We start from the raw sequence: 461373 nt of genomic DNA, 5'->3' as shown, positions 1-461373 counted from the left end.
ATTTCAAAATGTAATTTTACCTAACTGATAACTGATAACTGATAACTGATAACTGATAACTGATAACTGATAAAACTACCATTCAATTACATCTCCTAGATTATTTAAAAAAGGTAAATCATCTTGGTAAGGAGTTAGTTTTCCTTGATTTGCCCAACTATTTACACGCTGCAATTCTTCAAAGTTTGGAGAGTGAACCGTTACAGGAATTTTACGAAGACGAGAATCATTTTTTTGAAAAGGAGCTTCTTCTTTCGAAGTATAAAATAAATACCATAAATCAGAAGAGCCACTTTGTCCGATGTGTTCTATTTTATCAAAAATGTTTGATTGTTTGTGCCACTCTTTTAGTTTTAGGTTAATTTGTTCGAAAAAATGAATGGTATTTTGTAAGCGAATACGAGAACCCAAACGAGATTTGCCTTTAGAATTCAAGTGTTTTATTTGTGCTTTTCCTTGTTTTTTTCTGACCATATACGCTGTAATTGCTTTATGATAAACCAGTTCTCCTTCCTCAAAATAACCTAAAGAAGCATAACCAGCTTGAATCAAAATAAGTAAATACGGTTTTGGTAAAAATGAAATTTTATCAGAATAATCTGAAAGACAAAGTGTTCTTTGTTCATCTTCTTTTTTTGGAAGTGTCGGAAACGTAATCGGAACACGAAAGTCAAATAGTTTTTCTCCTTCTGAATTTGTAGCATACAAAATTCCTTTTTTAGAATTAGAATCGAATAAAACCTCATCTTCTTTTGGAGCTAAAGAGGCTAATCGTTCTATCAAATCTATTGAATCAGAATAATTCATTTTTATAAATTATCTTTTATTTGTTGAAGCTGCTTCTCCTCCAAACCTGTTATTTTTACAATCAATTCAAGAGGCAATTCTTCTAAAATTAATTTTCTGGCAATTTGTTTTTTTTCCATTTCTACTCCCATCTCTACTCCCATTTCTAAACCTCTCTTTTCCCCTTTTTCTTCTGCATAATCCAAGCTATTTTTTATATCTCTATATACTTTCAAGCTGTTTTCATAACTACTACGCTCTTTTTTGTTGAATTTTGCTAATTCAGCAGTTTGAAAAACTTTATCAAAAATTCGTTCTTGAAGAGCTGCAGGACGATTAGGAAAACTTTGAAGGTTTTTCATTACATAAAACCATTTATCTTCTAAAGTTTCTAACTCGCTTTCTGTTTTATCAAAAAGGGGAATTTGAATATATACATACGTTAGTTTGTCATAAAAAATCTTGTTTGTATTGATACTCATTAGCATAGCTGTTTCTTTTACTATACTTTCCTCATCTTCTTCATTCCACACAAAATCTAAAATAGACACCGTATAAATAGCCTTTAATTGAAAATTCCAATCTCCTCTTTTAGCTTGTTCTTGAATAGGAAAGGTAGAATAAAAAATAGTACGGTCTTTGAAAAATTTTTGTTTTGCTTTTTGTAATTCGACTATAAATTTTTCTCCCTTTTCATTCTCACAGTATAGGTCATAAACAACTTTTCTGTCTATTGCCGAACGACCTAAATTTTCTGATTTTAGATAAGTAAGCGTTTTTATTTGTGCTTTTTGAGGTAATACCTCATTCAAAAAGCTAATCAATAAATCACTATTAACTTCAGAGCCAAATAGTTTTTTGAATCCAAAATCAGTAAAAGGATTTAGGTATTTTTCTTGTGTCGACATAATTATTTTATAAAATTATTCTTCCTTTTTAAAATCATCTTTCAAAATTTTATCTGCAAATGTAGTTGTATTGTCTTCTTCTTTATTTTCATTATTCTCTAAAACTTCTGAATTTGATGTATTTTCTGTGCCTTCTAGGTTGTTTGAGTTTTCAAATTCGGTTGTGGTATCATCTTTTATTCCATCTTCTAATGATTTTTCTACCTCTACTTCTACTTCTTCTTTTGGAAAAAAACGTCTTTGCCAAATCAAAATAATACAAACTCCAATAAAAATAGCTGCATCAGCAATATTAAAAATTGGAAAAAAGGAATAATGAGAACCTCCAAAATAAGGAATAGATTCTGGAAAATAGCCCGAAGCAATATCAAAATAAAACATGTCAATTACTTGCCCATGAAACCAAGGATAAAAACTAGGTTCGTTTCCATACATTGGCACAGCGTTTCCTTCTATAAAAACACCATAAAAAGTAGAATCTACAATATTTCCGAATGCACCACCCAAAATCAAAGCCATACTAAAAACAAAACCTTTGGGAGCATCACGAAGTGCTGCACGAGCCATCACATACGCAATTCCGATTCCTGCAAAAATTCTGAAAACAGTCAAGATAAGTTTTCCATAATCAGAACCCAATGTAATACCAAATGCCATCCCTGGATTGAGTGTATAATGAAGTTTGAACCAATCGCCAAAAATCAAAATATCTTCTCCCAAAGAAAGTGTAGAATGAATATATAATTTGAGAGCTTGGTCAATAAGAATTACGCCTAGCGCAATAAGAAAATAAGGTAAGTATTTCATTGTTTTTTAGAAAGTCAAAAAGTAATTTGGTATTTAGTCAGATTCTAATTTATAGTTTAGTTTAATCATAAATTAGAAATGAAAAAATAGAGTTACAAATTTATTAAAAAAGCAGCGTTTAATTGGTAAGACTTAACAAGTTTTAGCGACTAGAGTTATTAAATCTTACAAAAACTTCAAAAAAGAGCGATTGAAACAATCAAAATACAGATAAAACACATACAAAGACCCTACAAAAAAGCATTTTATGAATCTTTGCAGTAAATAGAGTTACCTAAGAATTTTAATTTTAGTAATTTTGCAGCCTTATTAGTTTAAACAAGTTCTTAATACATTTTTTAGTGTGAAGGACAATCAAACAATTTATTCAAAATTAACTTTAATCATGAAATTCAAAAATATAAACCTTTCTTTTTCAGTAGGTTTTTCATCAAAGCTATTTTGTTCAGGAGTATTTTTAGGACTTCTTTTTTTGAGTAGTTGTTCTGATTCTTCCAAAATCAAGGGGGAATGGGTGCGTTCGGATTATAAAAGTACACTCAAAATAACAGACGAAAAAGTAATTTTTGATAATGTTATGGAAAGAGAGTATAAAGTAGATAACAATACATTGAAAGTTGTTACCTATGGTGTTTCTGATGATTATCAATTTGATTTTAAAGGAGATACACTTTTACTGACAAAAGCTGGTAGAGTTCAAAAATTTATTTCAAAAGACAAAGTAGGTTCGGATGAAGAACAAGTAAAAATTCTTTTGCAGCCACAAGTAGAAAAAATGTTTGAGAAAAAAATAGCTACTTTAGAGCTTGAAAAAGAACATTGGGGAGATTTGAAGAAGAAAATTACATTACAGAAATTGCCGTCTATCCCAGATGATGAATGGACTTATTTAGCTGAAGTTACCTTTGAAAACAAATCTATTCCTGCTGCAACTATTTTTGTGAGAGTAGGAAGAGATAAGGCTGGAGTACTACAACCTGCTTGGGGAGAAACATTAGAATCTAGTACACGACGTTACTTAATTAATGGAATGGGAATTCCTGCTGAAAAAGTAGAATTAAAATCTACTGGTGGAAATGCGTATGAAGCAACTGTTACAACAGATAATGGAAGTACACTGCCTGTTCTTTTAGATCCAAAGTTTGGTGTTTTTCCAAAACAAGATGATACTTCTGTTTCTACTTATTTTCAATATTCTCTACAAAAAATGTATGGAAAAGAACTTATAAAAAAGGTGGATTTGAAAAAAGAAGGAGAAAATTATAAAGGTATAGTTACGCTATCAAATGGAACTCAGACTCCAATTACTTACTCTAAAATCAAAGGAGTAGATTTTACAGAATTAGACCAGAAAACTAAAGAGTTATTGGGGCAGGCAATGATAGAAAATGAACTCAATGTACAATTAGAATTGCAGGAAACAGAAATAGTGTCTGATTTATTAAAAATAACTTTTCAAACAAATTCTGAAGAAAAATTAGTAGCCTATATGGATATAATACGTGGTTGGTATCCTGAAAACACAGCTATTTCACTTTCTACGGCTACTCGTTATCGTATTCAGAAAAAATTAGGAGAAGCAAACAAAGTGGGTTCTGTAATCTTGGCTCAACGTTCGCCTACAAAATATGAAGGGACAGTAGATTATGCGTCTGGAGATGTTCAACGTATTATTGTAGAGCATTCAGGAACAGGATTTAGTTGGCGTGTAGCCACAGAGCAAGACAAGTAATTAATAGTGGTTAGTGATTAGTTGTAAGTTATTAGTGACTTTCTGCATTTTTTAGCTAAAATAAAACCCTAAAAATGAGATTTGATAATCTCATTTTTAGGGTTTTTGCTTTATATAATTGTATTTGGCTTCGCCGACTTTCAGTTATCTTCATTTTATCATAAAACCGATAGCTCGGCGAAGCCAAATCATACAAATCATTTACCAATAAGTTATAGTATTTTTAATTCGCCAAACTCACAGCTTTTCCAAAAAGAGTAGCCGAAGTACAATCATTAACATGTACATTTACGTATTGCCCTTTTTCATAATTTTCTCTAGGAAAAACGATTACTTTATTATCTGTCGTTCTACCTTGCAAATCTTTATCAGAGCGTTTTGATTCTCCTTCTACCAAAACTTTATGCGTCTTGCCTATCAATCTTTGATTACGAGCCAATGAATGTTTTGATTGAAGTTCAATGATTTCACTTAGACGTTTTTTCTTTACATCCATCGGAATATCATCTAAATATTTCTTTGCTGCAAGCGTTCCAGGACGTTCCGAATAGAAAAACATATACGAATAATCGTAATTTACGTAGTCCATTAAGGTCAATGTTTCTTGATGTTCTTCTTCTGTTTCAGTACAAAAACCCGAAATCATATCCGAACTGATAGCACAATCTTCTCCCAAAATTCTACGAATTGCATCTACTCTATCAATATACCATTCACGAGTATAAGTACGATTCATGAGTTTCAAAACTCTACTATTTCCACTCTGAACAGGCAAGTGAATATACTTACAAATATTTTCATACTTCGCCATTACGTGCAACACATCGTCTGTCATGTCTTTTGGGTGCGAAGTCGTAAAACGTACTCTTAGATTTGGGTCTATTTGAGCGACCATTTCCAAAAGTGTTGCAAAGTTTTCATTTCTTATTTTTTGTCCTGTTTCTGCTTCAAAGTTGGCTGCTTTTATTGTTCTCGGTACATTTGTCCATTTGTACGAATCTACATTTTGTCCAAGCAAAGTAACTTCTTTATAACCTTGTGCTACCAAATCCTTAATTTCTTGTACAATAGAATCAGCAGGACGGCTGCGTTCTCTTCCACGAGTAAACGGAACAACACAAAAACTACATACATTGTCGCAACCACGCATAATCGAAACAAAGGCAGAAATACCATTTGAGTTTAGACGAATAGGTGAAATATCAGCATATGTTTCTTCTCTTGAAAGCAAAACATTGACAGCTTTTTGTCCGTCATCTACTGCGCCTACAAGTTTTGGCAAATCACGGTACGCATCGGGTCCTGCTACTAAATCAACAATTTTCTCTTCTTCCAAAAACTTATGTTTCAAACGCTCTGCCATACAACCCAAAACACCAACCATCATTTCAGGCTTGCGTTTTTTGAGTCCATTGATATGAACCAAACGTTTACGAACAGTTTGTTCGGCTTTCTCACGAATAGAACAGGTATTTAGGAAAATCAAATCAGCATCTTCGGCTGTGTCAGTCGTTCCGAAGCCGTGTTCTTGCATTACAGAAGCCACAATTTCACTATCAGCAAAATTCATCTGACAACCATAACTTTCGATGTAGAGTTTTCGCTCTCCTTCTTTGGCGTTGTTAGCCGTTTTTTTGACGGTTTCGCAAGGTTCGTGTATAGCTTCGCTTGCATTATCAACGATGTCTATATCAGCAATTAATTTATTCATTTTGAATGTTTTTTATGTATTAATCCAAATTCGTTTATTTAAAAAATGGATGTCGCTTTTATCAACTTACAAAGTTAATGAATTAGTTCTTATTTGTTGGAATAAATTTTTGATGGAATTACTCATTTTTCATTTGAATACTCTTTAATAAAAACTTATCTTGCTATTAGATTGATAAAATAATAAACAAAAAAGTAAGAAGTGGAAAATCCAACTCCCAATAATAACGAACAAAAGAGCATTTCAAACTCTGAAAATGCTATGAATAACTCTCAAATGGGAAATGTTGGGGGAAATGTGCAATTTGGAAATAATACAACAAACAATAATTATACTAATCCACTAGAAAATTTAACCAAAAAACAGAAAAAAGAATTAGAAAAAAAGAAAGACGAAAGGCTAGAAATGCTTAATACTTTAGAAGAAAGATATAAGGAACGTTTGAGTAAAAAAATGGAAGGAGAAAATCTAAAAATAGAATTTGAGCCAAAATATACAAAAGTTGGAACTACACAAGATTATAGAAATATAGTTCTCAATCATTATCACGAAGGGAAAACCGTAAATACAAGCACACTTTACAACGATTTTTTAAAGAAAAAACAGCTTCTAATTATTGGAGAAGCAGGTTCAGGAAAAACCGTTCTTTTACTTACCATAGCTCAAAAATTGATAGCAGAAGCAAAAAAGAGAATAGAAAAAAATGATATAAGTTATCCCTACCCTATTTTACTGAATCTCGCTACGTGGAGAACAGAAGACAAATATACATTTAAAGAATGGCTAGAAAAAAACTTAGTTTATGCAGCAGGTAGAAGTGGGGTTTCAAAGAAATATGCGAAAGAACTTGTAGAAGAAAACAATATGATTTTGTTTTTAGACGGATTAGATGAAATTCCTGAAAGTGATAGGAAAGATTGTGTAATTGCAATGAAACATTATTTTGAAGAAAAAAGTAGAAATTCAAAGTTTCCAATAGGGATTATTTGTTGTAGAAAAAATGAATATCTAAAACTCAAACAAGATTTACCTACACGAGCTATAACCGAAATTGTACCTCTTACTTTAGAGAAAGTCAAAGAGCAGTTAAAACTGAAAAATATTATAGATGCAGAAATATTATTAAATATAATTGAAGAAAACAAAAAAGCTATAGAGAAAGCAAACTATCTAACTACAGTTTTTGAAATAAATATAGCCCTAATTTTAGCACAAAGTTATTTGCTAAGTGATTTTAGATTGGAAAAATTAGAAACTCAAAATTTAATAGATGCTTATATTAATCAAGAAGTGCAAAAGGTAGAAGGCTATGAAGGAAAACCTAAAAAAGTAAAACACTATCTTTTGTTTTTATCTGAAAATCTTAAAGGTGAAAATTTCGAACTATCAAATATAGCTGATAGATGGTCAAACCCAAACTTAAAGGAAAGAGATGTAACATTTTTTAGCTTCTTTTTTAGTATATCTTTCGCTTTAATTGGCATTACCTCTACAATAATTTATCTTATAACAGAGGCAATAATACAATATAGTATCTATATTAATTATAAGAACTCTATTATCGGAATTAACGGCATGTTGATCCTGTCTGTACTCAAAATGTACATACTATCTGTTATTTTTAAAAATATAATAGAATATAGAAGTAAAAAATACAATAGCTTATCTATAAGAATAAATTTAAGTAAAACAAAGTTAAGAATAGTGTACAAAGTTTGTTTTTTATTTATTTCAGTTATCACGTTATTATTTTTTATAGATCATAGTATTACAAGACGTACTTATTTAGAGTTATTATTTTTTACGATATCTTCTTCGTTATTAAGCAGTATTTCATTTGTAAATATTAGAACCCCATACATTAAAAAAGCATACACTAGACTAATAAATTCTTTTATATATGATTTTGTAAAATTTTTTCCATACCTATTAGTTAACATAATTTTGCTATATGTAACTAATGATCAATATGAAACTAACCACTTAGTATTTACATATTTATACAGTTTTATCATGATAATATTTATTATGAATAATATATCTTCTTATATTGTTGAATATATATTACTCATAAAAAGTAAAAAGATTCCAATAGGTATAATAGATTTTATTGATAAAGTAAGCCAAACAGGCTTAATGGAAAAAGACGGAGGACAATGGCGTTTTCGTCATCAGCTTATCCAAGATAGACTAGCAGGAAAAGAAATAAAGAAAAATTAATTTTATCTCAAAACTCAAAAATTATGACACCAGAAGAAACAAATCTTATCAAAGAAGCCGTAGAGTATGTAAAAGAAGCAGGGAAATTTGCTAAGGAAACAGGTATTGTTCCAGTCGTAAAAGCAGGTTCAAAAGAAATTTTCTCTTATTTGGGTGGACTTCTGACACGAAAAAGTCAGAAAGATGCCGTAAAAGCTATTGAAGAAAATCCAACAGATGAAAAAGCAGCTACAAAATTAGAAATGACCTTAGAAAGTGCCGTAGCCGATGAAGAACTAGAAATTACAGCTTTAAAAGCAGAAATAGAAAAATTTAAAGCTCTTTTAGCAGAACATCAGCCTACTGCTAATTCGAATGTTCAGACAAGAATCAGTAATAGCAAAAACGTAATAAACAACTCTAATTTTGGGAATATTGGAGGGAGTTTTAGAGTAGGAGATAATATTACTAAAGGAAAATAGATTTTGATAGTTTTGAAATCCTCAACGACGGCTTTATGCCTCGTTGACGGTTGGTTCTAAGAGTAAGATTCTTAACCGTCGTTGAGGCTCAAATGCAGCCGTCGACGAGGATAGTGTCTAATTTTTATTTTTGAAAATGATAAAATTTTAAGTCTTGGGGAAATAAGGAAATAATAACCTACTTCGTTTCCTTTCTTTTTTCCAATTCCCAACGGTCAAGAGGAGTTTTTTCTTCAATGGCTTCTTTTATAGCCCATACAATACGGTCAAGGTCTTGAATTTCTTTATTGCAAAGTTGTAAGTAAAACTCTATTTCAGTAGTATCTTTTGAAAGTTCAAGGATCTGCATAATTCCTAAAAGACGAGCCACAGGCGCACGTAATTTGTGAGCATTAATGAAGGCATACTCTTCTAACATTTTATTTTTTTCTACTAATTCTTGACTGCGTTCAGTTACCATGCTTTCCAGATTATCATTCATAGTAACCAGTTCTTCATGTGAAGATTTTAGTTCTTCGGCTTGAGTTGTTAGTTCAGCAGACTGTTCGGAAAGAGTACGATTTTGTTTTATTACTTCTTCTTGTGTTGCAGAAAGTTTTAGATTTATTTTATGTAGTTTTATACTACTTTTTTTGTTTATCCAGTATGCTCTTACTATAATAACAAAAATAACTAAAAAGGTGGTTAGTCCTAATAAAAAATATTTTCTATTTTGTTGTTCTTTTTCTAATGCAGCAGTATATTTTATTTTTTCCAACTCATTTTCTTTTTCTTGTAAAAGTAAGCGTTGATTTACTTCTAATTCATAAATATTCTGTTGTAATTTTTTATTATAGGTGGCTTTATAGAGTGAAATGTATTTTTGTGAATGATAATTTGCTTTTTTGTAATCTCTTAGAAAAAAATAGGTGTAAGAAAACAACTCATGCATTGCCAGACGATTAGTAAAGTCATCCTCTTTTTCAGCAGATATTCCTTTCTCAACTTCTTTAACATAATGGTGTGCTGCTAAAGTATCTTTTAGTTGTAAGTGAATTTTGGCTTTCAATATTACTAAAGTATGGTAGGATTGAGGTTTGGCTTTTATATACAAAGAATCCAATATTTTAATTTTTTCTAATGCTTTTTGAGGTTCTTTGGCATCCAAAAAAAGATTTACATATTCCAAATGGTATTCAATGGCTGTGTTTAATGATGTTTTGAGAGCTAAAGGCGTATTTTTATCCAAAATAGAAAGTGCTTTTTTGTAATCTCCTTTTTTATAATAACAGTGGGCAATATTGAGTGGAATAACCGAAATTGTTTCTTTATCGTCTCTATATTTATTTGCTTCATAAAAAAAAGGCAATGCTTTTTCATACATACTCATCTGTAAATACGTATGACCAATGTTGTTAGCAAGGCTAGAAAGAGCTTTTTTATCCTGTGTTTTGTAGGCTATTTGCCTAGCTTCTAAAAGCAACTGTGTAGCATCAAGGTATTTTCCTTTGTCCATAAAAAGAAAAGATATAGCTTCTAAACTTTTAATCTCTCCATGTTTATAATTTACCTTTTTACTTTCTTGTAGTCCCAATTCAAAATACAATAAAGCTGAATCTTTATCATAAAGCCTATTTTTATAGATAAACCCTTTTAGACGAAGCATATCTATTTTTACGTCATGATTTTCTGTTTTTTCTGATAAATCCAATGCCTTTTCTATGTAAAAAAAAGCACTATCTGTATTTCCTTTTCGATAAGAAATAACGGATTTCATATTATATCCTTTCAATAAAAAAGAATCGTTTTTTTGTTTCAGACTCTCTAAAATCAATTTTTGTATATATAAATCTTGTTGTTCTATATCTTTACTTCCATATAATTGTGCTGAGTCATAATAAACTGATAAATCTTGTCCATAAGTAGAAGATGTGCTAAAAAAACAGACATAGAAAAACAGGAATATTACTTTGCTATCAAAGAATATTCTACTGAGACACCATTTTTTTATGAAAAGAGTAATAGGGTTCAATCTTTTAAAATGTAGTTAGTAAGCCTATCAATTTACAAAAAAAGTAATAAATACTAAAACTATTTAAATTATTCGACAGAGAAATAATTTATCAAGATAGAAAATTGACTTTGTTAGGTGTTTTATTTTTCATGGAGAAGAGTTTTTTCGTAATTTTGTACTATGTCTATCCCCTCCCACATCATCGACCAAATAAGAGAAAATTCCCATATTGAAGAAGTAGTGGGCGATTTTGTTACGCTCAAAAAACAAGGTTCTAGTTTTAAGGCGTGTTGTCCTTTTCATCAAGAAAAAACGCCTTCTTTTGTCGTTACGCCAAGCAAAGGCATTTTCAAATGTTTTGGGTGTGGAAAAGGAGGCGACAGTATTACCTTTGTGATGGAACACGAGAATATGAGTTATCCTGAAGCCTTACGTTTTTTGGCAGGAAAATACCATATTGAAATTCCAGAAGAAAGAGAAGCCAGCGACGAAGCCAAAGAAGAACAAAGACACCGAGAAAGTCTTTTGATTGTGCTTTCGTTTGCTCAAAAATTCTATACCGAAAACCTCAAAAATACAGACGAAGGAAAATCAATCGGAGGAAGTTATTTTAAAGAGCGTGGGTTTATCCAAAAAACACAAGAAAAATTTGAGTTAGGATATGCTTTTGACGAGTGGGATTCTATCTTGAAAGCTGCTACCGAAAAAGGACATAGCAACCAATTTTTAGAAGATACAGGACTGATAATAAAGAAAGAAGACAGACATTACGACCGTTTTCGTGGACGTGTTATGTTTCCGATTCATAACGTTTCGGGCAGAACGATTGGTTTTGGAGCAAGAGCTTTAAAAAAAGACCAACAACCCAAATACCTCAACAGTCCAGAAACAGAAGTTTATCAAAAAAGTCATATTCTTTACGGAATTTTTCAAGCAAAAAATGCGATTCGTAAAGAAGAAAATTGTTATTTGGTAGAAGGTTATACGGATGTAATTGGATTGCATCAAGCAGGAATTGAAAATGTAGTGGCAAGTTCGGGTACTTCGCTCACAGACGGACAAATAAATCTCCTAAAACGCTACACAGACCGAATAACACTTCTTTTTGATGGTGATAAAGCTGGTCTGAAAGCTGCCATTCGTGGAATTGATATTATTTTAGAGCAAGGCTTAGATGTTCAAGCTGTTGTTTTGCCAGAAGGACACGACCCTGATACATTTGTAACCGAACAAGGAGGAGAAAAAGCTAAAAATTATTTGGAATCCAAAGCACAGAATTTTCTGCGTTTCAAGTATCAAGTTTTAGTTCCTGATAAAGATGACCCAATGGCGAGGGCAAGTGCATTAAAAGAGCTTTGTCAGACGATTGCTGTTGTGCCAGATGTTTTTAAGCGTTCACTTTTGACAAAAGAATTGGCACATTGGATGGAAATAAGTGAGCAAGATGTCATTTTAGAAACAAATAAATTTATTCAGCGAAGAGCAGAACAAAAATTAAAAGAACAGGAAAGAGATAAAAACAGACAACAGAGAGAAAGACAACAAAATAGAAGTAATCAAAATTCTGGTCAGAATTCTGCTCAGAATAATACACAAGGCAATTCTTCTGCTGATGAGTTTGGCTATTTTCCACCTTCAGAATATGGAGGAGAATATGAACAAGGAGGACAAAATGAACCAAATTATTACGAAGAGTTTGGAGGACAAGCCATTGATTTATCTGAATTAGAAGCTGCCTTAAATCCTCAATCAAATTCTAAAAAAGAAACACGAGAAATTACTTATTTTCGTCAGTATGAAGATGAAATTACACGTCTTTTGATTCGTTATGGACATCAAACCATTGCTGGAGGAGAATATATTTGTGATTATATTTTGGAAGAAATAAGTGAAATTCCGTCACTTAATCCGTCTTATGCACAGCTTCGAATTATTTATGAAAATGCACGTATTCAGAATATTAAAGTTTCTCATAAAGAATTATTGACTGATTTTATTGAAGATGATGAAAAATTAATACAAATTGTTACAGGATTTTTGACCAATACTTCACAGATTAGTCCAAATTGGGAAAAACGTATGCAGCTTGTCATTCCTAATGAAGAGCAACAATTAGCCAGTATTATTCCTCAGACTATTTTGCATTTGAAACGAGTATATTTAAAAGGAATTTTGAGTGAAAACCTACGCAAAATCAAGAAAGCAAACAATCAAAGCCAAGAGGAAATAGAAAAGTTATTGCTTATCTATCAAGAACTTAAAACCCAAGAAATACAAATTTCGAATGAATTGGGGATTGTTATTCATAAATAAGACACTTTTGAAAAAATCTATTATTATACTTATTTAATAAGAATAATCGAATAAAAAATTTTGCATTTTGCTAAAAGTAGTGTAGATTGTGAGAGCAAACAAATTAATTTTTGTTTTTGAGTTAAAAAATAACACAATAAAATACAATTATAGAAAAGACTAGAAAAAATAATTATGAATTGGTTAGTACGGTATTTGATAGTTTTCAAATTACTGATTAACAAATTAATTATTATATTTAAACTTCTAATTTTCATTTACCATCTTATCATTCAAATATATTTACTATGGGTTCTAAAAAAATACTTATTGCAGAAGATAGTTCTGTAATTCAAAACATTACTCGCAAAGTGTTGCAGTTTCAAAACTATGAAATCGAAACGGCAAAAGACGGTTTGCAGGTATTGGAAGCAATGGCAATGGAAGATTTTGATGCCATATTAATGGACATCAATATGCCAAAAATGGATGGGATGGAATGCGCTAAGAAAATTCGTGCTATGAGCGACCCTAAAAAGTCTAAAATTCCAATTATTGCAATTACTGGAAATGCTCGTAATTATACCTCATCAGATTTTGCTGCCGTAGGAATCAATGACTATATGCAAAAACCTGTAAACTTTGATGATTTAGTAGAAAAACTTTCTTCGTATTTAGAAAAGAAATAAAGCAAGTTAAAAGATATTCTCTTCCCAAAACTGATTTTATTTCGGTAAAACTAAAACCTTCATTACTCTATTTTTGATAGAGTAATGAAGGTTTTTTTGAATTCTATTTGTAGGGCTTTTAATAAAGAAAGTAATAGTTTTTCTAGTAAAACCTACAAGGTTTTAAGAAACCTTATAGGTTTGAATTATTAATTATTTATACAAAATCTCAAAAGCCTCTTCAACTACTTTATCTAATCCAGATAAATCTTTTCCTCCTGCCGTAGCAAAGAAAGGCTGTCCACCTCCTCCACCTTTGATATTTTTGGCTAAATCTTTCACAATCTTTCCAGCATTCAAGCCTTTTTCTTCTACTAATTCTGGCGAAATAGTAACAGCTATTTGTGGTTTACCTTCAATATCAGCAGCCAAAACAGCAAAGAGATTTTCTACTTCGTTTTTGAGTTCGAAACTAAGATTTTTGAGTGCATCTGCCGACGGAATAGAAATTTTTTGAATCAAAATATTTATTCCGTTTTCATTTTTTACTTCTGTCAAAAGGTTCTTTTTGATATTCTTTGCTTCTTTCTCTTGGAACTCTTGAATCTGTTTTGAAAGAATAGCATTTTGTTCTACCAAAGAATTTACATCGTCTTTAAGGTTTTTATTTCCTTTTACAATCGAACGAATTTCTTTGACAAGTTTGTTTTGTTCTTGAATCCAATTATAGGCTTTTTCTCCTGTCAGAGCTTCCAAACGACGAACACCAGATGCTACCGAAGATTCAGAAATAACCTTGAAGAAACCAATTTTCCCTGTTGCTGAAACGTGTGTTCCTCCACAAAGCTCAACCGAATATTTTTTATCAAACATAACTACACGAACCGAATCGCCATATTTTTCGCCAAAAAGAGCCATTGCACCCATTTCTTTGGCTTCTTCTATTGGCGTATTTCGCATTTCTTGAAGTTCAATATTTTCTCTAATTTTTTGATTGACAATAGTTTCAATTTTTTCAATTTCTTCGTCAGTCATTTTAGAAAAATGAGAAAAATCAAAACGTAAAATATCTTCTGAAACTAATGAACCTCGTTGCTGCACGTGAGTTCCCAAAACATCTCTCAAAGCTGCATGTAAAAGGTGTGTTGCAGAGTGGTTATTTTCTGTCGAACGTCTTAAAGTTTCACTTACAATCGCTTTATAATTTGCTGTGAAATTAGAAGGTAATTTTTTTGTGATATGAACAATCATATCGTTTTCTTTCTGCGTATCGATGATACTAATTTTTTCTCCATTATTTTCATTATCTGAATCAATGGCTTGAATATAACCTCTATCTCCAACCTGTCCACCACTTTCTGCATAAAAAGGCGTTTGGTCAAGCACAATTTGATAGAGTGTTTTGCCTTTTTGAGTAATTTCTCTCCATTTTACAATCTTTGCCTTTGCTTGAAGTGTATCGTAACCCAAGAAATCAACATTTACACTTTTGTCTTCTTGGATTTCGTGCCAATCCGATTTTTCAGAAGAAGCATCTTTTTGTGAACGTTTTCTTTGCTCATTTAAAGCCTTTTCAAAACCAACTGTGTCGATTTTCATTCCTGCTTCTCTTGCCATCAAATCTGTTAAATCATCAGGAAAACCGAATGTATCATATAATTCAAATACTTCTTTTCCATTAATTGTATCTCCTTTTGTTCGATTTTTTACTTCTTCAAAACGCTTAATTCCATTTTCTAAAGTACGCAAAAACGAATTTTCTTCTTCTTTTACAACTCTTGCAACAAAATCTTTTTGAGCGTCTAATTCTGGGAACGTATCATCAAACTGTTCTGCCAAAATATGCACTAATTCAAACAAAAATGGTTCTTTCAAATCCAAATAGGTATAGCCATAACGAACAGCACGACGCAAAATACGACGAACTACATAACCTTGTTTGTTATTTGATGGAAGTTGTCCGTCTGCAATCACAAAAGCAATCGCACGAATATGGTCAGAAATAACACGAATAGCAATATCTGTTTTCTCATCTACACCATACGAAACGCCACTAAGGGCTTCAACGGTTTTGATAAGGGGAGTAAAAACATCTGTGTCATAATTGGATTGTTTGCCTTCGATAGCACGAACCAAACGCTCAAAACCCATTCCTGTATCTACGTGTTGCGAAGGAAGTTTTACAAGAGATTTGTCGGCTTTGCGCTCAAATTCCATAAAAACATTATTCCAAATTTCGATGACCTGTGGGTGATCTCCATTTACTAATGTTTTTCCATCTACATCAAAACGCTCTGCATCAGTACGTAAATCAATATGAATTTCTGAGCTAGGACCACAAGGACCTACATCGCCCATTTCCCAAAAATTATCTTTTTTATTTCCGTAAATAATATGTTCTTCTCCTCCCAAAATTTCTTTCCAAATAGCAAAAGATTCTTTATCAGAAGGCGTTTTGTCTTCTTTATCTCCCTCAAAAACAGTTACATACAAACGCTCTTTAGGTAATTTATAGATTTCTGTCAATAATTCCCAAGCCCACGGTAGAGCTTCTTTTTTGAAATAATCGCCAAACGACCAGTTTCCTAGCATTTCAAAAAATGTATGGTGGTAGGTATCAATTCCGACATCATCCAAATCATTGTGTTTTCCAGAAACACGAAGACATTTTTGCGTGTCTGCAATTCGTTTGGAAGGAGGATTTCCATTTCCTAAAAAATAATCTTTAAACTGTGCCATTCCAGAATTGATAAACATCAGCGTAGTATCGCCTTTTGGAATAAGTGGCGCAGAATCAACAATTAAATGCTGTTTTTCTTGAAAAAAATTGAGAAAGGTTTGGCGTACTTCTTTAGCTGTCATGTTTATATTTTTGGTTCGATTGTAGCTAACAGCTTCCAAGCTGTTAGGTTTGTAACTACGTATGGACAGCTTGGAAGCTGTCTGCTACATTTTAAGCAAAGATAAGAAAAGATAAAAAATAATTAGAATAAAAATCTATTCAATTTGATTTTTTAGTTTTCGAACAATTTCCAAACTTTTAGTAAACGTCTCTTTGTCTTCTTGGTCGGAAGTGTCTTTTATTATTTTTACAAAAATACTTTCAGCTTTATTAAATAATTCTAGTGCTTTATTATTTTGCTCCATTACTTTATGGCATTTTCCTAGTTTTACAATTCCGATAGCTAACAGATTTTGAAAATAATCTATTTGTTCACCTTCAATTTCCTTTGCCTCATCAATAAGAAATTTGTAGGTTTCTATTTGGTCTTGGTAATAATCTAATGCTATTTTAGGTTTTCCTTTTTTATAATAAAAATCGCCTATTTTTTGATTTGTTTCTCCTAAAGAAATTCCATAATCTAACTCTTGTTCTTTTGTCAGTTCTTCTGAAAAATTAAGCTGTAAGTCTTCCAAATACTCTAAATTCTCTCTATATTTTTCTATTGCTATTACTGGATAACCCCTCAAATCATTTATTTCTGCTAACTTATTGGTTGCTTCATTTAATAAATGCAAAAAATCTACATCTTCCATAAGACCTTCTGTATTCTTAATATACTCTGATTGTTTCTCATACCATTCTATCGATTTTTTATATTCTTCTCTTTCAAAATCCAACTCTCCCAAACAGCCATACGTAGCTGTCAAATCAAATGTAAAATCATCATTATTAGGAAAAAGAGAAGCTAACTTTTCTGCTATACCAATCTTTAGATTATAGAAACTAAAAGCTGTTTTGATATGCCCTGATTTATAAAGAATATCACCCCACTTTTCATAGATAGTTCCTAACTCTTCTTCATATTCTATATTATTAGGAAATTTTTCTGTAAGTTTCTTTTGAAGAAAAGCTGATTTTTCGATAAAGAAAAAAGCATCTTTTTGATTAGGAATATCAAAAGCATATAAAGCAATTTCTTTACAAATCTTGGCAATAGCATCTTGAATAATTCCCTCTTCGACATTCAAAAATGGAATTTGATTTTCATTAAGGTCTAAAAAATGCTTTGTATAATTTGCATACTCTTCATAATTTTTGTCTAGCAATGTATCTGATTGCATTTTGTATTCCCAACTTTGTAAAAATGGATGAGTTAGTTTCCAAATTTGTTCTTTTTGAGTTTCTAAAAGTTGTGTTCGGTTTGTTTGTGATAGAAAATAATAAACTGTTTCATTTTTGGCTATTTTCTCAATCCAATCTTGACTAACCAATTCTTGTATAGATTCTTCAATATACTTTTTGCCTTTTTCTAATCGTACTTTTTCAATATGACTATCTACATACTCTTCACTTGGATTTCCAATAGACATCAACATTGATTTTATATAATCTTCTCCACTATTTTCTCCTAAAATCGGACTAAGCAAGTCTATATTTTGTTCGCCTTCATCAAAAGAAAAATGTAATTCTAAAAAAGAACTATGGATTTCTTTATTCGGCAAGACTGACAAAACAGAAAGCAAACTTTTAGCTTGTTGAGACAAACTGTCGAAAGGTTTTTTGGTAGAGTTCATACGTGTAAGGTTAGAATATTCTTAGAATTTGAACTTAGAAAAGAAGTTTTTTGGAGCAGGAATAATAAAATTTTGAATCAGATACTCTCTTTGTGAATCATTAGAAACGACCATTGAACCCAAAAAATCAACGAGTTTGTTGGCATCTATTTTTATCATTGCCAAAGGAATATTAGTTTCTTCAAAACCCATTGCTTTATTTAATTTGCCTAAGTTTTTCTGAATAGAATTCTGCTTTTTAGGTTTTGAAGAAGTAGTATTCAGACAGATAAATTTTTGATTATTTACAGAAGACCAATGAATATTTTTTATAGTTTCCCATTCTATAATATCCTCATAATTACGTTTTTTCCAAACTGCTTTCTTATACCAAATTCCTTTCTGATTGATAATAATTTGAGGTGTTTTATCAAACATTATAGCCAAGCCCACGAAAGTACACAAGCCAAAAAAAAGGAGTGCAAACCAAGCCATAAAAGAACCTTCTTTCATAACCATAAAAACTCCACCTATTACAAATATTAAGCTACCTAAAGAAAGATAAAAAGCTGATAAAAGCGATTTGTATAATTTAATTTCCTTCATAAATAAATTTTTTGAGTAAAAACAATTTGAATCAAGATTGCGTATTTAAAAATATGAAAAAATCTACTAAAATCCACTTTCTAATTGTTTCATTTATAAATTTGCTTGTTGCTGCAAAATTACTTTTTGTTACTTTTGAGTCAAACAGTTGTAAATCTGTAATTCTTATAATTATTCCTTTTCCTATTTTGATGACTTTGAATGGAATTATAGGTTTTGTTCTTTTTTTGATAAAAAAATCAGATTATAGAATTTATATGATAAATATTTTGGGTTTGGTTTGGTTGTTTTTCTTGGGAATGATTTTAGCCATAGAAGGATAATATTTCACATAAACTCTGGAATTACTTTTCCATTTTCTTCTATTTGAGAAAGAATCCAAATAACTCCTGTCAGTAAAATATCAGATGAAGTTTGATTGGATAATTTGAGGTTGTTTTTATAATCTTGTTTCAAAATAGGATAAGAAACTGTGAACCTGTCCTTATCTTTTAAAGCAATAAACACAGAATCAACAGCATTCTTGAATTGTACTTCAAAAATGCTTGGCTCTGTGTCTAATTCAATAATAGTTGCTTTTTGAAAACGCCTTTTGATTTCGAAATATAAATCCATAGCTACATTTTTTTATTTCAAAAATCAATTTTATACTTTTTCTATCTACTTTGAATTAAATTTTAAAGGGCTGTTACTACACAATTAGAAACAAACAGCTCATTTTCTGTAGGCTGTAAAATGACTTGTACGTGATATTTTTCTGCATAAATATAGTTTATGATGTAAAATTCCCCTTCAAACTCTCTTATTTGGTTTTGTATTAGCCTACTATGAAGTTGCTTTTTGCCTTGTTTTATTTGATGACTATATGGTTCAAATGATTTTATAAATTGTTCTTTAGTAGCTGTTTTTTTCGATTTGGGAGAAAACTTGCTCCACATATTGTCATAATTGTCTTCTTCTATCGAATCAATAAAATAACTTGCTTTTAATGTTGCATCTCTCAAGCTCTTTCCATTTTCTTTATATTGCTGTGCTTTTTCCTCAAAAAAGGCTGTAAAGTAATCGCTTACTTCTTTTGTATAAGACATTGTAGAACCACTAAGTTTAAGACTCAATTTTACAGCTTTTTCTGTGGTTTCTGTTTCATATTGAATCCCATTCAGAACTGTGGAATCTGTTAAGTTCAATTTTTCTTTCATCATAGTGGCGTGGTCATAAGCCAAAACATCACTAACAAATTGTTGATTTTCTTCTAGAGTAGGAAAAGGGTCTATTTCTCCAAGCAATATTGTAGTTTCAAAATTACAAGAGGAAATGCTAACTATAAGAAGGATGAATAATGTGATTTGCTTTTTCATTTTTTTATGTATAAAGTTAGGGATTTTATATAGATCTAAGCCAAAAACTAGCTAATAACATTTTATCTGAATTTTCAAAAACAAGTTCTAGTTTGTAATCATTTTTGTATGAATATGTCAGACTTATCAAATCGTTATCAATACCTTCTACTTTGTCAAGTATTATTCGTTCTGTCAATTTTTTATCTTCATATTTTGATATAACTTCTTCTATTTTTTTCCATGTTTCAATAAACTCTGGCTTTGTCATTCTCCATTTCAAATGCTGTGATGTTCTTATTTCCCAAACTTCTTCAAGGTTTTCATATTTTATAAGCATCATAATTTTTTCTGCCTCAATTTCGGCTTCAACAAAAAGTGCAGTATTTAATTGATCTTGTTTTGCCTTATTATTTAACAAATCAACTACATATTTTTTAAATGGCTCTTTATATTTTATAGCCTCATTAATAAACGTAAATTCTATATTAACACCTTTTCCATCATTGACAATTTCATATCTGATTTTGTCTAAAATAGTTGAATCCTTAATATCCAACTCTTTTGCCAAAGTTATTATTTCCTTCTCAGTAAAGGCTTCTCTTACAAAACGTTCATTTTCTTCTAATGTAGGATATATGTTAATTCCTTTGATAGCAGACTGCTCATAACGGTAATTATTACAAGAAGAAATGCCAACTATAAATACTAAAAAAAGCAAGAGTTTATATATGAATTTCATGTTTTTGAAATGGTTTTGTTGAATCAAAAATTAAAAAGCATTCTGAACTTCTTGATAAGAAATAAGCAAAATAGCAAAAATAGCTAACGTTAAACCTAATTTATTGATAAGTGATAATTTTTCTTTAAAGAAAAAATACGAAGCAATAGCAGCGATAAGTATTACAGAAATATTAAAGACAGGAAAAACAAGTGCGCCATCTCCTTTAAAACCACTCAATACTTTTAATAATAAAAAGATAGAAAAAAAGTTAGGGATTCCTAGACAGATTCCTCCAATAATACTTCGTTTTGTCATGGTTACTTTCTTTTTCAAAAACAGAATTGTAAAGACAATAATTCCTGTAATTCCTGCAATTCCGAAAAGCAATATACTAAAAATGCCTTGTTGATTTGGTAAAACTATTTGTACATCTTCTCTAACCGTATAATTAAAAGTGGTGTCTATTGTTCCACTTACCAAGAAAACCAAAATAGGAAGTATGATAGCTAAATACTTTTTCTTGTCGTCTTTATATTCTGTTGGGTCAGTAATTTTTGAAGGTTTGTAAGACACTAAACCGACAGCCATAATTGCCAAGAAAAGACCTAAATAATTGAGGAAATCATAATCTTTACCTCCACTTTTCCAAATCCAAAGATTTACCAAGACAGGAATCACAAATGAAATACGAGCCGAAAGTGAAGCCACAGCAACACCTGAAAGTTGTGTAGTCAGTCCCATCAAATAAAAGGAAGCAATAAAGAATGAACCCATTCCCATTGCAATATATAAAGCCGTCGAAAAGCTAGGGCTTTGTAGCGTTTCGAAAACTGGAGGACTTTCTATCCAACCCATCGAAATAAACAAACTACCCGTCAAGACACAAACGACATAATTAATGACAATCGCAGGAAAAGTAGGTACATTGTAGCTTGAAAAAGCACGAAAGTTGATAAAAATAGCTACGTTTGCAAGCACCCAAAGGATAAATAAAATAGACATAGAATCAGTAATCAGTTATTTTGAATACAAAACCCTAAGAGTCTCAAAGACCCTTAGGGTTTAAAATGCAAAGGTAAGAAAATGTAGCATACTCTTTAGAGTGTGAATCCTGTATTTTAGGTTTTAGTCTGAAAAAAGAATTAAATCAAACCCAAACTGTCAAAGCTTTTGAAATAATTTTGTATTCTATACTTGTACCCAATCCTTTTGACTCTCCGTCTATATGTGCTGGAATGGCAGTATTAAAAGATATTTTGACTTTGTCTGTTTTGTGAGTTTCCATATATTGACTTTGTGGAAGTGTTTTATTGAATAACTGCCAAGCTAGTTTTGGGATTTGTATTTTAGGGAATGGTTTAAAAATACAAATATCTAACTTTCCGTCTTGTATGTCAGCGTGTGGAGCAACATAAGCACTATTGCCATATTGGCTGGCATTAGCAAAAGCTATGACAAAGGCTTCTCTTTCAATTTTTTGTTTTTCAAATTCAAGTGTATAAGTGAGAGGTTTATAAGAAAATAATTCTTTTATAGTAAAATAGGCATATCCACGTAATCCACGAAAAGTACGTGCAGCAAAGGAAGCACTTACATGAGCATCAAATCCTATTCCTGATGTACAAAAAAAATGGTTTCCATTTGCAGTTGCTGCATCAATCAGCATTTTTTTAGGTTCTAATAATCTCTTTATAGCCTCTTCTGTACGAAGTGGAATTCCCAAATGCCTAGCCAAGCCATTTCCAGAACCTTGTGGAATAATAGCTAAAGCAGTTTTTGTTTTGATAAGAGCTTGAGCAATTTCATTAATTGTTCCATCACCTCCAACTGCTACAACAGCATCATATTTGTGTTCGATAGCTTGTTTGGCAAGTTCTGTTGCATGTCCTGCAAAAGAAGTATAAGCAATGTCATAGTGTAATCCTGAAAGTTTTAAGGTTTCATGGATAAGTGTAACAATATGCTCTTTTTGTTCTGTCCCAGATACAGGATTTATAATAAAGACGATTTTAGTTGCTGTTTCGTCTAATGATTTTAATGTATTCTGAATTATTGGTTGTTGTTCTGATTGCATGATGTGTGGTATTACTTGTGAGTACACGAACAATAGCTATATTTTTACCTACAAGAAATATTGCTTTGCCAAACTAATTACTATTGCTTGTGCTTTACAAGATATTATCAATCCGTATTTATAATTTCTCTAAATATACAATAACAGTTTTTCTAATATCAGATTGAGGATTATCTAAATCATCAGAAGAGATTACATTTTTGATTTCTTCATTTGTATCCTTGTTCATAAATGCCATATTATTTTCCTTTCCTGACAGGTTATAATCGTTTGTAACAAGTGTGTATTGTTTATCTTTTTCTATTTTCTGTCCATTCAATAACCAACCTTTTTTAGTATCAAATTTTAATTTCTCTTGATACTGCAAATATCCTCCAGTTCCTTTATTTTTTATTCCTGCATCTAAAAATTGTATTAAAACATCCCCAGAAGTAGTAAACTGATATATTTTTCCACCAAAAGGAAGCATTCTCAAAATATCATACTCTGTAACGGTTCCTATAAGTTGGTCATCTAATCTAACCGAACCACTTCCTAAAATTGCTAATTCTGCATCAGGAAAAGCGTATGCCATGGCATCAACAATTAATGTTCCTGCATTTGTTTGTGTAGTTCTTATGAGAGCTTCTCTTGCTTCTAATGGTTCTTTGAGTTTATAAATTTCTCTTTCTACATCAAAGCCTTGTGCATCAAAAACTGAATCAGCAATAGTGTCCCATTTTTCAATAGCAGTTTTGGCTGTAGGTTCATAACCAATAGAGTTATCTATTGTCTTTAGTTCAGATTCAATGTGTAGTTTGTTTGTTTTTTTATTGTAGGTAAGTCTATGGATATAGGCAGTTCTTGCATTTGCATCAGCTTTTGCCATAATTGTTTGTCCATAAGTAAATTTCATGTTTTCGTGGTCGTGTCCTCCCATCAAAAGTTTAAGTTCAGGAACAATACCAGCCAATTTCTTATCTTCATTTTCTAAAAGATGTGTAAGAGCAACTGTAAAATCGGTTTCAGATTCTATTTGAGTATAAATATTTTTTGCTGTTTCATATTCATCTGTATATCGAACAAAATCAGGTTGATTGTATTTTGTTGTAATTCCTAATATTCCAACTTTGATACTTTTTCCTGCTTCATTTTTAGGTTCTATTGTAATATAAGTAGGTAGTTTATTTCCATCTCTTGTAAAAGGTTGAATTTTTTCATTTTTATAATAAAATGTGTTTGAAGCAATCCATTCAAACTCAGATTCATTTATTCTCTCCAAAACTTCTTCTTCTTTCAAATCAAACTCATGATTTCCAAATGTTACAAAATCTACTTTTGCTGCATTCATAACATCAACCATTTGCTCTCCAGAAATACGCTTTTCGTTTAGCTTCAAAGTTCCTAAAACAGATGGATTAAGAAAATCACCTGAAAGCACCAAATATGTATTTGGGTTTTCTTTTAAAAGTTCTTTTTTAAGCTGCGCTACTCGTGCTAAATTGCCATACTTTCCACCACTTACACCACTAATTTCATAAACATCATTGATATGAAGAAAAGTGAGTTTGACTATATCTTCCGAATCTGAAGAATTAGACTGAGAAGAACGACAGCCTGTAAAAGCAAGCAGAAGAATAAGAAGCCAAAAAGCAGAAAAGCTAAAAAGGAAAAAACGTTTCATTATACTAATTTGTGTTTGATTGCTAAAAAAAGAGAAAGCGAACAAATTTTTGTTCGCTTCCTATATGTAGATTGATACTATAAATTTATAAAAAAAATAGCTATGATTTGATTCTATGTAATAAATCAACTTATTTTAAAACCAATAACTAGCACATCATCTATTTGGTTGTATTCTCCTCCAAGCCATGACTGAAACTCTAACTTCAAGATTCGTTCTTGCTCTTCAAAAGGTTGTTGATGAATTTCTACTAAAAATTCTCTAAATCGTTTTTTCATATATTTTCTACCTTTATCTCCTCCAAACTGATCTTGAAAACCATCTGAAAACATATAAAAAGTAGTCGGTGCAGTTATATCAACAGTTTGTTTGTGAAAAAAACGTTCTACATCAAGTCGTTCTCCACCTATAGGCATTTTGTCGCCTTTAAGTTGAGCTACATTTCCATTCTGAATATAAACTACTTCACTTTTTGCACCTGCAAAATGAACTTGTTTATTTTCTTGGTCAACTACACAAAGTGTCATGTCCATACCATCTCGGTTGTCTGTTGCTCGTTGATTAAGGGCATTTACTACTCCCATGTGAAGACTGTGAAGAATTCTGTCAGGTTCGTGTATATTTCTAGCATTTACAGTTTCATTCAAGACATCATTTCCGATAAGCGACATAAATGCCCCTGGAACGCCATGTCCTGTACAATCACAGGCAGCAATAATACATTTTTGTTCAGATACTTGACTAAACCAATAAAAATCTCCACTTACAATATCTCTAGGCTGAAAAAAGATAAATGACTCGTGCAAGGCTTGTTTAACTTTATTCAAATCAGGTAACATTGCCGTTTGGATTCTTTTGGCATAATTGATACTAGAAGTAATATCATGATTTTTCTTCTCAATGACTTCTTTCTGATTTTCTACTTCTACTAAAGAAGCACCTAAAGCAAGGTTTTTTTCTTCTATACTCATCTTAACCAGTGTAAGCTGCTCATTGGTAGTTTGAAGTTCTTCTGAATTTTGTCTTAATTCTTCTTCTGATGCTTGAAGTTCTTCGTGTTTTTGAGATATTTCTTGTTTCTGTTTTTCTAAGGCTTTATTTTGAGCCTCAATTTTTTTATTTTTCTTTTTGTTTTGAATGAATGCAAAAAGAGCAAAACCAAATAAAATAGTCGCAGCCACAGCAATCAAATAAGCAATATATTTAGATGACTTTTGTTTTGAGGCTTCTAAACGTTCTTTTTCAGTTTCTAACTCTTGAAGTTTGTTTTTATTTTCTAAAAGTTCTTTTTCTTTTTTCTGTTGTTCTGCTTCAAGTGCTTGTTCTCTCAGTTTTGCATTATTTTTTTGTCTTTCTATTTCTAATATCTGAATATCTTCTTTTCTTTTAGCTGCTTCTAGTTCATTTTTAGCAAGTAAAAGAGCTTGTTGTGTTTGTTCTCTTTGCAAGATTGCATTTTTGGTTTGGCTTTGTTGAAGCTCATTTTCGCTTTTCAGAAGTTCGTTTTCCTTTGCTTGTTTTTCAGCTTCACTACGCAATTTTTCCAATCTTAGACGTTCTTGTTCTCTGTCATTTTCATATTGAACAAGCTGGGTTTCTTGTCTTTCTGCATCTGTTCGTTGTTTTTGTAGTTCTTCTTTTTGTTTGGCAGCTTCTTTTTCTAGCTTGGTTTTGAGGTCTGTATATTTTTTAAATGCTTCTTGAGATTGTCTAAAATCGCCTTCATATTCCCAAACTTTAGATAAAAGTAAATATGAATCTGCTAAAGCTTTTTGTTGATTATTTTTTTCAGCAATAGTAATTGCCTTTCCAACATAGACTCTAGCTTCTTGGGCATGTGCTGCTAAATATTCATTTGCTCCTAGGTAATTATAAGAGTCAGCTATTGCAGCAGGATTATTTTTTGATTGATTGATTTCTAAAGCCTCTTGATATTGAGCTTGAGCAGCAGGGTATTTTTTGAGAGCTGTATAAGTTACTCCTAAATTATTAAGGACAATCTCATCTTTTTTATTAATTTTATTTAGGGCTTCCAAGGCTTTCTCAAAATAAGAAATTGCTTCTTGTTCTTTTTCTAATTGTCTGTATAAATAACCAATGCTATTTGCTGCGAAAGCAATTTGTTCGTAATTATTTCCTTTTTCTACTTCTAAATTATATTTTTCGATAGAATATTTTAATGAATTTTCAGGGTTTTTAATTCTACTTACAATCGCAAGTTTGCCCAATGAAAAAGAAATAAGTCCTTTATCTCCTGTTTTTTTATCTTCTTCTAATAATTTTACATAATTTTCTTCCGACTTTTCATAATCACCATTCAAAAATTGATTGTGTGCTATTTTTCGATTCAATTCTATTACTTCTTTCTTTTTTTGATTGGCTTTATAAATCTGTTTTGCTTTTTCAAAATTTTCTATTGCCTTATCATAAGATAGCCAGTTTTGATACAAAAGACCTATTTCTGTAAAAACTTCAGCTTTACCTAATGCAGCCTTTTCTTTGTCTTTTTCAACTCTATCAAACTGTGTAGTTGCCTGAACTGCATAATTAAGAGCTGTAGAATAATCTTCTTGATAACGATAAGCACGAGCAATAACAGTCATTAACTCTCCACGACCAAGTGCATCCTCAGTATTTTCTAGTGCTGTTTGTGCGTGACGAATAGCTTGATTATAATTTCCCTTCTCTAAATGATAAAAAGGAGAATTTTCATCTACTTGTGCAAAAACCGAAAAAGAAACAAAACAATAAATAAATATATTTACAAAAACCAAAAATAGGCAACGACTTATAAGGGAATAAGTGGTTGTATTTTTTTTTGTAATAAAAGATGCTATTCTCATTGGATTATATAAGAATGAAATAGAAATTTTGAATAACTCTTATGAAAAAGAATATTCAAATCAGTTTTAATTCTGATTAATTTTTATAGGGGAACAAATCAATGTATCAATTTGAGGATTTTTTTGTTAAAATGCAAGCATTAAGTAGTCTTCTTTGTTAAAAAATAATTCTAAGATGATTACTTGATTTTCTGTAATGAAACTTTTTCATTATTAGATTTGGCTCAGTAAATTAGTAAAACAAAGATATTTATTGTTCTTTTTAGTGGTCATTTTGATAAAAATCAACAGTAAATCAACACTTATTTTGATATAATTTAGTAAAGTAAAGAATGTTTAGGAATAGAAATTAAATAAAGCACGCATTTAAAAATAATAAGTTGTTGGTATTCAATGTATTACATTCGTAATCATTCCTTAATAATTTTTTTCTTTTGCATAAGCATCATTTTGTATTTCAATCGTACTTCTGAGTTTTTTATTGTAAAGAAAAAAGTGACTGACATTAAAACTCAAAATTCACTATCTTTGAATTTACATAAAGAAGTTGTTTAAGAATGAGTTTTGTACGTATTTTTGTTGGTGTCGCTATGCTAAAACACCAACAAAGGCAGTGTTATTTTTCCATAGAATTGGGTTTGCAAACCCAATTCTATGGAAAAATGAATATTCTTAAACAACTTCAAAGAAAGAATTTGATAGAAGAAGAAAATATAAAAAATAGAATGGATAATACTACTTATTTTGCACAGTTTACAGATAATACTTACTACAATGCGTATTTTTTGGAATACGAAATGAAGAATTATTTTGATAAAGACCATACAGAAGACTGCAAAAAAGCATTTGAGAATATAAAAAATCTTTATAATAAATTAGACATTCAAGAGCTTTCAGAAGCACAATTAGAAGATAAGTTTATCACAAATGTTTTGATAGAAATTGGATATGGTTATACCTATCAAGTTGTAAAAAAAGTATTTGGCAAAATTCATAAACCTGATTTTGCCTTGTTTGAAAGTGAAGAAATAGAAAGAATAAGTGGAGGAAAAGACAAATCTAGTACAGAAAATATTTTGGCTTTGTGTGAATCAAAAGCCTATAAGGTTGTTTTGGATAACAGAACAACAACAACAGATAATCCACACTTTCAGCTTTTACGTTACCAATCTGATTTGAAAATCAATTATGGTTTTCTTACCAACGGACAAAAATGGCGTTTTTATGATATTACAAATCCAAAACAAGACAAAATTTATTTCGAAATAGATTTGGAATGGATTATACAAAATGATGATTATAGAGCTTTTCAGTATTTTTATTATAATTTTTATAAAGAACAATTACTCAAACTCTACAACAAAGAAAGAGGAATTGCTATAAAAGAAAAAACATTTGCAGAGCTGAATCAAGAATATATTTTAGAAGTAGAAAAAGACCTTAAAGAACTTATCTATGGAAAAGATTCTATTATTGAAATGATTGGACAACGATTTTTTACTCGTTATGGAGATACCTATTCTATCAAAGAAATTTATGCAAATTCACTTGTTTTTGGTTTCCGAATGCTTTTTATAGCCTATTTTGAAAGTAAATTTGCTTCACTCTTATTTGATTCAACTAACAATTATAAAGATTATTCTTTGCGTTCTATTTTATTTCTTTTACAAAGTGAAGAATATAAAGAAAGACAGAAAAAATATCAAGGTTGGAATGGGTTAAAATTACTTTTTGATTATCTCAATTATGGAAATATTGACCTAGAAATGCCACTTCTCAATGGTGGGCTTTTTGCAGAAGATAAAGCTCCATTATTAAAACTTCCTCTCGTTTTAACTAATCAAGATTTAGAACAAATTTTGAGTTTAGTACTCTATCACAAAGACGAGGGTTCGTTTAAAACATTTAGAGATTACAAAACACTTTCTGTTACTCATTTAGGAAACATTTATGAAGGACTTTTAGAGTCTGAATTTAGACAGGCATTTGAAGGAACGTATTATCTTACTTTTTTGGAGGGCAAAACAGAAAAAGAAGGCTATTTTGATAATTACGATTATCAAAATTATAAGAAAGATAAAAAAGTTGTCATTTTAGAAGAGCGTTTCTATAAAAATGATGAGCTTTATCTTTCTAATCAGTCTGGAAACCGAAAAACAACAGCTTCTTATTACACGCCACAAGATATTACGCATTTTATGGCTGAAGAATCTATCCAAAAACTGCTGAAAGAAAATGAAATAAAAGAGAAAAGTATTTTAGATTTGCGTGTAATGGATAATGCTTGTGGAAGTGGGCATTTTCTGATTGCAACATTAGATGTCTTGACTAGTGAAGCTCTAAAACGAATTGACAACCAAAGTGATGAAAAACTAAAACAAACCCTAGAAACTGAAAAGGAAATTATCTTGCAAAATCTACAAGAAATTTTACAAGATAAAAAACACGAAATAGATGAACTGACATTACTCAAAAGAATTCTTCTCAAAAAAAATATTTTTGGAGTAGATTTGAATGAGTTTGCTATCGAACTCACTCGCCTTTCTCTTTGGCTAGATAGCTTTATTTTTGGAACTCCTCTTAGTTTTATTGAACATCATATCAAACAAGGAAATGCTCTTATTGGGGCAAGAAAAGAAGAGTTATATCAAAATTTGGGTAGTGAAAAGGACTTGTTTAGTAGTAGAATAAAAGATAAAATTACAGAACTTATAGCCAAACTAAACAATCTTTCGAATCTAAAAGACACTACAGCAGAAGAAATAAAAGAATCTAAAAAGATTTATAACGAATTACAGCCATCATTAGAACAGCTTAATTTGGCACTTCATTTTTATACCTACAAACGTTTTATTCCAATTATTTTTGAAGATAAGGAGCTGCGTAAAAAGGAAGAAATAATAATGGAACAAGCCATAGAACAGTTTGAAAAAGATATTTTTAATAGGGGAAATGAAGCACTCATAAAAAGAATTGAAGAAACAGCTAAACTATTTAATTTTTTTAATTATGATATTAGCTTTGCTGAAGTATTTCAAAATGGACATAGTGGTTTTGATTTGATTATAGGAAATCCACCTTGGGACGTAATGGAATTTAATGATTCTGATTTTTTCTCTATGTGGAGAAGTTCATACAGAACAATGAAAAATCAAGAGAAAAAAGAAACTCGTCAGAATGTTTTGGGGTATAAAGGAATCCAAAATGAATACGATACTAAAAAATCGTTTCGAACAAATGGTAACGAATACTGTAAAAATTATTATCCTTATAATGGAGGAGGAAAAGGTAATTTATTCCGTTTTTTCATAGAGCAAAACTTAGGACTTTTGACCAAAGATGGAACGCTTACTTATATTACTCCGTCGGCTTGGATTTATGAAGACTCTTCAATTAATTTAAGAAAACATATTTTTGAAAACTATCAACTAGAATTTTTCTATCAATTTGAAAATAAAAAAGCTATTTTTCCTGACGTTCATCGCAGTTATAAATTTGCTGTTTTTCAGATTACTCAATTACAAAATAGAAAAAGGTATAAAACTTTGCCTGTTCGTTTTATGCAAACCGATACAGAAATTCTCTACAAAACAGAAACGTATGATGGCAAAAAAGGAATTTTATACTATCCGTATGAAGATATTTATACACTTTCCCCAATTCATAATGCACTCTTTGAAATCAAAGACCAAAAAGATTTAGAGATACTTCGAAGTGCTTACAAACGTTTTGAGATAATAAACCCAGATTATATTGATTTTAGAAATGAACTTAATATGACAAGTGATCGGGATTTATTTCAAGAAATACAAAGCGATATGATTTTGTATGAAGGAAAAATGATTCATCAATATACCAACAACTTAGCAACGCCGAATTATTGGATAAAGAAAGAAGAATTTGAAGCAAAATTAATAAAGACAGAAACGAGCAGGTTAGTAAGTGATATTTATGAATATATCCCAGTAGAAAAAAGACTTTCTACAAAGAAAAATAGTGTTTTGAGTTTCTTAGAATTAAATGAAGAAGAAGATTTAGAACAATTTGTAGTTTTGAATAGTGAATATTACCGTTTAGTCTTTAGAGATATTGCAAGAAATACAGATTATCGAAGCATTATTTGTGGAATAATTCCCCCTCAAAATACGTATGGCAATACGCTACAAGGTTCTATTCCAAAAAGATATATTCTAAAAAATGGAAAGATAGAAATAGAAGAGTTTTCTTTTGAAAAACTATTTTTTGTTCAAGCTATTCTGAATAGTTTGGTTGTAGATTATATTATTCGTTTTTTGATTGATATTCATGTGAATAAAACGTATTTGATGCGTCTTCCCATTCCTCAGCCAACTGACAAAGAACTTTCAGAAAACAAAACCTATCAAACACTTATCAAAAATGCACTTTTATTGAACCTCTCTAATGCTACAAACTTAGAAGAATTAAAAGGCAAAGTAAATTTTGAAGTCAAAAAATCAGATATTCCTACTACTCAAAAACAAAAAGACAAGCTACAAGCCGAAAATGATTTACTAATTGCAGACCTCTATGGACTTACAAAAGAACAACTCAAACATCTCACTTCGCCAGCTTATTTCAAGATTTTGAATGATAAAAATAAGGCGTATTTGTCTTTGTTGGAATAAAACAAAAATAATTGTCAATTTTTTAGTAAAAATAGTAGTTTTCTAATAAATTATCGTACCTTTGTTTCGAAGGCACAACTTAGAGCCTTCAATTTATTCTCAGTTAATTAGTTATATGAATCTTTACGTATCAAACTTGCCTTATTCTATCTCAGAAGAAGAATTAGAGGCTGTATTTTCAGAACTTGGTGTTGTTACATCAACAAAAATTATCACAGATCGTGAAACACGTCGCTCAAGAGGTTTTGGTTTCGTTGAAATGGAATCAGACGAAGATGGCGAAGCAGCTATCGAAGAATTGAACGGTGTTGAGCTTAAAGATCGTGAAATCCAAGTAAAAAAAGCCATTCCTAGAGAAGACAGAAGTGGTGGAAACTTTGGTGGTGGTCGTCGTGACTACTAATCAAAATTATTGAATTAGTTATCAATAGTTGTAGTTTCAAACTCGTTCTGTTTTTAATTGAATCAATATATGTTTAGCTCAATGTATATTCTGTAAAGTATAATACAAAGAGTAACAAAAAAAAGCAACTTTCAATAGAGAGTTGCTTTTTTTTGTCGTTGTTTTTATTTATGTTACCAATCTATTTCTTCTTTTCCGTATTCTTTTAGGTAATTATTAGCTTGACTAAAATGCTTATTTCCAAAAAAACCAGTATGCACAGAATAAGGGGAAGGGTGAGCTGATTCTAAAACTAAGTGCTTGTCTCTATCTATAATTTCGCCTCGTTTTTGAGCATCTTTTCCCCAAAGTAAAAAGACTAGATTTTCTTTTTTATCAGAAACGAGTTTCAAAACTGCCGAAGTAAACTCTTCCCAGCCTTTTTTGCGATGTGACGCAGGTTTCGAAGCCTGTACTGTCAAGACTGCATTGAGCATCAAAACACCTTGAGATGCCCAACGCTCAAGATTACCACTTTTAGGGATTTCTTTTCCCAAATCATCATTTATTTCTTGAAAAATATTCTTTAGTGAAGGAGGAATACGAACTCCATCACTTACCGAAAAACTGAGTCCATTTGCTTGTCCTGCGCCATGATAAGGATCTTGTCCCAAAATGACAACTTTTGTATCTTCGAAACTACATTTTTCAAAAGCATTAAAAATAAGTTTTCCAGGAGGATAGATTTTTTCTTGTTGTACAGCCTCTCTCAAAAAAAGAGATAGCTTTTCGAAATAAGGTTTTGAAAACTCATCTTCCAAATGTGATTTCCAAGATTCTGCGATTTTTACGTCCATACAAAATAAAAGTTTAGGTTTTGATGCTTGATACAAAAATTTATGAATTGAAATTTGTAATCATTAAAAATATTTATCATTTTAGTAGTAAATCATTTCCTTTACTAAATGTTTTATAAAATGTTGGGAGAACTTTTTAGTGCTATTACAGACGGTATTTTGGTGCGTGTGCGTACCGAATTTCATAAAAAACACTCCCAAAATGGGAATTTTGTTTTTACTTATTATATCATAATCACAAATACAGGCAATCAAACTGTACAGCTTATGCGTCGTCATTGGTATATTTATGATTCGAAAGGCATACATCAAGAGGTAGAGGGGGAAGGAGTAATTGGACAGCAACCTATTTTAAAATCTGGACAATCACACAAATATGTTTCGGGCTGCCATCTCAAGAGTGATATGGGGAAAATGTCGGGCACATATCTAATGAGAAGAATGAGTGATGACACTCTTTTTGAAGTCAAAATTCCTGATTTTTCATTGATTGACCCTGTTAGGTTTAATTAAAATATTAAATTTGACAAACAACCTATTTTTTATATAAATGGAAATTTATCTTATCCGTCATACCACACCAAAAATAGAAAAAGGAGTTTGTTATGGTTTTTCAGATTTAGAAGTTACAGATGGTTATGAGTATGAATTGGATATTTTATCGAAAAAATTAATCAAAACACTCAAAAAACAACACTACAAAAATACTGAACAAAAAAAACAGAATACCCTTTTAATTTATACAAGTCCATTACAACGCTGTTCAATTCTAGCCAAAAATTTAAAAATCAATCTACAAGATTATTTTCATTCAAAAATAAAAACTCATGAAAACCTAAAAGAAATGAATTTTGGCGACTGGGAATTGAAAAAATGGAGTGAGATAAATGAAACAGAACTAAAAAAATGGACAGATAGTTTTGTAGCCGAATTTACACCCAATGGAGAAAGTTTTGAGGTTTTGAATCAACGAGTAATTGATTTTTGGAAAAAAAATATACAGTCAGAAAAAGGAAAAATAGCTCTTATCGTCTGCCACGCTGGAGTTATTCGGGCTATTTTATGTCATGTTTTACAAATTCCTCTAAAGAATGCTTTTTCTGTTTCGATAGATTATGGAAGTATTAGCAAACTAAAGGTTTTTGAAACTCATGTACAAGTAGAATTTTTGAATGGTTAACAGAGTTATTTAGCTTCCCTTTCTTCCCACTCAGTTTTTATTTTGTACATTTTGAGAAAATATGGAATCAATAAAATAAGCTCAAGACGTATATTAAGTTTCATTCCTCCTTCACGAAAAAACAAATCACTCATCATTACAAAAGCACAAACTCCTATACCTATTATTGCATCTATGAGAGCCAAATCAACAGCCCATTTTTTTTCTGTCCATAATCCAAAAGCAATAACTCCCTTATAAAAAATGAGTAATATTATAAAACCTCCTAATAGTGAAATTGGAGAAACGGTTTCTAAACTATAGATAGAAAGTGAAAAACTATATCCAAACAAGCCTGCAACGATAGATAGAGGAGCAAAAAAACCTATAATCATAAATATCCATATAAATACTTTTATCCAAATAGGAAGCAATTTTCGTCTTCTTGCTTTTATCTCTTTATCTTTTCCTTCTTGGAAGGATGGAAAATCATCATCTAATATATTTTTGTTCATACTTATTATTTGTCTTTTTTGATTTTTTAGCGATATAATTGATTTTAAATGTATTAAGGTAAGAAAAAAAACCTATAAGAATTTTAAATCCTTATAGGTTTAAATGATATTTTTGAGATTTCATTAATTAAGCATCTTCTTTTTTACCTTCCAATACTTCTCGTACTGTATAAGTAGCAATCATAAATTCTTCTCCTTTGTGTTGTCTTATTTTACCTATAATTTTTTCTTGCAGACTAGCATTGTTTTTTAGCTCATCATACAAATTATCTTCATTTGAGATGAGAGAGCCTGACAAAGCAATTTTTACTTCAGGATGAATGGCTTCACAGACATAATGAAAACTACTATATCCTGATTTGTAGTTTACATCGCAGGGTTTCATAGGTTTTCTTGTAATTGGACAAATGTTACCTCTCAAAAACTCATCAAGTCTTTCAGCAAATAGTTTTGAATTGTAGTATCCCATAGTTTTGACTTCTATTTTTTATTTTGTTTAGTGTTTTATTTTTATTTAAAATATTGTATTTATAGAAACTAACCTACAAAACAAAAATTAAAAAAATAGTTTCAATTTAATTAGTTGAAATTCTCCTAACAGACACTAAGGACAAACTGTAAAAAGAATTTTAAATTGCTTTTCTCTGATTATTAATACTAATAAAGATAGCATTTTTCTATTATAAAAACAAAAATAAACAAAACCAAAGTGTTGTAGCTGTAAAGCTAAATTAGTTTTTTGTTTACTTTTACTAAAAAATAGACTAAACAAGTTGAAATTTTGTGTAGTCATATTACGCTCAATCCAAAGTAGTTTTTGAAAACCAAAAGCGTATGAATATAGCAATCAATAGACTATCCACATCAAAAATAATCTTAAATATTCGATTTTATTCTACTTATTTTTAATAATATGTGCAACCCTTATTCAAAATTACTGTCTTTAATCTAAATCATTACAGATTAAATTATTTAACAGAACTTATTATTATGAAATCACCTCTCACTACTGTTGTTTTTTTCTTCCTTTTTATGTTTCCTGTATTGAGTTTTGCTCAAGATGAAGGAGTAAAGATAGAAGTAGAAATCGAAGAATCAGACAAAAAAAGCACTCGTACAGATACTAAAACAAATAAAAAGACAAATCGTAAACGAGTAATTATCATCGAACAAGATGAATTAGACGACCTCAAAGAAGAAATTAAAATTGATTTAAAAGAATTAAAAATTGAACTCAAAAATGCTTTCAAAGAAATAGAAGACATTGATTGGGAAGAAGTAGATCATGAAATCGAAATCGCTATGGAAGAAGCAAGACAAGGACTAGAAGAAGCTAATGAAGAACTGGCACATATCAGAATCGAAATCGATGAAGATTTTGAAGAAGAATTACATGAAGAATTAGAAGAGCTTAGAGAAGAGTTAGACGAAATACACGTCAATAATGGTTCGCCACGCATCAGAATTCTAACTCAAAATAGCCGTCCTTACAAAGGAAATAGAAAAGTAGAGCGTAATTTTTCTGAATTAAATACAGAAGCAAATCCAACTTTATCTGATAAAATGAAGAAACAAACAACTACTTTGTTTGATGAGTCTGTTCAGAATTCTGTCAAAATAACTCCACAAATAAAAGAAGGAAAATTTATTCTAAATTTTTCGTTATCAGAAAATAAAGCTGACAAAAAAACGACTTATATTGAAGTATATGATTCAGAAGACAATGCAATTTATTTTGAATCATTGGTAGATTTTTCTGGTAATTATCAAGGAGAAATTGATTTGGCTGTCAATGGTGCAGATACTTACACACTTGTAGTTCGTCAAGGAACAAATTATTTGAGTAGAAAAATTAATTTGAAATAAATCAATTAGAAAGCATTTTTTAAAAATAGAAACGAGTTTGAACAGTACTGTTTGAACTCGTTTTATTTTTCCCTAATTTTCCTTAAAAATGAAAAATGATATGCAACACTTGTAACTAATTTGGAATCTAAAAGACAAATCAATCAAAAAAATAATTTTAAATAGAATTCTGAATTTCATTCTTAACAAACTAACTCAATGCGTTATTTTCCAACTTTACTACTATTTTATTTTTGTTTTCTTTTATCATTTAATTCAAATGCAGCTCGTCTTTTTGGAAAAGCAACAGCATCAGACGGAGAAGCTATGCCATTTCTGACAGTCTATGAAGAGGGAACAACTTACGGCACAACAACAAATCAAGAAGGTAGTTATTTTTTAGAATTAGAAGAAGGAACACATCAAATTGTTTTTCGTTATGTGGGTTTCCAATCTCAAACGCATACTGTTGTTATCAAAAATGGAAAAAATGTCGAATTAAATGTAGTCATGGAATCTTCTACAATCGGCTTAAAAGAGGTCGTTATTACTCCAAATGGAGAAGACCCAGCTTATGCTGTCATTCGTCAAGCTCAGAAAAAAAGGGAATTTTACAGAACCCAAAATAAAGCCTTTTCTTGTGATGTATATATCAAAAATGTACAGAAATTAGATGAATTTAAAGTACCTAAGATTTTGGAAGATGATGATATGGAAGAGTTTCGTAAAGAGTGGGAAAAAAATAAGATTGTTTACTTTTCCGAATCAGTTTCAAAATATTATTTTCTAGCTCCAAACAAGCGCAAAGAAGTGGTTATTTCTTCAAAAGTAAGTGGCGATAGTGGTGGTTTTTCTTGGAATAGTGCACTTTATTTGAGTTTTGATATTTATGAAAATACGATTGATGCACCTATTGGAGACCGTCCTTTTGTTTCTCCAATTGCAGCAGGCGCAATGCTTTATTATGAATACCAACACGAGGGAGAGTTTATGGATAAGGGTGTAAATGTTCATAAAATACGTGTTTTCCCTCGTTCGAAAGGACAGCCTTTGTTTGGTGGACTTATCTATATTCAAGATAGTACATGGCGAGTTCATAGCACAGATTTAGAAGTGTCGAAGGATGTTGGGTTAGAGTTTATTGATAAATTGAGTATCAAACAAACATTTGTTCCTGTATCAAAAAACACTGGAAATTTATCAGATGATATTTGGCTTTGTAGTACACAGGCTTTTTCTTTTAATTATTCGATTGCTATGATGGGAGCAAAAGTAGTTGGACACGGAAATTACACAGGCAATTTTTCAAATTATGACGTAACACCAAATTTTACAAAAGCACAATTAGCAGCCGATACAAAAGGACAGAAACTGCCTAACCTTGCGTTGTCTAAGAAAAAAAATGAAAAGAATAAAGGAAAATTGATAGATGAAAAAGACATACCAAAAAAAGAAAATATCAAAACCGAGAATAAAACTGAAATTATAACTCAAAATATAAGTAAAGATTCAGTTTCCAGTCTAAAAAATAGTACTAAAGATGACTTGGAAGCAATGATTTTGGAACGTAATTTTTTTAATAAAGAAATTTCTATTATCTCAGATAGTTCGAATCTAAAAAGTGCAGAATATTGGAAAAAAATGCGTCCTGTTCCCCTTACAAGTGAAGAAAGTGGACATTATGTAAGAAGTGATAGTGTAGAAAAAGCACAAAAAGACCCTGTTTATCTGGACTCAATGGATAGAAAGAGCAACAAATTTAAAGCTCTTGATTTACTGACAGGTTATACTTATAGAAACAGAAAAAGAGAACTTACCTTTAATTTTGTTCCTCTTATGGAGAATATTCAAGTCAATACTGTTGAAGGATATGTTTTGAATGCAGGTGTGAATTTGAGGAAATTTAGAGAGCGAAATTTTAGTACTACTCAAGCAGGTTTGGACGGACGCTATGGATTTAAGAGTGAAAAAATTTACATGAAAGGAAGTTTTCTTCATCGTTTTAATCAAACAAATTATGCTTACATCCGTGCAGAAGGAGGAAGTTTTGTTGAGCAGTTTGATGCTGATGCCGTTTCGCCTTTTGTAAATGGAATTTATACACTTTTTAGAGAAGAGAATTATCAGAAATTATATGAAAAACGTTTTGTTAAAATTACGACAGGTACACGTATTTTTGATGGTGCATTTTTTAATATTCAAGGAAACTTTGAGCAGCGTATTCCTCTTCAAAATGCAAACCCAACTATCAAACCTCTTATCAATAGAGATGAAATAGAATTTACATCAAATACACCTATTGATTTTGATGGAAATGACTTCTTTTTTGAGAAGCACAATGCTTTCATTTTGAAGGCGCAACTTCGTTATCGTATTGGAGAAAAGTATATTTTGCGTCCAAAACAACGAATTACAGTGAGTAGTAAATATCCAACTTTTACACTGAGCTATTCACAAGGAATTCCGAATATATTTAATAGCAAGACAGATTTTGCTCAGCTTACACTTAATGTAAAAGATGATATTAGTTTAGGAGTCGTAGGTTCATTGGATTATGAGGCTCAAGCAGGAACATTTTTATGGAATAATTACACTTCCTTTGCTGATAATTTTCATTTTCAAACTTCACCTTTACTACTTGCTCAATCTCGTTTGCGTCAGTTTCTTTTACTACCTTATTACCAATATAGCACAACAGATAACTTTGCCGAGTTTCACGCAGAACATCATTTCAATGGTTATTTGATGAATAGAATTCCTCTTATCAAAAAACTAAAATGGCAATTTGTAGCAGGTGTTCATTATCTTTATACACCAACGACACCTAATTACACAGAAGTAAGTATCGGGTTTGAGCGTATTTTCAAAGTCTTGCGAGTAGATGCTGTGTGGGCTGTCAATCCAAGTTTGAAAAATGAAATAAAGACAGGATTAGGGACAAACTTTGGTCTTCGTCTGAGATTTGGTTTTTAGCAAAAAGTTGTTGATACAACGGCTATAACCTGCTGTTATTGGTGTCTCACGACATAGTGCAAAAATTGTCAGAGAACCATATTTTCTTATATAAAAAGAAAAGTGTTATTGTTGATGTTTTAGCGATAGTGACACCAACACCTACAACTTGAAAAAGAGGTTTATAAACGTGAACTTGGTATTATATTCTTGCTTTTATGTCCCTGTCAGACACTTCAGAGTGTCAGACAGCTATGTTGGACTAAATTGTCAGACACCTTGAAGGTGTACTGACAAGATTCGCAAAGTAGCTAATAAAGAAGCATAGACTGATAAATACATAAATTCTAATACCGAGTTCACGTTTTATAAATACAAAAAGAGACCAAAGAGTTTTTATAAGAAAATCCTTTTATTTTATCTTCTTTGCAACAAAGACTCAATTTGTTTTTTGCTACTTGAAAAACTGAGTGTTTCTTTTACAGTACGGAAATTATCTTTGTCTATTGTTCTACCAAAAGCAAATTTTGCAAACTCTACTTTGTATTTATCCATTGTCATGAGTTCCATAATATTTGCTACTTGATAAGCTGTTAAACACTCATTATTAATAAGCTGTTTGGCTAATTTCAATTTATTTTTGTCAATAAATTCATCTTCAATAACTGCTTTTATATTCTCAAACCTATCTGGATTGAGTGAAGAAGTACAGTTGAGTTCGTGTTTTAAGTTTTTAGTAGAAATTTTTGCTTCTAGCTCTTCTTTTGTATCCAAATCATCAAGTGTTTGAGACGAAGAGCTAGAGTTTCCAAATTCTACATCAAATTCATCTTCAAATGCACCTCCTTTTTTGTTGTGAGATTCTTTAGTTGCTACCACTTCGCCATTCTTTGTTTCTTCATAACTATAATCAGAAGTCATTTCAAAACGTCCACTTGTTTCTCCATGAATTTTACCACTTCCCTCACAAGCAAAAAGACCAAAGACTACAAAAAGAGATAAAAAAAGATAATGAAGAGAAGAGTAATTCATAGCTAATAAAATTAAAAGGAGTTAATTTGAAAAATAAAAGTTTAATATTTATAGCTTAGTACGTACATTTTTGAGAAATGGTTTAAAGAAATAAGGGAAAATTATATTCTTTCTGTGAGTTAAATTATTGGGTTATCTGACAATTTTTGTAAAATTTTGATTTTTACTCCGTTAGGAGTTTTATATTGGTAGAAAAATAGAAACGTTAAAACTCATCTACTCCGTAGGAGTTGTATAGCATTTTTTACTACCTATTCTAAATGCTACCAATGTGTAGTTCCTAACGGAACAGAATACAGTTTCTAGCTTCTTAACTTTGCTACCAATATCAAGTTCCTACGGAACAGAAAGGCAAATAAGTGTATTAATGAGCTGTAATTTAACTACCCATGTTACACGCTCCACAAAAATTGTCAGATAACCAATTATTGTTGGTAGAGGTGTCAAAAATGGTAAGAATGGCTATTATTGATATTTCCACCACCAACAAAAACACATATTATCTTTTTATATCACTACCAATAATTTTACCTAGTTACTAGGTTAATCACATCTAAAAATGAAGGTTTTTAGTTGTCAGTAGGGCAACGCACGAAAATAAAATGTGTGATTTTACACTCTTTTTGACCTATTTTTTTAGTTTTAAAATTCAAGCGAGGACGCTTGAATTAGACAAAAACTGGTTTAAGCGTCCTCGCTTGAACTAATTCTTAAAATAAAATTTCGTGTGTTTGCCCTAGTTGTCAGAGTTATTTAGGGCTACCAAAAACTACTTAAAAAGTTAAATAATTCATCTAAAATAGAATCTCCTCTCCATTCGCTAATTAGCCCAACCAAAATCAAACTGACTAATAGTCCAGCAAAAACTTTTAATAAATCAGAACTAATCATTCTCAAAATTCCGATTGTATCTGAGTAGCGTGGATAAAGTGGGTGGTTCAGAATATCTTGCTCTTCATTTAAAATCTCATCTAAATTTCCTTTCTTTTTAGCTTTTTTAGTTTCACTTTTCAGACGAGCTTCAAAAGCAGCTTGCATATTTACACGCAGGTTTATCATCAGTTCTCGTCCTGCCAAAAGACCTACAAAAACCCACGTTGTACTCATCGGAATATCACTCATTTCTTTAAAAACAAATAAAACAATTCCATAAATAAGGTCAATAATAGTAGCCGAACGAATATCCGTCGTGTTGGTTTTGGTAGTAACAATTTTCTGAATATTTCCACCACGACTATAAAAAATATAACCCAACAGACCCACTAACATAAGAGCTGACAAGAAAAATGCAGTAGAAGAAAGCTCATTGCCACGAGGCAAATAAACATAAATATTAGCCAAATCTTGAATCAACCATTGCGACCACAAAAAACCTGTCGAAAGCCATTGCAAGACTGTCCAAATTCTTTTTTCGTTCTTTTTTATTTCTTTTCTTATAAAATTCTCTTCAAAAAATCTACTGATTAGTAAATAAACAACAATAGCAGCACCAAAAGCAACTAAATATCCCAAGGCTGATTTGGTAACCATACTTTGAATATTTTTGGTAGCAAAAACACTCAAAACCAAAAAGGTCGTGCTGACAGGAATCCCAAAACGAGTAATAATCATCAACACTAAAGGAGGCAAAACGTGCCACCATTGCAATACTTCGGGGAAAGGGATTTTATTAAGTCTTCCATACGCTACGCCTTGCCCTGAATACCAACCATAAAAAAGCACACTTATCATAATAATTCCTGTATAAGCCCAAAGCAAGTACCAAGGAGTTTTTCCATTAGAGCTTATAAATGTTCCTAATGTTTGGATTACATCATTGCCTACCACCGAATAGGCTGCAAAACTAAAACCCAAAATCATAAATACGATGTGTAAATCCATTTTTTATGTAGTTATTTTTAAAACTATTAATTAATATATTTTCTTAAAATTTATTTTTTTTTATTCTGAACAAAAGAGGAATCTTGTTGTGTGTCAGTTGTACTTATTTTTTGCAAATCTAAATCATTATGCTGAAAAGAACTATAAATCATTCCAAAAGGAAGAACAAAAAACACAACTAACAAATAAGCTAAGGCACTACTTCGATTATTCATAGCAGCCATTCCCAAACGCTGTGCAAGAGAAATAGGAATTTGTCTCATAAAAGGAATAATCAAGAAAATTATAGCACCAACAAGATTGAATAAAATATGCACAAGTGCAATCGTAATAGCTGCTTCTGACTTAAATAAAGCTGCCAAAAGTGTAGTGAGTGTAGTGCCAATATTTGCACCGACAATAAAAGGAAAGGCTTTTTGAATATTTACTTTGCGAGTAGCAACCAAAGGAACAACTAAAGAAGTCGTAACCGAACTAGACTGAATGGCTGCCGTTGTGATAAATCCCCAGCTAAAAGATTTCCAAATACTTCCAAAGAAAAGCTCATGCATCTGTTGTCTTTGCTTTCCTATCATTTGTTCTTTTAAAAGGTTGATAAACAAGCGAATAGCCAAAAACAAACAAAGAATAGCAAAAATTAGAATCAAAATAGGATAGTCTTCTAATTGTGTTACTATAAAATTAGAAGGAATAGAAATAATAGGAGGAATAAAACTTCCAGAGGTATTTGACAGAGGAAGCAAACCTGTTACAAACTTGGCTAATCCAGATAAAAAATGCGTGTAATATTCTAGTGGAAACAGAATAAGGGCTGTCAAGACATTAAAAAAATCGTGCAAACTAGCTGCTGAAAAGGCTTTTCGGAGTTCCTTCTTTTTCGAAATATGACCCAAAGCAACAATAGCACTTGTAATAGTTGTTCCTACATTTGCACCCATGATGATGGGTGTTGCTGTTTCGATAGTGAGTGCGCCTGCTGCCACGGCTGCTACTACCATCGCTGTAACTGTAGAACTACTTTGCAAAATGGCAGTAATCAAAAGACCTACAAAAATTCCAACAAAAGGATGTGCTGATACCGACAAAATTGTATTTGCTACCCCTTTTCCAAACAAACGGAAAGCACTCATCAACATATCTATCGAAACCAAAAATAAACAAACAATCAATACTGCATATAAGATACGAAGTAGTAACTTTTGCAGATTTGTTTTATTTTCGTTTCTTGGATCAAGATTGTTTTGTAGAGGTAGGTTCAAGATGAATTAAGTATTTTTCGTTTTGCTGTATTTACTTTTTATAAAATATCCCGAATGAGTATTTTATATTTAACTGCAAAGTTAGTGTTTCATTGAACCACTCTTGATACTTATTAAATGAACGATTTGTTAAGTTTAGTTTATCTTTGTGTTATTTTATTATTTTTCAGTAGCAATTAGCATATAAAATGAAAATATATTTAATTCCAATTTGGTTAGAAGAAGGAAATAAAGAAAGTCTTTCAGAAGAAATTCCAATGATTATTCGGCAAACAAAGTATTTTTTGGTAGAAAATTTACGAACAGCAAGGCGTTTTATTTCTGCTCTAAAATTAGGAGTTGTGATAGATGATTTGGTTCTTTTTCAGTTGGATAAAAAAACAACAAAAGCAGAACTAGAAAACTACTTCAAAAAAATTCCTGCAAGAGATGGAAATAATGAACCAACAAAAATTGGAATTATGTCAGAAGCAGGTTGCCCTGGAATTGCAGACCCAGGGGCGTTGGCTATTGAATATGCTCATAAAAATAATATTGAGGTTGTTCCTTTGGTGGGAGCATCTTCTATTTTGCTTGCGTTGATGGCTTCGGGTTTTAATGGGCAAAATTTTGCTTTTCATGGCTATCTTTCTATTGATGCAAATCAACGAAAAAATGAGATTAAGAATTTGGAATCTGAAAGCAAGAAATTGAAACGTACACAGATTTTTATGGAAACCCCTTACCGTAATAATCCTTTATTAAAAGATATTTTGAAAGTTTTGCATCCAAAAACTCAGCTTTGTATTGCTTCAAATATTACGTCTAAAAATCAATTTATTAAGACAAAAATGGTAGGAGAGTGGAAAAAAGAAATTCCTGATTTACACAAAATACCAACTATTTTTGTTTTGTACACTCAATAACTACTTGGTAGGATTGGTAAATGATTTATATGATTTTTATAGTACTGGACATGGGTGCTAAATCATCGGTGGGGACACCGACAATGGCGAGGGGTTTATTTAAAAAGCTTTTTTTTGCCGTTGTTGGTGTCCCCACCAACGACAATATTATGGATGAATATATTTATTTTTATATGAAGTTATAATAATCAAAAAATGAAACAAAATTTACTTTTATTTATTTTGTCTTTGTTCTTTTTCTTGTGTATAAATTCTGCAACTGCACAAATTCTGTCGGCAGGTTTTCTTTCACAAGGGAATTATTCAAGAATACGAAACCTTGAAAATGTACGGCGTTTGGCGTATGGTGCAGGTGGTTTTTTGGAAATAAAATTGAAAGATAACTGGCGCATTGCTCCACAGATTTTTTATAATCAAATTGGAGGAAATATAGGCGAAGAACGCCCAAATGTAATACCTTTGCGATTGCATTATATAGAAAATCAGTATTCACTTTCTTATATTTTTGAAGGAAATTATTGGCATTATCAAGTTTCGGCAGCACTTTCAGCTTCTTATCTTTGGCAGGCAAAGTATGATACTAATCCTAGTTTTAATTTGCGCTGGGCAACTCACGATTTTGATGTCGGCTGGCTCGCAGGTTTTGGTTTTAGATATGAAACAGGAGGCTGGCGATGGTTTTCGGCAGGATTTCGTCATTACTGGGGAAGAAACAGTGTTTTTTTAGATAGATTTGGTTTTGCTGTCCGTAATTCAGTTTTTTCGCTTCGGTTGGCTTATACTTTTCCTTTGAAAATGAGATGAAGAATGGCATAAGGTCGCTCGTGGGACACCATGTCTGTCAAGCTAACAATGAAAACAGGGTAAAACCCTATCGATTACCCACATGTTTTTTAAACGTAAAAAAATAGCAAAATGTAGTGTATTTGGTAGGTTAAAGACTTGCCTTTGACTGTATTTGCATTTCTATCAAACTAAAAATACCTACTTAACAAGTCAAAGGCAAGTTTTTGACCTACAAATTTCACAAGCAATATTTAAACAAAAAAATTATGTCAAATTATTTCGAATCAAAAACGTTTGAAAACAAAGATTTCACACAAAATGAATTGCCAAAAGGCGAATATGAAGAGTGTGATTTTCGAAATTGTATTTTTACGGATAGCAATTTATCAGGAATTACTTTTATAGGGTGTAGCTTCCAAAGCTGTGATTTGAGTAATGCAAAAATAGGAAATACCTCATTTCAAGAAACAAATTTCTTTGATTGCAAACTTCTAGGACTTCAATTTTCAGATTGTAACACTTTTTTGCTTTCTCTACATTTTGAAGATTGTGTACTTGATTTTTCTTCTTTCTATCAGCTAAATCTCAAACTTTCTAAATTCAAAAACTCTATGCTCAAAGAAGTAGATTTTACAGAAAGTAATCTCAACAATGTATCTTTTCAAGACTGTGAACTTGCAGGCGCAGTATTCGAAAATACAACTTTAGAAGGTGCAGACTTCCGAAGCGCAACTAATTATTCTATCAATCCTGCAAAAAATAGAATTAAAAAAGCAAAATTTTCAAGTCATGGAATAAGAGGACTTTTAGATAGCTATGATATTTTGATTGAGTAAGCTGATGGGAGGCATAACAAGTTGTAGCAGGAGAATGAAAAATGTACAGCAGGATGCCGAATACATATTCCTCATTTGCTAGGAAGCAAGTGAGAGCTTTTTGTATCTTGTGAGGGACAGCTAGTGAAGTAACAGACGTAACAGAAACAATTAATCCAAACGATGAATAAAAAGAAATTTTGTTTTTTAGTGCTATTTCAATTTTTCATATTCAGTAATGTTTTAGCAAAAGATTACTATTTTACCGATATGTTTGGAAATGAAATAGACTATATTTATGCCAATGTAAATAATTACCTATCCATAAAAACAAGAGATAACAGCCCTGTTTTTTATTTAGGATGCTCTGCAATATGTTTTTACAATCAAGGCGAAATAAAAGTCAATCCTAAATCTGTTAGTAAAATATCTTTTTATGTAATTTTAGAACGTGACATTTATCAAGATAATATAAAAACAGATACACTTACTATAGAAGTAAAGTATCCATTTCACAATTTTGAAATTAATGTTTTATTTGAAGATACTATTCCAAAATTGAAGTACAACACTAGTGTAAAATTTAATTTACATTTCGATGAGAGATATAAATATCTTACAAAATTTGAGGAAAATATTTTCTTTGTTTCATATATACACTATACACTAGACAAACGTAAAGTTTGTGTTGTGATAAATAGAAAAAGTTACTACGAGTCAGACTAAACGCACTATAAAATTAATAAAAAAGAGTTAATTTTCGTTCTCACTTTTAATTTTTTCTCTTTTATGGTCAGTTTAAGCTCTTATTTATCAGAAGTTCCTGATTTTCGTAGGCAAAATAAAAATTACTTGCACAATTTGCAGGATATTTTGCTTTTAAGTGTATGTGCTATTTTTCATGGTGCAGATGGTTATGAAGAAATAGCCGATTTTGGTATTGAGAAAAAGGAATTTTTACAAAATTTTCTACGTTTGCCTAACGGAATTCCTTCCCATGATACTATACGTAGAGTTTTTTTACACTTAGATAGTGCTTTTTTTAATAGTTGTTTTATGGATTGGATTTCAGCTTGCATTAAAGATTTAGGTTTACCTTATCAGCAAATTAGTGTGGATGGAAAAGCTCTTCGGGGTAGTAAAACGGGGATTTATTTAGTTAGTGCTGTTGCTAGTGAACTAGGTTTGAGTTTAGGACAGGTTCAAGTAGAAGAAAAAAGTAATGAAATTACGGCTATTCCAGCTCTTTTAGGAATGCTTTATTTGAAAGGATATGTTGTTTCTTTAGATGCTATGGGAACACAACAAGCGATTGCTCAACAGATTATAGAGAAAGAAGGAGATTATTTTTTAGCCCTAAAAGGAAACCAAAAACATCTTTTAGAGCAAACAGAGCTTACTTTTAAAGTAGAAAAGGCTGATGATATATTTGAGACACAAGATTGGTCAGCAAGTGCTAATCAAGTAGTAGAATATAAAGTAGAGGTAAGTTCAAACTGTAAATGGATAGAAAATCTAGCTAATTGGTTAGGTTTAGTAACTTTAATAAAATTAACTACAAATAGCTCATTACGAGGAGAACATATACGCTATTATATCTCAAGTATTAAAAATTTGAGTGCAAAACAAGCCTATAAATTAGCTAGAGGGCATTGGGCAATAGAAAATAAATTACATTGGCAACTAGACGTTATTTTAAAAGAAGACGAAAAAAGAAACCGAAAAGACAATTCAGTTCATAATTTAGCACTAGTCAGAAAAATAATACTAAATGCTGCTAAAATGTATGAAACTAAACTTAGCACTAAAAAAATGATGAATAAAATTAATTGGAATACAAGCTATGCTGAACAACTTTTTACCAAAATGTTCATTTAATAGTGCGTTTAGTCTGACTACGAGTATGAATTATTGTTTTCTGATGAAGTTTTTCGATATAAAAATGAAAATATTTATCTCAATATAATACCTTTTGCAAGAGAAAAAAATACTCTAGAACCAATTTTACATAGGGAAGTTCAACAGGTAATAGAAGTAGAGAAGAGAGAGTAGCCTTGTTGATTGTAACCCCTCCAAGTTGATTTAATTCTGTGATTCCAACGTGGTAAAATTTAGTAAAAATATAATTTTTAGGGTTTGGTATTGTCTTTTTTTATGTTTTGAAATCATGTTGTAGGAAGTTTATTAACTACGATTTATTCAGTACAGCAACTTTTAAGTCAGCATAGCTAAATCTTCAGGTTTGCGAGTGAATAAAAGGAATTTTAGATAGCTATGATATTTTAATTGAGTAACTGTTTTTTTGTTGTGTAACTAAAATAGATTTTGATTAGATATTTGCTAGTTAAAGTTAAACATACTATATTTGTTGTTTAACTAAAGGGTACTATTTTTTAAACTTCTATTTTTTTTGATGTCTATTTTACAAACTGTCCGAACAGCTACTCGTTCGAAGCATGATTTAATGGAAAACTTGATTGGTTCAGACCGTTTGAGTATTTTTTCTATTGAAGATTATAACTTACTATTAAGTACAAATTATCTGTTTCATTCGCATTTAGAAGCCAAAGTAAGAATATTTTTATCAACACTAGACCAAAAAAAGCAACAAGAACCACAGGAAAAACAACTCATCAAACTCAATTTTAAAGAGCGTGTAAAGGCAATTTCTTTAGAACAAGAATTAAAACATATTTTGCCCCTTTCAACATTTGAAAAATTAAAATCTCTTCCTAATACCATTTATTTTTTAGATTATTACTCACTTTTGGGGCATGTATATGTTGCAGAGGGTTCAATGTTGGGAGGCAAAATGATGCACAAAGTTTTATCTCAAAATACTCATATAAATAAAGTTACAAGATTTGAATTCTTCAAAAATTATCAACATAAAACGTTAGAGCTTTGGAAGGATTTTAAAGAGTTAGTAGTAGAAGGTTGTACTTCTGAACAACAAAAGGAACATTTTTTAGATGGTGCAGAAAAATCATATATGTATTTTGAAAAGGCATTTTATCAAGCCAAAAACATTTTACAACAAGAATGATTAATAAATTGTATTTCTAAATCTAATTTTAATGTTTATAACTTACTTTTTTCTGTATGTCGAATCTCTCTGAAAATGAATTAAAAACAGCCATTGAAAACTGTGCGAAAGAACCTATTGCTCGTTTGGGTTTCATCCAACCTCATGGTTTTTTGATTCTTTTTTCAGAACAAATGAAAGTTTTGGGCGTAAGTCAGAATCTAACAGAACAAATAAAATATAATTTTGATGAAATTATAAATACATCTATTTCTAAGTTATTGGGAAATAGACAAACCAAATTTTTGAAAAATAAAATAAAAAATGTTGATTTAGAAGATGAAGCTTCCTATTATAAAGCGATTAGTCCATTACATTTTTTCTTGAAAGTAAATAATGAAAAAATGTCTTTTGATGGAGTCATTCATAAAAATAGACATGATTTTGTATTAGAATTAGAACCTATAAATGTTGAAATAAATGAAATACCGAAAGATAATTTTTATCAAATCAACAAAAAATCAATCATTCGTTTTCAATATTCGCATAAACTCACTGAATTATATAAAATTATTGTAGAAGAAATCCAAACGATTACAGGCTTTGATAGAGTCATGCTTTATAAGTTTAATAAGGAATATGATGGACAAATTATAGCTGAAGTAAAAAAGGAAAGTATGGATGCTTTTTATGATTTATGGTTTCCTTCAACAGATATTCCTAAGCAAGCTAGAGATTTGTATCTCAAAAATCTACTTCGTTTGATTGTTGATGTAAATTATACACCATCTCCTATTTTATTAGAAAACTCTATCAATCATGAGGCTTTAGATTTGACTTATTCTACGCTTAGAAGTGTTTCGCCTGTTCATATCGAATATCTCAAAAATATGGGTGTGGGTGCATCTATGTCTATTTCGATTGTTATTGATGGAAAATTGTGGGGACTTATTTCTTGTCATCATAATTCTGCGAAAAAGGTAGATTATTCTACTCGTATGACAGCCGAATTTTTTGCTCAACTGGTATCTTTACAGATAGAAAGACTTGAAAAAAATGAAATTCAATATGATAAATTAGAAAAACAAACGCTTTCAGAAGGAATTATCGAATCATTGAATGAAGAAAAGAATGTATATACAGGACTTATCAAAAAGGGAAATTCATTTTTAAAATTAACGAATGCTGATGGTTTTGCTGTTTTGACTGGAGATACCCAAGAGAAAAATATTTTGAAACTAGGAATTACACCAGAGAGCAAACAAATTTTAGAAATCAAAGACTGGTTGGAGCTAAATTATCCAAAAGATATTTTTTATTCTAACTGTATTAAAGAAGACATACCAACCATAAAAATACCTGCAACTTTATGTTCTGGAATTTTGAGTGTATCTATTTCAAGCGAAGATAATAGCCGTGTAATTTGGTTTAGAAAAGAGTTGCAACAGAATATTAGTTGGGGTGGAAAACCTCAGAAAGTGGTACTAAAGGAAGAAGATAAATTTGTATTAAAACCTAGAAATTCGTTTGCCAAATGGAATCAAAGTGTAGAATTTCAGTCAGAAAAATGGACAGCATCAGAAAGAGAAATAGCTAAAGCCATTCAATCCAAAATTTTCTATATTATTACTCAAAATATGAATGAATATAGAGAAGAATTAAGACGAAAAGAACTAGAACAGCAAGTACAAATTCGTACAGAAGAGCTTACCACTACCAACGAAAAACTAAATACAGAAATACAAACAAGAGAAAAAATAGCCTATCAACTAAAGGAAGGAATGAGACTTTTGGAGCTTACCAATAAAGAATTAGAACATTTTGCGTATGTCGCTTCTCACGATTTGCAAGAGCCTTTGAGAGCTATTTCTAGTTTTAGTCAGCTTTTAGAAAAGCGTTATAAAGGACAATTAGATGAAAAAGCAGATATGTATATTGGTTTTATTATTGAAGGTTCGAATAGAATGAAAAATCTGATTATGGATTTGTTGCAATATTCAAGATTACACCGAAACGAAACACCTCATAAAAAAGTAAACTTGAGTCAAATCTATCAGAATGCTATCAAAAACTTAACTCTTCAAATAGAAGAAACCAATGCAAAAATAGAATTACAAAATGAATTGCCGACTTCTCATTTAATGGGAAATGAAACAAAATTAACTCAACTTTTTCAAAATATTATAGGAAATGCAATAAAATATCGTTCGGAAAAAACGCCTCTTGTAGATGTTTCTTGCCTAGAAAAGAAAAATCATTTTGAGTTTACAATATCAGATAATGGAATCGGAATTGACCCACGATTTGCTGATAGAATCTTTATTTTGTTTCAACGTTTGCACACAAAAGAAGAGTATGCAGGAACTGGAATTGGTCTTGCTTTATGTCAAAAAATAGTAGAACAACATGGAGGCGAAATTTGGCTAGACACTCAAAAAAGTAAGTTTGGAGAAGGAACAATGCTACATTTTACACTCAAAAAATAAAAATCAAACTAAGAAAATACTATTTTCATAAATGGTATTTATGCAATATAAAACAAAACAAAACAAAGATAGTTGTTTCTTGTTTATCTATTCATCAAACAACTTACTTACAAATTATAACAAAAAACAAAAACTATGAAACCCATCAAAATTCTTTTAGTAGAAGATAATTTGGCTGATACGGTTCTTATTCAAGAAAGTTTATTGGAAAGCAAACTCAATCTTGATATTGATACTGTCATTGATGGCGAAAAAGCAATGAATTATCTTTATGAAAATCTAAATAATGACAAAGAAAGGTTACCTGATTTAATTATTTTGGATTTGAATATGCCTCGTAAAGATGGAAGAGAAGTATTAAAGGAAATTAAAGAACATGAAGAGTTACGTCTTATTCCTGTCGTGATTATGACTACTTCTGAAAATGAAGAAGATGTAAAGTTTGCTTATAAGAATCACGCAAATAGCTATATTAGTAAGCCTGTTGATATGGAACAGTTTACCAAAATTGTATCTTCTATAAATAATTTTTGGCTTACCATAGTAAAATTGCCAAATTCCTAAATCATAAAAATTGACTTATAAATTGGAGCAATAAACATTTATCCCAATGAATCCAACTTTGAATAAAATACATATTTTATTGATAGAAGATAATAAGGCTGATCAGTTTCTTATGCAAGAAATTTTAGAAAAGACTACATTTCCTGTCAAAAATTTAACCACAGCAGATACTCTTGCTAGTGGATTAGAAGAACTCAAAACAAAAAAAATAGATTTAGTATTTTTAGATTTATCGTTGCCTGATAGTCATGGATTGGAAACGTGCAAGACAATTACAGAAGATTATTATGGAGTACCAATTATTGTTCTGACAGGACTTAATGATGTTCACGTTGGTTTGGAAGCTATTTCTTTAGGAGCTGCCGACTATATCGTAAAAGGAACATTGGATGAATTTGGAATGGAAAGAGCTATTTTGTATGCTTTGCAACGCAACGAAACGCAAAAGCAGATGACCAAAACGATGGATATGCTTAGAGGCTACAATCAAAAGCTGGAACAATTTGCTCACATTATTTCTCATGACCTTATGTCGCCTATTGTCTCTATAAAAGCTTCTATTCAACTTTATGAATTAGAAAAAAAACATAATGATTTGACACAAACACCTGAAGAAGTGATGCAAGAAGTCAATGAAGGAGTGGACAAATTACACACAAAATTAAAATCCCTTGTAAAAACACTTGTAGAACAACAAACCTCAGGTTCTAAATTTGATACTATTGAATTATCTAGTTTTACCAGAAAGGTAATTCAAGATATGAGAAATATTTATAATGAACCTAATATTGATATCGAAGTAGATTTGACAGACGAACAAACCATTTCTTTTGTTCCTGATTTGATGTATAGTATTATGCAAAATTTACTTTCAAATGCTATAAAATATCGCTCTCCCAAACGCAAACCCAAAATAAAAATTTGGGCAGAACCACAAGAAGAATATTACTGTTTGAATATAGAAGATAATGGAATTGGAATTGACTTAGAAACCCATAAAAGTCGTCTTTTTGGTATGTTTCAGCGTTTGCATGAGGATAATATGGATGTAGAAGGAAGAGGAATTGGACTCCATTTAGTCCGAAATATTGTATATAGTAATGGAGGAAAAATAGATGTAGAAAGTAAAGTAGATGAAGGAACTACTTTTTCAATATGCCTACCTAGAGAACCAAAGTTTTAAAAACAAAAAACTCCTTTTTTACACTAAAGTAGAAAAGGAGTTTTTGGAGGTATTACATAAAGTATGATATTTCTTCATACTCTTTCTGTGGGTTAAATTATTGTCGGTGGAGACACCGACAATGGCAAAAAATAGCCGTTGTTGGTGTCCCCACCAACGACAAAATTTACAACCCCACCATATTTTATTTTACCAAATGAGGTTCTACCATTGAGCGAAGAGCTGCCAAAGGCATCATTCCCGACTGGCGAGAAACGGCTTCTCCATTCTTAAAAACAATAAAAGTAGGAATTCCACGTACATTGAAAGTAGAAGCAACGGCAGGATTTGTATCTACATTAATCTTGATTACTTTTACTTTTTCTCCCATTTCAGAAGAAAAATCAGTAATTACAGGAGTCATGGCTTGACAAGGACCACACCAATCGGCATAAAAATCTACTAAAACAGGTGTGTCAGATTGAATAATATCTTGAAATGATGGTTTAACGTCCATAATAGTTAGTTATTTTGAGGTTTTGAATTTAATTTTTTAAAGTTGAAAAAATGAGCTGAAAATTTGATTTAAAATTAAGTTATACAAACATATCAACATTTATTCATATATACGTTTTTCTCTTAGAAAGGTTTTGACTTTCTAAACTATTCTTCTATTCAAATGATTAAAAGTCTATCAAAAAACTAGAATAAACAGAATGTAGTACGTTTTTTACTATCCGTTAAATCTTATTAAAACCATTCATAAATTTCCTCTGTTCTCTTTTTTGAGCAAAATATGAGTTATCTTAGTAAGGTTATTGTCTTTATTAATAAATTAATTTTTTACAGCAGGTTGTTTTTCAACAAGTTTAGTTAATTTTGAATTTATTTATGAAAATGAATATAAAAATGAAATTAGATAGTTTTAGCTGCATTATAGCGTACTATTTGTAGCAGCAAAGTAATTTAAAGAATAAATCATTACAAAAAATTTTATAGCATAGTTTTATGTCAGAAAGTAATTCAGGATCTTCTAGTGATTCTTCTAATGAGCGTCTTATTTACACACGTTCTACTCCGAAAGAAAATCAAGCAAGAACAAAGTCAAATCCGAATCCCTCTGTTTTGGCTTCTCAAATCAAATTACCAATTTTTACAGCTATTGCTTTGGGAGTAGGGCTGATTTTTGGCGCACGTTTTTTTGGAGGACAAGATAATTCTTTTTCATCTGCTCTCACAGGTTTGCAAACAGAAGAAAGTGCTTCTGACCAAGCCAAAAAAATGCGTCAAGTACTTTCCTATATTGAAGATTATTATGTAGATACAGTTAATTTGACTGATATTACCGACCATGCTATCAGCGAAATGTTATCCAAACTTGATCCTCATACAAGTTATATTCCTGCAAAAGATGTAGAAATAATGAACTCTCAACTGGAAGGAGATTTTGAAGGAATAGGTGTTGAATTTGTTCTTTTTGAGGATACCATTCAAGTCATTATGCCAGTTCCGAATAGTCCATCTTCAAGGGCAGGAATAGAAGCAGGTGATAGAATCATAAAAGTAGATGAAACGCCAGTAGCAAATGTAAAAATTGATAATCGAAAAGTTTTTGATTTGTTGCGTGGAAAGAAAAATTCGAAAGTAAATCTGACCGTTTTTCGTCCCTATCAAAATAAAGAATTGACCTTGACAGTTGAGCGTGGTACAATTCCGACAAGTACAGTAGAAGTAGGTTATATGCTTACTTCAAAGACAGGCTATATCAAAGTTTCTCGTTTTGGAATGAATACTTTTAAAGAATTCGAAACGCAATTAAACAAGCTTTTGCGTGAAGGAATGAAAGATTTAGTTTTGGATTTGCGTGGAAATCCAGGGGGGTATATGGATCAAGCAGTCAAAATGGTAGATGAGCTTTTGGCAGGAAAAGAAATGATTGTTTATACAGATGGTAAAAAAGGACGTTTTGATAGTGAAGAAAAAGCGCACCGAAAAGGAGATTTTGAAGAAGGAGCAGTAATTGTTTTGTTAGATGAAGGAAGTGCTTCGGCTTCTGAAATTGTGGCTGGTGCATTGCAAGATAATGATAGAGCTTTGATTGTGGGAAGGCGTTCGTTTGGAAAAGGATTGGTTCAGAAACCAATTACACTTCGTGATGGTTCGGAGATGCGTCTTACGATTTCAAGATATTATACACCGAGTGGCAGAAGTATTCAAAAACCATACAGCGACACAACAGATTATAGTTTGGAAATAATGGAGCGTTACACAAATGGTGAATTATATCACGCTGACAGTTCGAAAATGAATACAGAAAAGAAATACAAAACGATTCATGGAAGAACAGTTTATGGAAGTGGTGGAATAATGCCTGATATTTTTGTTCCCAGAGACACATCTTATTTTACACCTTTTGTAGATTCGCTTTACTCCAAAAATGTCGTTAGAAATTGGACAAGCACTTATTATAATATCAACAAAGAAAAATTTAAAGTGATGAAACTAGAAAGTTTTATTGCCAATTTTACGATTGATAAAAACTTAGAAAATGACTTTTTAAAATTTGCTGCAACAAAAGGAGTAGTTTTCAATAATGCAGAATATCAAATTTCAAGAGCTTTTATTTTAAATCAATTAAAGGCAAGTTTAGGAAAACTAGGTTGGCAAAATGAAGGCTATTATCCTATAACCAATCAAGAAGATAAAGAAATAAAAGTCGCCTTAGAGAGTCTTGGAAAGGCAGAAGAATTGAAAAAATATTATTTGATAAAAGAATAATTTTGAGTTCATTAGAGTAGCCGATAGCTTCCAAGCTGTCGGCTTTTTTTATGTTCTTTAGTTATGAAAAAATTATTCCAATGTTTTGAGAAGTTCCCATTTATCATATTCTTCTTCCATTTCTTCATAGATTTCTTTTCCATAAAATTCTACTTTATTGTCTTTTTTGATAGCATAAAAATTTTCTCCTGCACCTGCCCACCAACATTTACATGCCCAAACTGCATCAGTTGGTACTTTCATAGATTCATACTCTTCTTTTTCGGCTATATTACAGTTTGTGGCTCTAGTAAGCTCTGTATCTTTTCCATTTATCGTTACTTTAATTGTGCTTTCAGTTCCATTAATATCATCTTCTACATTCGAAATTGCAAAGGTAACTTCCATTTCTTGTTTTTCTTCTGCAATTCTGATTTCTTGATTTTGAGTGGTATCTGCTTCTGATGTTTCTTTATTAGAATTTACATTTGATTGGCAAGAAAAAAGACTCAAAGAACAAAAAATAAAACAGGAAAATAGAGATGTAAAATACAACTGTTTTGATAATACTAAATAATTGATTTTCATAAGAATTAAATTTAAGTAAAAAGATTGAGATAAAGTAAGATAGATATGATGCTTTTCAAAAATACATTTTTTTGACTGAAACTTGAAATTGAAATTTATTTGGACAAAATATTTATTCAAACAATCTACATTAAAGAGCTGTTTAATTTTTGCTATTTTGTTCATAATTAGTGCAAAATAAACTATTTTTTCAACTTATATTTTTGCTTTTTTATCTATGGATATTACTAAAGAACTTCACGAAAAACTTCTTCTTTATTGGGAAATACTCATCGAAAGTATTCCCAAAATTGCCCTTTCACTTATCGTAACAACTGTTTGTATCCTTTTAGCTATCGGAATAACAAAAGTGTTTCGAAGAAAAATGATGCAAAAAGCAGAGAACAAATTGGTAGTTGATTATGTAGTTCGACTTGTCAAGTTTTTGCTTATTCTAGCAGGAGTTATTCTAGGATTGCATACGATGGGACTTACAGGAATAGCAGGAGGACTTTTGGCTGGTGCAGGTGCAGGAGCCGTAATTTTAGGTTTTGCTTTTAAAGAAATTGGAGAAAATTTTTTGGCAGGAGTTATTTTAGTTTTTGACCGTCCTTTCAATTTGGGAGATACAGTTACTGTTGAGGGAAATATGGGGAAAATAGTTTCTCTTAATTTCAGAACGACACAAATGAAAACTTTTGATGGGCGTGATGTCTATATTCCTAATATTTTGGTCATCACAAATGAAGTATATAATCACACACAAGACGGCTTTTTGCGCTTAGATTTTTTGATAGGAATTGATTATGATGACGATATAAAAGAGGCTATAAAAGGAATCACAGAAATTGTAAATGCAAATCCAGAAGTGTTACAGAATGAAAAAACACTTGTTTTGATAGATGAATTTGCAGCCAGTACCGTAAATTTGAAAGTGATGTTTTGGGTAAATACTTTAGATTATAAAGTTTCGGCACTAGAAACCAAAACAGAAATTATGCGAACGGTCAAAAATTTTCTTCTTGAAAACAAATTTGGTCTTCCAGCTAATATTCAAGAAATCAAGATGTATAAACCCGAGCCTATTCCTGTCATCATTAAAAAAGAAAGTGATACAATTTCTTTCAAAAAAGACAACTAATTTGCTTATAATCGCATAATTACTACAAATAATTAGTAAAAACCATCAAAATCTGTTTTCTTTGAAGTATGATAATTAATTCCAAAGATTCTTCCTATAATTCTGAACAGGATTTGCGTTTGGCAGCCATCGATATTGGTTCTAATGCCTTGCGTTTGCATATTAGTAGAGTTCGTTTTTCTGATAAAGACGGATTTCCTAGTTTTAAAAGAATAGAACAAGTTCGTTTTCCTCTGCGTTTGGGAACAGATGTTTTTAGTCTTTCTCACGAAATTAGCCCTAAAAATGAAGAGAAATTTTTAGAGGTAATGCACGTTTTTAAAAGTGTAATGGACGTTTTTGAAGTCAATGATTATATGGCATGTGCAACTTCTGCAATGAGAGAAGCCAAAAATGGACAGCAAATTGTTGAGCGTGTCAAAAAAGAAGTCGGAATTCCAATCAATATTATTAGTGGAGATATGGAAGCCGAACTGATTAATAAATCAATTTTAAGCTACGTTTCGACAGATAATTTTGTACATATCGATGTTGGTGGAGGAAGTACAGAAGTAAATATCTATCATAATCTTGAAAAAATAGATGCTCATTCATTTGATATGGGTTCGGTACGTTCTATCACAACAGATAAAAAAACAGCTACCAAAGAATACATCGAAAAAGAAGATAAAACACTTAAAGATTGGATTCAGAAAGCAATAAAACCTCTTTCCACAACTGTAAATGCAGTCGGAACAGGAGGAAATATCAATAAACTCTATGACCTTTCTAAAAATTCAAAAAGTGGTAAATTATTGACTATAAAAGAAATAGAGCGACTTTATAAAGAACTCAAGAAAAGAAATTACCAAGAACGAATTAGAGATTTTGGTTTGAATGACGATAGAGCCGATGTAATTGTTCCTGCAACCGAAATTTATTTAAAAGTAATGAAGGCAGCCAATATCAAAGAAATTATAATTCCTAAAGTGGGTTTGAGAGAGGGAATTATTCAATATTTATTTGAGAAAAATAATGTGATGCAAGAGTAAAAACTAACTTTTTATCTTAAAAAATAAATTTTAAAGCTAATCTAATTCTATTGTAGGTTAGCTTTTTTTATTCACAAAAAATAATAAATCATCTAACAAAGTCTTGAAAGGGAGTGTTTTAACAAAAAAATACGTATAAGTTTGAAAAATAAAAATAATACAATGAAAAATAAATCAAGACTTCCTTTCTTTCTTTTACTTTTGATGAGCCTGTCAGCTATTTTTGTAAGTGCGTGTGCGCCAAAACAAAATGCTCAAGCAAAAGATTTGAAAGAAGTAAAAGAATCAAATAAAGAACAAACTAAAACAGAAAAAAATATGACAAATATAAATTCCAATTTAGATACAGCTACTTTTGGTGCAGGTTGTTTTTGGTGTATCGAAGCCGTTTTTCAGCGTTTAGAAGGCGTTGATACAGTTATTTCGGGTTATACAGGTGGACAAACAAAAGACCCTAGTTATAAAGAAATCTGTACAGGAACAACAGGACACGCAGAAGTAGCACAAATCACTTACAATCCAGAAGTCATTTCTTTTGATGAATTATTAGAGGTTTTTTGGGCTACACACGACCCAACAACATTAAACAGACAAGGAAATGATGTAGGAACACAATACCGTTCGGCTGTTTTTTATCATAATGACGAGCAAAAAGAAAAAGCAGAGTTTTATCTAAAAAGACTAACTGAAGAAAAGGTTTTTGATAAACCAATCGTTACCGAAATTTCGCCTTTAGGAGTATTTTATGTAGCTGAAAATTATCATCAAAATTATTACAATAATAATAAAACTCAAGGTTATTGTTCTTTTATAATTAGTCCAAAGGTAGATAAACTCAAAAAAGTATTTCCAAACAAATTGAAAAAAGAATATGCAAAATAAGGATAAATACTAAACGGATAAGTAACTGAGCAAAATAAAACATATCTAAAAAAGAATTAGAAAATGGAAATTTAAACTGTCAAGACACCTTTGAGGTGTCAGACAGGTTTTGTTAACCTATAAATAATTTTGCCTAGTTACTTAACTTTCAAAAATTCATCAGGGCAAACGCACGAAAATAAAATGTGTAATTTTATACTCTTTTGACCTATTTTTTAGTTTTAAAATTCAAGCGAGGACGCTTGAATTAGACAAAAACTGGTTTAAGCGTCCTCGCTTGAACCAATTCTTAAAAAATAAAATTTCGTGCGTTTGCCCTAAAAATTCATTGTTTAATTTGATTAAGCAATGAGTTTTTTGTATAAATCATTATAAAAACTGGATATTTCCAACTCAAAAAACATAAGTAACTCTCATTTGATTTGGTGCAAGTGCAATCGAAACAGGAATATCATACAAAACTTTTGACTGATGTTTGTTGAGTGTGTATGCTGTCAAGTCAAAAAGAAACAAAAATCCACCTTGTAAAATCAAAGATTTGCCATATCCTAAAAGTTGATTTGTATTTTTTGTGTTTGTAGAAGTTTTTGCTCGTTCTCGTAGATATAAACCTGTTGCCATATAACCAATATCAATTCCAGTATTGAGTAAAAAAAGAGATTCTGTCGAATGATAGGCTTTCAGAGTTTGAGCATAATTCAAATCAGTGTCTTTCTTAGCAAATAATAAACTACTTCCTGCTAAAGCAAAATTGACAGTATTCCAATAGATATTAAACTGATGGAAGTATTTGTTTTCTCCATTTTCTACTCCTGCTGCCAGTGTTGCGCCACTATATGCAAAATTAGTAACCGACCAACCTCCCAAAACATACATAGAATTTTTTTGAAGAGAAAGACGTTTTTTATTAATTTGAGGTAAATCAATGTCGCTAATTTGAGCAAAAGCAGAAAATGAAATAAAAAAACAACTAAATATCAAGACAAAAAAGATAGAAATACAAAGATAACTTCTCATACTAAAAAGGTAGATTAAGATTAAAAAATGGAATAGCTTTTTGAAACTATTATTCTGTCTAACTTGATAGATATAATTTTAGTTTGAAAAGTAAACTGATTTTATAAATCAAATTACAAACTAAATAATAACTTCTTGATTTATTAGGTAAGTTTTATAAAAACTATTTTCCAAATTTTTAAGAAAAAAAACAATTCAAAAAATCGTATCTTTACAAACCCTTTTATTAATCAAAAACGTATTCAAAAGGTTATTAATCAGTGCATTATAATATCAAATTACTACCAGCCATCTCAAAATTATATAAAAAAATAATTCCTATGAATTTTCATATCTCAAAATATATTTCTAAATACATTTTCTTTCCTTTATTTTTATTCTTTTTATTGATTGCCTCAATAGGTTTTTCCCAAAATTCTGTTCTTGCAGATGGACAAATTCTAAAACTAAAAATAGAACAAAATGGAGTTCATAAAATTACTTTTCAAGACCTTCAAACAGCAGGACTAAATCCTTCTGCCATCAATCCAACCAATATTCAAATTTTTGGAAATGGAGGAGGAATGCTTCCACAAGCAAATGCAGCAATAAGAATTTTAGACTTAGAAGAAAATGCTATTATTGTAGAACTTGGAAGTGATAATGTTTTTAATACTGGAGATTATATCTTATTTTATGCACAAGGAGCTGATATTCATCAATATGATGCACAAGCAAATGATTTATTAAAATTTACTTTTGAGAAAAATCTGTATGATGAATTTAATTATTATTATTTAAAAATTGGAAGTGAAACAGGAAAACGAATCCAAGCAGCCGAAAACCTAACAGGAGGAACAAAAATCACGACTTATAATGAAATAGCACATCACGAATTAGAAGAAACAAATATTATAGGAAGTTTAAGAAACTCTGGAGGTGGAGGTTCGGGTAGAATGTGGTTTGGAGAAGGTTTTGATTTTGTAACTGAAGAAACTATCAATTTTGAATCTGAAGGTTTGGTTACTTCTCGTCCTGTATTTTTGCGTGCCTCAGCAATGGCATATTCGGCTCGTGTGAGTGAATATACATTTACAGTTGCAGGTCAAGATTTTGGAATACTTCCGATTGCAGCTTCTCAAATTTCTACCTACACCAAAAAAGGAGATATACAAACGGCTACTTTTTCATCGAATCTTAGCTCTTCGCCAGCTTCCTTGCCTGTAAAAGTTACTTACAACAAAACAGATAATACAGCTTTTGGTTATGTGGATTATCTAACATTAGAATTTACTCGTACTTTATCTTTTTACAAACAAAATACACATTTCCGTTCGGTTTCTTCTGCTCAAAATGAAATTAGTAGTTTCGAATTTGCTCAAAAACCTGCTTCTATGCGTGTTTGGAACATAACTAATTTGAGTTCTATTCAAGAAATTTCTTTAAGTTCTTCCAATCAAAATGCTTTTGTAGTTCGTACAAACAGAGAATTAAATGAATTAGTGGCTTTTGATGTAAATACAGAATTACCAAAACCAGTAGAAATTACACCCATTGCAAATCAGAATTTACATAGTTTTTCTACCCCTGATTTTGTAATTGTTACACACGAAGATTTTTTAGAAGCTGCTCAAAAACTAGCTGCTTTTCATAGTGATAATGATGATATGGAAGTTTTGGTAGTAACGGTTAGTCAGATTTGGAATGAATTTTCTTCTGGAAAACAAGATGTTTCGGCTATTCGTGATTTCGTTCGTTTTTTATATAAAAAGCAAAATAATAAGTTACGTTACTTACTTCTTTTTGGAGATACAAGTTATGATTATAAGGATAGAATTCTATCAAATAATAATTTTGTTCCTATCTATCAATCAAGAGAATCTTTAGAACCTGTCGAAACGTTTTCTTCAGAAGACTTTTTTGGTCTTTTAGAAGAAAATGAAGGAGAATGGGAAGAAAGTTTTCAAACTGAGCAAGAAGATTTGGATATTGGAATTGGTCGTATTCCTGTCAGAAGTACAAATCAAGCTAATTTAGTTGTCGATAAAATTATTGGATATTCTCTTCCCCAAACGCTAGGAAATTGGAGAAACAAAGTTGTCTTTGTAGCTGATGATGGAGATAATAATATTCACATGAGAGATTCTGAACAGCTTATTGATATTATTGAAAGTTATAATGGCTACCAAGCAGAAAAATTATATGTTGATGCGTTTCCTCAAATTTCTACATCAAATGGAAAATATTCACCTAAAGTACGTGAAAAATTAAATCAAAATGTAAACGAGGGTTCGCTGATTGTCAATTATATGGGACATGGTTCAGAATCTAGTTTGGCGACTGAATCTGTGGTTGATTTGGCTTCAATTTCGAATTGGAAAAACCTTAATAATTTGCCTATGTTTGTTACAGCGACCTGTGAGTTTGGACGTTATGACAATCCAGATGTTTTTTCAGTAGGAGAAAGGCTTATGACAAATGAAGATGGTGGAGGAATTGCGCTTGTAACCACTACACGCCCAGTAACGGCTTCAACTAATTTTATCTTAGCAAAAGCATTTTATAATAATGTTTTCAAGCGTTTGCCGAATGGAGAAATGCCACGTCTGGGAGATATTATTAGAGCCACTAAAAATGAAAGTTTATCAAAACTAAATAGAAATTTCACACTTTTGGGTGACCCTGCTTTACGTCTAAATTATCCACAAGAAGAAGCCATTATTACAGAAGTAAAAACAAATGGAAGAATTGTAGAATCTATAAAAGCATTAGATAAAGTTACTTTGAATGGACAAATTGTAAATAACGGAACGTTAAGTGCTGATTTTACTGGCGATTTGGATATTATTATTTATGACAAACCTGCCGAATTACGCACCTTTGGAGACGAATCTCAACCGATGGTTTATACTGCTTGGCAAAACGTTTTGTATAAAGGAAAAGCAAAAATCAATCAAGGTAAATTTGAAGTTACTTTTGTTGTTTCGAAAGATATAAATTATAATTTGGAAGCAGGAAGAGTTACGATGTATGCAAAACATGAAACACAAAACCGAGATGCAAATGGTTTTTATGGGATTCAGATTGGAGCAAGTAACAACAATGCACCAACCGACAATACGCCACCAACAGCACAAATTTGGATAGAAGATAAGACGTTTGTTTCGGGGGTAAAAGTTCCTTCAAATACAACACTTTTAGCAGAAATAAGTGATGAAAATGGAATTAATCTAACTGGTTATGGAGTGGGAAGGGAAATAACAGCCGTTTTGGATGGAGAAGCAACCCAGACTTTTATCTTAAATGATTATTTTGAGTACGAAGAAGGAAGTTATAAAAAGGGAACAATCGCTTTTCCGTTGCAAGATTTAACAGTAGGAAAACACACTCTTACATTCACTGTTTGGGATAATTATTCAAATCCGACGACGATTGAGGTTGATTTTTATGTAGAAAACAAACCGATTGAAATTACAGAAATTACTCCTTTTCCAAATCCTTTTTGGAGTAATGTAGAGTTTAATGTTACACATACACGCACAGGAGATGATATTGAGGTAATTTTGGTGGTTTATGATGTTTTGGGAAGAGCAGTCAGAACGGTTCGTCAGAATTATTTGAATAATAACGGAAATTTCTCAAACCTTTCGTGGAATGGTAGAGGAAATGAAGGTGAAATGGTGAAAAATGGAATGTATATCTGTAAAATTTATGTACACTCACTTCAAGATAATGCTGTCGGAACAAGTACAGTTAAGATTATTTTGAATAGGTAATTTTTTGTTTTTTCTAAACTATTGTCAGAGTTATTTTGGATTACCAAAAAACTACTGACAAAGTTTTTTTTATTATCATAAATTTCATTCAATGAAAAAAGTATTTTTTCTAGTCTTATTTTTTTTCTGTTCTTTTAATTTTGTAAAAGCAGATACATTAGATTATTGGCATGTTTACTATTACTCTATTGCAAGTGAAATTGAAGTGGCAGCATTTACTATTTCAGATGAGGAAAGAGAAATTAATTTAAAGATAATTGATTTCAATAATCTAAATATTGTATTTGATTATCTAGAGCGTGTTTAAATTTTATTTTGCCAAAATTTGCAATTTCACTAATATCACTTTACAAAGTTAAATAAAATGAGAATTTGTAGAAGAAGTAGTACTTTTGTTAAATGAAAGAACAAAAAACAACAACTTCTAGGCAACAACGTCGCTTCCTACAGCGCAGTTTTAAACCCTTGACAAATTCTCAATGGGAAATTATAAAAAATCTTTTAGATAAACCAAGAAAACGTAAGCATTCTTTGCGAAATGTTCTTGATGGAATCTTAAAAATAACTCGTACAGGAACTCAATGGCGTAATTTAGACTCTTGTTTTCCACCTTGGGAACTAGTCTATTATTACTTTCGTAAATGGCAAAAAAAGGGAGTTCTAACATTTATTTTAAATCATCTTGTTGGTTTAGAACGAGTTAGGCAAGAGCGTAATGTTTCTCCTACCACTTGTGCAGTAGACAGTCAAAGTGTTAAAATAGCTGCTTTTATAAATGAAGAAGTAGGCATAGACGGTTTTAAAAAAATTAATGGGCGTAAGCGTCATATTGCAGTAGATAGCTTAGGATTACCTCTTGCTATTCACGTATCAGCAGCAAATACTTATGATGGAAATGAAGGTATTGAACTATTTTCTCAATTAGAAGAAGTAGCTTCAGAGCTAGAAATTATTTTCGCAGATAGTGCTTACAAAGGATATTTCAAAGAATGTGCAGCATGGTACAAATGGAAGGTTGAAATTACACAACGTCCACCTAATGAGAAAGGATTTGTTCCTCAAAAGGGAAGGTGGCAAGTGGAAAGGTCGTTTGGATGGTTCAATTTTTTCCGTAGATTAGCCAAAGATTACGAAAAAACAATACAATCTTCTGTAGCTTTTATACAAAGTGTATTTATTACTATAATTTTAGCTAGATTAGATAGAGAAAATTTTTAAACACGCTCTAACTGTAGAATATTATAATGATACTCCTTGTGTGGAATGTGAAAATTATATTTTTGTTGAAAACTTGAGAGAACAAGTAATAACAAAAGGAGAAGCGATAGGAACATCAACGCCAATTAAAATTCCTATGAAAAATATAATAGAGTACTATCGCTCAACAAAGAATAAATATTATGACTTTTTCCATGTTGAAAAAAGTGAATATGCAAAGCCTAAAAAAATATTATTATTTAGGTTAAAGTTGGAGTAGAAAAAAACTTCAAATAAATATCATTCGTAATTGAACCTTAAATAGAATTAACTTTCTAATTTCTTCAAAATATTAACCATCAAAATTTCTACCTCTGAAATAGAAAGACTTACTAATTTTCCTATCTTTTCATTGTCCCAACCCAAAATATGGTGCAATAAATAAGGTAATTTGTCTTCAAAAGAAAGTGCATTTATTTTTTGCCAAATCTGACTAGCATATACACTCTCTGCCATCTCTGAATTTAATTCTTCCATTAAATATTCTTTCTGAATCCCTTCCTTTTGGATTTTGTTATTAAGTAAATAAAATATTTCTTCTTGCCATTTTTTAGACGTATTTTTATAGGCTTCTGCTATTAAACCCGAAAATTTATCTGGTTTAACACGTAATAGGAACAACGTTTGAACAATACTTTTTAATTCTTCGTTTTGAGTACTGAAAGGCGAATGTGTCATTTCTGATTCTTTATTAGTAATGCTATTTTTAGGTCAAAATTACTCAAAAAATCGACTACTACAACCACCAAATTTTATCTATTATTTATTTTATCTAACCAATTATGAAAATCAATTTTATTTATTCAAAAAAACTACTCTTTTTTTTAGTTGTTAGTTTCTGTTTTATTAATTTCTCTGTTTCTGCTCAAAAGAAAAGTCAAGAAAAAAATACCGATTATATAGACAATTTAATCGAAGTTTTTCAAGAAGATTGCTTCAAAGATAGCTTTCATGGATTTGTTTTGTATGATTTGGATAGCTCAAAATATCTTTTTGAATATAATGCAGACAAATATTTTACACCTGCTTCGAATGTGAAAATAGCTTCTCTTTTTGCTGCCACTAAGATTTTGAGTGAGCGTTTGCCTTCTCTTAGTTATTTTGAAAAGGGAGATTCTCTTATTTTTTGGGGAACTGGCGACCCTACTTTTTTGCATCCTGTTTTTAATAATTCGGCTGTGATTGATTTTCTTTTATTGAAATCTAAAACCAAAAAACTCTACTTTTCTACGACCAATTATGAAGATGAACCCTTTGGAGATGGCTGGGCGTGGGAAGATTACCGTACTACTTATGGAGTAGAAAAATCTGTTTTTCCAATGTATGGAAATGCTGTTTATTTTGAAGCTGACCCTTCTTGTGAAATTGAGGTGTATCCCTCTTTTTTTAAAGATTTATTAATAGAAAATAGTGAAATAGCCACACAAAACTTTAGAATCGAAAGAGATTTGGGTATAAATTCTTTTAAATATAATATTGGAGATTTGTATTACAAAAACGGAAAATCATATCCTTTTCACGCTACTTCCGAACTCATAACGGCACTTCTGAATGATAAATTAGGAATAGAAGTTGCTCATCTGGATTATCCAATGCCTGAAAATACATCAATGCTTTATACTGCAAAAAGTGATGAAATGTACAAACGAATGATGCAGCAAAGTGATAATTTTTTAGCAGAACAAACACTTTTGATGTGTTCGGCAGAACTTTTTGGAACGCTTTCGACACGAAGAGTGATTGACTATTTGGATGCAAATTATTTCAATAAATTTTATAATCGTCCTCGTTGGGTAGATGGTTCTGGACTTTCTCGTTATAATCTTTTTACGCCTCGCAATTTTGTAGAAATGCTCAAATCAATTCGTAAGGATATGGGAGAAGAAAAGTTATTCGAAACCCTTGCCATAGGAGGAGAGGCAGGAACATTACGACGTAGATACGAATTTTCAAGAAATTCCACTCCTTTTTTATATGGAAAAACAGGAACGATTAGTAATAATCATTGTTTGAGTGGATTTTTGGTTACTAAAAGTGGTAGAAAGTTCTGTTTTTCGTTTCAAAATAATCATCACAGAGAATCTTCAAAAACAATAGGAAATAAAATGGAGGAAATTTTGACGACGATTTATAAGAAATATTGATTTTTAGGAAGTATTTACGAATAATTATTTTGGTTCTTCCGACAATTTAGCGATAATTTCTTAATTTAGCCTTTCTATGGATACTAACACAATAGCAATTTTATTAGGTTTTTCAGATTTTTCAGTAACGAAAATAGAATCTTCTCCACTTCGCTTAACTATTTATGGAGAAAGTAATTTAGCCGATTCTATTTGTCCTAATTGCTTGAAAAAGTGCAATAAAGTGACTTCTACTTCAGAACGTATTGTTCGTGACCGAAATATTTTAGACAAAGAGGTTTATTTACACTTAACTTCTCGTCAATTTCATTGTCAAGATTGTACTCGTTACTTTCAAGAAGTTTTTAGTTTTGTTTCTAAGCAAAAAAATCAAACTCATCGTTTGGAAAAATATCTTTATTTATGTTTGAAAGATAGCAGTTTCAAAGAAGTAGCTATCCGAGAAAACATACTTTGGGATGTTTTAGATGGTATTTTTAAAACCTATAGTAAACGTGAGATAAAAAAACACCTAGATTATTTTCCTCGACGTTTAGGTATTGATGAATTTGCTTACAAAAAAGGAAAAAAGGAATATGCTGTTGTTTTAGTAGATTTAGATACAGGTCAAGTTTGGGATATTTTAGAATACCGTAATAAAGAGTATTTAAAAGCCTATTTTTTATCCAAAGGCGAAGTTTTTTGTACTAGTATAGAAGTATTTTCTTGTGATATGTGGGAGGGATTTTCAAATACAGCAAAAGAAGTATTTCCTAACGCTGATGTAGTAATAGATCGCTTTCATTTTTTTCAGCATTGTAATAAAGTGCTAGATAGCATTCGTAAAGAATTACGACGAAAAGATGATAAAAACGTTCATTTCAAGCAAATAAAATGGCTTTTATACAAGGCATGGAAAGACCTTACTTATAAAGAAAGACGAGTTTTACTTAAAGCGTTTAGGTTTAGCTCAACGCTTAGACAGGTGTATTTTATGAAAGTGGAATTACAAAATATATTTAATACTGATTTGAGTAAACAAGAAGCTAAAAAACTACTAGACCAATGGATAGAAGAAGCTCAAAAAATAAATCATAAGGCTCTAAATAGATTTATAAATACGTTTAATTCTTGGAAAAATGATATTATTAATTTCTTCAAAGATAGATATTCTAACGGAATAGTAGAGGGAATTAATAATAAAATTAAGACCCTCAAAAGGAGTGGGTATGGGTTTAGAAACTTTCAAAATTTTAGATTGAGAATGATAGTCAAATTCATATAATCGCTAAAAAGTCGGAAGAGCCATTATTTTTAACCAACTTCTATAAGGAATTTTAAACGATAAAAAATAGAAGCTACAATTCGGAATTGTGGTGAAAAAGTCGTTTTTTTGTAACCCTTTTCAAATTCAGTTTTTGTTATTCCTTCTATATGTCTTCTACTTCTATCCAAAAAATTCCTTTTTATCAAGTTGATGCCTTTGCTCCAAAATCGTTTAGTGGAAATCCTGCTGCTGTTTTTTTGTGTGATGAAACCTTGACAGATGAGCAATATCTAAATATTGCTAGAGAAATGTATTTGCCCGAAACTACTTTTTTGCGTCCTTTATTTGATAAAAAAGAAGACCAAAAAAAACTAAACTGGCAAACAGCAACGCTTTTTGAAGTCCGTTGGTTTATGGTAGAAGAAGAAACGAATCTTTGTGGACACGCTACACTCGCTGCTGCACACGTAGTTTTTGAAGAAATAAAAAGCATTCATTCAGAAATAACTTTTCGTACACGAAGTGGCGATTTGCTTATCAAAAAAGAAAATTTTGAACAAGAAGCGAATTATATCAAAATGCAGTTTCCTGTGGCAAAAGTGTTTGAAGAAAAAACGCCTGAATCTAATTTATTAAAATCATTAGGAATTGAGAATCAAAAAATTAATTCTTCGGTGTATATTCCTGAAAAACAAACTTGGATTTTAGAATTTGAAAACAGAGAAGAATTAGAAAGTCTAAAACCAAATTTTGAAGAGTTAGTAAAAAATAGCTATCAAAATTCTATCAAAAAAGTAGGAATTACGATAAAAGGAGATTCAAAATATGATTTTATTTCTCGTTGTTTTTGTCCTTGGATTGGAATAAATGAAGATGCACTTTCGGCAGTTTCACATGGGCTTTTTGCAAAATATTGGCAACCCAAACTAAACAAAAATTCTTTTTTTGCTTATCAAGCCTCAAAACGTGGTGGAGAAATTCATTTGGAGTTATTAAAAAATAATCAAGTCTTGCTAATTGGAAAAGGAATTACTACTTTAGAAGGACAAGGAAGGATATAATGAGGAGGGAGAGAAGAGGGGAATGAAAGTTTCACTTTAAAAAATAAATTACAAACTCAAAGTTTTCATATAATTAGTTATTGCATTCGAAATTAACTGATTACTGGTAACTGATTACTGATAACTGTTTCATGCACATCGAACCTACCATACATCATTTAGACCATCCTGTTGAGGGAGGTTGGATAGAAGTCGTTTGTGGCTCTATGTTTTCTGGCAAAACGGAAGAGCTTATTCGTCGTCTTACTCGTGCCAAAATTGCACGCCAATCGGTTCAGATTTTCAAGCCTGCTATCGATACTCGTTATGACGATCAAAAAGTAGTTTCGCACAATCAAAATGAAATCGATTCAATAGCTGTTCAAAAATCAACTGATATTTTAGAGATTTTAAAAGAAAAAGATTGTCAAGTTATCGGAATTGATGAAGCACAGTTTTTTGATAAAGAACTCGTAAATGTATGTCAGATTTTGGCTAATCAAGGAAAACGAATTGTAGTAGCTGGCTTAGATATGGATTTTGAAGGCAAACCATTTGGAATAATGCCTAATCTTTTGGCTATTTCGGAATATGTAACCAAAGTACACGCTATCTGTATGTGTTGTGGAAAAGTGGCTGCTTATTCGTTTCGTCTTACACCTTCCAAACAGAAAATATTATTAGGAGAAAAAACAGAATACGAAGCTCGTTGTAGAAAATGTTTTGTAAAAGGAAACCTAAATCAAGAAACAGATTGTAAAGAAGTTTTGAAAGATGAAGCTAAAGTTTAGCCCAAAAAAACGATAAAACATAAAACCTATTTATCTCTCTTAGCCAATTCGTCAATCGCTTGTAATTCCATCAAAATAACTTCTTTTTTGAGTGCGCTAAGAAAAGCAAAAGCAGCTTCTGGAAATGTTTTTTGAAAGTGGGCTTCTACCAAATCTGTATCTTTATTGTGTAATAACTCTACATCATTTTGAGAAACAAAAGGCGAAGTAAAATCCCATTTGTTATCAATTTTATTCATTTCAGTTACATATTCTTTTAGGTTTTTTTCTAGTTGATAACCTCTTCCTTTTTTGTTTTTTCCTATAAAAAATAAAATGGTAGCCTCTTTATAATTTTTATTCGCAGGAATATTATCCAAAAGATGACTAAGGTCAGAATAGGTTTTGTCTATCTGTTGTAAAATGGTTTCAGTACGCTGACGAAGTAAATTTCCTTTTCGCTTCAAGGTAGAATCTTCTTCCAAGGCACGGTAATGTATATCATACAAGGCTTCTAAACTATCAGCAGCTTCTCTATTTTGTTTTTCTAGTTTTTCAAAATGTAGAGCAGGCGAAAAATCAGTCATTTCTATTTCTTTATTTGTAGTTTCTTGATTTTCAGAAGTGCAGGCACAAAAAAACAAACTCACTATTCCAAAAGAGAGAAAAATAAAAAAACTAGAAATAGATAAAATTTTCATAGAAAATGAGTTTGTTTTTTGTAAAGAATTAAGAATAATAATTGTTTGTTTACAGTTTTACCATTCATAATTTACAACTATAGATTTATTCATTGCTTATCAAACGACTTTCTGGGTGTGGAAGTTGCCAACGTTTTTTGAGCTCTTCAGGAAGAGCTGCAATTTTTCGATTTTTATAATCAAAAAGAACCATTCCTGTTTTTACTTTCAAAATTTCTCTTCTTGAATCTTGGTCAATAAACTTGTAATATAAATCAAAACCCGAAGAAGAAAGTCCACCAACAGTTACATAAACCTCAAAAATATTTCCATAAAACCCTTCGCCTTTAAACTGCATTGCTACATCTGCCATAATCACGCCCAATCCCATAATATCAAGTTCACTTTTGAAGCCTTCACTCATAAAAAACTGTACTCTTGCTTCATGAACCAAACTCAGCATAGCATCATTTCCAACATGTCCACCATAGTTGAGGTCTGTAATTCGGACTGGGATTTCTGTTTTGAATAAAAACTGGTCTGGTAAATCTACTTTTACTCTGTTCATAAATTTTTAAATCTTTTTTAGGTTAAAAAATGGATTATAAAACTGATTTTAAGTCTAAACAAATTTAAACAAAAAAGTTCTATATTTTAAATAAGCACTATTCCATCAAAGACTTTATTAAGAGAATCCTATATTATTTTATTATCCAGTCTATTTTTATCAAAAAAACGTTTTAGGTAGAGATTCAAAAAGAGTGATTTTTAATATTGGTCTTTTGTTATATCAAAAAAAATCCATTTATAAAGTAATTTATAAATGGATTTTTAAGTTGTTTAAAATCTTATTTAAGAAACAAGTTCTTTTTCAAAAACACCAAAAAAATGTCTGCTTGGGTGTTCTTCGTCTTGATTCATATGAAACTCATAAAACATAGTGGATAATTCTTCTTCAGAAATTACACCATCTTTATTGATGTCCATTAGTTCGAAAACTCTATCAGCTTCTTCTACTGGATTACGGAAACTACGATAAAATTTTTCATAATCTTCTTTTGTCATGTGGTCTTTTCCTTGGGAAATAATTGGAAATACTCCTTGAAAGAAAGGAAGAATATATTTCTCATAAGCTGCCTTATCAGCAATAGTAACTATATAAGCATCTTGCAATTCCTCATGACTGACCATTTTGTCGTTATTTTTGTCTGCTGCTTCTACCAAATCTTTCCACATTTGATGATACACAGTAGTAAAGCCCTCTGTTGTTTCTTTATCCCAGTTATATTCTTTAGCAAATGTATTACAAATAGCATCTATATCGACATATTCAATAAGACCATTTTCATTTACATCATAGAATTTGAAAATCTTTGTTACTTTTTGTTGTTGAAATTTACTTAACATAATAAAAATTAAATTTTAGGTTATAGATAATTATTAATTAAGTAGCGTATTTTTTTTGATTGGTAAATCTAATTGTAGAATATATAGCTTAATAATACCCTTAAAATATTTTTTATCAATCAATTAACAATATAGTGCTTTTTATTCCCAGATTCAAATTTTACAAGATAAATCCTAATGCAGCAATAAAAATGACATCCCAAATCTATAAAGTAAGCGACAAAATGGCAGTTAATGGCAAATCAAAACGACACAAAAAGACAAAATTTACATCCAAAAAATCATTTTTGGTATTGGCATATTCTATGTAAAGACTACAACGAAAGTATCGCAAACACATTTGAAAATAAATAAAACGATACAAAAATTTATGTATTCATTCACTATTAAATAAACTAGACAACTATGGCTGATGTAAATATTCGTCCGTTAGCAGACCGTGTTTTGGTCGCTCCTGATGCAGCAGAAGAAAAAACTGCAAGTGGAATTATCATTCCTGATTCTGCAAAAGAAAAACCACAACGTGGAAAAGTAATCGCAATCGGAAATGGCAAAAAAGACGAACCAATTACTGTAAAAGTAGGCGACAATGTCCTTTATGGTAAGTATTCAGGTACAGAAATCAATGTAGAAGGAAATGATTACCTTATCATGCGTGAATCTGACATTTATGCAGTTGTTTAATTAATTTGTCGTTGGTGGGGACACCAACAACGGCATTTTTTTATGGATTTATTTTTTAGATAAGTAGTAATTTGATTTATTAAATTCTATCTATTTAACTTCATAAAAACATTTTTCTACAAATTTTTTAATAGAATTAGAACACAAAAAACATTCAAAATAGTATGGCTAAGATAATATCGTTCGATACAGTTGCTCGTGAAAAATTAAAAAAAGGCGTTGATGCTTTGGCAAACGCAGTAAAAACAACTTTAGGTCCTAAAGGTCGTAATGTAGTAATTGACAAAAAATTTGGCGCACCTTCAGTTACTAAAGATGGTGTAACAGTTGCCAAAGAAATTGACTTGAAAGACCCAATCGAAAACATGGGCGCACAGCTTGTAAAAGAAGTAGCTTCAAAAACGGCTGATATGGCTGGTGATGGTACTACAACTGCAACAGTTTTGGCTCAAGCTATCTTTAATGCAGGGATTAAAAATGTTGCTGCTGGTGCAAATCCAATGGATTTGAAACGTGGTATGGACAAGGCTGTAATTAGAGTAGTAGAGAATTTGAAATCTCAATCTAATCCAATCAAATCATCTTCAGAAGTAGCACAAGTAGGTGCAATTTCTGCCAACAATGACATGGAAATTGGTAAAATGATTGCCGATGCGATGGACAAAGTAGGAAAAGATGGTGTAATCACAGTAGAAGAAGCTCGTGGTACCGAAACAGAAGTAAAAACGGTTGAAGGTATGCAGTTTGACCGTGGTTATTTGTCGCCATATTTTGTTACGAATACAGAAACAATGGAAGTAGAATTAGAAGATGCTTATATCTTAATCTACGACAAAAAAATCTCTTCTATGAAAGAACTTCTTCCTATTTTGGAACAAGTTGCTCAAAGTGGTAAACCATTGGTTATCATTTCAGAAGATGTAGATGGCGAAGCATTGGCTACTTTGGTAGTAAACAAAATTCGTGGTGCGCTCCGTATTGCTGCTGTTAAAGCTCCAGGATTTGGCGACCGTCGTAAGGCAATGTTGGAAGACATCGCTACTCTTACAGGTGGTACTCTTATCAGCGAAGAGCGTGGTTACAAACTAGAAAGTGCAGAAGTTTCTTACTTAGGACGTGCTGAAAAAATCACTATCGACAAAGACAACACTACAATTATCAATGGTGCTGGCGAAAGTGATAATATCAAACGTCGTATCAACGAAATTAAATCTCAAATTGAGAAAACAACTTCTGATTATGACCGTGAGAAATTGCAAGAACGTTTGGCTAAATTAGCTGGTGGTGTTGCAATCCTTTATATCGGTGCAGCTACAGAAGTAGAAATGAAAGAGAAGAAAGACAGAGTAGATGATGCATTACACGCAACTCGTGCAGCCGTACAAGAAGGTGTAGTACCTGGGGGTGGTGTAGCATTTATCCGTGCGCTTGATTCTTTGAATGACTTTGTTGTTGGTAAAAATGGCATTGAAAACCAAGACCAAGAAACAGGTGTAAATATCATCCGTCAGGCTTTAGAAGCTCCTCTTCGTACTATCGTTTCGAATGCAGGTCTTGAAGGCTCTGTAATTATTCAGAAAGTAAGAGAAGGAAAAGCTGATTTTGGCTACAATGCTCGTGAAGACAAATATGAAAACTTAGTAGCTGCTGGTGTTCTTGACCCAACTAAAGTTTCTCGTTTGGCTCTTGAAAATGCTGCTTCTATTGCATCTCTTTTACTTACTACTGAGTGTGTAATTGCAGATGATCCAGAAGAAAAAGAAGCTATGCCTTCTGCTCCAGGAATGGGTGGAATGGGTGGAATGATGTAAGAATCATTTCCCTAAAAACTTGCAGCCTATTTTTAGCACTCTTTTTTGAGGTGTAGGCTACAAAATTAAAAAGTCATTTCTTTTATCTTATGGATAGAGGAAATGACTTTTTTTGTGCAAAAGTTAAAATAGTGGATATTCTACTATTATATTGCGAGTTGTAGTATTTACCTACTTTATTGTAATTAATTTTGATTTTTCCATAAAAAAACACTTTTACAGGTTTTGCAAAAGTGTTTTAGGTAGCTTTTTAATCAAAATTAAATTAATGTTTTACTACAAATTTTTTAGTAATGAGGCTTTTATTGTTTACTGAAATTGTGTAAAAATAAATACCTGCCTTCATATTATCCACAGGAATTTGAATACGATTATCATAATTATTTAATCTATGTTCTCCTACTAAACTTCCCAAAAGGTTATAAACTGATATTTTTCCTTCTGACATCCTATCAGTCATTCTATAATCAAACTGAATATAATGTGCTGCTGGATTAGGATAGGCTTCTGAAATTTCAATTTTATCAGCTTCATTTGTGGTAGAAGTAATAGTTTGAAGATTTTGAGAATATGAAAATGATACAGTCATAAAGAATACAAATGCTACCAAAATCGACTTAAAAAGGGATTTAATAGGTAAATTAGACTGTTGAGGTGGTTTTTTGGAAAAGGATAAAAACTGATTTGATTTCATAAAAATAATTAGTTAGAGTTTTGTCATTCGGAATATTAGGGTAATTAAAAGGGAAAAATACAGAGTTTTTTGAATAAGTGTTTATTCTGATTGATTAGTATTTTATTATTAGAACTGAAATTATATAATTTAGGTTACATAATTTTCATCAAGAATGGTGTTTTTTAAACTTTTTGATAATTTTTTTTATAAAAAAATGATAAATCAACATCTAATCAACACTTTTGCTTTTCTTCTGATAATTATACTGTCTAGCTAATTTACGAAATAATTTCTTTCTTTCTTACTAGCTAATACAAAAGTCCTAATTATTATTGTAAGAAAAAAGGATTTATTTCTTAAAACTGCACAATTTTATGTAAAAAACACTTTATATTTTAACTCTTTTTTTATTTTTTGTAAATTCTCTCGCCTGCCTTTACCTCAATATTTAGGTAACTTTCTTTTGGTGGAATCGGACAATCATATTTTTTATCGTAGATACAATATGGGTTATAGGCACGATTAAAGTCTAAAATAGCTCTAAGTCCATTTATTTCAGGTTCGATATAGCGTCCCACTTCATACGTGGTTTTGCCATTTGTCAAATCAGTAAACAAAACAGAAAATCCATCTCCATCTTCAATCGCTTTATAAATATTCAAAGAAAAGGGTTTGCCTTTTAGTTTAAAATCAGCCTTTGCATAGGTTTTGAATCTTCGGTCTTTGCCTTGTGACGTTTTGAGTGTTATTTCTTTTACATCTTGTGTTAAGGTCAGCATAGCAACAACATAATAAGAAGAGTCTATCGGATAATAATCTAGTCCTTCAAAAGTCTTTCTATCATCATAAGGAATAGGAGAACCATTGCCTTCCCTAAATTGCTTGTCTTTTTTATTTCTTTCTGTCTGAACTTCTACTTCATATTTTGGAGCGCAAGAGGCTAAAATAAATAGAGTAAAAATAAATAATGTAATTGATTTTTTCATTTTTTTTGATTTAATTCTAAAAATAGATAAGTTATTTAAGAATATATTTTGTTCATTAGTTTTTCTATTTTTAAATAACTCATCAATAAACTTATAAAATGTGTACTAAGTTTTATATTAATTCTATACATTTTTTTCTATCTATTTTATCTGTTTTTGTCAATACAAATTCTGAAAGATAAAAAATTTGTTTAGGTGAATGATAAGCAGGAAGATTTTTTTTGAGATGTTCTAAAATGTCTTTTTCAAATTTTCTAGCAAATGGCAGACCTTCAAGAATCAAAATTACTTTTTCCCCCAGTATATCATCAGGCATAGAAGAAATAAAGAAACGTTTTTGCAAATCTAGTTCATAAAAAGCTCTTTCAATAAAATTCTCTATTTTTTCTGGAAAAACTTTTACTCCTCCTGTATTAATGGCAAAATCAGCACGACCAAGCCACTCAAATTCAGTATCATTTTTTATTTCTACCAAATCATTTGTTATAATTTCTTTTCCTAGTGTATGGGGTGCAGAAATAATAAGACAACCACGTTTGTCCGTTTTTATTTTTACGTTTGGAAGTATTTTATAAGTGTTTGAAATTTCTTTTTTTTCTTTAATTTTTCCATTGAGTCTTTTCAAAGCAATATGTGTCACTGTTTCACTCATTCCATACGTCGAATAAATAGGCACTCTATGTAGAGCTTTTATAGAACGGATTTTTTTGAGTAGAGAATACGAAACAGGCGCACCACCAATAATAATGGCTTTCATTTGACATAAAATTGCAATTTTTTCAGGGCTTTCCTCTAAAATAGTTTGGAGTTGCATCGGAACAAAAGCAGCAAAATCAAACCACATTTTCTCATCAAAATCTTCTAATGGATTGCGTTTTGGAGGAACAATAATCATTTCTGCATGTAGTTCCATTCCACGAACAAGCATCATTTTTCCTGCAATATATTCAGTATTCAGACAAATCAAAAAACGTTCATTTTGCTTTAAATTCAATGCTTCTGCCGTTGCCAAAACGCTATTCTGCATTTGTGTTCTAGTAAGTGTAATTGGTTTTGGAATACCCGTCGAACCCGAAGTATGAACCACAAAATTATTCTTATTACTTTGCCATTCAATACAAAAATTAATAACAAGTTGATTATAAGAACTACAAAGGACTGTTTGAGGAAGTTCTGAAATAGCAATTTTTTTACCTATTTCTCCTTTACAAACTTCAAGAGGAAAGTATAAAGTAGATTCTGAATGAGTAGCTGTAATAACTGAGGATAATGATTCGGGCATAATGAGTAAGTGGGAATAGTGATTGAATTATTTTGAAATCTGCAATAAGTTTAAAAAATGAACTCAACTATATAACTTAAAGTAGTACCAGTTTGTTGAGATAAGCGAAAATAAAGAATATTTTTAATAAAAATACTTTTAATCTTGCTCTGTTAGAATAACTACTAAATCCGTATTCTAAATAATTTTAAGTAAAAGTAAGTAATTGAAATCTGTTTTAAATCAAAGAGTTATAAATTTTAGAAAAACTAATCTGCTTATTTTTGTAATTTTCTAATAAAATACATAACTTTGTAGAGTCGTGTTTTTATTTGTTTAAAATCACTATTTAAGTGGTTATTTTCCCTTTGTAATAAATAAAAAACGCAATTTTATCTCATTTTTATCTTGCTATTATAATTTTTCAATAAAATAGTACGATCTACTTTACACAGATTTTGTTTTTCTTTTAAATTAATTCAAGCTGTTTTATTTATCAATAAAATAGTATAACAAATATTATTATGTTTCTTCCCTTTGAAAAAATGCCTTCTTACTCTCGTCTTTGGATTTATCAATCTGATAGAGAACTTACAGATAGTGAAGTTTTGGCAATAACCAATGTTTTAACAAAATTTATTGAGAACTGGCAAGCACACGGAAATTCTTTAGTTTCTTCTTTCGAAATTCGTCATCATCGTTTCTTAATTTTGGCAATTAATGAAGAACTTACAAAAGCTACTGGTTGTTCTATTGATAAATCAGTTGAGCTGATGAAAGCTATTGAAGAAGAATTTAAAATTTCTCTTTTTGACAGAACTAAAGTAGCTTATTTAGATAAAGAAGAAAAAATAAATATTACCTCTCTTTCTAAACTCAAAGAGCTAGTACACGAACAAAAAATCACCTCTGATACAATCATCTTTGATAATTTAGTTCAGATAAAAGAACAATTAGATTCTCAATGGCAAAATAAAGCCTCAAATACTTGGCTCAAGCGTTATTTTCAAAATGTTCTTTCATAAAAAATCATATAAGTTTAGCTGTAATTTTTCCATTCTTAAACAACTTCAATATCAAACACAAAAAAACCTTATTTCAATAAAGAAATAAGGTTTTTTGTATATACTAAAAAGAGTATTCTAATTTTATTCTACTGAATAAGATTATTTACCTTCGTCGCTTTTCATATCGTCTTTCAACTGAGAAAGTGCAGAATTTTCTCCTAATGAGCTAGTCGTTTCCAAATCTTTAGATTTTTTCATGTCTTTAGATTTTGAAGTTGTTTCTTGATTAGCTTCTCCTTTAGGAGTTTTAGCTTTCTTTGCAGGAGCAGCCGTTTCTTCTTTTCCACTACGGTAAGTAGCTACGTGAGAAAGAATAATGCGTTGCTCATCTTTAGAAAACTCTACTACTTTGAAGTCTATGTTGTTTCCAACTTCAGCCGTTTTGCCTGTTTCTTCAAGAGTAAGGTGTTTTGTAGAAGCAAAGCCTTGTACACCGTAAGGAAGTTCGATGTTTGCACCTTTGTCATTTTTATTCACTAAAGTACCTTTGTGTACACTGTTTGGTGTAAAGATAGTTTCGAAAGTATCCCAAGGATTTTCTTCCATGTGTTTATGACTAAGAGCCAAACGACGTTGTTCTGTATCAAGTTCTAATACTTGTACTTCTAATTTTTCGTTTACTTTGATAAATTCAGATGGGTGTTTGAATTTACGAGTCCAAGAAAGGTCAGAAATATGAACAAGTCCGTCAATACCTTCTTCTAACTCTAAGAATAAACCATAGTTAGTAAGGTTACGAACTGTACCTGTATGACGTTGTCCAGAAGCATATTTTGTTTTAACTTCTTCTTTCGTCCAAGGATCTTCAGTAAGTTGTTTGATACCTAATGACATTTTACGCTCTTCACGGTCAATAGTCAAGATAACTGCATCTACTGTATCATTGATACTCAAGAATTCTTGTGGATTACGCAAGTGTTGCGACCAAGACATTTCCGAAACGTGAATCAAACCTTCAACACCTGGTTTGATTTCTAAGAATGCACCATAATCAGCTACATTCACAATACGTCCGTTTACTTTTGTACCTACTTCTAAGCCAGCTTCAAGCGAATCCCAAGGATGCTCTTGAAGTTGTTTCATACCTAATGAAATACGTTTTTTATCATCATCAAAATCAAGAACAACAACATTAAGTTTTTGGTCAAGTTCTAATACTTCGTTTGGATGAGAGATACGTCCCCAAGAAATATCAGTAATGTGAAGTAATCCATCTACACCACCCAAATCAACGAATGCACCGAAATTAGTGATGTTTTTAACTACACCTTCCAATACTTGTCCTCTTTCAAGGTTGTCAAGGATTTGTAAACGTTGTTTTTCAAGGTCTTTCTCAATAAGAATTTTATGAGAAACTACTACGTTGTCATTTGCATAATTGATTTTGACAACTTTCAATTCCATTTTTTTATCAACATAAATATCAAAATCACGAATTGGCTTAACGTCAATTTGTGAACCTGGTAAAAATGCCTCAATACCGAAAATATCTGCAATCAAACCACCTTTTGTACGGCGTTTGATGATTCCTTCGATAACTTCATCGCCTTGATGCGACTGCTCAATTTTTTTCCACGCCTGAAGAGCCATTGCCTTACGACGAGAAAGCAAAATTTGTCCGTTTGCGTCTTCTTGTTTTTCTACATAAACTGTTACTTGGTCACCAGCTTTAAGTTCTGGTAAATCTCTAAATTCTGAAAGAGATACAAGTCCGTCTGATTTGTGTCCGATATTTACGATGGCTTCACGGTCTGTAACGCCTACGATTGTACCTGTAACAAGTTCGTTTTCCGAAAATTCAGTAAGTGTTTCTTCGTAAAGGTCTGCGAGTTCTTGTTGGCGTGCATCTTTGTAGCCAGCACCAAAGCCTGTTTTGTTAGACTCTAATTCTTCCCAATTGATTTCGCCTGCTGAAATGTTTGAATTACTCATATAATAAAATAAAGACAACAATTATTTTCAGGTTTGTTGGAGAACCTGCCTTTGTAGCATGTTTTTATTACTAAAAATTATGCTTAAAGGTATTGAATTAACTGTGATAAAATAATTTAATTAAAATTCATTTTTACTAAAGCAAGTAAAAAAAGTAAGTCATTGATTTACAGAAATTTACCTATCTATTTGAAAATGAGTTACAAAGATAAGAACTTTTGATAGGAAAAGGAAATTTTGAGTGTTTTTTGTTGGTGTGATTATACTAAGACATCAAAAAGGTATTGTTGTTTTTCCTTAGTGTTAGGATTGAAACAACCTAATAGCTAGAAAAAGTAAGTGTTTATTAAATACCTTCTATTACAAAATCAATAAAAAAGACCTTCTTCACTCAGATGTAAGTGAAAGAAGGTCTTTAGTTTTTTACAGAAAATCTAAAAAAACACCTTAGTTTTTCTTACCTTTTCCTGTTTTAGGAAGTTCTTGAGAGTATGTTTTTATAAACTGTTCCATTTCAGGCTTCAAACGCTTATAAAAATTTGTATTTTCTTTTTCTCCCATTTCCATTGCTTTTTTTACCATAGCTATAGCTGCACCAGTACTGCTAGAAACTCCACCTGTGTTATTACGAGCCACCAAAATACGAGCTTTAATCCAATTATTATAAAAATGGTCTTTCATAACAATAGATTTATCAATCCATTCTTGAGCTTGTTCTTTACTTTGGTTATTTTCTAGATAATATTCAGCCGATTGTGCATACGTGTACCACAAATTATCAGCTTGTTTCAATGTAGTTTCAATCGTAGAAACTACTTGTGCTACTGGGTTGGCATCTACCATAAATGAAACTTGTATATCAGCCCAAAATAAAGAAATTTCTGCTGTATGATTTTCAAGAGCCGTAATCATAAATGTCATGCGTTGAAAAGTCATTGGAGCTTTAGAAGGTTTGGCAGTCAAACGAAGAGCATCTTCTTTTTCGTCATATTCGCCTGCTCCCCATTGTTCTGTATTTTTGTTCAAGATAATTGTCCATTCATTTTCATTTGGAATGGTAAAAACTGAATAACTTCCAGCTTCTACTTTTTTTCCTTCGATAGTAACATCCTCAGAAAAAGTAATTGCAGTTGCTTTATTTGCACCTGTACGCCACATTTCGCCATAAGGAACAAGACCACCAAAAATCTCACGCCCACGCATAGCAGGAGATGAATAATCAATAGTAATATCTGTCAAACCAACTGTTTGTTTGACCATTGCTGCAGGACTAGGTTGTGGCATTTGAAGTTGTGCAAAAGCCGAAAAAGACATAAAAACGAGAGTAAAAAGTAAACTAAAAGTTGAAATTTTTAACATGAAAATTGTAGTAACGATGAATAAAATAAAAAAAAATAGGAAAAATTCAGAATAAGCGAAAAAATTTTGACTTACTCCAAAATCTTTAACATCAATAGAAAGACAATTTATGTGCCTTATTACTGGAAAATACAAATATACTTTACACTACTCTTTTTATTCTAATTTGTTAGAAAATAAAATCTTAATAAGAATTGGAATAGAAATAATTAAAGAAATAATTGTTTTATTGAGTTTTTTATTTGGAAAAGTGAAATAAAATGTAAAAATTACGTATTAGTTTATCTAAAAACTATCATTTAAACGTTATTAGCTTTAAAACACGACACACCCATTATTTTATATAGATTCATTTATGAATTCATCAAACTTCAATAAATTTATAGAAGATTTTTCTTCCATTACTTCTTCTGATACTACTTCTTTTGAGAGAATTTTGAGGAAACACCCCTATTTTCAAACGGCTGCACTTTTTTTAGCTAAATCAAATTCTGTTCAACATAATACACAAATGGCTGCATTGCGTTCGGCTGATCGTAGAGTATTACGTAGTTGGTTGGATGATGAGTATAGAAAAGAATTGGAGAGAGAAAAACAAGAATTAGAGGCTAAAGAAGCAGCATTAGAGATAGAAAATGATGAAAATAAAGAAAATTTAGATATTAATACAGAATCTATAAATGCCTTTGACAAACTTGTTGGTACGACGACAATAATAGAAGAAAAAGAAGAAGACAAAATTGAAGAAATAAACCAAGAAGAAAAAAGTACAGAAAATACAGTATCACAAAATGAGTTAGAAGAGACCAAACACACATCCTCAAATAGTTTCTTTGATGAAATAGGAGATGATGATTCTAAAATTAAAACTGAAACTACTGAAAATAAAATAGACTCTTCTAGTTTTTTTGATGACTTAGAAGATAATCAAGAAGTAGAAAAAACAGCGATTACGACAAGTGACTCTGAAACTAATTTTTTTGATGAAGTAGAAAGTGATGACAATGAATCAGAAGACTCTATTTTTAAAGAACAATCTGATATAAACGAGCCTTTAGTAACAGAAAATACAACTGAAATTCCTCCTTCAACGACGGATGCTAATTTTTTTGATGAGGTAGAAAGTGATGAAAATGAATCAGAAGCCCCTATTTTTAAAGAACAATCTGATATAAACGAGCCTTTAGTAACAGAAAATACAACTGAAATTCCTCCTTCAACGACGGATGCTAATTTTTTTGATGAAGTAGAAAGTGATGACAATGAATCAGAAACTCCTATTTTTAAAGAACAATCTGATATAAACGAGCCTTTAGTAACAGAAAATACAACTGAAATTCCTCCTTCAACAACGGATGCTAATTTCTTTGATGAGGTAGAAAGTGATGATGATATTTTTGGAGAAGCTCAAAAAGATTTAGATGCATACAATTTTCCAGATTTTGAAGAGGAAAAAGAAGAAAAAGATAAAAAAACGAACGAAGGAGAAGGAAGTTTTTTTGATGATATTTAAAATAAAGAAAAATCCTTGTTGAATGAATAAATATCAACAAGGATTTTTAAAGTTAGAAGAAGTTCAAGAATTTAAACCAGTTGCTTCCAGCCGTTTTTATCTATATTTTCTACATCAGCAATTACTTTTTCTTTTAGAGCTTCTTTGAAGTTATCTAATCGAAGAGCTAACTTTTCATCGGAAGTACCCAAAATTTGAGCTGCCAAAATACCTGCATTTTTTGCGCCATCTAATGCCACAGTTGCCACAGGTACACCAGAAGGCATTTGCAAAATAGACAAAACCGAATCCCAGCCATCAATAGAATTAGAAGACTTGACAGGAACACCAATAACAGGCAAAGAAGTAAGTGAAGCCACCATTCCAGGTAAATGTGCTGCACCTCCTGCACCTGCAATGATTACTTTTATACCATTTTTTCTTGCATTTTTGGCAAAATCAAACAAACGTTCGGGAGTACGGTGTGCCGAAACGATTGTCAGTGAATACTCTACTTTAAGTTCGTCTAAAACTTCTGCTGCTGCACCCATTACTCGTAAATCGGAACGACTGCCCATTATTATCGAAACCATAATTTCTTTTTTTGTAATTCTGTTCTTCAAATGATTTAAAAATTCAATGCAATATTACAGAAAATGAGAGTAGAAAGTAAAGTTTTTGGTCATTTTTATTCGTTCAAAAGACTTTCTGTAAGATATTCAATACTTTTCATCATTGACTCATCAAAAATAATATCTGGATTTTTATTTTTTGCTAAATCTATTAAAGAATAACCTAATCTTACTAATTTGCCCATATTTGTTTCTTCGTATGGAGAACTAACTTGTCCTACTCTGTATCTTACTGAAAAATAATAACTCACTCCGTCTAACACAGCATTAGGAGATTGAGAATACTTTGCTTGAAAAATAACACCTTCAAATATTTTTTCTATTAGTTTTACATCACTAGATTGTATAACCTTTTTGTATTTATGAATTTTAGTAGATTTGTCGTCTTCAAGATGAAAAATATTTTTATCACTTTCATGATAAACTAAATAATATTGCTTTTCTTTTCTATTCTATCAAATTCTATTTGCAACATACTTTCTGTTCCCCAAGATGGAAATATTTGAAATCTAAGTAGTGGAGAATCTGATAATCCTTCAAATAAAATCTCTTTCAGTTTTAAATAATATTTTTCTTGCCACTCAAGCATATAAAAAATACTTTCTACTGGTTCTAAATGGTCGTTTCCTAATGCTTTTTTGATTCCTTGCTCTTTCACAATGTCATAGGATGGGTCTTTGACTTTTTGTGTTGATGAAAATAGGTTTTTGAAAAAATTCATTGCTTTTTATAGTAATCGGAGAATATTTTTGTGTGAAAAATAATTAAAGATTATCGTACAACAAAAAAACCTTACTGTCTGAACAATAAGGATTTAATAATTTTACTTTTGAAGGAATTTACAAGACTTCTTTCAATACTTCTACTAATTCTTGATTTGTGATGGCTGTCTTTACTATTTCTCCTTTTGGATTGAGAAGGACATGATAAGGAAGTTCAGAAACTTTGTATTTGTTACAAGCTGCACTTTTCCAACCTTTCAAATCTGATATTTCTAACCATGAAGAATGATTTTGAGCAATAGCTTTTTTCCAACGCTCTTTCGAATTGTCTAAAGAAACAGATACAATTTCTAAATTTTTTGAATTATACTCCGAATAAACTTCATTTAATACATTTCGATTTTTCATACTTTCGCTGTTCCACGAAGCCCAAAAATCTAAAAGTATCCATTTTCCTTTTAATTTTTCGTTTTGATTCAAGTTTTCTAATTCGATCGTTTCACCTAGAGGTGTTTCTAAATGTATAGTTTTTTCAGTTGAAGAGTTTGTTTTTAGCTTAGAAGGCGAAAATATATTACCACATAATCCTACAAGGAATAAGCTCATGGCAATAATAGGTAAGGCAAATAAAGAGAATTTCATACTATTATTTTGAATAAAATTGATTTTGGATAGTTTTTTTATTGAGTGTGATTTTGATATAAAAAGCTGATAGATAGGTTTATTTTTTTATTTTATCTTCCTTTTATTTCTTGGTTCATTTTTTAAGGGAAATTCATATCAACTGAATAAACAAATATCAATCACACTTATTATAAGGCAAAATTAGTGCTTAGTTTGTTTTAAAAAAATGTAACTTAATGGTAGAAGTTACGTTAGAATTGTTTTTGTTAGAATAATGACTCTTTTGGAACAAAAAAAGGTTTTTTTATGCTAAAATGCTCAGATATAAATAAAAAGAGCCAACTTATCTAAAAATTGACTCTTTTTATTATAGATATAAAGTTAAAGTCTAGTTTCTTGGTTTAACTCTACGAATAGAACGAAAACGTTGTTCATAATATCCTGTTCCATCTTTCGATAAAGTGCTATAAGCTACTGAATATCTTTTTCCAGAAGTAGCATGAATAAATTTTATAGGTTCATTTGTATTATTTTCTACTACAATTCCAACGTGTCCTGTACGGTCAATGCTTGGGTCTGTTCCTGTAAAACAAATAATATCTCCTTTTTTGGCATTTTCTAAAGCAATGGTTTTGCCTACATTGTCATACATACTTGAAGAAGCAGGAAGAGCGATATCATGATTTTTGAAAACATAATAAACAAATCCTGAACAGTCAAAACCTTGTGGCGACTTGCCAGCATACACATAAGGAACACCTTCTAAGGCAGTAGCAGTTTCTAAAATAGAAGTTATAAACTCACTGTTTTCTTCTGAATTAATAATCTCATTATCTCTTTTATTTTCATTTCTATTTTTTATTTCTGTAATTTTTCCTTCTCCAATAGCTGAAGCATCATAGGCTGAAAAAACTTTTCCTTCATTCTTGTTTTCATTTTGAGAAAAAGCAGTGCAGCCGAAAATAAAAACTAATAACAGCACTGATAAAACATAATTGCGAATGGTAATCATAATAACTTCTTTTTAGTGAGTATTCAAAACAAAAATAGCCCAAGTTAATGGATATTAATAAAATTGCAATCTTTGTTTTGTATAAATAGTACTATAAATAATTCAATTATCTTACCAAAGTCTTGTTTGATTAGAATGGTTATAAATAAAATATGATTTTGCAGTCTTTTTATTGAATAATTTTATTGATTCTTTTTAAGAAAATAAACACAAAAAAAAGGGAAAAGATGATTCTTTTCCCTAGAATTATTTTTCCAATTAAGACTTTTACTCAAAGTGGAATAATAATGATACTTTATGAGTAGTCATTCTTTCAATATTTCTAAAATAAACACTTTGATTGCGAAGATTCATATTTGCAATACCGTGTGAAAAACGAACCTCAGGTGCAAATTTGAAAAAGCCAAAATAATGATCCCAACCTAAACCATACGTAATTTCCAAATTATAGTCTTCCATTCCAAAGGCTTCTTTGTTATCACGTTGTTTTCTTCCTCCTACTTTTATACTTGGAACAATTCCACCAACCATATAAAGACGATTATTATTTCGGCGCAAAGATTTATATTTAAATAAAATAGGAAAATCAAAAAAGACACTCTCAACAGGAACTTGTGTATCAATATATTTGCCTGTGGAGCGTTCTAGTAGTTTGTGAGTAACGCTATATTCGTATAAACCTACTGTTGGTGTAAAACGAAAATTCCATTGTTCTGACATAGGCAAATCGATAATCATTCCGACAGCAAAATTACTAAATGTGCGTTGAGGTAATAATGCAATCGTAGTATCTTCGTTTTTGGCAAAATAATCTGAATAATTTATTCTAAATTTTGCATAGTGCATTCCTAAAATAAATCCATAATGCAATGGTTTTGAGTCATAATTAGGAATATTGAGACTTTTATCTTTCAACTTTTTATCTTGATTGACTGGCTTTTTTTTATTTGTATTTTGAGCCGAAACAAAAGACAGACTCACAAAGAAAAACAAGATAAAAAGAGTAGCGAATAACGTGGTTTTTTGTCTAATTTTCATAGTATTTTTTGTTGGTGTTCCCACCGACGATTTTTAACAAACTATTTTTTTCCGTAATAAATCGAACTTATTCCAAAAGTAAGTGCTTCATCTCGTGTAAAAACAAAACCTACCTTCTCCATAATTTGAAGAAAATCCTTACCATACGGAAATGCAGCCACAGATTCAGGCAAATAAGTATATGCTGAGGTATCCTTAGAAATCGTTTTTCCTATTCTTGGAAGTACCTGTGCTGAATAAAATGAGTAGAATTGTTTTATAGGAAATGCTTCTGGTTGTGAGAATTCTAATACAACAAGTGAACCACCTTTTTTCAAAACTCGGTAAATATCTGCTAATCCTTTTTCTAGGTTTTCGAAGTTCCTTACTCCAAAAGAAACGGTAACAGCATCAAAAGTATTGTCATCAAAAGGTAAGTTTTCGGAATCTCCAACTTTCAATTCAATTCTATCTTGAAGACCTAATTTTTCTATTTTTTCTTTTCCATAAGAGAGCATTCCTGTCGAAATATCAACACCAACAATTTTTTTTGGTTTGAGTTTTTTGTAGGCTTCAATAGCAAAATCTCCTGTTCCTGTTGCTACATCTAACAGAGTTTGAGGACGTTCGGATTTTAGATATGAAATGGCTTTTTTTCTCCAAATAATATCTATTCCACCACTCAATATTCGGTTGAGTAAATCGTAGTTATTCGATATGTTATCGAACATTTGTGCTACTTGGTCTTTTTTAGAAGCTGTTTGGTCTTTATAAGGAATAACTGTCATAATCTTTGTGCTATATTTGTTAAAAGAGTTTGCAAAATTAAGTAAAAAATAGAATTTAAGCCTAATTTGTTTCAAACTTGTGCCTAAAATACTAGACAAAAAATAGAAATAAATCAAACCACAACTTATTAGAGTTTTTGATGAATAATTTACTACATTAGTAATTCATTATTTTTTTATAAAAAAATAGGAAAGAACGAATCTTCAATTCATTATAATAAAACAATCCATTAATTAATAAACGTGTTATTTACAACTAAAAAAAAATTAGCTTATTATTCTAGTCGTGATGAATTTATTCATTTTCGTACTGCTATTTTTAGTTTTGTTCTATTACCTATTTTACAATCTGTAAAAGGTTTTTGTTTGTCTTTTTTGTTGTCTTTTATTCTTATTTTTTACTTCAATAATTCTTCTTTTGGTCAGTCATTTCTATCTTCTTCTAAAAAAATAACACAATACAGCCAAAATACATGGCAAAAGAAAGATGGGCTGCCACAAAATAGTATTACCTCAATTACACAATCAGATGATGGTTATTTGTGGATAGGAACACATAACGGATTAGTAAAATTTGATGGTAGAGAGTTTAGAGTTTTTTCTGCTCCGACTGATTTGAAAAATAATATAAATAGTGGAATTCCTGATAATTTTGTTTCAGTAGTTGAGAGTACCGAAAATGATGGTTTATGGATTGGAACAAATGGAGAAGGACTGTCTAATTATAATTTTAAGACTTTTAAGACTTTCAATACACAAAAAGATTTAATCAATAATATGATTCTATGTTTGGAAGACTGGGAAGAGAGTATTTGGATAGGAACACCAAAAGGGCTTAGTCGTTATCGTAGAAATGTCTTTAGAAATTATACTAAAAAAGATGGATTATTAAATGTAAAAATAAATACACTTTTAAAAGATACCAAAAATGGACAAAATACGCTTTGGATTGGAACAGATGAAGGATTAGCTAAATTTGATTTGGATTCTGGAAAGATTACTCCTATTTCTCTTCCATTACCTAACTTACAAATTCTAGCTTTGGAAAGTGATGCCAAAAACAACCTTTATATAGGAACTACAAGTGGACTTTTATATTGGGATAAAGAAAAGAATGAATTAAAGAACTTTAATGACAATATTGCTCTAAACATTGATACAAACAAACTTATCAGAAATGCAACTATTAATACATTGCTTGTCGATAAATTAGGTTCTCTTTGGATAGGAACAAATAGCCAAGGACTTGTACGATATATTCCTAATTTAGAAAAGTTTGAAACCTTGACCACCAAAGAAGGACTAGCAAGCAACAGCATAACAGCACTTTTTGAAGACAAAGAAGGAAGTCTGTGGGTCGGAATGAATAGAGGAGGACTTTTGCGATTGAATGACAGTAAGTTTACACCTTATTCTACGTTAGAAGGACTTTCTGATAATCTTACAAATTGTATTTTTACATATTCTTCAACTAACTCTTATGAAAAGAACAAAAATCAATCACAACATCAAGTTTGGATAGGCACACAAAGCGACGGTATTTCTATACTAAATCAAGATAATACTTTTTCTCATCTGACAATCAAAAATGGCTTACCTCATAATCATGTCAGAAGTATTACAGCGACAAAAAATGATTCTAACCAACCTATTTTTTGGATAGGAACGTATGGAGGAGGAATCGCAAAATATAATTCTGAAAGTAAACAAATAACTACTTTTGATGCAAAAAATGGATTAGTCGGAAATTTTGTAAGAGCTATTAGAGTAAGTCAGAAAAAACCTAAAACACTTTTAATTGCAACAACAGAAGGATTAAGTATTTTGGATGGCTCTAAAACAGGGGTTGCTAAATTTACAAATTATACTACTTCACAAGGTTTGGCTTCTGATAACTTAACATGTGTTTTGGAAACTCACGACGGACAGATTTTGATAGGAACAGAAGACAACGGAATTTTATTGATAGACAAACCGTATTCAGATAGCAAAGAAAATACATCTTCATTTTTTTCTTTTACTACCCAAGATGGATTAGCTGATAATTTGGTTTTGAGTTTGTATCAAGACCCTTTGGATAATATGATTTATATAGGAACAAAAAATGGAATTTCTACCTATAAAAATGGAAAAATAACTACTCCAAAATCAACAAGTCATTGGTCTAGTGATGCTATTCATTCTATTTTGAAAGTAAGTTCGACATGGTGGTTTACGAGTAATGATGGCGTTTGGACAGTTTCGAATGATAGTTTTAGAAATTGGATTGCTCAAAAAACGGATAGTTTGACTATTACTTCTTATGATGAAAATGATGGGCTTCGAAGTAGTGATTGTGCTTCTTTATCTTACCCTGCCATTACAAAAGATGTAAATGGGCATATTTGGATTCCGACAGCACAGGGGTTTTCATCTTTTAATTATACTATTCTGCATAGTCTTTTACCAAAACCAAATGTAATTGTAGAAAGTGTTTTTGATGATAATGGAAATAATTGGCGATTCAAAGAAACGGATAAAAACGGCAGAGTAGTTTTTCCTTCAGAGTTTAATAATTTAGAAATTCATTTTGATGCACTTACATTTGTTTCTCCTCAAAAAGTAATATACAAATATAGATTAGATGGCTATGATAAAGAATGGCGATTTACAGACAAAAGAACTGTTTTTTATGGCGATTTGCCTCCTAAGAAATATATTTTTCAAGTAAAAGCTGCTAATAGTGATGGTATTTGGAATGAAGAAGGAACAAGTTTTTTATTTAGGATACAACCAAAACTTACACAAATAATTTGGTTTTGGATTGCTTTGGTTGCACTTGTTTTGATTGTGGCTTATTTTATTTATAAATGGCGAGCAGGAATTATCGAAAATCAACGCAGAAAACTAGAAGAGCTTGTAGAAAGTCGTACTGAAGCCTTACTCATTCAAACAACAGAAACTCAAAATCAAGCTTCAGAATTGGCAGTTATTGATAGAATTGTAGCCAGTGTAAATCAGCAAGTTACCTTTGATAATGTATTGGATACGCTTTTACAACAAGCACTAACACTCGTAAAAAACACAGATAAAGGTTATTTTTTGTATTATCAAGAAGATTATTTCCATGTAGCAGTTCCACAAGGTTATACACATCGTTTGCCCGAAAAACTTTCATTTGATAAAGTGATTAGTTATTTCAAATGGGGCGTTCCGTTGGCTCGCTATTTTTATAAGGTTTATCCAACAGATAGAGAGTATTTGCTTGCACCTTATACACCTCGTTTTTCGCTTGTGATTCCAATTTTGATAGGTAATTTTCCAGAAGCAATATTAGTTTTTGATTTTGAAAAAGAGCGTTCATTTTCGCTTACAGAATCTCGTCAGTTGCAACGTTTTACCGAACATGCTGTTTCTTCTTTCTTAAAAGCGAGAGCATACAGAGAAGTTCAGTTACAAAAAGAAGCCTTACAAGATACTGTCGGACACCTTTCGGATAGTATTCAGTATGCCTTTCGTATTCAGCAAGCTATTCTCAAAAATCCAATAACTATAAAATCTCACTTTGAAGATGCGTTTGTTTTTTATCGTCCTCGTGATGTGGTGAGTGGCGATTTTTATTGGTTTTATCAAAATAAAGAAACAGGAATACTTACTTTTGCTGTCATTGATTGTACAGGACATGGCGTTCCAGGGGCATTTATGACAGTTATGACGAATTCAATTTTGAATCAAATTATTAGAGAAAGTCATGTGGAAGACCCTGCTGAAATCTTGACACTTTTAGATAAAAAATTAGAAGAAACCTTCTCTAATGATTCGAAGCGAAAAGATGGAATGGATATAGGAATTTTTAGTGTAGATAAATCCAAGAAAATTCTTAATTATGCTGCTGCAAAACTAGATTTGTGTTTTATTAGAGATAATGAAATTCATCAAATAAAGGCTACTCGTTATCCAATTGGAAACATGGGAATAAAAAGAGTAAAAGAAAAAGACTTCACTACACATTCTATTGAATATCAGAAAGGGGATATTTTTTATCTTTATACAGATGGTTTCCCAGACCAGTTTGGAGGAGAAGAAAATCGCAAGTTTATGAGTCGTCGTTTTAGAGAGTTTTTGTTAGAGTATCATTATTTATTAGGCACAGAACAAGAAGAAAAGCTACAAACAGCTTTAGAAATGTGGAGAGGAAATCTAAAACAAACTGATGATATTTTGGTGGTGGGTGTGAAAGTAGAATGATTCAACAATAAACATAAAGCAAAAAAAGTCTATAAAAATTTATTTTTATAGACTTTTTTTATGAATTGAACTATAATAAAGAATTAGTTAGCAGCTTCTGTGCTATCTTTTTCAGCTTTATATTTTGCATTCAAAAGCTCTAAAACTGGTTTTGTAATGTCTAAATTTTTGTCCGTATAAAGAATCATAGACATTCCCTTTTGAACTCCTAAAACTACTTTATAACCTTTTTCTGTTTTATATTCTTCCAAAACAGATTCAATATTAGAGAAAGCAGTATTCATGTCTTTTACTTCTTGGAGTCTAAATGCTTCTGCCATAGAAGATTTTTGTCTATCCAACATTTGCATTTTTGTTTGAAGGTCTTGTTCCTCTTTTTTTGCTCCATTTTCAGACAAAAGTCCTTGTTGAAGTCGTTTTTGATAGCTTTCAATCTCACTTTTTAACTGAATTTCACTTTGTTCGATTTGTCTTCTTGCATCTACTTGTTTTTTTTCTGTTTGGTTTCCAATATCTACTAAATAATCATAGTAAACATTTAAAGAATCAATATTGACATAAGCAATATCGCCTTCATTTGAAGAGCTTGATGAACTAGAAGAAGTTGTTGTTGAAGCACTTGCACTTTTAGAATCTTTTGGTTGGCAACCTGTAAGAGAAACAAAAGAAACCAACAAGGCAAGAACAAAATAAAATGAATTAGGAAACGTACTTTTAATTGTATTTTTAATCATGAGATTGAAATTGAAAAAATTGAAATTTATTTTTTAATAAAGGCACAAAGATAAGATAATTTTGCTTATTAAATCTTTTAAGAACAATTATGACTTACTAAAGCAACAAAATTAAGTAAAAATTAAAAATTATAGATTTAACCAGTTGATTGTTAGCTGATTAAATTAAAAGAGTAATGTGTTTAATTTCTACTCCTTATATTAATTTTTGAGAATATATGCCTTTATTTTATTTTGATATTTAGAGTTATGCAGTAGGTTTTCTAACAACCATTTTGGTACGGAAAGAACCTGTAATATCTAATACTGCATTTTGGTCTTTGGCATTTAGCTCTTGTGCTTTTCCTTTGAAAGTACCTTCATAAACATCTCCATCAATTTTATTGATAGTCATTTCAAAGATTTCGGCATCTTTCCATTGGTTTTTAAACTTGCCTTGATTATTGGTTAGAATAAAATTAATGATAATATCTTTTCTAGGTTTTGCGCCAAGATCTTCTATTAATGTGAAAGGAGGTGTTTGATTAAAGTCAAAGTTATGTGCTTGTAGATAAAAGTTTTGTTTGCAATGGGCATCTGCACAACGTTCTATTCTAAATAAATCTTGTTTCATTAGATTATAACTATCTCTACCATCAAGAGGTAAATAATTGAAATTATACTCTTTCCCTTCAATAGTAGCTTTAATATAAAAATTAGTATCTATTGCAGCAGACGCAGGACGAGTATCTGGTTCTTCTATTTCTTCTACTTGTGTAGAATCTGATGTAGTTTCAGAAGTACTTGTATTGTTGCATCCCCAAAGACCATAAGAACTGATAGCAGCAAAAATAAATAATATGTAGATAGATTTAATCTTTTTCATAGAGTGTGATAAGTTTAAGAGATTTTTGAATCAAATATTTTAATCGAAAATAAAAAACAATAGTAAAAATAACTGCACTATTATTTAGGAGTGCAAAATTCTAAAAAAAAAGGGTCTTATCAAATTCATTTCAAAATATATTATGCTCTGTATGAGTGAGTTTTTAGATAAATTACAAAACTAAGGTATAAATTTCTGTTTTTATAACTCTTTTTAATCAATCCTAAGTGGTATCGTTTCTCATTTAGCGTAACAACAAGCACATCATTTTCTACGTACAATTAGATATATTTTCTAATAATTTCTTAGTTTTCCTATATGCACATTCACAAAATCCACAAACAAAAACACTATAATTTTCTCAATCAAAACCGTAAAGACCCAATTACAGGGGATTTGATTGTGGAAGGAGATGAAATCGTTTTTTGTAAAGAATGCAAATCTGCCTTTTTGAAAGATACGTGGGAGTATTTGGGAAAGACACATTGTAATTCTTCTGAAACGCTCATTGATTTTCCTGTACAAAGAGTTTTAGAGCTTCGTATTTTAAAGGATGCAAATTCATTACTTTTTCCCATACGAGGCTCAGAAAATGAAGATTTTGAAAGTTTTGGTAATAAACTAGATGATTATTTTTGGAAAAAAATAAAAATTCATTTGCGTATAGATACTAAAACACAGCAAAACCTTCAGAAACATAGTAGTTTATCTATGCCTGTTATAAATAAACAGTCTATTCAAGTTCTAATGGGATTAATTTTTATGGCTCTTCCGACTTTTTAGCGATTATATGAATTTGACTATCATTCTCAATCTAAAATTTTGAAAGTTTCTAAACCCATACCCACTCCTTTTGAGGGTCTTAATTTTATTATTAATTCCCTCTACTATTCCGTTAGAATATCTATCTTTGAAGAAATTAATAATATCATTTTTCCAAGAATTAAACGTATTTATAAATCTATTTAGAGCCTTATGATTTATTTTTTGAGCTTCTTCTATCCATTGGTCTAGTAGTTTTTTAGCTTCTTGTTTACTCAAATCAGTATTAAATATATTTTGTAATTCCACTTTCATAAAATACACCTGTCTAAGCGTTGAGCTAAACCTAAACGCTTTAAGTAAAACTCGTCTTTCTTTATAAGTAAGGTCTTTCCATGCCTTGTATAAAAGCCATTTTATTTGCTTGAAATGAACGTTTTTATCATCTTTTCGTCGTAATTCTTTACGAATGCTATCTAGCACTTTATTACAATGCTGAAAAAAATGAAAGCGATCTATTACTACATCAGCGTTAGGAAATACTTCTTTTGCTGTATTTGAAAATCCCTCCCACATATCACAAGAAAATACTTCTATACTAGTACAAAAAACTTCGCCTTTGGATAAAAAATAGGCTTTTAAATACTCTTTATTACGGTATTCTAAAATATCCCAAACTTGACCTGTATCTAAATCTACTAAAACAACAGCATATTCCTTTTTTCCTTTTTTGTAAGCAAATTCATCAATACCTAAACGTCGAGGAAAATAATCTAGGTGTTTTTTTATCTCACGTTTACTATAGGTTTTAAAAATACCATCTAAAACATCCCAAAGTATGTTTTCTCGGATAGCTACTTCTTTGAAACTGCTATCTTTCAAACATAAATAAAGATATTTTTCCAAACGATGAGTTTGATTTTTTTGCTTAGAAACAAAACTAAAAACTTCTTGAAAGTAACGAGTACAATCTTGACAATGAAATTGACGAGAAGTTAAGTGTAAATAAACCTCTTTGTCTAAAATATTTCGGTCACGAACAATACGTTCTGAAGTAGAAGTCACTTTATTGCACTTTTTCAAGCAATTAGGACAAATAGAATCGGCTAAATTACTTTCTCCATAAATAGTTAAGCGAAGTGGAGAAGATTCTATTTTCGTTACTGAAAAATCTGAAAAACCTAATAAAATTGCTATTGTGTTAGTATCCATAGAAAGGCTAAATTAAGAAATTATCGCTAAATTGTCGGAAGAACCATTTTTATTATCTGTGTAATTATAGGAATTGTAATAGAGTTTTCTACAACAGGATATATATTTTTAATAGCAATAGCTTTAGGAAGTATTTTTTTAGTCTTAAACTCCATAGAAGATTATGACACAAAAGATTCGCCTGATTATGAGTTATTTTCTATTATGAATAAAAGAAATGCGCTACTTCATTTTAAGGAAGATGCAATTTTGGTTTATTTTGATGCTTCAAAAAGTGCATATAGTATAGATTATACAGATATTACACAAATAGTTCTTTCAGGTCAAAATATCACTATTTGTCCTAAAAACGGACATCAAAATACATTTCGTTTAGGTGAAATTTCAGTTGAGCAAATTCAAAGTATGGTTCAGTTGATTTACAAATTATCATCTTCTACCTTGCTTATTTTCAAAAAACAACCTGTTATTATCAAAAGACTTTTGAAAAGTTTAGAAACTCAATATTCAAGTATTTGGATAGAATAAAATGATTCTGTATAATGTCAAAATTATACAGAATCATCAAAACCTAGTTTTTAACTATTTTCTTCAAAACGATTTGTTCTTCTTGTTTCGAAAGAATTTGGTCTATAAAACTTTTCAAGGCTTCATATTCGGTAGGCAAAAATAAGTCAGAATTGATTTGAGTTTTACAACGAATTTGTAACATATTTCCATTTTTATTGATGCTATACGAGTAACTTGCTTTACCATCTATCAAAGCCAAAGCAATAGATTCAGGCATTTCATCAATTTCATAGCCCTCTGGAATAGTAAGCATCATCATATAGACTTCTGATTGTTTGATTCCAAAATCAACAGGATAAACTCGTTTAGAACTTTTGAAAGGGTTTTCTTCAAACATAGCAGCCAAAATAGGTGTAAAATAAATCAAATCTGCCGTTGATTCTGCTGAATTAATTTTGACATCCATTGTTAGTCCAAGAGGATTTTGTAGTTCATTTAATCCTTTAAATTCATAAGATTTGACTTCCATTTCGCTTGTTTTGATTTCTTCTTCTATATATTTTTCTTCGCTAGTTGCTTTTGCTATTTGATTCATAACACGAGATTTTTGATTGCCATACGAAGTAATTTTGAGTTGTCCTTCTAATATTCCTTCTTCATTGATTGCAAGTACAGCCGTTGTATTTTTCTTAAACTCTACTCCTTCTGAAAGTACAAGCCATTCTTGTTTGTTGGGGTTTACAACCCATCCTTGTCCATTATAACATTGAAAAGGAAGAAGACCAGTAGGCAAATGATTTTGAGTAGCATCTAAAAAATAGTTTTTACCCTCCAAACTAACTTTTGCAACTACGTAATCAAACTTAAAAAGATGGGGCGTTTCGTGAGAAAATACTTTTCCGTTCCCTCTCGTACTGAGCAGCATTGGTTCTACATTTAGATTAGCTTCTTTGAGCATCAACAGCATAAGTAAGTTTATATCTGCCGAACTTCCTTCTTTTTCATCAATCGTTTTCTTGATTCCTTTTGTATAAATACGCTCTTTTCCATTGTACGAAAAGTTTTGAGCTACGTATTGATGAATTACCTGCATTTTAGTTTTATCATCCATATCAGGAGTAATAATGGCTTCCAAAATATTTTTTACTTGTCTGCCTTTTTTGAGTTCTGCTCCAAAATTTTCATCTTCTAATAATCTCTCTGCCATTTGTTGGAGACTAGTCGATATTTTTAGAGCCTGTGTCATAAAATCTAGACGCAAAGAGTTATATTCAATAGTCATCGATTGTAAATAGTCTTTTGCTGTACTCATATATTTTTCCATCTTAAAAGCAGGCAAATCTTTCTGAGCTAAATGGATTTCTTTTGCTGCAAGTCCCTCTCCATCATTATAAATAGTAACATCATTTCTTTCACTCACTACATAATCAAAATAACCTCTTCCTACTGGTGAGAAAGTATAAACATTAGGAATCGTAACTATATATTCACTCCACTTTGTAGGGATTGAGTTTTGAAAAGTCCAGTCTTCCATCTCTACACCTACTTTTTCAATGATATAACTGTATTCTATTACACAGCCTTCTTTTATATTCGGTATGGCAAATGATATTTCTTTATAGTCGTTTGTATTTCTATCTGTAACCACTTTATCATAAATATCTTTTTTGTCTAATTCATACTCTTCGACTTTTCCATTTTCTAAAATGTATGTACTTGCTTTTATTTTATTGATAGATTGCCCTGTTTTTCCTTCAAGAGTATGTCTTTCAGCCAAATAACCTATCGTAATATTTCCTAATTCGAAGGCTGTTTTATTAAAAATTTTGATACGACGGTGTACTTCTTTTGTAGTAACAGGTCTATAAACTGTTCCTTCATTTGTTTTTATTTTAGAGAAATTAGTACGGATTTCACAGGTTTCGAAGAGAACAATAGCTTCGGCATCTGGATAAAGTTCATAGCTTTTCATTTCGACTTCTTCTTGTGTTACTTTTCCAAACTTAGAAGTCATTTCTTTCGAAAACTGTCCGTAAGAGAACGAAATACATGAAAGATAAAATAAAATTAAGAACAATGGTTTTTTATAATTTGACATAACTTTGGTTTAATGAAATGGATTTTTTATAAATACAATTAAAGGTGAGTCTTTAACTTAGAGATACATTTTAAAATTTAATGTTTACGTTCTGTTTACCAAAACTAATTTTGCTTTATCTGCTTTCTGTACTTTTTCCAAAAATTCCACAAACTCAGCATAACTTTCCTTTGCAAACTCTCCTTTTTTCATTTGCATTTTACGAATATAAGTAAGTCCTTTTTCGCTCATAATGTATTTTGTAGAATATGAACCAAACTGACTTTCAATGTTTTCCTCTTCTGGAACTGCTTCTGGTGCAAACCCCTCTGGCAAAACAAATTCAATCGTATCTGTATCTATCCAATCCAAAGAAAGAATAAGAGGTTGCGTTCTTTCTCCATAAATTTCAGGAACAGTTTCTTCTTGGGTAAACAAATTAGGTTGAATAAAAAGACGTTTGCCTGTTCTTTTAGCGCAATTTTTAATTTCTAATGTCATTTTTTCTTCTACAAAAGGAATGCGCTGTTTATGACGAATCATCTCACTTTCTTTTATTTCTACATTATTCAAAGGAATTGATTTATATAAAAACTTGATTTGTTCGTCTTTTCCCTCTTCTACCAAAAATTTTCTACTTCGTTCTTGTAATGCACCATATTCGGTTCTAACTTCTGCATTTGCGCTTCCATTTTCGGCCAAAATGATATTTGCTTTTCTTGCAATTCGGTTGTCTTCTGCTGTATAAATTGTTGTGTGGACAACTTTTCCTCCCTCTGGGGTAATTAAAAGAGCATCTCTATCTTCTGTAAAGCCTCCTTGATAGGCAAAGGCTTCTGTTTGGCTGGTACATTCTAACCAAAGTGTGTCTTGTTTATTTTGAGTTTGTGTTGTTTTTTCTTTTAAAGGAACACACAAAATAGCGTGATTGAATTGATTTGAAGGAAAATCTTTCATCATTTTCGGAGCATAACTTCCTGCTCGTATGAAGGCATAATGTGAATCTATTCCGACTGATTTGAGCATCGCATGCGTAAAATTAGATAATGCTTTACAATCTCCATATTTTTTTTCTGCTACCTCTTCAGCAGGAAAAGGCTGCCAACCTCCAATACCTAACTGAATACTGACATAGCGAGTGTTATCTTGTAAATATTTATAAATTCTACGGATTTTTTCATAATCATTTGGTGCATCAGCAACTAATTCATTGAGTTGATTGGCTAATTCTTCAGGAATAGTCTGACGGTCTTTATTGAGTAAAACTCCCCATTTTCCAAAATCTTCCCACGTATTTAGACTTCCTGTATAACCATCAATTTCGAACTGTGTTGGAGCAACATATACATTTGGTGATTGCAATTCCCAATCTGGGCTAAAAGGCTCTTTTCTTTTTGCAGTAATGTTTTTGAGGTTCCAATTTTTAGTCTGAACTTTCTCTATATTATCTGCTTGATTTGGGATATTTATCTGTTTGATACGTAAAGGAACACTTGAAGTCAATGAAAAACTAGCATTTTGAACCGCAACATCATTACTAATTTGAGGATGCCAATCAGGAACAAAAAAAGTAGCAGTATAGCTTTTCTCAATAGTGAATTCTACTGTATAAGGATAAGTGGTAGGGTGGAATTCGGCAAATTTAGCACGATTATCATGAGCAATAGACATTCCGTCGTCAGGCGACCAATCTGTAATATCACTCTTTTTGAGTCTTTCTATTTGATTTCCCATTGCATCATACAAAGCACCTTCTATCTTAGTGATTTTGCTAAAATCATCATAATAAGCAATCAAACGAGAAAAGTATTTGTTTGCTTTTACATCTAAAATAGTATATGCCCATGTTTGGGAATAATTGACTTTTGTAAGGGAAACAACCTCTATTTTTGTATCACTTTTACGAACGACTACATGAGCATTATCACCTTTCAATGAGTCTGGAATAGATGAAACAGAATAGTTTTGAGCAATTAGAAAGTTAAACGAAAAAACTAAAAGTAAGATAGACAAAAATGTCTTTTTGAATATTATTTTCATTTTATTAATTTTAATAGTAAGAAAAAGCACACTTTTTCCTACATATATGATAAGTTATATTTTGGCACAGAATGGAAAGTCTGTGGTAGGTAAATAAAAGTTTAGTTCTCAATTCGCTTCAAAACAACTTGTTCTTCTTGTTTTGACATAATTTGATTGATAAAACCCCTTAAAACAAGATATTCTTTAGGCGAAAATATTTTTTCATTAAACTGTGTTCTGCAACGAATCTGAATTTTATTTCCTTTTTGACTAATCGTATAACTATAAGCAGCTTTTCCTCCTAATAAATCATATATTTCAGATTTAGGCATTTCATCTACTTCATAATTTTGAGGAATATCCAAAATTAGCATATAAGTATGTGTTTGTGCAGTTCCAAAATCTACTGGATAGGTTCTTTCAGGGTTTTTAAATGGATTTTCTTCAAAAAGACTAGACAAAACAGGTGTAAAGTAAATCAAATCTGCTGTTGATTCTGCTGACTGACTTTTTATTTGCATTGTAAGTCCTAAAGGTTCTTGCAAATCATCAAGTCCTTCAAACTCAAAAGATTCTACTTTCAGTTCTGCATTTTCTATGCGTTCTTTGATATATTCCTCTTGATTTTTGGCTTCTAATTGGTCAGCAATTCTTCTTTTTATATGGTCATATGCTGTAATTTTCATTGTTCCTGTTAGGTTTCCCTTTTCATCAAGTTTCAAAAGAGCTTTGGTACTTTGTTTTTGTGTTACACCATCTGAAATATCAAACCACTTTACAACACCTTTATTAACAACCCAAGCCTGCCCATTATAACAATGAAAAGGAAGAAGTCCAGTAGGTAAATGATTTTGAGTAGCATCTAAAAAATAATGCTTTTGGTCTAACAAAACATAAGCAACCATGTAATTGAATTTCCAAATAGATGGAGATAAAAAAGGGTTTATTTTTCTATTTTCTCTTGTACTAAGTAGCATAGGTTCGGCAAACAAACCTGCTTCTTGCAACATCACTAACATTACAAAATTCAAATCAGCAGCATTTCCTGATTTTTCATCGATCGTTTTTTTGATTCCTTTTGTAAAAACGCCAACCTCTTTGTTGTGTTCAAAGTTTTTTACTACAAATTTATGTATAGCTGCCATTTTCTCTATTTGACTCATCTCAGAATGAATTAATGTGTCTAAGATGGGTTGAATATGCCTAGTTTTATTTAATTGCTCACCAAAGTTACCCATCATAAATAGACGTTCTGCTTTTTGTGTCATTTTGGGATTAAAGACTTGAGGAAGGGGCATAAAATCAAATTGCAATGAGTTATATTCTGCTGCAAACCATTGTATATGGTCAGCAGAAGAGGTCATATATAGTTCTCTCTTGAAGGCAGGAAGGTTTTTTACAGCTAGATGTATATTACGTGTTAAGAAACCTTCTCCTCCATCAAACACTTCTCCTGTTGTTTCTTTATTGATTTCATATTCAAAACCACCTTTGTGAATAGGGCTAATACCAAATACTTTTGGAATCATAGTATAATATTCACTCCAAAGAACAGGTATTTCGTGTTGAAAGCTCCAACCGTTTGTAGCTAATTGTCTTTCTACAGTATAGCTATATTCTATGACACAACCCTCTTTCATGCTCGGCAAAGCAAAACTAATTTCTTTGTAATCACTATTACTTTTATCTATTACATTTTTTTCAAAAATGTCATCTTTTGATAGTTCGTATTTCTTTATTTTTCCTTCTTCTTCTACATAAGTTGTAGCTTTTATATCTGTAACATTGTCTCCTTCACTATCAGCAGAATAATGTCTTTCCTCTGTATAGTTTATATTTACATTTCCTTGGTCTAAAGCTATTTTATTGAAAATTTTGATACGTTTGTGAATATCTATGTAGGTAATGTATTTATAAAAATCACCTCTATTTGTCGGAACTTTTTCGATTTTAGTAACTGATTTACACGTTTCGAACAAAATAATAGCATCAGCTTCTGGAAAAGCATCATGTTTTTTCATTTGCACTTCCTCCAAACTTACCTTTCCAAATTTAGAAGTATGTTCTTTAGAAAACTGTCCGTAGGACAAAGAGATAGGAAAGAAAAATAGATTTAATAATAACAATAAAATAAAAAGCCTTTTCATTTATGTAGTGATTTTTGCAAGTAAAAATTAATTATATCACAAAAGTACTATATGTAATCAAAATACTAAAATTTGAAGTTAAAATAATTAAATAATATGTATGATATAAAAATTTTTATATAAAATTAAATTTTGAAAAAATATTTTTTTTAGTTTTATATATTTTAAACGAAATTTTTTTATCTTCTTTGTTCTGGAAAAGTGTCTTTTTATGAAATAATATTTTGTGATGGTGTATTGAAAAAAATGCTAACTTTTTAATAAAAAAAACAAGTTGTTGTTTGTTATAGTGTTGATTTTAAGACTGTTGTAGTCGTAACTTTTATTAATAGCTGTTTCTTTCCATGTAGGTTTGTAGAATCAAAACGGCACTTATTTTATCTACATTTGATTTATTACGACGATTTTTCTTACTCATTCCTCCACTAATCATGGCATCTAAGGCAAGTGAAGAGGTAAAGCGTTCATCTTCTAATGCAATCGGAATATCTGGAAAAAGTGTTTCTAGTTTTTTCTGAAATTTTACAACGGCTGCTGCATTGCTAGAAGGAGAATTATCTAATTTTTTTGGCATTCCTAATACAAAAACTTCTACTGGTTCGGTTTCTATATAATTTTTGAGATATTCTAATACTTCATTTTCTGCAACAGTTTCTAAAGCTGTTGCAATTATTTTTTCAGAATCTGTAACGGCTAGTCCAACTCTTTTTTGTCCGTAATCGATGGCTAATAATCTTCCCATAGTATTTTATTTTTATTGATAAGTTTATCTTTTCGTTGAATTTTAGACGAATAATTACTCAAAAGTACGCTAAAACAAATTCATTCCTGTTTTTTTTACAAAAAACTCTAATTTTATTCTTAAATTTCATTTTGGTAAACGTAAATTTATAATCAAACCCCTTTAAAAAATGATACACTCATTATTTTCAAAACTACTTATCGCTGGAATTCTTTTTTCTTTTTATTCATGTGGGACTCCTACAAATACAGAAACCACAACAGAAGAAACTAAAGAAGAAAATACTGAAATTCAACAGGCTGTCAATGCAGAAGCCAACAAAGAACAAGAAAATTTAGACTATGCTGAAAAGCAAGAAGCTACCAATCAAGCCATTGCTTTTTATGAAGCCTTAAAAAATGGGTTGTACGACAAGACTACTGAAATGGTAGATAAAGAAAATTATGAAAAATTTTCAGAAACAGAATGGATTGCGCTTCTCAAAAAAGAAACTGAAACAAAAGGAGAAACCGAAAAATATGCCATGCAGACATCTACCCTAGAAACGTTAGAAGATGGCAGCAAAATTGTAAAAATGACTTTTGATGTAACTCGCAATGGCAAAAAATACAAAGAAGAAATGGACTTGATAAAAATGAATGGAAAAACATCTTACCTTTTAAAAGAAATTGAGTTTGAAGCAGAAACTGCTAACACAGAAGAAGATGATGATTAATAGTTTGTTGTTCAAATTTAGTTGAGATTTCTTTTTTTGAATCCTCATTGATACCTGTATTTGAGGCTCAATGAGGATTTGTTTTAATTCCCAAAAAATTCAAAAATACCTTAAAATGAATAGTTCTTTAAAAGAAAAGATACAAAAAATCAAAATCATCCTTACTGATGTAGATGGAGTTTTGACAGATAGCAAAATCATTTATGATGATAATTTTTTAGAATACAAAAATTTCAATGTCAAAGATGGTTTTATTATCAAACCACTTCAAAAGCTAGGTTTCAAAATTGGTGTAATCACTGGAAGAGAATCAGATGTAGTAAAAAAACGCTGTCAAGAACTCGGTTTTGATTTTCATTATCATGGAAAAGGAGGAATAAATGCTAAATTAGATACTTTTCAAACCATTCTCACAGAAAATTTAGTAGATGCCGAAAATATTGCTTATATCGGTGATGACTGGATAGATTTACCTATTTTGATGCGTTGTGGACTGAGTGCAGCCCCAAAAGATGCTATGAAAGAAGTATTAAAAAGAGTTGATTTTGTAACCGAAAGAAAAGGAGGCGAAGGAGCATTGAGAGAGTTTGCTCAATTTATTTTGGAAGGACAAGAAAAGTTAGAGGATTTAATTCAGGTGTATTTGTAAGGACATAATTTATTGTTTAAAAATCCTTAAAGTATTGATTTACTGTTTAGTAGGGTGTAATTCTATGCCCAACCTTGCAACTAAGTAGCTAAATAAACTGTCCGTATAAAAGAACACAGAAGAATACAGGAAACATAAAAATTACTTTTCTATGATAAAATACATTTACTTACTACTTTTTATTTTATTTTCCATAACTCCACTTTTTGCACAAGTGGGTACACCTCCCATGACAGGATTTGCACCCAATGAATACAATGGAGCACCAGATATTCGTGCTATTATGCAAAGCAAAAGAGGTTTTTTGTATGCTAGTTCGACAGGAGGAAATCTCTTAGAATATGATGGTATTTCTTGGAAAAGAATTGCTGTGCCTTGTACTCACATTAATACGCTCGTTGAAGATAAGAATGGAAATATATTTTTTGGAGGTATGTTTTTTCCTTGTGCAGCCTATTTGCGTCCTAATAGTACAACTGGACAATGGGAAACTGTTCCAATTAATTTAGATTTGCCTGATTCTATTATTGCAGGGAATAATTTTGGTATGAGAGTTCGTCAAATAAATGGCGAAATATATTGTATTTTGCGTGGTGGTGCTATAGGAAAAGATGTGTCATCAGTTCATAAGTTTAAAAATGGAAAATTTATTCCTCTTCCTTTGACCTCTATATCTTCTACTACATTTATTACAGAGAAAGGTCTTTTTAATGTAAAAGCAAAAAATAAAATAGATGTATATGATTTGAATGGAATCAAAAAAGATAGTTTTCAAATAGATGTGGAGGCAGAACCATTAGCTTTCTATCAATTTAATGATTATTCAGAGGATGAGATTTTATTCTTAACTGTTTTTGATAATCTTTGGAAATATAATTTCAAGACAAAAGAAACATCATCATTTTTTTCTTCTGAGGTTACACAAACACTTAAAGCTGCCCAACCTCTCAATTTTAATATCCTTACAAATGGAAATATAGCCATAGGAACAGTACAAAAAGGAGTTTTTATTGTTGATAAAAATGGAAATATCATAAAAAATATTTCTACTGCTGAAGGGTTGAGGGATAATATCGTAATGGCAACTACTCAAGACAAACAAAACCAACTTTGGACAGCTTTATATAATGGAATAAATAGAATAGATATTAATGCTCCTCTAAGTGTATGGACAAAAGAAAATGGAATTTTGGGAAGCACAACACAGAATATAGTCAAATATCAAGATACTTATTTTGCTGCTACTATTAGTAATGTTGTTTTTTTTGATAAAAATGAAAATACATGGAAGTCTGTAAAAGGGACTAATATAGAAAATTATATTGCTGGAATACTTACTTTATCAGACCAAAAGGAGCATTTGTTTATTGGAAATGTAAATGGACTGCAAGAAGTTATAAAAGATGGTAAAGAAGGCTGGATAGTAAAAGACATCATAAAATCAAATCAGCAACTTCGAATTAGAGGAGTAGCAAATCATTTTTCTTCTCCAAATAAAATATATGCTTGGGGACTAGCTAATTTAGGATATTTCAATTACGATGAACCTTCTAACCAATTACAAGTAATTGAGGCATTAGAAGGAATTAGAGTAGCTTTTGGTCTAACACAACATATAGAAAATTCGATTTGGACAATCGCAGTAGAAAAACAACAACCTGTAAGGCTAGAATTGCCTAGTGAAAAAATGACTGTAATGCCTTATGATACAGCATTTGTAACTCTTTTTAATGGAAAATTAATTCTAGCAAAAAGCAATTTAGATTCTATTTTTAGTTTGGATAAAAACAATCAAAAAGTATATGATAAAAACATCAGTAATCTTTTAAAGTCTTACAGAAATCGTCAAATAGGATTTCAAGAAGATAGTTTGGGTTCTTTATGGATATTCAACCTTCAAGATTTTTTTATCAACGTACTGCGTAAAACAGAAAATGGCTATCAAAGAGATAATTTATTAGAACAGTCTTTAGGAAAATATGTAATAAGAGGGATTTATTCAGACCCTGATGACAAACAAATTGTGTGGGTAAGTACGACTGAAGGTGTTCTGCGAGTAAATATGTCAAAATCAGAGGTTCAAACAGATAATCAAGCTAATTTTTCGACTCATATTCGTCAAATAAAGATTGGACAGGATTCTCTTATTTTTGATGGGAATTTCTTTGAAATCAAAAAGTTAGAGAATGATTCTACTCAATATACTATTTTGGCAAATCAGCCCAAAAATCAAGTGATAGAATTAGACTTTATAAATAATTCTATTGCCTTTCAAGTAGCAGCACCATTTTTTATAGAGGAAAAACAAATTCAGTTTGCTTATTTTTTAGAAGGGCTGGATACAAAATGGTCAGACTGGACAAAATTAAGTGTAAAAGAATACAATAATCTAAGAGAAGGAAGCTATACACTTCATGTAAAAGCTAAAAATTATTTAGATCAAGAAAGTACAGAAACAACATATCAGTTTAAAGTTTTTCCTCCTTGGCATCGTACCACAACAGCCTATGTTTTGTATGTGATTTTTGGAGTAGGAATCATTTTTGGGTCAAGTAGAATTTATACCCATCGTTTGCGCCAACAAAATGAACAATTAGAAAATTTAGTTTCAGAACGTACAGACGAACTTTATCAAAAAAATGCAGAGCTCTCTACTCAAAATGAAGAAATTGTGCAGCAGCGAGATCAATTAGATGTCAAAAACCAACATATTGCAGAACAAAATAAAAATATCGTTTCTAGTATAAATTACGCAAAAAGAATCCAAACAGCACTTTTACCAATGGAAAAGCGTATTAAACAAGAAATTCCAGAGCATTTTATTTTCTATAAACCTCGTGATATTGTGAGTGGCGATTTTTATTGGATAGAAAAAGTGGAAGATAAAATAATTATTGCTGTGGCAGACTGTACAGGTCATGGCGTTCCAGGGGCATTTATGTCTATGCTTGGAAGTAGTGGACTTACTGATGCTGTTTTTCAGCAAAATCTAACTGCGCCTGATTTGATTCTGACTCATTTACACAACTATATTTTTGCAGCTTTAAAGCAAAGTCAATCTGATAATAGAGATGGAATGGATATTTGTATTGCTGTTTGGGATAAAACAAAAAATCAAATTCAGTATGCAGGGGCAATGAACCCAATTTATTATGTTCAAAATGAAGAGCTTTTTATAATAAAAGCAGACAAAATTCCTGTTGGAGGAACAATGGCAAAAGAAAGAATCTATACACCTCACACTATAAATCTTCATGTTCCGACAACTATTTATTTGGCTTCAGATGGTTATCAAGACCAGTTTGGTGGAGAAAATAACAGAAAGTTTATGACAAAACAGTTTAGAGAACTTTTATTAGAAATTTCGCATCTGCCTATTAAAGAACAAGAAAACAGGATTGCTAATGTCTTCGAACGTTGGAAAGGAACAACACATCAAATTGATGATGTTTTGGTAATGGGAATGAAAGTGGGGTAAATTTTAATTCATTTGAAGCAACTTAAAACTAAATTTATGTATCTGTGTTTAAAGAGGTAAGAGAATGAAAAATAGAGATAAAACAAAAATCCTTTTTTGGGAAAAACAAAAAAAGAATCAAAAGGTACTAGGTTTACTCTTATTAAATTCTTAAACTCCCTAAAAATCAAGTTGTTTACTTCGATTTTTTTATAGAAAAATTGTATCTTCGTAATAAATACAATTTAACCAAAAAGTTAAACAACTTATTGATTAGTCATTCATTCATCCATAGAAAAAAACAAAAAAAGGATAAGAGAAAAATAAGAATACATTTTTACATTTTAGAAATGATTTTGATATGTTTATTGCTATCTATTTTTTGTACTAAAACACAGACAGAATTTTATGCAAAAACAAGAACAAACCAATATTAGAGAGAAAAAAACAACTCTTGAAAAAATGGAACAACAACACCCTTACGTCATGATGATGTACTTGGGTATCATGGGAATATTTATGGCGTTTACGCTTTTGATGTTATTGTTTTTTAATGAATCTTTGATAAAAGCTATAAGTCATCCTATTCAGTTTCCTTACGCTTTTTTTGTTAGTACGATAGCCATTGTAAGTAGTAGTTTCTTCTTAGAAAAAGCACGTCAGCAGTTTTATAAAGACAATTTTAGAAAATTAAGAAATAATCTTTTAGCTGTTTTTGGTTTGGGAGTTATTTTTCTCTCTTTGCAAATAATTGGAGGTTATGAGTTACACCAAAACAAAATTTATTTAGAAGGCAAAACTGCAGGAGCATATCTTTATATAATTTCGGGTTTTCACATGATTCATCTTATGGGAGGTCTTATCTATGCAGCCATTTTGCTCAATCAATATATCAAAAAAACTGATGATGCCGTTCAAATTTTAATTACAGTTACAAATCCGTATGAAAAAATTAAATTACAACTTCTTACTATTTATTGGCATTTTATGGATGCTCTGTGGGTTGCCATTTTTGTAGGATTTTTGATTGCTTTACTGTAAATGAATTAGATAATAGATGAACTGAAAAAGCAGAAAATAGATATTTTTTCTGCTCACAACTTTAAGATAAGAATAGGATAACTAAACAGAATTTAACCTTATGAAGGTGCTGTTTAGTTATCCTATTTTTTGCTTTATCAATACTCATGTTCTATAAAAATAGACTTTCCACAAAAATTATTAGACCAGTAAATAGAATTGTAAAATCACTAAAAACGTAAATCAATATTTTTAAAAATCATAATTAAAGTCATTTTTTTAATCAAATAATCATATTTTTTTGAATAAAAGAGTGCTTTTTTTCTGTTGTCTATATTTTGTCCATACTCATTTTTAGGAAAAATACATACAAAACTCTTGTTTTACAGTATAAGATTTAAGAACGCAATATTATCAAAGCGTTTACATTAAATTTTCAGTAAGCCACTTTTTATCATCAAAAGGAAGTACTTATGAAAACTATTTACCACTTTAAATTACAAATATTATGTTACAACAATTCAGTAAAATTTTCCTTGTCTTATTTATTTTTGCAGGTGTTTTCTTTTCTTGTACAAAAGATGATGAGCCTACACCAACAACAGACCCAAATCCAACAGATACCACTACTGTTGGGGATACTACTACTACTGGGGACACCACAACAAATGATACCACAGATACTCCTGACCCAGAGCCAGAACCAGAACCTACTGCAATTACTATTATAGGTTCAGATTTCGCAAGATACGAAGGAGTAGGCTCAGAATTTACAGCCAAAGGAATTCTTTTATCACAAGTAGAAGTACCGACAGAGGGAGAGAATCAGCTTTGGGATATTAGTTCTTATAATGCTTCTAATATCGCTTACTTTCAACATGATAGACTTCCTGTTCCTGATAACACTTCATTTCCTTCTGCTACTTACATAACTATAATTCCATCAGAGTTTAATGAAGCACTTACTATAAAAAGTTTCTATGAAGTATCTGATGAAGGTTTTCTTAGATTAGGAGGAGTAGTAAATCCAGATACATTGAATTTAGGAGGGGGAACTACTCTTACAGCATCAGGAGAAGAGATTGTTTATGAAGATAAAATTTATGATTTTCCTATGAATTATGGAGATATGGTTGATAATAATTGGGTGTTAGAAGAAAACTATTCTCTTACTGCTCCTGCTTTTGGATTATCTAATGCACCTGTAAGTAGAAAGCTTACTAAAGAGGGTAAAATAGAAATCGTTGGTTGGGGGAAAATCGTACTTCCTCAAGGGGCTATTACAGATTCGGTTGAAGTACTTTTAGTAAAAGATACTAGAAAAACTGTTCTCAATTACTTTTTAGATGGAAGTACAGCTCCAGCAGCTCTTACAGGGGCTTTAGGCTTAACAGAAGGTGAAACAGAAAACTCAATTTCATACGTTTTTATATCTAAAGAATTTGGTAGAGTACTACAACTTGATTTTGATATGAGAAGTAATGGAACTCCTATTACTCCAGCAAGAACAGCTTACTATATGACTAGCAAAACAGAATAAACACATTAAAGACTAAAATGAAGTTATATACACTTTTCATATTAGAGTAAAAATAATATGAAACCGTCTATAATTTAAAGTAGCGTATCAAAAAACCACTTTTCATTGAAAGGTGGTTTTTTTGTTTTTGATAATCAATAGAAAATTAGCGACCTTTGTATTTATTTTAAATTTAATCTTGTTGTTAGTTATGCTAATGCCATCAAAACTAATGGTGTTTTAGGGAAACAAAAGCAACAAAAACCGTTTCCACTATTTCAGCATGAATATCAATACTGCCAAATTTTTAGAAAGTAATCCGTCTGTAAAGACTTGTCCTTCACCTCACATGCCCGAATATGCCTTTATTGGACGTTCGAATGTGGGAAAATCTTCGCTCATTAACGCAATGACAAACCGAAGTAGTCTTGCCAAAACTTCTTCTACACCTGGTAAAACACAACTTATCAATCATTTTTTGATTAACGAAAACTGGTATTTAGTTGATTTGCCTGGATATGGATGGGCAAAAGTAAGTAAATCACAACGAAGAGATTTTGAAGGATTGATTACAGAATATCTTTCTGAACGCAAAAATTTAGTAGTTACTTTTGTTTTGGTGGATATTCGCCACGAACCACAAGCTATTGATTTAGAATTCTTTGAATGGTTAGGCGAAAATCAAATTCCGTTTGCTATTGTTTTTACAAAAGCTGATAAACTCAACAACAGTAAATTGGTAGCTTCTTTAGAACGTTATGAAACAGTTTTGAAATCTCGTTGGGAAGCTCTCCCTCCTAATTTTATTACTTCTTCTGTCAAAAATGAAGGAACAGAAGATATTTTGGTGTATATAGAAAAGTATAATAAAGCACTTGAGGAAAAATTTTCTCAGATTCAGCCTATTAAAGTAATAAAAGAAACTCCAGAATTACCCCAAAAACAAGTAAAGAAAGCAGCTAAACCTAGAACATATAAAAAAGAAGATGATGAAAGTAAACTAAATGACTTTGAGAAAAAATCGTTTGATAAAAATGCTCCCAAACCTTCAAAATATGCTTCTCCTAGAAAAACAAATTCTAAATATACTGTTCCTTTTTCAGATTCTAATCAAAATGATAAACCTACTAAAAATACAGGAAAAAGACCTGCCCAAAATGTAAAACGAAATTCGAAGGCAGCAGAAAAGAAAGAATTTGGAAAGGAGGAGTTTGCAAAAGATGGCTCTAAGAAATTTAGTAAGAAATCAACACCTTTTAAAGGAAAATCTAAGCGACCTAAAAAGTAAGACAAATCTTAAACTAAGATTCTATTTTATTTTTACTATTTTTGCGCTCTTGCATTTATTGTAATTTAAAATGTAGCATAGGCTTTAGCCTTCGAATAAAATTTTAGTTCCTAAAAATCGTTTATCTAAATGAACTGATTTTTACACAAAAATTGAAATATAATTCTCTTATACAACTAATCAACAAAACTCTACATAAGTATATATGAAACTTAAAGAAGTAGCCGTTATTTCGGGCAAACCAGGACTTTATCAAATTCTTAAACCTACTCGCAATGGAGTAATTATTGAAGCTATTGGAGGAGGTCGCTCCAAAATTATGGCAGATGCAAGCCATCGTATTTCTATTCTAAAAGAAATTTCTATTTATACAACTACAGAAGAAGGGTCTGTTCCTTTGCAAGATGTATTTCATAAAATGTATGACAAATATGCACTCCAATTAGACATCAAAACATCTGATAATACTGCATTGAAAGGTCTTTTAAATGATATTTTACCAGAATGGGATAAAGACCGAGTTTATACTTCGGACATCAAAAAGTTAGTTATGTGGTATGGTATTTTGGCTGAACATGCTCCTGAACTCATTGATCCTGCTCAAAAAGAAGAAGATGAGGACGAAGAAGTTGTGGTAGCACAAAGAGAAGAAAGTCAAGCTAAATTAGAAGAAAATTCTGAAGAGCCAGTTACCATTTCTAAAATGGAAACAGAGCCAAAATCAAAAGCCAAAACTAAAAAAGCAGCAGCTAAAGTAGATGCAATGGTAGAAGCTGAAACGTCTGCAACAGAAGAAAAACCAAAAAAAGCAACTACTAAAAAAACGGCTGCTAAGAAAACAACAACAAAAGCAACAGCTAAAAAGACTGAAAAACCATCAGCAAAACAAAAGCCAACTACCAAAGCCGTAAAAGGTAAAAGAGGAGATAAATAATTTTAGTTGTCTTTTCTACGAAAACCTAAATAGAAAGTTCTATTTAGGTTTTTTTGATTATAAGATTAAGTTGTGACGCAAAAAAAAAAACTAAAAAATGATACATGTAAAACAATATAATTCAAATAAAACAGTAAAAAATATTTTTTTGATTAATGTATTATTTCTTTGCTTTTTATTTTTACCCTCTTGTATGATGACTAAATACAAATTTCAAGAAAAAAGTAATTCTATCATCTCCAAAAATAGAAATTCAATTAGCTCAATAAGAATATATGAAATAGAAATTCCTCTGAAGCGTGAAGATATGAGAAAAAACTTAGTAGCTCATTATGAAGCAAAAGTAAATACATACTCTAAAAAGTTTTCATTAAAAGACTTTAGCTCTCACTATTTTAGATGTAAAGAAGGTTGCTCGTTTTTTATGGAAAAAGGAAAAGCATATATGATAAGAGTTTTTCCAAAGTTTGATGGAAGTACTGCTCCAATCTTTATCAAAGTAGAAAAAGATGGACAACTAAAAAGTATAAAAATTGAAGACATTTTTCAAATATAAGTATTTTTATTTACACAAGTTTTGTATAATTCAAAAATAAATATTAACTTTGCAGTTCGTTAAAAAGCGGGTAGATAACAAAATTTAGACTTTTTAGAACAAAATAAAAACTAAAATAAGCTCTGAATTTAGAAAAAATAATCACTTTTTGATAGTTAATCTATTAAATAGCGTTGTTCTGCCTCTACAAATAGAATAAAAGGAAGTGTTCTATTTAATTCTGAACATTCATTTCTCTATTCTATTTATTATCTAAATTCTAACTTATCAAATCTAAAATCTAAATTTAATTTTATGGCTAAACAAGACAGCATCGAACAAGACGGAACTGTATCAGAAGCATTATCAAATGCTATGTTTCGTGTGTCTCTTCAAAATGGACACGAAGTAACTGCTCATATTTCTGGAAAAATGCGTATGAATTATATCAAAATTCTTCCAGGAGATAAAGTGAAGTTAGAAATGTCGCCGTATGATTTGACCAAAGCCCGTATCGTATATCGCTACAAATAAAAATGTAGGTCATCTTTATTCTTTCTTTTTGATTGTTGCTGATTAGAAAAGAAAAGTAAAGTTGATGTTCTTTTTTCTTTATATATAAATAAACTTTTCACATTAATTTTCGAATTATGAAAGTTAGAGCTTCCGTAAAAAAGCGTAGCGTAGATTGCAAAATCGTACGTCGCAATGGAAAAGTTTACGTTATCAACAAGAAAAACCCTCGCTTTAAGCAGCGTCAAGGTTAATTTTGGTTTTTTTGATGTAATTTAATTATAAATTGATTAGTTACAATCAAAAAATGCGTAACCTTTTTATATTAGGAAATAAAAATTAAGTAAAAAACGGTTTCATTCGTAATTCATAATTTTTAATTCGTAATTGTTTTTAATAAATCATCACTTAGAATTAATCAGCTAATATGGCAAGGATTCAAGGTGTCGATATTCCAGATAATAAGCGTGGAGTCATTAGTTTGACATACATCTTTGGCATTGGAGATACTCGTGCAGGTCAGATTTTAGACGCAGCAGGTGTAGATCAAAACAAAAAAGCGAAAGATTGGTCTGATGACGAAGCAAAAGCTATTCGTGAATATATCGGCGAAAACTTCAAAGTAGAAGGTGAACTAAAATCCGAAGTACAACTAAACATCAAACGTTTGATGGATATCGGTTGTTATCGTGGTTTACGCCATCGTAAAGGACTTCCTGTAAGAGGACAACGTACACAAACAAATGCACGTACTCGCAAAGGAAAACCAAAAACGGTTGCAAACAAAAAGAAATAATAATTTTTACTTTTATCTTTATTATAATAATAAGGGTAAGAAAAAGTCTAGTAGAGAAGTATTACATGTATCTAATGACTTATTATTGATGAATTTCATTCGTAATTTGTAATTGATTCTTCGTAATTGATTCTTTGCAGCTTAAACGTTTAAAAAACTTATGGCACAAAAGCGTAAAGACAAAGCCAAAAAACGAGTAGTGAAAGTTGCTGCTGTGGGTCAAGCTCACATCAAAGCATCTTTTAACAACGTTATTATTTCTATGACTAACGAAGCAGGTCAAGTTATCACTTGGGCAACGGCAGGCAAAATGGGTTTCAGAGGTTCTAAAAAGAACACTCCGTATGCAGCTCAAACAGCAGCTCGTGATTGCGCTCAACGTGCTTACGACTTAGGTCTTCGTAAAGTAGAAGTATTTGTCAAAGGACCAGGTTCTGGTCGTGAGGCAGCTATTCGTACAATCCACAGTGTAGGTATTGATATTACATCTATCAAAGATGTTACTCCTCTTCCTCACAATGGTTGTCGTCCTCCAAAACGTCGTAGAGTATAATTTTATATTCTAAATTGTCAGACACTTCAAAGTGTTCAGACAATTAAAGTTTAGGACAGGCTAAGAAAATTTGGATAGAATATTCTATCTCGCTTCTCCCAATTCTAGCGTAAAAAGAGTTGATAGTGAGTTGAAACGTTAGGTGTTATTCTCCCTTGTTGCGTGCTTTAGATAAAATTTAGATATAGTTATTATAGATATTTTAAATCGACTGGCTCGGCAACTCTTATTTTTTTGAAAACGGATTAGTTATAACCTTTCTAATCGTCTGTTTTCTAAGAGATTAATTATAAACTGACAGTATTTGCAGTTTGTAATTTTATATCAAAACAAAGAATAAATAACGTAGAGAAGGACTAGAATACCCCGTTTAGCTCACGACTGTAAGAATCCGATAAGGAAATAAAAGTTTTACGCAGGTATTTATAATATCTATTATTAATGAATTACAAAGTAATCAGTTTCACTAAGTGATAATTCGTAATTTTTAATTCGTAATTCGTAATTGTTATTTATCAATTATTTTTACTTTTAGAATTTATTTTTAATTTTCGTATAGTAAACACGAAAAATACAAAACAGTATGGCACGTTATACAGGACCTACGGCAAAAATTGCTAGACGTTTCGGAGAGGCAATCTTCGGACCAAGCAAAGCCCTAAAGAAAAAAGCTTATCCGCCGGGTCAGCATGGAAAAGGTCGTCGTCGTAAAGTATCCGATTATGCAGTCCAGTTGATGGAAAAGCAGAAAGTAAAACATACTTACGGTGTACTTGAGCGTCAGTTTTCGAACGTATTTAAACATGCAGTTCGAGCGCAAGGCTCAACAGGCGAAAACCTAATGAAATTCTTAGAAACACGTTTGGACAATGTAGTTTATCGTTTGGGTATTGCACCTACTCGTAGAGCTGCTCGTCAGCTTGTTTCTCACAAACATATTACCGTAAACGGAGAAATTGTAAATATTGCTTCTTATTCATTACGTCCTGGCGATTTAGTTGGGGTACGTGAAAAATCGAAGTCTTTGCAAATTATTACTGATGCTTTGAGTGGAAGAGCAAATGCTCGTTACTCTTGGTTAGAATGGGATAATACAGAGATGCAAGGCAGATTTATGATGCTTCCAGAGCGTGAGGAAATTCCAGAGAATGTTCAAGAACGTTTAATCGTTGAATTATACTCTAAATAATCCTAGCTTATAAAACCTAATTATTCAGGTATAATTTAGACAGTATAGAAACTGTTCATTACTTGATAGGTTATCAATTCTTTAAAAAACACTTCAAAATATACAGTAAGTTCTATGGCAGTATTAGCGTTTCAAATGCCCGACAAAGTGGTAATGGAGAAAGCCGATGATTTTCACGGTATTTTCGAATTCAAACCATTAGAACCCGGTTATGGTGTAACTGTTGGTAACGCACTTCGTCGTGTATTACTTTCTTCATTGGAAGGGTATGCAATTATCGGTATCAAAATGGGTTCAGTTTTACATGAGTTTTCTACCGTCGAAGGCGTTGTAGAAGATGTAAGTGAAATTATTTTGAATTTAAAGATGTTGCGTCTTAAAAAATTAGTAGAAGATGAGTCTAGTCAGAAGATTACAATTCAACTTTCTGGAAAATCTGAACTAACTGGAAAAGACATTACAGATGCTACTAATGAATTTGAGGTGTTGAATCCTGAATTGGTAATCTGTCACATGGACGAATCAGTAGAACTCGAACTTGAGCTTTTCTTAGACAAAGGACGTGGATACGTTCCTGCCGAAGAAAATCGTCAGGCAGAAAATTCTTCTAGCTACATTCCAATAGATGCTATTTATACGCCAATTAAAAACGTAACGTATAGCATCGAAAACACTCGTGTTGAGCAAAAAACGGATTATGAAAAATTAGTTATGGATATCCAAACTGATGGTTCTATTCATCCAGAAGATGCTCTTAAAGGTGCAGCTCATTTACTTATGCGTCATTTGGCTCTAATTTCTGACCAAAACATTACGCTTGATTATTTGGAAACACAACAAGAGGAGGAAGTAGATGAAGAATTTGTAAGAATGCGTAAGCAACTCAAAACAGCTCTTTCAGAAATGGATTTGTCTGTTCGTGCTTACAACTGCTTGAAAGCAGCAAACATTCGTACACTTGGCGACCTTGTAAGTTTGGAAATTTCTGATATGATGAAATTCCGTAACTTTGGTAAGAAATCACTTACTGAATTGGAACAACTTGTATCTGATTTAGGACTTACTTTTGGATTAGACATTGCTAAATACAAATTAGACGAAGATTAATTGTAAAAATCAATTACGAATTAAAAATTACGAATTACGAATATAACGTATTAATACTACTTTAGATTCAAATTTAATTAATTTTCATTCCTAATTATTTATACATGTTCTTTTAAATGTATTTGAAATTGTCTGATTTAATGTTCTACTACTGGCATTTAATACAGAACTCCAGGCAAGGTTTGTTTTCTATAAAATGAACTTGTCCAAACTTATACGAAAATGAGACACGGAAAAAAATTCAATCATTTAGGGCGTACATCATCTCACCGTAAGGCGATGCTCTCTAACATGGCGGCTTCTCTCATATTATTCAAACGAATTCAAACAACTACTGCGAAAGCGAAAGCATTACGTAAATATGTAGAGCCTTTGATTACTCGTGCGAAGGGTGGAACTCAAAACGACCAACGTGTTGTTTTCTCTTACCTTCAAAATAAAGAAGCTACCAAAGAGCTTTTCAATGAAGTAGCTCGTAAAGTGGGTGAGCGTCCTGGTGGATACACACGCATTATCAAACTTAGTTTGCCTCGTTTGGGCGATAATTCTGATGTTTGCTTTATCGAACTTGTAGATTATAACGAGCTTATGCTACAAGAATCAAGCACTTCAGGACGTACTCGTCGTGGTCGTCGTAAGAAGAAAAAATCTTCTGATGATACACAAACAGCTTCTTCTGAAGCAACGCAAACAGAAGAAAAGAAAGCAGATGACACTTCTTCTGACGAGGAAGAATAATCAACACTTGATTTTCTCAAAATAAAAAACCAACTTTCTAACCTTATAGGTTTTGAAAGTTGGTTTTTTTGTGGGATATATTCTAAAATTTGAGCTTCAATTTATTCTTTCAAATAAAATATCTTTTACAGTTCCTTCTGCTGCTACTTTAAAAGTCTGTATTTTTCCTTGTTTATTTCTTTGAAAAGAAAGTCGCATTCGTTGATTTGTTCCAAACTCATCTTTTCTTCTTGAAGAGAGTTCTATATGTTCATTATTTGGAAAAGAAAGTATTAATTCCTCGTTGTTTTTTAAAATGTGATAGGTAACATCTAACTCTTCAGAGTAAAATTTACCGAGATAATCATCTTTATTTATCTTTTCCTCAGCAAATAAATTTACCTTTTCAAAATAAAATATTCCTCCTCCAAAATTTACACTTAAATCCATATCAGCATTGCTATTTTTTTCAGAAGTGTTATAAAAACTATACACTACATTTCTAGCATGAATACGATAAAATGTGTTTTCTGAATCTGTTAGTAATGAAATAGCATTCTTTCCCATATTTGTTTTTACCTTTAATGTATCATTTTCTAAGAAAAAATCCATTAATAAATCACTATTTAATTCTTGATACGAACCCAAAAATAATTTTAATTCTTCTTTAGAGTGTTGATAAACATTTTTTTCTTTATTCTTTTTGCTTTCCTTTTGTCCAGTCATGACCTCTAAAATATCAAATGCAATACCTTGAGCATTAATATGTTCAGAATTGGTATAAACCATAATTGAAATTTTTCTTTTAGGAATACACACAAAATATGAACGCATTCCTATATCTCTACCTCCGTGTGCTACCAAAGTATCTCCTTCAAACTCCCATACAAAAATGCCACGAGCTTGTGTTATCAAAGAACCATCATTGAGAGCATCTTTTGTAGTTAGAAATTTTGAAATATAAGAAAATTTATGTGTTTCATCTAAAAATATTTTAGACCATTTTGACATATCCGAAATAGTAGTTTCTATACCTCCTGCTCCTACACACAAGGTAAGTGATTTTGGGTGTTTATATATTTTTCCATCAAAATAATATCCACAGGCTTTATTTGGAATTATTGTTTCTAAATCATTTTGATAAAATGTGTCATTCATTCCTAAAGGTTCAAAAATTTCTTTTTTTGCAAATTCTGAAATTGTTTGTTTAGAAACTCGCTCTATAATCAGAGCCAAAAAGACATAATTAGTATTTGAATACAACATTTTTTGTCCTGCTCTGTTATTTATTCCACGCTGACGAAACATCAATTTTTCAATCATTTCATTAGTATAACCTCTATGTTCATAATCAAAACCTTGCAAACTCAAAAGAATATTGTGATTACGAATTCCACTTGTATGATTGAGTAAATGTTTTATTCTGATTGTATCTCCATAAAAAAGAAGTTCTGGAATATATTTTCGGACATCATCTTCTACACTCAAAAGTTGTTGTTTTTCTAAAATAGCAATACAAGCAGCCGTAAATTGCTTAGTAACTGAAGCTAAACCAAAAACGGTACTATCATTAAATGGAACTTGATATTCTAAGTTGGCAAAACCTGTGTAGTTGTGGTGTATCAACTTACCATTTTGGGTAATTCCGACTGTAATACCTAAATCTTGGTTTTGAGTGTTTTTTTGAAGAATAGAATCAACTTTAATTTCCCAGTCTGCTGGTTTAGTTACTAATTGAGCTTTTTGGGCAAAAATTGTAAATGTATTTGAAAATAATAATATCACTAGAAATAATGAGCTAATAGGGGATAAAAAATAATTTTTCATTAAAAGTAATTTTAAAAAGAAAGTATATAAAAATAATATCCTTGCCAACCAAATAAGAAAATTAGTATTCTGTTTAGTTTGGATAATTTTTCTTATAAAATGATAAGAGTTATAAATAAACAGCTTTCTGTTGCATTAATTAATGTGAGTTTTGGAAAGCTGTTTTAGGATTCTATAAAGTTATATTAAGCTATTTGAATTGACTTTTGATAAAGCTGATAAAAGAAAATAGGTAGAAAAACGCATGCAAAAATGCCACAACCAATAGTAAATATAATACTTGCATAAGGAAAATGTAATCCCTTAAAAATCATTCCTGTACTTATCAATGCACCTGCTAGAATGCCAATACTTAGACGAGTTTTATCCATTTTATCAAGGCTATTTTTATTTTTGAAAGCTAATGCTACCAAACTAGGTAAAGCAAAAAAGAGTAAAATAACATTGCCTAACTGTAATAGAACATTAGCATAAGGCCAGTGTAAATGCTTGAAAAGCAAATAAAAAGAAAGTGAAAAAGCTACTAAAAAGCTAGAGGAATACAAGATACGTTTCATAGTAATTTGGGTTTTGAAATGAGTAATAAAAAATAATTCTTCTTCTATTTCACTAACTCCATTAGGAGCAATAGAAACTGAAGCCTCTTTAATGCTTTCCTCAAAAGAAAAGCCTTCACTCATTTTACTTTCTACAAAGCAACAAAAGTGGTCTAACAAACTGTCTTGTAAATCAGTATCTTGAAGAGGATTTTTAAAAATACGTTCACAAATCAGTTCTACTTGATTTTCATTAAGTGTTACCATAAATTGGTTCGGTAGTAATAAGATGATGGATTGTACTCAAAAAGTCTAAAAGTTCATTGATTGCCTTTGCTGTTGCTGTTTCTCCTGCTGGAGTAAGATGATAATATTTGCGTACTCGCTTTCCTATCATTACTTTTTCACATTCAATCAAGCCATCAGCTTCTAATTTGTGAAGAGCAGGATATAATGAGCCTTCTTTTATTAATACTTTGCCATCTGTTGTTTCTTTGACACATTGCGCCAACTCATAACCGTACATTTTGCCCTTTTCGGAAAGCAAACGAAGGATAATAGTTGTTAGTGTTCCTTTGAGTAATTCTTTGCTTGGATTTGTTTTCATTTTTGCATAGATATTTAATACATCGTAAATCTATGTATTTATACTCAAAACGCAAAAAAAAGTTGCGTTTTGGCGCAACTTTTTTAATTATTTTTCAAATAAAGGCTTTTAAAGCAATTTAAGGGTGCTTTTTATTTCTTTTTGTTTGGAGAAGCTAATTGCATTTCTTCACAGTCATTAGAAATTTTATATACACTCATTTTTTCTTTTAAAGTAAAACCCATCTTTAGTCCTTCAAAAATGATATATATTTTTTCATTATTAGATTCTGTTTCTAATTGAGCTACTTGTTTTTGTCCTTTTGCATCATTATAAGTCAAAACATATTTATTATTCTCTTTTTTTACAGAAATAAGTTGATACATCATAATATCATATAATCCAGCCATCACAAACATGGGTTCGCCATTACTAACATCAAAATAAAATGTACTTATAGGTTCTCCACATTGTGTATAAATGATTTCTATGTTGTCTTCTGTTGCTAATCCAATATAAGTTTTGTCTTGAAACGTAGCTAAATATTTATTTTTATCAGCATTTTGAGCATACGTAGAAAAAGAAAATGATAGAAATAAAACTAAGAAAACACTAAAAATAAACCCTAAAGATAAGATTCGTAAATTTTTGTTTTGTTTTTTTGTATTTATTTCTAAATTGTGTGTGGCTACTTTTGTGAAAGTTATGTCAGAATTATTTGTGAGATGGTTCATTAAGGTATAGGATTTGAGATAGATTTAAAAGAGAATTATAAATTGATGAAAAACAATTTATATTAATACATTTTCAATAAAGTGTGAGTAAGTAGCGTTATTTGGATAATATCTTTTTTCTCTTCTAGTTCTACAACACAATTTATTAAAATTAAATTAGCAAATATTGATTTATTATATTTCAAGCAAATTTTGAGCAAATTTTGATAGATAGGGCAATAAAACGCAATAAATTTCTTATTTTTACAAATTATTTTATAAAAATATAATTATTAGATTTTTTATAAAAGCGTAACATAAAAAATCAAATTCTAATCAAAAACGACTCTATTCTAATAGAAATTTAGATAAATCAATATCAAAACGAAATAAAACAATCCGTATTCCATATTATGTTTGCAACTATGACTTCAAACCATTTATTTACACATGCTAAAAAACTAGGAGCATTTCTAATGCTTTTGGTATCTCTTCTTTTATTTTCTATGAGTCAAACACAAGCTCAAGTAAGTATGAGTATTGCAGGACGTTATCAAAAATTTATTGGAGGAGAAGAACGTTTTCCTTTTGGTAAAGTAGAAGATTTTCCTCCTTTTGCAGGATTAGAAGCCCGTTTGAATATTGGACTAAACTACAAAACTGCTCTTTCTTTAGAAGGCTCATACATGATGGGTACAAAACGTGGAGAATTTGCTTATGCTAATATGATTACAACTAAAAATATAGCTGTTGAATTGAGTGCAAATCTGCGTTACTATTTATTTGGAGCTTATAATGATAGAGGTGGTTTTTATACCTATGGAGGAATGAGTGGAGGAATGTATAATATTGACTGGACTCTTAAAGATTATGAAAGGTTAGAGGGGAGAGAAGCCTTTCCAGAACCACAATACTTTCAAGATGTGCAGTTTTGGCTTTTGAGTGTAAATGCTGGACTTGGTGCAGAAGTTTATACAGGTTCTTTTTATATTTTTGCTGAGGGAGGAGGTTCTTACCGTTTCAAAGATTATGTTTCTAATGTAACTGTTAATACACCTCAATTACATCATTATTGGAAAGCTAATGTGGGAGTACGTATTCCTTTTGGTGGTGGTCCTCAATAAAATAACAGATTTACTACTCTAACAATACTAACTAATTTTTATAACTATTCAGATAAAAATAAAACAGTATTCAAATTTTTTAATAGCCTATTCTATGAAATACTCAAATTCAATGAAATCAAATAAGTTTGTATCCAAATTTGCCTATATTTTTTTAGCTCTTTTTGCCTTCTTAACTTTTGCTTGTGAATCTAATAACGATGATAACCCACTTGTAAGTTCTACTATCAAAGGATATGTTTCTGATACTAACTACTGGTTTACTAATACTCCAAGTGTATTAAGTTCAGGTAAAGACTCTTTAGGTAGAGATACAATTTTAAATGTTACAGGAGCTTCTTTGATCGATGGGAGTACTATTTCGATGTTTGTTCCTTTTCCTGCTGTTGGCTCGTTTACAGTGGCTCAACCAGATAGTATAAATACTTCTGTAACGACAATTAAATATAACGGAGAAGCTGTTCCTAGTGGTACAATCAACATCACTCGTTTTGATACTGTACGTTATATTTTAGAAGCAGAGTTTAATTTTAGTTTTGAAGGTGTTGTAGAAGGAGATAGTGGTACTATTGACACGACTTCTATTGAATTTACTAAAGGTGAGATTAGAGCAGCTTACTTGAGAAGAAGATAATTTGCAAAGACATTATAATTAGAAAGCCTTTTCTTTCAGAACACAACTGAAAAGAAAAGGCTTTTTGGGGTTTAATTTAAACAGTTATTTTTTCATTAAATACATTTTTAGCTTGGTGAAGTGCGTCACTAAATTTTATCATATCTAACCCTGTTTTTATATCATTCATATTTGCAAAAGCTAAAATAGATTCAGTAGGAATATTTCCTGTTAGTTCATCTTTTGCCATCGGACAACCTCCAAAGCCTAACATCGCACCATCAAAACGCCTACAACCTGCTTGATAAGCTGCTTCAATTTTTTCACTAGCTGTTCGAAGAGGAGAGTGAAAATGCACCCCAATTTCTATATGTGCAAACTCTTTTGTGAGTGATTCAAATAAAGGAATAATATTTTCTTGTGTTGAAGAACCAATGGTATCAGAAAGTTGAACAATTTTAATTTCCATCTCATCTAATTTTCTCATAAAATCACTTACAATTTTTGGATTATAGACTTCTTTATAAGGATTACCAAAGGCCATTGATAGATAAACCACTAAGGTTTTATTGCGTTGCAAACACATGTTTTGTGCTTCACTAACCAAATTTAAGGCTTCTTGCACTGTTTTTTTTGTATTTCTTATTTGGAATGTTTCTGAAATAGAAAGTGGAAAGCCTAAATAATCTATCTTTTCAAATTCGATAGCACGTTTTAATCCCCCATAACCAGCAATGACAGCGAGTAATTTTGTAGCAGTATTGGACAAATCCAGATGTTCTAAAACCTCAGATGTATCCTTCATTTGAGGAATTGCTTTTTCGGAAACAAAACTTCCAAAGTCAAGGGTATCAAAACCCACTTGTAAAAGTGAATTGAGATAATTTATTTTTATGTCTGTATCTATAAAATGAGATAATCCTTGCATAGCATCACGAGGACATTCAATAATTTTAAGCATGTGTAAAGTGTATTTATTGGTGGTATTTGTGTAATTCTTTTTCTACTCAAAAATACAAAAAAAACAGATAATATTATAATTTTGATAATTGAGTTAGAGTAAATGCTTCAAATTCACTGTCAGTTTTTTTCTTTTTTACATAAAGTCTTATTCAAGAGAATAGAATTGCTAAGGAATAGAAATTTATTAAATATAAATGGTTTATAATCAGTGTTTTGTAGTCGTAATTTTTAATTAGCTTCGCTGCTTTAGCAGGTTGTAATTGTTTCTAATGTAGAAGAATTGAAAAATGGAAGAGTTTTATGTGGAAAAGTGAGCTTTGATGATAAGAATTCAAATCATGACACAAAAATAGGTTGTTATATTTTCACTGCTGTTAAGTTACTCAACTACTAAAATTGTTACTAATAATTATAATTGATATAATTCAAATAGTTAGTAGGATTTATTCTATATATCTTGTTGTTTTATCGATAAAAAGTTGAATAGTGGTATCATTTTTACATTATTTATAATAGTATTTATTCTAAATAAGTGGGATAAAGTGCTTAACTTTGTGGTGTTTATACTCATGCGCTTTTGGTTTTCGAAAAATTGATAGAAGAAAATTTCGAAATCTAATTACGGAGGAGTATATAATAAAGCAAATATTTCAAAATTTAATCATTAAAAGCAAAAAACATTCAGATTTGAACGACCTTCGCAGATATATTATTCAAGTAGCTATTTTAGTAGTTTTGTTAATCTATGGTTTCCAACTTCTTTGGTTGCAAGTCATTTCCGATGATTTTCAACAACAAGCTCAAAATACTTCTACCAGAACTAATATTTTATACCCTCCTCGTGGTCTTGTTTATGATAGAAATGGAAAATTATTGGTCGAAAATAATCCTGTTTTTGATATAGAGATTATAGCAAAAGAATTTAAGTTAGAACCCGAAGATACTACCCATCTTTGCCAGCTTTTACGTATTTCTTTAGATGAATTTAGAGAAAAATTACAGAAGGCTAGACATGGTTTACAGCTATACAAACCTTATTTGTTTATCAAACAAATGTCGGTAGAAAATTATGCTAAAATTCAAGATGAACTCTCTGACTATAAAGGTGTTTATCCAAATGTGAGAACGATTCGTAAGTATCCATACTCTTCTTTTGCTGGAGGACTGGGGTATGTTCGTGAGATTGACCAACGTATGCTTTCCAAAGATACAGCAGACTATTACAGACGTGGTGATATGCTTGGTATCAGTGGAATTGAAAGGAGTTATGAAGAAGAATTGAGAGGAAAACGAGGTGTTCAGCAGGTTATGTATGACCGTTTGGGAATTGCTAGAGGTTCTTTTAAAGACGGAGAATACGACAAACTTCCAGAAGCAGGTTTGACATTACAGACTACCATAGATGCTGAGCTACAAAAATATGGTGAATATCTAATGCAAAATAAAATTGGTAGTATCGTTGCTATTGACCCCAAAACAGGTGAAGTATTGTCAATGGTTTCAGCTCCAACTTTTGACCCAAATCTTCTGACAGGAGAAGGAACAGAAGTAGCCAAAAATTATTTAATGCTCTCTCATGACCCAACCAAACCCCTATATAATCGTGCTTTGCAGGCTGCCTATCCTCCTGGTTCTACATTTAAGATTGTACAGGCTCTTATTGGCTTGCAAGATGGTGTTTTAGATACAGTTCATACATCCTTTAGCTGTTCTAAAGAACTTGTAAATTGTCATAATCATCCTTCGCCATTGAATTTACATGGTTCTATTCAGCATTCTTGTAACCCATTTTATTACAAATCTTTTATCAGAATTATTCGTCAAAATCGTTCTGAAAATGATAAAGAAGATACTCGTATTGGGTTAGATCGTTGGCACGACCATGCCTTATCTTTTGGTTTTGGTAGAAAATTAGGAATAGATTTACCTTACGAAAGTAGAGGGCTTATTCCTTCTACTGCTTATTATGATAGAATAGCTGAAAGACGTGGATATGGTTGGAAGCTAGGAAATATTTATTCACTAAGTATCGGACAAGGAGAAATGAGCGCAGTTCCATTACAACTTGCAAATTTTGCTGCAATTTTGGCAAATAGAGGACATTATTACATTCCTCATGTTGTTAGGGCAATAAATGATACTACTTTGGTAGATATAAAATACAGAACAAAACAAAAAACTACTGTTGATGAAAAATATTTTCCTTATGTAGTTGATGCAATGGCTGATGTTGTTCGTGCAGGAACAGCTCGTAGAGCTAGAATAGATGATATTATTGTTTGTGGAAAAACAGGAACAGTACAGAATCCTCATGGAGAAGACCATTCTGTTTTTATAGCTTTTGCTCCAAAGGATAATCCTAAGATTGCGATTGCTGTGGTAGTAGAGAATGCTGGTTTTGGAGGAACATGGGCTGCGCCAATAGCTAGTTTGATGATAGAAAAATATCTTAATGATACTATCTCTGATAAAAATGTAAAATATAAAGAAAAGAGAGTTGTAGAACTTAATTTAATAGAACAAGAAAGAATACGATTAGAGAAAGAAGAAGAACGAAAAAAGCAAAAACTTCAAAAAAAGAAAGAAGAAGAACAAGCTAATCTTATTACCCAAAAGAATACTTCGTCTAATAAAAGTACAGAAATGACTAATAATATAGTATTAGCAGAGGCAAAAAAAGAAGATGAAGAATAGTATAAGTATTTAAAAGAATGTCTTAGAATCAAGATAATAATCCTATTACGCTAGAAATGAATCCACGTTATTTATTACTTTATTTACCTGTATTTCTGACTTACCTTTTTCAGACTACAAATCCCTCATTAGCTTATTGGATAGCATGGGGAGGTTCTTTTTGGATTTATCTAATTACTTTTACAGGTCTTGTAAGACCATTGCCTACTGACCGTCCTATTTTGAACCAAGTATTTAGACCTTTTTTTTTGGTGCATCTTATTTTTTCAGGGTATATGACTATCACATCTATTTTTTTTTATTTAGATGCTATGGGTTATTTTTATTTAGATAAGATTAAAAGTGAAGAATCTTTTGTCTATATTTCAAGTATTGCTTATTGTCAATTTTTATATTGCTTGGGACATGCTGCTTATATTCATGGTTTACTTTTATTTTTGGATTATAAACCTCCAAAATATGTCATTCAAGTTTCTTCTCAAACCTCTATTTCTAAAATATTTTTTTTTACGACCTTATTTTTCTTTTTAGGAAGTGTTGTTTTTAGATTTATACCAGGAGGAGCGCAGTTTTTGATTCAATTTCAACTTTCTACTGCAGTTTTTGCAGTTTTTGCATTTGGTTATTCCTTATTAGAAAAAAAGAAAAATTATATATTTATAACAGGATTATTGTTTTGTTATGGAGAGTTTCAAGCCCTTACATCAGGGTGGAAAGAATTTACAGTACTTCCTATATTACTTTTGGGTGCTATTTTGTGGACAAAATATAAAAAAACTATTTTGTTTACAGCCCCTTTCATGATTTTTTTATTCTTATTTGTAATTCCTTATTATACAGGAATTGTTAGAGGATTAAGCTGGGGTAAAAATGTAGAAGGAACACAAGCTGCTGCTATTGCATTAGATAAAGTTAGAAATGAAAATATAGATGGCTTACTAGAAGAAAATTGGAGTTTTTTGATTTATCGACTTTCTGAAATAAAAATGTTTATGGTATATGTAGATAAAGTGCCAACACAAATACCTTATATGACAGATGAAATTCTTACTCAATCGTTAGAATCTATTCTCCCTCGTATATTATATCCTAATAAACCAGTTCCTGATGAAGTTATTATGGAAAGAGTCTATAAAATAGGTGCAGTAGGAAAAGGTTCAAATGTATCTGCAAAACCAGCCTTTATTGCTGATTCGTATATAATGGGAGGGGAAATAGGAATTTTTTGTTCTTTATTTTTATTGGGTGTTTTAGTTACTTTGTTATCTAAAAAAGCAGAAAGTCTATTTGGTGGTTATGCTATTGGTTCGGGTTGTATGTTTTTAGGTTTATTTTATATTTTGATAAGAGGGAATGCGTTTGAGTTTATGATTAATTCAGTGTTTTGGAGCATCGTTACTATGTATTTACTTTTTTATATAGCTAAAAGATTCAATGTACTTGTCAAAAACCCATATTATGAGTCTAATATTTAGATTGATAGTTTTATTTCATTATTTAACTCCTTAAAAAACAATTTATTGAATATTTTACATATTACACCTTCTTACAAACCTGCTTATGTTTATGGTGGACCAACTGTATCAGTAAGTCGTTTGTGTGAAAGTCAAGCAAAGTTTTTGAGTAAGAAAAAAAAAGATAAAGAAATCAATAAAGTTACCGTTTATACTACTACTGCAAATGGAAATCAAGAATTAGATGTTGATTCCAATACAGCTATTTTAGTAGAAGGTGTAGAAGTCTGGTATTTTAAAAGACAAACTAAAGATCACACTCATTTTTCTATTGCCCTTCTCAAAAAAGTTTTTCAAACAGCCAAAACCTATGATGTCATTCATATTCATTCTTGGTGGAATACAGTTGTTATTTTTTCTGTTTTGATATGTGTTTTTAGAGGCGTAAAAGTAATTGTTTCTCCTCGTGGAATGATTGGACAATATACACTACATACTCAAAAAAAATCGTTGAAAAGTATTTTTCATAAATTTATAGGAAAAAAGTTATTACAAAAGTCATATTTACACTTAACAGCCCCTATAGAAATACAAGATGTTGGTTTTATGAAAAAGAACCGTTTTTTTGTACTTCCCAATTTATCATCTTTCTCTGTTCGACAACAAAATACAGAAGTAAAACATATAAAAAAAGAATATACAAATAGTTTTAACCTTACTTTTTTATCTAGGATTCATCCTGTAAAAGGACTAGAAATATTGATTGAAGTTATATCACAATTTGAAAGTAATAATGATTCAAAAATAAATTTACAACTTGATTTAATTGGGAAAAGTGAAAGTGAAGAGTATGAGAAATCTCTAAAAAGGCTCATTTCTCAAAAAAAACTAGAAGATAAGATAAACTGGATAGGTTGGTTAGAAGGAAATCAGAAATTCGAAAACTTAGAAAAATCAGATCTATTTATACTTCCGTCTTTTAGTGAAAATTTTGCGAATGTAGTTATAGAATGTCTGAGTACAGGAACGCCTGTTTTAGTTACAGATAAAGTTGGTTTAGCTGATTATGTAAAAGAAAAAGACTTGGGGTGGGTGTGTGAAGCAAATAATGTAGAATCTTTATTCCAAACTTTACAGACAGCTATTAATGATAAAGTAAAAAGAGATGAGATACGACAAACTGCCCCTCAAATTATTCAAAATGATTTTTCTTCTCAAAAATTAGCTCAAAAATATATAGAAATATATCAGAGAATAAAAGATACAAATCAAACTATCTAGTCTGTGGAACAATTAGAACTTGCCAGACTACTGGATATTTTTATAAATAAATAGGTAGTCCCAAAGGGCAAACCATCTACAAGACTAAAATAGAAGAAATTAACTACAAACGGTCTGCTCTACGAGACTGACCTATATGCAATCATTAAAATGTCTAGTAGTATAAGAACTTGCTTAACTTTCATTCCTTTTGGGCTAAAAAAAAACAAGACTTGAAAGTAAATCATACCTTCAAATCTTGTTTATATTCATTCATTACTACTATCTTGCTGTAGGAGAAGGACTCGAACCTTCACGAAGTAGTTAGTCAGATAATTGTTAGAAACACTCATTTGATTTATCCCAAACCTTCACCCTTGAGACCGAAGGGCGTGGCTGCCAAAATTTCACCATCCTACATTTTCAATTATCAGTAAAACAGTTATCAGTTAAATTTCTAAATACAATTACTTTTAATTGATTATGAAACTTGTAACATTTTTCCCTTTCTGATAATACAAAGTAAAGGAAAATATTCTTTTGTTGCAAATTTGTTAATTAAATAGGGTAAAATTTGTGTAATTTTTAATTATTTGTTTGAATAGTTGAGTATTTCATAATTAGAATGCTGTATTTTAGGCTTTTTTTATGAAATTTTTAACAAAATTCAGTAAAGTAGAGATTTTGTATCTAAGAAGTCCATTTTTTGCTCATTTTTATTTATTTTAAGTCATCTTAGCCAGAATCAAAATCAAAATTGGTTCAATTCTTAGAATATAATCAGAGATAAGACAATCAAATAATTTATAAAAGACATTGACGTTATTTATATCTAAAACAATAACCCCAATTTATCATATATGAAAAATTCATATTCAGTACTGTCAGACTTTAGAAAATATATCATTCCGTGTATATTTTTTGTGCTTTCATTTTTTATAATTTCCTCCATTAATTTTGTATCTGCACAAGGAACAAACAATCGAAGAGCGCAAACAGCCTATCAAAATGGACAAGATTATATTGCTTCAAGGGATTTCGAACGTGGAATAAAACTGCTTGAAAAAGCCATTGAATTAGATAATGATTATTTTGAGGCACATTATGCACTCGGAAGTCATTATCATTTGCTTGGGAATAGAGATAAATCAAAACTCCATTTTAAAGAAGCTGCTCGTATTATGCCAAATGACCCACGCAGAGTTTCTTTATATATGATAGTGGCAGGGGATTATTTGGAAGAAGGAAACTATGAAGAGGCAAATAAATTATATCAAAAATCATATCAATATGCGCAATCTCAATCTCAAAAAAATGTATCCATAAAAGGATTAGCTATTTGTAAATTTGGAGTGGAAGGAATGAAAAATCCGTTGGATATAAAACCAGAACGCCTTCCTGATGTAATCAACGCTAGAAAATTACAATATTTTGCTGTTTTGAGTGCTGATGAAGAAGAAATGTATTTTACGGCAAGAGATGGCGACGACCCACGAGCAGATGAAGATATTTTGAGAAGTGTGAAAAAAGATAGCCTTTGGCAAACTCCTGAAAAAGTAGAAGAATTAAATACTCGTTCGAATGAAGGAACGTGTACAATTTCGGCAGATGGACGTACAATTATTTTCACAGTTTGTGAGAATAGTGGAAGGCAAGTATATGGAAGTTGTGATTTGTTTATTAGTGAAAAAAAGGGCGATAAATGGTCTGAGCCTCAAAATATGGGAAATCTTATCAATACAAAAGCATGGGAAACACAGGCTTCACTTTCGGCAGATGGCAGAACGCTGTATTTTGTTTCTACTCGTGATGGAGGGTATGGAAGGTCGGATATTTGGAAATCTACTCGTAATGATAGAGGTGTTTGGAGTGCGCCACAAAATTTAGGCGAAAAAATAAATACGGCAGGCGAAGAAAATAGTCCGTTTATTCATGTCAATGGAAAAACGTTGTTTTTTGCTTCTGATATTCATTTGGGTTTTGGTGGATTTGATTTATTCAAAACAGAAATAGATGAAACTGACCCAAAAGGTTGGAAAAAACCTGAAAATTTGGGTTATCCAATCAACACACACACCGACCAACACAGTCTTTTTGTTACAACAGACGGAAAAACAGCCTATTATTCAGATTTGAAAATAGGACAAAGAGATATTATCAAAAGTGATATTTATAAATTTGAAATGCCTGAAGAAATCGAAATAACTGTCAGTAGATACATAAAAGGAACTGTTTATGATGCCAAAACAAAAGAAAAGCTAGGCGCAAGTGTAGATTTATATAATCTGACAAATAAAACTATTCAGTCTTCTGTAAAATCTGACCCAAGAAATGGAAAGTATCTTTTTGTGTTGAATGAAGGCTCAAATTATGCACTTAATGTAAACAAAGAAGGCTATTTATTTCAAAGTCTTGCTTTTGATTATTCAGAAGGAACAGGCGAAAATGTAACAGTAGATATTTATTTAGAAAAAGCTGAGAAAGGCTCAAAGGTAGTCTTGAATAATATTTTCTTTGATACAGATAAATGGGAGTTAAAGGAAGAATCAAAAACAGAATTAGATTTAGTAACAAAATATTTACAAACAAATCCGAAAATCAAAGTGCAAATCTCTGGACATACAGACAATGTAGGAGATAAAACCTATAATCAAAAACTTTCTGAAAAACGGGCTACTTCTGTGGTAGATTATTTAATAAATGCAGGGATTCCTAAGGAACAATTAGTCGTCAAAGGCTTTGGAGAAGCACAGCCACAAGTAGAGAATAATTCAGTAGAGAATAAAGCTAAAAATAGAAGAATAGAGTTTGAGATTTTGTAGGAAACGAAGCTGTTTTTAAAAAAAGAAGATGGTTATCATTGGATGTAAAAACCTTCAATGATAACCATCAGCTTTAATCTGTCATTTATCCACCTGCAATTTGAAAAAATAGTACTTAAATTAAGAGTCAAGTTAGGTTACTTGCTTCTCAGATAAAGTGTAAGACAATATTAAGCATTAAAACGCTCTTCAATTTTTTCCCAGTTGATTATTTTATAGAAATTATCTATATATTCTCCACGTTTGTTTTGATAATTGAGATAATAAGCATGTTCCCAAACATCAAGACCCAAAATAGGCGTTCCTGTTTGTTCTGCAAGGTTTTTCATTAATGGATTATCTTGATTTGGTGTGGAGGTAATAAATAGTTTACCATCATTTGCTTTACAAAGCCACGCCCAACCCGAACCAAAAACTCCTTTTGCTTCTTCTGTAAATTCTTTTTGGAAAGCCTCATACGAACCAAAATCTTTTTCTAAAGCTGCCTTTATATTTCCTGTTGCCACTTGATTTTTAGGAGATAAAGATTCCCAAAAAAGACTGTGATTGTAGTGTCCACCTCCATTATTACGAACTCCTGTATCACTTTCAGTTACATTTTCTAAGATTTCTAATAGATTTTGATTGGCAAAATTAGTTCCTTCAATCGCTTTATTGAGTTTATTGACATAACCTTGGTGGTGTTTTCCATGATGAATTTCCATAGTTTGTTTGTCAATATTTGGTGCAAGGGCAGCAAAATCATAAGCCAAAGCAGGTAATTTGAAAGGCGATTTGAGTGTAAAAAGTCCATTTTCGGTTGTTACTGCTGTTGAGTCTGTATCAGTTTCTGTTGTTGATTTAGTTGAAGAATCACATGCCGAAAGAGGGTTGAGAATAATTCCGATAGTAGCAAGCCCTGCTGTTTTGAGAAAAGTACGTTTGTCCATTGACATAAAAATTATTTTTTAGAGTTAGAGTGTAGTTGTAATTTATGCTATACTAATTGATTTATGGCTAAAAAAGTTTTGAAAAATTCATCTTCATTTTACTTTAGCAAGGTATCAATTTTTTCTTGATTATTTTTTCCAAAATGAGTATTTACAAATTCATTAAGCTCTTTAAATTCATTTTTTGAATAAGAATGTAGAATTTTTCCTTTTTCTAAAAAGCTAACTTCATCGGCATGTCTTACGATGGTTTCCAAAATATGAGAAGATAGTAAAATTGTTTTTCCAGTTTTTTTGAGCTTTTGAATAATCAAATGAACAATTTCAGAAGTCTGTAAGTCCAAACCATTAAAAGGTTCATCTAAAATAATGATTTCTTTATCCAACAATAAAATACTCAAAAGACTTAATTTTCGCTTCATTCCAGTTGAATAATTTTGAGCAAAATCTTGTAAAGGAAGTTCAAAAAGCTCATTCCAATCGTTTATTCTTTGATGGATTACTTGTTGATTTTCATTTGTAAACTCTACACTTAAAAGTAAATGCTCTAACCCTGTTGTGTAAGGATAAAAATAATTCTCGGTTTGTAGAAAAGCAATATTTTTGCTTTTTTTTATTTTTATCTCTCCCTTTTTAGGCTTCAAAAAACCAAAAATTAGATTAAAAAGTGTAGTTTTTCCTGCTCCATTATCTCCCAAAATTCCGTGTATTGTTCCTTTTTTTGTTGCAAGTGAAAAATCATTTAAGATATTTTTGGAAGATTTTGAATAGCTAAATTCAATATTTTTTAGTTCAAGACTATACTGACTTTGTGATTGGCTTTTTTCCATGTTTGATAACAAATAAAGAGTGAAACAGGTAGAAAAATTGAGATGAGAATGAAAATAGTTGTCGGAATAGAATTGAGAACTTTGCCATTTTTACTATCCAAACTTGAATATTTATAGAAAATCAATTGAAATAAAATCAAATTATAAATAAGAAAACAAAATCCTAAAATCCCTAAAAAAATAAAAGTAGGAAAGTTAGCAGCCGAATATCTATCAAATACAAATAAATTCAAAAGGCTTATCAAATAATGAGGAAACAAAATTAGGTTACTAAAAATGACGGCTGAAAGAAGGCGTTTTTGCCAAAACTGCTTTTTTGTTGGATAATTTTGTATGAGTTCTTTGGGTTCTAAATAATTATAAATTTCAACCAAAAACAGGGAATAAAAAAGTAGAATATAAGGAAAAGCAGCCCAAAACCAAGAAGCTACAAAACCAAGAATATAAAGAGGGATAAAAAGGATTCCATTTTTGCGTAGAGCCATACGCCATTCCCAAACAGAAAGAGGAATAAAAGCTGTTGTTTTTTGAATAAATTGATTGAAAAATGATTTTTTAATTGATTTTTGAGGAGAATAAAAAGAGAGTAAAAGCACTAAACCAAAAGCAACACAAATAGAAATGAGATGATAAAAGGTAAGTTTGAGAATAAAAAGTAATGGCAAATGATACAACAAAAATAGCACACTATATTCTGCAATACGAACCTTGAAAGCTCTATTTTGATTATGACTTTTGGAAAGATAAGCTAAAAAATGATGATCTTTTCGGTTTTGATGAAGTGAAAAAATAAGAGCTAAAAAGACAAGTTCTATTTGATATTCTTTCAAAAAGATAATTTTTCCATACACATAACCAATTCCAATAAAAACCAAAAACAATAAAATCAGCATTCTGAAAATACCAAATTCTTTTAAAATTCTGACAAACTGTTTGAATCTTAATTTGAGAAGGAAAAAAAACATATAAAAATTGTAGGGTAAAATAGTCTTAAAAAAGTATGCTATTTTATTGGTACATCAAATAATGATTTAATTACAGACTTTTCAAAATTTCTTTGAGACGATTATTTACTTCTTCAGAATGTGTCAAAATCATAAAATGTCCTCCATTTTTTATTAAAAATTGATTAGTTATCTTGTCCTTAGAGTAGGGAAGTATCAAATCATTTGTACCATGAATTCTGAAAATAGAATTAGTCAGAGTTTTATGATTATTATTTTCCCAAGTCAGAATCATTTTTATGAATGACTTTGCCTGCTTTGGGTTTGTGTTTTTGATGATGTGGTAAAGTTGTTTTTCTTCTTTCTTGTGTTTTTTTTGAACTGTTCCGAAGGCAAAACTGAGTACTTTATTAGGTTTATTGAGAAGAAAAGCAGGAATAAAAAAATAGAGTTTTAACTTCCCGAATAATCGGTATAAAAATGGAAGTTCAGAAGGGTTGTTAGCACTAGAAATCAAAATTACTTTCTCTGTTTGAATATGTTTTGAAAGTGTAGAAATGAGCATTCCACCAAAAGAAATGCCTATCAAAATGATTTTTTTTGTTTTGTCTATCTGTTCAGCAAGTTGTAAAGCATAGTCTTCTAAATCATCCGTTTTTGGTGTTTCCCATTCTATAAATTTATGTTTTCTTGTTTTGAGAAAAAAAAGGTCATTGAATACAGATTTGTCTGCTCCAAGTCCAGAAAAAAGATAAATTATCGTTTCTTCATTATTCATTAAGATTACTTATTTTTTCAAGCCTAATCGTTGCAAAATTCTAGTTGTAAAATAACTTCCTTGCCTATATAAAAGAGTTCTTCTAAATAACTTCGTTTTTTCAGAAAAAAACATATTTATATTAACAGAATAAAAAGCCATTATTCCTTTCTTCGCAATAAAAAAATCTTTTTTTGCATAAAACTGGTCTCCTGCTTGTCCATTAGTTGTATCTAATACTTTGAAAAAATCACGTTTATACATAAACTTTTCTACATCAGGTTTTAAAGGCTGTCCTTTGTAGAGTTCTATTTCCTCTACTTCCATCCAAATACAATCTATATTTTTGATAAATTCGTATGCACCCTCAAAAACCATTAATTCAGCACCCTGCACATCAATATGAATAAAATCTATTTTAGGAATTTGTTTTTCTTTACAAAAATCAGATAAAATTTGGGTTTGTACCTCAATTTTATTTTCAAATTTTAGCCATTGGTGAGTACTTGTATGGAGTTCTGGTGAGAGAAGTGAGCTTGATTTGTTTCCATAATCAGTTGTGTCTTCATTGTCTATATTTTCAGGTGTTCCAGACGAAACATGAAAAGTAGCAGTTCCATTTTCATTGCTTAATGCAATTTGAAAAGGAGTAATATTTGAATAGGAAGCTGTATTCTTCTTTATTAATTCAAAATTTGAAGGAACAGGTTCGAAAGTATATAACTTTGCATTCGGAAAATGTTCGGAGTAAAAAATAGAACTTTCTCCTTCACAAGCACCAATATCAAAAATAATTAAATTTTCATTTTTGCTATATATCTTATACAACAAAGCGATTGGGTGATACATATCTTCGACTAACGCTGTACTCATTTCTTAAAATTATTTAATTGAAAAGAAAATACTTTACCATTGACAGGTTTTATGATACTGTAAAGATACTAAAAGGATTTAGAATACAAGTTGAATTTTCAATTCGATAAACAGAGATAAAAATAGACAAAACCAATACTTATTCGTTACTTTGTAAATTAAAAGAAAAAAAGACGATTTAAAACAAATATGAGTTCAGATAATAATTCGGACAACTATCAAATTTATACCTTTCCAAACGGCATTCGTTTAATCCATTGTAGAGTAAATCATACCAAAATAGCACATTGTGGCTTTAGTTTGGAGGTCGGAAGTAGAGATGAAAAAGCACATCAAGAAGGAATAGCACACTTTTGGGAACATATGGCTTTCAAAGGAACTCAAAAACGTAAAGCCTTTCATATCATCAACCGTTTGGATGCTGTGGGTGGCGAACTAAATGCCTTTACGACAAAAGAAAAGATTGTTTTTTATGCTTCTGTTTTGGATGAGCATTCTGAAAAAGCGATTGATATTTTGTCTGATATTGCTTTTCGTTCTATTTTTCCTGATAAGGAAATTGAGAAAGAACGAGGTGTTATTTTGGAAGAAATGGCAATGTATAAAGACAATCCGATCGATTTATTAGATGATGAATTTGATGAAGTAGTTTTTGGAAATCACGCTTTAGGAAAACAGATTTTAGGCACAACAGAAAGTGTAAAACGTTTTAAAAAAACAGATTTTGAAGAATTTGTGGCTCAAAACTTAGATACAAGTCGTCTTATTTTTTCGTCTGTGAGTCGTCTGCCATTTGAGAAAGTCAAAAAAATGGTAGAAAAATATATTGCTGATATTCCTGTCTATTCTTCTAAACTATATCGAAATTCTGCTCCATTTATAAAGGCACAGCATATCATAAAATCAAAATCTATTTCACAGGCACATTGCATGATTGGGGGAGCAGCTTATAATTTGCACAACAAAAAACGTATTCCTTTTGCACTCTTGAATAATTATTTGGGAGGTCCTGCGCTTAATTCTCGTCTAAACCTTTCGCTTAGAGAAAAATATGGTTTGGTGTATTCTGTCGATTCGGGCTTTTCTGCGTATAGTGATTCTGGAATGTTTGCTATTTCGTTTGCAACAGAAAAAAAGAATTTAGATAAAAGTTTGAATTTGGTTTTGAAACAGCTCAATTTACTCAAGGAAAAAACACTTGGAAGTGGACTGTTTCACACAGCAAAGCAACAATTCAAAGGACAGTTGGCAATGTCTAGTGAGAGTAATTCGGGGCTTATGATAGGAATGGGAAAATCTTTTTTAGATTTTGGAAGGATGATTTCTTTGCAAGAATTTTTTGACCAAATAGATGCCTTGACAGTTTTGGATTTACAAGATATTGCTCAAGAAATATTTAGGGAAGAAAACCTTCATCGTTTGATTTATATGCCTGATGGTACACAAGATGAGGAAGAACAATAAAATCAAATCTTTACAGCTACAATAGTAATATCATCACGCTGCTCTACTCCCCAACTGTGTGTTTGAAGTTCGTCATTAAGCTCTTGTTTCTGAACAGGAAGGGAAAGTGTAGCATTTTTTTCTAGGAGTTCTAAAAGGCGTGTCGTTCCGAACTTCTTGTTGTCAGAGTTTTGTTGGTCGCTAAAGCCGTCTGTCATGAGATAAAGGCAATCTCCTTTCATTAAGTACAAATCTTGTGTAGTGAAAGGTTTGTCTTTTCTATCTCTTCCTCCAATAGATTTTACATCTCCTTTTAGGCTTTGTAAAAATGAATTTTGGAAATAATAAAGGGGTCTTTTTGCTCCTGTAAACTGTACATGTGCTGTTTCGTCAGAGTTGAAATTAATAGTACAAATACAGACATCCATTCCATCATCGTTTGACATGTTATTTTGTTGTAATGATTTTTTTACGCCATCATGCAAACGTGTGAGGATTTGGGCAGTATCAAATATTTTTTCTTGATTGACTATTTCATTCAAAAGTGTATTTCCAATCATAGACATAAATGCCCCTGGAACACCATGACCTGTACAATCGACAGTTGCTAAGATAGTTTTCTGACCATCTAATGTATAATGATTTGCCATCCAATAAAAATCTCCCGAAACCATATCTTTAGGAGAGTAAAGAACAAAGTGGTCTGCAAAAGCCTTTTCAAATTCTATTTCTTGTGGAAGAATGGCTTCTTGAATAGTTTGAGCATAACGAATTGAATCTGTAATTTTTTGATTTTTGGTAGTAACTTCCTTATTCAGATTCTGAATTTCATCAATTTTATTTTCTAGTTCGTCTTTTGTTTGGTTGAGGTCGTGATTTGATTTTTCTAAATCTTCATTTTGTTTATTTATCTTACGAGAAACAAAATAAGCACCTCCAGCCACAACCAAAAATAGCAGTGCCACAATTCCAGCAATAATCATTTGCAGCCGAGCAAGAGCTTTTTCGGCTTCTACTTCTTCTATTTTTTCTGTAAAAGCCGTTGTCATAGAGTCTTTTTCGTATAAAAGACCTCTGATTTTGTCCATTAATTTACGAGTTTCTGCTTGTGCTTCTTCAAAAGCAGTTTCATTTTTGATAAGTTGATTGGCTAATGCCTCCAATTCTTTTCTTAATCTACTTTTTTCTTGTGGTGTAATATTGCTACTATTTAGTTCTTCTGCTATACGTTCCATTTCTGCACGTATTTTATAACCTTGTTCGGCAAGCAAACTTTTTTGCATTTCAAGGTCATTGACTACCTTTTCCAAATTAATACGCTCTTGTATTTTGGCTGTATCTTCTTCAATTTTTTCTACTTTAGGCTCTTCCTTTTTTGCTGACTTCGTTTCTTTTAAAATAGGATTTGATAAATCTCCTGACAAGACTATTTTTACTTCATTTAGCTTTGAATCATAAGAAAAAAACTTTCCATCTATGTTTTTTCCATTGACTATAAACTCTGAAGAAGAGGTTACTGTTTTCTCATTCGGAATTTCCATATAAAAGTTTCCAACAGCATCAGCTTTAGTTGCTTTTTCATAATTCACACCTTTCCAAATTACCTCTGCACCAGATAGAGGAGCATTTTTTTGAGCAAAAATTTGACCTTTTAAAATTTTATCTAATTGTCTTAGTTTAATAGAAAGACCATTTCTTCCCATATCATAATCTACTAATGAATATCCATCCTTTTCTACATTTACTTTTTTGGGAATACCTTTTGAGGAAGGGTATTCTATTGTAAAACCTCCATTACTATTACTTATTCCTTTTCCAATATTGGGCATAATTACAGTAACACCTTCAACAGGATTGCCTTTTGTATCAGTAGTTGTTCCCATAATAATTTTTGTTTGTGCTATTGCTTGATTAGAAAAGCAAAACAAAAACATCACTATGAAAAAACAGTTTGTGATAAATTGAGTAAGAAAAGAAATATTTATTTGAGTATTTATTGATTTGGATAGCATACGTAAGTAGAATAGAGAAATTCTTAGTTTCTATTTTGTTTGTTTGAATCTATGAATCTAAATCATGATTTTTTTCATTCCTTATAATATACAATCTTTATTGATAAAGATGACAATCATTTATTCAAACAGTTTCCAAATATATAAAATCTGTATCTATCTACCTACAAAAAAAGGAAGAACTCTAATTTTAAATCAAAAAAACAGTATTTTTAGACTTTATTTTTTAAAATAAACATCTCTTGCCTTTTTGAGTGCATTGCTAAAGGCTTTTTTTGAAGAGAACATTTTTTTGAATGCACTTTGATAGGTTTTAGGGTTTTGATTTATCTGATTTTCATTATCTTGATTTAATGTAGTATCTGAATTTATAGTTGTTGTATTTTCACTACTATCATTTGTTTTGTTTTTGGCTTGATTTTCCTCTTTCTGACTAATCTCTGAATCTGCTTTTTTTTCAAGCATTTCATCTTCTTGACTTTGCTCTTCTCTGAGTTTATCAGCTTTCTCAAAATGTTGATTTGCCTTTAGTTGATAACCTACTTTCTCTTCCAAAAGCCCCAAATTATTATGAGCAATCGCATCTTCTGGGTCTAATTCTACTGCTTTTCTATAATCTTGCATTGCCAAAACCGTCATTCCTGCTGCTGCACGAATATACGCACGACTAGAATAACGATACGGATTATCAGGCTCTAATTCTAAAGCAATATTCATATTTACTAATGCTTCTGATAGCTTTCCGACTGTAAAATAAAGCACTCCACGCTCACTATACGCATTCGGATTTTCGGCTTTTTGAATAGATAAATTATAATCTTCTAATGCCTTTTTGAATTCTTGTAATTTGAAATACGCATATCCACGACGAAACAAAACCTCGCCTTCCGAAATAAATTTTAATTCCTCTTTTATAGAATTTTTAGCAAATTCATTTAGTATTTTAGTAGAAATCTGAACGGCTTCTTCGAAATTTCCCTCTTGAATAGCTATATTTATGGTTTGAATATTCATTTTAAATAGATGATTATTTTTTAGTGATAGATAATTGAAATCACAAAGTTATTTTAAAAATTATTTAATTTCTATGAAGAAAGTATTATTTATACTGCTAATTTTTTGTTTTTATTCGTGTAATTTATCAGAAACAAACAAAAAAGTAACTATTGATAAAGATAAAGGAATTATCAAAACAGAGAGTAGTAAAAAACTAATCAATGACCCTCGCTCGCCTAACCCAAGTAGTGAATTAGCCATTTTGATGCGTGATATGTGGGAATATGCAGATACATTAAAAACTGCAATTACCAACCAAAATACAACTTATTTACCTGAATATCGTCCTCGTTTTACGGATGTTCTGAGAGCTACTCCCACTGATGAACATACAAAAAGCCCTGCTTTTGATGCAATGGCAAAGATAATGCTTCAAAAATTAGAAAATGTATATCAAAATGCTGCTGAAAATAAAGAACAGAGTGTACAAGTAGAAGGTTTTAATCTCTTTGTAAAAAGTTGTTTGCAATGCCATGAACAACAATGCCCTGGACCTGTTTCAAAAATTTCTAAATTGATAATAAAAGAGTAAAAACTCTATTTGAGTCAAAAAATAAGTATAATAAATGTAGCGTCTAAGATTCTAATAGACAGTTGATTAAGGAGAGGTTTTGAAAATAATTTAGTTTTTTTTTGAAATTTCTCTATCCTTTTTAACTTTCTTCCGTATAAGAATGTATAAAGAATCTTTAAATAGTTCTATGTTTTTTATTATTCATCTATAAACTTTATTTTAACTTTAATAAAATACAAAATAATTTTGTCTTTTATTATTTATGATTATCTCTCAAAAAACTATGTGGAAAAGAATTAGTAAAATTTGGCAAGCTCACGAAGAACATGCTCGTATAGAACAAGAAAAAGCAGAAAGAGGTGATGCGAGTCAGATTTTTAAGTTGGCGATTATGCAAATTGAGCAAGCTATCCAAAAAAATAGTGTGATTTGGGAAAATGTCAGAAAAAATAAAGAAGAATTATATCAAAAAATAGAACAGATAAAATATGCTATTCAGCAAGAAGAAACATCTTTGCAATATGCGTTGAGAAGCAAAAATAAGTCACTAGCTAGTTCACATATTCTTCAAAAAGAAAATTTAGAAAAACAAAAAAGAGAATTCGAAACACTTTACAATAATGTGTTACAAACTTGGCAGCAAATGCAACTTCAAAAACAAAAACTGACTTTGCAACTTCAAGAACTCAAAACAAAAGAAATTTTACTGACAAATAAACTTCAAAACGCAAAAAACCAACGTGAATTACAACAAGTCCTTGATAGTTTAGAAATTTCTGATGAAATAGATTTGTTTGAAGATAAAGTAAATCAAGCTCAAATTGAAGTTGATTTGGTAGATGGTGTTTTGGATATTGAAAATCAAATTGATGGTTTGGAAGCTAATTCTCTGCAAGAAATAGACGAAAAAATAAACAAAAAATTTGAAAATTATCAGCAACAAGAGCAAGATAAAATCCAAGAAAAACAGCGAAAAAGAGTAGAACAGCTTTTTGGTAGAAATGAAAACAAAACACAACAACAGAAAGCAGATGAAAAAAAACAGCTAGAAGAAAAACGAAAAAATCTTGGTTCTTCCGACAATTTAGCGATAATTTCTTAATTTAGCCTTTCTATGGATACTAACACAATAGCAATTTTATTAGGTTTTTCAGATTTTTCAGTAACGAAAATAGAATCTTCTCCACTTCGCTTAACTATTTATGGAGAAAGTAATTTAGCCGATTCTATTTGTCCTAATTGCTTGAAAAAGTGCAATAAAGTGACTTCTACTTCAGAACGTATTGTTCGTGACCGAAATATTTTAGACAAAGAGGTTTATTTACACTTAACTTCTCGTCAATTTCATTGTCAAGATTGTACTCGTTACTTTCAAGAAGTTTTTAGTTTTGTTTCTAAGCAAAAAAATCAAACTCATCGTTTGGAAAAATATCTTTATTTATGTTTGAAAGATAGCAGTTTCAAAGAAGTAGCTATCCGAGAAAACATACTTTGGGATGTTTTAGATGGTATTTTTAAAACCTATAGTAAACGTGAGATAAAAAAACACCTAGATTATTTTCCTCGACGTTTAGGTATTGATGAATTTGCTTACAAAAAAGGAAAAAAGGAATATGCTGTTGTTTTAGTAGATTTAGATACAGGTCAAGTTTGGGATATTTTAGAATACCGTAATAAAGAGTATTTAAAAGCCTATTTTTTATCCAAAGGCGAAGTTTTTTGTACTAGTATAGAAGTATTTTCTTGTGATATGTGGGAGGGATTTTCAAATACAGCAAAAGAAGTATTTCCTAACGCTGATGTAGTAATAGATCGCTTTCATTTTTTTCAGCATTGTAATAAAGTGCTAGATAGCATTCGTAAAGAATTACGACGAAAAGATGATAAAAACGTTCATTTCAAGCAAATAAAATGGCTTTTATACAAGGCATGGAAAGACCTTACTTATAAAGAAAGACGAGTTTTACTTAAAGCGTTTAGGTTTAGCTCAACGCTTAGACAGGTGTATTTTATGAAAGTGGAATTACAAAATATATTTAATACTGATTTGAGTAAACAAGAAGCTAAAAAACTACTAGACCAATGGATAGAAGAAGCTCAAAAAATAAATCATAAGGCTCTAAATAGATTTATAAATACGTTTAATTCTTGGAAAAATGATATTATTAATTTCTTCAAAGATAGATATTCTAACGGAATAGTAGAGGGAATTAATAATAAAATTAAGACCCTCAAAAGGAGTGGGTATGGGTTTAGAAACTTTCAAAATTTTAGATTGAGAATGATAGTCAAATTCATATAATCGCTAAAAAGTCGGAAGAGCCAAAATCTTTTAGAACAGTTTAAGACAAATCATACAAAAAATGTAAATACAAACGACAACAAAAAATTAGAAGACGAAATTAAAGCGCATTTTGAGAAGGAAAGTAAAATAGAAAATAAAGATGTTTTAAATGACTTTTTTTCTCAAAGTGAAAAGGTAGAAGACACCACTCAAAAAAGTGTTGAGAAATCTGTAATAGATGATTTTTTTGGAAATGAGAACAAATCAAAAGAGAAAAAAGAACAGCCTAAAGAAATAGAGAAAAAATTGGACGAGCAACTCAGCAAAGAAGAACAAATGAAAAAGTTTTTTGGTAAATAATTACCTTTTCAGTTGTATAAAATTGGAATAAGTAAGAATTATTTACTAATATTTAACAACGTACAACCTAAGTTGTATTTATTCAATTTCACACTTAAAATAATTCAAAAAAATGGCAATTTCGCTAAAAAAAGGAGGACGTTTCAACCTCTCTAAAAACGAACCTAGTTTAGAAAAAGTAATGGTTGGGCTTGGCTGGGAAATGAAGTCAGGTGCAAAATTAGACCTTGATGTGTCTGTTTTTATGGTAGGACCTTCAGGAAAAGTTCCTGCTGATGAGTATTTTGTTTTTTATAATAATCTCAAATCTCCAGATGGTTCTATTCAACATACAGGCGATAATCGAACAGGTGATGGTGATGGCGATGATGAGATGGTTTTGGCAAACCTTCCTTTGGTTTCTTCGGATGTAAACGAACTTATTTTTGTTGCTTCTATTCACGAGGCTGCTACTCGTCGTCATAACTTTGGGTTATTGAAAGATGCGTATATCCGAGTAGTAGATGTGAGTTCGGATAGAGAAATTTTGCGCTATGATTTGGATGAAGAATTTGCTTCCAACACAGATGTAGAGTTTGGAAGATTAGTTAGAGAAAATGGAGAATGGTCATTTGTAGCCTCTGGGTTAGGTGAAAATGGTGGTTTACAGGCTTTCTTAGATAAATACGCTTAAATAAATTTAGAAGTCAGAGTTTAGAAGTTAGAGTTTAAAATCAATTTCAATTCTACAGTTAATCTTATTGCATTCTAAATTCTGACTTTATTCAACTTCTAAATTCATACTTCTAACTTCTAACTTTATTTCAATATGAGCATTTCATTAAATAAAAAAACAGGTATTAATCTCAAAAAAGGAAGTTCTATTTCCTTAGAAAAAGCAGGTAAGACTTATGACCGAATTTGTATCGGTGTAAATTGGGGAATGATAAAAACAAAGCAGCTTTTTGGTCTAGTTTCTAGTAATGAAAGTGTAGATTTGGATGGAAGTGTTGCTGTTTTTGACAAAGACGGAAATCGAATTGATTTAGTCTATTATTCTTCACTCATTTCACAAGACAAGGCAATCGTTCATAGTGGCGATGATAGAGAAGGCGATAGCAAAACAGATGATTTTGACAATGAAATCATTGAAATTGAACTTAACAAAATTAATGTAGAAGCAACCCAACTTATCTTCTTTTTAAACTCTTACAAAGGACAAGATTTTGCAGAAATTCCGTATTCTAAAATTCGAATTTTTGAAGGAAACAGAAGAGAAGTAAGAGAGGTTTTGGCTACTTTCAATCTTTCATCTGAACCAAAGTTTGCAGGACAAACCTCTATGGTTATGGGAAAAATGATACGACATGCTTCTGGAAAATGGGAGTTTAAAGCCATTGGAGAAGCTATTGCTGCACCTCACATGACCCAAACTTTAGATATTATTGCTAATGAGTATTTGTAAAACCAATTTAGAATTTAGAAGGTAGATTTTAGAAGTAAATACACTTTTATTTTAATTTTTAAATTTATTTCATTTCTAAATTCTGCAATCTAACTTTATATCATTTCATTTCAGACTTCTAATTTCTGAAATCTAACTTCTAACTTTATATACATGTCAATCAAACTCACAAAAGGAAGTACACTTAATTTAACAAAAAAAGAGCCTAGCTTAGAAAAAATAATGATAGGATTAGGCTGGGATATGAAAACATCAAACAAACTAGATTTGGATGTATCTATGTTTATGATTGGAAAAAATGGAAAACTTATTTCGGATGAATATTTAGTTTTTTATAATAATTTGAAATCCCCTGATGGCTCTGCACAGCATTTGGGCGATAATCGTACAGGTGATGGTGATGGCGATGATGAAATGGTTTTGGTCAATCTTGCTGCTATAAACCCTGAAGTAACAGAACTTATTTTGGCTGTTACTATTCATGAAGCAGAAGCTCGTCGCCATAATTTTGGACTTTTGAAAGATGCTTATATTCGTATTGTAGATGTCAAAACAGATAGACAAATCTTGATTTATGACCTTGATGAAGAGTTTCCAACTGACACAGATGTAGAATTTGGAAGACTTGTAAAACAAAATAATGAATGGTCTTTTGTAGCTTCAGGAGTAGGAGGCAAAGAAGGTTTGCAAGGTTATGTAGATAGATATGCTTAGTGTAAAGAAAAAGCTTAGTATTATTTTGATGAGGGAAGACTATAACATTTAGGATACTAAACTCATCAGTAAAGAAATAAAAAAAAGTCTTTGCTAGATTATTTCTAGTAAAGACTTTTCTATTTTTATAATTTTTAATCAAAACTAAATTATCTATTCTGCTGCTAGTTTTTGAGTAAATTTTGCAAGTAACTGTTCTGAAAGTGAACGATTCATTAAATGTGCATAAATCTGTGGTGTAATATCACGAAGACGTTTAGAAGAACCGTCTTTAAACTCAATGTCAAGGGTTTTTTCTGCTAAGTTATAAACAGCAGAGCGAATTGTTTGATAAGAAAATGGGAAGTGGCGCATGATTGTGTGATTTTGGAGTAAAGGATAAAGAAATTATTTTTGATGGCTAAGTTAAACTGCTGGAAAGTAATAGTCTATTAATATAACCAATTTTTATGATAAATCATTCCATTTTTCTGTGTTTTTTTACAAAAAAATAGTTAAAGGTCTATTTGCATATTTTAGTAATAAAAGACCAACTCAAAATCAAAAAAATCTTAACTTATATTATTTCCTCTATTTAGTTATTTCTATATTTTGAATAATTAGTCAAAATTTGCGAACTTGATAGTTTATATTCAAAATTAATTATAATCTCTACTATGTTAAAGAAAAATTACTTTTTATCCCTTTGTTTGGGGGTTTTTGTTTTCTCTAGTGTTTGTTTTTCTTCGGAAGTTATAGCACAAAATGATACAAAATCAAAAATTAGTGTTACTGACATTTATTCGAATGGAACACTTTATGCAAAAAATCTACAAGGCGTAGATTGGACTTCTAATGGGCAGTTTTATACTCGTATGGACGGAAATGCTATTGTTCGTTACGATATCAAAACAAATAAAGCAGTCGAAACTATTTTTGATGGAGATGCTTCTGATCCAAAAATCAATATTGCAGAATATTCTTTTTCAGATAAAGAAGACAAAATTCTTGTGCAAACCAATCGTCAAGCTATTTATCGTCGTTCGTACATTGCAGAGTACTATGTAGTTGATACAAAGGATAAATCGGTTAAAAAACTTTCAGAAAAAGGACGTTCTGCATACTCTACGTTCTCTCCAGATGGCTCAAAAGTAGCTTTTTTTAGAGATAATAATCTTTTTTATGTTACACTTTCAGATATGTCAGAAGTTCAGATTACAGATAATGGACTTTTTAATAAAATCATAAATGGTGCTGGAGATTGGGTCTATGAAGAAGAGTTCCAACTTACAAAGGCATTTGATTGGTCACCTAATGGAAAAAACTTGGCTTTCATTCAGTTTGATGAGAGTAAAGTATTGGAATATAATATGCAATATTGGGCTGATAAATCTCAATTATATCCTATTGATTATAAATTCAAATATCCAAAAGCAGGTGCAGATAATTCTACCCTAAAAGTTTTTGTTTATAATTTGGAATCTAAAGACAAAAAAGAAATTGATTTAGGAGAAGAAAAAGATATTTATGTTCCTCGTTTGCAATGGACAAACAATCCTGAAATTTTGGCAATTCGTAGAATGAATCGCCTTCAAAACAAAATTGATCTTATCCATGCTGACATCAAAAAAAATGAAACAAAAGTAGTTTATTCTGATGAAGACAAAGATGGTTATGTTGATTTTGAATATACTGAGGACTTAATTTATTTACAAGATGGAAAGCATTTTATTGTTTCTAGTGAGCGTACAGGCTACAAACATTTGTATCTTTTTACTATGGACGGAAAACAAGTTCGTCAAATTACAAATGGAGATTGGGAAGTAATTGAGCTTTTGGGAGTAGAAGAAAAAGACTTGAAAGTTCCTATGTTGTATTATATTTCTACAAAAGATTCTCCTTTAGAGCGTCATTTGTATATGGTGGATTTGCAAGGCAAAAAAACTCGTAAACTTACTGACAGACATGGAACAAACTCTGTTGATATGAGCAAAGATTTTGCTTTTTATATTCTTACACATGAGAGTACAGAAATGCCTGTTAATTATTGTTTGTACCAAACAAAAGGGAATCTGCTTTTGAGTAAAATTCAAGATAACGACGGTCTTATCAAAACATTCAAACAAAATGATTTACCTCAAAAAGAGCTTTCTTCTTTCAAAAATAGAAATGGAGAAACGCTAAATTATCAAATTTTCAAGCCAGTAGATTTTGATGAAAACAAAAAATATCCTGTTTTGATGCACGTTTATGGAGGACCTTCTTCACAACTTGTAACTGATTCTTGGGCAGGTGGAACAAATGACCTTTGGCACGGAATGCTTACTCAAAAAGGATATATCGTAGTAACAGTAGATAATCGTGGAACGCAAGGACGTGGTGAAGCATTCAAAAAGGCAACTTACAAAAACCTTGGAAAATTAGAAGTAGAAGACCAAATCGACGGTGCAAAATATCTAGCTAGTTTGTCTTTTGTGGATAAAGAAAGAATTGGTATTTGGGGCTGGAGTTATGGTGGTTATATGTCGTCGCTTTTGATGATGTTGGGAGCAGATTATTTCAAAGCTGGAATTGCTGTTGCGCCTGTTACTTCGTGGAGATATTATGATACGATTTATACAGAACGCTTTTTACAACGTCCACAAGATAATCCTAGTGGTTATGATGATTTTTCTCCAATTACACACGCTTCAAAACTAAAAGGAGAGTTTCTTTTGGTTCACGGAACTGGTGATGATAATGTACACGTTCAGAATTCTATTGCGCTACAAAATGCACTTGTCAATGCAAACCGTCCTTTTGAGATGTTTTATTATCCAGATAGAAATCACGGAATTTATGGTGGAATGACTAGAATCCATTTGTATAATATGATGACAAAATTTGTAGAAGATAATTTGTAGAATGTATCATAGACTTTCTATGTCTGTATAAAAAACTATAATTTCTTTATCAGACTGGGAAGTCTGACCTACTTTGAAATCCTATCGTTTAGATGAAAATTCTAAATGATAGGGTTTTTTCTGTTTATTATGCCATAATTTTGAGTACTTTTAATTTTTCTATCCATAATTTAACCATAAAAAACAACTACAATGAAATCTTTATTTTCCGTCTTGATTTTACTGTTTTCTATAAGCTGCAAACCTGTTTCAACATCTGTTCAGACACAACAAGAAGCAATTATTATAACCTCTGATATTTCAAATTTTTGGAAGGCTTATGATAAAATCAGTCAAACAAAAGATACCATTCTACAAGAAAAATATCTCAAAGAATTATTTTTTGATAAAGATTCGAAGGGATTAGATGGAATAATAAGAGCTAGAAGTTATACACCACAGGAATATCTAACATCAATAAATAATTATCCTTTATTTTGGCAATCTGTTCGAAAAAATGCACTTCAAGCTGACAAATTAAGTAAAGAGTTAGAAGATGGAATCCAAAAATTAAAAGTTGTTTATCCCAATCTAAAACCAACCAAAATATATTTTACGATTGGTGCTTTACGAACTAACGGAACGGCTATCGATAGCATGCTTCTTATTGGAACAGAGTTAGCAACAGCAGACAAAAACACAATTTCATCAGAATTTCCAAAGCGATTATCACATTTAAAAAACTATTTTCAAACAAACCCGATCGAAAATATCGTTGCTTTGAACATTCATGAATATGTGCATACACAACAAAATGCCATTGGTGGCTATGATTTGCTTTCTCAAACTTTGTTTGAAGGCGTTGCTGAATTTGTTCCTACGATTGCACTAAAAAAAGAATCCAAAACGCCAGCTATTGCGTATGGAAAAGCAAATGATAAACAAGTAAGAGAAGTTTTTGAGAAGGAAATGTTTTCGCCTTGGACTTATAATTGGGTTTGGAATGATGAGAATAATGAGTTCAAAATGCGTGATTTGGGATATTATGTAGGTTATGCAATGGCAGAAAAATATTATAATCAAGCTGCAAATAAAGAAGAAGCTATAAGAGAATTGATAGAATTAGATTATACAAATCAAGAAAAAGTAGAAAATTTTATTGATAAAATAGGCTATTTCGAAAAACCACTCTCAGAACTCAAACTAGAATACAAAAATAATCGTCCAAAAGTAATTTCTGTAAATAATTTTGAAATACAAAGTGATGAGGTAAAAGGAAATTTTACAAAAGTTATAATAAATTTTTCTCAAAAAATGGATATTCGTTTTCGTTCTTTTGGTTTAGGAGAATTGGGAAGAGAGCATTTTCCAGAGTTTGAAAAAGTAGAGTTTTCAGAAGATGGAAAACAGCTTATTTTTGATGTAAAGAATTTAGAATCAAATAAAAAGTATCAAGTTATTTTGGAAGAAGGATTTAGGTCTGAAAAATATAGTTTACCTCTAAATGAATATTTGATAGAATTTGTATTAAATTAATTTTAGATAAAAAAAATATGTATCTTTATGTAAATCAGCTTTTTAAACTTTATTTTTAAACCTAAATTTATTTATTATGGGATGGCTTACATGGATTGTATTTGGACTTATTGCAGGTGTTATTGCTAAATTTATTATGCCGGGTAAAGACCCTGGTGGTTTTATTGTAACTATTCTTATTGGTATCGTTGGTGCTGTTGTGGGTGGTTATTTGGGAACTATGTTTTTGGGAGTTAGTGTAACTGGATTTAACCTTCCTAGTATGGGAATTGCTATTGGAGGTTCATTGTTACTTCTCTTTGTATATCGTTTGGTTACTAAAAAGTAAAAAACTGAAAATTAGAAAGCCTTTTAAATCAGTTGTGAATTGATTTAAAAGGCTATTTTTTGATTTATGAATTACTATAAAAACTAAAACTCACTAATATATACCATTTCTCCATTGACATAAGTTTGCAAAACATGTGTATTTCGTAAAAGTCGGTTATCTGTCTTCATAATATCAGTATCGATAAGAATAAAATCAGCAAATTTTCCAGCTTCTATGCTTCCTTTTTCATTCTCTTCAAAAGCTGCGTAAGCTGCCCAAATTGTCATGGCTCTCAAGGCAACTTCACGAGTAACAGCATTTTCCATTTGAAAACCTTCTTGTGGATTTCCCAAACCATCTTGTCTTGCTACGGCTGCATGAAAAGTAGCAAATGGATTGATAGCTTCTATCGGAAAATCCGTTCCAAAAGCTATCCTATTATTCTGTTCGTAGAGTTCTCTGTAGGTATAAGCATGACGAATACGAACTTTCCCCAAACGATTTTCTACCCATGGCATATCCGAAATAGCGTGTGTAGGCTGTACAGAAGGAATAATTTTGAATTTTTTGAATTTTTCTAAATCGTTTGGATGAATTACTTGAGCGTGTTCGATGCGCCAACGCAAATCCTTATTTTTGTTTTCTTCTGCAGACAAAAACTCACCATACAAATCTAAAAAAATACGATTTGCCGAATCTCCAATACAATGTGTATTGACTTGAAAACCTTTGTCAGCAAATTTTTTGATAAGCTCTCTGTATTCATCTGTACTTCTCCACATTGCACCGTAAGCAGATGCACTATCCGAATACGATTCCAACATGGCAGCACCATACGAACCCAACGTACCGTCAGCAAAAAGTTTTAAAGCTCCTGCATGCAAACGGTCAGTTTTGAGAGTTCCTTTTTCTAAAAAATAGTCTTGATTTTCTTCTGTTGGGTCAATCATCGCATAGACACGTAATTTCAGCGACTCTTCTCGGTGCATACTATCCAAAAGCTCAAACATTCTTTTATCCATTAGCGCATCTCCTACTGAAGTTACACCGTTTTTAAAACAGGCTTTTTCTGCTCCTTGAAAAGCTCTTTTCATCTCTTCATCTGTCAGAGGAGGCATTTTATCGGTAGCTAGATTGATAGCTGTTTCGTATAAAAGTCCATTTAATCCCTTTAATCCTTTTTCTTTATTGATTTTTCCTTTTTCGCCTTCATCTTCATAAACTCCTAAAGTTCCTCCTTTTGGCATTCTTGAATATTGATTTATACGAGCTTCAAATAAGGCTTTTTGATTGACTAAAGCCACATGTTCGTCTATTCGCTTCAAAAAAACAGGAACATCAGGAAAAGCTTCATCTAATAATTCTTTGGTCGGTAAAATAGAAGGATTCCAATTATTTTGATTCCATCCGTAGCCTTTTATCCATTTTTTATCTGGATTTGCTTCTCTATATTGTTGCAAAATAGTAATCACTTCATCAAATGATTTGGCTTTGCTTACATCAGCTTCTTCTAGTTTCTGTCCAAGCCAATACAAATGAGCATGTGCATCAATAATACCTGGAAGAATATAATTTTTCTGAGCATCAACAATTCTTGCACTTGTATATTTTGCTAAAATAGTTCTACTTTTTCCGACCTCAATAAACTTTCCATCACGAATGGCAAAGGCTTCTTGCTGTGAAAAATCAGAATCAACAGTATAAACTTTTGCATTATGGACAATCAAATCAACGGCTTCTTTGGAAGAACAAGAGGACAACATACTAGACATAACTAATAAAAGGACTAAAACGAAAAAATTAGAAAAAGTATAAAAAAAACGCAAACAAAATAAAGGTAGTTTCATAAATTTACTTTTCTTTGAAAACAGAATTGAGAAACAAAATGGAAACTAAATAGACTTCTACTCATTAGATAATCATCAAAATTAGTTAATTTTAATCGTTTCTCTTTATTTTTTTACTAATAATAAAATGGGAATCTTTCAAAAGGTGTATTTTTCTACAGGAATAATTTAGATTTATGATTTTATTTGAATTTACTTTTTATCTTATATCTCTAACTTCATACTTTATTTCTACCTTTGTGATATGGAAGACATAAAAAATGACATAGAAGAAAGAGATGAAAATCAAACTTCGCTTTACCTCGTTCCGACACCAATCGGAAATTTAGGAGATATTACATTGAGAGCTTTAGAAACACTCAAAAAAGTAGATTTAATCTTAGCAGAAGATACACGCAAAACAGGTGTTTTGTTAAAACATTATGAAATAAAACAACCCTTGCAAAGTTATCACGCTCATAATGAACATCATACCGTTCAAAAATGGATAGAACAAATGCAGCAAGGAAGTGTTTTTGCACTCGTTTCAGATGCTGGAACACCTGCCATTTCTGACCCTGGATTTTTGCTTGTTCGTGAAGCCTTAAAAGCAAATTTGAATATAGAATGCTTGACTGGTGCGACAGCTTTTGTTCCTGCGCTTGTAAAATCGGGATTGCCAAGTGAGCGTTTTTGCTTTGAGGGATTTTTGCCACACAAAAAAGGTAGAAAAACACATTTAGATGCCCTAGCAGAAGAAAAACGAACTTTTATTTTATACGAATCTCCTCACAGGCTTATCAAAACACTTACACAGCTTGCCGAAGTTTGTGGAAATGATAGAAACGCCTCTGTTTCTCGTGAACTTACAAAAGTTTATGAAGAAACCAAAAATGGAACTTTAGAAGAAATAATAAATTATTTTTCTACGGAAGGAAAAGTAAAAGGAGAATTTGTAATTGTGGTAGAAGGAAAAACAAAATCAGTTACCAGTAAATAGTAATCAGTTACCAGTAAATTTCATTTCATAATTTTCTTAAAAATGCAAGACTTACTTTTCGATTATCTTTCCAAATATATTGTTCTTTCAGAAGAAGAAAAAAAGGCAATTACTGACTTAGATATGTTTAGGAATTATGAAAAAGGAACTATTTTATTAAAAACTGGACAATCTTCAGAGAAAGGATATTTTGTTATAAAAGGTTGCCTAAGAACGTATTATATAATTGAGGGAGAAGAAAAAACTACTAATTTTTATACAGAATTAGAATCTCTTGCGCCTGTTTGTAGTATCACTAAAAAACCTTCTGAGTATTCTGTTTCTTGTATAGAAAATTCTATTATTATGGTTTCAGACCCAAGTATGGAAGAGGTTATTTTTGAGAAGTTTCCACGTTTCGAAACGCTTTGTAGAGTACTATCAGAAGAATTATTAGTAAATCATCAAACTACTTTTGATAAATTTAAAATCTCTTCGCCAGAACAGCGTTATCTCAACTTGATGAAAAATAGACCCGATTTGTTACAACGAGTACCACAATATCAACTCGCAAGTTATTTAGGAATTAAGCCCCAGTCTTTGAGCCGTATGCGTGCTAGATTGGCAGAAAAAGCAAAATAAAGACGCTTTCTTTCTGAATTTGCGTCTTTTATTAACTTTAGTGAACGAGATAAAACATAGCACCAACTTATTTTTGTGTATTCATTTTATAGAACTCTAAACAAAAATAACGTTATGAAACTCAAACTACTTTTATTAATAGCTTTTCTTGTTGCTCTATTTTTTACTTTTTCTATCCAAACAGCAAATGCTCAAACTGATTCTACCTATAAAAAACACTTTATAGGAAGCACTTTTTTTATGTTGGGTAATTTTGCGCCTAGCAATCCACCTGATTTTGTCCAGCTTAATTTAGGCTATAGAATTACAAAAAAAGATGTTGTTTCTTTAGAATTAAAGACATGGAAATATGCATGGGCGTTAGGTATTCCTTATGGAAAATCCTTCGAAGCACCAGAAGAAAAATTCCCTGGTTATATTAGAGAATATGGTGTTGCACTTGTTTATCAACGTTTTTGGTGGAAAGGTTTATATAATGCTGTTCATGCTATGAATACGTTGCAGCACTTTGTAGATAAAGACGGTAAAAAAATAAAAAATGGGTATCAATTATTTATGACCTATCGTTTGGGTTATCAATTCAAACTCTTCAAAAATAGGTTTTTTATTGAGCCTTCTATCGCAATTACACATCGCCCAATACATAGCGAAATGCCTGAATCGTTTAAAGTTTTAGATGACAAATGGTCAAAATTCTTTTTTGGCGAACCAGGGTTACATTTTGGGTTTAATTTTTAGTTAGAAATAGAAAAACCTGTAAAATAAAAAAATGTTTGCTTATATTTTTAAAGGAACATAGTCAAACATTTGTGTTTTGTAATTATGAAAGAATAATAAAGTATCTTTGATTAATTCTAACCAAATTCTATATGATAAATCTAATCTAATAAATTCATGCAAAAACACATTCTATCATTAATTATCATTCTATTTTCTCAATTCATCATTTTTCAATCTTCTGCCCAAGACAAAAAAATATTTCCGTTTGGTGTAATTGAAGAAATTGATTCAAAAGAATTAGCCGAAAAGAGAACACTCAATATTTATCTTCCACAAGGTTATCATCCAGATTCTGCAACGATTTATCCAGTTATTTATGTTTTGGATGGTTCTCAATATGAAGATTTTCCACATATTGCAGGATTAGCGCAGTTTATGAATATGTATGAAATTTTGCCCAAATCTATTGTAGTCGGAATTTCGAATTTAGGAAAATCAAGATATAGAGATTTTACGTATCCAAGTGATGACAAACAGGATTTGAAGGCAATTCCGAATAATGGAGGTTCTGAAAAATTTATGGCGTATTTAGAAAACGAAGTAATTCCACTGATAGAAAAAAACTATAAAACAGATTCTCATAAAACTATTATTGGACAATCTTTGGGAGGACTTTTGGCAACAGAAATCTTATTCAAAAAGCCGTATTTATTTGATGATTATGTAATTGTAAGTCCGTCGCTTTGGTGGGACAATCAAAAAATGGTCAGAAAAGCGAATGATTTTTTAGAAAATTTATCAAAAAACATAGCTGAAACTAAAAAAGATAATACAGATTATAAAAAACGAATTTTTGTTTCTTTAGGCGAAGAACATCCAACAATGCACAAAGTAGCTGATAAATTAGTTGATTCAATCAAGAAGTTAGAAGAAACTAAAAACGGAACAATTACCCTTTTTTATGAACCGATTTTAGACCAAAACCACGCTACTATTTTACATTTAGCTGTTTATAAAGCCTTTGAAAAATTTTATAAAAAAGAAGAAGAAAAGAAAAAATAAATGGCATAAAAAAAGGAATTTCAAAACTCGTTTGAAATTCCTTTTTTTATAATTTAATGACACTACTTTTGATGTTTGAATCTTCTAAATTGCTGCATCCAATTTTTTCCAAGTAAAGTAAGAAACAGAAAACAAAATCAATGCGATTACTGCGCCACCAAACTTTCCATCGTCTGCCATAAGATGAGCAGCAAGTGCGAGTATAAAATCAAAGAAAAAACCTGCATAAGCCCACTCTTTCAATGTTTTAGATTTATTTGTCCAAATAGCAATCAAGCCAAGTATTTTGGCAATCGCTAACGGATAAATAATATGAGTTGGATAACCCAAGCTCAAAAAATCTTGACTAACCTGTGCATTATTGAAAATATACATTCCTGCTGAAATTAGCATTAAAGCACTTAAAAGTCCTGTACTTACCCAATAAGCAATTTTAATTTTTTTCATAGTTGTATATGATTTGATAATTAGTTTTGAGTTGATTCGTCTTGTTGTTGTTTATTTTTAAAGTATGCAACAAAACTCAAAATTATAGCTGCACTTGAAATGAGTGTCATTATAGTTCCTGGTACAAAATTGACAAAACCACCCAAATCTAAGAATATAAAATATCCCAAATCAGCCAAACCACCTGTAAGAGCAGCCAAAAAGATAGCATTTGTATTTCCTTTCCAAATAAAAAATGCAGAGATAAATGTTGTCAGACCAATCCAAAATAAATTAAATCCATGTTGTCCGATGACAGCACCAGCAGCTTTTGGATAATCCATTTGTAGAGTTGTTGCATCGACGGCATCAGCAATTCCAGCAATAGAAGAAGATATATCTCCAGAAATTATAAAAGTCATAGTCAGTACACCTGCAAGAATATGCACAAGTCCCCATAAAATCCATAAAACAGCAGAGATTTTTAATAAAAAAGATAGATTTTTCATAGTATAAAAAAGTTTAATAGTTGGTATCAATGAATACACAAATATCACAAAAGCGATACAGCCTTGCATTAATGTAGATTAAGAAAATAGATTGGGTGTTATATTTACAAACCTCTCGCTTTATCGCCTTTTACTTTACTGAGAGCTTCAGGCGTGATTCCTAAATAAGAAGCAATCATTTTTTGTGGAACTCGCTGAATAATCTGTGGATAGGTTTCTACAAAATGCTCATAACGCACTATGGCAGAACTACTCATGAGCATCAAAATACGTTTTTGTAAAACAGCCATGCACTTCATCAAAGTTATTACATCAATATTATCTTCTTCAAACTTCTTTTCTCTAACTGTAATAATGGTGTCTTCTAACGCATCAATATACAAATCACAAGGTATTTCGCTTGAAGTATTATCTGTAATTATCCAATTTTCCGGTGCAAACATAAAAATATGTTCTTTTCCTTTTTTATCAATGGTATAGCTGCGTAGTAAGCCACTTTTTACGATAAAAACTTTCGTGTTTAGTTCTCCACTTCGTTGAAGAATTTCTCCTTTTTTTACCTCAATATTTTTCATTTTTTGTTATTAAAGAATAGTTTAATGACAAATTACTTTTCTAAATTTAATAAAAAAAGGAACTCCAAACTAGATTTGAAATTCCTTCTTTATAATTATTTTCTGAATGAATTTACATTATAATATCTTCTAATTTTCCTCTAGTAGGCATCAATTCTCTTAAAGAATCTACTACTCCCGAACGATTATATTTGCTACAATCAGTATCTATAGAAAGCTCTGATTTTTTGACTAAAGGTTCTCTTGGCATTACATAATCTGTAATTGTAGAGTCCATATACAATGAATCCATAAACATTCCATAAGCAGGCATTGCCATTCTTGAGCCTTGCCCATAAGCAAAATTATTGAAGTGAATACTTCTATCATCTCCACCTACCCACGTTCCGACAACTAAGTTTTTGGTCATTCCCATAAACCAACCATCCGAATAATTTTGTGTAGTTCCTGTTTTTCCTGCTATCTGTACACCAGCTTTTCTAAATTTATATTTCCAAAGTCCTAATGCAGTTCCTCCACGCTCTTCACCTGCTCCCATAAGCATGTAAAGCATTGTATTAGCATTCTCTTTTGAAAGTGCAGGACGAGTTTTTGGAGAAAAATCACGAATTACACGACCGTTTTTGTCTTCTATACGAGTGATAAAGATAGGTTCTGTCCAGTTTCCATCATTATTAAAAGTTCCATACGCTCCGACCATTTCATAAACAGAAACATCACTTACACCTAATGCCAAAGCAGGAACAGCATCTAAAGGAGCTTCTATTCCCATTCTACGAGCATATTCGATGACTTTATTTGCACCATTTTTAGAATCTAACTCTCCAATTAAATAGGCTGCAATCGTATTTACTGAACGTGCAAGACCTTGACGAAGTGTCATGGTTTGTCCTGTATAACCACCACTATTTTTTGCTGTCCATGTTCCCCCAGATTCTAAATTAAATGTTTTTGGAACATCTGTAACTTGAAAACAAGGATGAAATTTTTTCTCTGAAATAGCCGTAGCATAAACAATAGGCTTAAAAGTCGAACCTGGTTGTCTTCTTCCTTGTTGTACATGGTCAAATTGGAAATGCTTGTGATTAATACCACCAACCCATGCTTTTATTTGTCCTGTGTGTGGATCCATTGCCATCATGCCGATATGCATGAAGTGTTTGTAGTATTTTATCGAATCTAATGGAGTCATGACAGAATCTTTTTCATATCCTTTGCTATTCCAATCAAAGACTTTCATTTTGATAGGCTCATTCATTTGTTTTGCCATATCTTGAGCTATTAAAGTAGAATCTCCGTCATACTTTATACGTGTTAGTCGATAACGTTCAGTTTGTCTTGTTACTTTTTCTAAGAAGCCTTCAATTTCTTTTCCGTACTCATCTCTCCAAGGATTTTTGTCTTTCCATTGTTTGAAAAAATTACCTTGTAATTCTTTCATGTGTTCTTTTACAGCATTCTCTGCATGCTGTTGCATTCTTGAATCAATAGTCGTATAAATTCGAAGACCATCAGCAAACAAATCATATCCATTATCTTTACACCATCTCATTACTTCATTTCTTACAATGGTTCTAAAATAAGGTGCTGCTCCGTTGTGGTGAGCATCTACTTCACTAAAATTTTCATTAGTTACCAATGGTTTTTCCTTCAAAACAGTTCGTTCTTCAAGGGTAATATAGTTGTACTTTTCCATCTGTTTGAAAACTACATTTCTACGAAATTTAGATTTATCAGGGTTTCCAATCGCATTATAATAAGTTGGTGCTTTCAACATTCCAACAAGTGTAGCAGCCTCTGGAATTGTCAAATCAATAGGTTCTTTGTCAAAATAAGTCTTGGCTGCTACTTTTATTCCAAAAGCATTTCTACCAAAATCTACTGTATTAAGATACCAATAAAGAATTTCATCTTTTGTATAAGAGCGTTCTAATTTTATAGAAAGCATCCATTCTTTGAATTTGATGATTCCCATACGTAAAATTCGATTATTATCAGGTGTTGTCCATTCTCCATTATACTGCTCTGTACGAGTATTGAATAGGTTTTTTGCAAGCTGCTGAGAAATTGTACTTCCTCCTCCGTCAAGTTCAAAAGTAATAATTCCTTTAAAAACACGCATCAAACTAATCAAATCTATTCCAGAATGTTCTCTAAAGCGAATGTCTTCTGTTGCTACTAGAGCATTGGTAACATTAGGAGATATTTCGGAAAGAGGAACAGGTGTTCTGTTTTCTCTATAGTATTTACCCATTAATGTTCCGTCTGCTGAATAAATTTCAGAAGCAACATTACTATTTGGGTTTTCAAGTTCTTTTAGATCTGGCATTCCACCAAAATAACCACCAAAATCTTCTTGAATTGCCATTACCCATAGGGCAATAAAAAATAGTCCTAATCCAAAGACTGCCCAAGTGATTTTTATGGCTTTTATAAATAAGGATTTTTTTAGCATAACTTTCTTTTCTTCAATCATCAACGAGGTATAAAATAATCATTGAGGACTTTATTTTTAATTTTAATAGGTAAAATTGCAAAAAAATAAGGACTTTTTCAATTTTTTTTATCAAAAAAAACTAAGGTTCTTCAAGAATCTTAGGGTTTAAAAACTAGCGAAGCATATCACGAATAATCTTCAAATGATGTTCAGTATGAATTCCTATAAACCGAATGGCTTCTTTTTTATTCATATTTCCAAAATAAGGATGTGGAAAATAACTGTTTTTATCCAAACCTTCTATTTTATCAACTTGCATTTTTGTTTTTTCTAAAAACTCTCTAATTGTTTCTTCTGTAATTGCTTCTTCATTTCGTACAGATTTTGGAGCTTTTGCTTTTCCTCTAGGAATGCGCTTTGTCGTCATTACTATAAACTTCATAAAACTAAACGTACTTTTAAACTCACTTGGATTAGAGTCTTCTAGCTGTTTTGAGACACCACGAATGACACGCAAAGAATGGTCAATCTGCCAACCTATATTCGAATGCGTAATTTTTGAGTTTGTTTTTTCTAGTTGAGGAATATAAGATTCAAGCTCAGAGAGTTGTTTTTCGAAAAGCATAGAGAAACAAATTTAGATTTTAGAAATTAGAAGTCAGAATTTAAAACCATTAGATACAATTTGCAAATTTAGATTTTAGAAGTTAGAATTAATTTCTAAAATCTACATTCTAAATTAGTTTACGTTTTTCTTTTCTTTTTCTTTGCAGCAGGAAATAAAATATTATTCAAAATTAATCTATATCCAGGGGATTGTGGGTGCAAATTTAGGTCTGTTGGAGCTTCTCCTACATAATGTTGATAATCTTCTGGGTCATGTCCACCATAGAAAGTCCATGTTCCTTTTCCCATTGTTCCATGAATATAACGAACTTCATTTACAGTCTTAAATTCGCCCATCACAACAACATCAGACTTTACAAGGTCTTTTCTGAATGCTGTTGTTTGTCCCATAAATCCTTTTACTTTAGTAACGTGGTTTTGAGTGAGCATGGTAGGAATAGGATCCCATTTGGCAGAAAACTGAAAAAGCTCAAAATAATCATTCTTTTCTGTAATTCCTGTTCGCTGACGATAGCTATTATCTATATTCGAATATTCGTACTCAAAAGGATTCAAAACAAGTTTGAAATCTTTGAAAGCAAATGTATTTTCAAATTTTAATTTCTTGTTGGCTGCTGGGTCTGCTGGGTCTCCATCATAAACTCTATCACAAATATCAATTCCTTCGGCTGCAAGTGCAATGTCGTAGGTATCTGTTGCCGAACACATCGCAAACATAAATCCACCTCCTAAACAATAGCCTTGAATTTTCTTTACAACAGCTAATTTTAGCTCTGAAACTTTATTAAAACCATATTTTTTGGCTACCTCTTCATATTCTCTTTGTTGGTCTTGATACCATTTTTGTCCCGAATAACTTGCATAAAACTTTCCATATTGACCTGTAAAATCTTCGTGGTGTAGGTGTAACCAATCATATTCAGGTAGTTTGTCTTGCATGATTTCATCATCAAAAATAATATCATACGGAATTTCGGCATAGGTCAAAACAAGTGTTACAGCATCATCCCAAGGTTGTTTTGATTTGGGAGAATAAACAGCAATTTTGGGAGCAACTTCCAGCTTTACAATATCTTGATTGACATCTGCTTTTGCAATCTGACTACGAATTTGGGTTGCTTGTGCTTCTGAAACGATTTCAAAACTCACACCTCTAAGACGCATTTCTTCCTCAAAAACTCGTGAGTAATCAAACATAAAACTACCACCACGATAATTTAAAAGCCATTCGACAGTCATATCTTGCTTCAAGACTGCAAATGCAATTCCATAGGCTTTTAAATGATTTTTTTGTGTTTCGTCCATCGCAATCATTATTTGATTAGCTTTGGCAAAATTAGAAACACCTATAAAAAATAAAAACAATAAAGATAGAATAAGATTTTTTTTCATAATTGGGATTTTATATTTGGTTTAACCTCGTTAATTGCAAAAGTCTCAACAACGGTTGTATTTTATTATGTAATTGGTGCAAAAATTATACAATTTACTCATTTTTTAGCTCTCAACAAGGTTTCATCGTCATTGAAGTTTAGAAACCTCTTTCATTTTGTCCAAAAATACATTTAATCAAAATAAATATACTTATTTTTTTATATCTTAACGTTTTAAATTAAACTTATTTTTTTGGTGGTTGTATCGGAATCTCAACGGTACTTGTATGAAAAATAAAAAACTTATTTGTACTGAAAACGTTTGTTTAAAAAAGTGATTAAAACACCAAATTTATTTCTTAGTTATTTTCAAAACACATTTCAATCTAGTAATATGGCAATCAGTAGAGTAAAACTTGTATCATTGGTTTCAATAGGCATAGTATTAATTTTATTTTTTGGAATAGGTAGCTTTCTTTATTTCGGTTCGTTTAGTACGGGTGATAGAGCAGGAGTAGTCATCAAAATAAGTCAAAGGGGATATGTTTTTAAAACATGGGAAGGTGAAATGAATCTCAACGACCAAGGAAATACAATAGAAAAATTTGAGTTTTCAGTAGAAGATGACCAAACCCAAGTAATAGAAGCCCTCAAAGACGCAGCTCTTTCAGGAGAACGAATCCGAATTTCTTATGTAGAAAGATACCGTACTTTCTCATGGCGTGGCGATACAAAGTATTTTATTACAGAAGTAATACGTCAAAAAAACAATGATTTGAGAAATGATAAAGAAGATAGCCGAGACAATTCTTCAAATCAACAAAATGAAATTAAAGATGAAAACAAACAAGATATTCAGAAAGAAGAACCAATAAGCACAGATACAACTATTCGTGATATGTAAATAAGTATTGAATCTCAGTTTAAACTTATTAATATTATTTTTGAGTAGGTGTTAGTGTTGTAGTAAAGTCTTTTCTGAAGTGTCTGTAAATAACGTGAATCTAAATTTTATTGAAAAACAAAAATAGATTCCATAAAAAAAGTCCATTTTCAACTTAATTAAGTCAAAAATGGATTTTCTTCTGTATAAAATATAGTAAGTTTATATACTTATATACCTGGACGAATAGAAAATACTTCTTTTTTATTTTCTTTATAACGCTCTTGACACTGCAAGACAATTTCGACAGCATGTTTTTCGTCTTGCCAATCTTCTACCGATACTTTTTTCTTTTCTAAGTCTTTATAAACTTCAAAAAAGTGTCCAATTTCTTTCAATAAGTGAGGATTTACATCATCAAATTTGTGAATGCTATTCCAAATAGGATCAGAAACAGGAACACAAAGTACTTTTGCATCAGGACCTTTTTCATCTGTCATATTAAAAATACCAACAGCACGCACTTCAATCAAACATCCAGGAAAAGTTGGCTCAGAAACTAATACCAAAACATCTAATGCATCACCATCTAAAGCAAGTGTTTCGGGAACAAACCCATAATCACTTGGATAGTGCATAGACGAGAAAATCATACGGTCGTAACGAATCATACGTTTTTCAGCATCATATTCATATTTATTTCTACTTCCTTTTGGTATCTCAACGATAACATCGAAGGTAAAGTCATTTTTTTCAGCCATTATTTTTTTTATTTATAAAATAGTAATTACTAATTAATTTTATTTTGTGTGATGTGATAAGTTATTTTCATAAAAGGGACTGCAAAGGTAGTTTTTTTGCTTTAATTAATCAACTTCTTTTGAAGTCATAAATTATCCTTTTTGTCATCGATATTACCTACCTATCATTACAAAAGCTCCCCAATAAATAGGTTCTACATATTTTGGATTCTGACGAAGCTCTCTTTTTGCTTCCCTAATAGCTATTCTTTTATCGCCTGTTTCATTCCATTTTTCATAGAAAATACGCATTAGTTCTTGTGTAGCATCATCATCTACCTTAAACAAAGACATCAAAAGAGCATCAGCTCCAGCCAGTAAAAAAGCACTCTGCAAACCATACACTCCTTCTCCTACTTTGGTTTCTCCACGCCCAGTTTCACAAGCACTCATTACTACAAGAGGAGAATTAAAATTGAGAGTCGCTACTTCTGAAGCTGTCAAGATACCTTCATCTCTGTTGTATTCGTGTACGTTTCTATTCTGAACCATATTTCCACCTGCTGTAAAAAGCAAACCTGAACGCATAAAAGGGTCATTATATGTTCCTAAAACTGCTGAACGCTCACGTTCTTCTTCTGAAATATCTTCTTTAAAGACACCATGTGTCGCAATATGATAAACAGTATTATTTATACTATTCATATTTTTGATTTGGTCTTCTTTTGCATCTTGATTTAGATACATTGTTACATTTTTATTTCCTCCTTTTAATTGAGTAGAAATAATTTCTACTTCACGTTCTGCTCCCAAAAGTGTCGGAAAACTTTGTGTACCTTCATAATCTACATAAAAAAGAGGATTACCAAAAAGCACAAAATGACTAGGAAATATGTTCGCTATCTCTTTTTCTGCTATTTGACGAGTACTTGTAAGTTGTGCAATAAAATAATTATCTATTACAAAGTCATTTTGTCCCATTCTAAATGTTTCTACATTAAGTTGATTATAAACACCATCACAAGAAAGATAAACTTTGCCTGCATCTCGGTCTATTTTATCTCCAATAGGTTTCCAATAGGTTTCATAAGACTCATAATCTTCCAAAGAAAATTCTACATTATTTCGATAATATTGCAAATCGCCATCTTCCATTTTGTTTCCATCTCCCATTTGAGCCAGTTCAATTTTTCCAGAAGAAGGCAATACCAAAGCAATATATTTTATACTATCCGTAAAATCTTTATCAAATTCACGATAACGAATAATTTCAACAGCATATTCTTTTTTCTTTAAATTTTTCTGTATGTCTTTCCAACTAAGAGCTTTACTTTTATTAGCTGCTGCAAAATCAGAAGATTGACGAGAAAGGATTTTTGATAAGTCTTCGATTTCTTTTTGCAAAGTGCGTACATCTATATTTTCTTGTTTGAGTTGTTCGGGACTTAATGCTAAAGCCGAATTGAGCCTAATTTTCTTTAATTGCCATTTTTCGAAATTAATACGCAATGTATCGTCAGGACTTCTCTTATAAATCTCGTTGCGTAATTTCTGTGATTGACCTAATAAAATCCCTTTTGTTAGCAAAATATTGTCATACAAATCCTGTAATAATTTCTTCTTTTTAGGTTGTAGTTGAATGACAAGGTGATTAAAGAATTCAAAATCTGGACGAATTTGCGCCCAGTTTTTTGCTTTTTCTCTTTCACTAAGCACTGCAAAAGTAGTATTGATATATTCTTTGTGTTTGTCTAATACCTCACTCAAATATTTTTCTGCTTTTTTATAGTTATTTTTCACGTAGTACATACGAGCAATACGCCCCAAAACTTCTACATATTTTGGATGAACATCACTAAAAACTTTGGAATATTTCTTTTGAGCATCTTCATAAAATTCTTTTGCTTTATCAGGATTGTCTTGTTGAATTTGTAAATCACCTAATAAAACATTTATTTCAGCCAAACTTACCAGTGATGCTGAAGGAATTTTTTCTAAGATATTTAAAGCCTTTCCTAATTTATCAGAAGCACTTTGTATGTCTTTATGAGCAAAATAAAGTTCTGCTGATGTTTTCAAAAAACCAGCATAAACAGGTGTGTTTTCGCCTAAGTTATCAAGAATCATTTGATTAGCTTCATCCAATTCTTTAGCCACTTTTTCCCAATCAGCCGTTGAGTAAAAATTAATTCTAGCAAGTTGAATAAGTGTACTTGCTCTATCTAAGTGATTTTTTCCCAATACTTCGGTTTTGATTTTGAGTACTTTTTGAGCAAATTCTTGTGCTTTTTCATAATCTCCAATAGCCAAATTATAATCTGCCAAAATACCCAAACTCTCAACAGTACGAATAGAGTTTTGACCAAATATATTCTCAGAAATAGCTAATGCTTTATTTGCAAACTTTTCTGCCTCTACATATTTTCCATTCGCAAATTCCAAATGTGCGCTTTGATTATAGGTGTTAATCAGAAAACGGCTTTCTGTTCCATATCTTTTTTCTTTTTCTGTTACAGTTTCCTTTAAAAGCTGTTCTGCTGCACTAAAATCGGCTGTTTCTATATATAAGAATGCTAATTCTTCTGCCGTGGCAGAATTTGCAATAGATTGACTAGAACGATTGAATCTTCTTTTGGCTTGATTTAATAAATCTTCTGCACGGTCGTAAAGTCCCATTATCATGTAATAATGTGCTGCCGTTTCTAATGCTCTTGCATGTTCGAAGGCTAAAGAAGGGTTATATTGCTTTTCATAGATTTGCAACATTTCTCGTACTTGTCCATCAACTTCTTTATAATTACTCTGTTGCATATTCAAACGGGCTGCAATTTCAAGTTGAGCAGCATAACGTGGATGTGCATCACCATATCTTTTTTGAATTAAATCTAAAGCTTCTTTTGATTTTTCATTGGCTTCCTTAAATTGGTCATTAGCCATATAATAATCAATCCAGTTATTTAATGAATTGATATAAATAAGACTTTGAGGCTCAACAAAATTTGTCAAGGGTGTCATGTGGAGATTGTAGAGTTCTCCTGCTTCATTGAATTTTTCAGTATAATTAAAATAAAATTTGGCTAATTGTAAATTTGCTAAATGGTAGCCAAGTGTCTTTGTTCCATGAATGCGTGCGTGAGAAGCTACCCATTCTTCCATAAGTTTGCCAGCTTCCTCATAATCATCAGCAGCCAAACGTACATAATAAATATCTTCTAGGATAGATAAACGTCTTTGGTGGTCTTGGGGAACAAGTTTTGTGTTTTCATACATATCTAACAACGTTTTGATAGATTGAGCATAACGCTGATTTTCATAATTCCAAATCGCATCTGCTTGAAGTGCCGTAGAATACTGTAAATGTCCTGTACCATAATATTTTGCTGCATTACGTTCTAATTCCCAACGCTGACGAACATTTTCTGTACTGTATTTTATATTTTGCAAAAATTTTGGTTTTAAAGAAAATCCTTTCTTTTCATCATCTACTTGTACCACAAATCCACTATTTACATAATAATCAATCAGTAAAGTATGTAATTTGATATAATCTTTATGTACTGTTCCGACAGTTCTTTCAGCACGATAAAGTGTTTTTTCTAGTAGTTTTCTAATTTTTTCTCGCTCATCTCCATTATCAATCATAAGTTGAATCCTAACATATTGATTGCGAATATAGGCAAGCTGACGAGTTGATAATTCTGTTTTGATAAAATTATCTGCTTGGTCTATATATTCGGCAGCTTTTACATATCTTCCTGCCAATCGTGCAGCATCTGCTTGTAGAGATAGTATTTGAGCATACTCTGCTTTTCTTCTTACCTCTTCTCTATCTGATAAATTACGAGTTTCTGTTTGCTTCGAAACATCACTATAAAACTGTGTTTGTTTTTCGATGAGTGATTTCTGAACACTTAATAAATCTTGAATTTGATAATCCAATATATTCAAGAAATTACCTCTTTGAAAATCAATACATATTTGAGTATAATATAAATCTGAAAAGATATAGTTTTCGGTTGGCTTTTCGCCTAGTATTTTTTTAGCTTCTGTCAAATAAGTTTCGGCTTGCTGTGTAAATGAATATTCAGCATAGTATTTTGCAGCATGTAACAATGCTAATCCATATCCTTTGCTATCTTCGCCCTGTTGTTTACGATGTTCTAAAAACTTTTTTACCATCGCATGAAAATTTACAATTTCACCTGTCGCTTCATAATATTTGATTAAATATTTTTCTATTTGGATGGCTACATTGGTATTTCCTCTTTTTTGTGCTTTTTTGTAGAGCTGTTCGGTTTCGGATAAAGCCTTTTTGTAATCGCCATCTTCAAAATAGCGTTCAGAGATTTCTAGTTTTTTTTGTAGTTGCTTTTGCTCTCCACTTAATTGTGCAAAACTAGAAGTAGATAAAAAAGCAAAGACTAGAAAGAGTGTAAATAGCAGTATATTATTTTTCAACATAAAAATTATTTTCTTGATAAATGTCGTTAGAATATAATTATCTTTAATTTAATGAATATCTTTTTTCTAAATATAGAAGTAGTAAGTTTACATATTTAATCTGATAATTAGATTATTTACAGATAAAATAAATTCGACAAAAGAAAAAATGATGAATTAACTTTTATTCTGAATTAAGAATCGAAATTACAAAAAAATAGTCATTAAAATCGTATCTTATACAACTCTATTTAAGCAAAACTATCAAAATCATAAAAACTAAAGAGATTTTATTTGAAAAAATGATGTTGTAGTATGTATTTTATCTTCTTTAATATCCAACCTCTAATAATTCATTCTCTATGTTTTTTTTCTTATCCAAAACACTTTTTTATTTCTTAATGCCTATTACTTGGATTGCTATTTTTTTATTAATCGCTGTTTTTATAAAAAAATGGCGTTCAAAATCACTAAAAATAGGTGTCATTATGTTTTTACTTTTTACAAATCCATTTTTGGCAAATGAAATATATTTGCTTTGGGAGATTCCTCCAACTCCAATAAAAGAAGTCAAAAACTATGACCTAGGAATCGTCTTGACAGGAATGAGTAATGCAGGAAAAGAACCAAAAGATAGAATTTATGCTAGTGCAGGAATAGATAGACTTATACAAGCTGTTCGATTGTATAATGAAGGAAAAATAAAAAAAATATTGATTGTTGGAATGTCAGAAGAGATAAATATTATGACAGGAGAAGAAAAACTACCTAAGCGAACCTACACATATAGAGATATGCTCAAAGATATGTGCATCAAAGAAGAAGATATTTTGATAGAATCCAAATCAAAAAATACATACCAAAATGCTCAATTTTCATCTCAATTTTTAAAAGATAATAGACAAAAAATCAATTCAATTTCAACTAATCAACATCAAGTTTTAGTTATTACTTCGGCTTTTCATTTGAGACGTTCGCTAGGTTGCTTTAAGAACGCAGGATTAGAAGTTGATGGATTTTCTACGGATTTTATTTCTACCGAACGAAAAAATACACTTACTATTTCTAGTTTGATTCCTACAGAAGATGCTATGGCAAAATGGGGCAGAATTATACACGAAATAATAGGCTATTTAGTTTATGATATAACAGGAAAGTTATAAATCTCATTCAGAGAGACACAAAAAAAGCATTTTCTAAAAAATTAGAAAATGCTTTTGCATACGATTTTTGCTATTGTGTTGAGTAAAACATCAATATCTAAAAAGAATTATCTTTTTAAGTTGATATTTGTACAGTTTTCTGAATAAACATCGCCTTTCAAAATTGACATAATTGCTAAAACTTCATCATTAGGATGTGATTTGGCTACCAATTCTCCTTGTGTTCCATCAGCATTTTGTTTGAAAATATCACCTGTTTGTGTCCATTTATAGATATTATCACCTACTCTAACTGTACGCTCTCCTCCTTGTCCACCTTGATTTTCATAGAGAAATTCAAAATTATTTACTAGAGTAGAATAATTTTTTCCACTTGGAACTATCGTTTTTACTAAATAATTTCCAGAGTTGATACCTGTACTAGATTTATAAAGTTCACACGAACAAACGCCTTTTATACGCTCATCTTCTGTTCCAATCACTGAGTAATGAGCAATTTTCCAATCGCTAGTTTGTTTTTCATTTCTAAAAACCATCGACACTGTTTCAGTTCCTTTAGACCAAATGTCTTTGTCTTTTGTAATTTCATATTCTACTACATAGACAATGATTCCAATATCTCCTTTTACTTCATTTTTCAATACTTCTTTTACAGAATAATTGATTTTTAAGCCTTCTGTACGTGTGATTTTTGTCAAATAACTCAAAAAGCCTTCATAATCGCTATTCAAAACTGAGCCTCTACCAGAAATATTGAATGTAACGAGTGTAGAAGTAACATCTTTTGCCATGTGTTTCATGACGGCTTTTACATCATTTGTATTACCTAGCTTGGAATAAGCCTCTGCAAATTCCATTAAGTTTTTCTTGATAATGACCTCAGCAGCTTTGTCTCTAGCTTTTTGTTTTTCATCCTCACTGATTTTAGTTGTATTTTTTTGAGCATACAACGTAGAGTAAAACAGAGAAGAAGAAAATGCTAACAATAATAAAAAACAAACCTTAGAAAGTGTGCTTCGAAAAATTCTCATTAAATGAGAAGAAGAAAATGAATATATCATAAAAGTATAAGTTTGAGAATGGGTTTTAGTAAAAACAACATTGATATTAGTTTCAATGTTTGATTATGAGGATAAAATTAAAAAAATAGTTTGCAAAAAAAGTGATTATGCAAAAATAGCTTTTTAGAGTTAAATAACTGTTTTTTTACTCTTTTTTGAATTAATTAATCTGAAAAATAATGATTTTACAAGAATTAATCCAAGCAAATGTAAAAATTGTTAAACTCAATTTGTGGTGTCAGACTTTTGAATAAGCTCTTGTACTTTTTTAGTTTACCCAAACTAGCATCTCCAAAAATAGTAAGAAGAGTTTGAATAAACCACATAAATCCCCAACGTTTTGGACTAAAGACACGATACTTACGCTTTTCAACTCCCTTTAAAAGTGCTTTTACGACTATTTTGGGAGGTACAGGATTCAGAAAATACGACTGAATACCAACCTAAGAACAAGAGTTAATTGGTTTTTATAAGTTTGAATTGTAGTTCAGAGCTATTTTTTTAAAATTATATTTCTATATTTGGATAGAACTGTTAAAGATAATGAAACTATTTTTGAAATAAATTACTCCAAATCAGCTTCATTCATAGAAACAAACTCTATTTTTGTCTAAAAAATGAACTTCAAACAAAATTGTAGTTCAATAAGGTTGTATTATTGCAAAGAAAGATGTAAAATTGTAAAGGTGTTTGTAAAATTGTATATTTAGGATTGTATTTACAGATTCTACTTTTTTAAGAATTTGTGTATAGAAAAAGATAAAGTTTATAGTCGTATATAAATGAGTAGAACACAAAAAAGCCAAATTAAAACTTAATCAACTAAAAAAAGACGCATGTCTGAGCAACTATCTCGCATTCAGGTACTTATCGTAGATGATGTCCCGAGTAATTTATTTACTCTTCGTGCATTATTGGAAGAACATTTTGAAGAAATCGAAATTGTAGAGGCAAATTCGGGTATTGAAGCCTTAGAGGTGTTGATGCGTGAATCGATTGACCTTATTATTTTGGATATTCAAATGCCTGAAATGGACGGTTTTCAAACTGCAAAACTTATTCGTAGCAGAAAGAAAACAAGAAATATTCCTATTGTATTCTTGACAGCAGCTTACAAATCAGAAGAATTTAAAGAAAAAGGATTTTCACTAGGTGCAACTGATTATCTGACCAAACCGATTGATGATTATCAGCTTACAAGTCGTATTAATGCCTATTTAAGTATTATCAAGCTAGAAAAAAATCATAAATCAGAGTTAGAACGAAGAGTAGAAGAACGAACTTCGGAACTCAAAAAAGCTCTTTCTCAAATAAAAGAAACTAACCTTAAGCTAGAAACAACACTTAGTAAGCTCAAAAACGCACAAAAACAAGTTATTGCACAAGAAAAATTAGCCTCTTTGGGCGAACTAACAGCAGGAATAGCTCATGAAATAAAAAATCCTCTGAATTTTATTATTAATTTTTCAGAGCTTTCGAAAGAAATGATTGTCGAACTCAATGACACTTTTGCTAATGTAGGAAAAGATATTGTGGAGGGAAGTTTGAAAGATATTACGCCTGATGATGTAGAAGATATTAAAGATATTTTGCAGAATCTGAATGAAAATTCCGAGAAAATCCATGAACATGGAAAACGTGCTGACAGCATAATTAATAATATGTTGATGCACTCACAAGACAGAAAAGGAGTTTATCAAGACACACACATTAATACGATGTTGCAAGAATATATTAGTTTGGCTTATCATAGCACAATTAATAATTATAAAGGTTTTGCTGCCAAAATAGAAACCAATCTTGATGCAGATGTAACTAACGTAAAAATTATTCCGCAAGATTTGGGACGTGTATTTTTAAATGTTGTAAGTAATTCATTGTATGCACTCTACAACAAAAAACGAAAATTAGGCGAAGATTTTGAACCTATGCTAACCGTTCGCACCATCAATCACGAAGACAACATAGAGATTATTTTTAGGGATAACGGAACAGGAATTCCACAAGAAATGATGGATAAAATTTTTAATCCATTTTTCACTACCAAACCAGCAGGCGAAGGAACAGGTTTAGGACTTTCAATCTGTTATGATATTGTCAGAAATATTCACAAAGGAGAAATTCAAGTAGATTCGAAAGAAGGAGAATATACAGATTTTAGTATTTTCTTACCCAAACATGTTGATTCTGAAGAAGAAAACGGAGAAAATGAAAACGTAAGTTATCAAAATCAAAATAAATAATTTGTGATTAGTGGATTACAAATGAAAAGGCCTTTACTTTTTGCTAAGTAAAGGCTTTTTTGGGGAAGTTTAGTTTGACAGTTGATGAACAACTGCTAGGAAAGAATATGTCAAAAACAGGAGTTGTTTATTTAAGTAATGAAATAAAATTGCAAATAACTTTGTCGTCTTTCAGCTTGTATGAATGAACTAATTTGACCTTTCTTATGGTTTATAGTTCTAAGAAAATAAAATAGTCAAGATAAAACAACAAAAGACAATGATTACTGGAAAAACACTTATTGATTTAGGATTTAAGCCAAACAAATGGTTTAAAGAAGCTATCGAATACGCTAATAAAAACAATCTTGAAGGCGATAGATTACTGAATTATTTAGAATCAATACGACCAACTATTATCGAACCTTTTTCTGTTGCGCTTGATTATCATAAAAATATTCGTGCTGAATCTGAAAAAGAAATTTCGAATGTAGAGCAAATCCATAAAACAATGGAGGAACTCATGAAAACTCCTACTTTGGTAAAAGGTGCAGTCATGCCAGATGCTTGTCCGACTGGTGGAACAGGTCAGATTCCTGTGGGTGGAATTGCTGTTGCCAAAAATGCCATTCATCCAGCTATGCATAGTGCAGATATTTGTTGCTCGGTTATGATGACCAATTTAGGACAAATTGACCCTAAAAAAGTATTGGATAAAGCACATGCACTTACTCATTTTGGAGGAGGAGGGCGAAAAGATTTATTTGATTTGCCTAGAGATTTGGAGGACAAAATAAAAGGAAATTATTATCTAAATTCTGAAAGAAGTTTGAGTTTTGCTCGTACACATTTAGGAACTCAAGGCGATGGAAATCATTTTTTGTATGTGGGGCGTTCTGAAAAAACAGGTGAAACAATGCTTGTAACACACCATGGAAGTCGTGGTTTTGGAGCAAACTTGTATAGTACAGGAATGAAACTAGCAGAGGTTTTTAGAAAAGAAATTTCTCCAAAAACACTAGCCAAAAATGCGTGGATTCCTTACGATACCGAAGAAGGAAAACAGTATTGGGAAGCTCTTCAAATCATTAGAGAATGGACAAAATTGAATCACAAAATTATTCATGATACTACACAAAGAAGACTAAAAGTAGAAACATTAGACCAGTTTTGGAACGAACATAATTTTGTTTTTAAAGAAGATGATTTGTTTTATCACGCCAAAGGAGCAACACCTTTAGATGATAAATTTGTTCCAGATTCTAAAGATGGTTTGCGTTTGATTCCGTTGAATATGAGTGAGCCAATTTTGATTGTAAAAGGTCAGACTACAGATTCTAATCTTGGTTTTGCGCCACATGGTGCAGGTAGAGATGTCAGTCGTACTCAGCACAAAAAGAGCAAAGGTAACAAGACAAAAGAACAAGTTTTTGCAGAAGAAACAACAGGTTTAGACGTTCGTTTTTTCTCTGGTCATATTGATATTTCTGAATTGCCATCAGCTTACAAAAATGCTCAAAATGTACAAGACCAAATGAAAGAATTTGGACTTGGCGAAGTAGAAGACAAAATTTTGCCGTATGGTTGTATTATGGCTGGCGATTGGCAAATTGATGCACCTTGGAAAGTAAAAGCTAGAAAAAAACGTGAAGCAAAGGAAAGAAAAGTCAAAAATAAAATTTCTAGAGAGAAATATAGAAATAGATAATCTTTGATTATTCTTTTTGAAGTTGTTTATTATTATTGAAATCAAAATTCTTTTACTATAAAAAATGAATAAACTCAAAATTCTCTTACTTTTTATCATTCTTTTTGTAAGCTGTAAAGCTAAAATAGAAAATACCAAAATCCAATTATTAAGCAAAAAAGTTCCGAATAATACACCTTTTGAGTTTAGACAAGATGTAATTCCTCAAAATATGCTTATTCATAAAGGAATATTTAGCCCTGATTTAGAAGAATATTATTACACTATTTCTGATACAAATTTTGAACAATTTGAAGTCTATGTAATTGAAAAAAGTAATAATGTTTGGTCTGAACCTAAAGAAGTATTTTTCAATAGTAAATACAATGAACACGGAATGAGTTTTTCACCAGATGGAAAGACAATTTATTTTAGTTCGACAAGACCAGTTTATGGGGATGGAATAAGTTCAACTTGGCATATTTGGAAATCAAATAAAACTGATGGAAAATGGAGCAAACCTATTTTTGTAGATATTCCAAATTTGAGAAATAAATTAGTTTCTCATCCTACCATTACTAATTCTGGAACACTCTATTTTCATTCTAGTAATTTAGATTATAGTGAAATGGATATTTACAAATCAAAAAATGTGAATGGCAAGTTTCAAGATGCAGAAAAAATATTGATTACAGTAGATTCACCAAGGGGAAAATGTACACCTTATATTTCTCCTAACGAAGATTATATTATTTTTGCTGCTATTGGAAATCAACTTGATTTGATAATAAGTTTTAATGATGGAAATGGAGGGTGGAAAAACACAAGAAAACTAAGTGATAAAATAAATAATTTTGGGCAAGGAAATCCATACGTAACACCTGATAACAAATTTCTTTTTTATACAACAGGAGAGTATCAAAAACAAAATTGGAAAGTAAAATGGGTTAATATAGAGTCTGAAATGAAACACAACTAACTTTTGAGTTGTTTAGTGAACAATTTTTAGCACAAACCTAATAAATGCTGCTTAAATGACATTTACTTGTAATAACCTTTGAATTATTGTCACATAATTCAAAGGTTATTTTTTTGCTATACACTTTTAAACCTTTTTTTGAGCTATTTGCTAATTTTATTGTAAAAACTTTATTCTTATTCCTTTTAGTATTGAATTTAGTTTACTAATTTTGGATACATAAAGACTGCTAAATTAGTATAAAATACATTTTCGCAGCCTAATTTTATTTTCTTCTTATTCTTCTCCCTTTTTCTATGAGCAACCGTCTAAAAACTGGTTTAATTTTACTTACTATTGCTTTTTTATTAGGTTGTATTTTGGTGCAAATGTTTACACAAACCCTAAAAAGTGAAATCACAACTCTGCCAGAAGGTTATCATAATGTGCTGATTCGTGTTCCCTCAACCTTTGAATTTTGTGGAGAACAAGTTCCTTTATATGATGAAGAAGTAAAAGAAAGTTTTGATAAAGAATTATATATCAATGTTTTTCGTCATTCTTCTACCAGTTTGATAATCAAACGCTCTGAAAAGTTTTTTCCAATAATTGAGCAAATTTTGAGAGAAGAAGAAGTTCCTGAAGATATGAAGTACATTGCTGTTATTGAAAGTGGACTTGAAAATGTACGTTCTTTTGCTGGAGCAGATGGTTATTGGCAATTTATGGAAGAAACAGCAAAAGAATTTGATTTAGAAATTTCTAAAGAAGTAGATGAGCGTTTTCACATCGAAAAATCTACTCGTGCAGCCTGTAAATATCTAAAACGCTCTTTCAAAAAATTTGGAAATTGGACACTCGTAGCAGCTTCTTATAATCGTGGAATGGGAGGAATGAATGCAGCATTACGCAATCAAAATGCTATTTCTTACTATGATGTAGCTTTAAACAACGAAACAGCTCGTTATATTTATCGTGCTTTAGCATTTAAAGAAATTATGCAAAACCCTGAAAAATATGGATTTGTTATTCCTAAAGAATTGCGTTACCCTCCAATAAAATATAGAAAAATTGTACTTGATACTACCGTAAATGATATTGCTGCACGTGCTGCCCAGTATGGAATGAGTTATAAAACACTAAAGTATCACAATCCTTGGCTTTTGATGAACAAACTTACCTTTGATAAGAAAGACCTAGCACAAAGAAAAACTTATACACTCTTTGTTCCTCAAAACCCACCAATGCCACATTCGAATGTTTTGGCACAAGAATCCTTAGATATGCAAAAAATGTTAGATTCTATTCTTCGTGAAGAAGATACAGTAATTGATATTCAAGATGTAAAATAATGCTAGAAATATAAAAGCCAAATAAAGTAAAATTTATTTGGCTTTTATTATAATTATATTCTTTTGAAGAAAGTTTATTCTTCTGAATGTTTTACCGAAACTAGATTAATATTTAAGTCAATAGCCTCAATATAATCTTCTCCATTCTCTAACATATCATAGTCATCCTCTCTATAATGCCAGTTTATGGTTACATTTCCACCCTTTTCTTTTTCATATATCTCCAATGTTTCTAAAAGGTCTTGAAAACGTCTTGAAGTAGCTGTATTGAAATAGGAAAGCTGAAAATTAAGTATAATTGTTCTGTTGGGAGTATTTAAGTAACGCTCTAACCAATCAAAAACAGGCGCAAATATTTCCTCTGCGTGTTCAGGGTACGACTGTCCTTCTATACTCAAAATTCCTGTTTCCCCATTAAAATCAATAGTAGGGGTAAATTTTTGTCCTTTGAAAAAAAAATTCTCCATAATTTTCGCTATAATTTTGATAGCTAATGCTTTTCTTAGATAGTTATTTCAAAAAAGTTAATATAAATGAGTTATACTAACAATTTGTTTTAAATTTTATAATTTGGCATTTTTCTTTTTTTTGTTATTCATAGGCTGCCAGTCTTTATCTACAGTTACAGTAATAGAAAAAAAACTTAGTTTTTCTGAAATTGTATCAAAACGTATCTCTAAAGGATTTCCAGAACGCCTAACCATGTCTATCAATCCAACATGTGCGCCTGTACTAGTTTTGCCTTTTGCATTTTTTCTTTCCTGTCTATAGTATTCTGTTAGATGTTCTTTATCTAAGCCATTGATATAACTACAACGTTCCTCTAATGCTTCTCGTTGGTGTTTTTTTACCATATTTCCTGCACTAAGTGTATAAGAGTTGGGTAAATCACGAATAGCTACTATTCCCACTCCAATATGAGAATCAGTAGTATAGAAATGTCTTTTATCTGCTGAATGATGATAAATATTTTGTGCAAGTTCTATAAAAATAGCAAATATTTTACTTTTTATAGTTTCTCTATCTGAAATTTTTTCTTTCAAGTTTTCTGCTATTTCTGATAAAACAGATTGCGACAAAGCACCTTGAAAAATAGCAGTAATACCATTTTTATTAAACTCGTTGTAATATTTAGTAATCTGAAAATCGTCGTGCATATTCTGCCGAAATATAGGAGAATTAATTAAATAATAGTTTCAACGAATAAAAAGAGTATTCGCTTTGCTTATTTTTTGATAAAAATACCTTCTTTTTGTAAGTATCATAAGGTTAAAAATAAAATCACTGTGTAGAAATAGTCAGTACTATGTATGACCAAACTTGAATTGATATTTTATAAGCTATGCACAATTTAATATATATAACTCAAAAAACAAATACTCTTTCTATTTTTTTTAAAAAATATTCAATAGAATTTAAGAAGAAAAAATCGAATTTATTTTTTTATTTAAAGATAAGTTTTTATTCAAAGGTTCACTTTCTCATTTGTTATTTGTAATTTTGCACCCTCAAAAAAAGACACAAACGAAGAAATATTATTTTACATTAGAATAAAAATTAGAAAATAAATATAAGAATGGACGAATTAATCAAGTTTGGATTGCTCTGTTTTACGACTTACTTTACAATCATCAATCCTTTGGGAGTAATGCCTGTCTTTATGACCATGACAGCAGACCTTAGTGATGCAGACCGTACTGCAACAGCACGAAAAGCTCTTATAACAGCTTTTTTTACAATGATTGCTTTTGCTTTTTCAGGACAATTACTCTTTGAGTTTTTTGGTATTTCTGCTGATGCTTTTCGTGTAGTTGGAGGGATTATATTCTTTATGATGGGATATGATATGCTTCAAGCACGCCTTATTCGTACTAAAATAGCTGAAGAAACTGTCAAAAGTTATGTTACAGATATTTCTATTACGCCATTAGCTATTCCAATGATTTGTGGACCAGGTGCAATTACTAACTCTATTGTTATGATGCAAGATGCCGAAACATTTGATAAAAAAGCTGTTTTGATAGGTGTAATGCTTTTCATTTGTTTGATTACATTTGTTACTCTTTGGGCTTCTTCAAAAATATCAAAGGCATTAGGAGAAACAGGAAACAAAATTTTGATGCGACTAATGGGACTTATCGTAATGGTAGTAGCCGTTGAGTTTTTGAGAAGTGGACTAAAACCAATTATAGTAGATATTGTTAAAGCAGCGGCAGTACAGTAACCAGTTAAGTAACAGAGCAAAATAAAACATATCTAAAAAAGAATTAGAAAATGGAAATTTAAACTGTCAAGACACCTTTGAGGTGTCAGACAGATTTCATTAACCTATAAATAATTTTGCCCAGTTACTTAGTAGTAATCAGTTACCAGTAAAATGAAGTTTAAAGTCAGAAGTAAATACTATTTTTTGAAAACTAGTTTCTTTATATATTACTTCTCATTTTAAGGAAAAACTGTTTATTAATTGTACTACTTCTTACTTTATACCTCATACTTCTTACTTTATTTTTATGAAATTTACTGATTTTTCTGATACTATTATTGCTCTTTCTACGCCTGCTGGACGTGGGGCGATTGCGCTTGTTCGTCTTTCTGGAAAAGATGCTATTTTGCATACACAAACCTTCTTTAAAGGAAAGAATTTGTTAGAACAAAAAACTCATACTGTTCATTTTGGAACAATCAGAAGTCTTGAAAATGAAATTTTGGATGAAGTAGTTGTTACAATTTTCAAAACGCCCAATTCATTTACAAAAGAAAATGTAGTAGAAATATCGTGTCATGGCTCGCCTTTTATTGTAAAACGAATTATTCAGAATTTTTTGGATAACTCGCCTGTTCGTTATGCAAAAGCTGGAGAGTTTACACAAAGAGCTTTTCTAAATGGTCGTTTTGATTTGGCACAAGCTGAAGCCGTTGCTGATTTGATTGCAGCAGATTCGGCAGCATCGCATAAAGTGGCTATTTCTCAACTTCGTGGTGGTTTTTCTTCTCAAATAAAAGAACTTCGTCAGCAACTTCTTGATTTTGTTTCTTTGATAGAATTAGAGTTGGATTTTGGAGAAGAAGATGTAGAGTTTGCTGAGCGTGAAAAACTAACTCAATTAGTAAAAACAATTCAAACCGTAATTGAGCAATTATTAACTTCTTTTGAGCTTGGAAATGCTATCAAAAATGGTGTTCCGACAGTCATTGCAGGAAAGCCAAATGCAGGAAAATCTACTCTTTTGAATGCACTTTTGAATGAAGAAAAAGCCATCGTTTCAGAAATTGCAGGAACGACACGAGATTTTATAGAAGATGAAATAAGTATTGAAGGAATTGCTTTTCGTTTTATAGATACGGCAGGTTTGCGTTGGACAGAAGACAAAGTAGAATCTATTGGAGTAGAGCGAGCTAGAAAAAAAATGGCAGAGGCATCGCTTATTTTATATGTGATTGATTTAGCAGAATTATTCAATGAAACTATAACAAAGGAAGCATTTTTTGAAGAAATAAAGGAAATTGAAGAACTGAATATCAATACGCTTTTTATTTTGAATAAGGCTGATTTTTGGGTAAAAATAGAGAATGAGATAGAAAATGAAACAGAAAAAGAATCTAAATTTGACTGGCTCAAAACGTGGGCAAAAGAATCAAATACCATTTTTACACAAGCCAATAACACAACCGACAAAGAAGATATTGAAAAGTTAAAAACAAAAATCTTAGAAGTCATTCAAGCTGATAATTTTAATGCTGGCGATACGCTCGTAACAAATACACGTCATTATGAAAGTCTAAGAAATGCAAATTTAGCTTTAGATGATGTTCTGAATGCGCTAGAAATGAGTTTTACAGGCGATTTGCTTTCTTTAGATTTGAGAACAGCTTTAGAACATCTAGGTTCGATTACTGGCGAAGTGTCAAATGACGAGATTTTGGGAAATATATTTGGAAAGTTTTGTATAGGAAAGTAAGACCTCCTACGAAGAGTGAAAAGAATAATAAAATAGTTTATTCTTGGTTTAATTACTTTGACAGTAAACAAAACTTGATTTATCAACCTAATCACAAGTTATCGACTATTAAAGAAAGAGAAAGCATAACGGTTTATGATGACAACTGGTTTGTTAGAAGTGTTGAACTATTTGAATAATAACTATTTTCCCTGTTCCTCGTAATACTCCAAAAAATAAATGTTGCGCTTTAAAATACAATTTTAGTCTAAATTACATTCATAACAATCCTGTTGTTGAAAGCATTGTAGAAAATGCAGACAAGTATTTGTATAGTAGTGTTAGAAACTACCAAGGTAAAAAAGGGTTGATAGTTCGATGATTTGAAAATAATAGCTATCTTTTATAGACAAAAAATGTTATTTTTGCACTATGAAGACAACTGAAACAAAACAACCAGCCGAATTAAAAGAATTATTAAATCAAACCTCTATTTTTGAGTGGATAAAAAATAGTGCTGATGCGCTAAATTTAGAAACTTTTGTAATAGGTGGATTTGTACGAGATTTTTTATTAAAGCGAAAAAAAGAAACTAAAGATATTGATATTGTCTGTATTGGAAGTGGAATTACACTTGCCAAACATGTAGCTAAATCGTATGGACAAGCAAATAATATTTTTGTGAAAGTCTCTATTTTTAAGCGTTTTGGAACGGCTATGATTACGCTAGAAGACGAACAAACCAAACAAAAAATAGAAGTTGAGTTTGTAGGTGCAAGAAAAGAATCTTACGATTTTGATTCAAGAAAACCAACCGTAGAAGAAGGAACATTAGAAGACGACCAAAAACGCAGAGATTTTACTATAAATGCGCTTGCTGTTAGCTTAAATGCAGAAACGTATGGGAAATTTTTAGATCCTTTTGATGGAATGAAAGATTTGCGTAAAAAAATAATTCGTACTCCTTTAGCTCCTGAAAAGACATTTTCTGATGACCCTTTGCGTATGCTTCGTGCTGTGCGTTTTGCTTCTCAACTCGGCTTTGATATTGAAGTAAATACCTTTGAAGCTCTTTCTACTCAAAAAGAAAGAATAAAGATTATTTCACAAGAAAGAATTACTACCGAACTTAATAAAATTATACTTTCGAATCCTCCTTCGTATGGTTTTAAGTTGCTGTATCAATGTGGACTTTTAGAGCTGATTTTCTCTGAAATGACAGATTTGCATGGCGTAGAATATATTGATGGAAAAGGACACAAAGATAATTTTTATCATACTTTGCAGGTTTTGGACAATGTAGCGAAGGTTTCGGATGACTTGTGGTTGCGTTGGGCTGCCATTTTGCATGATATTGCAAAACCAGCTACAAAACGTTTTCATCCAAAAGCAGGTTGGACTTTTCACGGACATGAAGACAAAGGCGCACGAATGACTCCAGCTATTTTTAAAAAACTACGCCTTCCTTTAGATGCAAAAATGCGTTTTGTACAGAAATTGGTAAAGCTACATTTGCGTCCGATTGCACTTGTCAAAAAAACAATTACTGATTCGGCTATTCGTCGTTTGCTTTTTGAGGCAGGCGAAGATACAGATGCGCTCATGATGCTTTGTCGTGCCGATATTACCTCAAAAGACCATAGCAGAGTACAGCGTTACTTGCAAAATTTTGATAGAGTAGAAAAACGAATGGCAGAGGTAGAAGAAAAAGACCAGTTGCGTACTTTTCAGCCTGTCATTGATGGCGAAATAATTATGAAAACCTTTGGTTTGAAACCTTCAGCAGAAGTAGGAAAAATAAAAATTGCTATTCGTGAAGCTATTTTGGAAGGCGAAATTAGAAACGAATACGAAGAAGCCTTTGATTTTATGCTTAAAGAAGGAAAGAAGTTGGGTTTGATGAAAATATAAAAAATAGTGTTTCTTTTTAAGAAAAACTTTGTCAGTAGTTTTGTTGGTAATCCGAAATGACTTTGAAAATAGTTGCAAACTAACTATTGACAGTCTTATGAAAGAACTGTCAAAGTTTATAAACCTCTTCAACAAAACCCCAAATTCTACCGTAGTGAGTTAGAAATCTAAAATTAGTTCTTAGCTGAAAACCACCTAACTCACTTCAAAATGTCTTTTTCTTCAACAAAATCTAGCAGTTTCTTTTTATTGTTGTCTTTATTTTTTTTATCAAACTCCTTTCTAATTGCTCAAAATAGCGTAATAGAAGGTGTTTTAAAAGACGAGGAAACCAAAGAAATTTTACCTTTTTGTAATGTCTATCTCAAAACGACACAACTAGGAACTGTCAGTAATTCAGAAGGAAAGTTTAGACTTCTCGTCCCTCAAAAACAGAAAAATGACACGCTTTTTATTTCTTATATCGGTTATAAAACCAAAAAAATAGCCGTTTCTGATTTAATTTTTCAAAAGAAAACTGTCATTTTCTTAGAAACTGACCAAACTAAGCTCAATGAAATCGTTGTTCAAGATTATACAGCCGATTTTATTATCCAAAAAGCAATAGAAAATATTCCTAAAAATTATTATAACGAATCTCATAAAACGAAAGGCTTTTATAGAGTTGTTTCCCAAAAGGATGCTCAACAAGGAAAAAACTATGTGCATTTGTCTGAGGCTGTCTTTGACCTTCATCTTTCCAAAACAGAAAATCCGAATCAGCAATTTAAGCTAGAAAAAATGAGAGCCATAAAAGATGAAAAGGCTTCAAAAGGAATTGATTTAGGTATGAAACCGAAAGGAATATTTGAGATGGATGTTGTAAACTATGAAAAAGGGATTGATTTGCTCACTAAAAAAGGTCTGAAACTACATACTTTTGAATTGGAAGATTATAAAATGGTAGATGGAAAAGTGGATTTCAAAATTACTTTTGAGCAAAAAGAGGAGAAAAAATCGGGTTATAAAGGCTATATTTTGATTGATAAAGAAACCTTTGCTTTTCTTTATTTTGATTTTAAATTGAGTGAAAAAGGAATCAAATATCATAAATATGGCGATTTGGCAACACGAGCATTGATGAATTTGCTTGATATTCATATTGAAGTGCTAAGTAATCGTTATCAAATTCAATATAAAAAAGTAGGCAATATTTATTATTTGAATACTATTTCAGATAATGTAGTCCTTAATTTTAGTTCTACTCGTCAGAATTTCAATTTTGATTTGGATACACAAGTTGATTATCTCACTACGGAAATTGACACGACCAATAAAACGCCTTTTGAAGAAGACGAAATTTTAGGAAAAGGAAAACTCATCGAACATCAAAATTCTATTTATGATAAAGATTTTTGGAAAAATTATACGATTGTTTTGCCTTCAAATGATTTTGTAGAAATTGCGAAAGTTTTGGAAGCCAACAACAAGGCAAACGACCTAAAAACTCAGATAGAGGAAAAATTATATAAATTTTCAAAAGATAAAACGATTCGAATGGATTCCCTACTTACTTTTTATAACAATGAAGGTTTGTTTAATGGAAATGCACTTATCGTTTATGATGGGAAAACAATTTTACAAAAAAGCTATAATAATGAACTTACTCAAAACTCTCAAAATTCGCAATTTCGGATTGGGTCTTTGAGCAAAACCTTTACAGCAATGCTTATTTTGCAATTAGAAAATGAAGGAAAGATTAGTTTTGAGGATTCAGTTGGAAAGTTTTTACCAAGTTATAGACACAAGAAAGTTAAAATTTCAGAGCTTTTGAGCCATCAAAGTGGAATTCCAGATTATCTGAAAAAGAATGAATATGTTACTCAAATAATGACAAAAGCATTTTCATCCGAAGAATTAGTCAAGCGTTTTTGTAGTGATAGTTTGGAGTTTGAGCCGAGTAAAAAGTTTGCTTATTCAAATTCGAATTATGTTATTTTAGCAAGAATCATTGAAAAAATAACAAATCAAGATTTCGGAACAGTCTTAAACGAACGAATTTTTGAACCTTTAGAAATGAATAATACTTTTTTTGGAGAAAGCAAAACCGAAAATTCTAATCTAACAAAAGCCTTTTTGTATGGAAAAGTAGAGCCGTTTTATTTTATTCAAAACAGTATTGGAGCAGGTGGAATTACTTCCACAACAGAAGATTTATTGAAATGGAGTAAAGCATTAGATGGTAAAAATGAAAACTTTATGGTTCTTCCGACAATTTAGCGATAATTTCTTAATTTAGCCTTTCTATGGATACTAACACAATAGCAATTTTATTAGGTTTTTCAGATTTTTCAGTAACGAAAATAGAATCTTCTCCACTTCGCTTAACTATTTATGGAGAAAGTAATTTAGCCGATTCTATTTGTCCTAATTGCTTGAAAAAGTGCAATAAAGTGACTTCTACTTCAGAACGTATTGTTCGTGACCGAAATATTTTAGACAAAGAGGTTTATTTACACTTAACTTCTCGTCAATTTCATTGTCAAGATTGTACTCGTTACTTTCAAGAAGTTTTTAGTTTTGTTTCTAAGCAAAAAAATCAAACTCATCGTTTGGAAAAATATCTTTATTTATGTTTGAAAGATAGCAGTTTCAAAGAAGTAGCTATCCGAGAAAACATACTTTGGGATGTTTTAGATGGTATTTTTAAAACCTATAGTAAACGTGAGATAAAAAAACACCTAGATTATTTTCCTCGACGTTTAGGTATTGATGAATTTGCTTACAAAAAAGGAAAAAAGGAATATGCTGTTGTTTTAGTAGATTTAGATACAGGTCAAGTTTGGGATATTTTAGAATACCGTAATAAAGAGTATTTAAAAGCCTATTTTTTATCCAAAGGCGAAGTTTTTTGTACTAGTATAGAAGTATTTTCTTGTGATATGTGGGAGGGATTTTCAAATACAGCAAAAGAAGTATTTCCTAACGCTGATGTAGTAATAGATCGCTTTCATTTTTTTCAGCATTGTAATAAAGTGCTAGATAGCATTCGTAAAGAATTACGACGAAAAGATGATAAAAACGTTCATTTCAAGCAAATAAAATGGCTTTTATACAAGGCATGGAAAGACCTTACTTATAAAGAAAGACGAGTTTTACTTAAAGCGTTTAGGTTTAGCTCAACGCTTAGACAGGTGTATTTTATGAAAGTGGAATTACAAAATATATTTAATACTGATTTGAGTAAACAAGAAGCTAAAAAACTACTAGACCAATGGATAGAAGAAGCTCAAAAAATAAATCATAAGGCTCTAAATAGATTTATAAATACGTTTAATTCTTGGAAAAATGATATTATTAATTTCTTCAAAGATAGATATTCTAACGGAATAGTAAGTAGTTAGACATAATTATCGTAACAATTTTCCTTTATATATAGTAAAATCAATTTTATACTTTTTACTATTGTATTTTTTTAGAATATTTTTTACAGCTTGATGTAAGTCTTCTTTACTCGTGAAATCTTGAGGTCTTAACCACTCTATTTTGATTTTTCTCCATAGTGTTTCTATGGGATTCAAATGTGGACTGTAAGAAGGTAAGTAGAAAATAAGTACTCCTTTCTCTTCCCATTCCTCTATTTTCTCTTCTATTTCTTTAGAAATATGCCAAGGTCCATTATCTAACACTAGAACAGTCGTTTTTTCAATTGTTTCTACAAACTGATCTATACAATCAATGATAACTTTAGAATTAATGTTTTGGGTGCTTACAAAACTGCTTAGTTCTCCACGCAAGTTAAGCAATCCAAATACATTTAAATTACCTCCCTTACTACTTTTAATGCCTACTTGTTCTCCTATTCTACACCAACCATAAGGAACATTGGGTTCTAAATTGAAGGAAGACTCATCACAAAAACGCAAATCTATACAGCCTGCTAAAAATAAAAGAATGAGAAATTCTAAACTACGTTTTTTTTCTTCATATACAACAGGGTCAGGTTTCTTAACAGTTACTTTTCTGAAGCGTTTCCAACACCATTTTTTTTTTAAGCAACCTTTTTAAAGTCTTGACTGACATAGATTTACCCAATTCCTCTTCCAATTGAGAAACAACTACTTTCAAACTTTGAGGACTGGCTTCAACTAGAGATTCTACTTTATTCATTTCTTCTTCATTATCTATACGAAGAATAGGGCGACGACCTTGTCCTTTACTCGTCTCTAATCCTGCTATGCCCTCTTTTTCATACCGATTAAACCAACGAATAACTAATTGGCGAGTAACTTGATAAAAATCCATTATCTCACTAACCTTTTTTCCTTGATGGCTTAAAAGAATGTAATGACAACGAGTACGGAAAGTTGATGATTTACCTTCTTTCCAACCTTGCTCTAAGGAAGATACTTCCTCTATACTCAAACTAATAAAACGTTTTTTTCCTCTCATAAAACAAAGATAAAAAAAATATTTAATAATTTTGTCTAACTACTTAGAGGGAATTAATAATAAAATTAAGACCCTCAAAAGGAGTGGGTATGGGTTTAGAAACTTTCAAAATTTTAGATTGAGAATGATAGTCAAATTCATATAATCGCTAAAAAGTCGGAAGAGCCAACTTTATTTCTTTCTCTGAAATTGAAAAATTATTTGTTCCACAAGCTGAATACATAGACTGGGAAGCCTATTATGGATATGGTTTTATGATTGATAAATATTATTTTTTGACTTCGAAAGACCGAAAAGTTATCTATCACCCTGGAACTGATTTTGGATTTTATACTATGTTTTTGAAACAACCTGAATCTGATATTACAATTATTTTACTCAATAATACGGGCGAGTTTCCTCGTTTTGATATTAGTGAAGTTATCTTGAATCAATTTGATTAAAACAATTTGTTTAAAAAAAGCCTTTATGAAATGTAAAAACAATTTTTTAATCTTACCTATTTGCTTATGCTCTTACAGACAGTTACAAATCAAATCAATTTAATAGAAAAGGCATACAATGCCCTAATGGAAAAACTTATTACTTGGTTTAAGTTATTAGTAGCAACACTTCCAAATTTTGTTCTCGCTATTGTAGTTTTACTTGTATTTTATTTTTTAGCTAAAGCAGCAAAGTCATTACTCAATAAAGCACTTTTAAAATGGGTAGATAATAAAAATTTATTAGATTTAACATCTCAAATTCTCTTCACAGCAATTATTTTAGTAGGATTGTTTTTCGCTTTAGGGGTTCTAAATCTTGATAAAACAGTTACTTCATTGCTTGCTGGTGCTGGTGTGATTGGTCTTGCACTTAGTTTTGCATTTCAAGATTTGGCTACCAATTTTGTTTCAGGTGTTTTTATTACTATTCAAAAACCTCTTCGTGTGGGAGATTTGGTCGAAACAAATGATTATACAGGAATTGTTAGAAAAATTGGTTTGCGAGCGATTGACATTGAAGATTTTAATGGACGTTATATTATTATTCCATCAAAAGAAGTTTTTCAAAATCCATTAGTGAATTATAATGAAACAAAATATAGAAGAATCAATCTTTCTGTTGGCGTTTCGTATGGGGATAATATGAAAGAAGTTAGAAAATTATTATATGATACTGTAAAATCTGTAAAAGAAGTAAGCACAAATCATGCAGATGTCAGAATTGATTTTGATGGTTTTGGAGATAGTTCTATCAATTTTGTCGCTCGTTTTTTTATAGATAAAAGTGATGAAAAATCATATAAAATCGCCGAAGTAGAAGTAGCAACAGCAGTAAAAGAAGCCTTTGATGCAAATGATATTATGATTCCATTCCCTATTCGTACATTAGATTTTGGAATACGTGGAGGCGAAAAACTCAATGAACAATTAAGCCTAAATGGACAAAACGGACAAAATAAGTAAGTAGTCAGACAAAAAAATGACTCATTTAACCCTCCTTGACGATTGCATTTGAATCTTAACGAGGGTTATTGTCATATAAATCTCTTGTTGAAATAAATATGTCAATTATATAGTTAGAGAAATAGGTCATTTTTATGAAAACAAAAAGTCATTTTGTAAAACATTTTCGTAAATTTGAATCTAACAAATAAAATCAAATAACTACTTGTTTACCTTAACTTTCTAGGGTAAACGCACAAAATTTTATTTTTTTTAAAACTGGTTCAAGCGAGGACGCTTAAACCAGTTTTTATCTAATTCAAGCGTCCTCGCTTGAATTATAAAACTAAAAAAATAGCTCAAAAAGAGTATAAAACTATATATTTTATTTTCGTGCGTTTGCCCTATTAACTTTTCAGCTTAGAGAGATTATGAAAAAATCAACACAATGTGTTCATAGTGGGACTTATTTTGACGAAAAAAGTGGTGGTGTAAATACACCTATTTTTACTTCAACAGCTTATACTTATAGTGAGGAAGGCGCAATTCCTTATCCTCGTTATTTCAACACCATTAATCAAGAAGTAGTTGCTCAAAAAATTGCAGCACTAGAACGTGGAGAAGCTGCTCTTATTTTTTCTTCTGGAATGGCTGCTACTATGTCGGCACTTTTGGGTATTTTACAAGCTGGCGACCATTTGATTTTGCAAAATGATATTTATGGAGGAACACATTATGCTGTTCGTGAGCAACTTTCAAAACTTGGTATTGAATCTACTTTTGTAGAAGGACGAAAATTAGAAGATTTTAAAAAGGCTATACAACCTAATTCAAAGGCAATTTTTATCGAAACGCCTTCCAATCCCTTGCTGTCATTGGTTGATATTGCCGAAATGGTAAATTTCGCTAGAGAAAATAATCTTGTTTCTTTTATTGATAACACATTCGGAACACCTATTTTTCAAAATCCATTGAGATTAGGAATTGATATTGTCATTCATAGTGCAACGAAATACTTGGCAGGACATAGTGACCTTTCTTGTGGTGCAGTCGTAACTTCTCAAAATTTGATTGAAAAAATTCATCATGTGGCTTTTAATTTTGGTGGAAATTTAGATGCAATGGCAACCTCACTTTTAGAAAGAAGTATCAAAACACTTGCAATTCGTGTTAAAACACAAGCTCAAAATGCTCAAAAAATAGCTGAAGCATTACAAAAATTACCACAAGTAAAAAATGTTTTTTATCCAGGTCTTCCTACTCATCCAGACCACCAGCTTGCCAAAAAGCAAATGAAAGGAGGTTTTGGTGCAATGCTTTCTTTTGAATTAGATACAGATAAGGAAGGAAGAGCAAAATTTGTGCGTCATTTGGAATTGATTTGTAAAGCTGTGAGTTTGGGAGGCGTAGAGAGTACTCTTACCGAACCTGTTTTGACTTCACATGCAAAAGTGCCTGTCCAGATGCGTGAAAAAATGGGGATTACTGAAAACCTGTATCGTCTTTCTGTTGGTATTGAAGATGCCGATGATTTGATTGAAGACCTTACAAATGCTATTCAGACTTTAGAGGTTTCTAAAAAAAGTAGTTTGGCTGTATAAATTATTATTAAAGGTTTGTATTTTATTATTTGTTGTTGTCCGAAATGCAGAAAATTATTAGAAGAAACAAAAGTTTTAAATTTTTCTAAGAACTATTTTGTTGTTGTAAAGCATATTAAAACCTAACTTTGTATGTATCTCGCTCATTCCTTTAGAATGAGAAGTAGCTATGAAAAAAAACAATAAAAAATGAATAAATTAATAGTACTCTTATTTCTATCTACTTTTCTATTTTCGTGTGCTGAAAAAACTCCTTTTGATAAGGGCGAACCAGCACCAAAATTTGAAACACAAGACGTAGAAGGAAATTCTCAAACAATAGAAAAACATACTAAAAATAGTAAAGTTGTAATGCTTTATTTTTGGGCAGATTGGTGTCCGACTTGTAAACAAGAGTTTCCAGAAACGCAGAGTTATTACGAAAAGCTACAAAAAGAAGGGTTAGAGATTTTGGCAATCAATGTAAAACAACCCAAAGAAGCCTCTGAAAAATTCAAAGAACAGTTTGGAGCTACTTTTCCAATGCTTATTGATGTAGATGGAAAGATTTCAGATTTATACAAGGTAGAAGAATTACCAACTAATTTTTTTATAGATAAAGAAGGAAAAATTATTCGTAAAATTGTCGGTTGGGTAAGTGAACAACAAGCAGAAGTAATTTTGAAACAGCAGAAATAAAAATTAATTACGGATTAAAAATTACGGATTACGAGTGTGATATGCAATTCAGAAAGCAAAAGTATTTATATCACTAAAATTGATACCTTAGTAAAAACTTGAAAATCCATCTCTACAAATCCAAATTCTAGCTTGTAACTATTTATTTCATTAATCGTAATTTTTAATCCGTAATCCGTAATCCGTAATCCGTAATCCGTAATCCGTAATCGAATAGATGAATATCCTAAATTACGCTGTTTTATCTTTACTCCGAAGTTGGAAAAAGCAGGTTGCTTTGATTGTAATTTATGCACTTGTGATTGGTTTTTATGCCTCGGTAGTTTTTTTTACGAGTAGTTTGAAAACCGAAACTTCACAAACTTTAGAAGATTTGCCTCCTTTGTGGGTACAACAGTTACAGGGTGGAAGGCTTGTTCCGATGTCTGTTTCTTTACAAGATTCCATTTCAAAAATTAGAGGAATAAAAAAAGTTTTTCCTCGTTATTGGGGATATTTTTTTGATGATGCAACAGGAGCAGTTCTGACAGTTATGGGAAGTGATTTTCCGAATGAAGAAATAGGCTTTTTAGAATTTAAAGAAGATTATAGTCAAAAAAATAAAGACGATAATAATCAAAATGGTGTTTTGGTAGGAACAGGAATTTTAGAAACACGTAATTTACAACTAGGTGATTTTCTTTCTTTGAATGATGCAAATGGGAAAAAGGTAAGTTATGAAATTGTGGGAAGTTTTGGTGCAAAATCAGACTTACTAACCAAGGATTTGATTATTTTGCCAGTAAAAGAAGCTCAAAAGATTATAGGTTTACGTTCAGATTCTACAAATTCTTTATGTACAGATATTGCCGTCGAAATTTATAATCCAGAAGAAATAGAAAATATTGGAAAAAAAATAGATGTTCGTTTTCCTTCTTTGCGTGTCGTTACTTTGGCTCAACTTTCTTCTACCTATCAAACACTTTTTAGTTGGCGAGGAGGGATTTTTATTTATGGTTCGCTGCTTTCTGTTTTGGCTTTTTTGCTTTTGATGTGGGAACGTGCATCAGGACTTAGTAGTAATGAGAAAAAAGAATTAGGAATCTTAAAAGCTATCGGTTGGCAAATAAATGATGTTTTGTTTTTAAAACTTACCGAAGGCGCAATTTTGTCGATTACGGCTACTTTGTTAGGAATTATTTTGGCTTATATTCACGTTTTTGTTTTTAACTCTCCTATTTTAAAGCCTTTTTTGGTGGGTTGGTCGGTGCTTTATCCTGCTTACGATTTGCAACCGTTTGTTAGTTTGGGAGATATTTTGAGTGTTTTTTCGCTTTCTGTTGTGCCTTATTTGGCTGCCACTCTTTTTCCTGCTTGGCGTGGAGCGACTACGGAAGCTGCCGATGCGATGAGATAATTTTGACAAAGAAAAAAGCAAATTCTAAAACTAGAATTTGCTTTTTGATACTACTTTTGACTACCCAAAGTAAATTTTTAACTACTACTAAAACTAGATTTTTACATTAAATTTTCCTTCTGTAATTGTTCTTGTTTCAGAACCTCCTCCTCCAGCATTGCTTCCAGTAAATTCGAATGTTCCTTTTATTCTTTCATCAGTTACTTCTGTGATATTTACTTGTCCACTTCCTAAAATAAAGTTTGCTGTAAATATTTGGTCTGTGCTAGTTCCTTCTGACCAAATTGCTGTGCTACCTGGAGTAGAAAAATTGTATGTTCCTGTTCCTTGATAATCTGCAATGGCAATATTTATTTGACGAACTGAAGAAGAAGAATTGGCTGTTCCTGCAAAAGCAAAAACACCACCCGAAACAGTTGCTTGAACAGCTAAAGTAGCTTCAAATGCTTGTCCATCTACTTTTGCAGACATACTTCCACCTGCCAATTCTGTTCCTTCATCTGGGTTTTCGTCTTCATCATCTTTTTTACAGCCCACAAAAGCGACTGAACAAACTAAAAGTAGAATGAATAATTTACTAAAATTAAATGTTGAGTAGAATATCGAAAATGCTTTTTTTGTAAGTTTCATAAATTTGGTGTTTTAATGGTTTTTAAAAAAGTAGCTTTATTTTTTATAACTAAATAAAGTCTATACAACAAATTTACAAATCTCATTAAGCAAAGTCTATACGTAGTTTTGGGTATTTTTTGATTAAATCATCGCTAAAAAATCACTTTCACTAATTACAGTTACACCTGCTTTTTCTGCTTTTTCTATTTTCGAACTTCCTGCTTTATCTCCTGCCAACAAATAATCTAATTTCTTAGAAACCGAACTAGAAATTTTTCCTCCCAAATCTTTGATTTTTTCTTTTAGTTCTTCTCTCTCAAAGTTTTGGAAAGTACCAGAAACTACAAATGTTTTTCCACTCAAAATTCCGTCTGTAACAACAGCTTTTTTCTCTGCTTGTTCGAATTGCAAACCTGCTGCTTTTAATTTTTCAATGATTTCTATATTTTTAGGTTCATCAAAGTAGGCTTTTATGCTTTCTGCTATTCTTTGTCCGATTCCAAAAACATTTGCAATTTGTTCTTCGTTAGCATTTTTTAGATTGTCAATAGAAGCAAATTCATCAGCCAAAATTTCGGCAATGCTTGCACCTACATGACGGATTCCCAACCCAAAAAGAACATATTTAAACGGTTGTTTTTTAGATTCTTCTACACCTACAAAAATATTATCAACAGATTTTTCTTTGAAATTAGGTAAAGCCAAAATTTTCTCTCTATCTAATTGATATAAATCTGCAATGTCTTTTATTAGCTTTTCTTTCAAAAACAATTCAACTGTTTTACTTCCAATTCCATCAATATTCATTGCTTTTCGATGAATAAAATGCTGAATTTTGGCTAAAATCTGTGGTGGACAGCCGTTTTCATTCGGACAGTAATAAGCAGCTTCGCCTTCTTCTCTCACTAATTTGGTTTCACATTCTGGGCAGTTTTCTGTAAAAATAATCGGTTTTGCGTTTTTTTCTCTTAATTCTGTAACTACTCTAGTTACTTTTGGGATAATTTCTCCACTTTTTTCTACAAAAACGGTGTCGCCTTCGTGTAAATCTAATCGTTTTATTTCTCCTTCGTTATGCAAGGTAGCACGTTTTACAGTCGTTCCCGAAAGCTGAACAGCCGTAAGATTTGCAACTGGTGTAACTGCACCTGTTCTTCCGACTTGAAAAACGACACTTTTTAGTTTTGATTGTGCTTCTTCGGCTTTGTATTTATAGGCGATTGCCCAGCGTGGACTTTTTGAAGTAAAACCAAGTTCTTCTCTTTGGTCTAAATCATTGATTTTGATGACAACTCCGTCGGTTTCATACGGCAATTCAAGCCTTTTACTTTCCCAAATTTTAATAAATTCTAATACTTCTTGAATGCCATTTGCTTTTTTATAAAAATCAGAAACAGCAAAATTCCATTTTTCTAAATGCTCTAAAATGCTGGTATGCGAATCAAAAGGCGTTCCATAGGCATCATACACAAAACAAGAAAGTTTGCGTTTTGCCATTTCTTGTGAAGATTTCATTTTGATTGCTCCAGAAGCTGCATTTCTAGGATTTTTTAATAATAAATCAGGAATTTTTTCTTCTTCTATGCCTTTTTCTTTTGCTCTTTCTACAATTTCTTGATTGAGGATTTCGAATTGTGTTTTGCTCAAATATACTTCTCCACGTAATTCAAAATCTTGTGGAATTTCATTTTTATTATTTTCTTTAATCTTTAATGGAATATCACGAATCGTTCTGACATTCGAAGTTACATCATCGCCTTGTGTTCCGTCGCCACGAGTAACGCCCTGCGTAAAAATTCCATTTTCATAACGCAGCGAAATAGCCACGCCATCAAATTTGAGTTCACAAACATAAACAGGATTATCAACCGTTTTTCGGATTCGCACATCAAATTCTAAAAGTTCTTCCTCATTATACGTATTTGAAAGCGAAAGCATCGGATAACGATGGACAACTGTTTCAAAATTGTTTGTAATATCTCCACCCACACGCAAAGTAGGCGAATTTGGAAGTTTGAATTGTGGGTTTTCTTCTTCTAATTTCTTTAACTCTTCTAATAACTTATCAAACTCAAAATCAGAAATTTCTGAAATATCGTTTTGATAATATTGAGTATTGTAGTGATTGAGCTTTTCAGAAAGTGTTTTTATTTTTTCTTTTATGACTGACGGATTCATATATTTTGACTAGATAGATAATTTAAAGTGAAATTTTGAAATTAGTAGGGCAAAGGCTCTCTTCTGCTTTTTAATGCAGTAATTTTATCAGTTCGAAAAATATAGAATACAGTCAAAGGCAAGCCTTTTACCTACAAATAACCCACAAATGTACAATTTTTTTACTGTTTCAAAAGCCAATTTTGAGCCTTTTCTACATCTGGAAAAAAAGAAATATGAAGGTTTTTATAAATCTTCTTTACACCACTAGTAATTAAATTAGTGGTCATTCTCTGAAATAAATTGCTAGATTCTATAAGTGCTAAATAACACTCTCGCCCCTTGAACTCTTTTCCATAACGAGGAACATAACTTGTAACAAACCAAGCTCTTGATTGAGGAGGGTCATATTCTAATTTTAAATAATCAAAAATGGCATGTGTGTAATCTCCGTTTTTGAATAAATCTAAGTACGCTTCAAAACCTTCTCTGTGTTCTTCAACTGTCAGTCGTCCGATTAGATAGAGTTTAAGAACTTTTTGAGTTTTTAAATCTTGGTTAGTTACGTTTTGTTCAGATATTGTAACTTCTTCTATTAAAAATGTTTTGCGTTCGTTTTGGTAGAGCATAAATTTTAGTTTGGAAAGTAGAAAAGAAATATCTGATTTGAAACTTCCTTTTTAAAAAAAGGTTTTATAGATTAATTTTCCTCTCTCAAAAACCAGTCTAATTCATTTATATTTTGATATTCTTTTGGCAATGAATCTAAAATTTCTCCTTGACTATTTTGGAGTAAATTAATTTGTTTTTTTGTTCGAATGAATTTTTTGAAATTACTTTCTTTTGTTCTGTAAATATATTCTACGGTATCTAGTTTTGTTCTATTCCATTTGTATTTATACAAACCTACTTCTGGAAAATAGCCATATCCTAAACCACGAACTACTTTTTCTTTTGGGCTAAAAGTAGGGTTTATAAAATTATATTTTATGAAATTTTTGTCTTTGTAAAGAAATACCATTTTGCATTGTCTTGGACAACAACCAGAAGATGGAGAGTAAGTAATTATGAAATCTATTTGATTATCTCCATTAATATCTTGAAAAAAACCTTGCTCTCCATGATTGGTGTATTCTTCAAACAATAACCAAAAAGAATCATTTTTGAATAAATAAATTCTATAATATTTATCAAAAGAGAATTTATAATAATCACAAGTGAGAATTAAAAACTTTTCATTTTTTTCAAAGAAAGAACCATAATCCACATTCATTTCTAAATTATTTCTTTCCGAATTTTTATCTTTTTCTTCAAAGTAATAAGTAAAGTGAGGTTTGCTCATCTCTTTTTTAGCAAATTCTAACGCCTTTACGAATGCTCTTTCTACTTCTTTTGGTAGAAATGGGTCTTTGTGGGAAACTTTGAAAGATGTAATTAGAAAGAAAGTAATTAAAGTTGATAAAAGATAAATAACATTTTTTATAGATTATGTAAATCAAATACTACGTTTTATAATTATAGGAGGGTAAATAAGCGTTTCTACAGTACTGGACATGTGTTAATTTAGGTTGTATTTTGAGTTTTAGATTTTTGCACTAATTGGGTTATTATTTTTAATATTTTGTCTATAGAAGTAGCATAAAATACTACTTTTCCATATCCGATTCTAAAAACAGACTCGTAAAAGGATTCATTGTCTTTTTTTACTCTTTGTTTTGTTTTTACTCCTTCTAAGATACAGAGTAAAAAAGATGCAATTACTAATGCCATTAGAACACGAATTTTTCTTGGGTTTACCATTCCTAACTCCTCTAAATGAAATCCATTTGTTTTCAAATGTCTAAATAAACACTCTATTTTCCATCTGAGATAATAGATAGCACTAATTTTCTCCTTTGTTAAACGATATTTGTTGGTTAATAAAATGACAAACTTTTCACTTTCTTTTGCTGCTTGAGCATTATAAGAAATCACTATTTTTAGTTTTTTTGCAAAGTCAGTTTCAAATTCTTGGCTTACTAGTTTGCCTGATTTAGCTTTTTTAAGTAAGCTGTGGTATTTTTTAACTTCTAATTGATAATCTCCCTTACAAAGACGAATAATGTAAGTATATCCTTGTTCTTCTAAATACCTAAACCAAACTCTACCTTTATACTCTCTATCAGCTAAAATTGTAAATCTTTTTAAAAAAGGATATAACAATAAAGCCGATGCTAATAAACTTTTACGATGAGCAACAGTAGAACTACCTTTTCGTTCTAAATTGATCCAAAAAATAGGAATAGCCATTTTTCTATAAATAACACTTAAGACCAAAACATGATAGGTATATTCCCCTAATTGCCAAACACTACCATCCATAGCTAGATAGAAAATTTCTTTTTTTATGTCTTTTCTATTCAAAAAAGAGCCTATACTAAAAACTAGAATCAGCTTCCATAGTGTTTTTTGAACATAGACATCCAAAAAATAACGAGTAAGCCGTTTATAATGAGAATCAATTTGAACAGTAGGAGAATTTAAAAAAATACCTACTTGATTTTTTAATTTGTTTAGATTAACAGTTTCTTTTATCAGAATACAGCTAATAAGCAACAAAGTAGCGTGAACATAATGGATAGGAATATCTGAAAATTCCTTTGTATATTTGTTCAGCAGGACGGAATAGAGTTTTTTGGTTTTCACACTTCTAAATTAACTCTTTCTGTCCTTTTTTTGTCAAAAATTTAACTCATGTCCAGTACTATAAAGCGTTTCTCCTATTATTACATTTGCTTTTTGTGCTTTTTCTGCCTGCTCCATAAAGTAACCCATCGGATTTTGATAGGCTCTATCTGGAGTTTTTGCAAAATCTAAAACTTTCTCTAATTTTGTGTCCCAAATAATATTAGGAGTATAAAACCCAAATAGAGAAAATTTGAATTCTTCTGCCTTAACCATTACAGGAGGAAAAATAATTTTGTTCTCGTAATCAGAACGAATAACATATTTTTTTACATACATTAAAATTTCAGTATTTAATACACTACTAAGTATTTTTTCTACGTCTAAGATTTTCAGACCTACTTGGTATTTTATTTCTTTGGTTATTTCTATTTTTTCCATCTTAAATCAGAATAAATAATTAACAAAATAATTTTCCCAATTCCCTAAAACTTTACTCTCATTTGTATTCGAATATCATTTCTCAAATCTCCCTCAATTCGTTCTAATCCTGAACCAATTCTTTCTTGGTCTCTGTATTTTGTATAAGCCCATTTTGCCCAAATATCAATTTTTTTACCTGCTTTGAGTTGAATCATATAAAAATTACGAAAACCACGCCCATAATACGCAGGAATAAAGAAATAATACAAGACATCTTTTTCATAAACATACTGCCTATTTTCATAATCATCAGTATCAAAAAGCGCAAAACGAGTAGAAAAACGAACCTTTCCAAAATCTAAATTGACATCTTGAACAATTACATAACCTTGTGTGGGTGCTGCTTGGTGTTCATACGAACTAAGCTGAATTCTAGCACGAAGAGAAACAATTTCTTCAGCTTTATAATTACAATTTAGTTGATAATTTCTTCGTGTATAAGGTGTAATTTTATTGAAATTTGAGTTATTATCATCTTCATTTCTATAATTTTTTTCTCTCACTTCTTGTCTAAACTGTCCGTAAAGTTGGATAGCACGAGAAGGACGATAGGTCAGACGAGCCAAATATTCATAACCTTCAGAGGGTGCATCTACCAAAAAACGCATCCAAGGAAAACGAAAACGGTCGTAATAAGCTGCAAGTTGCCATTTTTTGGAAGGCGCATATTTCATTCCCCAATAAAAACCTTGCTCATTGATAGGACGAGAACCCTCTCCAAAAGCTGCTCCATAAAAAGTATGAAAATCTCTATCATATTTACGAAAAAGCATCGACATTTCTAAAGGACGAGCCAGCGACAAAATTACACCCGAAATAATTCCTATTCCACCACTTTTTGAGCGTGCAGCTTCTCCAAAAAAACTCATATTTCGCCAAGCGTAAGAATAATTCAGACCGATATTATAATTGTCTTTTCCATTAAATTCAAAGCGATTATAAAGTCTGTCATTTCTTTGTAAGGATTTATTATAGGAAGTATAAGCTAATGTTGCTCCGAGTTCTAAATTATTTTGTTTATCTCTATACGTGATATTTCCACCCATATCTTGACGTGTAAAATTATCTTTTTTGGCTATTTCGTTGGGTGTCCTATGGAAACCTGTCGCAATAAGTGAGCTTATAAAATCGCCTTCTTCTCCTTGATTGAGCGAATCTGCAATAACTTGATTTGAAGCTCCTCCGTCTTCTCCTACTCTTGAATAATACCCTGTAAAATCAAACTGTCCAGTAGAATAAGTTGCTGCTGCGCCACGTTGAAAGGCTGTTTCCAAAACGGATGTATAAGGTCTGATGCCCTGTGTACTTCTCCGAACTGTATTGATAGTTTCAGAGCCTTTTCCTGCTGCAAAACCTGCCCCCATAATCAATCCTTGACCAAATTGAAGTTGATAATCACCTACTGCAAGCGTTTTGAATTTTCCTTGATTATAAAGAACTGCGTGAGCCGAAAGAAAATCAAAACCGTATCTATTTGTTTTTTTGTCCCAGATAAACTGTTCGCCTGCATCTTTTTCAAGTGTAAAACCAATACTAAAGTCGTTGAGATGAGAAATACGCATACGTGTATAAATCCTGTCTGGCGAACCCAAATAACGACTTGCGCCTGTGGTATCACTTGTGTAACCTCGCTGCTCTTCCAAAACTCTGCTATAACGAATCAAAAGGGTTTTGTTTTTTTCTGCCAAAATTCGTTGAAAAAGACTGCGTGTATCTTGCTGAATGGTACTTTCTGTAACGGTAATAAATGGCAAAACTCGTTCTATTGTATTTGCGTCCCAAGATGGAATAGATTGTATTTCATAAATACTAAGCAATTTTCCATACTTTTCTCTATGATTTAAAAAGTCTTCAATTTGACGTTCAGAAAGCAAAAAAGTACTTATCAAATCATTTCGTGTGGCTCTATTTAAGTCTAAAGGCTGAATAAAAAATTGAAATAAAGATTCGTACAAATCACTATAATCAACATCGTCTTCAGGAACAGGAAAAAGTTCTTGTACTAAAATATCAAAATCAGCTTTTTCAGAAGTATATCTTTTCGGAATTTCAAAATTTAGAGGCTGATTGATGGGAGGTGCATAACTGATAGTTGTATCTTGTGTAATTGAGTCATTTTGAGCAAAAACAGTATTTCCAAAGACATTAAAAAACAAAACCAACAAAATAATTACAAAAAGAGCTACTCGTATCCAAATTCCTAAAGAAACTTTGGTAGATTGTTCTTCTTTGTATTTTGAAATAAACTCTTCATTATAACCATGAAATTTGCTAAAATGGTCGTCTTGAAATCTTACCTTATGTCCTTTTTTGCGTTGCTCGGCTTGTCTTTTGCCTGAAATAGAATGGGGGGCAGAGGTTAAGTCTTTGCGTGGGCTTCCTGCGTGTTCGCTCATTTGGCTTCAAAAATTGATTTAGTAAAGTAACTGACATTTTCTACGTGTCGTTAATATGACCTATGACACTAATATAGAATAAATTAAGCTATTTTTTGATAAAATGAAACAAGAATAATTGATTTACTCTTTTTTATAAAACAAAACCCACAACTTTAGTCATGGGTTTGGAGTTTTATTGTTTATCAAAACAGGGGTAGAAAACTATCTAATTGATAAAAATTATTTTTTAAAACTGAACAGGAATAACAACACGCTGCTCAACAGCTCTTCCGTGATACAAAGCAGGTTGCCAACCTTCATGGTATTCTTCTATTAAGCGAATTGCTTCATTATCCAAAGTAGGACTAACACTTGAAAGTACTGAAATATCAGCCAAAGAACCATCTTCTTGCACAAAAAATTGAACATAAATAGTTCCTGTTTCACCTGTGGAATTTATTTTATTTTGCTCAAAGTAACGATATAGATTTTCTGTTCCACCATAAGGAGTTGCAGAGCGTTCTATATATGTTGTTTCTTGTCTTCTGTTTTTATTACAACCTCTTCTTTTGATTATAATTCGTGTTTCTTGTTGGTAATGTGGTTGTTCCCAATCACAAGTTGTTGTTAATTGAGAATTAATTCCCCAAATTGTAAGACCTATTCCCATAATAATACTTCCAATTAGTAGAGGGGTATGATAACGATTCAGAAAAGCATAATAATCTTGTAGCCAAAAAGGAGGGTGGTCTTCTAGTTTTTGTGTTAGACTTTTACTGTTTTTGAAGACCATGTAAGTAATAGAAGCCAGCGTAGTGCCAAGCCAAAAAAGTCCGAATATTGTAAATATGATGAACATTGCCATAATTGTAGAGTGTTTTTAGGTGGTAAAAATTAGCAGGTATTTTAAAGTAGATGCCGATTTCTGTTATTTTCCACAGATTTCTTTTAATTTATTCAATAATTTACAAAATATTGAGGAGTCTTCAAATAATTTGTTCTCTAAAAAATCGTAAAAAAGATAATTTAGCAAATCAAAAAAAAATTACTCAAAACTACTTTCCATCAAATTCGTTAGTAGTTTCTATTCATTTACTAAATCTACTTTCCATTAAAACGATATTTTATTAATTTAAGTCAAGCTATGAAAAAAAAATCTTACTCTTTAGTAGTGCTTTCTGTTTTTCTGTTTTTTGCTCTTAGTATTTCTTCGTGTATTCCTCCTGACGTAAAAGGGACAGCAGACACACAATTTTTTGATTTAAAAGGCTTTTTGGATAATCAAATTACTCAACTAGAAAAAAAGGAGATTACAATTACTAAAAAAACGATTTTGCAAGGACAAAAATCCGAACAAATACTCAAAAAAATAGACTGGAAAGACGAACTAGCCTTTTTTTATTCTGCTGATATCAATACACCACAACTTCGTGATAGATATAAAACTGAAAAAATACCTCAAAAATGGACGTTCAAAACAGAGGAGGAAAATTTGATAGTCAAACAAATGCAAATCACCTTTGATAAAGAAAATGATTATTCTTTTAAGAATGTAAAAGAAATTGTCATTATTCAAAAAGATAAAAATAGACTTTATGAAAATAATAGAACATTGATTATCAAAGTGAAAGATGGTTTTTTAGAAAGTTATTCTATCAAAGGTTCGGAAGATGTTATTCTGAATGAAAAACAGGAGTTTTTGGTGGAGGGAATTGTGAAGTAATGAATAATACACACATTTTGACTATAAACTCTCAAAAAAAATCGCTAAATCTGTAAATTTTATAGATAAAAGTTATTTTTTTTGCTTATTTGTTTTTACCTTTTCATATAAATCCGTAAATTTTGAGTTAAATAGAATTTTTAATCTCCTTTATTAAACGATTATTGAAACTATTTTATCAAAAACGTATCAAAAAATATTCATTTTTTCAACTTGTTTTTTTTAAGCAATTTTTAAATAAAATTATAGGTAGCATGCTCGAAAAATATATCAAACAATTATTAAACGAAAACGATGAAGTCGTTGTTCCAAAACTCGGTACTTTCGTAGCAGGTTATGCAGGCTCTGAAATTTCTGGTATTAAGGTAGCTCCACCTAGCAAAAAAATTCATTTCTATGAAAAACTTAAAAGTGATAAAAATGAGCTTTTACGCAAACGTGTAACCGAAGCCGAAGGAATCAGTATTTTTGATTTTCAGTCAGAGTTAGAAAAAATGACTACCAAAATAGACGACGAACTTCGTAATTCGGGTAGCTCTCATATTAGTCATTTGGGAATTATCAAGAAAAAACCTGATGGTTCGTTAGAGTTTGAGCAAGATGATGATAATCTTTTGGATGACTCTTTTGGCTTACCTTCACTTGAGAGAAAACCTCTGAATAAAAGAGATAATCAACAAGATGATAAAGAAGATGTAGTTGTTGCAGCTAGTAATGAGGATGAACCTGTTTTTGATAGAGACGAACAAAAAGAAAAATCTGAAAATGAAGATACAAAAGATGACGCTATCTATGCTACTTTAGGAGATAGGCTTATCAAAGACCCAGTAGAAGAAGAAGAACGTTTGAAAAAGGAAAAAGAAGACTTCATAAAATCTACTTCACATGTAGAAAATCCTCCTGTGAAGAAAGAAAATGCTCCTCCAGTTATCAATGTAGAACAGGAGGATGAGGAAGAAGAGGAGGAAGAAGAAAAATCCTCTCTTGTTGTGTGGTTAATTGCTATTCCTATCTTGTTTGCTTTTGTTTTCTTGCTTTATATTTATACTGACTCTGGTGCAATGGCAAGTGTAAAAGCTCTTTTAGGACAAAAACCAGCTACTACTATTGTTACGAATGAAACTAATACTGACCCAGTAACAGAAGTTGATAATTCAACAGATGCAACAACTGATAATACCACAACAAGTGATAATGCAAGTAATACAGGGGATAATACAGCCGATAATTCGACTGATAACTCAACTGATAATACTACCACAACAGATAATTCGGTAAATAATGGTACAGATCCATCTACTGAATATACAGGAAATTCAGAAACTCAACCAGAAGATATAATTAATGACCCTAAAAATCGTTTTTATATTGTAATTGGTAGTTTTGCTGAAATAGAAAATGCTCGCAGACTTCGTACTGATTTGCAAGGAAGTGGTGTTTCTGATGCCAAAATTGTAATGTATCCAAAACGTGGAATGTACCGAGTAACCGTAGGTGACCAAGCATCGCAGCGAGAAGCCTATAATCAAAAAAATACATTAGGAACAACTTACCCTGATATGTGGGTTCTTAATTATTAATAAAAAAACAGGGTGAAAGCCCTGTTCAATTTATTTTAGTTGTTTTATTTTTATTCAAAATTGTGCAAAAAAGAGTTTTAAAAGCTATCTTCCTATCTATTAATTAATTTCAACTGTGAATATTCCCTTTATTCTACTTCAAGCTACTACTGAAACTTCCCCTGACAGCGTAAATTACTTAAATGTATTTATGAAAGGAGGCATTGTTAGTTATACCCTTATTGGTCTTTCTATACTATTATTTTACTTTTTTTTTGAAAGAGTTTGGACATTTTTTAAACTTACAAGAGAAAATCCCAAAGATTTATTAGACCGTATCAAACAATTACTCATGAGCAGAGGAATGGATAGCGCACAAGAAGCCCTACGCAAATCTTCTTCTTCTTATTCTATTATTTTGAGAGAAAGTTTGGAAATAATGACGTATGTAAAGTCAGACCAACTCAAAGAACGTATCGACGAAGTCGCTCAAAGAGAACTTACCAAATTAGAAAGAAAAGTAGGTTATATTTCTTTGGTGGCAGGTGCTGCGCCAATGGTTGGTTTTTTGGGAACTGTTGTCGGAATGATACAAGCCTTTTCAGAACTTGCCAATCAAGACGGAGCAACGAGTGCAAAAGTTTTGGCAGAAGGAATTTATCAAGCTATGGGAACTACAATGGGTGGACTTGTGGTAGGACTTTTTGCCTACATTATGTATAATTATTTGATAGCCAAAATTCATAAAGTAACAGGTAGAATGAATACACTTATTCATGATTTTATATTGATGTTGCAACAGAGAAGCTAAATGTTAATACACCCTAAAAATGCCTTTTTTGGTGTTTTTGCAAAGTGACACTAACAACCCATGCAAGAGAAATAAAGTTGAAAAACAAAAAATCCTTCCACAAAAAATAAGATAAATAAAAAGAGTTATGCCAAAATCTCAACTCAAATTTGACCCTACTTTTAATATGTCTTCTATGACAGACATTGTATTTCTATTGCTCATTTTTTTTATGCTGACTTCTAATTTTGTAACGCCCTCAGCTGTAGAAGTAAATGTGCCGACAAGTAATTCGGGGGGGGCAGTAATGCCAAAACTAACAATTACAATTTCAGAACAAGGAAAATTTTATGTCAATAAACAAGAGGTTGCTATAGAACAAATGAAAGACGAGTTAAAATCTATTCTCACAAATTCGGGTGAGAAAGAAGTCGTTTTGCATGCTGAAAACACAACTCCTATTCAAAAAATTATTCAAGTTATGGATATTGGACATGAACTAGGAATAAAAGTGCAATTAGCTGTTGAAAAAGAATAAAAATAACATAAAAAATTAGATTTTAGAAGTTAAAATACAATTAGAAAGATTGAAGAGTATATTATCATTTTCTCTATCCCAAAATAGAAGCTCATAATTTGTAATAAAAAATGGCAATTCCACCTAATTATATTAATGAAAGCAAACACCTCATGCGTGTCCGACCAGAGCAATTAGATGTGTTGTGGAAAGATGGATGGCGACACTTTGGAACACATTTTTATAGATATAGCTGGGCATTGTATGACGATGTGCTTTGTATGGTTGTGCCTTTGCGTGTAGATTTGGAAGGATATAAACATAGCAAACGTTTTAAGAAAATTCTATCAAAAAATAAACACTTCAGAACTGTAATAGAACCTATTGCACTTACAACAGAACACCATGTTCTTTTTGATAAACACAAACAGAAATTTTCGCATACGATTCCACAGGATATTTATGTTTTTCTTTCTCGTCAGCCAGACAAAATTCCAAATCCTACTTATCAAATAAATATTTATGATACAGAAAGAGAGGGTAAAACAAGTCCAGTGGATAAGGGAAGAGGAAAATTAATTGCTTGTAGTTTTTTTGATATTGGAAATGAATCGATTTCATCAGTTTATGGAATGTATGATTCAGATTACTCCAGCAATAGTTTGGGAATTTATTCCATGTTAATGGAAATAGAATATGCTAAAGAACAGCAAAAAAACTATTATTATCATGGGTATAGTTATGATTTGCCTTCCATGTACGATTACAAAAAAACGTTTCCTAATATTCAAGCCTACGATTGGGAACGCTGGCAACACCCAAAAAATATATTTGCAAATCCACTTCCAAAGCGTTTTTATCATTTGGTCAAACTTTCTGATTGGGATTTAGACCATTATCAAGATACTCAGATTCGTCCTCCAGGGGAGTTTATTCATTGTTCTTATTCTGAACAAGTAGCACGTTCTGCCAACAAATATTTTGCAGAAGAAGAGTCTGTTTTGGTTCTGCATATTGCACCCGAACGAGTTCATTCACTAATAAAAGATGAATATGCGCCTGACGGATTACTTTTTCCTCATATTTACGGTTATATTCCAAGAATGGCAATTTTTAGAATGACAGAAATTAGCAAGAATAAAAATGGTGTTTTTGAGTTTGATGAAACGATTGATGATGAATTTTATGAGTAGCCTTTGGTATATTTTTACTATCAAAAAATGAAACCTATTTTCTATCAAAGAGAATAGGTTTTTTTATTTTCTACCTTCAAAAGAAACTATTTTTATTTTTTGAGTGTAGTATTTCTGTAAATGCAAAAGGGCAGTAGCTCAGTTGGTAGAGCAACGTATTATTTTTATGATTATCGTTGTATTTATATTCATTCGGTCAAATAAAATTTACTTCTAAGCCTGTAACGCCGTGTGTCGTAGGTTCGAATCCTACCTGCCCTGCTAGTTTTGTGATAAAAAGTTATTACAAACAAAAATAAAAAATACTAGGTCAATTTAGTCATACTTCTCTATTGGTTGAGGTTTCCCACATGTGGGGGACTTGGGTTCGAGTCCTGTTTGACTAAAAATTACCTGTATTTTTTTTAATATTCAAAATATAAAGGTCAAATACGGCTTACTTCTAAATTCTTTGGTTGAAATCAGTTGTATGATTACCTTTTTATAAAAAATATCCAAGTGGTAGCTCAGTCAGGTAGAGCATTAGGTTTTAATCTATAGATTACCTTATGGTCAATATAAATTTACTTCAAATTGGGTTCTAAAGGTCGCAGGTTCGAATCCTGCCCACTTGGCAAAATTTTAGAATGAGAAAAATATAAAGGTTAATCAAAATTTACTTCCCATAAAAACAATGGAGCTATAAACGCAAATTAGTTTTGAGATTATCTTATGCTAGTATTTTTCTAAAAATCAAGAGCAGGTCAATTAAGACTTACTTCTTTTCGCTTTAAAAGTCGGGTTGCAAAAGCAATTCACAGTTTTAAGATTATCTTTTTTGATTTTTACAGTCTTTCAAAAATAAATTTCAGGTCAAATAGGACTTACTTCTTTTGCCTAATAAGCAAATCACCATATGATTATCAGTTCTATGATTACCTATTTTTAAACTAAAATAATTACAACTTATGGAAACTATTTTCCCAACAACTACAAAATTTTCAAATCTTTCTTCTGTTGCTGTTCGTAACGAAGCCATTTATGTAATGACTGAAATTGCAGAAATTAATAAGCAGATTGATACAAAAATAGGAGAAAACAAAAAACTAAGACAAACTACCTCTGTTTTGGTGGCTAATTTGGCGAAATTAGGTTATGGAGTAGATGAAAAACTCTTGACGGCTCTCAACAACTTGCCTACCAACTATCAGCTTATGATTGCTGATAAGTTTAAGACAATTATGGGAGTAAATAAAAATTGGACTCCACTCGTAAAAGGTTGGGATGTTCCGACAGGAGAAGATATTACAGACCATTTGATGACTTGGTTTGTGAATGTATTTATTCCAAAGGGAAATAAAAAAAGAGGAACTGAACTTGCTTGTGGACATACTATTCCAGCAAATACATTTCCTTTGGAGCGTTATAATGGTTGTCCTTTTTGTGGAACTCCTTTTGAATTTGGAGAATTAGAAAAAGAGAACTTCGGACAAGGAAGCAAACTCAAAATACTTTCACTTTGGACAGACAAAGAAGCAAAACAATATTTTGAAGATTTATTGGCTTCCAAAACGGCTCTTGATGCAACTCAAATTGATAGCTTGAAAAAAATGATTCAAGCCTATAAGGAGGAAGAATTGCCAGCCGTAGAAATAAAAATGAAGGAAACCTTAATGGTAGTGATTTCTAATTTGGTAGAGTTAGAAAAAGCTGATAAAGCTCAAATTTATTTCAAATCGCCTGTCGATGTGATGCGTTATTTGTGGTACAAACACACTGGTTTTTTACAGATTGTCGAACCAAAAACAATCATTCAAAGAAAATCTAAAAATAACAAACACATTGCAAGTGTAATTTTAAAAGAGTTAGACCAAAGTGCAGCAGCTAAACTCGCAGCAAAAACCGAATTAAAACTAAAATATTCAAGAAAAGAATGTTTTATGGTAGCTTCTTGGCTCAATAATCTTGAAATGAATGCTGCTACAATGTGTGAAGCAATGCACCCAAAACGTGAAATGTGGATTCGTTTTATTCGTGCTTTGCGTTTGGCAGAATATAGCAAAAAAGCAGGTTTTGAGAAATTAAAAACTGTTTTGGATAAATTCTATAATGAAGATTATCAAGTGTGGCAATCAAAAGTAGATGCTTACAGATTGAGAACTGATGTAGAAAAAACGATGCAACTTTTGAAGCAACGCCCAGGGCTTTTTGCTAGATCTTTGTTTGCTAATATGCTTTGGTTTGGAAAAGAGGATGTTTTGGCAGCTTTTTCAGAAGTAATTGATAAAGTTCCTGCTCGTCTTGTTTTTACGCTCAATATGTATGCAGAAACGTATTTCACAAAAGGTGGAACTCGTGCTGTTAAGCCTTTGGGTGGAACAAACAAAAATGTACCTAAAAATCAACTTCTTGCTCTTTATGATGATGAAGGATTAACTGAAATGAAAAAAGGAATTGAAGAAATGTGTATTTTGGCAATGAAAAAACGTTTTGAAGCTCAAAAAATGAAAGAAGGAAATGAGAACAAGACTATTTTTATTGACCCAATGCTTTTCAAAATGCCTGTTTCGATTGGAGATAGAAGTGAAACGGTTCAAGATATGCCTTCTGCGCTTATGGGAACTCGTTTTGAGATTGAAGGTGATACTATTCGTTTGTTTATGCAATGGGGCGAAGGCTTAGCTGCTCAACACCTAGATATGGATTTGAGTTGTCATGTTGCTTACAAAGAGAATGTAAATAATTCTCAAAAGCATTATTCAGATTATGGCAATGCTTATGATATTTGTTCGTACAGCAATTTAGTGATTGATGGTTGTAAGCATAGTGGCGATATTCAAAGAATTCCTAATAAAGTAGGAACAGCAGAATACATTGATATCGATGTAAATAAACTGCGCCAAAAGGGAGCAAAATATGTTACATTTACTTCAAATGCCTATTCTGGTGGTTCGATTACACCTAATTTGGTTGTCGGTTGGATGAATAGCAAATTTCCAATGAAAGTTTCTGAAAAAACAGGTGTTGCTTATGACCCTTCTTGCGTTCAACATCAAGTCAGAATCCAAAAAACAGTAACAAAAGGTTTAGTTTTTGGAGTTTTGGATATTGATGCAAATGAAATTGTTTGGTTAGAACTTTCATTCCAAGGACAAGTAGTAGGTCAGCTCAATACAAAGGGTGTAGAAGCTCTTTTAGAAAAGCTAGATGCAAAACTTAGCATCGGAAATCTATTACTTTTGAAAGCCGAAGCACAAGATTTAGAAATTCTTGAAACGAATGATGAAGAAAATCCTGCTGATGAAGTTTATTCAAGAGAATGGGCAATGAATACAGCAGCCGTTACCCAATTATTGGTGGATTAATTTTATAGATGAAAAAAGCCAACAGTTTAAAATTAAATTGTTGGCTTTTTTATGCTCATCATTTTTTTTAAAATTCTAAATTTAATCTTTCAAATAATTTTTTAAAACGTTCTTCCCATGTATGGTCTTTCATGGCTCTTTCGTGTGCTGCTATTCTCATAGAATTTCGAAGCGTTTCATTTTTGAGCAAAAAATTAGATTTTTCTATAAGTTCTTCTGGATTATTATAAAAACAAACTTCTTTATCAGCTTCAAATAAGTCTCTACTTTCAGGAGTTTCTAAGGTCAGATAACAAGCTCCTGACATTGTAACCTCAAAATCTCTCATCTTAGGATGATTGACAATGTTTCCTTTTTTATCTTTTATAAAATTATCATTAACTCCTAGAGTAATAGCACTTTCTGCATAGAGTTTATTTACATCTTCCCATTCTAAGATTTTATTGACTGCTAAGTCATTTAAAAACTCTTCTTTTTGTTCTTGATTTTCTTGAAAATTATTGTCATAAATGGGTTTGATATTAGTGTTTTCTCCTAATACTCGTTTTCTGAATGCACTCTTTTTGAAATCTAGCCAAACTTTAAACCTCTCTAAAGGAGGCATAGGAGCATACTTTGATAAATCTATTTCTGGAGGGTTTTCAGTATCCAAATGAGAGGCAAGTCCTTTTTTCCATCCACTTCCATAAAGTTCTAAAGGTAATTTTTCTTTTGCCAAATGATACAATAAATTTACTCTGTACTCTCTTTTATAGCCGACAAAAGCAATATTTTCTCTTCGTTTGGAAACTGAAACAGGAAAATTAAGTACAGGATTGGCAGCCATTGGTAAATAAATATAATTACTTTTTGAATCTTTAAAAGAATCTAAAACACTATATTCGGGTACCCAGTTTAATGTGGCTTGTGGTGCATATTCTTTAGCAACATTAGGATAATAAAAATTATCACAGAAAAAATACACACAAGGAATTCCTAATTTTTCTATTTTTTTGAGTAGGGAGGCTTCAAACTGAAATGGAAATAAATATAATAAACAAACATCCAAGCCATTTTTTTTATGTTTAGTTGTTATGTCTTCTAAAATATCTTCAGAAAGTTTTTTTCTTCCAGCATTTCCCCAATTATAAAAAGGAACATTCCACGACTCGCCTATACCAATTGTTGCAGGTGGAGTAAAAACGGAGTGACCTCTTTTTTTTAGAGTCCAAGAGAATTGCCTATGCCATAATGAATCTTCATTTTCTACAATCAGACAAACATATATATTTAAAGACTTCATTGACTACTAATTATTAATTTATATTACTTTTTTTTGAAAAGAATATCAGCTTGAATTAATTTGCTAAGAACTGTGGTATCTTTATTTAGAGAATAAAATGTATATCCAATTTTTTCCATATAATTAAAAACATCTGTATATACAGGTTGTCCTTCATAAAGCTCTTCAAAACTAACTTCCATCAGAATCCATTTTGCATTTTGTATAAATGGTAGTCCACCTTCCAAAATATCTAATTCTAAGCCTTGTACATCTATTTTTATTAAATCTGGAGAGGGAAGTTTGTTTTCTTCTATAAAAGAAGAAAGTGTTTTGATATGTAATTCTATTCTTTCAGTTTCTCCCAAAAAACTCCATGTTTGCAATCCTTTTTCAGAAATAGGTAAAAAACTAGAAGCATCTGTATTTCTTTGAAGATACATCATCTGTGTTTTTTCTTCTTTTCCTAATGCTTGATTAAAAACAGTAATTTCATCTTTTACATGACTTATTTTTTGTTTTAACTCTGTGACGTGTTTTTCAAGAGCTTCAAAGGCATATATTTTTGATTGGGGAAAAATTGCTTTTGCAAGTAAAGACCATGTACCAATGCAAGCTCCAATATCATAAATTGTTTTTATACTTTCTTTATCTTCTAGGTTTTCTAAAAGCTCCATAGAGTCAAAATAGGCAAGGTGTAGATTTTTAGCAGGCGTTTTTTGCAGTTTTTTGTATTTGTGTCTGTCATAAAATAATTTATGAAGTCTTTCAAAAAGCAAGTGAGGTGTCCAAAGTAATTCCTTTCTCATAATTTGTGTTTTTTAAGTGGCAAATGTACTTATTCTACCTCGTTTTTCCTAAAATCTGATTTTGTCTTTAAAATTATATCAGCTAATTGAGGAGCAAAAAGTAATAATTGATTTTTAAATAAAACAAAATACTTTCCTCTAGCTGTATAAATTTCTAATTTTTGAGGTTCTTCATTTCTAATATCATTCAATGAAAAAATTGCTATTGGAGAAATAGATTTTAAAGAATCTTGAAGTTGGTCGTTTTTGACATATTGCTCACCCATTACTTGACTAAAGTAAGGCAAATACTCATAAATTCTGTTTGTATCTGCTTCTGCTAATTCTTTCATTTTGAAGGTTTTGCCAGTAAACTCTATTGTAAAACTCTCTTCTTTATTTTGTGGATAAGAAACTGAAATCGAACGAAATGTATTTGGAGTTGTAGCTAAAAGTGTTCGGTCTTGCCATTCATACGGACGAATATCAAAAATATCTCTAATCTGTAAATAATATCCTGGAATATAAATTGAATAAGGAGAAGTGGATTCTTGTTGCATGGCATAAGTTTCACCTTCGTGTGTACAAACCTTATAATTTCGAATTTGATTGTCTCCTCTAAAAACTTGCACATCAATTCCATTTAAAAGAAAACTATTGATTACCTCATCTTTTATACTTTCTGAAACAGGTTTTTTTATTTCTATTCGCTGCATAATTGCCCAAAGAGAAGCAATCATTTCTTCATCTACTACAAAATCATTATTCATTAGCCATTCACTAGAATTGGTTTTGCTCTGTGAAAGTGTTTGTTCTCCCAAAACAAGTTTTGTAATTCCTGTTGTATCTTCTAAAGCATATTTTGTTTCATTGATTAAAGATTTATCTGAAATCGAATTTTGAGAAGGAATAGCAAAAAATATGGCTAATAATAATACAACTGCCAAAAGTGTAAGTAATTTTAATTTTAAAGAAAAACCTGTATTTGGTGTTTTGGTGGTTGATTGTGTCATAAATTTCGTTTTTACTATCCTTAAATTTGAGAGAATACTAAAGTATTCGATACGTTTTTATCACTCTAAAGAGTAAGCTACAACAAATATACTAATAAGCTACCTTTTGTCTTTCAAGTATTTTAATTTTACCAAATTTGTGATTAAAGCCTAATTTTTACACTCTGCTTTTTGAAGTGTTGTATTTAGTCCTAAAGATTCATCTGCTCCATTTACTACTACTTTATTATTCTCCAAAATAAGAAGTATAGATGTTGTGTCTTTATTTCCTTCTTGTGTAAATGTATAGGTAGCATTTATTTTATTTCCCTTTAGTATTCCCTCAAAATTTCCTGTTCTTTGGTCTTTTTCAGCAGGTAACCAGTTGTAAGAACCAACCACTTTTTGACCTTGAATAGTCAAAATTAATTCTTCAATATCTTTCATTCCAGAACCATCTGTATAAGCCATTTCATTTCTAAAACATTCTGTTTTATTCGAAATAGTAGTTTCTTCAATAGTTAGGTTTTCCGTTGTTTGTGATTCTTGGTTTTCTGTATCAGTAGTCATAGTTGAGTTAGTACAACTACTTAGGAAAGCAACAAAAAAAGCAATGAATTTTATTTTATGAAGCATTTTTTATAACGTAATTGGTAATTATTTTTTTCTATTTAATAGGAACTTATTCAAAATTAAGCATTCTTTTTAACAAAATAACTAATTTAGTTTCTGTTTTTTTAGATAAAATAACCGTATTTTTGAAATTCAACATTTACATAAGAACCACTCTATTTTGAAAGACACTTTGAAAAATCAATCTCCATTTATAAAATCAATCGTTTTTTTATTTTCTGTTTTACTTTTCTGCTTTATTTCTTTCTCCTCTTTTGCTCAAAATAAATCAGAAACTGTAATTGAAGGACAAGTTTTGGATTCACTCAAAAATCCTGTTAAAAATGCCTCTGTCGGTATTTTGGAAGAAGGAAAAGCTGTCCAAACAGATTCTTTAGGTAATTTTAGATTAGAATCTTCGCCTTCTTTCTCAAAAGAATTCTTGAATAAAGAAGTTACCCTAGCAGCTCAACATCCAGAATTCAGAACATTCCGTCAAAAAATAGTTTTGAAATCGTATCAAAAATATAGTATTCGTCTTTCAGAATTTGAAGAATTAAAAGCTGTTGAGATTACAGCAAAACTGAATAATGATGATAGAGAAACCAGTAAAATAATTCTTGACCCAGAAGGATTGGAAAATACACCCACAGGAACAGGCGAATTTTCACAGATTTTGGTTACGCTAGGTTTGGGAATTGTCAGTAATAGTGAACTTTCATCGGCCTATTCGGTACGTGGTGGAAACTATGAAGAAAATTTGATTTATGTAAATGGAATAGAAATTTATCGTCCTTTTTTGGTTCGTTCGGGACAACAAGAAGGGCTTAGTTTTGTCAATCTTGATTTAGTAAAAAAGGTAGAGTTTTCGGCTGGAGGATGGCAGGCAAAATGGGGCGACAAACTCTCTTCAGTTTTGAATGTGGATTACAAAACGCCAACAAGTTTTGCAGGTTCGGCTTCTGTGGGTCTTTTGGGAGGAAATGCACATATAGAAGGTGCAAACAAATCAAAACGCTTTTCTTATCTAGCAGGAATCCGTCATAAAGATTTGAGTTATTTATTAGGTACATTAGAAACAAAAGGAGAATATCAACCTCGTTTTAGTGATTTTCAGTCGCTTTTAGGGTATAAATTAGGAAAATTAGATAAAGATGGGAATTTCGAAAACAGAGATAGAAATACCACATTAAGTCTTCTGACAGCTTATTCTCAAAATCGTTATCGTGTTTTTCCATCTGGAAGAGAAACTACTTTTGGTACTTTTGATGAGCAAGTTCGTTTTTTTGTGGATTACACAGGAGAAGAGTTGATGAATTATACAACTTACCAAACAGCACTTAGATTAACACAAAAATTCTCTCAAAAATTCTCTATGGATTTTACACTTTCGGGAGTAGATACCAGAGAACGAGAATTTGTAGATACGGAAGGTGCATATCGTTTGTGTGATGTAAATAATGATATTACTTCGGATAATTTTAATAAATGTACGTTGGTTCGTGGGGCAGCTTCGGAATATTTTTATGCTCGTAATTCATTGGATGCTCAAATTTATTCTTTCAAGAATCGTTCTTCATGGCAATTAGGAAACCGAACAATGGTAGAGTTTGGGGGAGAAATAAAAAGCGAAAATATAAATGACGAACTCTATGAATATAAAGTCTTGGATTCGGCAGGTTTTGCAGACATAAATTATTTTGTAGATACAAACACAACGTTAAACTCAATCAGAACACAAGGCTATGCTCAAATTTCTCATTTTTTTGGAACAGATACAGCCGAATGGCATAATGTAACGATTGGTGTGCGTGTTCATAATTGGTCGTTGAATGGACAAACTTTTATCAGTCCACGTCTTCAATATAAATATCAACCCAACTGGAAAGCAGATATTCAGTTTGGACTTGCAGCAGGAATTTATCAACAATCGCCTTTTTATCGTGAGCTTCGAAACTTTGCAGGAGAGGTCAATCAATCACTTTTAGCACAGCGTTCGGTTCATATTATTGGAAGTATGGACTGGGATTTTAAGTTTTCAAAACGCCCTTTTAAATTGATTGTAGAGAGTTATTACAAACAAATTTCGAATCTAATTCCGTATGATGTCGATAATATGCGACTACGTTATTATGCCACCAATGGCGCAAAAGGCTATGCTTGGGGAATTGATTCTAGGATTAGTGGCGAATTTATCAGAGGAACAGAATCTTGGTTTAGTTTGTCTTATTTACAGACAAAAGAAGATGTAGAATTTGATGAGCGTTCTTTTGTTCGTCGTCCGTCTGACCAACGAGTAACAGCAACAATATTTTTTGAAGACCATTTTCCAAATAATCCTACTTTTAGAGTGAATCTGCGTTTACTTTTTGGTTCTGGAGTTCCTTTTGGTGCGCCAAACAATCAAAATTTCCGTTCGTTTTTCTCCAACCCTGCGTATCGTCGTGTAGATATTGGTTTTTCAAAGTCGCTGATTTTTGATGAAGAAAAGCGTATAAAATCAATTTGGATAGGTTTAGAAGTTCTGAATATTTTGGGGGTAGAAAATATTATTTCTCATCAATGGATAAGTGATTATGTAAATGATGTTCAACTTGCCGTTCCGAATGGTCTTTCACAGCGTTTTTTGAATATTCGTGGAGTGGTGAAATTTTAGTCTTTTTTGTGAAAGTATCGCTCGTGAGGACACGAGCAACGGTAATTTATTTTTAAGTAATAAATTTTATAAAATGGAAAATCAAAACAAAAAATTCAACCTAAAATATTTTATTCTTTTTGCAGTAATTGATTTTATTACTTTAGGTTTTGGAGGATATTTTTTCTCTATTGGTTTAGGCTCATGTCTTAGAGATAATAGAGGAGTGGGAGAGATGGGAATAGGAGGAGTTTTAATTGTTTTGTTTTTCCTAATTCGCCTTTGGAGAAAAGAATATAGAGAAAGAAATTCAGATAGATAAACCATATAAAAAAAACACATTCCAATATTATATTTGAAATGTGTTTTGAGATTACAAAAAAAACTAAATATTTTAATTGTTTGTACTTCCTAACCAAGCAGAAAGCATCCAAACAGTTTTTTCCTGTACTTTGATAAAACCAGCTAACATATCAGTTGTTCCTTCATCTTTTGCATTATCAGCAACAGGAAGAGTTTCACGTTCTTTCTGAATGAGGATAGAGTAATCTTGAATGATGGATTCTACTGATTTTTTTTCATCACTAATATTTTTGTGAACCTTCACAGTTGAGTTTTTGAGATAATCTTCGTAAGTGTGTAAAGGTGTGTGTCCTAAAGTAAGGATTCGTTCAGCAATTTCATCAATATTTAATTGTGCTTCGTTATATAATTCTTCAAATTTTATATGAAGAGAAAAGAAATGATGACCCAATAGATTCCAATGAAACCCTCTTAGATTTTGATAAAATACTTGGTAATTTGATAGTATTTCGTTTAAATGTGTGACGGTTTTTTCTGATTTTTCTTTATCTAAAGCAATACGATTGAGTTCTATCATAGCAGTTTCCATAAAAATAATATTCTGTTAAAAGTGAGTTATAAATTAAAAAATGAGAAACTTTAAGTTTAAAATTCTACTTTGATGTAGCCTTCTACTACTTGCGTTTCTATATAATACTAACACTCAAAAGCCTGTTTTGTTAGATAAAATTGAAAATAAGCTATACTCAAGAAATATCATAACTTACAACATTAATATTCTACTTCATCAAATAAAGGAAGGTTTTTGTCTTTTTCAGAAAGAATAATTTTATCTAAATCCATTTGCCATTCTATTTCTAATTTGGGGTCATTAAAATACATTCCTGTATCGGCTTTTGGCTCATAAAAGGCATCACATTTATAAAAAAACTCAGCATAATCACTCAAAACTAAAAAACCATGAGCAAATCCTTTTGGAACAAAAAGTTGTTTTTTATTTTCTTCTGAAAGATTGATACTCAAACTTTTTCCATAAGTAGCTGATTCTTTTCGTAAATCAACAATTACATCTTGTACTTCTCCTACAATTACTCGCACAAGTTTGGACTGACCGTAAGGAGCTTTTTGAAAATGCAATCCTCTCATTACTCCTTTAGTCGAACCAGATTGATTATCTTGTACAAAAGTAGGTCTCAAACCTGTATGTTTTTCAAAATTATTGAGATTAAAACTCTCAAAAAAATAACCTCTATGGTCTTCAAAAAGGTGTGGTTCAAAAACCCAAACACCTTCAAAATCTGTTTTGTTATACATATAAATTAATTATGATTTAAACGAAGTACTACAAAATAACGTATTAATTTTGTGACTTACACAATTTTATCACTAAACTTTACTAATCTATAAAAAATGACAACTCAAAAAACAGTTTTACATCAAATTTCTTCTCGTGCGTGGGAACATCCAGCCGACCGTGCAGCTCTGAACTCCCTCAAAAAAGTACCTGGATTAGACAAACTTTTGAGCATGCTCTTTGGTGCAACTTCTGAGCGTTCGCTTCGCCTTATGTATTTGGCTTCTTCTGTTAGAGTGTCAGATAAGCAGTTTGTGAGAGTCAAATTGCTTTTTGATGAAGTGTGTAAAACTTTTGATGTAGAAAAAAGACCTGAAGTGTATGTTTCTCAAAGTACAATCTTAAATGCGTTTGCTGTCGGAATGGATAATCCTTTTATTGTCTTGAATTCAGGGTTGGTAGAACGCTTAGATGATGAGGAATTGACAGAGGTTTTGGGACACGAACTTGGGCATATTATGAGTGGGCATATGTTGTACAGAACTCTTTTTGTGATTCTTCAAAAAATATCTAAGTCTTTAGTTCAACTTCCTGTTCCAAATTGGATTTTTTCAGGTGTATATTATGCACTTCAAGAATGGAGTAGAAAAAGTGAATTGAGTGCAGACCGAGCTGGGCTTTTAGCTACTCAAAACCCTGATGTTTCACTGCGTGTAGCTATGAAATTGGCAGGAGGGAATTTTGAACAAATGGATGTAGCAGCTTTTTTGGAGCAAGCAGAAGAATACAATAAAAATGATAATGCAGGAGATACTGTTTTTAAGTTTTTGAATATTATTGGAGAATCTCATCCTTTTGCCTCTACTCGTGCTTTAGAAATTGTAAATTGGGTGCGTTCGGGAAATTATGATGCGACTTTACAAGGAACGTATCCAAGAAGAACAGATGCTGAAAAAAATGCGTCAGTTTGGGAAGATATAAAGGAAGCCTCAGAAGGATATTCAAATGATTTTAAGGAAGCAACAGAATCTACAAGAAACGCTGCAAATTCGTCCCAGTTTAATGACCAATTCAAACAAACAGCTCAAAATGTATCTGATAAAATGGATGAAACAAGCCGAAAAGCAAAAGAATTTTTTGATGATTTTTTTAAGAATAAAAATTCTTGATAGAAAACAAAAAATCCATCAGAAAAATAAATTTCTGATGGATTTTTGTATGAAAAATTTCTTTTACTTGTAGAGCAAATGAAATGATTATGCTTCTTCTTCTTCGCTTTCTTCTTCGCCAGCACCTACTCCACCACCTGTACGAAGTGTACGAGGGATAGTAACAGTTGCAATAGAAACTAAAGGATTGTTCATGATTTCATACGGACGTTCTCCAATTTCAGAAAGTTTGATAGATTTTCCTAAGTCTAATTTTTCAACATTTACTTCGATATTATCAGGAAGATTAGCTGGTAATGCTTTTACTTTAAGTTTACGCATTTTCAAAACCATACGACCACCTTTTTGCTCGCCAACAGAACGACCAATAAGTTTTACAGGAACGTCAATTTTTACAGGTTTGTCTTCTTTCATAGCAAGAAAATCAACGTGCATCATAACATCACTTACTGGGTGAGTTTGATAATCTTGAACGATAGCATTAAAAATATCACCTTCGATATTCAATACTACTGTATGTACTTTTGATGTATAAATCAAATCACGGAATAAGATATTTGGCACATAAAAGTGTTTGTTATCTTCTCCTGTTCCGTACAATACACAAGGAACATAGCCTTCTAAACGCAATAAATGAGCAGCTTTTGCTCCCATTTGATTTTCTTTTCGGTAATAACCGATGATTTCTAAAGATTTCATTTTTTGTATAAATTAAATTGCCTAAAGACGATTGCCGACCGTCTAATAAAAATAAAGATGCAAAATTGCGCTTTTTTTATTAGATAAACAACTTTAAGAAGGGATAATTTTGGAATGAAGAAAGAATAAATAAATAATATTGCCTTTGGGAATGGTCTGTTGTAACAAAATGCTATCAATTAAGTGCTAAGTGTTGCTAAGGCATCTAATTAAAGTTGTGTTCATTCTTACTGGATTACTCTACTTTTTTTAACCACCGAATTTACAGAGGATAAAGAGAATGAAAATACAACTACTTCTAATTTAAAATTGGTTTTTTAGATAAAATTTATCACTTATTTAAGTCAAATAAATAGATTGTAGTTATCTGTATGTTTAGATTCTGTCTTTTTTATAAAAGTCAGTTATAAAGAAATATAGGATAAATTAGTTTTTTTATTGAATTTTGAAGGAGTTATTTGGAAATTTTGTTAGATTTAAACAATTAGACCAAATTTTGAATTTGAAATTTTCTATTTTAAAAAGTAAGAGGAATATGCTTTTACTTTAATACCAGCACTATGAAACTAACTACTACTGAATTACTTGCTAAAATAGCTAATCAAGAGAAAGAAGTAAAGAATTATAAAGAAGTTTTACATCAAATCAAAATGGCTGCTCAAATGGGAATTTGGGAGGTAGATTTGGAAACACAAGTACTCACATGGAGTGATGTTACAAAACAGATACATGAAGTAGAAATGGATTATTGTCCTACATTAGAAGAAGGCATTAATTTTTACTTAGAGGGAAAAAATCGTCAGACAATTACAAAAATCATTACAGAGGCAATAGAAAAAGGAATAAATTATGATACTGAATTACAAATTCAGACAGTCAAAGGAAATATAAAGTGGGTTAGAGTGATAGTGATTAGTGAATTTGAAAATCAAAAATGCAAAAAGTTATATGGACTTTTTCAAGATATTAACCAAACTGTAAAATATAGACAAGAACTAGAACAGCAAAAAGAACTTTTCAGACAAACCTTTGAGTTTGCACCTAATGGAATGGCTCTTGTAGCGTTGAACGGAAACTGGATACAAGTGAATCAACAGGTTTGTAGTATGCTTGGTTATACAAAAGAAGAATTATCAAAACTTACCTTTCAAGACATTACGCACCCAGAAGATTTGGATTTGGACTTGCAACTATTGGAGGAATTAATAGCAGGAGAAAGAGAAAACTATCAAATGGAAAAACGTTATTTTCACAAATTAGGTAATTTAGTATGGGCTTTATTAGGCGTTTCGATGATGAAAGATAGTGAAGGAAATCCAGCACATTTTGTATCTCAATTAACTGACATTACAGAAAAGAAACTTTTGTTAGAAACTACACTTGAGCAAAATGAACGACTACTTAATTTTGCACATATTGTATCCCATAATCTTCGTTCACATACCAGTAATTTTTCAATGCTTCTTTCCATGATGAAAATGGAAAATCCAAAATTACTAGAAAACGAATTTTTTCCTTTTTTGCTACAATCCTCAAATAGTTTGCAAGAAACATTGTCTTATTTGACTGATATTGTAGTGATGCAAAATGAGGTTAAAGATAATACAGAGGCGTTAAATCTTTATAAATATGTAGAAAAGGCTCATTTAGCAATACAGAGTTTAGTTTCTTCTAGCAATGCTGAGATTCATAATGAAGTAGATAAAACTCTATTTGTAGATGCAATTCCTGCTTATTTAGAGAGTATTATTCTGAATTTTCTTACTAATTCTATAAAATATCGTTCTGATAAAAGAAAACCAATTATTTTTATTACTTCTCAAACAAATCCGTCTTATGTGGTCTTTTCTATAAAGGATAATGGATTAGACTTAAAAAAACATGGAAAAAAACTTTTTGGGATGTACAAAACTTTTCATGATAAAGAAGATGCTCGTGGAATAGGATTATTCATTACTAAAAATCAAATTGAAGCTCTTGGTGGAAAAATAGAAGTAGAAAGCCAAGTAAATCAAGGAACAACTTTTAAAATTTATTTAAAACATGGCACAATTTAAACACGTCTGCATCATAGACGACGACCCTATCTATACTTTTACTACTCGTAAAATAATGGAGCTTGGAAATTTTTCTAATTATATCGAAGTTTTCAAGAATGGAAAAGAAGCTATAAATGCTTTAAAACCGAGAGTAAAAATGAATGAAAATATTCCTGAAGTAATATTTTTGGATTTGAATATGCCAATTATGGATGGATGGCAGTTTTTAGACGAGTTTACAATGCCAGATACCAAAGAAATAACAATTTACATTGTGTCTTCTTCCATTGATCCTGCTGATATTGAAAGAGCCAAAAAGTATTCATTAGTAAGTAATTATGTGATAAAGCCAATTACATCTGACGATTTAAAAAAACTTTTTGATGATATGAAGGATAATAATAGTTATGAATAGAGTGAAGCATTTATAATAAATTCTTCCAAGTTCCTTTCATAAAATTATACTTGAGTGTACTCGGCAAAGCCTTCCAAAAAAAACGGTTTATTTCCACAGCAAAAGAAGGTTGCATATAACAATTAATGGTGCAGCCTTCGCACTCTGGTAGTTTTCCTTCTTCTGAAATGAGTTTTTTTATTTTGTCAGAATGGTATAATTCATACAAATTATCATTGATTTCAAATTCTTCTTTTCCCAAATGATAACAAGGCAAAACGAGTTTGTTTTCAGGCGAAATAACAAGGGTCGAACTAGCAGCCTTACAAATCGGTTTTTCAATTTTATTTCCTCCTTCCAAACGCAAATCTATAAAAGCCTCATTGAGATAGACTAATTTTTTCTTAGAAAATGCTAACAAATCCTGTAAATATTTTTTATTCAAATTTCCTAATGTATCCACCGAATTATATTCAAAAACAGGATTAAGAATTAAAACTAATTTATTTTTCAAAGTGATAGTTTCATAGATTTTTTCTATTTCCTCAAAATTTCCTTCAAAGACAGTACACAAAATGTCTGGTCGTTCTCCCAAACTTTTAGCTATTTCTATCGATTCCATTATTTTATCAAAACACTTTACACCACGCATTTTATCGTGAGTTTCGGCATCGGCTGCATCTAAAGAAAAATGCAACATGTCTATTTTTCCTTTGAGTTTTTCGGCTAATTTTGGATAACGGATTCCGTTTGTGGTAACAGTTGTGATAAACTTTTTTTTCTTAGCAATCTCCAAAAAAGCGTCTAATTGAGGATGTAAAAGAGGTTCTCCACCTGTAAAATCAATTACTTTTACGCCTAATTTTTTAAGGTCTGAAAGATTTTTTTCTACATTTTCTACCTTTACAAAAGGCGAAGGTTTTTCCCAAATATCACAAAAACTACACGTTGCATTGCAGCGATAGGTTAGGTAATAATTGCATAAAATGGGGTGGGGGATAAGGCGCATAAAATCAGTAAGTAGTTTTGTATAAGTGCCAGTAAAATAGCAGGTTATATGCAATTATATTTTGTTGGGTGCTGTTTTATATTTTTTGATTGAATATTTTTCTGATAGCTTCTTTTATATCTTTAGCGAAAAATTCTTTTTTATCTATAATATTATAATCAATCCAAATTTCATCTTCTTTATTTACAAGTAAATCAATATAGGTTTTTTCATATGTTCCAAGATAAAGATACTTATCATACGGAAATATTTCTTCTGCCCAAAGAATTTCAGTTTCTATCCCAGCACGATATGATTGGAGTCTAAACTGTTTGCCTTTAAAAAGCTAGGATTTTGTTTTGCATACAAAAAAAGGTTTTCATTTGGAAGTTTGATTTTGTGAAAACTCAATAATGTATCTACTTTCCAATTAATAAATTCTTCCTTATTAGTAATGTTGGCAAAGATAAAATCCTTGATATTTAATTCAGAATTACGATTATTATAATTGAACACTAGTAGAAATTGATAGTGTTCTTCACCAATTACTTCCTCAAGCTCAACGCATTTATAAATCCAATCTTCAAATTGTGAAAGACTAATATCACCATCTAGAAATTTGTAGAATTTTTCAATCAACATTAAATGTATTTTTCTTTGTATTATGTTTTGTGTAAAAAATGGTTTTAGCTTTCTTTGATTTTTTTATTCAACTTGTTGCCTATAGAATATTTCAAATATGTTAAGATTCCGAATGTTATAAAAAAGATTAAACTAATTTTTCCATAATCTTTTAAGTCACGATTTGAGATACTTTTCCAACTAGGGTTTAAGTATCTGTGAATTAAAAATAGGATAACAATTATTGTTAGAAATCCCCAAAAACCAGCAAAAACATACCTCAAAACATTGATTAACTTTTTTAAAAAAATTAAAACTTTTTCATTCATAAATTTACGTTTAAAAGACTCAACTCAGCATTACTTTTTAAATTCCTTCATATTTATCAGTTACAAATCGAAGTTTGTCAATTATCTTATACATAGAAAATCCAAAATCATGGTGAGGTAGGTTCACGACCACGTTAGTATTATCTTTTTTTATGATTTTAAAATCACCTGAATAGAGCCATCTTTTGTATTCCCCATGATTTTTTAACTCAAGTGCTTTTCTTCTCCGTCTTCCCTGTTCTTGATTAAGAAATTTGAATTTCTCAATTTCAAGTCCATCAACTCTGTTAATTGTATTATCTTGATTTATAAACAAACATTTAGTTGTGAGAAGAATCCAATTTGAATTACCTAAATCCATTAGTAAAACTTCAACATCATTATCATCAAGTACAAACTCACTTGACTGAAAACTGGAGTCTGGTAAGTCAAAAAAGTGAAACCCAAGTTTCTTCTTATAAACTTCAAGTGACTTAATAAGCTGAGCTTTTATTTTCTCTTTTTCTTTTTTCAATTTGTTTCCAATTAAACCTAATGTGTACGACTTAGCGAATATGAGATTTATTATCTTGTCCTTGCTAAACTTATAAAACTTTGTTTTTTATTTAAAAGGATGTGTTAAAATGTTAAGTCAATGTTATATTCATACGCTTTTGGTTTTCGGAAAAGTAAACCTGTCGGGTATTGAGGGTTAAAGCTGTTCATAAGTGTCAGTACAGTTCATAAAACGAACTATCTGACACCTTAAAGGATACCAATAGGAGAAAGTTAAAGGTAATTACGGAAGAGTATAGCTGTTGTTGTTCTTTTTATTGTATCAACATTGTTATCAATATTGCACAAACAAAATAGATAGTATAACTTGCAATGATAATACCTATGACTTTTAGGTACTTTGAAGTTGAAGAATTGTCTTGGCGAAAAATGTTAAAATTAATAGCTGTTGCGAACATACCAACTAACCCTCCAATTGCTCCACCTACAAATACTAGTAAAATAGGTAGTCCTCCTAAAATGTATTGAAACCATTTTAGTTGGGGTGTTACTTGATGTTTGATACCATCAATTTCTAGTGTAGGAGCAAAATCAGGAAAGCTCGTTTTGTGATATGCTTTAACTGTTTTTCCTGTATCTGTAGAAATAAGGAATGGTTTTCCTTTTTCATTAGACCGTTCAACTTGAATACCATTTTTTTTTAGGTTAGGTTTTCCTGTCCAAATAGATGTTTCTATCTCAAATAATGTATTTGGAAAATCTGGAAGTTGAAATTGATGTTTCATATATGTTTTTAAGTATTTCTATGCTAAAATATCTGCTGATGATATGCCTTAACGAATATGGGATAAATCTCTAAAAGTCTGTGTTAACATGCTAAATCCATTTTCGCTAAACCAATGTTATGTGGTATTTTTTTACTAGATAGTTTTAGTTTTCCACTATTATTAGTTGAATGTATTCCAAATTTCTTTTGTAGGTTTTTTTCCTGTAATCATCTCTAGTAAAGAAAACAAATAATCATTTTGATTTTCCCCACTATCATCAGCCATCTTTTTAAAAGCTATTGTTGAAATTGGAAATATTGATGTTAAATCTATTTTCCACTTTCCTTGCTCTTTGTAAAAGTGAAAATAGAAAGGAGCTTTCTGACCATTTGCTACAAATTCTCCTTTTGCAAAGTTATCTTCTACTATAACCTCACCGATAGAATTATTTGCAACGCTATTTTTACCAACCATACCACTTTTTATTGCATAAATGAAAAGTGATTTTCCGTCAAAACTTAAAATATCTTCTTTTGAAACTCTATGTCTAATTGAAAACACCATTAACTTGTCAAGAATAGATAAGGATTCTATTTTTGTAGAATCAGCAGTCTTAACAAGTTCTAATATATCACTGTAATACTGAATTGTTCTACTGTCGACATATTTAATAGCGTCTTTTCCTTTGTCATTAAGAATTGAAGTCTTGTAGTTGTCAAACGATTTTTTTACTTTTTTTTCTTCACTCTTCTGCCCATATGTTAGTTGTACTGTTATTAGTAAAAGTAGTATGGTTAAGATTTTAGTTTTTGTTGTCATTATTATTAGTTTTTAAAATGCCACATAACGGTGTGGCTTGGCGAATATGGGGCTTCTAAGCTCATCCCTCGCTAAAGCTCTAAAAGTTTATTTTATGTTCAAAAGTCTGTGTCAAAACGTTACGCCCATTTTTGCTAAGCCAATGTTGCACCTAGTTTTTTGTTGTTTTAATACCATCCCATCAATGTCATTAGTCCAATTAGGATATGTCCAATAGCCATTATTATTTGTAATGTTAAAATTGTCAAGAGAGAAGCTCTTAAATATCTCTTTTTGTATGAAAGTCCCTTAAATGGGAATAAAGCAACGATGACTCCAAGCATAAATCCAATAATATTAAATCCAATCAAGTTTGCAATTAAAGCAGACATAAAATTATCAGTCATACTTCTTTGTCCTTTGATTAATAATCCAAATAAAATTGTGTTGAGTACAATTAGTATCAAAATACGTACTACATATTTTTTCTTATCAGATTTCAGTTTTTCGTCAATACTTTCTGTTAAATCTGCGTCTAAAATTTCTCGGTTTTGCATTTTGTCTTCTTTCAAATTAGGTACAACATGTGAATATACGACATTTGTTTATTTCTCATTTATATAAATGACAATTTAACTACTTTAGCTACAATTTCAAAAAGCATACACATTCATTATTTATCATTTACAATACTCCCATTTTTCACTTCAAAAAAAGCAATTGGTCTGCCAAAAGAATCTAATAACTTTCTTGTTCGTTCGGGTCTTGCATCGGTAACGAATACTTGTCCGAAGTCAGATTTTGAGAGGAGTTTTAATAGGTTTTCAATTCTGCTTTCATCTAATTTATCAAAAATATCATCAAGAAGTAAAATTGGTTTTATCTGTGTTTGATTATAGATAATAGAAAATGTAGCTAGTTTTAAGGCAATTACAAAAGACTTTTGCTGTCCTTGTGAACCGTAATGTTTTAATGTCTTTTTTCTTAGTAAAAATTTATAATCGTCTCTGTGTGTTCCTTTTTCGGTGCGTTGTAAAATCAAATCTTTCAATAAATTTCCTTTAAAAATGCTGTCAAAACTAAGCGTTTCTTTTTTAGGACGTTTAGATTTTTTAGATTCTGTTTCGTCTGTTTCTTGATTTTTGTTTTCTATTTCTTCCTCTTGTTCTTTTATTGTTTCTTCTTCTTTCTCATTGCCTTCTAAGTGCGAACGGTAATTTATTTTCATTTCTTCATCTGCCAAAGCTGTATAAATTTCTGAAAAGATAGGCATAAACTCATTTATAAACTCACTTCTAAAACGATGGATTTCTTTAAAAACAGGCAAAAGTTGTTCATCGTAAATTTCCAAAACATCTTTCTTTAAAAACTTCTCTTGCTGGTCTGCATCTTTCAAAAGTTGATTTCTTTGTCTTAAAATCTGTTTTTGCTTGATGAGAAGTTGAATATAATTTTTATGAATTTGAGAAATAATAGTATCAAAAAAATTACGTCTAAGTTCGCTGCTTTCTCGTATCAAATCAGTATCGTTGGGAGCTAACAAAACACAAGGGAAATTCCCCACATGTTCACTAATTTTTGGATAAGGCTTATTATTTAATTTTACAACCTTGGCTTTTCCTTTTTCTACAATACACTGAACTGTATTTTTTCTACCTTCTTTTTCAAATGTCCCTTTCAAGGAAAAAAAAGTTTTTCCATGTTGCAAATGCTGTGTATCAGTATAACTAAACGCACCACGACCAATGCAGAGATAATAAATTCCGTCTAAAAGATTTGTTTTTCCACTTCCATTCTTGCCTACCAAACAATTTATATTTTCTTCAAAAGATGAGTTTGTATCTTCGTGATTTCTGAAATGAGTAAGGCTAAGTTGTTTTATCCACATTTTTAAATAGTGATAAATGTTTAATTATTAGTGATTAATGAAATGTTTATTTAATTTTATTGATTCTATTTGTAATATCTTTTACTTTCCGATTCTTTTTTAGATATGTTTTGTTTTAGTTACTTGTATAAAAATAGGTCTAAAAAAAACTTATTTGTTTTCTAATAGACTTACCGTTTTTGCATCACCATAATTCCAAGAAACCCAAGAGTATTTTTTTTGTTCTTCTAAATAGGTTTCAATTCTATAATCTAAATAGTTTTCACTAAAAAATCTTTTTATATCATTTTCAAAATACTGTTGATTTTCTTTCAGTAAAAATAAAGTTTGGTCTGAACGACTTACCATAAATCCTATATCTATTTTAGCTTTACTTTCTGCTGATTTACATTTTTCAATATTATGTTTGACAATCAACATATCCCAATTTATACAAGCCATAGAGATGAGCATAGCATAAGTAGCCCAACTATTTACTCTCCATAAATAAAAACTTGATTTTTGGTTTTTAATTTTTACAAATAAGGAATACAAACCATAGGTTGTTAAAGTCAAAAAGAGCAAAACTCCAATTCTTTTGTAAGCCAATCCATGTTCTTCAATGTAATAGTAAGTTCTGATGGCTACCGAAATTACCAAAATTGTATTTTGAAAAACCCAGATATACGCTAGTTTTTTGAGCAAGTCGTTTTTGTGGTAGAAATTTAAGTTTTTACGAAAAAAATACATCAAAATTCCCATAGAAAGTAAAATGCTCAGTATCAACATATACGTTCCCTCGTGAACTAATTCTGCCAAATTGCCAACTTCACTAACGTCAAAACTCAGCCATAAAAATTGAATATCAATGCCATTTACAACTAATAGCAGAGCATTAACCATCGCAATCAATACTATTCCCATTTGATATTCTTGTTTCAAATCCACTGTTTTGAAAGAAGTATCTACTTTTTTTCTTTTCCTTTCTAATGTGTCTGTTTTTTCATTTTTCCAAGCAGAAGCCACAGCAGTAGTTTCACGTTTTACAAGACTTACCAAAATTATAACAGCACCTAGAACTAAAAACAAAACTTTTAGTATCGAAAAACCAACAAATAAATTACTCAAAATGTCAAATAGTTGATTTCCCAAGTTGTTTGTCAAGTCATTGAAAACTGGATTAGCGATTTTGAAAATTATAAAAAATATAATAAAGACAATTATAGGAATAAGTAAAAGACGAAGTTTGCGAATAGAGGATGTCGAAATGTTATTGGGGAGACGAACAAAATTAATTTGCTCTAAAAAAGAATGATGTATAGAAATGAGAGCTAATGAGCTGCTCCAAAAGGCAGAAGTCAGTAAACGAATATTTTCTTGTTGAAAAAAGCCTAATAACAACCAAAAAGAGGTAATATGAGCAATTTTACTGATTATAGAATTATGAATAAGTACAGTAATTCCTGTAATAAAGGTGCAAAAAATAGCTATTCTAACATTTTTAGATTTGAAACTTTTTTTATGAAAGAAAATGAAAGAACTTATCAGTAAATTTGAAAATATAAATAAGTTTAAGCCCAACATTTCATTCCAAAAAAGAGCATTAAAAATCACTAGAAGAAGAAGCATGATAGCACTTTTTAAAGTTTCTATTTTCATAATAATGAGAGTTTTTAATAGCTATATTTTTTTTAGAAAAAAGAATAAAGAGCAAAATTACATAAAATTTGTACGTTTTTATAGATCTTTAAAAAAAGATTTGCTTTATCTTTTGCGTCTGTTTTGTCGTTGGATAACGAACTCTAAATATGCACAAATAATTTACAAATCTCTCCTAATTTTATTTTTTTAAGAGGCTTTTGGAAAGACGAGAGTTATTTTTTAACATGTTATTTTTTTATAAAATAAGAATTATAAAATTACTTTTTATATCTTTGAAACTGCTTTTAGTTAATTTCAATCAACAAAAATTATAAAAAAAAATGCAAAATGATGACTTTTTAGATAAGGATTCTTTCTATTCAGAAGGAGGTTTTCAAATTACAAACCGAGCAAAAGGCTTTTTAGCCACAACAGCATTTTGGGGTAAAGTAGTAGCTATTGTAGGCTTTATATCCTCTGTTCTTATGCTTTTGGCAGGTATTGTATTAGCTTTTTCAGGCTCTTTACTTTCTCAGTTTGGAGCTGGGTTTGATGCTTTGGGAGCTGCAGGAGGAATACTAATTGCTTTTGTTTATGTTATTGGAGCATTGTTTTATTTTGTACCTTCTCTTTATTTATTTCATTTCTCTAATAAAACACAAGCAGCTATTCGTTCTTCGGATAGTTTGGTTTTGGAAAAAGCCTTCGAAAATCTAAAATCTCTTTACAAATTTATGGGGATTACAGTTTTTGTAATTATTGGTTTTTATATTCTTTTCTTCATAATTGGTTTATTTGGTAGTGCAATGATGTAAAAAAAGTTTTTAGGAGAATAAAAAGCGAAAAGTATTTTTAATAAATACCTTTCGCTTTTTTGTATAAATTTGATAGAACAATTAGGGGTTTTAAAAACTATTTCTTTTTAGGCATCCAATTTTCAGGTTTATCTCTCCATTTGACCAAGATTTCGTGGTCAGCTTCTTCCAAATAATTTTGAGAAATTGCTTGTTCGACTAACGTAGAATAATCACTAAGTGTCTTTAAATTGATAGCAGCTTGTGAAAAATTGCGAGTTGCACGGTCAAAACCATACGTAAAAATAGCTGCCATTCCGATTACTTTTGCTCGTGCAGATTGCAAAACATGAACAGCTGCAAGAGAGCTTTGTCCTGTCGAAATCAAATCTTCAATCAAAACAACTTTATCATCAGCATTCAATTTTCCTTCAATCTGACTTTGAGTTCCATGTTCTTTAGGTTTTGCTCGTACATAAAGCATCGGTAAACCTAATTCATGTGCTACAAGTGCAGCTTGTGGGATTCCTGCTGTTGCTACACCTGCAATAGCTGTAACCTCTGGAAACTCTGTTTTTATCATCTCTACTAATGATTTTGTAATAAAAGTTCTTACTTTCGGATAAGAAAGTGTTAGACGATTATCACAATAAATAGGAGAGTTCCAACCAGAAGCCCATTGAAAAGGCTCATGAGGACGTAATTTGACAGCTTCAATTTCTAAAAGCATCGAAGCAATTTGGTGAGCAACAGAAGAAAAGTTTTCTGTTTGTAGTTCTGATTGTGGAGTAGTTTCTTTCATTCTACAAAGGTAAATATTCAATTACGAATTAAAAATTATGAATTACAAATTGAATTAAATTTCTGTATAATTATGATTTTTGTAGTGTTATATAGAAGTTGTTTAAGAATGTTATTTTTCCATAGAATTGGGTTTGCAAACCCAATTCTATGGAAAAATAACACTGCCTTTGTTGGCGTTTTAGTGCAGCAACACCAACAAAAATACGATATTTCCATTAAGAAATAGAAATTAAATAAAGCACTCATTTATAAGTAGTAAATTGTTGTTATTCAGTGTGTTACATTCGTAGTCTTTCAGTTCGTAATTGCTCCTAAAGTCCTTTCTATCTGTTTTATATTTACAGAATATGAGATTTTATTATTTTCTTTTCTCAACAAAAAAAGTCGTCTGTCATTAAAAAGAACATTATTAAGAATAGAATTTTTGAGTAAAATTCTCTGTATATTGTATTTTACTTCTAACTTCATAAATCTGACTTCTAATTTTATATAAAAATGTACGATAAAGAGTATAACAAACTTCCTTCAAGAAGAACACCTGACCCAAAACCGATTGGCGAAGCATTGAAAGCATTTTTAGATGCTCAAAAATGGAGTGTAAAGTATGAAAGCAATAGGTTGAAAGTAGATTGGGCAAAAATTGTAGGCGATTTTGTAGCACAGCAAACTGAAAAAGTAGAAATCCGAAATAAAAAAATATTTATTCGTGTTTCTCAACCTACTTTAAGATATGAACTATTGATGCAAAAAACGTCTATTATTTATCGTGTCAATTCTCACTTTGGAAAAAGGATGATAGAAGATGTTGTTTTATTATAATCTAGCTTACGATCTAGCGTGAGAAAAATGAACCTTATACTTTATTCGAAGCAGAAAACACACAAAATTTCAAGAAAAATAAATCTTTTTGTAAAAAATAAAGTTTATAAAACCTTTATCTCAATTTTTTGTTATATTTTTGCAGTATCAAAATTATTTAGACTAATTACAAACAAGATAACTGAAAGACCCTAAGAGTTTTCAGAAACCCTTAAACTTAAGGTCTAAAAATTTAAAAATTAGCATTATTTGTCTTTGTTGGTGTTTTAGCGTAGCGACACTAACAAATATATAATTATCAAACTGCTACTTACTCAAAAAAATTATGGCAGAAGCAAAACAAACCGAGCAAGAACTTTTAGAAGACATCACAAATTCGGAATATAAATACGGATTTGTTTCAAATATAGAATCAGATAAAGCTGTTAAAGGACTAACAGAAGATACTGTTCGTTTCATTTCGGCAAAGAAAAATGAACCCGAATGGTTATTAGAATGGCGTTTGGAGGCTTTCAAAAAATGGCAAGCTATGCCAACTCCAAAATGGGCAAACTTAAATATTCCTGAAATAGATTTTCAAGAAATTATTTATTATGCTGCTCCTAAAAAGAAGCCACAAGTAAACAGTCTTGATGAAGTTGATCCAGAGCTTTTAGCTACTTTTGACAAATTAGGAATTTCTTTGACAGAACAAAAACGCCTTTCAGGAGTGGCTGTCGATGTAGTTATGGATAGTGTTTCAGTAGCAACTACTTTCAAAAGTAAATTAGCTGAATTAGGAATTATTTTCTGTTCATTTAGTGAAGCTGTTCAAGAACACCCAGAACTTATCAAAAAATATTTAGGTTCGGTTGTTCCTGTGAGTGATAATTATTTTTCTGCTCTCAATTCGGCTGTTTTTAGTGATGGTTCATTTTGTTATATTCCTAAAGGAGTTCGTTCGCCAATGGAATTATCAACGTATTTTAGAATCAATGAAGCCAATACAGGACAGTTTGAAAGAACGTTGATTGTAGCAGAAGAAGGTTCTTATGTCAGCTATTTGGAAGGTTGTACTGCTCCTCAACGAGATGAAAACCAACTTCACGCTGCCGTAGTAGAGATTTTTGCACACAAAAAATCAGAAGTAAAATATTCAACAGTACAGAACTGGTATCCAGGAGATAAAAATGGAAAAGGTGGAATCTATAATTTTGTAACAAAAAGAGGTATTTGTTATGGAGATGATTCTAAAATTTCTTGGACACAGGTAGAAACTGGCTCTGCAATAACTTGGAAATATCCGTCTTGTATCTTAAAAGGCGATAATTCAATGGGAGAATTTTATTCTGTTGCTGTTACTAAAAACTATCAACAAGCAGATACAGGTACAAAAATGATTCATATTGGCAAAAATACAAGAAGTCGTATTGTTTCAAAAGGTATTTCGGCTGGTCATAGTCAAAACTCATATCGTGGTTCGGTGGATATTATGAAACGAGCGACAAATTCACGTAACTTCTCTCAATGTGATTCTCTTTTGATTGGTGATTTGTGTGGAGCGCACACTTTTCCGTATATAAATGCAGAAAATAGTAGCGCACAAATTGAACACGAAGCTACTACTTCAAAAATTGGAGAAGATCAAATTTTCTATTGTAATCAACGAGGAATTGATTCTGAAAAAGCTGTTGCACTAATCGTAAATGGTTATTGTAAAGAAGTTTTGAATAAATTACCAATGGAATTTGCCGTAGAAGCTCAAAAATTATTAGCTCTTTCTTTAGAAGGAAGTGTTGGGTAAAATTTTTCAAGAATTTATTTACAGAAAATCCTATCAGAAACAGAATTTTGTTTTTGGTAGGATTTTTTGATAGAAGAAACAATCATAAAATTCTTTTTTTATGTAACTTGTTAAATCAATTATTCTCAATAAAAAAAACAATCAAATAATGAATAATGAAGAAGTAGAAAATCTAAAACAGGTAAGAGATATTTTAGTAGAAAAATTAAATTTCTTTAGAAAAGAATTAGCTATTACTGCTGATGTTTCTACAAAATTTGAATTACAAAAACGTATTGATGAAGCTGAAAAAGATGTTAATGCAATCAATTTGCAAGAGAATACAGAGGCTACTTTAGTACAAGCGAAGAAAAGATTAGAAGAGTTACAAGAAGAGGTCAGAAAGTTAAAAATTAATTTAGAAAATAATCTAGGAATAGTAAGTAAATATACTGATTATGATGATTTTATTATAGATGTAAAACATTTTACACATAACCAAAAAGCTACTACTTCTCTTCCTCTTGCTGGAAAAACAGTTGAAACATTAGATAAAAACTCCTTAGATAAACTTTTTTCATTAGAATTAGTAAAACGACATTTTCTCTTACATAACCTTCAAACAAATGATCTAAATCATAGACTAAAAGTATTAAATTTGATTACAAATGGGCTTGTTTTAAAAGGTACTTTCCTGTGCCTGTCAAATATTGAACAAATTAGAAGTGTTAGCCAGAATGCCTATATTTCTAAATTTTTTGTTTTTGAAGATAATGAAGGTTTACGCACTTTTATTAACGAGTTTGTACAAGGAAATTTGATTGAACAGTTTGAGCAAATGATTCGTCATATCAAAAATAACTTATATATAATAAGAGATATAGAAACAAGAACAGGAGATTATCAGATACCAGAAAAAGTTTTTACAGAACTTGTAGCAAATGCTTTCATTCATCGTAGTTATGAAGAAAATGTTTTAAACCCTACCAAAGTAGAAATCTATCCAAATAGAATGGAAATTACTAATGCAGGGAATTTCCCAGATTCTATACAAATAGAAGATTTGCAAAATTCTCAATATACTGATACTTCTTTTATCATTAATCCTGAAGTTGTACAGGTTTTCTTTTTACACGAATTTGTAGAAACGGCTGGTAAAGGAATAAAAAGAAGTCAAGCTATTTTAGAAAATAAAAAAATGAAAAAAGCTATCTTTGAACAAAAAATAGGATATGTAAAAACGACCATCTATAAAAACAAGCCAAAAGATAGTAATGAATATCAGCTTTCAGAAATTTATGCTTTAATAGATGAAAATAGATTTATAGATGTTTTTGAGTGGTTAGATAATCAAAATATAAATTCTTCTTCAATCCAACAACTAAAGTCAGAGTTTATTAATGGAATTACAGATACTAATTTCTCTAACAGACTAAAACTATTGGTTAAAGAAATAATCAAATCTAAAAATTAAATATACCTCAAATCAAGAGAAAAATTCTCTGGATATTTCCCAATTTTATCTTTATAAAAATTCATTATTTCTCTCAAATCAGCTTCCATGTCATCAGTAGGTGTCATAATTTTTGTTACTCCTGCTTCTCTTTTTTTATAGTCTAAATAGCCGAGTGCAATCGGAACGTTTGCTAACTTGGCTGCATGATAAAAGCCCATTTTCCATTCCGTTACTTTTTTGCGTGTAGCTTCAGGTGTAAATGCAACAGCTAATTTTTCATTTTCTGTAAAAAGGTTTGCCATGGCTTGTACCATCGAAGGACGCTCTTCTCCTGCAATTTTTGGTTTTCGGTCTATTCCAATTGCTCCCATTTTCAATAACATTTTTCCAAAAGGAGGTTTTATCCATTCTTTTTTGATAGTAAAACGCCATTTTATTTTAGCAATATCAAACCAAGCAATCGTATAAACTGCATCCCAGTTGGAGGTATGTGGAGCAGCTACAATTACGCATCGCTCTAATTCTTTTAATGTAACATCATCATCCCAAACAATTTTCCAACCACGAAAACGAAATAAAAAACGAAAAAGAGCAAGTACCATTATTTTAATTATTAGTTATTAGTGAATGATAAAAATCATATTTATATTCATTTGCAAGTTACAAATTATAGAAACTCAATTTTTACAAAAATAGTTAATATCATTATTTTATTCTTGTCTTTATTGATGTTTTAGGGTAGCGCTACCAACATAGCGAAACCAACAAAACTACTCATTTTTTATCTAATCTTGAGAGTGGCTAATGCAATAATGACAAGCAAAATACCTACAATCCAAAAGCGAGTAACAATCTTGACTTCGTGATAGCCTTTCTTTTGATAATGATGATGAAGAGGAGACATCAAAAAAATACGTCTTCCTTCTCCAAATTTCTTTTTGGTATATTTGAAATAAGCTACTTGCATCATTACAGACAAATTTTCCACTAAAAATACTCCACAAATAATAGGAATCATGAGTTCTTTTCGAAGCGTAATCGCCAAAACAGCTACAATTCCACCGAGTGATAAACTACCTGTATCTCCCATAAAAACTTGTGCAGGAAAAGAATTATACCACAAAAAACCAATACACGCACCCATAAAAGCAGCACAAAAAATTACAACTTCTCCTGTATTGGGCAAATACATAATATTGAGATAATCAGCAAAAATTAAATTTCCAGAAACATAAGCAAAAACACTCAATGCTGTTGCAATAATTGCTGTTGTCCCTGCTGCTAGTCCGTCTAATCCATCAGTTAGATTTGCACCATTCGAAACGGCTGTAATAATAAAAGTAACAACAAGAATATAAAAAATAACTACTCCATATTCTCCCAAAAAGTCAGGAACAAGATTTCGATAATCCAATTCATTATTCTTACTAAATGGGATAGTGGTTTTTAAAGACTTTATATCGGTAAAGCTAGAATTTATATACGTGCTGTAATCATCGGCAGCATTTATCCCTGTATTAAATTCTCGCATCAAAACGTCTGGATGATAATACATTGCTACACCAATCAAAATACCAATACCAACTTGTCCTAATATTTTAAACTTGCCTGATAGTCCACCTTTATCTTTACGAATAACTTTGATATAATCATCTAAAAAACCAATAAGTCCTAACCAAACCGTAGAAATAATCAGAAGTAGAATATAAATATTATGAAGTTGAGCCAAAAGAAGTGTCGGAATAAGTGTGGCAGCCAAAATAATAATTCCTCCCATAGTAGGAGTTCCTGCTTTTAGGTTTTCTCCTTTGAGTCCTAAATCTCTTACCGTTTCTCCAATTTGCTGTTTTTGTAGAAAACGAATGATTTTTTTACCAAAAACAATACTAATCAAGAGTGATAAAACAGCAGCCAACATAGCCCTAAAACTAATGTATTGAAAAAGACCTGCTCCAGAGAGTTCGAACTGTTCACGTAAAAAGCGAAATAAATAATATAACATGAGAAAAAACAGAGAATGAGATGTGAAGGGAATTAAAAAATGGTGTTGCAATTTTTTCTTTACTCTGAAAAAAAGACAAGAGTGTTGGTTTTTATATAATCCAAAGACAAATTTACAAAAAAAAGCATTCTACCTCTATAAAGTAAAATGCTTATTATTACAATTAATTAGAATATATTGATACTGATTTTTTATTGAGTCAAAACTAGCTAAACAAACGCTTTGGTTTGGTAAACGAAAAATAATAAGCGAAAAAGAATCCAAGGGCATAAAATGCAATATCCACATATTCGAAACGGTCTTTTAAGAAGCCCCACAAGTGAGAAATATCAAACGTAGTAAAGGTTTCTACATAAGAAAGTTGAAAACTTTGTACAATCGGTTCGACAGCAGCCAAAACATTTCCAACAAAAAAACCTAATATAGTAATCAAAATAGCCATTATTCCAAAAACAGGACGGTGTCCCCTTCCTCCAATTCTCATTCCTAGAGCTGCTAAAAGCCCAACCAAAATAGCCATAAAAGCATAATGATGTTGTTCTATATATTCATCTATTAGCATTGTTGTTTTGCCCCAAGTGTAGGCTGCTCCTAATGCTCCGATTAAAGAGAGTATAATTCCTAAAAATAAATTGGATTTGGATTTCATGTCTGATAGGGAAGATTTTTTTGATAAAGTAAATGACTCATCAAGATAATCAGATTCTGTATCAAAATCTTCTGAGGCATTTGATTGTGTGTTATTCTGATTCAACTCAGTCGTTGAGCTAATCCACTCGTAATTTACTTCTAATTCTTCTAAAGGCAAAATAGCCGATTTATCAAATGAAATTGGACTCTCGCTTGGCAAGTCTGAAAAAGAAGACGATTGCAAAGATGAATGTTCTTCATGCAATGCATCATCCTTTGTAGTAGTAGAATTTACCTCATCTTGAGTTATTTCTAGCTTTTTATTAGTTGGAGTAGTATAATTCATACGAGTAAAGTCTTAAAATCAAATTAGAGTAGAATAAGAATAGTTGTAATTGACCTATCATAGCTTTGGGTAAGAAAGATAAGTTACTCTCAAACTTTCAAGAACTATACCTTTTTGATTAGAATGCTTACACTGATTCAATCAGATAAAATAACTAAATAATGAATCAGTTGAGGCTAGTAAAGGTAAATAATTTGAAGGCAAAAATAATATTTCTATGCAAAAAAGTATTTATATGAGCCAAAAAAGCTGATTGTTAGTTTGGTTGTCAATTCTATAAATATAAAAATAAGCAGACCACATTTGCAAAAAATCATACATAACATGTAAAAGGCAATCGACGAACGAATTATTCTACTCGGCAAGAAGCGTATTATTTTAGATTAAAAAAAAGAATGAAAATGCCCTTTTATACTCCCAAAAAGCAATTCTAGTATATCATAAAATGAATCAAAGTAAAAATAAGATATAACAAAACCACTTTTATCATTTATTCATAAGTATATTTTTGCTACTTTGTCGAAACAATACGTATTTTTAACATAAAAAGCACACTTTTTGAATTAAGAGCAAGTACTTAATTTAATAATGAAAAGCTAAACAGGCTCATAATTCATTCTACACTAATCACTAAAAACTAATCACTCTTTTAAAGTTATGACAAAAATTATGATAAAAAATTATTTTTATACAAAAGCAGCCTTTACTCTTGGTTTATTTTGTTTGTTTGTATCTACTTTTTCTACCACAGCCTCAGCACAACAAGTAAGCATTCCTGAAGATGTTTGTATGAATGGTTTCGAACAACAACTTTATGCTCTCATTGATACATATAGAGGTGAAAATGAAGCGCATACTATATCACTATCTAAAAAACTAACTTTTGTAGCCAAGTTACATGCTAGAGATTTGTACCACAACAGAATTGATAAAGATTCGTGTAGCATGCAAAGTTGGTCGGATAAAGGATTTTGGAATGCCTGTTGTTTTAGTGAAAGAGATAACTCAAAACAAGCCTGTATGTGGGACAAACCTAAAGAAATCACAGGATATGGAGGAAAAGCGTATGAAGTTATTTATAATGGAGGAAGTGAGCCAAAACGAATAATGGAGCTTTGGAAAGGAAGTTCTTTTTATTCAGACATCCTCAAAAATTCGGGGCGTTATGCTGATAAAGATTGGGCTGCCGTTGGAATTGGACAATACAAAAATGTAACAGTAGTTTGGTTTGGAGAAGTAGAAGATGAAGAAAACGAAGTTCAGAATTGTAGTGGTTCAGAGCCTGAATATGATTTGAAAACTGGAACTACAAAAGGCTCAACAGAAGTTGCTGATAATACAAATGATAATGGCGTAAATACACTTACAGGAGATGATAATAATAATGCTGATGCAGACGGAGGAAATTCTACTTCGAATACAGGTTTAGAAAGTGGAAAATTCTATTTGATTTATGGAAGTTATTCTACACAAGAATATGCTGATGCTGCTGTCAGACAACTTAGTGGACAGTTTCCACAAGCAAGAGTTATCACAACAAATGATAGCGACCGTTACAGAATTGCACTCTACGAATACACTACAAAAGAAGAAGCCAGAGATGCTCAAAACAAACTAGATTATACCTATGTAGGTGCTTGGGTGCTTGCAGCAGAATAACTTTTAGATTTAATTATAACTTACCAAAACCTATTTGATTTTTATTAAATCAGATAGGTTTTTTTATTATTTGAAATAATAGAAACAAGAGGGATAGAAAAAGCGTAGATATAAAAATGAAAAACTCCCTAACACTTACCAAAAAACAAGCAAGCTTCTTAGAAGAAAACCGTCAAGACCCAATTACAGGCGATAAATTTAAGATAGGTAATGAAATTGTTTTTTGTGCTGAATGTAAATCTGCTTTTTTGAAGGAAAGTTGGGAATATATGGGAAATAGGCATTGTAATCAGAGAGAAACTTTTACTCAAATCCCTCAAACTAGAAAAATAGAAGTAAGAAGAACAGTTGTAACAAAGTATAGTATTCCGTTTGCTCCAAATCTGTTTATTTCTTGGATGATAGATACAGGTATTTTTTTGTTGATGGTTTTCATTACTTGGCATTTAATGGCTGATTATTTAGATATGTACTTGAATTACTTCAAAATTTTTGTAATCACACTGTTTTTGCTAAAAGACAATAACCTTATTTTCACAAGTATAGGTAAAAAAGTTAGAGGGGTAGCCATTGTTTATACCAAGAATCATAAAATACTAAATCCTATTTTCTATCCTCTAAGACATCTTTTTTCTGCTATTTCGCTGACTTTAGTGCTTTATTTCGAAATAATTACTTTTGTTCCTTCTATTCTAACACTTATTTTTATTCTTTTGGCTGGTGTAGATTTATTTCAAAGTTTATTTTTTTATAAAAGAATGTTAGATTATCTTTTCGGAACTGCACTTAGACAAGATAATACTGTTACAGAATTTAATTTGCCTGATTATGAGTATGTAAATCAAGATTCTTTTGGAGAAGGTTATGATGACCCTACTATTTTAGATAATTTTTAAAAAAAGAACATGAAAAATACTTTAACTCTTACCAAAAAACAAGCAAGTTTCTTAGAAGAAAACCGTCAAGACCCAATTACAGGCGATAAATTTAAGATAAATGATAAAATTGTTTTTTGTGCTGAATGCAAATCTGCTTTTTTGAAGGAAAGTTGGGAGTATATGGGAAATAGGCATTGTAATCAAAACAAAATGCTCCGAAAAATTCCTAAAAACAGAAAGTTAGCATTAAAAAAGGTAGTCAAAGTTGATTATCAAATTCCTTCAAGAAGAGATGTAGTTGTTTCTTGGGTAGTAGATACAGTTATTTGGCTTATGATAATTGTTGGATTATCGTATTTTTCAACTTTTTACTCAAAAGAAATCTATATCATTATGGTAATTGGAACACTTTTAGTCAAGGATAATAACCTCATCACAACGAGCGTCGGAAAAAAATTGAGAAGCCTATCAATGATTCATATCAAAACGAATAAAAAAGCAAGTCCTTTTTTGTATCCTTTGCGTCATGTTTTTTCTGCTATTTTGCTGCTTTTGTTTTACTATAATGATGTAAATACTTTTAAAGGCTTGATTGCAATTTTTGGTAGTACATGTTTGTTAGATTTGCTTATAAATTTTGAGAAAAGCAGAAGAATAATAGATTATGTTTTGGGAACTGCAATGACAAAAGATGAGAACATAGAAGACATCGATATTTCATTTCCAGATGAAGGTTTCTTTTCATTAAGCGATTATCAAGACCCAACTTCTTTAGATGGTTTTTGATATTTTACTCTAGCCTATTTTTGTTTTCCAGCCTCTTTTCTCAATTCTTCTCACATTCGTTTTATCTTTCAAAGTAAGTAAATAATCTGCAAGCAAAAGGAGTTCATTATCATTTTCTTCTCCTTTGTTATCTTGTGGGCAATATTCTTTAGGATAAATTACGTTTCCATAATTTTCTTTTGATTTATGTGGCGTATCATCTACAATCAAAATACGTTCTAGTTTATAGCCCTTTTTCTTTAGTTTTTTTAGTGGTTTTATGAAATGATAGTGCGAATTGTCCGAAGTAGAATAATCTTGATAATCATCAAAAATAGCATTGAAATTTCTCTTATAACTACACCGACTTCTTGCCCAAACAAACTCTAGTTCTATATCTTTTGGGATTATTTTTTTTGCTATTTCTTCTACATACTCATCATCAGCAGAAGACCAAATTGCAATCAAAAAATGCTCTTTAATTTTCTCAAAAAACTCTTTCAAATAAGGTCTTTGATAAATAAAATAATTGAAAACGGTAAAATCAAACGGCTTTTCTAATTTTTGTGTAGAACCAAAAATCAATGTTTCGTCTATATCAAGAATGAGAAGTGTTTTAGTCAAGTTTTTGTAAATCATTTTTCAGAACTGTTTTAGTAAAATTAGAAACAGAACAATGATTTCAGATTTAAAAGTTCTGTTTGACTTTTAATTTTTCAGAATTCTTTTGGAGCTTTCGTACATAAATATTTTCTCAAAATAATATTTTGTTGTCGGTTCACTCTACGAGGCTGACCTTATTTTATACTTAGGACACTGCCAAAGAGTAACAAAATAAAAACACCAAAGCTAATCCAATTTTATGTTTCTACATGTCTATTCTACGTATTTCTTTTGTTTCAGAATTGATAATAGTATAAAATCCTTCGCCTTTGTGTTTATAAACTGAATCGCCTACATGTACAGTTTGTACTAAGGAATTAGAAATTTTGAATGTATTCCCATTTTCTAGTTCAATTATTTTGTAAGTTACTTTTCGTCCTTCTTTGGCTTCCCTAATTAGTTTTACCTTTCCATTTCCTTCTTGGTTTAGAATGGTGTCTTGGTGACTATTGTCTAATTTTGAAACCATAATGCCAAAAATAAGCATAAAAAGAACGATAACACCGATTATTACTTTATGTTGAGTTTTCATAATTGATTTTTTTATAGGAATAAGATTTGAAAAAAAAAATTCTGAACTAAAAATAAATAAAATTCTGTTAGATTGAATAATTACTAATTTACCCAAACAAATAAATAAACGAAGACATGGAAACGACAACACATGATTTTAGTATTCAACCTCTAACCCATAAACATCCTTTTCGGCAATGGTTAGAATGGCAAATTCCCAATACGCATTGGACAATAAAAGGCTATTCAAGAAGTGGCGACAAAACTTTTTTTCATATTCCTCAACTTGATATTTGTTTGGATGCAGCCTTAGCAGAAGGAAACCAATCCAAACACGTTTTTGTTACACATACACACAACGACCATATTGCAGATATTGAATATTTGTCTAGTAAAGAAGATGTAGAAATTTATCTACCCAAATCTTCACTTTCTTATTTGGAAACATATATTTTGGCAAGGCGAGAATTGAATCATTCTGCACCCTACAATCCAGAATTAAGAGGAAATTGTACCCTAAAAGGAATAGAAAAAAATGATACTATTTTCTTTGGTAAACATGACAATTATAAAGTCGAAGTCGTTCAATGTTTTCATTCTATTGATTGTGTTGGTTATGCTTTTTCTGAAAAAAATCGTCGTTTGAAAGCTGAATATGAAAAACTCAAAGAGCAGTATTTGGCAAAAAATGAAATGAAAGAGTTTGGAAAACTCTTGGCTGAAAAGAAAAAAACAGAAGAAGTAGAAGAATGGATTTACGAACCCAAATTTGTTTTCTTGGGAGATACAACTGAAAAAGTAGTTGAAGAAAATGAGTTTTTGCTAGATTATCCTGTCATTTTTATAGAATGCACTTTTCTAACAGACGAGCATTTCGATTATGCAGCAGAAAGAGGACATAGCCATTGGCAAAATCTAAAACCAATTATTAAAGCAAATCCAAATACAACTTTTGTTTTGATTCATTTTAGTTTGCGTTATTCTGATGCTGAAATTATTGAATTTTTTGAGCAAGAATTAGAACAAAATGAAATTACAAATGTCAAAATTTGGGTTTCCGATAGTTCTTTACTTCCTGCACAACACCAAAAAAGCTAAGAAATAATAAAAATAGAAAGCATAAGAAAAGCCTAAAATTCTAAATTTAAACTAGAATTTTAGGCTTTTCTTGCAAAAACTAAATTACTTTTTTAGGGTCTTCTATCTAGTAAATCTTTAATACCTACTAATAGTTCGTTTATATCTACTCCTATTCCATCCAAAACAACTACGATATAATAAAAAACATCCATTACTAAAGGCATAAGCAAAGATTTTGAACGAATTTCATCCTCTGCAAAAAGTCCAATATCAATACAAAGTGTCATGACAAGACCCACTACAAAACAATATTTAATAAGACTAAAAATAGCTCCAATAAAAGAATCTGCTGAACCAAAGAGTGTAAACCTCAAAAACTTTCTACCTATATTTCCCAAAAATTCCATCAATAGAGAAAGCAAAATTGTAATAATAAGGAAAGTCAGAAAAGGTGTAGTTCGTTTGGAAAACTCTCCTACCATTTGGCTGTCATTAAGAGATGAAAATCCATAAAAAGTACCTGTCATTACCCAATAAACAATAAAAACAAGTAAGAATAGAGATAATAATTCTACAATGATTCCTTTTAAATAGCCTTGATATGCACTAAAACCGAGTAGCAAAAGTAAAATTACATCTCCTATTTTGAAGGAATAATCCCAAAATGATTTGTCTGCTGCACCGATTTCTAAGAGAAGATTTAACATAGGTAATTGATTATGCTATAATTTATTCTGATAATTATTTTTATAAAAAATATTATAATTTTTGTTTTTGCGTAAAAAAAATAGCTACACTAAAAACAGTTACTAATTAGTTTGAAGATAATTTGATACGTATTCGTAAATCTATTGAAAGATAAGCAATTTTACAATAAAAAACCTATCAAATTTCTTTATTAAGACATATTTAAAGTTATTTTATCTATTTTTCTCGTTTTTATTTCTATCAAAAATCAGTTTTATAAGATTTTTTTATTTAGAAAAGTCCAAGATTGACGTATTTTTGTGAGATTAGAATTTGTACTATAAAAAGTTTTTTGTATCTTTATTAAAGCCGTTATATTTGAAGGGTTATCGTAACTTTTATACTTGTATTACGAATTAATTCTTCATTATCTCACATTCTCTCCTCTTTAAAAATGAAACAATTATGGCAACAACTTTGGAAAAAACAGAGCTTCTACAAAGAATAAAACAAGATTTGGAGCAAACCAATGTCGATATCAGCAACCTAAAAAGTAGTATCCAAAATGGAACACTAAAAGATAAAGATTTTGAAGATATTATGCCTCCTACTGATGATGTAAATGTCAGAGTAGCACAGATGTACCGTGTTTTGTCTTTTTATGGAAATAATGGAAATGAAAAACCAATTTGGAACGAATTAAGAAATTGTTTTACTCCTTCTGCCATCATGACAAATAATACATTTGGTGAACCAATTCGTTTGTCTGTCGATAGGTTTATTAGTTTGTTTCGTTCACAGATTCAACAAAATGACTTTCCTCCTTTTTATGTACGAGAACTCAATTATAAAGTAGAACAATTTGGAAATATTGCACAGCGTTTTGGAGGCTTTGAGATTTGTTATTATGATGCAGCTATTGAAAATAAAAAGGGAATGGCAAGTATAGAATTGCTATTTATAAAAGGAGATTGGAAAATTTACAGTACTGGACATGTGTTAATTTAGGTTGTATTTTGAGTTTTAGATTTTTGCACTAATTGGGTTATTATTTTTAATATTTTGTCTATAGAAGTAGCATAAAATACTACTTTTCCATATCCGATTCTAAAAACAGACTCGTAAAAGGATTCATTGTCTTTTTTTACTCTTTGTTTTGTTTTTACTCCTTCTAAGATACAGAGTAAAAAAGATGCAATTACTAATGCCATTAGAACACGAATTTTTCTTGGGTTTACCATTCCTAACTCCTCTAAATGAAATCCATTTGTTTTCAAATGTCTAAATAAACACTCTATTTTCCATCTGAGATAATAGATAGCACTAATTTTCTCCTTTGTTAAACGATATTTGTTGGTTAATAAAATGACAAACTTTTCACTTTCTTTTGCTGCTTGAGCATTATAAGAAATCACTATTTTTAGTTTTTTTGCAAAGTCAGTTTCAAATTCTTGGCTTACTAGTTTGCCTGATTTAGCTTTTTTAAGTAAGCTGTGGTATTTTTTAACTTCTAATTGATAATCTCCCTTACAAAGACGAATAATGTAAGTATATCCTTGTTCTTCTAAATACCTAAACCAAACTCTACCTTTATACTCTCTATCAGCTAAAATTGTAAATCTTTTTAAAAAAGGATATAACAATAAAGCCGATGCTAATAAACTTTTACGATGAGCAACAGTAGAACTACCTTTTCGTTCTAAATTGATCCAAAAAATAGGAATAGCCATTTTTCTATAAATAACACTTAAGACCAAAACATGATAGGTATATTCCCCTAATTGCCAAACACTACCATCCATAGCTAGATAGAAAATTTCTTTTTTTATGTCTTTTCTATTCAAAAAAGAGCCTATACTAAAAACTAGAATCAGCTTCCATAGTGTTTTTTGAACATAGACATCCAAAAAATAACGAGTAAGCCGTTTATAATGAGAATCAATTTGAACAGTAGGAGAATTTAAAAAAATACCTACTTGATTTTTTAATTTGTTTAGATTAACAGTTTCTTTTATCAGAATACAGCTAATAAGCAACAAAGTAGCGTGAACATAATGGATAGGAATATCTGAAAATTCCTTTGTATATTTGTTCAGCAGGACGGAATAGAGTTTTTTGGTTTTCACACTTCTAAATTAACTCTTTCTGTCCTTTTTTTGTCAAAAATTTAACTCATGTCCAGTACTATATGGAAAATTAGCTCTATGATTTGGCAAGAAGAAACTGATGACTTCAAACTACCAATGCGTTTTGTATTATAGAAATAAAACCTTTTTGAAGAGAACTAAAAAACGTCATAAAATATTAATTTATGACGTTTTTTTACTACTAGAACTTTTGCAAAATTAATCTTTAAAAGTAATTTTGATAAACTGATATGTCTTTTTTCGCTTGGCAAACAAAATCATTTCATTTTTAGAAACCTGTACTGATACTTTTGGTCGTACAATTTCCTCTTTTTTAGGTGTATTTAATAAACTGGTTCGGTCTTGTTTTCCATTACTATCTACTGTATTGAGAGCCACAGCAATATTTTTATAGCTAAATCTATATACTTTACCTTCTTTGATAGTTTTATCATAAATATTTCTAGCATTATCATTAAAGACAAATTGAAGTTTATCGCCAACAACTGCTAAGGTATAAGAAGAATAATAGCCTCCATCATCTACTGTTGTTTGTCTTTTTGGGATTTTGTGCGCCCACTCTATTTGTCCAGCAGGAGAAATGCTGATGACGATAATATCGTGATAATTGTAATAATAAGTGGTTCTTGAGCTTACTTGACCATTTGCACCAGTAGTTCGGATAGTAGATTCACGAATATAAAATTGCTCACCCACAAGCACAGCCCCTCCATTATCTTTGATAATAATATTATCCAAATCATATTCATAGAGTTCGACATCCTTTCCTTTATCTGCTTTTTTCTTGGTTTTTTTCTTTTGCTTTTCAGTCATATCTTCAGTAATAAAATCAAGACCAAATTCCTTAAAACTCTTTGTTTTGATTTGCTTGCTCTCATCATCTATCGTCAGAAAATAACTTCCCTCAATACTAAATGTTCCTACATTAGAATAAAAACCAGCGCAAATCAAGTCAGAGTTATCAGCAATGGCAAGTTGCATGTCCGTCAAAAACTTATCTTTCACAATTACATCATATTCTTTTAGCGTTTTGCCTTCTTCTATATAACTCAAAACTTTGTATGAATAATTTGGCTTTCCTGCTCGTTTTGTTTTGGCTTTTTCTTTATACAAAATACTCAAAAGATGAACATTTCCTTTTTTATCAATTTTGTAATCAGTTACTCCAAATAATTTGTCTTCGTAAGGTAGTGTTACATTTTTTGTCCAAAGTAGATTCATGTCTTTATCAAAAACATGAAAACCAAATTTTTCGTTTTCCTTTTTTTCATAAGGAAGTTGATAATATACCAAAACTTTAGAGGTATCTCTAGCGACTGAAAATCCAAAAGAACCACTATTAAACTTACTTTTTCCTTCAAAAGATATTTGAGCAATTTGCTTTTTTTCTCCTTTAAATTTCAAACTTTGATTATCTATCTGCTGAACAAAAAGGGTTTTTTCTTTTGATTTTTTATCCAAAAATTGAGAGAAAAAATAAAGTTTCCCATTAAACTGACTAATCTTAACAAGCGTATAATCGTCTTCTAATTCAAGTTTTTCTGACTTGATTTGATTTAATTTATTGTCGTAACGCTCAATATAATTTTCTACTTTAAACAAACCTTTTGTTTCATATTTGAGTAGATAAAATCCAGTATCATCATAACCTACAATCGAACCAATTTGCCCTCTACGAGAAATAGGATATTCTTTTCCCATTTTTATATCTGCATATGGATTATTATTGATTTGTCCAAAAGTAGAATGCGAAACTGAAAAGTAGGATAGAAAAACAATGAAAAATAAAATGAATGAGAATGATTTCATTTGAAGTAGATTAAATTAGATACTAATATTTAAAAATAAATGCAAAAATAAAGAATTTTGATTTATAAAAACAAAAAAATACCTCAAAAATAAATTTATAAGGCATTTTACTATTTAAAAGTACTAATTTTAATATTGCATCAATTTTTTCAATTTCTCTACAAAACTCAGTTGTTGGGCTTAGCCCCTCCAAGTTCGATTTGATTCTGTGATTCCAATGTGGTAAAATTTGAGCAAAAAATAGACTTTTTCTAATTTAAAATAGTCTTTTTTTATGTTGACAAAATCACGTTGTAGGAAGTTTGTAACTAAGACCTATCAGTTATATAAATCTTCAGATTTATGTGATAAAGTAATTACAAAACTACCTACTTGACCTGCAAATCTAAGATTTGCCATACTGATAGGTCGTAGTCATCGCTTCGCTAAAGACAACGCCCAACACTTGTTGTTATTTCTAGTCTTCGGAAGACTCAGCCGAATGGGGGTTTTGAAATTTTGCACAAAAAAAACACAAAAACCACAGCTACAAGCCGAATACATATAAATCACTCTTTAAAAACGAGCAATAGCCATATTTTTTATTTATTTTTCGGCTGCCGAGGCAGAACTGGGTTGATACAGGTCATGTTCATAAAAAATATATATTCTTGTAAATATGTTTAATCAAGCAAATTATAGTATTTTTTTGACTTTGACAGTCCTTTCAGAAGGCTGTCAATAGTTGAAAAAATAAAGAGTTGTGGGTTAAACTATTGTCAGAGTTATTTTGGATTACCAAAAACTACTGACAAAGTTTTTATGAACATGCTCTGTGGGTTGATATACATAAGTATTTTGTATATATTTACCTAGTAACTTTTATAAGACCCAAAATACTATGAAATTTCTAATTTTCACCTTCTTAACACCATTATTCATACTTTTAAACTTTGGTAAATACTCAGACAATAGGAGTCTAACTATTATAAGTGGAGAATACAGTAGCACAGATTGTAAACATATTGCTTTCCGTATCTCAAATGAAAAAATTGAAATTGATACTTGCTATAATTTTGAAAGTAATATTTTTAATACCACTAAAATAGTTGAGTTGAATAATGAGCCAATAATCAAAAAAAATTATAATACTTCAACAGAAAAATTGAAGAGTTATGAAGCAGAAATTGACTCTACCATTTATGCTACTCCTTGTGATTATCTATTATTTCCAATTTCGATAATCATAACTGAAAAAGAAAAAGAAACGACAGTAGAATGGAAAAGAACTGGTAATTGCTATCACAAAGAAATTAGAGAAAAAATAGAAGAATTAGAAAAGATTTTTGATAAGTATAAATAATATTCCACGACTGCCCTTGTTCATCCCCTTGCTGTCCCTAAATGATATCTATTTTATCTACTACAAACCTAAAGACCGTGTATTTGAATTTCATAAACAATACTGAAACCACAAAAACAAAATATCTAAAAATCCTAAAAAACAACTTTTAGGATTTTTAGATATTCTATAAAATGCTCGTTTTAATACTGTAATAATTTTTTCAGTTTCTCTACAAAACGTTCGTAAGGCAAGAAATTTTTCTCCAAATCAGCACTAAACGGAACGGCTGTATCCAAACTTCCCTCACGCATAATTGGCGCATCAAGATTTGTGAAATGGTGTTCTGCAATCCAAGCCGAAATTTCTCCACCAATTCCACCAGTTAGGCAGTCTTCATGTAGAATGATTACTTTTCCTGTCTTCTTAACCGTTTCCGAAACTGCTTCTTTATCCCAAGGAAGTAAAGTTCTTAAATCCAAAATTTCTAAAGAATAAGAATCTCCTAGTTCTTCGGCTGCCTTTCTTGCCCAATGAACTCCCATTCCGTAGGTAATAATACTGACATCTTCGCCTTCTGAAACTAGAGCAGCTTTTCCGATTGGAAGAGTATAATAGTCATCATAAATATCTTCTGAAATGGCACGATAAAGTGCTTTGTGTTCGAAGAAAATAACTGGATTTGGGTCTTCAATAGAAGCATTCAAAAGACCTTTTGCATCATAGGGAGAAGATGGATAAACGACCTTTAACCCTGGTGTATGAGCAAACCATGCTTCATTTGATTGTGAATGAAAAGGTCCTGCTGCAACTCCTGCACCTGTTGGCATACGAACTACAACATCAGCATTTTGTCCCCAACGGTAATGCGATTTGGCTAAATTATTAATAATTTGATTGAATCCACACGTAACAAAATCAGCAAACTGCATTTCCATAACAGCTTTCCAGCCACGAATAGAAAGACCTAAACTAGCCCCTACAATAGCTGATTCACACAAAGGCGTATTTCTGACACGTTCTTTGCCAAACTGCTCAACAAAACCATCTGTAATTTTGAAAACACCACCATAATCAGCTACATCTTGTCCCATAATAGTCATTTTTGGGTAGCGTTCCATACTTTGGCGAAGTGAATCTGAAATAGCATCAATTAAACGTTTTTGAGTTTGGCTACTGCTAATTGGTGCGATGAGTTCTTGTTCGTGAGGTGCATACATATCGGCGACTTCTTCTTCCGTATTTGGAACAATTTTAGGTAATTCTAAGGCTGTATCTAAGGCACTTTTTATGTTTTCAAAGAATTCTTCTCTAATTTCTTTGGTTTTATCTTCTGTCAGAATATTATTTTCTACTAAGAATTTTTCGTAATTAGTAACTGGGTCTTTTTTCTCCCATACTTCAAAAAGCTCTTTTGGTACGTATTTAGTTCCTGATGCTTCTTCGTGTCCACGCATACGGAAAGTTATCATTTCTAATAAAACAGGCTGTGGATTTTCTCTCATTTCTTCAGCCAATTTTTTGACTGTCGAATAGACTTCTAAAATATTATTTCCATCTACTTGAACGGCTTTCATTCCGTACCCGATTCCTTTATCGATAAATTGTTTACAACGAAACTGTTCATGGCTTGGCGTAGAAAGTCCATAACCATTATTCTCAACTACAAAAATTGTAGGCAAATCCCAAACAGCAGCTACATTTAAGGCTTCATGGAAATCTCCTTGTGAAGTACCACCATCACCTGTAAAAGTAACCGTAACACGTTTTTTATTTTCCAAAACATCAGCTAAAGCAATTCCATTGGCTACTGTAAGTTGAGGACCTAAATGCGAAATCATTCCGACAATATGATGTTCGTTTGTACCAAAATGGAAAGACCTATCTCTACCTTTGGTAAAACCTTCTTTTTTGCCTTGAAACTGTGCAAAAAGTTTTTCTAGTTCTATTTTACGAGATGTAAAAAGACCTAAATTTCTGTGAAGTGGTAATAAATATTCATCTGTTTGAATAGCTTCTGCAATTCCGACAGAAATGGCTTCTTGTCCATAGCCTGAAAACCATTTTGAAATTTTACCTTGGCGAAGCGCAATCAGCATTCTATCCTCAATCAAACGAGGCATTACAAGAGCCTTGTATAAATGAATAAGTTGCTCATCAGAAATATCTGTTCTATCAAAAATCATTTCTTCCTCTGAATAGGTTTTTCTGACTTCTGTTTTTGCATCTTGAGAAATTATAGGTTTTTTATCTTCAATTTCTTGTTCAGCAATCGCTTCTACTTCGATTTGTTCTTTGGTATCATTTACTTCATCTGTGAGTAATTCTACTTCTTTTTCTTCTTCGTTTGTTGTGTGTTGTGGTTGCATTTCTGCCTCTTTATGTGTGTCTTTTAAATAAGTATTTTCCAACAAATCAGCTTCCATTTCTAATTCTTGTTGAATGGAATTGATTTTGTCTTCTAAAGAAGGCAAAGATATATCATTTAATTCTGTTTCATCTGTTTTTTCTTCTAAATCAATTTTTGGTTTTTTAGCAAATCCATTCAAATGCGTTTTGGGTTTTGGCAAATCTTCTGAAAACTCTATATTTTTGAAAAAATCTATTTCTTCTTCCATCTGTTCATCATCCAATTCGATTTCTAACTCTATCTCTTCTTTTATTTGCTCAATTTTTTCTTCTTTTGGTTTAGGTTGTTGGTGCAGGCTTTCTAACTCTTCTCTGAGAGCATTCATTTCGTCTTCTGAAAAAGCATCATTTCTATCTAATGGACTAGCAAAAATAGTTGGGTCTTTTTCTATTGTTGTTGTTTCTTCCTTTTTATCTGTATCATTTTTTTCATCGAAAAGCATATCTAGAGGACTAGATGACTTTTTTTGAATAGGAGTTTCTGTTTTACTTTCTTCTTCTTTTTTGTCGTTCTCTTCAAAAACCATATCCAAAGGACTAACTGCTTTTTTAGCAACAGAACTTTGAGGTTCTTCTTCTTTTTTTGCACTATTTTCTTTCGCTTTTTCTTCTTGTTCTTTCTTTGCTTTTGCTTCTTGTTCAGCTTTTAATGCTAGTTCTAGTGGATTCATAATCTATAAAATTGAATTGTGAGTTGCTTAGTTTGTTGTTTTTGGGATAGAGATATAATTAATTAACGTACTACAAATTTCTGTAAAATTATAATCTATTATTCTAAAATACGGATTTTTTTTGAAAAAAGTCTTTTGAAGGAAAGAGATTTTCGATAAATGTATCGTATTGACTTGTTGGTAGAATATATAAAACGGCAAAATTTTTAAATTTAATCAAGTTTATAGCCTTTTATTTTTATTCAAAAGGAATTAAATCTACTTCAATATTAACACCTTTGAATTTTTTTTGTCCAAGTAGATTATACGAATATTCTGGAACAGCTTTATAAATAATTTCACTTTTTGCTACCACAGTCAGAAAATGGTCGTAGGCTTGAATATCAAAAGAATCTCCCAAAATATTATTAAATACATTCGAACTACTCAAAACGCCAGCTTCAATATGATTTTCTTGTGAATAATCGTACAAATCCATCGAAGTCAAGATAGATTCTTTTTCGTTGGCGTAATACTTTGCGTGTAATTTGGGTTCAATCCGAAGTTCGATATTGGTAAACTGCTTAAAAAACTCTACGTCTTTTACAGCAATATTTTTGATAGGATTTGCCCCACTTTTGGCAAAGAGAACAATTATTTCAAGGTTTGGATTGATGAGCTTTACTTGCAAAAGTTTTTTATAGTAAGAATGCAAACGAATATAGGGCGAAATAAGAATTAATCTTTTTTCAGCTTTTTCGATAATATCTCCTACTTTGTGATTGAGGCTATTGCCTGTTAAGAATTTTGGCATATATCAAAATTACACATTTTTATTTTTTTATAAACTATGAATCGTTTTTTTAGTTGATTAAGTATAGAAATTTAAGCTAAAATTAGATTTTAAATTTCTTTATTTTTTTATCTCCTTTTTTCTTCGTGTACGTATGGTTGATTTTTTACTTTCATTATTGAATTGGTTTCTGATTGTTCCTGCACTTTTTTGTATAATAGGAACGGTTTGTAGTTTTATCAAAAATGAAACTTGGTGGGTGCGTGGTTTTGATTTCCCTCGTGTGCAGATGCTTTTTCTTATTTTCTTTTCAACTATTTTGCTTTATTTTTTTGAAGAGAGTAGTGTTATTTGCTATGCGTTGTGGGCAAGTCTTTTGATTGCATTTAGCTTTCATAGTTGGGTTATTTTCCCTTATTCTCCACTAGCTTCCAAAAATGTAAAAAATGTAGAGAACATAACAGAAGACACACTCAAAGTTAGTGTTTTGGTCTCCAATGTTTTGATGTACAATAGAGAAAGTCAAAGATTAAAACTCCTCATAAAAAGAGAAAATCCAGATATTGTCTTTATGGTCGAAACTGACCATTGGTGGGCAGATCAAATGAATTACCTGAAAGAAGAATATCCTTATCAACTTTTAAAACCTATCGATAATACGTATGGACTTTTGTTTTTTTCGAAAAAAGAGCCAACTAAATTAGAACTCAATTATTATATTCAAGATGATGTTCCTTCTATTATTGCTACTTTCAAATTAGACAAAAATGGCAAAGAAACATTTGATTTTTATGGTATCCATCCACGTCCTCCTGCGCCAGAAGAAGCCAAAACATCTATTCCTAGAGATGCAGAACTTGTTATGGTAGGAAAGGAAATTGAGAAAAAAGATAATCCTACCATTGTAGCAGGAGATTTTAATGATGTAGCTTGGTCACATACTTCACGCCTTTTTAGAAGATTAGGTAATTTGCTTGACCCACGAATTGGAAGAGGAATGTATAGCACTTTTCATGCAGATTATGCTCTTTTGCGTTGGCCTCTTGACCATGTTTTTCATTCTGACGAGTTTCAAGTTATTGAAATAAAAAAACTGGAACATATTGGTTCAGACCATTTTCCTATTTTTATAAATCTAGCTTACACTCCAAAAGAAAAACATACTCAAGAAGAACCAGAAGTAGAAAAAGATGATGAAGAGGAAGCAAAGAAAAAGCTTGAAAAAGCATAAATTAAACCACTTAAAAGCAAGAAAATGTCTTATCTTTACAAGATAAAGTGCATTTGAACGGAGATTTTACTGAAGACTTGGGCTGAATTTTATGTAGCAGATGAAAAACGTGATTATTTTAGATTTGGATGGTGTTTTGATTACAACTCCTACTTGGAAAACTGATGAAATGGATTTTGATGGTTATTCTGCATTCAATAAAAAATGTGTGGAAAATTTTAATAAACTAACTGAAAACTTAGGGTGTGAATTATGGCTTTCTTCAACAAGAAGAATGAATAAAACTTTACAAGAATTTAGAGAAATATTTGTCAATCGAAATATCATAACAGAGATAAAAGGATTTTTACCAAAAGGAGATTATCAAATTTCAAGGCTGACAGAAATAGAAGCATTTATATCACATGAACCAATAAATAATTTTCTGATTTTAGATGATGATTCTAGTTTGCATAATCTCAAACAAGAAGATAAGAAATTTTGGATTCAAACAAGTCTAACCATAGGTTTCAATTCAGAAAAATTAAAGGAAGCACAAGAAATTATTGATACTTTTTGGTAAATGTGGAATAAAGAAATTATGGATTTCTGATTCTCAATTTTTTGCCATTTCAAAAAACGTTTTTAAGACTAAAAAAGCTGCATTTTACAAAAAGTAAAATACAGTTTTATGCCTTCAAAAACGGTTTAGTTAATCACTAATAACTAAACATTAATCATTATTCTAAACTCTAGGCTTCCAAGCAATTTCATCAGCTTTTACTTCGTGTGAAGTCATTCTAGACAAAACAAAAATATAATCAGAAAGACGGTTGAGGTAACGAATAATTATTTCATCAATGCCTTCTTTTTCTTGTGTATGTAATTCTGTACAACGACGTTCTGCTCTTCTACAAACTGTTCTTGCTAAATGACAAAAAGAAACAGCTTGATGTCCACCTGGTAAAATAAAATGTGTCATGGGTGGTAATTCTTCATTCATGACATCAATCGCTACTTCCAAATCTGTAATATCTGTTTCATCAATTTGAGGAATAGCAATATGAGATACTTTCTTTGGATCAGAAGCCAGCAAAGAACCAATCGTAAACAAACGGTCTTGAATTTCTATCAAAATATCTTTTCGATGTGCGAGTTCTTTTTGGTCACGTAACATTCCGATATACGAATTGAGTTCATCTACTGTTCCATAAGATTCAATTCTAAGATTTGCCTTTGATACTCGTCGTCCACTGATGAGTGAAGTTGTTCCTTTATCGCCTGTTTTAGTGTATATTTTCATTGTGTTTTTTATTGGAGTATATTTTTTGTTTTTAGATTTCAATCGATACCAAATATACACAGACTATTTTTAGTAAAAAACCGAATCTATTTAGCTTACAGGGTTTTCTCAACTAAAATTAAAAAATCAAAAACCTTTTCTATAAATTATTTACGCTATTAAATTGTTGATTTTTAGGTGTTTATTGACTTTTTATGACTAAGGGTCATTTTTTAACGATTAGTTCATAACTTTATTTAAAAAAAAGTGTTATCATTGTATTCATTTCGTAAAAAGAGGTTTTCTTGCTTATATCAAAGAAAATGAACTTACGATTTTAATTAAAAATGAATCATTTTTTATCAAGTATTTTTTAAACTATTTTTATTATGACAAACAAATTATTTCAATCCCTATTTGTAGCTTTTGCCTTACTTTTTGTTTCAGCATCTACTTCTTTTGCTCAAAGCACACCTGAAGAGTCAGTAAGTTATGGCGCATTTACTTTATATGGAAACTTTCCTTTAGATGAGGATTTTAAAAACCAAGCAAAATTTGGTGGTGGATTAGGTTTTGAAGGAGCATATTATTTTAATCCTTTAATTGGTCTTGCTTACTCAGTAGATGCTCAAGTCAATCCTTATAACACAGAAGCAAATACAACACTTTTTACAGGTGTAGAAGATGCTCAACCTTGGGTATATGGCAATTTGATGGGTGGTATAGAACTTTCATTTCCTATAACTCCAGTAGTTGCTCCCGAATTTCGTGCTTTAGGGGGACTTATGATAGCCCGTTCTCCTGAACTGACAGGAACAGTTGCAGGTTTTCCAGTAGGAACTGTAGAGTCTGTTACAGCTCTAGCTTTTGCTTATTCAGTAAGTGGAGGCTTAAAGATTACAAATTATGATAGTGGAAGTGCTTTTCGTGTAGGTGTTCGTTATCTAGCTGCAACACCTAATTTTGATTATGGAAATAATGTAGAACAAAAACTCACTATGTCAAGTGCACAACTTTATGTTTCTTTTGCTTTTCTTTCAAGGAAATAAGGAGGTGAAAATATTTTAACCCAAAAAGCCTATTCAAACTTGCTTTGAATAGGCTTTTTGGATTTTAAAAAATGAAGTGTTTATTCCTAGAAACATAGTCTTACTAGAAAACAGAAATAGAGTTTTATGAGACTTACTAAGATAACCCTTATTGATGACTTGTTTTTTGATATTTTACGTGTAGTTTTTTATAAACTTACCTAAAATTAAAATTTTATATGTTTTTTTTAGTCTATTAGTTGCTTGTTAGTTAAAGAGTTAGTATTTTTGCACTCCCAAATAGAGGAAGACTATGTTTTTTAGTCAGCGTTTTTTAAATTTTATTTTGATAAAATGCTGATAATCAAAGACTATATTTTCTACAACTATTCAAATTTAGAGGTATAAAAGTAACTTTTTGGGAAATTGATTTTTATTTGTAAAATAAAAACTTAGTTTATGCTTTTATGACTTCGCCTAATAATTAAATTCCAGTATAATGCCGATAGGTTTAATTGGTAAAAAAATCGGAATGACTAGTTTGTTTGATGCCGATGGACGCAGTGTCGCATGCACAGTAATACAAGCTGGTCCTTGTGTAGTTACACAAGTCAAGACTGAAGATACAGACGGTTATCGTGCCGTACAAATGGGTTTTGGTGAGCGTAAAGAAAAAAACACTCCTAGACCACTTCAAGGACACTTCAAAAAATCAGGAACTACTCCTAAACGCAAACTTGTAGAGTTTCGTAACATGGGTGTAGAGGCTGAAAAAACGTATGAAGTAGGTCAAGAATTAAACATTACAGACCTTTTCGAAGAAGGTCAATTTGTAGATGTTGTTGGAACTTCTAAAGGTAAAGGTTTTCAAGGTGTTGTTAAGCGTTATAACTTCGGTGGTGTAGGTCAAGCTACTCACGGTCAGCATAACCGTTTACGTGCTCCTGGTTCAATTGGTGCTTCTTCTTATCCTTCTCGTGTATTCAAAGGTATGCGTATGGCTGGGCGTATGGGTGGTAATCGTGTGAAAGTGAAAAACTTGCGTGTAGAAAAAATTATGCCTGAGGCAAATCTTATTGTCGTTTCAGGTGCAATTCCAGGTGCAAACAATTCTACTATTCTCATTCAACGTTAATTTTTAGATATTGAATTGCTTAATTCAATGCTAACTTTGACTTGTAATTTATCTGAACATTAGTTCGGAATTTACTTTTAGATTACTTTCATTCCAATCTTGCCGTTGTCGGTGTTTTAGCTTTAGCGACCACCAACAATAACAAAAAACGAAATATCATTATGGAATTACCTATCTTAAATAAAGAAGGAAAAGAAATCGGCAAAAACGCTACATTATCAGATGCAGTATTTGCCATCGAACCAAATGACCATGCTATTTACCTAGACGTTAAGCAATACTTAGCTAATCAACGTCAGGGAACGCACTCTTCTAAACATAGAGGTATAGTGTCAGGTTCTACTCGTAAAATAAAACGCCAAAAGGGAACTGGAGGCGCACGTGCAGGTAGTATCAAATCTCCTGTATTTGTAGGTGGTGGTCGTATCTTTGGACCAGAGCCTCGTGATTATAGCTTCAAACTGAACCGTAAAGTAAAACAATTAGCTCGTAAATCTGCCCTTTCTCACAAAGCAAAAGCAGAAGCGATTACAGTGATGGAAAATCTAGTAATGGATACTCCAAAAACAAAAGAGTTTGTTTCTTTACTTAATAATTTGAATCTTTCAGGTAAAAAAGTGCTTGTTGTAACTGGAGAACAAAACGATACAGTTTACCGTTCTGCTCGCAACTTGCCTAAAACTAAAGTTTTGCCAGCAAATCAATTACATACTTATCATATCATGAATAGTGATGTGATCGTACTTGCAGAAGGTGCATTAGAAGTAATTCAAGCTGAAGCTAACTAGACAATTACGAATTACGAATTAAAAATTACGAATATAATACACTTGCAAAAAGTAAATTAAGATTGTAATTATTTAGTTCTAATTTTATTACAATTTTTTAAAAAGTTAAATTAGAAAAGAAATATGAAAACTATTTTAAAGAAGCCTGTAATTACCGAGAAAGCAACAGCAATGAACGAAAATGGTGTATATGTTTTCATCGTAGACAAAAAAGCTACAAAGGCAGAAATCAAAACTGCTGTTGAGAAAATGTATGCAGACCAAGATGCTAAAGTTGTTAAGGTACGTACAGCAATTATTTTCGGTAAGCCGAAATTTCGCTACTTAAAAACGGCAATTACTAAAGGTCATACTTCGACTTATAAAAAAGCATTTGTGCAACTTGCAGAAGGAAGCACAATTGATATATTTGACACTGAGGAAAATTAGTAGTGATTAATTTTTAGTGATAAATGATTAGTTAAATACAAATGAATAATAGGTAGTTAATTAATCACTAAACATTAATAATTAAATTCTAATAAAAAATCCTTTTTTATTTTCTGTAAGAGAACACTACTTAGTTTCATTAAAATTAATTTAGTTAAAATAGTGTCAAGGCTAGTTCTCTTTTTTTTCCATTTTAGTTGTACTGTTTCTTATAGAAGAAACCACGAAAAAGTAGCAGTAATAGCGCAGAAAAACGGTTATTCATTTATCATGAATTTTGTATTCAAGGTAAAAGTTATTAAAAACAGAATGTGAAGCATTCAACTGATAACTGCATTACTGATAACTGATAACTGAAGTTATTGTGCTGCAAAGCCTTTTTCGTCTAATCAAATTCAACATGGCTGTTAAAAAGTTAAAACCAATGACTCCAGGTCAGCGTTTTCGTATTGCTCCTACATTTGAGGAAATCACGACAAACACACCTGAGAAGTCTTTACTAGCACCTTGGAAAAGGTCTGGTGGTCGTAACGGATCAGGGAAAATGACAATTCGTCAGCGTGGTGGTGGACACAAAAAACGCTACCGTATCATAGACTTCAAACGTTTAAAGCACGGTGTGCCAGCGACAGTGAAGACTATCGAATATGACCCAATCCGTACGGCTCGTATTGCTCTGCTTTTTTATGCAGACGGTGCAAAAGCGTATATGATTGCTCCTCAAGGTATCAAAGTAGGACAAACTGTTATGTCAGGAGAAGGTGCTTCTCCAGATGTAGGAAACTGTCTTCCTCTTGGTGTTATGCCTTTAGGTACAATCGTACATTGTATTGAAATGAAACCTGGTCAAGGTGCAAGTCTTGCACGTAGTGCTGGAGCGTATGCTCAATTAGTAGCTCGTGATGGCAAATATGCTATTCTTAGACTCCCTTCTGGTGAAACTCGCATGATTCTAGGTACTTGTTATGCTACTGTTGGTACAGTATCTAATGGAGACCACATGAACGTAATTATGGGTAAAGCTGGTCGTAAGCGTTGGCACGGTCGTCGCCCTCGTACTCGTGGTGTTGCAATGAACCCTGTCGATCACCCAATGGGTGGTGGTGAAGGTAAATCATCTGGTGGTCACCCTCGCTCACGCAATGGCTTATATGCTAAAGGACAAAAGACTCGCAAGGTCAATAAATACTCCAATAGCTTTATTATTACTCGTCGTAAAACTCGTAACTCTTAATTATGGCTCGTTCACTCAGAAAAGGTCCCTATATAGACTATCGCTTAGAGAAAAAAGTAGCTGCTTTAGAGCAGACAGGCAAGAAGACCGTTATCAAAACTTGGTCTCGCCGTTCTATGATTTCTCCAGACTTTATCGGACATACTTTCGCTGTTCATAACGGCAACAAATTTATTCCTGTTTATGTAACTGACAACATGGTTGGTCATAAATTAGGAGAATTTTCACCTACTCGTAACTTTCGTGGACATATTGCCAAGAAAGATAAGCGTGGTAAGAAATAAGGTAGTCGTTTTTTTTAATTCTGTTTCACCTTTCTAAACAACAAATAAATGGAAGCTGTTGCTAAATTACAGAACGTACCTACATCTCCACGCAAGATGCGCTTAGTCGCTGATATGATTCGTGGAAAGAAAGTAAGTTCTGCAATAAATATGTTAAAATTTGAGCCCAAAGTTGGAGCTCGTTATATGGAAAAATTACTTCTCTCGGCAGTAGCCAACTGGGAAGTCAAACACGAAGATTTCGCTAACGAAATTGGTAGCTTAGTTGTAAAAACTGTTTTTGTTGATGGTGGTAAAATGCTTAAACGCATCCAGCCAGCTCCTCAAGGACGTGCGCACCGTGTACGTAAGCGTTCTAACCACATTACACTTGTTGTGGGATTACCATCAGAAGGTGCTTCACTTGCAGATATGACTGAATCGATTGCGAATCAGGCAGCAGAGCAAGCAGCAGAGGCTTTGGAATCAAACGACAAATCAAACCAAGAATAACAAAAAACTAACACTATGGGACAAAAAGTAAATCCTGTTGGCTTTCGCTTGGGTATTGTTAAAGGCTGGGACTCAAACTGGTACGGTGGCAAAACCTTCGCAGACAAGCTCGTAGAAGACGAAAAAATTCGTAAATATATCCGTGCTAGAATTCAACGTGGTGGTATTTCTAAAATTATCATCGAACGTACACTCAAGCGCATTACCGTTACTGTTCATACTTCTCGCCCTGGCGTAGTAATCGGACGTGAAGGTAAAGAGGTTGATAATCTCAAAAATGAGCTTCAAAAATTGACTTCGAAAGAAGTACAAATCAATATCTTCGAAATCAAACGCCCAGAGATGGATGCTCGTTTGGTAGGTGAAAATATTGCTCAACAATTAGAAGCTCGTATGTCACACCGTCGTGCGATGAAACAAGCGATTCAAGCTGCTATGCGTGCTGGAGCAGAAGGAATTAAAGTCAAATTGGCTGGTCGTTTGGGTGGTGCTGAGATGGCTCGTGTAGAACTTTATAAAGAAGGAAGCACGCCTCTTCACACACTTCGTGCAGATATTGATTATGCTATCAGTGAAGGCAATACTATCTATGGAAAAATAGGTATTAAAGTATGGATCTATAAAGGTCAGCTTTACGGAAAGCAAGATTTATCTCCTGCTGCTCTTGCTGAAAAACAAGAACGCAGTGGTGGACGTGGTGGAAATGACCGTGGTGGTAATCGCCGTGGTGGAAACCGTAATGACAGAAATGACCGTGGTGGAAACCGTCGTGGTGGAAACCGTAATGACAGAAATGAAGGTGGTGGAGACTCAAAAGGAGGAAATCGTGGTGGTAATAACCGTGGTGGAAACTCTGGAGGTGGAAACAACCGTGGTGGTGGTGGAGGAAAAAGATAAATTTAGATTTATCCTTTTCTTAAACTAAACTAACATAGTTTCTGATATATTAAAATGAGATATATTTCTTTAATTAGAAATGTATCTCATTTTTTGTTGAATTAGAAAGCTACTCTCACAAAATAAAACGATAGAAGGAAGAATAATAATTTTTATAGAACTGATAAACTCAATGTACAAAGTTAGATGTGCCTATATAAAACCTGTTTCAAAATAATAATTTGCTCAATTTTCGTTATATTTAGAAAGTCATTAAAGATAATTCCTTTCTAAACTTATGAAAAACTACTACATTCTATTCTTATTTTATATTTCCTTTTCTTCAACTATTTTTGCTCAAAATTCTAGTATAAGTTATAATGATAATTCAGATTCTTTAGATATAAAAAAATGGAATTTATTATTAGAAGAAGCTGCTTATCAACAAGCTCGTTACGATTACAAAAATGCGATTCAGTTTTATAAAAACCTTCAAGAAAAAACGCAAGAAAAAGACAGTATTTATTTTTTTGAAGTAACGAATCAGTTTGCTAGTCTGTATAAACAACAGGGAAATTATGCAAAAGCCGAAATTTTACTTTCTCAATGTATTAATTTCAACAAAAAAAAATTTGGTTCAAACAGTCTTCAATATGCTCAAACTTGTAATGATTTAGCTGTTATTTATCGATTACAAGGCAATTATAAAAAATCAGAAACTCTTCATCTAAAAGCAAGAGAAATTCAGAAAAAAGAACTAACAAAACTTAGCATTCCTTATGCTACTTCATGTCTGAATCTTGCAGAACTTTACCGAATAGGTAATTTATACGACAAATCAGAACTTTATTTGATAGAAGCAAGTAATATTTTTGGACATCTTTTGGGAAGAAATCACCCAAGTTATGCAAAGTCTTTGGTCAGTTTGGCAGATTATCATATTTATAAAAACCGTTTTGCTATGGCAGAAACAGCCTTGATTACGGCTCGTCAGATTTATGCTGAAAGTTATAGCAAACAAAATTTAGAATATGCAAATACGTGTACAAATTTAGCGACACTTTATACCTCTCAAAATAATTATCAAAAAGCTCTTTCTCTTTACAAGGAAGTCGAACATATCTATAATAATTTACTCAGCAAAAGACATCCAGATTATATTTTCTTCTTAAATTCATTCGCTATTTTTTATCAAAAATATGGTTTTTATGGAAAAGCACAGCCACTTTTTGTTGAAGTAATAAAAACAAAACTAGAAGAGTTAGAAGCAAATTTTTATAGTTTGAGTGAAAAAGAAAAACTAAATTATATCGAAAGTAATGAGTTCTATTTTGATAATTTCACTACTTTTTTTGTACAAATGTTAGTTGAAAAACCTGATTATAATGGCTTTGAAGAGCTTTTGAAATCAACTATCAATATTCAAATTGCTCGTAAAGGAATCTTATTAAATGAGAATAAAAAAATTCAACAGACTATTCTTTCTAGCAAAAATCAAAATCTTATTGAGAAATATGAAGAATGGAAACAAGTCAAACATCAAATTGCATTAGGACATAATCTTACCCTTTCAAAGAGAAATGAATTAAAATTAGACTTAGAAGAATTAGAAAATATTGCTAATGATTTAGAGAAACAAATCTCTGCAATTTCGAATAAAACATCCTCTCAAAGTATATATGTAGAAAAATATACCATTCAAAATCTACAAAATAGTTTGAATCCAGATGAAGCTGCCATCGAAATACTGAAAAGCTCATTTTGGGACAAAAAATCTCGTCAAGAAAAAACATTATACATCGCTCTTATCATCAAAAAAACGGAAATAAATCCTGTTTTGATAACTGATATTGATGAAGAAAAAGAATTAGTTTATTATAGAAATACAGTTCAATTTGAGTTAGAGAATACAGATAGTTATGATAAGTTTTGGTTTCAGATTGATAGAAAATTAGGTAATACAAAGAAAATTTATTTTTCACCCAACGGAATTTATAATTTTGTTAATCTCTACACACTTTATAATCCCAAAACTAAAAGTTATTTGATAGATGAATTGACAGTCCATTCAGTAACTTCCCTAAGAGAAGTTATAGAAACGAACGAAGATAAAAAAGGTAATCCAAACTTTGAAAAAATGGCTGTTTTGATGGGAAGACCAAATTATTCATCTCAAAAATCATCTCAAAATGATGATGAGGAAACTAATCCATCTAACTCGGATGATAGAGGTTCAATTTTGTCTAATTCACTGCAATTATCAACAGGTATTTTTACAGATTTGAAACAAACTGAGCAAGAGGTAAAGACAATAGATTCGCTTTTGAAAAAAAATAGTTGGAAGACAGAAGTATTTTTGAAATCAGAAGCCTCCGAAGAAACTCTCAAACAAGTTTTTAATCCGACTATTTTGCATATCGCAACACATGGGTATTTTAAAGAAACAGAAAATCAAACTCCTATAAATAGTATGTTGGAAGCAGGGATTGTACTTGCAAAACCTCAAGATAATAATCAAGCAGAAGATGGAATTTTTACAGCGTATGAAGCCTCATTATTGGATTTACAAAAAACAGAATTAGTTGTTATTTCAGCTTGTGAAACTGGACTCGGAAAAGTTGCTTCCCAAGAAGGTATTTATGGATTACAAAGAGGTTTTAGAGCAGCAGGGGCAAAAAATATTTTGTTATCATTGTGGAAAGTTGATGATAAAGCCACTCAAGAACTTATGATTATCTTTTACAAAGAATGGTTTGGAGGAAAAACAAAACAAGAAGCTCTACATGCAGCACAACTTTCTATGAAACAAAAATATCAACATCCGTATTATTGGGGTGCTTTTGTTTTGGTAGGAAAGTGATTTTATTAAAAACTATATCAGAAGGGAGAGTTTAACCAACAAATCAAATTACCTTAGTCTTCTTTTAAATCATCTAAATTTAATCCGATTTGAGGAAAAACTATCTTTTGTATATAATCCATAATTGATTTTTGAGCTTCTTTGACTTTATCTTTTCGCTTTATAAGTTCTTTGCGAACTTTATTAGCTATTTTTTGAGCATCTTTATTTTCATCTTCCAAATCCTCAATAGGTATATCTTTATGAGCAAATTCTTTTAAAAACCACGTATTATCATATAAAATTATACAACAAGCAGCAATCAAAATATCAATTTTCCGTTTTGGATAAATAGAATCATCGATAGCATCTAAAAATAAATCTAAATAATCAATTTCAGCCATGATAATATCTTCATCTTGTTCCATAAAATAATAATCTGGGTTTGCTCCCCAAATATCTAATAATTCTTTATCTATTTTTGGAGGAGAATAACCAACAGAAGAGCATTTTGTAGAATTACATTTGGTACAAGCTGAATTCCAAATTTTATTTGAATCATATAAACTAAAAGCAGCTTCAATTTTGCTAAACTCAAATGCATCTTGATTTTTACAGTCTTTGCAAGTTCGTTTTACGTAGTATTTCATAATCAGTATAACAAAATTGATGGATAATAAATTCCTTACTTATTCTATGAAAAATATAATTTATGCGTTTTTAGCCATTTTAATGCTGTTTTCTTTTAATTCTTGCCAAAATAATAAAAAAATAGAAACTAAAAATGCAGATTCTCTTTCTACTCAAAGAGAGAAATCAAAATTAGTTGTTGAATATAGAATTATTGAAGGATTAAATAAAGAAGATCGTTGTTTAGAACTTGCTTTACGAGATAGTTTGAATAGAAAACGAATTTATTTTGTAGAAGTAGATTCGAATAAATTTTTACCTAGAAAAGTTACAGAAAATTATTTTTATTGGTATGATAATACTAATTCAGCAAGTTTAACAGGAGAAGATGAAAATTACAAAATTTATGTAGATAAATATTATTATACAACTTCAACTCTAATTTTTGAAGATAAAAAAACAGGACATTATTATTTTACATTTACGACTACCATCAAGGGAATTTATATGATAAATAATGCATATTGGATAGTTCAAAATGGGTGTCACATGGGCTGTTATACAGAAATTAGTAGAATAAAAGACCCTAAAAAATTATTTTGGATAGATAAGACAGATATAAAGCGTATTTACAAATACATAGATTCTAGTTCCTATGAAGATAGACAAGAAATGTATCAAGAAATGGAATATATGTATTCTTATGATAGCTTAGGACAAGATTTTTTAGGATTTATTCCTTATCAAAATTCTATGATTTTATTTTTAAATGGTAGGGAAAATAGAAATAATAGATTTTCAGTAATTCAAATTAATGAAGATAAAAGTATAGATACACTTGAAAATAGTTTTGAGGGAACAATGTTTGGAATGCCTTATGATGGTTGTACAATTCTACCAAAAAATCAAAATTTCATTTCATTTTGTAGTGTAGTTTTGGAGATAGAAAACGATACACTTTTTGTTTATTCTTTGGAATAGAATCTAGCAGTTTGATTTTATTCTGAAAAGTGAGTTACAACAAAAACCTACTAAACTTCCAAAAAAGGAAACTTAGTAGGTTTTACGTAATTCTTAAATCAACTGTTATTTATTCAGCCAATTCAGCATCAACAGCATTAATAAAATGTGTTGTAAAATCTTCTAAAGACATTGTACCCAAATCGCCTTCACCTTTCTTACGAACTGAAACAGTATTTGATTCAACTTCTTTTTCGCCAACTAAAAGCATATAAGGAGTTTTTCCGACTTCTGCATCACGAATTTTGCGACCAATTTTCTCATTGCGCTCATCTACACTACCACGAATATCATTTTGACGTAATTTTTGTACAATTTCTTTTGCATAATCATTAAAACGCTCTGAAATTGGCAATACAACAAGCTGGTCAGGAGAAAGCCAAAGAGGGAAATTTCCTGCCGTACTTTCAATCAAAATAGCTACAAAACGTTCAATCGAACCAAAAGGCGCACGATGAATCATAACTGGACGATGCGCTTTATTATCCGAACCTGTATATTCCAATTCAAAACGCTCTGGTAATGTATAATCTACCTGAACAGTTCCTAATTGCCATTTTCTACCGATTGCATCACGCACCATAAAATCTAGCTTAGGACCATAAAATGCAGCTTCTCCATATTCAACGACAGTTTTTAAGCCTTTTTCTTCAGCAGCTTCTTTGATTTGACGCTCTGCTAAATCCCAGTTTTCATCTGTACCTACATATTTAGCTTTATTTTCTGGGTCACGGAGCGAAACTTGCGCCGAAAACTCTTTAAAACCAAATACTTTGAAAACATAAAGTACTAAATCAATAACACTTTTAAATTCGTCTTTTACCTGTTCTGGCGTACAGAAAATATGTGCATCATCTTGCGTAAAACCACGTACACGAGTAAGTCCGTGCAATTCTCCACTTTGTTCATAACGATATACCGTTCCAAATTCTGCCAAACGTAACGGCAAATCACGATAAGAATGTGGTTTTGTTTTATAAATTTCGCAATGATGAGGACAGTTCATTGGTTTCAAGAAAAACTCTTCATCTTCTGATGGCGTTTTGATAGGCTGAAAGGCATCTGCACCATATTTTTCGTAGTGTCCAGAAGTAATATAGAGGTTTTTGTGTCCAATATGAGGAGTAACAACAGGGTCATAACCACGTTTTACTTGCTCTTTTCTCAAAAACTGCTCTAAACGTTCTCTAAGCATTGTACCTTTAGGCAACCACAAAGGAAGTCCCAGACCAACACGCTCTGAAAAAGTAAACAATTCTAGTTCTTTTCCTAATTTACGGTGGTCTCTTTTCTTAGCTTCTTCTACTTGCTCTAAATATTCTTTTAATTCTTTCTCTTTTGGAAATGTAATTCCGTAGATACGTGTGAGCTGCTGACGGTTTTCGTCGCCACGCCAGTACGCACCTGCTACATTAAGTAATTTTACTGCTTTTACTGCTCCTGTATGTGGAATATGAGGTCCACGACACAAATCTGTGAAATTTCCTTGTGTATAGAAAGTGATTTTGCCATCTTCTAAGGCTTCAATCATTTCTAGTTTATAAGGGTCTGCTTTTTCTGTGAAATAAGAAATTGCATCAGCTTTCGAAATTTCTTTTCTTACAAATTCGTTTTTTTGTTTGGCAAGTTCTTTCATCTTTGCTTCGATTTTTGGCAAATCGTCAGAAGAAAAAGTTTTTTCGCCAAAATCTACGTCGTAATAAAAACCGTTTTCGATGGGAGGTCCGATAGCAAATTTTACATTTTCATAAAGAGCTTCTAAGGCTTCGGCTAAAAGGTGGGCAGAAGAATGCCAAAAAGCCATTTTTCCGTTGTCATCATTCCACGTAAGAAGTTTTAAAGCCGTTTTTTCTGGTAAAGAACGTGTAGAATCCCACACTTCTCCATTTACTTCGGCTGCAAGTACATTTCTTGCTAGTCCTTCACTAATACTTTTTGCTACCTCAAAGGCATTTGTGCCTTGTGGATAATTTCGGATACTTCCGTCTGGAAGAGTTACATTGATTTCGCTCATAAAGTTTGTTTAGTCATTGCCTACAAACGCAACAACCTATTTTTTTGTGGGGTTAGAAATAAATCAAAGCTACAATTCCTTGATTTTTTATTTTTAAACCGTCGTTGAGACTCAAATGCAGCCATCAACGAGGACTTAGTTACAAATATCTATAAAATAAATGTAGAATGATAGGAAAAACGCTCAATGAACTCAAAAGAATTTAGAAATTCAGTCATTTTCATCTTTGGCAGTTATGATTATAACTTGAACTCTTGTTTATAGCTTGTTTTTAAGAAATATTCTTATTTCAGAGTTTTAAGTTTAGGACAAAAATAGAAAACAATTAGCACAGAAACATAATTTCTCACTAATCATAATCACTAATTTATTTTTTTCAAAAAGTCTGTTACTTTCTTGTTTCTTTTGGATTGTAAAGGTAGAAAGGCACTTAAAATAGATTTCTTTTAGGGATTTTGAGAAATTTCTTAACTTTTTTAGAAAAAAACTCATTTCAGATTAGGAACTTTATAATAGTCTTTTTACTTTTGATTTACTGTTTTTTACTTCAAAACTAAAAAAAAATATGTTAGGTTTAATACTTATAGGAGGATTACTTGCCATTTCAATTGGTTTAATCTTTCTTTTCAAAGGCGTTTTAGATAATAACGGCAAAAAAATATTAGCAGGCGAAATAAAGCAGCCTGAAGTAGGTATCCTTCGTAAATTTTACGATGTAGATGCAAATTATTATTCAGGACTTTTCTTTAGTATTGGTCTTGTAATAAGTGTAGGAATGATGCTTGTGGCTTTCACTTGGGAATTTGAAGACACAGAAGATTTGGCTGAGTATGTTGCCCCTGTTGCAGAAACAGAAGAAATCATTGATGTTCCTCTTACAAATATTCCACCACCACCACCACCAAAAGTACAGGTAGTAACTCCAGAGGAGATTATAGAGGTAGAAAATGATATTGAATTAGATGAAAATATCGAAATCAAAATCGAAGATGTAGAAATTGAAATTGATAATATCGTAACTGATGTAACAGCCATTGAAGCTCCTCGTCAAGAAGAAGAAGTAGAACAGGTTTTTACTATTGTAGAGCAAAGTGCAGTATATCCAGGTGGAATGGATGCTTTCTATAAATATGTAGCAAAAGAATTAGATTACCCAAGACAAGCCAAAAAAATGGGTATTCAAGGTAGAGTATTTGTTCAGTTTGTTGTAGATAAATCAGGTAAACTTACAGACGTAAAAACTGTAAAAGGTATCGGTGGAGGCTGTGATGAAGAAGCCGAACGTGTACTTAGAGAATCTGTTAGATGGGCTCCAGCTAAACAGCGTGGTAAGACTGTAAAAGTTCGTATGAATATTCCTATCGTTTTCAAATTGGATAATTAAAAATTAGTTTTATCTTAGAAAGTGAAAACATAGCTTTAGAAAATACTTTTAAAACCTATTCATTTATTTGGATAGGTTTTTTTGTTTATTGTTATAAAATTGTTACTTTTTTTGTGTTTATGGATTGTATAGTTATAAAAAAATAACTTGAAAATATATTGCAATGACTACTAAATCTATCAACGTTCTAAAATTTGCTTTAGCTATTCTTCTTTTATCAAACTCTGTTTTTATTTTTTATGTTTTCAAGCAAGAACAAAATCAAAACAAACAAAATTCTGAATTAAAGAATCTAAATACGAAATTAGATTTATTAGTTAAAAATAATTCTGAAAGTCAAAGTAAAAAAATACCTTGCTTACAAGTTGTTATAGCAGATGAAAAAACACAAGAACTAAAACCTGTAAAGATTGAATACGTAAAGGAGGTTTTGATAGATAGTGTTGAAGATATTGAATACATTGAAGCTCCTAGAGAAGAAGATGAAATTATTTCTTGTATGGCTTTTTCTTGGAGAGAAGTTGCACCAGAAAAAGGAATCCAATCATTTTATGATTACATCAATAAAAATATAAATTATCCCATAAATGCAAAAAGAGAAGGGATTGAAGGAAAAGTAATCGTAAGTTTTGTAGTAAATAAAAAAGGAGAAATTACAGAGGTAGAAGCAAAAAATGACATTGGTGGAGGTTGTAAAGAGGAAACCGAACGAGTAATCAAAAACTCTCCCAAATGGAATCCTGCTCGGCAGCGTGGGAAAACTGTAAAAGTACGTATGTCTATTCCAATAGTGTTTAAACTAACGTGAACCTTTAGGTTTGTAGTAGATAAAATAGAGAAGTAAAATAATTGAAATTGAATGTTACTTTTTGGAATAAAATGAATTGTATAAAGTAAGTAATTATAACTACTAAAATTATTTTTAATTTAAAATATATACAATTATGCAACTACTTATTTTTCTTAGTGCTATTTTATGTTTTTCTGTTTTAGCTGGTGTATCGCTTTTGCGTTTGTGGCTAAATTACCAAGAAAGAAATATCCTAAATTATGATTCAGCTTATAAAGATGACAAAAATAGTATAGACCAAATTCCAAAACGTTTTTCAGCTATTTCTATTCATAATTATTCCAAAATGCTTTTTGGTTTTGGACTCATGGTTAGTTCTGCTTTGATTTTGCTTGCTTTTACTTGGCAAACTGAGGAAGAACAAAGTTTGATGGAAAATACGACTGCATTTGTTGAAGAAGAAGTAATTGATTTGCCTCCTCTTACAGATATTGTACCTCCACCTCCTCCAAAAGTTCAGATAGTCGATCCAAGTAATCATATAGAAGTCGATGATATTGATTTTAATAATGAGTTTATTGAAATTAATATGGAAGAATTAGAAGTCGAAATTGAGAATATTGTAAGTGATGTAAAAGGAATTGATGAAAAGAATTTTCAGAAGGAAGAAGAAGAAGAGTTATTTATTTTTGTAGAAGAACCTGCTGTTTTTGAGGGAGGAATGGATAACTTTTATAAATATGTATCCAAAAATCTAAAATATCCAAAAGAAGCAAAAAAACAGGGCATAGAAGGAAGAATATTTCTTCAATTTGTAGTTGATAAAGATGGAAGTCTTACTGATATAAAAGTAGCTAAGGGAGTTGGATTTGGATTAGATGAAGAGGCAAAACGTGTTTTGAGAGCATGTCCGAAATGGAAACCTGCTCGTCAGCGTGGAAAAATTGTAAAAGTACGTATGTCTATTCCAATTGTGTTTAAATTGGATTAAAAAACTGTTTGGGCAAGGTATTTCTTGTCCTTACTTTTTGTTCTGTATTTACTTACTTCTGATTTCTGACTTTACTTAGGTTCTCTATAAATCATAATTGGCATTCCATTATCAAGAGCCATTTTTCGGATGCTTTCTTTACTTCCAAAAAGTTTTTTAAAGAATGTTTTTTCAGTTTTTAACATCACAAGTATATCAGGTGTGTGATTAGAAAGATAATTTTCTAGTCCACTGGTTACACTTTTTGAATCACGAAGTACTTTAAAACTAAGTTTGCTAAACAAAACAACATCAAACTCAGCTTGAAGTTCTTGCATTTTTTCGTTTTCTTCTCTCAATTTTTTTCCATCAGTACAAACGTGCAAACAATCTAGTTTTGCATCAAAATTACTGGTAAGCTCTATTAAATCACGAATTCTTGTTGCATCATTTCCATCAAAATTAGCAGCATAAACTACATATTCTAGTGGTTTGTAAGTAGCATCTTCTGGAATGGTTAGTATAGGACAATTTGCCTCTCTGACCACTTTATTATTCAAAAACAAATCTTTTATTTCGTTACTATCTTTGTGTGACAAGACTATCATAGCAATAGAATTGTCTTGCATAATTTTTCCTGTTGCATCGTCGGGGTGTCCTTCCATAACTAAAGGTTCAATCATAACAGGCTGTCCAGTTCCATTATAGGTGTAATTTTCATATTGAGCCAATAAAACACGCATTTCCATGTATGCTTTTTCGTGTTTTTCTTTAATTTCTCTTTTGTGTAATACTGCATTTGCCCCTAAGGGAATAGTAGAAGTAATAAAATGACACAGAATAACTATCTTATGAGAGGCTTGAGCAATCCCTATGGCATGTGCTAAGGAAATTTCGGTTGCAGGAGTAAAATTGATGGGAACGAGAATATGCTCCATATTTTCTTTAGAAATTAGAGTAGTAGCGTGTGTGTGTTGTTCAATAGATGACTTTGAAAATGATTCTGAAATAGAAATCATACTTTTTTCAAATTAATAACTTCTTTACTTTTCTCAAAATTAGATGACAAGTTTCGTATTATTTTTTGAACAAAAAACACAAAGTAAATTGACCAAAAATGAAGTAAAAGAAAAGGATAAAAAAGTTTAGTAAAAGAATAAAATTAGTGGATTGTATTGTAATATCTTATACAATAGAATTTAGTAGGATTAATATTTCAAGTCAAAATACACTTTTTTTGTAAATTAATCAATGTAAAATCTAAAAACTATCTAATTTTGGTCAAAAAGGAGGTAAATAAATGAGTTCATTTTTTATAATAGTAGATAGAAATCGGTATTCAAGGTTGTATCAATTATTTTTCTAAATTATCAATAGTTGATTTTAACATAACAGGTACAATAATTTTATGAAAAATTTTGACAGGAAGAAAATAGAGTTTCCCAAACCAGTTGTTAAATTCAACTGTGGTAGAAATAAATACCTCTGTTTTGTTTATGTCTAAGTTACTTGGGGTAAAAAAAAGAGAAACTCTAAAATTCAAATGTCTGTCATCTTCTCCCATAACAACTTCGTTTTCTGTTTTATGAAATATTTTGAAGAGTCCTAGTTGTTCTCCTACTTCACACCTAAAATTATTTAATTGTTGTTCTCTTTTTGTCATCTTGCCTGATGTTTTAAGTCCAAATAATGACACTATTTTATTTCTTAGACTAAATAATTTTCCTACCCAGTTTGGAGAATAAACAAAAAAAGCCTTTCCAAGTTGTGTGCTTGTTAGAGTATTGTTTTTGTCATTCAAGATTCCTACAAAACTATCTATATAATCATATTTTGCTTTATCCAAATTTAAAATGGATTGCTGTGGAAGCTCTGTTTTGGCTATCATTTTGGTTATAATTTGATTGTAATTTCTTCAAAAATGGAGTATTGATTACCATTATTTTGTGTGATAATATTTCTCTAATAGTTCTTTGGCTACTTCTACGGCATTTCTATTTCCATTTGCGACTTGCTTTTCTAAGTTAGATAATTGATTTTTGATAAAATTAGTTTTGTAAAAATCTCTTTTCAGATGCTCTTCAATAGTTTGATGTAACCATTCCTTATTTTGCCTACTACGATTTATTGTGAAAAATTCATTTAAAGAAGTTTGACTTACAAAGTCTTCGATAGTTGCCCAAATAGTTGATATTCCATTGTTTTTCAAAGCCGAACAAATTTCTACAGGAACTGTCCAGTTAGAATCATTAGGTGGAAAAAGGTGTAAAGCATGTTTGTATTGGGACTTGGCTCTTGTGGCTGCATTTTTATTCTCTCCATCAGCTTTTGTAATGACGAGCATGTCAGCCATTTCCATAATTCCACGTTTGATTCCCTGTAATTCGTCGCCAGCACCTGCAAGCATTAATAAAAGAAAAAAATCTACCATTCCTTTTACAATCGTTTCAGACTGTCCAACACCAACAGTTTCTATCAAGATTACATCAAAACCTGCTGCTTCACACAAAAGCATTGTTTCTCTTGTTTTCTGACTTACTCCACCCAAAGAACTGCGAGCTGGCGAAGGACGAATATATGCATTTTTGTGATTTGAGAGTTTTTCCATTCTTGTTTTATCTCCCAAAATACTTCCTCCCGAACGCTGGCTACTTGGGTCAATGGCAAGAACAGCTACTTTTTTGTTTTGATTTTCTAATTCTGCCAAAAACAAACCAAATGTTTCGATAAATGTACTCTTTCCAACCCCTGGAACACCAGTAATTCCTACACGAATCGAATTTCCTGTATAAGGCATTAGTTTGTCAATAATTTGTGTGGCAAGCTCATTATCGCTTTCCAACTGACTTTCTATAAGTGTAATGGCTCTACTTAAAATAAAAGGATTGTGAGCCAAAATTCCGTCGATATACTCTTGAGGTTCTAAACGTGAACGTCTGTTTTTTGCCATAAAAACTAATAAAAATTAAAGTTCGAATAAAAAATGTGAAAATAAACTATGTCGATAAAGTGTCGATTGTCTTTTTGCTTTTACTGTTTTTTGGTCGTTTTATTCAACCAATTTGTAGAAAAGCTAAACAAAAATGATGAAAATACAAGCCTTAATTTCGGATTATTGACAAAAAAACGTTATTTTTAGTCAATAATAAGAGTTTATTAATGACTTGTATGATAAAACCTTTCACAACGTACAAACGTATCGAAAAATAATTCGTATCTTTGTATGTATAGAAATAGGTTTTCCCTGCTTGTTTTAATTTTAACTTCAATTCAAGACGACTATTTATTCTATTGTTTACAACTTACCTAATTACTAATAATGCGTTTTTTACGAAAGATATTTAATCTTGCTACAATTACAGGAACAATTACAATTTTTGCGTTTATGTTTTTGTTGCAGACGGTTGCTGTAAATTTTGATTTTCTCAATATTTTCGAACAAACTATTAATAACTTCAAAATTTCTGATGTTTATTTTTCTCAAATTAGAGATAATGAAAAAATAGAAGTAGATACAAATATAGTCATTGTAAATATTGGATATTTGTATCGTGATGGGTTGGGAGCGCAATTAGAAATTATTTCAAGATACAAACCTAAAGTGATTGGGTTAGATGCACTTTTGGAAGGTCCAAGAGCTTATGAACAAGATTCTACATTAGAAACTTTTTTACAGATTGCAAGTGATAGGTGTCCGATTGTTTTTGCTTCAAAACTAGAAAAACCAAATGAAAAAACGAAAAGTTTTGATAGTTTAGGAATGCCTTTCGAACCTTTCCAAAAATATGTAGAACTTGGTTATGTAAATGTAGTAACTGATGAAGATACAAAATTTGAAACGGCTCGTATTGTCTCTCCAAAAGAAAAGGTAAAAGCTTCAGTAGAATATAGTTTTGCGACAAAGTTGATACAACTTTCGTATCCTAAGAAAGCAGAAAGACTTTTAGCTAGAGATAATGAAGTAGAAACAATTTACTATCGTGGAGATTGGGATAAATTTATGGTCATTGATCCTGTAGATGTTTTACAAGAAAATTTTGACCCTTCTTTTTTTAAAGACAAAATAGTTATTATGGGCTATATGGGTTCTACCTTTATAGAAGAAGATGGTGTAGATGACAGATATTATACGCCAATGAATACACGACCTGTCGGAAGGGCAGCAACAGATATGTACGGAATTATGATTCATGCCAATATGCTTTCGATGATATTACATGAAAACTATATCGATGTTATTCCTTCTTATTTAGCTATTATTATTTCTGTGCTGATGGCTTTTGCAAATGCTGTATTATTTACGTATATCTATTTTCATAGAAAACTAGGAACTTGGTACGATGTTATCACAAAAGGAGTTCAGCTTGTAGAAGTAGTTATATTTGTATTTATTTTTATTTGGACACTTGCCACTTATAACTTAATGTTAGAAGTAACTGTCGGTGTTTTGGCTGTAGTATTGTCTGGAGATGTGCTAGAAGTATTTTTGGCTATCTTGACTAATTTGTACCCTAAATCAAGTCGTGCCTATGAATAAAAACTGAAAAAATAAAAACTGGAAAGGAAAGTTAAGTTCAGAAAAATAGAACTGAAAAATACGACAATCTGTATCTAGTAATAAAATTATAGAAATCGAATAAAAATTTCAGATTTTTATATCTTTTTACCAAGTTTTCACGTAAAACTAATATATGATTATTTTTTGTTCGATTATTGCAGAACAATAAACTAAAGTTATCTCAGAACTATCTACAAAAGAAGGGGAAAAGTAAATACTATTCTTTGTTTTTGAAAAACAAGTTTGAATAAACGAAGTCTTTCATATAGGTAGTCAAATATAATAAAATTATCAAAACTCAAAAAAAATAGTTATCAAATACTTATCTCAATTAAATTTTAAAACTATGAAAACAAAATCACTATTCTTAGTCGCTCTTATGTTGCTAATCGGTGGAACTACAATGGCACAAGATTATGCCTTTCGTGTTCTGACTGCAAAAGGAAACAATACAGCTTCTAAAAACGCAATCCGTGTAGGTTCTAAACTCAATAATTCTGACGTTATCGTTATGGAAGAAGGAGGATATTTAGGTCTTTTACACACGAATGGACAAACTGTTGAGCTTCGTACTAAAGGAACTTACAAAGTAAACGAATTGGCAAGTAACTTAAAGGCAAGCAATGGCTCTAGTCTTACTGCTCGTTATGCAAACTACGTAGTTTCTGAACTTACATCTTCTGCTGAAGAAGCGAGTGGCGATAATCGTTATAAGCACATGAAAAAGACTGGTGCTGTAAAGCGTAATATGTTGAAAAAGGTTACTATTCTTCAAGAAAGTAAAGTAAATATGCTAGGCGATAAAATGGAAATCGAATGGTTTGTTTATGAAGATTTGGCAAAAGTTAGCCCTAAAGATGTGAGAGAGTACCGTGTTATATTGACAGATCTTCGCAATAACGAACTTTACTCTGAGACTACAACAGAAACATCTTATGTAATAGATTTTTCTCGTCCAGAGCTTAAAGACCAAACTACTGTTCTTTATAGAGTTGAAGTGGCAGATGAAGACAAAAAGGATAAAAACATCAATTCTGATAACCAAGTTATTAAAAAAGAAAGTGATGCTAAGAAAGAAATCCGTGAGCAATTAGACCAAATTGGTGATGATACTGCTCTTGGACATCTTATCAAAGCACAATATTTGGAAGATGAAGGATATTATGCAGAAGCTGCAATGGCGTATAAAGCTGCAATGGCTCTTGCTCCTGAAGTAGAAACATACAAAATATTGTATGATAGTTTTACTGAGCGTTCTGAAATGAGTGAGAAAGCAATTCTTGCAAAGAAAGAAGATAAGAATACAGCTACAAATGACTAATATTTATAATCAATATTAAATTTATTTCATATAAAAAAAGGTCTTTACTTGATTGTAAAGACCTTTTTTGTTTTGCTTATCAAGTAAAACAGATTATTTTATTTCCCACTTTTCCCAAGCCTTCAAGAGTTTGATTTGTTTTTCATTTTTATCTTGGGTCTCTTCAAAACCAAAATCTTGTTCTTGTTCTACAAATACAGGTTTAGATTTTAATGTTTGTTCTTTTATTTTGGTTTTTTTTCTTTTCTTAAACTCTCTAGCCACTACTATTTCCATCTCTTCATTTTCTTTATAACTGGCTTCTGTAATCAAATCCAAGAAATTCGCAGCATCTACTTTTTGGTTATTTATTTTCAAGATAACATCACCTTCTTCAAACATCTTCCCAAATTCATTTGCGCCTTCCATACTAAAAACACTTACTTCTTTTGTTTGTGGATCAACTGCCAAACCAATATTTCCAAAGTTAAATACTTCTTCTGTTCCTTCGCCTGTTGTGTTTATGCCAATAGTTTTTAGATAATCTGTATAAGGTAACTCTTTATTTCCTTCTACATAATCAGCAAAGAAAGTACGAATTTCTGGGTACGTCATTTCAGTAATTACATCAAAAAGTTTGTCGTCTTTAAAAGGTTGTTCTGTTCCATATTTTTTTGATAAATCTTGCATTAAGTTCATCAAACCATATTTTCCTTCAGATAATTCTCTCAAACGAATATCCAACATCCAACCAATTAAAGCTCCTTTTTCATAAACATTTCCATATTCGTCAGCATATTCATCCAAACAACCCAAGCTCATTTCTGTAAAAGGAACATCAGAATAATTATTGGCTTCACTTACTTTTTCACGCATTTTATCCAAAAATTCTTCTAAAGAAATCAAATCTTGTTGTAACAAAACATGATTTGCAAAATATTCAGTAACTCCTTCATAGAGCCAAAGGTGTTTTGACATTTTAGGATTGATAAAATCAAAATAATGAATTTGTTCAGAGTGAATAGAAAGAGGTGTCAAGATATGAAAAAACTCATGAGCTGCAATTTCTACAACTGTATTTGCAAGACGAGAAGCTCCCAAATTAGGCAAGAAATAAAGCGAAGAATACGAATGCTCTAAAGCTCCATACGAACCCGAATTGCTAAAACCATCAAAAATATAAATCAAAAACGCATATTTTTTGATAGGTAATGTTCCTCCTAAATAATTTTTTTGAGCTTCTAAAGATTTCTGAACTTCTTTTGCTACTTCTTTCGCCTTTACTGTTCCTTTTTCGTGAAAAACTGAAACCAAAATTTCTGCGCCTCCTACATCAAAAGTAACTGTATCAGGAACAGAATATAACATCGGAGAATCTGCCAAAAGGTGATAATCTGAAACTAAGTAAAGGTCTTCTTTCTCTCCAGAATTGATAGGAATTAAAGGAGTAGCGCCATAAAACTTTTTAGGTTTGATAATATTTATCAAAAAAGAGTTGCGTTTTAATCCTTCCAAATAACCAAAAAAGCCATGTGTATTGATTACAAAAATCTCATCTTCAATATCTGTTCCTCCTGGTTCGAAGACTTTGTTTTTTTCTTGTGAATCAAAAGTATCATCTACTAAATATGTGATTTTATCTAAATTTTTAGTAGGAAAACGCCATTCGTTTTCATTAGGATGAGAAAAACCAATTTCTTTGCCTTTTTTATCAAATACTTTAAAATTACTCAAAAACCGTCCAAAATCATAAATACGATACGTACCAGGAACAATTTTAGGCATAAAAAAAGAAATAGAATCTTCTTTTGGTGGATCAGTTGGCTCAACAGAAGGACGGAATTTGTCTAAGTTTGTAATTAAAACTTCAACAGGAACTTTGTCATTTTTTACTTTTGTGAGGTCAAGCTGATACGAATATACTATTTCTGAAGGGTCGTAGATTTGAACCACTCCCATTGTTTCTTGTTGAGCAAATATAGATTGGGCTGACAAGCTAAATACAAAGAGTAAAAAGACAAATTTAGAATGAAGTGAAAAAATATTCATAAGATAAAATTAAATTGTATAAATAGAAATAATTGATTTTGTAACTAAAATAGCAATTTGATTGACAAGAAAGGTTTTTTTTAGATTCAGTTTTGATTATTTATGATTTTTGGAATGAAACTCCGAATAAAACAAAACTTCGAAAATATAACCTGTCATTCCTCCAAGTGTATAACTGATTATATCAAACCATTGAAAATTATTTCCCAAAATCAATCTACTTACTTCATAACTCCGAATAAAACTAATCCAGTTAGCTGGTTTTGGTTGATAAAGTTGAAGAAATTCAATTCCATAGCAAAATGAGTAGAAAAATTTTGTAAGTCTGAGCTTTTGTAAATATAAATCCAAAAATCAAGAAAAATAAAACGGCATATAGATAATCTCCAAAATGCTCAGTAATGAAACTAGAAATAAATTCAGTTCTTGAAACCAAACCAATTATAATAGTAAGAACAACTAATAGGAAATAAATTTTTCGCTTTCTTGGCATTTTGGAATAGGTTGAAATGTATAAATCAAAATTACTTCAAAAATTTCTAAATTATTTCAATAAATTTGAAGTTTAAAGCAAAATAAATGTATTAATTCAAATAAAAACATATCAAAAAATGAGTATCAAAATAAAGCCAGTAGAACTAATCAATGAAGGACAAAAAAATACAATGGTTGGTTTTTTAGGAATTGAAATTACAGAAGTTACAGAAAACTCAATTAGTGGAAAAATGCCTGTTGATGAGCGTCATATACAAATTATGGGTGTTTTACATGGAGGAGGTTCTGTTGTTCTTGCCGAAACGTTGGGAAGTATTGCTGCAAATATGAGCGTCGATACAGAAAAATATGCCTGTATGGGATTGGAAATAAATGCAAATCATATCCGACCTGTTCCAAAGGGAAAATGGGTGTACGGAACAGCAACAGCACTTCATGTAGGTAGAAAAACACATGTTTGGGAAATAAAAATGACTAACGAAGAAGGAAAGCTAACATGTATCAGTAGAATAACGATGGCAGTAGTGGAGCGTTTTCATTAATTACTGAAAGTTGCTTGTAGAGAAATAAGCAACAGTAAAATTAATTGGATTTAGAAAATTCTGATGAATGATAACAAAAAATAAGGTTACTTATTTAATTTCAAAAATTTAAGAATATATACGCCATTGCTCGTGTCTTGATGAGCAATACATTAAACAAAATAGCTATTTTATGGCTATCTTTGTAGTATAATTGAACTAATAATCGAATCAGAATACATAATTCATTCCCACCTTTTTTTCTTCTATTATGAGCGAATCTCTAAAACATGAATGTGGAGTAGCATTCTTACGCCTTCGAAAACCACTTGGATATTATATTGAAAAATATGGAACACCTGCTTATCCTGTCAATAAAATGTTTTTATTGATGGAAAAACAGCACAACCGAGGTCAAGATGGTGCAGGATTGGCAAGTATCAAAATTGATATGAAAAAAGGACATCAATACATTGACCGTATTCGTTCGATTGAAGAACAGCCTATCAATCATATTTTTAATAAAATAGGTAAAAAATTTACTAAAGCCCAAAAAGAAGGTAAAAAATATTATAAAGGAAAATGGGTAAAAGAGAATGTTCCTTTTGCTGGAGAGCTATTTTTAGGACATTTGCGTTATGCAACCTATGGAGCAAATGATGTACGTTTTTGTCATCCTCTTTTGAGAAGTAGCAACTGGAGAAGTAGAAATTTACTTTTAGCTGGTAATTTTAATATGACAAATGCCGAGGAGTTATTTAGTCATTTGGCAGAATTAGGGCAGTTTCCACAAGAACAAGGCGATACAATAACAGCTTTAGAAAAAATAGGGCATTTTTTGGATAGAGAAAATCAACATTATTATGCCCAATATCAACAAGAAGAAAGGGCAAAACTAGCTTTTGATGTGAATGTAAATGGAAAAAATATCCATGAAAACTATGAAACCACAGAAAAAACACAAACGCTTACCAATGAAGAGATAATTGGTAAAGTAGAACAAAATATTGATTGGAAAAAAATATTAGAGCGTTCGTGCAACGATTTTGATGGTGGATATGTCATGGTAGGGATGGCTGGTCATGGAGATGCGTTTGTGGCTCGTGACCCTGCAAGTATTCGTCCTGCTTATTATTATATCAATGATGAGGTAATTGTGGCAGCTTCTGAAAAACCTGCTATCAAAACAGCTTTTAATTGTGATTATTCTGAAATACAGGAACTTGAAGGAGGTCATGCGCTTATTGTAAACAAAAAAGCAGACTACGAAATAGTCAAGTTTCAAGAACCACTACCGAAAAAGTCGTGTAGTTTCGAACGTATTTATTTTTCAAGAGGAACAGACCCAGAGATTTATAACGAACGAAAAATGTTAGGTCGTCAGTTGCATCATCAAGTTTTGGATGCCATAGAACACGATTTGGAAAATACTATTTTTTCTTATATTCCTAATACTGCCGAAACTGCATTTTTAGGTTTGGTAAAAGGAGTAGAACATCATTTGATAGCGCAGCGAGAAAAAACATTAAACCATGACGAAGAGTTATCAAAGGAAGAGGAGGTAAAGATTATGTCTTTCCGTCCTAGAGTTGAAAAATTGGTAATTAAAGATTCTAAAATGCGAACTTTCATTACTGGTGATGCTCAACGAGATGATATGGTGGCGCATGTTTATGACACAACGTATGAGATTGTCAGAAAAGGAATTGATACGCTTGTTGTCATTGATGATTCGATTGTGAGAGGAACAACCTTAGAAAAAAGTATCCTTACGATGCTTGATAAACTAGAGCCAAAGAAAATCGTTATTGTTTCTTCTGCTCCTCAAATTCGTTTTCCTGATTGTTATGGAATTGATATGTCTAGGCAACATGAATTTGTTGTTTTTCGTGCTTTGCTTGCGCTTTTGGAAGAGCGTCATCTGAAATACATGCTTGATGATGTGTATGATAAATGTTTGGAATCAAAAAAACTGCCGTTAGAAAAAGTAGTTAATCATGTCAAAGAATTATATGATATGTTTGAGTATGAAGAAGTTTCTGACAAAGTAGCCGAAATTATTTCAACAAATATCAAAGCAGAAGTAAAAGTAGTCTATCAAACAGTAGAAAATTTGCATAAAGCCTGTCCAAATCATTTGGGAGATTGGTATTTTACAGGAAATTATCCTACACGAGGGGGAAATAGAGTAGCTAATCAAGCCTTTATTAACTTTATGGAAGGTAAAAAAACGAGAGCCTATTAAAACTAATAAACCTATACGATTTTCAAAATCTTATAGGTTTGCATTACTAAAATAAAAACGTATAAAAACAATGAAAAAAATAATCTTAGTTATTGTATTATCATTTTTCTGTTCTATTTCTTTTGCACAGGTAGAAGGTGTAGAAGTAGAAAAGCCACAAGAAGATGAAAAAGAAGAAAAGAAAGAAGAAAAAGAAAGTGAAGACGATGATGATGAAAAGATTCCTCTTATTGATCGTTTTTATTTTGGTGGAAACTTAGGAGGAACTTTCGGACGTTTTACTTACATAGATATTTCTCCAATAATAGGATATAGACTTACACCCAAATTTTCAGTAGGTGTTGGAGGTACATATCAGTATCAAAGACAAAATGATAATGGTGGAAATTTGTTATGGAAACAGAATATTTATGGAGGACGTTTGTTTTCTCGTTACATAATTGCAGAAGATTTTTTGAATGTAGGCAATTTATTTGCTCACGCAGAATATGAATCTTTATTTGCTAAATTTTCTTATACAAATATTAGTGGTGTAGCCGAAAATACACAAGCATTTCCTGCGTTTTTTGTTGGTGGGGGATTAGTCTTTCCGATAGGCAATCGTGCTGGTTTTACTATTTCAGCTTTGTATAATCCTTTCTATGACCAGTATAACTCAATTTATGGAAGTCCTTTACAAGTGCGTGTAGGTGGATTTTTTTAAAAAATGAATATTCATAATTACATGAAAAAGCATAAAATTGGTGTTTCTGTCTTATTATTATTTCTTCTTATGTCTTTCCAAACTGACAAACCAGCCTATCAAATTTTTGATGCAGCAGGAAAAAAATCGTCTTATCAATCTATTTTAGAAAAAGCACAAGAAGCCGATATTATTCTTTTTGGAGAAAGTCATAATAATCCGATTATTCATTGGTTACAGATTGAATTGACAAAGGATTTGTATAAAATTCTATCTAAAAATTCAAATATAATAAAAGAGGGAAAGATTTTTAGAACAAAAAATAATCTCATTTTAGGCGCAGAAATATTTGAAGCCGATAATCAAACTATTTTAGATGAATATCTGAATGACATTATTACAGAAAAAAACTTTGAAGCCGAAGCAAGATTATGGAATAATTATAAGACAGATTATAAGCCGTTGGTAGAATTTGCAAAGGAAAATAATCTTGATTTTGTAGCTACAAATATCCCTCGTCGTTATGCTTCTTTGGTTTCTAAAAAAGGGTTGTCTAGTTTGGATGAGCTTTCAGAAGATGCAAAACGTTTTATGATGCCTTTGCCTATTGAAGTAGATTTGAAGATGCCAGCTTACGCAAATATGCTCAAAATGATGGGGGTTCATTCGACTTCTGATACTGAAACAGTAAGTGAAGGTGCTGCAAATTTTGCCTACGCACAAGCCGTAAAAGATGCAACAATGGCATATAGAATTAACGAATATTACAAACAAGAGAGAGTAACACAAAATAAAAAGGCAGAAAAGAAAAATTCTATTTTCCTACACTTCAATGGTTCTTACCATTCAGATAATTACGAAAGTATTGTTTATTATCTTAGAAAATATAATCCAAGTTTGAAAATAATGACCATTACGGCAGCCGACCAAAAAGACTTAGATGTTTTAGAAAAAACGAATGTTGCTGATTTTGCGATTGTTACGCCTCTTTCTATGACTAAGACGTATTAATTTTAATTTTTTATGGATATAAGACAAGAATTTGAAGATTATTCATTCGAAGTAATGGATAAGTTATTTGATATAGAAAAAGGAAACTTAGAAAATCTATCTCAAAATGAACAAGAAATTGTACGAATTTGGAGACTAGAATCTGATATGTACAATGGAGGTTTTATACAGTTTTTTTGTAATTGGGGGTATGAAAATTTCTTAGAAACACAAAAAGTACTTAAAAAAATAAATGCTAGTAAGAATTTAGAAATTATTACTGAGTGCGAACTAATTATCTCAAAATGTCAAGATGATGAAAGAATAGAAAAATTTTGGGATATTCCAATTATTTTACGAGAGTATATTACAAAAGAAGAAGAGAAAAGACTTGATGAATTGGATGAGCTTTACTGGACAGACCCAAATGATATTCAAAAATTGGCGTATGATTTTTACTTAAAAGAAAATTAGGACACATAAACTTCTTCTCATGTATATTGATAGTTTTCTTCTAAAAAATGAGTTTGATTTTCAGTAAGAATTAAGGCATTTTTCATTTTTTTATAGCATTCTTATTTTTTTGCATCAACTTTATTCCTAATAAATTATCAAAAAAACTAAACTGATTTGTAAGTAGTGCAAGTGCTTGAACGATATGTAAAATCAATAGTATAATTACAATAAAAAGAGAGAAAACCGAGTTGTTTTCTGTCCAAAGTAGTAATGTAATTAGTATCGCCATTGGTATCCAATAGATTAAATTTCGTATGACAAGAGTTAAAAAATATACTTTTTTAGCAGTTTGATTATTTATAAAATAAAGTCCCAGTATTTTTTTTCCGACACTGCTATCTCCTAATATACAATCTCTAAAAATGATGTATAAAAATGCTGTACCTATCGAAAAATTTGAAATAGTTTGTTTCTCGGCTCTAAAGTAGGATAAAACAAAATACATTCCTGCTCCAAAACACAATGCGACCAATAAATCTAATAAAAAAGCAAGCGAACGGTCATCACTATTTGGGTTTATGTAAGCAGAAGTAATGACTTTCTTAATTTGTAAAGCAGTTGCTAGTCTTGGAAAATCGTATAATGTATTCTTTTGATTACAATGCTCTGAACCCATATACTCCCAACTTTCCTTCAAAAAAGCAGATTTACAAGAAGCACAAAAAACAATTTCATCTCCTAAAGAAAAACTATCTTGAGTAATTGGGTCTTGACGATTTTCTTGTAAAAAGTGATTTTGATTTTCAGTAAGAATTAAGGCGTGTTTCATTTTTATATAATTGATTCTATTATCACAAACTATGAGTTAAACTCTAAAAGTAGCTAATTAGGTTACATTTTATCTTATTATTTTTTTCTCAAACTGACTTTTATAAAATGTTTTTTAGATAAATAAATCTAACAAAATTAGCAAAAAAGATTGTTTTTCTACTTTAATTTGCTATTTTTGTAAAGCACTATCTTTTACAAACTATTGGAAAAATCTGCCGAAAATAATACGCAAAATAGCATACAAAATAATGCAATAGATTCTAATCAAGAATCTCAAAATGCTGCGCCTAATTCTGAAAACTCTAAAATAAATAGTAGAAAAACAGTTGAGAAAACAGTTTTTGATACAAAAATAGAATTTCTGAAAGGTGTTGGTGGCTTGCGTGCAGAAGTTTTACAAAAAGAACTCAATATCAGAACTTTTGGTGATTTGCTGATGCACTTGCCTTTTCGTTATGAAGACCGTACACAATTTCAAAAAATAGGTTTAATTTCAGAAGAAGATACAGCCGTTCAACTCAAAGGAAGATTACGAAATATCAATCTTTGGGGAGAAGGAAAAAAGAAACGTTTGGAAGCAATTTTAGAAGATGCTACTGGAGAAGTAAAACTGGTTTGGTTTCGGGGTGCAAACTGGGTTGCTAAAAAACTTAAAGATGGACAAGAATATATCGTTTATGGTCGTCCGAATATGTATGGCAGGAATTTTAGCATTGCTCATCCAGAAGTAGAATTATATATTCCTTCTGAAAAAGAAAAACTCTATTTGCAGCCTGTCTATCATACAAGCGAAAAAATGAAGGCAAAGGGAATGGACAGCCGAGGAATTTCAAATTTGATGCAAACGCTTATTCGTCAAGTACATAAAGAAATTGAGGAAACTTTGCCAGCTTCTATTATTGAAAAACAAGATTTATTGGATAGAAGAAGAGCTATTGTTCATATTCATTTTCCAAAAAATACAGAGTGGTTAGAAACAGCAAGAAATCGACTAAAATTTGAAGAATTATTTTTTATTCAGCTTCAACTCTTGCAATTAAAACTCGTCAGAACAGACAAAAATCAAGGTTTAATTTTTGAAAAAACACCTACTTTAGCCAAATTTTATAAAGAACATTTGCCTTTTGAGCTTACAGGCGCACAAAAACGAGTTATCAAAGAAATTCATCAAGACGTACAATCGGGTAGCCAGATGAACAGACTTTTGCAAGGAGATGTAGGAAGTGGAAAAACGATTGTTTCCTTTTTGATTATGCTCATGGGAATTGATTATGAGGCTCAAAGCTGCTTGATGGCACCTACCGAGATTTTGGCGCAACAACATTATGAAGGTCTGAAAGGATTTTGTGATGCATTGGGACTTCGAATTGATATTCTTACAGGCTCAACAAAGACAAAAGCAAGGCGTGAAATGTTGGAAGATTTGAAAGAAGGAAAAATTCATATTATTGTCGGAACACATGCGCTTTTAGAAGATAGAGTTCAGTTTCAGAAATTAGGAATTTGTGTAATTGATGAGCAGCACCGTTTTGGAGTAGCACAAAGAGCTAAATTATGGCAAAAAAATGAAGGTTTCTTTCCTCATGTTTTGGTCATGACAGCAACGCCAATTCCTAGAACGTTGGCGATGACTTTGTACGGAGATTTGGATGTTTCGATAATTGATGAACTTCCAGCAGGTCGCAAACCTATTAAAACAGTTCATAAATTTGATGCTCATCGTCTGCGTGTTTTTGGTTTTATGCAAAGTCAGATTGATTTGGGAAGACAAATTTATTTGGTTTATCCATTGATTGAAGAATCAGAAACATTAGATTATAAGAATTTGGAAGATGGATATGAGAGTATTTGCAGAGCTTTTCCAAAAGTTCCTGTCAGTATTTTGCATGGAAAAATGAAACCTAAAGACAAAGATTTTGAGATGCAACGCTTCGCAAAAGGAGAAACCAAAATTTTGGTTGCCACAACGGTAATTGAAGTAGGTGTAAATGTTCCGAATGCTTCTGTTATGATTATCGAAAATTCTGAACGTTTTGGACTTTCACAGCTTCATCAGCTTCGTGGGCGTGTTGGGCGTGGAAGTGAACAGTCATATTGTGTCTTGATGAGTGGTTATAAACTCAGTAAAGAAGGCAAAAAACGTCTTGAAGTAATGGTCAGGACAGTAAATGGTTTTGAAATTGCTGATGAAGATTTGAAATTACGTGGTGCTGGCGATATTGCAGGAACACAACAAAGTGGTGCAGTAGATTTACGAATTGCTGATTTAGCAAGAGATGGCGAAATTCTGAAAGTAGCAAGAGAGGTAGCCCAAGAAATACTAAAAGAAGACCCAAAATTAGAAAAAGAAGAAAATCAGCCTTTAGTAACTATGTTAGAAAATATTCAAAAAGAGCAGACTATTAATTGGAGCAGAATCTCTTAGATTATAAAAATAAATTAATTATACCAAAAAAATACAGTCTTTGTTGCTGTTTTAGTGTAGCGACACCAACAAATAAAAATAAGTTTGCAAAAGAAATTAGCTACGCTGTTTCTTTGGGGTATAGCATTTTTTCAACTTTGACAGTCCTTTCACAAGGCTGTCAATAGTTTGAAAAATACGCACTAAACTATTGTCAGAGTTATTTTGGATTACCAAAAAACTACTGACAAAGTTTTTATGAACATGCCCTAATTCTTCAAACAACTTTTATATATAATTTAAAATTTGTAATTATATTTGGATATTTATTTTCCTAGTCCATTTATTTTTCAATCTCATTATTTTTATGCCTAATTTTTTTACTAATAAATGGATTCCTATTGTTGAATATACAAATAAGGAAAGTTATCTCAATGAAGTACAAAAACAAGTAGATTCTATTTCAGATGGATTTGTAGGACTATTTTTTTTGATAGGAATTTGCCTTGCTCCTATATATAGTACTTGGCTTTTTACTTGGATTACAGCAGGTTGTACGTGTATGCTGTATTTGATAATTCGTTTGGTTTTGCAAGAAGGCAGACTTTCTAGAGCATTGATTTCTGTGGTTTATACTATTTTTATGCTGCAATTTATAGGTCAGCTTCACGGAATGGCAGAAATGCACTTTTTTTATTTTACCAATGCTGCTCTTCTTATTATTTATCAAGATTGGCGTATGCAGGTAGTTTATTCTTTCTTAGCTATCGGACATCATAGTATTTTGGCTATTTTACAATGGCATTATGGAACTGATTTGGGACAGTATTTTATTGGATATGGAGAAATTACATTTTTTAGGTTGTTTTTTCATTTTGGAATAGCTCTTTTGATGTCGTTTATTTGTGGTTTTTGGGCATTTCTGATTCAAAAAATGTATATTACGATTACCTCAAAATACCAAGAAAGTCAAAAAAATATCTCAAATGAAGGCTTGAAAGAATAAATAATGAAGTGAAAAATTGTAAATATTAAAATAAAACTCTACCTTTGCAGTCTTGTTTTTATAGAACTCTTATCAAAACAAGAACTCTAATTTATTTTATTTTAGGGTATTATTTTAATTTTCAGACCTCTCTAAACTTTGTATAAGTTATGGCAACTCGCATAAGACTTGCAAGAAGAGGGCGCAAAAAAGCTGCACGTTTCGAAATCGTTGTAGCTGACTCCCGAGCGCCACGTGATGGTAAATTCATCGAAAAAATTGGGACTTACAATCCGCAGACTGTACCTGCTACTATCGTTATTGATGACGAGAAAGCTATTAAATGGCTTATGGTAGGAGCGCAGCCTTCTGAAACTGTAAGAAGAATGTTACATTATAAAGGTTTAATGTTCCGTAAACACCTTCAATTAGGTGTAAACAAAGGAGCTATTACTCAAGAATCTGCTGACGAAAAAATGGCAGCTTGGAGAGAAGCTAAAGACCAAAAAATTGAAAGCCGTATTTCTAAACTTTCGGGTGATAAACAACAAGCTGCTAAAGACCGTATGGCTGCTGAAGCTAAGGTAAAAGAAGCTCGTGCTGAAGCTATCCGTAAGAAACAAGAAGAAGCTGCTAAAGCTAATGAGCCTGCTGCCGAAGCAAGCGAAGAAGCTCCAGAAGCATCTACGGAAGAAACAACAGAAAATGCAGGAGAATAATTTATAAGGAATAATTATGAATTAAAAATTACAAGTTAGTAATCTATTTGATTTATAATTACTGATATAGATAACTGGTTTTAATTAAACGTATATCTATTTATAAAAAAACTTCTAACTCTTTTTTATTTTTGTTCTATTTTTATAGGATAAAAATAAAAAAGAGTTTTTTTTTAGAAAAAAACCAATAAAAATTAAAGGAATCAAAATAAAATTATCTACTGTCAAAATATTTCTTTAACTTTTCAGAAACAAACCTAAGCGAATGAATATTCGTTTATCATAAAATAACACACTATTCAGACTACCAAATTTTATCATTTTTAGTTATAAAATAATGGACACAAACACATCTACCTCAAACGAAGAAAATACAATCCAGTCGCCAAAAAAATTTAGACGAAGAAATAAAGTACGTTCTGACAAACAAAAAATGTCTTGGATAAGTAAAGTGAAAAAATTGAAAATTATTCGAAAAGATCCATTTGGAAATTTTCTTTTTTTGAAAAGGATGCTTGTAGGCGTTCTTGGTGCAGCGACGTATCCACGTTTTAATATTTTGAATAACACAAAAGTAGAAGGTGCAGAACATTTAATGAATCTTCCCAACAAAGGCGTTATGTTTATCTCCAATCATCAAACTTATTTTGCTGATGTAATGGTAATGTATCACGTTTTTTGTAGTGTAAAATGGAAATTTAAAAATATTAATTTTCCTGTATATTTATTAAATCCACGTACAAAAATGTTTTATGTAGCAGCCGAAGAAACGATGAAAGATGGTGGTTGGTTGCCAAAACTATTAGCTTATACAGGTGCTGTTACTATAAAACGAAGTTGGAGAGCAAAAGGAGAAGAAGTACAACGAGGAGCAGATACATCAGCTCCTAACAAAATAAAACAAGCATTGGCAGAAGGTTGGGTAGTAACTTTTCCTCAAGGAACAACAAAAGCATTTGCTCCAGTAAGAAAAGGTTCTGCACATTTGATTCACGAATTAAAACCGATTGTAGTTCCTGTTTATATCAATGGTTTTAGAAGGGCATTTGATAAAAAAGGATTCTTTTTGAAAAAAAGAGGTACACAATTACAAGTAACATTCAAAAAACCAGTTCAGTTTACAGACGAACATACGATTGCAGATATTCAGCATTTTATTGAAAAACATGTCAAATTGCCTGAGGAAATGAAAACAATAAAATAATCATATCGTCTAACAACACTAGGCTAGGAAGTTGTTTTAAGAATATACACTTTAAACAACTTCTAGGTTTGGATTCTTCTATCGATAAACTACTTTGTTGAAATACTATTTTCAATAAAATCAATTATTTTTTCTTTATAATTTGCTTGCGAAAGGTCATACCAAGTATATTCTGTATCTCTTCTAAACCAAGTTAATTGTCGTTTGGCAAATCGTCTTGTGTTTTGTTGAATGTTTGAAATGGCTGTTGGTAAATCAATTTCTTGAGTAGCATCTAAATAATCAAAAATTTCTTGATAACCGACTGTTTTTAATGGGGAAAGATGAGCATAATTTTGTAAGCCTTTTACTTCTTCGACTAAACCATTTTTTATCATTATCAAAACTCGTTTGTTTATTCGTTCGTATAATTCTTCTCTAGGTCGGTCTAACATAATTTTGATAGTTTCGAAGCCTAATTTTTGTTTTCTTTCTTGTTTATTTTTTTCTTGATTTTGCCTAGTTTTTTTTCTGAATTCTGAATAAGTTTTGTTTGTACTTCGAATGATTTCTAAAGCCCTAACGACTCGTTGAGGATTATTCAAATCTGCCTCTTGGGCATATTCTGAATCTTTTTCTTTTAATTCTGAGACTAATTTTTCTAATCCATTTTCTTCTAACTCTTTATTTAATTGCTCTCTGAATTTTGTGTCAATAGTTGGTATTTCATCAAATCCATCACAGATTGCTTGAATAAAAAGTCCAGAACCTCCTGTCAGAATTAATATATCATTTTTATTATTTCTCTTTTTGAATAAATTATCAATAACAGATAAAGCCTCCTTTTCAAATTGTCCTGCTGATAGAGGGTTTTGAATTGAATGAGAATCGATAAAATGATGCTTTATTACTTTTGGGGTGTCATTTTTAGACAAAAAAGTCATTTCTTTTTGTGTGGGTTTTGCTGTTCCAATGCTCATTTCTTTATAAAATTGTCTTGAATCGGCTGAAATGACTTCTGTATTAAAGTAAGCTGCTAATTCTGTACATAAAGCTGTTTTTCCTACGGCTGTTGCACCTGCTATTACTACTAATGTTTTCAAGTTAGTTTATATTTCGTAGTCAAATTTTGTATTCTAAAATAGTCTCCCAATCTAAAAAAGGCATAACAAATTATTGCTTTTATGAATTATAAAAACAGGCTATTTTGGGTGTTTTAGTGTATCAAGACCAAAAACACAGTTTATCCAAATAATTTGTGTTTAGTTATTTCTATTCTCTTTGGTAGCCTCCAAATCAGAAGAAATAAATAGTTTTTCTAACTCTTCTTTTGTTTGAGGCTTAAAGCTAGGCAAAATTACCATAAAAGTAGAGCCTTTTCCAAGCTGACTAGCAAATTTGAGTTCACCTCCTAGTTTTTCGACAGCTTGACGTACAATATAAAGTCCTAAACCATTTCCATCTGACCTTTCATTTCCACGATAAAACATATCAAAAATTCGTTCTTGATACTGTTTGTCTATTCCTAATCCGTTATCAGTAATGGATAAAACAAACTTTTTATCGTCTCTTGTGGCAGTTTCTACTAGAATAACAGACATTTTTTTTGTTCGGTCTGCAAACTTGATTGCATTAGAAAGTAAATTTCTCAAAATAACATTTAACCTTAAATTATCTGTATAAATGATTCCTTTTTGGCTTGATTTGATTTTGAATTTTATCTCACTTGCATACGGTAAAAAATCTAAGTCAGCAATGTTTTTATGAATTAGATATTCTATTCTCAAAGGTTCGTATTTAGTTTCCAAATTACTTGTTTGAGAATAATTGATAATTGACTGTACAAACTCATCTAATTTATGAATTCTTCCTCTAATCATTTTGATATGAGAAAGTGCATGTTCTTTATCAATTTCGGCAATATTTAATAAACCGAGTATAGAAGTTAGGGGTGAGCGCAAATCGTGTGATGCCTTATAGACAAATTGGTCTAGTTCATAATTACTTATCTTCAATTCTTCTAAAGTTTGTCTGAGCATTTCTTCAGCTTCTACTTGGTCAGAAATATTCTCAATAAACATAACTATAAATGCAGGTTTTTTGTCATCATCTTTTACTACGGAAAGAGAAAGATTGAGCCAAATTGTATCTCCATTTTTATGAATATAACGTGTTCGCATTGAATAACCATCACTTTTTTCATTCAGAACACGACGAAGCTGCCTAATATCTCTAGGCAAATCTTTTGGATGCGTAATTTCTCTGAGTTTTCTTATACTAAGTTCGTTTTGAGAATAACCTGTCATTTTACAAAAATGAATATTAAAGGCAGCCCACGACAAATCTATTCCAATATGAGCAATTCCAATTCCTGCTTGTTCGAAGGTAGAACGAAATTTGAGTTCACTTTCTTTGAGTAATTGTTCAGTAATTTTTCGTTCGCTAATATCTCTTACAATAGCCACAAAACGATTTTCACCATCATCCAAATCAACATATTGCAATAAAAGTGCAACAGGAAATTTGCCACCACTTTTATGTGAAAAAGTTGTATCCAAATTTATTTGATGATTTGTATTATTTATAACATAAGAAATGAGTTGCTCAAAGTCTTTTGGAGTACTGTTGCTCATAAGGTCAATGAGTTTCATTGTGCGAAGTTCTCCAAAAGAATAACCAACAGCTTCAGTAGCTCCTTTATTGGCATAAATAAATAAATGAGTAGTTGCATCAAACATAAAAACGCTATCCTTTGTAACATCTAAAGTGCGTTTGAATTGAGCTAAGGAACGCATAATTTGTGCTTTTTCTTCCTCAAATACTCTGCGTTCACTAATATCTCTAATCACATACAGATAACCAATTATATTTTTACTAGAATCATAAACAGGGGTAGAAATAGTTTCTGAATAAATTAAATTTCCATTTTTGGCTTTTAAAGCAATTTCAAAAACAGATGTTTTTTCCATAATATCAAAATGATCAGAAATCAGAAAAAAACTTTCCTCTTCAAATAAACTTGAAAAAATTCTACCTTTGTATTCATCATCATCATAACCTAAGATATTTTTTATGGCAGGATTGACCCATTCTATTTCCAAATTTGGAGTCGTAAATATTACACCATCAGGAAGTGCATCTAAAATAAATTGCAACATCCTTTTTGTACTATCCAACTCTTTGTTAGCCAAAACACGTTGTGTAACTTCTGTATCTACACCTTCTATACGGATTGGTTGTTTATCTTTTCCTAGTGTTACTTTTACATCTGTCTGAATCCAATGTATATCTCCTTTGCTATCAATGATACGATATTCATAAGAAATACTCTGTCCTTCTCGTGCTTTGTTGCGAGCCTCTTTTACGGCTTTTATATCTTCTTTATGTACTCTTTTTAGCCAAGCATTTGCATCTTTTTTTAGTTCTTCTTGAGAAATATCATAGACTTTTTCAACGGCAGCCGAAATAGTAAGTAAATTATCTTTTTTGACATCATACGACCAAAATACATTGTCTAATGACTGAAAAATACCTTCAAGTAGTTCTTTTGTATTTCTTAAATCTTTTTCAATCGCTTTTTCTTCAGTAATATCTTTAGAAGAAAGAATAAAAAACTGTCCTCCATGACGATTGTAAAAATCATTGATATATAATTCAATATCGATGAGTGAGTTGTCTTTTCGTTTTAATTTCCAATATTTTTTTGCTGTTGTATTTCCTTTTCGTGCTTGTTTGATGGTCTGAATAGCATTTTCTAATTCAAAATCAGGAACAATGATAGAATATACCTGCTCAATTAATTCAGTAGGTTCATAGCCTGTCATGAGTGCATATTGTTTGTTTACATTAACAAAATATCCCCATTCATTGATAACAGCTAATCCAATTTTGGCAGATTGAAAAATAGATTCTCCAAAATTTTGACTATCTCTTAATTTATTTTGTGCTTCTTTTGACTTTGTTAGATTTCTGACTAGAGCAATATAAACGATTTTTTCCTTTTCAAAATTAGTTTCATTTAAGGAAACACTTAAAGGAAATGTTGTTTGATTTTTGTGTTTAGCGATGAGTTCTACATTATGAATTACTTTTGTATTGTCTGAAGACTCTGCCATTAACTCTGTAAAAGTTGCTGGTATAGGCTGTTCAGATAGTAGTATTTCGACTGATTTGCCGAGTAATTCTTTTTCTTTATACCCAAAAATAGTTTCAGCAGCAGGGTTTACCAAAGATATTATCCCTTTATCATTGACTATCAGAATACCATCTGGTATAGTGGCTAGGATAATATTTAGCTGTTTGGTTTGTATTGCACTATTTTCTAGGAAGGATTCTATCAAGCTAGAAGAAGGAATATTTGTATGTGCAATAGATACATATACAATTTGTTCTTCATTTGATACTAGACTAATTTTATATCCGTTTTCGTTTTTATCCTCATTCTGTTGGTTATGTTCAAAAATATATGACTCAACTATTTTTTTATTGGTATAATGACGTGCTTTTTCGAATTGATAGCCTAATTTTGCATTCTGCTTTTTAATATTTTTTCCTACTTCTACGATAAAATTTTTTCCGACTAATTCTTTTTCTTTTTGTTTAGTGATTTTCTCCATTGCAGAATTGACATGCAAGATGTTATTTTGTGCATCTACTACGCAGAATGCTTCTGCTGATAATTCGAAAAATGGGGTTGTATAAGGCATTAACTACCAACTTTACAGCGATTAAATAATTTATTCAAATTTTTCTTTAATTTATGAAAAAAAAAACACTTATATTATTTCAATTAAAAATAATGTTGTGTTTTTAGTTCATTATAGTCTAAAATCTAGTTTTTAGTCTGTTACAGGAATTCTAACACCTATTACCAGTACATCATCTATTTGTGGATATTCTTTTCTCCAATCTTCAAATTTATCTTTTAAGATTTCATTTTGTTGTTTCATAGGCAGTTTATGAATTTCTAATAAAAGGTTTTTGAATTTTCCTTTCATAAATTTTCTGTTTTTTTCTCCCCCAAATTGGTCTTGATAACCATCCGAAAAAGTATATACAACAGTTGGAGAATCAATTTTGATAGTATGGTTTGTGTATTTTATGGCTTGTTTGCCTATCCAGTTTCCACCAATAGGAATTTTGTTTGCTTTTAGTTCGTGTAATTCTTCATTTTGGATATAAATTAATGAGTTTTTTGCTCCAGCAAATTCTATTGTATTTGCCTTTTTGTCCCATGTCCAAATATTCATGTCCATTCCATCACGATTGTCGGTTTCTCGTTGTTTTAAGATATTACTTACCTCATCATTGAGTACATCCAGAATTAAGTTGGGTTGTGTAATAGAATAATCTATAATTACCTTATTGAGCATATCATTTCCAATTAAAGACATAAAAGCCCCTGGAACACCATGTCCAGTACAATCGACAGTAGCTACAACTACTTTTTCACTTTGCTCTTCGATCCAATAAAAATCTCCCGAAACTATATCTCTAGGTAAAAATAAAATAAAAAATTCGGATAGAAGCTCTTCAATACGCTCTGGTGTAGGAAGCATTGCTATTTGAATACGCTTGGCATAATTAATACTAGAAATAATATTATTGTTTTGTTTTTCAATGATTTTATTTCTTTCATCAACTACTTGTTGTTGAGTAATTAATTCTTCATTTGTAGAACGAAGTTCGGTAGTACGTAATTTGACAATTTGTTCTAGCTCCTCAGCTTTCATTTTTATTCTTTTGGTTCTTACTACGACTACTCCCCATATACCTCCACCTATCAAAAGAATAACCAATCCTATAAACCAAGTAGTTTCGTAAATATGAGGTTGTACTACTACTATGATACTTGCTCCTTCATTATTCCAAACACCGTCATTATTGGCAGCAATAACATGAAATGTATATGTTCCGTTGGGAAGATTTGTATAAACAGCTTCTCTTTTATTATCTTTTGTAATAACCCATTCTTTATCAAAGCCTTCAAGTTGATATTTGAACTTTACTTTTTCAGGTGCACGAAAACTAAGAGCCGTAAAATCAATAGTTACACGTTGTTGTTCGGGTTGCACAATTATTTTTAGAGGCTCTAAAAAGGTTTGATTATCTAAAAGAACTTTTTGTACATATACAGGAGGGCGACGAGAATTGATGGGTAAAAAATTAGGGTCAATACGCAAAGCTCCATTATTGGTCGGAATCCAAATTATGCCTTGAGAAGACATGAGTGATTGAGTAGCTCCTTTACATTGCTCAGTACGCATCCCATCGTTTTTGTCATATTGTGTCCAGTTTGGTTCTATTTTATCTCCATTTGCTAAAGAATTGAGGTCATTTTTTTTGATACGCAAAACCCCTCTATTTGAAGAACACCAAAAATAGCCATTATTGTCTTCTACAATATCAAAAATAGTTTCATTTGGAAGACCATTTGAAGCATCAAAGATAAATGCTTTTTTGTCTTTCCAGCGTACCAAACCTGCATTAGTTGCCAACCAAATTGTATTTTGTTTGTCGCAATGAATATTAAAAATCAGATTAGTAGGCAAACCATTTTCAATAGTAAATAAATCAAATTTATTTCCATTTTCGACAGCTAACCCTCCATTATTTGTTCCTACTAGAAGGTTTCCATTATTATCTTCTGTTATTGACATCACAAAGTCAGGTGTAAACCCTCTCTCTAAACCAATTTTTTCAAAAATATATTTATCTGTTTTTTGGTCTTTTTTATATTCTACTAAACCTTCTCCTCTAGTTCCTATCCAAAAACGTCCTTTTGAATCTTGGTAGGTAAGACGCAATACATTAGTTGGTAAACCATCAGCCTTGGTAAATAATTTTTCGTTTCCATTAAGGTCTTTTTTTAATAAACCGTCGTAAGTAATTATCCAAACTATTCCTGCACTATCTTGACGAATATTGAAAATTTCTTGCCCATTGAGGTTTGTTTTTAATGGATAATCAAATACTTTATTTTTTTGGGAATTGATACGATGAATTGTACCATTACTTGTTCCAACCAAAACATCTGTATTATTATAAATACCCACTGAATTTACAGAAGGATAAGCAAGACCTTCACGGACTGTATAGTTGATAAATTTTCCATCACGCAGACGACAAAGTCCATGTCTAGCTGTCGGAATCCATAAATCTTCTTCTTGGTCTAACCAAATTGAACGCACATCATCAAATGCCTCTCCTGTTTCTGTTGTAAGAAGTTCTAACTTTTCTGTCAAAACATTATGGCGATAAATATTATTACGAGTAACAATCCAAAAGTTACCTGCTGGGTCAAATCTCATATCATGAATACGCTCTTCTGCAAGTTGTGGAAATTGTCTGATAAATTTATCATTGTTATATTTCAAAACTCCATTGTATGTACCTGCCCAAATTACTTTTTTATTATCTAAATACAATTTTAATGTACGAGGGTTTTCTACTTCAGAAGCTACTTTTAAAAGACTATTATTTTGTAATATCAAAATTCCTTGGTTTCTTGTAGCTAACCAAAACTTTCCTCTAGGATATTCTAAAATATCATAAATAGATTCTGATGATAATTCTTTTGAAGAGATAGATGTGAATTTTTGTGTTTTGATATCATAAACAAACAAACCTCCTGCACGAGTACCCACATACACAGAATCACTATTATCTAATACATGAATAGCTTCAATATATTCTTTTTCTAAGCCATGTGATTTGAATGCTCCATTTTTATAACTTACGAGTCCACTTCCTTGTGTACCTATCCAAAGAGTGCTATCTTTTGCTTCTTTAAGGCGTGTAATATTATTTGTTTGAAATTGTTCTACGGTATTTTTGGTATAGAGATCAAAACTATTACCATCAAAACGCAAAAGTCCGTCATAACTTCCAATCCATAAATAGCCGTCATTGGTTTGAATAAGTTGTAGAAGTGTTCCTGAAGGCAGTCCTTTTTCGCTATCCCAAACATCTATCAAAAACTGAGAAAGTTGTTTGTTAGGGTCAAAGGGAATATGTTTATTTTGCTTTTGTGCATGTACAAGAAATGAAATACAGAAAAAAGTGAGCAGAAATACTCCTATTTTGAAAAAATATAGAAAGGACTGTTTAGGAAAAGCAATAAAACAATTTATGAAAAAGTGTTTATCTTGTAAGTGTTTCAAGGGGAAATAAGCTAAATAAAGTACAATTTGGTTGAGTTTATGCAAATACAAGTGCTACAAAAATAACATTTTTTTTGACTTATTAGACATTTAGTGAAAATTAATTCGAAATAAATTCAATTTATTTCAAAATCATATTTTGAATAAGTTTGGATAAAATCTTAATTTGTTTCATTCTATTTATTTCTTGACAAAATTAGAAAGTAGTATGATAATTGGTATTTTTACTGCTATTATTAATTTCGTTATTATCTAATCAAAATTATATGAAAAGCCAGTATTATTTAGGGAGTTTGAGTATGTGTCTAGTAATCTTTTGTTTTTTTGCATGTACTCAAATGGGTGTTGCTCAATCTAAAAAGCAAGAGTTTTATAAAGATGGCTCATTAAAAGCAGAAGGAAAAGAAGTAAAAGGAAATAAAGAAGGGTATTGGTTTTTGTATTATCCAGACGGAACAACAATGGCTTTTGAAAATTATCAATATGATAAACTCAATGGACATTCGAAATATTATTCGCCAGATGGAAAATTAGAGCGTAAAGAAATGTGGATAAATGGAATGTTGCAAGATTCGGCATTTTTTTATTATCCAAACGGACAAATAAAACGTACTGGAATTTATCGTGATGGAGCGTATGAAGGGCTTTGGCTTTCCTTTTATGAAGATGGAACACTTGCAAGAAGAGTTTTTTATACAAAAGGACAACTAGATGGATTGGTAGAAGAATATTTTACTGATGGAAGTATGATACAATCAGGAACATACAAAGACGGACAAAAACAAGGTTCTTGGACATACTATGATGAAAATGGAGTAGTCATGAGTAGAGGAGTTTATAAAGAAGGTAAAAAGAATGGATATTGGATTCACTACGACGAAAAAGGCAAACCGAAATATGAAGGAAAATACGAAAACGGAAAAGTAACTGGTGAATGGTTTTATTATAAAAAAGGTAAACGAAAAACTGCCAAAAAGAAAAAATTGCCTATTGAAGAATTGGAATATGAGGAGGGAGAGAATGAATAATTGTAAATTATAAATGGTTAATTGTAAATGAATGAGTAGCTCATTTACAATTAACCATTTATCACTAATAATTTGATTTTAGTCTATCCACTTAAATTTGTATCCTGCTGTTTTATCTATTTTCATTCTTTCAGCTACTCTCAAAAGTCTAGCAGGGAGTTTCATAATATAATCTCTTGCTTTTTCGCCTGTTTCGTTGAGGTCTTTTAGGTCAGCAATTTTCCATTTTTTGATAAGTACTTCCATAATATCCACATAATCTTCTGCTGTATAAACTCCCAAACGTTGGGCGCAATCCGAAAAGTGCTTAAAGGTTTCGCCTACTTTTCCACCAATTTCTCTCAAATAATGAGCTGGCATGACTATTTTTTTACGCATCATGTCCTCAAAAGCAAAAAGCATTTCATTTGGATCAACTTCCAAAATCTTTTCTACAAATGACATATAGGCATAAGCATGACGGTATTCATCAGCAGCTACCATACTACACATTTTTTCCAAATCCGAATTATCGTGTGTTCCTGCAAGTTGTGCTACTCGTTTGTGCGAAATATTAGTGGCTAATTCTTGAAAAGAAGTATAAACAAAATTACGATAAGGGTCTGTTGCTGTTCCAATATCAAAACCGTCGGCAATTAAATGTTGAGTAGAAATTTCTACTTGTTTCATGTTTACTCTTCCTGATAAATAAAGGTATTTATTGAGTAAGTCGCCATGACGATTCTCTTCTGCTGTCCAGCCTCTTACCCATTTTGACCAAGGATTTTCTTTATCGCCTTGATGTACACCCTCTACATCCATAAGCCATGATTCATACGTTGGGAGGGCTTCTTCAGTTATCATATCACCTATCAAGACAATCCAAAAATCATAAGAAAGTTCTCTAGCACGCTCTTGAAGGTCTTTTACTTTATCAAAAAAGTCTAATTTAGAAGCATCAGGTAATAAATCTGAAGGTTGCCAATTGGTATCAATAGGACGTAAAAATTTGCTTGTCATTTGATCTACATAACCTTCTAAATGCTGCATGACTTCTAAACGAGAAGGGGAAAGGGTTAGGATATTACTCATAGACTATTTTTTTGTATCAATTTTTTATAAAACCTATGTTTATCTAAGATTAACATAGAATGGAATTGATAAATTATTTATTTGATTGTATGTATTTGTGTGTTGTTTATTTTAGGGTTGCAAGATACAAATTTAATAATAGCAAAACACTATCAAAAGTCGCTTTAATTAGTGATTTTTGATAGCTTTTATTATAAAAACTGACTTTTAGATTATGAAAAAAGATACCTAATTTTAGTCTCAATAGGTAGATAACTGGTGTTTTATTTCAAAAAGCTATCAAAATACAGATATTTATTTCTATTTTGAGAATCAAGTTATTTTATCCTATTTCTATTTTGGTTATGCCATTTTCATTTATAATTATTTTTTTATTATCATGTTTTGTAACAAGTTACTGTACCCTACTTTTTTTGTAGAGTATGATTAGCAAGTGATTTATATGATTCTTATGATGAAATACAGGATAATACAACTGAAAATTACTTTATAAAATGCTACTTTTTATTAAAATGATTAAATTATAAAGGTTTTGTTTCTTAAAAAATGAATTTTCATTCTCTGTGTTCCTCTGTGAACTCCGTGTTTTAAAAAAAGTAGGGTACAGTAGTAACAAGTGCAAATCCATTATAAAAAGGTTCGATTTCTAAGTAGCGTTCTGAATAAATTTCATTTCCATTTTTATTAATATGAAACCAACCTTTTGCATCTTTTGCTGTTGCAAAGTTTTTATGGAAAGTTGTCATAAATCACAGCAAAATAACGCTGCTATTTTTCTATTTATCTGGTATTCTTTTAAAACGCTTTCCCATTTGCTTTGCACATCTTTAGAGATTAATATACTTTCTTCATTTGCAATTTTATCTCCTTTTTCTTTATTGAAGGACAGAAAATTAAAACTTCCTTGAATAAAATAATGATTATCTTTTACAACTAGCTTTCTATGAGTGCCTGTCATTTTGGGATTTCGTTTTTTTTCAAAATGAGTAGGTAAGTGTACTAAATAAAAATTGGTTTCATACTTTTTTTCTAAATCCCTTAATTTTTCAATTACTCTGATGTCGTGGTTGTCATTGTTTTCAATTCCGTAAAAAATAATGATTTTTACATTTCTTTTTAGTGCTTTTTCAATGCTATTAACATAGTTTGAAGTTGCTTGTTTAATCCAAGGACTTTCTATCAATAGTTTTGATGTAGCAGTTTTTATTGCTTCTTCAAACTTCTCTTGTGTTTCCCAAACTGAAAGAGTTTGAGTTTCTGTTATTTTTTTTTCTGTCTGAATTGGTTTAAACTCTTTTAAAACTTCTATATTTTCCTCTTCTTGTAATTGAATAATACTTGTTCTTTCAGAATCGGATAGTTTTTTAATTAACTCTGAATATCTACTACTAAGAATTTTTGTTAGTCGTTTTTCTTTTGAAAAGTCCTTATCTATATTTCTAATTTCGATATAAGGCTCTAGTTCATTTTCCTTTTCTTTTGTTGGTGTGTATTCTATAAAATAAAATTCTTTAAATTCTTTATCTTCACTATCAAATTGAATATCTGACTTATCATAATCGACTAAATAGGCTTTTCCTTGATTTTCACTCTTGTAAATATCAGCAAGTTGTTCATTTCTATTATCCAATAATCTAATATCTCTATTAGAATAATTAATTTCCGAAGCCAGTTTTTTTATGTTGCTTTCTACTTTATATTCATACGTTTTGAAATTCTTTACTAATACCTCATCTGTTATACCATCAATTAAGAACTCAAACTCTTCTTCTTCAAGAATTTTTAAAATACTGTTGTCCTTAATAAATTCTTCGCCTTGTTCTGTAATTAGCCAAGTACCTGATGCAAAATCAAGAAATCCTCTTTCACGTAGAAAATAGAGTTCTCTTAAAATAAAGTCATCTTTACTTAGACCTAAAAAGCTGATTATTTGTTCTTCTTTATTATAACCTGCTTTTATTGTCCTTAAAAAAACCGAGTACACTTGTTGAATTGACTCTTCAGGCGATTTATTTACTATAACTTTTATTCTTACACGTCTGTATGGATAAGCAAAAGGTATAATTTCATTAATTCTGAAATTACTTGGACATTGCTTATTTAGTTTAGTATGAATTTGTTGTATTTCCATTAAAATAGTTGTTCTATGTTTTTGACTATCCAATCTTTTTTCAATTCTTTTAAATAATGTTGTAAAGCTGGTTTTTGATTTTTGTTTTCTCGTCCTTTTGGTGATTTAGCATTCAGAATACTATCCAAATTTCCAATAATTATAAGTAGCTTTTTTTGTCTTGATAAAGCAACATTTATACGATTTGCATTTGCTAGAAAACCTAAGGAATGTTGATTGCTCCTTACTAAATCAAAAATAATAATATCTTTTTCCAAACCTTGAAACCTATCTACAACAGATATTACTACATTATTTTCCTTAATATTTCTTAGTTTTTTGTAGTCAATCTCCTTTCTAAAAACTTTTTTTATTTCTTTTACTTGAGCAGAATAACCTGTTATTACGCCAATAGAATAGTCTTTTACTTTATCAAAAGAATCCAAACGCTTTAGGAGTTTTGGAATTAGCTCGGCACTTTGCTTGTTTTTTGATGAACCATTTCCGTCAGTTTCACTTCTGTAAGAATTACCTATGTCAAAGAAAATGATAGAGCTATCTACTTTCAAATCAAGATTATGTTCTTTTTCTTGTGGTCTGTCAAATGGCTTTATTGCTTGATCTCCAAAAGGTTCATAAAAGCATTTTGAAGTCAGTAAAACTTGTTCTTTCGAACTTCTTCTACATACTTCTAACTGACTTTTATAATCGTCATCAATTCTTTTTATTACTTGCTCAAATAAACTAGGTCTATTAAAATAATCGTCCCAACTATCAAATTCATCTACTTCATTTTTAAACTCTTGTCTTAACCACTTTTCAACTTCTCTATTTGAAGTTAGCATAGGTCGTAATTGCCTATGATCGCCAACAAGAACTAATTTATCAGCCAAAACTATTGGAATTAATGCTTCTGCTGTGTTTGCTTTTCCACTTTCGTCCATTATTACATAATCAAACTCAAAACCAAATTTAGCATATTTTTTTGATGCGATATGATTTGTCGTTGCGCCAATTACTCTAATACTATCTATTAGTTTTTGATTAATATTACTATTTTCACCTAATGAACTTATGGTAGCCAACCAATCATTATATATTTCTTGCTTTAAAAAATATTCTTCAAAATTTACTTTTACAAAACTATTGATTGATGTTATAAATTCTGTTTGAGAATCTAAAGATTTTTCTAAGTCTTTTAAGTTTTGGAAAAAACTCAACACTTTTTCAATATTTCGCTTTTTTATTACCCATTTTTTATCAGATGATAAAGTTTCAAAAATTTGCTGTATAATCGGATTTTCGTCTTCTATTTCTTTCTTAAAGTTTTGTTCGTATAATCTCCAATTCTTTTTGACTTTTTTCTTAACTTCTTGTTCCCAGCCTTCAATTTTTTTTTCTAAAGTATGTTTTTGTAAACTTTTTTTTGGTTGTTTTATACCACTCAATCGAACAATCGGAATATCTTTTTTTAAAAGATTATCCAATACGTTATCAACAGCATCATTTGTTTGTGAAGTGATTAATATTTTAGCATCAGGATTAGTATTCAGAATCTGAAAAACAATTTCGGTGATTACAGTAGTTTTACCTGTCCCTGGTGGACCTTGAATAATTGTCAGAGGTTCTCTATTAATAGCATTGAATATAGCTCTCTGTTGATTATCACTATACTCAAGTTCTTTTCCTTTTTCATCAGTTTGATAAATCTTTTTTAGCTCTTTAAACTCAAGATACTTACCTTTCAAACTTGTAGGATTGAAAATATAATGTATTAAATCTCTATTCTGAACATCATTACATTCTACTTTTCGTATTGCCTTTTGTTGCCTTTTCTTTTCCTGTTCTTGTTTACTGATATTTTCAAAAATATATCCATTTCTAGGAATTTTATTAAAATCTAAATGATCACAATCTTTAAATTTTAGAGTTCTTGTTTTTGGATCAAAGTCATAAGCTACTCCTGAAAATTTCAAAGGATCTTTCATTTGTTTTTTATCAGCAGTTTGACTTACAATAAATTCAAATTCTTCTACATTGGGTGGTTCTGCTTTGTCAATATGCGAGCGAATAAAGCCATCACTACTGTATTTACTGTTTTCTTGAATTTTGAATGAAATTTCATAATCTCCTTTTTTCTCAAAGTGGTCAAAACGTAATCTTAGTGAATTTTTTTCTAAAACTTGTAGTTCTTTTTCTATTAATTTTTTGAAAAATTTTAGTTCTCTGTTTGTTTCTTTTTTACCTTTTTTGTAACTAATTTCCTGTTGTTTTTCTTTCTGAATTTTCTTAAAAAAAGGAGTTAGGTTAAAATGTTTTTGATACGCATCTTCTGATGTAAATGCGATTGGTAAATTTAATTCTATTCCAAATTTGCATATTGTATCATATCTACTTTCCTCTTCAACTTTGTGAGAGTCATTCCGAATCAACAATTTATTTTCAGAAATAATCCACAGACAATGAATTATAAAACTATTTGTTACGATATCCAATAGAACATTATTTCCTTCATTTGGACGAATATCAAACTTTGGTTTAAAATCTGAACTATTTAAGTCATCAATTATTTCTGATTTTAATGTTTTCCTTGAAAATACATAGACAGTATTCTCTTCATTAAAAGAAATTTCACTTGTAATTTTTGCTAGTTTTTCCAAAAGAGAAATATAGCTTACCCTTTTTTCTGGTAATTGCTCACAACATATATCTATTAGATTTTTAATTTCTTCAAATTCATTAATTTCACTTTCCAAAAAACACCATTCAATAACTTTTCCAATAGAATAAATATCAGATTGGTAAGGAAAACCCTGTGGAATATTTCTGTTCCATTTTTCGGGTGCAGCAAACTCTTTTGCAAAAATTTCTAATTCTTGTGATTGACTTAGCGATACTGAAATATCAGCAATACCAAAATCAATCAAATAAAAATCAAAATTTTCATCAACTAATATATTTGCTGGAGTAATATCTCCGTGAGCAAGCCTATCTTTTGTTTGTAATTGTTGTAGACATTTTACTATTTGTTCTATTCCTTTTAGAAAATGAGTTAGATCAGGTGTAAAATTTAAAACAACCTCCTCTAAAGAATATGTTTCTTTGTTTTCAAATATAATGCAGTATGCACTTTGTGTTTCTTCCCATTTGTAATCAATGATTTTTGGTAGAGAAGAATGAACTGCTTTTTTAAGACGACGCAATTTATCAAAGAGGATTTTGCTTTGTTGAGAATCTTTTTTAATTCCCCTTATCCATTTTGCAAAATAAACACATCCATCTTCATCTATTATTTTAGCAGTTGATGAATAACCTCTATGTTGAACTTCTTCCTTAGGTTTAAGTTGATACTTCTCTAAAATCATTTCTAAATTTTGTTATTGTAAAATAAGATTATAATTTAAATAAAACAATTCAAAAAGCAAATTTTTCAATCTATAAAGTAATTTCATAATACATGAATACAAAATACTAAGATAAGAAGAGAGGGTTAAAATTTAAGTAGTTGATGATTTTAGAGGTTTTCTGTAAATTTTCATAAAATAAATTGTTTGAAATAAAAATATTAGCCACCTTTTCACATCATCTGCATCTCAACAAGTTTTGAATATGCGCCTTGTTCTTCAATAAGAGTGTGATGTGTTCCTGTTTCAATTATTTTTCCATCATTAACCACTATAATTTTATCAGCATGCTGGATGGTACTCAAACGGTGTGCAATTACTAATGTTGTTCTTCCTTCCATTAATTTATAGAGAGCTTCTTGTACTAATTGTTCGGATTCAGAGTCTAAGGCAGAAGTTGCTTCATCTAAAATCAAAATGGCAGGGTTTTTCAAAACAGCTCTTGCAATACTGATGCGTTGGCGTTGTCCTCCTGAAAGTTTGCTTCCTCGGTCGCCTATATTTGTTTGATAACCTTCTTCTGTCTTGATAATAAATTCGTGAGCATTGGCAATTTGGGCAGCTTTTTCTACGTCTTTTTGTGTAGCTGTGTCTATTCCAAAGGCAATATTATTAAAAATTGTATCATTAAATAAAATTGCTTCTTGTGTAACAATTCCCATTTGAGAACGCAAAGAATGAAGTTTGTATTCTTTCAAAGAATGATTATCTAACAAAATATCTCCTTGCTGTGGGTCATAAAAACGAGCCACCAAATCAGCAAGTGTAGATTTTCCTCCTCCAGACATCCCTACCAAAGCTACGATTTCGCCTTTTTTTATGGTCAGATTGATTCCATCCAATACTTTTTTCTCTATAACTCCCTCTTCTTCTTTACTAATTTTATACGAAAAATGAAGGTCTTTGATTTCGATTTTATCTGAAAATTGTTTTAATTCTTTTGCATTGGGAAGGTCGCTGATAGAGGTTTGAATATCTAATACTTCAAAAACTCGTTTTCCAGAAATAATTCCACGTTGCATGTTTGTAACAAGTGTAGAACCCTCTTTTATAGGAGGAATAATTTGAGAAAAAACAGCAATATAAGCAATAAAAATTTCGGCAGTTAATTGCCCTGTCAAGACCATATTTCCACCATACAATAAAATGACAGCAATAGTAATGATTCCTAAAAACTCAGATAAAGGAGCAGCTATATCTCTTTTATTATCATAAGATGTTTTGGAAATGCGATAACGTTCATTGAGTTTTTTGAATCTTGAAAGAATAAAATTTTGAGCATTAAAGGCACTTACAATCTTAACACCTGATAAAAGCTCGTCTAACATTGACAAAATATTTCCTAATGTTGTTTGTGAAATGTCGCTACTTTTGCGAAGTTTGCGAGAAATAAGGGCAATAATTCCACCTGAAATAGGTAAGAAAATAAAAGAAAACAACGTCAGTTTCCAAGACCAATATACCAATAAACCAAAATATACCAAGAAGGTAAGAGGCGCACGAATCAAACCTTTAAATTCATTATAGACAGAAGACTCTACTTCTCTAGCATCATTTGAAAAACGAGACATTAAATCTCCTTTTCGTTCTTGTGAAAAATAGCCCACATTGAGAGAAAGAACATTTTGAAAAAGTGCATTTTGAAGGCGTGCCGTTGCTCTGAATCTAACTTTATTGATAATATATAAAGCCAAATAACGAAAAATATTAGATAGAAAAACAGTTACTACCAATACTTTACAGACAAAATAAAGAGCTTCCATTTTTCCTTCTTCTACAATAATTTTAGAGAAATTATAATTAAAAAGGTCAGTAAAATAACCAAATGACCACGAAAAAGTAGGAGCAGCTACAGCTATTTGTGTAGGAGTTTCGTCTAAAAATAAAATTTTGAGAAGAGGAGCTAGTAAAGTGAAGTTTATTGCCCCAAAAATAATTGCTAAAACAGAGGTCAAGATATAAAAAGGCACAAAAGACCGAAAAGGTCGCATAAAGCCCATTAATCGCCAAATTACTTTCATATCAAATTAATTACGAATTAAAAATTACGAATTACGATATATTTAATTACCTAGATATTAGTTTATTTGGGTGTATCTCAAAATGTCGTACTGTATTATATCTTTGCTGTCGCTAGGCTAAAATACCAACAACAGTATTTTTTGTGTTTTTAAAAAGCGACAAGATGAGATGAACCTAGTTTATTCCGTAATTTTTAATTCGTAATTCGTAATTGAATATTAGTTAAGTTTTATTCCAATCATCATTATATCATCAGTTTGTTTGTTATTTGCTTGCCAAGTTTCTAACTGATTTTCGATGTGTATTTTTTGCTTTTCTAAAGGCATTTTATGAATTTGAGTAAGCATTTGGTATAAATTTTTACTCATAAATTTTTTATCATTTTTTCCTCCAAATTGGTCTTGAAAGCCATCAGAAGTAATATAAAGTGTATCTCCAACTTGATAATGAATGGTAATATCTTCATACTTTCTTTTTATTCTTACTTCATGTCCTCCGATAGGCAACGAACTAGCCTTGAAACGATTAAACTCTCCATCTTTATCTACATAGAGTAAAGGCTGTTTTGCTCCTGAATAAGTTAGTGTTTTTTCGGTCGGATTAATACGACAAATTGCAATGTCCATTCCATCCTGTACATTACTTGTTTGTTTGTGTAAATGATGAATCAAACGACGATGTAATTCAATAAGAATTTCGGCAGGAGAGCGTACACCACTACGAGAATTAAAAATATCATTGAGTAAAGAATTACAAAGAATTGTCATAAAAGCTCCTGGAATGCCGTGTCCTGTACAATCAGCTAAAGCGACATAAAATTCTCCTTGTCGTTGTTCGAACCAATAACAATCTCCACTCACAATATCTCTAGGACGGTCTATAATAAAATTATCCTTTAATTCTTCAAAAATAGTGGTTGTGTTTACTTGCATAGCATCTTGAATCCTGCGAGCATAATTAATACTTTTGGTAATTGTATTATTTGTATCATCTATTATAGTTGCTTGTTTGGATATTTGCTCATAAACAGAACGAATTTCATCATTTTGTTTGCGTAATCTAGTAATTGTTTTTTTCTTGATTTGCGTTCTATAAATAAATATCCCGACTATCAGAAATGCTATTAATGCAACTGCTGAAATGAGATAGAGAGTTAGATTTTTGTTTTTACTTTCTTCTTTCAATAATTGATTTTCTCTATCTTTTCTTTCAGATTCATAATAGGTTTGCATATTCGAAACTTGATGCCTACGACTAATATTCGAAAGACTATCATTCATAGCCACAGCAAGCGATTGATTTTCGAAGGCTTTTTTATAATTTCCAACTTTAAAATAAATATCTCGGAGTACCTCATAACCATTTCTGACAAGAGCTGCATAACGAAATTTTTGAGCTAACTCTACACCGTCTTCTGTTATGTTGATGGCTTTGGATAAATCTCCTTTTTCAGAATAAATTTCGCCTAGTTTTATCATATTGACGATATTACCATAATTATCATTTATTCTTTCTGTAATTTCTTTACTTTTGGTAATATAAGAAGTCGCTTTTCCTAATTCTCCTTTTTTGAGATGTGCATCTGCTAGATTAGAAAAAATCTTGTACATCAAATCGTCATTTTCTAATTTTTCAGCAATTACTAACCCTTGTTCTAATGATTCAATAGCCTCATTCAGACGTTTGAGGTAAATTAGGCTAAGACCTTTTAGGTTTAATGAGCTTGCCAACCCATACTCAGAACCAGATGTTCTCCACAATTTTTCTTCTTTTACAGCATATTGGTAGGATTGTTCGAAATCTCTCATCAAAAGATACGTAACTGCTACTTTGTGCAACGCATCAGTTTGTAAAGAATCATTTCCTATTTCTTCGGCTGCATTAAGACCTCTGAGGAGCAAAGTAAGTGCAAAGTCAGACTCTCCTTTATTCCTGTGCAATGCGCCTGCTTGTATGGAGGCTTGGGCAATTAGGTTTTTATCTCGTAACTCTGTGGCTTGTTTTACTGCTTTGGTGGCATATTCTAAGGCTTTTTCAGAATCTCGTAGTTGTGTTCTGTAAAATTCTGAAACTTCTATTAATAACTCTATTTTTTTCTTAGGTTTTGCCTTTTCTAATTTAGTTATTAATGTTTCTACTTCTTCTTCCTTCTGTTGTTTTTTGCTGTTTTCTTGTTGAGGTATTTCTTTTTTTTTCTTCAAACTATCTTTTAAGGTACTATATAATTCTGATTGAGCATAACTAAAAGACACAGAAAAAAAGCAGCACTTAAAAGCTAAAAAGAAAATAAAAAACGATAAAATAGAGAAATGATGTACTTGTGTATTTTTTCTCAACATAAAAAATAAAAATAACTTTTTTCTGATTAATACCTCTTAAAAATAAATAACGATTTAGAAACAAAACATATTTTAATCAAAGAATTAATATAAGTAGTAGCATAAAAAACGAAGGTACAAAAATTTATCCTCTATTTCTTTTACGTTCTTCTTTGCGTCTTTGTTTGTGCTGATTTTTTTCTTGATTGGTAATTTCAAAATCAATTCTACTTTTTACTGTATCTATGGCTAAAAATAAAGCATTTCTGAATGAACTTTCATCAGCTATATTTTTCCCAGCAATACTATATGCTGTTCCATGGTCTGGTGATGTTCTAACAACTGGTAAACCAGCCGTAAAGTTTATACCTTCATTAAAAGCAAGTGTTTTGAATGGAATAAGTCCTTGGTCGTGGTACATTGCCAAAATTCCATCAAATTTTTCGTATTCTTTTGCGCCAAAGAATCCATCAGAAGGAAAAGCACCATAAACTAAATGTTCTTTTTGACGAAATTTTTCTATTACAGGTAAAATAATTTCTTTTTCTTCATTTCCCAAAAGTCCATTTTCTCCTGCATGTGGATTAAGTCCCAAGAGAGCTACTTTTGGCTTTGCAATTCCGAAATCTTGTTTCAGAGAATGCAGCATTAAATCTAATTTCCGTGTGATTTTTTCGGCAGTAACGGCAGTAGGAATGTCTTTTAATGGAATATGACCAGTAACTACACCCACACGCAAGTTTTCATGTACCAAAAACATCAAACTATCTTTTACTTTATCGGTACTAAATTTCTCAGTCAAATATTCCGTATGTCCTGGGAAATTGAAAGTTTCAGATTGAATATTATCTTTATTAATTGGTGCAGTAACAAGGGCATCTATCCAACCTTCTTGCATTGCTTTTGTTGCTCCTTCCAAAGCCTCTAATGCACATGTCCCTGCTTCTGCTGTAATTTTTCCAGCTTCTACATCTATTTTTGCAGAACTACAATTTACAATATTTACTTTTTGAGTATGAATAGAATTTGCTAGATTTTCATCATCTATAAAATGCTGTTGGAATGTAAAATCTATATTTAATAATCTTTTGTAATGAGAAAAAACTCGTGCAGCACCAAAAATAACAGGAATACAAAGTTCTAAAACTCGGTTATCTGTTAGTGTTTTTAGGATTACTTCTATGCCAATTCCATTAAAATCACCCATAGAAATTCCTATTCTTGGACGGAAACGTTTTGGACGTTCGGTTTTTTGAGAATGTATATCTGATGTATCTGATTCGAAGGGATAATAAGATTGTGAGTTTTCGTTTTCCAAGGTAACTATTGAACTAATTGATGAATGTTTTTTTTGATAGAATTACAAAATTACAAATTTATTTCTGAACAAAAATCTATAAAGAAGCAGCATTTTCTTCTATGAGTTTTACTTTTTCTTTTGCGTGTTTGGAAACTTTTGTTTTGTGTTTGTAAAAACGAGCATAAACTTTTGTAAATTCTGCACCAAAAAATAAAATCAAACAGGCATAAGATACCCAAAGTAAAATCAAGACAACCGAACCTGCCACGCCATACGTAGAAGCAGGCTCTGCAATTCCAAAATAAAGGCTCAAACCCTCTTTACCTAAAGTAAATAAAATAGCTGTAACAATTCCACCAATACTGACTGTTTTCCAACCAATTTCCCTATCAGGAAGAGTTTTGAACATAAAAGCAAATAAAACTCCTATAATAATAAGTGAAACAATAATTTCAATAGCACTCATTCCATAAATCATAAAGTCAGGTAGGAAAGTCATCATCCAGTCTGAAAGTGTAGAAATAAGTGTAGAAATAATTAGCGAAGTCAAAAGTAAAAAGGCAATTACCATAATAAGACCAAATGAAGTCGCACGGTCTGTAACAAGTTTTACAATTCCATTTTTTGATGTATCTGGTTCTACTTCCCAAATGTTATTAAATGATTTTTGAAGCTGAACAAAAACACCTGTTGCACCAAAAATAAGCGAACCAACACCAACTATTAAAGCGAAAGTAGAATCTTCTGTACTAAGTGCATTTTTTATCATTTCTTGTACAGCTTTGGCTGCATCCTGTCCTATCATTCCAGAAATTTGTCCTGTAATTTCTCCTCTGACAGCTTCTTCTCCAAAAAGTAAACCTGCAGATTTGATAACCATAATTAAAAGACCTGGAAGAGAAAAAATAGTATAATAGGCAATGACAGCACTTTCACGAAAAGGGTCAAGCGCATTCCATTCTTTAAAAGTTTCTTTGAGTAGTGTTCCTAAGTCTTTGAATCTAAATTTACGAGCCATAAAAATAAGTAGAGATGAAAAAATAAAGTTGAAAAAATTATAAAGTAGTTTTCCATACTACGAGACTGACCTATAAAAACACAAGGATAATATTTTTGTCTAGTAGTATGGTAGTTTTTCTTTCATTGAGGTTGTTTAAGAATGAGTTTTGTACGTATTTTTTGTTGGTGTCGCTACGCTAAAACACCAACAAAGGCAGTGTTATTTTTCCATAAATTGGGTTTGCAAACCCAATTTTATGGAAAAATGAACATTCTTAAACAGCTTCATTATTAGTTTAAAACATAACCTAGAAAAAATAAATTTGTTATTGATTTTATGAGTTTCAAATTTTACTCTCCCAATTCTTTTGCTCGTTTTTGTGCTGCTTCTAGTCCGTTCCCTATTTTATCAGATAGTTTTTCTTCAGAAAATACGTTTAATGCTGCTTCAGTTGTTCCTCCTTTTGAAGAAACTCGTTTTATCCATTCTCCACAAGAATAATTGCTTCTATTTTCCAAATGAACTGCTCCCATAAAGGTTTGGGTAACTAATAATTCGGCTTCTGAATGCGAAAAACCCATTTTTTGAGCTTCTTTTATCATTGCTTCCATAAAATAATAAATGTATGCAGGACCACTTCCAGAAATAGCCGTTACAGCATCTATTTTTTCTTCTTCGGAAAAATAAAGTGATTTTCCTGTTGTGTTTAGAAGGTTTTGAACAAAAAATAATTCCTCTCTACTTACTGATTCGTCAGCCGTAAAACCAGTCATTCCCATTCCAATTTGAGAAGGAAGATTTGGCATTGCACGAACGATTTTTGAAGTTCCTAAACTATTTTTTAAAGTTTCAATTTTTACTCCTGCCATAATAGAAAGAACGGTTTGAGAAGGCAAAATATAATCTTTAAGCGTTTCGAATAACGCTTTTGTGTCTTGTGGTTTGACTGCCAAGATGATTAATTGAACTTTCGAAACTCGTTTATCAGGTTTAGAAATGACGAATGAATACCCTTTTTCTCTCAAAAAATCAGCTTTTTCAGTTGTTTTTTCTAAGATAAGTAAATCATCTTTTGTAATGGAATGAGAAAGCAAAAAGCTCTCTGCATACGTTGTTCCCATATTCCCAGCACCCACAATTAGAATTTTCATTGTTGAATTATTTTGAATTATTCGAATGATAAAAAGTATTTTAAAAAAAAATAAAAGAAATTTTGAAGTTTTTTTTAGTCCTCAAATAGATTACGTTCTGCCCTCCTAAATTTGTAGTATAAACAAAGAGAAAAAACGATTTTTAAAATAAAACAGAATCAAAAACCTGTTCAATTAATAAAAATCAACTCACAATTTATTTTTCATCAAATTTACCTATTTATTTATTCCCAATTATTATGGACAAGAATCAAATTAAAAACGACTTCGCTTCACTTCTCAAAAACTACTATCATCAACGTCATGAAGTGATTACCAAAGAGGAATCAGTAGCCAAAGTAAAAGAAATTACACTTTTACAAACTGCTCGTACTTACACACCTGATAATATTATCAAAGGACTCGGAACGCTTCAACTTACTTTTGCTGATACGCTTACACAGTGGTCTAAAAAACTACAAGATGAATCTGAAAAACGTTCACAGATTGAAGAAGCTATCGGAATTGAAAAGAAAAGGCTTAAAAACTTACATCAAGTAAAGTTAGCTGCTGATGCTTTGTATTTATTGAAACAAGAACACGAATCAAAGTTGGCAGAGCTTACTGAAGCACATCAAAAAAGAATGGAGTTGATGGCAAATTCTCGTAAAGAAGACGAAACTTTTTGGAAAAAAGAAACAGAACTTTTTGAGAAAGAAGTAAAAGAATCGGAAGAACGCACAAATAAAACTCGTTTGCAAGAAGAAGAGCGATTTGAATATGATTTGGAACGAAATACACAACTTTCTACTGATGCTTTCGAAGCGCAGAAGAAACAAACGAATCGTAAATTAGCACAGCAAAAAGCTGAGAAAGAAAAAGCGTGGACTGCTCGTGAAGAAGTTTTGGCAGAAAAAGATGAGAAGCACCAAAAAAATCTTGTGTTGATTGCCGAATTTGATGAAAAACTCAAAGAGGAAGTCAAAAAATCAAGAGAAAAGGCTGCTAATGAAGCTACAAAAGAAGGAAAAGCAGTTGCCGAATTAATGGAAAGAGAAGAAGCTGCCAACGAACAAATCTTTGCCGAACAAATAGAAGATTTGAAATTGAATGTAGAAAGTGGAAAGATTGAAGTTGATAATTTGACAATTCAACTCAAACATGCTTTAGAGCAAGTGCAATCACTTTCTTTGAGAGCATTTGATAATCCAACTTCTAAATAAATTTATTGTTGTTGTCGTCGGTGGGGACACCGACAACGGCAAAATATTTTACATTTAGTATAAAAAAAAGCTCTACCTCGCCATTGTCGGTGTCCCCACCGACGATTTCTACTTTTAAATCATTTCAAAACCTTCAAAAAAAAATATTATTATGGCAGTTTCAATGAAAAATACGAAAAAGGAAATTCTTGATGTTTATCAAGACCTTGTAAGAGAAAATAAATCACTTCAAGCAGAAGTAACTAAGTTAAAAGCAGAAAACAAAACACTGCAAAACAATTTGGAGAAAAATATTGCTCCTCAAAAATCTACATCAAAAGTTCAAGCATTTACAAAGGCAGAGCCGAAACCAGTTTCAAATAATGGTTTAAATGGTGGTGGTTATGAGTCTGTGGAGAGTGTAGTTACGGCTTTTGAACATATCAAAGGAAATGTAGGTGTTGCAATTAGTGGACTTTCGGATAATCTGACAAAAGAGGCTGCAAATTTAGCTGTTTTGCAAGATGAGAGTAACCAAATCGAAACGCAACTTTTAGAACTTCATCAGATTGAGGAAGCAGAAGAAAATACGCTTTCAAAACTTGTTCAAGAATACATCGAAAAATCGGAATCTTTCGAAAAAATTATCACTCAAACAGGAAAAGAGCAGTTAGAAGCCGAAGAAGAAGCTAAAAAAGCCTACGAAGAAGCCGAAGATTTGCACAACTCAACACTTAGTGAGCGCAAAAAAGAATGGCAAATGAAACTAGATAGAGAAGATGAGAACTATCAGTACGAGAAGAATCTCACTCGTCAGCAAATAAAGGATGAAGCTATGCAACTTGCTAAATCTCGTGCTGAAGAATTGGAAAATCTTAAAGAAGAACAAGAAAAAGAGTGGACATTGCGTGAAAAACTGTTAGCTGAAAAAGAAGAAAGTTACGAAAAAGCAACTGAAAAAGCTGAAGAACTACCTAAAAAATTGGATAGCGAAACCAAACGTGCTTATGAAAGTACAAAAGCTGCTATTCAGAGAGATAATAAAGCAACGTCTGATTTGTTGGCTAAAGAAAATGAAGGCAAAAAGCGTATTGCAGAACGTCAAATCAATGCTCTTTCTGGCAAAATTACACAGCAAAATGAGCAAATCAAGTCATTAAACCTTCAACTGACAGGTGCATTAAAAGAAGCAAAAGAATTGGCTATTAAGGCAATAGATGGAGCTTCGGGTGCAAAATCATTGGCTGCCCTTCGTGAAGTTGCTTTTGAGCAATCTAAACAAAATGGTAAAAAGTAAGAAGTAAGTTTCTTTTCTAGGAAGTAGAAAAACCTATCTAATTATTCACTTAAAAGAAAAATCGGATAGGTTTTTTGAATTTGTAATTATCTAGTAAAACTATTATCATTTATTTTGTTTATATTAGAAGAGAATACCTTTATTATTTATCATTTCTAAAATTTTTATATGAATTTTTTAGCACATTTTTTCTTATCCAATAAAATAGAAAATATAGTCATAGGTAATTTTTTGGGTGATTTTGTGCGAGGAAATAAATATAAAGACTATCCAGAGGAAATAGCAAAAGGAATTATGTTGCATCGTCATATTGATACATTTACAGACCAACATCCTGTTATTTTGCAGACTAACAAACGTTTGCACGCTGATTTTGGAAAATATGCCCCTGTAATTACAGATATTTATTATGACCATTTTTTAGGAATACATTTTGATAAATATAAATTTGAAAATCAAAGTGATGGTGATGATTTAGCTAATTTTTCGTTATTTATTTATCAGATTTTAGAGAAAAATTATGAAGTTTTGCCATCTTTAGCACAACAGGTTTTTTTAAGAATGCAAAAGCAAGACTGGCTTACTCATTATGCGACATTTTATGGAATGGAACAATCTCTTAATGGACTTTCGCATAGGGCAAAGTATGCTACTAATTTACACGAATCATATCATTTTTTAAAACAAAATTATTCAATGATTGAAAAAGATTTTTTATTGTTTTTTCCAGATATTATACAATTTGTTCATGAAAAATTAAATGAATAAATTTGTAACCAAACTAATTTTATTTTTTTACTTTTAGAATTTTTATCAAGTAGCTTATTTTTGTTATACTGAAGTTTATGCACTTTTAGTTATTTTATTTTCTATATGAATCGTTTTAATCCATATTATTATTTTTATTCTAGTAAAATGAAAAAATACTTTTCTTTTTTGAAAGATGGATTAATTTATTGTATGACTTTCCTCAAAAAGATAAATTATATTTATTCAAAATCAGTTTTATTTTTTCTTCTTTTTCTGTCTATTTCTTATACAGCACATTCCTATAATCAAAATGTTAAAGAGTTAGATAGTCTTATTCGTGCCTTAGAATTACGTCAAAAAGAAGATACTGTCAAACTTTCTCTTTATAATTCAATAGTCATAAGAGCAATAAAAAATGACAATGAAATGGCATATAAGTATGCTGAAAAGGGGTATCAATTAGGGCAAAAATTATATCCTATTCGTTTAGTGGCGATTTCTTCTTATCAATATGCTAAAGTGTTACAAACCAAAGGCGAACATTTAAAAGCAGCACAAGTCATAGAACATCAAATTTCAGAATTTTCAACTCATAAAGAAACCTCTCCTCCTTTTTTATATCATCAATTAGGAAAAGTATATGATGAAACAGGAAATAAAGTAGAGGCTTTGAATAGTTATTTGAGAGCATTCGAATTGTGGAGGAGTTATAAAAATCCACTACTAACAAAAGAAGATTTTTATGAAAGTATTGCTAATTTGTATCTTGAAAGTCAGCAGTATAAAGAAGCACAATATTATTATGAAGAATTATTAAAATGGGCAAGTAAAGAAAAGAAGAACCAAAATGAAGATATAAATGAAAATAAAAAAACACAGGCAACAGCCTCGCATGGTCTTGTACGAGTTTTTATAGCGAAAAAAGAATATGATACTGCTTTATTTTATCTTCAAAAATCAGAAGAATTTTGTACAGGAAAATCAAAACGAAAATGTTTGTTAGCTACCTATGATTTATTTTCAGAGTTATATTTTACAAAATTTGATTATAATTTAGCCAAAAAATATGCCTTTGATGCACTACAAATTGCCGAACAGTTGGGAGAGCAACAACAAGCTATTTTACTTTCTATTCGTTTGGGAGATATTTATAGTGCAGAAGGTTCTTATGATAAAGCCGAATTATTTTTGAAACGAGCTGAAAAAACAGCCTTATCTTTAGAAAATAATTTATTGTACAAACAAGTTTATTTCTCATTTGCTAATCTATATGAAAAAAGTCGGAAAGATAAAATGGCTTTGAATTATTATAGAAAATACTTGACTTATAAAGATTCAGTAAATAATGAAGTTTCTATTCGTAAAATTAATAGTCTTCAAATGCAGTTTGAGCAAGAGCGTCACCGACAAGAAATTGATGTCTTGGAACTTAATCAACGTGAAAAACAACTCCAACAACAAGCTGAAGTAGATAGAGCGCAAGCCTTTAATATTATTGGATTGATAGCTGTTATTGCTTTGGGAGTCGTTGCTTTTCTGATTTATAACCGTTATCGTTTTGGAGAACGCACTCAAAAAATGCTTAAACGTCAAAGCTATTCTATAAACAAACAAAATCAAAAATTACAAAATATAAATGAGCAACTTTTGGAATCTAAGAAAGAACTCAATGCAATTAATAAAACAAAAGACCGTTTTTTTTCTATTGTAGCTCACGACTTAAAAGGACCTCTCAATTCTCTCAAAGGATATTCTCATCTTATTTCTACTTTTGGAGACAAACTTCCTAAAGAAGAGATAATTAGTATGGCAGCCGATCAAGAGCGAACACTAGATAATCTATATAAATTTTTGGAAGATTTGCTTTCGTGGTCAAGAATCCAAATGAAAGCTGTTGCGTTAGAACCTCAAAATGTAGAATTAAAATTAGTCATTGATAAAATGTGTGAAATACTGATGCCTCAAATAGAGGAAAAAGAAATTGATGCACAGTGTATTGAGGTTGAAGGAAAACAGGTTTTTGCTGATGAAAATGCAGTATTTACGATTATGAGAAATTTGGTTTCGAATTCTGTAAAGTTTACACCTAGAGAAGGGATAATACGAGTAACAGCAGAAATACAAAAAAATGAAGAAGGAAATGAAACAGGTTTTACCAAAATTTCAATAACAGATACAGGTGTAGGAATGCCAAAAGAAGTATCTCAAAAACTGTTTAAACTAGACAATAAATATTCTACAAAAGGAACAGAAGGCGAAAAAGGAACAGGTTTAGGATTAATAATTTGTAAAGAATTTGTAGAGCAAAACGGAGGAGAAATAGGTGTAGAAAGCACAGAAGGAGAAGGAACAACATTTTGGTTTACGCTTCCTTCAAAAAATGATAATTATGAGGCTGACTCAAATAAAGATAAAGAAGTTTCTGCTATCGAAACGGTAAACTAAAAAAAAACTACAAAAAATAAATTTTGTAGTTTTTTTTATTGTAATAACTGGTTCAAGCGTCGACGATTGAACCAGTTATTACTAAAGAAGAAAAATTAATTAAGACGTATATCTTTCAATACAAATAATTGATAATCAGTTTATTGTATTCGTAATCCGTAATTGATTTTAAGCATGCTTTTTTACATCCTCTGCTGTAATTGCTTTTCCACTCATAATAATAAGTCTTTCGACTACATTTCGGAGTTCACGAATATTTCCTGTCCAATCGTGTTTTTGGAGTTCTTTTAAAGCTGCTGCATCAATTTTCTTTTTAGACTCGCCATATTCAGTAGCAATTTGATCCAAAAAGTGTTCTACAAGAAGTGGAATATCATCTCTACGGTCATTGAGAGCAGGAACTTTTATTAAAATAACACCCAAACGATGGTACAAATCTTCTCTAAAGTTTCCTTTTTTGATTTCTTCTTTTAGGTTTTTATTCGTTGCAGCGACTACACGCACATCAACTTTTATTTCTTTGTCGCCACCCACACGAGTAATTTTGTGTTCTTGCAAAGCACGCAAAACTTTTGCTTGTGCAGAAAGACTCATATCTCCAATTTCATCAAGAAACAGAGTTCCTTTATCGGCCAATTCAAATTTTCCGATACGCTGTTTGATAGCTGAAGTAAAAGAGCCTTTTTCGTGTCCAAAAAGTTCACTTTCTATAAGTTCGGAAGGAATGGCAGCGCAGTTTACCTCTACTAAAAGATGTGCCGAACGCTCACTTTTTTCGTGTAACCATTTGGCTACCAGCTCTTTACCTGAGCCATTAGGACCTGTAATCATCACACGAGCATCAGTAGGCGCAACTTTTTCGATAGTTTCTTTTACATCCTGAATTGCTTGTGATTCTCCAATAATGTCAATCGTTTTGGGTACTTTTTTCTTGAGTGTTTTGGTTTCGGTAACGAGCTGCGTTTTTTCCATCGCATTACGAATTGTAACCAAAAGACGGTTCAAATCGGGTGGTTTTTCGATAAAATCAAATGCTCCTTTTTTGGTACATTCGACGGCAGTTTCAATATTTCCATGTGCCGAAATCATAATAAAAGCATTTTCTCTACCTAGTTCAGTAGATTTTTGTAATACTTCTATACCGTCCATTTTTGGCATTTTGATGTCGCACAAAACTACATCGTAATTATTGATAAGCAACATATCAAGACCTTGCTGTCCGTCTTTGGCTTCATCTATTTCATACTTTTCGTACTCCAAAATATCTCGGAGTGTATGACGAATGGCAGCTTCATCGTCTATGATAAGAATTTTTTTTGGCATAAGTTATAATGTCTTAGTTGTTGATGAGAACACCATAGCCGTAAGGTTAAAAATTTATTTGTCTTTCTGTTCCGTAGGAACTTTATATTGGTAGTAAAAATAAGAAAGAAAGAGTGTATTCTGTTCTGTTAGGAACTACATATTGGTAGGATTTCAAGATTTTTAATACAAAATGTGACCAATATACAACTCCTACGGAGTAAATGATTTTTAACTTTTCTGTTTTTATCTACCAATATGAAACTCCTAATGGAGTAGAGGACAAAATTTCTCAATAGTTTTACGGCTATGATGAGAACATCAACAACGGCGAGATGAAAAAATATTTTATTCCAAACCCTAAGGTTTTATATTGTAATCTACAATAAGAAAAGTAGTTTTACAAGAAAAAGTTTGAAATCCGATAAATTTAGAAAACAGTTTTATAAAACCTCGTTGACAGCAATGCCTCAACGACGGTTAATTTACCAATTTTTCAACATTGAATATCATTTACACCCTTCTCTACGACGTGTGTCCGTAATTCCAATTATTTTCCAGCCTTCTTCAGTTTGAATTATGTGAAAAGCATTTACCCCACAATGACTAAACATTTCTCCTACATAAAATTCATACGGAGTCCATACTTGCGCTAAGTTATCGTCTATTTTAATATCATAACTCAAAACCTTTTCTATATACGGTTGGTCGTGTGGTGTGGCTATGGTAACTAAAAAATCTTCTAATTTGCTGTCTGCTAGTTGTTCGTCGGTTTTTTTGTTTTTAGTAATGGTTCTTAGAGTTGGATTTTTGTAAAAGGCTGCACGAATCATACTGCTATCACCTTTAAACATTCCTTCAAAAAGCTGTTCAATGGGTTTAATAACTTCTTTTTGTTCTTGCGAAAGTGTGTCTGCTGATTGGTCTGTTGGAGTTTGTGCCATAGCTGCAAAACCAAAAACAAGAAAGAGTGCTATAAAAAATAGGAAAAGTAATGTGTTTTTCATTTGAGTGTTTTGTAATTATTAGTAGAAATTTACCAAATAAGTAGTGGAAAGTTTTAATAAATTATAGCTTTTTGTTTTTTTAGATTGTTCGATATTTTCTTTGAAAATCTTGTTGTTGTCTTGGGATATTTTTTTATTACTCAACAACAATATATATTTTAGACAGATTTTTTGGAAATTAGGTTACTTTTGTATTGAAATCTTGAAGAATATAAATATTATTCTAACCATCTCATTATTTTTAGTATTCTTTTAGAGCAAACGCACGAAATTTTATTTTTTAAAAATTGGTTCAAGCGAGGACGCTTAAACCAGTTTTTGTCTAATTCAAGCGTCCTCGCTTGAATTTTAAAACTAAAAAAATAGGTCAAAAAGAGTGTAAAATCACACATTTTATTTTCGTGCGTTTGCCCTAAAAATATTAGATATACAAGAGGTGTCTATGAAGGTAATTTCTAAAGGAATAAGATTACAACAAAACTCAACTGGAATGAAACTGAAAGTAGAGAATATGTCGCTAATACTTAAGAATAATTATCTACTTTCTAACCACTCTTTAGCTTCTTCCATTGTTTTGAAGTATTGGTTATTTGCAGCCACTTCTCCTACTTGGCTTTTATAATTATTCATCAATTGACGTGTACCAAACTCATTGAAAGCATCTTTAGACAGTACAGTAGCGACATATTGCATTGTAGTAGCATTGTGAGTGGCAGGAACAAATACTTCTTCAAAATATTTTTGATTATTTACAGCGATGACTTTTGCATTTCTACTATCGCTCAGCCATTTTGTAGTAGAGTGCTTTTTTATCAAATCAAGGGCATATTCTAAATGAGCCACCCAATCATCATATTTTACTACTCCATTATAGGTAGCAATGATACTTTTTAAGGTTTCATCATAATAAATTTCTGTTCCTTCGTTGGTAAAAACATCTATTTTCATAACTTCTCAATATTTCTAATTTAGTTACTCATATTATATTTTTTCTTGAGTTCAGAAAGTTGCTTTTCTTTTGCTTTACGAAGTTTGCCATCTAGTTCTTCAATCCATTTTATTTGGCTATATTTTCCATCTGGATGTGCAACTGTATAATTTTGAAATTCAATTCCTTGTTCGGTAAAAATATCTTTGTACATATCTTCTAAGATAACAAAATTCTCAGCAATATTCTGTTTCAAATCTGACATTCCTTCCCACTCAGGCATAATAATCGCTTCTAATCCTTGCACATCTTTAAATGTAATTGTTGCTGATTGTCCACTCGCTTTAGCTGCTTGAATCTGTGCTTCAAACTCTCTAAAAGCAGCCTCATCAATAAAAAAACCTTCATCAATATCATCTGTAATTACAAAACCAATAACAGCATCATTACTTGCCAGTTTTCGTAACATCAATTCTTGTTTCCAACCATTTACTTTTTCAGCTTCTTTTTTGTTCATTGAAGCCCAAGGTTTTCCATAATAGTTTGCCCAAAGTGTAGAATCAGTAGGATCTTCAGTAAGCTGTTGCCAAATACCCGAATTTCCCATTGGGTCTTCTACAAAATCATCTTGAGCAAAAGCAGACGAAATCCCTAAAATAAAAAAAGAGCTGACCAAAAATAATAGAAAAAATATTTTTTTAGTATTTATTACACGTTCTTTATTCAAATTTGAAGAAAACAATCCTAGAACAGAATCTATTAGAATAGATTTTAAAGTTGGTTTTGGAAGAGCAATTACTTTTGAAGTAGTTGGTTCTGTTGTATATATGGTCTCGTAAATAGATTGATTCATAGAAAGTTAGCTTTTTTAGAGTGGTTTTTTTTAGTAAGAACGGTAAAATTAAAAATTGGTTCTTTACTTCTGAAAACAGACATGCAAATGTGCGTATTTTGATTCAAAATTTCAAATAAAAATGCAACAACAATACCAATACAGTAAAAAAAAATGCTTTTTATTACACAATTTATTCTGCATACCGACAAAATAGCCATAAATTAGATTATAAAATAGAGAAAAAACAGAAAAATCGTATTTTTGTACTTAACTAAACTTTAAAAACTTCAATTCCTATATATATGTCTTCAGCTATTTTAAATCAAGCAGCAAGCAAAACAAACTTTGGCAAACTCACACCTCAACTAATCAATCAATTCGAACAGATTGTAGGAAAAGAGTATGTTTTCACAGACGATAAAAACAGAGATACTTATTCAAGAGACCACACCGAAGACTATTCTTTCTTACCTGATGTTGTTTTGAAACCACGCACACCACAAGAAATTAGTCAGATTATGAAAATTTGTAACGAGCATATTTTGCCTGTTACGCCTCGTGGTGGTGGTACAAGTCTGAGTGGTGGTGCTTTACCAACTAATCACGGTGTAGTAATTTCGATGGAACGTTTCAATGAAATTATCGAAATTGATACGCTAAACCTTCAAGCAACTGTCGAAACAGGCGTAATTACAGAAGTTTTTCAGAATGCTGTCAAAGAAAAAAATCTTTTTTATCCACCTGACCCAGCTAGTAAAGGAAGTTGTTTTATTGGTGGAAATGTTTCGCACAATTCGGGAGGTCCTAAGGCTGTAAAATATGGTGTTACTCGTGATTATGTCTTGAATTTGGAAGTTGTTTTGCCAACAGGAGAAATTATTTGGACAGGTGCAAATGTCTTGAAAAATTCTACGGGTTATAATCTTACTCAATTAATAACTGGGAGTGAAGGAACTTTAGGTATTGTTACCAAAATTGTATTCAAACTTCGTCCTTATCCTCACAAAAATATTGCTTTGCTTGTTCCTTTTGAAAGCAATGAAGAAGCATGTAGAGCCATTTCAGCTATTTATATTGCAGGAATTACACCTTCTGGAATGGAATTTATGGAACGAGAAGCTATCGAAAGAACGATGTTTTATTTGGAAGATAAAATGAATCAAAAGACAAATATTGATTTACCTGATTCTATTCAAGCACATTTGATTATTGAATTAGATGGAAATAATGAAGAATCAATGATGGTCGATGCTGAAAAAATAGTAACTGTTTTGGAAGACTTCAAGACAGGAGAAATTTTATTTGCTGATTCGGAAGCACAAAAGGAAGAACTTTGGAGATTGCGTAAAAATATTTCACCTGCTGTAAATGCCTATTCGCTTACAAAAGCAGAAGATGTAGTTGTTCCTCGTGGAAATTTACCTGAACTTATTACTTCTATAAAAAGGATTGGAGATGAATATGGTTTTCGCTCGGTATGTTTTGGACATGTAGGAGATGGAAATTTGCATGTAAATGTCTTGAAAGAACAAATTTCTGATCAAGATTGGAATACAAAAGTAGTAGATGGAATTGGAGAAATTTTTAAAGAAGTAGTTCGTTTGGGTGGAATGCTTTCAGGTGAACACGGAATCGGAATTGCCAAACGTCCTTATATGTCTATTGCATTAGGCGAAGTAAATCTAAGGTTGATGAGAGAAATCAAAAAAGTCTTTGACCCTAATGGAATATTAAATGCAGGCAAGATATTTTAAATTTTCATTACATTTTTATAAAAACAAGGAACTTCCACAAATAAAATTTTGTATTCTAAGAGAAAATTAGTTTATTGAGGATTGTTTTAAGATTTATTTAGAATCTTGGAATGTTTTTCAATCACACAAATTTATTTATCTCTCACTTAATTTTAATTTACTTTTATGGAAGATGGAATCGGCATTATTGGCTCACTCATATTTGGTGTTATTTATTTAGGATTAATTGTTTTTTTCATTGCCACATACTGGAAAATATTTGAAAAAGCAGGAAAACCAGGTTGGGCTTCTCTTATTCCTATTTATAGTTCTTTAGTATTCATGGAAATAATTAATAAACCTAAAATATGGGTTTTATACATGTTTATTCCTTTTGTAGGCTTATATTGGGCTATATTGTCAGTAGTAGAATTTGCTAAAGTATTTGGTAAAGATACTGGTTTTGCTATTGGTATTATATTTTTACCTATTGTTTTTCTTCCTATGCTTGCCTTTGGAGATGCACAGTATCAAGGTGCAAGTGGAGAAAAATTTTATGATGACGAAGTTTTAGACAGAGGATAGACTTTTCTATTTCTGAATAATAAATAATGAACTTCTCAAATCTAAGTGTTTAGCAAAGATTTGAGAAGTTTTTTTGTATCTTATATTTTATTGAAATCTAGTCTAGTTATAGCTTCACATTACACTATTATACATTTTTAATAATTTCTACAAAAACAACTGCTCAATCATCTCGGTATCCAAAAGCATAAATATTTTCTTTCCATCAGGTGTATAGTTGGGCTGCTGACAGGCGAAAAGCTCATCAATAAGACTCTGCATTTCTTCGGTAGAAAAATAATTTTTTGCTTGCATAGAGGCACGTTTGGCAAAGGCACGCAAAATATTTTCTCGTTTCGGAATTTTGATAGTCGTTTGATTGTACTTAAACTGCTCTAAAAGTGCTTCTAAGATAGACTCTCCCTTTTCTTTGAGCAAATCAGCAGGAAGACCAATCAATCTGATTTGTTGTTTGGTTTCTAATTTTTTATCAATTTCTATCGAAAAACCTAAATTTTTGAGTTCGGGCAAAACTTCCTTCAAAAGTTCATAATCTACGACCGAAAAAGTAAGTGTCGGAGGAAAAAGAATTTGTTGAGAAGTGGCTATATTATTTGTGCTTTTTGCAATTCTTTGTTCATAACGTTCGTACAAAATACGCTCATGAGCAGCCGAGGCATCAATCAAAATCATTCCCGATTTAGTTGGACTAGCCACAAAACGATTGGCTACCCAAAAAACATGACGTTTGTCGCTAGTTGAAATTTTTGATTTAGATGATTTTATTTCAGCTTCTAACTCTGTTTTTGAAAGGTTATTGGCAGAACTTCTGAATGTTACAGGGTTTGAGGATTGGAAGTTTGGAACTGGGGAAATTTCATTCTCATTTCCTAATTCCTTTTCATTCCCATTTCCTAATTCCTCTCGCTGTTCATCATTCAAATAAATTCTTTCCCAGTTTTTCTGATTGCTTTTTTGTCTTTCTGTGGGTTCTGGTCGCTCGTAATTTTTTAAATCTTTTTTTCTATTAAACGGCTCATTGATATAATCACCATATTTACCTTTATTTTCTTCCTTGTCGTATCTACCAATAAAATCATCTGATTTTTCTGAGTCTTGATTATCATACTTTGAAAAATCAGATAAAAAAGTTCTTGGTTCTTCTTCATTTTCATCTTCCAACTCGCCACTATTAGTATCAAGAGTATTACCATGATAATTTGAAGGATTTAAAAAATTAGTATCTGTATCAAAATCCAAAGGAGAAACTACTTGATGAACTCCCAAAGCCTGTTTGACAGCCGATTGAACCACGACATAAACGGTTCTTTCATCATCAAACTTTATTTCTGTTTTGGTGGGGTGTACATTTATATCAATTTTTTTTGGGTCAATTTCGATAAATAAAACATAAAAAGGATGTGCGTCTTTTGGCAAAAGTCCTTCGTAAGCCGTCATGACAGCATGATGCAAATAACCACTTTTTATAAAGCGATTATTGACAAAAAAATACTGATTTCCTTTTGTTTTTTTGGCTGCTTGTGGTTTGCCTACATAACCTAAAAGTTTGATGGTTTCTACATCTTCTTGACAGGTAAGAAGGTTTGATTGATAGCTTTTCCCAAACATTGCCACAATTCGACGTGCTAACTTTCCTTCTTTGAGGTTATACACTTCTTGATTATTGTGGTGCATAGAAAAATTAATATGAGGATTTGCAAGTGCAACTCGCTCAAACTCTTGTGTGATATGACGAAGCTCTACCGAATTAGATTTCAAAAATTTTCGTCTTGCTGGGGTATTAAAAAATAGGTTTTTGACAGCCAAAGAAGTTCCTTTTTGTGTCGCTGTTGGTTCGTGTTTTTTTACTTCTGAGCCTTCAATATAAATCAAAGTTCCTATTTCTTGGTCTTCTTGTCGTGAACGAAGTTCGACCTGTGCAACGGCAGCAATCGAAGCCATTGCCTCTCCTCTAAAACCAAACGTTCGGATGTTATACAAATCATCTTGCGTAATTATTTTTGAAGTCGCATGTCTTTCAAAACACATTCTAGCATCTGTTTCAGACATTCCTTTTCCATTATCAATGACTTGAATGAGGGCTTTTCCTGCATCTTGCAAAACAAGTTCTATTGTGCTTGCTTCTGCATCAACAGAGTTTTCTAGCATTTCTTTTACCACAGAAGCAGGACGTTGCACAACTTCTCCAGCAGCAATTTGATTGGCAAGTGATTCGGGAAGCAAACGGATAATGTCTAACATAAAGAGGAATTACGGATTACGACCTGACAAAGCAGCAAAGCTAATTACGGATTATGAAGGCAGCTTTTTCATACCTACAATCAAAATCTGAAAATAATTGCCTTGTCAAAATATCATTTTTTTATTATCCAAAGTTCGATAAATTTGAGCAAGCAAACAAATATGAAGTTGATTATTAAACTTGTTATGTTTTTAGTGAAGTTTGCTAACCATAATAAAAAAATTTTGTATAAAAATGCAAAATCAATGTTTTTACTACATCAATGCTTTATATTCCAAATAAAAATAGCATCTTGCGAAATTATTAACGATTTTTAAAGATATAAAAAACTATTTTACTCTTTTCCTGTTTATCTTCAACGATTTTACTATGCAGTTACTTATACGATTACTACTTTGTTTTTCTCTTACCCTTCTATTTAGTTGGCAGTCCCTTTATGCTCAAGTAAATATGTCTGATGGTAGCTCTACTACTTGTGGAACAGATTTTTTTGATTCTGGTGGAAGTGGTGGTGGTGGAAATAGCTATTCCAATAATGAAAGTTTTGTATATACATTCTCTCCAGCCGTAGCAGGAAATAAAATACAGATTGATTTTGAACGTTTTAGAACAAGAAATGCTAATGATTTTTTAGAAATTTTTGATGGAAATGGTGTAACAGGAACTTTATTAGCTACTCTGTCAGGTAACCTAGGAACGGGTCTTACAGGCACTCAAGTCTATACCTCAACTACTATTGATGGCTCACTTACTTTTCGATTCACTTCGGACAATAATAATACTAGATATGGTTGGGAAGCAGCCATTTCTTGTGTACCACCTTCATTAAATATGTCTAATGGAAGTACTACTACTTGTTTTTCAGAATTTTTTGATTCTGGTGGTAGTGGTGGAGAGTATAATGATGATGAAAATTTTGTTCATACATTTAATCCGACTTCTCCAACTGATAAAATTAGTGTAACCTTTACATCTTTTGATGTAGAAAATCAAGCAACTTGTAATTTTGACAGGTTAATAATTTATGATGGACCAACTACAGCATCTCCTGTTTTAGGAACTTTTTGTGGAACTACTCTTCCTCCTACATTTACATCTACAGATGCTAGTGGTAGTCTTACTTTTGAGTTTATTTCAGATGGATTTGTAACAGAAGCAGGCTGGGAGGCTGAAATTTCTTGTGTTAGTTCGCCTTGTCCAATAGTCGCAGGAACGGCTGCTATTTCAGATAATACTGCTTGTTTGGGTGAAAATATTACCTTAAGTCTAACAGGACAAAATAGCTCATCTATACAATGGCAAGCATCTACTGATGGAGGAACTATTTTTACTGATATTGTAGGAGCTACAACAGATACTGAAATAGTCAACCCTACTGTTAATACGATTTATCGTGCTGTGGTAAGTAATATTACTTGTTTACCAAATAGTTCAAACTCAAATACAGTTTCTGTTACAATGGATAATTGCTCTGTGATTCCTCCAACAGGCACTACTACATTAACAACTTGTAATTCTACTTTATTTGATTCAGGTGGTGATAGTGGAAATTATACTGATAATGAAGATGGAACAATTACTATTTTTCCAGATGTGGTAGGAAACTTTGTGCGATTGACTTTTACTTCATTCAATACGCAAGCAACTTCAGATAGACTACGAGTATTTGATGGAAATACTATAGGAGCAACTCAAATAGGAGATTTTTCTGGAAATATTTCTCCACCTGTACTTACTTCTACAGCAGCAGATGGCTCTCTTACATTACGATTTACCTCAAATGGTAATACTACTAACACTGGTTTTGAGATTGCAATTTCCTGTTTTAATCCTTGCCCTACTGTAGGTGGTACAGCTACTATTTCAGATGCTAGTGTTTGTAGTGGCGAAGCTGTTACATTAAGCCTAACAGGACAAAATGGCTCTAGCATACAATGGCAACAATCTACCAATGGAGGTGTTACATTTAGTGATATTGTAGGAGCTATAACAGATACAGAAACTGTAAATCCTGCTGTAAACACAACTTATCGTGCTGTGGTAAGTTCTGTTAGTTGTGCTTCTTCTAATTCTAGTACAGTTGCCGTAACAATGATCAACAACTGTGTGACTATGCCTGTTGGTACATCTTCTGTTACTACGTGTGATGCTACTTTATTTGACTCTGGTGGTAGCCTTGGAGATTACGCAAATAATGGAGACGGAACACTAACCATTTTTCCAAGTGTTACAGGCTCAAAAGTTAGTATTACTTTTACAGAATTTAATACAGAAAATGGCACTGATATTTTAAGAATATACGATGGAAATAGTACCGCTTTCCCATTGTTAGTAAGTGCCTCAGGAACAGCTCTCCCAATAACTGTTACCTCAACTGCGATAGATGGTTCTCTTACCTTAGATTTTAATGCTAATGGTAGTATAGTAAGACCTGGGTGGAGAGCTATTGTCTCCTGTACATGTGGATGGGCATTTAATAATTTTACAGTTAATAACTGTGCAGGAAGTAATCCAACAATTTATGATCTAACTATTGGTTTTAGTGCAATCTCAGCTACTCCCAATTATGAAGTTTATATAAATGGTGCTTTACAGACTACTCAAGCATATGGAACAAACCCTCAAACAGTAACCCTAACTGGTTTATTGAATGCAAACTCTCCTTTAGAGATAGAACTAAGAAATGCTGCTGACCCTACTTGTAATCTAACTCGTACTTTATTTTCAGCAGGAACAGACCGAACTATTTGTGGGACAGAAGTTACTCTGAATGCACAAACTTCGACAGGTGGACAATGGACGGTTGTTTCAGGACCTAATACACCTACCTTTTCTAATGATTTGAATCCAAATGCCGTAGTAACAGGAATGGTTACAGGAACTTATACTTTCCGTTGGACTTCTACAGTGAGTGGAGGTTGTAGTTTTACCGACGAGGTAACAATGACAATGGATGATGATTGTCAGTTTGATACTTCTGACCCAAATGTAGGAAATAATTGTGGAGGTACATTTACAAGTCATGATACATATCCTGCTAACTATCCTAATAACTATGACGAAGTAATTACACTTTGTCCAGAAGCAGGGCAAGCTCTTCAACTTACTTTTGATAACATTGATTTAGGAACAGGTGATAATATAGAAATTTGGCTTTCAGATACACAAGCAGGAGCTGCTGATTTGACGTTTGATGATGGAGATAACGGACGTTCATTTACAGTTAAATCACAAGATGCCTCTGGTTGTATTACAGTTCGTTTTGATGCAAATGGTAGTAATACAGGAGATGGATTTACCTCTACTATTTCTTGTACTACCCCTGATGACCCTGCTGCTGTTGATTGTATTGGTGCTGTGCCTCTTTGTACAGATTTAACATACGCATTCCCAACAGGTGGTGGTGGTGCAGGTACACAAAATGGGACTATAAATAATGGTTGTGCTGCATATAATAATGTAAAATGGTTCTACCTAGAAATTGCTGCAACAGGGGATTTTGAATTTGATATCAATCCTGTTGTGCCTAATGACGACTATGATTTTGCAATATGGGGACCTTTTGCGAGTTATGGCGATATTCCTTGTTTGGCTGGAGATAATGCAGGTATGGGTGCGCCAATACGATGTAATTATTCAGCCACAAGAGGTGTTACAGGATTAAGTACATTAGGAGACAACGATTCAGAAGGTGCAGGAGGGCAAGTATATTCTAATGAATTACCTGTAATTATAGGAGAATTTTATGTAATGATGGTAGATGATTTTGGCGATCAAGGAAATGGATTTAATATCACAGCAAATACCATTAATGGAAATAACCCAACCAATTGTGAGATTGTAGATTGTGATGCTTTCTTCGGAAATCAAGTGTTTTCAAGTACTGGAACTACTAATTTTGGCAATAATTATATTTGTTATAATGATGCCATTACACTTGGAGCAGTAGATAACTCTTATACCTTTGGAGGACTTACAGGAGAAGAGTTGTATTTTGTTCACTCTGATAATCCTAATACACCTTTTAATATTCGTAATAACTTTACTCTTGATAACCTTGCTACAAGTGATTATGTAACTACAAACTTAGGAGGGGTAGATAATAATCAACTTACCTTTACTAATGATGGAAGTATGTTTGCAGATAACCAGATTTGGAATATTTATGCAACAACAGGAGTAGCAGGTGCGCCAGACCCTTCTTTTGTAAATAGTTGTTCCTTTTGGTTTCCTTTTGAAGTAAAATTATTACCAGAAATTACGGCTACTCTACCAACAGGGTGTGCTGCTGACTTTAGTATTACTGATATTGAAGGTGGTTTGCCTAGATTCCAACAAGATAGAGAAGGAGGAGCAAGTACAAACTATACAGTAGATTTATTAGATGGAGGAAGTAACGTAGTTGATAGTAGAAGCGTAGCTTTAGGAAATGATGCAAACTTCACAGGCGTAGCCACAGGAACTTACACAGTTCAAATTACAGATCAAAATGGTTGTCCTGTTTCTTTAGGAACTATTTCTATTAGTAATGCTCCTTATGATGATTTTTGTAGTGCAGAACCTGTTTTCTTAGGAAATAATGGTCCTTTCACAAACGAATGTGCGACTTTAGAAGTAGGCGAAACAGGAGGTTCTTGTTTTACAGGAGCTACTAACCAAGTAGATCAATCCATTTGGACTGCTTTTACTGCTCCTACAACTTCTGATTATGTAGTCCGAATTGCAGAAGGAACAGATGCAACTTTCCCAGCAACTGGAGGATTCTTTGATTCTGAAATTGCTATTTATACTAATTCAGCGACATGTCCTGCTCTCCCTGTACTTACTCAACTTGCTTGTAGTGATGACAATACAAATACAAGTCTTCCTAGTGCATTGTACTCTGAGGTTCCAACAGTTGCTATGACAGCAGGTACAACTTATTATATTCAGATTGATGGAAAAGCATTTTTTACTGGTTTGAATTATGATGGAAGTTCTCAAGCAGATGATATTATTCTTTACATTGAAGAATTTGATTTATTGCCTATCGAACTCAAATTATTTGATGGAGTAGTAGAAGATGAAGGAAACAGACTTTTTTGGGAAACTGCAATGGAAAAAGATGTAGAATACTTCTCTTTAGAAGCATCAGTAGATGGAATTACATTTTTTGAAATCAATAGACAAAACCCAAATCAAAAACCTTCAAATTATGAATTTTTGCATACAGAGCCTCAACAAAAAATGTATTATCGTTTGAAAGATGTCTCTACCAATGGTGAAGAAAGCTATTCAAATGTTGTTTATTTAGTTAGAGAAAATACAATTTCTAGTGAAAAAGGATTATTAGGAGTTTATCCAAATCCGACTTTGGATAACGTTACAATTCGTATGTTTTATCCTAATTCAAAGAAAGTTTCTCTTCAACTCTATGATACAAAAGGAGTAGAATTGATAAATAAAACGATCGAAATTCCAAGCTCACAAGTAATTGAAAAGACACTTTCTTTGTCCAACCTGCCTGCTGGAGTTTATATTTTGACATTAACTACCGAAAAAGGAAGAGAAGTAGTCAAGGTCGTAAGACAATAAAATCATCAATTTATCTGTATCTCAAAAGACCTTTTATGTAGCCATAAGCTATATAAAAGGTCTTTTAATTTGATTTGAGGTTTTATTCAAACCCTCATTATTGTTTTTTCGTAATAATGAAGTACAATTACAAAACCTCAACTTTCACATAATGCAGAACAAAAAATATACTCCTATTGATTGTGGTTTTTATGATAACTTAGAAGCCTTTGCCACAACTCAAAAAACTGTAAAAATCAATTATTTAGATACAGATTATGATACAATTATCAATCAAGAAATAAAAGTGAAGAACTTGGAAACCAAAAATGGAGAAGAATTTATGATTTTTGAAGTTATAGAAAACTCAGAAGTAGAAAAACACAACATCAAAATTTGTTTGGATAGACTGATTGATATTGATGGAATAGAAGTTCCTAAAGATGGAGATTCGTGTAGAATATAGGTTTACAAAACTCATCAAAACAGAAAATCCCTTCTCAAAATAAATTGAAAAGGGATTTTCTAGTTGTATAAAAACGAGAATTTAAGTTTTACTTATTCCTCTGTTTTTTTCGTTTTTTGTTTTTTGATTTTGACAGTCAGTTCTGGCTCGCCTTCTTTGTGGTCTGCCATTAGTGTATCGCCTTCCTGTACTTCGCCTTTCAAAAGCTCCTCTGCAACTGGGTCTTCCAAGTATTTTTGGATGGCTCGGTTCAGTGGTCTTGCTCCGTACTGTTTATCAAATCCTTTTTCTGATAAAAAGTCTTTTGCAGCTTCTGTAAGCTCTACCTCATATCCCAAAAGTTTGATACGATGGAATAATTTACCCAAAGAAATATCAATAATTTTGTGGATATGCTCTCTTTCAAGAGAATTAAAGACAATTACATCATCAAGACGATTCAAAAACTCTGGAGAAAAAGCTTTTTTGAGTGCTTTCTGAATAGTATCTTTCATCAAATCATCGCCTATTTCTTGTTTTGCTTGAGTAGAAAATCCTACACCTGCACCAAAATCTTTAAGCTGACGAACTCCAATATTTGAAGTCATGATAATGATAGTATTTCTGAAATCTACTCTACGACCTAAGCCATCAGTAAGGATTCCATCATCCAAAACTTGTAATAAAATATTGAAAACATCTGGGTGTGCTTTCTCAATTTCATCAAGTAAAATAACACTATATGGTTTACGACGAACTTTTTCAGTAAGCTGTCCACCTTCTTCATAACCGACATATCCTGGAGGCGCACCTACCAAACGAGAGATAGAGAATTTCTCCATATACTCACTCATATCGATACGAATAAGCGCATCTGGACGGTCAAAAAGATAAGTAGCTAACACTTTAGCTAATTCTGTTTTACCTACACCTGTTGGTCCTAAGAAAACAAACGAACCGATTGGTTTATTTGGGTCTTTTAAGCCTACACGAGTACGCTGAATTGCTTTTGTAAGTTTGACAACAGCTTGGTCTTGTCCGATAACCTTTCCTGTCAAGGCTTCTTTCATTTCCAAAATCTTTTGTCCTTCGCTTTGTGTAATACGTTTTACTGGGATTCCTGTCATCATCGCAATTACTTCTCCGATATTATCTTCTGTAACTGGATAAGTCATTTTGCGTGTTTCGTGTTCCCACTTGTATTTTGCACGCTCTAATTTTTCAATCAAGCGTTTTTCTTTATCTCTAAGTTGTGCAGCCTCTTCGTATTTTTGACTTTTGACAACTTGATTTTTTTCTACTTTTACGTCTTCGATATCAGCCTCTAGTTTCGTGATTTCTTCTGGAACGTGAATATTATTGATATGCACTCTTGCACCAGCTTCATCCAAAACATCAATCGCTTTATCAGGCAAGAAACGGTCTGTAATATAACGTTCTGAAAGCGTTACACAAGCTTTAATTGCTTCTTCATCATACTTTACGTGGTGATGAGATTCGTACTTGTCTTTGATATTATCTAAGATTTGAATTGTTTCTTCTACATCAGTAGGCTCAATCATAACCATTTGAAAACGACGAGCTAATGCACCATCTTTTTCAATATACTGACGATATTCGTCTAAAGTCGTCGCACCAATACATTGTATTTCACCACGAGCTAAAGCAGGTTTGAACATATTCGAAGCATCCAAAGAACCCGATGCGCCACCTGCGCCAACTATTGTATGAAGCTCATCAATGAAAAGAATAATATCTCTATTTTTTTCTAATTCACTCATAACAGCTTTCATACGCTCTTCAAACTGTCCACGATATTTTGTACCTGCAACAAGTGAAGCAAGGTCAAGCGTAACGACACGCTTTCCAAACAAAATACGTGATACTTTGCGTTGAACGATTCGAAGGGCTAAACCTTCGGCAATGGCAGTTTTACCAACCCCTGGTTCACCTATCAAAATAGGATTGTTTTTCTTACGACGAGAAAGAATTTGGGCTACACGCTCAATTTCTTTTTCACGCCCAATGATTGGGTCTAATTTGTCATCTTCGGCAAGTTTTGTAAGGTCTCTACCAAAGTTGTCTAAAACTGGAGTACGTGATTTTTCGGTTGATTTTCCTTGAGTTCCACCTGTACCAGACGGTTCTCTTCCACCACCAAAAATACGTCCTTCATCATCATCATCTTCGGCAGCCGAAGTGATGGGTTTGTCTGTGTGATATTGGAGCATTTCTTTTACTACTTCGTAGGTAATATTAAATTTTTCTAAAATATGAGTAGCAATACTATCCTCATCTCTCAAAATAGATAAAAGCAAATGTTCTGTTCCGATTAAATCAGCTTTAAAAATTTTTGCTTCCAAATACGTGATTTTCAAGACTTTTTCAGCTTGACGAGTAAGGGGAATATTGGCAAGATTGCGAACATTATACGTGGCTGTACCTTGTGAATGGCGTTCGATTTCAGCTTTTAATTCTTCAATCGTAACACCGAGTTTCTTTAAAATATTGATGGCACTTCCTTCTCCTTCTCGTATCATACCGAGCAATAGATGTTCTGTGCCTATATAATCATGTCCAAGCCTCAAAGCCTCTTCTCTAGCTAGAGAAATTACTTCTTTGACTCTGTCTGAAAATTTGGCTTCCATAAGCAGGTTGTATATTGATTTAGTAAAATTATGTCTTGATTTTTGTCTGATTTGCCAAATATTGTTTTATCTATTGCTAATATTAACATTAAATAAAAAATATTGGCGAGTTCATTTCTTGCTTTTATAAATAAGCAAAAAATATCTCTTATTTACAAGTTTGAACGGCTTAAAGCTACAAAATGTTTAGTTATATGGTTATCTAAGAAACCTCAATGATAAAATTCTATTTTTTTAATAGAATTAACTTACTGATTATCTTATATTTAGTTTGAATCTAATCCTTTCTTTATTTGTGTAGTAATTAATAATTTATAACTAACCATTTATAATTGAAGTAGCATTTGTTCCTTCATTGAATAATAAATCCAAAATACTCAAATTATTTTCGAAAGTAGATGTATTAGATTTGTTTTCAGTATCAGAACTATTCCTTTCTTCTTCGCTATTTTCAAACTTATTGCCAAAGGTTTGATAGTATTCTTGATGTGCAAAAATGGCAGGTTTTTTTGGAGAAATTAAATTTCGCTTATCTAAAGTTTCGTTAGTTGCTTCTTTTTCAAAACTTTCTGTGTTTTTTATTGGAATAGAAATACGTAGCAGTTTCTGACAGATAGTCAGTAATTTATAATTAAATTCCCACAATAAAACAGGTGGGTTTTCATAAATAGGCTCTAAAAAATCAGCATAATGAATAAAAAAAGGACTTTTCCCATACGCTGACTTTATACTTTGCCAATGCTGACGATTCCAGTCTGTCGAATAATCAATCTTTACATCTGTAATAAGTGTTTTTTGACTACCTTTTTGTACAGGAACAGTCAAAGCCATTTTTCCATTTGCACCTAAAATATAAGCTCGGTTTCGGTAGCTTTGTTTATTAAAATTTTCGTTGGCTTCTAAAATTACGTCCTTCCCTAAATTATGAGCTTCTAAAAGTATTTTCCAATAATCTAAACAAGGAAGGTAATGAAGTTCTATGAGGATTTTTGTCATTTTTAAGGATTAGGTAATAAAGATAAAACATTAAAAAGATAAAATTACAAATTTAAAAACTACTTAATAGTTTCAAGCAAATTTTTCTGATTAAAAGCTATTAGGTCTTTTTTTTGATAAAAAACAAAAACAGCATTTTTATTTTCAAAGAAAAGAATCCTGTAATTGTAAGTTCAGATAAACATAAATTCAATTTTGTAACTTTTACTATTTTCAATAACTTTATCATACAGACTACTAATTATACTCTATTTTGAACGAAAACACACAAACTATCTCTCAATCTGTTCGCTATATTTTACTTATAGCTTCTATTTTTTGGGCTATTCATTTGACTGAATGGATGTGGGAACAAGATTGGTCGCATTGGGTCGGTTATCCTAGAAGTAAAGAAGGAATAATTGGCATTTTTTTGAGTGCATGGCTGCATGGCGATTGGCTTCATTTGGGATCAAATACGGTTGCCTTTATTATGCTTGGAAGTGGGCTTTTTGTGCTTTATCCTTCACTCTCTGAAAAAGTTTTATGGATAAATTTCTTCTTGACAGGAATAGGAGTGTGGCTGTTTGCTCGTTCAGCTTATCATATTGGCGCAAGTGGTTGGATTTATTCACTAGCTAGTTTTCTGTTTTTTAGTGGTGCTTTTCGGAGAGATAGGCGTTCACTTTTAATTAGTTTTACAATTATGTTTGTCTATGCAGGAATGCTAGAAACTATTTTTCCATCAGAAAAAACAGTTTCAGAAGGTATCTCGTGGGAATCTCATCTTGTTGGAGGAATTGTAGGTGCTTTTATGGCATTTTCATTTCGAAAAGAAAAAGCTGATAATGCTGTTTTAGAAGAGAATGAAATGATAGATTATTTAGATTCAAATAAAAGTTATCAAGAAGGAATAATTCCATTAGAAACTCCTAATTTTGTGTACTCGTATAAAGAAAATAAAAAGTAGCTTTATTTAATCCTCGCCGTTGAAAACTATGGTAAAACCAAGTCTAACCTTTAGAAAAATTGTTAAAATTTATTCCATTTCTATCGTATAAAACTTTGTTTTTTACACAAGCGAAAATGCGTTGAATAATTTTATTTCGCAAGGCATTAATGACACTCATTTTATTCTTACCTTCTGCTACTTTTCTTAAATAATAAGCTCTTAATTCTCCTTCCACTTGTAAAGCTGATAAAGCACACATATGTAGAGCCGTTTTAAGTTGCTTATTAGCCATTTTTGAAACTCTAGCTTTTCCTTTGAATTTTCCAGAAGAATTTTCAAAGGGAACAACACCACAATAACAAGCTAATTGTTTAGCTGTATCAAACTTAGTAAATCCATCAGTAGCTACTAATAACTGAATAGCAGTTACTTTTCCTACTCCTGTCACGGAAGTAGCTAATTGATAGAGTTCTTTAAGATGTGGGTCGTTTTTTATAATTTGGTTCATTTCTTCTTCAAGCTCTTTTATCCTTTGTGTCAAATGCTCTAAAGTAGCTTTAGAGTTTTCTTCAAGCAGTTTTTGAGTAGAAGATTTACTAAATTGACTTTGTTCATTGACATACGTTTCTAACTCTTGTTTATGATTGACTAGCGTTTTACGTAGTTTTTGAAGTGTTTTTAAGTCTTCTAGCTGTTCACTGGGTGGACAATATAGATTTGCTTTGTCTTGAAAACGAAACGCATAAGTAGCAATACGCCCAGCATCAACTTTATCATTTTTACCTCTATTAGCTCCTCCAGAACGCTTTACTTGAAGAGCATTTTCTACCCAAATAGAACACTTAAAATCACTAAAAGCAACCAAAAGCCAGTTAATGTAAACACCTGTATGTTCCATACAAAACAAACTTTCTTTAATTTCATGCTTGTCTTGAAAAGAAGAAAGGTAAGAAGTTATACTTTCTAAATTATTCACAATATGTTTGTATTTGATGGGTTTGCCTTCTTGAAAAAGAGCTATATCTAAATGGTTTTTACTCACATCAATACCTATAAAATTTTGGTAAGTTGGCATAAAAAAGTTAATTTAGGGTGACTAATTTAAAGTGATTCATCGTATTCAATCAGACTTAAAACCTTATCTAATGAGTTTATTTTTAGGTCAATAAAAATACTCCGAAAACTATTTGAGTTTGAGATTGAATAAAAGCAGATAGAGGCTGATTCAGGATATAGATTTCAAAATCTTGCCGTGGATATAGGTTCTCTATCTGCTAGATGAATTCTTAAATACAAGATAAGAAATTACATCTATTTTATCTACTACAAACCTAAAGGTTGGTGTCCCCACCAACGACATAATAATCATAAAAAATTGAATTCAAAAATAGCTGTCGTTATTCTAAATTATAATGGTGAAAAATTATTTCCAGTTTTTTTACCTTCTGTTATTGAGCATAGCACGAATGATTTTACAGAAATAATCATTGCTGATAATGCTTCTACTGATAATTCTATTGACTATTTAGAGTCAAATTACCCACAACTTAGAAGAATAGAATTATCTCAAAATCATGGTTTTGCAGAAGGATATAATCAAGCCTTAGAAATCCTTAAAAAAGAAGGAGAGCAGAATCAAGACAATCAATTTGAGTATTATATTTTGCTCAATTCTGATGTAGAAGTTACCAAAAACTGGCTCAATCCTATCTTAGAAATCTTTGAACACGATACAGAAAAAATCATTTCAGCTATTCAGCCAAAAATAAGAATGCATGCTCAAAAAAATCTATTCGAACACGCAGGAGCAGCAGGTGGAATGATTGATTATTTGGGTTATCCTTTTTGTAGAGGACGAATTTTTGATGCCTTAGAAGAAGATAAAGGTCAGTATGAAAATCAAATTCCTATCTTTTGGGCGACAGGGGCAACAATGGCAATTCGTGCAGAAGTCTATCACGATTTGGGAGGCTTAGACAAAGATTTTTTTGCTCACATGGAAGAAATAGATTTGTGTTGGCGCATTCATCATACAGGTAAAAAGATTGTTTATTGTCCTAAAAGTATTGTTTTTCATTTGGGAGGAGGAACGCTAAATCCAATGAGCGAGAGAAAAACCTACCTTAATTTTAGAAATGGTTTGACACTTTTACTCAAAAATCTTCCTTCAAAAAACCTATTCTTTAAAATCTATTTTAGAATGATTTTAGATGGAATAGCAGGAGTTAAATTTCTTTTAGATGGAAAACCAAAGTTTACATTAGCTATCCTAAAAGCGCATTTTTATATGTATCAAAATCTTTCTTCTATCCTAAAAAAGAGAAAAGACAATCAAAAAAAGTTTGGTAAATTAAAACTTCCTTCGATTGTCTATAATAAAAGTATTGTTTGGCAATATTTTGTAAAGAAAAATAAAACGTATGAAGAATTAGAAAAGTAATTTACTTCAATTCCAAAACAACAACATCTTTGTTAATCTCTTCAAAAGAATAGATTTTTTTACCGTTGTGTTCTGTCATAAAATTTTCTGCTTCTTCTTTTGTAGAAAAGGGAACAAAATCTTTTCCCATAGGACTTGTTTTGTCGCTTCCTGTTACATAAAAAGCTGTTTTTCCATCTATTTTTTGAGTAGTATAATAATCCGTAACTTCCATTTTTTCAATAGAATTAGCGATATTATTCGAAGAATCTGCTAAGTGAATCATCATACAACGAGGCGCACAAAAAGCGATAGTTGCAGAATTTGCTTGTAGCATAACTTGCCAGTTTGGAAAATCATTAGTAGGCATTCCACAGTTTTGGCAGTCTGTCCAGTCGTATTTTTCTTCTGTTTTTTCAGAAGTTGTGGCTGTATTTTCTTCTTTTTTAGAAGTCGTTGTACAAGAAAAAAGCATTGAAATTACTCCAATAAAAAATAACGAGAGTTTATTTATTTTAAGCATTTGATAAAACTATTTAATCTAATTTGAAAACAAGAGGCATAGAAATACGTGTTTTGACTGCTTGCCCATCTTTTTGAGCAGGAATCCAAGGAGAAGTGCTTTTGATTACTCGTATGGCTTCATTATCACAATCTGTACTTACACTTTGCAAAACTTTAAAATCAGAAAGACTTCCATCTGTTTCTACTACAAATTCTACAATTACTTTTCCTTGTTCTCCTAATTTTTTAGCTGATTTTGGATAGTCAAGGTTTTGAGAAATATGTTTATAAAGTCCGTCTAGTCCGTCTTTATGATTAGCTACTTCATCAACTTCTGCAATATTTACTTCTTCGTCAGTATTTTGTTTTTTTGTTTGTGTTTGAGCTACATCTAATTTAAAAATAATCGGAATTGTCATCAAACTACGTACATTTTGCCCATTTATTTGAGCAGGAATCCATTTGGTAAGGCTGACTACTCGCTCAGCTTCTTGTTTCAAAATATCGTATTCTCCTCTTACAGATTCTGCTTTCGAAACCGAACCATCTTTATTAACTACAAAACGAACATAAATTTTATCTTGCTGTTTTTTCCTTCTTGCTTCTTCTGGATAATTGATATTATAAGCGACAAATTTATAAAACAAACTCATTTTGCCCTCAATATATTCTACTGGTTTGTCTGTAATTAGAAAAATAGAATCTTCTGCAAATTTATCTAACTCATTTTGAGGTTTTAATTCTGTTTCTGTCGTTTTATTTTTTTCGCTTCCTACTTCTATAAGTTGCGCTACATTTGCACTATCTTTTTTTGTAGAGTCTGATTTTGCACTATCTGACAAAACTAAGTGGTTATAATTTTTTAAAGGCAAATCAGAAACAACATCCGAAGAATAGTTTTTGGAAAATCCAGTTACAAAAAAAATAGCCATACAACTTATAGCTATAAAGTTTAAATTAAATGAATTCATAATTTTTAAATAATTTATTTTCTACCAATGAGAATACAATATTCCTCAGGTTTTTCGACACGAAATTGTAATATATTTTGAGATTCTAAATATCCACGAATAAGTTTTTGATTAAAATTTTCTGGAAAAGTTAGAATAATAAAACGTTTTGTAATACGAGTTAGCTCAGGCAAGGCTTCCATTAATTCTTGTTCAGTTTCGAAACCATCTGTACTCGTAACAACATCAAACTGATTACTGGGATAGCCTTGAAGTTTTGGAAAAGGAAGGTTTTCTTTTGTTGAAAGTGTCGTAAAACCTCCTTTGTGTAGATTTTTGATTCTATCGACTTGCTTTTCGTCCATAGAAAGCGCAATAGTAGGCAGATAATGAAACTCATCGACTAATTGCCAAACAAAATCAGTTTGTTTTTTTTCTAAATTTAGTACTTGGTCGGGCTGAACACCACGTAATACACCAAAAAGTTTGTCTAAATAAGGTGCTGGATTTTCTTTTTTTAAAAAATCTAATTCTAGTTTTTTCTCTTCTCCTAACTTAACTAGCTCATGATTTTCTTCATGAATTAAATCTTCCAAAGGTTTTTTGAAGTAGGTTTGAGTAGCAGAAGGTGTACCCAATTTTCCTCGTACAAAAGCTGCCGTTAGTTGAAGATAATAAGTAGAAGGTATTTGGTCTGGAGTTGATGAAAACGGATTTTCCACGTAATACTATTTTTATGTAATTAATTCTAAGGATAGGTAAATAATTAAGTATCAGTTTGACTTTTTTGATAAGTATAGAATAAAGTCAGAATAAAATTATAATTTTGAATTAAAAGTCAGTATAACTAATTACTTTTGAAAACTTCCAAGTCAAATTATAAATTTTGATACTCATTATGTTGTATTGTATTATTCTTAATTTAGCTAGTTCAAATATACTGTCTTTTTGTAAGTTGTCCTAATAAAAAGCACGACAAAATAGAATATTTAGATTCATCAAATTAGTTTTAATAGAGTACACATTTTATTTTTTTTACATAAACTTTAATCTTTACTGACAAAACTTTTTAGTAAAAATGAAAGTTAGTCTAAAACAAAAAAACTATTTTTTTTATATCAAAAAATCCAAGTCTGTATTTTTTATACCAATAAAAGTATAGATTTTATTAATTATGAGTAATTCAGAACAACAACTCACACACCTTCAACAACTTTTACGAATAGAAAAGCGAGAAGATGCAGCCCAATATCAACTCAAAATAGTACAAGCACCACTTATCAAACGCCGAAAAGATGGTTTGTGTTGGTTTCCTATCGCAATAAACGATGAATTTGTAGGACTAGGAGGAAGATGGAATATTGATATAGAACGAACAAACGACAAAGGACAACCTCATCAGCTTAATGTAGGAAGTATCGTTACTGTTTTTGAGCAAAAAAATGGATTAGAAGGCGACAAAACAAATGGTGTTGTTAGTAAAGTAGAAAATGATAGAATGCGAATTGCACTCAATAATGATGAATTTCCAGATTTTTTGGAAAATCAAAATAATAGCATTGGTGTTTATTTGGCTTTTGATGATTCGACATACAGAGAAATGAATCATACTATCGAAAAAGTAAAAAATGCCAAAAATGACCGTTTGGCAGAGTTTAGAGAGATTTTTTTAGGAGAAAAAGCACCCACATTTGACGAAATAAAAGAAATAGGACAAAATGGCTATTCAGATTTTGACAACTCACTCAATAATCTAAATGATTCACAAAAAAATGCTGTTCAGAATATTTTACAGGCTCAAGATATAGCTATCATTCATGGACCTCCTGGAACTGGAAAAACAACTACTTTGGTAGCTGCCATTGTCGAAACGCTAAAAAATGAAAGACAAGTTATGGTTTGTGCGCCAAGTAATACGGCTGTCGATTGGCTGACAGAAAAACTAAATGCACAAAATGTAAAAGTAACTCGTTTAGGACATCCAGCACGAGTAAGCGACACGTTAGAACACTTGACTTTAGATGGGAAAATAGAAAAACACCCCGATTACAAATATTACAAAAATCTATTAAAACAGTCTGAACAGATGCGTAGAAAGGCATTGAAGTTCAAAAGGCATTTTGGAAAACAAGAACGAAACGAACGCCAACACATGCTTCGTGATGCCAAAAGATTAAAACAAGATGCTCTAAAATTGGAAGAATATATTTCAAAACATGTCTTAGAGCATTCACAGGTTTTAGCGTGTACATTGGCAGGTTCGGCAAATTATATGCTCAATCATCGTACTTTTTCAACACTTTTTATTGATGAAGCTGCACAGGCCTTGGAAGGTGCAACTTGGATTCCGATTCTGAAAGCAAACCGAGTAGTAATGGCAGGCGACCATCAACAATTACCACCAACAATAAAGTCTTTTGAAGCTGCAAAGTCAGGCTTAGAAAACACACTTTTCGAAAAAATAATAAAAAAACATCCTATATCAGCTCACATGTTGAGTGTTCAGTATCGCATGAATGAGCAGATTATGGAGTTTTCTAATCAAAAATTCTATAAAGGAAATTTAAAGGCTTTTGAAGCAAACAAACATCATATACTTTTTGAAAATCTTGCACCAGTAGAATTTGTAGATACAGCAGGTTGTGGTTTTTCAGAGATTCAAGATGAAGAAACTTTGAGTCGTTATAATCCAGAAGAAGCAAAATTGGTAGTTTCTCATTTAGAACGACTTTTTGAGGAAATTCTACAAAAAATAGAAACTAAAGAAATAGAAAACCCAAATCAATTTATTGATAATTTCTCGGTGGGTGTTCTTTCTACTTACAAAGCACAAGTTTATTTATTGCGTGATTTGATTCGAAAAAATGACCTTTTGACTAATTATTCTAGCCAAATTACGATTCATACTGTTGATGGTTTTCAAGGGCAAGAAAGAGAAGTGATGTATATTTCTTTAGTTCGTTCGAATGAAAAAGGTGAAATTGGTTTTTTAAAAGATTTGCGTAGGTTCAATGTAGCCATTACACGAGCAAAAAAACGTCTTGTAGTTTTTGGAGATTCGGCTACTTTAGGCTCTGATGAATTTTATAAAGACTTTTTGGATTATGCCGAAATGATTGAAGCCTATAAAAGTGCTTGGGAATATATGGTTTAAAAACGATTATGACTTGCAAAAGCAGCAAAGTTAATTGCATACTACTAGACATTTTCAAATAAATAGGTCAGTCCCAAAGGGCAGACCTATAAAACTAAAAACAAGCAGGATTGACTATAAACGGTCTGCTCTACGAGGCTGACCTATACAGTAATTAATAAAATGTCTAGTAGTATGAGTTAATTGTTAATTACAGGTTTAACATATTGAATATCAAAAACTTATGCTTTAAAAAAATAGTATCTTAATTAACTTTTCTTTCCGTGCATATATTCTAATTTTGATTGAAAAATATAGGCGATAGAATTTGCTCTTTGTTTGGCTTCATCAGCTTTATTTCCTTCAAAAAGCTCATCAACTGTTCCAATAAATAAAGAAATCCAGTTTTCAAAATGAGTAGCATTAATAGGAAGAGGAATGTGTTTTTCAAATGGATTTCCTTTATAGCCTCCTTCTCCAAACAAAATTCCATTCCAAAAACGATACATGGTAGGTAAATGAGATTCCCAATGTACACCAGCAAAATCGTTAAAAATAGGCGATAAAAGCAGACTTTGATTTACTTTATCATAAAAAGTATCAACAAGTAATTTGATGTCTTCTTCATTCTGAATATCGTTTTTAAGGTTTTGTGTTATTGGTTTCATAGGTTTTTGATTGAGTTTTTTTAAAAATACAGTTATGATACAATTTTTTTATAGTTTTGTAAGGAGTTTTAAAAAATGATTCAAGGGATATTAAATGTTACCATGGTTGCCTAAAAGGTTGATAATAAGAAAGTTATTGAGAATCAAAACAGTCTTGTTTTCTATAATGTAAGAGTTTACAAATCATACACTATAAAAAAACGAACATTATTTAATTAATCGTGCTAACATTTATTAAAGTTTGTCTCAAATTTAATCATTCCACCTTATTAATTAAAAACATTGACAACACCAACGACTTCCCCCAGCCGTCGCATAGGATATTTAGATAGTATTAGAGGACTAGCAGCCTTAGCTGTTGTAATTTTTCATGCTAATATGTGGTTAGATTTCACAAAAGATCCTTATTTTAACAGTAGTATCCCTACTCACATTTTAAATATTGTTTTTAATGGATATAATGCTGTCTGTCTGTTTTTTGTTTTGAGTGGATTTGTTCTTTCTCTCAAATATGTTAATGAAGAAAATAAAGAAGTGTCTTATGCTGAGTTTATAATAAAGCGATTTTTTAGACTTTATCCAGGTTATTGGTTTGTATTGATTCTGACTTGTTTGTATAACCAAGTAGAACTACTTACTTTCTTAGAAGAACTTCCTCTCTTAATATTAAAAAAATGGTCTTTAATTACTCCTGTTTGGTCTATTCGAATAGAAATGAGAATGTCTCTTATATTTTTATCTCTGTTAATTTTAGCTTTTAGAAAAATAAAATTCCTTCTTATTTTAATACTTATATATTATTTTGTATTTGATTTTGAACTATATATACTACACTTTTTCTTAGGTATCTTGTTAGCAATAAATTTTGAAAAAGTAAAACAAATCAAGTTGAGTAAAACAAAAAGATATTTGTTGTTTCTCTTAGGGCTTGTTCTGTGTTCTTATGAGCAAATCCATTTTATAATTATTCCTCATAAAAACTTTACAGAAACTCATACCGAATTAGGTTTTTTTGTAGGCGCATTTGGGTGCATGATATGGCTCATGTTAGCTATGTCTGCTCCTAATTTTCAAAAGAAACTAGAAAGTAAGCCTTTATTGTTTTTGGGAGATATTTCTTATGGTCTATATATTGGTCATTGGTTTGTATTTGTAATTGTTTTAGAACCTCATTTTAGTTGGTTTTTATCTAAAATTGGATCGTATTATTTGACACATATTGTAGTTCGATATTTTATAATGACTTCTTTATCTCTGCTTTTTGCTGTATTTATTTATTACGTAATAGAAAAACCGTTTATCAAAATGGGTTATAAGATAGCTAAAAAATACAATGATAAATTAGTTTTTAAACTAAAATAATTTATTGTTCCTATTACAGTGTAACATAAGCTTGGTGATATTTTAAAAATCTTTTTGATACAAGTTATTATCAATAAAACGAACTGTCAGACACTTTCAAAAGTGTCAGTACAGTTAAAGAGCTAAACTATCAGACACTTCTGAACGGCTTTAGCCTTCAACGAAGTTAAAGTGTCTGATAGGAATAAAACAATCTCAAAATATATCTAAAATAAGACCATCCCTTGCTCTTAAATTACAAACATTTCAAAAAAGCCAATAAAGCTGTTTTTTCTTCATCGGATAAATCATTTTCGTTTAAAAAATATTCTAAATTATCTACACTTCCATTATGTAAATAAGGATATGTTTCGGAAATATGTCTTAGAGTTGGCGTTTTAAATTTTAAATAATCATCAGCATTTTCTGTAATTCGTTGCCTTCCTAACTCACTTTTATTCAGAATAGAGTTTATAGGATTTGTTATTTTTTTAGTATATAATATAGTATCCAAATGAGCAAAATGAAATTTGTAATCTGAAAACAAAGGCGCAATATGACAAGAGTTACAATGTTTATCAAAAAGCACTTGTCCCTTTAATTCTACTGCTGAAAATACAGTTTTTTTCTGTTTTATACTATCCCATTTTGTTATAAAATTAAACTCAGAGTTGGGAGAAGAAGGAGAAATAATTGTTCGTTGATATTGTGCTAAAGCTCTAAAAATCAAGGCATTTGTAATGGTATCATTTCCAAAAGCATTTCTAAATAAACGAGAATAAGTTGTATCTTTTTGTAATAAAAAAGGAAGTTTTTTCAAATCCATTGCCATTTCGTCTGGATGCTGAAGAGGTGCAGCAGGGAGCGATTCAAGGTTTTTTATTCCTCCATCTAAAAAAAGTCCGTTTTGTGAATAGGCTACATTTATAAGTGTTGGTGTATTGCGAGCAAGTTTATTTCCTGTTGTTCCTAAATTACTTCGTTCCAAATTATCAGCAAAATAATATTTTGGATGATGACACGTAGCACACGAAACTCTATTGTTTTTTGATAATTTTGTATCAAAGAAAAGCATTTTGCCTAAAATTACTCCTTCTTTTGTAGTAAAGTTTTGAGAAGGTGCTGCTGGGATAGAGGGCATATAAGAAGGCAAAATGATTGTATAGATTTCATTCCGATTTTCTTTATTTTTGCAAGAAAAAACCAATACAAGTAGAAAAATTAATTTCGTTAAACTAGAAGTAAAACTATGTCGTATTCTCATACACTAAATATAGAAAATCATTCTCACATAATTGGCAGGCAAGACGGAGTAACTGGAGATAGCATAAAAGCAAATGATACTATTGTTTTTTGTGCTGCTTGCCAGTCTGTTTTTTTGAAAGAGAGTTGGGAATATATGAACTCAACGCATTGTAATCAGTCTGAAACACTTGATTTTGTTCCTTCGCCTATTCCTAAATTGACAGCTAAAAAGAAAGGCGTAAAGCTTATTTTTGAAACATTTAATAATTTGAGAAAAGATTTTACAGAGTTTGTATTAAAAACGTCTTGTTTTTTTATTGCCATCTCTGTAGGGCTGTTATTACTGTTTTTTTATAACCTTTTACCAAGTTCTATAAAAGCAAACACAATTACTTCTTTCTTTTCTGTAACACTAATTATAGGAAATATCATAGGTTCAATTTCTCTCTACAATTTCCTTTTGGAAGCTAAGTCTATTAGAAAAATTACAGGAATAGATAAAAATACAATTCGTATTTTAGAAACAGGAATAGAACTTAGAAAGTATGAAATATATTCTATATATGAGATAAGACAGATAAATTATTCTAAAACCAAGAAGGAAAATAAACTTATAATTTATCTCAAAAATGGAGAAGTAATTTATTATTTATTTCCTAAAATAGACTATGAAGAAACAAAATCATTTTTATATGCACTTGTTTGGATAGCTCAATTTGTACCAGTTAGAGTATATACAGAAAATCAAAAAGAGCATGGATTTGCAAAAAGCATAGAACGAAATTATGTAGCCAAGTTTTTAGTTGTTGAAAATTCGTATGTGTTAGATGTTTATAATTAAATTTTTCTCAAAAAATGAATAGTCACAAATTAGATTCTCAAAATCATTCTCACATAATTGGCAGGCAAGACGGAGTTACTGGAGATAGCATAAAAGCAAATGATACTATTGTTTTCTGCTAGTTATTCGTCTGTTAGAAATTAGGTTACTTTTGTAATTGAAAAATAAATACTCATATCTTCTTACTTAACTTTTGAAATCTTGAAGAACATAAATATTATTCCAACCATCTCATTATTTTTACTATTTCTTAGTTCCTTTCCATCTTTTTCACAAGAAATTGCAACTGTTACAAAACCAAGTTGGGTTAAAGAAATAGCTGTTCCTTATGAAAAATTAGATACTTTAAAGAAAATGAATGAACACGGATTTTCTCAAGATGTATATCGTGAGATTCAAGTAAATTTAGATACAAAAGAGATGTTTATGAAGGTAATTTCTAAAACAGGTAAAGATGTAACTAGGACAAATCAACAACAAATTCATATAAATTATTCTTCTAAAGATACAGACAAGAAAATTATTGCAATTTCACTTATAAAAAATGGAAAAGAAGAAAATATTACAACAAAACTCAACTGGAATGAAGCTGAAAATAGAGAGTATGTTGCTAATAGATTATGGGAAGCTGAAAAGCATATACAATTTACTATTGATAAGGTAAGTGAAGAGGATATGTATGCTGTCAGTTCATTAGACAAATATTTGCGTACAGATGTAAGTATGGAGGAAGGCATTTTGCAGGGTGTTGAAGATAGTACCTATATTTATTTACGAGTTATTTCAAAAAAAACTCTCAATTACCAAACTTATAATGGCTTTCCTAAAGTAAATGTAACTAAAAAAGAAGGGTATTTTGAATATATAGCAGAAGGAATTGCCATTACTCCGTTTAAAGGAAGAGTTCCCACAGGTTTTGCATCGCCCTCTTTTATTTGTCTGTCAAAATATGATAATTTTGAGCAGGTAGGAAGGTCTTTTTCAAATCAGTTTATAGCTGATGATACTTCTATAAAAGCAATAGATAAATTATATATTCAATTAACAGAAGATGTCAAAAATGATTCTATCAAAATACAAAACATTATCAATTATGTACAAGATACACTCGTATATCAAGATTATGGATTAATACGAAGTTATCAACCTTCTTGGTGTATTCAAGGCAGTAGAGGAGATTGTAAGGCTAAATCACTTATTGCTATCGAATTATTCAAACGTGCTGGAATTAAGGCTGTCCCTGTTTTGGTAAATAGTCCGACATATTTTTCGCAGTTAGATTCTGTTCCTTCTATGTATAGTTTTAATCATGTGATTGTTCAATTTACGTTTAATGATAAAAAGATACTACTAGACCCAACAGCATTCAAACAAACAGATAAAATAGGAGCATATTCTATTGACAACTTTAAAAAAGGACTTGCACTTCATAAAGATAGTATAGAATGGATAGATATGCCATTGAATAAAAAAGGAAAAATAGAAATTCATGATATTTTTTCAGATACGATTACTAGAAAAGTTATTTTGAGTGGAGAATTTACTGAAAGAGGTGTTAATTTTAAAGAAGGAAACTCTAGAAGTCTATTTCACAGTGATTTTTTGGATTTTGAGGAAGATAACTATGCCATAGAGTCATTAAGAGATATAGCTTATGACCAATATTCAAAAAAAGAAAATTTAATATGTACAACTGTAAATAAAAAATACTATAACTCAGTTTCTCAAGATTCGTTAGTGCTTAGTCAAAAAGCATTTTATCCAGACTCTGTTGAAAGAAATTTTTATATAACAGTTATAGGCTCAGGTGGTAAAAGATTTAGTTTTGGAAGTGGAGTAGATTCAAGAGAGGAAGATAGTTTATATACTGGTTTGTGGGATTTGCCTTATATCAATCAAACAACTACAGCAACTTATGACAAAGATAAAGTCTATTTTACTCAAGATGATTTTGATAAGTTTGAAAAAGAATTTGAGATAAAAACTGACTTTGGTTATTACAAATGTCTAGTAGAGCAAAAGAATGATAAATTTGTTGTAAGACAAGATATTTTCGTTTCTGGAGGTTTGCCTTTTGATAGACTAAATGAACAAGAAGAGTTTAAAGAAAAAATAGAAATACATGCACAAGAAGTAACAAAGCTTGTTTTTGCTGAACGTATTAGAGAAGATGAAGAATGGAGAGCTAAGAAAAAGGAAGAGAATAGTAAAAAGTCTAAGCTCAAAAAGAAGAAGAAAAAATAATTTTCTCATAAAAATAAAAAGATTCCATGATGAAAAAAATAACTATCATTTTTCTATCTATAATTTGTTTTTCGTGTTCTCAAAACTCAAAAACAGAAGTTTCTTCTCAAAATTTTTCAAAAGATTCTATCAATCAAATCTCTAGTGAAATTGTCGAAGTAGAAAAAGATACATTACCACTTTTTGATACAACTATTTATATAAAATCAGAAAAACAAAAAGTAGATTCTCCAAAATCAGTTTCTCGCCAAATGGTAATTGATGATTTGTATGCTCATTTTAAGAAAAAGAATGTTTGTATAGAAGGTCATTTAGTAGGAAAACAAACGGAGTACAACGAAACAATCTGTGTTAGAGCAGATACAACAGAGTTTTACATGATAGATTTGAATGATGATAATCAATTAGATGCTATTGTAAAATACTGGCTTACTCCATGGGGAGCAAGTAGTCATTGTTTTCAACCTACAAAAAGTATAATGATAAATAAAAGTGGGAAATTTTTTTTAGAATATGAAGAGTTTATTCAAGATCATTACTTTATAGATAGCGTAAAGACAAATAAAGAAGAAACTATAATTTATGGTTACGAATATTTTTGTTATGACCATAAAGTAACAGGCTATTTTAAAGTCCATCTAAAACATTCCCATTAACCAAGCTATTTTAATTCTCAATCTTTCTTTGTATTTTTGTTAATTAATTTAAGCTCAAAATGTAGTTATAATTGTCAGACACTTTCAGAAGTGTCTGACAATTATAAAAAGAGAAATAAAATAATAAAAGCCTTCTAGCCCAGTAATTATATAAAGGGAATAATCTATATAGAACAACGTATGAAAAACATCAGAAATTTTTGCATCATTGCACACATTGACCACGGAAAAAGTACGCTTGCCGATCGTCTTCTCCAAACCACAAACACCATTACCGAACGCCAAATGCAGGCGCAAGTTTTGGATGATATGGATTTGGAACGTGAGCGTGGAATTACGATAAAAAGTCACGCTATTCAGATGAATTATATAGACCCTGAAACGAAAGAAGAATATACGCTGAATCTTATCGATACTCCAGGACACGTAGATTTTTCGTATGAGGTTTCTCGTTCGATTGCTGCTTGTGAAGGTGCTTTATTGATTGTAGATGCAGCACAAGGTATTGAGGCTCAGACTATTTCAAACCTTTATTTGGCTTTGGGAAATGATTTGACAATTATTCCTGTGATGAATAAAATTGATTTGCCAAGCGCACAACCCGAAGTCGTGGCAGATGAAATTATGAATTTGATTAGTTGTGAACGTGAAGATATTATTTCTGCTTCGGCAAAAGAAGGAATAGGCATTACAGAGATTTTAGATGCGATTGTGAAACGCATTCCTGCACCTGTTGGAAACCCTGATGAAGAACTTCAAGCACTTATTTTTGATTCTGAATACAATACGTACAGAGGAATTGAGGTAATTTTTAGAGTGATGAACGGCACAATCAAAAAAGGCGATAAAGTAAAATTTATGGCAACAGGAAAAGAATATGAAGCCGATGAAATTGGAATTTTAGGGTTAGAACAAAAGCCACAAAAAGAAATAAAAGCTGGAAATGTAGGTTATCTTATTTCTGGAATCAAACAAGCCAAAGAGGTAAAAGTAGGAGATACAATTACGCACATAGCCAAGCCGTGTAAGAAAATGATTGAGGGTTTTGAGAATGTAAAACCAATGGTTTTTGCAGGAATTTACCCAGTAGATACAACAGAGTTTGAAGAACTTCGTGCCTCTATGGAAAAACTTCAACTCAATGATTCTGCTCTTATTTGGGAACCTGAAACTTCGGCAGCCTTAGGTTTTGGTTTCCGTTGTGGATTCTTAGGAATGCTTCACATGGAAATTGTACAAGAGCGTTTGGAAAGAGAATTTGATATGACAGTTATTATGACTGTTCCTTCTGTTCGTTTTCAAGTTACAACCAAAAAAGAAGGCGTTTTCAATGTCAGCGCACCTTCCGAAATGCCAGACCCAGGGTTTTTAGAGAAGGTAGAAGAGCCATTTATTAGAGCAGCTATTATTACGAAATCGGATTATATTGGACAAGTTATCAAAATTTGTATGGATAATCGTGGTATTTTACTCAATCAATCATATTTGACTCCTGACCGTGTAGAAATGACTTTTGAGATGCCACTTGCAGAGATTGTATTTGATTTTTATGATAGACTCAAAACGGTATCTCGTGGTTATGCTTCCTTTGATTATGAACTTATTGGTCTTCGTCAGTCAAATATGGTTAAGCTAGATGTAATGCTTAATGGCGAACCTGTTGATGCTCTTTCTGCCATTGTACACCGAGATAAAGCGTATGAGTGGGGAAAACGCCTCTGTGAAAATTTAAAAACATTGCTTCCTCGTCAGCAGTTTGAAATTGCTATTCAAGCAGCTATTGGAGCGAAAGTAATTGCTAGAGAAACTATTTCAGCACTTCGTAAAAACGTAATTGCAAAATGTTATGGTGGAGATATTTCTCGTAAAAGAAAACTACTAGAAAAACAGAAAAAAGGTAAAAAACGTATGCGTCAGATTGGTTCGGTAGAAGTGCCACAAGAAGCATTTATGGCTGTTTTGAAAATTAATAACTAGAAATTAGTTACCAGTAAATAGTAATCAGTTAATTTCAAATTCGTTTTTAGTAAAAAAGCAATTTCATTTTTTTGGAGTTGCTTTTTTGTTTTGGTAGAAGTTTATTAAATTTGAGAAAACACAATCATTATTGATTATCCTGTTTTGGATAAGCGTATTGAAGGTTTGTTTTGTTTATGAACAAGTTGCTTAAATCAAAAAAGATGAATAGAATAATAACCATGTTGATGCTAATAATCTTGACTTCATGTGGACAAGAGAAAAATACTTCTGACATTAACACAAAAAATGAATTAAATGCTGATACAATAAAAACTAAAAAAGCAGAAGATATTTCAACTGATATTATTACCTACTTTACAGATTTTCAAACTGATAGTATAAAAATAGAGGTTGAAGCCTATATCGAAACACAAAGATTTTTACCTAAAGACTGCCTTCCGTTGAAATTTCTTCCTCTACTTGATAATAAGATTCCACAAACACAATCAGAATCGACAGGCGCAAAACCAGTTGGTAAAATTAAAATAAATAATAATCACTATTTTTTGGTCATAGTTCAACAAGATGATTATGGACCTATTTACTACGGTTTAACTTATGATTCAGATAAAAACAAAATTCAGAATAGTGATAAAATTGCTGAGATTTGGGGAGATGCAGGGGATTCACAAATAACGTATTCTATTGTATCTGTTACAGAACAGAAAGTTCAAATTGATAAATTCATTGAAACTTGTCATGCTAACCTTGAAGTTCCAGAGGAGGAAATGATGGAAACAGATATGGAATGCTCTGATTCAACAGCAACAATTGAATTTAAAATAAATACAGATTAAGCATGAGAGATATTCCATTTCCCCAAAAAAACCTACAAATTTACTTGTAGGTTTTTTTATGCTTTTCATTTAGCCAATCATTTTTTTATCTTTGGTATAGCTATTTCTCTTAAAATGTGTTTATTTATAGAAAAATGGCTTATTGTACCATTCCCCTTTGATGCTGAAATAAATCAAGCAAAATTAAAATTATGAAAAAGAGTATTCTAATATATATATCATTTCTTACTATTGTATTCCTTCCTTTTACTTTATTGGCTCAAACCAATGAAGCTAGTGGAAATGAAGAAGATACCGAAGAAACAGAAAAAGAGCCTCCTTATGACAAAAAATGGAATATTGACATTATAGGGGAGTTTTTCGAAAATCAGCGTACAGCACCACTTATATTAATTGATTCAGTAGAAAATGTATATTTAGCAGGGACTTTTTCGGAAGAACTCAAAATAAATGCACAAACTAGCCTCAAAAGTAAAGGTGGAACAGATGCTTTTTTATTAAAATTTGATACAAACGGAAAACTTCTATGGAAAAAACAAGCTGGAGGAATAAAAGATGATTATGTCGGTTCGCTACGAATTGCAAAAGAAGGAGGTGTGATTTTGTCTGGACACTTTGAAGATTCTACTGTCTTTGATAGAATAAAAGCAGATATAAAAGAAGGAGGATATGTTGCTAATTATGATAAAAATGGAACAGTTCTTTGGGTCAAAACAGAAAATAAAACAGCCTATTCTTTACCTCAAACCGATCGTCAGCTTAATCTTTATCTAGCAGAAGCCTATAAAGATAAAGTAAAAATAGATACAAATATAATTAATAATCCTACTCGTTATTACAATAGCTATCTATCCAAATATGATAATAATGACAAATTAGAATGGTTTACGATTATTAATAAAATGAATAAAAATGGACGTGGAGAAGTCAAAACGTCTGATATGGCAATCGATAATGATGGAAATATTTTTTTAGGTGGAACATTCAAATATGCTCCTGTTTTTGATAATATAGAAATCCGTAGTGGAAAAGAAGACGATATTTTTTTAGCAAAATACAATAGTGAGGGTAAGTTAGGTTGGGTTTTGCAGCTTACCAATAGTGATGATTCTTATACAGTAGATAGAGTTTTTATCCATGATGGAAATGTTTGTCTTCGTGCAACAGCTTATTTGATAGAAAACGGAGATACAACCGAAACACATCATCAATTTGAATACAATGAACACGCTACTTCGGTAGAATATCATGCCTTTTATGGCTGGGAAACAGGAGAAACGATTACAGGCGACTCACTCAATTATCAGTATAGTAATTTCACACAAAACACAGTCAAAAATACAGTTTATAAATTTGGAATTATAGGTAATAAACTTATGCTTATGAAGTTTCTTAGAAAACCTTTAACTAATGCTAGAAAAGAAGAGGAGTAAGTTTTAGTAAGATTTTAATTTATTCTGTATGGCTTCATAATTCCAACTTAATCTACTCATATTATAGTCTGGATGCTCCTTAATAATTTTCTTTAACTCGTTATCTGGATTCATAATCATATTTTCAATAGAGTCAGAAAAAAGTTGAAGGATATGTTTTGAATTTATCCAGTTTACAATTTTATCTGAAATCTCTTTCTCCATAAAATAAGTAAAAAATGTATGATAATCTTTTTTAGGTATTTCTGATTCAATTAATTCAATGAAGTGATAAGTGTTTTTTATAGAAATAGAGTCTTGCCAGTATTTGAATAAAACAGATAAGTCTAGTTTTGTTTTGTCAAACATTATTAGAATAGAATCTATATGTTCACTACCAACAGGAGGGTATATTTCTAAATAATGACTAAAAAATGTTATCATAAATTCATTCAATAATCTCCATTCTTCTTCTGTCCAATTTTTCTTAGCAAAATGTCCAACACGAGTAAGTGAAAGTTCTGCTGAGTGAGAAGGATAATCAAACTCAGCTACTAATTCTAAGAAACGAGGTAAAAAATACTTAGTTTCTTCTAAATTGAGATTTTTTGGCTGTGCAGAGTCTTGGTAGTGTGCTAAAGCATCTCTACTAATTTTTTTTAAAGGAGTTTCTATCAAATAATTCTCTTCTTCCTCTGTAACACAACAAATTCTACAAGCATCTATAGGCTTAGAAATTGTATAATTACCAAAAATTTCATAGGCTCTTTTTATAGTTGTTTTAAGTTCAGAGTTCATTTACTTAAGTGTTATTTGATTTATATTCAGATTTTATCCAACAAAAAAATCTATCAAAAAATTATAATTTGATAGATTTTTAAATGTATTTTCTTAGTGTATCAAAAAATTAATTTCTTCTATTCATTTCATCTCTAATTTTGGCAGCTCGTTCATAATCCTCATTTGTAACAGCTTTTTCCATTTCAGCTTCTAATTCTGTTACTGACATCGCTTCTAAAGAAACGGCTTTTTTCTTTGTTTTCTTTTTCTTAGGCTCTTTTGCACTTTCTTCTTGTTCTAGTGCTTCTCCTTCTTCAGAAGTATTTGTTGTTGTTATTCCTGCTTCACTCATAATATTTTCTGTCGTGAAAATAGGTGCATCAAAACGCAAACCAATAGCAATAGCATCAGAAGGACGTGCATCTACGATTATTTTTTTGCCTTCACGTTCATCTATATAAATCATTTCTGCATAAAAAATGCCTTCACGAAGGTCAGAAATTATAATTTCGTTGAGTTTGAATTGAAACTGTGTAGCCAAAGATTTGAATAAATCATGCGTCATAGGACGAGTAGAAGTAACTTTTTCTATTTCAATAGCGATTGCCTGTGCTTCAAATCTACCTATGATGATAGGCAAACGACGATTACCTTCTTCTTCCTCCAAAATTAAGGCAAAAGAATCAGATTGAGATTGGCTAGAGGAAAGTCCTAATATTTGTAAGCGAATTTTGTTCACAAGTTCGAGGTATAGAAGTGATATAAAAAATTATCTTTAAAAATACTGTTTATTTATCTTTAATTGTATCTAAAAATACAGCTAGGTTATGTCTAATTATGTCCTAAAAAATCACGTACAAAACTACAAAAAAATGTTTTGAAAGCCTAAAACGATTCTTAAAACTATTGGTTATTAAATTTTATAATCCATTACTAAAGTATAACATTGTCATCCAAAATTTAATATATTTCTTACAAACTTCAAAGTCTTTATAAAGTTTGATGTATTTTTGTAAAAACAGAGTAAAATATAAGACTAGGTTTATCAAACATCTATAATTACCTAATTTATTAAATTATAGAAATGATATAGATTCTTTAATTATTTCTCTGATTATTTTGAGTAAATTAAATAAAAATTTTAAGATACCTATATGACTTCTAAATCTTCGTTAAAAGACTCTGTATCAAATTCTAAAGTAGATTCTACAATGAAATTTAAAAACCAAACTGATTTTTATCAAGGAAAAGTAAGAGATGTATATTCTTTTCCCAACGTTGTAGCTATGGTTGCCTCTGACCGTATTTCTGCTTTTGATGTGGTTTTGCCAAAACCAATTCCGTATAAAGGACAAGTTTTGAATCAACTGGCAGCTTATTTTCTTCAAAATGCAAAAGATATTGTTCCTAATTGGTTCGAAACAAGTCCACATCCACAAGTTAGTATTGGTAAAAAAGCCAAAACATTGCCTGTGGAAATGGTTATTCGTGGTTATTTGGCTGGACATGCTTGGAGAACTTACCAAGAAGGTAAACGAATTTTGTGTGGTGTAGAATTGCCAGAAGGAATGAAAGAAAATGATAAATTTTCATCTCCTATCATAACACCATCTACAAAAGCCGAAAATGGAGCGCATGATGAAGATATTTCGGAAGAAGAAATTTTGAAACAAGGCTTAGTTACAGCAGCTCAATGGCAAAAAATGCTAGAATATACGCAGGCACTTTTTAGAAGAGGAACTGCACTTGCTGCCGAACGTGGGCTTATTTTGGTAGATACAAAATATGAATTTGGTGTGTATCAGAATGAAGAAGGAGAAGAAGATGTTATTTTGATAGACGAAATTCATACGCCAGATTCTTCTCGTTATTTTTATGCTAAAGAATACCATGAAAAACAAGAAAAAGGCGAACGTCAAAACCAGCTTTCAAAAGAATTTGTAAGAGAGTGGCTCATGGAAAATGGTTTTCAAGGAAAAGAAGGACAAAAAATTCCTAAAATGACCGAAGAAGTAATTGACAGAATTTCGCAACGTTATTGCCATCTGTATTTTTTATTGACAGGAAAAGAATTAAATAAAAATCCAGATGTAATGAATGAAAAAAGCATCGAAGAGTCAGTTATAAATTATCAGAAATCTGTTGTCAGTTAATTTTATTTTTTATTAACTTGATTATATTTACTATTTTGTTGGTCTGTAATTTGGGTATATCTCATTTTGTCGTTTTTTATTTATTGCAAGCATTTTTTAATGTAGCAACACCAATAACATCATTTCGCAAAAACGACATTTTGAGATGTACCCTATAATCTCTAATTATACTCATACGCTTTTGGTTTTCGAAAAAATAAACCTGTCAGACACTTTAACTTCATTGAGGGCTAAAGCCGTTCATAAGTGTTAGTACAGTTACATAGAACGAACTATCTGATACTTTGAAGGTATCGATAGAAGAAAATTCGAAATCTAATTACGGATGAGTATAGCATCACTAAAGATTTATTTTGTAATTAAATTATTTGTTTTGAAAAAAATACTATTTCCTCTTTTAGCTTTATTGATTAGTTTGCTTGTGTATGCGTATATGCGAACTGAAGTTTATGATTTTTCAGATAAAGATTTGAAAGTCATTCATGATGCTGACCGAATAGCTGTGCAACTTGTGGCAGAAAAGCGAGTGAAAAATAATGCTTTTATAGAAAGATTTAGAAGCTATTTAGATGAAAATGGAAAAGCAAGTATTGGTGTAAATACATTGCAACGAATCAAACAAGTACAAACACTTTCTTCTGATTTGTTGCAACAAAGTAATGAAATTAGAGCGCAATGGCTTCAAAATCCTGATGAAAAACCAACTGATTTACTGTTTGCTTTTGGAACTGCCCAGCAAGAATATATTTCTAAGCTAAGGAGTTTTACAGAAATTTCTTTGTCTAATTCTGAAATTCTAAATCCTCTTTTTATTGACCCTACAAAAACAAATAATATTTCAAATTCAGATAGCAAAACAGAAAACACATCACAAGACAAACAACAAAATGATTTTGATGTAGAAGATTTTGTAAGCTATTTTGATAATCTTCCTGTTGCTGTTCGTTTGTATGCACTTACTTCAATGGATGCTGCGATTGCCAACCGAGAAGCAGAAGCTATCTATTATATTAGTCAGAAAATAGATTACCCTATTTTTGAAATAAATAATTTTGTAAGTATAGTTACTCCTAATGAAATTATTCTTTCAGAAGGAGATATGTATCAAGCCAAAATGAAGATAGTGGGGGTTTCATCGTTCAGCAAGCCTCAATTAGAATTAGAAAATAAAGAAGTCTATCAAGACCTCAAAACCCAAGAAAAAAATGGAATGGTAAATCTTTCGTTTGTAGCACAAGCAGATAATTACGACGAGCGTGGATTGGCTTTCAAAACGTGGACAGCAGAAGTGAAAATACAACTTCCAAATGGAAAAGATTCTACATTCCTTTTACAAGAAAATTATATCGTCAGAAAAAATAGAAATGGTAGCCCTACAACACCTACTGAAATCAATCCAAATGAAAGTAATATAATTTATGATGAGCCTACAAATATTGAGTAAAAACAACGTGTTTTTCTCAAAAAAAGACTTGTATAACATTTCCCAAAAATGTATTTTTGTATAAACTTCTTTCAGTTCATTATACAGCAAAAAATACGTGGAAAAATCGCACTCAAACACAAGTCAGTCTTTACGAACGGTTTCAGAAAATAATTTTGGTATTAATCAAACCATAAAGTATTTTGAACAGTCGCTTGAAAAACCTCATAATTACGTCCGAATAGCAAAACAGTATTTAGTTTTTACGATGGAATTTAATTTTGCTATCGACAAAATGAGCATAGAAATGTTTGTTGAAAAGAAAGCAGCCGTTTATAAAACTGCGTGTAGAAAATTCTTAAAATTTGCTCAAAAAAATGATATTCATAGAGTTTATGATGACACTACCCCAAATTATAAAGGAAATAAATATGTTTTGGCTTTCCTTGCCAATGCACAATTAAGTGAAAATAGCAAAGAAACATATTCTAGAGCATTGCAAGAATTCTATTCTTTTATGGATACAAAATCTCTCCCTCCTAATCGTACAACTGTTTTGGCTTTTGTGCAGCAATGCAAAAATAATGGACTGAGTCCACATACTACGAATACCTATTTATCAGCCATAAAGCAGTTTGTACAGTTTTGTGTGTTGAAACGAGATGATTTGAAAATAGAAGAAAAATTAGTAGAGCAAATGCGTGATGTAGCCTATGTAAAAGTGTTGAAAACAGGAGGAACAACCAAAAAATACGCTAAGGATTCGCTCACAGAACAAGAACGTACTCATTTATTAAACTCAATTACCAACTCAAAAGACAAAGCGATTATCGGACTTATGGCTTATCAAGGCTTACGAACGGTTGAGGTAGTTCGTTTGTCGTGGAAAGATATAAAAGTACAAGAAGGAAAAAATTATTTAGCTGTTTGGGGAAAAGGGCGAGAAGAAAAAGAACTCATTCCACTCTTACCAGAAACATATAAGATTTTGATTGATTACCAGATGTCTATCACTCGTGCAGAGGGAAGTATGTTTGATTTTAAAGAAACGAGTAGCATCAGAAAAATCACCAATAAATGGCTAAAAGAAGCAGGACTAAAACGTGAAAATGTTTCTGCACACAGTTTGCGCCATACTGTTGCACAGCTTATGCTTGATAAAGGCATTCCAAAACCAATGGTTCAACGTTTTCTACGACACAAATCTGAATCTATGACTAGCACCTACACAGCAAAACAAGAAGATAGAGAGTTTTTGAATTATGAGTTTTGAAAGTTACAAAAATATGGAAGCAGTTCAAATGACAGTTGAAAATATATTTTATCTTAGTGATGGCTTGACAGTTTTTGTTGGTAAATTAACTGGGCAGGTATCTTCAGGTAAGAAAACAACTTGGAAAGTATTGAAAGATGAGAATGAAATCCAACAAGTTATAATTAGTAGTTTTCGCATGTCTTCTTCTCTATCAAGCAAAGGTTTGACAGCATTAGAAACAAGGACTAAAATATGTGATAAATTGTTAGATGCTGAAAAATACCGTATAGAACTTGTGAAAATTATAGATTAATTTATTGCTATCTACAAAGACTCTACAACTTAGCAGGGTGAAAATCTAAATTACATATCTATGAATGAAGAAATTAAAGAAATTGTACCCCCCCCCATCTGGCGCAAGGTTCTGCCTTGTGTCTATAATTTTGTCAGCATATGCTGACGAAAAAAACAGTGCAAGATAGAATCTTGCACTATAATAATATCTTTTTCCTTCGTTCTTAACTCTTCCAACTCAAAACTATTTTTTTTATATCTTGTATAAGACACAAACAAGAACATCAAAATAAAAATGAAATAGTAGGCTGTTGGGAAGAAAATGAAATGACAGAAGAACTTTTAGTTATGATAAAGAGATAATCTATGAAGGATGTAATTGACACAAATATTTAGGGCATGTTCATAAACACTTTGTCAGTAGTTTTTTGGTAATCCAAAATAACTCTGATAATAGTTTAATTGAGAAGTGCTTATTTTTTAAACTATTGACAGCCTTTTGAAAGGACTGTCAAAGTTAAAAAAATGCTATACCCCAAAGGTAATAATGCTTGTTTTCATTATTTCTTGATTACATCTAAATCACAAATTCATAAATATCCTTCACATTTACTTTACAGCCTAAAACCTCTAAAACACCTTCTAATCCTAAAACTTCTTCTACAAATTTATTTTCATTTTCTAGCTGACGAGTATATACTTTTGGTTCTTTTTTAGTTTTTGGTTTTCCATTTTCATCTTCTTCTGTCAAATCACTTTCTATCATAATATACTGTTTGAGTGATTTCATTTTCCTATAACATTCAAATTTTTCGTCTTTATCATAAGCCGTTGTAGAAGCCGAAAGTATTTCTATAATTACAGTAGGTTCTTTGAGAGCATACGCTCCTCGTTTCATTTTTTCTTTTTTTAGTTCCCCACAATAAATATGAAGGTCGGGATACAAAAATGCTTTTGCACATGCTTGAGTAAATAATTTTACATCTCCAGTAATTAATGAACATCCTTTTTCTCTCAAACATTTATTCAAAAGTTCTACTAACATATTACTAATCATGTTATGTTCAATCGTCGTTCCTGCCATCGAACGAATCGTGCCATTTATGTATTCCAATTTTTCGCCTGTGACCTCTTCCATCCTAAAATACTCTTCTAGACTTGCTTTATTCTGTGTAATTCCCATTTTTTTATTATTTATGTTCATCGTTTACTAAAGATACAAAAAATAACTTTCTAATCTTCAAAGCTACTTTTTAATCACATTCAAATAAAATTTCTCTACTTGTTCTCTTGCCCAAGGCGTTTTACGTAAAAATGTCAGACTAGATTTTATAGAAGGATTATTTTTAAAACAATTTATATTTACTTGTTTTGCCATTTTTTCCCAGCCTTGTTTTTCTACTAAGATTTCTAAAATATCAGCTAATTTTACTCCGTGTAAAGGGTCATTAGATTTATGATTAGAATGATTGTTAGGTTGCTCATTTTGAGAAGTTGATTTTTCGTCCATTTTTTAAATTATTTTGATGAGATTTTATAATTGTATTTTTATTTTATCCAAAAATAGAAAAATAATTGTGATAATTTTTAGGAAAGAGGCTGATAAAATATATATTTTAACGAACCTTTTTTTTTGTAGTCCGTTAAAAGAATGATTTTAGAAAACAATCAAGAAAGCAAAATCTGATAAAAGAGAGAAACAATTTTTTCTTAAAGAATTAAAGAGGTTTTTTCTATTATATTAGATAATTATTTTGTAGAAGCTGGAATTTTGTTAAATTAGCTTATTGTTATTTCAGTTCATTCAATCAAGACAATTTTTATATTATTCATCATTTTTAATCTATATTATTTTTATGGCAAATTCAGATAACGGTGGTTTAGGTGTAGTAACATTCATAGCAGGACTAGCAGTAGGCGCATTAGTAGGTGTTTTGATGGCACCAGAAGCAGGCGACAAAACTCGTGGTCGTATTGCACGCAAATCAAATGACCTTTTAGAAGATTTGGAAGGACAAGTAGAAATTACAAAGCATAAAGTAAATCAATTTAACGAATCTATGAAAGAACGTGCAAATACACTTGCAGCCGAAGCAAAATCAAAAGCAAATGAACTTGCAGCAAAAGCAAAAAATCAAACTGGAAGTACGCCAGCAACAGATGGCGAAGAAGCATAGTTTCTAATCGTATTATTAAAAGTAAAATCACTTTTTAAAGAATCTTAATCTACCTTATTATTAGATTAAGATTCTTTTTTTTGTATTTTCGTTTTTTATTGTGGTTTCATTTGGTTTTATCAGATAAAGACAAATAGTATTTTATCACTTACCATTTACCACTTATAACTTATCACTAAAAAGCTATTCTATGCAACATTTCTCATTACAACTACGAACTATATTTTCTAGTTTGGTCTTACTTTCTCTCTTTACAGCCTGTAATCCAGAGAAAAAAACGACAGAAACGAACACAGATTCTATTACAGAAACCGATTCTACTGCTCAAATGAATACTTCCACGCCTACTGATATTCATACGTATGCTCTTCCAGAAGATGCAAAAATTACTCATTTAGACTTAAAATTAAATGTAGATTTTGAAAACAAAATGCTTTCAGGGATTGCTACTTATGATATAGAAGTTCAGAATAATATGTACAAAATTTACTTAGACACTCGTAGTCTGACCATCGAAAATGTAGAAGTAGATGGACAAAAAGCAAATTTTGAGCTTGCAACTGAAGACGAAAATTTAGGACAAAAACTAACTATTCCAGTTACTCCTCAATCTCAAAAAGTAACTATTACTTACAAAACCTCATCAGATGCAGAGGCTTTGCAATGGCTTGCTCCTTCACAAACGGCAGGAAAGAAAAGCCCATTTTTGTTTACTCAATCACAAGCTATTTTGGCTCGTACTTGGGTACCGACACAAGATAGCCCAGGGATTCGTTTTACTTATACAGCCGAAGTAACTGTTCCTAAGGAGCTTATGGCAGTGATGAGTGCAGAAAATCCTCAGCAAAAAAATGATTCTGGTGTTTATAACTTCAAAATGGAACAACCAATTCCTGCTTATCTTTTAGCTTTGGCAGTTGGAGATTTACGTTTTCAGCCGATTGGAGAGCGCACAGGCGTTTATGCAGAGCCTTCTATGATTTCTAAAGCTGCTTATGAGTTTGAAGAAATGGACAAAATGCTAGAAGCTGCTGAAAAACTCTATGGAAAATATGCGTGGGGACGTTATGATTTAATTGTTTTGCCTCCTAGTTTTCCTTTTGGTGGAATGGAAAATCCTCGTCTTACTTTTGCAACACCTACTATTTTGGCTGGCGACCGTTCGCTTACTTCTTTGGTGGCTCATGAGTTAGCTCACTCGTGGTCTGGAAACTTAGTTACGAATGCGACATGGAATGACTTTTGGCTAAATGAAGGTTTTACTGTTTATTTTGAGAACAGAATAATGGAAGAAGTTTATGGAAAAGATTATGCTGAAATGTTGGCTTTGATTTCTTATCAAGATTTGAAAGACGAAGTAGATGCAATGACAAAAGCAGGAAATGCAGAAGACACCAAACTCAAACTTGACCTTACAGGGCGTAATCCTGATGACGGAGTTACTTCAATCGCTTATGACAAAGGATTCTATCTTTTAAAATTGATTGAAAATACAGTTGGAAGAGAAAAATTTGATGTTTTCTTGAATCAATATTTTACAGAATACGCTTTCAAAACAACAAATACAGAAGATTTTCTAACTTATTTAGATAAAAATCTTCTTTCGCAGGTAGAAGGTTCTATGGAGACAATTAATCCAAAAGAATGGATTTATGAAACAGGAATTCCTTCTAGCATTCCAAAAATTGAATCAGAGCGTTACGACAAAGCCATCGCAGCAGCACAATCTTGGAAAGATGGAACGCCAGCAGCACAGTTAGATACAAAAGATTGGTCGTATCAACAATGGTTGTTTTTCCTTCGTGCTTTACCGAATGAGCTTAGTTCACAACAAATGGACGAACTAGACAAACAATTTAAGTTCTCTGATACAGGAAATAATGAAGTTCTGGGAGAATGGCTTGTAAAAGTAGCTCATAATGAGTACGAAAAATCATATCCACAACTGCGTAAATTCTTGGTTAATGTAGGAAGACGTAAATTTTTAAGTCCTATTTATTCAGAACTTATCGCAAATGCAAAAACACTTCCGTTAGCAAAAGATATTTTTGAGGAAGCAAAACCAAATTATCATTTTGTTTCTTCTTCTAGCATTGAAAAGATGTTGGCAGGGAAGTAAAATCATTTTTTTAGCCTCTAAGAATTGTAAAAACCTTAGAGGCTTTTTAATTTTTAACTCCTAAAATTTATGCGTTATTTTTCATGTCTGATTTTCATTTTTTTACTTACTTCTTGTGATTTTTCACAAAGTGGGGTTTCTGCTGAAGAGTATAAGGCTTTAGTAGATTTTTATAAAGCTACTGATGGAGATAATTGGCACAGAAATACGGGTTGGGATATTAATCAAGATCCAAATAAAAATACAGTAAGTAATGACTGGTTGGGAGTGTATATAGAAAATCATCACGTAAAATCTATTTATTTGGAGCAAAATAATGTAGATGGAAAAATTCCATCTTCTATTCAACATCTGACCGATTTAGAATCTATTTCACTTCATACCAATTCAATAGTATCAATTCCAAATACGATTGGAGAACTAAAAAACCTTAAAGACCTTCGCTTGTCAGCAAATAAGATAGAACAAGTTCCTATTGAAATTGGAAGTCTAAAGAAGTTAAAGGTTCTTTATTTAAGTAAAAATCCTATAAATAATTTACCGAATGAAATTGGGAAATGTGAAAGTTTGGAAACTTTGTATTTAGGTAGTTTAGAAGGATTTCCAAAAGGAATTATAAAACTCAAGAATTTAAAATATCTAGATATCTCGTTGAAAAACTTTGAAGACCTTCCTTCTGAATTTTCAGAATTAAGAGAAAATAATCTTTATTTGAGTATAAGTGGATTAAATGGAAAAATTCCTTCTGTAATCTTTGAGTTAGATAGTCTTAGGTCATTAAATCTACGTTTAAATAAAATCAAAAGTCTTCCAAAAGAAATTAGCAATCTTAAAAAATTAGAGATATTAGATTTAGGAATTAATAAGATAGAGAATATACCGATTGAAATACAAGAGTTGAAAGAATTGATGTACATTGATTTGAGTGGAAATAAATTAAAAGAATTTCCTAAAGAGATATTATCCTTAAAAAATATGCAAGTTCTTTATTTACAGAGCAATAAAATACCAACTGTTCCAATAGAAATTGGAAATCTAAAAAAACTCAAAACGCTATATCTTTCTGATAATAAAATTACTCATTTGCCCAAAAGTATAAACAGTCTTCCAAAACTGTATCTTTTTGAGGCAGATAAAGAACTTATTGAAAATAGAAAAGAAATAAAAGAACTCAATGAATAATGATTGAAGAGTAATCCTACTTAAAACATAACACAATCACATCCTTCCAAACACTTAAAAAGATTCAAGATATTTCGTTCTCTAAGCGAATAATAAACATTTTTTCCTTCTCTTTTTGAAGATAAAATTCCTTTTAGTTTCATATTCGAAAGATGATGAGAAGTAAGCGATTGTTCTACTTCTAAGCCTTCACAAATTTGATTGACTGATAGGCGTTCTGTTTTTTCTAACAATTTCAAAATACCTAAACGAACAGGATGAGCAACCGTTTTCAAGATAAAAGCTGTTCGTTCTAGTGTTTCTACATCAATTTGTAATGTTTTTTCTTCAAGATTTGATTCTGTATTATTTTTTAAATTAGATTCCATAATTGATTTTCAGTTTTACCAAGTAATTACTTTTCCCCTTTTTAATTTTAAGAACCTATAAATCAACACTTGTTTATATGTTCATATAAGTTAGGTAACGGAAAAATAGCCTTTTTAGTTATTCTCATACTAGAATTGCAAATTAGTTTTTCAAATTCTTCATCACTTTCCAATCTTTCCAAGTAATAAAAAAATAAGCAACCAAAAATAAAGGAGGAATACCCCAAAAAATAATAAAAGTCAGTTCATTTTCATTAGCAGGATTATCCAAAACAAAAAATACAACTATAAAAACTATCAAATAAATGATGGCACTTATGGCATGTATTTTTCGATATGTTTCCACTTCTTTCGAATAACTTCCTTGAAAAATATGATATGTCATTCCAATAGAATTATAAAGCGCAATAGGAAGCAAACTAAAAAGCCCCAAAATCATAAAATAACCACTTGTAAAAGATAAAACTCCAAAAATAAGAAGTAATCCAAAGAAAAAACATTGAATATAAAAATCAATGGTTAAAAAGGGTTGTTTGTTGGGATTGAGAGTTGTATTTTTCATAATTTACTAGAAGTAAAATTAAAGCTTTGAGTGATTTTGTGTTTCTTTCATTGCTTTCCAATCTTGCCAAGTAATTATAAAATAAGCGACTAAAAAAATAAGAGGAATAGCCGAGATAACATAAAAAACAAGTCCTTCATCTATCAAATTATCTTTGAGATAAAATAATATTCCAGCAATCGACATAAATCCTAACACAGCATGAATTATCCTAAAAATAACTACACTTTTAGAATAACTTCCCATAAAAATATGATAGATAAGACCAGCAGAATTATAAAGAGCAACAGGAACAATCAGCCACAAACCAATCGCAGCAAAAAGCCCATCAAAAATAGATAAAATAGCAAGCACAACGGCTACTCCTGAAAAAAAAGCTTGTGCATAAAAATCAAAGGAGAGAAAAGATTTTTTATTTGGTTTGGACGAAAACATAATAGTTGTTTTGTAAGTATAAGTGCATTTACTTTCAAAACGTATAATTTTAATTGAAAGTTGTTGTGAATAAGTAATTTAGGTGCTATTTGTTAGTTTTGTCTAGTATTTCCAACAAAAAATCTACTAATGTAGTGGGAGAGCATTCTTCTGTGATGGCACTAAACTGAACTGTTCCTGTTTCTAATTGAAAGCATGTTTTTCCAATTTGATTATTATTCTCATCAAAAAAGGTAAGCTGAATAAAAGTTTTGTCTATTCCATCAGTATAAACACATTTTTTTTTCCATTTCCAAAGTGGTTTTTTTCGAATAATAAGTTGTAGTATTTCGTGGGCTGCAATTTCTTGAATCATAATTTTAAATAGTTTATAAAGCGTGATTGTGTGTGTTTATTTTATGTTTCTCTAAGTAAAATACTAATTTTTTATGAAACTGATAAACTTAACCCTCAATTTTTATAAGTTTTATAAAAAAAGTAGTCTGCCCTATTACTTTACTCGTTTTGCATACCTTTATAAATGATATATTATATCATAATTAATAAGATATTAAGTATATTTGTAACTATCTACCAAATATCAACAGAATAAATTTTGGATTAGATAAAGTTAACTAATAGAAAATTTTGTGTCTCTTTTTTTCGTTTTATATAAAAAGTAATCAACTTTTCTTTTAGTGAAATTAATTACTATTGTATTTGGTAATTACTTTTTTTGTATAAAATTAATAACAAACTGAAGCCTACTCACTATAATTTCAACCAACCAATGAAGCAATTATTTTTACTTTTACTCTTTACGTTATTTTTTACTCATTCGTTTTCTCTCCTTGCTCAAACTGACCCTTGTGTTCGTACTTCGGAAGGTAGAGAGTTTTGGGTGGGTTATATGCACAATGATCCTGCACCTGATCCTAATATACGTCTGTATGTAACTTCACGTTTTGCTGCAACAGGGACTGTATTCGCTGATGGAGGTGCAACCAATGTAGCAGCTATCAATGTAGCAGCGAATGGCTCTCAAACAATAGAATTAACACCTGTCAATAATTACTCTGTATCTAATGTACAAACTGTTCAAAATAAAGGAGTTTTTGTTTCCACTTCCGAAACAGTGAGTTTGTATGCTCTGAATAGAGGTACTTTTACAGCAGATGCGACACTTATATTTCCATTAAATGGGCTAGGAACTGAATACTATACTATGAGCTATGCTCCAGGTATTCGTCAATCTCAATTTTTAGTAGTAGGAACACAAGATGGAACAACTGTTAGTATAACTCCTTCTGCTAATACAACAACAGGTAGCCCTGCTGGAATTCCTATTTCTGTTAATCTTGATAGAGGACAAACTTATCTTGTCAAGTCAAATGCTGACCTTACGGGAAGTTTTATACAAGGAAGTAATCCAATTGCTGTTTTTTCTGGAAATACTCGTGTTAATATTGATGCTACTTCATCAGACCATGTTTATGAGCAAATACCACCTGTAAATACATGGGGACGTAACTTTGTTACTATTCCTTCAGTGGCTGCACCAGGATTAACAGTTAGAGATTATGATTATTATAAAATATTAGCACAAAGAGATGGTACTGTTGTTACTATTAGTGGTGATCCTACTTCTCCTAGAACCTTAAATGCTGGAGAATTTTATCAATTTAGTACTCAAGGTAATAATGTACCTCGTGTAATTAGTTCTACTGAACCAATATTAGTAGGACAGTTTACCATTTCTCAACAGACAGGAGGAGAAAATGCAGATCCTTATTTTGTATTATTGTCTGCCAATGAACAGACAGTAAAAGATATAAATGTAGAAGCTTTAGAAATCGTAACAGGACGAGCTGACGACTTTTTCATTACTATAGTAACTAAAACCACAAATACAGGAAATGTAAGACTCAATGGAGCTAATTTAGCTTTTACTGCTATCACTGGTTCAGATATGTCATTTACTAGACAGGCTGTAACTTTTGGAACATATAATATAGACAATACCTTACCTACAAATGAGGGTTTTATTGCTTATGTACATGGGTATGCACAAACAGAATCCTACGGCTATCTAGCAGGAAGTAGCCTAGAAATAGTAGTGGATGTAGCCAATGATGTAGCCTATTGTGATGGAGTAACAACAGACAGAACCTTAGAAGCTCCTGATGGGTTTATTCGGTACGAATGGCGACTTATTCCAGACCCAACGATACTTAGTATAAATCAAGATTTTACAGTTAGTGTTTCGGGTAGTTATGAATTGACTACTGAAAATGCAGAAGGGTGTATTAAAAGAGATACAACAGAGGTTATTTTTAGCCCTCCTGCTATTGCTGATATTAAACATAATGGAGTTTCGACAGATGAAATTCGTCTTTGTGATAGTTTAGGACAACAAACAATTACAGGTTTTAATGCAGCCAATACACCTGCAAGTGAATATAAATGGAGAGTTGTAGGAAGCCCAACAGTAATAGCAAATACTCCTGATTTGGTAGTTAATAATTTTTCGGCTACAACAGTGTATGAATTAGAAGTTACTAATGAAGCTACTCAATGTAGTTTATTGGGTAATGGAAGTGCTTTTGATATCATTACAGTAATTTTTGAGCCTACTCATGATGTAAATATTGCTTTTGATGGCACAACACCTGATTTTCTTGACTTTTGTAATAGTGAAGGCGCACAAACAATCACAGCTTCTCTTAATCCACTACCTGCTAATGTAGAATACAAATGGTTTAAAGATGGAGCTTTAATTCCGACAGCTACTACAAATACACTAACAGTGGATGAGTTTTCTGCCACTACTCGTTATAAAGTAGAGGCTTTACGACCTAATCAAACAATTTCTTGTCCTCAAACGGATGAAATTGTAGTAAGTTTTGCTGCTGGTGTTTTGGTAGATATTTCAAATAATGGAAATGTAGTTTCTGGAGATACACTTATTTTGTGTGATACAGAAGGAGCGCAAACACTATCAGCTTTCAACCCAGCAAATCCAGCAAACGTAACCTATAAATGGTTTGCGAGAGATAGTGAAACAGATCCTTTGCCTACGACACTTTTTGATACAACTCCTACTATTACAGCAGATAATTTTTCTGACTCTACTTATTATACTGTAATTATCACTAACATAAATACGCCTGCCTTCTGTAATGACACTGCTCATGTAACTGTCTTTTTCAGACCTCAACCTGTCGCTGATATTTATTATGATGAAATAATTGCACCTACAACATTAAATTTTTGTGATGATCAAGGAGCGCAAATTCTAAGATTAGATAGTTTGAATAATCCAGACCGTGTAGTTGTAGAATGGTATGATGATGATACAAATACATTACTTGCTGATGATGTATTTTCTCTTGTGGTAGATAATTTTTCAAGCACTTTAAATATTAGAGTAGAAACTACTCAACAAACCTGTACAGATACAGATTTTATTGAAGTTAAATTTTTCCCTGCTGCCATCATTCAACATACAGATTCCATAAGTGGGGATGAATTGTTCTTTTGTGATGTGCAAGGATCACAAACAATTTTTGGAGGTTATACTACAAGTACAGCTATCATAGGATACCAATGGAGAGACATTACAGACCCAAGTAATATCATTGATTTAGGTACAAATATAGATTTAATAGCAAATAATTTTTCAGACACTACATTATATGAAGTAGAATTAATTGATATCGGAAATGGACTTTTTCCTAGTTGTAAGTTGAAAGATAGTGTAACAGTTATTTTCTTTGGTAATCAATCTGCTCAAATTAGAGAAATAGGAAAAACAAATACACCTGATACACTTATATTTTGTGCTGCTGATGGAGCTAGAGATTTAGAAATCCCTGTGGCTTCTATTCTACAACCTGTTACAACAACTACTTGGTTTGAACTAAATGGAACAACAACAACACAGATAGTAAGAACACCTATTTTAAATGTAAACGAGTTTCAAGCAAATCAAAAAATAACTAAACAGTACATAGCAAGACTCACAAATACACTTACCAACTGTGATGTAGAAGATACAATGACAGTAGTATTTTTACCCCCTATAGGAGTAGTCTTAACAGGAAGTACAGATATTTGTGATGGAAATCAGACTCCTGTTATTTTTAGACTTAGTGGAGCTTTTCCGATGAAACTTACCTACCGAGAAATTCCTAGAGTAGGAACACCAACAGTAAGAGAAGTTTATGTAGGAACAGAAACAACAACAAGCCCATTTGATTATGTAGTACAATCAACAGGAGGAACTTTTGAGGTACTTGCTCTTAGAGACACTTTGTGCGACCTTTTACCTGTTCCATCAGATATTGTAGAAGTTACTGTTACACCAAAACCAGAGGTGCTTATTTCTTCTCCTGATACTTCTATTTGTGTCAATCAAACTACCAAATTTGTAGCCGAAGGAGCAACTTCTTATGTATTTTATAAAAATGGCTTGCCAATGCCAGCAGGTGCAGTAGCTAATGAATACGAACCAGTTGTAGGCACTTTCCAAGATGGCGACCAAATTTGGGTAATAGGTGAAACAAACGGCTGTCCAGATACAAGCCGAATCATGACAATGATTGTACATCCTCTTCCAGTTGTAGATTTGGGAGTTGATAGATATAAATGTAAAACCGATACTGCTTTACTTGTTGCGCCTGAAGGAGATTTTATTTATGATTGGAAAAAAATAGATGTTGATGGTTCTGTAATTTCAGTAGGCAATGGCAATGATACACTTTTTGCTTTGGACACAGGAACGTATTTTATTCGTTTAGAAAATACGATTACAGGCTGTTCTACGATAAGTAACCGAGTAAAAATCTTTAATTTTGATGATGAAGTAGTTGTAGATTTGGGAGAAGATAAAACGGTTTGTGATCCATCTGATTTGCCTTATAGATTGGTAGGAAGTGATTTATCACACCTCAACGGAACAACGTATGAATGGTATGTAACAGGAGAAAATACGATTATTGGAAGCGATTCTGTTTTGGATGTAACAGCAGAAAATATGTATAGTGTCGTTATTCAAGACCCTAGAGGATGTAGAATTAGCGATACTGTTCGGATTAATTTTGCACCTACTCCTGATTTTGTCATTACTGGAGCTGAAAATCCAAATTGTTCCACGTTTGATACGCTCAGAATTGAAAGAACAAATGTAAGAGGAATGATAATTAATTGGTTTGGAGATGGAATTGTTTCTGTTTCAGATTCTAATAAAGTTGCTATCGTTAATGTAAGTGGAATTTATACAGCAACCGTAACCGACACCAGCACAACAGCAAATTGTAGTTATACGCAATCTGTTGAAGTTTTTGTTCGTCCGAATATTGATTTAGGAATAAGTACATCAGCAGCAAGTGATACCATTCGTCTTTGTGAAGGAGATTCTTTAGTTTTGGATGCCTTCAGACCAGAACACAACAATAATTTTACGTATCAATGGCGAGTAATTGAAAGTAATCAGACAGTCTCTACAAATTCAAAAATTGCTATTACATATAGCATGGTTGATAATTATGTAGCCAATCGTTTTGAAGTAAAAGTAACTGACCCAAATTTAACAGGTGGAGGAAATTGTAGTGTTTTAGATACAATTAATGTTCGTTTTGACAGAAAATCAGGTGTTCAGATTGATTCTACTTTCATCAAAACATTATGTTTAGGACAAACACAAACGCTTTCAGCCGTTGGAGCAGATTCATATCAATGGAGTAATGGAGAAACCACCTCAACGATTGAAGTAACACCAACTGAAGCAGGTTTTTATACATTTATTGTAAATGGGATTTTCTCTACTCCTAATTTGTGTGGTGCAAGTGCTGATACTATTAAGTTTAGAGTTGTTCCTGTTCCTGAAATTGATATTCCAGAAAGTCTAGTTATTTGTGAGAATGATTCAGTTGAAGTAAATGCTTTCTTGCCTTCTCATGAGCCTCGTTATATTTATGAATGGATTAATGAAAACACAGGAGAAATCATCGATACTTTAGCAATTCACGTTTTCAAACAAGATTCTGCTAACATCAATTACGAACCTCAAACGTACCGAGTGGGTGTTTATGATACACTTGGTGGTGGTCGTTGTGGTGCAGAAAGTCTGATTACAGTTACTTTTAATAGAACTTCGATTACAGAAATTACAGCTTCTGATACGCTTGTTTGTATAGGCGAAGAAATTACGCTTCGTGCAACAGGAGCAACTAATTTTAGATGGAATACTGGCGAAACAACACAAGAAATAACTATTTCTTCTGATTCGGCAGGTGTTTTTAGATATACAGTAATTGGAAGTTATGGAGATGACACCAATCAAAATGTGTGTGATAGCACAGGAACAAGTATTTTGGTTCAGTTTAAAGACATTCCAAAAATTACTTTAAACAAGCCAGATACAATCAGTATTTGTGCAGGCGATTCTGTTCAATTTATTGCAAATGGTGGGTTTACTTATTCTTGGTCGCAGTCGCCAGCAGATAGTGGCGATACGGTTGTTGTTTATCCAACAGATACAACTACTTACGTAGTTACAGGCTTTGACACTTTGGGCTGCTCTTCTACAGATACAACCGTTGTTTTGGTTCAACCTCAAATAGATTTAGGTCAAGAACAGCAGCTTTGTGAAGGAGATACGGCTAGTATTGGTGCGCCTCGTCCTTATGGAGCAACTTATTTATGGAATACAGGAGAAACTTCGGATTCTATTCGTATTCGTAGAAGTGGTTTGTATTATGTAGAAGTGAGCATCAATGAATGTAGTTATACAGATAGTGTTCAGATTAATTTTATTGAGCCACCTGTTTTAAGTGCAAAAGATACAATTCTATGTTTTGAAGATGAAAACCAAGACCGTATTTTCCATCAAATAGGAGTAGAAATAGATAACTATGATTCTACGGCTCGTTATCGTTATCAATGGTTTGATGAAAATGAAAATTTGGTCGGACAAGATTCTCTCTTAAATGTTGAATTTGGAGGCGTTTATCTAGCACGAGTAACGGTTGAATATGCAAATTCTTGTAGTGCCATCACAAGTTTAGAAGTAGAAGCAAATTGCGACCCTCAGATTTTTATTCCACAGGCTTTCACTCCTAATCAAGACAGATTGAATGAAGAATGGGAAATCTTTGGACGTTTTTATTCAAATCTTCGCATCAAAGTTCTTGACCGTTGGGGAATGGAAGTTTATTCAGCTCTTCAAAAACGAAATGATGATGAAATTACATTTTGGGATGGAACATATAAAGGTAAAAAAGTTCCTGCTGGTGTTTATTACTACGAAGTAACTTATACAAGTCCAAGTGATAAAAGTAAAACTATAAAACAGACAGGAACAGTTACGATTATTTATTAAAAATAATACCTTAATTGTCTAACCAGAAAATTCCTTATCAAAATTTAGTTTTGGTAAGGAGTTTTTTTATAAAAAAATCAGACTAAACGCACTATTAAATGAACATTTTGGTAAAAAGTTGTTCAGCATAGCTTGTATTCCAATTAATTTTATTCATCATTTTTTTAGTGCTAAGTTTAGTTTCATACATTTTAGCAGCATTTAGTATTATTTTTCTGACTAGTGCTAAATTATGAACTGAATTGTCTTTTCGGTTTCTTTTTTCGTCTTCTTTTAAAATAACGTCTAGTTGCCAATGTAATTTATTTTCTATTGCCCAATGCCCTCTAGCTAATTTATAGGCTTGTTTTGCACTCAAATTTTTAATACTTGAGATATAATAGCGTATATGTTCTCCTCGTAATGAGCTATTTGTAGTTAATTTTATTAAAGTTACTAAACCTAACCAATTAGCTAGATTTTCTATCCATTTACAGTTTGAACTTACCTCTACTTTATATTCTACTACTTGATTAGCACTTGCTGACCAATCTTGTGTCTCAAATATATCATCAGCCTTTTCTACTTTAAAAGTAAGCTCTGTTTGCTCTAAAAGATGTTTTTGGTTTCCTTTTAGGGCTAAAAAATAATCTCCTTCTTTCTCTATAATCTGTTGAGCAATCGCTTGTTGTGTTCCCATAGCATCTAAAGAAACAACATATCCTTTCAAATAAAGCATTCCTAAAAGAGCTGGAATAGCCGTAATTTCATTACTTTTTTCTTCTACTTGAACCTGTCCTAAACTCAAACCTAGTTCACTAGCAACAGCACTAACTAAATAAATCCCCGTTTTACTACCCCGAAGAGCTTTTCCATCCACACTAATTTGCTGATAAGGTAAACCTAAATCTTTAATGCAAGCTGAAATCCAATCCATAAAACAACTATTAAAAAAAGCACTATCTAAGTGTAAAAAAACTCTACGTATAGTATCATGGGAAGGAATTCCGTTAGGCAAACGTAGAAAATTTTGTAAAAATTCCTTTTTCTCAATACCAAAATCGGCTATTTCTTCATAACCATCTGCACCATGAAAAATAGCACATACACTTAAAAGCAAAATATCCTGCAAATTGTGCAAGTAATTTTTATTTTGCCTACGAAAATCAGGAACTTCTGATAAATAAGAGCTTAAACTGACCATAAAAGAGAAAAAATTAAAAGTGAGAACGAAAATTAACTCTTTTTTATTAATTTTATAGTGCGTTTAGTCTGATAAAAAAATGAATAAGTTTTGGAGTTTTAAAAAAAAGTATTACCTTTGCTAACGCAATCAGAAAACGACCTCTATTTACAAGTTCAAATTCTAAATAGAAAGTGTAATTTATGATTCAATTACCAATATTGATACTCCATGTAGTGTCAAAACATGCGAAAGTAGCTCAGTTGGTAGAGCGCAACCTTGCCAAGGTTGAGGTCGCGAGTTCGAGCCTCGTCTTTCGCTCTAAATTACAGACTCGACATGGAGAATTAATTCTCTAAAGTCATTCGTAAAATAAGCAAAACATTCAAGATTTATTTTGAAGTAAAAAAAAGACCCAAAATTGATTAAAATCAAATTTGGGTCTTTTTTGTGACTATGACAATTTATTATTAAGTGTATTTTTCTTTCTTTGTTTTCTTAACTGTTTCCAAAAACTCTTTGATTCTTTGTTCTTGGTCTTTATGGCAAACTAAAAGAACACCATCATAATCAGCTACAATAAAATTATCTAACCCTTGTACGACAGCTAAACGGTCTTTTGTAATTTTAATAATAGAGTTTTTGGTATCATACGCCATTACATCTCCTGTAATTACATTTTTGTTTTCATCTTTTTTGGCTTGTTCGTGCAACGATTTCCATGTTCCCAAGTCAGACCAGCCACAATCACATTGAACAACAAAAACATTATCAGCTTTTTCCATTATTCCATAATCAATCGAAATTCCATGAAACTGTGAATAGGCTTTTTCTAATGATTTGGCTTCATTTTTTGTGTAAAAATCGCTTTTCATATCTTCAAATGCTTCTGAAATATCACTTAGATGAGTATCAAATGCTTTAGCAATCGTTTTTACATTCCAAATAAAAATACCTGCATTCCATACAAAATCACCACTTTCTAAAAATGACTTTGCCATTTCTAAATTTGGTTTTTCTGTAAATAAACGTACTTTTTTGACACTTCCTTTTTGATTTTCTTCGCTCTGAATATAACCATATCCTGTATCTGGACGAGTAGGCTTGATTCCTAAAGTAACAATTTTATCACTTGATTTGGCTGTATCAATAGCAACTTTAAGTTTTTCAATAAAACTGTATGTATCCAAAATGACATGGTCAGAAGGCGTAACAATAATATTTGCTTCTGGATTTTTGGATTTAATTTTATAAGACGCATACGCAATACAAGGAGCTGTATTTCGTAAAAAGGGTTCTAATAAAATTTGGTCTTCTGAAAAGTTAGGTAATTGTTCTTTTACCAAGTCTTTATAATCTTGATTGGTAACAATATACATGTTTTCAGGCTTACAAACAGGCTCAAAACGCTTAACTGTTTGTTGTAAAAGTGACTTCCCAGTTCCTAAAATATCTTGAAACTGTTTTGGATAATTACGGCGACTGAAAGGCCAAAAACGGCTTCCAATTCCACCTGCCATAATGATAAGGTGTGTATTTGGGTCTTGCATATTTTTTATTTAAACACAGAGTTCGCAGAGGAACACAGAGAACATAGTTTTTTTATTTAAACACAGAGTTCGCAGAGGAACACAGAGAATACAAATTTCTTTTGTTTAAATAATCCATCTATAAATTCCCTTTGTGAGTAAAATAGAATTAAAATTTATAATTAATCCGACTTTACAATTAGTCAATTTTGTATAAGTATTAATTTGTGCTTTGTGAATAGGGTGAATTTCGGTTACAGATTTAAGTTCTAAAACTACTTTATTTTCTACAATTAAGTCAGCACGAAAAGCACAGTTCATTTTTAATCCTTTATAAAGCACAGGTATTTCTTTTTGTCTTTCTACTTTTAATTTTGCCAAAGCAATTAATTCATGAAACAAACACTCTTCATAAACAGATTCTAGCAAACCAACACCTAAATTTTTATGAACTTCTATTGCACAACCAATAATTTTTTTAGTAATTTCATTGATTTTTTCCATGTGTTTAGTTTCCATTTTTTTATAGTTAAGTTAGATTATTAATAATTTCACAAATTAATAATTTTATCTGTAAATTTTGCTTAAAATTACACTTCAATAAAAAATAAGCAATTTTGTATTCAAAAAAGTATTTTCTCTGTGTTCCTCTGTGAACTCTGTGTTTTAAAAGTATTTCTAAACCTCCCAGCCTTTCACAAACTCAAACTTTCCTCCATCAAAAAGTCCTTTATCACTTAGTTTTAAGGATGGAATAACTAAAAGAGCCATAAATGAAAGAGTCATAAAAGGAGCGTGTAATTTTTTTGTAGTAACTGGATTAGTCATTAATGTTTTTGCAAAGGTATCAATTTGAGCATATTTTTTACCTACTTCTTCGCCATTTTCTAAAGACATAATTCCTGCAACTGGAAGAGGCAAAACTTGATTATTATTTTCTCCTTCTTTCCCATTTGTAGCCGAAACGCCTCCTTTTTCTCTAATTACTAAATTGACTGCCTTCATCAAATCTTCATCTGTAACTCCTACGGCTACAATATTATGAGAATCATGGGCGACACAAGAAGCAATCGCACCTTTTTCTAATCCAAAATTTTTGATAAAAGCAATCGCAATCGGAGCATCAGAAGTATAACGATTGACAACAACCATTTTTAGAATATCTTTTTCAATAGTTGAAACTAAATTACCATCTTTATCTGTCAAATCATCAATTTCTACAAAAACAGGATTCGTAATTAATTGTCCATCTAAGGCTTCAATGACGGGAATTTGAGCAATTTCTTGATTATTTCCTGTTATTTTACTTCTCTTTACTTCAAAATCAGATGCTTTTTTAGGGTGTACATCAAATTGATTTATAGCTTTTGTTTCTACATTTTTGATAAATGATTTTCCATTTTCTGCTACTTTTTCTCCATTGATATATGTTTCCAGAACTTCAAAGTTTTCTAAATCTTTTACGATAATAAAATCAGCTTTATCTCCTTCTCTCAACCTTCCTACTTCTAAATTATAATGCTCAATCGGATTGAGACAAGCAGCTTGAAGTACTTTAAATTTATCAATTCCTAATTTGATAGCTCGTTTTACAAGTAGGTTTATATGTCCTTCAATAAGGTCGTCTGGGTGTTTGTCGTCCGAACAAAACATCATTTTTTCATAATATTCTGGTAATAAATCAATCAAAGCATCAAAGTTTTTGGCTGCGCTTCCTTCTCTGATTATGATTTTCATTCCATATTTTAGCTTGTCTAATGCTTCTTCGGCTGTAAAACACTCGTGGTCGGTGCTTATTCCTGCTTCTATATATTTTTTTGCGTCTTCTCCTCGTAGTGCTGGTGCGTGTCCGTCGGTTGGTTTTCCGTATTTTTTGGCTGCTGCAATTTTTGCCATTACTTCGTTATCTCTTGCCAAAACAGCGGGGTAATTCATCATTTCTGATAAATACTTTATGTGAGGTTGGCTCATCAGTTTTTCAATATCTTCTACTGAGATGGTTGCTCCAGCTGTTTCAAAACTTGTCGCAGGAACACATGAAGGCGCACCAAAAAAGAAATTAAACGGAACTTTATTTCCATCATTTACCATAAACTCTACACCTTCCATTCCCATTACATTTGCAATTTCGTGAGGGTCTGAAACTGTTGCAACTGTACCATGAACGACTGCCATTTGAGAAAACTTGGAAGGAACAAGCATCGAACTTTCAATGTGAATATGAGCATCAATGAAACCACAGAGAGCGTAGTTTTTTATTTCATTATTTGTATCTACAACTTTTTCTATGGAATGAATTTTGCCTTCTTTAATTGTTATTTGTGCAGGGAAAATGGTTTTTTCTGCAATATTTACGAGGTTTGTACGTATTATCATAAACGTATTTATTGAAATAAGTGAAATGAATAAGAAACTGTTTTTATAGAAACTTTGTGTAATTTTACGATTGTATAAGTATTGTATAAGCCCTAAAAAGTTCAAAGATAACTTATTCTATCAAAATTATTTTTTGCATCTTATTTTGCATCATTAAGTAAAACTACTTTTGTTTATTTATTTCTAATCCTCAGACTCAAAAATTAAAGCCCTTAAAATAGAATTTAATATGAAAAATATATTCTCAAAAATTACTTCTAAAGCGTTATTTTTACTTTTTGCTTTTACCCTTTCTTTCACATTACAAAGTTGTCTTCATTCTCCTCAACAGGCTTGGACACCAACAAAACGTAAAAATATGAGAGATAAAAAACCTCGTTCACCAAAACACGAACAACGTTTGAAAACAGTAAGAGCTTGGTAAAATAACTGCAAATTATTATCACTAAAATTAATAAAAAATGAATTCTATTAAAAAAACTATCTTTTCAAAAAAAAGAATAGCTATCTGTTTATTGACTATTTTTTCTACTGCCATTATGAGTAGTTGTGTGCATGCTCCAAAACAAGCATGGACTCCAAAATACAAAAGTTACAAAGCTTCTAAGAAAAAGAGATAAGAATTAGATTCTAAAAGAAAATATAAAAAAGTACAAGCAATAATGAAAAATATAAAAATAAAATCTATCTATTTTCTTTATTTTATGGTTTTGCCTGCCTTTATGATTACGATTACTTCTTGCAATTCACATAAAGGACATACCATGAAAAAGAAAAAACTCAAAAGAGGTCGTCCAATTCCTTGTCCTGTAAAAGATTGTTAATTTAGTTGTATCAACTTGTCTTTATCATTTAAAAAAAGTTTTAGTCTTCCATTCTTTTATAGAGGAAGACTTTTTTTCTGATTTTTTTCAGTAAAAAGATTCTTATTTGTTTTGAGTAATCAATTTATTTGTATCTTTTAGTTAAAATTCAAAAATCATTACTACATTCCAAAAAGTGTATTACATAAATTTATATTATGAAAAAATTCTTATTCTTACTTTTATTTTTTGTATTTGGTGCTGTTTATTCGGTATCAGCACAAGATAGTGTTGCACTTATTTTGAAAGCTATTGATGAGCTTCGTTCGGAGCAACGCCAACTTCAACAACAAAACAAAGATTTTGTACGTCGTTATCAAACTCTTGCAGACCAACGCCAAAGAGATAGTTTGAAAGTTTTGGCTCTTACTGATTCTTTAAGAAATCGTTCTTCTCAAATCAATACACTTTCTTCTGATTTAGGTCTTTATAAAGAAACTGTTGAAAAAAATGATGCGATTGTAAAAGGAGTTTCTCGTCGTGTAGAGCTTACAGATGAGGCTCGTTATAAAATGGTCAAGACAAATTTGATTCATTCGGCTGAATTCTTTGAAGTTTTAAACGACCGTTTGAATACACTTTATGCTATCAATCAAGTAGAAAGCTACCGAACCATGCTCAATAGTTTGAATAACCCTGCTGATGAAACACTTGGTTTTTCTTATAATGACAAAGTAATGCAGCTTATGGAAAAAAAGTTAGTTAGTAAAAAAGATAAAGGAGGTTCAAAAATTCTCAATATTGCTAATATGCTTTTGCAAGATCCTGTTGTGAGTAATATTGCTTCTGCTACACCTGTTATAAATATTGCAACTTCTGTTTTGGGTTTTGTATCTGGAATTGCTGCACAAAGAAAGGATATTGATGAAAAAGATGTCCAAGAATTCAAAAATGAGTTAGAAAAATATACAGCGTATTATGCAAAGCTAAATTTGGTAAATGCTCGTTTTGCTAATAATATCGATAATTATCAAGTTCAGACTACCAATTTGCACGATAAACTGACTGAATATGTGAATCTTCAAGCAAAAGGGTTGAAGTTTGATGTCAAGCTCAAAGAGCCAGAAGGAAATGCTACCAATGGAGAATATTTATTAACTGTCTTTAGAACCTATAATAAATCTTCTGTTACTGCTTATTTTGATAAATTAGAGAATGAGTTTGCAAAAGGTGGCAAGGTTGATTATTCAAAGTTGATGGCAAAATATCCTCATATTATGGAAGCCAACAAAAAGATTGAAGATGTAATTTATCTGTATAAAGAATTTGATTATCTCTATGGTCAATATATTTCGATGATAGATGAAAATAGCCGTAATACGATTGTTATTTTGCAAGGAGCAGTCGCACAAAATTTGAGTAGCGAACCTGCAAAAGTAAATACTCAAATTGAAATCTTGAAGAATAAAAAAGGTGAAGCTGTTACAGGAATTCGTCGTGCTGTAAACCTTCCTCGTTTGAAAGATATTGTAAATACATTAGATAGTTATTATCCAGCATTATAAAATTAGTGATTAAGTGATTAGTTATATGATTAACTATTAGTAAAATTGCTTTTGTAAAGAATGTAAAAAGCCTATTCAAACTTGATTTGAATAGGCTTTTTTAAATTTAAGTAACCGCTAAAATTATTTATAGGTTATTGTAATCTATCTGACACTTCAAAGGTTTCTTGACAGTTTAAGTTTCCATTTTCTAATTCTTTTTTTAGATATGTTTTATTTTGCTCAGTTACTTATTTTGAAAAAAATCATAATAAAACTTTTCTAGTGGATTTATTGATTCAGCGTTAAAAAAAGTATAGTTACCTTTGCAGACTTATAATTTAGGTTGCTCATTTTTTATAAAATAAGCTAGATTATATTCACAAATCTTACTCAACTACTTACTTACAACAAAAAATGAGAGCTATATTTATAGTTATTTTTTTCGTGCTTATGCCTTATTTTGGCTTTGCTCAAACTACTTCGCCTATCAACACATCTATTCCTAATTTTTCTAAAGGTAGAATGTATTTTTATTGGGGATATAATAGAGGCTGGTTTACCAATTCAGATATTCATTTTAAGGGAAGCAATTATAACTTTACATTAAAAGATGTAGTTGCAAAAGACAGACAATCTAAGTTTGCAATCGACCCTTATTTCAAGCTAAACAAAATTACAATTCCTCAATATAACCTTAGAGTAGGTTATTATTTGACAGAAAACTGGGACATTTCCTTTGGAATAGACCACATGAAATATGTCGTACAACAAAATCAAATTGTAGATATTAATGGTTATATTCACGATACACCTTCAAATTATAATGCTGATTATTTTCATAATGACATACAACTAACAGATGATTTTTTAAAATTCGAACATACAGATGGTCTGAATTATGTAAATGTTGAGGTCAGACATTCAAATTTGCTTTTTGATTTTAATAAGGTCAAAATTAGTCTAAATGAAGGAGTAGGAGTTGGTTTTTTATATCCAAGAACAAATACGACTTTGTTAGGACAACAAAGACATGATGATTTTCATGTAGCAGGATATGGAATTGGTGGTGTAGTGGGAGCAAGAGTTGCATTTTTTAATAAATTCTTTATTCAATCTGAATTTAAAGGAGGTTATATCAATTTACCTGATATAGAAACGACGTATTCAAAATCAGATAAAGCCTATCAAACTTTCTTTTTCTCACAACTTAATATTGTTTTTGGAGGAATGATTAATCTGCGTAAAAAGTCCTAAAACAAATATTTTGAAAAAGAAAAACCACCTTCAAAACTCAAAAAAATAGCTTTAAAAGGTGGTTTTTAATTATCCTGTTTGGTTGGCTTCTAACGTAATTAATGAGAGTTATTAGTATTTATCAAACCTTCAATCGGACTTTTAACAATTCGTACTAAATTACCTTTTCTTTTTGAAATTCGTTCTTTCAAAATCTCTTCAAAAAAATAAGCTACCGAACCCACAGCATAAAAACTAAGATTCAAATCTTTAAATTCTTCTTCTATCCTATCCAAAAATTCATCAAAAGCAGTTTCAATTAGTTTTTTTATAGATGCTTCACTTTTATATTTATGTAAAAATGGAACAAAGGAAGCAAAAAATTCATTTGGTTTTGTTTCTTGATAAGCCTTTTTCAAAACAATTTCTCTGTCTAGTTTATATTTTTGATGAAATAAATAATGAATTTCTTTAGGCAAACGATTATACAAAAAGTCAGTTACTAATTTTTTTCCTAAAAAACCACCACTTCCTTCATCTCCCAACCAAAAGCCTAAATTTGTGAGTTCTTGAGTTATTTTTTTACTATTATAAAGACACGCATTTGAGCCTGTTCCCAAAATAAGAATAATTCCTTTTTGATTTTCGGAATCATTATAAGCCGAACGGGCAGCACCCAAAAGGTCGTGAGCAACTTCTATTTTTTGAGCTTGTGGAAAAAGCGTTTTGAGAGCAGCATAAACAATTTGTCTATTTTCATCTGTCGAACAGCCAGCACCATAAAACTGAATTTGAGTTACTTTATATAAATGTTCTTCCAAATAATCCTCAGAATCTTGATGAGATTCATTTTGATGTTCAAGATAAGATGTATTGATAAAATCTTTGCCCTCTTCTATCATTTGTTGTGTAGAAAGAAAGTAAGGATTCCAGCCTCCACTTTTCCAAGTCAAGATTTTTCCATCTTCGGTTTTTAATGCCCAGTCTGTTTTGGTTGAGCCACTATCTGCGTAAAGAATCATTTTTTGAGTTTCGTTTTACTATTTTTTGTAAGTTTATAGCATCAAATTTAGATAAAAAATTGCATTCTAAAGAATGCGCTACAAGCTATATTTATGGAAGAGTCAAAAGAAGAAATTACTAAAGATATTCGTAGTTATTACAAGATTGATATTGAGTCTTTGGATAGAGATTGGCAATATTATCTTGAGAATGGTCTTATAGAAATGAAATATGATTACAAATATGAAGCAACTGCTGATAAGGAAAATATTTTTCATCATCATACTGCCTCCCCTAAATACAATACTAGATTTCTTTTATTTCAACAGGCTAAAATAGGAGATGTGATTTTTGCTGCAAAAGGTTTTAATCATTGTTTAGGAATAGGAATTTTGACAAGTGAGGTTATTGATGATTATAACATTGGACTTCTAAAAAATGAATCTATCTATAAAGCAAGAGAAGTCAAATGGATTACAGCCAAACAATTCCAACATTTTAAACAAGGAATAGATGGAAAGAAACGATTTTTATTTTCTAATGATAGATTTGTAAGTGCTAGAAATTATGAATTCATTTTTGAACAATATGTGTTGAAATATCCAAAACTAGAAAAGATATTTAGAAAATACGATTTACCAGTTGATACAGATGTAGAACAAGAATTAAATGAAAAAAACGAATATGAAAATCAAAAACAAGAGATAGAAAACGAAAATTATTGGTGGCTTAATGCAAATCCGAAAATTTGGAGTATTAGTGAGAGCAAAGTAGGAGATACTCAAACCTACACAGCACTTACAGACAAAGGACACAAACGAAATACATATAGAAACTTTGAAAATGTAAAAAAGAAAGACATCGTTTTAGGATATGAAAGTACGCCTACAAAGCAGATAAAAGCAATTTATGAGATTACGAAGCCTTTGCACGAAATAGAGAGTGATAAAATAATTGAATTCAAACTTATCGAAAAATTAGAAGTTCCGATAAGTTGGAGAGAGTTGAAAAATAATGAAGACTTGAAAGATTGCCCTGTTTTGCGTAATAATCAAGGAAGTTTGTTTGAAGTAAGTAAGCAAGATTACAAAATTATTAGAGCGATTATAGAAGAGAAAGAGGAAACAGAAAGGCAGCTAACTAAAAAGGAAAATATCAAAAAATACAATTTCCCACAAGACAAAGACAAACCATTTATCAGTGAAAAACAATTTCTTCAAACGGTAGAAATTCTGAAAAGAAAGAAAAATATTATTCTGCAAGGTGCAGCAGGAGTAGGAAAAACATTTATTGCTCGCAAACTTGCCTATCAGATTATGGGAGAAACTAATAACCTAAATATTGAAATGGTACAATTTCATCAATCGTATTCTTATGAGGATTTTATTCAAGGATTGCGACCAACAAAAACAGGAGGTTTTGAGGTGCAAAATGGTGTTTTTTATGATTTTTGTAAAAAGGCATTAGCACATCCAGAACGTCATTTTTTCTTTATTATCGATGAAATAAACAGAGGAAATTTGAGTAAAATTTTTGGCGAACTAATGATGCTCATTGAGGCTGACAAACGAGAAGAAAAATTTGCTTTAAAACTCACTTATTCCGAAGAAGAAGAAGACCGTTTTTATGTTCCGAATAATCTGTATCTTATTGGCACGATGAATACGGCTGACCGTTCGTTGGCGATGGTGGATTATGCGTTGCGTAGGCGTTTTGCTTTTGTGAGTTTGAAACCTGACTTTGGAGAGAATTTTAAAGAATTTTTAGCTCAAAAAGGAATTTCAGAATCACTCATCAATCATATTTCAACTTCTATTCAGAAAGTAAATCAAGAAATAGCATCAGATATAAATCTAGGCGAAGGTTTTCAGATTGGACACAGTTATTTTTGTGATTATGAAAAGGAAAAGCAAGAAGAAAATATTTGGTTCAATCAAGTTCTTGATTTTGAAATACAACCACTTTTAGAAGAAATTTGGTTTGATAATAATGAAAAAGTAAATGAGATGATGAAAATTTTAGTTACTGCATAGCCTTTAAATTATTTTTTTATAAAGACTCTCAAAATGAAAAAATTACTAATATTCTTTATCCTATTTTTAGGAATATCTTGTACTCCAAAAACAACAAACTCATCTATGAAAACAGACGAACTAAAAAGCTATTATGAAAAAGAATTAACAGAGTTAGAATGGGATTCTACAGATATAGATTATATAAAATCATTTCTAAAACCTGCTATCAATATTAGTTTTGAGAAAAGTAAAAGTATAGGTTTAGGAAAATCTAAATTTGGAGGTACACCAGATTTGCCAAAAGATATAGAATGGGCTAGGTTTGAAGGAAAACCAATGATATTTTTAGCTCAAATCAATCTTTCAGAACTTAAAGAATATGATTTGAATAATGAACTTCCAAAAACAGGAATTTTATATTTCTTTATTCATTTCAAAGAACCAGAAAATCAATTTGGAGCAGAGTATAATTTTATCTTTGATAAACAAGAATATTCTGTATTGTACTCTGAAAACGAAAATCTTGAAAAAACTGATTTTCCAAGTGATTTAATTTCCTTATATCATTTTAACGAAGTAGCTCTAAACTTTTCAAATATCTATACTTTTCCATCTTATGAAACCTTAGAAGCTGAATCAATAAATGAAAAAGATAGAGAGAATTTTTATACATTCAATGAGATGCATGGGAATAATGAAGGAGAACAAATACTTGGTTACACAATGCCTATACAAAGTGATGTAACAGGAGATTGGGCATTTTCTTATCTAAATTTAACCTCTTGGGATTTATCTGAACAAGACAAAAAGAAAATTGATAACATACGACCTAAATTTGTTACTCTTTTACAATTTTCCTTAGAAAATGATATAACTGGATTTAATAAAATTGGAATATCTATTGGTTATTTTGGGATTACTAAAGAAGATTTAAAAAATAAAAATTTCAAAAATTCTATATTGGTACTTCAAGATACTTAAAGCAAAATGAATAAAATCCCCATAAAAAATATCTATTATCTGCTTTGTTATGTGTGGAACAAACTAGATGAAAGTCAGCGCATTCAAGTTTCGATAGATGACAAAACACAGCTTTTAGATTTGTTTGCAAAAGTATTGATTACAGCTACAAAAGTGCTTTTAAAGCGTGGAATTGATAGAGATTATATCGAAATAGAACAAGAAATAAATGCTATCAAAGGAAAATTGCAAGTCAGTCAGACACTCAAGCAAAATCTTTTATCAAGACAAAAAACGATTTGTAGTTTTGATGATTTTTCGTTTAATATCCTTCAAAATCAAATTCTGCTTTCTACTATTCAACGGCTTATCAAAACAAAGAATGTAGATAGAAAACTGAAAACAGAACTCATTTTCCTACAAAGAAAACTCCCCAAAACGATAGAAAAAATTGAACTCAAAAACGCTCTTTTCTCTCAAGTCAAGATTCATAGAAATAACCGTTTTTATGGTTTTGTGATGAATATTTGTCAGATTATTTTTGAAAACACGCTGCCTTCAGAAAGTAAAAAAGATGAAGAGAAAGAGAATAAAGGAAGTTATATCTTTTCAGACTTTACAAGAGATGAACGAAAAATGAATCAACTTTTTGAGGCATTTATTCGTAATTTTTATAAGCTAGAACAAACAAAATTTACAACTATAAAAGCAGAAATTATAAAATGGAATTTTGAGAAGAGTGAAAATAAGTTTGGATTACAAAGTAAAAAATCTCTTTTACAAAGTCAGGAATATCTCCCAATTATGATAACAGATATTTCACTAGAAAATGAAACCGAAAAAATAATCATTGATGCCAAATATTATCAAGAAACAATGAAAGAAAATTTTGGTAAAGAGAAAATAAATTCTTCTAATTTGTATCAATTATTTAGTTATTTATTGAATCAAGAAAACGGAAGCGAAAAGACTCAAAATGCAAAAGGAATTTTGATTTATCCAACTATAGAAAAAGAATATGATTTGGATTATAAATTCAAAAATCATCAAATTCAAATAAAAACACTAAATTTGAATGCCGATTGGAGAGAAATTGAAAAACGGTTGAAAGAAATTGTTGGAGTTTAATTATAACTAGAAATCTAAAATGAAAATTACATTATTTGCCTTACTAATTTTATTGCTTTTCATATCCTGTAGTTCTGAAAAAGAAACTCAATCTAATACAGATGAAACCCAGATAAGTAATATTAAGAATCAAGAAACAAGAAATAATTTTGTTGAAATAAATCAAAAGGAGGTAAGTCTACAAAGGAAAGAGATTAAAAAAAGAATTGAAAAGGATTCTATTTTTATTGTGAAATTCGATAAAATAAATATAAAATTCATTTCTTCTGATATTTGGTCTAAAGAAGATGAATTTGAAAAAACTTATACAGACTCAATTAAAATTAATTCAGGACTTGGTGAAAGTTTTAAAAATAAGGTTTTTGAGATTATTCAAAAAGATTCTTCTATTGTAGATGTAGAAGTATTTGAGAGCTATCAAACCAGTTTAGGTGTATCTGAAGAAGGTGCACATCTTGATTTGCTAAATTGGAAACATTTTAATTCAGAATGGCAAAAATTAATTATAAAGAATAATTCATTTATTTCTAAAGAATATTCTGAAAAGGAGTCTAAATTATTTCCAAAAGTAAACACAAAACAGATTTTAGAAGCTGTTATGGTTGAATATGGTGGGGAAGAAAATAAATTTACAGAACGAGCTAGAAATTGCAAAAATGCAAATAGTTATCCTTGTTCTGTTATGATTAATCAATTTAATTTTAAGATTGTTGTAACAGATAAAAATGGAAGTAAAATAAATTATTTTATATTGATAAATTTGCCAATGGGTTGTTAGGAAGTTACAGAAATGAAAACATACACCACCTTACAAATCGGAGAGTTTCACACCAACTACTGCGAAGATTTTTTGATAAAAGAACAACTCGCTTCTAATCAAATCTTAATTGCTGTTTTGGACGGCTGTACGATGGGAACAGAATCTGTTTTTACTTCTATTTTGTATGGGAAAATTCTTAGAAAAATAGCTAAGAATATGTTTTATGAAGAGTTTGTTTCACAGCAAAATCAAGAAGTAGATTTACAATCAAAGCTCAAAACTATCCTTCAAGAACTTATAGAAGACACAAAAGAAATAAAGAATAAATTAGGTTTGGAAACAAATGAATTGCTTTCTACGCTTATTTTGGGAATTATTGATACAAAAAATTACAATGCTGAACTAATAACAATAGGCGACGGACTTATTTGTGTTGATGGAAAATTTACAGAATACAAACAAAATAATACGCCTGATTATTTGGGTTATCATCTGACAGAAAATTTTGAAGAGTTTTATAAAAATCAACAACAAAAATTATCTATTTCTAACTTTGAAGATTTATCAATTTCTACAGATGGAATATTTACCTTCAAAAATTTAGAAAATCAAAATCATCAAAAAAGTGAATCTGAAATAATCAATTATCTTTTAATAGACAATCAAGAATCCGAATTTGATAATTTTTTGGATAGAAAAGTTAGAAATTTAAAGAAAATCAATCACGTAGTTACAGATGATTTGGCTATTATTCGTATCAAAAAATAACTGTTAATTTCTTTTTTTTATCGAATTGTTAGTTGTATTCTCTTCAAGGTTTTCTCTTGTGTCAGCAATTTTTTGTAGTAAATATTTCTTTGTTTCTGCATCAGTAACATTATTTAAAGCCATATCATAAAGAGTTTGAGCTTGTTTGAAGTTATTGGCAAAATAAAAACTATCTGCTTTTTTGATAAGCAAGCCTTCTAGTCTATTTTTATTTCGTTTTTGTGGGTTTTGGACTTCTTCGTCATGTATTTGCACACCCAAAACTTCATTATCTATTCTATTATTAATTTGATTTTTAGAAGAGTAAGCAGAACAAAAAATAATAAAGAAAACAGAAAAGAAATTTAATGTAGTTTTTTGAAGGAAGTTGAATTTCATAAATTATTTTGTGAAGGTAAAATCAGAAAAATAGTAGAATAAAAAGTCAAATACTTTTACAAAAGTAGAAAATGGTAATTTAGTAAGGAAATGTAGTAAATTATTGCTGTTTTTTAAAATTTAAACTATTCAAATTGATGCAAATTGCTAATTTTTTTGGTAAATTTGAATAAAAATATAAAAGTGAAAAACTATGCGTCAAGATTACATAGACCCAAATATAAAACCTGAAACAACTACAACAGAAGCAGACATCGAACGTGCTTTGCGTCCCTTGTCGTTTGCTGATTTTACAGGACAGGAGAAAATACTAGAAAATTTACAAGTTTTTGTAAAAGCTGCCACTAATAGGGGGGAACCGTTAGACCACGTACTTTTACATGGCCCTCCAGGGTTGGGAAAAACTACGCTTTCGCATATCATTTCGAACGAACTAAATGCAAATATAAAAACAACTTCGGGACCTGTTTTGGACAAACCAAGTGATTTAGCAGGACTTCTGACAAATCTAAAGGCTGGAGACGTTCTTTTTATTGATGAAATTCATCGTCTTAATCCTGTTGTTGAGGAGTATTTGTATTCAGCTATGGAAGATTATCGCATCGATATTATGTTGGATACAGGACCCAATGCTCGTTCGGTTCAGATAAAATTAAAACCTTTTACGCTCATTGGTGCGACTACTCGCTCAGGTCTTCTGACTTCTCCTTTGCGTGCTAGGTTTGGAATTAATTTGCGTTTAGAATATTATGATGCCGAACTTTTGACAACTATTATTCAGCGTTCGGCAGCTATTTTGAATACTCCAATTGAAAAAGAAGCAGCCTTTGAGATTGCAAGAAGAAGTAGAGGAACGCCTCGTATTTCGAATAATCTTTTGCGTAGAACACGAGATTTTGCACAAGTAAAAGGCGACGGAACGATTGATTTCAAAATTGCTCAAATTTCTCTAAAAGCCTTAGAAGTTGATGAAAATGGATTGGATGAAATGGACAATCGTATTCTTTTGACAATTATTGATAAATTTGGTGGAGGTCCTGTCGGTCTGACAACTATTGCGACAGCATGTGCCGAAGAAGCCGAAACGATAGAAGAAGTATATGAGCCATTTTTGATAAAAGAAGGATTTTTGAAGCGTACACCACGAGGGCGAGAAGTTACTGCACTTGCATATCGTCATTTTGATATGTTGCCTCCACACGAACAGGCTAGATTATTTTAAAGAAATTATAATTTTAATAGTATGTCCACACAAGAAAAATACTTAAATCCATTTACTGATTTTGGCTTCAAAAAACTTTTTGGCACAGAAGTCAATAAAGATTTATTGATTCATTTTCTCAATTCTGTTTTACCAGATAATGTAAAAATTTCTACTCTGACGTATCTCAAAAACGAACATGTCGGTCATTCGGCAATGGATAGAAAAGTGATTTATGATTTATATTGTGAAAATGAAAAAGGCGAAAAATTTATTGTCGAATTACAAAAAGCAAGGCAGAAATATTTTAAAGAACGCACTATTTTTTATTCTACTTTTCCTATTCAAGAACAATCAAAACAAGGAGATTGGGATTTTGGTTTGAATGCTGTTTATTCTGTTTCGATTCTTAATTTTTTGATAGATGATAATTCTTATGCAGCCAAGCAAAAAAAGAGAGATGAAAAAGCATCTGTCAAGACGATAGCAAAACTAATGAATATTGATACAAAAGAAGTTTTTTATGATAAGCTGACTTATGTACAAATTCATATTCCTCTTTTTGATAAAAAGGAAAGTGAGTTAGAAACTTTTGAAGACAAATGGTTTTATGTAATTCAAAATTTACAACGTTTTCAAAATAGACCCGAAGCCTTACAAGAGCGTATTTTTGATAAACTTTTCAAAACAGCCGAACTTGCTAAGTTTGATAAAAAGCAAAGAATGGCGTATGAGGACAGTTTGAAATATTATAGAGATATTCGAAATGTAGAAAATACAGCAGAGGAGAGAGGTAAAGAAGAAGGGAAAATAGAAGGGAAAATAGAAGGGAAAAAAGAAAGAACAATAGAAATTATAAAGAATGGCATTGCTAAAGGCTATTCACTAGAAATGATTGCAGATATTACTAATTCTTCAATAGAAGAAATTCAAGAAATAATTGACTCATTGAGAAAATAATTTGAAAAAAATATGTCCACACAAGAAAAATACTTAAATCCATTTACTGATTTTGGCTTCAAAAAACTTTTTGGCACAGAAGTCAATAAAGATTTATTGATTCATTTTCTCAATTCTGTTTTACCAGATAATGTAAAAATTTCTACTCTGACGTATCTCAAAAACGAACATGTCGGTCATTCGGCAATGGATAGAAAAGTGATTTATGATTTGTATTGTGAAAATGAAAAAGGTGAAAAATTTATTGTAGAATTACAAAAAGCTAGACAGAAATATTTTAAAGAACGTACTATTTTTTATTCTACTTTTCCTATTCAAGAACAATCAAAGCAAGGAGATTGGGATTTTGGTTTGAATGCTGTTTATTCTGTTTCGATTCTTAATTTTCTGATAGGTGATAATTCTTATGCAACAAAACAGAAAAAGATAAAAGAAAAAGCATCTGTCAAGACAATAGCCAAACTAATGAATATTGATACAAAAGAAGTTTTTTATGATAAGCTGACTTATGTACAAATTCATATTCCTCTTTTTGATAAAAAGGAAAGCGAGTTAGAAACTTTTGAAGACAAATGGTTTTATGTAATTCAAAATTTACAACGTTTTCAAAACAGACCCGAAGCCTTACAAGAGCGTATTTTTGATAAACTTTTCAAAACAGCCGAACTCGCCAAGTTTGATAAAAAGCAAAGAATGGCGTATGAGGACAGTTTGAAATATTATAGAGATATTCGAAATGTAGAAAATACAGCAGAAGAGAGAGGTAAAGAAGAGGGGAAAATAGAAGGTAAAAAAGAAAGAACAATAGAAATTGCCAAACAAGCTCTTGCAGAAGGAGCTTCTGTTAATTTCGTTTGTAAAATAACTAAACTATCAATAGAGGATGTTCAGAAAATTATTAATTCATTGAAAAAGGAGTAAAAACATGAACTACAACAACAAAAAATTCCGTCCAGTTTCGAATACAGAAAATGGAGAAACATCTAGCGAAACTATTTTTGAATACAAACAAGAAGGAAATATCTTGACTTCAAATTATAGTGGAGGAAAAATAATTCAAGGTCATTTGATTGGTCTTGTTGATGAAAATGGGAATATTGATATGCGTTATCATCAAGTCAATGAAAAAGGCGAATTAATGACAGGAATTTGTAATTCTACGCCTGAAATGCTAGAAAATGGAAAAATCCGTCTTCATGAACAATGGCAATGGACATCAGGTGATAACTCAAAAGGAAATTCTACTTTAGAAGAAATTTAACTCAAAAAAAATGCTCTCTCAAACCTCACAAAATCCACCTTTAGCAGAACGAATGCGACCAACTTCTTTAGAGGAAGTCATCGGACAAAAACATTTAATTGGACAAAATGGTGTAATTGCTCGTGTTATTTCGTCTGGTGCAGTTCCTTCCATGATTCTTTGGGGCGCACCTGGGATTGGCAAAACTACACTTGCTTTACTTATTGCTAAAGCTCTGAAACGTCCTTTTCACACGCTGAGTGCGATTTCGGCTGGTGTAAAAGATGTTAGAGAAGTAATCGAAACGGCAAAAAGACAGACTAGAGCAATTCTTTTTATTGATGAAATTCATCGTTTTAGTAAATCTCAACAAGATGCACTTTTGGGAGCAGTTGAACGTGGAACGATTACGCTTATTGGTGCGACAACTGAAAATCCTTCTTTTGAGATAAATTCGGCTTTGCTTTCTCGTTGTCAGGTTTATATTCTGAATCCTTTGTCGGAAGAGGAATTAAAGCAGCTTTTGCAGCAAGCGATGGAAAAAGATTTTAAGCTCAAAAAGAAAACGATTGAAATAAAATCTTATGAAGCACTTTTTAGAATTTCGGGAGGAGATGCACGAAAACTATTGAATCTTTTTGAACTGGTTGTAGAATCTGAACCTAATTTTAATCTCCCGAATAATGAAGACGAAGAAGGAAATACAATCAAAAATAAGATTGAAGTTACAGATGAAAAAGTAATGCAGTCGGCACAACAACGCATTTCTTCTTATGATAAAAGTGGCGAAAATCATTATGATATTGTTTCAGCATTGATAAAATCTATTCGTGGAAGCGACCCAAATGCAGCTATTTATTGGTTGGCTAGAATGATTGAAGGAGGCGAAGATGTCAAATTTATTGCTCGTCGTTTGGTTATTTCAGCATCAGAAGATATTGGAAATGCAAATCCGACAGCTTTAGTTTTGGCTACAACGACTTTTCAAGCTGCTACACAAATCGGTTTTCCAGAGGCTCAAATTGTTTTGGCTCAATGTGTTACGTATTTGGCAACTTCTCCCAAAAGCAATGCGTCTTATGTTGCTATCAAAACAGCTAGAAAAATAGTACAAGAACAAGGAGATTTGCCTGTTCCGTTGCATCTTCGAAATGCACCTACAAAATTAATGAAACAACAAGGCTACGGAAAAAACTATAACTATTCCCATAATAACGCCAATAATTTTGCAGAACAAGAATATTTTCCAAAGGAACTTGCCAATACAAAACTCTATGAACCTGCAAATAATGCAAGAGAGAATGGAATACGACAGTTTTTGAAAGAACGTTGGAAAGAGAAATACAATTATTGAATCAGTAATCAGTAAAATAGTTACCAGTTAATTTCAATGAAATTACGGATTTATGACACTGTTTCATTTTGCTTCTCACTATTTTCTGTAAAACGAGATGTACCTTTACGTAATTTAGCTTCCAATTCTTCAATAGTCATAATCAAAAGTATAGTTTTTATTTAATTAATTCAATGAAAATAAAGAAAAATAATCAAAACAGAAAACCTAAAAAGAAATTTTTCACTAATCACTAATCACTAATCACTAATCACTAATCACTAATCACTAATTCCTATTAATTTTTTCTGCCAAAAGATACAAAACAGCCATTCGTATAGCTACTCCATTTTCCACTTGATTAAGGATAATTGAGTGTTCAGAATCGGCTACATCACTGTCTATTTCTACACCTCTATTAATTGGTCCAGGGTGCATAATGACAATTTCTTTATTGAGAGAATCTAATAACTCTTTGTTTATTCCATAATAAAGGGAGTATTCACGCAGTGAAGGAATATTTTTTACATCTTGTCTTTCCAGTTGAATACGCAAAACATTTGCAACATCACACCATTCTAAAGTTTCTCTAAGATTATAGCTTACCTTTACACCTAACTGATTTATAAATTTTGGAATAAGTGTAGGCATTCCACAAAGAGTAACCTCTGCACCTAGTTTTTGGAGTGCAAAAATATTTGAAAGAGCCACTCTTGAATGTGAAATATCTCCAATAATGGCTACTTTTTTTCCTTCTACATCGCCTAGTTTTTCTCTGATTGAAAATGTATCTAAAAGTGCTTGAGTTGGGTGTTCGTGTGTTCCGTCACCTGCATTTACGATAGCTGCATTGATATGTTTGGATAAAAAATGGGGCGCACCTGCGCTAGAATGACGCATCACAATCATATCTACTTTCATAGCCAAAATATTATTGACTGTATCAAGAAGCGTTTCCCCTTTCGAAACAGAACTATTACTTGCCGAAAAATTAACGACATCAGCAGAAAGACGTTTTTGAGCTAACTCAAAAGAAATACGAGTACGAGTAGAGTTTTCAAAAAAAACATTAGCAATCGTAATGTCACGTAAGGAAGGAACTTTCTTGATAGGACGATTAATGACTTCTTTAAACTGCTCTGCCATTTCAAAAATATGCAAAATATCAGCTTTGGTTAGGTCTTTTATTCCTAGTAAATGATTGACACTCAGACTCATAAATGGGGTTGGGAAATAGGGGATAGAATTTAGAAATTAAAAAATCAATACTTGCTGTTGTTGGTAGATTTATCAACGAGAGTATTTACTACAAAAGTATCACAAATTTGTAAGGCTTAAAAATGAAAAATCTATAAAAAATGAGATTCGTTAAATAAAATTGAATAGAAAATATTTTTGAGAAGGAAATTAGAATTTTACCAAATAAGACGATTATTTTTTATTATATTTAGAGTTCTTTGTAAACTATGAATTTTATTACTAATTTATAGGATAATCCTATAATCTCTCTGCCATAAACCTGTCTCTAAATTAATGCAAACACAAAAACCTATTTTATTTACAGGAGCTTTTTGTTCTCAGCAAGAATGGATAGAACCTATTTTATCTGTTTTTCCTTCGGTTCGTTATCTACCTCATTTTTTTTCACCAAATACTGATGCGATGGATATTTTTTCATTTGAAAATGAATTTCCATTTATAGCACCTCAAGAAGATAATCCATACTCATCTTTTTTATCCGAGTTTTTTGGTCATAAAATAGGACAAGAAAATGCAAAGGCAGCATCTGGAAATAGCTTTAAGCAGTTATATCAGCGTTTTGTTGATAAATATCAAATTAATAAAGAAGTAAAACAAGAAATTCGTCCACTTATTTATGACAAGCATGGTATTTTTTTGGCAGAATGGTTAAGTAAACATTATCAAGCTGATGTTGTAATTCTTATTCAGCACCCTTTGAGTTTTGTGGCTAACTGGATAGAAAATAAGGAAAATATGGATTTTGATAAATTATTTTCTCCCAAACTCATAACATATTCTCCCAATATTTACGAGCGTATTGCATCAGAAAAAGAGGCAAATATATTCAAAGACCTTCAAGAATGGGAAAAAGCATTAAGAATATGGCTTATTTTTGCTGAAACTATTTTATATTATCAACTCAATTATCCAGATTGGTTGTTTTTTAGATACGAAGATTTTAGAGAAACACCAGAACGAACACTCACAGATATTTGTGATATGTTGGATTTGACTTATACAAAAGAGTTTTTACAGAAAGTTGAGGAAACAAAAGAAGTAAGAACAAAAGATGCAGAAAGAATAAATCCTGACTACCTTAAAGCCTTAATCAATGAAACACAAGAATATCTAACGCATTTTTATCCTAGAAATATCATAGGAAAAAGCATGTTTCGATAAAAGGTAATTACAACAAAAATAATTTTTCAAATAAAACTCCTTATTCATTCTACTTGAATAAGGAGTTTTATTTGCTTTGTAAATATACTTACTAATAAGTAAGCTCTTTGTTGTTAAAAAATAACTCTAAGTCTATTTTTTCAGAAACACCAAAAATAGAATCAAAATGTGAGATAATTTTATCAAAATATAATTTAGGATTTTTCTTAATAGGTTCTAAATGAGCTGCTTTTTTGAATACTAGAAGTTCTGTTTTTATATTTGATTTTGCTTTTAGACGTTCTCCCATCTCCACAGGTGTATGAATATCCTGATCACCATATATCAAAAGCATATTTTCTAGGCGTTTAATTTGTGATACTTTATTTATTGGACGAACTTTATTTTCAAAATCTGGTGCAATAGTTTGCATAAATTTCAATATTCTAGCAGAAGAGGGATAATGTTTCCAAAACTCTGCTAAAGAGGTAAGTGGAGCTTCAAAAATAGCTGTTTGGAAGTTATGAGTAGGGTTTGCTAATGCACAAATTCCCCAAGCTGCACCTTGAGAAACACCAAAATATCCTAAAGGAACAGAAGGAGTAAGCTCTTCTAAAACTTGTGAAGCTGCCAATACATCAGCAGGAAAATCAAAACTTCCATTCTGACTTTCTCCAAAACCATTCAAATCAATTATAAAAACATTGTATCCATTTTCTCGTAATTTTTGTGCTGTGTTATTGCTCAAAAAATAACCTTTTGATGATTTAAGCATTGGAGGTACAAGCAAAATACTTGCTTTTGGGTTGGCAGTTAATGCGTTAGCAAACAAACCTTTTAAAACAAAACCATCTGGATTAAGAAAACTAATTTCTTTCCATTGTTCTTGCTGAATTTGTGATAAAGGATTTTTCCAATTTTTGACAAAAAAATTACCAAAAAAAGGCTTTTTTAGTAGTTGTTGCAAAATAATATTCATAGTTGTTAAAAATTTATACTTACTAATAAGTAAGTTGTGTGTGAAAATTTAATCTAAGACAAAATAAATTTAGTATAAACGTTTTTGGTTATCTGACAATTTTTGTGAAATTTTGATTTTTACTCCGAGTTGCATAGCATTTTTTAAGACCTATTCTAAATGCTACCAATGTAGTTCCTAACGGAACAGAATATAGTTTCTACATTCTTAACTGTGTTACCAATATCAAGTTCCTACGGAACATAAAGGCAAATAAGTGTATTAATGGTAGCTGTTAAATACCCATGTTATACGTTCCATAAAAATTGTCAGATAGCCACGTTTTTTTAATGAATTGAGTAAGAAAAAGAACTGATTTATTTTTTAGTAATAAGATTTAAAAAAATTTGTTGTTTGGCAATTTGAAAGACTTCTTTTCCATGCAAACGAGCTGTCATGAGCGAACCTTGAAGTGTCATCAACATGCTCAATGCTTGGTATTTTGCTTTTCCAGCAAACTGAAACTCGTTTTTTTCTAGTCCTTCTTCCAAAACATTTGTATAAATTCCTCTTATAAAATAACCCAATGATTGAGCTTTTTTTTGCATTGTTTCGGGAAGAGAAAAGTAGTCTGCACCTGTAGCAGCTATCATACAAATACGATCTCCTTTATTTATTTGCCAACCGTATATATCCTCAATGTATCTTTCTAGTTTTTGAGTAGGAGTCAGATTTAGCTCATCAATTCTTAATTTCCAAAGTTCTAATCTGTTTGTAGCATGTTCGATAATAGCAATTCCCAAATCTTCTTTTGAAGGAAAATGATAATGAATAGCTGCATTTTTGATTCCTAATTTCTCAGAAATATGTTTGTAGCTAAAACCATTATAACCAAACTGTTGAAAAAGAGCTTCTCCCAAATAAACTATCTTTTCTCTAGTATCTAACTTTGATAATTTATCATCCAAGTAAGCAAAAGAATAAGAGTGAGAGGCAATAGTAATATCTGACATAGAAAATAGTAGAAATGGATAAAGAAAAATGATGGACTTTGATTTTACTAACGCAATATATGAAAAAATGTTTTACTTACTACTAAGTAAGTTTGATTTTTTTCAAAAAAAAGCTATTTCTTCTTGATAGAGGAAATAGCTTTTCTTTATTTTTTTATAAAAATAATTATTAATTATCCATAGAAGCCAAAAACTCATCATTTGATTTTGTACCTCTCATGTGCTTGAGCATATAATCCATAGCTTCGTTGGAGTGCATATCATTCATCATTCTACGCAAAATCCAAACACGTTGTAAAGTGTCTTTATCTAATAACAAATCTTCACGACGAGTACCAGAAGCAGGAATATCAATAGCAGGATAAACTCGTTTGTTGGCAAGTTTACGGTCAAGTTGAAGTTCCATGTTACCTGTTCCTTTGAATTCTTCAAAGATTACTTCGTCCATTTTCGAACCTGTATCAATAAGAGCTGTTGCGATAATAGTCAATGAACCACCATTTTCTACATTACGAGCAGCACCAAAGAAACGTTTTGGCTTGTGAAGAGCATTTGCATCAACACCACCTGAAAGAATTTTGCCAGAAGAAGGAACAGTCGTGTTATAAGCACGAGCCAAACGAGTAATTGAATCTAAAAGAATGACTACATCGTGTCCACATTCTACCAATCTTTTGGCTTTTTCCAAAACCATATTCGAAACTTTTACATGCCTATCAGCTTGTTCATCAAAAGTAGAAGCAACTACTTCGCCTCTTACACTACGTTCCATATCAGTTACTTCCTCTGGACGTTCGTCTATCAAAAGTACAATAAGATAACATTCTGGGTGATTTTCAGCGATGGCATTTGCAATTTCTTTCAAAAGAACTGTTTTACCAGTCTTTGGCTGGGCTACAATCATTCCACGCTGCCCTTTTCCGATAGGTGCAAACAAATCCAACATTCTAGTTGAATAGGTATTTGATTTTGTAGAAAGATTTAGGCGTTCACGAGGAAAAAGTGGTGTAAGGTGTTCGAAAGAAACTCTATCTCTAATCTGTTCGGTAGTTTTTCCATTTACAGATTCAATTCTTAGTAAGGCAAAATATTTTTCTCCGTCTTTTGGTGGACGAATTTGTCCTTTTACAGTATCGCCAGTTTTGAGTCCTAAAAGTTTGATTTGAGAAGGCGAAATATAAACATCATCAGGACTAGCCAAATAATTATAATCTGAAGAGCGTAAAAATCCGTATCCATCAGAAATTACTTCCAAAACTCCTTCACTGGTTACGACTCCATCAAACTCACGAATATTGTATTTTTTGTTTGAAGAGCGTTCTTTTCTGTCTGTATTTCGGTCGTTTGTTCTTTCTTTTCTATCATTCGAACGACTGGCTTTGTCGGATTGGTTAGAATCATTTTCATTTGATTTGTCATCTTCATTTGATTTTGAACGCTGAGAAGCTCTCTGAATAGATGTTTTTGAATCTGTTTCTTTTACATTGACTCGGCTTCGACGACGCAGGTTTTCGCTTTCGTTTCGTTCATTTCTTTCTTCATTACGAGCATCTAATCTTGAACGTCTTTCATTTCGTTCTTTAGACTCTTTTGTTGAATCTTGATTTGAATCTGTGTTGTCTTTATTTTCGGTGGTATCGCTTTTCCCAATAAGGTTTGCACGTTTCCTTTCACGAAGAGTTTCTCGGATTCGTTCTATTGAATCATCTTTTTTAGGCTCTTCTTTTTTCTCTTCGTTAGAAATGGCAGTAGCTGTTTCTGTTTTTTCTTCTTGAGCATTGTTATTTTCTTGCTTATCTTTTTTCAAAAAGCTAAAGGTAGGGATTTTGTAACCTGATTCTTTTTTCTCGGTAGTTTTGGAAGAGTCATTTTTTTCTTCTTCTTCTTTTACGGATTCTTTGGAAAGAGTTTCTTTTTTTGAAGACACAGAAGATTTTTTTGTTTCTTCTTGAGTGTCATCATTATCTTCATCCTCCTCTATTTTATTAGCTTGATAATCCAAGATTTTATAAATAAGGTCTTTTTTGGCTAAACGGCTATGATTTTTCAAGCCCATTTCGGTAGCGATAGTACGCAATTCGGAGAGTAAGCGAACGTTGAGTTCCTCAATATTATACATATTGACTTATAAGGTTGGTAGGAATAATGGTTTATTTCTAAAAAATATTTGTAGAAAAGTCTAAAAATAAAGTTAGAAAAAAACGTGAAGTTGTAATAAAAAATATACTTAAAGATAAAATGGTGTTTTTGAAACCAATTTTTATTTATCTATTAAAGTTTGAAAGGGTAGATTAAATCTCAAGCTAAAACTTGTAGTAAAAATCTATTTGGTAATAATGTATTGTAGGTACTTTCTCTAGTTTTTTAGTGCTATAAGGGAGTAAAAATACATTTTCTGAAAAAGTAGAGGAACTATTTTAATTTCTATAAGAAACCTTTGGAAAACACAAATTTAATTAAGTATCAAAATAAATACTGTAAAACAAATACTATCAATACCAATTTTATATTGGTTATACTTCTGATTTACTTTATCAAATCTGTCCTCTTTTTTCTTGTCCTTTAGTAGTAATACTATAACTCTGTTTTTAAAGGACACGTAAATATAACATTTTTTCTGACTAATAGTATCATTTCTACGTTATTTTTTGGAATTATTTGTGTTATTTATTCCAATATTTCCAAAAAGACCATAATTTTCTATTTGAGAGATACTCCAAATTCCATTCATTTTGGTAGGCTTCTTTTTCAAAAACGATATTCATATAAGCTGGGTAATGCTTTTTATAATGAATGAGTTGAATAAAGTAATGCCCCAAATACGCTAAATAGAAAGGAATAATGAGCATTTCTAGTTGTTGATAAAGATGAATTTTTTCGTGATTGATTAAGACCTTATCGTACTTGTCTTTTTCTGAATCTACCAATACAAACGGAAATAAAGCCATTGCACGAGGTGGATTTTTCAGAATTTTGAATAATAAAGGATTAGCAAGTAAAATCAAGTGGTGTAAGATTAAATATTTGGAAATAAAAATTAGTATAATCCAAAATACATGAATAAAAACTGAATAATTAACGACGAAGTAGTTTCTTTTCTTCTGGTAACAAATCGTCCCATTTTTTTTTGAGAACTTCCAAATTTGTAATACAATTATCTAAACCCATTTGTGTACATAAAGTTTTTATATCTGTGGCAGAAACTGATTTTTTACCACTAATTTGTTTTATAATAAAAGGAGTAACTATTTGTGCTGTTTTTGCAGCTTCTAAATCTGATAGTTTTAAGTTAGTTCTTAATTTTTGGGCATGAAAATATTCCATCAAAGAAGTAATTTGAGAAACAGAAAGAGAAGTAGCTGTTCCATTATAAATTTTCAGAAACTCATCGAAATGTCCTGCCCCTGCTTCACTTTCTAACAGAAGAATATAAGCATCTTTAACAAATTCAAACACTTGATTAGTCGTTTGTTCGGATATTTTGATTTCCTGTTTGACTTTTTCGGCTAAATTATTTTTAGCATCATTGATAATTTTATCTATTGGGCTAGTAGTCATGGCTATTTGTTGGTTTAATCCTTTTTGATATGAAATTACTAAAATTTCTCACAATCAAAATTTATCAGTTAAATCAGACTATGAGAAACTTTAAAAGGAAGATAAATTAAAAGATTTTAGCTAAAAAGACCACCTAAACCACCTTTTTTGCCAAGTAACCCTCCGAGCATTCCCCCAATATTATCCAAATTATCAAGTCCTAATTGTGACATCATAGAACCTGCATCATCTGCTTTTCCTGTTTCAGGAGAGCCAATTTTTGACATTACAAAAGGAATAACCATATTCGAAACCATAGCAGCCGTTTCTTTTGAAACACCCATTTTTTCCATCATGTCGCCTCCAAATTGATCTACAAGACGCATAACCATTGGATTAGCAGTTGTGGTAGATGCTTTTCCATTAAAAATATCTAAAAGTTGAGGCAAGTTTCCACTCATTGCTTCACTAGCCATTTGAGTAAGAAATGAATCTTTAGCTACATCAGCCGTTTTGGATACTTGGTCTTCTGATAGACCAGCTTCTTGTGTGAGTTGAGTTCCGAGTTGTCCTTGAGCGAGTTTTAATAAATCGTCTAACATAGTTTTGATTGTAGTTTGTGTAAGATTAAAATTAAATAATGAACTCTACAAGATACTATTTTTTATGAAAAATAATAAATTAGTATTTTTATTTTATGAATTTATTTCTTGCTCTCTCAATAATCTCATTGATAAACCCTTTTGCTTTTTTTTCCTTTAGTTCTGCATACTGTTTTTTCTGTTGATTTACTTTTTCAGCCAAGTCATATTTCAGATTTTGATAATCTGTTCTTGCTTTTTCATTTTGGCGTAAATAATCTCTAAAAAGTAAATGGCGTTCTAACTCCTTGCTTTTGGAAGAGCAAACATACAAGTGATGGGTTATTGTATCCAATACTTCATCAAATTCATTTTCTATGTCATTTTGAGGTCTTCTTTTAAAAACCTCTCGGTCTTTAATGCCTTGATTTCCATTATGAAAATAACCTATTTTTGCCAATGCTTTTTTTATTTCTTCAAACTTGTTTGCAAAATTAACTTCATCAAAATAAATAATATCTATATCTATGATGGCTTTTGCTGCTAAATTAGGAACTGATGTACTTCCTACATGTTCTATTTTGGTATTTGTAGGCAAATTGCTTTCTAATTTTTGTTTTAATTTGGTAAAGCTATCAACCCAGTTTTTGTTGTATTCTTTTATAAGCATTTTATATATAAGGTGTTCATAAATAGTTTTTTATCAGAAATTGTATGTCGGTTTTTTTTTAATGAAACTGACTTTATTTTGATTCATAGTGTATGTGTACTACAAAACTAACCCTTAAAACGTCCTTTCTATCGAATAATATTTGATTAGATTAAACAAAACAGTTCGTTTTTTCTTATTTTTACTTTCTTAATAAACTGACTTGACACAAAATAAAGATATATATTCCTAAAAAATATGGATTTCGAACTTACACCAGAAATAGAAGAAAAGATAAAATTATTAGCCATCAAATACGATTCGATGGGACAGGATTTAGTATCTTATTTAGATGGTTTGTTGTATGCAAATTATCTTACCTATTGGGATTATATTCATTTGGATACACTTTTGAGCCTTCAAGACCCTAAAACGGATTTTCCAGACGAAACTATTTTTATTACCTATCATCAAATTACAGAGCTTTATTTTAAGCTCATTATGCACGAGCTAGACCAAGTAAGTTGGCTCAAAGACAGTAATGGAAAAGTATTTTTGGAAAAAGTTAGACGTGTAAATCGTTACTTTAGGCATTTGGTCAATTCTTTCGAAATAATGGTGGAAGGAATGGATTATAGAGAGTTTTTAAAGTTTAGAATGTCATTGCTTCCTGCAAGTGGTTTTCAGTCTGCACAATATCGTCAAATAGAAATTTTGTGTACTGATTTTCGTTTTTTGGTGGAAGCGAGTCAGCGAGATTTGTTTGATGAGCATTCACGTATTGAAGAAATGTTTGGATATGCTTATTGGAAAAGAGGCGCAATAGAAACCGATTCTGGACTAAAAACACTTACTTTACGTCAGTTTGAAAGAAAATATTCAGAAGATTTATTAAAACTTACCAAACGCTGCCGAACTCGTAATTTGTGGTTTCTTTTTTCTAATCGCCTTCAAGATTCGAATCTTAAAGACAAAATAATAGAAGAACTTCGTACCCTTGATGCTCTAGTAAATATAGATTGGCGACTTTCTCATTTTCAAGCTGCTGTTCGTTATCTAAATAAAGATACAGAAGCTGTTGCAGCAACGGGTGGCACTAATTGGCAAAAATACCTTCCTCCTAGATTTCAAAGACAAGTTTTTTATCCTTCACTTTGGAGCAAAGAGGAACTAGAAAACTGGGGTAAATCATGGGTTATTCAGCATGTCGGTTCTCGTACTCGTGTAACTGCACCTTCGCCTTCAGATTCTTTTCATTCAGAAGGAAAACCAAAGCCGACTACCAAAAATGAAAGTGATAAAACTGAATAAGAAAAAAATAGAAGTGCAAATAGACTTACATAAAAAAAAAGAGATTAGGAATTAGTAACCTAAAAAATATTTTTGTTACCTTTGCAGCCTAAAATTTTATTCAAAAAGAATAACTATTTTGCAGTAATAAAGAAATAACAAACGAATTTTAATTTTAGACCCTAAGGATTTTTGAAACCTTTAGGGTCTGAGCAAGAAATCAAACATAAAATCAAAATGGCAAAAACAACAGACAAAAAAACAGTAAAAGCGCAAGCTAAAGCAGGAGAAAAAACAGAAGCTCAAGAAATAAATCCAGATATCGAAGCTGGAACAGAACAGTTTTATCAAGCTGTAGAAGCTGACCGTTTGCAACAAAGTATTTTAGAAGTAAGCGAAAACAAAGGATTAAGAAACGGAATATTTGGCGTTTTAGGTTTAGTAGCTGTGGCTGTCATAGGTATTTTTGGATGGCAATGGTATGTAGAAAAGCAAGAAACAAAAGCTCAACAAGAACTTTTTGCAGCTCAATTTTACTTCGAAAAAGATTCATTGAATGCAGCTCTTAAAGGTGATGGTGCTACAACAGTAGGTGTTGAAAAAATTGCTGATGAATATTCTATGACAAAAGCTGGCGATTTGGCTGCTTTTTATGAAGGAACTGCTTATTTGAAAGAAGGAAAATTCAATGAAGCTATCGAAAGTTTGAAAGCATTTAATGCTGATGATTATTTAGTTCAAGCTAGAGCTTATTCTTTAATTGGAGATGCGTATATGGAACTTGATAATTTAGATGAAGCAATTACATATTACAAAAAGGCTTCAAATCACTCTCCAAACGATTTCTTTACACCAGAATATTTGATGAAATTAGGTTTGGCGTATGAACTTAAAAACGATTATGCAATGGCTGCACAGGCTTACGAAACAATCGTAGAAAACCATAAAAAATCAGATGCTGTAAATAAAGCAAAGCGTGCTTTAGGTCGTGCTGAAAGCATGAAAGGCAAAAAAGCAGCTTAATTAAAATTAAAAAATAATATCTAGTCTAGAAATAGATATACAGACTTTTATATAAAAATAGAAATCCCTTTTACTCGTAAGTAAGTAAAAGGGATTTTTTTGCTTTTTAAAGTTTAGCAGTAAGTAAAAAACACAAGTATCTCCAAAAGGAATTTTTAACATTTTATAGTAAAAAAAAGAGTTTTGTAAAATGTTTTAATAAAAATAAAATATTTTGTTTTTTTAATAGTCATTCAAAAAATGTTAATAAAAGATTGTACCTACAACTATAAATAAAAAAAAACGTATAAATAAACATATCACAACTTAAAAAGATGACTATGCGTCCATTTTTTAATTTTTTGGGTTTTATGTTTTTTTTCATGTTTTTATTTTTAAATAATTCTACCCAAGTATTTTCTCAATCAACTTATGCAGGAAATATATCAAAAAACATAATTTATATTGAAGGTGCTGGAGCAGGAGGATATGGTTCTATTAATTATGAACGTTTATTTTTTTTATCCAGCAAATCATCTCCCTCTTATTCAAAAATAGCTTTTGCTTTTCGTTTAGGAGTAAGTACCTATTACTTAAATGATTATACAGACACATTTAACCCAGAAATTATAGTTCCTGTTGGTTTTCATTTTTTGTATGGAACAAACCATAAATTAGAATTTGGAGCAGGGCAAACAATTACTTCTTTTGTGAGAGCTAGTTCTTCTAACTTTCAACCAAAACGGGATATTCATAATCATACTCATTTTATGGTAGGTTATCGTTATCAAAAAAATAAAGGAGGACTGATATTTAGGATTGCTTATACTCCCATTTTAGAATTTAATACAAATTATCAGCACTGGGGAGGGCTTACTGTTGGTTATGCTTTTTAAAATCAATTTGATATATCTCATTTTTTTACTTTTTAATTTTACTTTCCAATGAAAAAATTATTACTCTCTCAAAAATCAATACAAATTCTATTTCTTATTCTAATTTCTGTTTTTTCTTTTACCTCCTGTAACCAAGAGGAAATTAATATTGACTTATCTGAAAGAACCATAAAAGTTATTGGTCATGGTGGAATGGGAATAGGTCAAGTATATCCAATGAATGGTTATGAATCAATTATGTACGCTTTGAGTTTAGGAAGTAATGGAGTAGAAATTGATGTGCAGATGACCAAAGATGGTGTTTTGGTGGCTTTTCATGATGAAGAATTAGAAACTAAAACTAATAAAAAAGGAAAAATTTATGAGCAAAACTGGAATGAAATCAAAGGAGCTGAATATATAAGTTCTGCACCTTATACAAAATATAGAGTAATTCGTTTGGAAGATATTTTTGAGCATATTCCTAATCTTGAAAAGTATGTGTTTTCTTTAGATATTAAAGGTTTTAATCCTTCTACCTCTTCAGTATATTATAATCAGCTCAATACAGCACTTATTTCTTTACTGGAAAAATATGAGCAAAAACGCAATCTTGATTTGAATAAAGTATATATGGAATTTAAAAGAACAGATTTGATAGAATCTTTACAAAAAGAACGTCCTGATTATCAAATTTTTGCTTACGAGACTTTTGAAGTTGCTATACAAAAAGCTAGAAAATATAATTTAAGAGGAATTACTGTGCAAACAAATAATCTAACGAAAGAAAATGTAGAAGAAGCACATCAAGAAGGTTTCTTAGTAGCGACTCTTAATACACATTCGAAAGAAAGAAATATAGAAGCTATCAATAAAGGAGTTGATTATATCCAAACTGATAAAGTAAAACATTTACTCAAAGTCTTAAAATAACAAAGGAAAATAAAGGTAAAATCAAATTTTTCGTTAAAAATGATTTAGATAACTAGAGAAGACAAAAAAAATCACTAAACTTGGTTATATTTTCTACCAAAAACTGATAACTAAAAAAATGCTTTCTCTACAAAATATTCATAAATCCTATCATACCACAGCACAAAGCATGCACGTTTTGAAAGGCATTGATATGACCATTAATGAGGGAGAACTGGTTTCTATAATGGGTTCTTCGGGTTCTGGAAAATCTACCTTACTCAATATTTTGGGAATGCTAGATAATTATGATAAAGGAGAATATTGGCTAGACAAAGTCTTGATAAAAAACCTAACCGAAAAACAAGCAGCTATTTATCGTAATAAATTCTTAGGTTTTGTGTTTCAATCTTTCAATTTGCTTTCCTTCAAAACAGCAGCCGAAAATGTAGCTCTACCTCTTTATTATCAAAAAGTGGGGCGTAAAGAAAGACAAATTTTGGCAGAAGAATATTTAGAACGTGTTGGATTGCGTCAATGGGCGCATCACTTGCCTTCTGAGCTTTCGGGGGGACAAAAACAGCGTGTTGCCATTGCAAGAGCCTTAATTACTGACCCAAAAGTAATTTTAGCCGATGAGCCAACAGGAGCATTAGATACTACCACCTCCTATGAAGTAATGGAACTTTTCAAACAAGTACACGAAAGTGGAAAAACGATTGTTATTGTAACTCATGAAGATGATATTGCAGCAAAAACAGAACGAATAATTCGTCTAAGAGATGGAAATATAGAAACACAAAATGATAAAAAAGATACACAAAGTATCAATCTAAATAAAAAATAAATAGCAATACAGAAACAGATGCTCCACAACTTATTTGAAGGATTCAAGCATAATTTAAAACAATATAAATATATTATTGAATAATTATGATATAAAATTGAATTTTACTAAGAATGATGCTAAAATATAGCCTGTATTTACTTAGTTAATGATTTTATGCTAAATTGTAGCGTATTCTATCTTATAAGTAGGCACACTTATTGCAAAATTGCTAAACAAGTGCGAATACAAACAATAAATGACTATTTTTTAATCTTATGTATAAATTGATTTTATACTTATATAATTAGAGTAGAAATACAAGTCGCCTTTAACTATTTGCTTTACCAAATTATCTGTAAAATAAAAATATAGCCTTAGCGTATGAAAATCTTAACTTTCTGCATTGCAGCAGCCTTGTCTATCAGTTCTACTGTTTCATTTTCTGCTCCTTTCTTGACTAATAATTCTGACAATACTTCTACTAATTTAGTTACTACTAACTCAGTTAATAACACCAACAAACTTGCCTACAAATCTGTAGGAGATAAGGGTTTTGATGCTGCTAATACGATTATAAAATGTCAAGATGGAAATTTTATATTACTGGGTCGTACAGATTCGTATGGTGCAGGAGATATGAATATGAGTGCCATCAAAGTAGATGCAAGTGGAAATATTATTTGGAATAAAAACTATGGTGCAGAAGAAAGCGAAGAAGGATATGCAGGATTAGAAACGGCTGATGGAGGGTTTATTTTTGCAGGTTATTCAGATTCGTATGGTGCAGGTTCGGATATAAAAGATGGTTGGATTGTTCGTACAGATGCAAAAGGAATTCGTATTTGGGACAAAACATTTGGTTCTAACCAAAGTATAGATGAAATTTATAGTATTGTTGCTACTGATGAAGGAAATTACATGATTTTGATGAATAGTATTCCTATCGAAACAGGAAAAAGTGATATTATGCTTTTAGAAATAGATGACAAAGGAGAAACAATTTGGAAAAAAAGTTTTGGAGGAAAAAGTAGTGAGCAAGGACACTCTTTAGCCAAAACAGAAACTGGATATTTGATTGCTGGACACGTAGAAGGCGAAATGATGACAAAATGGGATATGCTTTTGATACACGTAGATAAAGAAGGAAATAAAAAGTGGGAAAAAACGTATGGTGGTGGAGATAACGAAATGGCAAACGTAGTAAAAGTAATGCCTTCTGGAAACATCTTAATCGCTGGTTATTCTTATACCTATGCAGAGGGAAGTCATGATGCGTGGATAGTATGTGCAGATAAAAATGGAAAAAAAGTGTGGGATAAAAACTTTGGAGGACTAAGCACAGATGAAGCATTTGATATTTTAGTAACTGAAAATTCTGAAATTATTCTTATTGGTTATACTGATATTTATAAAGCTGACGAATACGGAAATAATGTAAGTACACTTTCTAATGAAATTATGATTAATAAGTTAGATTCAAAAGGAAAAGAAATTTGGACACGAACACTCGGAGGAGAGAAGGACCAAGTAGCCAAAGCTGGGGCGATTGCCAATGATGGAAGTTTTGTTTTAGCTGGTTACACCAATGAAAATATGGATACAAAAAATGTAGATATGCTTATCTTAAAAGTATCTGCTGATGGAAAGTAGAAATAAATTATAATTTATTTCATCGTCAAAAAGAATAACTTTACCGAATTTCTCATTATGTTAATAGTGGGAGGTTCGGTTTTTGTTTGTTTTTTTAATTAAATAAAAGATTAGAAGAAGCACTTTAGTAAAAATACCAAATGAGCAGAGGAAAGGTTGAAGTAGGATAAAATATCTTGACCTAATTCTAAAAAAAGGTTCTGATATAATTTAAAATAACTTAGTGAGAAAACGTAGGAGAAATAAGATGAGAAACCCATACAAATCAAACTATTCATTTCATTTATTTGCAAAAAAAGTAAATATGAGTAAAAATAAAAACGTTGTTCTTTTTTTGTTGGTCTTAGGATTTTTTGCAATAAATAATTCTCACGCTCAAGATTTTGATTCTCCTAAAAATATACAAACAGAAAATACAAATTTGTTTGCTCCTACTTCTGCTATCATAAAAGGAAAATTATTTGCTTATCATTATCAGCACAAAAAAGACAAAGACAAAAAAACAAACATTCAAAAAGAAAAACTAGCAGTCAATCTAACTGTTAGAAATCTTCGAACACAAGAAAAACAATTAAGAGTTTTTTCACCTGATACAGTTACTGGAGCTTATTTTATGTTTTTATTACCTGATGAGCGTTACGAAATTAGCGTTCATGTAGAAGGTTTTCGTCCTTACATCATTGTTCTTTTTGTTCCCCCACAAACATTCATTTATGAACTAAATCGTGATATTATTTTTGAGCCAATTCTACTTCTGGATAACCAAATTGGACAACATAATTTTTTCGAAACTCGCTCTCAAAACCTAACTAATTACTACGATTCGGCAGCTTTGCACAATTACGATAAAGATAGATTTGAGGTATTAAAAGAATTGATAGATTATACAATGGCAAAAGGAAATAGTGATGCTTTTGATAGTTTAGAACGAGTTACAGTAAATGAAATTTCTCCCAAAACTTCTATAAAATATGTTTCTTCACAACTAGAACCAACCAACTTCAAACCTATTTTTGATAAAATTAAGGAAAGCTTTTCACACGGCTCGTGGGAATATATAGATGAGTTTTATGCAAGACAAAGCACAGGAAATACTTATTATTCAGAAGCAAAGAGTGTTTCTACTTCTGAAAAAGGAAATCAAAAAACTATTGTAACTCATTTTGTTGTTTTTGATGGCAAAAGTGCTAAAAGACTTACTAGAGAACAAAAAGGTAAACTCAAACAAGTAGCAACCTTTTTGAATAATGACCCTAGATTAGCCATAGAAATTTTTGGAAGAACCTATTCTGAGAATAAGCAAGAACAAGATAATGCAGAAAATCGTCTTCGTATGTCAGCCAAACGCACCAAGCAAGTGTATAAATACTTAAAAAGGCGTGTAGATGACAAAAGCAAATTTCATTATATTGTATATGGAATGAGTGAAAAATTGGATGATGCCATTTTAGAAGAAATTATCAACGAACAAAATAAGAAGCAGAAAGAAAATAATACAGATAAGGAAGAGTTAATTTTGACACAACTTCCTCCAAAAGCTCCTAGGGTAGAATTAGTTATTAGTTTGGATTAAGCTAAGTTTCTGTATTTTATTTTTTATATTTGAAGATTAAATTATTTAAAAGCACATTTTTCTGTGCTTTTTTTATTTCTATTAATTTTAACTCTTATGAAAACTATTTTCTGGTTTTTATCTTCTCTACTTTTTTTCTTTTTTATGTCAAACGCATTTTCACAAACTAATATTGAAGAAACTACAAGCTATAAAAAAGTAGCACAAAACTTCGAAACCCATTATAATAACTCAGCTTATGATAGTATTTTTGAGATGTATGGAGCAGGAATGAAAGATGCTTTACCTTTAACAAATAGCACAGAGTTTTTTAAAGGATTATTTGCTCAAGTAGGAAAAATAACCAACCGAGAATTTTCTAGGTATGAAAACGAAAGTTATGCTGTTTACAAAACTAAGTTTGAAAGAGCTACTCTAGGATTGAATATTTCTATTGATAGTAAAGGAAAAATCAATGGGTTATTTATCAAACCTTTTGAAGAAAAATTAGACATACCCACACCAGAACGCAATCAAACCCAGCTTAGTTTGCCTTTTTCTAAAAATGAAAAATGGATAGTTGTTTGGGGAGGAGATACAAAAGAACAGAATTATCACATAGAAAATCAATCACAAAAAAATGCGTTTGATTTTGTGATTAAGAAAGAAGGAAAAAGCTATAAAACTGATGGACAAAAAAACGAAGATTATTATGCTTTTGGAAAAGAAATTTTTGCTCCTTGTGACGGCGAAGTTGTTTTGTCAGTTGATGGTGTAAAAGACAATAAAATAGGAAAAATGAATACAATGTTTGTTCCTGGAAATACAGTTATTATCAAGACTATAAATAATGAGTATTTGATATTTGCTCATTTTAAGCAAAATTCTATTAAAGTAAAAGAAGGACAAAAAGTAAAACAAGGAGAATTATTAGGACTTTGTGGGAATTCAGGTAATTCTTCCGAACCTCATTTACATTTTCACATTCAAAATACAGAAACCTTTAATGGAGCAACAGGCATAAAATGTTATTTTGATAAACTAATCGTTGATGGAAAAGAAAAAATAGATTATTCACCTGTGCAAAATGAAGTGATTGAGAAGAAGTAATTTTTTGAATTTTTGATGTCTCTACTTTTCATTTGTGATTACCTCAACGGTATCTTTTGCAATACTTATACCTCTTGATTTTTGCATTTCTGTTTGTTCTATTTTTTTAGGCAAACAGTTTTTTTTTGTGGGGTTTTAGTTCGGAATTATTTAGTATGCTGTCTACAAAAATTACTTCCTTCTAAAGCCTTACGACTACAACCTTCTTTATAATTACTAGTCTTAGTTTTAGCCAAATACTTACTTGCACGAGAGTGGATTCTTGACCAATACAAAGAAAAGAAACCACGAGATGAAACGATTAGAGAAAAATTCAATACCTATAAATTTGAAGATTATAAAGAAGAAGTTATTGAGCTTTTGCAGTGTGTTTGTACGGTAAGTGTAAAGACGATGGAAATTGTGGGGGAAATGGAGAGGAGAGGTTAGGAATTGGAGATGGGGAAAAAGAAAGAATCTTTTTAAAGAAAAAACTCATTGACAGCGAAGCCTCAACGATGGTTAGTAGTTGAAACTTTTCCCACCAAAAAAACAGTTTCCTAACTACAATCATTTTCTATCAAAAAAAACAAGCTATCAATGAGTTGGAGAATTGTAGAACGAAAAATCGGAAAAGCAGGAAACCTCAAACAAAGACACAAAAGACAACGAGAATGGGATAAAAAATATGGCGATAATTGGCTGATAGGGTATGTAATTGAAGGCGAATTTATCTCACAAGAAGATGCGCTAGAAAGTATCTATTATAAAAGTTATGAACAGCATTTTGAAAACAATCCTAGTGATTTAGAAGAACTAATACATACAGCTAAGTTGTTAGAAAATCCACACGCAAAAGCTACTGGAGGAGTAGATTTGCAAGTTCCTGCTATTATGAGTTATCTGATTAGAAATGATTTGAAACTGCTCGGAAATGAAGTGGTAGATATTGGAACTTATGGAGAGTCTTTTTACAAAATAAGTGTTCGTTTGAGTCCACTTACCATAAAAGTAGTTTCGAATCCCAAAATGACATTAGAAAAGTTTTGGCAAGAGAAAAAATGCTTGGCTATTTGGGAAGAGGAAGTATAAAACTAAATTTAAACACCCTTTTTTAAAAATCTAATAAAAAAACTCCTTCAACAGACTTTCTAATAAACTAAGAAGTTTCCTTTTTTGTGATAAAAAGTAGGTCAGACTTACCAGTCTGACAAAAAATATAGTTTTACTTTACCATTGTTGATGTCTCCACCATAGCTGTAAGGCTATTGAGAAATTTTTTCCTCTATTCCGTTAGGAGTTGTATATTGGTCTTATTTTGTATTAAAAATCTTGAAATCCTACCAATATGTGTAGTTCCTAACGGAACATAATACACTCTTTCTTTCTTACTTTACTACCAATATAAAGTTCCTAAGGAACAGAAAGATAAATAAATTTTTAACCTTACAGCTATGGTGGGGACACCAACAATAATTTAACCCACAGAAAGAATATGAAGAAATATTATCCTTTGTGTAGCACCTCCAAAAAATCATTATAGAAACTATTTCTTCCTAAAATCAATAGCATTCATTCTAACTGCACCTTCATCAGTTACATACACTTCTGACCAAACAATATATTCTTCTCTATTTTCATCAAAAGACCAATTCGGACGCATTTTGTCTTGTAGAGATAAAGCATTTTCTTTCTTCGTAAAAAAAGATTCAATTCCTGCTGTTATACTAATTGTATTATATCCTCTATTCCAAAAACTAAAAGTGTCTTTTCGTCTTGTTCCTTTCAAAAGAAGGTTTTGAGGGGTTGATTTTTTAGTAGGATTTTGCCAAAGTCCGACTGTTTCATAAAATTCTTTATTCGAATCTAAAGCTAGTTCTACAAAAAGTTCATCACCATATGTAAGTGTATTAAGCGCAATAGAATCCAAATCATTTGGAATAGCATCTAAATCAATTCTACTAAAATCATAGCCTAAATTGACATAATTCCCTCTAAACAAATCACGAGGATCAATCGGCAAAACTTTGAGTTTGATAGGCGTTCCGACCATCACAGGATAAAATGCCTTTGCAAACATTCCTCCCAAAACCAACACTTGAAAAAGTACAACGAGATAGATTAATGATTTATTTTTCATAGTTTTTATATTTTAAATCTATAAGGTTTTTGAAAACCTTATAGGTTTGATTATCTATTTACTAATTTTTTTATTCCAAAAGTTATTGATAAAATACAGTCCCATTCCCAAGACAATAAACAAAATACCTGTAATAACATAGTTCTCAAACAAATCAAAATAACGAGCTAAGGCAAGCATTAAGAGATAAAAAATTCCTGTCATAAAATCACCTTTTTGTTGGTTTTGTATTCCATCATAAATTTTCCACACGGACAAGCCAAACAAAACAATACTATAAAATACAGCTAAAAACTTATCAGAAGTGCCTGTTTCTATTAATGGAATAAAAAGCAAAGCCAAGAGAGCTAAAGGAAATACAGTTTTGAAATTGATTTTTTCAGCTTTGATAAAGACAGAATAAATATATATTCCGATACAAACTAAAGCCATAATTCCAATAACTAAATAATTAATTTCAGTTTTTCCATAAAGATAACTGCTGTGATGTTCACGAGTAATTTCTTCAATAATACCTTTAAATGTGAAGAGAAAAAGAACAAACACAAAAGCAAAACGCAATAAATTTTGAACATTTCTTTGAATAAAATCAGAATATTTATCTTTCAAAAATTGAAATATTCCTAAGAAAAAAAGTAAATAACTAAGCCCAAACATATAATACCCTTCATCTACAATTCTAAAAAAACGTTCTTGATAAATCGCTGAAATTCCATTCATAAAAGCTAAATACAAACTCACAAACATTCCAATAAGCAATAACACATTTGGACGAATATAAAGCATATACCCAAAAAGCAAAACTAAAATAGGTGACCAAATCGAAAATTGCATATATTCCATTTGCAGCGAAATCCAAAGTATAAAGAAACCTTGAAAAATAATAGCTATGATTTTACTTCTAAAATAAATCATAACTGGCATTGTCCCCAAAACCCACCACAAAACTCCATTTGGAAAATAAGATGAAATATGAAAAATTTGTGCTTGTAGCATTATATTTACTCCAAAAAGTAAGGAAGCCAAAAGAAAAGCGAGTTCTGCTGTTGATTCATCATTTTGATGTAATTTTAAGAATCCCCAAATGTAGGCTGTAAAAAGTGGCAAAAGTCCTGTGAGCATTCTGACTATAATCGGCAAATCATCCCAATTTTGAGCAATCACGAGCATAAGCCCAGCTACACCAATCAAAATAGCAACAGCTTTTAGGATAAAACTAGAATCTTTATAAAATGGAGGAGCTTCGCCAAGCTCTGGAAGCTGGTATTTTTGAGAAAGTGTTTGGGATTGTTCGGAATTGATAATTCCTTCTTTTACCCAACTTTCTATTTCTTCTCTGAATTGTGCAGAGCCTTTTAGATTGAAAAACATAGGATTTTTATTTTGGTGGTAAAGTAACTAATAGGTTAGCTTCGCAGAGGGCTAAAGCCGTTCCAAGTTGTCAGCTACAATAATACAAACGCTAATTTTGAAAATCAGTTGTTTCGATAAATTTAAAACTGACTTTTTTAATACTTAAAACACTCTAATTTTGAATTAAATTAGCATAAAAACTAATTTAAAACCGACTTTTGAAAAGTTAAATTTAAGATTATAAATTTTTAGGACAGTTTTTTTTACAAAAACGAGTAAATTTGTAGAAATTGCAGATTGTTTTTGAGTACAAAAGTTTTTAAACCCTAAGGGTCTTGAAGACCCTTAGGGTTTGAATAGACTATAAAGCCATTCTTTAAGAAATGTATAAATTTTTATCAAATAAATTATTTTTTCTAAGTTCTTTTTCCATTTTATTTTATCTTCTACTAGCTCAAAATTCAGTTTTTGGACAAATAGGAGGAAAAACATCTTTAGAATTTATAAATCTTCCTACACATGCACGAATAATCGGACTTGGAGGAGCAAATATTACTTCACAAGATGCAGGAGAACAGCAAGACATAAATATGCACATCGAAAACCCTGCTCTTTTGACTGATGCTACACACGATCGTCTTTCATTGGCTTATTATGGTTACTCGGCAGGAATTAGCAATGTAAATCTAGCGTATGGACACGATTTTAAAAAACTAGGACGTTTTTCGAATCTTGCTTTTTCTTTTCAATATCTTGATTATGGAAACATTGAAAGTTATGATGCTTTGGGAAACTCTTTAGGTCAAATAAATGCTAGTGAATATAGTTTTGGAGTAAGTCACTCACAAAAATTTGATGCCTTTCGTGTTGGTGGAACGTTGAAAATTGCAGGCTCGCAGTTGGCAGGATATAATGCAACAGGTGTTTATTTGGATTTAGGAGGAACACTAACCCATCCAGACAAAGATTTGCGTTTTGGATTAGTAATGAATAACTTAGGCTTTCTGATTAGTAATTATTCGCCTACTTCTGATTATGAAATGCCGATGAATATTCTTTTGGGAGCTTCTTTAAAACCTGAAAAAATGCCAGTTCGTTTTTCATTGACTTTGCAACAGCTTTTTAGAAAAAATATTGCTTATAATGACCCTGCAAGAAGTACGACTTTAGATGCAAACGGACAAGTTGTGGTCGAAGAAACAAGTGCAGTTGATAAAGCATTTCGACGAATTGTTTTGGGAGCAGAAATTATTTTTAGTAAGAATTTTAATCTTCGTGCAGGATATAATTTTTTAAGAAGAAGAGAACTGACCGTAACAGCTAGACCTGCATTTGTAGGTTTTTCGTTTGGTGGAGTTTTGCGTGTTCGTTCCTTCGAATTTGCATATTCTCGTTCTTTAGCACATATTGCAGGTGGAACAAATAATTTTACAATTACATTGGACACGAAAAAATTATTTCGAAAAAATTAATTGTGTGTTTTGTGTTGGTGGTGGGAACATCAACAATGGCAAAGTATTAAGGTAAGAAATTCTGTTCCATAGGAACTATATATTGGTAGCAAAAAAAGAGAAAAATTAGAATTTATTTACTCCGTAGGAGTTTGATAGTATTTCACAGTTATAAAAAAATAATTATGCCTAACACATATACCCAAATTCATATTCAATTTGTATTTGCTGTAAAATATAGAACAGGATTGATACAAAAAGACTGGAAAGATGAATTGTATAAGTATATTACAGGAATAATACAAAATCAAAAACATAAATTATTAGCAATTAATGGAATGGCTGATCATATTCATATCTTGATAGGACTTCGTCCAAATCAGAGCATTTCAGATTTAGCTAAAAGTATTAAACAAAATTCTTCTTTGTGGGTAAATGAACAAAAATTATCTAAAGGAAAGTTTGCTTGGCAAGAAGGTTTTGGAGCTTTTTCGTATTCTCGTTCAAGTGTTGATAAAGTAGTGAAATACATTGAAAATCAAGAAGAACATCATAAAAAAAAGTCTTTTTTAGAAGAATATACAGACTTTTTAAAGGCTTTTGAAATAGAATATGAGGAAAAATATTTGTTCAAACCTTTAGAATGAAAATACTACCAATATGCAGTTCCTATGGAACAAATTAAAATTCTGTCACTCAATAGTTACCAATATAAAGTCCCGATGGGACAAGTTAAAATTCCGTCATTCAATAGTTACCAATATAAAGTCCTAATGGGACAACTGAAATAAATAAAAATGTATTTTTACTCCATTAGGAGTTGTATATTGGTAGATAAAATGAAAAGACATCTCATTTACTCCGTAGGAGTTTAATATCGGTAGCATTTGTATTTTTATAAATTCAAAAAATAATATGTTAAAAGATATAATTAGCAAACTTCGCAAATATGAGGTTTTGATTCGTAAGGCTGTCAATAGCAGTATGCAGGGCGAAAGCCATTCGGTTTTTAAAGGCTCAGGACTAGAATTTGACGATGTCCGACAGTATAATTATGGCGATGATGTCCGTACTATAAACTGGAATATTTCGGCAAAAGGACATGGTGCATATATAAATACCTACAAAGAAGAAAAAGAGCAAAACGTTTTTTTTGTGCTTGATGTAAGTGCATCACAACGTGTGGGAGCAAAAGGATTACAAAAGCTAGATATTGGAAAAGAAATTTGTGGTGTATTGACTATTTCGGCTCTCAATGAACAAAGTTCTGTTGGTCTTCTTTGTTTTAGTGATAAAAGAGAGCGTTATGTTCGTCCAGATAAAGGCAATAGACAAGCAGCACAGATTTTGAAAGTCATTTTTGATTTGAACCCTGCTTCTGATCAAACCAATCTTCAAAAAGCCATTACGATGGCAATGAATATCATAAAACGTAAAAGTGTAATGATTTTGGTTTCTGATTTTATTGATGAAAACTATGAAGCTGCACTAAAAGGAGTTGCCAAGCAGCACGATTTGATTTGTATTCATTTAGGTGACCCACGAGAACAAGATTTGCCACAACTCGGAATCGTTCAGATTTATGATAAAGAATCAGGTAAATCAGTTTGGGTAAATACTTCTTCAAAAGAATACCGTCAGCATTTTGAAAAGCAGTTTGTACAAAAAAGAGAAGAGCTAGAAAATCTCTGTAAACGCTACGGAGCTGATTATTTGTACTTGAGTACACACGATGATTATGTTCCCAAACTGATAAAACTTTTTAAATTGAGAAAGACGAGAAGAAAGTAGTGTTTTTTTTATTGTCTTTCTATGCTAAAACATCAACAAACTCAGAAGGAATTACAACACCTTTAAAATGATTTGTAAAACCGTAAAATAGAACAATAGAAAAAACTAAACCAATAATCAAAATTACGATAGCTTGCTTTTGAGGAGTAAAGCCTAGTATATTATGCTTCATTTTTTTGAAATGAATAGCTGAAATATGAGCAAAAAAAGCCATTATAGCTAATCCATAATAAGGAATAAAAAAAAGATTTAGAGGAAATATATTAATTCCTGCTACTCCAAAATAAAAATTAGTATCTAATTTTAATATAAATCTTCCTACCAAAACAGCACTCACATGGATTAAAAGAAAAATAGCCAAGTAAAATCCAGACCAAACCGAAAGGTTTTCAAAGTTTAGACGATGCTGTTTTTTAAGTTTCAAAATCAATTTACTTCCTGATATAATTTGAACAAAAACGGCAAATAATAAAAGACTTTCTATAACAATATTTCGATATACTATTCGCAATGAATCCATCATAGAAATATGGAATTCTGCTCCAAAAATGCTACAAAGATGATTGAATAAATGAAGTCCTATAAAAAGAGACAGAATAATACCCGAACTGTAATGGATTTGTTTGTTGCTTATCTTTTTCATAATTAGTTGTATTTGTAATAATAAAATTAGAAATACAAATATCAAAAAGGAGAGGAAGAAAACATTTGATCTAGATCAAATTCCGTATAAGTTGAAAATTAATTTTTATTTATAGGATTGCGAATTCGGCTGAGAGTTTCTAAAGTAATTCCTAAATAGGATGCAATATGAGTCAGAGGAACTCTTTGTGTAATGGAAGGGATGACTTGTAACAAGTTTTCATATTTCTGTTGTGCTGTTTCGAATTGAATACCTACAATTCTTTCTTGTAGTTGTAACATTGTTTTTATAACAACTGTTTTAGTGAGAGTTTCAAAACTATGATGCTTTTGAGCTAGTTTTTCAGCATCAGACTTAGAAATTTGAAGTAAAATACTTGGTTCTAATGTTTCTATAAAATGTACACTTGGTTTAGACAAAAAGAAACTATTAATTGAACACACAAAGTCATTTTCGAAAGCAAACCAATCTGTAATATCTTTCCCATCTTTCAAATAAAAAGCCCTTAAGCATCCTTTGAGAATAAAAAAAATTGTATTAGCTTGATCTCCTTGACGAACAATAACTGTTGGCTTTTCAAGTATTGAAATACTAGATGAAGCTACTAAATCTTCTTTACATTCTTTAGCCAGTGGACTATATTTAGTATTTATAACCTCAATAACTTTTTCTATATCAATAGCATTCATTGAATTATGTATATGAAATAAATTAAGCAGCCGTATTTTGATATGTTTTTCTAAAATCAATAAAATACGTTTCTACCATACGAAAATCATTCTCATCGATATTAGTTTCTCCATACCAGGCTTTTTCGTACCAAAGGGTTAGTTTTCTAAAATTGGTCGCTGATTCTTCTGATGATTTTCTAGCTAATTCTGAAATATAAGCGTGATTTGTTTTGTCTTTTTTCCAGTTAATCAATTCTTTTTCATACAAGACTTTCAAAAGCCATAGATAATGAATACGAATTGCCATACGGAAATTACGTTGCAATAGTGCTTTTTCTAATGCTTGTTCTAAATACCCAAACTCTACTTTTTCTAGGTTTTCTTCTGTCAAAAATGCAGCTTGTTCTTCTTCTAATTTAGATTTTTTATTTCCAAACAAAACACCTTTTGTAAAAAACCAAACCAAAGCTAGAGCCAATAATGCCACTACAACTCCTATAATAACATACTTAAAGGATGCTAAAAAGTTAAAGTCTATTTTTGGCCAATTAGAAGTAGGTGCTTCATATTCTTTTTTTGGCTTTTCTATTTCTTTTGCATATTTGATTCCATCTCGCAATTCATTCCATTTTTGATTATCAAATTCTTTTATTGTTACTTCTGTTTCTTGCTGCTTTGTTTTATTTTGAGTTGTACTTTGGGCATAAGAAATAGAAAATGGCAAGCCAACCGAAAAAATAAATGCAATCAATAAAGAAAAAATAGCTTTTTTAAAAGTAGTCTTCATAAAGTTTTTATAAAATTATACTGTCTTTGTAGTATGTTTCTCTATTTGACATTGGTATTTTAGCAAAGCAACACCAAAAATAATTTTAGTGAGAATCAAAAGAGAGTTGGTAAATATACAAAAAAATAAAAAGTTAATGATTATTTTGACGTTCTTAATTCAATTATTTTCTATCTTAGAAAAAAAATAGCTTTTATATTCAATCTCTTTTTGTGATGCAACACGAACCTATCCGAACTTTATTTTCAAGAAATCACGATACTATTTTTCCAAAGTTAGGTGTTTTTTTGGCTGGTGCAACGCCTTCTGAAGAAAACTTGAAAACAGGCTGGAGGAGAAAAGTAATCCAAAAACTAACAGCAGATAAACGATTAAATCCAAGTATGATTGTCGTTTCTCCAGAACCCGAAACAGGAAAATGGGCAGATATTGATAATAAAAACCCAAAAACAGAGCTAGAAGCCGTCAGAGATAAACAAATTACGTGGGAACTTCAATATTTACAACTTTGTGATATTACAGCTTTTTGGTTGCCTGCCTATTGGACAAAAGAAAAATCAGGTATTTTTGATGCCAATATTGCGCCTACAAGTCGTTTAGAATTTGGTTATTTTTTGCAAGAATATGTCAAAAACCCTCTCAAAAGAAAATTTATTGTAGGAAGCCCAGAAGATGCCGACAGTATAAAATGGGCAAAAAAAATAGCTGATATTCACGGAATAAAATGGCATTTTTTGAAAACAGAAGACAAAAGCAAACTTGTTGCAGATTCTTTTATTGAGGAAATTGCTACTGCTCTTATTGGTGGGAAGTGGGAGTATTGATTTTTCGTGTAAAATCAAAGCTATTTAGGATAGTTTGGGGCTTTTAAAAGTTTTAAAGGTTCTTTTATATTAATATTTCCTTTACTAAATCTTGATGCTAATTTTTTGATAGTCGCATATTCTCTTGCTTCTTCTGTGTATAAAAATACTTCTACGAAAGCAGGTATTTCCATTAGTCCTTTCAGAAATAATTCAACATCTTCATAATTTGAATTAGGAAGTATTTTTATCTGTTTTATTCCATTCGTTACATTGATTATGAGTTCTGGACTTTTAGAATAGCCCTCTCCTTTGTCTCCAACCATCCACCTCTGAAATTTAATTTCTTCTACATCTTGCCAGTAAAATATTTCTTGTTCTACCTCTATCCTATTTTCAAAAATAACAATATCATGTTTTTTGAAACCTATCATATTTCTAAAAAAATCAGTATTTATAAAGCGAGAACTTATATAGATATTTATAGCAAAAATAAATAAGAAGATGATAATACTTGAAATCGCTATAGTATCTTCAGATATACTCATTGTAATCTGTAAGATGTAATAAAATAAAGACACCACTGACCCACTAAAAGTCAAATTCAAAACTCCAAGCAAAGTTTGAATACCATCTGTATCAGCTCTTTTTTTAAGAACAATGATACTATTTTTATTCTTTTTCACAAGAAGTTTAGAAGGAGCTAGAGGTACAGCATCTAAAGTTTCATCTTGCTGACAATGATTATTACCTATGTAGTTCCAACTCTCTTCTAAAAAGCATGAACTACAACTTTTACAAAAGACTACTTTATCATTTTCTGTGATTTTATCTCCTGTAATAGGGTCAGTCCGTCCAATAATATGCGAATGAGCAGAATTATTTAATTGATGAGTATGATACATGATTTAATTTCTATAATCCAAATAGTTTATAAATATACTCAACTATTGACAGCCTTTAAAAAAGACTGTCAATAGTTGAAAAACAAAAATCAATACCCTAAAATATTCAAAACTTATTATTTTTTATTTGCTACTAACTCTTCCTTTCCATTAAAGAATATAAATTGTTTGTGAATATTATCAAAAATTAGGTATTGATTAAGCGTTTGTCCTTTCAAATGAAACTTTATTTCTGAAAGAGATACAATCTCATATATATAATTGCCTTTGCTTCGTAAAAACAATTTACCTTCTTGATATATAACTTCATCTATTTGACCATTTTCATACTGATAGCTACCTTCATAACTTCTAAGAGTAGTTACAGGAATAATAGTAGCAACTAAATTAACAGAAATTGTTTTCTTAATTGTTTGTGATAATCGCTGAGCTGATATATTATTTCCATCATTAAAAATCAAACTTAATTCTTTGATTTGTTTATCATTAGCAATCTGCTCAGAAGTTTTACCTGCATCATTAAGTTCTTTTATTCTATTAATCCATTTTATAGAATTACTTTTATAAATGCTAAGTTCTTTTTTATTAGATGACAATTTACCGTGGGCAGCAACTATAGTGGTACTTTCATCTCCTAAAGATAATGCTTTATCAATAATATCTAAATGCCCCTTGCTTCCACCACCATAATAAAAATGTGGGAAAGAATTAGTCATATAAGTATCTCCCATAAATACTGTATTATTGTTCTTAAAGTAAATCAAAACATCATCAAAAGTATGTGCTTTAATATGATACAGTTCTACTGTTTCACTTTCCATTTTTACTGTATAAGTATTCTTAAAAGTAACATCATAAACTGCTTTCGAATATTTACTATTTTCTTGGGAAATAATTGTCGCACCCAGTTCCATAAAAAAAGAATTTGCTCCACTATGGTCTTGATGGCTATGTGTGTTCAATACATACTTGATGGGTTTGTCAGAAAGTTCTCTTATTGCTTTGAGTAAATCTTTTTGATTATTCATTCCTGTCATTGGATCTATCAAAAGTAATTCCTTTACACCAATAAATAGACCTACATTGGTATTATAGCTAGATGCTTTTAAAATATATAGGTTATCTGTTATTTTTTTTTGACTAAAATCTGATTGTACTATTTTGTTACTTTTATTTTGTTTTGTTATTTCAGTTTTGACTTTCGCTTCTGAACAAGAAGTATTTAGAATTGAAATGACAAATAAAAAAATAATTTTTAAATAATTCATACAGAGAATACTTTTATGTTTTAAATAATACAGCATTTCATAAATTTTATGCTGCACACTTTATAAGTTTATTTTAGCTTCATTTTCAAAATGACTGAAACAATGTCTTAGAAGTATTTTAATCAATCTGAGTAACTAAACAAATAGTAAAATAAAAAATTTGAAAAGCTATGAAGATGTTTAAAAATGAAAAAACCGTGTTCTGTAAGTTACAGAACACGAGTAAAATTTTTATTCTTTTATACAATTTTCTTAATACCCCAAAATATTCAAAACCTGTTCTGCCGTTTGTTCTTTATTGAATAATTTGGTGGTTACATTTCCTTGTGCATCTCTGTCGATGATTACGTGTTGAGAGTTAGGAATCAAACAATGTTGAATGCCTCCATAGCCTCCCAAACTTTCTTGGTATGCTCCTGTATGGAAAAAACCAATATATTGTTCTGTTCCTCGTGTAAATTTTGGCAGCATCAATTTCGAAACATGTGATTCTGAATCGTAATAATCCATACTATCACAGGTAATTCCACCGACATGAACCTGCTGATATTCCTTATCCCAATTATTGATTGCCATCGTAATAAAACGATAACCCATTCCCCACGTATCGGGCAAATGTGTGATAAATGAACCGTCAATCATATACCAAAGCTCACGGTCGTTTTGTTGTTTTTGAGCCATGACAGAAAAAATCATTGCACCACTTTCGCCTACTGTAAAACTTCCAAACTCCGAAAAAATAGTAGGAACAGGAACACCTTCTTGCTCACAAACTTCTTGAATATTTGCTACAATCGCTTCGGTCATATATTCGTAATCAAACTCAAAACCAAGTGAGTTTTTGATAGGCAAACCACCACCAATATCCAAAATATGAAGTTCTGGACAGATTTTTTTCAAATCACAATAGGCACGAACAAACTTATTAAATTCACTCCAAAAATAAACTGTATCACGAATACCCGAGTTTACAAAAAAGTGTAATAAACTAAGTTTGAATTTTGGATTGGTAGCGACGTGTTTTTTATAAAACTCAACCACATCTTTATAACGAATACCCAAACGAGAAGTATAAAACGAAAAATTAGGCTCTTCTTCTGTCGCAATGCGAAGTCCAATTTGCATTTGTTCTACCTCTAATTCTTCGTAGGCTTGTATTTCTTTTCTATTATCCAAGACAGCAATACAATTTTCAAAACCATCTTGCCAAAGTGATTTTATCTCATTGGTATAAGTTTCTCTCTTAAAACCATTACAAACAATGTATTTATCTTTATTAAAAAGTCCTTTTTGATGTAATTTTTTGATGATAGCCATATCAAAAGTAGAGGACGTTTCAAGGTGCGCTCCTGTTTTTAAAACCTCCTCCATGATAAAATTGAAATGCGAAGATTTGGTACAGTAACAATACACATAATCAGCATCATAATTTAATTTTTTCATGGCTTCTCCAAAATGACTTCTCGCCCTTCGTATATTTTCACTAATTTTTGGTAAATAAGTAAGGCGCAAAGGCGTTCCATATTTTTCAATAATTGGCATTAGTTCGACACCATAAAAATTAAGTTCGTCGTTTGAAACTGTAAAATCAGGCGTATCAAAATAAAAAGTTTGTTTGATAAGGTCAATATAACGTTGTTGAGAAGTGCGTTTTACCATCAGAGTTTTTTGAGGAAAATAAATGAAAGGAAAAAGTTGTAGCTTATTTTGTTGGTGTCGCTACACTAAAATACTAACAAAGGCTAAAGTTTTATAAGAAAATAGAGTTTGTGTGCAGATGATTCAAAATTCTGTTACAAATTTACATCTATTTATATGAACAGAACTTTAAATAGACTGTAAAGTTATTGCAAAATTATTTAACTTGTAGAAAAAGACAAGAAAATAAGCCTTTAAACTGTATTTGCATCTAATATCATCAAAAAATAATTTAGTTATGAGTACACAAACAGTTTCTCAGCTAGGAAAAGAACTTTCAGAAGTCGTTGAGCAATATTACAAATCTCTTCAAGATTATTCAAACGAGGATTTTGAGAAAACATTTGATGATGATAGTTGGTCAATGGCACAACTTTATAATTATCTTTTTTCATCTTCTCGGCATTGGATAAATGGAAAAATCATGAATTGTATCCATCTAAGAAAAGGAGTTCCGAATGCAGAATTGACCAAAGAAGGAAGTTTTATTTTGGATAGAGGTTATATTTCACACACCAAAAAAGTGAAAATTCCTAATGGATTGCCACAACCAGAACCTTTACCAAAAGCGTTTTTTGAGAAAGAATTGTCAAATTATTCGGCTTATCTTGAAGATCTTGTAGAACAAATAAATAATCAAATAGAACCTAGCTTTGGCACAAAACATCCTATTTTTGGAATGCTAACAGCAAAAAACTGGCTCACTTTTGATTTAATTCATTGGAAACATCATCTTAGACAACAAAAGGAAATTGAAGCAAAGTTTTGAATTAAGAAAAACAGGGTTAAAACCCTGTTCAACTCATAAAGCCAAATTATTTTTCAACCGTCAACGAGGCTTTGCCGTCGTTGAGGATTGATTTCAAAATTCTTATTTCTCATTTCATTATTTCTAAAATCTTACTTCTTATTTCATACTTTATTGTATCCAAACCGTTTTTATATTTACAAATTCGTGAATTCCATTTATGGCTAGTTCTCTTCCATAACCTGACTTTTTGATTCCCCCAAAAGGCAAACGAGGGTCAGATTTTACCATTCCATTAATAAAAACACTTCCAGATTCTATCTGTGAGGCTAATTCTTGTGCTTTTTCTAAGTTTGTTGTCCAAAGCGAAGAACCTAACCCAAACTCTGAATCATTGGCAAGCTCAATCGCATGGTTTTCATTTTTTGCTTTTATGACCGAAGCAATAGGACCAAAAAGTTCATCATCAAAAGCTGGCATTCCTTCTTTTACATCTACTAAAATTGTAGGTTCATAAAAGGCTTTATTTCGATTTCCTCCTAAAATAACTTTTGCACCTTTTTCTACCGATTTATTGACTTGTTCTTCTAATTCTTTTGCCAAATCTTCTCTTGCTTGACAACCAACATCAGTATTTTCGTCCATTGGATTACCCATTTTGAGAGTTGCCATTTCATTTTTGAATTCTTTCACAAACTCATCATAGACTTCTTTTACAATGATAAAACGTTTGGCAGCAATACAACTTTGACCAGAGTTTTGAGTACGTGCTTTTACGGCAGTTTTGGCAGCCGTTTTTATATCTGCATCAGCCAAAACAATAAAAGGGTCGCTTCCTCCTAATTCTAAAACTGTTTTTTTGATGTTTTTTCCTGCAATTTCAGCAACTGATGAGCCTGCTGCTTCGCTTCCTGTAAGGGTTGCAGCTTTTATGTGTTCATTTTCCAAAACCTGTTTTACTTGACTTCCACTAATCACTAAATTTTGAAATACATTTTTAGGAAATCCTGCTTCTAAAAAAAGTGATTCCATCGCTTCTCCACAACCAAAAGAATTTGAAGAATGCTTCAAAACTCCAGTATTTCCAGCCATAAGTGAAGGAACAGCAAAACGAAAGACTTGCCAAAATGGAAAGTTCCAAGGCATAACAGCCAAAATAACACCAAGTGGGTCGTAACGCACATACGCTTCCGAGCCATCTGATTTTTTGGTAACAGGAGCTAAAAACTCCTCAGCTTTTTCTGCATAAAAATCACAAAGCCAAGCACATTTTTCGACTTCCGATTTAGCTTGAGTAATTGGTTTTCCCATTTCTTTTGTCATGAGAGTAGCCAATTCTTGTTCTTTTTCCTTTAGAAGAAGTCCTAATTTTCTAAATACCTCAGAACGCTCTGCAAAACTCGTCTTTTTCCAATCTTGAAAAGCCTCTTCTGCTTGCTGAATTTTATCTGTGATTTCTGTTTCCGAAAGAAGTGTATAGGTTTTTAAGATTTCATTTGTAGTTGGGTTGATTGTCTGAACGGTGTTTTTTTCTTTAGTTTGATGTGACATAATTGTATTCTTTTGATAAAAATAGAGTTGAAAAAATAAGTCATGGAAGTAGCAGCATTTATACGACTTCTCTCACAATATAAAATAGCTAAGTTGTCAGAAGGTTTAGAAATTCTTTGTAAAAAGCTCAAGTATCTAAGAATACACAAAAAATGCTAAAGGTTCATGCAAAAATTGGCATTGAATACAGAGTTTTGATTAGTTTTAGGATTCAATAACTCGTGCTACTTCAAATTACAAAAATTATGAAAGAACTTACTAAAGAAGAAAATAATAAAGATGAGCATAATGAGTTTGAAAAACCTCCTATCTTTGGAACTTGGCAAACATTTTATAGTATCGTCTTGGGCGAACTAGTAGTTTTGATTGTTCTTTTTTATTTATTTGGAGAATACTTTGGTGCTTAGAAAAAGCAAATACTTTTTAACCACAGAGAAATAAAGAGATTAAGGAGGAAATACAAATATTTTTTTAACATAAAGTTACAGAGAAGACAGAAAAAATACGAATTGGTATTTAACTGGTTACTGGTAACTGATAACTGCTAACTGAAAAAATGGATATTTTAGACTGGGCTGTTCTTATTGCGACACAAGTTTTGATAATCGCTTATGGCGTATGGAAAACTCGCAAACAAAGTAAAAATTTACAAGGTTATTTGCTTTCTGATAGAGATATGAACTGGTTTACAATCGGTCTTTCTATTATGGCTACGCAAGCAAGTGCAATTACCTTTCTCTCTACCCCAGGGCAAGCCTTTGGCAACGGAATGGGTTTTGTACAGTTTTATTTTGGTCTGCCTATCGCTATGGTCATTTTATCAATTACGGCTGTTCCTATTTATCATAAACTCAATGTTTATACAGCGTATGAGTATCTTGAAAATCGATTTGATTTAAAAACTCGTTCCCTAGGTGCTGCACTTTTTTTGACTCAACGTGGATTGGCTGCTGGACTTTCTATTTATGCTCCTGCAATTATTTTATCGACAGTTTTAGGTTGGAATATTTATTATTTAATTGTCATTATTGGAATTGTTGTGATTGCTTATACTGTTTTTGGAGGAACAAAAGCTGTTAGTCAGACTCAAAAACAACAAATGTTGGTTATTCTTATTGGAATGGTGGCAGCAGGATATATTTTGGTTTCGCTCTTGCCAAAAGAAGTTTCGGTTACAGATGCCTTGAGTGTGGCTGGTGCTGTGGGAAGACTAGAAGTAATTAATTTAGAATTTGATGTCAATAACCGTTATAATGTTTGGTCTGGAATTATTGGAGGTTTGTTTTTGGCATTATCGTATTTTGGAACTGACCAATCGCAAGTTCAGCGTTATTTGACAGGAAAATCCATTGCTCAAACTCGTGTAGGACTTTTAATGAATGGAATGGTCAAAATTCCGATGCAGTTTTTGATTCTTTTAGTAGGTGTTTTTCTTTTTGCTTTCTATCAGTTTTATCAACCACCAATTTTTTTTAATAAGCAAAAAAAGGAAAGATTTGTACAAGAAAATACTGTTAAAGCCAATGAACTAACAGAATTAGAAACACAGTATTCTCAAAATTTTGAAGAGAAGAAACAAGTTATTTTTGATTTTTTGGAAGCCAAAAAAGAAGCCGAATCTAAAAATGTAGAATTAGATACGATGTATGCGAGTCGTATCAGAACCTACAATGCACAAAATGATACATTGAGAAATCAAGCAACGGCTATCATTAATAATATTGATAAAGAAGATAAATTAGAAGCCAAACGATTGAGTAATAATGACTTGGATTATGCTTTTATCAACTTTGTTTTAGATTATTTGCCTATTGGTTTGATTGGTCTTTTGGTTTCTGTGATGCTTTCGGCTGCTATGTCGTCAGCCTCTTCCGAACTCAATGCACTTGGCTCAACAACGGTTATTGACATTTATAAACGCTCACTTGTAAAAGATAAAGAAGACGAACATTATGTAAAAGCATCAAAAGGATTTACTATGTTTTGGGGAGTATATGCCATATTTTTTGCAATGCTTGCCACCCAATTAGATAATTTGATACAGGCTGTAAATATTTTGGGTTCGCTGTTTTATGGAACAATCTTAGGAATATTTTTGGTAGCTTTTTATATCAAAAAAGTAAAATCAAACGCTGTTTTTTGGGCTGCTGTTGTGAGTGAGTCACTTATACTTTTTCATTATATTTTCTTAAAAAAACACTTCGATATTGGATTTTTATGGTATAATCTGATTGGTTGTATGATGGTAATTCTTTTTGGGATTTTGTTTCAGCTTTTGTTGAAAGGTGATAAAAAAACACAGATTTAGGTTTTAAATAATATGAAATATACGATAATAATAATCTCAGTTTTAGCCATTTTCTCCTGTAAAGGCAATCAACAAGATAAAATAAAGGATAATAACAATAAAATTGTAAAAGTAGATTCTACTAAAACGGATTCTATACCTTCCAAAAAAGAGTTAGCTGAACAATGTATTCAAAAAGATACAGTTACTCCTATGGGAACAATTATAAAATATTCTTACGAAATTGAAAATGAAGGTTTTAGAATTATTTGGTCAGGAAATTCTTACGAAAGAAGCTCAGATAGTTTATATTACTGTAATTTTTATGAGCAGATGGGAACTTGGGATTTTGTACCAAAGTATATTCACGAAACAAAAAATACTATTGTTCTTCGTAATATTTTTTATACTTCTGGTGGTGGACATCCTGCTCCTATTGCTTATACAACTCTCGTTCTGCCCAAAAATGATACAAGTTCCATTATAGAAAAGTATGAGTTATTAATGACCAAAGATGATTATTTAGTTTATGCAACTGATTTAGATAGTGTTTTTATTCTAAACTTAGAAACAAATAAAGAACAAACGATACTTCTACAACCTAGACCTTTATATATTAGATCACCTAGCATGTCTATTCAGAAATATAAAATAGAGAACAAAGTTTTAAAAATAGAGTATGATGCTATAAAGAAAGTTGGAGAAACTTACGAAGAAATAAGAGTAAAAAAATCATTTAAGATAGAAATTTAGAATACTCTATTTGTTTGTTTAAATGGGAGTATCCCATAAAGTGTGTAAGTTGTAATTTTCATAGGGTCTAATTGTTTTTATAATTTGACCCTATCTCCAAATATAATTACAAACTGGTTGAGTATTATCCCCCAATTTCTAATTTGCATAGACCACTTTCTAGTGGCTTCTCTTATTGCTAAGTACACCGATTTATTTACAGCATCGTCTGTTGGAAAAGAAAGTTTATTTTTGGTGTATTTTCTAATCTTTCCATTTAGATTTTCTATGGTATTTGTCGTATAAATAATGGTTCTTATTTCTACTGGATAGTCAAAAAAGACAGTTAATTCGTCCCAGTTAGTTTCCCAACCCTTTATGGCATAGCTATATTTAGCGTTCCATTTGGCTTTACAATCTGTAAGAGCTGCTTGAGTTGCTTCTTTATTGGGAGCTGTATAAACTGCTTTTAAGTCGTTGGCAAACTCTTTTTTATCTTTCCATACCACAAATTTAAAAGCATTTCTAAGTTGATGAACAATGCATAACTGTGTTGCTGCTTGTGGAAAAACGGTTTTTATCGTTTCTGTAAAACCATTTAAGTTGTCGGTTGCTGTAATTAAAATATCCTCTACTCCTCTGGTTTTCATGTCTGTCAAAACACTCATCCAAAAAGAAGAAGATTCATTTTTTCCTAGCCATAAACCTAAGACCTCTTTTCTGCCATCAGTACGTAATCCAACTGCAATATACATGGTTTTGTTAATTACTTTTGAACCCTGACGAACTTTAAAGATAATTCCATCTAACCAAACGATTAAATAAAGAGCTTCTAAAGGGCGATTACGCCAAGCAATACTATCTTCTACCACCTTGTCCGTAATTCTTGAAATAGTAGAAGTAGAAACTGAAAAACCATAAATATCGTTGAGTTGCTCTTCTATATCAGAAGTACTCATTCCTTTGGCATAAAGAGAGATAATTACATTCTCAATGCCTTCTGTAGGACTTTTTTGACGCTTTTTAATGATTTCTGTGTCTAGTCCTGAAATAGTGTTACAGGTTTTTAGATAAATTAAATATAGATCAGGCAGTCTTTAGATTGTCTGATTTTTCTTTTTTATACGTTCTTATTCGAATGTTTTCCTCTTGATGTGTTTGTTGTGGTGTTTGCATGTAGAGCGACCAATGAGGTCTTTCTGTATTATAAATTTCCACACTTTGTTTTACCACTTTTTGTAAAAACTTCAAATAAGTTATTTGTGAGTCCAATAAAAACTCTTGTTTTAAAATTCCATTCACACGTTCTGCAACAGCATTTTCGTATGGGTCATAGCATTCTGTCATACTACAACGAACACGGTTTTTAATTAAAATAGTTTGATATTCATCACTACAATATTGAACCCCTCTATCTGAATGATGAATTAGTTCTCGTAAAGGATAGTTTCTGTTTTTCAATGCCATTTTCAAAGCATTTGAACAACCAACTGTTTCTAAACTATTAGAAACATCATAACCCACTATTTTTTTTGAATACGCATCTGTAACCAATGCTAAATACATCGGATTCTCCCTTGTTCCAACATAAGTAATATCACTTACCCAAACTTGCTCTGCTCGTTCAATTTTCAAATTTGCTATCAAATTTCTATGCTTTTTGAAACGATGAAGTGAGTTTGTAGTAACATGATACCTCCGTTTAGGTAAAATAAGAAGATGGTTAGCTTTTAAAATAAAAAATAGTTTATCTCGTCCCACTTTCAAGGCTTTCAAAGGAGCTTCTAAAATATGATAGAGTTTACGAGTACCAACTCTTGGCATTTGCGCTCTAACCTTTTTTACTAAATCAACTACTTTTTGAGCCAACTCTTTACATTTTTTCGTTCGCAATAAAGAGTAATAATACACCCGTCTAGTTATCCCAAGCAATTTACAGGTTTTACTTATACTTGTTGCATGCTGTTCACTAAATGAACTAATTACTTGGGTTTGGAGTTTTTTCGTATCTGAATTTTATATTCCTTTTCTGCTAAATCAATCATCATATCAAACAAAATAGCCTTTTTATCTAAAGTAGATAGCTCTTCTTGTAAAGTAGCATTTTGCTTTTTTAGATGACGAATTTCCTGTTCTTGTTCTATTAAACGTTGTTCTGCTGTTTTCATAGGACGAATTACTTTATAAGAATGATCAAAATTACCATATTTATCAAGCCAATTCACAACTGTTTTTCGGCTCTGAATACCATAATTCCGTTGGGCTTGAGTGACTGTAAAAAGACCTTGTTCAATTTCCTTAACTACTTGAAGTTTGAACTGCATGGTGTAGTCTTTCTGTGTACGTTTAACATATTTACGTTCCATAATAAAATTAGTTGTGTAACACTATATTAGGACGACACACTGGCTCAAAAGAACCTGCTCTATCTCTAGGAACTCGTATCTCTTGTTCGCTTGAATGGCTCTTTATTTTTTTCTTTCCATACCCATTTCTTGAGTTAGAATTACTACTTTTTTGATGCTTGTCGTAAGCTAAATGAGCATCTAATTCTCCTTCTAGTATCTTTTCAATACCACGACGATGAAGTTCTTCTAAAAAACTATTCAAGTCTGAACCTGTTTTAAATTGCTTCATAAAAGCATCTGTCAGAATATCTTCTGTTTTCATAAAATGTGAAATTTAAATTCAATTAAAAATAAATAATTTTGAGCTAAATCTAAAATAGCTCCTTTTTAAACTTACACACTTTATGAAACAGTGTCTTTCACTCTAAATTGATATAAAACAAAAATGGGCTTAAAGTACATACTTCAAACCCATTTTTATTTTTTCCTAAACACAGAAAAGTTTCACTTTAATTTGTTTCAACTTCTACTGTTTCTCCATTTTCTATTTTTTCCTCAATAGCCTTAACTGACATCTTAAACAAATCTGTAATTGTCTTTGTATCTATCTCTTGTCTAGATTTAGAAACGACAAACCCTACTTTTGGATATGAATACGCTAACATTTCTCCTGTAGAAGCTAACATAGCTTGTTGTCCAAATAACATTTTTGATATAGTTAGTCCACCTGTTCGTCCTCCTGCTGATGCTGCCATTAGGGGAATAACTTGTATATAACAAACTCCTTCTTCTCTATTCCATATCGCTTCATTGATACGATCTCTTGATACAATTTCGAATTTGTATGGATAAACTGATCTTATCTTTGCCTCAGTAGTTTTTTTGCTTAGTTGTTCTTTATCTATCAAGAGAGTAAGTTTGCTCAACTGTTCGCTATTAGATTTTATCTCTTGACGCATCTCTTTTCCTTTTTTTCCTTCTTTAAAGTTTTCAAGAGAGTTTTGTATATACAAAATAGCATATGCAAAATCTTCTTTAGAAGCTATAATATTTGGCATAATAGCAGAGGTAACATATTTACTTTTTTTGCCTTTACCAAGCATAATTCCTAAAACAGATTTCTCTCCTACTTTAGTACGAAAAGTATTAAACTGACCTACATATTGTGTTACAATATCATGTTCTAGAATAGCATATTTGCTTAGTTTTTTTGCTTTGCGTAAACTTGCTATTTCTTGATGTGATTTATATTCTACTTTAGCATTAAAAGTCCAAAATTTATCAACAGCAGCTTTAATATTTTCGTTATATTCCTTAATATCTTTTCTATAATCCTCAAGTTTAGATTTATCTTTTTTCTTCTTGTATTTCGCTATCAGTTTGGGATCTTCTTTAGCAATACCAACTAATAAAACACGTTTCTTGAGCATGGCTATGTCTTCAGGATTATTTTTAGCTCCTAATTGAGCAAAAGAAGAAGAAACCCCACAAAATAAAAAAAGAATAATAGCACTAAACACAAACAATTTGCTTTTGTACATAAGTAAGTTAAGTTACATTTAAATTAAAAATTAATTTTCCTTAAAAGGAATGCAAAACTAGAAAAACATTTACTTATATCCTACAAAGTATTACTAATTTTGTTTGTTTTTCATAATAATTGAGCCTTTTTACCATATTTTCACTCATCTAGTTTTTTTTATAGTTTTTTTTAGTACATTTGCATCTTCAATTTTTAATCAATTAAACTTACATTTGGATAATGAAAAATTTATTATTTTCTTTTACTTTAATTACTTTTATCATGTTTGGTTTTTCTGCAAAAGCACAAAATGATATTTCGTTTTCTTTTAAAGCTGGAGTAGGCGCATATTCAGGAGGAGGCTCTGCAGGATATGCTGCTGTACTCTCACCTAGATTAAATTTCCTTTCGTTCTCAGAAATAGGCACTCTCTCTGTAGGAACACATATTGGATTAGGTTATTCTAGTAACTCTACTTATAACTCTCGTACAGGAGCAGAAGGACAAAGCTCATTTGTATTTGACCTTCCTGTAATGTTAGAGCTTAATTTGGGAAATAGTTCTAGCCCAGATAATGAGAGTGACTTTGGTGGTTTTGTAGGTGCTGGATATGGGTTTAGCAAACTATCAAACAATGACCTTAATTATGGAGGAAATTCAGCTACTACAAGTGGTCCTGTATTAAATGCTGGCTTATCTTATAGAGGTGTAGGAGTTCGTTTTTCTTACCTTTTAAGCACTAAAGATGCAGAGCCTGGAGAAAGCTCTCGTAATGTACTAGGACTTTCCCTTCTATATACATTAAAGTAGTATAAATTAATACAATCATTTAAACTAAGTAACTGAGTAAAATAAAACATACCTAAAAAAGAATTAGAAAGTAGAAATTTAAACTGTCAAGAAACCTTTGAGGTGTCAGACATATTTTGTTAGCATATAAATTATTTGGCTCTTCCGACTTTTTAGCGATTATATGAATTTGACTATCATTCTCAATCTAAAATTTTGAAAGTTTCTAAACCCATACCCACTCCTTTTGAGGGTCTTAATTTTATTATTAATTCCCTCTACTATTCCGTTAGAATATCTATCTTTGAAGAAATTAATAATATCATTTTTCCAAGAATTAAACGTATTTATAAATCTATTTAGAGCCTTATGATTTATTTTTTGAGCTTCTTCTATCCATTGGTCTAGTAGTTTTTTAGCTTCTTGTTTACTCAAATCAGTATTAAATATATTTTGTAATTCCACTTTCATAAAATACACCTGTCTAAGCGTTGAGCTAAACCTAAACGCTTTAAGTAAAACTCGTCTTTCTTTATAAGTAAGGTCTTTCCATGCCTTGTATAAAAGCCATTTTATTTGCTTGAAATGAACGTTTTTATCATCTTTTCGTCGTAATTCTTTACGAATGCTATCTAGCACTTTATTACAATGCTGAAAAAAATGAAAGCGATCTATTACTACATCAGCGTTAGGAAATACTTCTTTTGCTGTATTTGAAAATCCCTCCCACATATCACAAGAAAATACTTCTATACTAGTACAAAAAACTTCGCCTTTGGATAAAAAATAGGCTTTTAAATACTCTTTATTACGGTATTCTAAAATATCCCAAACTTGACCTGTATCTAAATCTACTAAAACAACAGCATATTCCTTTTTTCCTTTTTTGTAAGCAAATTCATCAATACCTAAACGTCGAGGAAAATAATCTAGGTGTTTTTTTATCTCACGTTTACTATAGGTTTTAAAAATACCATCTAAAACATCCCAAAGTATGTTTTCTCGGATAGCTACTTCTTTGAAACTGCTATCTTTCAAACATAAATAAAGATATTTTTCCAAACGATGAGTTTGATTTTTTTGCTTAGAAACAAAACTAAAAACTTCTTGAAAGTAACGAGTACAATCTTGACAATGAAATTGACGAGAAGTTAAGTGTAAATAAACCTCTTTGTCTAAAATATTTCGGTCACGAACAATACGTTCTGAAGTAGAAGTCACTTTATTGCACTTTTTCAAGCAATTAGGACAAATAGAATCGGCTAAATTACTTTCTCCATAAATAGTTAAGCGAAGTGGAGAAGATTCTATTTTCGTTACTGAAAAATCTGAAAAACCTAATAAAATTGCTATTGTGTTAGTATCCATAGAAAGGCTAAATTAAGAAATTATCGCTAAATTGTCGGAAGAACCAAAAAAATTATTTAAAAAGAGGCTATCCGTACTTTTCGGATAGCCTTTTTTTGATAATTGTTTATTAGTAACTTCTAATTACTCCTCATAATTTTCATTTTCAGAAAGATAATCTGCTTCAGCATGGTCATCTTCGTACTGGTTTTTGACATTTTCTTTCAAATATCCATCATCATCAAAATCATCATCGTCTTCAACCAATTGAAGAGCTGTAGCAACAGACATCCTGACTAAATAAATTTTCTCATCAGTTTCGAAGCGCAAAGCACTCACAGTTTGATTGTCTTTATTTTGGAAGGTAATCAAATGCTGACTATATCCTTCTGGATAAACAAGTTTGATTTGTTCTTGTAAATTAGAGTTTAGTTTTTCAAAATCGGTAATTACACGTGCTTTATTCATTTGTTTTGGTTTAATTATTAGGTTTAGTAGTTGGATTTTCGAAACACAAAATTATTTCCTCTTGTTTGAAAATTCTGAATTATTTTTTTGTTCCTAAACTAATTCTAAACTCTCATTTCTGCAAAAATATTTCAAAAATCAAAAAAAACAGTCAATTTTTATTTTATATTGAATCTGAAAAAGAATTTGAACTTTTTTCATTAAAAAAAGGTAGTTTTTTTATTACTGTCTGACAGTTGAACTTTATCTAAAACTAAAATTAATTCAAAATATCATGGAAATAGAAAACATACAACTACAAACAGAAAGACTACTCCTCAATTCTCTTTCTTACAAAGACATCCCCCAAATTATTGAATATGCAGGAAATCCAAAAATATCAGATAATTTAATCAATATTCCTTTTCCTTATTTCGAACAAGATGCTATTTTTTGGATAAACTCTGCCAATCAAGACCTCAAAACAGGAGAAGCCTACAAATTTGCTATTCGTATCAAAAAAAATAACAAATTAGATTTTATAGGAGCTGTTGGGCTTTTGTTAGACAAAAAACACAATAAAGCAGAATTAGGTTATTGGATGGCAGAGCCTTTTTGGAATAAAGGTTTTATGAGTGAAGCAGTAGGAAAAGTTATTGAATTTGGATTTGAAACCTTACAACTCAATAAAATTTTTGCAAATCATTTTATTTCTAATCCTGCATCTGGAAAAATCATGATAAAAAATGGAATGGTAAAAGAAGCCGAAATTAAAGAGCATTTCAAAAAAGGAGATACATATTTAGATATAATTCAGTATCGTTTGACACAAAAAGAATATAAAAATCAATCAAAATAGCTTTCTAATTATGCAATGGTTTATTTTTTTGTGATTTTCGAAACCTTTGATTTTCCAGTAGTGTAGTAAAATTGTGTTTCTTCATTTCAACCATTGCCAAGGTCTTATTTTTCTTCGAAAAATGACCATTGTCAAGGTCAAAATGAAGGATTCAGTAGAAAGTAAAAAAATGTTTTGCTACAAACACAATTTTACTACACAACCGATTTTCCCTGATTTTATAAAATAATTTAGATGATTTTTTGGGTAAATTTTCAAAAAACATCTTATGTATTTGTTAAACCTTCCAAAAAATTTGTTTAAACAAAACCATTCTGTTACTTTTGTGTTAGTAAGTAATACTATCAATATAGTTAATTAAGCAATCAATTATTTAACTACTTGATTGAAGTTACCTTCAACAACCAATAAACAATCATTTTTCTTTTTAAAAAATCTTTAAAATATTTCTCTTATGTTAGTATCTAACAGAAATTACACAGACACACAAGACACTACATTCAAACAAAAACCTGTTCATAAAAAAACATTAGTCACTGTTGCTAAAGGTGACGGAATAGGTGAAGAAATTATGGATGCAACACTTTCTATTTTGGAAGCTGCAAAAGCAAGAATAGATTTTGAAGAAGTAGAAATTGGTGAAAAAGTATATAAAAACGGACATTCAGCAGGAATAACACCTGAAACGTGGAAATCTTTACGCAAAACAAAAGTATTTTTGAAAGCTCCTATCACAACTCCTCAAGGTGGTGGTTTTAAGAGTTTGAATGTTACGATACGCAAAACTTTGGGACTTTATTCAAATGTTCGTCCTTGTGTTTCGTACAATCCGTATGTACAGACAAAGCATCCAAAAATGGATACCGTAATTATAAGAGAGAATGAAGAAGATTTATACGCAGGAATCGAACATCAACAGACAGACGAAGTAACACAATGTTTGAAACTGATTACAAGTGTAGGAACAGAAAAAATTATCCGTTATGCTTTTGAATATGCAAAAGTATATAACCGTAAAAAGGTTACTTGTTTTTCGAAGGATAATATTATGAAAATTACAGATGGTCTTTTCCACAAAACATTTGATAGAATAGGCGAAGAATATCCAGAAATAGAAAAAGAGCATTGGATTGTTGATATAGGAGCTGCAAAATTAGCTACTAAACCAGAGCAGTTTGATGTAATTGTGATGCCAAATTTATATGGCGATATTTTATCTGATGTAGCTGCCGAAATTACTGGTTCGGTAGGTCTTGCTGGTTCTGCAAATATTGGGGATGATTTTGCGATGTTTGAGGCTATTCATGGTTCTGCACCTGATATTGCAGGAAAAGGAATTGCAAATCCTTCAGGTCTTTTATTGGGTGCTGTTCAGATGTTAGTTTATATTGGACAAGCTGATATTGCTGAAAAAGTACAAAATGCATGGCTCAAAACAATCGAAGATGGAATCCATACAGGCGATATTTACAACGAAGAAATAAGCACAAAAAAGGTCGGTACAAAAGAATTTGGAGAAGCAGTTATTGAAAGATTAGGGCAAAAGCCAACTACTTTAAAGCCTGTGGAATATGGAAGAGGAAAATCAATCAATATTAATGTTGAACCTACCAAAATAGCTAAAAAAGAACTTATAGGCGTAGATATTTTCTTGCATTGGAACGACCCAGCAGACCTAACAGGTAAAAAACGCAATGCAAACACATTAGGCGATGCCCTTTCTAAGGCTGCTTTGGAGAGCAAAACAGATTTAGAACTTCAAATGATTACGAATAGAGGTGTAAAAGTTTATCCTAATGGTTTTCCTGAAACATTTTGTACAGACCACTGGCGTTGTCGTTTCCAAACCTCAACAGAATCAGCGATTGATTATAAGGATGTTTTAAAACTAATGAATAAATTAAATCAAGAGGGATTTGATATTATCAAAACAGAAAACCTTTGTACATTCGATGGTGTTCGTTCCTTTTCTTTAGGACAAGGACAATAAAACATAACAGATTCTTTTACAACCCAAAAAAGCCTTTATTTGAAAAAATGAAGGCTTTTTGAATTCTACCTAAACCTCAACACATAAGAAAATCCACCTCTAAATTCTTGAAAATCTTGAAAAGACTTTGAAGAATTTGCAATTAGAGAAGAGTTCAGAGAAAAAGTATGTCGTTTTTTGATAGTTGTACTTGCTGTAAAATTAGATTGAATAACATTTCCATCAGAGATTTTATCTACAATACTTTGATTATAGGAAGCATCAATATTAAGTTGAAGAGTTTTTTTGAAGACAGATTTTCCTGCGCCAAGCGTAAAACCATACAAGATATTTTCCAAATTAGCGACTTCTACCCTATTAAAATTCAGTCCAGACATAAACGAAAAACTAGATTGCATATATTGTGTAGAATGATTTGCTGAAAAAACTAAGGCTTTCATATCTGCAAAACCTTGTGTGAAAATATTAAAATCATTGACTTGTTGATAAACAGCAGAAAGCGAAATAGTATGAATCTGTGAAGTATCTTTTACAATATTATAAAAAGGTGAAATACTAATGGATTGAACTGTATTACGAATTCGAAGAGAGTCCGAAAGTGGAATATTTCCCTCTTCTTGATTATTTGTATTGTTGGTATAATTAAAATTAATGCCGTAATGAGGTTTTGGAAGTAGATTTATATTCAAATTTCCGATAGTTCGCCAAGTGGTTTCACTTCTTGTATTGAGTAGATTATTTCGCATTATTCCAATCGTTCCATTGACCAAAATTTTATTTTTAGCTAAAGAAATAAAAGGTGTTAGACTAAACCGTTCCATATCATTTGCAAAAAAATACGCTCCTAAGGTCTGATATTCTGGCATTACTCGTTCGTAATCTAACTTTAAAGAATACGATTTTGCTCTCCAAGCAAGACCAATTTTTCCAGCATACGAAACACGAGAAGAAGCCTTTGGATTGACAATTTTATATTCAAAATTACGAAAAGAAGTAGAAGCCAAATCTCTAGTAAAAAAACTTACTCCTACATCTGTATCTAAAGTTAGCTTCTTAAAAACAGTCAGTTTTCCTACCAATCCTAAAGCAATATTTTCGGCAGGTGTAACACCTGTGCTATCCGTCGGACGAAAAATAGAAGTAGAATCATCTTTAGCCTTAAAAAACACCAAATCCACAAAATTTTGAGAACTTCCATAGCCTGCTTTTATAGCATAACCCTTTCTTTTATAACGAGGTAGAGCCAAATCTTTTACGTCTTGTTGGGGCAAATTACTATTAAAAATACCGTTCATTGCTCCAAAACGAAACTTTCCAGTATTAATTTCTACGGCTGCTCCCAAAAAAGTATGACCGTTTAAGGTATAATTTGAATACGTAAGATTACGATAACCCAAATGAAGGGTAAGAAACTTCCACTTCGGACTCATTCCAAATTGAAAAAAAGGACGCTGAAAATCTAACTGTTGTTTGCCCAATGTATAAGAAAATGGCAAGTCTATGCCACCTTTTAAGCGCAAACCAAAATTTCCTGTTACATTCCAGTAAAATGGATTCGAACGCTGTGGGATTCCACTTACACCATAAACATTGAAAGAAGACGAAACCGAACCGTACCAATTTACAAGGTTAGATTTCTTTTTAGCATCTGAATTTAGTTGAGTAGAATCTGTGTTTTGAGCTATTGCAGCAAAACAAAAGCAACAGAAAAAAGCCAAGAAAAGTAGTTTAGATAATGATTTCATAAGCAGTAGGAGTTATTCTAGCGCAAGATTCTATCTTGTGCTTACTATTTTGTAAGCATATGCTTACGAAAGAGAGCGTCCAAGCAAGATGCTTGAACGAGAAAAGTTTTTTAAAGAAAAAAAGGTAATTATTTCAAATCAATTTTTACTTGATTGCTCAATTCAGATTCTGAACCGTCTTCATAAATCAATTTTATGACATAGACAAAGCCTTTTTGATTATCGTAAAGCGAATAATCTATGTATTCATTTTCTTGAATGGTTGTGAGTGCGACAAATTCGGCTTCTTTTTCTTTGCGTAAAATCATTACTTGAAACTCTTGTTTTTGCTTTTCTTTCCATTCTTTTCCTTCCCAAAACAAACGTAATTGCTTTTCCTTTTTCGAAAATTCTGCTTTTAGTGTAGGAACAAAATTTTGTTTTCCATTATCATAAAATTGAATCGATGTAATGGTTGTGATAGGAGAAAGGTTTTCAGATTCATCTTTTGCTTGAATGGCATATTGATACCATTTTGATTTTTCTGTTTTCTTATCCAAAAACTGACTTGTTGTGTCTTCAAAAGTTTTCAAAATTTCCCATTTATCATTCTCATTTTCTCTTCTCAAAACAGAATGCGAAACAACATCTAAACTGCTACTTCTTCTAAAATCTAGTTTTATTCCTTTCTCATTTACTTCATAAAAAGCAACAAAAGGCGAAGTTGGTGGAATAGTATCAGGTTTAGATAATTCTAAAATTTCAGAATAATCAGAAGCATTATAACGCAAATCAATCGCAGCAATTTTGTAGTAAATTTTATTCGAAAGTGTATTTAAAGAGATTGTATCTAAAAAAACATCATTTGCAATCGGCGAAACGGTCAGTTGGGCAAATTCTCGGTCTTTTGCATTGGCATAATAGACTCTATATCCTCTCAAATCAGCTTCTGTTCCTTCCTCCCAATTTAACCTTACAACTCCCAAACTATCGATAGTTCCCTTTAGACTTTTTGGGGTTTGTGGTGGGATACTATCCAAAATGGTGTGCATTGTCGTCATTGATTTGGAAATATTTCCATTTTTATCGTGAGCATAAACCGTATAATAAGAATTAAAAACCTGTTCAGGATTTTTGTCTATAAACTGATTATTTCCACCTATTGAGCGAATTGGATTTTCATTGAGATAAATAAATTCGTGTTCGATATCCAATGCTCTAGCTACATAATACCCTTCCAAATCAGGTTGTTCTCCTATGGGTTGCCACATTATTTTTACAGAACCATCAGGCAGAGTTTCTGTAAAAATCCCACCAAAACCAGCAGCAACAGATAAATCAATTCCTTGTCCTTCTACAACTTCGGAGGGCAAACTCTCATCTCCAAAAGGTGTAAGTCCAATTACTCTATATTTTGCCTTTTGGTAATTTTGAGAAACAGAATCGATATGAAAATTATAGGGAATATCTTGGTCTGTAATAGCTGGATTTTCATTTAATGCAAAAAAAGTCTTTCCATCTGTTGATTTTTCTACCCTAAAAGCTGAAAATGTATCATTTCCATCTTTATCCCAAGTTATGGTTACTGCGTGTTCGCCTTCCTCTGTCGAAACTCCAATGACAGGGTACAGCTCATATTTTTCTGTAAAATCAATTCTTACAATCGCTGTATCTACTTCCATTCCGTCTATTTTTTGAGAAGGATAAATGGAATAAATAGCAAAACCCTCTGTTTTTTGAAATTCATCTTTAAAAGACAATCCCAAACCTTGAGCAGCTTCTTTTTCCATATCAGCCGAAAGCATAGCAAAAGCATAACGCATTTGTAGTTCATTTTCTGTTTTTTTAGCCGTTTCGAAAGGCGAGGAAATTTCTGCTGTATTTACCGAAACAGTACCGTACATCGATTCTGCTGCTGCTGTTACATACGCATTATCTGTGTTGGTTTTAGTTTTCCATTCTTCCAATGAATATGGCAAAATAGGACTTTGCGTAATTTTTTCAGCTTTGAAATCATCATTATTGATATAAATTCTTTCAATGGTATAACCAATTTTATTTTTGTGCATTATGCGCCAAAGCAAAGGCGAAGAAGGAGCAAAGCGCAATAAAACTTCCGAGCCTGTAAAACGTCCTATTGCTTGAATATTTACTGAATCTTTAAAAGGGTCATTATCTTGTGCAACTGCAAAAGAGAGAGAAACACCCAAAAAGAAGAGAATTAAAAATATATTTTTCATTGTTTTTTATTGATTAGAAACCGTCGTTGAGACTCAAATGCAGTCGTCAACGAGGCTTTTTAGTTATTTTTTGACGTTGTAAGTAAATGTTCGTCCTTCTAAAGTGATGGTATATTTATGCGAACCAAGTAGGTATAAAGGTCTTTCAAAAGAAGTATAAAATGACTGATATTTTGAAGGTGTTATTCCTTTATAATGACCATTTTGCAGAAAGTGACTTTTAACATTAAGAGCCTTATTGTGTGCAAAGGATTGAAGTTTCTTAATATCTCTAGCCAAAATATAATTTCTATATTCAATAATTGGAATGTAGTATTTTGTATTACTATCAAAACCTAAGTTATTATCAAATTGGCTCTTAGGAGGTTTTGGAACATTGATTTGTAAATTCAATCCTCCTAGATTCAAGTTTTGCTTTGGAGCTTTTGCTCTTGCTTGTTGAATTTCATAAGGCGAAATAGGTGTTTTGGGAAGTGTATACGTTATTCCTTTTGGCTTAAATAAAGAACTTGGATAATTTGATGAGTTTCTATTCGAACCAACTCTATAAACCTTTTGATAGTGAGGACGATAAAACATCACTGTATTTCTCGCTTCCAAATTATAAATTGGGGATTGAAACGTCTTGTTACTTCCAAAATTATACAGCCCATAATAACGAGTAGGGTGGAATGTTGGAACAAAGTTTAAAATCCCTTCTCCATACTTAGCTTTTAAAATAGAAGGTCTAAAATGTTGTTTTGCATATTCTTGTGGAAACTGATTTGTATTTTGATAAGCTGTCATTAAGCTAATGCCATTTGTGGTAGGTGGTGTCAAGTCTAAGTTTGTTCCAAAACCTAATATTCTAGTATCTTGTACATAACCATACGCATCCACTACGTCAATCGGCTCATCACACTCAAGAGCAATCATAGCCACTTCTGCACGCTGGTTGTTGCCTATCGATATTGTGGCTAATTCAGCTTGTTTGATACTCATTTTATTCATCTTATCTATCATTTTATTATACTTTCCAGTTCTGAAATGATAGGTAAGAAGTTTGGTTTCAACTTGCTTTTTAGAGTTACGGCTGCCTTTGAGAGCTGTATAATACGCCATACTACTTCCTCCAATATTTTTTTCGATTTGGCTTGTATTTGCTCCTGCTGAAAGGTTATTGTTTCCTTCTTTATCAATACGAACAATACTGATTTCATAAATGGTAGAACCCTTTAGTTGTGGAACTTGGAAGTTCACTTGGTCAAAAGTACAGTTTACCTTATCTGTATCTATACTTTCGCCTGTTTTGAGGTCTGTAAAACGAGCTACAAAAATAGTTGAGCCTTCAGAAATATGTAATTTTTTAAATAAAGGCTGATCGCAAATAGACTTTGTAAGTTTTACATTTCCCCACCTTGCACCTTTAAAGGCATAACGAGACCTTGCAAAAGGTTCTGCACTCACGATCTGATCTTGAGGTATTTCTTCCAACCCTTCATTTGTTGTGAAAGAAGTTGATTTATGTTGAGTAGCTAGTTTTGTATGAATATTATTTTCAATTTCCCAACCTGAAACTTCTACATAAAACGTATATTTTGTAGTTGGTTTTAAGGCTTCTTTTGCTACAAAATAGGCTTCTTTTTGGTATTTATCAAACTTGGTTTTGCCTTCTACCATTATCTTTTTTCCTCCTTCTTGATATGATAATTCAGCTTTTTGCAAACGAACATAAACTGTACTGACTTCATCTTGCTCATCTTCGTTTTCGGCAGGCACAACCAATTTGTAGGTATTATTTGAATAATACTTTGTAATGCCTTGACTTTCATCTCTACCAATTCCCAAATTGAAAGATACGCTTGGGTCAGTCATTACACTTGCTTTTTTAGAGCCTTCTTTTGGAGCAATTTGAGAAATTAGAGGATAATCATCAAAAGGATTTTTGTTTCCTTGTCCTGTAAACTCACATTTTTCACCAAACTCAAATTCAAAATCCATATTTATTTTGATGCGATTTCCTAAAAGTCCACCCTTTACGACAAAATTACCACCCAAGTAACTAGGGTTTGGAGCTTCTACTTCTACAAGTGCAGCACTCTTCAAATCTATTATTTTGAACTCTCTCTCTTTGCCGAAAAGTTTTCCTTTAAAACCTGCTTCTCCACCAAAATAACCGTAAGCTTGTCCTTTCGCTCTCCATTTATTGATTCCAAAATCAGATTTATTATTACAAAGTGTTTCATCACTATATTTAGCAAGAAGAATATCAAAACCTGCAAAGAGTTCAAAATCAGCATAGAGAAACAAAAACTTTGCATCTAAAGCTCTTCTGAAACCTAGTCCCATTGCAAAACCTTTTCCTTCTTGCGCTTCTTGGTATTGTGCCTTTTGTGATATTGGAAGATTGAGTGTCTGACGTATTTTTTTAGGGACAGATGGCAAATATTGAGGAATATGCGTTCCCATCATAAAATAACCATTGTAAGAAAGTGTGGTAACTTTCAAATCAATATTCATATTCAAACGGCTCTTGTCATTCCAAGGCTCATCTTGCATAGCTTGTGATTTTGACCATTTTCCTAAATTCAGATACCATTTGTTTGGTTCAAAATGTAATTCAAGGTTTCCGTTTCCTTGCACCACATCTCCAGCTTTTATATTGATTGCACCAGCCATATTAAAGGCAGGTTTGATGGCATCAACTTTTATTCTGACCGAAGCACTAGCCACAGCATTTATTTTTTCTGCCATTGGTAAATCAATCGGTTGCATAAAATAGCCATCGCCTTTCAAAATAAGTGAATCCAAGGCTAGTCCTTTTTCATTGTCTTTTCGCATAAACACCTCAAAACCTAAGTCTGCATTAAAACTAGAAGCTGCATCTGAGCCTCCAGAAAGCCCTAAAACCATATTGGCTTTAAAACCAAATTTATCTTTTTGAGGTGTAAATGTAGTTCCTGAAACGGTTTGCCCTGCTTCTGAATTTGGATCAAAATCAACTGTTTCAAACTGCTCATAAGACACTGCTTTTGGAGTTTCTCCTCGTTTCATATTGTACCACGCACCACCACCAAAACCATAGGCAGACAAAGAAGTAGTCATAGGAATACCTGTTTTTAATAATGCCATTGCATCAAAATACCAATACCTAAAGCCTTCTTCTGTAACGACATTATTTTTATTTTTGATAGAAAGTGTTTTTCCAATTTGTAGCGTAGCATCTACTTTTACCAATTTTTGAATATCGACACTTACTGCTCCTCTAAAACCATTACCAAAAGTTAGGTCTTGTTTGTAAATATCAACTTCTCCTATAAAATGAGCTACACCGATATTTGCATCAATATTAATACTATTCAGAGATGTTTCTTCATAAGTCAATTTCTTAGTATTTTTATTATACTTAGAAAAAACAGTAAAGGTAGCACCTCCTTTTATTCCGTTGGCAAGATTAATAAGGGTAAGTTCTGGCGATAATTTTATTCCATATATTTCTCCTCCTCCTTTTTGTTGGGAAACAAGTTCTAAAGGTTTTTCAGGATTGAAAGATAAAGGAAAATCTGCCAAACGGCTTTGTTCTTCGTTTGGATTTTCTAAAGCAAATTTTGTAAAAGATTCAATGAGCTTATTAGACCCACTTTTTAAAGCCAGTTGTTCGAAACGAATATTAGGAAGTGAAAAACTAGAAACATTATTTTCTTTTAATTCCTCTTCTTGTCCTTCCGAGTTTTTGGCTTTTCCATCTTCCCAACCAATACTTACAGCACCATTTAAAACAGCATCAACATGCCATTTATTTGAATTATCCTTTTTGATAGTAACTTTAGAATCTTGTTCTAAATCCAAAGTAGCAATCCAAGCTGAAACTGAATAATCTTCATTTGTAATGACTGAAAACTCAAAATTTGCATCTCCTTGTTGATTGGCTTGAGCAATCGAACCTTCATAACTTAATGCCTCATCAGTCAAAGGAATTTTGACTTTCCCTTCCATAAGTCCACCAGAAAGCGAACTGTTTTTGAGTGTAATTCCAAATTTTTGAAGTGAAATTGCCCAGTCATCAACACTTCCATCATTTAAGGAAAGCAATTCTCCACTTGCATTGATTTTTCCAGAAAATCCTAATTTGTCAATGATAAACTCATTCGCTTCCAAAACTAATGGTTGTTTGTTTTTCTCAAATACTTTTGGTAACGTTACACTCAAATTTTGAATATAAATTCCTACCCAATCATTTCCTTTTTGGTGTTTTTGTTTGACAGCAGTAGGCGTTTTTTTGCCTGATAAATCCAAAGACAAAGAAGGCGCAGCAAAGACCAAATTTTGAGCAGAAGGTAAGACAAAAGAAGGGTAATTAAAGGCAGCTTCAAAAATCCAATCTCCAACCTGTTCGATTTCTGTTTGGAAGGTTGCTTTTAGTTTTTTGTTCTCATTCTGAACTACTTTATTATATTGGTAAGGCAAAATTTTATTTCTTGACCATTCTAAATTACCTTTTAAAGCTACTTTTTCAATTCCTTTACAACTAAAGTTTGCATACGTATTTTGTTGTCCTTTCTCTAAAATCAAAACTAAATCATTCGAAAGTTTGAGCGTTTTGTCACTAGAAAGAGAAATTCTGCCCTCTGTATCAGCACAAAAACCATTCGGACGAATTCCTAAACCTGTTCCTGTAAGTGTAAAAAGGTCATTTTGCAAAACTTGAGGAATTTCTACTCCCAAAACGGTGTGCATTTTGGCTTCCGTTGGAGAAAAAATAATTCCAACAATCGCCAAATTATAATTATTGTTATCCAAGCTTAAAGGCAAACCAATTGGAACATTTCCACCTAATTTTGAAACTTGTCTTGAAGCATTTCCTAAAAATTGATTGATTTGTTTTGCTTTACTGGCTATACTTTGCAAATCTGCATTCGGATTTTCACTAACTGCTTGACTAACCAAACTTTGATTATCCACTTTTGCATAAATATTTCCATCAAAGAGTTGGAAGCTATTATTTACTTTTAGATTATTGAATTTTACTTTTATAGGAGCATTTAGAAAAGCAACCAGAATTGTTCCTTCACCCGAATTATTTCCATTGATAGAAGTAATTTTCATCTTAAATTTTCCTGCAATAATTTCTTGTCCTACTGAAAGTTTCAAAGGCGCAGAAGGTGTAGGTGCAACAATCTGACAAGCTGCCATACATTCGGGAGAATCTTGTGGGTCTTTGGGAATATTTGGATTATCATCATCATTTGGCAAATCATCATTATCAATTATGACAACAATATCATCAGGAATTGGATTTTCATCATCGCCATTATTATCATCATCGTCGTCGTCATTATCTCCATCAACTACAATTTTATCATCATCATAAGTAAAAGAAGTAACTGGACTATGCCCTTGATTTTTGAATTGAATTGAATTACTAGGGTCATAAGCTGTTACACGAATGGCATATTTTCGCCCTTTTTGCAGAGGTGGCATTGCTAATGTGTACGAAAATGTATTTGTGATAATATTATCTTTCTCAAAATAAATCTGAATAGATGGATTATTAAAAGCATCATTGATATTGAATAAATTATTTGCACTCATATCTACAATTTTCAAATGATAACGAGTTTTTGAAGGCACACCAGCAGGAGTCCAAACAAAATTGACAAATTGAGGTGTACTAGGGTTTATTTTGGCTTCATCAAGTGGCAAAACCATAATTGGAGGATCATAATTGGTTATCAAAATAGATGCACAACCAAATTCAGAGGACAAAAGATTGCTATTCTGAAACTCAAAAGCCTTTATACACAAAGAATATGAACCTTCTGGAAGAGCTTCATTTTGTGCCAATGTAGAAACAGAAACACCTTGAATCTGCACGTCATTTTCTGTCAGATTTGCATTAAAACTCTGTAATTGATTGTAGGTAAATGTCCTTGTCTGTCGTGGATTAAGAATAATTGGTGCAGTAGGAAAATAACTTTCCTTTACTTTTATAGAAACACCATTATTTCCCTCCAAAGAAGGAATAAGTCGGATTTGCTGTGTTTCAGCACTTGTATTTGTGAGCGTGATAATGACAGAATTTCCTCTATTGATGTAATTTTCTAAATAAATTGGATAAGGAGGAATGACAGTAACATTTACGTTTATAGTTTGTGAAAAAACAGTTTGAATACTTCCAAAACAGACTAAAAAGAGTATTAAAAGTGATAAATAAAAATGGTGTTTGTATGTCCTCATTGTTTAATTTGGTGATTTGATGAGATTGTTTTCTTGAATTTTGTATATAAAAAGTATGCTTTATAGTCCCATTTTTGGTAAAAATGGGTAATTAATAGCTTTATTTTTTTTGTAATGTATAGCTCGTGAGGACACAAGCAATGGTAGTTTTTACTCCGTTAGGAGTTTCATATTGGTAGTAAAAATGAAAAAATCAGAATTCATATACTCCGTAGGAGTTGTATATTGGTAGCTTTTTGGATTAAAAATCTTAAAATTCTACCAATATGTAGTTCCTAACGGAACAGAAAGACAAATAAGTTTTAACCTTACGGCTATGAATCCTAACTAGCAATTAACATAAATGTAAAAAGCAGGAGATTATCTTACCTCTTCGCTTGTTAAAAAATGTTACGTCAAAAATGCGTAAAAGGGTTCTGCAAGACAAGCAAAATGATGTAAACGGTAACTTTTGGGGCGAATGGCAAAGCAAATATATAACTTAAACCTGTTTTTTTGTAAAAATTTCTAGTTTTTCTTTAATAATAGAATTGTTTTTTCTTGATACAGGAATTAGTTCTTCGCCATAAAAAAGGTGTAGTTTATAGCCTTGTGCATTTCCAGAAATGTGTTTGACTTGATGAAGATTGATAAGATAACTTTTATGGCAACGAAAAAATTGAGGAAAGTCATTTTCCAACATTTCAGAAATTGATTTGAGTGTATTTCGGATTAGCTTCTTTGAAATAGATTGATTTTCTAGAAAAAATATTTCTAAATAATTATCAGCAGTTTGAATGTAAAGTAAATTATCGGCTTCTACTTTAAAATCTTCTTCTTTGTTTTCTGTTAAGATAGAGATAATATTAGATTTTGTTTGCAATGATGCTGTAAGAGTAGGTTCTGATTTTATATGCTGTGATACTTCTAGTTTTTTATCTATCTTTTCTACTTTTCTATCAAGTTCAAAAATTTCTACTGAAGTGTTTTGAGATTGCTCTTTATTATTGGATAACTTTGTAATCTCTTGTGTTAGTATTTTTCTCAGTTCAAAATAATTTCTGACATAAAATGAAATAAAAATGGGAAAAATAGCTACAGAAATAGTATAGAATTCAAATTTTAGTAATCCCCAAATTGTTAAGTCAATAAATCCAGCCCAATTAGCGTATAGAATATTTACAAAACCAATTGTTCCAATATTGATAATGGTTATCACAAATTCTTTTGCTACTGTCCAATTTTCAGCTTGAAATAATTTAGGAAAAAAATGGAATAATACTACTTGAAACACAAACATTACAATAAAACAAATAAGCCCAGAGCCAAAAGCGACTTCAAAAACATTTAATCGATGTCCGTGGGCAATACCAAAAGGCTGAAAAATGAGCAAGAAAAAACTAATAAACAGACTGTACACTATACAAATCCAAATGCGTTTTTGAATAGAAGTTTCTAGTGGGTACTGTCGTGTAAAAAATGAAATTATAGTTTCTTTGCTCAAAAAAAACTGATAATATCCGACCTTGTGTTTCAGTATTGTATTTTGCTCTCGTATAATTTTTTTATTTTCTCTTATGGTTTCCAAGGTCTTCTGCTGCGTAACTTTAGGTTCTTTTTTTAGCACATTTTTTTTGGCTTGCAAAGCAAATGAAATAAACAAAACCTCTAGAACTGAGCCTAGTTGTACAGGGTTTAAGTAGTTACTGGGAGGTAACAAAACCAATGTTTGAGCTATGGCTAAGATAAAACCTAGTGTTAAGAATCCCCAAGCTAATAAATAATATTTAGCTGGATAAAAGCCTCTATAATAACTTAAAATTCCTGTGATAAGCAATACAACTCCTAATGTCAGAATTCCCACCTGCGAAAGCATCCAAGCCTCAACTTTAAAGCTAGAAAAAACCAATAGAATAATCAGAAATCCAAAAAAAATATAAAAGTTCAAAAGAAAAGAAAGCCACTTAGGAAATATGCTTTTTGTAAAAAAAGTCTTGGTAAAAATTACAGCAAAGATTTGCATCAGAGCAGCTTGTAAGATAATGAACTGGTTCAATTCTGGTATCTCTGACCACAAGTATTTAAAAGGGTAACCATAAATACTTGCCATAAAAAATGTTATAGAAAAAACATAGAACACATAAATTAAATATACACGTTTTCGGATAACTAGAAAATTCAAAAGGTTATATAAAATAACTAGAATCATAAAACCTAAGTAAATACCTTGAGCAAAGTCAAAATCGTGAACAAAGGCAAGATAATTCTCTGCCGTCCAAGAACGCAAAGAGAAGAAGAGGGGTTGTAGCGAACGAATGCGTATGTAAATCGTACTTTCAGAAACATCTTCAACTGGAAATGTAAAATATCCTACCTGAAACGACCGACTTGAAAAGGGATAGTTATCTCCTGTAGTGACTTGTTGAATAATTTTCCCTTCGGCATTCACTTGATAGAAAGTAACCTCGTCTAAAGAAGATGCCCCTAGTTCAATACGATTATCTCCTTTTGTAATACTTTGGTAAGGTAATTTGAGCCAAAAAGCTGAATAAGAACTTTCTAAGTTTACATATTCTAACGTGTTTTTTTCAAATTTGTAAACTTCACTTCCTAGCAAGTCTTGAAGCGTGAGTTTTCTTTCAACATCTTCAAGTATAGAAACCTCTTTGCCCAGTGTATGAAAAGTATAACCCTCTACTTTCAAAGGTACACAAAGCAGAAAAATAATTAAGAAAAGCATAATAAAAAAACTAAATCCGACAGCATCATAAATGCGCTTTTTGATAGATTTTTCTAAAGAATATTTTTTCCTTAATAAAGAAGTAATAAACATAAAAAATAAGAGTAGTAATAGTTTTCTGATTGAGAATATTTATAGAAAAACATTCAATTATCTAACAAGAAAGTGATATTTATTCAAAAAAACGAATTGACTTTAACGGTAAATTAAAATATTATAACATATCAAAACTCATTCAACAGCTATAAAATAGCTTTAAATTAATTAAATTTGGAAAAAATGTCTTTACTCTATAATTTATATAGAACTTAATCCAACTATTTTCTTAACAATTACTCAATGAATATTAAATACAACTATTCAAACATGTTGCTCCTTATGGTGGGCATGTTTATTTCTTTTGCTTCTCAAAATGCCTTTGCACAGCGAGATAAAAATATAAATCGTTCTTATTTCAAACAACTTGACCAAGAACTTCCTACACCAAATGTCTATCGTGCAGGCTCTGGCGCACCTGGTCATGAATATTGGCAACAAAAAGTAGATTACAAAATTCAACTTACCTTAGACGACGAAAAACAGCGCATTACAGGTCAAGAAACAATTACGTATCATAATAATTCGCCTGACGAACTTTCTTACTTTTGGGTACAGTTAGACCAAAACATGAGAGCAAAAGATTCTGATACTTATAAAACTTCTACTGGTACACTTAACGAAAAAAATACACTTCAAGGAATTGCTTATGTAACAGGAAATTCTGATTTTGAAGGTGGTTTTAATATTGAAGGTGTAATGACAACTGATGGAACAAAACTTCCTTTTACTATCAATAGAACAATGATGAGAGTGGATTTGCCAACCCCATTAAAGGCAAATGAGACATATTCTTTTCAAATAAAATGGAATTACAATATTCAAGACCAATTAAAATATGGTGGCAGAAGTGGCTATGAATATTTCGAAGATGATAAAAATTATTTATACGAAATTGCTCAATTTTTCCCAAGAATGGCAGTTTATGACGATGTAAATGGTTGGTTGCACAAACAGTTTTTAGGACGTGGAGAGTTTGCGTTAGAGTTTGGAGATTATGAAGTAGAAATGACTGTTCCTGCTGACCACATTTTGGGTGCAACAGGTGTTTTACAGAATCCAGATGAAGTTTTGACTGCTGAACAAAAAGAGCGTTGGGCAAAAGCTCAAACTTCTGAGATTCCTGTTGTGATTGTTACACAAGATGAAGCTACTAAAGCAGAAAAAAACAAAGCAAAAGAGACAAAAACATGGAAATTTAAAGCTGAAAATGTACGTGATTTTGCTTTTGCAAGTTCTAGAAAGTTTATTTGGGATGCAATGGGCGTAAAAATGCCAAACGGTAAAACGGTTATGGCAATGTCATATTATCCAAAAGAAGGAAACCCACTTTGGGGGCAATATTCTACGGAGGTTGTGGCGCATACGTTAGAAGTTTATTCAAAACATACGATTGCTTATCCTTATCCAGTTGCTATTTCAGTTCATGGACCTGTTTGGGGGATGGAATATCCAATGATTTGTTTTAATGGTGGAAGACCAGAAACAGATGGAACATATTCTTCAAGAATTAAATACGCAATGATTTCGGTAATTATTCACGAAGTAGGACACAACTTTTTCCCTATGATTATCAATTCTGATGAGCGTCATTGGACGTGGATGGATGAAGGTTTGAATACATTTATGCAGTTTATTACAGAACAA

Annotated in this window: 386 protein-coding genes, 3 tRNA genes and 2 pseudogenes (1 of these 391 only partly in view); 206 read left to right on the top strand and 185 right to left on the bottom strand. The window is 31.2% G+C overall.

The annotated features are described in order from the left end of the window. Positions 1-75: 75 nt before the first annotated feature. Genes ACE193_RS05280 through ACE193_RS05270 form a run of 3 tightly spaced genes read right to left on the bottom strand, consistent with a single transcriptional unit; the run spans position 76 to position 2501 of the window. Positions 76-807: a hypothetical protein gene (locus tag ACE193_RS05280; protein WP_375561962.1), complete on the bottom strand. Its 732-nt coding sequence runs from the start codon at positions 805-807 to the stop codon at positions 76-78. Positions 808-809: 2 nt separating this feature from the next. After that, entirely contained in the window at positions 810-1694 is an 885-nt protein-coding gene (locus tag ACE193_RS05275; RefSeq protein WP_375561961.1) for an Rpn family recombination-promoting nuclease/putative transposase, read from the bottom strand. 15 nt (positions 1695-1709) lie between these two features. Continuing rightward, a complete protein-coding gene (locus ACE193_RS05270; RefSeq protein WP_375561960.1) occupies positions 1710-2501 on the bottom strand; it encodes a lipoprotein signal peptidase in 792 nt (263 codons plus the stop codon). A gap of 385 nt (positions 2502-2886) precedes the next feature. Here ACE193_RS05270 and ACE193_RS05265 point away from each other — a divergent pair, with 385 nt between their 5' ends. Continuing rightward, a complete protein-coding gene (locus ACE193_RS05265; protein WP_375561959.1) occupies positions 2887-4233 on the top strand; it encodes a hypothetical protein in 1347 nt (448 codons plus the stop codon). Positions 4234-4456: 223 nt separating this feature from the next. On the opposite strand, the gene miaB is transcribed toward ACE193_RS05265, so the two are convergent. Beyond that, positions 4457-5944: a tRNA (N6-isopentenyl adenosine(37)-C2)-methylthiotransferase MiaB gene (gene miaB / locus ACE193_RS05260; RefSeq protein ID WP_375561958.1), complete on the bottom strand. Its 1488-nt coding sequence runs from the start codon at positions 5942-5944 to the stop codon at positions 4457-4459. 405 nt (positions 5945-6349) lie between these two features. Between miaB and ACE193_RS05255 the strand changes: the two genes are divergently transcribed. After that, entirely contained in the window at positions 6350-8164 is a 1815-nt protein-coding gene (locus ACE193_RS05255) for an NACHT domain-containing protein (RefSeq protein WP_375561957.1), read from the top strand. A 23-nt stretch (positions 8165-8187) separates the two neighbouring features. Next, positions 8188-8625, top strand: a complete 438-nt coding sequence (locus tag ACE193_RS05250) for a hypothetical protein (RefSeq protein ID WP_375561956.1) — start codon at positions 8188-8190, stop codon at positions 8623-8625. A gap of 178 nt (positions 8626-8803) precedes the next feature. Here ACE193_RS05250 and ACE193_RS05245 read toward each other — a convergent pair whose 3' ends face one another. After that, a complete protein-coding gene (locus tag ACE193_RS05245) occupies positions 8804-10636 on the bottom strand; it encodes a tetratricopeptide repeat protein (RefSeq protein WP_375561955.1) in 1833 nt (610 codons plus the stop codon). A 162-nt stretch (positions 10637-10798) separates the two neighbouring features. On the opposite strand from ACE193_RS05245, the gene dnaG reads away from it, so the two are divergent. Together dnaG and ACE193_RS05235 are read left to right on the top strand one after the other, a co-directional pair. Continuing rightward, positions 10799-12931, top strand: coding sequence for a DNA primase (gene dnaG / locus ACE193_RS05240; RefSeq protein ID WP_375561954.1), 2133 nt, complete (start codon positions 10799-10801; stop codon positions 12929-12931). Positions 12932-13218: 287 nt separating this feature from the next. Further along, positions 13219-13599 carry a response regulator gene (locus ACE193_RS05235; RefSeq protein ID WP_375561953.1) on the top strand — a complete coding sequence of 127 codons (381 nt, stop codon included), beginning with the start codon at positions 13219-13221 and terminating at the stop codon, positions 13597-13599. A gap of 192 nt (positions 13600-13791) precedes the next feature. On the opposite strand, the gene alaS is transcribed toward ACE193_RS05235, so the two are convergent. The 3 genes from alaS to ACE193_RS05220 form a co-directional block, all read right to left on the bottom strand. Next, the gene (alaS, locus tag ACE193_RS05230) at positions 13792-16440 is read right to left on the bottom strand and encodes an alanine--tRNA ligase (RefSeq protein ID WP_375561952.1); all 2649 of its coding nucleotides are present in this window, start codon (positions 16438-16440) and stop codon (positions 13792-13794) included. 135 nt (positions 16441-16575) lie between these two features. Next, complete coding sequence (locus ACE193_RS05225; RefSeq protein WP_375561951.1) at positions 16576-18096, bottom strand: hypothetical protein; 1521 nt, start codon at positions 18094-18096, stop codon at positions 16576-16578. 21 nt (positions 18097-18117) lie between these two features. Beyond that, positions 18118-18681: an STM3941 family protein gene (locus ACE193_RS05220; RefSeq protein ID WP_375561950.1), complete on the bottom strand. Its 564-nt coding sequence runs from the start codon at positions 18679-18681 to the stop codon at positions 18118-18120. Between the two features lie 53 nt (positions 18682-18734). On the opposite strand from ACE193_RS05220, the gene ACE193_RS05215 reads away from it, so the two are divergent. Next, on the top strand, positions 18735-19004 hold the full coding sequence (locus ACE193_RS05215) for a hypothetical protein (protein WP_375561949.1): 270 nt from the start codon (positions 18735-18737) through the stop codon (positions 19002-19004). Positions 19005-19008: 4 nt separating this feature from the next. Here ACE193_RS05215 and ACE193_RS05210 read toward each other — a convergent pair whose 3' ends face one another. From ACE193_RS05210 to ACE193_RS05180, 7 genes are all read right to left on the bottom strand, one after another. Further along, positions 19009-19296: a hypothetical protein gene (locus ACE193_RS05210; protein WP_375561948.1), complete on the bottom strand. Its 288-nt coding sequence runs from the start codon at positions 19294-19296 to the stop codon at positions 19009-19011. Between the two features lie 62 nt (positions 19297-19358). Beyond that, a complete protein-coding gene (locus ACE193_RS05205; protein WP_375561947.1) occupies positions 19359-20039 on the bottom strand; it encodes a hypothetical protein in 681 nt (226 codons plus the stop codon). Between the two features lie 25 nt (positions 20040-20064). Further along, on the bottom strand, positions 20065-20760 hold the full coding sequence (locus tag ACE193_RS05200) for a hypothetical protein (protein WP_375561946.1): 696 nt from the start codon (positions 20758-20760) through the stop codon (positions 20065-20067). A gap of 30 nt (positions 20761-20790) precedes the next feature. Then, a complete protein-coding gene (locus tag ACE193_RS05195; protein WP_375561945.1) occupies positions 20791-21744 on the bottom strand; it encodes a hypothetical protein in 954 nt (317 codons plus the stop codon). A gap of 145 nt (positions 21745-21889) precedes the next feature. Then, complete coding sequence (locus ACE193_RS05190) at positions 21890-22816, bottom strand: diacylglycerol/lipid kinase family protein (protein WP_375561944.1); 927 nt, start codon at positions 22814-22816, stop codon at positions 21890-21892. A gap of 118 nt (positions 22817-22934) precedes the next feature. Beyond that, positions 22935-24479 (bottom strand): bifunctional metallophosphatase/5'-nucleotidase, encoded by a 1545-nt coding sequence (locus ACE193_RS05185; protein ID WP_375561943.1) that lies wholly within the window; start codon positions 24477-24479, stop codon positions 22935-22937. A 125-nt stretch (positions 24480-24604) separates the two neighbouring features. Further along, a complete protein-coding gene (locus ACE193_RS05180; protein ID WP_375561942.1) occupies positions 24605-27322 on the bottom strand; it encodes a tetratricopeptide repeat protein in 2718 nt (905 codons plus the stop codon). A gap of 557 nt (positions 27323-27879) precedes the next feature. On the opposite strand from ACE193_RS05180, the gene ACE193_RS05175 reads away from it, so the two are divergent. Next, complete coding sequence (locus ACE193_RS05175) at positions 27880-31968, top strand: Eco57I restriction-modification methylase domain-containing protein (protein ID WP_375561941.1); 4089 nt, start codon at positions 27880-27882, stop codon at positions 31966-31968. A gap of 115 nt (positions 31969-32083) precedes the next feature. After that, on the top strand, positions 32084-32371 hold the full coding sequence (locus ACE193_RS05170; RefSeq protein WP_375561940.1) for an RNA recognition motif domain-containing protein: 288 nt from the start codon (positions 32084-32086) through the stop codon (positions 32369-32371). Positions 32372-32544: 173 nt separating this feature from the next. Here ACE193_RS05170 and ung read toward each other — a convergent pair whose 3' ends face one another. Further along, entirely contained in the window at positions 32545-33207 is a 663-nt protein-coding gene (gene ung / locus ACE193_RS05165) for a uracil-DNA glycosylase (RefSeq protein ID WP_375561939.1), read from the bottom strand. Between the two features lie 108 nt (positions 33208-33315). Here ung and apaG point away from each other — a divergent pair, with 108 nt between their 5' ends. Then, positions 33316-33720, top strand: coding sequence for a Co2+/Mg2+ efflux protein ApaG (gene apaG / locus ACE193_RS05160; protein ID WP_375561938.1), 405 nt, complete (start codon positions 33316-33318; stop codon positions 33718-33720). Between the two features lie 37 nt (positions 33721-33757). Beyond that, positions 33758-34387, top strand: coding sequence for an alpha-ribazole phosphatase family protein (cobC, locus tag ACE193_RS05155; RefSeq protein WP_375561937.1), 630 nt, complete (start codon positions 33758-33760; stop codon positions 34385-34387). A 5-nt stretch (positions 34388-34392) separates the two neighbouring features. Here the strand turns inward: cobC and ACE193_RS05150 are convergent, their stop codons facing one another. Then, positions 34393-34881, bottom strand: a complete 489-nt coding sequence (locus tag ACE193_RS05150) for a hypothetical protein (protein WP_375561936.1) — start codon at positions 34879-34881, stop codon at positions 34393-34395. Positions 34882-35008: 127 nt separating this feature from the next. Then, a complete protein-coding gene (locus ACE193_RS05145; RefSeq protein WP_375561935.1) occupies positions 35009-35350 on the bottom strand; it encodes a hypothetical protein in 342 nt (113 codons plus the stop codon). A 521-nt stretch (positions 35351-35871) separates the two neighbouring features. Between ACE193_RS05145 and ACE193_RS05140 the strand changes: the two genes are divergently transcribed. Continuing rightward, positions 35872-36747, top strand: a complete 876-nt coding sequence (locus ACE193_RS05140; protein WP_375561934.1) for a hypothetical protein — start codon at positions 35872-35874, stop codon at positions 36745-36747. A 198-nt stretch (positions 36748-36945) separates the two neighbouring features. Then, the gene (locus ACE193_RS05135) at positions 36946-39699 is read left to right on the top strand and encodes a DUF5686 family protein (RefSeq protein ID WP_375561933.1); all 2754 of its coding nucleotides are present in this window, start codon (positions 36946-36948) and stop codon (positions 39697-39699) included. A 396-nt stretch (positions 39700-40095) separates the two neighbouring features. Here ACE193_RS05135 and ACE193_RS05130 read toward each other — a convergent pair whose 3' ends face one another. From ACE193_RS05130 to ACE193_RS05120, 3 genes are all read right to left on the bottom strand, one after another. Next, positions 40096-40710 (bottom strand): DUF4476 domain-containing protein, encoded by a 615-nt coding sequence (locus tag ACE193_RS05130; protein WP_375561932.1) that lies wholly within the window; start codon positions 40708-40710, stop codon positions 40096-40098. A gap of 759 nt (positions 40711-41469) precedes the next feature. After that, positions 41470-42591 (bottom strand): hypothetical protein, encoded by a 1122-nt coding sequence (locus ACE193_RS05125; protein WP_375561931.1) that lies wholly within the window; start codon positions 42589-42591, stop codon positions 41470-41472. 50 nt (positions 42592-42641) lie between these two features. After that, positions 42642-43850 carry a Na/Pi symporter gene (locus tag ACE193_RS05120; protein ID WP_375561930.1) on the bottom strand — a complete coding sequence of 403 codons (1209 nt, stop codon included), beginning with the start codon at positions 43848-43850 and terminating at the stop codon, positions 42642-42644. Between the two features lie 188 nt (positions 43851-44038). Between ACE193_RS05120 and ACE193_RS05115 the strand changes: the two genes are divergently transcribed. The 9 genes from ACE193_RS05115 (at position 44039) to ACE193_RS05075 (ending at position 53614) form a co-directional block, all read left to right on the top strand. Further along, positions 44039-44755, top strand: a complete 717-nt coding sequence (locus ACE193_RS05115; RefSeq protein ID WP_375561929.1) for an SAM-dependent methyltransferase — start codon at positions 44039-44041, stop codon at positions 44753-44755. A gap of 195 nt (positions 44756-44950) precedes the next feature. After that, positions 44951-45559, top strand: coding sequence for an outer membrane beta-barrel protein (locus ACE193_RS05110; protein ID WP_375561928.1), 609 nt, complete (start codon positions 44951-44953; stop codon positions 45557-45559). A gap of 248 nt (positions 45560-45807) precedes the next feature. Next, positions 45808-46377, top strand: a complete 570-nt coding sequence (locus ACE193_RS05105) for a pentapeptide repeat-containing protein (RefSeq protein ID WP_375561927.1) — start codon at positions 45808-45810, stop codon at positions 46375-46377. 162 nt (positions 46378-46539) lie between these two features. Beyond that, entirely contained in the window at positions 46540-47082 is a 543-nt protein-coding gene (locus ACE193_RS05100; protein ID WP_375561926.1) for a hypothetical protein, read from the top strand. A 63-nt stretch (positions 47083-47145) separates the two neighbouring features. Continuing rightward, positions 47146-48234, top strand: coding sequence for an ISAs1 family transposase (locus ACE193_RS05095; protein ID WP_375558711.1), 1089 nt, complete (start codon positions 47146-47148; stop codon positions 48232-48234). A gap of 535 nt (positions 48235-48769) precedes the next feature. Next, positions 48770-49402, top strand: coding sequence for a biliverdin-producing heme oxygenase (locus tag ACE193_RS05090; protein ID WP_375561925.1), 633 nt, complete (start codon positions 48770-48772; stop codon positions 49400-49402). Positions 49403-49458: 56 nt separating this feature from the next. After that, positions 49459-51867, top strand: coding sequence for an ATP-binding protein (locus tag ACE193_RS05085; protein ID WP_375561924.1), 2409 nt, complete (start codon positions 49459-49461; stop codon positions 51865-51867). A gap of 135 nt (positions 51868-52002) precedes the next feature. Then, positions 52003-52431, top strand: coding sequence for a response regulator (locus ACE193_RS05080; RefSeq protein WP_375561923.1), 429 nt, complete (start codon positions 52003-52005; stop codon positions 52429-52431). Between the two features lie 46 nt (positions 52432-52477). After that, the gene (locus ACE193_RS05075) at positions 52478-53614 is read left to right on the top strand and encodes an ATP-binding protein (protein WP_375561922.1); all 1137 of its coding nucleotides are present in this window, start codon (positions 52478-52480) and stop codon (positions 53612-53614) included. Positions 53615-53798: 184 nt separating this feature from the next. On the opposite strand, the gene trxA is transcribed toward ACE193_RS05075, so the two are convergent. Continuing rightward, positions 53799-54110 (bottom strand): thioredoxin, encoded by a 312-nt coding sequence (gene trxA, locus ACE193_RS05070; RefSeq protein ID WP_375561921.1) that lies wholly within the window; start codon positions 54108-54110, stop codon positions 53799-53801. 491 nt (positions 54111-54601) lie between these two features. Between trxA and ACE193_RS05065 the strand changes: the two genes are divergently transcribed. Beyond that, positions 54602-56371: a S41 family peptidase gene (locus ACE193_RS05065; protein ID WP_375561920.1), complete on the top strand. Its 1770-nt coding sequence runs from the start codon at positions 54602-54604 to the stop codon at positions 56369-56371. A 72-nt stretch (positions 56372-56443) separates the two neighbouring features. Here ACE193_RS05065 and ACE193_RS05060 read toward each other — a convergent pair whose 3' ends face one another. Beyond that, positions 56444-56938 (bottom strand): hypothetical protein, encoded by a 495-nt coding sequence (locus ACE193_RS05060; protein ID WP_375561919.1) that lies wholly within the window; start codon positions 56936-56938, stop codon positions 56444-56446. A gap of 217 nt (positions 56939-57155) precedes the next feature. Here ACE193_RS05060 and ACE193_RS05055 point away from each other — a divergent pair, with 217 nt between their 5' ends. The 3 genes from ACE193_RS05055 (at position 57156) to msrA (ending at position 59971) form a co-directional block, all read left to right on the top strand. Beyond that, positions 57156-58058 carry a mechanosensitive ion channel family protein gene (locus ACE193_RS05055; protein ID WP_375561918.1) on the top strand — a complete coding sequence of 301 codons (903 nt, stop codon included), beginning with the start codon at positions 57156-57158 and terminating at the stop codon, positions 58056-58058. 68 nt (positions 58059-58126) lie between these two features. Next, positions 58127-59089 (top strand): Ppx/GppA phosphatase family protein, encoded by a 963-nt coding sequence (locus ACE193_RS05050; protein ID WP_375561917.1) that lies wholly within the window; start codon positions 58127-58129, stop codon positions 59087-59089. A 162-nt stretch (positions 59090-59251) separates the two neighbouring features. Continuing rightward, positions 59252-59971, top strand: a complete 720-nt coding sequence (gene msrA / locus ACE193_RS05045; RefSeq protein ID WP_375561916.1) for a peptide-methionine (S)-S-oxide reductase MsrA — start codon at positions 59252-59254, stop codon at positions 59969-59971. Between the two features lie 393 nt (positions 59972-60364). On the opposite strand, the gene ACE193_RS05040 is transcribed toward msrA, so the two are convergent. Next, the gene (locus ACE193_RS05040; RefSeq protein WP_375561915.1) at positions 60365-60988 is read right to left on the bottom strand and encodes a DUF6992 family protein; all 624 of its coding nucleotides are present in this window, start codon (positions 60986-60988) and stop codon (positions 60365-60367) included. Between the two features lie 320 nt (positions 60989-61308). Here ACE193_RS05040 and porU point away from each other — a divergent pair, with 320 nt between their 5' ends. From porU to ACE193_RS05025, 3 genes are all read left to right on the top strand, one after another. Beyond that, positions 61309-64743, top strand: coding sequence for a type IX secretion system sortase PorU (gene porU, locus ACE193_RS05035; protein ID WP_375561914.1), 3435 nt, complete (start codon positions 61309-61311; stop codon positions 64741-64743). A gap of 91 nt (positions 64744-64834) precedes the next feature. Then, positions 64835-65050, top strand: coding sequence for a hypothetical protein (locus ACE193_RS05030; protein WP_375561913.1), 216 nt, complete (start codon positions 64835-64837; stop codon positions 65048-65050). Positions 65051-65142: 92 nt separating this feature from the next. Then, positions 65143-65961, top strand: a complete 819-nt coding sequence (locus ACE193_RS05025) for an IS5 family transposase (protein ID WP_375559445.1) — start codon at positions 65143-65145, stop codon at positions 65959-65961. A gap of 306 nt (positions 65962-66267) precedes the next feature. Here the strand turns inward: ACE193_RS05025 and ACE193_RS05020 are convergent, their stop codons facing one another. After that, positions 66268-66678, bottom strand: a complete 411-nt coding sequence (locus ACE193_RS05020) for a hypothetical protein (protein ID WP_375561912.1) — start codon at positions 66676-66678, stop codon at positions 66268-66270. Positions 66679-66782: 104 nt separating this feature from the next. Between ACE193_RS05020 and ACE193_RS05015 the strand changes: the two genes are divergently transcribed. The 4 genes from ACE193_RS05015 to ACE193_RS05000 all read left to right on the top strand — a co-directional run bounded on the left by ACE193_RS05015 (position 66783) and on the right by ACE193_RS05000 (position 71221). Next, complete coding sequence (locus ACE193_RS05015) at positions 66783-68144, top strand: D-alanyl-D-alanine carboxypeptidase/D-alanyl-D-alanine-endopeptidase (RefSeq protein WP_375561911.1); 1362 nt, start codon at positions 66783-66785, stop codon at positions 68142-68144. Between the two features lie 76 nt (positions 68145-68220). Further along, on the top strand, positions 68221-69408 hold the full coding sequence (locus tag ACE193_RS05010) for an ISL3 family transposase (protein WP_375558606.1): 1188 nt from the start codon (positions 68221-68223) through the stop codon (positions 69406-69408). A 149-nt stretch (positions 69409-69557) separates the two neighbouring features. After that, a complete protein-coding gene (locus ACE193_RS05005; RefSeq protein ID WP_375561910.1) occupies positions 69558-70451 on the top strand; it encodes a PhzF family phenazine biosynthesis protein in 894 nt (297 codons plus the stop codon). Between the two features lie 131 nt (positions 70452-70582). Beyond that, positions 70583-71221 carry a thymidine kinase gene (locus tag ACE193_RS05000; protein ID WP_375561909.1) on the top strand — a complete coding sequence of 213 codons (639 nt, stop codon included), beginning with the start codon at positions 70583-70585 and terminating at the stop codon, positions 71219-71221. Positions 71222-71247: 26 nt separating this feature from the next. On the opposite strand, the gene ACE193_RS04995 is transcribed toward ACE193_RS05000, so the two are convergent. The 4 genes from ACE193_RS04995 to ACE193_RS04980 all read right to left on the bottom strand — a co-directional run bounded on the left by ACE193_RS04995 (position 71248) and on the right by ACE193_RS04980 (position 73627). Next, positions 71248-71901 carry a hypothetical protein gene (locus ACE193_RS04995; protein ID WP_375561908.1) on the bottom strand — a complete coding sequence of 218 codons (654 nt, stop codon included), beginning with the start codon at positions 71899-71901 and terminating at the stop codon, positions 71248-71250. An 85-nt stretch (positions 71902-71986) separates the two neighbouring features. After that, positions 71987-72448, bottom strand: coding sequence for an acyl-CoA thioesterase (locus ACE193_RS04990; protein WP_375561907.1), 462 nt, complete (start codon positions 72446-72448; stop codon positions 71987-71989). Between the two features lie 284 nt (positions 72449-72732). Then, a complete protein-coding gene (locus tag ACE193_RS04985; protein ID WP_375561906.1) occupies positions 72733-73287 on the bottom strand; it encodes an EF-hand domain-containing protein in 555 nt (184 codons plus the stop codon). Between the two features lie 205 nt (positions 73288-73492). Beyond that, positions 73493-73627 (bottom strand): hypothetical protein, encoded by a 135-nt coding sequence (locus ACE193_RS04980; protein ID WP_375561905.1) that lies wholly within the window; start codon positions 73625-73627, stop codon positions 73493-73495. A gap of 65 nt (positions 73628-73692) precedes the next feature. Here ACE193_RS04980 and groES point away from each other — a divergent pair, with 65 nt between their 5' ends. Together groES and groL are read left to right on the top strand one after the other, a co-directional pair. After that, entirely contained in the window at positions 73693-73971 is a 279-nt protein-coding gene (gene groES, locus ACE193_RS04975) for a co-chaperone GroES (RefSeq protein ID WP_375561904.1), read from the top strand. A gap of 164 nt (positions 73972-74135) precedes the next feature. Next, a complete protein-coding gene (gene groL, locus ACE193_RS04970; protein WP_375561903.1) occupies positions 74136-75782 on the top strand; it encodes a chaperonin GroEL in 1647 nt (548 codons plus the stop codon). 265 nt (positions 75783-76047) lie between these two features. On the opposite strand, the gene ACE193_RS04965 is transcribed toward groL, so the two are convergent. From ACE193_RS04965 to ACE193_RS04955, 3 genes are all read right to left on the bottom strand, one after another. Continuing rightward, on the bottom strand, positions 76048-76476 hold the full coding sequence (locus ACE193_RS04965) for a T9SS type A sorting domain-containing protein (protein WP_375561902.1): 429 nt from the start codon (positions 76474-76476) through the stop codon (positions 76048-76050). A gap of 389 nt (positions 76477-76865) precedes the next feature. Continuing rightward, a complete protein-coding gene (locus ACE193_RS04960; RefSeq protein WP_375561901.1) occupies positions 76866-77444 on the bottom strand; it encodes a DUF1684 domain-containing protein in 579 nt (192 codons plus the stop codon). A 112-nt stretch (positions 77445-77556) separates the two neighbouring features. After that, positions 77557-78726, bottom strand: a complete 1170-nt coding sequence (locus tag ACE193_RS04955) for an AMP-binding protein (RefSeq protein WP_375561900.1) — start codon at positions 78724-78726, stop codon at positions 77557-77559. Between the two features lie 503 nt (positions 78727-79229). Here ACE193_RS04955 and ACE193_RS04950 point away from each other — a divergent pair. Continuing rightward, on the top strand, positions 79230-79730 hold the full coding sequence (locus ACE193_RS04950; protein ID WP_375561899.1) for a hypothetical protein: 501 nt from the start codon (positions 79230-79232) through the stop codon (positions 79728-79730). 141 nt (positions 79731-79871) lie between these two features. On the opposite strand, the gene rpsA is transcribed toward ACE193_RS04950, so the two are convergent. Further along, positions 79872-81704 carry a 30S ribosomal protein S1 gene (rpsA, locus tag ACE193_RS04945; RefSeq protein ID WP_375561898.1) on the bottom strand — a complete coding sequence of 611 codons (1833 nt, stop codon included), beginning with the start codon at positions 81702-81704 and terminating at the stop codon, positions 79872-79874. Between the two features lie 447 nt (positions 81705-82151). Beyond that, positions 82152-83063 carry a DUF2911 domain-containing protein gene (locus ACE193_RS04940; RefSeq protein ID WP_375561897.1) on the bottom strand — a complete coding sequence of 304 codons (912 nt, stop codon included), beginning with the start codon at positions 83061-83063 and terminating at the stop codon, positions 82152-82154. A gap of 355 nt (positions 83064-83418) precedes the next feature. Here ACE193_RS04940 and ACE193_RS04935 point away from each other — a divergent pair, with 355 nt between their 5' ends. Further along, positions 83419-84576 (top strand): hypothetical protein, encoded by a 1158-nt coding sequence (locus ACE193_RS04935; RefSeq protein WP_375561896.1) that lies wholly within the window; start codon positions 83419-83421, stop codon positions 84574-84576. Positions 84577-84647: 71 nt separating this feature from the next. Here ACE193_RS04935 and purE read toward each other — a convergent pair whose 3' ends face one another. The 7 genes from purE to ubiE form a co-directional block, all read right to left on the bottom strand. Next, positions 84648-85148, bottom strand: a complete 501-nt coding sequence (purE, locus tag ACE193_RS04930; RefSeq protein ID WP_375561895.1) for a 5-(carboxyamino)imidazole ribonucleotide mutase — start codon at positions 85146-85148, stop codon at positions 84648-84650. Positions 85149-85243: 95 nt separating this feature from the next. After that, positions 85244-85450 (bottom strand): hypothetical protein, encoded by a 207-nt coding sequence (locus tag ACE193_RS04925; protein WP_375561894.1) that lies wholly within the window; start codon positions 85448-85450, stop codon positions 85244-85246. Positions 85451-85611: 161 nt separating this feature from the next. Continuing rightward, positions 85612-85908, bottom strand: a complete 297-nt coding sequence (locus ACE193_RS04920; protein ID WP_375561893.1) for a hypothetical protein — start codon at positions 85906-85908, stop codon at positions 85612-85614. Between the two features lie 118 nt (positions 85909-86026). Continuing rightward, a complete protein-coding gene (locus tag ACE193_RS04915; protein WP_375561892.1) occupies positions 86027-86551 on the bottom strand; it encodes a thioredoxin family protein in 525 nt (174 codons plus the stop codon). Between the two features lie 370 nt (positions 86552-86921). Next, positions 86922-87545: a C40 family peptidase gene (locus tag ACE193_RS04910; RefSeq protein WP_375561891.1), complete on the bottom strand. Its 624-nt coding sequence runs from the start codon at positions 87543-87545 to the stop codon at positions 86922-86924. A 267-nt stretch (positions 87546-87812) separates the two neighbouring features. Then, on the bottom strand, positions 87813-88583 hold the full coding sequence (locus tag ACE193_RS04905; RefSeq protein ID WP_375561890.1) for a porin family protein: 771 nt from the start codon (positions 88581-88583) through the stop codon (positions 87813-87815). A gap of 41 nt (positions 88584-88624) precedes the next feature. Beyond that, complete coding sequence (gene ubiE / locus ACE193_RS04900; RefSeq protein WP_375561889.1) at positions 88625-89350, bottom strand: bifunctional demethylmenaquinone methyltransferase/2-methoxy-6-polyprenyl-1,4-benzoquinol methylase UbiE; 726 nt, start codon at positions 89348-89350, stop codon at positions 88625-88627. Positions 89351-89593: 243 nt separating this feature from the next. Between ubiE and ACE193_RS04895 the strand changes: the two genes are divergently transcribed. Then, a complete protein-coding gene (locus ACE193_RS04895; protein WP_375561888.1) occupies positions 89594-93577 on the top strand; it encodes a two-component regulator propeller domain-containing protein in 3984 nt (1327 codons plus the stop codon). Between the two features lie 83 nt (positions 93578-93660). Here ACE193_RS04895 and ACE193_RS04890 read toward each other — a convergent pair whose 3' ends face one another. Continuing rightward, the gene (locus tag ACE193_RS04890; protein WP_375561887.1) at positions 93661-94311 is read right to left on the bottom strand and encodes an OmpH family outer membrane protein; all 651 of its coding nucleotides are present in this window, start codon (positions 94309-94311) and stop codon (positions 93661-93663) included. 247 nt (positions 94312-94558) lie between these two features. Beyond that, complete coding sequence (locus ACE193_RS04885; RefSeq protein WP_375561886.1) at positions 94559-95176, bottom strand: hypothetical protein; 618 nt, start codon at positions 95174-95176, stop codon at positions 94559-94561. Between the two features lie 318 nt (positions 95177-95494). Between ACE193_RS04885 and ACE193_RS04880 the strand changes: the two genes are divergently transcribed. After that, the gene (locus ACE193_RS04880) at positions 95495-95959 is read left to right on the top strand and encodes a hypothetical protein (RefSeq protein WP_375561885.1); all 465 of its coding nucleotides are present in this window, start codon (positions 95495-95497) and stop codon (positions 95957-95959) included. A 3-nt stretch (positions 95960-95962) separates the two neighbouring features. Here ACE193_RS04880 and ACE193_RS04875 read toward each other — a convergent pair whose 3' ends face one another. Continuing rightward, the gene (locus tag ACE193_RS04875; RefSeq protein ID WP_375558606.1) at positions 95963-97150 is read right to left on the bottom strand and encodes an ISL3 family transposase; all 1188 of its coding nucleotides are present in this window, start codon (positions 97148-97150) and stop codon (positions 95963-95965) included. Positions 97151-97354: 204 nt separating this feature from the next. Here ACE193_RS04875 and ACE193_RS04870 point away from each other — a divergent pair, with 204 nt between their 5' ends. Then, complete coding sequence (locus ACE193_RS04870) at positions 97355-97678, top strand: hypothetical protein (RefSeq protein ID WP_375561884.1); 324 nt, start codon at positions 97355-97357, stop codon at positions 97676-97678. A gap of 43 nt (positions 97679-97721) precedes the next feature. Here ACE193_RS04870 and ACE193_RS04865 read toward each other — a convergent pair whose 3' ends face one another. The 4 genes from ACE193_RS04865 to ruvX all read right to left on the bottom strand — a co-directional run bounded on the left by ACE193_RS04865 (position 97722) and on the right by ruvX (position 104648). After that, complete coding sequence (locus tag ACE193_RS04865) at positions 97722-99758, bottom strand: DUF3857 domain-containing protein (RefSeq protein ID WP_375561883.1); 2037 nt, start codon at positions 99756-99758, stop codon at positions 97722-97724. Positions 99759-99842: 84 nt separating this feature from the next. Continuing rightward, the gene (locus ACE193_RS04860; protein WP_375561882.1) at positions 99843-101777 is read right to left on the bottom strand and encodes a DUF3857 domain-containing protein; all 1935 of its coding nucleotides are present in this window, start codon (positions 101775-101777) and stop codon (positions 99843-99845) included. Between the two features lie 101 nt (positions 101778-101878). Continuing rightward, positions 101879-103906: a DUF3857 domain-containing protein gene (locus tag ACE193_RS04855; RefSeq protein WP_375561881.1), complete on the bottom strand. Its 2028-nt coding sequence runs from the start codon at positions 103904-103906 to the stop codon at positions 101879-101881. A 325-nt stretch (positions 103907-104231) separates the two neighbouring features. Next, positions 104232-104648 carry a Holliday junction resolvase RuvX gene (ruvX, locus tag ACE193_RS04850; RefSeq protein WP_375561880.1) on the bottom strand — a complete coding sequence of 139 codons (417 nt, stop codon included), beginning with the start codon at positions 104646-104648 and terminating at the stop codon, positions 104232-104234. Between the two features lie 169 nt (positions 104649-104817). Between ruvX and ACE193_RS04845 the strand changes: the two genes are divergently transcribed. From ACE193_RS04845 to rplQ, 15 genes are all read left to right on the top strand, one after another. Continuing rightward, entirely contained in the window at positions 104818-105363 is a 546-nt protein-coding gene (locus ACE193_RS04845; protein ID WP_375561879.1) for a hypothetical protein, read from the top strand. Between the two features lie 115 nt (positions 105364-105478). Next, positions 105479-106012, top strand: coding sequence for a KdsC family phosphatase (locus ACE193_RS04840; protein ID WP_375561878.1), 534 nt, complete (start codon positions 105479-105481; stop codon positions 106010-106012). Positions 106013-106163: 151 nt separating this feature from the next. Then, positions 106164-109490, top strand: a complete 3327-nt coding sequence (locus ACE193_RS04835) for a SpoIIE family protein phosphatase (protein ID WP_375561877.1) — start codon at positions 106164-106166, stop codon at positions 109488-109490. Positions 109491-109877: 387 nt separating this feature from the next. Continuing rightward, a complete protein-coding gene (locus ACE193_RS04830; RefSeq protein WP_375561876.1) occupies positions 109878-110510 on the top strand; it encodes a heme-copper oxidase subunit III in 633 nt (210 codons plus the stop codon). 487 nt (positions 110511-110997) lie between these two features. Beyond that, complete coding sequence (locus ACE193_RS04825) at positions 110998-112029, top strand: hypothetical protein (RefSeq protein ID WP_375561875.1); 1032 nt, start codon at positions 110998-111000, stop codon at positions 112027-112029. Between the two features lie 262 nt (positions 112030-112291). Beyond that, positions 112292-113296, top strand: a complete 1005-nt coding sequence (gene yihA / locus ACE193_RS04820) for a ribosome biogenesis GTP-binding protein YihA/YsxC (RefSeq protein ID WP_375561874.1) — start codon at positions 112292-112294, stop codon at positions 113294-113296. Positions 113297-113501: 205 nt separating this feature from the next. Beyond that, positions 113502-114230, top strand: coding sequence for a DUF5606 domain-containing protein (locus tag ACE193_RS04815; RefSeq protein ID WP_375561873.1), 729 nt, complete (start codon positions 113502-113504; stop codon positions 114228-114230). Between the two features lie 196 nt (positions 114231-114426). Next, positions 114427-114786: a hypothetical protein gene (locus ACE193_RS04810; RefSeq protein WP_375561872.1), complete on the top strand. Its 360-nt coding sequence runs from the start codon at positions 114427-114429 to the stop codon at positions 114784-114786. Between the two features lie 294 nt (positions 114787-115080). Beyond that, positions 115081-115299 (top strand): translation initiation factor IF-1, encoded by a 219-nt coding sequence (gene infA, locus ACE193_RS04805; protein ID WP_014798808.1) that lies wholly within the window; start codon positions 115081-115083, stop codon positions 115297-115299. A gap of 116 nt (positions 115300-115415) precedes the next feature. Continuing rightward, complete coding sequence (ykgO, locus tag ACE193_RS04800; RefSeq protein WP_014798809.1) at positions 115416-115532, top strand: type B 50S ribosomal protein L36; 117 nt, start codon at positions 115416-115418, stop codon at positions 115530-115532. A gap of 173 nt (positions 115533-115705) precedes the next feature. Then, complete coding sequence (gene rpsM / locus ACE193_RS04795) at positions 115706-116074, top strand: 30S ribosomal protein S13 (RefSeq protein WP_375561871.1); 369 nt, start codon at positions 115706-115708, stop codon at positions 116072-116074. 160 nt (positions 116075-116234) lie between these two features. After that, a complete protein-coding gene (gene rpsK / locus ACE193_RS04790; protein ID WP_338792234.1) occupies positions 116235-116627 on the top strand; it encodes a 30S ribosomal protein S11 in 393 nt (130 codons plus the stop codon). A 583-nt stretch (positions 116628-117210) separates the two neighbouring features. Next, positions 117211-117816, top strand: a complete 606-nt coding sequence (gene rpsD / locus ACE193_RS04785; RefSeq protein WP_338767786.1) for a 30S ribosomal protein S4 — start codon at positions 117211-117213, stop codon at positions 117814-117816. A gap of 114 nt (positions 117817-117930) precedes the next feature. Continuing rightward, positions 117931-118923, top strand: a complete 993-nt coding sequence (locus ACE193_RS04780) for a DNA-directed RNA polymerase subunit alpha (protein WP_375561870.1) — start codon at positions 117931-117933, stop codon at positions 118921-118923. A 222-nt stretch (positions 118924-119145) separates the two neighbouring features. Continuing rightward, on the top strand, positions 119146-119661 hold the full coding sequence (gene rplQ, locus ACE193_RS04775) for a 50S ribosomal protein L17 (RefSeq protein ID WP_375561869.1): 516 nt from the start codon (positions 119146-119148) through the stop codon (positions 119659-119661). Positions 119662-119757: 96 nt separating this feature from the next. Here the strand turns inward: rplQ and ACE193_RS04770 are convergent, their stop codons facing one another. The 4 genes from ACE193_RS04770 to ACE193_RS04755 form a co-directional block, all read right to left on the bottom strand. Then, positions 119758-121467, bottom strand: coding sequence for a serine hydrolase domain-containing protein (locus tag ACE193_RS04770; RefSeq protein WP_375561868.1), 1710 nt, complete (start codon positions 121465-121467; stop codon positions 119758-119760). A gap of 185 nt (positions 121468-121652) precedes the next feature. Then, positions 121653-122270, bottom strand: a complete 618-nt coding sequence (locus tag ACE193_RS04765) for a hypothetical protein (protein ID WP_375561867.1) — start codon at positions 122268-122270, stop codon at positions 121653-121655. Further along, positions 122257-122610, bottom strand: a complete 354-nt coding sequence (locus ACE193_RS04760) for a PadR family transcriptional regulator (RefSeq protein ID WP_375561866.1) — start codon at positions 122608-122610, stop codon at positions 122257-122259. Before ACE193_RS04760 ends, ACE193_RS04765 begins: the two co-directional genes overlap by 14 nt. 131 nt (positions 122611-122741) lie before the next feature. After that, positions 122742-123323, bottom strand: coding sequence for a hypothetical protein (locus tag ACE193_RS04755; protein WP_375561865.1), 582 nt, complete (start codon positions 123321-123323; stop codon positions 122742-122744). A gap of 392 nt (positions 123324-123715) precedes the next feature. Between ACE193_RS04755 and ACE193_RS04750 the strand changes: the two genes are divergently transcribed. Beyond that, positions 123716-124426: a hypothetical protein gene (locus ACE193_RS04750; RefSeq protein WP_375561864.1), complete on the top strand. Its 711-nt coding sequence runs from the start codon at positions 123716-123718 to the stop codon at positions 124424-124426. Between the two features lie 94 nt (positions 124427-124520). Further along, positions 124521-125060, top strand: a complete 540-nt coding sequence (locus ACE193_RS04745) for a hypothetical protein (protein WP_375561863.1) — start codon at positions 124521-124523, stop codon at positions 125058-125060. Between the two features lie 76 nt (positions 125061-125136). On the opposite strand, the gene ACE193_RS04740 is transcribed toward ACE193_RS04745, so the two are convergent. Then, positions 125137-126000, bottom strand: coding sequence for a hydroxymethylglutaryl-CoA lyase (locus ACE193_RS04740; RefSeq protein WP_375561862.1), 864 nt, complete (start codon positions 125998-126000; stop codon positions 125137-125139). Between the two features lie 689 nt (positions 126001-126689). Here ACE193_RS04740 and mrdA point away from each other — a divergent pair. The 4 genes from mrdA (at position 126690) to ACE193_RS04720 (ending at position 134232) form a co-directional block, all read left to right on the top strand. Then, positions 126690-128696, top strand: coding sequence for a penicillin-binding protein 2 (mrdA, locus tag ACE193_RS04735; protein WP_375561861.1), 2007 nt, complete (start codon positions 126690-126692; stop codon positions 128694-128696). A gap of 56 nt (positions 128697-128752) precedes the next feature. Next, complete coding sequence (locus ACE193_RS04730; protein ID WP_375561860.1) at positions 128753-130171, top strand: exosortase Y-associated Wzy-like protein; 1419 nt, start codon at positions 128753-128755, stop codon at positions 130169-130171. A 45-nt stretch (positions 130172-130216) separates the two neighbouring features. Further along, a complete protein-coding gene (locus ACE193_RS04725) occupies positions 130217-131431 on the top strand; it encodes an XrtY-associated glycosyltransferase XYAG1 (RefSeq protein ID WP_375561859.1) in 1215 nt (404 codons plus the stop codon). 839 nt (positions 131432-132270) lie between these two features. Next, complete coding sequence (locus tag ACE193_RS04720; protein ID WP_375561858.1) at positions 132271-134232, top strand: OmpA family protein; 1962 nt, start codon at positions 132271-132273, stop codon at positions 134230-134232. 170 nt (positions 134233-134402) lie between these two features. Here the strand turns inward: ACE193_RS04720 and ACE193_RS04715 are convergent, their stop codons facing one another. From ACE193_RS04715 to ACE193_RS04695, 5 genes are all read right to left on the bottom strand, one after another. Next, on the bottom strand, positions 134403-135167 hold the full coding sequence (locus ACE193_RS04715; RefSeq protein ID WP_375561857.1) for a superoxide dismutase: 765 nt from the start codon (positions 135165-135167) through the stop codon (positions 134403-134405). A gap of 92 nt (positions 135168-135259) precedes the next feature. Beyond that, positions 135260-135991: an ATP-binding cassette domain-containing protein gene (locus ACE193_RS04710; RefSeq protein ID WP_375561856.1), complete on the bottom strand. Its 732-nt coding sequence runs from the start codon at positions 135989-135991 to the stop codon at positions 135260-135262. Continuing rightward, the gene (locus ACE193_RS04705; RefSeq protein ID WP_375561855.1) at positions 135949-136956 is read right to left on the bottom strand and encodes a hypothetical protein; all 1008 of its coding nucleotides are present in this window, start codon (positions 136954-136956) and stop codon (positions 135949-135951) included. The genes ACE193_RS04710 and ACE193_RS04705 overlap by 43 nt, the downstream gene beginning before the upstream one ends. 70 nt (positions 136957-137026) lie before the next feature. Next, on the bottom strand, positions 137027-137713 hold the full coding sequence (locus ACE193_RS04700) for a hypothetical protein (protein WP_375561854.1): 687 nt from the start codon (positions 137711-137713) through the stop codon (positions 137027-137029). Between the two features lie 9 nt (positions 137714-137722). Beyond that, positions 137723-138565, bottom strand: a complete 843-nt coding sequence (locus ACE193_RS04695) for an FkbM family methyltransferase (RefSeq protein WP_375561853.1) — start codon at positions 138563-138565, stop codon at positions 137723-137725. A gap of 189 nt (positions 138566-138754) precedes the next feature. On the opposite strand from ACE193_RS04695, the gene ACE193_RS04690 reads away from it, so the two are divergent. Then, on the top strand, positions 138755-140029 hold the full coding sequence (locus tag ACE193_RS04690) for a M16 family metallopeptidase (protein WP_375561852.1): 1275 nt from the start codon (positions 138755-138757) through the stop codon (positions 140027-140029). A 2-nt stretch (positions 140030-140031) separates the two neighbouring features. Here the strand turns inward: ACE193_RS04690 and ACE193_RS04685 are convergent, their stop codons facing one another. Both ACE193_RS04685 and ACE193_RS04680 read right to left on the bottom strand, forming a co-directional pair. Then, positions 140032-141891: a SpoIIE family protein phosphatase gene (locus tag ACE193_RS04685; protein WP_375561851.1), complete on the bottom strand. Its 1860-nt coding sequence runs from the start codon at positions 141889-141891 to the stop codon at positions 140032-140034. Between the two features lie 348 nt (positions 141892-142239). Beyond that, a complete protein-coding gene (locus ACE193_RS04680; protein ID WP_375561850.1) occupies positions 142240-143034 on the bottom strand; it encodes a tetratricopeptide repeat protein in 795 nt (264 codons plus the stop codon). Positions 143035-143107: 73 nt separating this feature from the next. On the opposite strand from ACE193_RS04680, the gene ACE193_RS04675 reads away from it, so the two are divergent. The 6 genes from ACE193_RS04675 (at position 143108) to ACE193_RS04650 (ending at position 148392) form a co-directional block, all read left to right on the top strand. Next, on the top strand, positions 143108-143608 hold the full coding sequence (locus ACE193_RS04675) for a hypothetical protein (RefSeq protein ID WP_375561849.1): 501 nt from the start codon (positions 143108-143110) through the stop codon (positions 143606-143608). Positions 143609-143873: 265 nt separating this feature from the next. Beyond that, the gene (locus ACE193_RS04670) at positions 143874-144692 is read left to right on the top strand and encodes a hypothetical protein (RefSeq protein ID WP_375561848.1); all 819 of its coding nucleotides are present in this window, start codon (positions 143874-143876) and stop codon (positions 144690-144692) included. 12 nt (positions 144693-144704) lie between these two features. Then, positions 144705-145892, top strand: a complete 1188-nt coding sequence (locus tag ACE193_RS04665; RefSeq protein ID WP_375558606.1) for an ISL3 family transposase — start codon at positions 144705-144707, stop codon at positions 145890-145892. A 454-nt stretch (positions 145893-146346) separates the two neighbouring features. After that, a complete protein-coding gene (locus tag ACE193_RS04660; RefSeq protein ID WP_375561847.1) occupies positions 146347-146907 on the top strand; it encodes a TerD family protein in 561 nt (186 codons plus the stop codon). A gap of 135 nt (positions 146908-147042) precedes the next feature. Beyond that, positions 147043-147678: a TerD family protein gene (locus tag ACE193_RS04655; protein WP_375561846.1), complete on the top strand. Its 636-nt coding sequence runs from the start codon at positions 147043-147045 to the stop codon at positions 147676-147678. 153 nt (positions 147679-147831) lie between these two features. Next, complete coding sequence (locus ACE193_RS04650) at positions 147832-148392, top strand: TerD family protein (protein ID WP_375561845.1); 561 nt, start codon at positions 147832-147834, stop codon at positions 148390-148392. A gap of 153 nt (positions 148393-148545) precedes the next feature. Here the strand turns inward: ACE193_RS04650 and ACE193_RS04645 are convergent, their stop codons facing one another. After that, on the bottom strand, positions 148546-148746 hold the full coding sequence (locus ACE193_RS04645; RefSeq protein WP_375561844.1) for a KTSC domain-containing protein: 201 nt from the start codon (positions 148744-148746) through the stop codon (positions 148546-148548). A gap of 302 nt (positions 148747-149048) precedes the next feature. Here ACE193_RS04645 and ACE193_RS04640 point away from each other — a divergent pair, with 302 nt between their 5' ends. From ACE193_RS04640 to ACE193_RS04630, 3 genes are all read left to right on the top strand, one after another. Further along, positions 149049-151274, top strand: coding sequence for a S9 family peptidase (locus tag ACE193_RS04640; protein WP_375561843.1), 2226 nt, complete (start codon positions 149049-149051; stop codon positions 151272-151274). A gap of 192 nt (positions 151275-151466) precedes the next feature. Then, complete coding sequence (locus tag ACE193_RS04635; RefSeq protein WP_375561842.1) at positions 151467-152789, top strand: hypothetical protein; 1323 nt, start codon at positions 151467-151469, stop codon at positions 152787-152789. Between the two features lie 136 nt (positions 152790-152925). Next, positions 152926-153117, top strand: coding sequence for a GlsB/YeaQ/YmgE family stress response membrane protein (locus ACE193_RS04630; RefSeq protein ID WP_375561841.1), 192 nt, complete (start codon positions 152926-152928; stop codon positions 153115-153117). 83 nt (positions 153118-153200) lie between these two features. On the opposite strand, the gene ACE193_RS04625 is transcribed toward ACE193_RS04630, so the two are convergent. Continuing rightward, positions 153201-154946, bottom strand: a complete 1746-nt coding sequence (locus tag ACE193_RS04625) for an amidohydrolase (RefSeq protein WP_375561840.1) — start codon at positions 154944-154946, stop codon at positions 153201-153203. Positions 154947-155190: 244 nt separating this feature from the next. On the opposite strand from ACE193_RS04625, the gene rsmI reads away from it, so the two are divergent. From rsmI to ACE193_RS04605, 4 genes are all read left to right on the top strand, one after another. Further along, positions 155191-155925, top strand: a complete 735-nt coding sequence (gene rsmI, locus ACE193_RS04620) for a 16S rRNA (cytidine(1402)-2'-O)-methyltransferase (RefSeq protein WP_375561839.1) — start codon at positions 155191-155193, stop codon at positions 155923-155925. A gap of 42 nt (positions 155926-155967) precedes the next feature. Continuing rightward, positions 155968-156546, top strand: a complete 579-nt coding sequence (locus tag ACE193_RS04615) for a Crp/Fnr family transcriptional regulator (RefSeq protein ID WP_375561838.1) — start codon at positions 155968-155970, stop codon at positions 156544-156546. A 114-nt stretch (positions 156547-156660) separates the two neighbouring features. Then, positions 156661-157284 (top strand): hypothetical protein, encoded by a 624-nt coding sequence (locus tag ACE193_RS04610; protein WP_375561837.1) that lies wholly within the window; start codon positions 156661-156663, stop codon positions 157282-157284. A 156-nt stretch (positions 157285-157440) separates the two neighbouring features. After that, complete coding sequence (locus tag ACE193_RS04605; RefSeq protein ID WP_375561836.1) at positions 157441-158328, top strand: alpha/beta hydrolase; 888 nt, start codon at positions 157441-157443, stop codon at positions 158326-158328. 84 nt (positions 158329-158412) lie between these two features. Here ACE193_RS04605 and ACE193_RS04600 read toward each other — a convergent pair whose 3' ends face one another. The 6 genes from ACE193_RS04600 to ACE193_RS04575 all read right to left on the bottom strand — a co-directional run bounded on the left by ACE193_RS04600 (position 158413) and on the right by ACE193_RS04575 (position 164294). Further along, positions 158413-158775 (bottom strand): DoxX family protein, encoded by a 363-nt coding sequence (locus ACE193_RS04600; RefSeq protein ID WP_375561835.1) that lies wholly within the window; start codon positions 158773-158775, stop codon positions 158413-158415. Between the two features lie 20 nt (positions 158776-158795). Continuing rightward, positions 158796-159263, bottom strand: a complete 468-nt coding sequence (locus ACE193_RS04595) for a hypothetical protein (protein ID WP_375561834.1) — start codon at positions 159261-159263, stop codon at positions 158796-158798. 104 nt (positions 159264-159367) lie between these two features. Beyond that, on the bottom strand, positions 159368-159838 hold the full coding sequence (locus ACE193_RS04590) for a Crp/Fnr family transcriptional regulator (protein WP_375561833.1): 471 nt from the start codon (positions 159836-159838) through the stop codon (positions 159368-159370). 112 nt (positions 159839-159950) lie between these two features. Then, on the bottom strand, positions 159951-162293 hold the full coding sequence (locus ACE193_RS04585; protein WP_375561832.1) for a penicillin-binding protein 1A: 2343 nt from the start codon (positions 162291-162293) through the stop codon (positions 159951-159953). A gap of 154 nt (positions 162294-162447) precedes the next feature. Further along, entirely contained in the window at positions 162448-162900 is a 453-nt protein-coding gene (locus ACE193_RS04580; protein WP_375561831.1) for a DUF1569 domain-containing protein, read from the bottom strand. 119 nt (positions 162901-163019) lie between these two features. Continuing rightward, on the bottom strand, positions 163020-164294 hold the full coding sequence (locus tag ACE193_RS04575; RefSeq protein WP_375561830.1) for an asparagine synthetase B: 1275 nt from the start codon (positions 164292-164294) through the stop codon (positions 163020-163022). Between the two features lie 375 nt (positions 164295-164669). Here ACE193_RS04575 and ACE193_RS04570 point away from each other — a divergent pair, with 375 nt between their 5' ends. After that, entirely contained in the window at positions 164670-165179 is a 510-nt protein-coding gene (locus ACE193_RS04570) for a hypothetical protein (RefSeq protein ID WP_375561829.1), read from the top strand. Between the two features lie 209 nt (positions 165180-165388). On the opposite strand, the gene ACE193_RS04565 is transcribed toward ACE193_RS04570, so the two are convergent. Then, positions 165389-165919, bottom strand: coding sequence for an inorganic diphosphatase (locus ACE193_RS04565; protein WP_375561828.1), 531 nt, complete (start codon positions 165917-165919; stop codon positions 165389-165391). A gap of 153 nt (positions 165920-166072) precedes the next feature. Continuing rightward, positions 166073-170359 (bottom strand): CHAT domain-containing protein, encoded by a 4287-nt coding sequence (locus ACE193_RS04560; RefSeq protein ID WP_375561827.1) that lies wholly within the window; start codon positions 170357-170359, stop codon positions 166073-166075. 341 nt (positions 170360-170700) lie between these two features. Here ACE193_RS04560 and ACE193_RS04555 point away from each other — a divergent pair, with 341 nt between their 5' ends. Beyond that, entirely contained in the window at positions 170701-171501 is an 801-nt protein-coding gene (locus ACE193_RS04555; RefSeq protein ID WP_375561826.1) for a YdcF family protein, read from the top strand. A gap of 107 nt (positions 171502-171608) precedes the next feature. Here ACE193_RS04555 and ACE193_RS04550 read toward each other — a convergent pair whose 3' ends face one another. Then, positions 171609-172562, bottom strand: coding sequence for a nuclear transport factor 2 family protein (locus ACE193_RS04550; RefSeq protein ID WP_375561825.1), 954 nt, complete (start codon positions 172560-172562; stop codon positions 171609-171611). Positions 172563-173398: 836 nt separating this feature from the next. On the opposite strand from ACE193_RS04550, the gene ACE193_RS04545 reads away from it, so the two are divergent. The 4 genes from ACE193_RS04545 to ACE193_RS04530 all read left to right on the top strand — a co-directional run bounded on the left by ACE193_RS04545 (position 173399) and on the right by ACE193_RS04530 (position 178781). Continuing rightward, a complete protein-coding gene (locus tag ACE193_RS04545) occupies positions 173399-174805 on the top strand; it encodes a response regulator (RefSeq protein WP_375561824.1) in 1407 nt (468 codons plus the stop codon). 259 nt (positions 174806-175064) lie between these two features. Then, positions 175065-176492: an RtcB family protein gene (locus ACE193_RS04540; RefSeq protein WP_375561823.1), complete on the top strand. Its 1428-nt coding sequence runs from the start codon at positions 175065-175067 to the stop codon at positions 176490-176492. 64 nt (positions 176493-176556) lie between these two features. Then, a complete protein-coding gene (locus tag ACE193_RS04535; protein ID WP_375561822.1) occupies positions 176557-177450 on the top strand; it encodes a TolB family protein in 894 nt (297 codons plus the stop codon). Between the two features lie 296 nt (positions 177451-177746). After that, a complete protein-coding gene (locus ACE193_RS04530) occupies positions 177747-178781 on the top strand; it encodes a lytic transglycosylase domain-containing protein (RefSeq protein WP_375561821.1) in 1035 nt (344 codons plus the stop codon). A gap of 74 nt (positions 178782-178855) precedes the next feature. Here ACE193_RS04530 and ACE193_RS04525 read toward each other — a convergent pair whose 3' ends face one another. After that, positions 178856-179248, bottom strand: a complete 393-nt coding sequence (locus ACE193_RS04525; protein ID WP_375561820.1) for a DUF1987 domain-containing protein — start codon at positions 179246-179248, stop codon at positions 178856-178858. 96 nt (positions 179249-179344) lie between these two features. Next, positions 179345-179938, bottom strand: coding sequence for a SiaB family protein kinase (locus tag ACE193_RS04520; RefSeq protein ID WP_375561819.1), 594 nt, complete (start codon positions 179936-179938; stop codon positions 179345-179347). Positions 179939-180357: 419 nt separating this feature from the next. Here ACE193_RS04520 and ACE193_RS04515 point away from each other — a divergent pair, with 419 nt between their 5' ends. The 5 genes from ACE193_RS04515 to ACE193_RS04495 all read left to right on the top strand — a co-directional run bounded on the left by ACE193_RS04515 (position 180358) and on the right by ACE193_RS04495 (position 188016). Beyond that, complete coding sequence (locus ACE193_RS04515) at positions 180358-181005, top strand: MarC family protein (protein WP_375561818.1); 648 nt, start codon at positions 180358-180360, stop codon at positions 181003-181005. A gap of 289 nt (positions 181006-181294) precedes the next feature. Beyond that, on the top strand, positions 181295-182743 hold the full coding sequence (mnmE, locus tag ACE193_RS04510; protein WP_375561817.1) for a tRNA uridine-5-carboxymethylaminomethyl(34) synthesis GTPase MnmE: 1449 nt from the start codon (positions 181295-181297) through the stop codon (positions 182741-182743). 411 nt (positions 182744-183154) lie between these two features. Beyond that, entirely contained in the window at positions 183155-184633 is a 1479-nt protein-coding gene (locus tag ACE193_RS04505) for a CCA tRNA nucleotidyltransferase (protein ID WP_375561816.1), read from the top strand. Between the two features lie 210 nt (positions 184634-184843). Next, entirely contained in the window at positions 184844-186892 is a 2049-nt protein-coding gene (locus tag ACE193_RS04500) for a serine hydrolase (RefSeq protein ID WP_375561815.1), read from the top strand. A gap of 26 nt (positions 186893-186918) precedes the next feature. Continuing rightward, positions 186919-188016, top strand: a complete 1098-nt coding sequence (locus ACE193_RS04495; RefSeq protein ID WP_375561814.1) for an ISL3 family transposase — start codon at positions 186919-186921, stop codon at positions 188014-188016. 6 nt (positions 188017-188022) lie between these two features. Here ACE193_RS04495 and ACE193_RS04490 read toward each other — a convergent pair. Both ACE193_RS04490 and ACE193_RS04485 read right to left on the bottom strand, forming a co-directional pair. After that, a pseudogene (locus tag ACE193_RS04490) lies at positions 188023-188589 on the bottom strand (IS630 family transposase); the annotation flags it as partial. 31 nt (positions 188590-188620) lie between these two features. Next, positions 188621-189064 (bottom strand): helix-turn-helix domain-containing protein, encoded by a 444-nt coding sequence (locus tag ACE193_RS04485; RefSeq protein WP_375558679.1) that lies wholly within the window; start codon positions 189062-189064, stop codon positions 188621-188623. Positions 189065-189098: 34 nt separating this feature from the next. Here ACE193_RS04485 and ACE193_RS04480 point away from each other — a divergent pair. The 6 genes and pseudogenes from ACE193_RS04480 to ACE193_RS04455 all read left to right on the top strand — a co-directional run. After that, a pseudogene (locus tag ACE193_RS04480) lies at positions 189099-189209 on the top strand (transposase); the annotation flags it as partial. 109 nt (positions 189210-189318) lie between these two features. Next, positions 189319-189507 carry a hypothetical protein gene (locus ACE193_RS04475; RefSeq protein ID WP_375561813.1) on the top strand — a complete coding sequence of 63 codons (189 nt, stop codon included), beginning with the start codon at positions 189319-189321 and terminating at the stop codon, positions 189505-189507. A gap of 66 nt (positions 189508-189573) precedes the next feature. Continuing rightward, the gene (locus ACE193_RS04470; protein WP_375561812.1) at positions 189574-190512 is read left to right on the top strand and encodes a mechanosensitive ion channel family protein; all 939 of its coding nucleotides are present in this window, start codon (positions 189574-189576) and stop codon (positions 190510-190512) included. 410 nt (positions 190513-190922) lie between these two features. Beyond that, positions 190923-192092 carry a trans-sulfuration enzyme family protein gene (locus ACE193_RS04465; protein ID WP_375561811.1) on the top strand — a complete coding sequence of 390 codons (1170 nt, stop codon included), beginning with the start codon at positions 190923-190925 and terminating at the stop codon, positions 192090-192092. 189 nt (positions 192093-192281) lie between these two features. After that, complete coding sequence (locus ACE193_RS04460; RefSeq protein WP_375561810.1) at positions 192282-192770, top strand: redoxin domain-containing protein; 489 nt, start codon at positions 192282-192284, stop codon at positions 192768-192770. A gap of 217 nt (positions 192771-192987) precedes the next feature. Further along, positions 192988-194166, top strand: coding sequence for an ABC transporter permease (locus ACE193_RS04455; protein ID WP_375561809.1), 1179 nt, complete (start codon positions 192988-192990; stop codon positions 194164-194166). A gap of 93 nt (positions 194167-194259) precedes the next feature. On the opposite strand, the gene ACE193_RS04450 is transcribed toward ACE193_RS04455, so the two are convergent. The 8 genes from ACE193_RS04450 to ACE193_RS04415 all read right to left on the bottom strand — a co-directional run bounded on the left by ACE193_RS04450 (position 194260) and on the right by ACE193_RS04415 (position 203325). Next, a complete protein-coding gene (locus ACE193_RS04450; protein WP_375561808.1) occupies positions 194260-194796 on the bottom strand; it encodes a DUF6252 family protein in 537 nt (178 codons plus the stop codon). 123 nt (positions 194797-194919) lie between these two features. Continuing rightward, positions 194920-196956, bottom strand: a complete 2037-nt coding sequence (ligA, locus tag ACE193_RS04445) for an NAD-dependent DNA ligase LigA (protein ID WP_375561807.1) — start codon at positions 196954-196956, stop codon at positions 194920-194922. 161 nt (positions 196957-197117) lie between these two features. Beyond that, entirely contained in the window at positions 197118-197564 is a 447-nt protein-coding gene (locus ACE193_RS04440; protein WP_375561806.1) for a hypothetical protein, read from the bottom strand. Between the two features lie 71 nt (positions 197565-197635). After that, complete coding sequence (locus ACE193_RS04435) at positions 197636-198277, bottom strand: hypothetical protein (RefSeq protein WP_375561805.1); 642 nt, start codon at positions 198275-198277, stop codon at positions 197636-197638. Positions 198278-198498: 221 nt separating this feature from the next. Next, the gene (locus ACE193_RS04430; RefSeq protein ID WP_375559008.1) at positions 198499-199620 is read right to left on the bottom strand and encodes a transposase; all 1122 of its coding nucleotides are present in this window, start codon (positions 199618-199620) and stop codon (positions 198499-198501) included. Between the two features lie 33 nt (positions 199621-199653). After that, positions 199654-200040, bottom strand: a complete 387-nt coding sequence (locus ACE193_RS04425) for a hypothetical protein (RefSeq protein ID WP_375561804.1) — start codon at positions 200038-200040, stop codon at positions 199654-199656. A gap of 44 nt (positions 200041-200084) precedes the next feature. Next, positions 200085-202478 (bottom strand): ComEA family DNA-binding protein, encoded by a 2394-nt coding sequence (locus ACE193_RS04420; protein ID WP_375561803.1) that lies wholly within the window; start codon positions 202476-202478, stop codon positions 200085-200087. A gap of 229 nt (positions 202479-202707) precedes the next feature. Then, on the bottom strand, positions 202708-203325 hold the full coding sequence (locus ACE193_RS04415) for an energy transducer TonB (RefSeq protein ID WP_375561802.1): 618 nt from the start codon (positions 203323-203325) through the stop codon (positions 202708-202710). 279 nt (positions 203326-203604) lie between these two features. Between ACE193_RS04415 and ACE193_RS04410 the strand changes: the two genes are divergently transcribed. From ACE193_RS04410 to ACE193_RS04375, 8 genes are all read left to right on the top strand, one after another. Continuing rightward, positions 203605-204183, top strand: a complete 579-nt coding sequence (locus ACE193_RS04410; RefSeq protein ID WP_375561801.1) for a hypothetical protein — start codon at positions 203605-203607, stop codon at positions 204181-204183. 254 nt (positions 204184-204437) lie between these two features. After that, positions 204438-205763 carry an SPOR domain-containing protein gene (locus ACE193_RS04405; protein ID WP_375561800.1) on the top strand — a complete coding sequence of 442 codons (1326 nt, stop codon included), beginning with the start codon at positions 204438-204440 and terminating at the stop codon, positions 205761-205763. 115 nt (positions 205764-205878) lie between these two features. Beyond that, complete coding sequence (locus ACE193_RS04400; protein ID WP_375561799.1) at positions 205879-206553, top strand: MotA/TolQ/ExbB proton channel family protein; 675 nt, start codon at positions 205879-205881, stop codon at positions 206551-206553. A gap of 127 nt (positions 206554-206680) precedes the next feature. Beyond that, complete coding sequence (locus ACE193_RS04395) at positions 206681-207070, top strand: ExbD/TolR family protein (RefSeq protein ID WP_375561798.1); 390 nt, start codon at positions 206681-206683, stop codon at positions 207068-207070. A 110-nt stretch (positions 207071-207180) separates the two neighbouring features. Beyond that, positions 207181-208242: a DUF952 domain-containing protein gene (locus ACE193_RS04390; RefSeq protein ID WP_375561797.1), complete on the top strand. Its 1062-nt coding sequence runs from the start codon at positions 207181-207183 to the stop codon at positions 208240-208242. Between the two features lie 127 nt (positions 208243-208369). Continuing rightward, positions 208370-208503 (top strand) — tRNA-OTHER (locus ACE193_RS04385). A gap of 234 nt (positions 208504-208737) precedes the next feature. Then, positions 208738-208856 (top strand) — tRNA-OTHER (locus ACE193_RS04380). A gap of 333 nt (positions 208857-209189) precedes the next feature. Beyond that, the gene (locus ACE193_RS04375; protein WP_375561796.1) at positions 209190-211586 is read left to right on the top strand and encodes a hypothetical protein; all 2397 of its coding nucleotides are present in this window, start codon (positions 209190-209192) and stop codon (positions 211584-211586) included. Between the two features lie 67 nt (positions 211587-211653). On the opposite strand, the gene ACE193_RS04370 is transcribed toward ACE193_RS04375, so the two are convergent. The 4 genes from ACE193_RS04370 to ACE193_RS04355 all read right to left on the bottom strand — a co-directional run bounded on the left by ACE193_RS04370 (position 211654) and on the right by ACE193_RS04355 (position 215263). Then, positions 211654-212868 (bottom strand): glycosyltransferase, encoded by a 1215-nt coding sequence (locus ACE193_RS04370; RefSeq protein ID WP_375561795.1) that lies wholly within the window; start codon positions 212866-212868, stop codon positions 211654-211656. Positions 212869-212891: 23 nt separating this feature from the next. After that, a complete protein-coding gene (locus tag ACE193_RS04365; RefSeq protein ID WP_375561794.1) occupies positions 212892-213656 on the bottom strand; it encodes an FkbM family methyltransferase in 765 nt (254 codons plus the stop codon). A gap of 29 nt (positions 213657-213685) precedes the next feature. Then, on the bottom strand, positions 213686-214648 hold the full coding sequence (locus ACE193_RS04360; protein WP_375561793.1) for a hypothetical protein: 963 nt from the start codon (positions 214646-214648) through the stop codon (positions 213686-213688). Between the two features lie 150 nt (positions 214649-214798). After that, positions 214799-215263, bottom strand: coding sequence for a hypothetical protein (locus tag ACE193_RS04355; RefSeq protein WP_375561792.1), 465 nt, complete (start codon positions 215261-215263; stop codon positions 214799-214801). Between the two features lie 157 nt (positions 215264-215420). Here ACE193_RS04355 and ACE193_RS04350 point away from each other — a divergent pair, with 157 nt between their 5' ends. Next, complete coding sequence (locus ACE193_RS04350) at positions 215421-217895, top strand: TonB-dependent receptor (protein WP_375561791.1); 2475 nt, start codon at positions 215421-215423, stop codon at positions 217893-217895. Positions 217896-217968: 73 nt separating this feature from the next. Then, positions 217969-218196 (top strand): hypothetical protein, encoded by a 228-nt coding sequence (locus tag ACE193_RS04345; RefSeq protein ID WP_375561790.1) that lies wholly within the window; start codon positions 217969-217971, stop codon positions 218194-218196. A 72-nt stretch (positions 218197-218268) separates the two neighbouring features. On the opposite strand, the gene ACE193_RS04340 is transcribed toward ACE193_RS04345, so the two are convergent. Next, entirely contained in the window at positions 218269-218766 is a 498-nt protein-coding gene (locus tag ACE193_RS04340) for a Dps family protein (protein WP_375561789.1), read from the bottom strand. Positions 218767-218948: 182 nt separating this feature from the next. Next, positions 218949-219491 carry a dTDP-4-dehydrorhamnose 3,5-epimerase gene (rfbC, locus tag ACE193_RS04335; RefSeq protein WP_375561788.1) on the bottom strand — a complete coding sequence of 181 codons (543 nt, stop codon included), beginning with the start codon at positions 219489-219491 and terminating at the stop codon, positions 218949-218951. A 96-nt stretch (positions 219492-219587) separates the two neighbouring features. Between rfbC and ACE193_RS04330 the strand changes: the two genes are divergently transcribed. Further along, on the top strand, positions 219588-220640 hold the full coding sequence (locus ACE193_RS04330; protein ID WP_375561787.1) for a M48 family metallopeptidase: 1053 nt from the start codon (positions 219588-219590) through the stop codon (positions 220638-220640). Positions 220641-220727: 87 nt separating this feature from the next. Here the strand turns inward: ACE193_RS04330 and ACE193_RS04325 are convergent, their stop codons facing one another. Beyond that, positions 220728-221339 (bottom strand): 50S ribosomal protein L25, encoded by a 612-nt coding sequence (locus ACE193_RS04325; protein ID WP_375561786.1) that lies wholly within the window; start codon positions 221337-221339, stop codon positions 220728-220730. Between the two features lie 560 nt (positions 221340-221899). Between ACE193_RS04325 and ACE193_RS04320 the strand changes: the two genes are divergently transcribed. Both ACE193_RS04320 and ACE193_RS04315 read left to right on the top strand, forming a co-directional pair. Continuing rightward, entirely contained in the window at positions 221900-223396 is a 1497-nt protein-coding gene (locus ACE193_RS04320; protein WP_375561785.1) for a PAS domain S-box protein, read from the top strand. Next, entirely contained in the window at positions 223383-223793 is a 411-nt protein-coding gene (locus ACE193_RS04315; protein WP_375561784.1) for a response regulator, read from the top strand. Before ACE193_RS04320 ends, ACE193_RS04315 begins: the two co-directional genes overlap by 14 nt. Positions 223794-223803: 10 nt before the next feature. Here the strand turns inward: ACE193_RS04315 and ACE193_RS04310 are convergent, their stop codons facing one another. From ACE193_RS04310 to ACE193_RS04275, 8 genes are all read right to left on the bottom strand, one after another. Next, on the bottom strand, positions 223804-224781 hold the full coding sequence (locus ACE193_RS04310) for a radical SAM protein (RefSeq protein ID WP_375561783.1): 978 nt from the start codon (positions 224779-224781) through the stop codon (positions 223804-223806). A gap of 276 nt (positions 224782-225057) precedes the next feature. Continuing rightward, on the bottom strand, positions 225058-225402 hold the full coding sequence (locus tag ACE193_RS04305; protein WP_375561782.1) for a hypothetical protein: 345 nt from the start codon (positions 225400-225402) through the stop codon (positions 225058-225060). A gap of 345 nt (positions 225403-225747) precedes the next feature. Next, a complete protein-coding gene (locus ACE193_RS04300; RefSeq protein WP_375561781.1) occupies positions 225748-226224 on the bottom strand; it encodes a hypothetical protein in 477 nt (158 codons plus the stop codon). A gap of 295 nt (positions 226225-226519) precedes the next feature. Next, positions 226520-226990 carry a hypothetical protein gene (locus ACE193_RS04295; protein WP_375561780.1) on the bottom strand — a complete coding sequence of 157 codons (471 nt, stop codon included), beginning with the start codon at positions 226988-226990 and terminating at the stop codon, positions 226520-226522. A 162-nt stretch (positions 226991-227152) separates the two neighbouring features. After that, the gene (locus ACE193_RS04290; RefSeq protein ID WP_375561779.1) at positions 227153-227791 is read right to left on the bottom strand and encodes a hypothetical protein; all 639 of its coding nucleotides are present in this window, start codon (positions 227789-227791) and stop codon (positions 227153-227155) included. 167 nt (positions 227792-227958) lie between these two features. Beyond that, positions 227959-228342, bottom strand: coding sequence for a hypothetical protein (locus tag ACE193_RS04285; protein WP_375561778.1), 384 nt, complete (start codon positions 228340-228342; stop codon positions 227959-227961). Positions 228343-228443: 101 nt separating this feature from the next. After that, complete coding sequence (recF, locus tag ACE193_RS04280; protein ID WP_375561777.1) at positions 228444-229658, bottom strand: DNA replication/repair protein RecF; 1215 nt, start codon at positions 229656-229658, stop codon at positions 228444-228446. 150 nt (positions 229659-229808) lie between these two features. Continuing rightward, a complete protein-coding gene (locus ACE193_RS04275; RefSeq protein ID WP_375561776.1) occupies positions 229809-231296 on the bottom strand; it encodes a DUF4173 domain-containing protein in 1488 nt (495 codons plus the stop codon). A gap of 323 nt (positions 231297-231619) precedes the next feature. Between ACE193_RS04275 and ACE193_RS04270 the strand changes: the two genes are divergently transcribed. Further along, positions 231620-232093: a hypothetical protein gene (locus ACE193_RS04270; RefSeq protein WP_375561775.1), complete on the top strand. Its 474-nt coding sequence runs from the start codon at positions 231620-231622 to the stop codon at positions 232091-232093. A 97-nt stretch (positions 232094-232190) separates the two neighbouring features. On the opposite strand, the gene pyrE is transcribed toward ACE193_RS04270, so the two are convergent. Next, positions 232191-232874, bottom strand: a complete 684-nt coding sequence (gene pyrE / locus ACE193_RS04265) for an orotate phosphoribosyltransferase (protein ID WP_375561774.1) — start codon at positions 232872-232874, stop codon at positions 232191-232193. A 497-nt stretch (positions 232875-233371) separates the two neighbouring features. Here pyrE and ACE193_RS04260 point away from each other — a divergent pair, with 497 nt between their 5' ends. The 3 genes from ACE193_RS04260 to ACE193_RS04250 all read left to right on the top strand — a co-directional run bounded on the left by ACE193_RS04260 (position 233372) and on the right by ACE193_RS04250 (position 236931). Further along, positions 233372-233695: a DUF721 domain-containing protein gene (locus ACE193_RS04260; RefSeq protein WP_375561773.1), complete on the top strand. Its 324-nt coding sequence runs from the start codon at positions 233372-233374 to the stop codon at positions 233693-233695. Positions 233696-234020: 325 nt separating this feature from the next. Beyond that, positions 234021-235478 (top strand): Fe-S cluster assembly protein SufB, encoded by a 1458-nt coding sequence (sufB, locus tag ACE193_RS04255; RefSeq protein WP_375561772.1) that lies wholly within the window; start codon positions 234021-234023, stop codon positions 235476-235478. 148 nt (positions 235479-235626) lie between these two features. Then, entirely contained in the window at positions 235627-236931 is a 1305-nt protein-coding gene (locus ACE193_RS04250; RefSeq protein ID WP_375561771.1) for an ATP-binding protein, read from the top strand. Here ACE193_RS04250 and ACE193_RS04245 read toward each other — a convergent pair. The 3 genes from ACE193_RS04245 to ACE193_RS04235 form a co-directional block, all read right to left on the bottom strand. Next, positions 236928-237515, bottom strand: coding sequence for a 1-acyl-sn-glycerol-3-phosphate acyltransferase (locus ACE193_RS04245; RefSeq protein ID WP_375561770.1), 588 nt, complete (start codon positions 237513-237515; stop codon positions 236928-236930). The genes ACE193_RS04250 and ACE193_RS04245 overlap by 4 nt on opposite strands. Before the next feature lie 179 nt (positions 237516-237694). Further along, a complete protein-coding gene (gene mraY / locus ACE193_RS04240; protein ID WP_375561769.1) occupies positions 237695-238915 on the bottom strand; it encodes a phospho-N-acetylmuramoyl-pentapeptide-transferase in 1221 nt (406 codons plus the stop codon). Between the two features lie 205 nt (positions 238916-239120). Then, complete coding sequence (locus ACE193_RS04235) at positions 239121-239891, bottom strand: hypothetical protein (RefSeq protein WP_375561768.1); 771 nt, start codon at positions 239889-239891, stop codon at positions 239121-239123. 657 nt (positions 239892-240548) lie between these two features. On the opposite strand from ACE193_RS04235, the gene ACE193_RS04230 reads away from it, so the two are divergent. The 3 genes from ACE193_RS04230 to ACE193_RS04220 all read left to right on the top strand — a co-directional run bounded on the left by ACE193_RS04230 (position 240549) and on the right by ACE193_RS04220 (position 243214). After that, positions 240549-241550, top strand: a complete 1002-nt coding sequence (locus ACE193_RS04230) for an SPOR domain-containing protein (protein ID WP_375561767.1) — start codon at positions 240549-240551, stop codon at positions 241548-241550. 116 nt (positions 241551-241666) lie between these two features. Beyond that, positions 241667-242446 (top strand): hypothetical protein, encoded by a 780-nt coding sequence (locus ACE193_RS04225; RefSeq protein WP_375561766.1) that lies wholly within the window; start codon positions 241667-241669, stop codon positions 242444-242446. A gap of 9 nt (positions 242447-242455) precedes the next feature. After that, entirely contained in the window at positions 242456-243214 is a 759-nt protein-coding gene (locus tag ACE193_RS04220; RefSeq protein WP_375561765.1) for a hypothetical protein, read from the top strand. Positions 243215-243223: 9 nt separating this feature from the next. Here ACE193_RS04220 and ACE193_RS04215 read toward each other — a convergent pair whose 3' ends face one another. Both ACE193_RS04215 and ACE193_RS04210 read right to left on the bottom strand, forming a co-directional pair. After that, complete coding sequence (locus tag ACE193_RS04215) at positions 243224-243832, bottom strand: NIF family HAD-type phosphatase (protein WP_375561764.1); 609 nt, start codon at positions 243830-243832, stop codon at positions 243224-243226. 229 nt (positions 243833-244061) lie between these two features. Beyond that, the gene (locus tag ACE193_RS04210; RefSeq protein ID WP_375561763.1) at positions 244062-244388 is read right to left on the bottom strand and encodes a hypothetical protein; all 327 of its coding nucleotides are present in this window, start codon (positions 244386-244388) and stop codon (positions 244062-244064) included. 116 nt (positions 244389-244504) lie between these two features. On the opposite strand from ACE193_RS04210, the gene ACE193_RS04205 reads away from it, so the two are divergent. After that, positions 244505-245467, top strand: a complete 963-nt coding sequence (locus ACE193_RS04205; RefSeq protein WP_375561762.1) for an MBL fold metallo-hydrolase — start codon at positions 244505-244507, stop codon at positions 245465-245467. A 92-nt stretch (positions 245468-245559) separates the two neighbouring features. Here the strand turns inward: ACE193_RS04205 and ACE193_RS04200 are convergent, their stop codons facing one another. After that, positions 245560-246156 carry a CvpA family protein gene (locus tag ACE193_RS04200; protein ID WP_375561761.1) on the bottom strand — a complete coding sequence of 199 codons (597 nt, stop codon included), beginning with the start codon at positions 246154-246156 and terminating at the stop codon, positions 245560-245562. Positions 246157-246601: 445 nt separating this feature from the next. Between ACE193_RS04200 and ACE193_RS04195 the strand changes: the two genes are divergently transcribed. Further along, positions 246602-247144: a hypothetical protein gene (locus ACE193_RS04195; RefSeq protein WP_375561760.1), complete on the top strand. Its 543-nt coding sequence runs from the start codon at positions 246602-246604 to the stop codon at positions 247142-247144. Here ACE193_RS04195 and ACE193_RS04190 read toward each other — a convergent pair. Beyond that, positions 247141-248262, bottom strand: coding sequence for a transposase (locus ACE193_RS04190; RefSeq protein ID WP_375559008.1), 1122 nt, complete (start codon positions 248260-248262; stop codon positions 247141-247143). The genes ACE193_RS04195 and ACE193_RS04190 overlap by 4 nt on opposite strands. A gap of 219 nt (positions 248263-248481) precedes the next feature. Then, the gene (locus ACE193_RS04185) at positions 248482-250092 is read right to left on the bottom strand and encodes a hypothetical protein (protein ID WP_375561759.1); all 1611 of its coding nucleotides are present in this window, start codon (positions 250090-250092) and stop codon (positions 248482-248484) included. A gap of 880 nt (positions 250093-250972) precedes the next feature. Here ACE193_RS04185 and ACE193_RS04180 point away from each other — a divergent pair. Next, entirely contained in the window at positions 250973-251434 is a 462-nt protein-coding gene (locus tag ACE193_RS04180) for a hypothetical protein (RefSeq protein ID WP_375561758.1), read from the top strand. Between the two features lie 182 nt (positions 251435-251616). On the opposite strand, the gene ACE193_RS04175 is transcribed toward ACE193_RS04180, so the two are convergent. Together ACE193_RS04175 and ACE193_RS04170 are read right to left on the bottom strand one after the other, a co-directional pair. Continuing rightward, the gene (locus ACE193_RS04175) at positions 251617-253599 is read right to left on the bottom strand and encodes a thiamine pyrophosphate-dependent enzyme (RefSeq protein WP_375563342.1); all 1983 of its coding nucleotides are present in this window, start codon (positions 253597-253599) and stop codon (positions 251617-251619) included. Between the two features lie 1132 nt (positions 253600-254731). Beyond that, positions 254732-255286, bottom strand: coding sequence for a hypothetical protein (locus ACE193_RS04170; protein ID WP_375561757.1), 555 nt, complete (start codon positions 255284-255286; stop codon positions 254732-254734). Positions 255287-255419: 133 nt separating this feature from the next. On the opposite strand from ACE193_RS04170, the gene ACE193_RS04165 reads away from it, so the two are divergent. Both ACE193_RS04165 and ACE193_RS04160 read left to right on the top strand, forming a co-directional pair. Next, positions 255420-256496, top strand: coding sequence for an endonuclease/exonuclease/phosphatase family protein (locus ACE193_RS04165; protein ID WP_375561756.1), 1077 nt, complete (start codon positions 255420-255422; stop codon positions 256494-256496). 100 nt (positions 256497-256596) lie between these two features. Next, positions 256597-257058, top strand: coding sequence for an HAD domain-containing protein (locus ACE193_RS04160; protein WP_375561755.1), 462 nt, complete (start codon positions 256597-256599; stop codon positions 257056-257058). A gap of 162 nt (positions 257059-257220) precedes the next feature. Here ACE193_RS04160 and ACE193_RS04155 read toward each other — a convergent pair whose 3' ends face one another. Next, positions 257221-257778: a cob(I)yrinic acid a,c-diamide adenosyltransferase gene (locus tag ACE193_RS04155; protein ID WP_375561754.1), complete on the bottom strand. Its 558-nt coding sequence runs from the start codon at positions 257776-257778 to the stop codon at positions 257221-257223. A gap of 368 nt (positions 257779-258146) precedes the next feature. On the opposite strand from ACE193_RS04155, the gene ACE193_RS04150 reads away from it, so the two are divergent. The 9 genes from ACE193_RS04150 to ACE193_RS04110 all read left to right on the top strand — a co-directional run bounded on the left by ACE193_RS04150 (position 258147) and on the right by ACE193_RS04110 (position 266883). Continuing rightward, positions 258147-258806 carry a hypothetical protein gene (locus tag ACE193_RS04150; RefSeq protein ID WP_375561753.1) on the top strand — a complete coding sequence of 220 codons (660 nt, stop codon included), beginning with the start codon at positions 258147-258149 and terminating at the stop codon, positions 258804-258806. 478 nt (positions 258807-259284) lie between these two features. Next, a complete protein-coding gene (gene rplC, locus ACE193_RS04145; RefSeq protein ID WP_375561752.1) occupies positions 259285-259920 on the top strand; it encodes a 50S ribosomal protein L3 in 636 nt (211 codons plus the stop codon). A gap of 161 nt (positions 259921-260081) precedes the next feature. Continuing rightward, positions 260082-260708, top strand: a complete 627-nt coding sequence (gene rplD / locus ACE193_RS04140; protein WP_375561751.1) for a 50S ribosomal protein L4 — start codon at positions 260082-260084, stop codon at positions 260706-260708. A gap of 123 nt (positions 260709-260831) precedes the next feature. Continuing rightward, complete coding sequence (rplW, locus tag ACE193_RS04135) at positions 260832-261137, top strand: 50S ribosomal protein L23 (protein ID WP_375561750.1); 306 nt, start codon at positions 260832-260834, stop codon at positions 261135-261137. A gap of 400 nt (positions 261138-261537) precedes the next feature. After that, on the top strand, positions 261538-262371 hold the full coding sequence (rplB, locus tag ACE193_RS04130; protein WP_375561749.1) for a 50S ribosomal protein L2: 834 nt from the start codon (positions 261538-261540) through the stop codon (positions 262369-262371). Positions 262372-262373: 2 nt separating this feature from the next. Further along, the gene (gene rpsS, locus ACE193_RS04125; protein WP_375561748.1) at positions 262374-262655 is read left to right on the top strand and encodes a 30S ribosomal protein S19; all 282 of its coding nucleotides are present in this window, start codon (positions 262374-262376) and stop codon (positions 262653-262655) included. A gap of 48 nt (positions 262656-262703) precedes the next feature. After that, positions 262704-263147 (top strand): 50S ribosomal protein L22, encoded by a 444-nt coding sequence (rplV, locus tag ACE193_RS04120; RefSeq protein WP_014798967.1) that lies wholly within the window; start codon positions 262704-262706, stop codon positions 263145-263147. Between the two features lie 15 nt (positions 263148-263162). Further along, positions 263163-264044 carry a 30S ribosomal protein S3 gene (gene rpsC, locus ACE193_RS04115; protein ID WP_375561747.1) on the top strand — a complete coding sequence of 294 codons (882 nt, stop codon included), beginning with the start codon at positions 263163-263165 and terminating at the stop codon, positions 264042-264044. 277 nt (positions 264045-264321) lie between these two features. Further along, positions 264322-266883 carry a CHAT domain-containing protein gene (locus tag ACE193_RS04110; RefSeq protein ID WP_375561746.1) on the top strand — a complete coding sequence of 854 codons (2562 nt, stop codon included), beginning with the start codon at positions 264322-264324 and terminating at the stop codon, positions 266881-266883. A 53-nt stretch (positions 266884-266936) separates the two neighbouring features. Here ACE193_RS04110 and ACE193_RS04105 read toward each other — a convergent pair whose 3' ends face one another. After that, entirely contained in the window at positions 266937-267512 is a 576-nt protein-coding gene (locus ACE193_RS04105; RefSeq protein WP_375561745.1) for a hypothetical protein, read from the bottom strand. Positions 267513-267558: 46 nt separating this feature from the next. Here ACE193_RS04105 and ACE193_RS04100 point away from each other — a divergent pair, with 46 nt between their 5' ends. Beyond that, positions 267559-268473 carry a hypothetical protein gene (locus ACE193_RS04100; RefSeq protein WP_375561744.1) on the top strand — a complete coding sequence of 305 codons (915 nt, stop codon included), beginning with the start codon at positions 267559-267561 and terminating at the stop codon, positions 268471-268473. Between the two features lie 109 nt (positions 268474-268582). Here the strand turns inward: ACE193_RS04100 and thrS are convergent, their stop codons facing one another. Continuing rightward, entirely contained in the window at positions 268583-270526 is a 1944-nt protein-coding gene (thrS, locus tag ACE193_RS04095) for a threonine--tRNA ligase (protein ID WP_375561743.1), read from the bottom strand. 565 nt (positions 270527-271091) lie between these two features. On the opposite strand from thrS, the gene ACE193_RS04090 reads away from it, so the two are divergent. The 3 genes from ACE193_RS04090 to ACE193_RS04080 all read left to right on the top strand — a co-directional run bounded on the left by ACE193_RS04090 (position 271092) and on the right by ACE193_RS04080 (position 273691). After that, on the top strand, positions 271092-271910 hold the full coding sequence (locus ACE193_RS04090) for an energy transducer TonB (RefSeq protein ID WP_375561742.1): 819 nt from the start codon (positions 271092-271094) through the stop codon (positions 271908-271910). A 163-nt stretch (positions 271911-272073) separates the two neighbouring features. Then, positions 272074-272718 (top strand): energy transducer TonB, encoded by a 645-nt coding sequence (locus tag ACE193_RS04085; RefSeq protein WP_375561741.1) that lies wholly within the window; start codon positions 272074-272076, stop codon positions 272716-272718. 136 nt (positions 272719-272854) lie between these two features. Then, positions 272855-273691: an energy transducer TonB gene (locus tag ACE193_RS04080; RefSeq protein WP_375561740.1), complete on the top strand. Its 837-nt coding sequence runs from the start codon at positions 272855-272857 to the stop codon at positions 273689-273691. 71 nt (positions 273692-273762) lie between these two features. On the opposite strand, the gene ACE193_RS04075 is transcribed toward ACE193_RS04080, so the two are convergent. From ACE193_RS04075 to meaB, 3 genes are all read right to left on the bottom strand, one after another. Further along, positions 273763-274689 carry a universal stress protein gene (locus ACE193_RS04075; protein ID WP_375561739.1) on the bottom strand — a complete coding sequence of 309 codons (927 nt, stop codon included), beginning with the start codon at positions 274687-274689 and terminating at the stop codon, positions 273763-273765. A 335-nt stretch (positions 274690-275024) separates the two neighbouring features. After that, positions 275025-275558 (bottom strand): DUF2867 domain-containing protein, encoded by a 534-nt coding sequence (locus ACE193_RS04070; RefSeq protein ID WP_375561738.1) that lies wholly within the window; start codon positions 275556-275558, stop codon positions 275025-275027. 51 nt (positions 275559-275609) lie between these two features. Then, entirely contained in the window at positions 275610-276620 is a 1011-nt protein-coding gene (gene meaB, locus ACE193_RS04065; protein WP_375561737.1) for a methylmalonyl Co-A mutase-associated GTPase MeaB, read from the bottom strand. Positions 276621-276989: 369 nt separating this feature from the next. Between meaB and ACE193_RS04060 the strand changes: the two genes are divergently transcribed. Together ACE193_RS04060 and ACE193_RS04055 are read left to right on the top strand one after the other, a co-directional pair. Then, positions 276990-278207, top strand: a complete 1218-nt coding sequence (locus ACE193_RS04060) for a CHASE2 domain-containing protein (RefSeq protein ID WP_375561736.1) — start codon at positions 276990-276992, stop codon at positions 278205-278207. A gap of 367 nt (positions 278208-278574) precedes the next feature. Then, positions 278575-279549 (top strand): hypothetical protein, encoded by a 975-nt coding sequence (locus ACE193_RS04055; RefSeq protein ID WP_375561735.1) that lies wholly within the window; start codon positions 278575-278577, stop codon positions 279547-279549. 93 nt (positions 279550-279642) lie between these two features. On the opposite strand, the gene ACE193_RS04050 is transcribed toward ACE193_RS04055, so the two are convergent. Next, positions 279643-281577, bottom strand: a complete 1935-nt coding sequence (locus ACE193_RS04050; protein ID WP_375561734.1) for a peptidase M61 — start codon at positions 281575-281577, stop codon at positions 279643-279645. A gap of 96 nt (positions 281578-281673) precedes the next feature. Beyond that, positions 281674-281928 carry a DUF2809 domain-containing protein gene (locus ACE193_RS04045; RefSeq protein ID WP_375561733.1) on the bottom strand — a complete coding sequence of 85 codons (255 nt, stop codon included), beginning with the start codon at positions 281926-281928 and terminating at the stop codon, positions 281674-281676. Positions 281929-282188: 260 nt separating this feature from the next. Between ACE193_RS04045 and ACE193_RS04040 the strand changes: the two genes are divergently transcribed. From ACE193_RS04040 to ACE193_RS04020, 5 genes are all read left to right on the top strand, one after another. Continuing rightward, entirely contained in the window at positions 282189-282614 is a 426-nt protein-coding gene (locus ACE193_RS04040; protein ID WP_375561732.1) for a PaaI family thioesterase, read from the top strand. A 250-nt stretch (positions 282615-282864) separates the two neighbouring features. Then, positions 282865-284838 (top strand): amidophosphoribosyltransferase, encoded by a 1974-nt coding sequence (locus ACE193_RS04035; RefSeq protein WP_375561731.1) that lies wholly within the window; start codon positions 282865-282867, stop codon positions 284836-284838. A gap of 70 nt (positions 284839-284908) precedes the next feature. Continuing rightward, positions 284909-285541 carry a hypothetical protein gene (locus tag ACE193_RS04030; protein ID WP_375561730.1) on the top strand — a complete coding sequence of 211 codons (633 nt, stop codon included), beginning with the start codon at positions 284909-284911 and terminating at the stop codon, positions 285539-285541. Between the two features lie 21 nt (positions 285542-285562). Then, the gene (locus ACE193_RS04025) at positions 285563-286531 is read left to right on the top strand and encodes a ChaN family lipoprotein (RefSeq protein WP_375561729.1); all 969 of its coding nucleotides are present in this window, start codon (positions 285563-285565) and stop codon (positions 286529-286531) included. A gap of 12 nt (positions 286532-286543) precedes the next feature. After that, positions 286544-286984 (top strand): DUF4375 domain-containing protein, encoded by a 441-nt coding sequence (locus ACE193_RS04020; RefSeq protein WP_375561728.1) that lies wholly within the window; start codon positions 286544-286546, stop codon positions 286982-286984. 82 nt (positions 286985-287066) lie between these two features. Here the strand turns inward: ACE193_RS04020 and ACE193_RS04015 are convergent, their stop codons facing one another. Then, positions 287067-287795, bottom strand: coding sequence for an RDD family protein (locus tag ACE193_RS04015; RefSeq protein ID WP_375561727.1), 729 nt, complete (start codon positions 287793-287795; stop codon positions 287067-287069). Positions 287796-287999: 204 nt separating this feature from the next. On the opposite strand from ACE193_RS04015, the gene recG reads away from it, so the two are divergent. The 4 genes from recG (at position 288000) to ACE193_RS03995 (ending at position 293109) form a co-directional block, all read left to right on the top strand. Beyond that, positions 288000-290222 carry an ATP-dependent DNA helicase RecG gene (gene recG / locus ACE193_RS04010; RefSeq protein ID WP_375561726.1) on the top strand — a complete coding sequence of 741 codons (2223 nt, stop codon included), beginning with the start codon at positions 288000-288002 and terminating at the stop codon, positions 290220-290222. Between the two features lie 346 nt (positions 290223-290568). Next, positions 290569-291207: a hypothetical protein gene (locus ACE193_RS04005; protein ID WP_375561725.1), complete on the top strand. Its 639-nt coding sequence runs from the start codon at positions 290569-290571 to the stop codon at positions 291205-291207. A 149-nt stretch (positions 291208-291356) separates the two neighbouring features. Then, complete coding sequence (locus ACE193_RS04000; RefSeq protein WP_375561724.1) at positions 291357-291905, top strand: 30S ribosomal protein S16; 549 nt, start codon at positions 291357-291359, stop codon at positions 291903-291905. 337 nt (positions 291906-292242) lie between these two features. Next, entirely contained in the window at positions 292243-293109 is an 867-nt protein-coding gene (locus ACE193_RS03995; protein ID WP_375561723.1) for a lysophospholipid acyltransferase family protein, read from the top strand. 89 nt (positions 293110-293198) lie between these two features. Here the strand turns inward: ACE193_RS03995 and miaA are convergent, their stop codons facing one another. From miaA to ACE193_RS03980, 3 genes are all read right to left on the bottom strand, one after another. Beyond that, on the bottom strand, positions 293199-294191 hold the full coding sequence (miaA, locus tag ACE193_RS03990; RefSeq protein ID WP_375561722.1) for a tRNA (adenosine(37)-N6)-dimethylallyltransferase MiaA: 993 nt from the start codon (positions 294189-294191) through the stop codon (positions 293199-293201). Between the two features lie 159 nt (positions 294192-294350). Beyond that, a complete protein-coding gene (locus ACE193_RS03985; RefSeq protein ID WP_375561721.1) occupies positions 294351-297794 on the bottom strand; it encodes a PAS domain S-box protein in 3444 nt (1147 codons plus the stop codon). Positions 297795-297926: 132 nt separating this feature from the next. Continuing rightward, positions 297927-301250, bottom strand: a complete 3324-nt coding sequence (locus ACE193_RS03980; RefSeq protein ID WP_375561720.1) for a two-component regulator propeller domain-containing protein — start codon at positions 301248-301250, stop codon at positions 297927-297929. 266 nt (positions 301251-301516) lie between these two features. Here ACE193_RS03980 and ACE193_RS03975 point away from each other — a divergent pair, with 266 nt between their 5' ends. Next, complete coding sequence (locus ACE193_RS03975; protein ID WP_375561719.1) at positions 301517-302278, top strand: toxin-antitoxin system YwqK family antitoxin; 762 nt, start codon at positions 301517-301519, stop codon at positions 302276-302278. A gap of 78 nt (positions 302279-302356) precedes the next feature. On the opposite strand, the gene ACE193_RS03970 is transcribed toward ACE193_RS03975, so the two are convergent. From ACE193_RS03970 to proC, 9 genes are all read right to left on the bottom strand, one after another. Beyond that, positions 302357-303349 carry an acyl-ACP desaturase gene (locus ACE193_RS03970; RefSeq protein WP_375561718.1) on the bottom strand — a complete coding sequence of 331 codons (993 nt, stop codon included), beginning with the start codon at positions 303347-303349 and terminating at the stop codon, positions 302357-302359. 587 nt (positions 303350-303936) lie between these two features. Further along, positions 303937-304095, bottom strand: a complete 159-nt coding sequence (locus tag ACE193_RS03965) for a WG repeat-containing protein (RefSeq protein WP_375561717.1) — start codon at positions 304093-304095, stop codon at positions 303937-303939. Then, complete coding sequence (locus ACE193_RS03960; RefSeq protein ID WP_375561716.1) at positions 304092-305480, bottom strand: hypothetical protein; 1389 nt, start codon at positions 305478-305480, stop codon at positions 304092-304094. Before ACE193_RS03960 ends, ACE193_RS03965 begins: the two co-directional genes overlap by 4 nt. Beyond that, the gene (locus ACE193_RS03955) at positions 305480-308824 is read right to left on the bottom strand and encodes an AAA domain-containing protein (RefSeq protein WP_375561715.1); all 3345 of its coding nucleotides are present in this window, start codon (positions 308822-308824) and stop codon (positions 305480-305482) included. The genes ACE193_RS03960 and ACE193_RS03955 overlap by 1 nt, the downstream gene beginning before the upstream one ends. Positions 308825-309036: 212 nt before the next feature. Then, entirely contained in the window at positions 309037-310884 is a 1848-nt protein-coding gene (locus ACE193_RS03950; protein ID WP_375561714.1) for an ABC transporter ATP-binding protein, read from the bottom strand. Positions 310885-311103: 219 nt separating this feature from the next. Then, positions 311104-313137: a SpoIIE family protein phosphatase gene (locus tag ACE193_RS03945; RefSeq protein ID WP_375561713.1), complete on the bottom strand. Its 2034-nt coding sequence runs from the start codon at positions 313135-313137 to the stop codon at positions 311104-311106. Positions 313138-313348: 211 nt separating this feature from the next. Continuing rightward, the gene (gene pdxA, locus ACE193_RS03940) at positions 313349-314521 is read right to left on the bottom strand and encodes a 4-hydroxythreonine-4-phosphate dehydrogenase PdxA (RefSeq protein WP_375561712.1); all 1173 of its coding nucleotides are present in this window, start codon (positions 314519-314521) and stop codon (positions 313349-313351) included. A gap of 76 nt (positions 314522-314597) precedes the next feature. Then, the gene (locus tag ACE193_RS03935; protein WP_375561711.1) at positions 314598-315521 is read right to left on the bottom strand and encodes a YihY/virulence factor BrkB family protein; all 924 of its coding nucleotides are present in this window, start codon (positions 315519-315521) and stop codon (positions 314598-314600) included. Between the two features lie 332 nt (positions 315522-315853). Then, positions 315854-316654, bottom strand: a complete 801-nt coding sequence (gene proC, locus ACE193_RS03930; RefSeq protein ID WP_375561710.1) for a pyrroline-5-carboxylate reductase — start codon at positions 316652-316654, stop codon at positions 315854-315856. A gap of 239 nt (positions 316655-316893) precedes the next feature. On the opposite strand from proC, the gene ACE193_RS03925 reads away from it, so the two are divergent. From ACE193_RS03925 to ACE193_RS03910, 4 genes are all read left to right on the top strand, one after another. Then, a complete protein-coding gene (locus tag ACE193_RS03925) occupies positions 316894-317856 on the top strand; it encodes a hypothetical protein (RefSeq protein WP_375561709.1) in 963 nt (320 codons plus the stop codon). 151 nt (positions 317857-318007) lie between these two features. Further along, complete coding sequence (locus ACE193_RS03920; protein WP_375561708.1) at positions 318008-319132, top strand: hypothetical protein; 1125 nt, start codon at positions 318008-318010, stop codon at positions 319130-319132. Between the two features lie 168 nt (positions 319133-319300). Continuing rightward, positions 319301-319900 carry an ACP phosphodiesterase gene (locus ACE193_RS03915; RefSeq protein WP_375561707.1) on the top strand — a complete coding sequence of 200 codons (600 nt, stop codon included), beginning with the start codon at positions 319301-319303 and terminating at the stop codon, positions 319898-319900. Positions 319901-320047: 147 nt separating this feature from the next. Beyond that, on the top strand, positions 320048-322327 hold the full coding sequence (locus ACE193_RS03910; RefSeq protein ID WP_375561706.1) for an ATP-binding protein: 2280 nt from the start codon (positions 320048-320050) through the stop codon (positions 322325-322327). Between the two features lie 168 nt (positions 322328-322495). Here ACE193_RS03910 and ACE193_RS03905 read toward each other — a convergent pair whose 3' ends face one another. From ACE193_RS03905 to ACE193_RS03890, 4 genes are all read right to left on the bottom strand, one after another. Beyond that, complete coding sequence (locus ACE193_RS03905; RefSeq protein ID WP_375561705.1) at positions 322496-323650, bottom strand: sigma-54-dependent transcriptional regulator; 1155 nt, start codon at positions 323648-323650, stop codon at positions 322496-322498. A gap of 488 nt (positions 323651-324138) precedes the next feature. Next, a complete protein-coding gene (locus ACE193_RS03900; protein WP_375561704.1) occupies positions 324139-324636 on the bottom strand; it encodes a nuclear transport factor 2 family protein in 498 nt (165 codons plus the stop codon). 534 nt (positions 324637-325170) lie between these two features. After that, positions 325171-325584, bottom strand: a complete 414-nt coding sequence (locus ACE193_RS03895) for a hypothetical protein (protein ID WP_375561703.1) — start codon at positions 325582-325584, stop codon at positions 325171-325173. A gap of 20 nt (positions 325585-325604) precedes the next feature. Continuing rightward, positions 325605-326417, bottom strand: a complete 813-nt coding sequence (locus tag ACE193_RS03890; RefSeq protein ID WP_375561702.1) for a hypothetical protein — start codon at positions 326415-326417, stop codon at positions 325605-325607. Positions 326418-326701: 284 nt separating this feature from the next. On the opposite strand from ACE193_RS03890, the gene ACE193_RS03885 reads away from it, so the two are divergent. Continuing rightward, complete coding sequence (locus ACE193_RS03885) at positions 326702-328153, top strand: FAD-binding oxidoreductase (RefSeq protein ID WP_375561701.1); 1452 nt, start codon at positions 326702-326704, stop codon at positions 328151-328153. 165 nt (positions 328154-328318) lie between these two features. Further along, the gene (locus ACE193_RS03880; protein ID WP_375561700.1) at positions 328319-328717 is read left to right on the top strand and encodes a DUF5684 domain-containing protein; all 399 of its coding nucleotides are present in this window, start codon (positions 328319-328321) and stop codon (positions 328715-328717) included. 147 nt (positions 328718-328864) lie between these two features. Here ACE193_RS03880 and mutL read toward each other — a convergent pair whose 3' ends face one another. Further along, complete coding sequence (mutL, locus tag ACE193_RS03875) at positions 328865-330958, bottom strand: DNA mismatch repair endonuclease MutL (RefSeq protein ID WP_375561699.1); 2094 nt, start codon at positions 330956-330958, stop codon at positions 328865-328867. A gap of 370 nt (positions 330959-331328) precedes the next feature. Between mutL and ACE193_RS03870 the strand changes: the two genes are divergently transcribed. Both ACE193_RS03870 and ACE193_RS03865 read left to right on the top strand, forming a co-directional pair. After that, complete coding sequence (locus ACE193_RS03870) at positions 331329-336533, top strand: CUB domain-containing protein (protein WP_375561698.1); 5205 nt, start codon at positions 331329-331331, stop codon at positions 336531-336533. A 151-nt stretch (positions 336534-336684) separates the two neighbouring features. Continuing rightward, positions 336685-336978 (top strand): hypothetical protein, encoded by a 294-nt coding sequence (locus ACE193_RS03865; RefSeq protein WP_375561697.1) that lies wholly within the window; start codon positions 336685-336687, stop codon positions 336976-336978. A gap of 92 nt (positions 336979-337070) precedes the next feature. On the opposite strand, the gene ACE193_RS03860 is transcribed toward ACE193_RS03865, so the two are convergent. Continuing rightward, a complete protein-coding gene (locus ACE193_RS03860) occupies positions 337071-339605 on the bottom strand; it encodes an ATP-dependent Clp protease ATP-binding subunit (protein ID WP_375561696.1) in 2535 nt (844 codons plus the stop codon). Positions 339606-339923: 318 nt separating this feature from the next. Next, on the bottom strand, positions 339924-340601 hold the full coding sequence (locus tag ACE193_RS03855; protein ID WP_375561695.1) for a WbqC family protein: 678 nt from the start codon (positions 340599-340601) through the stop codon (positions 339924-339926). A gap of 253 nt (positions 340602-340854) precedes the next feature. On the opposite strand from ACE193_RS03855, the gene ACE193_RS03850 reads away from it, so the two are divergent. Further along, the gene (locus ACE193_RS03850; RefSeq protein ID WP_375561694.1) at positions 340855-341550 is read left to right on the top strand and encodes a rhomboid family intramembrane serine protease; all 696 of its coding nucleotides are present in this window, start codon (positions 340855-340857) and stop codon (positions 341548-341550) included. Between the two features lie 43 nt (positions 341551-341593). Here ACE193_RS03850 and ACE193_RS03845 read toward each other — a convergent pair whose 3' ends face one another. Further along, the gene (locus tag ACE193_RS03845; RefSeq protein ID WP_375559131.1) at positions 341594-342607 is read right to left on the bottom strand and encodes an IS110 family transposase; all 1014 of its coding nucleotides are present in this window, start codon (positions 342605-342607) and stop codon (positions 341594-341596) included. A 300-nt stretch (positions 342608-342907) separates the two neighbouring features. On the opposite strand from ACE193_RS03845, the gene ACE193_RS03840 reads away from it, so the two are divergent. Beyond that, complete coding sequence (locus ACE193_RS03840; RefSeq protein ID WP_375561693.1) at positions 342908-343972, top strand: glycosyltransferase family 2 protein; 1065 nt, start codon at positions 342908-342910, stop codon at positions 343970-343972. 1 nt (position 343973) lies between these two features. On the opposite strand, the gene ACE193_RS03835 is transcribed toward ACE193_RS03840, so the two are convergent. The 3 genes from ACE193_RS03835 to ACE193_RS03825 are packed head-to-tail and all read right to left on the bottom strand — an operon-like array spanning position 343974 to position 346127. Beyond that, positions 343974-344474: a nitrous oxide reductase accessory protein NosL gene (locus ACE193_RS03835; protein ID WP_375561692.1), complete on the bottom strand. Its 501-nt coding sequence runs from the start codon at positions 344472-344474 to the stop codon at positions 343974-343976. A 13-nt stretch (positions 344475-344487) separates the two neighbouring features. Further along, positions 344488-345426 (bottom strand): energy transducer TonB, encoded by a 939-nt coding sequence (locus ACE193_RS03830; RefSeq protein ID WP_375561691.1) that lies wholly within the window; start codon positions 345424-345426, stop codon positions 344488-344490. 14 nt (positions 345427-345440) lie between these two features. After that, positions 345441-346127, bottom strand: a complete 687-nt coding sequence (locus tag ACE193_RS03825; protein ID WP_375561690.1) for a hypothetical protein — start codon at positions 346125-346127, stop codon at positions 345441-345443. Positions 346128-346579: 452 nt separating this feature from the next. Here ACE193_RS03825 and ACE193_RS03820 point away from each other — a divergent pair, with 452 nt between their 5' ends. Then, on the top strand, positions 346580-348559 hold the full coding sequence (locus ACE193_RS03820; RefSeq protein ID WP_375561689.1) for an AAA domain-containing protein: 1980 nt from the start codon (positions 346580-346582) through the stop codon (positions 348557-348559). A 248-nt stretch (positions 348560-348807) separates the two neighbouring features. On the opposite strand, the gene ACE193_RS03815 is transcribed toward ACE193_RS03820, so the two are convergent. Then, positions 348808-349206 (bottom strand): group III truncated hemoglobin, encoded by a 399-nt coding sequence (locus ACE193_RS03815; RefSeq protein ID WP_375561688.1) that lies wholly within the window; start codon positions 349204-349206, stop codon positions 348808-348810. 282 nt (positions 349207-349488) lie between these two features. Between ACE193_RS03815 and ACE193_RS03810 the strand changes: the two genes are divergently transcribed. Next, on the top strand, positions 349489-350568 hold the full coding sequence (locus tag ACE193_RS03810; protein ID WP_375561687.1) for an acyltransferase family protein: 1080 nt from the start codon (positions 349489-349491) through the stop codon (positions 350566-350568). A gap of 235 nt (positions 350569-350803) precedes the next feature. Here ACE193_RS03810 and ACE193_RS03805 read toward each other — a convergent pair whose 3' ends face one another. Then, positions 350804-351688: a cytochrome-c peroxidase gene (locus ACE193_RS03805; protein ID WP_375561686.1), complete on the bottom strand. Its 885-nt coding sequence runs from the start codon at positions 351686-351688 to the stop codon at positions 350804-350806. A gap of 108 nt (positions 351689-351796) precedes the next feature. On the opposite strand from ACE193_RS03805, the gene ACE193_RS03800 reads away from it, so the two are divergent. The 6 genes from ACE193_RS03800 to ACE193_RS03775 all read left to right on the top strand — a co-directional run bounded on the left by ACE193_RS03800 (position 351797) and on the right by ACE193_RS03775 (position 359782). Then, a complete protein-coding gene (locus ACE193_RS03800; protein WP_375561685.1) occupies positions 351797-352633 on the top strand; it encodes a hypothetical protein in 837 nt (278 codons plus the stop codon). 201 nt (positions 352634-352834) lie between these two features. Continuing rightward, positions 352835-354877 (top strand): transglutaminase domain-containing protein, encoded by a 2043-nt coding sequence (locus tag ACE193_RS03795; RefSeq protein ID WP_375561684.1) that lies wholly within the window; start codon positions 352835-352837, stop codon positions 354875-354877. A gap of 29 nt (positions 354878-354906) precedes the next feature. After that, entirely contained in the window at positions 354907-355533 is a 627-nt protein-coding gene (locus ACE193_RS03790) for a hypothetical protein (protein ID WP_375561683.1), read from the top strand. Positions 355534-355713: 180 nt separating this feature from the next. Beyond that, on the top strand, positions 355714-357510 hold the full coding sequence (lepA, locus tag ACE193_RS03785) for a translation elongation factor 4 (RefSeq protein ID WP_375561682.1): 1797 nt from the start codon (positions 355714-355716) through the stop codon (positions 357508-357510). Between the two features lie 203 nt (positions 357511-357713). Then, positions 357714-358349 (top strand): hypothetical protein, encoded by a 636-nt coding sequence (locus ACE193_RS03780; RefSeq protein WP_375561681.1) that lies wholly within the window; start codon positions 357714-357716, stop codon positions 358347-358349. Between the two features lie 191 nt (positions 358350-358540). Beyond that, positions 358541-359782 carry a hypothetical protein gene (locus ACE193_RS03775; protein WP_375561680.1) on the top strand — a complete coding sequence of 414 codons (1242 nt, stop codon included), beginning with the start codon at positions 358541-358543 and terminating at the stop codon, positions 359780-359782. Positions 359783-359785: 3 nt separating this feature from the next. On the opposite strand, the gene ACE193_RS03770 is transcribed toward ACE193_RS03775, so the two are convergent. Both ACE193_RS03770 and ACE193_RS03765 read right to left on the bottom strand, forming a co-directional pair. Then, positions 359786-360559 carry a hypothetical protein gene (locus ACE193_RS03770; protein ID WP_375561679.1) on the bottom strand — a complete coding sequence of 258 codons (774 nt, stop codon included), beginning with the start codon at positions 360557-360559 and terminating at the stop codon, positions 359786-359788. A gap of 109 nt (positions 360560-360668) precedes the next feature. Continuing rightward, positions 360669-361280, bottom strand: a complete 612-nt coding sequence (locus tag ACE193_RS03765) for a bifunctional nuclease family protein (protein WP_375561678.1) — start codon at positions 361278-361280, stop codon at positions 360669-360671. Between the two features lie 415 nt (positions 361281-361695). Between ACE193_RS03765 and ACE193_RS03760 the strand changes: the two genes are divergently transcribed. The 4 genes from ACE193_RS03760 to ACE193_RS03745 all read left to right on the top strand — a co-directional run bounded on the left by ACE193_RS03760 (position 361696) and on the right by ACE193_RS03745 (position 365685). Beyond that, complete coding sequence (locus tag ACE193_RS03760; RefSeq protein WP_375561677.1) at positions 361696-362694, top strand: phosphoribosylaminoimidazolesuccinocarboxamide synthase; 999 nt, start codon at positions 361696-361698, stop codon at positions 362692-362694. Positions 362695-363067: 373 nt separating this feature from the next. Then, on the top strand, positions 363068-364138 hold the full coding sequence (locus tag ACE193_RS03755; RefSeq protein ID WP_375561676.1) for a hypothetical protein: 1071 nt from the start codon (positions 363068-363070) through the stop codon (positions 364136-364138). A 97-nt stretch (positions 364139-364235) separates the two neighbouring features. Then, a complete protein-coding gene (locus ACE193_RS03750; RefSeq protein WP_375561675.1) occupies positions 364236-365390 on the top strand; it encodes a tyrosine-type recombinase/integrase in 1155 nt (384 codons plus the stop codon). A gap of 13 nt (positions 365391-365403) precedes the next feature. Then, positions 365404-365685, top strand: coding sequence for a hypothetical protein (locus ACE193_RS03745; protein WP_375561674.1), 282 nt, complete (start codon positions 365404-365406; stop codon positions 365683-365685). Positions 365686-366243: 558 nt separating this feature from the next. Here ACE193_RS03745 and ACE193_RS03740 read toward each other — a convergent pair. Beyond that, positions 366244-366849: a Uma2 family endonuclease gene (locus tag ACE193_RS03740; RefSeq protein WP_375561673.1), complete on the bottom strand. Its 606-nt coding sequence runs from the start codon at positions 366847-366849 to the stop codon at positions 366244-366246. A gap of 63 nt (positions 366850-366912) precedes the next feature. Further along, complete coding sequence (locus tag ACE193_RS03735) at positions 366913-367176, bottom strand: VF530 family DNA-binding protein (protein WP_375561672.1); 264 nt, start codon at positions 367174-367176, stop codon at positions 366913-366915. Positions 367177-367522: 346 nt separating this feature from the next. Between ACE193_RS03735 and ACE193_RS03730 the strand changes: the two genes are divergently transcribed. The 3 genes from ACE193_RS03730 (at position 367523) to ACE193_RS03720 (ending at position 371144) form a co-directional block, all read left to right on the top strand. Continuing rightward, positions 367523-367843: a YtxH domain-containing protein gene (locus tag ACE193_RS03730; protein ID WP_375561671.1), complete on the top strand. Its 321-nt coding sequence runs from the start codon at positions 367523-367525 to the stop codon at positions 367841-367843. A 190-nt stretch (positions 367844-368033) separates the two neighbouring features. Then, the gene (locus ACE193_RS03725) at positions 368034-369962 is read left to right on the top strand and encodes a M1 family metallopeptidase (RefSeq protein ID WP_375561670.1); all 1929 of its coding nucleotides are present in this window, start codon (positions 368034-368036) and stop codon (positions 369960-369962) included. 69 nt (positions 369963-370031) lie between these two features. Then, positions 370032-371144 carry a leucine-rich repeat domain-containing protein gene (locus tag ACE193_RS03720; protein WP_375561669.1) on the top strand — a complete coding sequence of 371 codons (1113 nt, stop codon included), beginning with the start codon at positions 370032-370034 and terminating at the stop codon, positions 371142-371144. Between the two features lie 20 nt (positions 371145-371164). On the opposite strand, the gene ACE193_RS03715 is transcribed toward ACE193_RS03720, so the two are convergent. The 4 genes from ACE193_RS03715 to ACE193_RS03700 form a co-directional block, all read right to left on the bottom strand. After that, complete coding sequence (locus ACE193_RS03715; RefSeq protein ID WP_375561668.1) at positions 371165-371512, bottom strand: ArsR/SmtB family transcription factor; 348 nt, start codon at positions 371510-371512, stop codon at positions 371165-371167. 142 nt (positions 371513-371654) lie between these two features. Further along, positions 371655-372074: a hypothetical protein gene (locus ACE193_RS03710; protein ID WP_375561667.1), complete on the bottom strand. Its 420-nt coding sequence runs from the start codon at positions 372072-372074 to the stop codon at positions 371655-371657. Between the two features lie 18 nt (positions 372075-372092). Beyond that, positions 372093-372509: a hypothetical protein gene (locus ACE193_RS03705; RefSeq protein WP_375561666.1), complete on the bottom strand. Its 417-nt coding sequence runs from the start codon at positions 372507-372509 to the stop codon at positions 372093-372095. An 85-nt stretch (positions 372510-372594) separates the two neighbouring features. Next, positions 372595-372864 (bottom strand): hypothetical protein, encoded by a 270-nt coding sequence (locus ACE193_RS03700; protein ID WP_375561665.1) that lies wholly within the window; start codon positions 372862-372864, stop codon positions 372595-372597. Between the two features lie 414 nt (positions 372865-373278). Between ACE193_RS03700 and ACE193_RS03695 the strand changes: the two genes are divergently transcribed. Then, positions 373279-379869, top strand: a complete 6591-nt coding sequence (locus tag ACE193_RS03695; protein WP_375561664.1) for a gliding motility-associated C-terminal domain-containing protein — start codon at positions 373279-373281, stop codon at positions 379867-379869. 94 nt (positions 379870-379963) lie between these two features. Here the strand turns inward: ACE193_RS03695 and ACE193_RS03690 are convergent, their stop codons facing one another. Next, a complete protein-coding gene (locus ACE193_RS03690; RefSeq protein WP_375558711.1) occupies positions 379964-381052 on the bottom strand; it encodes an ISAs1 family transposase in 1089 nt (362 codons plus the stop codon). A gap of 227 nt (positions 381053-381279) precedes the next feature. On the opposite strand from ACE193_RS03690, the gene ACE193_RS03685 reads away from it, so the two are divergent. Next, positions 381280-381352 (top strand) — tRNA-Gly (locus ACE193_RS03685). 149 nt (positions 381353-381501) lie between these two features. Here the strand turns inward: ACE193_RS03685 and ACE193_RS03680 are convergent. The 3 genes from ACE193_RS03680 to ade form a co-directional block, all read right to left on the bottom strand. Continuing rightward, a complete protein-coding gene (locus ACE193_RS03680) occupies positions 381502-382581 on the bottom strand; it encodes a mannose-1-phosphate guanylyltransferase (RefSeq protein ID WP_375561663.1) in 1080 nt (359 codons plus the stop codon). A 105-nt stretch (positions 382582-382686) separates the two neighbouring features. Beyond that, positions 382687-383079: a GxxExxY protein gene (locus ACE193_RS03675; protein WP_375561662.1), complete on the bottom strand. Its 393-nt coding sequence runs from the start codon at positions 383077-383079 to the stop codon at positions 382687-382689. A gap of 159 nt (positions 383080-383238) precedes the next feature. After that, positions 383239-384936 carry an adenine deaminase gene (gene ade, locus ACE193_RS03670; protein WP_375561661.1) on the bottom strand — a complete coding sequence of 566 codons (1698 nt, stop codon included), beginning with the start codon at positions 384934-384936 and terminating at the stop codon, positions 383239-383241. 229 nt (positions 384937-385165) lie between these two features. Here ade and ACE193_RS03665 point away from each other — a divergent pair, with 229 nt between their 5' ends. From ACE193_RS03665 to ACE193_RS03645, 5 genes are all read left to right on the top strand, one after another. Further along, positions 385166-385360 (top strand): hypothetical protein, encoded by a 195-nt coding sequence (locus tag ACE193_RS03665; protein WP_375561660.1) that lies wholly within the window; start codon positions 385166-385168, stop codon positions 385358-385360. A 37-nt stretch (positions 385361-385397) separates the two neighbouring features. Further along, positions 385398-385556, top strand: coding sequence for a hypothetical protein (locus tag ACE193_RS03660; RefSeq protein WP_375561659.1), 159 nt, complete (start codon positions 385398-385400; stop codon positions 385554-385556). A gap of 42 nt (positions 385557-385598) precedes the next feature. Continuing rightward, positions 385599-385760 (top strand): hypothetical protein, encoded by a 162-nt coding sequence (locus ACE193_RS03655; protein WP_375561658.1) that lies wholly within the window; start codon positions 385599-385601, stop codon positions 385758-385760. Between the two features lie 197 nt (positions 385761-385957). After that, complete coding sequence (locus ACE193_RS03650) at positions 385958-387304, top strand: hypothetical protein (protein WP_375561657.1); 1347 nt, start codon at positions 385958-385960, stop codon at positions 387302-387304. A 396-nt stretch (positions 387305-387700) separates the two neighbouring features. After that, on the top strand, positions 387701-388540 hold the full coding sequence (locus ACE193_RS03645) for a hypothetical protein (RefSeq protein WP_375561656.1): 840 nt from the start codon (positions 387701-387703) through the stop codon (positions 388538-388540). Positions 388541-388638: 98 nt separating this feature from the next. On the opposite strand, the gene ACE193_RS03640 is transcribed toward ACE193_RS03645, so the two are convergent. Next, complete coding sequence (locus ACE193_RS03640; RefSeq protein ID WP_375561655.1) at positions 388639-389541, bottom strand: N-acetylglucosamine kinase; 903 nt, start codon at positions 389539-389541, stop codon at positions 388639-388641. 93 nt (positions 389542-389634) lie between these two features. On the opposite strand from ACE193_RS03640, the gene ACE193_RS03635 reads away from it, so the two are divergent. Genes ACE193_RS03635 through ACE193_RS03615 form a run of 5 tightly spaced genes read left to right on the top strand, consistent with a single transcriptional unit; the run spans position 389635 to position 395152 of the window. Then, a complete protein-coding gene (locus tag ACE193_RS03635) occupies positions 389635-391554 on the top strand; it encodes an AAA family ATPase (protein WP_375561654.1) in 1920 nt (639 codons plus the stop codon). Positions 391555-391587: 33 nt separating this feature from the next. Beyond that, positions 391588-392517, top strand: coding sequence for a YwqG family protein (locus tag ACE193_RS03630; RefSeq protein ID WP_375561653.1), 930 nt, complete (start codon positions 391588-391590; stop codon positions 392515-392517). A gap of 6 nt (positions 392518-392523) precedes the next feature. Beyond that, on the top strand, positions 392524-393624 hold the full coding sequence (locus ACE193_RS03625) for a hypothetical protein (protein WP_375561652.1): 1101 nt from the start codon (positions 392524-392526) through the stop codon (positions 393622-393624). A 19-nt stretch (positions 393625-393643) separates the two neighbouring features. Further along, positions 393644-394402 carry a hypothetical protein gene (locus ACE193_RS03620; RefSeq protein WP_375561651.1) on the top strand — a complete coding sequence of 253 codons (759 nt, stop codon included), beginning with the start codon at positions 393644-393646 and terminating at the stop codon, positions 394400-394402. A 12-nt stretch (positions 394403-394414) separates the two neighbouring features. Then, positions 394415-395152: a protein phosphatase 2C domain-containing protein gene (locus ACE193_RS03615; protein ID WP_375561650.1), complete on the top strand. Its 738-nt coding sequence runs from the start codon at positions 394415-394417 to the stop codon at positions 395150-395152. 3 nt (positions 395153-395155) lie between these two features. Here the strand turns inward: ACE193_RS03615 and ACE193_RS03610 are convergent, their stop codons facing one another. After that, positions 395156-395530, bottom strand: a complete 375-nt coding sequence (locus ACE193_RS03610) for a hypothetical protein (protein WP_375561649.1) — start codon at positions 395528-395530, stop codon at positions 395156-395158. A gap of 193 nt (positions 395531-395723) precedes the next feature. Between ACE193_RS03610 and ruvB the strand changes: the two genes are divergently transcribed. Genes ruvB through ACE193_RS03585 form a run of 5 tightly spaced genes read left to right on the top strand, consistent with a single transcriptional unit; the run spans position 395724 to position 400285 of the window. Beyond that, positions 395724-396752: a Holliday junction branch migration DNA helicase RuvB gene (gene ruvB, locus ACE193_RS03605; RefSeq protein WP_375561648.1), complete on the top strand. Its 1029-nt coding sequence runs from the start codon at positions 395724-395726 to the stop codon at positions 396750-396752. Between the two features lie 21 nt (positions 396753-396773). Next, positions 396774-397691, top strand: a complete 918-nt coding sequence (locus ACE193_RS03600) for an Rpn family recombination-promoting nuclease/putative transposase (protein WP_375561647.1) — start codon at positions 396774-396776, stop codon at positions 397689-397691. Between the two features lie 12 nt (positions 397692-397703). Beyond that, the gene (locus ACE193_RS03595; RefSeq protein ID WP_375561646.1) at positions 397704-398612 is read left to right on the top strand and encodes an Rpn family recombination-promoting nuclease/putative transposase; all 909 of its coding nucleotides are present in this window, start codon (positions 397704-397706) and stop codon (positions 398610-398612) included. Positions 398613-398616: 4 nt separating this feature from the next. After that, entirely contained in the window at positions 398617-398952 is a 336-nt protein-coding gene (locus ACE193_RS03590; protein ID WP_375561645.1) for a n-acetylglutamate synthase, read from the top strand. A gap of 10 nt (positions 398953-398962) precedes the next feature. Further along, on the top strand, positions 398963-400285 hold the full coding sequence (locus ACE193_RS03585) for a replication-associated recombination protein A (RefSeq protein ID WP_375561644.1): 1323 nt from the start codon (positions 398963-398965) through the stop codon (positions 400283-400285). Positions 400286-400552: 267 nt separating this feature from the next. Here the strand turns inward: ACE193_RS03585 and ACE193_RS03580 are convergent, their stop codons facing one another. Beyond that, positions 400553-401482, bottom strand: coding sequence for an aspartate carbamoyltransferase catalytic subunit (locus tag ACE193_RS03580; protein WP_375561643.1), 930 nt, complete (start codon positions 401480-401482; stop codon positions 400553-400555). Between the two features lie 315 nt (positions 401483-401797). On the opposite strand from ACE193_RS03580, the gene ACE193_RS03575 reads away from it, so the two are divergent. Beyond that, positions 401798-402685: a hypothetical protein gene (locus ACE193_RS03575; protein WP_375561642.1), complete on the top strand. Its 888-nt coding sequence runs from the start codon at positions 401798-401800 to the stop codon at positions 402683-402685. A 91-nt stretch (positions 402686-402776) separates the two neighbouring features. Here ACE193_RS03575 and ACE193_RS03570 read toward each other — a convergent pair whose 3' ends face one another. From ACE193_RS03570 to ACE193_RS03540, 7 genes are all read right to left on the bottom strand, one after another. Then, entirely contained in the window at positions 402777-403643 is an 867-nt protein-coding gene (locus tag ACE193_RS03570) for an alpha/beta hydrolase (RefSeq protein ID WP_375561641.1), read from the bottom strand. Positions 403644-403999: 356 nt separating this feature from the next. After that, the gene (locus tag ACE193_RS03565; protein ID WP_375561640.1) at positions 404000-404635 is read right to left on the bottom strand and encodes a TetR/AcrR family transcriptional regulator; all 636 of its coding nucleotides are present in this window, start codon (positions 404633-404635) and stop codon (positions 404000-404002) included. Between the two features lie 169 nt (positions 404636-404804). Then, the gene (rho, locus tag ACE193_RS03560; RefSeq protein ID WP_375561639.1) at positions 404805-406754 is read right to left on the bottom strand and encodes a transcription termination factor Rho; all 1950 of its coding nucleotides are present in this window, start codon (positions 406752-406754) and stop codon (positions 404805-404807) included. A 544-nt stretch (positions 406755-407298) separates the two neighbouring features. Beyond that, complete coding sequence (locus ACE193_RS03555; RefSeq protein ID WP_375561638.1) at positions 407299-407640, bottom strand: hypothetical protein; 342 nt, start codon at positions 407638-407640, stop codon at positions 407299-407301. A gap of 70 nt (positions 407641-407710) precedes the next feature. Further along, on the bottom strand, positions 407711-408193 hold the full coding sequence (locus ACE193_RS03550; RefSeq protein WP_375561637.1) for a hypothetical protein: 483 nt from the start codon (positions 408191-408193) through the stop codon (positions 407711-407713). A gap of 116 nt (positions 408194-408309) precedes the next feature. Next, positions 408310-408774 carry a hypothetical protein gene (locus ACE193_RS03545; RefSeq protein ID WP_375561636.1) on the bottom strand — a complete coding sequence of 155 codons (465 nt, stop codon included), beginning with the start codon at positions 408772-408774 and terminating at the stop codon, positions 408310-408312. 88 nt (positions 408775-408862) lie between these two features. Next, the gene (locus ACE193_RS03540) at positions 408863-409423 is read right to left on the bottom strand and encodes a GrpB family protein (RefSeq protein WP_375561635.1); all 561 of its coding nucleotides are present in this window, start codon (positions 409421-409423) and stop codon (positions 408863-408865) included. Between the two features lie 237 nt (positions 409424-409660). Here ACE193_RS03540 and ACE193_RS03535 point away from each other — a divergent pair, with 237 nt between their 5' ends. From ACE193_RS03535 to ACE193_RS03490, 10 genes are all read left to right on the top strand, one after another. Continuing rightward, complete coding sequence (locus ACE193_RS03535) at positions 409661-410713, top strand: tryptophan 2,3-dioxygenase family protein (RefSeq protein WP_375561634.1); 1053 nt, start codon at positions 409661-409663, stop codon at positions 410711-410713. A 216-nt stretch (positions 410714-410929) separates the two neighbouring features. Then, positions 410930-411715: a tetratricopeptide repeat protein gene (locus ACE193_RS03530; RefSeq protein ID WP_375561633.1), complete on the top strand. Its 786-nt coding sequence runs from the start codon at positions 410930-410932 to the stop codon at positions 411713-411715. A gap of 320 nt (positions 411716-412035) precedes the next feature. Continuing rightward, complete coding sequence (locus ACE193_RS03525) at positions 412036-412590, top strand: hypothetical protein (protein WP_375561632.1); 555 nt, start codon at positions 412036-412038, stop codon at positions 412588-412590. 48 nt (positions 412591-412638) lie between these two features. Continuing rightward, on the top strand, positions 412639-413502 hold the full coding sequence (locus ACE193_RS03520) for a glycerophosphodiester phosphodiesterase (protein WP_375561631.1): 864 nt from the start codon (positions 412639-412641) through the stop codon (positions 413500-413502). A gap of 118 nt (positions 413503-413620) precedes the next feature. Next, on the top strand, positions 413621-414328 hold the full coding sequence (locus tag ACE193_RS03515; protein WP_375561630.1) for an ABC transporter ATP-binding protein: 708 nt from the start codon (positions 413621-413623) through the stop codon (positions 414326-414328). A gap of 363 nt (positions 414329-414691) precedes the next feature. After that, positions 414692-415960 (top strand): hypothetical protein, encoded by a 1269-nt coding sequence (locus tag ACE193_RS03510; RefSeq protein ID WP_375561629.1) that lies wholly within the window; start codon positions 414692-414694, stop codon positions 415958-415960. Between the two features lie 304 nt (positions 415961-416264). After that, a complete protein-coding gene (locus ACE193_RS03505) occupies positions 416265-417533 on the top strand; it encodes a hypothetical protein (RefSeq protein WP_375561628.1) in 1269 nt (422 codons plus the stop codon). A 96-nt stretch (positions 417534-417629) separates the two neighbouring features. Further along, the gene (locus ACE193_RS03500; protein ID WP_375561627.1) at positions 417630-418622 is read left to right on the top strand and encodes a peptidoglycan DD-metalloendopeptidase family protein; all 993 of its coding nucleotides are present in this window, start codon (positions 417630-417632) and stop codon (positions 418620-418622) included. Positions 418623-418993: 371 nt separating this feature from the next. Further along, on the top strand, positions 418994-419134 hold the full coding sequence (locus tag ACE193_RS03495; protein ID WP_375561626.1) for a hypothetical protein: 141 nt from the start codon (positions 418994-418996) through the stop codon (positions 419132-419134). A gap of 67 nt (positions 419135-419201) precedes the next feature. Further along, positions 419202-419693, top strand: coding sequence for a hypothetical protein (locus ACE193_RS03490; RefSeq protein WP_375561625.1), 492 nt, complete (start codon positions 419202-419204; stop codon positions 419691-419693). Positions 419694-420147: 454 nt separating this feature from the next. Here the strand turns inward: ACE193_RS03490 and ACE193_RS03485 are convergent, their stop codons facing one another. Further along, on the bottom strand, positions 420148-420741 hold the full coding sequence (locus ACE193_RS03485; RefSeq protein ID WP_375561624.1) for a GDYXXLXY domain-containing protein: 594 nt from the start codon (positions 420739-420741) through the stop codon (positions 420148-420150). A 54-nt stretch (positions 420742-420795) separates the two neighbouring features. Next, a complete protein-coding gene (locus ACE193_RS03480) occupies positions 420796-422112 on the bottom strand; it encodes a DUF2157 domain-containing protein (RefSeq protein WP_375561623.1) in 1317 nt (438 codons plus the stop codon). Between the two features lie 365 nt (positions 422113-422477). Between ACE193_RS03480 and porQ the strand changes: the two genes are divergently transcribed. The 3 genes from porQ (at position 422478) to ACE193_RS03465 (ending at position 425336) form a co-directional block, all read left to right on the top strand. After that, positions 422478-423566, top strand: coding sequence for a type IX secretion system protein PorQ (gene porQ / locus ACE193_RS03475; RefSeq protein ID WP_375561622.1), 1089 nt, complete (start codon positions 422478-422480; stop codon positions 423564-423566). Positions 423567-423730: 164 nt separating this feature from the next. Then, complete coding sequence (tnpA, locus tag ACE193_RS03470; protein ID WP_375561621.1) at positions 423731-424192, top strand: IS200/IS605 family transposase; 462 nt, start codon at positions 423731-423733, stop codon at positions 424190-424192. A 268-nt stretch (positions 424193-424460) separates the two neighbouring features. After that, positions 424461-425336 carry a DUF58 domain-containing protein gene (locus ACE193_RS03465; RefSeq protein WP_375561620.1) on the top strand — a complete coding sequence of 292 codons (876 nt, stop codon included), beginning with the start codon at positions 424461-424463 and terminating at the stop codon, positions 425334-425336. A 19-nt stretch (positions 425337-425355) separates the two neighbouring features. Here the strand turns inward: ACE193_RS03465 and ACE193_RS03460 are convergent, their stop codons facing one another. From ACE193_RS03460 to ACE193_RS03450, 3 genes are all read right to left on the bottom strand, one after another. Next, positions 425356-425979 (bottom strand): hypothetical protein, encoded by a 624-nt coding sequence (locus ACE193_RS03460; RefSeq protein WP_375561619.1) that lies wholly within the window; start codon positions 425977-425979, stop codon positions 425356-425358. Between the two features lie 98 nt (positions 425980-426077). Then, positions 426078-426668 carry a Crp/Fnr family transcriptional regulator gene (locus ACE193_RS03455; RefSeq protein WP_375561618.1) on the bottom strand — a complete coding sequence of 197 codons (591 nt, stop codon included), beginning with the start codon at positions 426666-426668 and terminating at the stop codon, positions 426078-426080. 22 nt (positions 426669-426690) lie between these two features. Further along, positions 426691-427437, bottom strand: coding sequence for a DUF4129 domain-containing protein (locus tag ACE193_RS03450; protein WP_375561617.1), 747 nt, complete (start codon positions 427435-427437; stop codon positions 426691-426693). A gap of 215 nt (positions 427438-427652) precedes the next feature. Here ACE193_RS03450 and ACE193_RS03445 point away from each other — a divergent pair, with 215 nt between their 5' ends. Further along, positions 427653-428261 carry a nucleoside 2-deoxyribosyltransferase domain-containing protein gene (locus ACE193_RS03445; protein ID WP_375561616.1) on the top strand — a complete coding sequence of 203 codons (609 nt, stop codon included), beginning with the start codon at positions 427653-427655 and terminating at the stop codon, positions 428259-428261. Between the two features lie 20 nt (positions 428262-428281). On the opposite strand, the gene ACE193_RS03440 is transcribed toward ACE193_RS03445, so the two are convergent. From ACE193_RS03440 to ACE193_RS03430, 3 genes are all read right to left on the bottom strand, one after another. Further along, positions 428282-429145, bottom strand: coding sequence for a hypothetical protein (locus ACE193_RS03440; protein ID WP_375561615.1), 864 nt, complete (start codon positions 429143-429145; stop codon positions 428282-428284). Positions 429146-429261: 116 nt separating this feature from the next. Next, on the bottom strand, positions 429262-430413 hold the full coding sequence (locus ACE193_RS03435) for an MBL fold metallo-hydrolase (RefSeq protein WP_375561614.1): 1152 nt from the start codon (positions 430411-430413) through the stop codon (positions 429262-429264). Between the two features lie 252 nt (positions 430414-430665). Next, on the bottom strand, positions 430666-432072 hold the full coding sequence (locus tag ACE193_RS03430; RefSeq protein ID WP_375561613.1) for an arginine decarboxylase: 1407 nt from the start codon (positions 432070-432072) through the stop codon (positions 430666-430668). A gap of 277 nt (positions 432073-432349) precedes the next feature. On the opposite strand from ACE193_RS03430, the gene ACE193_RS03425 reads away from it, so the two are divergent. Then, complete coding sequence (locus tag ACE193_RS03425) at positions 432350-432880, top strand: DUF1569 domain-containing protein (RefSeq protein ID WP_375561612.1); 531 nt, start codon at positions 432350-432352, stop codon at positions 432878-432880. A 150-nt stretch (positions 432881-433030) separates the two neighbouring features. On the opposite strand, the gene ACE193_RS03420 is transcribed toward ACE193_RS03425, so the two are convergent. Further along, a complete protein-coding gene (locus tag ACE193_RS03420) occupies positions 433031-434410 on the bottom strand; it encodes an NAD-dependent succinate-semialdehyde dehydrogenase (RefSeq protein WP_375561611.1) in 1380 nt (459 codons plus the stop codon). 245 nt (positions 434411-434655) lie between these two features. On the opposite strand from ACE193_RS03420, the gene ACE193_RS03415 reads away from it, so the two are divergent. The 3 genes from ACE193_RS03415 (at position 434656) to ACE193_RS03405 (ending at position 437450) form a co-directional block, all read left to right on the top strand. Beyond that, a complete protein-coding gene (locus tag ACE193_RS03415) occupies positions 434656-434817 on the top strand; it encodes a hypothetical protein (protein ID WP_375561610.1) in 162 nt (53 codons plus the stop codon). Between the two features lie 149 nt (positions 434818-434966). After that, entirely contained in the window at positions 434967-436718 is a 1752-nt protein-coding gene (locus ACE193_RS03410; protein ID WP_375561609.1) for a sodium:solute symporter, read from the top strand. A gap of 12 nt (positions 436719-436730) precedes the next feature. Then, on the top strand, positions 436731-437450 hold the full coding sequence (locus ACE193_RS03405) for a hypothetical protein (protein WP_375561608.1): 720 nt from the start codon (positions 436731-436733) through the stop codon (positions 437448-437450). Positions 437451-437527: 77 nt separating this feature from the next. Here the strand turns inward: ACE193_RS03405 and ACE193_RS03400 are convergent, their stop codons facing one another. The 5 genes from ACE193_RS03400 to ACE193_RS03380 form a co-directional block, all read right to left on the bottom strand. Further along, the gene (locus tag ACE193_RS03400) at positions 437528-438457 is read right to left on the bottom strand and encodes an IS256 family transposase (RefSeq protein ID WP_375563341.1); all 930 of its coding nucleotides are present in this window, start codon (positions 438455-438457) and stop codon (positions 437528-437530) included. 58 nt (positions 438458-438515) lie between these two features. Continuing rightward, entirely contained in the window at positions 438516-439412 is an 897-nt protein-coding gene (locus tag ACE193_RS03395) for an IS3 family transposase (RefSeq protein ID WP_375563340.1), read from the bottom strand. Then, positions 439412-439795 (bottom strand): helix-turn-helix domain-containing protein, encoded by a 384-nt coding sequence (locus tag ACE193_RS03390; RefSeq protein WP_375559769.1) that lies wholly within the window; start codon positions 439793-439795, stop codon positions 439412-439414. Before ACE193_RS03390 ends, ACE193_RS03395 begins: the two co-directional genes overlap by 1 nt. Positions 439796-439802: 7 nt before the next feature. Next, a complete protein-coding gene (locus ACE193_RS03385; RefSeq protein ID WP_375561607.1) occupies positions 439803-440099 on the bottom strand; it encodes a transposase in 297 nt (98 codons plus the stop codon). A gap of 187 nt (positions 440100-440286) precedes the next feature. Next, a complete protein-coding gene (locus tag ACE193_RS03380) occupies positions 440287-441318 on the bottom strand; it encodes a hypothetical protein (protein WP_375561606.1) in 1032 nt (343 codons plus the stop codon). Positions 441319-441539: 221 nt separating this feature from the next. Between ACE193_RS03380 and ACE193_RS03375 the strand changes: the two genes are divergently transcribed. Further along, complete coding sequence (locus ACE193_RS03375; protein WP_375561605.1) at positions 441540-442109, top strand: hypothetical protein; 570 nt, start codon at positions 441540-441542, stop codon at positions 442107-442109. A gap of 159 nt (positions 442110-442268) precedes the next feature. Here ACE193_RS03375 and ACE193_RS03370 read toward each other — a convergent pair whose 3' ends face one another. After that, entirely contained in the window at positions 442269-443456 is a 1188-nt protein-coding gene (locus ACE193_RS03370) for an ISL3 family transposase (RefSeq protein ID WP_375558606.1), read from the bottom strand. A 123-nt stretch (positions 443457-443579) separates the two neighbouring features. Next, a complete protein-coding gene (locus tag ACE193_RS03365; protein WP_375561604.1) occupies positions 443580-443903 on the bottom strand; it encodes a hypothetical protein in 324 nt (107 codons plus the stop codon). A 274-nt stretch (positions 443904-444177) separates the two neighbouring features. On the opposite strand from ACE193_RS03365, the gene ACE193_RS03360 reads away from it, so the two are divergent. Together ACE193_RS03360 and ACE193_RS03355 are read left to right on the top strand one after the other, a co-directional pair. Further along, positions 444178-444741: a GNAT family N-acetyltransferase gene (locus ACE193_RS03360; protein ID WP_375561603.1), complete on the top strand. Its 564-nt coding sequence runs from the start codon at positions 444178-444180 to the stop codon at positions 444739-444741. 454 nt (positions 444742-445195) lie between these two features. Next, positions 445196-446731 carry an NADP-dependent isocitrate dehydrogenase gene (locus ACE193_RS03355; RefSeq protein WP_375561602.1) on the top strand — a complete coding sequence of 512 codons (1536 nt, stop codon included), beginning with the start codon at positions 445196-445198 and terminating at the stop codon, positions 446729-446731. A 65-nt stretch (positions 446732-446796) separates the two neighbouring features. Here the strand turns inward: ACE193_RS03355 and ACE193_RS03350 are convergent, their stop codons facing one another. From ACE193_RS03350 to ACE193_RS03335, 4 genes are all read right to left on the bottom strand, one after another. Then, positions 446797-448476: a hypothetical protein gene (locus ACE193_RS03350; protein WP_375561601.1), complete on the bottom strand. Its 1680-nt coding sequence runs from the start codon at positions 448474-448476 to the stop codon at positions 446797-446799. 128 nt (positions 448477-448604) lie between these two features. Next, entirely contained in the window at positions 448605-450695 is a 2091-nt protein-coding gene (locus ACE193_RS03345) for a fibronectin type III domain-containing protein (protein WP_375561600.1), read from the bottom strand. Between the two features lie 63 nt (positions 450696-450758). Continuing rightward, on the bottom strand, positions 450759-456911 hold the full coding sequence (locus ACE193_RS03340; protein WP_375561599.1) for a hypothetical protein: 6153 nt from the start codon (positions 456909-456911) through the stop codon (positions 450759-450761). A gap of 481 nt (positions 456912-457392) precedes the next feature. Next, positions 457393-459723 carry a 7TM diverse intracellular signaling domain-containing protein gene (locus ACE193_RS03335; protein ID WP_375561598.1) on the bottom strand — a complete coding sequence of 777 codons (2331 nt, stop codon included), beginning with the start codon at positions 459721-459723 and terminating at the stop codon, positions 457393-457395. A gap of 246 nt (positions 459724-459969) precedes the next feature. On the opposite strand from ACE193_RS03335, the gene ACE193_RS03330 reads away from it, so the two are divergent. Continuing rightward, positions 459970-461373, top strand: partial view of a M1 family metallopeptidase gene (locus ACE193_RS03330; protein ID WP_375561597.1) — the 5' portion only. It continues 930 nt past the right edge of the window; only the first 1404 of its 2334 coding nucleotides appear in the window; its start codon is at positions 459970-459972; its stop codon lies beyond the right edge, outside the window.

Source organism: Bernardetia aquimarina, from assembly GCF_042180575.1.
Lineage (GTDB): Bacteria > Bacteroidota > Bacteroidia > Cytophagales > Bernardetiaceae > Bernardetia.
The sequence above is the reverse complement of the archived record's forward strand: the minus strand, read 5'-3'. Positions and strand labels throughout refer to the sequence as shown.

What these genes read in the sequence shown, in the direction of transcription:
- ACE193_RS05280 (WP_375561962.1), bottom strand. Translation starts at nt 807, where the DNA reads ATGAATTATTCTGATTCAATAGATTTGATAGAACGATTAGCCTCTTTA.
- ACE193_RS05275 (WP_375561961.1), bottom strand. Translation starts at nt 1,694, where the DNA reads ATGTCGACACAAGAAAAATACCTAAATCCTTTTACTGATTTTGGATTC.
- ACE193_RS05270 (WP_375561960.1), bottom strand. Translation starts at nt 2,501, where the DNA reads ATGAAATACTTACCTTATTTTCTTATTGCGCTAGGCGTAATTCTTATT.
- ACE193_RS05265 (WP_375561959.1), top strand. Translation starts at nt 2,887, where the DNA reads ATGAAATTCAAAAATATAAACCTTTCTTTTTCAGTAGGTTTTTCATCA.
- miaB (WP_375561958.1), bottom strand. Translation starts at nt 5,944, where the DNA reads ATGAATAAATTAATTGCTGATATAGACATCGTTGATAATGCAAGCGAA.
- ACE193_RS05255 (WP_375561957.1), top strand. Translation starts at nt 6,350, where the DNA reads ATGCTTAATACTTTAGAAGAAAGATATAAGGAACGTTTGAGTAAAAAA.
- ACE193_RS05250 (WP_375561956.1), top strand. Translation starts at nt 8,188, where the DNA reads ATGACACCAGAAGAAACAAATCTTATCAAAGAAGCCGTAGAGTATGTA.
- dnaG (WP_375561954.1), top strand. Translation starts at nt 10,799, where the DNA reads ATGTCTATCCCCTCCCACATCATCGACCAAATAAGAGAAAATTCCCAT.
- ACE193_RS05235 (WP_375561953.1), top strand. Translation starts at nt 13,219, where the DNA reads ATGGGTTCTAAAAAAATACTTATTGCAGAAGATAGTTCTGTAATTCAA.
- alaS (WP_375561952.1), bottom strand. Translation starts at nt 16,440, where the DNA reads ATGACAGCTAAAGAAGTACGCCAAACCTTTCTCAATTTTTTTCAAGAA.
- ACE193_RS05225 (WP_375561951.1), bottom strand. Translation starts at nt 18,096, where the DNA reads ATGAACTCTACCAAAAAACCTTTCGACAGTTTGTCTCAACAAGCTAAA.
- ACE193_RS05220 (WP_375561950.1), bottom strand. Translation starts at nt 18,681, where the DNA reads ATGAAGGAAATTAAATTATACAAATCGCTTTTATCAGCTTTTTATCTT.
- ACE193_RS05215 (WP_375561949.1), top strand. Translation starts at nt 18,735, where the DNA reads ATGAAAAAATCTACTAAAATCCACTTTCTAATTGTTTCATTTATAAAT.
- ACE193_RS05210 (WP_375561948.1), bottom strand. Translation starts at nt 19,296, where the DNA reads ATGGATTTATATTTCGAAATCAAAAGGCGTTTTCAAAAAGCAACTATT.
- ACE193_RS05205 (WP_375561947.1), bottom strand. Translation starts at nt 20,039, where the DNA reads ATGAAAAAGCAAATCACATTATTCATCCTTCTTATAGTTAGCATTTCC.
- ACE193_RS05200 (WP_375561946.1), bottom strand. Translation starts at nt 20,760, where the DNA reads ATGAAATTCATATATAAACTCTTGCTTTTTTTAGTATTTATAGTTGGC.
- ACE193_RS05195 (WP_375561945.1), bottom strand. Translation starts at nt 21,744, where the DNA reads ATGTCTATTTTATTTATCCTTTGGGTGCTTGCAAACGTAGCTATTTTT.
- ACE193_RS05190 (WP_375561944.1), bottom strand. Translation starts at nt 22,816, where the DNA reads ATGCAATCAGAACAACAACCAATAATTCAGAATACATTAAAATCATTA.
- ACE193_RS05185 (WP_375561943.1), bottom strand. Translation starts at nt 24,479, where the DNA reads ATGAAACGTTTTTTCCTTTTTAGCTTTTCTGCTTTTTGGCTTCTTATT.
- ACE193_RS05180 (WP_375561942.1), bottom strand. Translation starts at nt 27,322, where the DNA reads ATGAGAATAGCATCTTTTATTACAAAAAAAAATACAACCACTTATTCC.
- ACE193_RS05175 (WP_375561941.1), top strand. Translation starts at nt 27,880, where the DNA reads ATGAGTTTTGTACGTATTTTTGTTGGTGTCGCTATGCTAAAACACCAA.
- ACE193_RS05170 (WP_375561940.1), top strand. Translation starts at nt 32,084, where the DNA reads ATGAATCTTTACGTATCAAACTTGCCTTATTCTATCTCAGAAGAAGAA.
- ung (WP_375561939.1), bottom strand. Translation starts at nt 33,207, where the DNA reads ATGGACGTAAAAATCGCAGAATCTTGGAAATCACATTTGGAAGATGAG.
- apaG (WP_375561938.1), top strand. Translation starts at nt 33,316, where the DNA reads ATGTTTTATAAAATGTTGGGAGAACTTTTTAGTGCTATTACAGACGGT.
- cobC (WP_375561937.1), top strand. Translation starts at nt 33,758, where the DNA reads ATGGAAATTTATCTTATCCGTCATACCACACCAAAAATAGAAAAAGGA.
- ACE193_RS05150 (WP_375561936.1), bottom strand. Translation starts at nt 34,881, where the DNA reads ATGAACAAAAATATATTAGATGATGATTTTCCATCCTTCCAAGAAGGA.
- ACE193_RS05145 (WP_375561935.1), bottom strand. Translation starts at nt 35,350, where the DNA reads ATGGGATACTACAATTCAAAACTATTTGCTGAAAGACTTGATGAGTTT.
- ACE193_RS05140 (WP_375561934.1), top strand. Translation starts at nt 35,872, where the DNA reads ATGAAATCACCTCTCACTACTGTTGTTTTTTTCTTCCTTTTTATGTTT.
- ACE193_RS05135 (WP_375561933.1), top strand. Translation starts at nt 36,946, where the DNA reads ATGCGTTATTTTCCAACTTTACTACTATTTTATTTTTGTTTTCTTTTA.
- ACE193_RS05130 (WP_375561932.1), bottom strand. Translation starts at nt 40,710, where the DNA reads ATGAATTACTCTTCTCTTCATTATCTTTTTTTATCTCTTTTTGTAGTC.
- ACE193_RS05125 (WP_375561931.1), bottom strand. Translation starts at nt 42,591, where the DNA reads ATGGATTTACACATCGTATTTATGATTTTGGGTTTTAGTTTTGCAGCC.
- ACE193_RS05115 (WP_375561929.1), top strand. Translation starts at nt 44,039, where the DNA reads ATGAAAATATATTTAATTCCAATTTGGTTAGAAGAAGGAAATAAAGAA.
- ACE193_RS05110 (WP_375561928.1), top strand. Translation starts at nt 44,951, where the DNA reads ATGAAACAAAATTTACTTTTATTTATTTTGTCTTTGTTCTTTTTCTTG.
- ACE193_RS05105 (WP_375561927.1), top strand. Translation starts at nt 45,808, where the DNA reads ATGTCAAATTATTTCGAATCAAAAACGTTTGAAAACAAAGATTTCACA.
- ACE193_RS05100 (WP_375561926.1), top strand. Translation starts at nt 46,540, where the DNA reads ATGAATAAAAAGAAATTTTGTTTTTTAGTGCTATTTCAATTTTTCATA.
- ACE193_RS05095 (WP_375558711.1), top strand. Translation starts at nt 47,146, where the DNA reads ATGGTCAGTTTAAGCTCTTATTTATCAGAAGTTCCTGATTTTCGTAGG.
- ACE193_RS05090 (WP_375561925.1), top strand. Translation starts at nt 48,770, where the DNA reads ATGTCTATTTTACAAACTGTCCGAACAGCTACTCGTTCGAAGCATGAT.
- ACE193_RS05085 (WP_375561924.1), top strand. Translation starts at nt 49,459, where the DNA reads ATGTCGAATCTCTCTGAAAATGAATTAAAAACAGCCATTGAAAACTGT.
- ACE193_RS05080 (WP_375561923.1), top strand. Translation starts at nt 52,003, where the DNA reads ATGAAACCCATCAAAATTCTTTTAGTAGAAGATAATTTGGCTGATACG.
- ACE193_RS05075 (WP_375561922.1), top strand. Translation starts at nt 52,478, where the DNA reads ATGAATCCAACTTTGAATAAAATACATATTTTATTGATAGAAGATAAT.
- trxA (WP_375561921.1), bottom strand. Translation starts at nt 54,110, where the DNA reads ATGGACGTTAAACCATCATTTCAAGATATTATTCAATCTGACACACCT.
- ACE193_RS05065 (WP_375561920.1), top strand. Translation starts at nt 54,602, where the DNA reads ATGTCAGAAAGTAATTCAGGATCTTCTAGTGATTCTTCTAATGAGCGT.
- ACE193_RS05060 (WP_375561919.1), bottom strand. Translation starts at nt 56,938, where the DNA reads ATGAAAATCAATTATTTAGTATTATCAAAACAGTTGTATTTTACATCT.
- ACE193_RS05055 (WP_375561918.1), top strand. Translation starts at nt 57,156, where the DNA reads ATGGATATTACTAAAGAACTTCACGAAAAACTTCTTCTTTATTGGGAA.
- ACE193_RS05050 (WP_375561917.1), top strand. Translation starts at nt 58,127, where the DNA reads ATGATAATTAATTCCAAAGATTCTTCCTATAATTCTGAACAGGATTTG.
- msrA (WP_375561916.1), top strand. Translation starts at nt 59,252, where the DNA reads ATGAAAAATAAATCAAGACTTCCTTTCTTTCTTTTACTTTTGATGAGC.
- ACE193_RS05040 (WP_375561915.1), bottom strand. Translation starts at nt 60,988, where the DNA reads ATGAGAAGTTATCTTTGTATTTCTATCTTTTTTGTCTTGATATTTAGT.
- porU (WP_375561914.1), top strand. Translation starts at nt 61,309, where the DNA reads ATGAATTTTCATATCTCAAAATATATTTCTAAATACATTTTCTTTCCT.
- ACE193_RS05030 (WP_375561913.1), top strand. Translation starts at nt 64,835, where the DNA reads ATGAAAAAAGTATTTTTTCTAGTCTTATTTTTTTTCTGTTCTTTTAAT.
- ACE193_RS05025 (WP_375559445.1), top strand. Translation starts at nt 65,143, where the DNA reads ATGAAAGAACAAAAAACAACAACTTCTAGGCAACAACGTCGCTTCCTA.
- ACE193_RS05020 (WP_375561912.1), bottom strand. Translation starts at nt 66,678, where the DNA reads ATGACACATTCGCCTTTCAGTACTCAAAACGAAGAATTAAAAAGTATT.
- ACE193_RS05015 (WP_375561911.1), top strand. Translation starts at nt 66,783, where the DNA reads ATGAAAATCAATTTTATTTATTCAAAAAAACTACTCTTTTTTTTAGTT.
- ACE193_RS05010 (WP_375558606.1), top strand. Translation starts at nt 68,221, where the DNA reads ATGGATACTAACACAATAGCAATTTTATTAGGTTTTTCAGATTTTTCA.
- ACE193_RS05005 (WP_375561910.1), top strand. Translation starts at nt 69,558, where the DNA reads ATGTCTTCTACTTCTATCCAAAAAATTCCTTTTTATCAAGTTGATGCC.
- ACE193_RS05000 (WP_375561909.1), top strand. Translation starts at nt 70,583, where the DNA reads ATGCACATCGAACCTACCATACATCATTTAGACCATCCTGTTGAGGGA.
- ACE193_RS04995 (WP_375561908.1), bottom strand. Translation starts at nt 71,901, where the DNA reads ATGAAAATTTTATCTATTTCTAGTTTTTTTATTTTTCTCTCTTTTGGA.
- ACE193_RS04990 (WP_375561907.1), bottom strand. Translation starts at nt 72,448, where the DNA reads ATGAACAGAGTAAAAGTAGATTTACCAGACCAGTTTTTATTCAAAACA.
- ACE193_RS04985 (WP_375561906.1), bottom strand. Translation starts at nt 73,287, where the DNA reads ATGTTAAGTAAATTTCAACAACAAAAAGTAACAAAGATTTTCAAATTC.
- ACE193_RS04980 (WP_375561905.1), bottom strand. Translation starts at nt 73,627, where the DNA reads ATGTGTTTGCGATACTTTCGTTGTAGTCTTTACATAGAATATGCCAAT.
- groES (WP_375561904.1), top strand. Translation starts at nt 73,693, where the DNA reads ATGGCTGATGTAAATATTCGTCCGTTAGCAGACCGTGTTTTGGTCGCT.
- groL (WP_375561903.1), top strand. Translation starts at nt 74,136, where the DNA reads ATGGCTAAGATAATATCGTTCGATACAGTTGCTCGTGAAAAATTAAAA.
- ACE193_RS04965 (WP_375561902.1), bottom strand. Translation starts at nt 76,476, where the DNA reads ATGAAATCAAATCAGTTTTTATCCTTTTCCAAAAAACCACCTCAACAG.
- ACE193_RS04960 (WP_375561901.1), bottom strand. Translation starts at nt 77,444, where the DNA reads ATGAAAAAATCAATTACATTATTTATTTTTACTCTATTTATTTTAGCC.
- ACE193_RS04955 (WP_375561900.1), bottom strand. Translation starts at nt 78,726, where the DNA reads ATGCCCGAATCATTATCCTCAGTTATTACAGCTACTCATTCAGAATCT.
- ACE193_RS04950 (WP_375561899.1), top strand. Translation starts at nt 79,230, where the DNA reads ATGTTTCTTCCCTTTGAAAAAATGCCTTCTTACTCTCGTCTTTGGATT.
- rpsA (WP_375561898.1), bottom strand. Translation starts at nt 81,704, where the DNA reads ATGAGTAATTCAAACATTTCAGCAGGCGAAATCAATTGGGAAGAATTA.
- ACE193_RS04940 (WP_375561897.1), bottom strand. Translation starts at nt 83,063, where the DNA reads ATGTTAAAAATTTCAACTTTTAGTTTACTTTTTACTCTCGTTTTTATG.
- ACE193_RS04935 (WP_375561896.1), top strand. Translation starts at nt 83,419, where the DNA reads ATGAATTCATCAAACTTCAATAAATTTATAGAAGATTTTTCTTCCATT.
- purE (WP_375561895.1), bottom strand. Translation starts at nt 85,148, where the DNA reads ATGGTTTCGATAATAATGGGCAGTCGTTCCGATTTACGAGTAATGGGT.
- ACE193_RS04920 (WP_375561893.1), bottom strand. Translation starts at nt 85,908, where the DNA reads ATGAATTTTTTCAAAAACCTATTTTCATCAACACAAAAAGTCAAAGAC.
- ACE193_RS04915 (WP_375561892.1), bottom strand. Translation starts at nt 86,551, where the DNA reads ATGAAATTCTCTTTATTTGCCTTACCTATTATTGCCATGAGCTTATTC.
- ACE193_RS04910 (WP_375561891.1), bottom strand. Translation starts at nt 87,545, where the DNA reads ATGATTACCATTCGCAATTATGTTTTATCAGTGCTGTTATTAGTTTTT.
- ACE193_RS04905 (WP_375561890.1), bottom strand. Translation starts at nt 88,583, where the DNA reads ATGAAAATTAGACAAAAAACCACGTTATTCGCTACTCTTTTTATCTTG.
- ubiE (WP_375561889.1), bottom strand. Translation starts at nt 89,350, where the DNA reads ATGACAGTTATTCCTTATAAAGACCAAACAGCTTCTAAAAAAGACCAA.
- ACE193_RS04890 (WP_375561887.1), bottom strand. Translation starts at nt 94,311, where the DNA reads ATGATTAAAAATACAATTAAAAGTACGTTTCCTAATTCATTTTATTTT.
- ACE193_RS04885 (WP_375561886.1), bottom strand. Translation starts at nt 95,176, where the DNA reads ATGAAAAAGATTAAATCTATCTACATATTATTTATTTTTGCTGCTATC.
- ACE193_RS04880 (WP_375561885.1), top strand. Translation starts at nt 95,495, where the DNA reads ATGCACATTCACAAAATCCACAAACAAAAACACTATAATTTTCTCAAT.
- ACE193_RS04875 (WP_375558606.1), bottom strand. Translation starts at nt 97,150, where the DNA reads ATGGATACTAACACAATAGCAATTTTATTAGGTTTTTCAGATTTTTCA.
- ACE193_RS04870 (WP_375561884.1), top strand. Translation starts at nt 97,355, where the DNA reads ATGAATAAAAGAAATGCGCTACTTCATTTTAAGGAAGATGCAATTTTG.
- ACE193_RS04865 (WP_375561883.1), bottom strand. Translation starts at nt 99,758, where the DNA reads ATGTCAAATTATAAAAAACCATTGTTCTTAATTTTATTTTATCTTTCA.
- ACE193_RS04860 (WP_375561882.1), bottom strand. Translation starts at nt 101,777, where the DNA reads ATGAAAATAATATTCAAAAAGACATTTTTGTCTATCTTACTTTTAGTT.
- ACE193_RS04855 (WP_375561881.1), bottom strand. Translation starts at nt 103,906, where the DNA reads ATGAAAAGGCTTTTTATTTTATTGTTATTATTAAATCTATTTTTCTTT.
- ruvX (WP_375561880.1), bottom strand. Translation starts at nt 104,648, where the DNA reads ATGGGAAGATTATTAGCCATCGATTACGGACAAAAAAGAGTTGGACTA.
- ACE193_RS04845 (WP_375561879.1), top strand. Translation starts at nt 104,818, where the DNA reads ATGATACACTCATTATTTTCAAAACTACTTATCGCTGGAATTCTTTTT.
- ACE193_RS04840 (WP_375561878.1), top strand. Translation starts at nt 105,479, where the DNA reads ATGAATAGTTCTTTAAAAGAAAAGATACAAAAAATCAAAATCATCCTT.
- ACE193_RS04835 (WP_375561877.1), top strand. Translation starts at nt 106,164, where the DNA reads ATGATAAAATACATTTACTTACTACTTTTTATTTTATTTTCCATAACT.
- ACE193_RS04830 (WP_375561876.1), top strand. Translation starts at nt 109,878, where the DNA reads ATGCAAAAACAAGAACAAACCAATATTAGAGAGAAAAAAACAACTCTT.
- ACE193_RS04825 (WP_375561875.1), top strand. Translation starts at nt 110,998, where the DNA reads ATGTTACAACAATTCAGTAAAATTTTCCTTGTCTTATTTATTTTTGCA.
- yihA (WP_375561874.1), top strand. Translation starts at nt 112,292, where the DNA reads ATGAATATCAATACTGCCAAATTTTTAGAAAGTAATCCGTCTGTAAAG.
- ACE193_RS04815 (WP_375561873.1), top strand. Translation starts at nt 113,502, where the DNA reads ATGAAACTTAAAGAAGTAGCCGTTATTTCGGGCAAACCAGGACTTTAT.
- ACE193_RS04810 (WP_375561872.1), top strand. Translation starts at nt 114,427, where the DNA reads ATGACTAAATACAAATTTCAAGAAAAAAGTAATTCTATCATCTCCAAA.
- infA (WP_014798808.1), top strand. Translation starts at nt 115,081, where the DNA reads ATGGCTAAACAAGACAGCATCGAACAAGACGGAACTGTATCAGAAGCA.
- ykgO (WP_014798809.1), top strand. Translation starts at nt 115,416, where the DNA reads ATGAAAGTTAGAGCTTCCGTAAAAAAGCGTAGCGTAGATTGCAAAATC.
- rpsM (WP_375561871.1), top strand. Translation starts at nt 115,706, where the DNA reads ATGGCAAGGATTCAAGGTGTCGATATTCCAGATAATAAGCGTGGAGTC.
- rpsK (WP_338792234.1), top strand. Translation starts at nt 116,235, where the DNA reads ATGGCACAAAAGCGTAAAGACAAAGCCAAAAAACGAGTAGTGAAAGTT.
- rpsD (WP_338767786.1), top strand. Translation starts at nt 117,211, where the DNA reads ATGGCACGTTATACAGGACCTACGGCAAAAATTGCTAGACGTTTCGGA.
- ACE193_RS04780 (WP_375561870.1), top strand. Translation starts at nt 117,931, where the DNA reads ATGGCAGTATTAGCGTTTCAAATGCCCGACAAAGTGGTAATGGAGAAA.
- rplQ (WP_375561869.1), top strand. Translation starts at nt 119,146, where the DNA reads ATGAGACACGGAAAAAAATTCAATCATTTAGGGCGTACATCATCTCAC.
- ACE193_RS04770 (WP_375561868.1), bottom strand. Translation starts at nt 121,467, where the DNA reads ATGAAAAATTATTTTTTATCCCCTATTAGCTCATTATTTCTAGTGATA.
- ACE193_RS04765 (WP_375561867.1), bottom strand. Translation starts at nt 122,270, where the DNA reads ATGGTAACACTTAATGAAAATCAAGTAGAACTGATTTGTGAACGTATT.
- ACE193_RS04760 (WP_375561866.1), bottom strand. Translation starts at nt 122,610, where the DNA reads ATGAAAACAAATCCAAGCAAAGAATTACTCAAAGGAACACTAACAACT.
- ACE193_RS04755 (WP_375561865.1), bottom strand. Translation starts at nt 123,323, where the DNA reads ATGAACCATCTCACAAATAATTCTGACATAACTTTCACAAAAGTAGCC.
- ACE193_RS04750 (WP_375561864.1), top strand. Translation starts at nt 123,716, where the DNA reads ATGTTTGCAACTATGACTTCAAACCATTTATTTACACATGCTAAAAAA.
- ACE193_RS04745 (WP_375561863.1), top strand. Translation starts at nt 124,521, where the DNA reads ATGAAATACTCAAATTCAATGAAATCAAATAAGTTTGTATCCAAATTT.
- ACE193_RS04740 (WP_375561862.1), bottom strand. Translation starts at nt 126,000, where the DNA reads ATGCTTAAAATTATTGAATGTCCTCGTGATGCTATGCAAGGATTATCT.
- ACE193_RS04730 (WP_375561860.1), top strand. Translation starts at nt 128,753, where the DNA reads ATGAATCCACGTTATTTATTACTTTATTTACCTGTATTTCTGACTTAC.
- ACE193_RS04720 (WP_375561858.1), top strand. Translation starts at nt 132,271, where the DNA reads ATGAAAAATTCATATTCAGTACTGTCAGACTTTAGAAAATATATCATT.
- ACE193_RS04715 (WP_375561857.1), bottom strand. Translation starts at nt 135,167, where the DNA reads ATGTCAATGGACAAACGTACTTTTCTCAAAACAGCAGGGCTTGCTACT.
- ACE193_RS04710 (WP_375561856.1), bottom strand. Translation starts at nt 135,991, where the DNA reads ATGGAAAAAAGCCAATCACAAAGTCAGTATAGTCTTGAACTAAAAAAT.
- ACE193_RS04705 (WP_375561855.1), bottom strand. Translation starts at nt 136,956, where the DNA reads ATGTTTTTTTTCCTTCTCAAATTAAGATTCAAACAGTTTGTCAGAATT.
- ACE193_RS04700 (WP_375561854.1), bottom strand. Translation starts at nt 137,713, where the DNA reads ATGAATAATGAAGAAACGATAATTTATCTTTTTTCTGGACTTGGAGCA.
- ACE193_RS04695 (WP_375561853.1), bottom strand. Translation starts at nt 138,565, where the DNA reads ATGAGTACAGCGTTAGTCGAAGATATGTATCACCCAATCGCTTTGTTG.
- ACE193_RS04690 (WP_375561852.1), top strand. Translation starts at nt 138,755, where the DNA reads ATGAGTTCAGATAATAATTCGGACAACTATCAAATTTATACCTTTCCA.
- ACE193_RS04685 (WP_375561851.1), bottom strand. Translation starts at nt 141,891, where the DNA reads ATGGGAACAACTACTGATACAAAAGGCAATCCTGTTGAAGGTGTTACT.
- ACE193_RS04680 (WP_375561850.1), bottom strand. Translation starts at nt 143,034, where the DNA reads ATGAATATTCAAACCATAAATATAGCTATTCAAGAGGGAAATTTCGAA.
- ACE193_RS04675 (WP_375561849.1), top strand. Translation starts at nt 143,108, where the DNA reads ATGAAGAAAGTATTATTTATACTGCTAATTTTTTGTTTTTATTCGTGT.
- ACE193_RS04670 (WP_375561848.1), top strand. Translation starts at nt 143,874, where the DNA reads ATGTGGAAAAGAATTAGTAAAATTTGGCAAGCTCACGAAGAACATGCT.
- ACE193_RS04665 (WP_375558606.1), top strand. Translation starts at nt 144,705, where the DNA reads ATGGATACTAACACAATAGCAATTTTATTAGGTTTTTCAGATTTTTCA.
- ACE193_RS04660 (WP_375561847.1), top strand. Translation starts at nt 146,347, where the DNA reads ATGGCAATTTCGCTAAAAAAAGGAGGACGTTTCAACCTCTCTAAAAAC.
- ACE193_RS04655 (WP_375561846.1), top strand. Translation starts at nt 147,043, where the DNA reads ATGAGCATTTCATTAAATAAAAAAACAGGTATTAATCTCAAAAAAGGA.
- ACE193_RS04650 (WP_375561845.1), top strand. Translation starts at nt 147,832, where the DNA reads ATGTCAATCAAACTCACAAAAGGAAGTACACTTAATTTAACAAAAAAA.
- ACE193_RS04645 (WP_375561844.1), bottom strand. Translation starts at nt 148,746, where the DNA reads ATGCGCCACTTCCCATTTTCTTATCAAACAATTCGCTCTGCTGTTTAT.
- ACE193_RS04640 (WP_375561843.1), top strand. Translation starts at nt 149,049, where the DNA reads ATGTTAAAGAAAAATTACTTTTTATCCCTTTGTTTGGGGGTTTTTGTT.
- ACE193_RS04635 (WP_375561842.1), top strand. Translation starts at nt 151,467, where the DNA reads ATGAAATCTTTATTTTCCGTCTTGATTTTACTGTTTTCTATAAGCTGC.
- ACE193_RS04630 (WP_375561841.1), top strand. Translation starts at nt 152,926, where the DNA reads ATGCCGGGTAAAGACCCTGGTGGTTTTATTGTAACTATTCTTATTGGT.
- ACE193_RS04625 (WP_375561840.1), bottom strand. Translation starts at nt 154,946, where the DNA reads ATGAAACTACCTTTATTTTGTTTGCGTTTTTTTTATACTTTTTCTAAT.
- rsmI (WP_375561839.1), top strand. Translation starts at nt 155,191, where the DNA reads ATGGAAGACATAAAAAATGACATAGAAGAAAGAGATGAAAATCAAACT.
- ACE193_RS04615 (WP_375561838.1), top strand. Translation starts at nt 155,968, where the DNA reads ATGCAAGACTTACTTTTCGATTATCTTTCCAAATATATTGTTCTTTCA.
- ACE193_RS04610 (WP_375561837.1), top strand. Translation starts at nt 156,661, where the DNA reads ATGAAACTCAAACTACTTTTATTAATAGCTTTTCTTGTTGCTCTATTT.
- ACE193_RS04605 (WP_375561836.1), top strand. Translation starts at nt 157,441, where the DNA reads ATGCAAAAACACATTCTATCATTAATTATCATTCTATTTTCTCAATTC.
- ACE193_RS04600 (WP_375561835.1), bottom strand. Translation starts at nt 158,775, where the DNA reads ATGAAAAAAATTAAAATTGCTTATTGGGTAAGTACAGGACTTTTAAGT.
- ACE193_RS04595 (WP_375561834.1), bottom strand. Translation starts at nt 159,263, where the DNA reads ATGAAAAATCTATCTTTTTTATTAAAAATCTCTGCTGTTTTATGGATT.
- ACE193_RS04590 (WP_375561833.1), bottom strand. Translation starts at nt 159,838, where the DNA reads ATGAAAAATATTGAGGTAAAAAAAGGAGAAATTCTTCAACGAAGTGGA.
- ACE193_RS04585 (WP_375561832.1), bottom strand. Translation starts at nt 162,293, where the DNA reads ATGCTAAAAAAATCCTTATTTATAAAAGCCATAAAAATCACTTGGGCA.
- ACE193_RS04580 (WP_375561831.1), bottom strand. Translation starts at nt 162,900, where the DNA reads ATGCTTTTCGAAAAACAACTCTCTGAGCTTGAATCTTATATTCCTCAA.
- ACE193_RS04575 (WP_375561830.1), bottom strand. Translation starts at nt 164,294, where the DNA reads ATGAAAAAAAATCTTATTCTATCTTTATTGTTTTTATTTTTTATAGGT.
- ACE193_RS04570 (WP_375561829.1), top strand. Translation starts at nt 164,670, where the DNA reads ATGGCAATCAGTAGAGTAAAACTTGTATCATTGGTTTCAATAGGCATA.
- ACE193_RS04565 (WP_375561828.1), bottom strand. Translation starts at nt 165,919, where the DNA reads ATGGCTGAAAAAAATGACTTTACCTTCGATGTTATCGTTGAGATACCA.
- ACE193_RS04560 (WP_375561827.1), bottom strand. Translation starts at nt 170,359, where the DNA reads ATGTTGAAAAATAATATACTGCTATTTACACTCTTTCTAGTCTTTGCT.
- ACE193_RS04555 (WP_375561826.1), top strand. Translation starts at nt 170,701, where the DNA reads ATGTTTTTTTTCTTATCCAAAACACTTTTTTATTTCTTAATGCCTATT.
- ACE193_RS04550 (WP_375561825.1), bottom strand. Translation starts at nt 172,562, where the DNA reads ATGATATATTCATTTTCTTCTTCTCATTTAATGAGAATTTTTCGAAGC.
- ACE193_RS04545 (WP_375561824.1), top strand. Translation starts at nt 173,399, where the DNA reads ATGTCTGAGCAACTATCTCGCATTCAGGTACTTATCGTAGATGATGTC.
- ACE193_RS04540 (WP_375561823.1), top strand. Translation starts at nt 175,065, where the DNA reads ATGATTACTGGAAAAACACTTATTGATTTAGGATTTAAGCCAAACAAA.
- ACE193_RS04535 (WP_375561822.1), top strand. Translation starts at nt 176,557, where the DNA reads ATGAATAAACTCAAAATTCTCTTACTTTTTATCATTCTTTTTGTAAGC.
- ACE193_RS04530 (WP_375561821.1), top strand. Translation starts at nt 177,747, where the DNA reads ATGAGCAACCGTCTAAAAACTGGTTTAATTTTACTTACTATTGCTTTT.
- ACE193_RS04525 (WP_375561820.1), bottom strand. Translation starts at nt 179,248, where the DNA reads ATGGAGAATTTTTTTTTCAAAGGACAAAAATTTACCCCTACTATTGAT.
- ACE193_RS04520 (WP_375561819.1), bottom strand. Translation starts at nt 179,938, where the DNA reads ATGCACGACGATTTTCAGATTACTAAATATTACAACGAGTTTAATAAA.
- ACE193_RS04515 (WP_375561818.1), top strand. Translation starts at nt 180,358, where the DNA reads ATGGACGAATTAATCAAGTTTGGATTGCTCTGTTTTACGACTTACTTT.
- mnmE (WP_375561817.1), top strand. Translation starts at nt 181,295, where the DNA reads ATGAAATTTACTGATTTTTCTGATACTATTATTGCTCTTTCTACGCCT.
- ACE193_RS04505 (WP_375561816.1), top strand. Translation starts at nt 183,155, where the DNA reads ATGAAGACAACTGAAACAAAACAACCAGCCGAATTAAAAGAATTATTA.
- ACE193_RS04500 (WP_375561815.1), top strand. Translation starts at nt 184,844, where the DNA reads ATGTCTTTTTCTTCAACAAAATCTAGCAGTTTCTTTTTATTGTTGTCT.
- ACE193_RS04495 (WP_375561814.1), top strand. Translation starts at nt 186,919, where the DNA reads ATGGATACTAACACAATAGCAATTTTATTAGGTTTTTCAGATTTTTCA.
- ACE193_RS04485 (WP_375558679.1), bottom strand. Translation starts at nt 189,064, where the DNA reads ATGAGAGGAAAAAAACGTTTTATTAGTTTGAGTATAGAGGAAGTATCT.
- ACE193_RS04475 (WP_375561813.1), top strand. Translation starts at nt 189,319, where the DNA reads ATGATTGATAAATATTATTTTTTGACTTCGAAAGACCGAAAAGTTATC.
- ACE193_RS04470 (WP_375561812.1), top strand. Translation starts at nt 189,574, where the DNA reads ATGCTCTTACAGACAGTTACAAATCAAATCAATTTAATAGAAAAGGCA.
- ACE193_RS04465 (WP_375561811.1), top strand. Translation starts at nt 190,923, where the DNA reads ATGAAAAAATCAACACAATGTGTTCATAGTGGGACTTATTTTGACGAA.
- ACE193_RS04460 (WP_375561810.1), top strand. Translation starts at nt 192,282, where the DNA reads ATGAATAAATTAATAGTACTCTTATTTCTATCTACTTTTCTATTTTCG.
- ACE193_RS04455 (WP_375561809.1), top strand. Translation starts at nt 192,988, where the DNA reads ATGAATATCCTAAATTACGCTGTTTTATCTTTACTCCGAAGTTGGAAA.
- ACE193_RS04450 (WP_375561808.1), bottom strand. Translation starts at nt 194,796, where the DNA reads ATGAAACTTACAAAAAAAGCATTTTCGATATTCTACTCAACATTTAAT.
- ligA (WP_375561807.1), bottom strand. Translation starts at nt 196,956, where the DNA reads ATGAATCCGTCAGTCATAAAAGAAAAAATAAAAACACTTTCTGAAAAG.
- ACE193_RS04440 (WP_375561806.1), bottom strand. Translation starts at nt 197,564, where the DNA reads ATGCTCTACCAAAACGAACGCAAAACATTTTTAATAGAAGAAGTTACA.
- ACE193_RS04435 (WP_375561805.1), bottom strand. Translation starts at nt 198,277, where the DNA reads ATGAGCAAACCTCACTTTACTTATTACTTTGAAGAAAAAGATAAAAAT.
- ACE193_RS04425 (WP_375561804.1), bottom strand. Translation starts at nt 200,040, where the DNA reads ATGGAAAAAATAGAAATAACCAAAGAAATAAAATACCAAGTAGGTCTG.
- ACE193_RS04420 (WP_375561803.1), bottom strand. Translation starts at nt 202,478, where the DNA reads ATGAGCGAACACGCAGGAAGCCCACGCAAAGACTTAACCTCTGCCCCC.
- ACE193_RS04415 (WP_375561802.1), bottom strand. Translation starts at nt 203,325, where the DNA reads ATGGCAATGTTCATCATATTTACAATATTCGGACTTTTTTGGCTTGGC.
- ACE193_RS04410 (WP_375561801.1), top strand. Translation starts at nt 203,605, where the DNA reads ATGAAAAAAAAATCTTACTCTTTAGTAGTGCTTTCTGTTTTTCTGTTT.
- ACE193_RS04405 (WP_375561800.1), top strand. Translation starts at nt 204,438, where the DNA reads ATGCTCGAAAAATATATCAAACAATTATTAAACGAAAACGATGAAGTC.
- ACE193_RS04395 (WP_375561798.1), top strand. Translation starts at nt 206,681, where the DNA reads ATGCCAAAATCTCAACTCAAATTTGACCCTACTTTTAATATGTCTTCT.
- ACE193_RS04390 (WP_375561797.1), top strand. Translation starts at nt 207,181, where the DNA reads ATGGCAATTCCACCTAATTATATTAATGAAAGCAAACACCTCATGCGT.
- ACE193_RS04375 (WP_375561796.1), top strand. Translation starts at nt 209,190, where the DNA reads ATGGAAACTATTTTCCCAACAACTACAAAATTTTCAAATCTTTCTTCT.
- ACE193_RS04370 (WP_375561795.1), bottom strand. Translation starts at nt 212,868, where the DNA reads ATGAAGTCTTTAAATATATATGTTTGTCTGATTGTAGAAAATGAAGAT.
- ACE193_RS04365 (WP_375561794.1), bottom strand. Translation starts at nt 213,656, where the DNA reads ATGAGAAAGGAATTACTTTGGACACCTCACTTGCTTTTTGAAAGACTT.
- ACE193_RS04360 (WP_375561793.1), bottom strand. Translation starts at nt 214,648, where the DNA reads ATGACACAATCAACCACCAAAACACCAAATACAGGTTTTTCTTTAAAA.
- ACE193_RS04355 (WP_375561792.1), bottom strand. Translation starts at nt 215,263, where the DNA reads ATGCTTCATAAAATAAAATTCATTGCTTTTTTTGTTGCTTTCCTAAGT.
- ACE193_RS04345 (WP_375561790.1), top strand. Translation starts at nt 217,969, where the DNA reads ATGGAAAATCAAAACAAAAAATTCAACCTAAAATATTTTATTCTTTTT.
- ACE193_RS04340 (WP_375561789.1), bottom strand. Translation starts at nt 218,766, where the DNA reads ATGGAAACTGCTATGATAGAACTCAATCGTATTGCTTTAGATAAAGAA.
- rfbC (WP_375561788.1), bottom strand. Translation starts at nt 219,491, where the DNA reads ATGTATAACAAAACAGATTTTGAAGGTGTTTGGGTTTTTGAACCACAC.
- ACE193_RS04330 (WP_375561787.1), top strand. Translation starts at nt 219,588, where the DNA reads ATGACAACTCAAAAAACAGTTTTACATCAAATTTCTTCTCGTGCGTGG.
- ACE193_RS04325 (WP_375561786.1), bottom strand. Translation starts at nt 221,339, where the DNA reads ATGAAATCTTTAGAAATCATCGGTTATTACCGAAAAGAAAATCAAATG.
- ACE193_RS04320 (WP_375561785.1), top strand. Translation starts at nt 221,900, where the DNA reads ATGAAACTAACTACTACTGAATTACTTGCTAAAATAGCTAATCAAGAG.
- ACE193_RS04315 (WP_375561784.1), top strand. Translation starts at nt 223,383, where the DNA reads ATGGCACAATTTAAACACGTCTGCATCATAGACGACGACCCTATCTAT.
- ACE193_RS04310 (WP_375561783.1), bottom strand. Translation starts at nt 224,781, where the DNA reads ATGCGCCTTATCCCCCACCCCATTTTATGCAATTATTACCTAACCTAT.
- ACE193_RS04305 (WP_375561782.1), bottom strand. Translation starts at nt 225,402, where the DNA reads ATGTTGATTGAAAAATTCTACAAATTTCTAGATGGTGATATTAGTCTT.
- ACE193_RS04295 (WP_375561780.1), bottom strand. Translation starts at nt 226,990, where the DNA reads ATGAAACATCAATTTCAACTTCCAGATTTTCCAAATACATTATTTGAG.
- ACE193_RS04290 (WP_375561779.1), bottom strand. Translation starts at nt 227,791, where the DNA reads ATGACAACAAAAACTAAAATCTTAACCATACTACTTTTACTAATAACA.
- recF (WP_375561777.1), bottom strand. Translation starts at nt 229,658, where the DNA reads ATGTGGATAAAACAACTTAGCCTTACTCATTTCAGAAATCACGAAGAT.
- ACE193_RS04275 (WP_375561776.1), bottom strand. Translation starts at nt 231,296, where the DNA reads ATGAAAATAGAAACTTTAAAAAGTGCTATCATGCTTCTTCTTCTAGTG.
- ACE193_RS04270 (WP_375561775.1), top strand. Translation starts at nt 231,620, where the DNA reads ATGCAAAATGATGACTTTTTAGATAAGGATTCTTTCTATTCAGAAGGA.
- pyrE (WP_375561774.1), bottom strand. Translation starts at nt 232,874, where the DNA reads ATGAAAGAAACTACTCCACAATCAGAACTACAAACAGAAAACTTTTCT.
- ACE193_RS04260 (WP_375561773.1), top strand. Translation starts at nt 233,372, where the DNA reads ATGTACGATAAAGAGTATAACAAACTTCCTTCAAGAAGAACACCTGAC.
- sufB (WP_375561772.1), top strand. Translation starts at nt 234,021, where the DNA reads ATGGCAGAAGCAAAACAAACCGAGCAAGAACTTTTAGAAGACATCACA.
- ACE193_RS04250 (WP_375561771.1), top strand. Translation starts at nt 235,627, where the DNA reads ATGAATAATGAAGAAGTAGAAAATCTAAAACAGGTAAGAGATATTTTA.
- ACE193_RS04245 (WP_375561770.1), bottom strand. Translation starts at nt 237,515, where the DNA reads ATGGTACTTGCTCTTTTTCGTTTTTTATTTCGTTTTCGTGGTTGGAAA.
- mraY (WP_375561769.1), bottom strand. Translation starts at nt 238,915, where the DNA reads ATGTTATATTATTTATTTCGCTTTTTACGTGAACAGTTCGAACTCTCT.
- ACE193_RS04235 (WP_375561768.1), bottom strand. Translation starts at nt 239,891, where the DNA reads ATGAATTATACTACTCCAACTAATAAAAAGCTAGAAATAACTCAAGAT.
- ACE193_RS04230 (WP_375561767.1), top strand. Translation starts at nt 240,549, where the DNA reads ATGACAAAAATTATGATAAAAAATTATTTTTATACAAAAGCAGCCTTT.
- ACE193_RS04225 (WP_375561766.1), top strand. Translation starts at nt 241,667, where the DNA reads ATGAAAAACTCCCTAACACTTACCAAAAAACAAGCAAGCTTCTTAGAA.
- ACE193_RS04220 (WP_375561765.1), top strand. Translation starts at nt 242,456, where the DNA reads ATGAAAAATACTTTAACTCTTACCAAAAAACAAGCAAGTTTCTTAGAA.
- ACE193_RS04215 (WP_375561764.1), bottom strand. Translation starts at nt 243,832, where the DNA reads ATGATTTACAAAAACTTGACTAAAACACTTCTCATTCTTGATATAGAC.
- ACE193_RS04210 (WP_375561763.1), bottom strand. Translation starts at nt 244,388, where the DNA reads ATGAAAACTCAACATAAAGTAATAATCGGTGTTATCGTTCTTTTTATG.
- ACE193_RS04205 (WP_375561762.1), top strand. Translation starts at nt 244,505, where the DNA reads ATGGAAACGACAACACATGATTTTAGTATTCAACCTCTAACCCATAAA.
- ACE193_RS04200 (WP_375561761.1), bottom strand. Translation starts at nt 246,156, where the DNA reads ATGTTAAATCTTCTCTTAGAAATCGGTGCAGCAGACAAATCATTTTGG.
- ACE193_RS04195 (WP_375561760.1), top strand. Translation starts at nt 246,602, where the DNA reads ATGGCAACAACTTTGGAAAAAACAGAGCTTCTACAAAGAATAAAACAA.
- ACE193_RS04185 (WP_375561759.1), bottom strand. Translation starts at nt 250,092, where the DNA reads ATGAAATCATTCTCATTCATTTTATTTTTCATTGTTTTTCTATCCTAC.
- ACE193_RS04180 (WP_375561758.1), top strand. Translation starts at nt 250,973, where the DNA reads ATGAAATTTCTAATTTTCACCTTCTTAACACCATTATTCATACTTTTA.
- ACE193_RS04175 (WP_375563342.1), bottom strand. Translation starts at nt 253,599, where the DNA reads ATGATTTTTGATAGAACAGATATTTCTGATGAGCAACTTATTCATTTA.
- ACE193_RS04170 (WP_375561757.1), bottom strand. Translation starts at nt 255,286, where the DNA reads ATGCCAAAATTCTTAACAGGCAATAGCCTCAATCACAAAGTAGGAGAT.
- ACE193_RS04165 (WP_375561756.1), top strand. Translation starts at nt 255,420, where the DNA reads ATGGTTGATTTTTTACTTTCATTATTGAATTGGTTTCTGATTGTTCCT.
- ACE193_RS04160 (WP_375561755.1), top strand. Translation starts at nt 256,597, where the DNA reads ATGAAAAACGTGATTATTTTAGATTTGGATGGTGTTTTGATTACAACT.
- ACE193_RS04155 (WP_375561754.1), bottom strand. Translation starts at nt 257,778, where the DNA reads ATGAAAATATACACTAAAACAGGCGATAAAGGAACAACTTCACTCATC.
- ACE193_RS04150 (WP_375561753.1), top strand. Translation starts at nt 258,147, where the DNA reads ATGACAAACAAATTATTTCAATCCCTATTTGTAGCTTTTGCCTTACTT.
- rplC (WP_375561752.1), top strand. Translation starts at nt 259,285, where the DNA reads ATGCCGATAGGTTTAATTGGTAAAAAAATCGGAATGACTAGTTTGTTT.
- rplD (WP_375561751.1), top strand. Translation starts at nt 260,082, where the DNA reads ATGGAATTACCTATCTTAAATAAAGAAGGAAAAGAAATCGGCAAAAAC.
- rplW (WP_375561750.1), top strand. Translation starts at nt 260,832, where the DNA reads ATGAAAACTATTTTAAAGAAGCCTGTAATTACCGAGAAAGCAACAGCA.
- rplB (WP_375561749.1), top strand. Translation starts at nt 261,538, where the DNA reads ATGGCTGTTAAAAAGTTAAAACCAATGACTCCAGGTCAGCGTTTTCGT.
- rpsS (WP_375561748.1), top strand. Translation starts at nt 262,374, where the DNA reads ATGGCTCGTTCACTCAGAAAAGGTCCCTATATAGACTATCGCTTAGAG.
- rplV (WP_014798967.1), top strand. Translation starts at nt 262,704, where the DNA reads ATGGAAGCTGTTGCTAAATTACAGAACGTACCTACATCTCCACGCAAG.
- rpsC (WP_375561747.1), top strand. Translation starts at nt 263,163, where the DNA reads ATGGGACAAAAAGTAAATCCTGTTGGCTTTCGCTTGGGTATTGTTAAA.
- ACE193_RS04110 (WP_375561746.1), top strand. Translation starts at nt 264,322, where the DNA reads ATGAAAAACTACTACATTCTATTCTTATTTTATATTTCCTTTTCTTCA.
- ACE193_RS04105 (WP_375561745.1), bottom strand. Translation starts at nt 267,512, where the DNA reads ATGAAATACTACGTAAAACGAACTTGCAAAGACTGTAAAAATCAAGAT.
- ACE193_RS04100 (WP_375561744.1), top strand. Translation starts at nt 267,559, where the DNA reads ATGAAAAATATAATTTATGCGTTTTTAGCCATTTTAATGCTGTTTTCT.
- thrS (WP_375561743.1), bottom strand. Translation starts at nt 270,526, where the DNA reads ATGAGCGAAATCAATGTAACTCTTCCAGACGGAAGTATCCGAAATTAT.
- ACE193_RS04090 (WP_375561742.1), top strand. Translation starts at nt 271,092, where the DNA reads ATGTTAGGTTTAATACTTATAGGAGGATTACTTGCCATTTCAATTGGT.
- ACE193_RS04085 (WP_375561741.1), top strand. Translation starts at nt 272,074, where the DNA reads ATGACTACTAAATCTATCAACGTTCTAAAATTTGCTTTAGCTATTCTT.
- ACE193_RS04080 (WP_375561740.1), top strand. Translation starts at nt 272,855, where the DNA reads ATGCAACTACTTATTTTTCTTAGTGCTATTTTATGTTTTTCTGTTTTA.
- ACE193_RS04075 (WP_375561739.1), bottom strand. Translation starts at nt 274,689, where the DNA reads ATGATTTCTATTTCAGAATCATTTTCAAAGTCATCTATTGAACAACAC.
- ACE193_RS04070 (WP_375561738.1), bottom strand. Translation starts at nt 275,558, where the DNA reads ATGATAGCCAAAACAGAGCTTCCACAGCAATCCATTTTAAATTTGGAT.
- meaB (WP_375561737.1), bottom strand. Translation starts at nt 276,620, where the DNA reads ATGGCAAAAAACAGACGTTCACGTTTAGAACCTCAAGAGTATATCGAC.
- ACE193_RS04060 (WP_375561736.1), top strand. Translation starts at nt 276,990, where the DNA reads ATGCGTTTTTTACGAAAGATATTTAATCTTGCTACAATTACAGGAACA.
- ACE193_RS04055 (WP_375561735.1), top strand. Translation starts at nt 278,575, where the DNA reads ATGAAAACAAAATCACTATTCTTAGTCGCTCTTATGTTGCTAATCGGT.
- ACE193_RS04050 (WP_375561734.1), bottom strand. Translation starts at nt 281,577, where the DNA reads ATGAATATTTTTTCACTTCATTCTAAATTTGTCTTTTTACTCTTTGTA.
- ACE193_RS04040 (WP_375561732.1), top strand. Translation starts at nt 282,189, where the DNA reads ATGAGTATCAAAATAAAGCCAGTAGAACTAATCAATGAAGGACAAAAA.
- ACE193_RS04035 (WP_375561731.1), top strand. Translation starts at nt 282,865, where the DNA reads ATGAGCGAATCTCTAAAACATGAATGTGGAGTAGCATTCTTACGCCTT.
- ACE193_RS04030 (WP_375561730.1), top strand. Translation starts at nt 284,909, where the DNA reads ATGAAAAAAATAATCTTAGTTATTGTATTATCATTTTTCTGTTCTATT.
- ACE193_RS04025 (WP_375561729.1), top strand. Translation starts at nt 285,563, where the DNA reads ATGAAAAAGCATAAAATTGGTGTTTCTGTCTTATTATTATTTCTTCTT.
- ACE193_RS04020 (WP_375561728.1), top strand. Translation starts at nt 286,544, where the DNA reads ATGGATATAAGACAAGAATTTGAAGATTATTCATTCGAAGTAATGGAT.
- ACE193_RS04015 (WP_375561727.1), bottom strand. Translation starts at nt 287,795, where the DNA reads ATGAAACACGCCTTAATTCTTACTGAAAATCAAAATCACTTTTTACAA.
- ACE193_RS04005 (WP_375561725.1), top strand. Translation starts at nt 290,569, where the DNA reads ATGCCTAATTTTTTTACTAATAAATGGATTCCTATTGTTGAATATACA.
- ACE193_RS04000 (WP_375561724.1), top strand. Translation starts at nt 291,357, where the DNA reads ATGGCAACTCGCATAAGACTTGCAAGAAGAGGGCGCAAAAAAGCTGCA.
- ACE193_RS03995 (WP_375561723.1), top strand. Translation starts at nt 292,243, where the DNA reads ATGGACACAAACACATCTACCTCAAACGAAGAAAATACAATCCAGTCG.
- ACE193_RS03985 (WP_375561721.1), bottom strand. Translation starts at nt 297,794, where the DNA reads ATGCCTTATACAACCCCATTTTTCGAATTATCAGCAGAAGCATTCTGC.
- ACE193_RS03975 (WP_375561719.1), top strand. Translation starts at nt 301,517, where the DNA reads ATGAAAAGCCAGTATTATTTAGGGAGTTTGAGTATGTGTCTAGTAATC.
- ACE193_RS03970 (WP_375561718.1), bottom strand. Translation starts at nt 303,349, where the DNA reads ATGAGTAATATCCTAACCCTTTCCCCTTCTCGTTTAGAAGTCATGCAG.
- ACE193_RS03965 (WP_375561717.1), bottom strand. Translation starts at nt 304,095, where the DNA reads ATGACAACTTTCCATAAAAACTTTGCAACAGCAAAAGATGCAAAAGGT.
- ACE193_RS03960 (WP_375561716.1), bottom strand. Translation starts at nt 305,480, where the DNA reads ATGGAAATACAACAAATTCATACTAAACTAAATAAGCAATGTCCAAGT.
- ACE193_RS03955 (WP_375561715.1), bottom strand. Translation starts at nt 308,824, where the DNA reads ATGATTTTAGAGAAGTATCAACTTAAACCTAAGGAAGAAGTTCAACAT.
- ACE193_RS03950 (WP_375561714.1), bottom strand. Translation starts at nt 310,884, where the DNA reads ATGAAAGTAATTTGGCGATTAATGGGCTTTATGCGACCTTTTCGGTCT.
- ACE193_RS03935 (WP_375561711.1), bottom strand. Translation starts at nt 315,521, where the DNA reads ATGGCTCGTAAATTTAGATTCAAAGACTTAGGAACACTACTCAAAGAA.
- proC (WP_375561710.1), bottom strand. Translation starts at nt 316,654, where the DNA reads ATGAAAATTCTAATTGTGGGTGCTGGGAATATGGGAACAACGTATGCA.
- ACE193_RS03925 (WP_375561709.1), top strand. Translation starts at nt 316,894, where the DNA reads ATGGACAAGAATCAAATTAAAAACGACTTCGCTTCACTTCTCAAAAAC.
- ACE193_RS03920 (WP_375561708.1), top strand. Translation starts at nt 318,008, where the DNA reads ATGGCAGTTTCAATGAAAAATACGAAAAAGGAAATTCTTGATGTTTAT.
- ACE193_RS03915 (WP_375561707.1), top strand. Translation starts at nt 319,301, where the DNA reads ATGAATTTTTTAGCACATTTTTTCTTATCCAATAAAATAGAAAATATA.
- ACE193_RS03910 (WP_375561706.1), top strand. Translation starts at nt 320,048, where the DNA reads ATGAAAAAATACTTTTCTTTTTTGAAAGATGGATTAATTTATTGTATG.
- ACE193_RS03905 (WP_375561705.1), bottom strand. Translation starts at nt 323,650, where the DNA reads ATGCCAAAAAAAATTCTTATCATAGACGATGAAGCTGCCATTCGTCAT.
- ACE193_RS03900 (WP_375561704.1), bottom strand. Translation starts at nt 324,636, where the DNA reads ATGAAAAACACATTACTTTTCCTATTTTTTATAGCACTCTTTCTTGTT.
- ACE193_RS03895 (WP_375561703.1), bottom strand. Translation starts at nt 325,584, where the DNA reads ATGAAAATAGATGTTTTTACCAACGAAGGAACAGAAATTTATTATGAT.
- ACE193_RS03890 (WP_375561702.1), bottom strand. Translation starts at nt 326,417, where the DNA reads ATGAATCAATCTATTTACGAGACCATATATACAACAGAACCAACTACT.
- ACE193_RS03885 (WP_375561701.1), top strand. Translation starts at nt 326,702, where the DNA reads ATGTCTTCAGCTATTTTAAATCAAGCAGCAAGCAAAACAAACTTTGGC.
- ACE193_RS03880 (WP_375561700.1), top strand. Translation starts at nt 328,319, where the DNA reads ATGGAAGATGGAATCGGCATTATTGGCTCACTCATATTTGGTGTTATT.
- mutL (WP_375561699.1), bottom strand. Translation starts at nt 330,958, where the DNA reads ATGTTAGACATTATCCGTTTGCTTCCCGAATCACTTGCCAATCAAATT.
- ACE193_RS03870 (WP_375561698.1), top strand. Translation starts at nt 331,329, where the DNA reads ATGCAGTTACTTATACGATTACTACTTTGTTTTTCTCTTACCCTTCTA.
- ACE193_RS03865 (WP_375561697.1), top strand. Translation starts at nt 336,685, where the DNA reads ATGCAGAACAAAAAATATACTCCTATTGATTGTGGTTTTTATGATAAC.
- ACE193_RS03860 (WP_375561696.1), bottom strand. Translation starts at nt 339,605, where the DNA reads ATGGAAGCCAAATTTTCAGACAGAGTCAAAGAAGTAATTTCTCTAGCT.
- ACE193_RS03855 (WP_375561695.1), bottom strand. Translation starts at nt 340,601, where the DNA reads ATGACAAAAATCCTCATAGAACTTCATTACCTTCCTTGTTTAGATTAT.
- ACE193_RS03845 (WP_375559131.1), bottom strand. Translation starts at nt 342,607, where the DNA reads ATGCCAACTTACCAAAATTTTATAGGTATTGATGTGAGTAAAAACCAT.
- ACE193_RS03835 (WP_375561692.1), bottom strand. Translation starts at nt 344,474, where the DNA reads ATGCTTAAAATAAATAAACTCTCGTTATTTTTTATTGGAGTAATTTCA.
- ACE193_RS03830 (WP_375561691.1), bottom strand. Translation starts at nt 345,426, where the DNA reads ATGAATTCATTTAATTTAAACTTTATAGCTATAAGTTGTATGGCTATT.
- ACE193_RS03820 (WP_375561689.1), top strand. Translation starts at nt 346,580, where the DNA reads ATGAGTAATTCAGAACAACAACTCACACACCTTCAACAACTTTTACGA.
- ACE193_RS03815 (WP_375561688.1), bottom strand. Translation starts at nt 349,206, where the DNA reads ATGAAACCAATAACACAAAACCTTAAAAACGATATTCAGAATGAAGAA.
- ACE193_RS03805 (WP_375561686.1), bottom strand. Translation starts at nt 351,688, where the DNA reads ATGCCCTCTATCCCAGCAGCACCTTCTCAAAACTTTACTACAAAAGAA.
- ACE193_RS03800 (WP_375561685.1), top strand. Translation starts at nt 351,797, where the DNA reads ATGTCGTATTCTCATACACTAAATATAGAAAATCATTCTCACATAATT.
- ACE193_RS03790 (WP_375561683.1), top strand. Translation starts at nt 354,907, where the DNA reads ATGAAAAAAATAACTATCATTTTTCTATCTATAATTTGTTTTTCGTGT.
- lepA (WP_375561682.1), top strand. Translation starts at nt 355,714, where the DNA reads ATGAAAAACATCAGAAATTTTTGCATCATTGCACACATTGACCACGGA.
- ACE193_RS03780 (WP_375561681.1), top strand. Translation starts at nt 357,714, where the DNA reads ATGAATAGAATAATAACCATGTTGATGCTAATAATCTTGACTTCATGT.
- ACE193_RS03775 (WP_375561680.1), top strand. Translation starts at nt 358,541, where the DNA reads ATGAAAAAGAGTATTCTAATATATATATCATTTCTTACTATTGTATTC.
- ACE193_RS03770 (WP_375561679.1), bottom strand. Translation starts at nt 360,559, where the DNA reads ATGAACTCTGAACTTAAAACAACTATAAAAAGAGCCTATGAAATTTTT.
- ACE193_RS03760 (WP_375561677.1), top strand. Translation starts at nt 361,696, where the DNA reads ATGACTTCTAAATCTTCGTTAAAAGACTCTGTATCAAATTCTAAAGTA.
- ACE193_RS03745 (WP_375561674.1), top strand. Translation starts at nt 365,404, where the DNA reads ATGGAAGCAGTTCAAATGACAGTTGAAAATATATTTTATCTTAGTGAT.
- ACE193_RS03740 (WP_375561673.1), bottom strand. Translation starts at nt 366,849, where the DNA reads ATGGGAATTACACAGAATAAAGCAAGTCTAGAAGAGTATTTTAGGATG.
- ACE193_RS03735 (WP_375561672.1), bottom strand. Translation starts at nt 367,176, where the DNA reads ATGGACGAAAAATCAACTTCTCAAAATGAGCAACCTAACAATCATTCT.
- ACE193_RS03730 (WP_375561671.1), top strand. Translation starts at nt 367,523, where the DNA reads ATGGCAAATTCAGATAACGGTGGTTTAGGTGTAGTAACATTCATAGCA.
- ACE193_RS03725 (WP_375561670.1), top strand. Translation starts at nt 368,034, where the DNA reads ATGCAACATTTCTCATTACAACTACGAACTATATTTTCTAGTTTGGTC.
- ACE193_RS03720 (WP_375561669.1), top strand. Translation starts at nt 370,032, where the DNA reads ATGCGTTATTTTTCATGTCTGATTTTCATTTTTTTACTTACTTCTTGT.
- ACE193_RS03715 (WP_375561668.1), bottom strand. Translation starts at nt 371,512, where the DNA reads ATGGAATCTAATTTAAAAAATAATACAGAATCAAATCTTGAAGAAAAA.
- ACE193_RS03710 (WP_375561667.1), bottom strand. Translation starts at nt 372,074, where the DNA reads ATGAAAAATACAACTCTCAATCCCAACAAACAACCCTTTTTAACCATT.
- ACE193_RS03705 (WP_375561666.1), bottom strand. Translation starts at nt 372,509, where the DNA reads ATGTTTTCGTCCAAACCAAATAAAAAATCTTTTCTCTCCTTTGATTTT.
- ACE193_RS03700 (WP_375561665.1), bottom strand. Translation starts at nt 372,864, where the DNA reads ATGATTCAAGAAATTGCAGCCCACGAAATACTACAACTTATTATTCGA.
- ACE193_RS03695 (WP_375561664.1), top strand. Translation starts at nt 373,279, where the DNA reads ATGAAGCAATTATTTTTACTTTTACTCTTTACGTTATTTTTTACTCAT.
- ACE193_RS03690 (WP_375558711.1), bottom strand. Translation starts at nt 381,052, where the DNA reads ATGGTCAGTTTAAGCTCTTATTTATCAGAAGTTCCTGATTTTCGTAGG.
- ACE193_RS03680 (WP_375561663.1), bottom strand. Translation starts at nt 382,581, where the DNA reads ATGCAAGACCCAAATACACACCTTATCATTATGGCAGGTGGAATTGGA.
- ACE193_RS03675 (WP_375561662.1), bottom strand. Translation starts at nt 383,079, where the DNA reads ATGGAAACTAAACACATGGAAAAAATCAATGAAATTACTAAAAAAATT.
- ade (WP_375561661.1), bottom strand. Translation starts at nt 384,936, where the DNA reads ATGATAATACGTACAAACCTCGTAAATATTGCAGAAAAAACCATTTTC.
- ACE193_RS03665 (WP_375561660.1), top strand. Translation starts at nt 385,166, where the DNA reads ATGAAAAATATATTCTCAAAAATTACTTCTAAAGCGTTATTTTTACTT.
- ACE193_RS03660 (WP_375561659.1), top strand. Translation starts at nt 385,398, where the DNA reads ATGAATTCTATTAAAAAAACTATCTTTTCAAAAAAAAGAATAGCTATC.
- ACE193_RS03655 (WP_375561658.1), top strand. Translation starts at nt 385,599, where the DNA reads ATGAAAAATATAAAAATAAAATCTATCTATTTTCTTTATTTTATGGTT.
- ACE193_RS03650 (WP_375561657.1), top strand. Translation starts at nt 385,958, where the DNA reads ATGAAAAAATTCTTATTCTTACTTTTATTTTTTGTATTTGGTGCTGTT.
- ACE193_RS03645 (WP_375561656.1), top strand. Translation starts at nt 387,701, where the DNA reads ATGAGAGCTATATTTATAGTTATTTTTTTCGTGCTTATGCCTTATTTT.
- ACE193_RS03640 (WP_375561655.1), bottom strand. Translation starts at nt 389,541, where the DNA reads ATGATTCTTTACGCAGATAGTGGCTCAACCAAAACAGACTGGGCATTA.
- ACE193_RS03635 (WP_375561654.1), top strand. Translation starts at nt 389,635, where the DNA reads ATGGAAGAGTCAAAAGAAGAAATTACTAAAGATATTCGTAGTTATTAC.
- ACE193_RS03630 (WP_375561653.1), top strand. Translation starts at nt 391,588, where the DNA reads ATGAAAAAATTACTAATATTCTTTATCCTATTTTTAGGAATATCTTGT.
- ACE193_RS03625 (WP_375561652.1), top strand. Translation starts at nt 392,524, where the DNA reads ATGAATAAAATCCCCATAAAAAATATCTATTATCTGCTTTGTTATGTG.
- ACE193_RS03620 (WP_375561651.1), top strand. Translation starts at nt 393,644, where the DNA reads ATGAAAATTACATTATTTGCCTTACTAATTTTATTGCTTTTCATATCC.
- ACE193_RS03615 (WP_375561650.1), top strand. Translation starts at nt 394,415, where the DNA reads ATGAAAACATACACCACCTTACAAATCGGAGAGTTTCACACCAACTAC.
- ACE193_RS03610 (WP_375561649.1), bottom strand. Translation starts at nt 395,530, where the DNA reads ATGAAATTCAACTTCCTTCAAAAAACTACATTAAATTTCTTTTCTGTT.
- ruvB (WP_375561648.1), top strand. Translation starts at nt 395,724, where the DNA reads ATGCGTCAAGATTACATAGACCCAAATATAAAACCTGAAACAACTACA.
- ACE193_RS03600 (WP_375561647.1), top strand. Translation starts at nt 396,774, where the DNA reads ATGTCCACACAAGAAAAATACTTAAATCCATTTACTGATTTTGGCTTC.
- ACE193_RS03595 (WP_375561646.1), top strand. Translation starts at nt 397,704, where the DNA reads ATGTCCACACAAGAAAAATACTTAAATCCATTTACTGATTTTGGCTTC.
- ACE193_RS03590 (WP_375561645.1), top strand. Translation starts at nt 398,617, where the DNA reads ATGAACTACAACAACAAAAAATTCCGTCCAGTTTCGAATACAGAAAAT.
- ACE193_RS03585 (WP_375561644.1), top strand. Translation starts at nt 398,963, where the DNA reads ATGCTCTCTCAAACCTCACAAAATCCACCTTTAGCAGAACGAATGCGA.
- ACE193_RS03580 (WP_375561643.1), bottom strand. Translation starts at nt 401,482, where the DNA reads ATGAGTCTGAGTGTCAATCATTTACTAGGAATAAAAGACCTAACCAAA.
- ACE193_RS03575 (WP_375561642.1), top strand. Translation starts at nt 401,798, where the DNA reads ATGCAAACACAAAAACCTATTTTATTTACAGGAGCTTTTTGTTCTCAG.
- ACE193_RS03570 (WP_375561641.1), bottom strand. Translation starts at nt 403,643, where the DNA reads ATGAATATTATTTTGCAACAACTACTAAAAAAGCCTTTTTTTGGTAAT.
- ACE193_RS03565 (WP_375561640.1), bottom strand. Translation starts at nt 404,635, where the DNA reads ATGTCAGATATTACTATTGCCTCTCACTCTTATTCTTTTGCTTACTTG.
- rho (WP_375561639.1), bottom strand. Translation starts at nt 406,754, where the DNA reads ATGTATAATATTGAGGAACTCAACGTTCGCTTACTCTCCGAATTGCGT.
- ACE193_RS03550 (WP_375561637.1), bottom strand. Translation starts at nt 408,193, where the DNA reads ATGACTACTAGCCCAATAGATAAAATTATCAATGATGCTAAAAATAAT.
- ACE193_RS03545 (WP_375561636.1), bottom strand. Translation starts at nt 408,774, where the DNA reads ATGTTAGACGATTTATTAAAACTCGCTCAAGGACAACTCGGAACTCAA.
- ACE193_RS03540 (WP_375561635.1), bottom strand. Translation starts at nt 409,423, where the DNA reads ATGCTTATAAAAGAATACAACAAAAACTGGGTTGATAGCTTTACCAAA.
- ACE193_RS03535 (WP_375561634.1), top strand. Translation starts at nt 409,661, where the DNA reads ATGGATTTCGAACTTACACCAGAAATAGAAGAAAAGATAAAATTATTA.
- ACE193_RS03530 (WP_375561633.1), top strand. Translation starts at nt 410,930, where the DNA reads ATGGCAAAAACAACAGACAAAAAAACAGTAAAAGCGCAAGCTAAAGCA.
- ACE193_RS03525 (WP_375561632.1), top strand. Translation starts at nt 412,036, where the DNA reads ATGCGTCCATTTTTTAATTTTTTGGGTTTTATGTTTTTTTTCATGTTT.
- ACE193_RS03520 (WP_375561631.1), top strand. Translation starts at nt 412,639, where the DNA reads ATGAAAAAATTATTACTCTCTCAAAAATCAATACAAATTCTATTTCTT.
- ACE193_RS03515 (WP_375561630.1), top strand. Translation starts at nt 413,621, where the DNA reads ATGCTTTCTCTACAAAATATTCATAAATCCTATCATACCACAGCACAA.
- ACE193_RS03510 (WP_375561629.1), top strand. Translation starts at nt 414,692, where the DNA reads ATGAAAATCTTAACTTTCTGCATTGCAGCAGCCTTGTCTATCAGTTCT.
- ACE193_RS03505 (WP_375561628.1), top strand. Translation starts at nt 416,265, where the DNA reads ATGAGTAAAAATAAAAACGTTGTTCTTTTTTTGTTGGTCTTAGGATTT.
- ACE193_RS03500 (WP_375561627.1), top strand. Translation starts at nt 417,630, where the DNA reads ATGAAAACTATTTTCTGGTTTTTATCTTCTCTACTTTTTTTCTTTTTT.
- ACE193_RS03490 (WP_375561625.1), top strand. Translation starts at nt 419,202, where the DNA reads ATGAGTTGGAGAATTGTAGAACGAAAAATCGGAAAAGCAGGAAACCTC.
- ACE193_RS03485 (WP_375561624.1), bottom strand. Translation starts at nt 420,741, where the DNA reads ATGAAAAATAAATCATTAATCTATCTCGTTGTACTTTTTCAAGTGTTG.
- ACE193_RS03480 (WP_375561623.1), bottom strand. Translation starts at nt 422,112, where the DNA reads ATGTTTTTCAATCTAAAAGGCTCTGCACAATTCAGAGAAGAAATAGAA.
- porQ (WP_375561622.1), top strand. Translation starts at nt 422,478, where the DNA reads ATGTATAAATTTTTATCAAATAAATTATTTTTTCTAAGTTCTTTTTCC.
- tnpA (WP_375561621.1), top strand. Translation starts at nt 423,731, where the DNA reads ATGCCTAACACATATACCCAAATTCATATTCAATTTGTATTTGCTGTA.
- ACE193_RS03465 (WP_375561620.1), top strand. Translation starts at nt 424,461, where the DNA reads ATGTTAAAAGATATAATTAGCAAACTTCGCAAATATGAGGTTTTGATT.
- ACE193_RS03460 (WP_375561619.1), bottom strand. Translation starts at nt 425,979, where the DNA reads ATGAAAAAGATAAGCAACAAACAAATCCATTACAGTTCGGGTATTATT.
- ACE193_RS03455 (WP_375561618.1), bottom strand. Translation starts at nt 426,668, where the DNA reads ATGAATGCTATTGATATAGAAAAAGTTATTGAGGTTATAAATACTAAA.
- ACE193_RS03450 (WP_375561617.1), bottom strand. Translation starts at nt 427,437, where the DNA reads ATGAAGACTACTTTTAAAAAAGCTATTTTTTCTTTATTGATTGCATTT.
- ACE193_RS03445 (WP_375561616.1), top strand. Translation starts at nt 427,653, where the DNA reads ATGCAACACGAACCTATCCGAACTTTATTTTCAAGAAATCACGATACT.
- ACE193_RS03440 (WP_375561615.1), bottom strand. Translation starts at nt 429,145, where the DNA reads ATGTATCATACTCATCAATTAAATAATTCTGCTCATTCGCATATTATT.
- ACE193_RS03435 (WP_375561614.1), bottom strand. Translation starts at nt 430,413, where the DNA reads ATGAATTATTTAAAAATTATTTTTTTATTTGTCATTTCAATTCTAAAT.
- ACE193_RS03430 (WP_375561613.1), bottom strand. Translation starts at nt 432,072, where the DNA reads ATGGTAAAACGCACTTCTCAACAACGTTATATTGACCTTATCAAACAA.
- ACE193_RS03425 (WP_375561612.1), top strand. Translation starts at nt 432,350, where the DNA reads ATGAGTACACAAACAGTTTCTCAGCTAGGAAAAGAACTTTCAGAAGTC.
- ACE193_RS03420 (WP_375561611.1), bottom strand. Translation starts at nt 434,410, where the DNA reads ATGTCACATCAAACTAAAGAAAAAAACACCGTTCAGACAATCAACCCA.
- ACE193_RS03415 (WP_375561610.1), top strand. Translation starts at nt 434,656, where the DNA reads ATGAAAGAACTTACTAAAGAAGAAAATAATAAAGATGAGCATAATGAG.
- ACE193_RS03410 (WP_375561609.1), top strand. Translation starts at nt 434,967, where the DNA reads ATGGATATTTTAGACTGGGCTGTTCTTATTGCGACACAAGTTTTGATA.
- ACE193_RS03405 (WP_375561608.1), top strand. Translation starts at nt 436,731, where the DNA reads ATGAAATATACGATAATAATAATCTCAGTTTTAGCCATTTTCTCCTGT.
- ACE193_RS03390 (WP_375559769.1), bottom strand. Translation starts at nt 439,795, where the DNA reads ATGGAACGTAAATATGTTAAACGTACACAGAAAGACTACACCATGCAG.
- ACE193_RS03385 (WP_375561607.1), bottom strand. Translation starts at nt 440,099, where the DNA reads ATGAAAACAGAAGATATTCTGACAGATGCTTTTATGAAGCAATTTAAA.
- ACE193_RS03380 (WP_375561606.1), bottom strand. Translation starts at nt 441,318, where the DNA reads ATGTACAAAAGCAAATTGTTTGTGTTTAGTGCTATTATTCTTTTTTTA.
- ACE193_RS03375 (WP_375561605.1), top strand. Translation starts at nt 441,540, where the DNA reads ATGAAAAATTTATTATTTTCTTTTACTTTAATTACTTTTATCATGTTT.
- ACE193_RS03370 (WP_375558606.1), bottom strand. Translation starts at nt 443,456, where the DNA reads ATGGATACTAACACAATAGCAATTTTATTAGGTTTTTCAGATTTTTCA.
- ACE193_RS03365 (WP_375561604.1), bottom strand. Translation starts at nt 443,903, where the DNA reads ATGAATAAAGCACGTGTAATTACCGATTTTGAAAAACTAAACTCTAAT.
- ACE193_RS03360 (WP_375561603.1), top strand. Translation starts at nt 444,178, where the DNA reads ATGGAAATAGAAAACATACAACTACAAACAGAAAGACTACTCCTCAAT.
- ACE193_RS03355 (WP_375561602.1), top strand. Translation starts at nt 445,196, where the DNA reads ATGTTAGTATCTAACAGAAATTACACAGACACACAAGACACTACATTC.
- ACE193_RS03350 (WP_375561601.1), bottom strand. Translation starts at nt 448,476, where the DNA reads ATGAAATCATTATCTAAACTACTTTTCTTGGCTTTTTTCTGTTGCTTT.
- ACE193_RS03345 (WP_375561600.1), bottom strand. Translation starts at nt 450,695, where the DNA reads ATGAAAAATATATTTTTAATTCTCTTCTTTTTGGGTGTTTCTCTCTCT.
- ACE193_RS03340 (WP_375561599.1), bottom strand. Translation starts at nt 456,911, where the DNA reads ATGAGGACATACAAACACCATTTTTATTTATCACTTTTAATACTCTTT.
- ACE193_RS03335 (WP_375561598.1), bottom strand. Translation starts at nt 459,723, where the DNA reads ATGTTTATTACTTCTTTATTAAGGAAAAAATATTCTTTAGAAAAATCT.